Source organism: Klebsiella sp. K4 (assembly GCF_014596785.2).
Lineage (GTDB): Bacteria > Pseudomonadota > Gammaproteobacteria > Enterobacterales > Enterobacteriaceae > Klebsiella > Klebsiella pneumoniae.
Genome location: NZ_CP115021.1, coordinates 678695 through 1140067 on the forward strand (window position 1 = coordinate 678695; position 461373 = coordinate 1140067).

The 461373-nt window shown below is 59.0% G+C and carries 444 protein-coding genes, 9 tRNA genes, 1 other RNA gene, 5 pseudogenes and 2 riboswitches (2 of these 461 only partly in view); of the genes and pseudogenes, 241 read left to right on the forward strand and 218 right to left on the reverse strand.

Annotated features, from left to right (window positions below):
- Positions 1-231, reverse strand: the beginning of a protein-coding gene (locus IB144_RS03365) for a TIGR04211 family SH3 domain-containing protein (protein WP_002916862.1). 390 nt of this gene lie to the left of the window's left edge; only the first 231 of its 621 coding nucleotides appear in the window; it begins with the start codon at positions 229-231; the stop codon falls past the left edge of the window.
- 214 nt (positions 232-445) lie between these two features.
- Here IB144_RS03365 and IB144_RS03370 point away from each other — a divergent pair, with 214 nt between their 5' ends.
- From IB144_RS03370 to hldE, 3 genes are read left to right on the forward strand one after another with little or no spacing between them, the layout of a single operon-like run.
- Entirely contained in the window at positions 446-1744 is a 1299-nt protein-coding gene (locus IB144_RS03370) for an inorganic triphosphatase (protein ID WP_004150922.1), read from the forward strand.
- 20 nt (positions 1745-1764) lie between these two features.
- Positions 1765-4602 carry a bifunctional [glutamate--ammonia ligase]-adenylyl-L-tyrosine phosphorylase/[glutamate--ammonia-ligase] adenylyltransferase gene (gene glnE, locus IB144_RS03375; protein WP_065888806.1) on the forward strand — a complete coding sequence of 946 codons (2838 nt, stop codon included), beginning with the start codon at positions 1765-1767 and terminating at the stop codon, positions 4600-4602.
- A gap of 58 nt (positions 4603-4660) precedes the next feature.
- The gene (hldE, locus tag IB144_RS03380; protein ID WP_002916858.1) at positions 4661-6094 is read left to right on the forward strand and encodes a bifunctional D-glycero-beta-D-manno-heptose-7-phosphate kinase/D-glycero-beta-D-manno-heptose 1-phosphate adenylyltransferase HldE; all 1434 of its coding nucleotides are present in this window, start codon (positions 4661-4663) and stop codon (positions 6092-6094) included.
- 77 nt (positions 6095-6171) lie between these two features.
- On the opposite strand, the gene IB144_RS03385 is transcribed toward hldE, so the two are convergent.
- Entirely contained in the window at positions 6172-6321 is a 150-nt protein-coding gene (locus IB144_RS03385) for a hypothetical protein (protein WP_004144536.1), read from the reverse strand.
- On the opposite strand from IB144_RS03385, the gene glgS reads away from it, so the two are divergent.
- Positions 6313-6510, forward strand: a complete 198-nt coding sequence (glgS, locus tag IB144_RS03390; protein WP_002916857.1) for a cell surface composition regulator GlgS — start codon at positions 6313-6315, stop codon at positions 6508-6510. The genes IB144_RS03385 and glgS overlap by 9 nt on opposite strands.
- Positions 6511-6545: 35 nt before the next feature.
- Here glgS and IB144_RS03395 read toward each other — a convergent pair whose 3' ends face one another.
- On the reverse strand, positions 6546-6818 hold the full coding sequence (locus IB144_RS03395; RefSeq protein ID WP_002916856.1) for an accessory factor UbiK family protein: 273 nt from the start codon (positions 6816-6818) through the stop codon (positions 6546-6548).
- Between the two features lie 120 nt (positions 6819-6938).
- Positions 6939-7090: riboswitch (FMN riboswitch) on the forward strand.
- Between the two features lie 105 nt (positions 7091-7195).
- Between IB144_RS03395 and ribB the strand changes: the two genes are divergently transcribed.
- A complete protein-coding gene (gene ribB, locus IB144_RS03400; protein WP_004185664.1) occupies positions 7196-7849 on the forward strand; it encodes a 3,4-dihydroxy-2-butanone-4-phosphate synthase in 654 nt (217 codons plus the stop codon).
- Positions 7850-7910: 61 nt separating this feature from the next.
- Here the strand turns inward: ribB and zupT are convergent, their stop codons facing one another.
- Entirely contained in the window at positions 7911-8681 is a 771-nt protein-coding gene (gene zupT / locus IB144_RS03405) for a zinc transporter ZupT (protein ID WP_002916852.1), read from the reverse strand.
- Between the two features lie 186 nt (positions 8682-8867).
- On the opposite strand from zupT, the gene ygiD reads away from it, so the two are divergent.
- The gene (gene ygiD, locus IB144_RS03410) at positions 8868-9659 is read left to right on the forward strand and encodes a 4,5-DOPA dioxygenase extradiol (RefSeq protein ID WP_004174357.1); all 792 of its coding nucleotides are present in this window, start codon (positions 8868-8870) and stop codon (positions 9657-9659) included.
- 44 nt (positions 9660-9703) lie between these two features.
- Here the strand turns inward: ygiD and IB144_RS03415 are convergent, their stop codons facing one another.
- The 3 genes from IB144_RS03415 to tolC form a co-directional block, all read right to left on the reverse strand.
- Complete coding sequence (locus tag IB144_RS03415; protein WP_004144540.1) at positions 9704-10864, reverse strand: glutathionylspermidine synthase family protein; 1161 nt, start codon at positions 10862-10864, stop codon at positions 9704-9706.
- Positions 10865-10869: 5 nt separating this feature from the next.
- Positions 10870-11541, reverse strand: a complete 672-nt coding sequence (locus IB144_RS03420) for a DUF1190 family protein (protein ID WP_004181330.1) — start codon at positions 11539-11541, stop codon at positions 10870-10872.
- A gap of 167 nt (positions 11542-11708) precedes the next feature.
- Complete coding sequence (tolC, locus tag IB144_RS03425; RefSeq protein ID WP_004150921.1) at positions 11709-13178, reverse strand: outer membrane channel protein TolC; 1470 nt, start codon at positions 13176-13178, stop codon at positions 11709-11711.
- A gap of 196 nt (positions 13179-13374) precedes the next feature.
- Here tolC and nudF point away from each other — a divergent pair, with 196 nt between their 5' ends.
- Genes nudF through parE form a run of 5 tightly spaced genes read left to right on the forward strand, consistent with a single transcriptional unit; the run spans position 13375 to position 17779 of the window.
- Entirely contained in the window at positions 13375-14007 is a 633-nt protein-coding gene (gene nudF, locus IB144_RS03430; protein ID WP_002916848.1) for an ADP-ribose diphosphatase, read from the forward strand.
- On the forward strand, positions 14004-14426 hold the full coding sequence (locus IB144_RS03435) for a DUF1249 family protein (RefSeq protein WP_002916847.1): 423 nt from the start codon (positions 14004-14006) through the stop codon (positions 14424-14426). The genes nudF and IB144_RS03435 overlap by 4 nt, the downstream gene beginning before the upstream one ends.
- Before the next feature lie 24 nt (positions 14427-14450).
- Positions 14451-15278 (forward strand): 3',5'-cyclic-AMP phosphodiesterase, encoded by an 828-nt coding sequence (gene cpdA, locus IB144_RS03440; protein WP_002916846.1) that lies wholly within the window; start codon positions 14451-14453, stop codon positions 15276-15278.
- Entirely contained in the window at positions 15278-15853 is a 576-nt protein-coding gene (yqiA, locus tag IB144_RS03445) for an esterase YqiA (protein WP_002916845.1), read from the forward strand. Before cpdA ends, yqiA begins: the two co-directional genes overlap by 1 nt.
- Positions 15854-15883: 30 nt before the next feature.
- Complete coding sequence (gene parE, locus IB144_RS03450; RefSeq protein WP_002916844.1) at positions 15884-17779, forward strand: DNA topoisomerase IV subunit B; 1896 nt, start codon at positions 15884-15886, stop codon at positions 17777-17779.
- A 73-nt stretch (positions 17780-17852) separates the two neighbouring features.
- On the opposite strand, the gene IB144_RS03455 is transcribed toward parE, so the two are convergent.
- The 4 genes from IB144_RS03455 to qseB all read right to left on the reverse strand — a co-directional run bounded on the left by IB144_RS03455 (position 17853) and on the right by qseB (position 20941).
- On the reverse strand, positions 17853-18167 hold the full coding sequence (locus IB144_RS03455; protein ID WP_019704977.1) for a putative quinol monooxygenase: 315 nt from the start codon (positions 18165-18167) through the stop codon (positions 17853-17855).
- An 80-nt stretch (positions 18168-18247) separates the two neighbouring features.
- Complete coding sequence (locus tag IB144_RS03460; RefSeq protein WP_002916840.1) at positions 18248-18829, reverse strand: NAD(P)H-dependent oxidoreductase; 582 nt, start codon at positions 18827-18829, stop codon at positions 18248-18250.
- Between the two features lie 106 nt (positions 18830-18935).
- A complete protein-coding gene (qseC, locus tag IB144_RS03465) occupies positions 18936-20285 on the reverse strand; it encodes a quorum sensing histidine kinase QseC (protein WP_040215079.1) in 1350 nt (449 codons plus the stop codon).
- Positions 20282-20941: a quorum sensing response regulator transcription factor QseB gene (gene qseB, locus IB144_RS03470; protein ID WP_040215081.1), complete on the reverse strand. Its 660-nt coding sequence runs from the start codon at positions 20939-20941 to the stop codon at positions 20282-20284. Before qseB ends, qseC begins: the two co-directional genes overlap by 4 nt.
- A gap of 150 nt (positions 20942-21091) precedes the next feature.
- Here qseB and IB144_RS03475 point away from each other — a divergent pair, with 150 nt between their 5' ends.
- The 7 genes and pseudogenes from IB144_RS03475 (at position 21092) to IB144_RS03505 (ending at position 30131) form a co-directional block, all read left to right on the forward strand.
- On the forward strand, positions 21092-21487 hold the full coding sequence (locus IB144_RS03475) for a YgiW/YdeI family stress tolerance OB fold protein (protein WP_002916833.1): 396 nt from the start codon (positions 21092-21094) through the stop codon (positions 21485-21487).
- A 77-nt stretch (positions 21488-21564) separates the two neighbouring features.
- The gene (locus IB144_RS03480; protein WP_002916831.1) at positions 21565-22434 is read left to right on the forward strand and encodes an AraC family transcriptional regulator; all 870 of its coding nucleotides are present in this window, start codon (positions 21565-21567) and stop codon (positions 22432-22434) included.
- Positions 22435-22555: 121 nt separating this feature from the next.
- Positions 22556-24814, forward strand: a complete 2259-nt coding sequence (parC, locus tag IB144_RS03485) for a DNA topoisomerase IV subunit A (RefSeq protein WP_004181324.1) — start codon at positions 22556-22558, stop codon at positions 24812-24814.
- Between the two features lie 191 nt (positions 24815-25005).
- Positions 25006-25743, forward strand: coding sequence for a 1-acylglycerol-3-phosphate O-acyltransferase (gene plsC / locus IB144_RS03490; protein ID WP_040215083.1), 738 nt, complete (start codon positions 25006-25008; stop codon positions 25741-25743).
- Positions 25744-25826: 83 nt separating this feature from the next.
- Entirely contained in the window at positions 25827-27239 is a 1413-nt protein-coding gene (ftsP, locus tag IB144_RS03495; RefSeq protein WP_004144547.1) for a cell division protein FtsP, read from the forward strand.
- A gap of 33 nt (positions 27240-27272) precedes the next feature.
- Positions 27273-29604: pseudogene (locus IB144_RS03500) on the forward strand (YgiQ family radical SAM protein).
- Entirely contained in the window at positions 29604-30131 is a 528-nt protein-coding gene (locus IB144_RS03505; RefSeq protein WP_040215086.1) for a GNAT family N-acetyltransferase, read from the forward strand. The pseudogene IB144_RS03500 and the gene IB144_RS03505 overlap by 1 nt, the downstream one beginning before the upstream one ends.
- 35 nt (positions 30132-30166) lie before the next feature.
- On the opposite strand, the gene dkgA is transcribed toward IB144_RS03505, so the two are convergent.
- Both dkgA and yqhD read right to left on the reverse strand, forming a co-directional pair.
- Positions 30167-30994 (reverse strand): 2,5-didehydrogluconate reductase DkgA, encoded by an 828-nt coding sequence (gene dkgA / locus IB144_RS03510; RefSeq protein ID WP_002916796.1) that lies wholly within the window; start codon positions 30992-30994, stop codon positions 30167-30169.
- A 145-nt stretch (positions 30995-31139) separates the two neighbouring features.
- Positions 31140-32303: an alcohol dehydrogenase gene (gene yqhD / locus IB144_RS03515; protein WP_004144551.1), complete on the reverse strand. Its 1164-nt coding sequence runs from the start codon at positions 32301-32303 to the stop codon at positions 31140-31142.
- A 196-nt stretch (positions 32304-32499) separates the two neighbouring features.
- On the opposite strand from yqhD, the gene IB144_RS03520 reads away from it, so the two are divergent.
- Positions 32500-33399: an AraC family transcriptional regulator gene (locus IB144_RS03520; RefSeq protein WP_004144552.1), complete on the forward strand. Its 900-nt coding sequence runs from the start codon at positions 32500-32502 to the stop codon at positions 33397-33399.
- Between the two features lie 49 nt (positions 33400-33448).
- Here the strand turns inward: IB144_RS03520 and yghB are convergent, their stop codons facing one another.
- Positions 33449-34108 (reverse strand): DedA family general envelope maintenance protein YghB, encoded by a 660-nt coding sequence (yghB, locus tag IB144_RS03525; RefSeq protein ID WP_002916791.1) that lies wholly within the window; start codon positions 34106-34108, stop codon positions 33449-33451.
- Positions 34109-34239: 131 nt separating this feature from the next.
- A complete protein-coding gene (gene metC / locus IB144_RS03530; RefSeq protein ID WP_004149836.1) occupies positions 34240-35427 on the reverse strand; it encodes a cystathionine beta-lyase in 1188 nt (395 codons plus the stop codon).
- A 250-nt stretch (positions 35428-35677) separates the two neighbouring features.
- On the opposite strand from metC, the gene exbB reads away from it, so the two are divergent.
- The 7 genes from exbB (at position 35678) to IB144_RS03565 (ending at position 41977) form a co-directional block, all read left to right on the forward strand.
- Positions 35678-36409: a tol-pal system-associated acyl-CoA thioesterase gene (gene exbB, locus IB144_RS03535; RefSeq protein ID WP_004174395.1), complete on the forward strand. Its 732-nt coding sequence runs from the start codon at positions 35678-35680 to the stop codon at positions 36407-36409.
- 6 nt (positions 36410-36415) lie between these two features.
- The gene (exbD, locus tag IB144_RS03540; protein ID WP_002916785.1) at positions 36416-36841 is read left to right on the forward strand and encodes a TonB system transport protein ExbD; all 426 of its coding nucleotides are present in this window, start codon (positions 36416-36418) and stop codon (positions 36839-36841) included.
- A 204-nt stretch (positions 36842-37045) separates the two neighbouring features.
- Positions 37046-38464 (forward strand): MFS transporter, encoded by a 1419-nt coding sequence (locus tag IB144_RS03545; protein ID WP_065888808.1) that lies wholly within the window; start codon positions 37046-37048, stop codon positions 38462-38464.
- Between the two features lie 13 nt (positions 38465-38477).
- The gene (locus tag IB144_RS03550; protein ID WP_065888809.1) at positions 38478-40001 is read left to right on the forward strand and encodes a glycoside hydrolase 43 family protein; all 1524 of its coding nucleotides are present in this window, start codon (positions 38478-38480) and stop codon (positions 39999-40001) included.
- 106 nt (positions 40002-40107) lie between these two features.
- Positions 40108-40602, forward strand: coding sequence for a TIGR00645 family protein (locus tag IB144_RS03555; protein ID WP_004105804.1), 495 nt, complete (start codon positions 40108-40110; stop codon positions 40600-40602).
- Positions 40603-40723: 121 nt separating this feature from the next.
- Positions 40724-41611 carry a YghX family hydrolase gene (gene yghX / locus IB144_RS03560; protein WP_004144560.1) on the forward strand — a complete coding sequence of 296 codons (888 nt, stop codon included), beginning with the start codon at positions 40724-40726 and terminating at the stop codon, positions 41609-41611.
- Positions 41612-41689: 78 nt separating this feature from the next.
- Positions 41690-41977: a DUF2623 domain-containing protein gene (locus tag IB144_RS03565; RefSeq protein WP_002916743.1), complete on the forward strand. Its 288-nt coding sequence runs from the start codon at positions 41690-41692 to the stop codon at positions 41975-41977.
- Between the two features lie 72 nt (positions 41978-42049).
- On the opposite strand, the gene yghU is transcribed toward IB144_RS03565, so the two are convergent.
- Together yghU and IB144_RS03575 are read right to left on the reverse strand one after the other, a co-directional pair.
- Positions 42050-42916, reverse strand: coding sequence for a glutathione-dependent disulfide-bond oxidoreductase (gene yghU / locus IB144_RS03570; RefSeq protein ID WP_002916742.1), 867 nt, complete (start codon positions 42914-42916; stop codon positions 42050-42052).
- 47 nt (positions 42917-42963) lie between these two features.
- Entirely contained in the window at positions 42964-43524 is a 561-nt protein-coding gene (locus IB144_RS03575; protein ID WP_004150918.1) for a thioredoxin domain-containing protein, read from the reverse strand.
- Between the two features lie 20 nt (positions 43525-43544).
- Here IB144_RS03575 and IB144_RS03580 point away from each other — a divergent pair, with 20 nt between their 5' ends.
- The 3 genes from IB144_RS03580 to IB144_RS03590 all read left to right on the forward strand — a co-directional run bounded on the left by IB144_RS03580 (position 43545) and on the right by IB144_RS03590 (position 46936).
- Entirely contained in the window at positions 43545-43667 is a 123-nt protein-coding gene (locus IB144_RS03580) for a hypothetical protein (RefSeq protein ID WP_004217169.1), read from the forward strand.
- Positions 43668-43743: 76 nt separating this feature from the next.
- Positions 43744-45609 (forward strand): bifunctional glutathionylspermidine amidase/synthase, encoded by a 1866-nt coding sequence (gene gss / locus IB144_RS03585; RefSeq protein ID WP_002916740.1) that lies wholly within the window; start codon positions 43744-43746, stop codon positions 45607-45609.
- 145 nt (positions 45610-45754) lie between these two features.
- Complete coding sequence (locus tag IB144_RS03590; RefSeq protein WP_004149825.1) at positions 45755-46936, forward strand: PLP-dependent aminotransferase family protein; 1182 nt, start codon at positions 45755-45757, stop codon at positions 46934-46936.
- A 176-nt stretch (positions 46937-47112) separates the two neighbouring features.
- Here IB144_RS03590 and IB144_RS03595 read toward each other — a convergent pair whose 3' ends face one another.
- From IB144_RS03595 to IB144_RS03605, 3 genes are all read right to left on the reverse strand, one after another.
- A complete protein-coding gene (locus tag IB144_RS03595; protein WP_002916738.1) occupies positions 47113-47301 on the reverse strand; it encodes a hypothetical protein in 189 nt (62 codons plus the stop codon).
- A 199-nt stretch (positions 47302-47500) separates the two neighbouring features.
- Entirely contained in the window at positions 47501-47845 is a 345-nt protein-coding gene (locus IB144_RS03600) for a hypothetical protein (protein ID WP_046654815.1), read from the reverse strand.
- Positions 47846-47931: 86 nt separating this feature from the next.
- Complete coding sequence (locus tag IB144_RS03605; protein WP_004174410.1) at positions 47932-48534, reverse strand: short chain dehydrogenase; 603 nt, start codon at positions 48532-48534, stop codon at positions 47932-47934.
- A 97-nt stretch (positions 48535-48631) separates the two neighbouring features.
- Here IB144_RS03605 and IB144_RS03610 point away from each other — a divergent pair, with 97 nt between their 5' ends.
- Positions 48632-49543, forward strand: a complete 912-nt coding sequence (locus tag IB144_RS03610) for a LysR family transcriptional regulator (protein ID WP_004181308.1) — start codon at positions 48632-48634, stop codon at positions 49541-49543.
- Here IB144_RS03610 and IB144_RS03615 read toward each other — a convergent pair whose 3' ends face one another.
- The 4 genes from IB144_RS03615 to IB144_RS03630 form a co-directional block, all read right to left on the reverse strand.
- Positions 49544-50692, reverse strand: a complete 1149-nt coding sequence (locus IB144_RS03615) for a PLP-dependent aspartate aminotransferase family protein (RefSeq protein ID WP_020316731.1) — start codon at positions 50690-50692, stop codon at positions 49544-49546. It lies immediately after the preceding gene.
- Between the two features lie 10 nt (positions 50693-50702).
- Positions 50703-52079: a pyridoxal-phosphate dependent enzyme gene (locus tag IB144_RS03620; RefSeq protein ID WP_004174417.1), complete on the reverse strand. Its 1377-nt coding sequence runs from the start codon at positions 52077-52079 to the stop codon at positions 50703-50705.
- Positions 52080-52473: 394 nt separating this feature from the next.
- Positions 52474-52549, reverse strand: a tRNA-Phe gene (locus IB144_RS03625).
- Between the two features lie 105 nt (positions 52550-52654).
- Complete coding sequence (locus tag IB144_RS03630; protein ID WP_002916694.1) at positions 52655-53368, reverse strand: DUF554 domain-containing protein; 714 nt, start codon at positions 53366-53368, stop codon at positions 52655-52657.
- 419 nt (positions 53369-53787) lie between these two features.
- On the opposite strand from IB144_RS03630, the gene IB144_RS03635 reads away from it, so the two are divergent.
- Complete coding sequence (locus IB144_RS03635) at positions 53788-55926, forward strand: ornithine decarboxylase (protein WP_023284291.1); 2139 nt, start codon at positions 53788-53790, stop codon at positions 55924-55926.
- A gap of 43 nt (positions 55927-55969) precedes the next feature.
- On the opposite strand, the gene IB144_RS03640 is transcribed toward IB144_RS03635, so the two are convergent.
- From IB144_RS03640 to mutY, 4 genes are all read right to left on the reverse strand, one after another.
- The gene (locus tag IB144_RS03640) at positions 55970-57223 is read right to left on the reverse strand and encodes a nucleoside permease (RefSeq protein ID WP_004144787.1); all 1254 of its coding nucleotides are present in this window, start codon (positions 57221-57223) and stop codon (positions 55970-55972) included.
- Between the two features lie 191 nt (positions 57224-57414).
- Positions 57415-58497: a membrane-bound lytic murein transglycosylase MltC gene (gene mltC / locus IB144_RS03645; RefSeq protein WP_002916629.1), complete on the reverse strand. Its 1083-nt coding sequence runs from the start codon at positions 58495-58497 to the stop codon at positions 57415-57417.
- 49 nt (positions 58498-58546) lie between these two features.
- A complete protein-coding gene (locus IB144_RS03650) occupies positions 58547-58822 on the reverse strand; it encodes an oxidative damage protection protein (RefSeq protein WP_004105744.1) in 276 nt (91 codons plus the stop codon).
- Positions 58823-58850: 28 nt separating this feature from the next.
- On the reverse strand, positions 58851-59909 hold the full coding sequence (mutY, locus tag IB144_RS03655; RefSeq protein ID WP_004144785.1) for an A/G-specific adenine glycosylase: 1059 nt from the start codon (positions 59907-59909) through the stop codon (positions 58851-58853).
- Positions 59910-60045: 136 nt separating this feature from the next.
- Here mutY and trmB point away from each other — a divergent pair, with 136 nt between their 5' ends.
- Genes trmB through IB144_RS03670 form a run of 3 tightly spaced genes read left to right on the forward strand, consistent with a single transcriptional unit; the run spans position 60046 to position 61861 of the window.
- Positions 60046-60765 (forward strand): tRNA (guanosine(46)-N7)-methyltransferase TrmB, encoded by a 720-nt coding sequence (gene trmB / locus IB144_RS03660; protein ID WP_002916627.1) that lies wholly within the window; start codon positions 60046-60048, stop codon positions 60763-60765.
- On the forward strand, positions 60765-61091 hold the full coding sequence (locus IB144_RS03665) for a YggL family protein (protein WP_002916620.1): 327 nt from the start codon (positions 60765-60767) through the stop codon (positions 61089-61091). Before trmB ends, IB144_RS03665 begins: the two co-directional genes overlap by 1 nt.
- Before the next feature lie 50 nt (positions 61092-61141).
- Positions 61142-61861: a DUF2884 domain-containing protein gene (locus tag IB144_RS03670; protein WP_009484132.1), complete on the forward strand. Its 720-nt coding sequence runs from the start codon at positions 61142-61144 to the stop codon at positions 61859-61861.
- Positions 61862-61907: 46 nt separating this feature from the next.
- On the opposite strand, the gene IB144_RS03675 is transcribed toward IB144_RS03670, so the two are convergent.
- The 8 genes from IB144_RS03675 to IB144_RS03710 all read right to left on the reverse strand — a co-directional run bounded on the left by IB144_RS03675 (position 61908) and on the right by IB144_RS03710 (position 68681).
- Positions 61908-63155: an ABC transporter permease gene (locus IB144_RS03675; RefSeq protein WP_004181281.1), complete on the reverse strand. Its 1248-nt coding sequence runs from the start codon at positions 63153-63155 to the stop codon at positions 61908-61910.
- 4 nt (positions 63156-63159) lie between these two features.
- A complete protein-coding gene (locus tag IB144_RS03680; protein WP_004181271.1) occupies positions 63160-63969 on the reverse strand; it encodes an ATP-binding cassette domain-containing protein in 810 nt (269 codons plus the stop codon).
- 59 nt (positions 63970-64028) lie between these two features.
- Positions 64029-65075 (reverse strand): sugar ABC transporter substrate-binding protein, encoded by a 1047-nt coding sequence (locus IB144_RS03685; protein ID WP_004181270.1) that lies wholly within the window; start codon positions 65073-65075, stop codon positions 64029-64031.
- A gap of 292 nt (positions 65076-65367) precedes the next feature.
- Positions 65368-66507, reverse strand: coding sequence for a radical SAM family heme chaperone HemW (gene hemW / locus IB144_RS03690; RefSeq protein ID WP_040215098.1), 1140 nt, complete (start codon positions 66505-66507; stop codon positions 65368-65370).
- Positions 66500-67093 carry an XTP/dITP diphosphatase gene (locus tag IB144_RS03695; RefSeq protein ID WP_002916615.1) on the reverse strand — a complete coding sequence of 198 codons (594 nt, stop codon included), beginning with the start codon at positions 67091-67093 and terminating at the stop codon, positions 66500-66502. Before IB144_RS03695 ends, hemW begins: the two co-directional genes overlap by 8 nt.
- Positions 67094-67105: 12 nt before the next feature.
- Positions 67106-67396, reverse strand: a complete 291-nt coding sequence (yggU, locus tag IB144_RS03700; protein WP_002916614.1) for a DUF167 family protein YggU — start codon at positions 67394-67396, stop codon at positions 67106-67108.
- The gene (locus tag IB144_RS03705) at positions 67393-67959 is read right to left on the reverse strand and encodes a YggT family protein (RefSeq protein ID WP_002916613.1); all 567 of its coding nucleotides are present in this window, start codon (positions 67957-67959) and stop codon (positions 67393-67395) included. Before IB144_RS03705 ends, yggU begins: the two co-directional genes overlap by 4 nt.
- 20 nt (positions 67960-67979) lie before the next feature.
- Positions 67980-68681, reverse strand: coding sequence for a YggS family pyridoxal phosphate-dependent enzyme (locus IB144_RS03710; RefSeq protein WP_065888810.1), 702 nt, complete (start codon positions 68679-68681; stop codon positions 67980-67982).
- Positions 68682-68697: 16 nt separating this feature from the next.
- Here IB144_RS03710 and IB144_RS03715 point away from each other — a divergent pair, with 16 nt between their 5' ends.
- Positions 68698-69678, forward strand: a complete 981-nt coding sequence (locus IB144_RS03715; protein ID WP_040215100.1) for a type IV pilus twitching motility protein PilT — start codon at positions 68698-68700, stop codon at positions 69676-69678.
- A 348-nt stretch (positions 69679-70026) separates the two neighbouring features.
- Positions 70027-70680: a LuxR family transcriptional regulator gene (locus tag IB144_RS03720; protein ID WP_002916607.1), complete on the forward strand. Its 654-nt coding sequence runs from the start codon at positions 70027-70029 to the stop codon at positions 70678-70680.
- 52 nt (positions 70681-70732) lie between these two features.
- On the opposite strand, the gene ruvX is transcribed toward IB144_RS03720, so the two are convergent.
- The 8 genes from ruvX to metK form a co-directional block, all read right to left on the reverse strand.
- Positions 70733-71149, reverse strand: coding sequence for a Holliday junction resolvase RuvX (gene ruvX / locus IB144_RS03725; protein ID WP_040215102.1), 417 nt, complete (start codon positions 71147-71149; stop codon positions 70733-70735).
- Complete coding sequence (locus IB144_RS03730; RefSeq protein ID WP_002916603.1) at positions 71149-71712, reverse strand: YqgE/AlgH family protein; 564 nt, start codon at positions 71710-71712, stop codon at positions 71149-71151. The genes ruvX and IB144_RS03730 overlap by 1 nt, the downstream gene beginning before the upstream one ends.
- A 174-nt stretch (positions 71713-71886) precedes the next feature.
- Positions 71887-72837 carry a glutathione synthase gene (gshB, locus tag IB144_RS03735; RefSeq protein WP_002916600.1) on the reverse strand — a complete coding sequence of 317 codons (951 nt, stop codon included), beginning with the start codon at positions 72835-72837 and terminating at the stop codon, positions 71887-71889.
- A 20-nt stretch (positions 72838-72857) separates the two neighbouring features.
- Positions 72858-73589: a 16S rRNA (uracil(1498)-N(3))-methyltransferase gene (gene rsmE / locus IB144_RS03740; RefSeq protein WP_002916597.1), complete on the reverse strand. Its 732-nt coding sequence runs from the start codon at positions 73587-73589 to the stop codon at positions 72858-72860.
- Between the two features lie 91 nt (positions 73590-73680).
- Positions 73681-74388, reverse strand: coding sequence for a deoxyribonuclease I (gene endA, locus IB144_RS03745; protein WP_040215104.1), 708 nt, complete (start codon positions 74386-74388; stop codon positions 73681-73683).
- 94 nt (positions 74389-74482) lie between these two features.
- The gene (locus tag IB144_RS03750; protein WP_002916588.1) at positions 74483-74983 is read right to left on the reverse strand and encodes a SprT family zinc-dependent metalloprotease; all 501 of its coding nucleotides are present in this window, start codon (positions 74981-74983) and stop codon (positions 74483-74485) included.
- Between the two features lie 77 nt (positions 74984-75060).
- Positions 75061-76455 (reverse strand): sugar porter family MFS transporter, encoded by a 1395-nt coding sequence (locus IB144_RS03755; protein WP_002916587.1) that lies wholly within the window; start codon positions 76453-76455, stop codon positions 75061-75063.
- Positions 76456-76844: 389 nt separating this feature from the next.
- Positions 76845-77999: a methionine adenosyltransferase gene (gene metK / locus IB144_RS03760; RefSeq protein WP_004149807.1), complete on the reverse strand. Its 1155-nt coding sequence runs from the start codon at positions 77997-77999 to the stop codon at positions 76845-76847.
- Between the two features lie 701 nt (positions 78000-78700).
- Here metK and yqgB point away from each other — a divergent pair.
- The 3 genes from yqgB to speB all read left to right on the forward strand — a co-directional run bounded on the left by yqgB (position 78701) and on the right by speB (position 81971).
- Positions 78701-78832, forward strand: coding sequence for an acid stress response protein YqgB (gene yqgB / locus IB144_RS03765; RefSeq protein ID WP_002916578.1), 132 nt, complete (start codon positions 78701-78703; stop codon positions 78830-78832).
- A gap of 8 nt (positions 78833-78840) precedes the next feature.
- Positions 78841-80817: a biosynthetic arginine decarboxylase gene (speA, locus tag IB144_RS03770; protein WP_004149805.1), complete on the forward strand. Its 1977-nt coding sequence runs from the start codon at positions 78841-78843 to the stop codon at positions 80815-80817.
- A gap of 233 nt (positions 80818-81050) precedes the next feature.
- On the forward strand, positions 81051-81971 hold the full coding sequence (speB, locus tag IB144_RS03775) for an agmatinase (RefSeq protein WP_002916572.1): 921 nt from the start codon (positions 81051-81053) through the stop codon (positions 81969-81971).
- A gap of 59 nt (positions 81972-82030) precedes the next feature.
- On the opposite strand, the pseudogene IB144_RS03780 reads toward speB, so the two are convergent.
- The 3 genes and pseudogenes from IB144_RS03780 to IB144_RS03790 all read right to left on the reverse strand — a co-directional run.
- Positions 82031-82270, reverse strand: a pseudogene (locus tag IB144_RS03780) (OprD family outer membrane porin); the annotation flags it as partial.
- A 44-nt stretch (positions 82271-82314) separates the two neighbouring features.
- Positions 82315-82398: pseudogene (locus IB144_RS03785) on the reverse strand (hypothetical protein); the annotation flags it as partial.
- Between the two features lie 33 nt (positions 82399-82431).
- On the reverse strand, positions 82432-83190 hold the full coding sequence (locus IB144_RS03790; RefSeq protein WP_004151780.1) for a M48 family metallopeptidase: 759 nt from the start codon (positions 83188-83190) through the stop codon (positions 82432-82434).
- A 278-nt stretch (positions 83191-83468) separates the two neighbouring features.
- Between IB144_RS03790 and tkt the strand changes: the two genes are divergently transcribed.
- The 7 genes from tkt (at position 83469) to IB144_RS03825 (ending at position 91945) form a co-directional block, all read left to right on the forward strand.
- The gene (gene tkt / locus IB144_RS03795) at positions 83469-85460 is read left to right on the forward strand and encodes a transketolase (RefSeq protein WP_004174438.1); all 1992 of its coding nucleotides are present in this window, start codon (positions 83469-83471) and stop codon (positions 85458-85460) included.
- A 384-nt stretch (positions 85461-85844) separates the two neighbouring features.
- Entirely contained in the window at positions 85845-86873 is a 1029-nt protein-coding gene (gene epd / locus IB144_RS03800; RefSeq protein ID WP_002916512.1) for an erythrose-4-phosphate dehydrogenase, read from the forward strand.
- A gap of 39 nt (positions 86874-86912) precedes the next feature.
- Positions 86913-88076 carry a phosphoglycerate kinase gene (gene pgk, locus IB144_RS03805; protein WP_002916508.1) on the forward strand — a complete coding sequence of 388 codons (1164 nt, stop codon included), beginning with the start codon at positions 86913-86915 and terminating at the stop codon, positions 88074-88076.
- A gap of 97 nt (positions 88077-88173) precedes the next feature.
- Positions 88174-89253: a class II fructose-bisphosphate aldolase gene (fbaA, locus tag IB144_RS03810; protein WP_004144748.1), complete on the forward strand. Its 1080-nt coding sequence runs from the start codon at positions 88174-88176 to the stop codon at positions 89251-89253.
- Positions 89254-89443: 190 nt separating this feature from the next.
- Positions 89444-90301, forward strand: coding sequence for a small-conductance mechanosensitive channel MscS (locus IB144_RS03815; protein WP_002916504.1), 858 nt, complete (start codon positions 89444-89446; stop codon positions 90299-90301).
- 151 nt (positions 90302-90452) lie between these two features.
- Positions 90453-91088, forward strand: coding sequence for an arginine exporter ArgO (gene argO / locus IB144_RS03820; RefSeq protein WP_004144747.1), 636 nt, complete (start codon positions 90453-90455; stop codon positions 91086-91088).
- 89 nt (positions 91089-91177) lie between these two features.
- Positions 91178-91945: an oxidative stress defense protein gene (locus IB144_RS03825; RefSeq protein WP_002916499.1), complete on the forward strand. Its 768-nt coding sequence runs from the start codon at positions 91178-91180 to the stop codon at positions 91943-91945.
- A 53-nt stretch (positions 91946-91998) separates the two neighbouring features.
- Here the strand turns inward: IB144_RS03825 and argP are convergent, their stop codons facing one another.
- The gene (gene argP / locus IB144_RS03830; RefSeq protein WP_002916497.1) at positions 91999-92892 is read right to left on the reverse strand and encodes a DNA-binding transcriptional regulator ArgP; all 894 of its coding nucleotides are present in this window, start codon (positions 92890-92892) and stop codon (positions 91999-92001) included.
- Positions 92893-93059: 167 nt separating this feature from the next.
- Here argP and rpiA point away from each other — a divergent pair, with 167 nt between their 5' ends.
- Positions 93060-93719 carry a ribose-5-phosphate isomerase RpiA gene (gene rpiA, locus IB144_RS03835; RefSeq protein ID WP_002916495.1) on the forward strand — a complete coding sequence of 220 codons (660 nt, stop codon included), beginning with the start codon at positions 93060-93062 and terminating at the stop codon, positions 93717-93719.
- A 269-nt stretch (positions 93720-93988) separates the two neighbouring features.
- Entirely contained in the window at positions 93989-95221 is a 1233-nt protein-coding gene (gene serA / locus IB144_RS03840; protein ID WP_002916493.1) for a phosphoglycerate dehydrogenase, read from the forward strand.
- An 83-nt stretch (positions 95222-95304) separates the two neighbouring features.
- On the opposite strand, the gene IB144_RS03845 is transcribed toward serA, so the two are convergent.
- The 3 genes from IB144_RS03845 to zapA all read right to left on the reverse strand — a co-directional run bounded on the left by IB144_RS03845 (position 95305) and on the right by zapA (position 96554).
- A complete protein-coding gene (locus IB144_RS03845) occupies positions 95305-95901 on the reverse strand; it encodes a 5-formyltetrahydrofolate cyclo-ligase (RefSeq protein WP_002916490.1) in 597 nt (198 codons plus the stop codon).
- A 98-nt stretch (positions 95902-95999) separates the two neighbouring features.
- A non-coding RNA gene (gene ssrS / locus IB144_RS03850) (6S RNA) lies at positions 96000-96183 on the reverse strand.
- 41 nt (positions 96184-96224) lie between these two features.
- Positions 96225-96554 carry a cell division protein ZapA gene (gene zapA / locus IB144_RS03855; protein WP_002916488.1) on the reverse strand — a complete coding sequence of 110 codons (330 nt, stop codon included), beginning with the start codon at positions 96552-96554 and terminating at the stop codon, positions 96225-96227.
- Positions 96555-96720: 166 nt separating this feature from the next.
- Here zapA and IB144_RS03860 point away from each other — a divergent pair, with 166 nt between their 5' ends.
- From IB144_RS03860 to IB144_RS03895, 8 genes are all read left to right on the forward strand, one after another.
- Positions 96721-97299, forward strand: coding sequence for a YecA family protein (locus IB144_RS03860; RefSeq protein WP_002916486.1), 579 nt, complete (start codon positions 96721-96723; stop codon positions 97297-97299).
- Positions 97300-97322: 23 nt separating this feature from the next.
- The gene (gene pepP / locus IB144_RS03865; RefSeq protein ID WP_002916483.1) at positions 97323-98639 is read left to right on the forward strand and encodes a Xaa-Pro aminopeptidase; all 1317 of its coding nucleotides are present in this window, start codon (positions 97323-97325) and stop codon (positions 98637-98639) included.
- Positions 98636-99814, forward strand: coding sequence for a 2-octaprenyl-6-methoxyphenyl hydroxylase (gene ubiH, locus IB144_RS03870; RefSeq protein WP_032418362.1), 1179 nt, complete (start codon positions 98636-98638; stop codon positions 99812-99814). The genes pepP and ubiH overlap by 4 nt, the downstream gene beginning before the upstream one ends.
- Positions 99815-99824: 10 nt before the next feature.
- Positions 99825-101027 carry an FAD-dependent 2-octaprenylphenol hydroxylase gene (gene ubiI / locus IB144_RS03875; RefSeq protein ID WP_032418363.1) on the forward strand — a complete coding sequence of 401 codons (1203 nt, stop codon included), beginning with the start codon at positions 99825-99827 and terminating at the stop codon, positions 101025-101027.
- A 422-nt stretch (positions 101028-101449) separates the two neighbouring features.
- The gene (gcvT, locus tag IB144_RS03880) at positions 101450-102544 is read left to right on the forward strand and encodes a glycine cleavage system aminomethyltransferase GcvT (RefSeq protein ID WP_002916480.1); all 1095 of its coding nucleotides are present in this window, start codon (positions 101450-101452) and stop codon (positions 102542-102544) included.
- Positions 102545-102568: 24 nt separating this feature from the next.
- Positions 102569-102958 (forward strand): glycine cleavage system protein GcvH, encoded by a 390-nt coding sequence (gcvH, locus tag IB144_RS03885; protein WP_002916479.1) that lies wholly within the window; start codon positions 102569-102571, stop codon positions 102956-102958.
- A 206-nt stretch (positions 102959-103164) separates the two neighbouring features.
- Entirely contained in the window at positions 103165-106038 is a 2874-nt protein-coding gene (gene gcvP, locus IB144_RS03890) for an aminomethyl-transferring glycine dehydrogenase (protein WP_002916478.1), read from the forward strand.
- Positions 106039-106100: 62 nt separating this feature from the next.
- The gene (locus IB144_RS03895) at positions 106101-106844 is read left to right on the forward strand and encodes an SDR family oxidoreductase (protein ID WP_019704916.1); all 744 of its coding nucleotides are present in this window, start codon (positions 106101-106103) and stop codon (positions 106842-106844) included.
- Positions 106845-106964: 120 nt separating this feature from the next.
- Here the strand turns inward: IB144_RS03895 and IB144_RS03900 are convergent, their stop codons facing one another.
- The 6 genes from IB144_RS03900 to IB144_RS03925 all read right to left on the reverse strand — a co-directional run bounded on the left by IB144_RS03900 (position 106965) and on the right by IB144_RS03925 (position 112894).
- A complete protein-coding gene (locus IB144_RS03900) occupies positions 106965-107468 on the reverse strand; it encodes a protein disulfide oxidoreductase (RefSeq protein WP_046653391.1) in 504 nt (167 codons plus the stop codon).
- A complete protein-coding gene (locus IB144_RS03905) occupies positions 107458-108069 on the reverse strand; it encodes a DsbA family protein (RefSeq protein WP_004210064.1) in 612 nt (203 codons plus the stop codon). The genes IB144_RS03900 and IB144_RS03905 overlap by 11 nt, the downstream gene beginning before the upstream one ends.
- A 1-nt stretch (position 108070) precedes the next feature.
- A complete protein-coding gene (locus tag IB144_RS03910) occupies positions 108071-110080 on the reverse strand; it encodes a protein-disulfide reductase DsbD domain-containing protein (RefSeq protein WP_046653394.1) in 2010 nt (669 codons plus the stop codon).
- 49 nt (positions 110081-110129) lie between these two features.
- On the reverse strand, positions 110130-110489 hold the full coding sequence (locus IB144_RS03915) for a hypothetical protein (protein ID WP_004210062.1): 360 nt from the start codon (positions 110487-110489) through the stop codon (positions 110130-110132).
- Between the two features lie 124 nt (positions 110490-110613).
- Positions 110614-112047, reverse strand: coding sequence for a 6-phospho-beta-glucosidase (locus IB144_RS03920; RefSeq protein ID WP_065888469.1), 1434 nt, complete (start codon positions 112045-112047; stop codon positions 110614-110616).
- A 118-nt stretch (positions 112048-112165) separates the two neighbouring features.
- On the reverse strand, positions 112166-112894 hold the full coding sequence (locus tag IB144_RS03925) for a MurR/RpiR family transcriptional regulator (RefSeq protein ID WP_002916321.1): 729 nt from the start codon (positions 112892-112894) through the stop codon (positions 112166-112168).
- A gap of 49 nt (positions 112895-112943) precedes the next feature.
- Here IB144_RS03925 and yqfB point away from each other — a divergent pair, with 49 nt between their 5' ends.
- Positions 112944-113255 (forward strand): N(4)-acetylcytidine aminohydrolase, encoded by a 312-nt coding sequence (gene yqfB, locus IB144_RS03930; protein WP_004144734.1) that lies wholly within the window; start codon positions 112944-112946, stop codon positions 113253-113255.
- Positions 113256-113418: 163 nt separating this feature from the next.
- Complete coding sequence (locus tag IB144_RS03935) at positions 113419-114078, forward strand: hemolysin III family protein (protein ID WP_048334397.1); 660 nt, start codon at positions 113419-113421, stop codon at positions 114076-114078.
- Positions 114079-114228: 150 nt separating this feature from the next.
- On the opposite strand, the gene ygfZ is transcribed toward IB144_RS03935, so the two are convergent.
- Entirely contained in the window at positions 114229-115212 is a 984-nt protein-coding gene (ygfZ, locus tag IB144_RS03940) for a tRNA-modifying protein YgfZ (RefSeq protein WP_032430613.1), read from the reverse strand.
- Positions 115213-115457: 245 nt separating this feature from the next.
- Between ygfZ and sdhE the strand changes: the two genes are divergently transcribed.
- Both sdhE and IB144_RS03950 read left to right on the forward strand, forming a co-directional pair.
- Positions 115458-115724, forward strand: a complete 267-nt coding sequence (gene sdhE, locus IB144_RS03945) for an FAD assembly factor SdhE (protein ID WP_002916312.1) — start codon at positions 115458-115460, stop codon at positions 115722-115724.
- Positions 115705-116115: a protein YgfX gene (locus IB144_RS03950; RefSeq protein ID WP_040245400.1), complete on the forward strand. Its 411-nt coding sequence runs from the start codon at positions 115705-115707 to the stop codon at positions 116113-116115. The genes sdhE and IB144_RS03950 overlap by 20 nt, the downstream gene beginning before the upstream one ends.
- Before the next feature lie 6 nt (positions 116116-116121).
- Here IB144_RS03950 and fldB read toward each other — a convergent pair whose 3' ends face one another.
- Entirely contained in the window at positions 116122-116643 is a 522-nt protein-coding gene (gene fldB / locus IB144_RS03955) for a flavodoxin FldB (RefSeq protein ID WP_002916308.1), read from the reverse strand.
- A 100-nt stretch (positions 116644-116743) separates the two neighbouring features.
- Here fldB and xerD point away from each other — a divergent pair, with 100 nt between their 5' ends.
- From xerD to lysS, 5 genes are all read left to right on the forward strand, one after another.
- Positions 116744-117640 (forward strand): site-specific tyrosine recombinase XerD, encoded by an 897-nt coding sequence (xerD, locus tag IB144_RS03960; protein WP_004144729.1) that lies wholly within the window; start codon positions 116744-116746, stop codon positions 117638-117640.
- A 22-nt stretch (positions 117641-117662) separates the two neighbouring features.
- Complete coding sequence (gene dsbC, locus IB144_RS03965; RefSeq protein ID WP_048290928.1) at positions 117663-118376, forward strand: bifunctional protein-disulfide isomerase/oxidoreductase DsbC; 714 nt, start codon at positions 117663-117665, stop codon at positions 118374-118376.
- 5 nt (positions 118377-118381) lie between these two features.
- A complete protein-coding gene (gene recJ, locus IB144_RS03970; RefSeq protein ID WP_004149758.1) occupies positions 118382-120115 on the forward strand; it encodes a single-stranded-DNA-specific exonuclease RecJ in 1734 nt (577 codons plus the stop codon).
- Positions 120116-120200: 85 nt separating this feature from the next.
- A protein-coding gene (gene prfB, locus IB144_RS03975; RefSeq protein WP_095858446.1) for a peptide chain release factor 2 occupies positions 120201-121299 on the forward strand; the annotation gives its coding sequence in 2 pieces (ribosomal slippage) (positions 120201-120275 and positions 120277-121299; 1098 coding nt in all).
- Positions 121300-121308: 9 nt separating this feature from the next.
- Positions 121309-122826 (forward strand): lysine--tRNA ligase, encoded by a 1518-nt coding sequence (gene lysS / locus IB144_RS03980; protein WP_002916299.1) that lies wholly within the window; start codon positions 121309-121311, stop codon positions 122824-122826.
- 234 nt (positions 122827-123060) lie between these two features.
- On the opposite strand, the gene idi is transcribed toward lysS, so the two are convergent.
- Entirely contained in the window at positions 123061-123615 is a 555-nt protein-coding gene (gene idi, locus IB144_RS03985; protein ID WP_002916298.1) for an isopentenyl-diphosphate Delta-isomerase, read from the reverse strand.
- 316 nt (positions 123616-123931) lie between these two features.
- Here idi and actS point away from each other — a divergent pair, with 316 nt between their 5' ends.
- Together actS and IB144_RS03995 are read left to right on the forward strand one after the other, a co-directional pair.
- Positions 123932-124645, forward strand: coding sequence for an amidase activator ActS (actS, locus tag IB144_RS03990; protein WP_004157874.1), 714 nt, complete (start codon positions 123932-123934; stop codon positions 124643-124645).
- A gap of 80 nt (positions 124646-124725) precedes the next feature.
- Positions 124726-124799 (forward strand) — tRNA-Gly (locus IB144_RS03995).
- Between the two features lie 167 nt (positions 124800-124966).
- Here the strand turns inward: IB144_RS03995 and IB144_RS04000 are convergent.
- A complete protein-coding gene (locus IB144_RS04000; RefSeq protein ID WP_004174490.1) occupies positions 124967-126355 on the reverse strand; it encodes an MFS transporter in 1389 nt (462 codons plus the stop codon).
- A gap of 129 nt (positions 126356-126484) precedes the next feature.
- Between IB144_RS04000 and IB144_RS04005 the strand changes: the two genes are divergently transcribed.
- Entirely contained in the window at positions 126485-127414 is a 930-nt protein-coding gene (locus IB144_RS04005; RefSeq protein ID WP_065888471.1) for a LysR family transcriptional regulator, read from the forward strand.
- A 362-nt stretch (positions 127415-127776) separates the two neighbouring features.
- Here IB144_RS04005 and IB144_RS04010 read toward each other — a convergent pair whose 3' ends face one another.
- From IB144_RS04010 to IB144_RS04025, 4 genes are read right to left on the reverse strand one after another with little or no spacing between them, the layout of a single operon-like run.
- Positions 127777-128580 carry a carboxymuconolactone decarboxylase family protein gene (locus IB144_RS04010; protein ID WP_004889869.1) on the reverse strand — a complete coding sequence of 268 codons (804 nt, stop codon included), beginning with the start codon at positions 128578-128580 and terminating at the stop codon, positions 127777-127779.
- Between the two features lie 32 nt (positions 128581-128612).
- Positions 128613-129632 carry an aldo/keto reductase gene (locus IB144_RS04015; protein ID WP_040216793.1) on the reverse strand — a complete coding sequence of 340 codons (1020 nt, stop codon included), beginning with the start codon at positions 129630-129632 and terminating at the stop codon, positions 128613-128615.
- 20 nt (positions 129633-129652) lie between these two features.
- The gene (locus IB144_RS04020; protein ID WP_004174492.1) at positions 129653-130210 is read right to left on the reverse strand and encodes an NAD(P)H-dependent oxidoreductase; all 558 of its coding nucleotides are present in this window, start codon (positions 130208-130210) and stop codon (positions 129653-129655) included.
- Positions 130211-130218: 8 nt separating this feature from the next.
- Entirely contained in the window at positions 130219-130527 is a 309-nt protein-coding gene (locus IB144_RS04025; protein WP_004151785.1) for a superoxide dismutase, read from the reverse strand.
- Positions 130528-130665: 138 nt separating this feature from the next.
- On the opposite strand from IB144_RS04025, the gene IB144_RS04030 reads away from it, so the two are divergent.
- Positions 130666-131565: a LysR family transcriptional regulator gene (locus IB144_RS04030; RefSeq protein ID WP_004174493.1), complete on the forward strand. Its 900-nt coding sequence runs from the start codon at positions 130666-130668 to the stop codon at positions 131563-131565.
- A 171-nt stretch (positions 131566-131736) separates the two neighbouring features.
- Positions 131737-132012 (forward strand): hypothetical protein, encoded by a 276-nt coding sequence (locus IB144_RS04035; protein ID WP_004174494.1) that lies wholly within the window; start codon positions 131737-131739, stop codon positions 132010-132012.
- Positions 132013-132015: 3 nt separating this feature from the next.
- On the opposite strand, the gene IB144_RS04040 is transcribed toward IB144_RS04035, so the two are convergent.
- Both IB144_RS04040 and IB144_RS04045 read right to left on the reverse strand, forming a co-directional pair.
- Positions 132016-132588: a DUF1349 domain-containing protein gene (locus IB144_RS04040; RefSeq protein ID WP_002916283.1), complete on the reverse strand. Its 573-nt coding sequence runs from the start codon at positions 132586-132588 to the stop codon at positions 132016-132018.
- 30 nt (positions 132589-132618) lie between these two features.
- Positions 132619-132912, reverse strand: coding sequence for a YciI family protein (locus tag IB144_RS04045; protein ID WP_002916282.1), 294 nt, complete (start codon positions 132910-132912; stop codon positions 132619-132621).
- Positions 132913-133130: 218 nt separating this feature from the next.
- Between IB144_RS04045 and IB144_RS04050 the strand changes: the two genes are divergently transcribed.
- The 5 genes from IB144_RS04050 (at position 133131) to IB144_RS04070 (ending at position 137740) form a co-directional block, all read left to right on the forward strand.
- Positions 133131-133460, forward strand: coding sequence for a metalloregulator ArsR/SmtB family transcription factor (locus IB144_RS04050; RefSeq protein ID WP_032418370.1), 330 nt, complete (start codon positions 133131-133133; stop codon positions 133458-133460).
- Between the two features lie 51 nt (positions 133461-133511).
- A complete protein-coding gene (locus IB144_RS04055; RefSeq protein WP_065888473.1) occupies positions 133512-134798 on the forward strand; it encodes an arsenic transporter in 1287 nt (428 codons plus the stop codon).
- A gap of 9 nt (positions 134799-134807) precedes the next feature.
- A complete protein-coding gene (gene arsC / locus IB144_RS04060) occupies positions 134808-135230 on the forward strand; it encodes a glutaredoxin-dependent arsenate reductase (RefSeq protein WP_004181224.1) in 423 nt (140 codons plus the stop codon).
- Between the two features lie 472 nt (positions 135231-135702).
- The gene (locus IB144_RS04065; protein ID WP_002916277.1) at positions 135703-137256 is read left to right on the forward strand and encodes a peptide MFS transporter; all 1554 of its coding nucleotides are present in this window, start codon (positions 135703-135705) and stop codon (positions 137254-137256) included.
- Positions 137257-137440: 184 nt separating this feature from the next.
- Positions 137441-137740: a DUF1889 family protein gene (locus IB144_RS04070; RefSeq protein ID WP_002916274.1), complete on the forward strand. Its 300-nt coding sequence runs from the start codon at positions 137441-137443 to the stop codon at positions 137738-137740.
- A gap of 246 nt (positions 137741-137986) precedes the next feature.
- Here the strand turns inward: IB144_RS04070 and IB144_RS04075 are convergent, their stop codons facing one another.
- Genes IB144_RS04075 through IB144_RS04090 form a run of 4 tightly spaced genes read right to left on the reverse strand, consistent with a single transcriptional unit; the run spans position 137987 to position 142686 of the window.
- Positions 137987-139435, reverse strand: a complete 1449-nt coding sequence (locus IB144_RS04075) for an MdtP family multidrug efflux transporter outer membrane subunit (protein WP_002916272.1) — start codon at positions 139433-139435, stop codon at positions 137987-137989.
- On the reverse strand, positions 139432-141369 hold the full coding sequence (mdtO, locus tag IB144_RS04080) for a multidrug efflux transporter permease subunit MdtO (RefSeq protein WP_032418372.1): 1938 nt from the start codon (positions 141367-141369) through the stop codon (positions 139432-139434). The genes IB144_RS04075 and mdtO overlap by 4 nt, the downstream gene beginning before the upstream one ends.
- Before the next feature lie 12 nt (positions 141370-141381).
- Positions 141382-142407: a multidrug transporter subunit MdtN gene (mdtN, locus tag IB144_RS04085; RefSeq protein WP_004181222.1), complete on the reverse strand. Its 1026-nt coding sequence runs from the start codon at positions 142405-142407 to the stop codon at positions 141382-141384.
- Between the two features lie 6 nt (positions 142408-142413).
- Entirely contained in the window at positions 142414-142686 is a 273-nt protein-coding gene (locus tag IB144_RS04090) for a YtcA family lipoprotein (RefSeq protein WP_002916204.1), read from the reverse strand.
- Positions 142687-142891: 205 nt separating this feature from the next.
- On the opposite strand from IB144_RS04090, the gene yjdI reads away from it, so the two are divergent.
- Complete coding sequence (gene yjdI, locus IB144_RS04095) at positions 142892-143122, forward strand: 4Fe-4S mono-cluster protein YjdI (RefSeq protein WP_002916202.1); 231 nt, start codon at positions 142892-142894, stop codon at positions 143120-143122.
- 11 nt (positions 143123-143133) lie between these two features.
- Positions 143134-143406, forward strand: coding sequence for a GNAT family N-acetyltransferase (locus tag IB144_RS04100; protein WP_002916201.1), 273 nt, complete (start codon positions 143134-143136; stop codon positions 143404-143406).
- A 42-nt stretch (positions 143407-143448) separates the two neighbouring features.
- Here IB144_RS04100 and IB144_RS04105 read toward each other — a convergent pair whose 3' ends face one another.
- The 11 genes from IB144_RS04105 to IB144_RS04155 all read right to left on the reverse strand — a co-directional run bounded on the left by IB144_RS04105 (position 143449) and on the right by IB144_RS04155 (position 153993).
- Complete coding sequence (locus IB144_RS04105; protein WP_040216598.1) at positions 143449-144861, reverse strand: EAL domain-containing protein; 1413 nt, start codon at positions 144859-144861, stop codon at positions 143449-143451.
- Positions 144858-145763: a fimbrial protein gene (locus IB144_RS04110; RefSeq protein WP_004151788.1), complete on the reverse strand. Its 906-nt coding sequence runs from the start codon at positions 145761-145763 to the stop codon at positions 144858-144860. Before IB144_RS04110 ends, IB144_RS04105 begins: the two co-directional genes overlap by 4 nt.
- A 17-nt stretch (positions 145764-145780) precedes the next feature.
- Entirely contained in the window at positions 145781-146266 is a 486-nt protein-coding gene (locus IB144_RS04115) for a fimbrial protein (protein ID WP_004229447.1), read from the reverse strand.
- 27 nt (positions 146267-146293) lie between these two features.
- Positions 146294-146821, reverse strand: a complete 528-nt coding sequence (locus IB144_RS04120; protein WP_014906962.1) for a fimbrial protein — start codon at positions 146819-146821, stop codon at positions 146294-146296.
- A gap of 10 nt (positions 146822-146831) precedes the next feature.
- Positions 146832-149444 carry a fimbrial biogenesis usher protein gene (locus tag IB144_RS04125; RefSeq protein ID WP_009308599.1) on the reverse strand — a complete coding sequence of 871 codons (2613 nt, stop codon included), beginning with the start codon at positions 149442-149444 and terminating at the stop codon, positions 146832-146834.
- An 81-nt stretch (positions 149445-149525) separates the two neighbouring features.
- Positions 149526-150251, reverse strand: a complete 726-nt coding sequence (locus IB144_RS04130; protein WP_004889897.1) for a fimbria/pilus periplasmic chaperone — start codon at positions 150249-150251, stop codon at positions 149526-149528.
- A 28-nt stretch (positions 150252-150279) separates the two neighbouring features.
- Positions 150280-150816 (reverse strand): fimbrial protein, encoded by a 537-nt coding sequence (locus IB144_RS04135; protein ID WP_040216600.1) that lies wholly within the window; start codon positions 150814-150816, stop codon positions 150280-150282.
- Between the two features lie 70 nt (positions 150817-150886).
- Positions 150887-151435 carry a type 1 fimbrial major subunit FimA gene (gene fimA / locus IB144_RS04140; RefSeq protein ID WP_002916190.1) on the reverse strand — a complete coding sequence of 183 codons (549 nt, stop codon included), beginning with the start codon at positions 151433-151435 and terminating at the stop codon, positions 150887-150889.
- Between the two features lie 479 nt (positions 151436-151914).
- Positions 151915-152523 (reverse strand): type 1 fimbria switch DNA invertase FimE, encoded by a 609-nt coding sequence (gene fimE / locus IB144_RS04145; RefSeq protein WP_002916189.1) that lies wholly within the window; start codon positions 152521-152523, stop codon positions 151915-151917.
- Positions 152524-152988: 465 nt separating this feature from the next.
- Positions 152989-153594 (reverse strand): type 1 fimbria switch DNA invertase FimB, encoded by a 606-nt coding sequence (fimB, locus tag IB144_RS04150; RefSeq protein WP_004151951.1) that lies wholly within the window; start codon positions 153592-153594, stop codon positions 152989-152991.
- Positions 153595-153744: 150 nt separating this feature from the next.
- The gene (locus tag IB144_RS04155; RefSeq protein ID WP_029497017.1) at positions 153745-153993 is read right to left on the reverse strand and encodes a hypothetical protein; all 249 of its coding nucleotides are present in this window, start codon (positions 153991-153993) and stop codon (positions 153745-153747) included.
- An 818-nt stretch (positions 153994-154811) separates the two neighbouring features.
- Here IB144_RS04155 and IB144_RS04160 point away from each other — a divergent pair.
- Positions 154812-155768 carry a nickel/cobalt transporter gene (locus tag IB144_RS04160; protein WP_016530769.1) on the forward strand — a complete coding sequence of 319 codons (957 nt, stop codon included), beginning with the start codon at positions 154812-154814 and terminating at the stop codon, positions 155766-155768.
- On the opposite strand, the gene IB144_RS04165 is transcribed toward IB144_RS04160, so the two are convergent.
- The gene (locus tag IB144_RS04165) at positions 155765-156271 is read right to left on the reverse strand and encodes a MarR family transcriptional regulator (RefSeq protein WP_002916184.1); all 507 of its coding nucleotides are present in this window, start codon (positions 156269-156271) and stop codon (positions 155765-155767) included. The genes IB144_RS04160 and IB144_RS04165 overlap by 4 nt on opposite strands.
- A gap of 81 nt (positions 156272-156352) precedes the next feature.
- Here IB144_RS04165 and IB144_RS04170 point away from each other — a divergent pair, with 81 nt between their 5' ends.
- Positions 156353-157249 carry an EamA family transporter gene (locus IB144_RS04170; RefSeq protein ID WP_004185514.1) on the forward strand — a complete coding sequence of 299 codons (897 nt, stop codon included), beginning with the start codon at positions 156353-156355 and terminating at the stop codon, positions 157247-157249.
- A gap of 95 nt (positions 157250-157344) precedes the next feature.
- On the opposite strand, the gene IB144_RS04175 is transcribed toward IB144_RS04170, so the two are convergent.
- Positions 157345-157554: a DUF1471 domain-containing protein gene (locus IB144_RS04175; protein ID WP_002916131.1), complete on the reverse strand. Its 210-nt coding sequence runs from the start codon at positions 157552-157554 to the stop codon at positions 157345-157347.
- A 705-nt stretch (positions 157555-158259) separates the two neighbouring features.
- Here IB144_RS04175 and mrkA point away from each other — a divergent pair.
- The 5 genes from mrkA to mrkF all read left to right on the forward strand — a co-directional run bounded on the left by mrkA (position 158260) and on the right by mrkF (position 163798).
- Complete coding sequence (mrkA, locus tag IB144_RS04180) at positions 158260-158868, forward strand: type 3 fimbria major subunit MrkA (RefSeq protein WP_000756959.1); 609 nt, start codon at positions 158260-158262, stop codon at positions 158866-158868.
- Positions 158869-158963: 95 nt separating this feature from the next.
- The gene (mrkB, locus tag IB144_RS04185) at positions 158964-159665 is read left to right on the forward strand and encodes a type 3 fimbria chaperone MrkB (RefSeq protein WP_000820818.1); all 702 of its coding nucleotides are present in this window, start codon (positions 158964-158966) and stop codon (positions 159663-159665) included.
- An 11-nt stretch (positions 159666-159676) separates the two neighbouring features.
- Positions 159677-162163, forward strand: coding sequence for a type 3 fimbria usher protein MrkC (gene mrkC, locus IB144_RS04190; RefSeq protein WP_000813718.1), 2487 nt, complete (start codon positions 159677-159679; stop codon positions 162161-162163).
- On the forward strand, positions 162154-163149 hold the full coding sequence (mrkD, locus tag IB144_RS04195) for a type 3 fimbria adhesin subunit MrkD (protein WP_004149659.1): 996 nt from the start codon (positions 162154-162156) through the stop codon (positions 163147-163149). Before mrkC ends, mrkD begins: the two co-directional genes overlap by 10 nt.
- 13 nt (positions 163150-163162) lie before the next feature.
- Positions 163163-163798, forward strand: a complete 636-nt coding sequence (gene mrkF / locus IB144_RS04200) for a type 3 fimbria minor subunit MrkF (RefSeq protein WP_002916122.1) — start codon at positions 163163-163165, stop codon at positions 163796-163798.
- Positions 163799-163832: 34 nt separating this feature from the next.
- On the opposite strand, the gene mkrJ is transcribed toward mrkF, so the two are convergent.
- The 6 genes from mkrJ to IB144_RS04230 form a co-directional block, all read right to left on the reverse strand.
- Positions 163833-164549, reverse strand: a complete 717-nt coding sequence (gene mkrJ / locus IB144_RS04205) for a phosphodiesterase MrkJ (protein ID WP_004149658.1) — start codon at positions 164547-164549, stop codon at positions 163833-163835.
- A gap of 143 nt (positions 164550-164692) precedes the next feature.
- A complete protein-coding gene (mrkI, locus tag IB144_RS04210; RefSeq protein WP_002916079.1) occupies positions 164693-165265 on the reverse strand; it encodes a transcriptional regulator MrkI in 573 nt (190 codons plus the stop codon).
- 17 nt (positions 165266-165282) lie between these two features.
- Complete coding sequence (gene mrkH / locus IB144_RS04215; RefSeq protein ID WP_004152886.1) at positions 165283-165987, reverse strand: transcriptional activator MrkH; 705 nt, start codon at positions 165985-165987, stop codon at positions 165283-165285.
- 382 nt (positions 165988-166369) lie between these two features.
- Positions 166370-167248 carry an aldo/keto reductase family oxidoreductase gene (locus IB144_RS04220; protein ID WP_040215691.1) on the reverse strand — a complete coding sequence of 293 codons (879 nt, stop codon included), beginning with the start codon at positions 167246-167248 and terminating at the stop codon, positions 166370-166372.
- Between the two features lie 117 nt (positions 167249-167365).
- Positions 167366-168595, reverse strand: a complete 1230-nt coding sequence (locus tag IB144_RS04225; RefSeq protein WP_002916058.1) for an amino acid permease — start codon at positions 168593-168595, stop codon at positions 167366-167368.
- A 123-nt stretch (positions 168596-168718) separates the two neighbouring features.
- Complete coding sequence (locus tag IB144_RS04230) at positions 168719-169180, reverse strand: multidrug/biocide efflux PACE transporter (RefSeq protein WP_002916056.1); 462 nt, start codon at positions 169178-169180, stop codon at positions 168719-168721.
- Positions 169181-169282: 102 nt separating this feature from the next.
- On the opposite strand from IB144_RS04230, the gene IB144_RS04235 reads away from it, so the two are divergent.
- The 3 genes from IB144_RS04235 (at position 169283) to ompK26 (ending at position 172392) form a co-directional block, all read left to right on the forward strand.
- A complete protein-coding gene (locus IB144_RS04235; RefSeq protein ID WP_002916055.1) occupies positions 169283-170152 on the forward strand; it encodes a LysR family transcriptional regulator in 870 nt (289 codons plus the stop codon).
- 118 nt (positions 170153-170270) lie between these two features.
- On the forward strand, positions 170271-171449 hold the full coding sequence (locus tag IB144_RS04240) for an acetyl-CoA C-acetyltransferase (RefSeq protein ID WP_002916052.1): 1179 nt from the start codon (positions 170271-170273) through the stop codon (positions 171447-171449).
- Positions 171450-171696: 247 nt separating this feature from the next.
- A complete protein-coding gene (gene ompK26 / locus IB144_RS04245; RefSeq protein WP_002916050.1) occupies positions 171697-172392 on the forward strand; it encodes a KdgM family porin OmpK26 in 696 nt (231 codons plus the stop codon).
- A gap of 134 nt (positions 172393-172526) precedes the next feature.
- On the opposite strand, the gene IB144_RS04250 is transcribed toward ompK26, so the two are convergent.
- The gene (locus IB144_RS04250) at positions 172527-173702 is read right to left on the reverse strand and encodes an oligogalacturonate lyase family protein (RefSeq protein WP_002916048.1); all 1176 of its coding nucleotides are present in this window, start codon (positions 173700-173702) and stop codon (positions 172527-172529) included.
- Positions 173703-173845: 143 nt separating this feature from the next.
- Positions 173846-173977 carry a hypothetical protein gene (locus tag IB144_RS04255; protein WP_009485911.1) on the reverse strand — a complete coding sequence of 44 codons (132 nt, stop codon included), beginning with the start codon at positions 173975-173977 and terminating at the stop codon, positions 173846-173848.
- Between the two features lie 210 nt (positions 173978-174187).
- Here IB144_RS04255 and kduD point away from each other — a divergent pair, with 210 nt between their 5' ends.
- Positions 174188-174949, forward strand: a complete 762-nt coding sequence (kduD, locus tag IB144_RS04260) for a 2-dehydro-3-deoxy-D-gluconate 5-dehydrogenase KduD (protein ID WP_002916003.1) — start codon at positions 174188-174190, stop codon at positions 174947-174949.
- A gap of 295 nt (positions 174950-175244) precedes the next feature.
- Positions 175245-176666: a sugar porter family MFS transporter gene (locus IB144_RS04265; RefSeq protein WP_002916001.1), complete on the forward strand. Its 1422-nt coding sequence runs from the start codon at positions 175245-175247 to the stop codon at positions 176664-176666.
- Here the strand turns inward: IB144_RS04265 and IB144_RS04270 are convergent.
- Positions 176663-177658, reverse strand: coding sequence for a LacI family DNA-binding transcriptional regulator (locus IB144_RS04270; protein ID WP_004181200.1), 996 nt, complete (start codon positions 177656-177658; stop codon positions 176663-176665). The two genes, IB144_RS04265 and IB144_RS04270, sit on opposite strands and share 4 nt — an antisense overlap.
- Before the next feature lie 94 nt (positions 177659-177752).
- Here IB144_RS04270 and IB144_RS04275 point away from each other — a divergent pair, with 94 nt between their 5' ends.
- From IB144_RS04275 to IB144_RS04290, 4 genes are all read left to right on the forward strand, one after another.
- Positions 177753-177887 (forward strand): hypothetical protein, encoded by a 135-nt coding sequence (locus IB144_RS04275; protein WP_004143987.1) that lies wholly within the window; start codon positions 177753-177755, stop codon positions 177885-177887.
- 12 nt (positions 177888-177899) lie between these two features.
- A complete protein-coding gene (locus IB144_RS04280; protein WP_002916000.1) occupies positions 177900-179141 on the forward strand; it encodes an MFS transporter in 1242 nt (413 codons plus the stop codon).
- A gap of 19 nt (positions 179142-179160) precedes the next feature.
- Positions 179161-180594, forward strand: a complete 1434-nt coding sequence (locus IB144_RS04285; RefSeq protein WP_032409538.1) for a glycoside hydrolase family 32 protein — start codon at positions 179161-179163, stop codon at positions 180592-180594.
- 121 nt (positions 180595-180715) lie between these two features.
- Positions 180716-182059 carry a carbohydrate porin gene (locus tag IB144_RS04290; RefSeq protein ID WP_004149644.1) on the forward strand — a complete coding sequence of 448 codons (1344 nt, stop codon included), beginning with the start codon at positions 180716-180718 and terminating at the stop codon, positions 182057-182059.
- Positions 182060-182118: 59 nt separating this feature from the next.
- Here IB144_RS04290 and IB144_RS04295 read toward each other — a convergent pair whose 3' ends face one another.
- The 5 genes from IB144_RS04295 to IB144_RS04315 all read right to left on the reverse strand — a co-directional run bounded on the left by IB144_RS04295 (position 182119) and on the right by IB144_RS04315 (position 187126).
- Positions 182119-183405: an ABC transporter substrate-binding protein gene (locus IB144_RS04295; protein WP_002915998.1), complete on the reverse strand. Its 1287-nt coding sequence runs from the start codon at positions 183403-183405 to the stop codon at positions 182119-182121.
- Positions 183406-183421: 16 nt separating this feature from the next.
- On the reverse strand, positions 183422-184549 hold the full coding sequence (locus IB144_RS04300) for an ABC transporter ATP-binding protein (protein ID WP_002915997.1): 1128 nt from the start codon (positions 184547-184549) through the stop codon (positions 183422-183424).
- A gap of 12 nt (positions 184550-184561) precedes the next feature.
- Entirely contained in the window at positions 184562-185464 is a 903-nt protein-coding gene (locus IB144_RS04305; protein WP_002915996.1) for a carbohydrate ABC transporter permease, read from the reverse strand.
- Positions 185457-186347, reverse strand: a complete 891-nt coding sequence (locus IB144_RS04310; RefSeq protein ID WP_002915995.1) for a sugar ABC transporter permease — start codon at positions 186345-186347, stop codon at positions 185457-185459. The genes IB144_RS04305 and IB144_RS04310 overlap by 8 nt, the downstream gene beginning before the upstream one ends.
- Positions 186348-186799: 452 nt before the next feature.
- Positions 186800-187126: a cupin domain-containing protein gene (locus IB144_RS04315; RefSeq protein WP_002915993.1), complete on the reverse strand. Its 327-nt coding sequence runs from the start codon at positions 187124-187126 to the stop codon at positions 186800-186802.
- Between the two features lie 139 nt (positions 187127-187265).
- On the opposite strand from IB144_RS04315, the gene IB144_RS04320 reads away from it, so the two are divergent.
- The gene (locus IB144_RS04320; protein WP_002915992.1) at positions 187266-187979 is read left to right on the forward strand and encodes an aspartate/glutamate racemase; all 714 of its coding nucleotides are present in this window, start codon (positions 187266-187268) and stop codon (positions 187977-187979) included.
- Here the strand turns inward: IB144_RS04320 and IB144_RS04325 are convergent.
- Positions 187945-188871 carry a LysR family transcriptional regulator gene (locus IB144_RS04325; RefSeq protein ID WP_009308578.1) on the reverse strand — a complete coding sequence of 309 codons (927 nt, stop codon included), beginning with the start codon at positions 188869-188871 and terminating at the stop codon, positions 187945-187947. The genes IB144_RS04320 and IB144_RS04325 overlap by 35 nt on opposite strands.
- 136 nt (positions 188872-189007) lie before the next feature.
- On the opposite strand from IB144_RS04325, the gene lysA reads away from it, so the two are divergent.
- Positions 189008-190270, forward strand: a complete 1263-nt coding sequence (lysA, locus tag IB144_RS04330; RefSeq protein WP_002915990.1) for a diaminopimelate decarboxylase — start codon at positions 189008-189010, stop codon at positions 190268-190270.
- Here lysA and IB144_RS04335 read toward each other — a convergent pair.
- Complete coding sequence (locus IB144_RS04335) at positions 190263-191264, reverse strand: LacI family DNA-binding transcriptional regulator (RefSeq protein WP_004229436.1); 1002 nt, start codon at positions 191262-191264, stop codon at positions 190263-190265. The genes lysA and IB144_RS04335 overlap by 8 nt on opposite strands.
- Positions 191265-191563: 299 nt before the next feature.
- Between IB144_RS04335 and IB144_RS04340 the strand changes: the two genes are divergently transcribed.
- The 4 genes from IB144_RS04340 to IB144_RS04355 all read left to right on the forward strand — a co-directional run bounded on the left by IB144_RS04340 (position 191564) and on the right by IB144_RS04355 (position 195653).
- Positions 191564-192901 (forward strand): PTS transporter subunit EIIC, encoded by a 1338-nt coding sequence (locus IB144_RS04340; RefSeq protein WP_004174520.1) that lies wholly within the window; start codon positions 191564-191566, stop codon positions 192899-192901.
- A gap of 7 nt (positions 192902-192908) precedes the next feature.
- Entirely contained in the window at positions 192909-194336 is a 1428-nt protein-coding gene (locus IB144_RS04345; RefSeq protein ID WP_019704750.1) for a glycoside hydrolase family 1 protein, read from the forward strand.
- A 67-nt stretch (positions 194337-194403) separates the two neighbouring features.
- Positions 194404-195177: a GntR family transcriptional regulator gene (locus IB144_RS04350; protein ID WP_002915985.1), complete on the forward strand. Its 774-nt coding sequence runs from the start codon at positions 194404-194406 to the stop codon at positions 195175-195177.
- Positions 195174-195653 (forward strand): GNAT family N-acetyltransferase, encoded by a 480-nt coding sequence (locus IB144_RS04355; protein WP_019704751.1) that lies wholly within the window; start codon positions 195174-195176, stop codon positions 195651-195653. Before IB144_RS04350 ends, IB144_RS04355 begins: the two co-directional genes overlap by 4 nt.
- Here IB144_RS04355 and galR read toward each other — a convergent pair.
- Entirely contained in the window at positions 195614-196630 is a 1017-nt protein-coding gene (gene galR, locus IB144_RS04360; protein ID WP_002915981.1) for an HTH-type transcriptional regulator GalR, read from the reverse strand. The two genes, IB144_RS04355 and galR, sit on opposite strands and share 40 nt — an antisense overlap.
- A gap of 93 nt (positions 196631-196723) precedes the next feature.
- Here galR and IB144_RS04365 point away from each other — a divergent pair.
- From IB144_RS04365 to lplT, 3 genes and pseudogenes are all read left to right on the forward strand, one after another.
- A pseudogene (locus IB144_RS04365) lies at positions 196724-196988 on the forward strand (hypothetical protein).
- Between the two features lie 263 nt (positions 196989-197251).
- Positions 197252-199411, forward strand: a complete 2160-nt coding sequence (gene aas, locus IB144_RS04370) for a bifunctional acyl-ACP--phospholipid O-acyltransferase/long-chain-fatty-acid--ACP ligase (RefSeq protein ID WP_040215692.1) — start codon at positions 197252-197254, stop codon at positions 199409-199411.
- Positions 199404-200597, forward strand: a complete 1194-nt coding sequence (gene lplT / locus IB144_RS04375; RefSeq protein ID WP_004185495.1) for a lysophospholipid transporter LplT — start codon at positions 199404-199406, stop codon at positions 200595-200597. Before aas ends, lplT begins: the two co-directional genes overlap by 8 nt.
- Positions 200598-200699: 102 nt before the next feature.
- Here lplT and IB144_RS04380 read toward each other — a convergent pair whose 3' ends face one another.
- From IB144_RS04380 to IB144_RS04400, 5 genes are all read right to left on the reverse strand, one after another.
- On the reverse strand, positions 200700-201740 hold the full coding sequence (locus tag IB144_RS04380) for an NADP(H)-dependent aldo-keto reductase (RefSeq protein ID WP_048337893.1): 1041 nt from the start codon (positions 201738-201740) through the stop codon (positions 200700-200702).
- 220 nt (positions 201741-201960) lie between these two features.
- The gene (locus IB144_RS04385) at positions 201961-202179 is read right to left on the reverse strand and encodes a YgdI/YgdR family lipoprotein (protein WP_002915974.1); all 219 of its coding nucleotides are present in this window, start codon (positions 202177-202179) and stop codon (positions 201961-201963) included.
- A 123-nt stretch (positions 202180-202302) separates the two neighbouring features.
- Complete coding sequence (locus tag IB144_RS04390; protein WP_002915973.1) at positions 202303-203016, reverse strand: TerC family protein; 714 nt, start codon at positions 203014-203016, stop codon at positions 202303-202305.
- Positions 203017-203079: 63 nt separating this feature from the next.
- Complete coding sequence (mutH, locus tag IB144_RS04395) at positions 203080-203775, reverse strand: DNA mismatch repair endonuclease MutH (RefSeq protein ID WP_004143967.1); 696 nt, start codon at positions 203773-203775, stop codon at positions 203080-203082.
- An 84-nt stretch (positions 203776-203859) separates the two neighbouring features.
- Positions 203860-204003: a hypothetical protein gene (locus IB144_RS04400; protein ID WP_004218186.1), complete on the reverse strand. Its 144-nt coding sequence runs from the start codon at positions 204001-204003 to the stop codon at positions 203860-203862.
- 453 nt (positions 204004-204456) lie between these two features.
- Here IB144_RS04400 and rppH point away from each other — a divergent pair, with 453 nt between their 5' ends.
- The 12 genes from rppH to recD all read left to right on the forward strand — a co-directional run bounded on the left by rppH (position 204457) and on the right by recD (position 222942).
- Positions 204457-204987, forward strand: coding sequence for an RNA pyrophosphohydrolase (gene rppH / locus IB144_RS04405; protein ID WP_002915936.1), 531 nt, complete (start codon positions 204457-204459; stop codon positions 204985-204987).
- Positions 204988-204999: 12 nt separating this feature from the next.
- Complete coding sequence (gene ptsP / locus IB144_RS04410) at positions 205000-207246, forward strand: phosphoenolpyruvate--protein phosphotransferase (RefSeq protein WP_002915935.1); 2247 nt, start codon at positions 205000-205002, stop codon at positions 207244-207246.
- A gap of 245 nt (positions 207247-207491) precedes the next feature.
- Positions 207492-208367 (forward strand): prolipoprotein diacylglyceryl transferase, encoded by an 876-nt coding sequence (gene lgt / locus IB144_RS04415; RefSeq protein WP_002915934.1) that lies wholly within the window; start codon positions 207492-207494, stop codon positions 208365-208367.
- Between the two features lie 6 nt (positions 208368-208373).
- Entirely contained in the window at positions 208374-209168 is a 795-nt protein-coding gene (thyA, locus tag IB144_RS04420; protein ID WP_002915933.1) for a thymidylate synthase, read from the forward strand.
- A gap of 186 nt (positions 209169-209354) precedes the next feature.
- On the forward strand, positions 209355-209906 hold the full coding sequence (locus IB144_RS04425) for a prepilin peptidase-dependent protein (protein ID WP_062921077.1): 552 nt from the start codon (positions 209355-209357) through the stop codon (positions 209904-209906).
- On the forward strand, positions 209903-210460 hold the full coding sequence (locus tag IB144_RS04430) for a prepilin peptidase-dependent protein (RefSeq protein WP_062920468.1): 558 nt from the start codon (positions 209903-209905) through the stop codon (positions 210458-210460). Before IB144_RS04425 ends, IB144_RS04430 begins: the two co-directional genes overlap by 4 nt.
- Positions 210457-210864: a DUF2509 family protein gene (locus IB144_RS04435; protein ID WP_021312855.1), complete on the forward strand. Its 408-nt coding sequence runs from the start codon at positions 210457-210459 to the stop codon at positions 210862-210864. The genes IB144_RS04430 and IB144_RS04435 overlap by 4 nt, the downstream gene beginning before the upstream one ends.
- Entirely contained in the window at positions 210849-211172 is a 324-nt protein-coding gene (locus IB144_RS04440) for a prepilin-type N-terminal cleavage/methylation domain-containing protein (RefSeq protein WP_002915888.1), read from the forward strand. Before IB144_RS04435 ends, IB144_RS04440 begins: the two co-directional genes overlap by 16 nt.
- A gap of 12 nt (positions 211173-211184) precedes the next feature.
- Positions 211185-214562 (forward strand): exodeoxyribonuclease V subunit gamma, encoded by a 3378-nt coding sequence (gene recC / locus IB144_RS04445; protein WP_040188336.1) that lies wholly within the window; start codon positions 211185-211187, stop codon positions 214560-214562.
- Between the two features lie 120 nt (positions 214563-214682).
- Complete coding sequence (ptrA, locus tag IB144_RS04450; RefSeq protein WP_149358901.1) at positions 214683-217568, forward strand: pitrilysin; 2886 nt, start codon at positions 214683-214685, stop codon at positions 217566-217568.
- Entirely contained in the window at positions 217565-221101 is a 3537-nt protein-coding gene (gene recB, locus IB144_RS04455; RefSeq protein ID WP_062920471.1) for an exodeoxyribonuclease V subunit beta, read from the forward strand. Before ptrA ends, recB begins: the two co-directional genes overlap by 4 nt.
- A complete protein-coding gene (recD, locus tag IB144_RS04460; protein ID WP_004149617.1) occupies positions 221098-222942 on the forward strand; it encodes an exodeoxyribonuclease V subunit alpha in 1845 nt (614 codons plus the stop codon). The genes recB and recD overlap by 4 nt, the downstream gene beginning before the upstream one ends.
- 57 nt (positions 222943-222999) lie before the next feature.
- Here recD and IB144_RS04465 read toward each other — a convergent pair whose 3' ends face one another.
- Positions 223000-223320, reverse strand: coding sequence for a hypothetical protein (locus tag IB144_RS04465; RefSeq protein ID WP_021465743.1), 321 nt, complete (start codon positions 223318-223320; stop codon positions 223000-223002).
- Between the two features lie 229 nt (positions 223321-223549).
- Positions 223550-224881, reverse strand: coding sequence for an amino-acid N-acetyltransferase (gene argA, locus IB144_RS04470; RefSeq protein WP_004149616.1), 1332 nt, complete (start codon positions 224879-224881; stop codon positions 223550-223552).
- Between the two features lie 227 nt (positions 224882-225108).
- On the opposite strand from argA, the gene amiC reads away from it, so the two are divergent.
- Positions 225109-226362: an N-acetylmuramoyl-L-alanine amidase AmiC gene (gene amiC / locus IB144_RS04475; RefSeq protein ID WP_004174538.1), complete on the forward strand. Its 1254-nt coding sequence runs from the start codon at positions 225109-225111 to the stop codon at positions 226360-226362.
- Positions 226363-226379: 17 nt separating this feature from the next.
- The gene (gene cobD, locus IB144_RS04480) at positions 226380-227456 is read left to right on the forward strand and encodes a threonine-phosphate decarboxylase CobD (RefSeq protein ID WP_021312851.1); all 1077 of its coding nucleotides are present in this window, start codon (positions 226380-226382) and stop codon (positions 227454-227456) included.
- A 3-nt stretch (positions 227457-227459) separates the two neighbouring features.
- On the opposite strand, the gene IB144_RS04485 is transcribed toward cobD, so the two are convergent.
- From IB144_RS04485 to pduA, 21 genes are all read right to left on the reverse strand, one after another.
- The gene (locus tag IB144_RS04485; RefSeq protein WP_004193729.1) at positions 227460-228326 is read right to left on the reverse strand and encodes an L-threonine kinase; all 867 of its coding nucleotides are present in this window, start codon (positions 228324-228326) and stop codon (positions 227460-227462) included.
- A 91-nt stretch (positions 228327-228417) separates the two neighbouring features.
- Complete coding sequence (locus IB144_RS04490; protein ID WP_149358902.1) at positions 228418-229632, reverse strand: acetate/propionate family kinase; 1215 nt, start codon at positions 229630-229632, stop codon at positions 228418-228420.
- Positions 229629-230069 carry a propanediol utilization protein PduV gene (gene pduV / locus IB144_RS04495; RefSeq protein ID WP_004185483.1) on the reverse strand — a complete coding sequence of 147 codons (441 nt, stop codon included), beginning with the start codon at positions 230067-230069 and terminating at the stop codon, positions 229629-229631. Before pduV ends, IB144_RS04490 begins: the two co-directional genes overlap by 4 nt.
- Before the next feature lie 4 nt (positions 230070-230073).
- Positions 230074-230424: a propanediol utilization microcompartment protein PduU gene (gene pduU, locus IB144_RS04500; RefSeq protein WP_002915850.1), complete on the reverse strand. Its 351-nt coding sequence runs from the start codon at positions 230422-230424 to the stop codon at positions 230074-230076.
- Complete coding sequence (gene pduT / locus IB144_RS04505) at positions 230424-230978, reverse strand: propanediol utilization microcompartment protein PduT (protein ID WP_064162239.1); 555 nt, start codon at positions 230976-230978, stop codon at positions 230424-230426. Before pduT ends, pduU begins: the two co-directional genes overlap by 1 nt.
- Positions 230979-230980: 2 nt before the next feature.
- Positions 230981-232333 (reverse strand): 4Fe-4S dicluster domain-containing protein, encoded by a 1353-nt coding sequence (locus IB144_RS04510; RefSeq protein WP_065888475.1) that lies wholly within the window; start codon positions 232331-232333, stop codon positions 230981-230983.
- Entirely contained in the window at positions 232330-233442 is a 1113-nt protein-coding gene (pduQ, locus tag IB144_RS04515) for a 1-propanol dehydrogenase PduQ (RefSeq protein WP_064162237.1), read from the reverse strand. The genes IB144_RS04510 and pduQ overlap by 4 nt, the downstream gene beginning before the upstream one ends.
- 11 nt (positions 233443-233453) lie before the next feature.
- Positions 233454-234842 carry a CoA-acylating propionaldehyde dehydrogenase PduP gene (gene pduP, locus IB144_RS04520; protein WP_004143947.1) on the reverse strand — a complete coding sequence of 463 codons (1389 nt, stop codon included), beginning with the start codon at positions 234840-234842 and terminating at the stop codon, positions 233454-233456.
- Positions 234839-235855, reverse strand: coding sequence for a two-domain cob(I)yrinic acid a,c-diamide adenosyltransferase PduO (pduO, locus tag IB144_RS04525; protein WP_004185478.1), 1017 nt, complete (start codon positions 235853-235855; stop codon positions 234839-234841). The genes pduP and pduO overlap by 4 nt, the downstream gene beginning before the upstream one ends.
- A gap of 10 nt (positions 235856-235865) precedes the next feature.
- Positions 235866-236141 (reverse strand): EutN/CcmL family microcompartment protein, encoded by a 276-nt coding sequence (locus IB144_RS04530; protein ID WP_002915814.1) that lies wholly within the window; start codon positions 236139-236141, stop codon positions 235866-235868.
- A gap of 3 nt (positions 236142-236144) precedes the next feature.
- Positions 236145-236636 carry a microcompartment protein PduM gene (pduM, locus tag IB144_RS04535; RefSeq protein ID WP_019704763.1) on the reverse strand — a complete coding sequence of 164 codons (492 nt, stop codon included), beginning with the start codon at positions 236634-236636 and terminating at the stop codon, positions 236145-236147.
- Positions 236633-237265, reverse strand: a complete 633-nt coding sequence (locus IB144_RS04540) for a phosphate propanoyltransferase (RefSeq protein ID WP_002915810.1) — start codon at positions 237263-237265, stop codon at positions 236633-236635. Before IB144_RS04540 ends, pduM begins: the two co-directional genes overlap by 4 nt.
- Positions 237265-237711: a BMC domain-containing protein gene (locus IB144_RS04545; RefSeq protein ID WP_002915808.1), complete on the reverse strand. Its 447-nt coding sequence runs from the start codon at positions 237709-237711 to the stop codon at positions 237265-237267. Before IB144_RS04545 ends, IB144_RS04540 begins: the two co-directional genes overlap by 1 nt.
- Positions 237712-237732: 21 nt before the next feature.
- Positions 237733-238008 (reverse strand): propanediol utilization microcompartment protein PduJ, encoded by a 276-nt coding sequence (pduJ, locus tag IB144_RS04550; RefSeq protein WP_002915806.1) that lies wholly within the window; start codon positions 238006-238008, stop codon positions 237733-237735.
- Between the two features lie 18 nt (positions 238009-238026).
- Complete coding sequence (locus IB144_RS04555) at positions 238027-238377, reverse strand: glycerol dehydratase reactivase beta/small subunit family protein (RefSeq protein WP_004900279.1); 351 nt, start codon at positions 238375-238377, stop codon at positions 238027-238029.
- Complete coding sequence (locus IB144_RS04560; RefSeq protein WP_149358903.1) at positions 238367-240199, reverse strand: diol dehydratase reactivase subunit alpha; 1833 nt, start codon at positions 240197-240199, stop codon at positions 238367-238369. Before IB144_RS04560 ends, IB144_RS04555 begins: the two co-directional genes overlap by 11 nt.
- 13 nt (positions 240200-240212) lie before the next feature.
- A complete protein-coding gene (pduE, locus tag IB144_RS04565; protein ID WP_002915750.1) occupies positions 240213-240737 on the reverse strand; it encodes a propanediol dehydratase small subunit PduE in 525 nt (174 codons plus the stop codon).
- Positions 240738-240751: 14 nt separating this feature from the next.
- Positions 240752-241441: a propanediol dehydratase medium subunit PduD gene (gene pduD / locus IB144_RS04570; RefSeq protein ID WP_008806302.1), complete on the reverse strand. Its 690-nt coding sequence runs from the start codon at positions 241439-241441 to the stop codon at positions 240752-240754.
- Between the two features lie 10 nt (positions 241442-241451).
- The gene (gene pduC / locus IB144_RS04575; RefSeq protein ID WP_002915744.1) at positions 241452-243116 is read right to left on the reverse strand and encodes a propanediol dehydratase large subunit PduC; all 1665 of its coding nucleotides are present in this window, start codon (positions 243114-243116) and stop codon (positions 241452-241454) included.
- Between the two features lie 18 nt (positions 243117-243134).
- Positions 243135-243947, reverse strand: coding sequence for a propanediol utilization microcompartment protein PduB (pduB, locus tag IB144_RS04580; RefSeq protein ID WP_002915739.1), 813 nt, complete (start codon positions 243945-243947; stop codon positions 243135-243137).
- On the reverse strand, positions 243944-244228 hold the full coding sequence (gene pduA / locus IB144_RS04585) for a propanediol utilization microcompartment protein PduA (protein ID WP_002915737.1): 285 nt from the start codon (positions 244226-244228) through the stop codon (positions 243944-243946). Before pduA ends, pduB begins: the two co-directional genes overlap by 4 nt.
- Before the next feature lie 524 nt (positions 244229-244752).
- Between pduA and pduF the strand changes: the two genes are divergently transcribed.
- From pduF to cobT, 21 genes are all read left to right on the forward strand, one after another.
- Positions 244753-245562 carry a propanediol diffusion facilitator PduF gene (pduF, locus tag IB144_RS04590; protein ID WP_004185469.1) on the forward strand — a complete coding sequence of 270 codons (810 nt, stop codon included), beginning with the start codon at positions 244753-244755 and terminating at the stop codon, positions 245560-245562.
- A 203-nt stretch (positions 245563-245765) separates the two neighbouring features.
- On the forward strand, positions 245766-246677 hold the full coding sequence (gene pocR / locus IB144_RS04595; RefSeq protein ID WP_004181164.1) for a regulatory protein PocR: 912 nt from the start codon (positions 245766-245768) through the stop codon (positions 246675-246677).
- A gap of 281 nt (positions 246678-246958) precedes the next feature.
- A riboswitch (cobalamin riboswitch) is annotated at positions 246959-247137 on the forward strand.
- 92 nt (positions 247138-247229) lie between these two features.
- Entirely contained in the window at positions 247230-248606 is a 1377-nt protein-coding gene (locus IB144_RS04600) for a cobyrinate a,c-diamide synthase (protein WP_062920477.1), read from the forward strand.
- Positions 248603-249562, forward strand: a complete 960-nt coding sequence (gene cbiB / locus IB144_RS04605) for an adenosylcobinamide-phosphate synthase CbiB (RefSeq protein WP_048271040.1) — start codon at positions 248603-248605, stop codon at positions 249560-249562. Before IB144_RS04600 ends, cbiB begins: the two co-directional genes overlap by 4 nt.
- Before the next feature lie 10 nt (positions 249563-249572).
- A complete protein-coding gene (locus IB144_RS04610) occupies positions 249573-250208 on the forward strand; it encodes a cobalt-precorrin-8 methylmutase (protein WP_002915711.1) in 636 nt (211 codons plus the stop codon).
- Positions 250205-251344, forward strand: coding sequence for a cobalt-precorrin-5B (C(1))-methyltransferase CbiD (cbiD, locus tag IB144_RS04615; RefSeq protein WP_002915708.1), 1140 nt, complete (start codon positions 250205-250207; stop codon positions 251342-251344). Before IB144_RS04610 ends, cbiD begins: the two co-directional genes overlap by 4 nt.
- A complete protein-coding gene (locus IB144_RS04620; protein WP_004174583.1) occupies positions 251338-251943 on the forward strand; it encodes a cobalt-precorrin-7 (C(5))-methyltransferase in 606 nt (201 codons plus the stop codon). The genes cbiD and IB144_RS04620 overlap by 7 nt, the downstream gene beginning before the upstream one ends.
- Positions 251933-252502: a decarboxylating cobalt-precorrin-6B (C(15))-methyltransferase gene (locus IB144_RS04625; RefSeq protein WP_048271039.1), complete on the forward strand. Its 570-nt coding sequence runs from the start codon at positions 251933-251935 to the stop codon at positions 252500-252502. Before IB144_RS04620 ends, IB144_RS04625 begins: the two co-directional genes overlap by 11 nt.
- Entirely contained in the window at positions 252495-253268 is a 774-nt protein-coding gene (locus IB144_RS04630; protein WP_048271038.1) for a cobalt-precorrin-4 methyltransferase, read from the forward strand. Before IB144_RS04625 ends, IB144_RS04630 begins: the two co-directional genes overlap by 8 nt.
- Positions 253249-254304, forward strand: coding sequence for a cobalt-precorrin 5A hydrolase (cbiG, locus tag IB144_RS04635; RefSeq protein ID WP_048271035.1), 1056 nt, complete (start codon positions 253249-253251; stop codon positions 254302-254304). The genes IB144_RS04630 and cbiG overlap by 20 nt, the downstream gene beginning before the upstream one ends.
- Positions 254304-255029, forward strand: coding sequence for a precorrin-3B C(17)-methyltransferase (locus IB144_RS04640; protein WP_004143930.1), 726 nt, complete (start codon positions 254304-254306; stop codon positions 255027-255029). The genes cbiG and IB144_RS04640 overlap by 1 nt, the downstream gene beginning before the upstream one ends.
- Positions 255026-255811, forward strand: a complete 786-nt coding sequence (locus IB144_RS04645; RefSeq protein ID WP_002915627.1) for a cobalt-precorrin-6A reductase — start codon at positions 255026-255028, stop codon at positions 255809-255811. Before IB144_RS04640 ends, IB144_RS04645 begins: the two co-directional genes overlap by 4 nt.
- A gap of 10 nt (positions 255812-255821) precedes the next feature.
- Complete coding sequence (locus tag IB144_RS04650; RefSeq protein WP_004174588.1) at positions 255822-256616, forward strand: sirohydrochlorin cobaltochelatase; 795 nt, start codon at positions 255822-255824, stop codon at positions 256614-256616.
- Positions 256613-257323, forward strand: a complete 711-nt coding sequence (locus IB144_RS04655) for a cobalt-factor II C(20)-methyltransferase (protein ID WP_065888477.1) — start codon at positions 256613-256615, stop codon at positions 257321-257323. Before IB144_RS04650 ends, IB144_RS04655 begins: the two co-directional genes overlap by 4 nt.
- Positions 257323-258060, forward strand: a complete 738-nt coding sequence (gene cbiM, locus IB144_RS04660) for a cobalt ECF transporter S component CbiM (protein WP_048271031.1) — start codon at positions 257323-257325, stop codon at positions 258058-258060. The genes IB144_RS04655 and cbiM overlap by 1 nt, the downstream gene beginning before the upstream one ends.
- Before the next feature lies 1 nt (position 258061).
- Positions 258062-258343: an energy-coupling factor ABC transporter substrate-binding protein gene (locus IB144_RS04665; RefSeq protein ID WP_002915619.1), complete on the forward strand. Its 282-nt coding sequence runs from the start codon at positions 258062-258064 to the stop codon at positions 258341-258343.
- Positions 258330-259007 (forward strand): energy-coupling factor ABC transporter transmembrane protein, encoded by a 678-nt coding sequence (locus tag IB144_RS04670; protein ID WP_004181156.1) that lies wholly within the window; start codon positions 258330-258332, stop codon positions 259005-259007. Before IB144_RS04665 ends, IB144_RS04670 begins: the two co-directional genes overlap by 14 nt.
- Positions 259008-259015: 8 nt before the next feature.
- Complete coding sequence (locus tag IB144_RS04675; RefSeq protein ID WP_002915614.1) at positions 259016-259840, forward strand: energy-coupling factor ABC transporter ATP-binding protein; 825 nt, start codon at positions 259016-259018, stop codon at positions 259838-259840.
- Complete coding sequence (locus tag IB144_RS04680; protein WP_004174595.1) at positions 259837-261360, forward strand: cobyric acid synthase; 1524 nt, start codon at positions 259837-259839, stop codon at positions 261358-261360. The genes IB144_RS04675 and IB144_RS04680 overlap by 4 nt, the downstream gene beginning before the upstream one ends.
- Complete coding sequence (cobU, locus tag IB144_RS04685; RefSeq protein WP_004174597.1) at positions 261354-261899, forward strand: bifunctional adenosylcobinamide kinase/adenosylcobinamide-phosphate guanylyltransferase; 546 nt, start codon at positions 261354-261356, stop codon at positions 261897-261899. The genes IB144_RS04680 and cobU overlap by 7 nt, the downstream gene beginning before the upstream one ends.
- A 43-nt stretch (positions 261900-261942) precedes the next feature.
- Entirely contained in the window at positions 261943-262998 is a 1056-nt protein-coding gene (gene cobT / locus IB144_RS04690) for a nicotinate-nucleotide--dimethylbenzimidazole phosphoribosyltransferase (RefSeq protein ID WP_062920481.1), read from the forward strand.
- A gap of 95 nt (positions 262999-263093) precedes the next feature.
- Here the strand turns inward: cobT and IB144_RS04695 are convergent.
- Both IB144_RS04695 and IB144_RS04700 read right to left on the reverse strand, forming a co-directional pair.
- Positions 263094-263170 (reverse strand) — tRNA-Met (locus IB144_RS04695).
- Between the two features lie 33 nt (positions 263171-263203).
- A tRNA-Met gene (locus IB144_RS04700) sits at positions 263204-263280 on the reverse strand.
- 210 nt (positions 263281-263490) lie between these two features.
- On the opposite strand from IB144_RS04700, the gene mltA reads away from it, so the two are divergent.
- A complete protein-coding gene (mltA, locus tag IB144_RS04705; RefSeq protein WP_002915579.1) occupies positions 263491-264588 on the forward strand; it encodes a murein transglycosylase A in 1098 nt (365 codons plus the stop codon).
- Between the two features lie 87 nt (positions 264589-264675).
- On the forward strand, positions 264676-265497 hold the full coding sequence (gene tcdA, locus IB144_RS04710; protein ID WP_002915577.1) for a tRNA cyclic N6-threonylcarbamoyladenosine(37) synthase TcdA: 822 nt from the start codon (positions 264676-264678) through the stop codon (positions 265495-265497).
- Positions 265498-265539: 42 nt separating this feature from the next.
- Here tcdA and csdE read toward each other — a convergent pair whose 3' ends face one another.
- Positions 265540-265971, reverse strand: coding sequence for a cysteine desulfurase sulfur acceptor subunit CsdE (gene csdE / locus IB144_RS04715; protein ID WP_004142894.1), 432 nt, complete (start codon positions 265969-265971; stop codon positions 265540-265542).
- On the reverse strand, positions 265971-267176 hold the full coding sequence (gene csdA, locus IB144_RS04720; protein WP_062920482.1) for a cysteine desulfurase CsdA: 1206 nt from the start codon (positions 267174-267176) through the stop codon (positions 265971-265973). The genes csdE and csdA overlap by 1 nt, the downstream gene beginning before the upstream one ends.
- Before the next feature lie 197 nt (positions 267177-267373).
- On the opposite strand from csdA, the gene IB144_RS04725 reads away from it, so the two are divergent.
- The 4 genes from IB144_RS04725 to rlmM all read left to right on the forward strand — a co-directional run bounded on the left by IB144_RS04725 (position 267374) and on the right by rlmM (position 270375).
- Positions 267374-267598, forward strand: coding sequence for a YgdI/YgdR family lipoprotein (locus IB144_RS04725; protein WP_002915549.1), 225 nt, complete (start codon positions 267374-267376; stop codon positions 267596-267598).
- Between the two features lie 351 nt (positions 267599-267949).
- Positions 267950-268867 (forward strand): glycine cleavage system transcriptional regulator GcvA, encoded by a 918-nt coding sequence (gene gcvA / locus IB144_RS04730; protein ID WP_002915545.1) that lies wholly within the window; start codon positions 267950-267952, stop codon positions 268865-268867.
- Between the two features lie 19 nt (positions 268868-268886).
- Positions 268887-269282 carry a DUF423 domain-containing protein gene (locus IB144_RS04735; protein WP_002915543.1) on the forward strand — a complete coding sequence of 132 codons (396 nt, stop codon included), beginning with the start codon at positions 268887-268889 and terminating at the stop codon, positions 269280-269282.
- On the forward strand, positions 269275-270375 hold the full coding sequence (gene rlmM, locus IB144_RS04740; protein ID WP_002915541.1) for a 23S rRNA (cytidine(2498)-2'-O)-methyltransferase RlmM: 1101 nt from the start codon (positions 269275-269277) through the stop codon (positions 270373-270375). Before IB144_RS04735 ends, rlmM begins: the two co-directional genes overlap by 8 nt.
- Before the next feature lie 48 nt (positions 270376-270423).
- On the opposite strand, the gene fucR is transcribed toward rlmM, so the two are convergent.
- The 5 genes from fucR to fucP all read right to left on the reverse strand — a co-directional run bounded on the left by fucR (position 270424) and on the right by fucP (position 276261).
- Positions 270424-271134 (reverse strand): L-fucose operon activator, encoded by a 711-nt coding sequence (fucR, locus tag IB144_RS04745; RefSeq protein ID WP_004142883.1) that lies wholly within the window; start codon positions 271132-271134, stop codon positions 270424-270426.
- Positions 271135-271192: 58 nt separating this feature from the next.
- Positions 271193-271615: an L-fucose mutarotase gene (fucU, locus tag IB144_RS04750; RefSeq protein ID WP_002915538.1), complete on the reverse strand. Its 423-nt coding sequence runs from the start codon at positions 271613-271615 to the stop codon at positions 271193-271195.
- Between the two features lies 1 nt (position 271616).
- Entirely contained in the window at positions 271617-273035 is a 1419-nt protein-coding gene (gene fucK / locus IB144_RS04755) for an L-fuculokinase (protein WP_048271026.1), read from the reverse strand.
- A 107-nt stretch (positions 273036-273142) separates the two neighbouring features.
- Positions 273143-274918 (reverse strand): L-fucose isomerase, encoded by a 1776-nt coding sequence (gene fucI, locus IB144_RS04760; RefSeq protein WP_002915510.1) that lies wholly within the window; start codon positions 274916-274918, stop codon positions 273143-273145.
- 32 nt (positions 274919-274950) lie between these two features.
- Complete coding sequence (gene fucP, locus IB144_RS04765) at positions 274951-276261, reverse strand: L-fucose:H+ symporter permease (protein WP_004151076.1); 1311 nt, start codon at positions 276259-276261, stop codon at positions 274951-274953.
- Positions 276262-276827: 566 nt separating this feature from the next.
- Between fucP and fucA the strand changes: the two genes are divergently transcribed.
- Positions 276828-277475, forward strand: a complete 648-nt coding sequence (gene fucA, locus IB144_RS04770; RefSeq protein WP_002915470.1) for an L-fuculose-phosphate aldolase — start codon at positions 276828-276830, stop codon at positions 277473-277475.
- Positions 277476-277502: 27 nt separating this feature from the next.
- Positions 277503-278651, forward strand: coding sequence for a lactaldehyde reductase (gene fucO / locus IB144_RS04775; protein ID WP_004181128.1), 1149 nt, complete (start codon positions 277503-277505; stop codon positions 278649-278651).
- A gap of 70 nt (positions 278652-278721) precedes the next feature.
- Here fucO and xni read toward each other — a convergent pair whose 3' ends face one another.
- Positions 278722-279477, reverse strand: coding sequence for a flap endonuclease Xni (gene xni / locus IB144_RS04780; RefSeq protein ID WP_004142871.1), 756 nt, complete (start codon positions 279475-279477; stop codon positions 278722-278724).
- 96 nt (positions 279478-279573) lie between these two features.
- A complete protein-coding gene (locus IB144_RS04785; protein WP_014907005.1) occupies positions 279574-281517 on the reverse strand; it encodes a sigma-54-dependent Fis family transcriptional regulator in 1944 nt (647 codons plus the stop codon).
- A gap of 77 nt (positions 281518-281594) precedes the next feature.
- On the opposite strand from IB144_RS04785, the gene IB144_RS04790 reads away from it, so the two are divergent.
- From IB144_RS04790 to IB144_RS04830, 9 genes are all read left to right on the forward strand, one after another.
- Entirely contained in the window at positions 281595-281711 is a 117-nt protein-coding gene (locus IB144_RS04790; protein ID WP_004219275.1) for a hypothetical protein, read from the forward strand.
- A 77-nt stretch (positions 281712-281788) separates the two neighbouring features.
- Positions 281789-282961, forward strand: coding sequence for an FMNH2-dependent alkanesulfonate monooxygenase (gene ssuD, locus IB144_RS04795; RefSeq protein WP_048271019.1), 1173 nt, complete (start codon positions 281789-281791; stop codon positions 282959-282961).
- Positions 282962-283007: 46 nt separating this feature from the next.
- Entirely contained in the window at positions 283008-284405 is a 1398-nt protein-coding gene (locus IB144_RS04800; protein ID WP_009484710.1) for an FAD-dependent oxidoreductase, read from the forward strand.
- A gap of 73 nt (positions 284406-284478) precedes the next feature.
- Positions 284479-285885, forward strand: a complete 1407-nt coding sequence (locus IB144_RS04805) for an LLM class flavin-dependent oxidoreductase (RefSeq protein WP_048271015.1) — start codon at positions 284479-284481, stop codon at positions 285883-285885.
- Positions 285882-286904 (forward strand): ATP-binding cassette domain-containing protein, encoded by a 1023-nt coding sequence (locus IB144_RS04810; RefSeq protein ID WP_004174621.1) that lies wholly within the window; start codon positions 285882-285884, stop codon positions 286902-286904. Before IB144_RS04805 ends, IB144_RS04810 begins: the two co-directional genes overlap by 4 nt.
- Positions 286901-287599, forward strand: a complete 699-nt coding sequence (locus IB144_RS04815) for a methionine ABC transporter permease (RefSeq protein ID WP_002915267.1) — start codon at positions 286901-286903, stop codon at positions 287597-287599. Before IB144_RS04810 ends, IB144_RS04815 begins: the two co-directional genes overlap by 4 nt.
- Positions 287596-288474 carry a MetQ/NlpA family ABC transporter substrate-binding protein gene (locus IB144_RS04820; RefSeq protein WP_002915265.1) on the forward strand — a complete coding sequence of 293 codons (879 nt, stop codon included), beginning with the start codon at positions 287596-287598 and terminating at the stop codon, positions 288472-288474. Before IB144_RS04815 ends, IB144_RS04820 begins: the two co-directional genes overlap by 4 nt.
- Positions 288475-288667: 193 nt before the next feature.
- Positions 288668-290089, forward strand: a complete 1422-nt coding sequence (locus tag IB144_RS04825; RefSeq protein WP_004151071.1) for an MFS transporter — start codon at positions 288668-288670, stop codon at positions 290087-290089.
- Between the two features lie 10 nt (positions 290090-290099).
- Positions 290100-291323 (forward strand): acyl-CoA dehydrogenase family protein, encoded by a 1224-nt coding sequence (locus tag IB144_RS04830; protein ID WP_040215712.1) that lies wholly within the window; start codon positions 290100-290102, stop codon positions 291321-291323.
- Positions 291324-291368: 45 nt separating this feature from the next.
- Here IB144_RS04830 and IB144_RS04835 read toward each other — a convergent pair whose 3' ends face one another.
- The 5 genes from IB144_RS04835 to queF all read right to left on the reverse strand — a co-directional run bounded on the left by IB144_RS04835 (position 291369) and on the right by queF (position 298005).
- Positions 291369-292310 (reverse strand): aliphatic sulfonate ABC transporter substrate-binding protein, encoded by a 942-nt coding sequence (locus tag IB144_RS04835; RefSeq protein ID WP_002915261.1) that lies wholly within the window; start codon positions 292308-292310, stop codon positions 291369-291371.
- Positions 292311-292448: 138 nt separating this feature from the next.
- Positions 292449-293816, reverse strand: coding sequence for an L-serine ammonia-lyase (locus IB144_RS04840; protein ID WP_002915259.1), 1368 nt, complete (start codon positions 293814-293816; stop codon positions 292449-292451).
- Between the two features lie 65 nt (positions 293817-293881).
- Positions 293882-295171 (reverse strand): HAAAP family serine/threonine permease, encoded by a 1290-nt coding sequence (locus IB144_RS04845; protein ID WP_004151070.1) that lies wholly within the window; start codon positions 295169-295171, stop codon positions 293882-293884.
- Between the two features lie 509 nt (positions 295172-295680).
- Positions 295681-297048 (reverse strand): nucleotide 5'-monophosphate nucleosidase PpnN, encoded by a 1368-nt coding sequence (gene ppnN, locus IB144_RS04850; protein ID WP_002915258.1) that lies wholly within the window; start codon positions 297046-297048, stop codon positions 295681-295683.
- A 111-nt stretch (positions 297049-297159) separates the two neighbouring features.
- Positions 297160-298005 carry an NADPH-dependent 7-cyano-7-deazaguanine reductase QueF gene (gene queF, locus IB144_RS04855; RefSeq protein WP_040215716.1) on the reverse strand — a complete coding sequence of 282 codons (846 nt, stop codon included), beginning with the start codon at positions 298003-298005 and terminating at the stop codon, positions 297160-297162.
- 68 nt (positions 298006-298073) lie between these two features.
- Here queF and syd point away from each other — a divergent pair, with 68 nt between their 5' ends.
- The 8 genes from syd (at position 298074) to IB144_RS04895 (ending at position 306559) form a co-directional block, all read left to right on the forward strand.
- Positions 298074-298619 carry a SecY-interacting protein gene (gene syd / locus IB144_RS04860; protein ID WP_032434995.1) on the forward strand — a complete coding sequence of 182 codons (546 nt, stop codon included), beginning with the start codon at positions 298074-298076 and terminating at the stop codon, positions 298617-298619.
- Between the two features lie 631 nt (positions 298620-299250).
- On the forward strand, positions 299251-299580 hold the full coding sequence (locus IB144_RS04865; RefSeq protein WP_002915249.1) for a YqcC family protein: 330 nt from the start codon (positions 299251-299253) through the stop codon (positions 299578-299580).
- A complete protein-coding gene (gene truC / locus IB144_RS04870) occupies positions 299580-300374 on the forward strand; it encodes a tRNA pseudouridine(65) synthase TruC (RefSeq protein ID WP_002915236.1) in 795 nt (264 codons plus the stop codon). The genes IB144_RS04865 and truC overlap by 1 nt, the downstream gene beginning before the upstream one ends.
- A gap of 4 nt (positions 300375-300378) precedes the next feature.
- Positions 300379-300822 carry a flavodoxin gene (locus IB144_RS04875; RefSeq protein ID WP_002915235.1) on the forward strand — a complete coding sequence of 148 codons (444 nt, stop codon included), beginning with the start codon at positions 300379-300381 and terminating at the stop codon, positions 300820-300822.
- Positions 300823-301293: 471 nt separating this feature from the next.
- Complete coding sequence (locus IB144_RS04880; protein WP_002915225.1) at positions 301294-302646, forward strand: MFS transporter; 1353 nt, start codon at positions 301294-301296, stop codon at positions 302644-302646.
- 2 nt (positions 302647-302648) lie between these two features.
- Entirely contained in the window at positions 302649-303989 is a 1341-nt protein-coding gene (locus IB144_RS04885; RefSeq protein WP_004185436.1) for an enolase C-terminal domain-like protein, read from the forward strand.
- 17 nt (positions 303990-304006) lie between these two features.
- Positions 304007-305347, forward strand: a complete 1341-nt coding sequence (gene gudD, locus IB144_RS04890) for a glucarate dehydratase (protein WP_040215725.1) — start codon at positions 304007-304009, stop codon at positions 305345-305347.
- A 72-nt stretch (positions 305348-305419) separates the two neighbouring features.
- Entirely contained in the window at positions 305420-306559 is a 1140-nt protein-coding gene (locus tag IB144_RS04895; RefSeq protein ID WP_004210599.1) for a glycerate kinase, read from the forward strand.
- 157 nt (positions 306560-306716) lie between these two features.
- Here IB144_RS04895 and barA read toward each other — a convergent pair whose 3' ends face one another.
- Entirely contained in the window at positions 306717-309467 is a 2751-nt protein-coding gene (barA, locus tag IB144_RS04900) for a two-component sensor histidine kinase BarA (protein ID WP_004151066.1), read from the reverse strand.
- A gap of 113 nt (positions 309468-309580) precedes the next feature.
- On the opposite strand from barA, the gene rlmD reads away from it, so the two are divergent.
- From rlmD to eno, 5 genes are all read left to right on the forward strand, one after another.
- A complete protein-coding gene (gene rlmD, locus IB144_RS04905) occupies positions 309581-310885 on the forward strand; it encodes a 23S rRNA (uracil(1939)-C(5))-methyltransferase RlmD (protein ID WP_149358884.1) in 1305 nt (434 codons plus the stop codon).
- 121 nt (positions 310886-311006) lie between these two features.
- On the forward strand, positions 311007-313244 hold the full coding sequence (relA, locus tag IB144_RS04910; RefSeq protein WP_002915217.1) for a GTP diphosphokinase: 2238 nt from the start codon (positions 311007-311009) through the stop codon (positions 313242-313244).
- 111 nt (positions 313245-313355) lie between these two features.
- Complete coding sequence (mazG, locus tag IB144_RS04915; protein WP_002915215.1) at positions 313356-314147, forward strand: nucleoside triphosphate pyrophosphohydrolase; 792 nt, start codon at positions 313356-313358, stop codon at positions 314145-314147.
- A 280-nt stretch (positions 314148-314427) separates the two neighbouring features.
- Positions 314428-316065, forward strand: coding sequence for a glutamine hydrolyzing CTP synthase (pyrG, locus tag IB144_RS04920; protein ID WP_004142808.1), 1638 nt, complete (start codon positions 314428-314430; stop codon positions 316063-316065).
- Between the two features lie 81 nt (positions 316066-316146).
- Positions 316147-317445: a phosphopyruvate hydratase gene (gene eno / locus IB144_RS04925; protein ID WP_002915213.1), complete on the forward strand. Its 1299-nt coding sequence runs from the start codon at positions 316147-316149 to the stop codon at positions 317443-317445.
- Positions 317446-317508: 63 nt separating this feature from the next.
- Here eno and IB144_RS04930 read toward each other — a convergent pair whose 3' ends face one another.
- Complete coding sequence (locus IB144_RS04930; RefSeq protein ID WP_004210593.1) at positions 317509-318618, reverse strand: SDR family oxidoreductase; 1110 nt, start codon at positions 318616-318618, stop codon at positions 317509-317511.
- 474 nt (positions 318619-319092) lie between these two features.
- Here IB144_RS04930 and queE point away from each other — a divergent pair, with 474 nt between their 5' ends.
- The gene (queE, locus tag IB144_RS04935; protein ID WP_002915210.1) at positions 319093-319764 is read left to right on the forward strand and encodes a 7-carboxy-7-deazaguanine synthase QueE; all 672 of its coding nucleotides are present in this window, start codon (positions 319093-319095) and stop codon (positions 319762-319764) included.
- Between the two features lie 40 nt (positions 319765-319804).
- Here the strand turns inward: queE and queD are convergent, their stop codons facing one another.
- Positions 319805-320170: a 6-carboxytetrahydropterin synthase QueD gene (gene queD, locus IB144_RS04940; protein ID WP_004174641.1), complete on the reverse strand. Its 366-nt coding sequence runs from the start codon at positions 320168-320170 to the stop codon at positions 319805-319807.
- A 316-nt stretch (positions 320171-320486) separates the two neighbouring features.
- Between queD and cysJ the strand changes: the two genes are divergently transcribed.
- The 3 genes from cysJ to cysH all read left to right on the forward strand — a co-directional run bounded on the left by cysJ (position 320487) and on the right by cysH (position 324831).
- The gene (gene cysJ / locus IB144_RS04945) at positions 320487-322286 is read left to right on the forward strand and encodes an NADPH-dependent assimilatory sulfite reductase flavoprotein subunit (protein WP_149358883.1); all 1800 of its coding nucleotides are present in this window, start codon (positions 320487-320489) and stop codon (positions 322284-322286) included.
- Positions 322286-323998, forward strand: coding sequence for an assimilatory sulfite reductase (NADPH) hemoprotein subunit (gene cysI, locus IB144_RS04950; protein WP_023280477.1), 1713 nt, complete (start codon positions 322286-322288; stop codon positions 323996-323998). Before cysJ ends, cysI begins: the two co-directional genes overlap by 1 nt.
- Before the next feature lie 98 nt (positions 323999-324096).
- Positions 324097-324831: a phosphoadenosine phosphosulfate reductase gene (gene cysH, locus IB144_RS04955; RefSeq protein ID WP_002915177.1), complete on the forward strand. Its 735-nt coding sequence runs from the start codon at positions 324097-324099 to the stop codon at positions 324829-324831.
- A 72-nt stretch (positions 324832-324903) separates the two neighbouring features.
- Here the strand turns inward: cysH and IB144_RS04960 are convergent, their stop codons facing one another.
- Complete coding sequence (locus IB144_RS04960) at positions 324904-325950, reverse strand: aminopeptidase (RefSeq protein WP_040215727.1); 1047 nt, start codon at positions 325948-325950, stop codon at positions 324904-324906.
- A gap of 246 nt (positions 325951-326196) precedes the next feature.
- Here IB144_RS04960 and cysG point away from each other — a divergent pair, with 246 nt between their 5' ends.
- The 13 genes from cysG (at position 326197) to rpoS (ending at position 337427) form a co-directional block, all read left to right on the forward strand.
- Positions 326197-327603 carry a siroheme synthase CysG gene (cysG, locus tag IB144_RS04965; RefSeq protein WP_004217556.1) on the forward strand — a complete coding sequence of 469 codons (1407 nt, stop codon included), beginning with the start codon at positions 326197-326199 and terminating at the stop codon, positions 327601-327603.
- Between the two features lie 9 nt (positions 327604-327612).
- Positions 327613-328521: a sulfate adenylyltransferase subunit CysD gene (cysD, locus tag IB144_RS04970; protein WP_002915160.1), complete on the forward strand. Its 909-nt coding sequence runs from the start codon at positions 327613-327615 to the stop codon at positions 328519-328521.
- A 9-nt stretch (positions 328522-328530) separates the two neighbouring features.
- Positions 328531-329958 carry a sulfate adenylyltransferase subunit CysN gene (cysN, locus tag IB144_RS04975; protein ID WP_004181094.1) on the forward strand — a complete coding sequence of 476 codons (1428 nt, stop codon included), beginning with the start codon at positions 328531-328533 and terminating at the stop codon, positions 329956-329958.
- Entirely contained in the window at positions 329958-330563 is a 606-nt protein-coding gene (gene cysC / locus IB144_RS04980) for an adenylyl-sulfate kinase (protein WP_002915158.1), read from the forward strand. Before cysN ends, cysC begins: the two co-directional genes overlap by 1 nt.
- A gap of 50 nt (positions 330564-330613) precedes the next feature.
- A complete protein-coding gene (locus IB144_RS04985; RefSeq protein WP_002915157.1) occupies positions 330614-330940 on the forward strand; it encodes a DUF3561 family protein in 327 nt (108 codons plus the stop codon).
- A gap of 140 nt (positions 330941-331080) precedes the next feature.
- On the forward strand, positions 331081-331398 hold the full coding sequence (gene ftsB / locus IB144_RS04990) for a cell division protein FtsB (RefSeq protein WP_002915156.1): 318 nt from the start codon (positions 331081-331083) through the stop codon (positions 331396-331398).
- Between the two features lie 19 nt (positions 331399-331417).
- Positions 331418-332128 (forward strand): 2-C-methyl-D-erythritol 4-phosphate cytidylyltransferase, encoded by a 711-nt coding sequence (ispD, locus tag IB144_RS04995; protein WP_032425206.1) that lies wholly within the window; start codon positions 331418-331420, stop codon positions 332126-332128.
- Positions 332128-332607, forward strand: a complete 480-nt coding sequence (ispF, locus tag IB144_RS05000) for a 2-C-methyl-D-erythritol 2,4-cyclodiphosphate synthase (protein ID WP_023282944.1) — start codon at positions 332128-332130, stop codon at positions 332605-332607. Before ispD ends, ispF begins: the two co-directional genes overlap by 1 nt.
- Positions 332604-333653 carry a tRNA pseudouridine(13) synthase TruD gene (gene truD, locus IB144_RS05005; RefSeq protein ID WP_004185423.1) on the forward strand — a complete coding sequence of 350 codons (1050 nt, stop codon included), beginning with the start codon at positions 332604-332606 and terminating at the stop codon, positions 333651-333653. Before ispF ends, truD begins: the two co-directional genes overlap by 4 nt.
- Complete coding sequence (gene surE / locus IB144_RS05010) at positions 333634-334395, forward strand: 5'/3'-nucleotidase SurE (protein WP_004174648.1); 762 nt, start codon at positions 333634-333636, stop codon at positions 334393-334395. The genes truD and surE overlap by 20 nt, the downstream gene beginning before the upstream one ends.
- Complete coding sequence (locus tag IB144_RS05015; protein WP_002915108.1) at positions 334389-335015, forward strand: protein-L-isoaspartate(D-aspartate) O-methyltransferase; 627 nt, start codon at positions 334389-334391, stop codon at positions 335013-335015. The genes surE and IB144_RS05015 overlap by 7 nt, the downstream gene beginning before the upstream one ends.
- A 125-nt stretch (positions 335016-335140) precedes the next feature.
- Positions 335141-336277, forward strand: coding sequence for a murein hydrolase activator NlpD (gene nlpD, locus IB144_RS05020; RefSeq protein WP_004149542.1), 1137 nt, complete (start codon positions 335141-335143; stop codon positions 336275-336277).
- 157 nt (positions 336278-336434) lie between these two features.
- Positions 336435-337427: an RNA polymerase sigma factor RpoS gene (gene rpoS / locus IB144_RS05025; protein ID WP_002915106.1), complete on the forward strand. Its 993-nt coding sequence runs from the start codon at positions 336435-336437 to the stop codon at positions 337425-337427.
- A 52-nt stretch (positions 337428-337479) separates the two neighbouring features.
- Here rpoS and IB144_RS05030 read toward each other — a convergent pair whose 3' ends face one another.
- Together IB144_RS05030 and IB144_RS05035 are read right to left on the reverse strand one after the other, a co-directional pair.
- Positions 337480-337857 carry a hypothetical protein gene (locus IB144_RS05030; RefSeq protein ID WP_009308502.1) on the reverse strand — a complete coding sequence of 126 codons (378 nt, stop codon included), beginning with the start codon at positions 337855-337857 and terminating at the stop codon, positions 337480-337482.
- Positions 337854-339056 (reverse strand): MFS transporter, encoded by a 1203-nt coding sequence (locus IB144_RS05035; RefSeq protein ID WP_065888479.1) that lies wholly within the window; start codon positions 339054-339056, stop codon positions 337854-337856. Before IB144_RS05035 ends, IB144_RS05030 begins: the two co-directional genes overlap by 4 nt.
- A 108-nt stretch (positions 339057-339164) precedes the next feature.
- On the opposite strand from IB144_RS05035, the gene IB144_RS05040 reads away from it, so the two are divergent.
- A complete protein-coding gene (locus IB144_RS05040) occupies positions 339165-340052 on the forward strand; it encodes a LysR family transcriptional regulator (protein WP_004151061.1) in 888 nt (295 codons plus the stop codon).
- 8 nt (positions 340053-340060) lie between these two features.
- On the opposite strand, the gene IB144_RS05045 is transcribed toward IB144_RS05040, so the two are convergent.
- Entirely contained in the window at positions 340061-340468 is a 408-nt protein-coding gene (locus IB144_RS05045) for a MarR family transcriptional regulator (protein WP_002915102.1), read from the reverse strand.
- Between the two features lie 173 nt (positions 340469-340641).
- On the opposite strand from IB144_RS05045, the gene IB144_RS05050 reads away from it, so the two are divergent.
- From IB144_RS05050 to IB144_RS05065, 4 genes and pseudogenes are all read left to right on the forward strand, one after another.
- Entirely contained in the window at positions 340642-341235 is a 594-nt protein-coding gene (locus IB144_RS05050; protein ID WP_002915099.1) for a non-oxidative hydroxyarylic acid decarboxylases subunit B, read from the forward strand.
- Positions 341235-342662: a non-oxidative hydroxyarylic acid decarboxylases subunit C gene (locus IB144_RS05055; RefSeq protein WP_134894663.1), complete on the forward strand. Its 1428-nt coding sequence runs from the start codon at positions 341235-341237 to the stop codon at positions 342660-342662. Before IB144_RS05050 ends, IB144_RS05055 begins: the two co-directional genes overlap by 1 nt.
- A gap of 10 nt (positions 342663-342672) precedes the next feature.
- On the forward strand, positions 342673-342909 hold the full coding sequence (locus tag IB144_RS05060) for a non-oxidative hydroxyarylic acid decarboxylases subunit D (RefSeq protein WP_002915098.1): 237 nt from the start codon (positions 342673-342675) through the stop codon (positions 342907-342909).
- Positions 342910-343247: 338 nt separating this feature from the next.
- Positions 343248-343399 (forward strand): annotated as a pseudogene (locus IB144_RS05065) (Hok/Gef family protein).
- A gap of 119 nt (positions 343400-343518) precedes the next feature.
- On the opposite strand, the gene mutS reads toward IB144_RS05065, so the two are convergent.
- The 6 genes from mutS to IB144_RS05095 form a co-directional block, all read right to left on the reverse strand.
- Positions 343519-346080, reverse strand: a complete 2562-nt coding sequence (gene mutS / locus IB144_RS05070) for a DNA mismatch repair protein MutS (RefSeq protein ID WP_004151059.1) — start codon at positions 346078-346080, stop codon at positions 343519-343521.
- 153 nt (positions 346081-346233) lie between these two features.
- The gene (locus IB144_RS05075; protein WP_004149516.1) at positions 346234-347013 is read right to left on the reverse strand and encodes a heme ABC transporter ATP-binding protein; all 780 of its coding nucleotides are present in this window, start codon (positions 347011-347013) and stop codon (positions 346234-346236) included.
- Entirely contained in the window at positions 347006-348001 is a 996-nt protein-coding gene (locus tag IB144_RS05080) for an iron ABC transporter permease (protein ID WP_040215733.1), read from the reverse strand. The genes IB144_RS05075 and IB144_RS05080 overlap by 8 nt, the downstream gene beginning before the upstream one ends.
- Entirely contained in the window at positions 348001-348819 is an 819-nt protein-coding gene (locus IB144_RS05085) for a hemin ABC transporter substrate-binding protein (protein WP_004181072.1), read from the reverse strand. The genes IB144_RS05080 and IB144_RS05085 overlap by 1 nt, the downstream gene beginning before the upstream one ends.
- Positions 348816-349847 (reverse strand): hemin-degrading factor, encoded by a 1032-nt coding sequence (locus IB144_RS05090; RefSeq protein WP_004890170.1) that lies wholly within the window; start codon positions 349845-349847, stop codon positions 348816-348818. Before IB144_RS05090 ends, IB144_RS05085 begins: the two co-directional genes overlap by 4 nt.
- A gap of 71 nt (positions 349848-349918) precedes the next feature.
- Entirely contained in the window at positions 349919-352282 is a 2364-nt protein-coding gene (locus IB144_RS05095) for a TonB-dependent receptor (RefSeq protein WP_040215735.1), read from the reverse strand.
- A 215-nt stretch (positions 352283-352497) separates the two neighbouring features.
- Here IB144_RS05095 and IB144_RS05100 point away from each other — a divergent pair, with 215 nt between their 5' ends.
- A complete protein-coding gene (locus IB144_RS05100) occupies positions 352498-352791 on the forward strand; it encodes a SelT/SelW/SelH family protein (protein WP_002915045.1) in 294 nt (97 codons plus the stop codon).
- 39 nt (positions 352792-352830) lie between these two features.
- On the opposite strand, the gene IB144_RS05105 is transcribed toward IB144_RS05100, so the two are convergent.
- Positions 352831-354540 (reverse strand): thiamine pyrophosphate-requiring protein, encoded by a 1710-nt coding sequence (locus IB144_RS05105; protein ID WP_004181065.1) that lies wholly within the window; start codon positions 354538-354540, stop codon positions 352831-352833.
- A gap of 35 nt (positions 354541-354575) precedes the next feature.
- Positions 354576-355517, reverse strand: coding sequence for an AEC family transporter (locus IB144_RS05110; protein WP_002915041.1), 942 nt, complete (start codon positions 355515-355517; stop codon positions 354576-354578).
- Between the two features lie 184 nt (positions 355518-355701).
- On the opposite strand from IB144_RS05110, the gene IB144_RS05115 reads away from it, so the two are divergent.
- Both IB144_RS05115 and IB144_RS05120 read left to right on the forward strand, forming a co-directional pair.
- Positions 355702-356589, forward strand: coding sequence for a LysR family transcriptional regulator (locus IB144_RS05115; RefSeq protein ID WP_004151056.1), 888 nt, complete (start codon positions 355702-355704; stop codon positions 356587-356589).
- A 67-nt stretch (positions 356590-356656) separates the two neighbouring features.
- On the forward strand, positions 356657-356998 hold the full coding sequence (locus IB144_RS05120; RefSeq protein ID WP_032412958.1) for a nitrous oxide-stimulated promoter family protein: 342 nt from the start codon (positions 356657-356659) through the stop codon (positions 356996-356998).
- A gap of 66 nt (positions 356999-357064) precedes the next feature.
- Here the strand turns inward: IB144_RS05120 and IB144_RS05125 are convergent, their stop codons facing one another.
- The 9 genes from IB144_RS05125 to IB144_RS05165 all read right to left on the reverse strand — a co-directional run bounded on the left by IB144_RS05125 (position 357065) and on the right by IB144_RS05165 (position 364640).
- Positions 357065-357919, reverse strand: a complete 855-nt coding sequence (locus tag IB144_RS05125; RefSeq protein ID WP_002915035.1) for a metal ABC transporter permease — start codon at positions 357917-357919, stop codon at positions 357065-357067.
- Positions 357913-358761: an iron/manganese ABC transporter permease subunit SitC gene (gene sitC / locus IB144_RS05130; protein WP_004185394.1), complete on the reverse strand. Its 849-nt coding sequence runs from the start codon at positions 358759-358761 to the stop codon at positions 357913-357915. The genes IB144_RS05125 and sitC overlap by 7 nt, the downstream gene beginning before the upstream one ends.
- The gene (locus IB144_RS05135) at positions 358758-359579 is read right to left on the reverse strand and encodes a manganese/iron ABC transporter ATP-binding protein (protein ID WP_032448043.1); all 822 of its coding nucleotides are present in this window, start codon (positions 359577-359579) and stop codon (positions 358758-358760) included. The genes sitC and IB144_RS05135 overlap by 4 nt, the downstream gene beginning before the upstream one ends.
- Positions 359576-360493 carry a metal ABC transporter substrate-binding protein gene (locus IB144_RS05140; RefSeq protein WP_004890185.1) on the reverse strand — a complete coding sequence of 306 codons (918 nt, stop codon included), beginning with the start codon at positions 360491-360493 and terminating at the stop codon, positions 359576-359578. The genes IB144_RS05135 and IB144_RS05140 overlap by 4 nt, the downstream gene beginning before the upstream one ends.
- A gap of 178 nt (positions 360494-360671) precedes the next feature.
- The gene (locus tag IB144_RS05145; RefSeq protein ID WP_004181055.1) at positions 360672-361634 is read right to left on the reverse strand and encodes a LacI family DNA-binding transcriptional regulator; all 963 of its coding nucleotides are present in this window, start codon (positions 361632-361634) and stop codon (positions 360672-360674) included.
- Positions 361635-361690: 56 nt separating this feature from the next.
- The gene (locus tag IB144_RS05150) at positions 361691-362605 is read right to left on the reverse strand and encodes an ROK family protein (RefSeq protein WP_004149504.1); all 915 of its coding nucleotides are present in this window, start codon (positions 362603-362605) and stop codon (positions 361691-361693) included.
- A gap of 50 nt (positions 362606-362655) precedes the next feature.
- Positions 362656-362970: a PTS lactose/cellobiose transporter subunit IIA gene (locus IB144_RS05155; protein WP_002914983.1), complete on the reverse strand. Its 315-nt coding sequence runs from the start codon at positions 362968-362970 to the stop codon at positions 362656-362658.
- A gap of 23 nt (positions 362971-362993) precedes the next feature.
- Positions 362994-364316: a PTS sugar transporter subunit IIC gene (locus IB144_RS05160; RefSeq protein ID WP_149358882.1), complete on the reverse strand. Its 1323-nt coding sequence runs from the start codon at positions 364314-364316 to the stop codon at positions 362994-362996.
- Between the two features lie 9 nt (positions 364317-364325).
- Positions 364326-364640, reverse strand: coding sequence for a PTS sugar transporter subunit IIB (locus IB144_RS05165; protein ID WP_002914979.1), 315 nt, complete (start codon positions 364638-364640; stop codon positions 364326-364328).
- Between the two features lie 177 nt (positions 364641-364817).
- Between IB144_RS05165 and IB144_RS05170 the strand changes: the two genes are divergently transcribed.
- From IB144_RS05170 to IB144_RS05185, 4 genes are all read left to right on the forward strand, one after another.
- Entirely contained in the window at positions 364818-366089 is a 1272-nt protein-coding gene (locus IB144_RS05170; protein WP_004151052.1) for a PTS transporter subunit EIIC, read from the forward strand.
- A gap of 262 nt (positions 366090-366351) precedes the next feature.
- Positions 366352-367689 (forward strand): carbohydrate porin, encoded by a 1338-nt coding sequence (locus IB144_RS05175; RefSeq protein WP_002914972.1) that lies wholly within the window; start codon positions 366352-366354, stop codon positions 367687-367689.
- Positions 367690-367701: 12 nt separating this feature from the next.
- The gene (locus IB144_RS05180; RefSeq protein WP_004193697.1) at positions 367702-369894 is read left to right on the forward strand and encodes a CBM35 domain-containing protein; all 2193 of its coding nucleotides are present in this window, start codon (positions 367702-367704) and stop codon (positions 369892-369894) included.
- Positions 369895-369944: 50 nt separating this feature from the next.
- Positions 369945-371345 carry a glycoside hydrolase family 1 protein gene (locus IB144_RS05185; RefSeq protein ID WP_002914970.1) on the forward strand — a complete coding sequence of 467 codons (1401 nt, stop codon included), beginning with the start codon at positions 369945-369947 and terminating at the stop codon, positions 371343-371345.
- A gap of 53 nt (positions 371346-371398) precedes the next feature.
- Here the strand turns inward: IB144_RS05185 and flhA are convergent, their stop codons facing one another.
- From flhA to hypA, 6 genes are all read right to left on the reverse strand, one after another.
- Positions 371399-373471, reverse strand: coding sequence for a formate hydrogenlyase transcriptional activator FlhA (gene flhA, locus IB144_RS05190; RefSeq protein ID WP_004185384.1), 2073 nt, complete (start codon positions 373469-373471; stop codon positions 371399-371401).
- A 236-nt stretch (positions 373472-373707) separates the two neighbouring features.
- Positions 373708-374718, reverse strand: coding sequence for a hydrogenase expression/formation protein HypE (gene hypE, locus IB144_RS05195; protein WP_065888480.1), 1011 nt, complete (start codon positions 374716-374718; stop codon positions 373708-373710).
- Positions 374715-375836, reverse strand: coding sequence for a hydrogenase formation protein HypD (hypD, locus tag IB144_RS05200; RefSeq protein WP_065888481.1), 1122 nt, complete (start codon positions 375834-375836; stop codon positions 374715-374717). Before hypD ends, hypE begins: the two co-directional genes overlap by 4 nt.
- The gene (locus IB144_RS05205) at positions 375836-376108 is read right to left on the reverse strand and encodes a HypC/HybG/HupF family hydrogenase formation chaperone (RefSeq protein WP_002914934.1); all 273 of its coding nucleotides are present in this window, start codon (positions 376106-376108) and stop codon (positions 375836-375838) included. Before IB144_RS05205 ends, hypD begins: the two co-directional genes overlap by 1 nt.
- Entirely contained in the window at positions 376099-376971 is an 873-nt protein-coding gene (gene hypB, locus IB144_RS05210; RefSeq protein ID WP_032412129.1) for a hydrogenase nickel incorporation protein HypB, read from the reverse strand. Before hypB ends, IB144_RS05205 begins: the two co-directional genes overlap by 10 nt.
- Positions 376972-376974: 3 nt before the next feature.
- Positions 376975-377319, reverse strand: coding sequence for a hydrogenase maturation nickel metallochaperone HypA (gene hypA / locus IB144_RS05215; RefSeq protein ID WP_065888482.1), 345 nt, complete (start codon positions 377317-377319; stop codon positions 376975-376977).
- Between the two features lie 209 nt (positions 377320-377528).
- Between hypA and hycA the strand changes: the two genes are divergently transcribed.
- From hycA to hycI, 9 genes are all read left to right on the forward strand, one after another.
- Positions 377529-377978: a formate hydrogenlyase regulator HycA gene (gene hycA / locus IB144_RS05220; protein WP_002914925.1), complete on the forward strand. Its 450-nt coding sequence runs from the start codon at positions 377529-377531 to the stop codon at positions 377976-377978.
- Between the two features lie 82 nt (positions 377979-378060).
- Complete coding sequence (locus IB144_RS05225; RefSeq protein ID WP_004151047.1) at positions 378061-378669, forward strand: 4Fe-4S dicluster domain-containing protein; 609 nt, start codon at positions 378061-378063, stop codon at positions 378667-378669.
- Positions 378666-380492: a formate hydrogenlyase subunit 3 gene (hycC, locus tag IB144_RS05230; RefSeq protein WP_004890213.1), complete on the forward strand. Its 1827-nt coding sequence runs from the start codon at positions 378666-378668 to the stop codon at positions 380490-380492. The genes IB144_RS05225 and hycC overlap by 4 nt, the downstream gene beginning before the upstream one ends.
- Before the next feature lie 2 nt (positions 380493-380494).
- Positions 380495-381418: a respiratory chain complex I subunit 1 family protein gene (locus tag IB144_RS05235; RefSeq protein ID WP_004149485.1), complete on the forward strand. Its 924-nt coding sequence runs from the start codon at positions 380495-380497 to the stop codon at positions 381416-381418.
- A gap of 16 nt (positions 381419-381434) precedes the next feature.
- Positions 381435-383144, forward strand: a complete 1710-nt coding sequence (gene hycE / locus IB144_RS05240; RefSeq protein ID WP_004151044.1) for a formate hydrogenlyase subunit HycE — start codon at positions 381435-381437, stop codon at positions 383142-383144.
- 9 nt (positions 383145-383153) lie between these two features.
- On the forward strand, positions 383154-383696 hold the full coding sequence (locus tag IB144_RS05245; RefSeq protein ID WP_002914893.1) for a formate hydrogenlyase complex iron-sulfur subunit: 543 nt from the start codon (positions 383154-383156) through the stop codon (positions 383694-383696).
- A complete protein-coding gene (locus IB144_RS05250) occupies positions 383696-384463 on the forward strand; it encodes an NADH-quinone oxidoreductase subunit B family protein (RefSeq protein WP_002914891.1) in 768 nt (255 codons plus the stop codon). Before IB144_RS05245 ends, IB144_RS05250 begins: the two co-directional genes overlap by 1 nt.
- Positions 384460-384870: a formate hydrogenlyase maturation HycH family protein gene (locus IB144_RS05255; protein ID WP_002914887.1), complete on the forward strand. Its 411-nt coding sequence runs from the start codon at positions 384460-384462 to the stop codon at positions 384868-384870. The genes IB144_RS05250 and IB144_RS05255 overlap by 4 nt, the downstream gene beginning before the upstream one ends.
- Positions 384863-385333, forward strand: coding sequence for a hydrogenase maturation peptidase HycI (hycI, locus tag IB144_RS05260; RefSeq protein ID WP_004174683.1), 471 nt, complete (start codon positions 384863-384865; stop codon positions 385331-385333). The genes IB144_RS05255 and hycI overlap by 8 nt, the downstream gene beginning before the upstream one ends.
- Here hycI and IB144_RS05265 read toward each other — a convergent pair.
- The 3 genes from IB144_RS05265 to ascF all read right to left on the reverse strand — a co-directional run bounded on the left by IB144_RS05265 (position 385330) and on the right by ascF (position 388713).
- A complete protein-coding gene (locus tag IB144_RS05265; RefSeq protein WP_002914883.1) occupies positions 385330-385638 on the reverse strand; it encodes a SymE family type I addiction module toxin in 309 nt (102 codons plus the stop codon). The genes hycI and IB144_RS05265 overlap by 4 nt on opposite strands.
- Before the next feature lie 181 nt (positions 385639-385819).
- The gene (locus tag IB144_RS05270; RefSeq protein ID WP_149358881.1) at positions 385820-387244 is read right to left on the reverse strand and encodes a 6-phospho-beta-glucosidase; all 1425 of its coding nucleotides are present in this window, start codon (positions 387242-387244) and stop codon (positions 385820-385822) included.
- 26 nt (positions 387245-387270) lie between these two features.
- Positions 387271-388713 carry a PTS cellobiose/arbutin/salicin transporter subunit IIBC gene (gene ascF, locus IB144_RS05275; protein ID WP_002914879.1) on the reverse strand — a complete coding sequence of 481 codons (1443 nt, stop codon included), beginning with the start codon at positions 388711-388713 and terminating at the stop codon, positions 387271-387273.
- A 267-nt stretch (positions 388714-388980) separates the two neighbouring features.
- Here ascF and IB144_RS05280 point away from each other — a divergent pair, with 267 nt between their 5' ends.
- The 4 genes from IB144_RS05280 to IB144_RS05295 all read left to right on the forward strand — a co-directional run bounded on the left by IB144_RS05280 (position 388981) and on the right by IB144_RS05295 (position 393911).
- Positions 388981-389994: a LacI family DNA-binding transcriptional regulator gene (locus IB144_RS05280; protein ID WP_004174685.1), complete on the forward strand. Its 1014-nt coding sequence runs from the start codon at positions 388981-388983 to the stop codon at positions 389992-389994.
- A 136-nt stretch (positions 389995-390130) separates the two neighbouring features.
- On the forward strand, positions 390131-390658 hold the full coding sequence (hydN, locus tag IB144_RS05285) for an electron transport protein HydN (protein WP_002914875.1): 528 nt from the start codon (positions 390131-390133) through the stop codon (positions 390656-390658).
- An 8-nt stretch (positions 390659-390666) separates the two neighbouring features.
- Positions 390667-392901, forward strand: coding sequence for a carbamoyltransferase HypF (gene hypF, locus IB144_RS05290; RefSeq protein ID WP_020324940.1), 2235 nt, complete (start codon positions 390667-390669; stop codon positions 392899-392901).
- The gene (locus IB144_RS05295; RefSeq protein ID WP_020324937.1) at positions 392898-393911 is read left to right on the forward strand and encodes a HoxN/HupN/NixA family nickel/cobalt transporter; all 1014 of its coding nucleotides are present in this window, start codon (positions 392898-392900) and stop codon (positions 393909-393911) included. The genes hypF and IB144_RS05295 overlap by 4 nt, the downstream gene beginning before the upstream one ends.
- Before the next feature lie 96 nt (positions 393912-394007).
- Here the strand turns inward: IB144_RS05295 and norW are convergent, their stop codons facing one another.
- Together norW and norV are read right to left on the reverse strand one after the other, a co-directional pair.
- The gene (gene norW, locus IB144_RS05300) at positions 394008-395141 is read right to left on the reverse strand and encodes an NADH:flavorubredoxin reductase NorW (protein WP_002914823.1); all 1134 of its coding nucleotides are present in this window, start codon (positions 395139-395141) and stop codon (positions 394008-394010) included.
- Positions 395138-396586 carry an anaerobic nitric oxide reductase flavorubredoxin gene (gene norV / locus IB144_RS05305; RefSeq protein WP_004145759.1) on the reverse strand — a complete coding sequence of 483 codons (1449 nt, stop codon included), beginning with the start codon at positions 396584-396586 and terminating at the stop codon, positions 395138-395140. The genes norW and norV overlap by 4 nt, the downstream gene beginning before the upstream one ends.
- 187 nt (positions 396587-396773) lie before the next feature.
- Between norV and norR the strand changes: the two genes are divergently transcribed.
- The gene (gene norR, locus IB144_RS05310; protein WP_004890240.1) at positions 396774-398324 is read left to right on the forward strand and encodes a nitric oxide reductase transcriptional regulator NorR; all 1551 of its coding nucleotides are present in this window, start codon (positions 396774-396776) and stop codon (positions 398322-398324) included.
- Here the strand turns inward: norR and gutQ are convergent.
- From gutQ to IB144_RS05345, 7 genes are all read right to left on the reverse strand, one after another.
- Entirely contained in the window at positions 398287-399252 is a 966-nt protein-coding gene (gene gutQ / locus IB144_RS05315) for an arabinose-5-phosphate isomerase GutQ (RefSeq protein WP_004174691.1), read from the reverse strand. The genes norR and gutQ overlap by 38 nt on opposite strands.
- Positions 399245-400018 carry a DNA-binding transcriptional repressor gene (locus IB144_RS05320; protein WP_002914817.1) on the reverse strand — a complete coding sequence of 258 codons (774 nt, stop codon included), beginning with the start codon at positions 400016-400018 and terminating at the stop codon, positions 399245-399247. Before IB144_RS05320 ends, gutQ begins: the two co-directional genes overlap by 8 nt.
- 66 nt (positions 400019-400084) lie before the next feature.
- The gene (gene gutM / locus IB144_RS05325) at positions 400085-400444 is read right to left on the reverse strand and encodes a transcriptional regulator GutM (protein WP_020324935.1); all 360 of its coding nucleotides are present in this window, start codon (positions 400442-400444) and stop codon (positions 400085-400087) included.
- Positions 400445-400601: 157 nt separating this feature from the next.
- A complete protein-coding gene (gene srlD / locus IB144_RS05330) occupies positions 400602-401381 on the reverse strand; it encodes a sorbitol-6-phosphate dehydrogenase (RefSeq protein ID WP_049185804.1) in 780 nt (259 codons plus the stop codon).
- A gap of 12 nt (positions 401382-401393) precedes the next feature.
- Positions 401394-401756, reverse strand: a complete 363-nt coding sequence (srlB, locus tag IB144_RS05335; RefSeq protein WP_004174693.1) for a PTS glucitol/sorbitol transporter subunit IIA — start codon at positions 401754-401756, stop codon at positions 401394-401396.
- Between the two features lie 13 nt (positions 401757-401769).
- A complete protein-coding gene (locus IB144_RS05340) occupies positions 401770-402750 on the reverse strand; it encodes a PTS glucitol/sorbitol transporter subunit IIB (RefSeq protein WP_015958868.1) in 981 nt (326 codons plus the stop codon).
- A complete protein-coding gene (locus IB144_RS05345; protein WP_004890255.1) occupies positions 402747-403310 on the reverse strand; it encodes a PTS glucitol/sorbitol transporter subunit IIC in 564 nt (187 codons plus the stop codon). The genes IB144_RS05340 and IB144_RS05345 overlap by 4 nt, the downstream gene beginning before the upstream one ends.
- A gap of 276 nt (positions 403311-403586) precedes the next feature.
- Between IB144_RS05345 and mltB the strand changes: the two genes are divergently transcribed.
- From mltB to IB144_RS05445, 20 genes are all read left to right on the forward strand, one after another.
- Positions 403587-404666, forward strand: a complete 1080-nt coding sequence (gene mltB / locus IB144_RS05350; RefSeq protein WP_040215752.1) for a lytic murein transglycosylase B — start codon at positions 403587-403589, stop codon at positions 404664-404666.
- Positions 404667-405004: 338 nt separating this feature from the next.
- Positions 405005-405715, forward strand: coding sequence for an ATP-binding cassette domain-containing protein (locus IB144_RS05355; protein WP_072198269.1), 711 nt, complete (start codon positions 405005-405007; stop codon positions 405713-405715).
- A complete protein-coding gene (locus IB144_RS05360) occupies positions 405712-406575 on the forward strand; it encodes a metal ABC transporter permease (protein WP_004149458.1) in 864 nt (287 codons plus the stop codon). Before IB144_RS05355 ends, IB144_RS05360 begins: the two co-directional genes overlap by 4 nt.
- Positions 406576-406582: 7 nt before the next feature.
- Entirely contained in the window at positions 406583-407461 is an 879-nt protein-coding gene (locus tag IB144_RS05365) for a metal ABC transporter substrate-binding protein (RefSeq protein ID WP_004174698.1), read from the forward strand.
- 139 nt (positions 407462-407600) lie between these two features.
- Positions 407601-408098 (forward strand): nicotinamide-nucleotide amidase, encoded by a 498-nt coding sequence (gene pncC, locus IB144_RS05370; RefSeq protein WP_002914771.1) that lies wholly within the window; start codon positions 407601-407603, stop codon positions 408096-408098.
- A 90-nt stretch (positions 408099-408188) separates the two neighbouring features.
- Entirely contained in the window at positions 408189-409247 is a 1059-nt protein-coding gene (gene recA / locus IB144_RS05375) for a recombinase RecA (RefSeq protein ID WP_002914769.1), read from the forward strand.
- A gap of 67 nt (positions 409248-409314) precedes the next feature.
- On the forward strand, positions 409315-409815 hold the full coding sequence (gene recX, locus IB144_RS05380) for a recombination regulator RecX (RefSeq protein WP_040025346.1): 501 nt from the start codon (positions 409315-409317) through the stop codon (positions 409813-409815).
- 250 nt (positions 409816-410065) lie between these two features.
- Entirely contained in the window at positions 410066-412693 is a 2628-nt protein-coding gene (gene alaS, locus IB144_RS05385; RefSeq protein ID WP_004174700.1) for an alanine--tRNA ligase, read from the forward strand.
- A 363-nt stretch (positions 412694-413056) separates the two neighbouring features.
- The gene (csrA, locus tag IB144_RS05390; RefSeq protein WP_000906486.1) at positions 413057-413242 is read left to right on the forward strand and encodes a carbon storage regulator CsrA; all 186 of its coding nucleotides are present in this window, start codon (positions 413057-413059) and stop codon (positions 413240-413242) included.
- Between the two features lie 322 nt (positions 413243-413564).
- A tRNA-Ser gene (locus IB144_RS05395) sits at positions 413565-413657 on the forward strand.
- A 4-nt stretch (positions 413658-413661) separates the two neighbouring features.
- A tRNA-Arg gene (locus tag IB144_RS05400) sits at positions 413662-413738 on the forward strand.
- 150 nt (positions 413739-413888) lie between these two features.
- Positions 413889-413965 (forward strand) — tRNA-Arg (locus IB144_RS05405).
- A 61-nt stretch (positions 413966-414026) separates the two neighbouring features.
- Positions 414027-414103: transfer RNA gene (locus IB144_RS05410), tRNA-Arg, on the forward strand.
- A gap of 228 nt (positions 414104-414331) precedes the next feature.
- A tRNA-Arg gene (locus tag IB144_RS05415) sits at positions 414332-414408 on the forward strand.
- 355 nt (positions 414409-414763) lie between these two features.
- Positions 414764-415078, forward strand: a complete 315-nt coding sequence (locus IB144_RS05420; protein WP_002914359.1) for a BON domain-containing protein — start codon at positions 414764-414766, stop codon at positions 415076-415078.
- Positions 415079-415203: 125 nt separating this feature from the next.
- On the forward strand, positions 415204-415770 hold the full coding sequence (yqaB, locus tag IB144_RS05425; RefSeq protein WP_032420491.1) for a fructose-1-phosphate/6-phosphogluconate phosphatase: 567 nt from the start codon (positions 415204-415206) through the stop codon (positions 415768-415770).
- Positions 415767-416195: a YqaA family protein gene (locus IB144_RS05430; RefSeq protein WP_002914355.1), complete on the forward strand. Its 429-nt coding sequence runs from the start codon at positions 415767-415769 to the stop codon at positions 416193-416195. Before yqaB ends, IB144_RS05430 begins: the two co-directional genes overlap by 4 nt.
- A gap of 66 nt (positions 416196-416261) precedes the next feature.
- Positions 416262-417818, forward strand: a complete 1557-nt coding sequence (gshA, locus tag IB144_RS05435; RefSeq protein ID WP_002914353.1) for a glutamate--cysteine ligase — start codon at positions 416262-416264, stop codon at positions 417816-417818.
- A gap of 156 nt (positions 417819-417974) precedes the next feature.
- Entirely contained in the window at positions 417975-418490 is a 516-nt protein-coding gene (luxS, locus tag IB144_RS05440) for an S-ribosylhomocysteine lyase (protein ID WP_002914351.1), read from the forward strand.
- A gap of 52 nt (positions 418491-418542) precedes the next feature.
- Positions 418543-419310: a helix-turn-helix transcriptional regulator gene (locus tag IB144_RS05445; RefSeq protein ID WP_004149452.1), complete on the forward strand. Its 768-nt coding sequence runs from the start codon at positions 418543-418545 to the stop codon at positions 419308-419310.
- Here the strand turns inward: IB144_RS05445 and leuA are convergent.
- The 14 genes from leuA to IB144_RS05515 form a co-directional block, all read right to left on the reverse strand.
- Entirely contained in the window at positions 419289-420965 is a 1677-nt protein-coding gene (gene leuA / locus IB144_RS05450; RefSeq protein WP_065888483.1) for a 2-isopropylmalate synthase, read from the reverse strand. The genes IB144_RS05445 and leuA overlap by 22 nt on opposite strands.
- Positions 420966-421101: 136 nt before the next feature.
- Complete coding sequence (gene emrB, locus IB144_RS05455; RefSeq protein WP_002914342.1) at positions 421102-422640, reverse strand: multidrug efflux MFS transporter permease subunit EmrB; 1539 nt, start codon at positions 422638-422640, stop codon at positions 421102-421104.
- A gap of 15 nt (positions 422641-422655) precedes the next feature.
- Positions 422656-423828 carry a multidrug efflux MFS transporter periplasmic adaptor subunit EmrA gene (emrA, locus tag IB144_RS05460; RefSeq protein ID WP_002914339.1) on the reverse strand — a complete coding sequence of 391 codons (1173 nt, stop codon included), beginning with the start codon at positions 423826-423828 and terminating at the stop codon, positions 422656-422658.
- Positions 423829-423953: 125 nt separating this feature from the next.
- The gene (gene mprA, locus IB144_RS05465; protein WP_002914337.1) at positions 423954-424484 is read right to left on the reverse strand and encodes a transcriptional repressor MprA; all 531 of its coding nucleotides are present in this window, start codon (positions 424482-424484) and stop codon (positions 423954-423956) included.
- Positions 424485-424574: 90 nt separating this feature from the next.
- Positions 424575-424910 (reverse strand): L-valine transporter subunit YgaH, encoded by a 336-nt coding sequence (ygaH, locus tag IB144_RS05470; RefSeq protein ID WP_004174712.1) that lies wholly within the window; start codon positions 424908-424910, stop codon positions 424575-424577.
- On the reverse strand, positions 424900-425646 hold the full coding sequence (locus IB144_RS05475; RefSeq protein ID WP_002914333.1) for an AzlC family ABC transporter permease: 747 nt from the start codon (positions 425644-425646) through the stop codon (positions 424900-424902). Before IB144_RS05475 ends, ygaH begins: the two co-directional genes overlap by 11 nt.
- Before the next feature lie 177 nt (positions 425647-425823).
- Positions 425824-426822 (reverse strand): glycine betaine/L-proline ABC transporter substrate-binding protein ProX, encoded by a 999-nt coding sequence (gene proX / locus IB144_RS05480; RefSeq protein WP_002914330.1) that lies wholly within the window; start codon positions 426820-426822, stop codon positions 425824-425826.
- Positions 426823-426885: 63 nt separating this feature from the next.
- Complete coding sequence (gene proW, locus IB144_RS05485) at positions 426886-427953, reverse strand: glycine betaine/L-proline ABC transporter permease ProW (RefSeq protein ID WP_004174727.1); 1068 nt, start codon at positions 427951-427953, stop codon at positions 426886-426888.
- Entirely contained in the window at positions 427946-429148 is a 1203-nt protein-coding gene (gene proV / locus IB144_RS05490) for a glycine betaine/L-proline ABC transporter ATP-binding protein ProV (protein WP_002914328.1), read from the reverse strand. The genes proW and proV overlap by 8 nt, the downstream gene beginning before the upstream one ends.
- A gap of 356 nt (positions 429149-429504) precedes the next feature.
- On the reverse strand, positions 429505-430467 hold the full coding sequence (gene nrdF, locus IB144_RS05495) for a class 1b ribonucleoside-diphosphate reductase subunit beta (RefSeq protein ID WP_002914327.1): 963 nt from the start codon (positions 430465-430467) through the stop codon (positions 429505-429507).
- 10 nt (positions 430468-430477) lie between these two features.
- Positions 430478-432619 (reverse strand): class 1b ribonucleoside-diphosphate reductase subunit alpha, encoded by a 2142-nt coding sequence (gene nrdE / locus IB144_RS05500; RefSeq protein ID WP_025862143.1) that lies wholly within the window; start codon positions 432617-432619, stop codon positions 430478-430480.
- Positions 432592-433002: a class Ib ribonucleoside-diphosphate reductase assembly flavoprotein NrdI gene (gene nrdI / locus IB144_RS05505; RefSeq protein WP_149358880.1), complete on the reverse strand. Its 411-nt coding sequence runs from the start codon at positions 433000-433002 to the stop codon at positions 432592-432594. The genes nrdE and nrdI overlap by 28 nt, the downstream gene beginning before the upstream one ends.
- Entirely contained in the window at positions 432999-433244 is a 246-nt protein-coding gene (gene nrdH, locus IB144_RS05510; RefSeq protein WP_002914320.1) for a glutaredoxin-like protein NrdH, read from the reverse strand. The genes nrdI and nrdH overlap by 4 nt, the downstream gene beginning before the upstream one ends.
- A 183-nt stretch (positions 433245-433427) precedes the next feature.
- The gene (locus tag IB144_RS05515; RefSeq protein ID WP_004145727.1) at positions 433428-433859 is read right to left on the reverse strand and encodes a carboxymuconolactone decarboxylase family protein; all 432 of its coding nucleotides are present in this window, start codon (positions 433857-433859) and stop codon (positions 433428-433430) included.
- 88 nt (positions 433860-433947) lie between these two features.
- Here IB144_RS05515 and IB144_RS05520 point away from each other — a divergent pair, with 88 nt between their 5' ends.
- On the forward strand, positions 433948-435300 hold the full coding sequence (locus IB144_RS05520; protein WP_004149442.1) for a PLP-dependent aminotransferase family protein: 1353 nt from the start codon (positions 433948-433950) through the stop codon (positions 435298-435300).
- 143 nt (positions 435301-435443) lie between these two features.
- On the opposite strand, the gene IB144_RS05525 is transcribed toward IB144_RS05520, so the two are convergent.
- Positions 435444-435791 carry a DUF883 domain-containing protein gene (locus tag IB144_RS05525; RefSeq protein ID WP_002914293.1) on the reverse strand — a complete coding sequence of 116 codons (348 nt, stop codon included), beginning with the start codon at positions 435789-435791 and terminating at the stop codon, positions 435444-435446.
- Positions 435792-435940: 149 nt separating this feature from the next.
- On the opposite strand from IB144_RS05525, the gene IB144_RS05530 reads away from it, so the two are divergent.
- On the forward strand, positions 435941-436303 hold the full coding sequence (locus IB144_RS05530; protein ID WP_002914291.1) for a DUF2002 family protein: 363 nt from the start codon (positions 435941-435943) through the stop codon (positions 436301-436303).
- Positions 436304-436388: 85 nt separating this feature from the next.
- Here IB144_RS05530 and alaE read toward each other — a convergent pair whose 3' ends face one another.
- The gene (gene alaE, locus IB144_RS05535; protein ID WP_002914289.1) at positions 436389-436838 is read right to left on the reverse strand and encodes an L-alanine exporter AlaE; all 450 of its coding nucleotides are present in this window, start codon (positions 436836-436838) and stop codon (positions 436389-436391) included.
- 728 nt (positions 436839-437566) lie between these two features.
- Between alaE and stpA the strand changes: the two genes are divergently transcribed.
- Positions 437567-437968 carry a DNA-binding protein StpA gene (stpA, locus tag IB144_RS05540; RefSeq protein ID WP_002914287.1) on the forward strand — a complete coding sequence of 134 codons (402 nt, stop codon included), beginning with the start codon at positions 437567-437569 and terminating at the stop codon, positions 437966-437968.
- Positions 437969-438040: 72 nt separating this feature from the next.
- On the opposite strand, the gene IB144_RS05545 is transcribed toward stpA, so the two are convergent.
- Positions 438041-438220, reverse strand: coding sequence for a hypothetical protein (locus IB144_RS05545; protein ID WP_032418423.1), 180 nt, complete (start codon positions 438218-438220; stop codon positions 438041-438043).
- A gap of 205 nt (positions 438221-438425) precedes the next feature.
- Between IB144_RS05545 and lpxO the strand changes: the two genes are divergently transcribed.
- A complete protein-coding gene (gene lpxO / locus IB144_RS05550; RefSeq protein WP_002914281.1) occupies positions 438426-439328 on the forward strand; it encodes a lipid A hydroxylase LpxO in 903 nt (300 codons plus the stop codon).
- Here the strand turns inward: lpxO and IB144_RS05555 are convergent.
- From IB144_RS05555 to IB144_RS05565, 3 genes are all read right to left on the reverse strand, one after another.
- The gene (locus IB144_RS05555; protein WP_002914279.1) at positions 439309-439854 is read right to left on the reverse strand and encodes a rhodanese family protein; all 546 of its coding nucleotides are present in this window, start codon (positions 439852-439854) and stop codon (positions 439309-439311) included. The genes lpxO and IB144_RS05555 overlap by 20 nt on opposite strands.
- Positions 439855-439861: 7 nt before the next feature.
- Positions 439862-440161, reverse strand: coding sequence for a metalloregulator ArsR/SmtB family transcription factor (locus tag IB144_RS05560; protein ID WP_002914277.1), 300 nt, complete (start codon positions 440159-440161; stop codon positions 439862-439864).
- Between the two features lie 75 nt (positions 440162-440236).
- The gene (locus IB144_RS05565) at positions 440237-440842 is read right to left on the reverse strand and encodes an NAD(P)H-dependent oxidoreductase (protein ID WP_004212889.1); all 606 of its coding nucleotides are present in this window, start codon (positions 440840-440842) and stop codon (positions 440237-440239) included.
- Between the two features lie 103 nt (positions 440843-440945).
- Between IB144_RS05565 and IB144_RS05570 the strand changes: the two genes are divergently transcribed.
- Complete coding sequence (locus tag IB144_RS05570; protein ID WP_032418424.1) at positions 440946-441854, forward strand: LysR family transcriptional regulator; 909 nt, start codon at positions 440946-440948, stop codon at positions 441852-441854.
- An 82-nt stretch (positions 441855-441936) separates the two neighbouring features.
- On the opposite strand, the gene IB144_RS05575 is transcribed toward IB144_RS05570, so the two are convergent.
- Positions 441937-443724 carry a sigma-54-dependent Fis family transcriptional regulator gene (locus IB144_RS05575; protein WP_023301553.1) on the reverse strand — a complete coding sequence of 596 codons (1788 nt, stop codon included), beginning with the start codon at positions 443722-443724 and terminating at the stop codon, positions 441937-441939.
- Positions 443725-443987: 263 nt separating this feature from the next.
- Between IB144_RS05575 and IB144_RS05580 the strand changes: the two genes are divergently transcribed.
- From IB144_RS05580 to IB144_RS05600, 5 genes are all read left to right on the forward strand, one after another.
- Positions 443988-445508, forward strand: a complete 1521-nt coding sequence (locus IB144_RS05580; RefSeq protein WP_004174747.1) for an aldehyde dehydrogenase family protein — start codon at positions 443988-443990, stop codon at positions 445506-445508.
- A gap of 701 nt (positions 445509-446209) precedes the next feature.
- The gene (locus IB144_RS05585) at positions 446210-446788 is read left to right on the forward strand and encodes a fimbrial protein (protein WP_032418426.1); all 579 of its coding nucleotides are present in this window, start codon (positions 446210-446212) and stop codon (positions 446786-446788) included.
- A gap of 194 nt (positions 446789-446982) precedes the next feature.
- A complete protein-coding gene (locus tag IB144_RS05590; RefSeq protein ID WP_032418427.1) occupies positions 446983-447645 on the forward strand; it encodes a molecular chaperone in 663 nt (220 codons plus the stop codon).
- A 36-nt stretch (positions 447646-447681) separates the two neighbouring features.
- The gene (locus IB144_RS05595; RefSeq protein WP_065888514.1) at positions 447682-450237 is read left to right on the forward strand and encodes a fimbria/pilus outer membrane usher protein; all 2556 of its coding nucleotides are present in this window, start codon (positions 447682-447684) and stop codon (positions 450235-450237) included.
- A 7-nt stretch (positions 450238-450244) separates the two neighbouring features.
- Positions 450245-451339: a fimbrial protein gene (locus IB144_RS05600; protein WP_004180974.1), complete on the forward strand. Its 1095-nt coding sequence runs from the start codon at positions 450245-450247 to the stop codon at positions 451337-451339.
- Here the strand turns inward: IB144_RS05600 and IB144_RS05605 are convergent.
- Both IB144_RS05605 and IB144_RS05610 read right to left on the reverse strand, forming a co-directional pair.
- On the reverse strand, positions 451254-452024 hold the full coding sequence (locus IB144_RS05605) for a molecular chaperone (protein ID WP_032418430.1): 771 nt from the start codon (positions 452022-452024) through the stop codon (positions 451254-451256). The genes IB144_RS05600 and IB144_RS05605 overlap by 86 nt on opposite strands.
- Positions 452025-452060: 36 nt before the next feature.
- Positions 452061-452612, reverse strand: coding sequence for a fimbrial protein (locus IB144_RS05610; RefSeq protein ID WP_004145703.1), 552 nt, complete (start codon positions 452610-452612; stop codon positions 452061-452063).
- Between the two features lie 450 nt (positions 452613-453062).
- On the opposite strand from IB144_RS05610, the gene IB144_RS05615 reads away from it, so the two are divergent.
- Entirely contained in the window at positions 453063-453911 is an 849-nt protein-coding gene (locus tag IB144_RS05615; RefSeq protein WP_048265926.1) for a transporter substrate-binding domain-containing protein, read from the forward strand.
- A 55-nt stretch (positions 453912-453966) separates the two neighbouring features.
- Here IB144_RS05615 and IB144_RS05620 read toward each other — a convergent pair whose 3' ends face one another.
- From IB144_RS05620 to IB144_RS05655, 8 genes are all read right to left on the reverse strand, one after another.
- A complete protein-coding gene (locus IB144_RS05620) occupies positions 453967-454587 on the reverse strand; it encodes a hypothetical protein (protein WP_004145700.1) in 621 nt (206 codons plus the stop codon).
- A gap of 155 nt (positions 454588-454742) precedes the next feature.
- A complete protein-coding gene (locus tag IB144_RS05625) occupies positions 454743-455537 on the reverse strand; it encodes an SDR family NAD(P)-dependent oxidoreductase (protein WP_023328397.1) in 795 nt (264 codons plus the stop codon).
- Positions 455538-455597: 60 nt separating this feature from the next.
- Positions 455598-456530, reverse strand: coding sequence for a glyoxylate/hydroxypyruvate reductase A (locus IB144_RS05630; RefSeq protein ID WP_134894666.1), 933 nt, complete (start codon positions 456528-456530; stop codon positions 455598-455600).
- 5 nt (positions 456531-456535) lie between these two features.
- Positions 456536-457264, reverse strand: coding sequence for a class II aldolase/adducin family protein (locus tag IB144_RS05635; RefSeq protein ID WP_004212908.1), 729 nt, complete (start codon positions 457262-457264; stop codon positions 456536-456538).
- On the reverse strand, positions 457265-458785 hold the full coding sequence (locus IB144_RS05640) for an amino acid ABC transporter permease/ATP-binding protein (protein ID WP_065888487.1): 1521 nt from the start codon (positions 458783-458785) through the stop codon (positions 457265-457267).
- A gap of 30 nt (positions 458786-458815) precedes the next feature.
- Positions 458816-459619: an ABC transporter substrate-binding protein gene (locus IB144_RS05645; RefSeq protein ID WP_004180963.1), complete on the reverse strand. Its 804-nt coding sequence runs from the start codon at positions 459617-459619 to the stop codon at positions 458816-458818.
- Positions 459620-459638: 19 nt separating this feature from the next.
- Entirely contained in the window at positions 459639-460706 is a 1068-nt protein-coding gene (locus IB144_RS05650) for a 2-oxoglutarate and iron-dependent oxygenase domain-containing protein (protein WP_004180962.1), read from the reverse strand.
- Positions 460703-461373, reverse strand: the 3' portion of a protein-coding gene (locus IB144_RS05655) for a TIM barrel protein (RefSeq protein WP_021440583.1). Its footprint extends 193 nt past the window's final position; the window shows 671 of its 864 coding nt (coding positions 194-864); the start codon falls outside the window, past its right edge — the gene reads right to left on this strand; it ends in the stop codon at positions 460703-460705. The genes IB144_RS05650 and IB144_RS05655 overlap by 4 nt, the downstream gene beginning before the upstream one ends.

The following is a 461373-nucleotide window of genomic DNA, read 5'->3' on the forward strand; positions in this document are numbered from 1 at the left end:
GGTACGGCCGTTGCTATCGCGAATTTGCGCGTAACTGGTGCTGTCGTTCGTTTGCAGTACCGACACTTCTTCCCCGGCGTTGATGGTGCCGACCAGACGATAATTATCGCCCGGGCCGCTGCGAACCCAGGTGTTCAGCTCATCGGAAACGTAGCGCTTTTCTTCTGCGTGAACCGCCGTGGCGGCGCTAAGCGCGAGCAAAGTAAAAGTAATCAGGCGTAATTTTGGCATCAGGTCATCGTTTGGTCATAAAAAGTGGAACGATAGTAGAGGCATCGCCAGAGCGACGCAAAGTTTTCCGCCACAATCGGAATCATCCAGGAGGTGGCCCGGCAAAAAGCGCGTTGCATGGCGATTCACCGCAAAATACTATCTACTGACAAAAAATATTGTCGTAAGTTCGCCGCAATTTGTCGGCGCAGCACAGAAGCGGAAGAATTCAGTCATGGCTCAAGAAATCGAACTCAAGTTTATCGTCGCTCAGGATGGGGTAGAGACGCTGCGCGAGCAGCTCAATGCGCTCGAGGCGAAACATACGCCCGCGGGCCAGTTGCTGAACATTTATTACGAAACCGCCGATAACTGGCTGCGTCGTCACGATATGGGGCTGCGCATCCGCGGCGATCAGGGGCGTTATGAGATGACGCTGAAAATCGCCGGTCGGGTGGTCGGCGGCCTGCACCAGCGCCCGGAATATAATATTCCACTGGATAAACCGGAGCTGGCGCTTGAGCGCCTGCCGGCGGAGGTCTGGCCGCAAGGGGAACTTCCGGCCGCGCTGGCGGAGCACGTCCAGCCGCTGTTCAGCACCGATTTTGCCCGTGAACGCTGGGTGATCCAGGAAGGAAAGAGTGAGATTGAGATTGCCCTCGATCGCGGCGAAGTGAAGGCGGGCGAACATCAGGAGCCGATCTGCGAACTGGAGCTGGAGCTGCTCGCCGGGGAGACCGCCGATCTGCTGCGCCTCGCGCATCGTTTGCTGGAGAGCGGCGTCCTGCGTCAGGGGAGCCTGAGCAAAGCCGCGCGCGGGTATCATCTGGCGCAAGGTAACAATGAGCGTCCGGTGACCCGGCTGGCGGTGCTGCCGGTGGCAGCGAAGGCCAGCGTGGAGCAGGGGCTGGAGGCGGCGCTGGAGAGCGCCCTGGCGCATTGGCTGTATCACGACGAGATCTGGCTGCGCGGCAACGCAAAAGCCAAAGCGGAAATTCTGCTGGCGATAGCCCGCGTGCGCCATGCCCTCGTGCTGTTCGGCGGCATCGTGCCGCGTAAGGCGACCACCCACCTCCGCGCGTTGCTGAACGACGCCGACGCCGTTCTGCTGGCTGCGGACACCGCCGACGAAGCGTTATTCCGCACCGAGGTCGTTGGCGCCAAACTGGCCCTGACCGAATGGCTGGTCCAGCGCGGGTGGCGTCCGTTCCTCAACGAGGCGGGAGAGAAAAAAATAGCCGGATCGTTCAAACGGTTTGCCGATATTCACCTCTCGCGGGTGGCGGCCGAGCTGCGCAGCGCCGTGCAGCATCTGGCGGTAGAAGATGCCGCTGACCAGTTGCCGAAGCTGTCCCGCGACATCGACAGCGTCCAGCTGCTGGCGGGCGCCTATGGCGACGCCGTCGCGCCCTGGCTGGAGAACTGGCAGGAACTTCAGCGTGCGATAGAGCATGACGACCGCAGCGTGTTTGAATATTTCCGTCGCCAGGCGCTGGCTGCCGAGCCGTTCTGGCTGCATAGTGGAAAACGATAATTACAGGCCAGGGAGCCCTTATGATGCCGCTTTCTCCGCAGTTACAGCAGCACTGGCAGACGGTCGCTGACCGTCTGCCAGCGGATTTTCCCGTTGCCGAACTGAGCCCACAGGCCAGGTCGGTGATGGCGTTCAGCGATTTTGTCGAACAGAGTGTGATCGCTCAGCCGGGCTGGCTGAATGAGCTTGCGGACTCCGCGCCGGCGGCGGAAGAGTGGCGGCATTACGAAGCCTGGCTGCAGGAGCGCCTGCAGGCCGTCACTGACGAAGCGGGGTTGATGCGAGAGCTGCGTCTCTTCCGCCGCCAGATGATGGTCCGCATCGCCTGGGCGCAGGCGTTGTCGCTGGTGCGCGAAGAAGAGACGCTGCAGCAGCTGAGCGTCCTGGCGGAGACCCTGATTGTCGCCGCCCGCGACTGGCTGTACGCCGCCTGCTGTAAAGAGTGGGGAACGCCATGCAACGCCGAGGGTCAGCCGCAGCCGCTGCTGATCCTCGGGATGGGAAAGCTGGGCGGCGGCGAGCTGAACTTCTCTTCCGATATCGATCTGATCTTTGCCTGGCCGGAGCATGGCGCCACCCGCGGCGGCCGCCGCGAGCTGGATAACGCCCAGTTCTTTACCCGCCTGGGGCAGCGGCTTATCAAGGCGCTCGACCAGCCGACGCAGGACGGCTTTGTTTATCGGGTGGACATGCGCCTGCGGCCGTTTGGCGACAGCGGGCCGCTGGTGCTCAGCTTTGCGGCGCTGGAAGATTATTACCAGGAGCAGGGGCGGGACTGGGAACGCTACGCGATGGTGAAAGCGCGGATCATGGGCGATAACGACGGCGCCTACGCCAGCGAACTGCGCGCGATGCTTCGCCCCTTCGTCTTCCGCCGCTATATCGACTTCAGCGTGATCCAGTCGCTGCGTAACATGAAAGGCATGATCGCCCGTGAAGTGCGGCGTCGCGGGCTGAAAGACAACATCAAGCTCGGCGCCGGCGGCATTCGTGAAATTGAATTTATCGTTCAGGTCTTTCAGCTGATCCGCGGCGGTCGCGAACCTGCGCTGCAGCAGCGCGCGTTATTGCCGACACTGGCGGCGATTGATGAGCTGCATCTGCTGCCGGAAGGCGACGCGACGCTGCTGCGCGCGGCCTATCTGTTCCTGCGCCGGCTGGAAAACCTGCTGCAAAGTATCAACGATGAACAGACCCAGACCCTGCCGCAGGATGAACTGAACCGCGCCAGACTGGCGTGGGGGATGTATACCGATGACTGGGAGACGCTGAGCGCGCAGCTGGCGAACCATATGGCCAACGTACGGCGGGTGTTTAATGAACTGATCGGCGATGACGAGGCTCAGTCGCCAGATGAGCAGCTGGCCGAGTACTGGCGCGAGCTGTGGCAGGATGCGCTGGAAGAAGATGACGCCAGTCCGGCGCTGGCGCATTTAAACGACGCCGACCGCCGCAGCGTGCTGGCGCTGATTGCCGATTTCCGCAAAGAGCTGGATCGGCGCACCATCGGCCCGCGCGGCCGCCAGGTGCTGGATCAGCTGATGCCGCATCTGCTGAGCGAAATCTGCTCGCGCGCCGATGCGCCGCTGCCTCTGGCGCGGATCACGCCGCTGTTGACCGGCATCGTCACCCGCACCACCTATCTTGAACTGCTGAGCGAATTCCCCGGCGCGCTGAAACACCTGATTACGCTCTGCGCGGCATCGCCGATGGTCGCCAGCCAGCTGGCGCGCCACCCGCTGCTGCTGGATGAGCTGCTGGATCCCAACACCCTCTATCAGCCGACGGCGACCGATGCCTATCGCGACGAGCTGCGTCAGTATCTGCTGCGGGTGCCGGAAGAGGATGAAGAGCAGCAGCTGGAGGCGTTGCGCCAGTTCAAGCAGGCGCAGCAGCTACATATCGCGGCGGCGGATATCGCCGGCACCCTACCGGTGATGAAGGTCAGCGACCATTTAACCTGGCTTGCCGAAGCGATCCTCGATGCGGTGGTGCAGCAGGCATGGGGGCAGATGGTGGCTCGCTACGGCCTGCCGACCCACCTGCACGATCGCCAGGGGCGCGGCTTCGCCGTCGTCGGCTACGGCAAGCTCGGCGGTTGGGAGCTGGGCTACAGCTCCGATCTCGACCTGGTGTTCCTCCATGACTGTCCGGCGGAGGTGATGACCGACGGCGAGCGGGAGATTGACGGCCGTCAGTTCTACCTGCGGCTGGCCCAGCGGATCATGCATCTGTTCAGCACCCGCACCTCGTCCGGTATTCTCTACGAAGTGGACGCCCGGCTGCGCCCTTCCGGCGCGGCGGGGATGCTGGTTACCACCGCTGACGCGTTTGCCGACTATCAGCAGAACGAGGCCTGGACGTGGGAGCATCAGGCGCTGGTGCGCGCCCGTGTGGTCTATGGCGACCCGGCGTTGCAGGCGCGCTTTGACGCCATTCGTCGCGATATCCTGACCACCCCGCGGGAGGGCGCAACCCTGCAGACCGAGGTTCGCGAGATGCGCGAGAAGATGCGCGCCCACCTCGGCAACAAGCATCCCAATCGTTTTGATATCAAAGCCGATGCCGGCGGGATCACGGATATTGAATTTATTACCCAGTATCTGGTCCTACGCTATGCCAGCGACAAGCCGAAGCTGACCCGCTGGTCTGATAATGTGCGTATTCTCGAGCTGCTGGCGCAGAACGACATCATGGACGAGGAGGAAGCGCGCGCCTTAACGCACGCGTACACCACCTTGCGTGACGCGCTCCATCACCTGGCCCTGCAGGAGCTGCCGGGACACGTGGCGCCAGAGGCCTTCAGCCGGGAGCGCGAGCAGGTCAGCGCCAGCTGGCAGAAATGGCTGATGGCTTAACTATAAAATCGGGTGTGCTATTATCGCGCGCAAAGTTTGCGTCTCGCAGGAGAGAGTCATGAAAGTAACGCTGCCGGAGTTTGAACGTGCAGGAGTGTTGGTGGTGGGTGATGTGATGCTGGACCGCTACTGGTACGGCCCCACCAGTCGTATTTCCCCGGAAGCCCCGGTGCCGGTGGTGAAGGTGGAAAATATCGAAGAACGTCCTGGCGGCGCGGCAAACGTAGCGATGAACATTGCCTCGCTGGGGGCAACCTCGCGCCTGGTGGGATTGACCGGGATTGATGACGCCGCCCGCGCGCTGAGCCAGGCGCTGGCCAACGTCAATGTGAAGTGCGACTTCGTCTCCGTCCCGACTCACCCGACTATCACCAAGCTGCGGGTGCTGTCGCGCAATCAACAGCTGATCCGCCTCGACTTTGAAGAGGGCTTCTCCGGCGTCGATCCGCAGCCGATGCACGAGCGCATTCAGCAGGCGCTGGGCTCTATTGGCGCGCTGGTCCTTTCGGACTATGCCAAAGGGGCGCTGACCAGCGTCCAGACCATGATCCGACTCGCACGTGAAGCGGGCGTGCCGGTGCTGATCGATCCGAAAGGCACCGATTTCGAACGCTATCGCGGCGCGACGTTGCTCACCCCGAACCTCTCTGAGTTTGAAGCGGTGGTGGGCAAGTGCCAGGATGAAGCGCAGATCGTTGAGCGCGGCATGAAGCTCATCGCCGAATTCGAACTGTCGGCGCTGCTGGTGACGCGCTCTGAGCAGGGGATGACGCTGCTGCAGCCGGGGCGTCCGCCGCTGCATATGCCGACCCAGGCCCAGGAAGTGTACGACGTGACCGGCGCCGGCGACACGGTGATTGGCGTGCTGGCGGCGACCCTGGCGTCCGGCAACACCCTGGAAGAGGCCTGCTATTTCGCTAACGCCGCGGCGGGCGTGGTGGTCGGTAAGCTGGGTACATCCACCGTTTCCCCTGTCGAGCTGGAAAACGCGGTCCGCGGCCGGGCTGAGACCGGCTTTGGCGTGATGAGCGAAGAGGAGCTCAAACAGGCGGTTGCGGCGGCGCGCAAGCGCGGCGAGAAAGTGGTGATGACCAACGGCGTCTTCGACATTCTGCATGCCGGTCATGTCTCCTATCTGGCGAATGCGCGCAAGCTGGGCGACCGTCTGATCGTGGCGGTCAACAGCGATGCCTCCACCAAACGTCTGAAAGGCGAAACCCGCCCGGTGAACCCGCTGGAACAGCGGATGATCGTGCTGGGGGCGCTGGAAGCCGTCGACTGGGTGGTCTCCTTCGAAGAAGATACTCCGCAGCGCCTGATCGCTGGCATCCTGCCGGATCTGCTGGTCAAGGGCGGCGACTACAAACCGGAGCAGATCGCCGGCAGCGAAGAGGTCTGGGCGAACGGTGGCGAAGTGCTGGTGCTCAACTTTGAAGATGGCTGCTCAACTACCAATATTATTAAGAAAATACAAAAAGATAGCGACAAATAAGCTTTTCGCTATTCACCGGTTTGTACGGTGAAGCATCACGGCCTGCGATAGACGTATCGCGGGCCGTTTTTATTTAATCATGTGGAAAATGATTTAGCGCAATAAATAATCATGTTAAGCGCATTTTTCGTACAAATCGCGTTAAGGTAAGCGTAAATACTGAAGTGAGTAAAAGGCATATGACTGATCAGAACATCCACCGCTGAAGGAGTATGCGCATGAACCATAACGATATGTATTCAATGAAGAATTTTGATTTTTTGGCGCGGAGTTTCGCCAGAATGCACGCCCAGGGCCAGCCAGTTGATCTTCAGGCCATTGTCGGCAATATGGATGAAGAACATCGTGAATGGTTTTGCCAGCGCTATGAACTGTACTGTCGCCAGGTGAGTAGTCAGGCGGAAGCCGCCCATTAAGCCAAACGCAAAACGGGCCCCCAGGGGCCCGTTTTTTACTGCTGCTCTTCGCTGCCCGGCGTCGCCGCCGGGCGGTTTTCGAGGTCATTCAGGCGCTGCTCCAGCAGCGCCAGTTTTTCCCGGGTCCGCAGCAGCACCTGAGTCTGCACGTCAAACTCTTCGCGGCTAACCAGATCCAGACGGGTCAGCTGCGACTGCAGCGCCTGGCGGATTTTCTTCTCAACATCCTCACCCAGATCGCGAAGTCCTTTTGGCATCGACTCATGGACCTGGCGGGCGATTTGTTCAATTTTTTTCGGGTCAATCATGGTGGTTTCCTGCTCGGGTCGGATGATTGATCATTGTAGTGCGAACCAGGCCGCCTATAAACCAGAAATGTTTGAAGCTTATGCATTGCCGAGGATAGTCAATAGCGTTATAGTTATCTCGCTTATTCTCAGGGCGGGGCGAAATTCCCCACCGGCGGTAAATCAACCATGGCGTTGAAAGCCCGCGAGCGCTTCCCGTGACTACGGGAAGGTCAGCAGATCCGGTGTAATTCCGGGGCCGACGGTTAAAGTCCGGATGGGAGAGAGTAACGGCACAGTCGGGCCCAGGCCCGCTCGCGTTGACTTTTGCCGCTAAACCGGCGCTCCTAAGACTGCCCTGATTCTGGTAACCATAATTTTAATGAGGTTTTTTTACCATGAATCAGACGCTCCTTTCTTCTTTTGGTACCGCTTTTGAACGTGTGGAACACGCTTTGGACGCCCTGCGCGAAGGCCGCGGCGTGATGGTGCTTGATGATGAAGACCGTGAAAACGAAGGCGATATGATCTTCGCCGCTGAAACCATGACCGTTGAGCAGATGGCGCTGACCATTCGTCACGGCAGCGGCATTGTGTGCCTGTGCCTGACCGAAGAACGCCGCAAACAGCTGGATCTGCCGATGATGGTAGAGAACAACACCAGCGCCTACGGCACCGGCTTCACCGTGACCATCGAAGCGGCCGAAGGTGTGACCACCGGCGTCTCCGCTGCCGACCGCGTGACCACCGTCCGCGCGGCCATCGCCGACGGCGCGAAACCTTCCGATCTTAACCGTCCAGGTCACGTCTTCCCGCTGCGTGCGCAGCCGGGCGGCGTACTGACCCGCGGCGGCCACACTGAAGCCACTATCGACCTCGTGACCCTGGCTGGCTTTAAACCGGCAGGCGTGCTGTGCGAGCTGACCAATGACGATGGCACCATGGCCCGCGCGCCGGAGTGCATCAAGTTCGCTCAGCAGCACAATATGGCGGTAGTCACGATTGAAGATCTGGTGGCCTATCGTCGCGAACATGAGCGTAAAGCCAGCTAAATAGCGGTTCGCTACGCCCGAGCACAGCCCACTTGTTAGTGGGCTGTGTTGTTTCTGCGCTTTAACCGATGCCCATCGTCTGGAGTACCACCAGGCTCAGCCCCATGACCGACATCCCGCACAGGACGCCGTAGCTTGGATTGCTTTGCGGATCGATCTCTTTCGCCAGCGGCATCAGTTCATCGACCGACAGCGCCACCATAATCCCGGCGACGGCAGCCATGATCGCGCCCATCACCAGCGGCGAGACCAGGCTCCCCAGAATCAACCACGCCAGCACGCCGCCCAAAATTTCCGCCATGCCGGAAAGCCCGGCCCAGAGCACCGCTTTGCTGCGCGAGCCGGTGGCGGCATACACCGGTCCGGCAACCGCCAGTCCTTCCGGAATATTGTGCAGGGCGACGGCCAGGGCGACGCCCATGCCAAGCTCGAGGTTGTTGCTGGCCGTGACATAGGTGGCGATCCCTTCCGGAAAGTTATGCAGGCTGATCCCCAGTGTCAAAAGAATAGCGGTGCGGCGTAAGTTGCGCGGGCGCGGCATGGCGGGAGTCATCAGATCCTGCGGGTGGGCGTGCGGCAGCAGGCGGTCAAGACCAAAGTAACCCAGCAGGCCGACAACAAACATTCCGTAGCCGAGCAGCGGCGACATGCCCTCGGCGGCCAGCGCGGCAGGCAGCATTTCCATCAAAGAAATCAATAGCATAATCCCGGCGGCAAAGCCGAGGGAGAAGCCAAGCAGGCGGTTAGAGGGTTTCTGGCCAATCACGCCGAATATGGCGCCAATGAAGGTTGCGCTACCGGCTAACAGCGTCAATATTAAGGGTGATGACATCGCTTCTCTCCCTGTGAAAATAATTACATACGAGTATATTGCCTGAGGATGCGCGTACGGGACACGTCCCTTTACCGCGAATTACATTCAAATTTTCTGACGATCATCATCATGGTTATCTGAGTTTATCCTGGCGCAAAAGCGCGTAATGTGAGCACATCACATTGACACCCTAAGGATATCATCATGTCCCGTACCCGAATGCCCGCGTTGTTTCTCGGCCATGGCAGCCCAATGAACGTGCTGGAAGACAACCGTTATACCCGCGCCTGGGCTCAACTGGGCGAAACCCTGCCGCGTCCGAAAGCGATCGTGGTGGTCTCTGCGCACTGGTTTACGCGCGGTACGGGCGTAACGGCGATGGAGGCGCCGAAGACCATTCATGACTTCGGCGGTTTTCCGCAGGCGCTGTATGACACGCATTATCCGGCGCCGGGCTCCCCGGCGCTGGCGCAACGGCTGGTGGAGCTGCTCTCGCCGGTGCCGGTCACCCTCGATACAGAAGCCTGGGGATTTGACCATGGCTCGTGGGGCGTGCTGATTAAAATGTATCCGCAGGCGGATATCCCGATGGTTCAGTTGAGCATCGACAGCACCAAACCGCCGGCCTGGCATCTCGAAATGGGGCGGAAACTGGCCTCGCTGCGTGATGAAGGCATTATGCTGGTGGCCAGCGGCAACGTGGTGCATAACCTGCGCACCGCCCGCTGGCATGGCGAGAACACGCCGTACCCTTGGGCAGAGTCCTTCAATAACTACGTGAAGGCGAATCTGCAATGGCAGGGGCTGGACGAGCAGCACCCGCTGGTTAACTACCTGGCACACGAAGGGGGCTCGCTCTCCAACCCGACGGCGGAGCATTTCCTGCCGCTGCTGTATGTCCTGGGGACGTGGGATGGCGTTGAGGCGATGACGATCCCGGTCGATGGCATCGAGATGGGCTCGCTGAGCATGCTGTCGGTGTTGGTTGGCGCCTGATGATAGCGCGCTCCGGCGGCATTTACCGTCGCCGGAGCGCGGCATTATTCGACGAAAATGTGCGGATAGAAGCGCGACAGATCCTGGGTGATCAGCGCCCGGTCTTCGCGAATACCGATCCCTGCAGGCTGGTCGTTGATGAGCCAGCTGCCAATCAGCGTATAGCTATCGCCAAACTTCGGCAGCGGGTAAAACGCCTGCACGATGGTGCCTTCTTCCCCGTACGGGCCTTCTACTGCCTCCACCACTTTGCCATTTTCAACGATCGACACGTTAGCGCCTTCGCGGGAGAAGATTGGCTTAATGACGTACTTCTCCATCTCCGGGTGAGTATCTTCGCTGAAGTAGGCCGCCAGCAGATTAGGGTGATTGGGGAACATCTCCCACAGCATTGGCAGCAGCGCCTTGTTGGAGATAATGCTTTTCCACGCCGGCTCCAGCCAGCGGACGCCAGCGTCTTCCAGCTTGGTGGAGAACATCTCCCGCAGCATAAACTCCCACGGATAGAGCTTGAACAGATTGCCAATCACCTGATCCTGCAGATCGGTAAACTGGCCTTTTTCGCCCAGGCCGATATCTTCAACGTAGAGGAATTCCGTCGCCAGCCCCGCTTCAGCGGCGCAGTCCTGCAGATACTGCACGGTACCGCGATCTTCAACGGTATCGCGGCAGCAGGCCATATGCAGCAGCTGAAAGCCAAACTGCTCGCGCAGCTCGCCGAAGCGATCGATCAGCTTTTCCTGCAAACTGTTGAACTGGTCGCTGCCCGCCGGCAGCTTGCCGGCGTTGAGCTGATCTTCCAGCCAGATCCACTGGAAGAAGGCCGCTTCATACAGCGAGGTCGGGGTGTCGGCATTGTTCTCCAGCAGCTTCGGTTCGCCGACGCCATCCCAGGCCAGGTCGAGACGTGAGTAGAGCGACGGCTGGTTGGTTTTCCACGACTGACGTACAAAACCCCAGGTGTGTTTAGGGATGCGGAATTTGGTCATCAGCTCATCGCTGGCGATCACTTTTTCCACCACCTGGAGGCACATCTGATGTAGCTCAGCGGTGACCGCTTCCAGCTTTTCCACCTGCGCGAGGGTCAGCTTGTAATACGCCTCTTCGCTCCAGTAGGGCTCGCCGTACATGGTATGGAAGTTGAAACCGTACTCGGTCGCTTTCTCGCGCCAGTCCGGGCGCTCGGTAATACTGACTCTTTCCATGTTGCTTAGCCGCCCATTGAGCGAGAAGAGGACGTTGAGCCTGCGGCGCTACGCTGCATGGTCGACTGTTTCGCTACCGACTCGCCAAAGCCGCCGCGGGTGACGGTGGTGGTGGTGGCTGGCTTCGGCGCCATCGCGGTTTTCGGCACATTTATGGTGCGGCCCGGCTGGGCGGCGCCATAGCTCTTGCCGCTGGCGTCAGTGTACTGACCGTAGGCCGGGCTGGCCGGATTTTTCGAGCTGAACAGCGGCTGCTGTTGCGCCATGCCGCCGCCCATCAGGCGGCCCATCATGTAGCCGGCCATCAGCGGCATCCAGAAGCTGCCGCTGCTTTGCGCCTGCGCCTGGTTTTCCGGGGCGACGCCCGCCTGGGCTGGCGTCTGCTGGCACTGGCCTTCGCCAAACTCGGCGACGCAGTCTTCGCGGGTGGCATACTTCGGCGCAGTGCGCTCTGCCTCTTTTACCGCGTTGGTGTAGGCCGTGGTGCATTCGGCTGCTTTGCCCGGGTTGGCGGCGGAGCAGTCATCGGCGTTCTGGTACAGCGACACCGTTTCGTCGCTTTTTTCACAACCGGCGAGCATAAAGACCGCGGTAACGGCCAGCGCGACCGGCGTCAGATGGCGTGCGCTCCAGCTTTTGCGGAACGACGAATGATTAATATTTTTTGTCCGTTTCATATTTGTCTTCCAGGACCCAGTGGTATGGCGTGTGTTAACGCTCAGGATAGAGGATGAGTGGTGGAAAATGAAGCGAAGAGGGGCGCTAAGCGGGGGATCTTTACGTTGCCTTACGTTTAACGCATCGCCTGTCCGACGGACAGGCGATGCGCATCACAGTATGAGAATTACTGACGGAACGGATTGCTGCCGCTGCTCTGGGTGGTCCGTGCGGACGCCGGCTTCACCGCCGCGGTAGTGTTGCCGTAGCCATCAGCGGTGGCATCCTGTTGCGGATTTTCCGGCGCGACGCTATCTGCGGAGGTGGAGATGGGTTTACCCAGCGTGTTGTTCAGGGCGACCAGATCCTGCTCGTTCAGGGTACCTAACGCCGACTTAATGTTCAGCTCGTTGATCAGGTAGTTGTAGCGCGCATTCGAGAGCTGCTGCTTAGCGTTATACAGCGTAGTGGTGGCGTCGAGGACGTCAACGATAGTACGCGTACCCACCGAGTAGCCAGCTTCCATGGCATCCAGGGAGCTTTGCGCAGAGACCACCGCCTGTTTGTAGGCGTTGATGCTGCTGATGGAGGCGTTCACGTTGTTAAACGATGAACGCACAGTCTGCACGACGCTGCGGTGGGCGCTTTCCAGCTGCTCGCTGGCGCCAACGAAGTTGTATTGTGCCTGCTTGACCTGCGAGGTCACCGCGCCGCCCTGGTACAGTGGCAGAGAGAAGTTCAGGCCGATTTGGTTCTGCCCGTTATCACTGTCGTTGTAGGCGAGCGGGGTATTGGTTTTCGAACCGTTGTAACGCGTATTCGAGACCCCGGTAGAGGCGGAAAGGTTCAGGGTCGGCAAATGGCCGTCCTGCGCCTGACGAATCTGCTCGCGGGCCAGGTCCTGGCTCAGACGCGCCTGCAGCAACGACAGGTTGCGGTTCTCCGCTTCCTTCAGCAGGGCGTTGACCGCCTGCGGCTTGTTGGTTTTAAAGCCATTCACGTTCAGGGAGGCCAGCTCCGGATAGTAATTACCGGTGACCTGACGCAGTCCTTCGACGGCGTTGTCGAGATCGTTACGCGCGGTGACTTCGTTCGCCAGCACGGCATCGTATTGTGAACGGGCGTTCTGTACGTCGGTGATCGCCACCAGGCCTACGTTAAAGCGCTGCGTGGTTTGATCCAACTGGCGGTAAATAGCCTGTTTCTGCGCTTCGGTATAGGAGAGCGTGTCGATGGCGGCCAGCACTTTAAAATAGGCCGTCGCGGTATTCAGAATCAGTGTTTGCTGATCGGTCTGATACGTGACATCCTGAATCCCTGCCGTTTTTTCCTGCAGCGTCAGGGCGCGCCATTTCGACATATCAAACAGAACCTGCGTTAACTGCAGCGAACCGCTGGTGACGTTAGAGTTGACGCCGTTGCTGTCGCGATAGCCATTGGTATAGGTATAATCCGCTCCCAGCCCAAGCTGAGGCAGTAATGGACTGCGCGCTTCGTTGATCTTTTCGAACGCGGCGTCACGATCGGCTGCCGATTTACGCAGATCGGGGTTGCTGATGCGTGCCTGCTGGTAAACCTGAAGCAGGTTTTCCGCCTGGCTCATGGCGCTGAACCCGGTCAGGCTCAGGCCGATAAGAATGGGGAGCAATTTCTTCATTTGCATTCCTTGTTGTGAAGCATTTAGCGCTGGTCTAATTCTAAGAAAAATTCCGCTGATTGTATCGATTCTGCCGCCGTAAAAAGTTGGCGTTACGTGCCATCCGGCGGTAATTTGCACCAATCTAACATACGGACCGTAAAACGGTAGCCAAACGGTTTGGAAATCCCTAATTTCAGATTCGCAGGACATGACAATGAGCAAACCCACACAGCAGGGAATTACCTTCTCCAAAAATGATGTAGAAATTATTGCACGCGAAACGCTATATCGTGGTTTTTTTTCGCTCGATTTATACCGTTTTCGCCACCGCCTGTTTAACGGCGGAATGAGTGGCGAAATCACCCGTGAAATTTTTGAGCGCGGGCACGCCGCCGTCTTGCTACCCTTTGACCCGGTGCGCGACGAAGTGGTGCTGGTCGAACAAATCCGTATCGCCGCCTATGATACCAGCGAGAGCCCGTGGCTGCTGGAGATGGTCGCCGGCATGATTGAAGCGGGTGAAACGGTGGAAGATGTTGCCCGTCGGGAAGCGCTGGAGGAGGCCGGGCTTGAAGTTGGGCGGACGAAACCAATATTAAGCTATCTGGCCAGTCCCGGCGGCACCAGCGAACGGTTATCGATCCTGGTGGGAGAAGTTGATGCATCGACGGCAAAAGGCATTCACGGCCTGGCCGAGGAAAACGAGGATATTCGGGTGCATGTGGTGAGTCGGGAGCAGGCTTACCAGTGGGTAGAAGAGGGGAAAATCGACAACGCAGCCTCTGTCATCGCCTTGCAATGGCTGCAATTGCATTATCACAATTTACGAAATGAGTGGACAAAATGAAGCGTTATACACCTGACTTCCCTGAGATGATGCGCCTGTGCGAGACCAATTTCGCGCAGTTGCGCCGCCTGTTGCCGCGAACGGATGCAGCGGGTGAGAAGGTAAGCTATCAGGTGGGAAGCGCGCAGTATCGGTTAACGATAGTTGAATCGACCCGCTACACTACTCTGGTGGCAATAGAGCAGACTCTGCCTGCAGTGAGCTACTGGAGCCTGCCATCGATGACCGTCCGCCTCTACCATGACGCCATGGTGGCCGAAGTGTGTTCGAGTCAGCAGATCTTTCGCTTCAAAGCGCGATATGATTATCCTAATAAAAAGTTGCATCAACGCGACGAAAAGCATCAAATTAACCAGTTTTTGGCCGACTGGCTGCGTTACTGTTTAGCACATGGAGCGATGGCGATTCCGGTTTGTTAGCGTCGTTAAACCTAAGGACACCATTTGGAAAGCCTGTTAAACCTACCTCTGGCTGGTGAGGCCAGAGTCAGGATATTACAAATTACTGATACTCACCTGTTTGCTGAAAAGCATGAAACGTTGTTAGGCATCAATACCTGGGATAGCTATCAGGCCGTACTGTCGGCCATTCATGCCTCACAGCGTCCATGCGATCTGATTGTCGCAACAGGCGATCTGGCGCAGGACCACTCCTCCGCGGCCTATCAGCATTTTGCTGAGGGCATCGCGAGTTTTGCTGCACCCTGCGTCTGGCTACCGGGCAATCATGATTTCCAGCCGGCGATGTACAGCACCCTGCAGGAGGCGGGCATTTCCCCTGCCAAGCGCGTGTTTCTCGGCGATCGCTGGCAGATCCTGCTGCTCGACAGCCAGGTGTTTGGCGTTCCCCATGGCGAGCTGAGCGACTTCCAGCTGGAGTGGCTCGAACATAAGCTGGCGGAGGCGCCGGAGCGCTATACTTTACTCCTGCTGCACCATCATCCGCTGCCGGCCGGCTGCAGCTGGCTGGATCAGCATAGTCTGCGCAACGCCGGCGCGCTGGACAGCGCGTTGAGCGCCTGGCCGCGGGTGAAGCATCTTTTGTGCGGCCATATTCATCAGGAACTGGATCTCGACTGGAATGGCCGGCGCATGATGGCGACGCCGTCGACCTGCGTCCAGTTTAAACCGCACTGTGCCAATTTCACTCTGGATACGGTGTCACCGGGCTGGCGCTGGCTGGAGCTTCACCCTGACGGGACGCTGACCACCGAAGTGTGCCGCCTGGAAGGCGCCGCGTTTCATCCGGATATTGCTTCAGAAGGCTACTGATGGCGACGCTCCTTTATCTGCACGGCTTTAACAGCTCTCCGCGCTCGGCGAAGGCGACGGCGTTAAAGACCTGGCTGGCGCAGCACTATCCTGAGATCACCATGGTGGTGCCGGAGTTGCCGCCTTACCCGGCGGAAACGGCGGAGCTGTTGGAGTCCATCGTGCTGGAGCACGGAGGCGAGCCGCTCGGGGTCGTAGGGTCGTCGCTGGGCGGCTACTACGCGACCTGGCTTTCGCAGTGCTTTATGCTGCCGGCGGTGGTGGTTAACCCGGCGGTGCGGCCGTTTGAACTACTAAACAATTTTCTCGGCCACAATGAGAATCCATACACCGGGCAGCAATATGTGCTAGAGTCTCGCCATATTTACGATCTCAAAGTCATGCAAATCGACCCGCTCGAAGCGCCGGATTTACTCTGGCTGCTGCAGCAGACCGGGGATGAAGTGCTTGATTACCGCCAGGCCGTTCATTACTACGCCTCTTGCCGGCAGACGGTAGAGGAGGGCGGTAATCACGCATTTGTCGGCTTTGACGATCATTTCACTCAGATTATCGAATTTCTCGGCCTGCGCTAAACGGCCCTGAACGACCTACGAATACACACCATGACGCAATCTTCATATAATGCTGATGCCATTGAGGTACTCACCGGGCTAGAGCCGGTGCGCCGCCGTCCGGGCATGTATACCGACACCACTCGTCCTAACCATCTTGGTCAGGAAGTTATTGATAACAGTGTGGATGAAGCGCTGGCAGGCCACGCCAAACGCGTGGAAGTTATCCTTCATGCCGACCAGTCCCTGGAGGTCATTGACGATGGTCGTGGGATGCCGGTCGACATCCACCCGGAAGAGGGCGTGCCGGCGGTTGAGCTGATCCTCTGCCGGCTGCATGCGGGCGGTAAGTTTTCCAATAAAAACTATCAGTTTTCCGGCGGCCTGCACGGGGTGGGGATCTCGGTAGTCAACGCCCTGTCAAAACGCGTGGAGGTCAACGTGCGTCGCGACGGTCAGGTCTACAGCATCGCCTTTGAAAATGGTGAAAAAGTGGAAGACCTGCACGTCACCGGCACCTGCGGCAAACGCAATACCGGGACCAGCGTCCATTTCTGGCCGGACGAAAGCTTCTTCGACAGCCCGCGCTTTTCCGTTTCACGTCTGACCCACCTGTTAAAAGCGAAAGCGGTGCTGTGCCCGGGCGTGGAAATTGTTTTCCGCGACCAGGTGAACAACAGCGAGCAGAGCTGGTGCTATGCCGATGGCCTGAACGATTACCTGAGCGAAGCGGTGAACGGCCTGCCGCTGCTGCCGGAAAAACCATTCGTCGGCGCCTTCTCCGGCGAGACGGAGGCGGTGGACTGGGCGCTGCTGTGGCTGCCGGAAGGCGGCGAACTGCTGACCGAAAGCTACGTGAACCTGATCCCGACTATGCAGGGCGGGACGCACGTTAATGGCCTGCGTCAGGGGCTGCTCGACGCGATGCGTGAGTTCTGCGAGTACCGTAATATCCTGCCGCGCGGCGTGAAGCTGTCAGCGGAAGATATCTGGGATCGCTGCGCCTACGTGCTGTCGGTGAAGATGCAGGATCCGCAGTTCGCCGGGCAAACCAAAGAGCGCCTGTCGTCGCGCCAGTGCGCGGCGTTCGTCTCCGGCGTGGTGAAGGACGCCTTCAGCCTGTGGCTGAATCAGAACGTGCAGGCCGCGGAGCTGCTGGCGGAGATGGCCATCTCCAGCGCCCAGCGCCGTCTGCGCGCCGCCAAAAAAGTGGTGCGCAAAAAGCTGACCAGCGGTCCGGCGCTGCCGGGTAAGCTGGCGGACTGTACCGCCCAGGATCTGAACCGTACCGAGCTGTTCCTCGTCGAAGGGGATTCGGCGGGCGGCTCAGCCAAGCAGGCGCGCGATCGCGAATATCAGGCGATCATGCCGCTGAAGGGCAAGATCCTTAATACCTGGGAAGTCTCTTCCGATGAAGTGTTAGCTTCGCAAGAAGTGCACGACATTTCGGTGGCGATTGGTATTGACCCGGATAGCGATGATTTAAGCCAGCTGCGCTACGGTAAAATTTGTATTCTGGCGGATGCGGACTCCGATGGTCTGCACATTGCCACCCTGCTGTGCGCGCTGTTCGTAAGACATTTCCGTACCCTCGTGAAAGAGGGGCACGTCTACGTGGCGCTGCCGCCGCTGTACCGTATTGACCTCGGCAAAGAGGTTTACTACGCGCTGACGGAAGAAGAAAAAACCGGCGTGCTGGAACAGCTAAAGCGCAAGAAGGGCAAGCCAAACGTCCAGCGCTTTAAAGGGCTCGGCGAGATGAACCCGATGCAGCTGCGCGAAACCACCCTTGACCCGAATACCCGCCGCCTGGTGCAGCTGGTGATCAGCGATGAGGACGAGCAGCAGACCACGGCGATAATGGATATGCTGCTGGCCAAAAAGCGTTCGGAAGATCGTCGCAACTGGCTGCAGGAGAAGGGCGATATGGCGGATCTGGAAGTGTAAGACCGCACGCTGCGCCAGACGTAAAAGGGAGCCTCAGGCTCCCTTTTCTTATTCCGTTTCAGCGTCGGCGGGCTTAGACGCCGGCCTGCAGGATACGGATGGTGGTCTCCAGCACATCGCCTTTGACCGCTTCCGACCAGGCTTTCATGTGCGGGGTTTGCAGGTGTGCTTCAAGATGCGCGACGCTTTCCCACTGCTCGACCATGACGATAGAGTCGGGCGCCGTGGTCTGGAAGCTGACGCCGGCGGCATGATCCACCAGCGGGGCATAGCCGTGGCAGCCGGCCTCCTGCAAAACGGTCGGAATAATTTTCGCGAACTGATCGAGAACCGCCTGGCGGTGGTGCTGGCCCGGGCGGGTACGGATTTCTGCAATCACTGTTAACATGGTTAACTCAACTCCTTCTGTGTGGATCTCGTCATACTCCAGGTTCGAATAACTCGAAATATGTAGAGCTAGACCTCTAGTTAACCAAAAATTTCCGCTAGATGCTTGCGATATTCTGCGATATACCGTGGGACATCAGGCATTTTAATCACGTCGTTGGCGATAAAGGTTGGCAATGCCTCCATGCCGAGGAACTGATTGGCTTTATGGAACGGCAGGTAAACGCCGTCAACGCCGACGCCGTGGAAGAACTGGTCTTTGTCGGTGAAGGCTTCCATCGGCGCGTTCCAGGTCAGAGAAAGCATATATTTTTTCCCCTGCACCAGGCCGCCGGAGCCATATTTTTTGCTGGCGTCGGAGCGGGTACGGCCATCGCTGGCGTACAGCGAGCCGTGGCCTTCGGTAAAGACGTCATCCATATATTTTTTCACCGTCCACGGAGCGCCCATCCACCAGCCCGGCATCTGCCAGATCACCACATCGGCCCACAGGAAATTCTGTACTTCTTCTTTTACGTCGTACTCGCTTTCGGCGCGAACGCTTTTAACATCGTGCCCGGCGTCGCGCAGATAACTCTCCGCGACCTCGGTCAGGGTGTCGTTCAGTTGACCATTAGAGTGCGCGAACTTTTTCGCCCCATTGATAATCAGGATGTTGCTCATTTTTTACCCTCATATATGAAAATTTGCCGACGATCTTACCCCGCGAAGCGGGGCAGTAAAATGAGCAAAATGTGCAAAGTCTTTTGCCAAATGAGCAATAATCTCGCTACCAGTACACGCGGGCCTCGAAGCCGCCGTCGCGCGCGTTGGCAAAATCAACCTGCATGCCGTGCAGCGAGGCGATGCGCCGGACGATCGACAAGCCCAGGCCGCTGCCCGGCGCCTCCTGCCCCGGCGGACGATAAAAACGCTCGCCAATGCGCGAGAGCGCCTGCGGGCTAATGCCTGGGCCGTTATCGCGCACCCGGAACTCGCGGGCGTTGAGCGTGATATCGACCTGGCTGCCGCGAGGGCTATAGCGTACGGCGTTATCCAGCAGATTGCGCACCAGCAGACTGAGCAGCAGCGGCTGGCCGGTGCGGACGATATGGCTGGCATTAAGATGCAGGCGCAGCTCAATCCCGGACTGCTGCGCCGGGTGATACATCTCCATCACTGCCGACTGCAGCAGATCGGCGATAGCGACCTGCTGCACATCATCCAGTTGGGCGAGCGAGTCCAGCCGCGACAGCGTCAGCAGCTGATCCACCAGTCGGGTGGCGCGATCGATCCCCTGGTGGAGCTGATCCAACGCTTTCTCACGCCCTTCGGGATCGTCCAGGGAGAGTTGGGCGACTTCGGTCTGCACCTTCAGCGCCGCCAGCGGGCTGCGTAGCTCATGGGCGGCATCAGAGGTAAACCGACGCTCGCGCAGCATGGCGTCGTGAGTGCGTCGGAACAGCTGATTCAGCGCTTCGACCAGCGGGCGAACTTCGGCGGGGATCTTCTCCACGCTGAGCGAATCCGCCGAGTCCGGCGCGCGCAGGCGCAGCGTGCGCGCCAGATTTTTCAATGGCGCCAGCTCGCGGCTTAACAGCACGATGAGCAGCACGAACATCAGCGGCAGAGCAACCATCCACGGGGTGAGCTGCGAGGTCACGATATCCATCGCCATTTCGCGCCGGTAATCCCACTCCTGGCCGACGGCGATGCGGTAGCGGCCGTCGGCGGTGGTTAACCACAGGAAACGCCACTCGTCATCGTCGTCACGCAGATAGCCATCGCTGAATCCCTCGCGCTGCGAATTCCACTGAATATCCTCTCCGTTCTCGCCGTCATTAAGCACCATTTTGCCGTCGCGGGTGAAGATGGCGAACGCCAGCGCGTCGTCGTCGATGTGCCCGTGGCGTACCTTTTTCTTTTCCCCGAGCGAGGCGGGCGGGGCGCGCAGTTCATCGAAATGCATGGCGCTCAGGCGGCGAGCGAACAGCAGCTGCTGGGTATCGAACAGCTTATCCAGCTTTTTGCTGGTCTGCTGCCAGGCGATAACGCTGGCCATCCCCCAGGCGGCGGTGGTCAGTACGGTAAACAGCAGCGTCAGGCGCAGGCGCAGGCTCAGGCGGGCAAGTCGTTTCATGCGTCACCCAGGGTATAGCCGATGCCGTGGACGGTACGGATAAAGTCGCTGCCGAGCTTGCGGCGCAGATGATGGACGTGAACTTCCACGGCGTTGCTGGAGACCTCGTCGTCCCAGGTGTAGAGCTTTTCCTCGATAAGCTTACGCGGCAATACGCGCCCGGCGTTGCGCATAAGCAGTTCCAGCAGGGCGAACTCCTTCGGCTTCAGCGCCAGGCTTTCGCCGTCGAGGCTGGCGGTTAAGCGGTTCGGATCGAGGATCACCTTGCCGTGGCGCAGTTCGCTGCTGCTCTGGCCGTGCGCGCGGCGGATCAACGCTTCGAGGCGCGCTGCCACCTCAATCAGGGCGAAAGGTTTGCACAGGTAGTCATCGGCGCCCAGGCGCAGGCCCTCCACCCGCTGGCTGAGGGCATCGCGGGCGGTGAGGATCAACACCGGCTCATGGCGGCCTTTATCGCGCCATTCGCGCAGAATATCGAGGCCATCGATGCCGGGTAGGGTGAGGTCAAGGATTGCGGCGTCGTAGGGGGCGCTGTATAAGGCATTTTTGCCCTCCAGCCCGACGGTAAACCAGTCAATGCTAAAGCCCATTTTGCTCAGCCCGGCTTTGATGCCGTCGCCGATAAGCTTGTCATCTTCCACCAGTAATATGCGCATGTTTCCCTCCGACGATCCCGTTTCTTTGCGCAGTAAACCGCGTTGAAGCGGGTGATGTACAGCATTAAAATTTCTTTTTTCCGCTTAAGAAGTCGTTAAGTTTTGTCGGGCGTAATAGGAGCCATACCAACACAAAAGGGAGAATATAAGATGAAAAAAATTGCTGCGATGACCGCGATTATTGCTTTGGTTTCCATGCCTGTACTGGCCGCCGGGCAGGGAGGATTCACCGGACCGTCGACTACCACTACCACCCAGGCTGGCGGCTTCACCGGGCCGAGCGGCGCGGTGACCACCGTGGCGAACGCCAAGTCGCTGCGTGATGACACCTGGGTGACCCTGCGCGGTAAAATCGTCGAGCGCATCTCTGATGACCTGTATAAATTCCAGGATGCTTCCGGGGTGATCAATGTCGATATCGACCACAAGCGCTGGAACGGCGTGACCGTCGGCCCGCAGGACACAGTAGAAATTCAGGGGGAAGTCGATAAGGACTGGAACTCGGTAGAAATCGACGTTAAACAGATCCGTAAAATCGCGCCATAAGTCTCCGTCGGATAAGCGCAAGATCGGTCAGGAATCGCGATCCTCGCTCTGTCAGAGTATGTCGCGAGGAGGAGACGATGAACGATATTAAGGCCAGCCCGGCGTATGTCGGGCGCTTCCAGCGCGTCTGTAGGTACATTGCGCGCCATCTTGATGAGCCGCTGTCGCTGGAGACGCTGAGCGCGATAGCGCACAGTTCGCCTTACCATTTTCACCGGCAATTTAGCGCCTATACCGGCATTCCATTGTACCGGTATATTCAGTGGTTGCGTCTGCGACGCGCCTGTTGGCGCCTGGCGTTCAACCCCCGCGATAAAGTCATCGATATTGCCCTTGATGCCGGATTTCAGAATGCGGAGTCGTTCAGTCGTGCCTTCCGTACCGCGTTTGACCAAAGCCCGACCCAATTCCGTCAACAACCGGACTGGGCCGAGTGGCATCGACGCGTACCGAAACATACGCTACAGGAGCAAACGTCGATGGACGTCAACATTATTTCGTGCCCCTCCACCCGGATAGCCGTACTGCAACATCGCGGTAGCCCGGACCTTGTCAACGCCACCGCCGCGCGTTTTATCGCCTGGCGTAAGACGAGCGGATTATCGCCCGTCGCCACCAGCGATACCTGGGGGATCGCCTGGGACGATCCGCAGACCACCCCGCAGGAGGCATTTCGTTTTGATATCTGCGGTACGGTCGATCGGCCGGTTGGTGAAAACGCCTTTGGCGTGATTAACGGCGAAATCCCCGGCGGACGCTGCGCCGTCGTGCGCCATCACGGCTCGCTGGACACGCTGGCGAACAGCGTTTGGTTTCTCTATCGCGACTGGTTACCCGCTTCAGGCGAGACGTTACGGGATTTTCCGGTGTACTTCCGTTACCTCAATTTTGTCCATGAGGTGGCTGAGCATGAACTGCAAACCGATATTTATCTGCCGCTGGCCTGATTAAGCGTGACGGAATCCTCAGCCGATCTCACGGCCTGTGACTCAGGGCGTGAGATCGGGTATTATCGCGGGTAGTTTTGCCGTCCGAACGGTCGGTACCCAGATTGAGGATCCACGATTAATGAGCGATATGGCAGAGCGCCTTGCGCTGCATGAATTTACGGAAAATGCTTACCTGAACTACTCCATGTACGTGATCATGGACAGGGCATTACCGTTTATTGGCGATGGCTTAAAACCGGTCCAGCGTCGCATCGTCTATGCGATGTCCGAGCTGGGGCTGAACGCCAGCGCGAAATTCAAAAAGTCCGCCCGCACCGTCGGCGACGTGTTGGGTAAATATCACCCGCACGGCGACAGCGCCTGCTATGAAGCGATGGTGCTGATGGCGCAGCCGTTCTCTTACCGCTATCCGCTGGTGGATGGTCAGGGAAACTGGGGGGCGCCGGACGATCCCAAATCTTTCGCCGCCATGCGTTACACCGAATCCCGCCTGTCGAAGTATGCCGAGCTGCTGCTCAGCGAGCTGGGGCAGGGGACGGTCGACTGGGTGCCAAACTTTGACGGCACGCTGCAGGAGCCGAAAATGCTGCCAGCGCGTCTGCCGAACATCCTGCTGAACGGCACCACCGGCATCGCGGTAGGCATGGCGACCGATATTCCTCCGCACAACCTGCGGGAAGTGGCCAAAGCGGCGATTACGCTGATTGAGCAGCCGAAAACCACCCTCGACGAACTGCTGGATATCGTACAGGGGCCGGATTTCCCGACCGAGGCGGAGATCATCACCTCGCGGGCGGAAATTCGCAAAATCTACCAGAACGGGCGCGGCTCAGTGCGCATGCGCGCGGTGTGGAGTAAAGAGGACGGCGCGGTGGTGATCAGTGCGCTGCCGCATCAGGTCTCTGGCGCCAAAGTGCTGGAGCAGATTGCGGCGCAGATGCGCAATAAAAAGCTGCCGATGGTTGACGATCTGCGCGACGAATCGGACCACGAAAACCCGACCCGTCTGGTGATTGTCCCGCGCTCCAACCGGGTGGATATGGAACAGGTGATGAACCACCTGTTCGCCACCACCGATCTGGAGAAGAGCTACCGCATCAACCTCAATATGATCGGCCTTGACGGCCGCCCGGCGGTGAAAAACCTGCTGGAGATCCTCAGCGAGTGGCTGGTGTTCCGTCGCGATACCGTGCGTCGCCGTCTAAACCATCGGTTAGAGAAAGTGCTGAAGCGCCTGCATATCCTCGAAGGTTTGCTGGTGGCGTTTCTTAATATCGATGAAGTGATTGAGATCATCCGCACTGAAGATGAACCGAAGCCGGCCCTGATGTCGCGCTTTGGCATCAGCGAAACCCAGGCGGAAGCGATTCTGGAATTAAAACTGCGCCACCTCGCCAAACTGGAAGAGATGAAGATCCGCGGCGAGCAGAGCGAGCTGGAAAAAGAGCGCGACCAGCTGCAGGCGATTCTGGCGTCTGAACGTAAGATGAACAACCTGCTGAAAAAAGAGCTGCAGGCCGATGCCGATGCCTTCGGCGACGACCGTCGCTCGCCGCTTCACGAGCGTGAAGAAGCGAAAGCGATGAGCGAACATGACATGCTGCCGTCTGAGCCGGTGACTATCGTTCTGTCGCAGATGGGCTGGGTGCGCAGCGCCAAAGGACACGACATTGACGCCCAGGGCTTGAGCTATAAGGCGGGCGACAGCTGGAAAGCCTCGGCGAAGGGCAAGAGCAACCAGCCGGTGGTGTTTATCGATACCACCGGACGCAGCTATGCCATCGATCCGATTACTCTGCCTTCCGCGCGTGGCCAGGGTGAACCGCTTACCGGCAAACTGACCCTGCCGCCGGGCGCGACCGTGGAGCATATGCTAATGGAAAGCGACGATCAGAAACTGCTGATGGCTTCCGACGCGGGCTACGGTTTCGTCTGTACCTTCAACGATCTGGTGGCGCGCAACCGTGCCGGTAAAGCGCTAATCACCCTGCCTGACAACGCGCACGTGATGCCGCCGCTGGTGATTGAGGATGAGTCCGATATGCTGCTGGCCATCACCGCCGCCGGGCGGATGCTGATGTTCCCGGTCAGCGATCTGCCGCAGCTGTCGAAAGGCAAGGGCAACAAAATTATCAGCATTCCGGCGGCGGAAGCCGCAGCCGGCCAGGACGGTCTGGCACATCTGTTTGTTCTGCCGCCGCAGAGTACGCTGACCATTCACGTCGGCAAACGGAAGATCAAACTGCGTCCGGAAGAGCTGCAAAAAGTCACCGGCGAGCGCGGCCGCCGCGGTTCGCTGATGCGCGGGCTGCAGAAAATTGACCGCGTGGAAATTGACTCGCCGCGTCGTGCCGCGGCAGGCGATAGCGAAGAGTAAGCGCGTCTCCTCCCGTCTTTGACGGGAGGAGACGAAAAAATGCCGCAAAATCGTTGTTTATTCAGGCGTTGCGATTAACAATGTCCATCATCAGGGACCCAGGAAGAACGGTCCCGGCCTGCGCAGAACTTGTGAGCCTGCCTTCTGCCAGCAGCGAATAATTCTAAGCGGTTTGGGTTTTAGAGGTAGCTATGCTATTCATTTTTCGAGTAATTTTCGTGGTCATTTATTGCATCGTAGTGTGCGTACTTGGCTGTCTGTACTGCTTGTTCAGCCCACGTAATCCAAAACACGTTGCCACTTTCGGCCATCTGTTTGGCCGTTTATCTCCGGTATTTGGCCTCAAGGTAGAGCTACGCAAACCCGCCGACGCGGAAAACTATGGCAACGCGATCTACATCGCTAACCACCAGAACAACTATGATATGGTGACGGCGTCGAATATCGTGCAGGCTCCGACGGTCACCGTAGGTAAAAAGAGCCTGCTATGGATCCCGTTCTTTGGCCAACTGTACTGGCTGACGGGCAATTTGCTGATTGACCGTAATAACCGAACCAAAGCGCACGGCACTATTGCCGAAGTCGTCAACGCTTTTAAAAAGCGTAAAATTTCGTTCTGGATGTTCCCGGAAGGGACCCGTAGCCGCGGCCGCGGCCTGCTGCCGTTTAAAACCGGGGCTTTTCACGCGGCTATTGCCGCTGGGGTGCCGATTATTCCGGTGTGTGTCTCGAATACATCGAATAAAATAAAGCTCAATCGCTGGAACAACGGTCTGGTGATTGTGGAAATGCTGCCGCCGGTAGATACCACTCAGTTTGGTAAAGACAACGTGCGCGCGCTGGCGACGCATTGCCGCGAGCTGATGGCCGCCAAAATCGCTGATCTGGACAACGAAGTGGCCGAGCGCGAAGCGGCTGGAAAGCAATAAGACAGGAAACGCCGCCAACGCGCGCGTATTGCTGGCGGGAAACGAATTCCCTTTTTCATTTGTCAGTATGTCATGGAGTTAATATGTCACTCAGTCGGCGTCAGTTTATTAAGGCTTCCGGCGTAGCGCTGTGCGCTGGCGCCGCGCCGCTGAAGGCCCATGCCGCCGGCCAGCAGCCTGCGCTGCCGGTTCCGCCGCTGCTGGAATCTCGTCGCGGCCAGCCGCTGTTTCTGACGCTGCAGCGTTCCCACTGGTCGTTTACCCCCGGCACCCGCGCCCCCGTCTGGGGGATCAATGGCCGCTATATGGGGCCGACGATCCGCGTCTGGAACGGAGACGACGTCAAGCTTATCTACAGCAACCGCCTGACGGAGAACGTGGCGATGACCATCCGCGGTCTGCAGGTGCCTGGCCCGCTGATTGGCGGCGCGGCGCGCATGATGTCGCCGAACGCCGACTGGGCGCCGGTGCTGCCTATCCGCCAGAGCGCGGCGACGCTGTGGTATCAGGCCAACACGCCGAACCGGATGGCGAAACAGGTTTACAACGGTCTGGCGGGCATGTGGCTGGTGGAAGACGAGGTCAGCAAGAACCTGCCGATCCCTAACCACTATGGCGTCGATGACTTCCCGGTGATTATTCAGGATAAACGGCTGGATAACTTCGGCACGCCGGAATATAGCGAACCGGGCAGCGGCGGCTTTGTGGGCGACACGCTGCTGGTTAACGGCGTGCAGAGCCCGTATGTTGAAGTGTCGCGCGGCTGGGTGCGCCTGCGCCTGCTGAACGCTTCCAACTCCCGGCGCTATCAGCTGCAGATGAGCGATGGCCGACTGCTGCATGTGATTTCCGGCGATCAGGGATTCCTGCCGGCGCCGGTTTCGCTCAAGCAGCTATCGCTGGCCCCGGGGGAGCGGCGTGAAATTCTGGTCGATATGACTAACGGCGATGAAGTGTCCATTACCTGCGGCGAAGCGGCGAGCATCGTCGACCGTATCCGCGGTTTTTTTGAACCGTCAAGCATCCTGGTCTCCACGCTGGTGCTGACGCTGCGTCCGACCGGGCTGCTGCCGCTGGTGACCGACAGTCTGCCGGTGCGCCTGCTGCCGACCGAGCTGCTCTCCGGTACGCCGATCCGCAGCCGGGATATCACCCTTGGCGACGATCCGGGCATCAACGGCCAGCTGTGGGATCCGCAGCGTATCGATATCACGGCGCAGCAGGGGACCTGGGAGCGCTGGACGGTGCGCGCCGACCGCCCGCAGTCGTTCCATATTGAAGGGGTGATGTTCCAGATCCGTAATGTCAACGGCTCGTCTCCTTTCCCGGAAGATCGCGGCTGGAAGGACACCGTGTGGGTCGACGGGCAGGTTGAGCTGCTGGTCTATTACGCCCAGCCGTCGTGGCCGCACTTCCCGTTCCAGTATCTGAGCCAGACGCTGGAGCTTGCCGATCGCGGCTCGATCGGCCAGATGTTGGTGAATCCCGCGCCGTAATCTCTTTGACCCTGGCCGGCGCACGGTCAGGGTTTGAGAAAATCCTCCTTCATTTCCACTATCATTCCGGCTTATAATCCACGCCCTTTTGGTTATTTTTTTATCATTTTCCCCGGAAGCAATATGAGCGCAATATCCCTGATCCAACCGGATCGTGACCTTTTTTCCTGGCCGCAATACTGGGCTGCCTGTTTTGGCCCTGCGCCCTTTTTACCGATGTCGCGTGAAGAGATGGATCAACTTGGCTGGGATAGCTGCGACATTATTCTGGTCACCGGCGACGCCTATGTCGACCACCCGAGCTTCGGGATGGCTATCTGCGGCCGCATGCTGGAAGCGCAGGGTTTCCGGGTAGGGATCATCTCCCAGCCGGACTGGAACAGCAAAGACGACTTTATGCGTCTGGGCAAACCGAACCTGTTCTTCGGCGTGACCGCCGGCAACATGGACTCAATGATCAACCGTTACACCGCCGACCGTAAACTACGTCATGACGATGCCTATACGGCGGGTAACGTGGCGGGCAAACGTCCGGACCGCGCTACCCTCGTCTACACCCAGCGCTGTAAAGAGGCGTGGAAAGATGTGCCGGTGATCCTCGGCGGCATCGAAGCCAGCCTGCGTCGTACCGCCCACTATGATTACTGGTCCGACACCGTGCGCCGCTCGGTGCTGGTGGACTCCAAGGCCGATATGCTGATGTTCGGCAACGGCGAGCGTCCGCTGGTGGAAGTGGCTCATCGCCTGGCGATGGGCGAAACCATCGACCAGATCCGCGATGTGCGCAATACCGCCATCATGGTGAAAGAGGCGCTGCCGGGCTGGAGCGGCGTGGATTCCACCCGTCTGGATACGCCCGGTAAAATTGACCCCATCCCGCATCCGTACGGTGAAGATCTGCCGTGCGCCGATAACAAACCGGTCGCGCCGAAAAAACAGGAAGCGAAAAGCATTACTGTGCAGCCGCCGCGGCCCAAACCGTGGGAAAAAACCTATGTGCTGCTGCCCTCCTTCGAGAAGGTGAAAGGCGATAAGGTCCTGTACGCTCACGCCTCGCGCATTTTGCACCACGAAACCAACCCCGGCTGCGCCCGGGCGCTGATGCAAAAGCACGGCGAGCGCTACATCTGGATCAACCCGCCGGCAATCCCGCTCTCCACCGAAGAGATGGACAGCGTCTTCGCGCTGCCGTACAAGCGGGTGCCGCATCCTTCCTATGGCGATGCGCGTATTCCGGCGTATGAGATGATCCGCTTCTCAATCAACATCATGCGCGGCTGCTTCGGCGGCTGTTCGTTCTGCTCGATCACCGAGCACGAAGGACGCATAATCCAGAGCCGTTCTGAGGATTCGATCATTAATGAGATCGAAGCCATTCGCGACACCGTGCCCGGCTTTACCGGGGTGATCTCCGATCTCGGCGGGCCAACGGCCAACATGTATATGCTGCGCTGTAAATCGCCGCGCGCTGAGCAGACCTGCCGCCGTCTCTCCTGCGTCTATCCGGATATTTGCCCGCACATGGATACCAACCATGAACCGACGATCAATCTTTATCGCCGCGCTCGCGAGCTGAAGGGCATCAAGAAGATCCTTATCGCCTCCGGGGTACGCTATGACATCGCGGTCGAAGATCCGCGCTATATCAAAGAGCTGGCGACCCACCACGTCGGCGGCTATCTGAAGATCGCCCCGGAGCATACCGAAGAGGGACCGCTGTCGAAGATGATGAAGCCGGGAATGGGCAGCTACGACCGCTTTAAAGAGCTGTTCGACACCTATTCGAAGCAGGCGGGTAAAGAGCAGTATCTGATCCCGTACTTTATCTCCGCTCATCCGGGCACCCGTGATGAAGATATGGTGAACCTGGCGCTGTGGCTGAAGAAGCATCGCTTCCGTCTCGACCAGGTGCAGAACTTCTATCCGTCGCCGCTGGCGAACTCGACCACCATGTATTACACCGGCAAGAACCCGCTGGGTAAAATTGGTTATAAGAGCGAAGAAGTGGTGGTGCCGAAGGGCGATAAACAGCGCCGTCTGCACAAAGCGCTGCTCCGCTACCACGATCCGGCAAACTGGCCGCTGATCCGTCAGGCGCTGGAGGCGATGGGCAAGAAGCACCTGATTGGCTCCCGTCGCGACTGCCTGGTGCCAGCGCCAACCCTGGACGAAATGCGTGAAGCGCGTCGCCAGAACCGCCATACTCGTCCGGCGCTGACCAAGCACACGCCGATCGCCCATCAGCGCCAGACGCCTGCCGCTGCGGGCGCGAAAAAACGCGTTAAGCCGAAGGCCGTATCACGCTAAGCGGCTGGCCCGGCGGGATCGCTCGCCGGGAACATCTGTGAAAAAAGGAGAGAGGTGATGACGCCGGTCATCCTGTCGCGACAACAACTGGATCAGCTCTGGGAGATAGACCGCAGCGAAATTATCGATACGCTCTACCGTTCCGATAACGGTCAGCTGCGGGCTTATCGGGAATATTATGACGTGCGTGGCTGGGACCCTCACGATCGTCAGGTTTATACTCCGATTCACGAGGCCTGTTACGATCGCGGCGGTATTTTTTTCGCCTTTTTTGACGATGAGCAGATGATTGCCGCAGCGGCGCTGGATACGCTGCCTCGCGGCATGAATGGCGAGCTGCGCCAGCTATTATTCTTTTATGTAGGGGCGGGAAAGCGCGGCCAGGGCTGGGGGCGGCGACTGTTTCAGTATGCCCTGCACCAGCTGCCAGAAATGGGGGCGTCCGGCCTCTATATCTCGTCGATCCCCAACAAAAACACCGTCGATTTTTATCTGGCTCAGGGATGTCGCTTAGCGGATAAGCCCGACCCGGCGCTGTTTGCGCTGGAGCCAGAGGATATTCATCTGGTCTGCGATCGCCTTTAACGCCGAGGCGCTAAAGGCGATGGCAAGAGAGAGCATTATCCGCCGAACTGATCCGGGTCAGGACCGAGACGTTTACCCTGGTCCAGCTTCGCGATCGCTCCCAGCTCATCTTTGTCGAGACGGAAGTCCCAGACGTCAAAGTTTTCCGCGATACGCGACGGCGTGACGGATTTCGGGATCACCACCAGACCGCTATCAAGATGCCAGCGGATGACGATTTGCGCCGGTGTTTTGCCGTACTTATCGGCGAGCTGGTGGATGACTTTTTGATCGAAGACGCCTTCGCCGCCCTGGGCCAGCGGGCTCCAGGATTCGGTCTGGATCTTGTGGGTGGCGTTCCACGCGTGCAGCTGACGCTGCTGCATAAGTGGATGGAGTTCTATCTGATTGATCACCGGGGCGACGCCGGTTTCATCAATCAGCTTCTGCAGATGCGGTACCTGGAAATTACACACGCCAATGCTTTTGGTCAGCCCCTGCTGCTGCAGCTCGATCAACGCTTGCCAGGCCTCGACGTAATGGCCGATAGCCGGTACCGGCCAGTGGATTAAATAGAGATCCACATAGTCCAGCTTCAGTTTGCTGAGGCTCTCTTTCAGCGCCTCGTGCGGCCGTTTTTGATCGTCGTTCCACAGCTTGGTGGTGATGAAGAGCTCATCGCGGTTGACGCCAGCGCTGTGCAGCGCATTGCCGACGCCGGTCTCATTTTGGTACGCGGCGGCGGTGTCAAAAGAGCGATAACCGACTTCCAGCGCCTTATGAATGGCGGAGACGACTTCCTCGTTGCCAGCTTTCCACACGCCGAGACCCAGCTGCGGCATCAGGTTGCCGTCGTGCAGTTTTATAACGGTTGGATGTGTCATGCCTTCCTCCTGTTAATGAACTCGGCGAAGCAGGATCCGCCGAGGGGTAGCATTAAGTCTGGACGAAATAGCTAAAAACGGTAGTAAAAACACCTCTCCCCGGCGTTTGTTTAACGTAAGGAGAGGTGAATCAGGCGGGGAGCGCTTAGCGTGCAGCCTCGTAAATACGGCGGCTGACGTCCAGGGTGATATCCTGATGTTCGCCCAGTTTAGTCATGCCGTGCTCTTCCAGTTTCGCCAGCAGCGCCGGGATGGAGCTACCGTCGAGACCATAATCGGAAAGGCGGGTCGGCACGCCCATCTGCTCGAAGAACTGACGCGTTGCGGCGATGGCGGCATCGATACGTTGGTCGTCAGAGCCTTCGGTAATATTCCACACGCGCTCGGCATACTGCAGCAGCTTCTCGCGCTTGGCATCGCGTTTCTCATTCCACAGCGCCGGCAGCACGATAGCCAGCGTCTGGGCGTGATCCAGGCCGTGCATCGCCGTCAGCTCGTGGCCGAGCATATGCGTCGCCCAGTCCTGTGGCACGCCTGCGCCGATCAGGCCGTTCAGCGCCTGCGTCGCCGCCCACATAATATTGGCGCGCACGTTATAGTTCTCCGGTTCCTGCAGGGCTTTCGGGCCATCCTCGATCAGGGTCAGGAGAATGCCTTCGGCGAAGCGGTCCTGGATTTTGCCGTCAACCGGGTAGGTCACGTACTGCTCGACGGTATGGACGAAGGCGTCAACCACGCCGTTCGCGACCTGGCGCGGCGGCAGGGTGTAGGTATAAACCGGATCGAGGATCGCGAACTGCGGCTGGACGTGCGAAGACATAAACGCGCGTTTGTCGCCGGTGGTTTTCCGCGATATGACCGCGCCTTTGTTGGATTCAGAACCGGTCGCCGGCAGAGTCAGTACCGAGCCCATTGGAATGGCGCTGGCAATTTTGCTGCCATAGGTTTCCAGAATTTCCCACGGATCGATATCCGCGTCGTAGTGGGCTGCTGCAGCGATAAACTTGGTGCCATCCAGCACCGAACCGCCGCCGACCGCCAGCAGGAAGGTCACTTTCTCTTCCCGGGCGAGTTTCACCGCATTCATCAGGGTTTCGTAAGACGGGTTCGGCTCGATGCCGCCAAATTCAAGGACATCCAGGCCATTCAGAGCGGTGAGGACCTGATCCAGGACGCCTGTTTTTTTGACGCTGCCGCCGCCGTAGGTGATCAGTACGCGGGCTTCCGCCGGGATCTGTTCACGCAGCTTTTCAATCGCGCCTTTGCCAAACAGAATGCGGGTTGGGGTATGCAGGTCGAAATTATTCATTGCTTAAGTCCTCCAAAGAGTAAAACCGTCGACAGGGACGATACCGCTGCCCGATGAAGGTTATTGTGGTCCTGGCGCCGTTGACCCTCAATGCACATTCCTGCCGATGTCTTGCCTATTTCTCCATATGGCTGGAGAATTTGTAGCGGCCTGCGCACAATGTACAGGTGAAGAAACATCGGGAGAGACGGTGGCAATGCAACACGCAGAGATATGTCGGACATTAACGGAGAAGATTAACCTGCTGAAAGATAAGCACGAAATGTTAAGTTCGTTGCTGCCTGACGTCCGTTTGCTGTACGGAACGCAACCGGGGCCCCGGACGCCGGTGATGTATCAGCCGGGGATCGTTTTTCTCTTTTCGGGCCATAAAATTGGTTATATCAATGAACGGACTTTTCGCTACGATACAAACGAATATTTACTGCTGACCGTGCCGCTACCTTTCGAGTGCGAAACCTTTGCCACCCCGGAGGTGCCCCTCGCCGGGATGCGCCTGAACGTCGATATCCTGCAACTGCAAGAGCTGCTGATGGATATTGGCGAAGATCCGCTGTTTCAGCCCGCGGTCGCCTCCAGCGGGATAAACTCCGCGGTACTCTCGGAGGATATTCTGTGCGCTGCCGAACGGCTGCTTGACGTGATGGAGCGGCCGCTGGACGCACGGATCCTTGGCAAGCAAATCGTCCGCGAAATTCTGTATTATGTGCTGACGGGGCCCTGCGGCGGCGCGCTGTTGGCGCTGGTCAGCCGGCAGACCCACTTCAGCCTGATAAGCCGCGTGCTCAAGCATATCGAAAGCCAGTACACCGAAAACCTCAGCGTCGATCGGCTGGCGGCGGAAGCGAATATGAGTGTGTCAGCGTTTCACCATAATTTTAAAGCGGTGACCAGCACATCTCCTTTGCAGTATCTGAAAAACTACCGTTTGCACAAAGCACGAATGCTGATGATCCATGACGGCATGAAGGCCAGCGCGGCGGCGATGCGCGTGGGATATGAAAGCCCTTCGCAGTTCAGCCGCGAGTTTAAGCGCTACTTCGGTTTGACGCCGGGAGAAGACGCCGCGCGTATTCGCACGATGCAGGGGATGTAATACCGGGAAAGGGCGGCCGGGCGGGCGCAGGCCCCCCGGCAGGTAAGCGTCAGGCGCTGCAATATTTCTTTTTAATGACCACGAACAGCGTGCCGAGCAGGCCAGCCAGCAGCAGGGCAATCGGCAGGATCATCAGACAGGTCATCACCTGATCTTCATGGCGCTTCACAAACGGGATCATGCTCAGCGCATAGCCAAGACCCGTCACCACACAGACCCACAGCAGGGCGCTCAGCCAGTTGAAGAACTGGAAGCGGCGGTTCGGCAGGCCAGAAATCCCGGCCATGGTTGGCAGCAGGGTGCGGACAAACGCCAGAAAACGGCCCGCGAGCAGCGCCAGCAGGCCGTGGCGGTCAAACATGCAGGTGGCGCGCTGATGGTACTTATGCGGCAGATGCGCCAGCCAGCCTTTCACCGTTTGCGTATTGCCCAGCCAGCGCCCTTGCACATAGCTCAGCCAGCAGCCGAGGCTGGCGGCGGCGGTCAGAATGGCGATAGTGGGCACAAAGTCCATGACGCCTTTAGCAATCAGCGCGCCGGCGAGCAGCAGCAGGCTGTCTCCCGGTAAAAAGGAGGCGGGCAGCAGCCCGTTTTCCAGAAACAGGGTCGCGAACATAACCAGATATACAACGCCCACAACGTGAGGGTTCGCCAATGCGGCAAAATCATGTTGCCACAGCGCGGCGACAATCTCTTGAATGACAACCATGGACTTTCCTAAGTGGTACCGTATTGTTGACTAGTGTACTCCTGAAGAGGCCCGAGCACCTTGATCCCGGGCGCAACAAAAGCGGCCGCTTTGCTAAAAAGCGTCCGCTATTGTTGCCACTGACTGTCACTTTACACGATACGCGCGAAGCCCGCTGCTAAATCCGCCTGCAGATCGTCAACATTTTCGAGACCAATGTGCAGGCGGATCAGCGTGCCGCTGAAGTCGACTTCAGCATCCGGTCGAATGTGGGCGATTTGCTCCGGCTGGTTGGCGAGAATCAGCGACTCAAAGCCGCCCCACGAATAGGCCATACTGAACAGGCTGAAATTGTCGAGGTACTCCGCCAGTTCGGCATCATTGAGGCGCTTGCTGAGCACAAACGAGAATAGCCCGCTGCTGCCGGTGAAATCACGTTTCCAGAACTCATGACCTTTACTGCCGGGCAGGGCGGGGTGGTTTACCCGCGCCACCTGCGGGTGCTGCGCCAGCCACTCGGCGATGCGCAGGCTGCTTTCATGATGCTGACGCAGGCGCACGCCCAGGGTGCGCAGGCCGCGGCTGGTCATATAGGCAGTATCGGCGTCCAGCATTTGCCCCATCAGGTAGGCATTTTCACGCAGCTGCGGCCAGCAGCGCGCGTTCGCCACCGCGGTGCCCACCATGGCGTCGGAATGGCCGATCAGGTATTTGGTGCCTGCCTGAATGGAAATATCAATGCCAAAATCCAGGGCTTTAAACAGGATCCCCGCCGCCCAGGTGTTATCGATCATGATAATCGCTTCCGGGGCGACCTGACGCACGGCGGCGACTATCGCCGGCACATCGTGCACTTCCATGGTGATCGAGCCGGGCGATTCGAGGAACACCACGCGGGTCTCAGGGCGAACCAGACGGGCGATATCGGCGCCGATTAAGGGATCGAACCAGCTGGTGGTGACGCCGAGTTTGGCGAGAATTTTGGTACAAAAGTCCTGGCTTGGCTCATAGGCGGTATTGGTCATCAGCACATGGTCGCCTTGCTCGACAAACGCCAGGATAGTGTTAGCCACCGCCGCGGCGCCGCAGGGGAAAAGGGCGCAGCCGGCGCCGCCTTCCAGCTCGCACATCGCTTCCTGCAGCGAGAAATGGGTCAGGGTGCCGCGACGACCGTAGAACAGCTCGCCGTTGGCCCGATTGCGGGTGGCGTGCTTTTTGGCCTCGACAGTGTCGAAAACCAGCGATGACGCGCGCTGGATAACGCTGTTCACTGAGCCCTGGGTGTACTTTTTGCTCCGCCCGGCGTTGACCAGCGCGGTATCAAGATGTTTATCAGCCATGTTGACGAACCTGTTTTTATACGTCTGGACGTCTAAACTAACATGAATCTGCTTTTCTGTACCAGCGCACCGCCGATACAGGCGAAAATTTTACCAGGCCCGCGGTTAGCCGCTTTTTTACTGCGTAAGCGCAAGGAAAATAAACGTGATTTGCTGCACAGTGTAAATACTAATGAGAACCACTATCAATTCGATGTCGTTTTGATATTATTGTGGGCAGATTTTGTGATTATCGTCGTGGAGATAGAGCGTGGGTAATAATTTGATGCAGGCGGATCTCTCCGTTTGGGGTATGTATCATCATGCCGATATTGTCGTTAAGGTGGTGATGATTGGCCTGATTCTGGCGTCGGTCGTCACATGGGCCATCTTCTTCGGTAAAGGGGCGGAAATCCTCGCCAGCAAGCGTCGCCTCAAACGTGAACAGCAGCAGCTGGCGGAAGCCCGCTCTCTCGATCAGGCCAGCGATATCGCCAGCGCCTTTGAGGCGAAAAGCCTCACCACCCAGCTTATCAATGAAGCGCAGAACGAACTCGAACTCTCTGCCGGTGCCGAAGACAATGAAGGCATCAAGGAACGAACCGGTTTTCGCCTTGAGCGCCGCGTTGCGGCGGTTGGTCGCCATATGGGGCGCGGTAACGGCTATCTGGCGACCATCGGCGCCATTTCCCCGTTTGTGGGCCTGTTTGGTACCGTCTGGGGCATCATGAACAGCTTTATCGGCATCGCCCAGACCCAGACCACCAATCTTGCGGTGGTAGCGCCGGGCATCGCAGAAGCGCTGCTGGCGACGGCCATCGGCCTGTTCGCCGCCATCCCGGCGGTGGTCATCTATAACATCTTCGCCCGCATGATCGGCAGCTACAAGGCCTCGCTCGGCGACGTCGCCGCTCAGGTACTCCTGCTGCAAAGCCGCGATCTGGACCTCAGCGCCAGCGGCGTGAAGCCGGTGCGCAGCGCGCAGAAATTACGGGTAGGTTGATCGGCTATGGCGATGCGTCTTAATGAAAATCTGGACGATAACGGCGAAATGCATGAGATCAACGTGACGCCGTTTATCGACGTCATGCTGGTTCTGCTGATTATCTTTATGGTGGCCGCGCCGCTGGCGACGGTCGACGTGAAGGTCAATCTGCCAGCCTCCTCCAGCCAGCCGCAACCGCGACCGGAAAAACCCATCTACCTGTCGGTGAAGGCGGATAAGAGCATGTTCCTCGGCAACGACCCGGTTACCGAAGCGAATATGATTAACGCCCTGGATAGCCTGACCGCCGGCAAAAAAGATACCACCGTCTTCTTCCGCGCGGATAAAACCGTCGATTACGAGACGATGATGAAAGTGATGGATACCCTGCATCAGGCGGGCTATCTCAAGATCGGGCTGGTGGGCGAAGAGACCGTCAAAGCGAAGTAACCTCCCCCTTTCCACTTTTCTCCTCAGGCTGGCCTTGCGCCAGCTTTTTAATAGGTGACGCAATAACTTGTAAGACCAATATTATAGATGTGTGACAACTTTCTCAGTTAACAGAAAACATAAACCCGATGCGAAAAATGACAATAGGATAGTTTTTATCCTGCCTCTACAGTGAATACCACTTCATCTGAGAGGGATTATATTGTGAATCACGATAATAAACTGTCATTTGCGGAGAAGCTGGGATATGGCATGGGGGATGCAGCCTGCGGTATCGTTTACTCTTCGGTAACCATGTTTCTGACATGGTTTTATACGGATATTTACGGGCTTTCTGCTGCCGCAGTCGGAGTGATGTTCCTGGTGACGCGGGTTCTGGATGCGATTACCGATCCGCTAACCGGCATTGTTGCAGACCGTGTAAAGACCCGCTGGGGCCATTTTCGCCCGTGGCTTATCTGGTTTGCCGTACCTTATGCCGTGCTGGCGGTAATGACCTTCACGACTCCGGAATTTGGCGCATCGGGTAAACTGGTTTATGCCTACCTGACCTACACCTTACTCATGCTGTGTTACACCTTTATCAATATTCCCTACTGCGCATTGGGCGGAGTCATTACGCGTGATGAGAAGGATCGCCTTTCAGCCCAGTCATATCGTTTTACGATCTCATCTCTGGCCGGTCTGATGGTTTCTGTCGCAACCCTGTTCCTGGTGGATTTTTTCGGTAAAGAAAATAAGCAGTATGGTTTTCAGGCGACAATGGGAATCATGGGCGCGATCGCTATTGTAATGCTGGCTTTTTGCTTCTTCTCTACCAAAGAACGCGTGGCTCCAGCTGTTGAACAGCAGGGGAGCATACGCGAAGACCTCCGTCAGCTGCTGGCGAATGACCAGTGGCGTATTGTGGCGATAATTACTTTTTTCTCCAGTATGGCCGGGGTTATGCGCAGCGCCGCCACGCTCTATTATGCAACCTACCTGATGTTAGGCGGTGTGGAGTCAGCGGCGGGAACGGCCATGAAATCAGCATTTGTTTCCACCAGCGTCGTTGGCACGATTATCGGCAGCATCGCCGCCGGATGGCTGGCCAAGCGCTATCGCGCGGTATCGCTGTTTAAAAATATCAACCTCCTGCTGGTCCTGGTTGGCGTCGTAATGTTCTTTGTGCCGCCGACCTGGCTGCCGGTGGTGTTCCCTTTATACTTCCTGGTCGGCTTCTTCCATCAGATGTACCAGCCGTTTAAATGGAACATGATGGCCAACGCTGCCGATTATGGCGAATGGAAGTTTGGCCGTCGCATCACGGGATTATCCTATTCCGGTAATCTGTTTGCTTTGAAAATGGGCATGGCGGTTGCTGGCGCCGCCGTAGGTTTTTCGCTTGGGCTATTTGGCTATCAGGCGGGCGTAACGGCGCAGACTCCGCTGGCGACAATGGGAATTGTGGGGCTGTTAACCCTCGGTCCATCACTATCTTACCTGCTCCTGTGGTGGCTGGCGCGTTTCTATAAGCTGGATGACAAAATGATGCAGACAATTCAGCGCGAGCTGTCCATGCGTCAGCAGCAGGGGCATCCAGAGACGCATTTGCCGCTAAACGCCGTTCCGGAAAAGGCCTGAGGAGATGCGAAATATGACCCCTTCTGAATACCAAAATCCTATCTTATGCGCCGATTATTCCGACCCGGATATCGTGCGCGTAGGCGATGATTTCTTTATGGTCTCTTCCAGTTTTAACCATGTGCCCGCTTTACCGATCCTGCATTCAACGGACCTGGTTAATTGGACTATCATCAACCACGTTATGGATGAACTGCCGCTACCTGGTTATGACCGGTATCAGCCGGGTAAGGGCGTATGGGCGCCGTCGATTCGCTGGCACGATGGCAAGCTGTGGGTCTGCTTCAGCACGCCAGATGAAGGTATTTTTATCTGCCATACCGAGGATCCGTGGGGGAAATGGAGCGCTCCGCACTGCCTGCGCGAGGCCAGAGGTTGGATAGATCCCTGCCCGTTCTGGGACGACAATGGTCAGGCCTGGTTGGTACATGCCTTCGCCCATAGCCGCAGCGGCATCAAGCATAAACTGCAGTTGTTTGCGATGGCGCCGGACGCCAGCGAATTGCTGGGCGAAGGGCAGATTATCTATGACGGCTGCTGCGATTTACCTACCCTTGAGGGGCCAAAGGTTTATCAACGCGCCGGTTGGTACTACGTCTTTGCTCCTGCGGGCGGGGTTGAAAATGGCTGGCAGACGGTACTGCGCGCGCGCCAGATGACGGGGCCCTGGGAAGCCAAAAACGTGCTTTTCCAGGGAAACACCTCGATAAACGGACCACATCAGGGCGGCTGGGTGGAGGGTGAGGAGGGCGAATGCTGGTTTGTTCATTTCCAGGACTTACACCTCTATGGCCGCGTGGTTCACCTCCAGCCGATGTCCTGGGGTAACGATGGCTGGCCGCGTATCGGTGAGCAGATTGGCAACGGCGGCGTCGGACAGCCGGTTTTACGTTGGCCGCGTCCTAAAGGGTTAACGCCTTCACCGGCATTGGCGCCGCAAACCAGCGACTATTTTGCGCAAGGCCAACCGGGAATACAGTGGCAGTGGCAGGCTAACCCCAGCCCTGAGTGGCTGCTGCCAGCGAAAGGCGAACTTCGATTACGCTGCGTCCCATTATCCGAAGTCGATGGACAGAGAGCGTTATACTGGGCGCCGCAGCTGTTGCTGCAGAAATTCCCGGCGCTAACTTTTAGCGCGAAAACAAGCGTAACGTTATATGCCGCTCAGGACGGTGATGCCGGAGGCCTGATCGTATACGGCGAACGCTACGCCGCTTTGCTGGTGGAGTTTGGGCAAGGGGGTTACCGGCTCGTGTGGCGACACGGTTGGATGAGCGATGCGGGCGTGGTGCGCGAAACTCGTCAGGTTCTTGCTGAGCTTAAGTGCGGCAAGTGTCAGCTGCAGGTGGCCGTAGGCGAAGGCGGCCTGTGTCAATTTTCCTGGCGAGCCGAGGAGGAGTGGCGGAAGGTTCCTCTTTGTTTTGCTGCCGGGAAGGGAAAATGGGTCGGCGCGAAATTTGGCCTGCTGGCTGCTTCAATGGTTGGCCTACAAAGCGAGGGCTATTCCGCTTTGCAGGACTTTGAGGTCATACTTTAAAGAAACCGTTTCTGGCCGCCTGCAGATGACGCTGGCGGCTGATGTTGCATAAGCGTTACCCTGTTGCGATATAATGGCGGCCGTTTATGTTAACTGACAGGATCTTATGGAACGCTTTCTGGAAAATGCTATGTACGCCTCGCGCTGGCTGCTGGCACCGGTTTATTTTGGCCTCTCGCTCGGTCTGATTGCGCTGACCATCAAATTTTTTCAGGAGATCTTCCACATACTGCCGCATATTTTTAGCGTCAGCGAGTCGGATATGATTCTGACCCTGCTGTCGCTGGTGGATATGACCCTGGTGGGCGGTTTGCTGGTGATGGTGATGTTCTCCGGGTATGAAAATTTTGTCTCGCAACTGGATATTAACGAGGGTAAAGAAAAACTCAGCTGGCTGGGCAAAATGGACGCGACTTCGCTGAAAAATAAGGTTGCCGCCTCCATCGTGGCGATCTCCTCTATTCACCTGCTGCGGGTGTTTATGGATGCGAAAAACGTCCCGGACAATAAGCTGATGTGGTACGTGATTATCCACCTGACCTTCGTGCTTTCGGCCTTTGTGATGGGCTACCTTGATCGTCTGACCAAAGTGAAACACTGATCCCTTCTCTCCCGGCGGTGTTAGCCGCTGGGCTGTTTCTCCCCGTTTAATGCTTTTCTGGGCTGGCGTATGTCCGGGCTTCTGCTTTGCTTAAAGAGCGCTTAACAACGGAGGCAGGGTGATGACGCGATTAACGGCCAAAGATTTCCCGCAGCAGTTGCTCGAGTATTATGACTACTATGCCCACGGCAAAATCAGTAAACGCGAGTTTCTCCAGCTGGCGGGGAAATATACTGTCGGCGGGATGACCGCGCTGGCGCTGTTTAATCTGCTGAAGCCCGACTATGCCCTGGCAGAGCAGGTACCGTTCACCGACCCGGATATCCGCCCGGAGTATATTCATTATCCCTCTCCTGACGGTCACGGCGAAGTGCGGGCTTACCTGGTGACGCCGACAAAAATAGCCGACAAAGCGCCCGCTGTGGTGGTGGTGCATGAGAACCGCGGCCTGAACCCCTATATTGAAGATGTAGCCCGGCGGGTAGCGAAAGCGGGGTACATCGCGCTGGCGCCGGATGGCCTGAGCGCCGTCGGCGGCTATCCGGGGAATGATGATGAAGGCCGCGCGCTACAGCAGAAAGTCGATCCCGTGAAGCTGATGAATGATTTTTTTGCGGCGGTCGCGTTTATGGCGAACTATCCACAGGCGACGGGGAAGGTCGGTATCACCGGTTTTTGCTACGGCGGCGGCGTCAGCAACGCGGCGGCGGTGGCGATCCCGGAGCTGGCCTGCGCGGTGCCGTTTTACGGTCGCCAGCCGCCGCTGAAGGAGGTTGATAAAATTAAAGCACCGCTGCTGCTGCACTATGCCGGCCTCGATAGCGGCATTAATGAAGGCTGGCCTGCCTATGAACAGGCGTTGAAGGAACACCATAAAGTCTACGAGGCCTATTTCTATCAGGGCGTGAATCACGGCTTTCATAATGATTCCACGCCGCGCTACGATCGGGCTGCGGCTGATCTGGCCTGGCAACGCACGCTGGCATGGTTTGAGAAGTATTTACGCTAGCGCAACCGTCATAAATAGCGCTACCGCTCGCTCAAAAAAACGCTATATAATTTATTATATAACGATTGGGAGGGCGCGATGGAAAATCATTTTGGCAAAGGCTTAATGGCGGGGCTACAGGCATCCTATGCTGACACCGCCGCGCATGCGGCGAATTTTTGCGCCGACTATAAACGCGGGTTTGTGCTCGGCTACTCGCACCGCATGTTTGAAAAAACCGGCGACCGCCAGCTCAGCGCCTGGGAAGCGGGGATCCTCACCCGTCGCTATGGCCTGGACAGGGATATGGTGATGGATTTCTTCAAAGAAGGTGGGTCGGGTATGGCGATGCGCTATTTTCTGGCGGGCTATCGGCTGGAAAGCTAAACAGGACGGCTTCGCAGGCGGAACCGTCCTGTGGTGGGAACCCTTTCCCGTCAACGGGAAAGGGTGAAGACCTTACGCCTGGCGCTTATCTTCCGTTTGGGTGTCAAAGTCGCGGGCGTCATGGCGCTCATGCAGCTGCTCATTGAGCGGGCCGTTGGTGCGGTTGACGATGCGTCCGCGCTTGACGGCCGGGCGGTTGCCGACATCCTGCGCCCAGCGCAGCACGTTTTTATAGCTCCCGGCGTCGAGGAACTCCGCCGCGTTATAGACATTGCCCAGCACTACGTTGCCATACCACGGCCAGACAGCCATATCGGCGATGGTGTACTCCTCGCCGGCCACATAGCGACCGCGGGCGAGCTGTTTGTCCAGCACGTCGAGCTGGCGTTTGGCTTCCATCGTAAAGCGGTCGATCGCGTACTCGATCTTCACTGGCGCATAGTTATAGAAGTGGCCGAAGCCGCCGCCGAGGAACGGCGCCGCGCCCTGCAGCCAGAACAGCCAGTTGAGGGTTTCGGTGCGACCGGCAGGATCTTTCGGCAGGAAGAAACCAAATTTTTCCGCCAGATAGAGAAGAATGTTGCCGGACTCAAATACCCGGGTCGGCGGCGTGGTGGAATGGTCGCTGAGGGCCGGGATCTTCGAGTTCGGGTTGATCTCGACAAAGCCGCTGGAAAACTGATCCCCTTCGCCAATGCGTATCAGCCAGGCGTCGTACTCCGCGCCGCTGACGCCCAGCGCCAGCAGCTCCTCCAGCATGATCGTCACCTTCTGGCCGTTGGGTGTGCCGAGTGAGTATAGCTGGAGCGGATGGGTTCCTACCGGCAGGACGCGTTCATGAGTCGCGCCGGAAACGGGACGGTTGATGTTGGCGAACGCGCCGCCGCTGTTTTGCTTCCATTCCCACACTTTTGGTGGCTGGTAGTTTTGCTCTGACATGCTGGTTTGCCTTTTTCGTGGATGTACAAAAAGTGTAGCAGGTGACCTCAGGCCATAATCCGCGCGGCCCACACGCTGACATCATCGCCGCTGCCCAGATCCGGCTGCACCAGGCCGTTGACCATAAAGGTCGGCGAGACATGGATGCCGTTCTGACGGGCGTATTTACTGTGCCACTTGATCACGTCCTGCAGCTCCGGGCGGGCAAAGGCGGCCCCCAGCAGCACGTGACTGTAGCGTTCAATGCGCTCAATGATTTGCTGCGGCGTGGCGTTCATATTCGGCCCGCTGCAGTGATCGGTAAACTCAAACTCTTCCCGATGGTCGGCCACGGCCTGCATCACCTTATGCGCCTGCTCTCTGCCGTGCGGCAGGGTGGACGCGGCGAGGATGCAGCGGACGATAACCCCGGAGAACAGATGCCACGGCTGCGACTGCAGGCGTATCTTGATGGTCACGTTATCGGCGCCGACCTCATCGAGCAGATCGTCGAGTTTATTAAACGCGCGGACAGAGTAGGGGCAGGTGGGCTCAAGGAACACCTCAAACGTCCGCGGGCCGTGTCCCCAGACCAGCGGTTGGGCATTCAGATGCGAGGGTGTGCTCATTGTCGACTCCTGATGTTGCGTTGTTTTTTTGTTATATCACCGATAACGATATCACTTTTGTTTCCGGCTGCAGGGTTATTTTCCTTAACGGCACGATTAGCGAAACGAATGAGTGGTATCATCGTTACACCTCTGTCTGGTAAGTGCCTGCGGCAGGATAAGAAGAGGGAGTTTTGTTTCGCCAACTGCCCGGGCTGCATTAATTTGAGGTCAGGCTAAATGAGCAAAGGATCGACAAGCAGTGACGCCCCGTTTGGGACATTGTTAGGCTATGCACCCGGTGGCGTAGCGATTTATTCATCGAATTACAGTAGCTTAAATCCGCAGGACTACCCGGATGACGCGACGTTTCGCAGCTACATCGGTAATGAGTATATGGGGCATAAATGGCAGTGCGTGGAGTTTGCGCGCCGCTTTCTGTTCCTGACCTATGGCTTTGTCTTCACCGATGTGGGGATGGCTTATGAAATCTTCTCCCTGCGTTTCCTGCGCGAAGTAGTCAATGACAATATTCTGCCGCTGCAGGCCTTCGCCAACGGCTCCCGCCGTCCGCCTATCGCTGGTTCGCTGCTGATCTGGCAGAAGGGGGGCGAGTTTAAGCACACCGGCCATGTGGCGGTGATCACCCAGCTTGTCGGCAATAAGGTGCGTATCGCCGAGCAGAACGTGATTCACTCGCCGCTGCCGCAGGGCCAGCAGTGGACCCGCGAGCTGACCCTCGAGGTCAACGACGGCCGGTACACCATCAAAGATACCTTTGCCGATACCGAAATTTTAGGCTGGATGATCCAGACCGCCGATACCGAACACAGCCTGCCGCAGCCGGTGCTGCCGGGCGAGGCGATGGCCATCAAAGGCGCGCGGCTGCCAAACAACGGCCAGTTTCGCGGTAAATGGCTGAACGAGAAAGACCCGCTGCAGAAAGCCTACGTGGCAGCCAACGGTCATTTCATCAACCAGGATCCCTATCAGTATTTCACCATCAGCGAAAGTGCCGAACAGGAGCTGATCAAAGCCACCAACGAGCTGCACCTGATGTATCTGCACGCCACCGATAAGGTGATGAAGGATGACAACCTGCTGGCGCTGTTCGATATTCCGAAAATTCTCTGGCCTCGTCTGCGCCTCTCGTGGCAGCGCCGCCGTCATCATATGATCACCGGGCGCATGGATTTTTGCATGGACGAGCGCGGGCTGAAGGTGTACGAGTACAATGCCGATTCCGCTTCCTGCCATACCGAAGGCGGGCTGATCCTCGAACAGTGGCTGAAGCAGGGCTACTACGGCACCGGCCACAATCCGGCGGAAGGTCTGCTCGATGAGCTGGCGGGGGCGTGGAAACACAGCCGGGCGCGGCCCTTCGTCCACATCATGCAGGACAAGGATCTGGAAGAGAACTACCACGCGCAGTTTATTCAGCGTTCGCTGACCCAGGCCGGTTTTGAGAGCAAAATTCTCTTTGGCCTTGATGAGCTGCGCTGGGACGCTGCCGGTCAGCTGATCGACGCCGACGGGCGGCTGGTCAACTGCGTCTGGAAAACCTGGGCATGGGAAACCGCCATTGAGCAGGTGCGCGAAGTCAGCGCCGAGGAGTACGCGGCGGTACCGATTCGTACCGGACATCCGCAGAATGAGGTGCGGCTGATTGACGTCCTGCTGCGTCCTGAAGTATTGGTATTCGAACCCCTGTGGACGGTGATCCCCGGCAACAAAGCCATTCTGCCGGTGCTGTGGTCGCTGTTCCCGCATCATCGCTATCTGCTGGATACCGATTTTGAGGTTAACGACGAGCTGGCGAAAACCGGCTATGCGGTGAAGCCTATTTCCGGGCGCTGCGGTAACAATATCGACCTGATCGGCCCTCAGGATGAACTTCTGGATAAGACCAGCGGCCAGTTTGTCGATCGCAAGAATATCTACCAGCAGCTGTGGTGCCTGCCGAAAGTGGACGGTAAGTACATTCAGGTGTGCACATTTACCGTCGGCGGTAACTACGGCGGTACCTGCCTGCGCGGCGATTCGTCGCTGGTGGTGAAAAAAGAGAGCGATATCGAGCCGTTAATCGTTTTGAAAGACAAAGCATGACGTACGAAACCCGGGTAGCGGCATACCCCTGTCCGGGTGACAACGTACTGAAAAGGATAGCCCCGGCATGGTAAGCGCCGCCGGGGAGCACCTGCAACAAAGCCAAGATAATTAACACAACAACAAGACAGAAAAGGAAAATAGTATGCACGATCGGCGTCTCGCCGCCCGCGCGGGTGAACTCAAGCCCTCCGCCGTCCGCGAACTTCTCAAGCACAGTAAACTGCCCGGCGTGATTTCGCTTGGCGGCGGCATTCCGGCCCCGGAACTGTTTGATACCGAAGGCCTGGAGCTGGCGGTGCAGAAGGTGATGAGCGAGCGTTTTAATGACGCATTCCAGTACGGTCTGACGGAAGGCTACCCGCCGCTGCGCCAGGCGGTGAGTGAAATTTGCCACTCCCGTGGCGTCGCCTGTTCAGCCGCCCAGGTCTATATCACCTCCGGCTCCCAGCAATCGCTGGATATCGTTGCCCGTACGCTGCTCGATCCGGGCGATACTATCGTCGTTGAGCGTCCCACTTATCTGGCGGCGCTGCAGGTATTTCAGCTGGCGCAGGCCAATATTCTCAGCGTTGACACCGACGATGACGGGATGCTGGTGGAGCAGCTGGCCGACCTGCTGGAGACCACCCGCGTCAAAGCTGTTTACCTGGTGCCGACGTTCGGCAATCCCGGCGGCAAAACGCTGAGCGAGGCGCGTCGTCGCCGGTTGGTTGAGCTGGCGAAAAAATATGATTTCGTCATTCTGGAAGACGATCCCTACGGCGAAATTAGCTTTACAGACGCCGTTAGACGCCCGCTCTATCAGCATGCTGTCGAGCTGGGCTGTGAAGATCAGGTGGTTTACACCTCGACTTTTTCGAAAATCCTCGCGCCAGGGATGCGTATCGGCTGGATCGTCATGCCGGACTGGCTGGCGCAGCAGACGGTGATTGTGAAGCAGGCGGCGGATCTGCATACCAATATGCTGTCGCAGGTGATCACTGCGGAATACCTCAGTCTGAACCGGCTGGATAACCAGATTGCGTTGATTCGCGAAGACTACCGCAAGAAGTGCGTGGCGCTGGCCGATGCGCTGGAAAGCCGCCTTGGCGAGCACCTGGAATTCAGCCGCCCGCAGGGGGGGATGTTCCTGTGGGCGCGTTTCCGCTATCCGTTCGATACCATGGAATGGATGAAGAAAACGCTGGAAAACGGCGTGGTGTACGTCCCGGGTGAAGCGTTTTATCACGATAAGCCGGATACCCGTACCCTGCGTCTTTCTTACTCCACGGTGTCAGAAGCCGGATTGCTGACGGCCGTTGAGCGGCTGGCGGCCTCCCTGTAACGTCTCTGCTGTGCGCCGCTTTTCGGCGGCGCGCAGCTCTGCGTGACGTTAACGTCCAGCGCAGGGTCAATCCGTTTCGGCGATCCGGTCATCGAGCCAGACCAGCATCAGCGCTGCGAGAAAAGCCAGCGCAAAGGTTCCAATAAACAACCACATAGACGTCCCTCGCGGGTTAATTATTTTGCTGATTCTACCGGAGAGCGATCGTTGCGGTCGGCGATGGAGATTTTAGTTCCGGCGGAATGGCTGGCGAGAGAGAAAAAGTCATCGGCATCAATATCGAAGTTAAGAATAATTTCCCTGTATTTTCCACCGTTAATTAACGCTTTGGCTTCTTTAACACTACTGGCAATAATGACAGGCATCAGTTTTATCTCATTTTGAAAACTGTGAAGCAAAATAAGAGTTAGTTCGTACCAGATCAACTACTTTTTATCGTATTCCGCCGCAGAAAAAACGTCGTACTGTGACGCGACGACGACCGGATATTTTGTGACAGCGATCCGGTCATCAACAGCACAATCTTATTCGACGCTGGCGATATGCTGCAATTTTGCCAACTCGTCAGGATGATTTCCCCTGTTGTTTTTCGCGCAATATCTCGCCGCAGCGCTGCTTGTCCTGACGCAGCGCCTGCTGTTCCTGCGGGCTGAGCTGGCGCCAGGTATCCAGCATCCGCTGCCCCAGCGCCGGAAGGTAATGGGTTTTATGCAGCGCGTAGTCAGAATTTCCCCCCTCGACGATATTCTGCATATCGTGGAGGAACTGGCGGCTGTCGTCATGATCGATTATGCAAAATACCGCCTGGTAGTAAGCTTCATCTTCCTCGGTGTAATGCGGGGTGAACCACCAGACCAGCAGCGCGATAAGCGCCAGTAGCGGGATAATTAAGGATAATTTTTTCAACATCAGTTTTTCGGCCGGAGACAATCAGCCGTCAGTGTACCTGCAACGACGGCCTGATGTAAGCGCCGGCCCCGGCGGGCCGGCACAGGCTAGTAGCCGACCGGGTAGATGCGGCCGGTCTGAACGCCTTCAATGCTGCGGCGATAGGCCTGCGCCACGGCGGCGGCGGGAACGCTGGGGAAGCCCGGGAAAAAGTCGCCGTAGGCTGCCAGCGACTCGCTGAGCACGGTGGGGCTGATGAGATTGATGCGGATCCCGCGCGGCAGCTCGCAGGCGGCGGCGCGGACAAAGCCTTCCAGACCGGCGTTGACCGTCGTGGCATTGACCCCCTGAGCAATGGGTTCCTGCGCGACGATACCGCTGACCAGGGTAATCGACCCGCCGTCGCGCAGAAAATGCTGGCCGACCAGCGCCAGGCGAATTTGCCCCAGCAGCTTGTCCTGCAGACCGAGGTTGAACTGGCTGTCGGTCATGGTGCTTAACGGCCCAAAGTGCAGATTGCCGGTGGTGGAGACGATGGCATCTACTTCACCCGTTTGGGCAAATAGCGCCTCGACGCTCTCCTGCGAGGTGATATCCACCTGATAATCTCCCCGGGTGCGGCCGACGCGGATAACCTCATGTCTCTGACTCAGTTCTTCGCTGACCGCGCGACCGATGGTGCCGCTGGCACCGATAACGATAATTTTCATGGCAGACTCCTGATGAGGTGAGAGGCTATTTTTTAATAAAAGTAATCTCGGATAAACTGGCTAAAAGTTAGAACATTACTAACCAGAGGTTAGCAATATGGACAAATTACGAGGGATGGAGACGTTTATTGCCGTGGTGGAGTGCGGCAGCTTTACCGGGGCGGCGTCGCGCCTGGGGCTGTCGGCGGTGATGGTTGGGAAATATATCGCCCAGTTGGAAAGCCAGCTGGCGACGCGTCTGCTGGAGCGTAACACCCGACGCCAGAGCCTCACCGACGCCGGGCGAGTCTATTTTGACGAAGCGAAACGGGTGATGGAGCAGGTCTCCATCGCCGAAAGCGCGGTCGAGCGGCTGCGGCTGGCGCCGGCCGGCACCCTGCGGGTGAGCGCTCCCACCTCGTTCGGCGCCAGCGTGATCGCGCCCCTGACCGCCACCTTCCTGCAGGCCTGGCCTGCGGTCCGGGTGGAACTGGATCTGACTAACCGGATGGTCGATCTGGTGGATGAGGGGTTCGATCTGGCGATCCGTATCGGCGAGATCCATCAGGAGGATCTGGTGGCTCGCTACCTGGCGCCGTATCGGATGGTGATCTGCGCCGCGCCGGCTTATCTGGCGCGTTACGGGACCCCCGGGACGCCAGAGGATCTCGCCGATCATCTCTGCCTGTCCCATACGGTCTGGACCGCCCGCAACGAGTGGCGGCTGCCGGGCGTAGAGGGAGAAGTGCGCTGGAAACGCGATGCGGTTTTGCGCTGCAACGATGGCTACGCGCTGCGCCAGGCGGCGATCGCCGGGGCCGGGCTGCTGATGCAGCCGGAGGTACTGCTGGCCGATGCGCTGGCCAGCGGCAGCCTGGTTCGGGTGCTGGAGGCGTGGACTCCGCAGCCGCGGCCTGTGCATCTGCTCTGGCGCCAGGATCGTCGGCCCCTGCCGAAGCTGACGCAGTTTATCGCCCACCTTCAGCAGGGAATGGCCGACGCGCTGACAACGACCCGCGCGTCGGAATAATCACTCCGCCCGCAGCGCCTGCTGCCAGTCGGCAATCAGATCGTTGGGATCTTCGATCCCCACCGACAGGCGGATCAGCTGCGGTGTGATACCGTTCGCCAGGCGTTTCTCCAGCGGGATCGAGGCATGGGTCATGCTGAAGGGCTGGCTCACCAGACTCTCCACGCCGCCCAGGCTCTCCGCAAGCGTAAACCAGCGCAGCTTGCTGATGATGCGCTCGGCGTAACCTTCATCGCCCTTCACCACCACCGAAATCATGCCGCCGGGCAGGGCCATTTGCTGGCGCGCCAGCTGATGATGCGGGTGCGAAGCCAGCCAGGGAAACCAGACTCGCTCCACTTCCGGCTGCTGTTCCAGCCATTCGGCGAGCTGCAGCGCGTTCGCGCTGTGGCGCTCCATCCGCAGCGCCAGGGTACGGATGCCGCGCAGCGTCAGGAAGCTGCTGAACGGGTCAAGCACGCCGCCTACCGCATTCTGCAGATAGCCAAGCTTTTCCGCGAGCCCGGAGTTATCGCCAACCACCGCCAGGCCGGCGACGACATCGGAATGGCCGTTGAGGTACTTGGTCGCGGAGTGCACCACAATATCAAACCCATGCTCCAGCGGGCGATGGATCGCCGGCGAAGCAAAGGTGTTATCGGCGACGCTGATCAGGTTATGGCGGCGCGCGATGGCGGCGATGGCGCTGAGATCCGCGAGCTTCAGCAGCGGGTTGGTGGGCGTTTCCACCCAGATCATGCGCGTATCGGGGCGGATCGCCGCTTCAATTCCCGCCAGGTCGTCGGGTTTCACCCAGCTCACCTGCAGACCAGCGCTACGGCGGCGAACGTTTTCCAGCAGGCGGTAAGTGCCGCCATACACATCATCGACCGCCACCAGATGACTGTCCTTATCCAGCAGCTCCAGCACGGTGGAGATGGCGGCCAGCCCGGAGGCGAACGCGTAGCCGCGCGTGCCGTTTTCCAGGTCGGCGATCGCCGTCTCCAGCGCGTGACGGGTGGGATTCCCGCTGCGGGAATATTCATAACCGGTATGCTGCCCCGGCGCTGGCTGAGCAAAAGTGGAGGTGGCATAAATCGGCGGCATCACTGCGCCATGGCTGTCGGTGAAGGTTCCGCTATGTACACTCAGGGTGTGGATAGATGACATAAAAAATTCCTTATTGTGCGACTCGGTTACGCCAGGCGGTCAATACATCGCTGCGGGTGACCAGGCCAAGAAAACGCGTGTTGTCAGCGATCACCGCCACCAGACCGCGATCGAGAATGGCCTGCAGTTCACTCTCTGGCGCACGCTTATCGAGAGTTTCAACATGGCGGCTCATCGCTTCGCTGACCGGCAGGGAGAAGCGTTGGCGATCGCCCTGTACGTGGCGGATCAAATCCCACTCATCGACGATGCCGACCACGCGGCCATCCTCCAGTACCGGCAGTTGGGAGATGTCATACAGCCGCATGCGGGTAAAGACCGCGGCCAGGGTGTCGTCCGGCGCGGCCGTGACGGTAGCGCCTTCGTCATGGCGCAGGGCGATAAAATCACTGAGATCGCCCTGTTCGGGGCGGGCGATCAGTCCTTGCTGGCGCATCCAGTCGTCGTTGAACATTTTGGACAGGTATTTATTGCCGCTGTCGCAGGCGAAGGTCACCACCCGCTTCGGACGGCTTTGCGTCCGGCAGTAGCGCAGCGCGGCGCTGAGCAGGGTGCCGGTGGAAGAGCCGGCCAGCACTCCTTCGACCTGCAGCAGCTGGCGCGCGGTGTGGAATGCTTCGCAGTCGCTGACGCGATACGCGGTATGTACCCCCTCCAGCCTGGCCAGCGGCGGGATAAAATCTTCGCCGATCCCTTCGACCAGCCAGGATCCCGTTTCGCCGTAGCGTCCGGTATCGACCTGATCGGCAAGGATCGAACCCGCCGGATCGGCGAGAATAAATTCCGTTTTCGGCGAGTGCTCAGCAAACCAGGCCTGAAGCCCACCCAGCGTGCCGCCGGAGCCGACGCCGACGACGATGGCGTCGATGTCGCCCTCCAGCTGCTGATAAAGCTCCGGCGCAGTGGAGGTGGCATGGGCCAGCGGATTGGCGTCGTTATTAAACTGGTCGATATAAAAGGCGCCCGGCGTTTCATCGGCAAGGCGGCGGGCATAATCCTGGTAGTAGGCCGGGTGGCCTTTATTGACGTCGGAGCGGGTGAGCAGCACCGTCGCGCCCAGCGCCCGAAGGTGAAAGATTTTCTCGCGGCTCATTTTGTCCGGCACCACCAGGATCAGGCGGTAATTTTTCTGCGCCGCAATCAGCGCCAGACCGAGGCCGGTATTGCCGGCGGTGGCTTCGATAATCGTTCCCCCGGGCGCCAGTTTTCCCTGGCGCTCGGCTTCATTAATCATCGACAGCGCAACCCGATCTTTAATTGACCCGCCGGGGTTCTGATTTTCCAGTTTTAAAAACAGACTGCAGGGCCCGGTATCCAGTTTGTGCAACTGGAGCAGGGGAGTATGACCGATCAGGTCGCTCACGGAATGAAACAGTGACATAACCATTTACCCACTCGTTTAAGATATTTTTGCATACTAGAACTGTGAAAACGGTTATTTAAAGAATATTTCTCTGTCATTTAGCGCAAAATGGAATATAAGATGCTATTTGGCCATCTGGAGGGAAAGCAGGGCAGCCACCTGGGCGGATCGATTTCCAGAAAAGGGCGTTTTAGCCGCTTTTAGCGGGAAAATGGCGATTTTGATCAGTGTGTTATCTGATATCTGAAAATGTATTTGCGAAAAGATTCTATGGAGAATAGGCCTGCGCTTGTCGTTAACTAGCAGCGGGCTGGCCAGGAGAAAAACGCAGCAGGGAAATCACGGGTTAACGCAGTTCGATGGAGAGTCCGGCTACAGAAAAGCAAAAACCCGCCATTTGGGCGGGTTCTTTAAATAGTGGTGCCCGGACTCGGAATCGAACCAAGGACACGGGGATTTTCAATCCCCTGCTCTACCGACTGAGCTATCCGGGCAACGGGGCGCATTAAACCGTAATCGCCGCGCCTCGTCAACGAAATTTATCTGTTTTGCAGCAGACTGAACAATCTATCACCACATTGCGCTAAAAGCACGCGTTTTCAGGCAAAAAACAGCGTCCAGGCCGCGGAAATCGGCATCGCCAGCACCAGCGCAGGCAGCATATTCACTACGGCAAACATTTTTATCCCGCAGATGCGCAGCCCGGTGGCCACCAGCAGCATGCCGCCGACGGCGCTGAAATCCGCCAGCATCATCGGCGTGGTAAGCGGCATAATGATCGCCGCGCAGGCTGCAAGAGTCAGCTGGATAAGCAGCATCGGTACGCTGATGGCGGCGACGGCAATGCCCAGGGTGCAGGCGAAGATGGTGGCGGTGAAAAAGTCGAGAAACGCTTTGGCAATCAGAATGCTGGCGTCGCCGGTCATCCCTTCGCGCATGGCGCCGAAGACGCCGGTGCCGCTGGCGCAGAACAGGACGATAATCGCCACATAGCTCTGAATATAAGACTCATGAGCCGAAGCCTTTTTCTTGCCTTTCGCTGACATCAACTGCTGGAGTTTACTGACCAGCGTATTGATGCCTTTTTCCATATTGCATATTTCGCCGAGCAGCGTCCCTACCAGGGTCGACAGCACCATCACCGGCAGATTGGCGCACTTAATGACCAGTAAAATGCCGATGCCCAATGACGCCAGGCCAAAAATAGAGGTCATTGCGGTGCGGATCCGTTCCGGCAACCGTTGGCTGAGTAAGGCGCCCAGCACACCGCCGACCAGCACCGCGCTGGCGTTAATAAAAGGTCCTGTAACCACGCTGACTCCTGTTAAAAATCCCTGATAACCGCATTATTATGGCGTTAACTTACCGGGAAAGCTTGTGTATCCGTGATATAAGTGCATACGGTTTTCATCTTGCGCCTGTTCGGGAAAGGTGCCATGATTGCGCGAATTTTCTCCTCCCTGATATGAGGCCGCCGATGACGACACAGCCATTATCTCGCCAGCGACGCCGCGCCCAGATGCGCGGGCTGCCTCATCTTGCTACGCTTACCCCTCTGTTCACCATGCGGTGAAGGACACGTATGCTCACTGTAGGGCAACAGTAAGATCGGACGCGTCTGCTTTTACTGATGTCCGGCGGTCGGAGCTGAATCCGTCAGACCCGGACACATCGTTGGGCAAGGTCTCCCTTGTCTGAGATTTTTACACTCCCGATACGGGCATTTGCGCTTATGAAATCCATGCACATTGCCGCCAGCTGCGAGCTGGTCACCCGCTTGTCCACCCACCGTCGCGTTGTGGCGCTGGACAGTACCGATTTTACCGATGTGGCGGCAGTCGTCATCTCCGCGGCCGACAGTCGCAGCGGCATCCTTACTCTCCTCAGGCGTAGCGGATTTAACCTGCCGGTCTACCTGCTGAGTGAGACGGCGGTCGACAAGCCGGAGGGGGTGCAGGCGGTGATCGCCGGTAAAGATCAGGAGTGGCTGGAGCTGGAGGCGGCGGCCTGTGATTATGAAGCGCGTCTGCTGCCGCCGTTTTTCAATACCCTGACCCAGTACGTCGAGATGGATAACAGCACCTTTGCCTGTCCGGGGCATCAGCACGGGGCGTTTTTCAAAAAGCACCCTGCAGGCCGTCAGTTCTATGACTTTTTTGGCGAAAATGTCTTTCGCGCCGACATGTGCAACGCCGACGTGAAATTAGGCGATCTGCTGATCCACGAAGGGTCAGCCAAGCACGCACAGAAGTTCGCTGCGAAGGTGTTCAATGCGGATAAAACCTACTTCGTCCTCAACGGCACCTCGGCGGCCAACAAAGTCGTGACCAACGCGCTATTGACCCGCGGCGATCTGGTGCTGTTCGATCGTAACAACCACAAGTCAAACCATCACGGGGCGCTGATCCAGGCGGGGGCGACGCCTGTTTACCTGGAAGCCGCGCGCAATCCGTTCGGCTTTATCGGCGGCATTGACGAGCGCTGCTTTGATGAGCATTACCTGCGGGATCTCATCCGCGAAGCGGCGCCTGAGAAAGCCAATGCCTCCCGCCCGTTTCGTCTGGCGGTGATCCAGCTCGGGACCTACGACGGCACGGTCTATAACGCCCGCCAGGTGGTGGATAAGATCGGCCACCTCTGCGATTACATCCTGTTCGACTCGGCGTGGGTGGGCTATGAGCAGTTTATCCCAATGATGGCCGACTGCTCGCCGCTGCTGCTGGAGCTGACCCCCGACGATCCGGGTATTTTTGTCACCCAGTCCGTGCACAAGCAGCAGGCCGGCTTCTCACAGACGTCGCAGATCCATAAAAAAGATAACCATCTGCGCGGCCAGGCGCGCTTCTGTCCGCACAAGCGGCTGAATAACGCCTTTATGCTGCATGCCTCCACCAGCCCGTTCTATCCGCTGTTCGCCGCGCTGGACGTCAACGCTAAAATCCACGAAGGCGAGAGCGGCCGCCGCCTGTGGGCCGAGTGCGTGGCGCTGGGCATCGAGGCGCGCAAAGCGATCATCGCCAACTGCAAGATGATCCAGCCCTTTATTCCGCCGATGGTGGCGGGGCGCCCGTGGCAGGATCACCCGACCGAGGCGATCGCCCGGGAGCGCCGCTTCTTCAGCTTCGAACCCGACGCGCGCTGGCATGGTTTTGAAGGCTACGCGGACGACCAGTATTTTGTCGACCCGTGCAAGCTGTTGCTGACCACCCCGGGCATTGACGCGGAGAGCGGGGAGTACAGTGAGTTTGGCATCCCGGCAACCATTCTGGCGCATTATCTGCGTGAAAACGGCATCGTGCCGGAGAAGTGCGATCTCAACTCGATTCTGTTCCTGCTGACGCCGGCGGAGAGCGCCGAAAAAATGGCGCAGCTGGTGGCGATGCTGGGGCAGTTTGAACAGCATATTGAAGCGGATACGCCGCTGGCCGATGTGTTGCCGACCATCTATAACAAATATCCGGTGCGTTATCGCGACTATACCCTGCGCGAGCTGTGCCAGGAGATGCACGATCTGTACGTTAGCTTTGACGTGAAGAGCCTGCAAAAAGAGATGTTCCGTAAACGGAGCTTCCCAAGGGTGGTGATGAATCCCCAGGATGCCAACCACGAGTTTATTCGCGGCAACGTTGAGCTGGTGCGTCTGAGCGAGGCGGAAGGCCGCGTCGCGGCGGAGGGAGCGCTGCCGTATCCGCCGGGCGTGCTGTGCGTGGTGCCCGGCGAGGTCTGGGGCGGCGCCGTTTTGCGCTATTTCCTCGCGCTGGAGGAGGGGGTCAATATGCTGCCTGGCTTCTCGCCGGAGCTGCAGGGGGTTTACAGCGAGACGGATCCGGACGGCATTAAGCGGCTGTATGGCTACGTGCTGAAGGGATAAAAAAACGCCCCGCCGAACAGGCGGGGCGTTTTACTTTTGCCGATCACACGCTCTGCTGGGCGGCGGTCGGTTGTCTGACGTGTTTGTATTTGAACAGCGCCACGAAGGCAAAGGCCAGCACCAGCGAATAGCCGGCGAAAATCAGCCACACGCTCTGCCAGTCAGTGATCCCCTCGACGGTAAAGTGTTCGACGACTTTGCCGCTCACCATCCCGCCGAGAATACAGCCGAAGCCGTTGGTCATCATCAGGAACATCCCCTGAGCGCTGGCGCGGATTTCCGGGCGCACCTCTTTCTCAACGAACACCGAACCGGAGATGTTAAAGAAGTCGAAGGCGCAGCCGTAGACGATCATCGACAGCACCAGTAGTACAGTGCCGAACGGCGTCGGGTCGCCAAAGGCGAACAGGCCGAAGCGCAGCATCCACGCCACAATACTGATAAGCATCACGTTCTTAATGCCGTAGCGGCTAAGGAAGAATGGGATGGTCAGGATAAACAGCGTTTCGGAAATCTGCGAAATCGACATCAGCACTGACGCGTGCTCGACGATAAAGCTGCCGGCAAACAGCGGATCTTTATCGAAGCTGTGCAGGAAGGTGTTACCGAACATGTTAGTGATTTGCAGCTCGGCGCCGAGCATCATCGAGAAGATAAAGAAGATAGCCATACGCTTGTTTTTAAACAGCGCAAAAGCGTTCAGGCCGAGCATCTCCGTCCAGCTTTGATTGCGCTGGGCGTTGGCGACCGGAATATGCGGCAGCGTCAGGGTGAACAGAGTCAGCAGGACCGACAGCGTCGCGCCAATGTACAGCTGCATATGGCTCAGTTCAAAGCCGGAGAAGCTCACGCCCCACATGGCGAGGATAAAGCCGATGGTGCCCCAGATACGAATTGGCGGGAAATCGGTGACAATATCCAGCCCCGCCGACTGCAGGCGGTAGTAGGAGATGGTATTGATCAAGCCAAGCGTCGGCATATAGGCCAGCGAGTTAAGCAGGATCACGAGGAACATCTCGCCCGGCGTGGTGACCTGCGCCGCGAGGTACAGCGTTAACGCGCCGACCAGGTGGCAGATGGCGTATACCCATTTGGCGCTGATCCACTTATCGGCGACGATGCCGAGCAGCGTCGGCATCAACACCGCGGCGATACCGAGCGAGCTATACACTGCGCCGATTGCCGCGCCGTCAAACTTCAGCGTGACAAACATGTACGAGCCAAGCGTGGTGAGCCAGCTCCCCCAAAGGCAGAACTGCAGGAACGACAGTATTTTGAGCTGCAGCTTAAGATTCATGTAGTTATCCTCACGAATGTGGGCTTGTTATGTTTTTAAAATAACATTAATCCCGTTATTTTGATGCGATTCTATCATTCGCCAGCTTAATGCTTCTGTTAACTGCCGCAGAAAACCGAAAGATATTACAGAGTATGGCGGAGAATAAGCGCGGCCTCAGCGCGGGGCTGAGGCCGGAGTCGGGAGGAGGGCTATTTACGGCGGTAGCTTTTCTGCGCCGTATTAACTTTGTACAGATAGCGGCGCGATTCCGCCGACGGATGGCGGGTGGTCAGCGTCTGGTAGACGTCCCCTGGCGCCATGCTGTTGATAATATTGGCCGCCTGCACTTTATCGCTGGAGAAGACCCGCAGTACGCTGCCGGCGCCGCCGTTATAGGCAGTGATCACCGCGTAGCGACGCGAGGTGGGGTTATCGATGCCGGCGAGGTAAACATTGTTCAGCATCGCCAGGTAGGCGGTACCGGTGTCGATGTTATTCGCCGGGTCAAACAGATAGCTGCGGCTTGGCAGGCCGGATTTACCCTGGGAGCGGAAGACGTCTCTGCCGGCGCTGTGCTGGACCACCTGCATCAGCCCCATGGCGTCGGCATGGCTGACCGCATAGGGGTTAAAGGAGGATTCGGTCTGCATAATCGCGAGGATCAGCGACTCATCAACCCCATACTTACGCGAGGCCTGACGCACCATGCCGAGGTATTTATGCGCACGTTTGTCGAGGTGGTTCGGCACCAGGTTAATGGTGATGCTGTAGACCACGCGCAGGCCGTTGTTGCGGCTCTTCAGACGGGTTTGCAGCAGATAGTCGGCAAAGCGCGCGGCGCGCCACTCCCAGCGAATCGACGCCCCGGTGTTATCCACCACCTGGCCATAGAGGAACGGCTCTTTGGAGATCTGGATGTCATCGACATCGGAATAGAGGTCAATGGAGTTGGGGTCATCGCCCATCAACAGGGTTTTGACGATCGCCTGGCGCAGACGTCCGCGAGGGTCGGTGCCGGCAATGGTCTCGACGGTGATCGTCCCTTCATCGAAGTTGATGTGGCTGCGGGTTTGATACTGGTCGGTGTACTTGACGTAGTCCTTTGGCCCGGCGAGCAGGACTTCGTTGTACCCCCAAATGTTCTCGATGTTGTGGGCGAACTGGCCCATCAAAATATCGAATCCGTTCGTGTCCTTGACCCAGGCCTCGTTGTATTCGGCGCCTTTTTTATTGGAGCTGGAACACGAAACGAGCAACGGCGCAATCAGCGCGAGCGCTAAGTATTTTTTCATCATTCCGGGCGTGCGTGTTGTGTTTGTTTTTTTAAAGGCCGCAGGGCCCTTACTGTTTTTCCGGCGGCGTGTAGCCTTCGATGTGCACGTCTTTCCCTTCAAACAGGAACTGCACCATCTCCTGCTCAAGCAGTTTGCGGTGCTCCGGGTTCATCATGCTGAGCTTTTTCTCGTTGATCAGCATGGTCTGCTTGTGCTGCCACTGCGCCCAGGCTTCTTTGGAGATTTCGTTGTAAATACGCTTTCCGAGCTCGCCCGGATACAGCTGGAAATCCTGGCCGTCCGCTTCACGCTGCAGGAAGGTACAAAAAATGGTTCTGCTCATAATTAATCCTCTTTGATAGCCGAAAAATTTATACCGGCGCTCCGGCTTTTAGCTGTTGCAACAAGCGCTCCACGGGGGCCGCCAGACCGACCGACGGCGGCTGCGCTAAGTTATACCAGAGTGCGTTGCCTTCATCCATGCATGCGCCAGATGAGTGCACTGTAAGCCACATCGGAATAATATCCAGGTGGAAATGACTGAAAGTGTGGCGAAAAGCGGTTAATTGCGTCAGATTATCGGCCTTAATCTGGCGCTGCGCCAGCCACTCGCGTAGCTCCGCTTCGTCTGCAAACTGCGGAAAACAGAACAACCCGCCCCACAGACCCACCGGCGGACGCTGGGAAAGAAACACCTCGTCGCCGTGCTGCATCAGCAGGAAGTAGCCGGTGCGTTCCGGGAGGGTCTGCTTCGGTTTTTTGCCCGGGTATTCCGCCCATGAATGGTTCGCGTAGGCCACGCAGCCGTTGCTCAGCGGACACAGCTCGCACTTCGGCTTCGAGCGGGTGCAAACCATTGCACCGAGATCCATCATCGCCTGGTTGAAGCGCTCGACGCCCTCTGCCGGGGTGACCTCTTCGCTGATGTCCCACAGCCGTTTTTCCACCTCTTTTTTCCCCGGCCAGCCGCTGACAGCATAGCAGCGGGCGAGCACGCGCTTCACGTTGCCGTCGAGAATCGGATAATGCTGACCGAGCGAAAGGGATAAAATCGCCCCCGCCGTTGAGCGCCCGACGCCGGGCAGCGCCGCCACTTCGTCAAAGGTCCGGGGGAATTCCCCGCCGTGCAGTGTGGCGACTTGCTGTGCGGCTTTATGTAAGTTGCGCGCCCGCGCGTAGTAGCCCAGACCGGTCCACAGATGCAGCACTTCATCCAGCGGCGCGTTGGCGAGATCCACCACCGTGGGGAAACGCGCCATAAAGCGTTCAAAATAGGGGATTACCGTGGTCACCTGGGTTTGTTGCAACATCACTTCGGAGAGCCATACTTTGTAGGGCGTCTTGGCGATTTGCCAGGGCAGGGTTTTACGCCCGTATTTGTCGTACCAGTCCAGAACCTGGGCTGAAAATTGCGTGGCGAGAAAAGTCAAAGCTACGGCTCCGGGATCGCGATTACAGGGGGGCAGATTGCAGCATAAGGGCGAGTGGCTGTAAACCCTTGCATCCGCCGGGTAACTTTGGATAATGCCCGTTTTCCGAACACATTCACAAGCAGACCAAACTTTTATGAAAAACGACGTCATCTCTCCGGAATTCGATGAAAACGGTCGCCCGCTGCGCCGTATTCGTAGCTTCGTCCGTCGCCAGGGCCGCCTGACGAAAGGGCAGCAGCATGCGCTGGATAACATTTGGCCGGTGATGGGCGTTGAATTCAACGATGCGCCGCTCGATTTCGCCGCCCTGTTTGGCCGTGACGCGCCGGTCACCTTAGAAATTGGCTTCGGGATGGGCGCCTCGCTGGTGGCGATGGCGAAAGCCAAACCGGAACAGAATTTCCTCGGCATTGAAGTACACTCCCCGGGCGTTGGCGCTTGTCTGGCTTCTGCGGAAGAAGAAGGCGTACAAAACCTGCGCGTAATGTGTCACGATGCAGTGGAAGTGCTACATACCATGATCCCGGATAACTCGCTGAATATGGTGCAACTGTTTTTCCCTGATCCGTGGCATAAAGCGCGTCATAATAAACGTCGTATCGTGCAGCCGCCTTTCGCTGAGCTGGTGAAAAGCAAGCTGAAGCTCGGCGGCGTCTTCCATATGGCGACCGACTGGGAAGCTTATGCCGTGCATATGCTGGAAGTCATGTCCTCGCTGGAAGGCTATCGTAACCAGTCGGCAAGCAACGATTACGTACCGCGCCCGGAATCGCGCCCGGTAACCAAATTTGAACAGCGTGGCCATCGTCTCGGCCACGGCGTATGGGACTTAATGTTCGAGAGGGTGAAATAATGGCCAAGAATCGTAGCCGTCGTCTGCGTAAAAAAATGCATATCGATGAGTTTCAGGAGTTAGGCTTCTCCGTCGCCTGGCGTTTCCCGGAAGGGACCAGCGAAGAGCAGATCGACCAGACGGTCAACGATCTGATCGAAGAGGTGATAGAGCCGAACAAGCTGGCCTTCGACGGCAGCGGTTATCTCTCCTGGGAAGGGCTCATCTGCATGCAGGAGATTGGTAAGTGCACTGAAGAGCATCAGGCTATCGTACGCAAATGGCTGGAAGCGCGTAAGTTAGAGGATGTGCGCACCAGCGAACTTTTTGACGTCTGGTGGGACTAAGTTTGACAAGGGTCGGCAATTGCCGGCCCGTTTTGTCTTAAGGGAGTTTTATGATGCGTAAAACGCTGCTGGCGGTGGCGCTCTCCGTCACCGCTTTGTCTGCCCATGCGGACTACCAGTGTAGCGTCACGCCGCGTGACGATGTGATCCTCAGCCCGCAGCAGGTGCAGGTGAAAGGGGAAAACGGCGATCTGGTGATAAAGCCGGACGGCAATCTGACCTTTAACGGCAAGGCCTATGCGCTCAGCGCCGCCCAGCGCGAACAGGCGCAGGATTATCAGGCCAGCCTGCGCAGCAGCCTGCCGTGGATTGACCAAGGCGCGCGTTCGCGAGTCGAAAAAAGCCGCAAGGCGCTGGATAAAATCATTACCGAACAGGTTGGCGCCAACAGCAGCATGCACGGTCGCCTGACCAAACTGGACGCGCAGCTGAAAGAACAGATGAACCGCATTATCGAACGTCGCAGCGATGGCCTGACCTTCCACTATAAAGCTATCGACCAGGTACGCGCCGATGGCCAGCAGCTGGTGAATCAGGCGATGGGCGGCATTCTGCAGGACAGCATTAACGAGATGGGGGCGAAAGCGGTGCTCAAAGGCGGCGGTAATCCGCTACAGGGCATTCTCGGCAGCCTCGGCGGCCTGCAAACGGCGATTCAGGAGGAATGGAAAAACCAGGAGGCCGATTTCCAGCAGTTTGGTAAGGACGTCTGCAGCCGGGTGGTATCGCTGGAGGACAGCCGCAAAGCGCTGGTTGGCTCGTTAAAATAATCAAAATTTCGCGGCCCGCATACCTTTGGGCCGCGCACTTCTCCACTCAGGCGCGGCCGTGCGACACGCGTGAACGGCGAGCCAGAGAATCAATGATTACCGCAATCGCCAGTACCGCGCCGGTAATGATATAGCGCAGCGAAGACGGCAGGTTCAACAGCGTCAGCCCATTTGAAATCGACTGAATCACGATGATCCCCAATAGCGCGGACCAGGCGCTGCCGCGTCCGCCGAACAGGCTGGTGCCGCCGATCACCGCCGCGGCGATGGCGTTGAGGTTGACGTCGCCGGTGCCGGCCTGCTGGCTGGCGGAAGCCAGTCGCGACGCCGCGAGAATGCCGCCGAAGGTCGCAAGCGTGGTACACAGGACGAAAGCGCTCACATAAATCGCCCGCACGTTAATGCCCGAACGGCGCGCCGCTTCACGGTTGCCGCCAACCGCGAACATCGAGCGACCCCATTTTGTCCGTTTCAGCGCGTAGTTGAGGATCATTACGCAGGCGACAAAGAGACCGAAAATCCATGGAATACCGCGCCCCTGATTGAGGTAAAGCACCGCGGCCTCGAAGATAATCGTCAGCGCGATCGCGCGCGCCACTAGCGAGCTGACTCCCTCGGCGGAAAGATTGGCCGCCAGGCGCCGCGAGCGTTTTTTCAGGCCAAAAATAAGGATCGCCAGCCCTGGCAGCAATGCCATCAGGTGTGAGAACCAGCCGGGCATCACCAGCAGTTGGCCAAAGCGCACCAGCGGCGAAGTATAGGGCAGGTTGATGCTGCCGCTCGGCCCGAGGATATACAGCTGCATACCCAGCAGCGCCAGCAGGCCGGCGAGAGTGGCGACGAAACTCGGCATTCCGACGCGGGTATACAGCAGCGCGTAGACCAGCCCGACGGCCACGCCGCAGGCCAGCGCCACGGCGATGGCTCCCGCCAGCGGCCATCCTGCGTTCACCCACAGCACGCCGACGATAGCCGATGCCAGGCCGCTCATGGAGCCGACCGACAGGTCTATCTCACCAAGCATTAGCACGCAGACGATGCCGAGCGAGATAAACCCGACCGTCGCGCAGTCAAACAGCAGGTTCACCAGGTTATTCGGCGCGATATAGACCGGGTTGAGGAAGGTGAAAACCAGGGAAATCACAATCAGCCCGGCTATCACCGGCGCGGTGCCGAGATCGCCGGTTTTGATGCGGGTTATCTGCGCGCGTAGGGCGCCGAACAGCCCCTCGTCGTGACGAACGCGCTCATCGCTGCGATCCAGCGCGGTGTGGGATGCGGTCTTACTGTTCATAAAATTACATCGCTCCGGAAGTCGTTGGCTGTGATTTACGTTCAACCCGGCGTGAGACGGCGTTTTCCGTCGCGCCGGTGATCGCGGCGACCAGATCCTGATTAGAAGCATCGGGCGTGAAGATCCCTTTGTTGCGCCCGAGACGCAGTACCACGATACGGTCGGCGACGGCGCGAACGTCTTCCATGTTGTGACTGATGATGATGACGCCAAGCCCGCGCTCGCGAACGCGCTCAATCAGGTTGAGCACTTCCGCGGTCTGCGCGACGCCCAGCGCCGCGGTGGGTTCATCGAGCATAATGATTTTAGGGTTCAGCAGCAGCGAACGGGCGATGGCGACGGTCTGCCGCTGGCCGCCGGAAAGCGATGCCACCGGTTCGCGTACCGACGGAATACGTGCCGCCAGCTCCTGCAGCAGCGTCCAGGCTTTCACTTCCATCGCCACTTCATCGAGCTGGAACGGCGAAATTTCATGACCCAGAAACAGGTTTGCCACCACATCAAGGTTTTCACACAGCGCCAGATCCTGAAACACCGTGGCAATACCGTATTCCAGCGCCTTGCCGGGGCTATCGAGGGTGACGGGGTTGCCGTCAAACTCAATGGTGCCGGAGGTCGGCTGGTGGACGCCGGCGAGGATCTTCACCAGCGTGGATTTGCCCGCGCCGTTGTCGCCGACCAGCGCGACCACCTCGCCGGCGTGGACTTCTAATTCGATATCCGTCAGCGCGGACACCGCGCCAAAATGTTTAGAGACGTTGCGCAGTTGCAGTATTGGCCGCCCGGCGGCGGAGTTGTGTTGTTGTTGCGGCATACAAAACGACCTCAATCATGGCGAAATCGCGCCCGCCGCGGCGGGCGCAGGGGCAAAAGTTACTTGCTGATGCCTAACTTCTGGCAGGCGGCGGCGTACTCGCCGCTACACACCTGATCCCAGGTCTGGATTTTTTTATCGAAGATTTCCGCTTTGATGTTTTTGGCCGTCACCACTTCCGGGGTAAATAGCTGGGAAGGGGTGTTGTACAGGGTGGTGCTGGCCTGCGGTTTTTTGCCCTGGATAAAATCAACCGCCACTTTGGCCGCCGCCGCGGCGACGATCTCCGATGGCTTGGAGATGGTGTTGTACTGATCGCCAGCGATGATCAGCTGCAGCGCGGCGATAGTGGCGTCATTGCCGGTGACCGGCGGCAGCGGCTGGACGCCGGCAGCCTTAAAGGCGGCAATTGCGCCGCCGCCGGTACCGTCGTTTGCCGCGACCACGCCCTTAATTTTGTCGCCAAAGCGGGTAACCTGCCCGGCGGTCCACTCCTGGGCTTTCGGCGGCGCCCACTCCGGGGTGTCGAATTCGGCCAACGTTTTGTAACCGGACTCTTTCAATCCGCGATGGATACCGTCGCGGATCAGCCCTGCGGCGGCATCGGTTGGCGAACCGTTAATTTGCAGCACGCCGGCATCCTGCGGCACGCCGCTCGCTTTCAGATGGTCGGTAAGAGATTTTGCGATGGCGTAGCCAATGCCCTCGTTATCAAATGAGACGTAGAAATCAGCCGGTTTGTCTGGTACCGGGCGATCATAGGCAATGACCTTGACCCCCTGCGCTTGGGCGTTTTCGACCAGCGCGGCGGCGGCGGAAGAGTCAACCGGATCCAGGACGATCACTTTCGCCCCCTGGGCGATAACCGAGTTGAACTGCTGCTGCTGGAGCGACGCGTTGGCGTTGGCATTCTGATAGATGACCTTACAATCCGCGCAAAGCTTGCTCATTTCCGCCTTAAAACCGGGGAAGTCGTGCTGTTCATAGCGGGTAGAGGCCTGATCGGGCATTAAAAAGGCCACGGTGGCGGACTCTGCAGACCAGGCTGAAGCCGTGACGGTGCCGGATAGTGCGGAGAGTGTGATAAAAATATTACGGTAATTCATTGTGTTACCCTCTTTTTTATAGGCTTAAGCCCGCCGGGTTGCGCCGACGTTACAGAGACTTTTTTAATCAGAGTTACCAATAATTCACATGTAGGATACGTCGGTTTTACATTTGCTCAACCGATGAAGCAGGATTACCACTGCGCAAAAAATGAGTCAAGAAAAGGAAAAAAGTCGATCGGATTTTGTGATTCGCTGCAAATAATTGAACAAAAAAACGCCAGTCGATTTGACCGTAGCGGGAGAGGATGTAAGGGGAAAGATACGGGCGACGACGTGCCGCCCGCAGGGATTACTCTTCGCTGAGGAACAGCTCCACCAGCGAATTTAAAAACAGTTTACCGTGCTCGGTAATTTGCCAGTTTTGCGCATCTTCCAGCAGATAGCCTTCGGCGATAGCGGCATCGATTTGCTGACGGATAACCTGCTCATCAAGGCCGGTATACAAGCTGAACTCCGCGCGCGGCGCGGCCTCCAGCAGGCGAAAACGGTTCATAAAGAACTCAAACGGTTTATCCGCTTCTTCCACATCATGCTGACGCTCAAGGTAACGGCCTTCCATATACCCGCGCGGGTGGCGTGTTTTGGCGGTCCGCAGAATGCGTCCGTCAGGGAAGGTGATCTTGCCGTGCGCGCCGCAGCCGATGCCGAGGTAGTCGCCAAAGCGCCAGTAGTTGAGATTATGCTGACACTGGAAGCCTGGCTTAGCATAGGCGGACGTCTCGTACTGCTGATAGCCGGCGGCGCTCAGCAGCTGATGCCCCTGCTCGAAAATATCCCATAGCGCGTCGTCATCCGGCAGCACCGGCGGCCGGGAGCCGAACAAGGTGTTCGGCTCAATGGTCAGCTGGTACCACGACAGGTGCGGCGGGTTGAGGGCAATCGCCTGACGCAGATCGTCCAGCGCCTCCTCCAGCGACTGGTCCGGCAGACCGTGCATCAGGTCGAGGTTGAAGCTGCGCAAGCCGAGGCCGCTGGCGAGACGTGCTGCGCGCTTGGCCTCCTCCGGGCCGTGGATCCGCCCCAGGCGCTGCAGCTTCGGTTCGCTAAAGCTTTGTACGCCGATGGAGATGCGGTTCACCCCGGCGCGCTGATAATCAACGAAGCGATCGGCCTCCACGGTACCCGGGTTGGCTTCCATGGTGATTTCCGCCCCGGCGGCCAGCGGCAGGCAGGCGCGGACGCCATCGAGCAGGGTTTGCATGGCCGGGCCGGACAGCAGGCTCGGCGTACCGCCGCCGATAAAAATAGTGCCTATTTCCCGTCCCTGGGCATATTGCGCATCAGCCTGCAGATCGTTCAGCAGATGCTGGACGTAGTCATCATGCGGCACCTCGCCTTTCAGCGCATGCGAATTAAAATCGCAGTACGGGCATTTCTGCACGCACCAGGGAATATGGATATAGAGACTCAGCGGCGGCAAATTAGCCATTACGTAATGCTTCCAGTAACAGTTTCAGCGCCTGCCCGCGATGGGAAATGGCGCTCTTTTCTTCACGGCTCAGTTCGGCCGCGGTTTTACCTTCTGACGGGACGAAGAAGATCGGGTCGTAACCGAAGCCGCCATGACCGGCGGCTTGTCGGGTGATTACCCCAGGCCAGCTGCCGTGGCACACCAGCGGCGTGGGATCCTCGGCATGGCGCAGATAGACCAGCACGCAGTGGAACTGGGCCTGACGCTGGTCGTCCGGCACGTCTTTTAACGCGTCGAGCAGCTTCTCAAGATTCTGCTGGTCGCTGGCATCGACGCCGGAATAGCGTGCGGAGTAAATACCCGGCGCGCCGCCAAGAGCATCGACGGCCAGACCGGAATCGTCGGCGATGGCCGGCAGGCCGGTGATCTGCGCCGCGTGGCGCGCTTTCAGAATCGCGTTTTCAATAAAGGTCAGGCCGGTCTCTTCCGCAGAGTCCACGCCCAGCTCGGTCTGAGCGACGATATCGAGACCAAAATCTTCCAGCAGCGAGGCCAGTTCGCGCACTTTGCCGGCGTTACCGGTAGCGAGGACGACTTTTTGCATGATGAATCCTGTTTATTCAGTTAGCGCCGCGACCGCAGTCGGGATCTGTTGTGGGGCGATGATTTTAACTTGCTTATGGCGGCCCAGCTCGCCTTTTTCAATCAGTACCTGGCTTTTGGCGACGCGGAACTGTTTGGCGAGAAATTTCACCAGGTGGGCATTGGCCTGGCCATCAACGGGCGGGGCGGTAATGGCGACTTTAAGCTCGTCGCCATGTACGCCCACGATGCTATCGCGGCTGGCCTTAGGCTGAATGTACAGCCTCAGCACCAGCCCGTCAGCGCAGGTTTCAACGGCACTCATAGCGCCATCCACAGCCCCGGCAGCAGTACATTACCGGTGGCCTGCAGCACTTCGGCGATGCCCATATTGATTACGTACAACAGCAGTACCAGCACCATCGGCGAGAAATCGATACCGCCCATCGACGGCAGCAGGTTGCGGATAGGGCGCAGCAGCGGGTCCGCCAGCTGCATCAGCACATACTCCACCGGGCTACGGCCCTGACTGACCCAGCTCATGATCGCCATCAACAGCAGTACCCAGAAGATCAACGAGCCGATGGTTTTCAGCAGAATAAGCAGAGCGGAGATCCAGATGATCGGCTGGAAGGTGATCACCATAAACAGCACGATCGCTTTGATGACGCAGAGAATAAATGCCACCAGCAGCGAGGCGCTGTCAATCGGCCCCATTGCCGGGATAATCCGGCGCAGCGGTCCGACAATCGGCTGCGTGGCTTTCACCACAAACTGCGAAAACGGGTTGTAAAAGTCGCAGCGCGCCCACTGCATCCAGACGCGTAACAACACGACCATCGTGTAAAGCTCAATGACCGTTGAAAGCAGGAAAGTCAACGTCTTCATGGCGTTCCTCAGATTCCTTATTATTTGCTGTAGTCGCGCGCACCAAAAATGGCTGTACCGATGCGCACCATCGTGCTTCCCGCCGCGATTGCGGCTTCCATATCGTCCGACATTCCCAGAGACAACGTATCGACCGTGGGGTACCGCGTTTTTAATCGCGCAAATGCTACCGCCATTTGCCGGGCGACGGCAAACTGCCTTACATATTCTGACTCAGGCGCGGGGATGGCCATCAGGCCGCGCAGTTCCAGATGAGGTAACTCAGCGATCTCCGCCGCTAAGCCGTCGAGCGCTTCCAGCGGGATGCCGGATTTGCTCTGCTCATCGCTGATGTTAATTTGAATCAGCACCTTCAGCGGCGGTAAATGCGCCGGGCGCTGCTCGTTCAGGCGGGTGGCGATTTTCAGCCGATCGACGGTGTGGCACCAGTCAAAATGCTCTGCCACCAACCGGCTTTTGTTGGACTGCAGGGGGCCAATAAAGTGCCACTGCAGCCCGCTGACGCCAGCCTGCTGGAAATGGTTAATCTTCTCCACGCCCTCCTGGACGTAGTTTTCACCAAATGCCCGCTGGCCTGCCGCAATGGCTTCTTCGATCGCGCTCGCAGGTTTCGTTTTACTCACTGTAAGCAATGTCACTTCTTCTGGCGCACGCCCGCATCGGGCGGCAGCACCGGAGATTTTGTCCCGGACCTGTGCCAGGTTATGCGCAATATCGTTCATATTCCGAGGATGAGTTATGAAGCTGGAAGAAATCGTAGCCCTTAGTGTAAAGCATAATGTCTCCGATCTACACCTGTGCAATTCCGCCGCACCACGCTGGCGGCGGCAGGGCAGGCTGCAGCCCGCGCCCTTTCCCGCGCCGGATATTGCGAATTTACTCAACGACTGGCTCGATGCCGCACAGTTACTGCACTGGCAGGAACACGGCCAGATTGACTTTGCGCTGAACCTGGCCTGCGGTGCGCGGCTGCGCGCCAGCGCCTTCGCCCATACGCGTGGGATATCGCTGGTGCTGCGCCTCCTTCCTGAACAGTGCCCGCGTCTGGATATGCTCGGCGCCCCGCCTGCGCTGAGCGAACTGCTGGCGGAAGAGAGTGGTTTGCTGTTGGTCACCGGAGCGACGGGCAGCGGCAAGTCGACCACCCTGGCGGCAATGGTGGGGCACCTCAATCAGCATCTTGATGGCCATATTCTGACGCTTGAAGATCCGGTGGAATTTATTCATCACAGCGAGCGCTGTCTGATCCAGCAGCGGGAAGTTGGCCGTCACTGTCCTTCGTTCGCCGCGGCGCTCCGCGTGGCGCTGCGCCAGGATCCGGATGTGATCCTGCTCGGGGAGCTACGCGACAGCGAAACCATTCGCCTGGCGTTAACCGCGGCGGAGACCGGGCACCTGGTAATGGCGACATTACATACCCGCGGCGCGGCGCCGGCGGTGGAGAGATTGATCGATGTCTTTCCGGCGGAGGAGAAAGATCAGGTTCGTAGCCAGCTTGCCGGAAGCCTGTGCGCGGTGCTGGCGCAAAAATTGTTACCTGCACGTCAGGGCGGGAGAGTTGCGCTATACGAGCTTCTGGTCAACACGCCAGCGGTGGCGAATTTGATCCGTGAAGGAAAAGTACATCAATTGCCTGGTGTTATGCAGACCGGGATGCAGGCCGGAATGTTGACCTTTACCCAGAGTTTTCAGCAACGTGTCGCTGCAGGCGCGCTATAAGATGAGAAAGAGATTGATATGACAGGTTAAATGATATGTTAGATGAATGTTTATTTGTTGTTTATTAATATTATTTGGTAATACAAATAACTTTTGATTATAAATTCAAATAACACATTCAGATTAGATATGTCGACAGTGAATACGCATTTCCAGGAAAAAAGTTTGATTATCTTTTGACAGCTTTGAGTCATTCGATTTATGCTGTTTGTGGGAATAGGATGATTCTCATGGAATAACGTTTCAGTTTGTAAATTACCTTGGTGATTTATAAATTCACGACTGTTTGTATCTTTTTTTATTCATTTAACCACCATGGCGGTGGGTAACAGCTAAGGAGAGTTTTAAGTGATTAATTTAAATGGAAATTCATCATCTTCTCGTCAGGTAACCTTTATTACCCACCCGTCTATTCAAAGCAAAGCCTTTGCCAGCTATCTGAGCGAAACCCTGATGGCACCGGTGGTTTTACAAAATATTAATAAGCCGCTGGCGCAGCGTTTGGCAAAAGATTCTGTAATATTATTTGATATTGCAGTGTCAAATAAGAAATTAAACGGGGTGTGGCGGGATATTATTCGCCTGCAGGCAGATAATCCTCGTTTGTTGATTATTAATAGCGCACAAAAGTATGAGCTATACGAAATGGCGCAGTGGCCGGCTTTATATGGCGTGTTCCGTCATGACGATGATGAATCGCGCTTAATTGAGGGCGTTAAGGCCGTGCTGAACGGCGAGCAGACGGCTGAATTGAGCGTGATGCACCCGGCGATGTACGCTGCGGACCATGCATCGACTCCAGTAGAGAACTCGCCGCTGACCGAGCGGGAATGCGAGATCCTCAACGAACTGCGCTGCGGCGCAACGAACCTGGATATCGCCCGCGCGCTGTTTATCAGCGAGAACACGGTGCGGACGCACCTGTACAATGTGTTTCGTAAACTGAGCGTGAAAAATCGCACCCAGGCGGTGAGCTGGGCTAACGAACATCTGCGCCACTAAGCGGGTAAACGTGCGCCGTCAGCGGTCCGCCGGCGGCGCAGGAGGGCAGAGTTTAAAAGCTCTGCTCGAAGTAGCTTTCCAGTATGACTACGGCAGAGGCTGAATCGACGCTGCCTTTACTCAGCGCCCGGTAGCCGCCGTGTTCAAACAGGCCCGCGCGGGCCTCAACCGTACTCAGCCGTTCATCGTGGAGAAGGATCGCGACGCCAAAGCGGCCATGAATTTTATTGGCGAAATTACGCGCGCGCGCCGTCAGCGGTTGCTCGGTGCCGTCCATATTGAGCGGCAGGCCGACGATTACCGCCTCAGGCTGCCACTCTTTAAGCAGTTTTTCGATGACGTTCCAGTCCGGTTTACCGTCCTGCGCCTTCAGCGCCGGTAATGGTCGTGCGGTCGCGGTGATGCGTTGTCCCACCGCCACGCCGATGCTTTTGGTGCCAAAGTCAAAGCCGAGAAAGGTTCCGCTCATCACGCATGCCCCGCGACGCCTGGCATCGTCACAATGTCGATACCAATCAGTTTAGCCGCCTCGCGCCAGCGATCGGCGATCGGCGTACGGAAAAGAATATTCTGATCCGCCGGGGCGGTGAGCCAGGCATTATCTAAAATCTCCTGCTCCAGCTGCCCTTTCTCCCACGAAGAGTAGCCCAACGCAACCAGCACGTTGCCCGGCTGCCGATCGGTTCCTAAGGTTTCAAGAACATCCCGCGAGGTGGTAATCACCGTGTTATCCGAGATGCGAATGCTCGAGGAAAAGTCAGAGGGCGGGGTATGCAAAATGAAGCCGCGGTCTTCCGCCAGCGGGCCTCCCAGCATCACCGGTTTATCCAGACGGATCTCTGGATTGCGCGGCTCCGGGACAATTTTGAGCTTCTCAAGGATCCCTTCCACCTGCAGATTTTCCAGCGGCTTATTGATAATAATGCCCATGGCACCCTCGTCGTTGTACTCGCAGATATAGACTACGGAGCGGCGGAAAATGGGGTCCTGAAGCGCGGGCATGGCAATCAGAAAGTGATGCTGTAAATTCATTGTCAGAGGTTCGTTCCTGGTTCAAAAAAGCAACACCCAGTATGCGGGCAAAGTAGAATGGTGTCGATGCACTTTATCTGGCCGGCGCCCGAGTGGCGTCAGGCTGGCAACGTTTCACGAGCGCGGTAATCCGCGCTCGCTGCGCCAAAAGCGGACGTTGGTCCGCCGTCGTGCTTATTTATCGATACGTCTTTCGATAGCGTCCATCAGCATACCGGTGATCGAAATATCCGGGAAGGCGGCTTCGATTTCGCGTACGCAGGTGGGGCTGGTGACGTTAATTTCCGTCAGACGGTCGCCGATGATATCCAGGCCGACGAAGATAAGGCCTTTGGCCTTCAGCGTCGGGCCGACGCGGCGGGCGATTTCCCAGTCGCTTTCGGTCAACGGGCGGGCTTCGCCGCGGCCGCCGGCGGCCAGATTGCCGCGGGTCTCGCCACCCTGCGGAATTCGCGCCAGGCAGTAAGGCACGGGCTCTCCATCCACTACCAACACGCGCTTGTCGCCATCTTTAATGGCCGGCAGATAGTTCTGCGCCATGCAGTAGCGGCTGCCCAGTTCGGTCAGCGTCTCGGCAATCACCCCAAGGTTTGGATCGCCGGCTTTAACACGGAAAATAGAGGCGCCGCCCATGCCGTCGAGCGGTTTCATGATGATATCGCCGTGCTTTTCCCAGAAGGCTTTCAGCTGGGCTTTATTGCGGGTGACCAACGTTTCCGGAGTCAGTTCAGAGAACCAGGCGGTGAACAGCTTCTCGTTACAGTCGCGCAGACTCTGCGGCTTGTTGACGATAAGCGTGCCTTTCTCTTCCGCTCGCTCCAGGATGTAGGTGGCATAAATAAATTCGGTATCAAACGGCGGATCCTTACGCATCAGGATGACGTCAAGGTCCGCCAGCGGCAGATCCTGCTCGCCGGTGAAGTCATACCATTTATCGTAGTTCTGTTCGACGCTCAGCGTGCGCGTCCGGGCGCGGGCTTCGCCGTTGATCAAATAGAGGTCGTTCATCTCCATATAATGGAGTTCATAGCCGCGACGCTGCGCCTCCAGCAACATAGCGAAGCTGGTGTCTTTCTTGATGTTGATGGTTGCGATGGGATCCATCACGATGCCGAGCTTGATCATGGTTCTTCTCCGTTAACGCCTCAACCTAAGTCGCCAAAACGCACCTGTAGGGCGGTGATGGCGGTGAGCGCAGTAGTCTCTGTACGCAGAACGCGCGGTCCCAACAGGATATCAGTAAACTGGTATTGCGCGGTCATCGCTATCTCTTCAGCCGACAGCCCGCCTTCCGGGCCAATCAGCAGACGGACGCGTTCAACCGGCAGCGGCAGCGTGTTAATGCTGGCGCTGGCGCGCGGGTGCAGGTTGAGCTTCAGCCCGCTGTCCTGCTCGGCGCACCACGCCTCCAGCTGCATCGCCGGACGTATTTCCGGTACCACGTTACGACCGCTCTGTTCGCAGGCGGCAATAGCGATTTTCTGCCACTGCTGGATCTTTTTCTGCAAACGTTCGGCATCCAGTTTAACGCCGCAGCGCTCGGAAAACAGTGGCGTTATGAGGCTTACCCCGAGTTCGATCGATTTCTGGATGGTGAATTCCATTTTTTCGCCGCGGGACATCACCTGGCCTAAATGGATATGCAGCGGCGATTCCCGATCGTCAGGTTCGCCACTGAGCACCTCAACCGTAACGTTTTTCTTACCGGCCTCGGTGATGACCGCGTCAAACACCTGGTTACTGCCGTCAAAAAGCTGTAGGTGCTGACCGGCGGTCATGCGCAGGACGCGGCCGACGTGGTTGGCCGCGTCATCGCTCAGCGCGATCTGGCTGCCGACAATGAGGCGTTCTGGATGATGGATGCGAGGAATGCGCATGCTTGATATTCCGTTCGTTGCGCAGATGCCAGCTTCCCGCCATCGGGCGGGAAGCACAGGGCTGCAAATTAACAATTGCCGCTAGTGTAGGTTAGCTCTTTTGCGCCTGGCAAGCCTGCAGGACATACGGATTATGGTTGCCCTGCACTTTCGCGATGCGCTCATCACGTTCACATTCCCAGGCGGTGACCGGGTACTGTTTATTCCAGGCGGTAAACAGCTGAGTTTGCTGGCGGGAAAGATTCAGCTGATAGCGGTCGCGCATATAGAAGTAGGTGCGGGCGATGGCGCCGCGAGCGCGGGCAGGGGGCTCGGCGATTTTATCTTTAAAATCGACCTTCATGGTGCACTGGCCGTACTGGCCTTCACCGCCGTTCCACTGACTGTACATAAAGTTGCCGCGATCGCCATTCACTTCTCCCACCGCCGGCTGCAGGTTGTGCATGTCGCTTTCCATCTTGCGGTATTCCGGATCTTTGGCGCAGTTTTTACGTCCACCCTCCTGCCAGCACTGACGCTGATGGCCGAACTGCCATGCCGGCACTACGTGCTCCCATTCAACCCGGCTGGCGCGGTTCTCATTTTTACGCACTTTATAGCCGCAGGATTCCAAATCGATAACGCCTTTTTTCCCCTGCCAGTCGATTTTACAGCCGCAATAAAAATCGCCCGGAACGTCGGCATTCACTTTGACGCCAGCGGCTTTGGCCTGGGAAAAACTATTAATACCAGCGGCCGCAAGCGGACCACTGACTGCCGCGCTCAATACCGCTACGGCTAAAACATGCATACGGGACATCGTTAACTCCGTGTCAAAACGAGCCCGCAACGTAGCGAATGAGGGTGCCGGATGCAATCAGTCAGATCAGAAAGTTTCTAATTAATTCCGATGGTTATTTTTCAGCCACCAGCAGATCGCCGCAGCGAACGCAGCGGTAGGTGGCCTCGCCGCGTACCACCCGGTTATGGCGACGGACGGTGAGCTGGTGCTGCTGACAGCGACAGCGATAGGGGAAGGTGTTCTGGCGGACCGAAGCGAGTTCAAAGCGGTGGGTGCGACGCGCGGGAACGCCAAGGACGCTCTCCATCATCCATTTCCACTCTTTCCCGTGCGGCGCGACGCGGCCGAAATGCTGCCAGACCAGCAGGTGCGCCAGCTCATGCGGCACCACTTCATCGATAAACTCCCGCTGATTTTCCAGCAGCAGCACCGGGTTTAAACGAATTTCGTTTTTCTCCAGCCAGGCGGTGCCGGCGGAAGTACCACGCTGCTGGTAGACCAGCGTCGGTTCCGCATAGCGGCGTTCCAGCTTGCGATTCGCATTGGCGAGATGTTCCCGCAGGCTGCGCATGACGGCCTGCTGAATAGCGATGGGAATACGGGGCGTTTTCATAGCGCCAGAGGATAGTGCGGCGGAGGGGGGAGAGCAAGAGGAAGCTTCCTCCCGGGATGGGAGGAAGCTCAGGAAGGTTAATCGCGGGCACCGATCTCGCGCAGTGGACGACCTTGCATCAGGTTACGTTCAATATGTTCCAGCGAGACGTTTTTGGTTTCCGGGATCAGCCACAGCGTCAGCAGGATAAACAGCACGTTCAGACCTCCGTACACCCAGAAGGTATTGGCGCTGCCCAGCGAGTTGAGCATGGTCAGGAAGGTGGCGCCGACAATCATGTTGGCAATCCAGTTGGTCGCTGTGGAGCAGGTGATACCGAAGTCGCGGCCTTTCAGCGGCTGGATTTCGGAGCACAGTACCCAAATCAGTGGGCCGGCGCTCATGGCGAAACCGACGATGAACATCAGCAGCATCAGGACGGCGATGTACTGGGCGGTAGAGGAGTGAATGCCGATGTGCATCATGGTACCCAGGACGCCCATACCCGCGGCCATCACGATAAAGCCAAGGATCAGCGTCGGTTTACGGCCCCAGCGGTCGACCAGACCGATGGCGATAAAGGTGGCCAGCACGTTAGTCAGACCGACGATCACTGTCCCCCACATTTGCTCAGTGGTGTTGGCATAACCCGCCAGCTCAAAGATCTTCGGCGCGTAGTACATGATGACGTTCATCCCGGTGAACTGTTGCATCACCTGCAGCAGGATGCCGAGGAACACCGCGCGGCGGAAGTTGCTGTTGTCTTTAAACAGCGACCAGCCGGACTGTTTTACCTTCAGGCTTTCACGGATTTCATCGAGCTCGCGTTTCGCTTCGGCGCTGGTATCGCGCAGGCGCAGCAGCACGCGTTCCGCATCGACAAAGCGACGTTTGGCGGCGAACCAGCGCGGGCTGTCCGGCAGGAAGATAACGCCGATCAGCAGCAATACCGCCGGAATGATGATAACCCCGAGCATCCAGCGCCATGCGCCGCTGTAGCTGAAAGCGGTGTCAGAGAGATAGGCGCCAAGGATCCCGATGGTGATCATCAGCTGGTACATGGAAATCATACTGCCGCGAATTTTTTCTGGCGCGATTTCCGATAGATACAGCGGAGCCGTATATGAGGCGACGCCCACCGCCAGGCCGAGCAGCACACGGGAAACCAGCAGGATCTCGACGTTTGGCGCGGCGGCAGAGAACAGCGAACCGGCGACGAAGAGGATGGCGCCGATCATCAGGCTCTTTTTCCGGCCCAGTTTGAAAGAGAGCCAGCCGCTGCCGACCGCGCCGACGGCAGCTCCGAACATCATGGAGCTGACCACCCACTCCTGGGTGTGGGCGGAAATCTGGAACTCATTGGCAATAAAGGGTAAGGCACCCGCAATAACACCGATATCAAGGCCGAACAGCAGGCCAGCCAGCGCGGCGAGGAAACAGACGAAGAACGTCATAGTCTTGTTCGAACGCCCTTGTTTTTTGTTGTCAGGCATAACGCCCTCCAGTTGAGTTATTGATTCTGTCGATGGTTAGGGTAGGACACTCGTCGGTAAAAAAACGTGACTATAATCACGGCTGTGTAATCGTTTCCACAAAGGTAAAGAAACGTAATTCATTAAATGCTTTTTAAATCAGCAATATAAACAAGGATAGACGACATTTTGAAAAACGGTAATCAGAGTTGACCGAAACAATATGTAACATTGTGAAAAATGGGTACAGGAGATAGCGTCTTTGGGCAGAAGGTGACAGTCTTTACTATGTAATCGCTTTCATTTTTTGGCGGCCGCGCGTTGAAATGGGGGCGCAGAAAAGGGGGGGGGGGGAGGCGTAAATAAAAAGGCCAGCGCGAGGCTGGCCTTGAAGAGAGGAAGCGCGGAGATTATTTCAGACCGGCCGCTTCCCGCAGCAGCGCCGCTTTGTCGGTTTTTTCCCATGGGAAATGTTCGCGACCAAAGTGACCGTAGGCTGCGGTTTCTTTGTAGATCGGGTGCAGCAGATCCAGCATCTGAATCAGACCGTATGGACGCAGGTCGAAGAACTCACGCACCAGCAGGGTCAGCTGTTCAGAAGGCACTTTCTCGGTGCCAAAGGTTTCCACCATGATGGACGTCGGTTCTGCAACGCCGATAGCGTAGGAAACCTGAATTTCGCAACGATCGGCCAGGCCTGCGGCAACGATGTTCTTCGCCACATAGCGCGCCGCGTAGGCTGCGGAACGGTCAACTTTAGATGGATCTTTACCGGAGAACGCGCCGCCGCCGTGGCGAGCCATGCCGCCGTAGGTATCAACGATGATCTTACGACCGGTCAGACCGCAGTCGCCCATCGGGCCGCCAATAACGAAACGGCCGGTCGGGTTGATGAAGAATTTGGTGGACGCGTTGAGCCATTCGGTCGGCAGAATCGGCTTGATGATCTCTTCCATCACTGCTTCCTGCAGGGATTTCTGATCGATATCTTCCGCGTGCTGAGTCGACAGAACGACCGCGTCGATGCCGACGATTTTGCCGTCGTCATACTGGAAGGTCACCTGGCTTTTCGCATCCGGGCGCAGCCACGGCAGGGTGCCGTTTTTACGCACTTCAGCCTGACGCTGCACCAGACGGTGAGCGTAAGTCACCGGCGCCGGCATCAGCACGTCGGTTTCGTTAGTGGCGTAGCCAAACATCAGCCCCTGGTCGCCGGCGCCCTGTTCCAGCGGATCGGCACGGTCAACGCCCTGGTTAATGTCCGGAGACTGTTTGCCAATGGCGCTCAGTACGGCGCACGAGTTGGCGTCAAAGCCCATATCGGAATGCACGTAGCCAATTTCGCGGACGGTGTTGCGGGTGATCTCTTCGATATCAACCCATGCGCTGGTGGTGATTTCGCCGCCTACCAGCACCATGCCGGTTTTGACATAGGTTTCACATGCGACACGCGCTTTCGGATCCTGCTCGAGGATCGCATCCAGCACGGCATCGGAGATTTGGTCAGCAATTTTGTCAGGATGCCCTTCTGATACGGACTCAGACGTAAAAAGGTGTTTTGCCATATTTTATTTCACCTGTGGACGATTCGGATAGCTCATACTGTTGTGTAATGTGGCTTTGGTGGATAATCAGCGCAAAGCCGCGCAGGTAGCGACACGAGCAGTCTGAGTGTTAATCAGTATAGACGGATTAACTTCTGGACGGCCATTTTAGGTCAAATCTTGAGCCCATTTCCAGCCTTTTTTGATGGCGGTCGCATTTATGGGAAAACCCGCCTGGCAAAATTTCCTGACAACCGCGCAAACAGGCACATTTTTATTTTGCTTTTTACCCCGCTTCTCGGTATAAAACGCCGCGCGCGGCTCATTAAAAAAGCGCACGGGGCATGGCCCTGTGGTGCCACTTCCAGCCGGGTTAAGCAGTCTGTATTTACAGAATCTCGCAGCGGCGTAGCGCCTGTTGCCCGGTATGTATAGCTTTGGCTTGTCGCCGACCCTGTCGCAGGGCGGTGTGGAGGTGATACCAGATAATGAACCAATGTTTTTCGTTTGATTCGTCGCGTCGTTCTGTCGCGCGTCAGCACTCCGCAACCTGCATCTCTCTCATGCAAACCAGCCGATGTTCACCCCATCTCGGCGCTTCTCAGGATTCCAGGGCCGGTCGGCCGTCAGAAAACTGAACAAGGGCGCTCTTGCCTGGCAAGAGTTTTCTCGTGGTTTCTCCGGACTGTCATACTCTGTTCGGCTACGTGTTTTACGATGATATGAATAAGAAACCGGTCGCGCAGTCGCAAAACCAGCAGATAGTGCTGGGCTTTAGGACTGTTCATGGGTTGTTATCGCATCTTTGGACTGCGATAGTAGTTAACTGTCTTACACTTATTATTAAAAATTGAGGTTCGCTATGTCTGACGACATGTCTATGGTTTCGCCTTCGTCAGCAGGCGAACACGGTGTACTACGTTCCATGCAGGAGGTAGCGATGAGCTCCCAGGAAGCCAGCAAGATGCTGCGTACTTATAATATTGCCTGGTGGGGCAATAACTATTATGACGTCAACGAACTGGGCCACATCAGCGTTTGCCCGGATCCGGACGTCCCGGAAGCGCGCGTTGACCTCGCAGAATTAGTCAAAGCGCGTGAAGCGCAAGGGCAGCGCTTGCCGGCGCTGTTCTGCTTCCCGCAGATCCTGCAGCACCGCCTGCGCTCGATCAACGCCGCCTTCAAACGCGCGCGTGAATCGTATGGCTATAACGGCGATTACTTCCTCGTCTACCCGATCAAGGTTAACCAGCACCGTCGCGTGATTGAATCGCTGATCCATTCCGGAGAGCCGCTGGGCCTGGAAGCCGGTTCGAAAGCGGAACTGATGGCCGTGCTGGCGCACGCCGGGATGACCCGCAGCGTCATCGTCTGTAATGGTTATAAAGACCGCGAATATATCCGTCTGGCGCTGGTGGGCGAGAAGATGGGCCACAAGGTCTATCTGGTCATTGAGAAGATGTCCGAGATCGCTATCGTACTGGAAGAGGCCGAGCGCCTGAACGTGGTGCCGCGCCTTGGCGTACGTGCGCGTCTGGCCTCGCAGGGCTCCGGTAAATGGCAGTCCTCCGGCGGCGAGAAGTCCAAGTTCGGCCTCGCAGCGACCCAGGTGCTGCAACTGGTCGAAATTCTGCGCGAGGCAGGCCATCTTGAGAGCCTGCAACTGCTGCACTTCCACCTCGGTTCGCAGATGGCTAACATTCGCGATATCGCCACCGGCGTGCGTGAATCGGCGCGTTTCTACGTCGAACTGCATAAGCTGGGCGTCAATATTCAGTGCTTCGACGTCGGCGGCGGCCTGGGCGTGGACTATGAAGGCACCCGCTCGCAGTCCGATTGCTCGGTGAACTACGGTCTGAACGAATACGCCAACAATATCATCTGGGCGATCGGCGATGCCTGCGAAGAGAATGGCCTGCCGCACCCGACGGTGATCACCGAGTCCGGCCGCGCGGTGACCGCGCACCATACCGTGCTGGTTTCCAACATCATCGGCGTTGAGCGTAACGAATACACCGAGGCGACCCCGCCGGCGGAAGACGCTGCGCGTCCGCTGCAGAGCATGTGGGAAACCTGGCTGGAGATGCACGAGACCGGCAACCGCCGCTCGCTGCGCGAATGGCTGCACGACAGCCAGATGGACCTGCACGATATCCACATCGGCTACTCCTCAGGCACCTTCAACCTGCAGGAGCGCGCGTGGGCGGAACAGCTGTATCTGAACATGTGCCATGAGGTGCAGAAGCAGCTCGACCCGAGCAACCGCGCCCATCGTCCCATCATCGATGAGCTGCAGGAGCGAATGGCGGATAAAATCTACGTCAACTTCTCGTTGTTCCAGTCGATGCCGGATGCCTGGGGGATCGATCAGCTGTTCCCGGTGATGCCGCTGGAAGGGCTGAACAAGTCGCCGGAGCGCCGCGCGGTGCTGCTGGACATCACCTGCGATTCCGATGGCGCCATCGATCACTACGTGGACGGCGACGGGATCGCCACCACCATGCCGATGCCGGAATACGACCCGGAGAACCCGCCGATGCTGGGCTTCTTCATGGTTGGCGCCTATCAGGAGATCCTCGGCAACATGCATAACCTGTTCGGCGATACCGAGGCGGTGGACGTGTTCGTCTTCCCTGACGGCAGCGTTGAGGTTGAGCTGTCCGACGAGGGCGATACCGTGGCGGATATGCTGCAGTATGTGCAGCTGGATCCGAACACGCTGCTGACCCAGTTCCGCGATCAGGTGAAAAATACCGGTCTGGACGACGCGCTGCAGCAGCAGTTCCTCGAGGAGTTCGAGGCGGGACTGTACGGCTATACTTATCTGGAAGACGAGTAGCTGCTGATGCCCGGTGGCGCTGCGCTGACCGGGCCTGCGTATGTCGGCCGGATAAGGCGAAGCCGTCATCCGGCAGCATGCGATACTCACTTGAACCCGTATGCATTACCGGCGATAATTCACGCCAATAAGCGATTTATCTATCAAACCCTTCCTCGTCGGGCCTAACGACGCGGAGGGGTTTTTTTATACTTATTTTTTACGTTCCACGACTGTCAAAAGAGGTCATATCCATGAGCACTTTAGGTCATCAATACGATAACTCCCTGGTATCCAATGCCTTTGGCTTTCTGCGTTTGCCAATGAACTTTATGCCGTATGAAAGCGATGCGGACTGGGTCATCACCGGCGTGCCGTTCGATATGGCGACCTCCGGGCGCGCGGGCGGCCGTCATGGCCCGGCGGCGATCCGTCAGGTTTCTACTAACCTTGCCTGGGAGCACAACCGTTTCCCGTGGAACTTCGATATGCGCGAGCGCCTGAACGTGGTGGACTGCGGGGATCTGGTGTACGCCTTCGGCGACGCGCGCGAAATGAGCGAGAAGCTGCAGGCTCACGCCGAGAAGCTGCTGGCGGCCGGCAAACGTATGCTCTCCTTTGGCGGCGACCACTTCGTTACCCTGCCGCTGCTGCGCGCCCATGCCAAGCACTTTGGTAAAATGGCGTTGGTGCACTTCGATGCTCACACCGATACCTACGCCAACGGCTGCGAGTTCGACCACGGCACCATGTTCTATACCGCGCCGAACGAAGGGCTTATCGATCCGAACCACTCCGTACAGATCGGGATCCGCACCGAGTTCGACAAAGACAATGGCTTTACGGTACTGGATGCCGGCCAGGTTAACGACCGCAGCGTTGATGACGTGATTGCCCAGGTGAAGCAGATCGTCGGCGACATGCCGGTGTACCTGACCTTTGATATCGACTGTCTGGATCCGGCGTTTGCGCCAGGCACCGGTACCCCGGTTATCGGTGGGCTGACCTCCGACCGCGCGATCAAGCTGGTGCGCGGCCTGAAGGACCTGAACATCGTCGGGATGGACGTGGTGGAAGTCGCCCCGGCCTACGATCAGTCCGAAATTACCGCTCTGGCGGCGGCGACCCTGGCGCTGGAGATGCTGTACATCCAGGCGGCGAAAAAGGGCGAATAACCCCGGTAACCCCCTGTGCCGTACGGTACAGGGGGTTAATCAAGGCGCCGACCGCTGGGCCCGCGACCGCCGTCAAGGCGCACCGCATACTGGGCGAAACAGTCCACACCGAAGCCGACCGGTCCCTGGGTAAAGCCCGATTCGAAGGTGGCGATAATCCCCTGGCCCCATTCGGCTTTATCCGGCAACCCATCGCGATAATCACGTTTGGTATATACCCTAAATATTTCGAGTTGCCGGACAAAACGGCTAGCCGTTTTGAACAGCGCTTGCGCTGGCCCCGTAGGGGCGAGGCCCAGGGATAGGCCGAGTTATTGCCAACGCACATGCAGCTTGAAGTATGACGGGTATAAGCGTTACGTAAAAAGAGTTCCAAGTGGCTGTCTTCAATAAAGCCCTGGCTATTTGATTGTTGGCTGGCAAAGATTGGTGAGGAGGCGCTAGCGCCTCCCGCTGATGATTATTTAATCCCGTCGGCCTTCATGCGATCGCGAATATGCTGGGCACGCGCTTCTGAGGCCGGGTGATCGTCAAACATGGAGCTCTGACGGCCGGCTTCCAGCTTGGCCAGTTTCTCGAAGCTGGTGGCCAGTCCCGACGGATTGATACCGCGCTTACGCAGCAGGTCGTAAGAGTAGTCATCCGCTTCCGATTCCTGACGCTGGGAGAACTGCGAGTTCACCAGTTTTTCGCCCAGATCGCCCAACTGAGACTGCGACAGGCTACCGACGATACCGCCCGCGGAGGCCGCCGCCGCACGCACGGCGTTGGTACCCAGGGCGACCTGCATGCCTTTCTTCACGTGGCCCAGCGCGACGTGGCCCATTTCGTGGCCGATCACCGCCTCGACTTCATTATCGTTCATCAGATCCATCAGCCCGCTGTAGACGCGGATGCAGCCGTTGGCCATGGCGAAGGCGTTGACATCCTTGGTCTCATAGACCTTGTAGTTCACGGGCTGACCATTGATGTTATCGCCCAGCGCAGCCGCGATTTTGTTCAGCCGCTGGCTGTATTCACTGTTGGCCGGGGCGATTTTCGCTTTGGCGTCCATCTCTTTACAGGCCTGGTCGCTTAAGGTTTTCACCTGCGCGTCGCTGAGAGAGTATGCCTGGAAGGCTTCGGCGCCTGAGCTGAGCAGACCGTTGGAGTCCATGTTCTGACATCCGGTGAGGGTTGCTGCGATCCCAAGAGCAAGTACGGTTGAGCGAATTTTCATTTTTATCTTCCACAATCTTATGGTTGTTTATCCGAAAATACGGCGACGGCAGGGAACCGTATTCTGCGTAAATTATAAAGAGTATCGCAGGATGCGGGCGAGCGGATTCCGGCGTAGCACAACCTGTTCCAGAGATTTCTTAAAGGGCAAAAGGATGCTCCATGTACATGACTTGTCGCTTGGGTTACATTGTTCACACTTTTTTCCGGCGTAGCCCAAAACGCGCTCTCGTCAAGTCGTTAAGGGCATGGCCTTCAACAGTCCGAACTGGAGTCAAAATGTCCTCACGTAAAGAGCTTGCTAACGCTATTCGTGCGCTGAGCATGGACGCTGTACAGAAAGCCAAATCCGGCCACCCGGGGGCCCCGATGGGTATGGCTGACATTGCCGAAGTGCTGTGGCGTGATTTCCTGAACCATAACCCGAACAATCCGGCCTGGGCTGACCGTGACCGTTTTGTGTTGTCAAATGGCCATGGTTCGATGCTGATTTACAGCCTGCTGCACCTCACTGGCTACGATCTGCCGATTGAAGAGCTGAAAAACTTCCGCCAGCTGCACTCCAAAACCCCGGGTCACCCGGAAGTCGGCTACACCGCAGGCGTGGAAACCACCACCGGTCCGCTGGGCCAGGGTATCGCTAACGCGGTCGGGATGGCTATCGCCGAGAAAACCCTGGCGGCGCAGTTCAACCGTCCGGGACACGATATCGTCGACCACTACACCTACGCCTTCATGGGCGACGGCTGCATGATGGAAGGCATTTCTCACGAAGTGTGCTCCCTGGCCGGTACCCTGAAACTGGGTAAACTGGTGGCGTTCTATGATGACAACGGCATCTCCATCGACGGCCACGTTGAAGGCTGGTTCACCGACGACACCGCGAAACGCTTTGAAGCCTACGGCTGGCACGTGGTGCGCGGCGTGGACGGTCACGACGCTGACGCCATCAAACGCGCGGTAGAAGAAGCGCGGGCGGTCACCGACAAACCGTCCCTGCTGATGTGCAAAACCATCATCGGCTTCGGTTCGCCGAACAAAGCCGGCACCCACGACTCCCACGGCGCGCCGCTGGGCGACGCCGAAATCGCCCTGACCCGCGAAGCGCTGGGCTGGAAACACGCGCCGTTTGACATCCCGTCTGACATCTATGCCCAGTGGGATGCCAAAGAAGCCGGCCAGGCGAAAGAAGCCGCATGGAACGAGAAGTTCGCTGCCTACGCCAAAGCCTTCCCGCAGGAAGCAGCCGAATTCACCCGCCGTATGAAAGGCGAAATGCCGTCTGACTTCGACGCGAAAGCTAACGAGTTCATCGCGAAGCTGCAGGCCAACCCGGCGAAAATCGCCAGCCGTAAAGCCTCGCAGAACGCCATCGAAGCCTTCGGCCCGCTGCTGCCGGAATTCCTCGGCGGCTCCGCAGATCTCGCGCCGTCCAACCTGACCCTGTGGTCCGGCTCTAAGCCGATCAACGAAGACGCTGCCGGGAACTACATCCACTACGGCGTGCGCGAGTTCGGTATGACCGCTATCGCCAACGGTATCGCGCTGCACGGCGGCTTCCTGCCGTACACCTCCACCTTCCTGATGTTCGTGGAATACGCGCGTAACGCGGTACGTATGGCCGCGCTGATGAAACAGCGTCAGGTGATGGTCTACACCCACGACTCGATCGGTCTGGGCGAAGACGGCCCGACTCACCAGCCGGTAGAGCAGGTGGCTTCCCTGCGCGTGACCCCGAACATGTCCACCTGGCGTCCGTGTGACCAGGTTGAATCCGCGATTGCGTGGAAATATGGCGTGGAGCGTCAGGACGGCCCGACCGCGCTGATCCTCTCCCGTCAGAACCTGGCGCAGCAGGAGCGTACCGCAGAGCAGCTGGCGAACGTGGCCCGCGGCGGTTATGTGCTGAAAGATTGCGCCGGCCAGCCGGAGCTGATCTTCATCGCCACCGGTTCAGAAGTGGAGCTGGCGGTTGCCGCATGGGACAAACTGACTGCCGAAGGCGTGAAGGCGCGCGTGGTTTCCATGCCGTCCACCGACGCGTTCGACAAGCAGGATGCGGCTTATCGCGAATCCGTACTGCCGAAAGCCGTGACCGCGCGCGTTGCCGTGGAAGCGGGTATCGCTGACTACTGGTTCAAATACGTTGGCCTGAACGGCGCTATCGTTGGCATGACCACCTTCGGTGAGTCTGCGCCGGCTGAGCAGCTGTTCGAGGAGTTCGGCTTCACCGTTGATAACGTGGTCGCTAAAGCGAAAGCGCTGCTGTAATCGCTGGCACGGTGCGGGCTGATGCCCTCACCCCACCCCTCTCCCACAGGAGAGGGTGCAAACACCAAAACGGTAACCCCTGGGTTACCGTTTTGCTTTTATCTCGCCACCCGGCTTTTTTGTATCTGCTATTCCTGAACCATGTAATACGGTTGTAAATTATTCCAGCAAAAATGTGATGTGAGTCATATAGCTGGTTTATTGCGCTGGACAAACATTCCTTTTATTCCTCATTTCGCTTATTCTAGCTGAAGCGTTTCAGTCGTTTAAATGTTCGACAATTAATCAATCAGTCGCAGTTTGCAGCTGGTAAGGTTCCCCTCAGAGCGTTGCTGGATTACTCTGTCAGCCACCTCATAACAGGGACAGCCTTGCAGGAGATCTATGACCATTCGCATCGCGATTAATGGCTTCGGTCGCATTGGACGCAACGTGGTTCGTGCTCTATATGAATCCGGGCGTCGTGCGGAAATCACCGTGGTGGCAATCAATGAGCTGGCGGATGCCGCGGGCATCGCGCATTTATTGAAATATGACACCAGCCATGGCCGTTTCGCCTGGGATGTCCGTCAGGAGCGCGAGCAGCTGTTTGTTGGCGACGATGCCATCCGTCTGCTGCATGAGCCGACCATTGCGGCGCTGCCCTGGCGCGAACTGGCGGTGGACGTCGTGCTTGACTGTACCGGGGTATACGGGAGTCGTGAACACGGTGAAGCCCATCTTCAGGCGGGGGCGAAAAAAGTGCTCTTTTCCCACCCCGGCGGCAACGACCTCGACGCGACGGTGGTGTACGGCGTAAATCAGGATGAACTTCGCGCCGGGCATCGCATCGTCTCCAACGCCTCCTGCACCACCAACTGCATTATTCCGATCATTAAACTGCTCGATGACGCCTATGGCATTGAGTCCGGCACCGTCACCACCATTCACTCGGCGATGCATGACCAGCAGGTGATTGACGCTTATCATCCGGATCTGCGGCGTACCCGCGCGGCCAGCCAGTCGATCATTCCGGTGGATACCAAACTGGCGGCAGGGATCACCCGTATTTTTCCGCAATTTAACGACCGTTTTGAAGCGATTGCCGTGCGGGTGCCGACGATTAACGTGACGGCAATTGACCTGAGCGTGACGGTGAAAAAACCGGTAAAAGCATGTGAAGTCAACCAGTTGCTGCAAAAAGCAGCACAAGGTGCATTTCATGGTATAGTTGACTATACGGAATTACCGTTGGTCTCGACAGATTTTAACCACGATCCGCACAGCGCCATCGTCGATGGTACGCAAACCCGGGTCAGTGGCGCGCATCTGATCAAAACGCTGGTCTGGTGCGATAACGAATGGGGCTTTGCTAACCGAATGCTCGACACGACGTTAGCGATGGCGGCTATTGGTTTCAGGTTCGACGCGTAAACGTCGACAAAACTTTATGAATCAACGAGAGGATTCACCATGTCTGTAATTAAGATGACCGATCTGGATCTGGCTGGTAAACGCGTTTTTATCCGTGCGGATCTGAACGTACCAGTTAAAGACGGGAAAGTAACCAGCGACGCACGTATCCGTGCATCTCTGCCGACCATTGAACTGGCGCTGAAGCAGGGCGCGAAAGTCATGGTTACTTCTCACCTGGGTCGTCCGACCGAAGGCGAGTACAACGAAGAATTCTCTCTGCTGCCGGTTGTTAATTACCTGAAAGACAAACTGTCCAACCCGGTACGCCTGGTTAAAGACTACCTGGACGGCGTGGAAGTGGCTGCCGGTGAACTGGTGGTGCTGGAAAACGTTCGCTTCAACAAAGGCGAGAAAAAAGACGACGAAGAACTGTCTAAGAAATACGCTGCGCTGTGCGACGTGTTCGTGATGGACGCTTTCGGTACTGCGCACCGCGCGCAGGCTTCCACCCACGGCATCGGCAAATTTGCTGACGTGGCGTGCGCAGGCCCGCTGCTGGCCGCTGAACTGGACGCGCTGGGTAAAGCGCTGAAAGAGCCAGCTCGTCCGATGGTCGCTATCGTTGGTGGTTCTAAAGTGTCCACCAAACTGACCGTTCTGGATTCCCTGTCTAAAATCGCTGACCAGCTGATCGTGGGCGGCGGTATCGCTAACACCTTCGTTGCCGCTCAGGGCCACAACGTCGGTAAATCCCTGTACGAAGCAGATCTGGTTGATGAAGCCAAGCGCCTACTGGGCACCTGCGATATCCCGGTTCCGACCGACGTTCGCGTAGCGACCGAGTTCTCCGAAACCGCAACGGCAACCCTGAAGTCTGTTAACGACATCAAAGATGACGAGCAGATTCTGGACCTTGGCGACGTTTCCGCACAGAAACTGGCTGAAATCCTGAAGAACGCCAAAACCATCCTGTGGAACGGCCCGGTTGGCGTATTCGAATTCCCTAACTTCCGTAAAGGGACTGAAATCGTGGCTAACGCTATCGCGGACAGCGAAGGTTTCTCCATCGCCGGCGGCGGTGACACCCTGGCAGCGATCGACCTGTTCGGCATCGCTGACAAAATTTCCTACATCTCCACTGGCGGCGGCGCATTCCTTGAATTCGTCGAAGGCAAAGTCCTGCCGGCAGTAGCGATGCTCGAAGAGCGCGCTAAGCAGTAATTCAGTTCAGGCGGGGAAACCCGCCTGTTTTTCAGCGCGCTTAAGGGCTCGCGAACCTTCTTCAACGGTCGAAGATACAGATACAGGACTAAGTAACATGTCTAAAATTTTTGATTTCGTAAAACCGGGCGTCATCACTGGCGACGACGTTCAGAAAGTGTTCCAGGTAGCGAAAGAAAACAACTTTGCACTGCCGGCGGTAAACTGCGTAGGTACTGATTCCATCAACGCCGTTCTGGAAGCTGCAGCGAAAGTTCGCTCTCCGGTTATCGTTCAGTTCTCTAACGGCGGCGCAGCGTTCATCGCAGGTAAAGGCGTGAAAACTGACGTTCCTCAGGGTGCTGCTATCCTCGGCGCTATCTCTGGCGCCCACCACGTGCACCAGATGGCTGAACACTACGGCGTGCCGGTTATCCTGCACACTGACCACTGCGCGAAGAAACTGCTGCCGTGGATCGACGGCCTGCTGGACGCCGGTGAAAAACACTTCGCCGCTACTGGCAAACCGCTGTTCTCTTCCCACATGATCGACCTGTCTGAAGAGTCCCTGCACGAAAACATCGAGATCTGCTCTAAGTACCTGGCTCGCATGGCCAAAATGGGCATGACCCTGGAAATCGAACTGGGCTGCACCGGCGGTGAAGAAGACGGCGTGGATAACAGCCACATGGACGCTTCCGCCCTGTACACCCAGCCGGAAGACGTGGATTACGCCTACACCGAGCTGAGCAAAATCAGCCCGCGCTTCACCATCGCCGCTTCCTTCGGTAACGTACACGGCGTGTACAAACCAGGTAACGTAGTTCTGACCCCGACCATCCTGCGCGACTCTCAGGAATATGTTTCCAAGAAACACAACCTGCCGCACAACAGCCTGAACTTCGTGTTCCACGGCGGTTCCGGTTCTTCCGCTCAGGAAATCAAAGACTCCGTCAGCTACGGCGTGGTGAAAATGAACATTGATACCGACACCCAATGGGCAACCTGGGACGGTATCCTGCAGTATTACAAAGCGAACGAAGCTTACCTGCAGGGCCAGCTGGGCAACCCGAAAGGCGAAGACCAGCCGAACAAGAAATACTACGACCCGCGCGTATGGCTGCGTGCTGCCCAGACTTCCATGGTGACTCGTCTGGAGCAGGCATTTAAAGAGCTGAACGCGATCGACGTTCTGTAAGAAAAATCTGTTTCTTACCCGGAAGCCCGCAGCAATGCGGGCTTTTTTATTATCTTAACAACAGGATAGCGCGGCAGAAAACTGTGATCCATTTGGCAAAACGTGCACTTATTGTTTACCCTATAACCTGACTGCCCTGTCGCAGGCTGAGTTATTTACTTCCCCCCAGGGGATTCATAAGGAATGTTAAATGGAAGATTTGAACGTTGTCGATAGCATCAACCACGCCGGGACGTGGCTGGCACGCAACCAGGAGCTGCTGCTGAGCTATGCCGTCAACATCGTCGCGGCTATCGCTATCCTGATCGTCGGGATGATCGTGGCGCGCGTCGTCTCTAATACCGTCAACCGCCTGATGCTGGCGCGTAAAATTGACGCTACCGTGGCCGATTTTCTCTCTGCGCTGGTGCGCTATGCGGTTATCGCCTTTACGCTGATTGCCGCCCTGGGGCGGGTAGGCGTGCAGACCGCCTCGGTGATTGCGGTGCTGGGTGCTGCCGGTTTGGCGGTGGGTTTAGCGCTGCAGGGATCGCTGTCGAACCTTGCCGCAGGCGTACTGCTGGTGATGTTCCGCCCGTTCCGCGCTGGCGAGTATGTCGACCTTGGCGGCGTGGCAGGTACGGTGTTGAACGTGCAGATTTTCTCCACCACCCTGCGTACCGCGGACGGTAAAGTAGTGGTGGTCCCGAACGGGAAAATCATCGCCGGCAATATCATTAACTTCTCCCGGGAGCCTGCGCGTCGCAATGAGTTTATTATCGGCGTCGCTTACGATGCTGATATCGACAAGGTAAAGCAGCTGCTGACCTCGATTATCGAATCTGACGATCGAATTCTGCGCGATCGGGAAATGACCGTTCGTCTGAACGAACTCGGCGCCTCGTCGGTGAACTTCGTGGTGCGCGTGTGGAGCAAAAGCAGCGATCTGCAAAACGTCTACTGGGATATCCTCGAGCGTATCAAGCGTGAATTTGACGCCAACGGCATCAGCTTCCCTTACCCGCAGATGGATGTTCATGTGGTGCGCCTGCCGGAAAAAGCAGAGTAAACCGCCTCTCAATAACTTAGGCCGGCCATGCCGGCCTTTTTCAATAGCTCATCATTAGTTGTTCTAATTAATGATTAATTCTTTCAATTTCCGCTAATAATTCATTCGCGCTATAGTCAGCGCCACTCTCGAACTCAGCGGATAAATCCTTATGTTTACTTATTACTTTCAGGGGCTTGCCCTGGGAGCGGCTATGATATTGCCGCTTGGCCCTCAAAATGCCTTTGTGATGAATCAGGGGATCCGTCGTCAGTATCATCTGATGATTGCCCTGCTATGCGCGGTCAGCGACTTGCTGTTAATCTGCGCTGGCATTTTCGGCGGTAGCGCACTGCTGATGCAATCCCCGTGGCTGCTGGCGCTAGTGACCTGGGGCGGCGTGGCCTTTTTGCTGTGGTATGGCTTCGGCGCATTGAAAACGGCGTTCAGTCAGAGTCTTGAACTCGCCAATGCAGAGGTAATGCAGCAGGGGCGCTGGAAAATCATTATCACCATGCTGGCGGTGACCTGGCTTAATCCGCACGTTTATCTGGACACCTTTGTGGTGTTAGGCAGCCTGGGAGGTCAGCTGGCGGTGGAGCCGAAGCGCTGGTTTGCGCTAGGGACCATTAGCGCCTCTTTCCTGTGGTTCTTTGGCCTGGCGCTGTTAGCCGCCTGGCTGGCGCCGCGACTACGTACCGCCAGAGCCCAGCGGATCATCAATATTGTGGTCGGCGCCGTCATGTGGTTTATTGCGTTTCAGCTGGCAAGAGAAGGCGTCAGCCATATCCAGGCGTTGCTTAACTAAGCGTTGTCCGATGGACTTTCCTGCTGTACGCGCTAAGCTTGCTGGCATGCGTCCCGTAAGGGCGATTTAAGTAACATGGAGAAACGACAGTGAAGTTAAAAGTCTTAGCCCTGGCGGCAACACTCGGATTGACCACGATGGCGGCACAGGCCAGCGAATTGCCGGATGGCCCGCACATTGTGACTTCAGGCACAGCAAGCGTTGCCGCGGTTCCGGACATCGCCACCCTGGCGATCGAAGTGAACGTGTCGGCAAAAGACGCCGCGTCGGCAAAAAAACAGGCTGACGATCGCGTTGCGCAATATCTCTCTTTCCTCGAAAAGAGCGGTATTGCTAAAAAGGACATCAACTCGGCGAATCTGCGTACCCAACCTGATTACGACTATCAGAACGGGAAAAGTATTCTGAAAGGCTATCGCGCGGTGCGCACAGTGGAAGTGACCTTGCGCCAGCTGGATAAACTCAACGGTCTGCTGGATGGCGCCCTGAAAGCGGGTCTCAACGAAATTCGCTCCGTCTCGCTGGGCGTTGCGCAACCGGACGCCTACAAAGATAAGGCGCGTAAAGCGGCGATCGACGACGCCGTGCATCAGGCGCAGGAGCTGGCCGCAGGCTTCCACAGCAAGCTGGGTCCGGTGTACAGCGTGCGCTACCATGTCTCCAACTATCAGCCGAGCCCGATGGTTCGCATGATGAAGGCCGCTGACGCTGCGCCGGTTTCTGCCCAGGAAACCTACGAGCAGGCGACTATCCAGTTTGACGACCAGGTCGATGTAGTCTTTGAGCTGCAGCCGGCGCAAGCCGCTGCTCCAGCCACCCCGGCGAAACCGGCGGAAACGCCGAAACCGGCCCAGTAAGCGATAGAAACAAAAAAGCCACTTCAGCGAAGTGGCTTTTTTATGCCCGCGGTTTAATCCTGACGCAGCACCTTGTGTCCGTAGTCAATGAGCGCATCGGTCACCCGGCGCATCATGCGGCTTTCCGGGGCGAAGCGGTGCCAGTAGAGCATGCGGCGCTGGAACAGGCCCGGGGTGAGATCGATAAGTTCGCCGCTGTTGAGCTCTTTTTCGATCTGCAGATGCGGGATCATACAGCAGGTGGTGCCCTGGCGCGCCAGCTGCACGAAAGCTTCCGACGAGTTGACGATGTGGCAGGGGACGCTGCCCGGCGGCAGGTCGAAGTTTTGCTGCAGGAACGCCTGATGCATATCGTCCAGATGGTCGAAGGCGACGACCGGCGCCTTAAGCAGCGCCGAACGCGTCACGCCATTCGGGAAATAGCGTTGCGCAAACTCTTTTGATGCGACAAACAGGTAATCGAGCGCCCCCAGCTGATCCACCAGGCAGCTTGGCAGCGCCTGCGGCTGGATACTCACTGCGCCCACTACTTCGCCACGGCGCAGGCGCTCCTGGGTGCGGGTTTCATCTTCCACCTGCAGGTTGAGACGAATAGGGGAGTCTGACAGAACGTTGGCCAGCGCCGGCAGCAGCCAGGTCGCCAGACTGTCGGCGTTCACCGCCAGCGACAGCAGCAGCGGCGTAGAGCCGGTTTGTTCATCGCCCAGCCACTCTTCCTCCAGCAGTTCAACCTGGCGCAACAGAGCCAGCAGTTTCTGTCCTTGCTCGGTGGGGCGCGGCGGCACGGTACGCACCAGCAGCGGCTGGCCGAACATATTTTCCAACTGCTTAATACGCTGTGAGACGGCGGACTGGGTAATACATAGCTTCTGCGCGGCGCGCTCAAATCCTCGTTCCCTAATCACCGCATCCAGCGCTTGTAGTGTCCTGTAGTCCGGTCGTTTCATTATTCTGGCGTGCCCCCATAACTAATCGTTATCTCGCACTATGACATAAATTTTTATTTGATACAGACGAAATTGGTCTGTTCAGTTGTGTGATCTGCATCGCAGGGACATTTCCACTATCGATGTTCTATAATGCGCCACAGGCATTCACATCTCGGACCAGAATTATGACGCAGGATGAACTGAAAAAAGCGGTAGGTTGGGCAGCACTGCAATATGTACAGCCAGGGACTATTGTCGGCGTAGGCACCGGCTCGACGGCGGCCCATTTTATTGACGCGCTGGGCACCATGAAGGGGCAGATCGAAGGGGCGGTTTCCAGCTCCGACGCCTCCACCGAGAAGCTGAAAAGCCTCGGGATCACCGTCTTCGATCTTAACAGCGTCGATCGCCTGGGGATCTATGTTGACGGCGCGGATGAGATCAACGGCCATATGCAGATGATCAAAGGCGGCGGCGCGGCGCTGACCCGTGAAAAGATCATCGCCTCGGTCGCGGATAAGTTTATCTGCATCGCCGACGCCTCCAAGCAGGTCGATATTCTGGGCAAGTTCCCGCTGCCGGTGGAAGTCATTCCGATGGCGCGCAGCGCCGTGGCGCGTCAGCTGGTCAAGCTGGGCGGCCGTCCAGAGTACCGTCAGGGCGTGGTGACCGATAACGGCAACGTGATCCTTGACGTGCACGGCCTGGAAATTCTCGATGCGATCGCGCTGGAAAACGCGATCAACGGTATTCCTGGCGTCGTCACCGTGGGGCTGTTCGCCAACCGTGGCGCCGACGTGGCGCTGATTGGCACTGCCGACGGCGTGAAGACCATCGTAAAATAGTCTGTCCGCAGGGAGCCGACCGGCTCCCTCGCAAATATTTTTTCATCAGGTGCAATTTGGTGACTTCTGTCACATTTATGCAACCATTCTGATTTACACGCTACCATTTCTTCTCTTTCTGGTGTTTTGTCCTGCGATTTCCCTCTGGATGACATTTCTTCAGGACGGCGACGCAAACGTTCATATTGCCGCGATAGTTTTTTTTGATATGTTGCTGAGACGAACTTTCGTTCAGCACGACATCAGTTAAGACAAAACAGGACGGGGAAATGGCTAAGGTATCACTGGAAAAAGACAAGATTAAATTTCTGCTGGTTGAAGGTGTGCATCAAAAGGCAATCGATAGCCTTCGCGCAGCGGGTTACACCAACATTGAATTTCATAAAGGCGCGCTGGATTCAGAACAGCTGAAAGCGTCGATCCGTGATGCCCATTTCATCGGCCTGCGTTCCCGTACCCATCTGACTGAAGAGATTTTCGCCGCAGCGGAAAAACTGGTTGCCGTCGGTTGCTTCTGCATCGGGACCAACCAGGTCGATCTGAACGCCGCTGCGAAGCGCGGTATTCCGGTGTTTAACGCGCCGTTCTCTAACACCCGCTCGGTGGCCGAGTTGGTGATCGGCGAACTGCTGCTGATGCTGCGCGGCGTGCCGGAAGCCAACGCCAAAGCGCACCGCGGGGTGTGGAACAAGCAGGCGGTCGGCAGCTTCGAAGCGCGTGGTAAAAAGCTGGGCATCATCGGTTACGGCCACATCGGTACCCAGCTTGGCATTCTGGCGGAATCGCTGGGAATGCACGTCTTCTTCTATGATATTGAAAACAAACTGCCGCTCGGCAACGCCACTCAGGTACAGCATCTCTCCGACCTGCTGAACATGAGCGATGTGGTCAGCCTGCACGTGCCGGAAAACGCCTCTACCAAAAATATGATGGGCGCGGAAGAACTGGCGCTGATGAAGCCGGGCGCGCTGCTGATCAACGCCTCCCGCGGTACCGTGGTGGACATTCCGGCGCTATGCGATGCGCTGGCCAGTAAGCATCTGGCCGGGGCGGCTATCGACGTCTTCCCGACTGAACCTGCGACCAACAGCGACCCCTTCACTTCGCCGCTGTGCGAGTTTGATAACGTGATCCTCACACCGCATATCGGTGGCTCCACTCAGGAAGCGCAGGAGAACATCGGTCTGGAAGTAGCTGGCAAGCTGGCGAAATACTCTGACAACGGGTCAACCCTGTCGGCAGTTAACTTCCCGGAAGTTTCTCTACCGCTGCACGGCGGCCGCCGTCTGCTGCATATCCATGAGAACCGGCCGGGCGTCCTGACCGCAATCAACCAAATCTTCGCCGCGCAGAGCATCAACATTGCCGCCCAGTATCTGCAAACGTCGCCGCAGATGGGCTACGTGGTGATTGATATTGAAGCGGAAGAAGATGTTGCCCAGCAGGCGCTGCAGGCAATGAAAGCGATCCCGGGGACTATCCGCGCCCGTCTGCTGTTCTAATCATTTTTGCCTCTCGGGCAGGTCGCGTACCTGCCCGTTTTTTTGTTAATACTTTCCAGGCTGAATTTTTCGTCCCCGCGTACCTACCAACACCAGGTTTTTCCCGGGGTGATGACCGCCGGCAGCGGGATATCCCACTCTTCGCTCGGCAGGCTATCCACCTGCTGGCAGTCGTGCGCGTAGCCCACCGGCTGCAGGCGATACTGCTGCCAGTTTTGCAGCGTCCGGTCGTAAAAACCGCCGCCCATTCCCAGCCGTTGGCCACTGACATCGAAGGCCACCAGCGGGGTCACCAGCACATCGAGTTCAGCCAGCGGCAGCACATCCCGCACATCGAGCTTCGGTTCGCGGATCTTCAGGCGATTCACGATCAGTTGGCTCTGCGGATGGTAGTGTAAAAACAGCAGATTGCCGGGGCTAAAGGGATGCAGCACCGGGAGATATACCCGCTTGCCGGCGCGCCAGAGCTGGTCGATCAGCGGCTGGGTGTCCAGCTCGCCGTCAAAGGAGAGAAACAGCGCCACGTTGTGGGCGAGAACTACCGGCGGCCAGGCCATCATCCGCTCGGCGGCCTGTTGGGCAAACAGGCGCTGTTGCTCCGGGCTGAGTGCGCGTCGACGATCGCGGATCTGCTGGCGAATATGCTGACGGGAGAGCAGGGTATCGGGCTGTATAGTCATGCAGGTCTCGTTACGAGCTGGCGAAACAATAGGAGCAAGTGTAATACAGGGCGGCTTCAGCCGAAAACACGTATGGGGGATGATGCGAAGTAAAGAAGGGAATCTCCGAGATGCCGCCGCAGGCTGTAACCCTTGAACCCTTGGTTCAAGGTGAATGTGTCGTCACGGTTTTAAGGCTTCTCGGACGAACCGAGCATGCTCACCAACCGTGGAGCGCCACATTCTTGTGGTATGAAATATCGGCTCAGGGGACTGGCCCGCTTGCAAACATCTCAGAGAAATTTTGTTCTTGCGATTACTCTAACACAGTTAACTGCAAAGTGTTATTCAAACTTCGACCCTGGCTTTTCGCTTATGCGACCTTGCTCAAGCAATGCTTGTTCGATGGTCTGCTGAAGCATGCGAATGCGCTGCTCCATGCTGGAAGCGTAGTCGCGGGTCTTCGCTTTTTCCTGAGTCAACTCATAGCTGATGTTCAACGCCGCGATGAAGACCAGCTGCTCAGTATTTGTGACTCTAGTGCGTTCTTTTAAATCTTGCAACCGCTGATTAAGGTCTTCAGCTGCCTGATTCAGGGCATCCCTTTGTTCAGGCGGGCAATTCACTCGCAGTGAACGGCCGAAAATTTGGAGATCTACGGGTTGTGCAGACATGCCACCTTCCTGCTGATTGACTGCGCTGCCTTCACACCCTGGCCCGGGTCTGCGAAGGGGCGACACTATAGCTACCCTGGTGCGAAGATACAAGCCCTATTCTGGTTCACCAGGGTCCAAAGTGGTAGCATACCATGAATATTCCTCCCAACGATGACGAATGCGCATGTCTATACAGAACGAAATGCCTGGTTACAACGATGTAGACCAGTTACTGAACCAACAAGGGGTAGGTCTCACCCCGGCCGAAATGCACGGTTTGATCAGCGGATTGCTGTGCGGCGGCAACACGGACAGCAGCTGGCAGCCGCTGGTGCACGACCTGACCAACGAAGGTCTCGCCTTTGGCCATGAACTGGCTCAGGCGCTGCGTAACATGCATTCCGCCATCAGCGATTCACTGGATGACGACGGTTTCCTCTTTCAACTGTATCTGCCGGAAGGCGATGCGGTGAGCGTCTTTGACCGTGCCGACGCCCTCGCCGGTTGGGTCAACCACTTCCTGCTTGGTCTTGGCGTTAGCCAGCCGAAGCTGGATAAAGTGAAGGATGAAACCGGGGAAGCGATTGACGATCTGCGTAATATTGCCCAGCTGGGCTACGATGAAGACGAAGATCAGGAAGAGCTGGAGATGTCTCTGGAGGAGATTATCGAGTATGTCCGCGTTGCCGCACTGCTGTGCCACGACACCTTTGCCCGTCAGCAGCCAACCGCACCGGAAGTCCGCAAACCGACATTACACTAACTAAAATTCGTTCAGGGGGCGTCATGACTCAGCAGGAATTTCTATCGCGTCGCCAGACGCTGTTGGCGCAGATGCAGCCAGGCAGCGCGGCGCTGATTTTCGCCGCACCGGAAGCGGTGCGCAGTGCAGATTCGGAATATCCCTACCGGCAGAACAGCGATTTCTGGTACTTCACCGGCTTTAACGAACCGGAAGCGCTGCTGGTGTTGATTAAAAGCGATGAAACCCACAACCATAGCGTGCTGTTCAACCGGGTTCGCGATCTTACCGCTGAGATCTGGTTTGGACGCCGTCTGGGCCAGGAGGCCGCGCCGGCGAAGCTTGGCGTCGACCGGGCGCTGGCGTTCAGCGAAATCAACCAGCAGCTGTATCAGCTGCTCAACGGTCTGGACGCGATCTACTTCGCCCAGGGTGAATATGCCTATGCCGATGAGATTGTGTTCAACGCCCTCGAAAAACTGCGCAAAGGCTCGCGCCAGAATCTGCAGGCGCCGAACTCGGTTATCGACTGGCGGCCCATTGTGCATGAGATGCGCCTGTTTAAATCCGCGGAAGAGCTTGCCGTGATGCGCCGCGCCGGGGAGATCACCGCGCTGGCCCATACCCGGGCGATGGAAAAATGCCGCCCTGGCATGTTCGAATATCAGCTGGAAGGTGAAATTCTCCATGAATTCAACCGCCACGGGGCACGTTTCCCCTCCTATAACACCATCGTTGGCGGCGGCGAAAACGGCTGTATTCTGCACTACACCGAAAACGAATCTGAACTGCGCGACGGCGATTTAGTCCTGATTGACGCCGGCTGCGAGTATCGCGGCTATGCCGGGGACATTACCCGCACCTTCCCGGTAAACGGTAAATTTACCCAGCCGCAGCGCGAGATCTACGACATTGTGCTCGAATCGCTGGAGACCGCGCTGAAACTCTATCGGCCGGGCACCTCGATCTGTCAGGTCAACCAGGAAGTGGTGCGCATTATGATTACCGGCCTGGTGCGGCTGGGGATCCTGAAAGGCGAGATTGACGAGCTTATCGCCAACAACGCCCACCGCCCGTACTTTATGCATGGCCTGAGCCACTGGCTGGGTCTGGATGTACACGATGTCGGTAATTACGACACCGACCGTTCGCGCGTCCTGGAGCCGGGAATGGTGCTGACCGTCGAGCCGGGACTGTATATCGCCACCGATGCCGACGTGCCGGCGCAGTATCGCGGCATCGGCATCCGTATTGAAGATGACATCGTGATTACCGAAGACGGTAACGAAAATCTCACCGCCGGCGTGGTGAAGAAGGCGGATGAGATTGAGGCGCTGATGGCGGCGGCGCGCCAGTCATGAGCGTGCTGATCGTCGGCGGCGGGATGACCGGCGCGACGCTCGCGCTGGCCATCTCCCGTTTGACCGGCGGCGCGCTGCCGGTCCACCTCATTGAAGCGCAGGATCCGCATTCGTCACGCCACCCTGGCTTTGACGACCGGGCGATCGCCCTGGCTGCGGGCACCTGCCAGCAGCTGGCGCGTATCGGTATCTGGCAACGCCTCGCCGAACGCGCGACGCCCATCCAGCGAGTACACGTCAGCGACCGCGGTCATGCCGGGTTTGTGAATCTGGCGGCCGCGGATTATGGCCTGTCGGCGCTGGGCCAGGTGGTTGAACTCCACGATGTCGGCCAGCGCCTGTTTGGTCTGCTGCGCGAGGCGGCGGGCGTCACGCTGCACTGTCCGGCGAAAGTGGAAGCGGTCAGTCGCAGCCAGGAGAGCGTCAGCCTTACGCTTGAGGGCGGCGAAATCATTAACGGTAAGCTGCTGGTGGCGGCGGACGGTTCCCGTTCGGCACTGGGCGCCCGCTGCGGCATCAGCTGGCAGCAGCAGCCGTATGAGCAGATAGCGATCATTGCTAACGTCAGCACCGCGTTGCCCCACGAAGGTCGCGCCTTCGAGCGCTTTACCGAGCATGGCCCGCTGGCGATGCTGCCGATGTCGCAAGGGCGCTGCTCGCTGGTGTGGTGTCATCCGCAGTCGCGCCGCGATGAGGTGCAGAGCTGGTCTGACGAACGCTTTTGTCAGGAGCTGCAGCAGGCGTTCGGCTGGCGGCTGGGGCGTATTACCCACGCCGGGAAGCGCAGCGTTTATCCGCTGGCCCTCACCACCGCCAGCCGCGCGGTGTCGCACCGCCTGGCGCTGGTCGGCAACGCGGCGCAGACGCTGCACCCGATCGCCGGGCAGGGCTTTAATCTCGGCCTGCGCGATGTGATGAGCCTGGCGGAATTACTCGCTGACGCCCATCTCAGCGGCGAAGATGTCGGTCATTATCCGCTGCTGTGCCGCTATCAGGCGCGCAGGGCAGCGGATAAAGCCGCCACCATCGGCGTGACCGATGGGCTGGTGCATCTGTTTGCCAACCGTTGGGCGCCGCTGGTGGCGGGGCGCAACGTCGGTCTGATGGCGATGGAATTATTTACCCCGGCGCGCGATGCGCTGGCGCAGCGTACCCTCGGTTGGGTTCCCCGTTAAGGAGTAGAACGTGCAAAGTGTTGATGTTGCCATTGTTGGCGGTGGAATGGTGGGGCTGGCGGTAGCCTGCGGTCTACAGGGTAGCGGCCTGCGCGTCGCAGTGCTGGAGAAAGCAGAGCCGCGACCGCTGGCCGCCGATGCGCCGCCGGCGCTGCGCGTTTCGGCAATTAATGCCGCCAGCGAAAAGCTGCTGACGAAGCTGGACGTCTGGCGCGAGATCGTCCCCCAGCGGGCCAGCTGCTATCACGGTATGGAAGTGTGGGATAAAGACAGCTTTGGCCACATTAGCTTCGATGACCAGAGCATGGGCTTTAGCCACCTTGGCTATATTATCGAAAATGCCGTAGTGCATCATGCATTGTGGCAGAAGGCGCAGCGTTGCGCTGACGTTACCCTGCTGGCTCCGGCGGAACTTCAGCAGGTGGCGTGGGGCGAGAATGAAGCCTTTCTCAGCCTGCAGGACGGCAGCATGCTGACCGCGCGGCTGGTGATCGGCGCCGATGGTGCCAATTCATGGCTGCGCAATAAAGCCGATATTCCGCTGACCTTCTGGGATTACCATCATCATGCGCTGGTGGCGACCATCCGTACCGCTGAGCCGCATCAGGCGGTGGCCCGCCAGGCGTTCCATGGCGACGGGATCCTCGCCTTCCTGCCGCTCAGCGATCCGCACCTGTGCTCGATCGTCTGGTCGCTATCGCCGGGGGAAGCGCAGCGGATGCAGCAGGCTGATGAAACCACCTTCAACCAGGCGCTGAATATCGCGTTCGATAATCGCCTTGGCCTCTGCCAGCTGGCAAGTGAACGTGAAGTTTTCCCGCTGACCGGCCGCTATGCCCGTCAGTTTGCCGCCCACCGACTGGCGCTGGTCGGCGATGCCGCGCATACCATCCATCCGCTGGCCGGGCAGGGGGTCAACCTCGGTTTTATGGATGCCGCCGAGCTTATTGACGAGCTGAAGCGCCTGCACGCTCAGGGCAAAGATATCGGCCAGCATCTTTATCTGCGCCGCTACGAGCGCAGCCGCAAGCACAGCGCGGCGCTGATGCTGGCGGGCATGCAGGGCTTCCGCGAAATGTTCTCCGGGAGCCATCCGGCGAAGAAATTTCTTCGCGATGTGGGACTCAAACTGGCCGATACGCTGCCGGGCGTGAAACCGCAGCTGATTCGCCAGGCGATGGGCCTCAACGATCTGCCTGCCTGGTTACGTTAACCGCGTCACACTTCTTTCACCCGGCCTGGGCGCCGGGTTTTCCCCCTCATTTGAAATATTCTAATTTCACCTCTTTTTTCGCATTAGATTTATTAATGCGCCCTTTTTTTTGTTAAAGAAATTAGGACCGTGAAATCGCATAAAACACCATCATTGCCTAATTTTCGCGCCGTTAATGTTAATTTTATGTGGCGTAAATCGCTTTTTTCCAGTCAATAACTCTGTAGGCTTTTCGGCGGATTTTAGCCATAAGCTAATGTGATGCCCTGAATGAGCTTATGGTTTAGCGCCGGGTTCGGTGGTAAGTTCAGGCCAAAGAGAACGTTTGCGTCGGCGTCCGTCAGCGATGCCGACGCCGAATTTCATGGCGCAAAATCGCCGACAATTTCGTGGCTGGTTCCGTTTTATTCGATGAGGAAAAGATGGCTCAACAGACTCCGTTGTATGAACAACACACGCTGTGCGGCGCGCGCATGGTGGATTTCCATGGCTGGATGATGCCGCTGCATTACGGGTCCCAGATTGATGAGCACCATGCGGTGCGCGGCGATGCAGGGATGTTCGATGTGTCGCATATGACCATCGTCGATTTCCACGGCAGCCGGATCCGCGAGTTCTTGCGCTATTTGCTGGCCAACGATGTGGCGAAGCTCACCACCCCAGGCAAAGCGCTCTACACCGGCATGCTGACCGCCTCCGCCGGCGTCATCGACGACCTGATTGTCTATTTCCTTTCTGAAGATTATTTCCGCCTCGTTGTTAACTCCGCCACCCGCGAAAAAGACCTCGCCTGGATCTCCGAACAAGCTGAACCTTACGGCCTTGAAATTACCGTTCGCGACGATCTGTCGCTGATCGCGGTCCAGGGCCCCCAGGCGAAAGCGAAGGCGGCGACGCTGTTTACCGACGCTCAACGTCAGGCCGTGGAAGGCATGAAGCCGTTCTTCGGCGTGCAGGCCGGCGACCTGTTTATCGCCACCACCGGCTATACCGGCGAAGCGGGTTATGAAATTGCGATGCCGAACGAGCAGGCGGCTGATTTCTGGCGCGGTCTGCTGGACGCTGGCGTTAAGCCGTGCGGTCTTGGCGCGCGCGACACCCTGCGCCTGGAGGCTGGGATGAACCTGTACGGCCAGGAGATGGACGAAGGCGTTTCCCCGCTGGCGGCGAACATGGGCTGGACTATCGCCTGGGAGCCCGCCGATCGTAACTTCATCGGCCGCGAAGCGCTGGAGATGCAGCGTGAAAAAGGCACCGAGCAGCTGGTTGGCCTGGTGATGACCGAGAAAGGCGTCCTGCGCGGTGGTCTGCCGGTCCGTTTTACCGATAGCGACGGTAATCAAAAAGAAGGCATTATCACCAGCGGCACCTTCTCGCCGACGCTGGGCTACAGCATCGCGCTGGCTCGCGTGCCGGCCGGGATTGGCGACACCGCGGTGGTGCAAATCCGTAACCGTGAAATGCCGGTTAAAGTGACTAAACCTGGTTTTGTACGCAATGGCAAAGCCATTGTGTGATTTCCCTTTTTTGGAGATGAATTGATGAGCAACGTACCAGCAGAACTGAAATACAGCAAAGAACACGAGTGGCTGCGTAAAGAAGCGGACGGCACCTATACCGTAGGGATCACCGAGCACGCGCAGGAGCTGCTTGGCGATATGGTTTTCGTTGACCTGCCGGAAGTGGGCGCCACCGTTGAAGCGGGCGCCGATTGCGCGGTTGCCGAATCCGTGAAGGCGGCCTCCGATATCTACGCGCCGATTAGCGGTGAAATCGTTGCCGTCAACGAAGAGCTGAACGACTCTCCGGAACTGGTCAACAGCGACCCGTATACCGACGGCTGGATCTTCAAGATCAAAGCCAGCGACGAAGCGCAGGTTGCCGCGCTGCTGGATGCCGCCGCGTATGAAGCTTTACTGGAAGACGAATAAATACGCTTCATCCTTCACGCTGCAGGGGCGTTGGCTTCCTGGCTCCCCCCGGTCACTTACTTTTGTAAGCTCCCGGGGAGTCGCTGTGTCGCCGCCTTCCTGCAACGCGAATGATTTTGCGTATTCTGGCCCGGTAAGCATCAGCGCTTGCCGGGCAAACCAGTCAGACAACCACGATTCACCGCACGTTTCAGGAACCATCGCTCATGACTCAGACTTTAAGTCAGCTTGAAAACCGCGACGCCTTTATTGAACGTCACATTGGCCCGGACGCTCAGCAACAGCAAGAGATGCTGAAGACCGTCGGCGCGGATTCGCTTAACGCCCTGATCGGCCAGATTGTGCCGCAGGATATCCAGCTGGCGACCCCACCGCAGGTGGGCGACGCGACTACCGAATTCGCCGCGCTGGCGGAGCTGAAGGCGATTGCCAGTCGCAACAAGCGCTTCAAGTCTTACATCGGCATGGGCTATACCGCCGTGCAGCTGCCGCCGGTCATTCAGCGCAACATGCTGGAAAACCCGGGCTGGTATACCGCCTATACCCCTTACCAGCCGGAAGTATCCCAGGGCCGTCTGGAGTCGCTGCTCAACTTCCAGCAGGTCACTCTGGATCTGACCGGGTTGGATATCGCTTCCGCTTCGCTGCTTGATGAAGCCACCGCCGCCGCCGAAGCGATGGCGATGGCCAAACGCGTCAGTAAACTGAAGAGCGCCAACCGCTTCTTCGTTGCCGCCGACGTCCATCCGCAAACCCTGGACGTGGTGCGCACCCGCGCGGAAACCTTCGGTTTCGACGTCATCGTCGATGACGCCGACAAAGTGCTCGATCACCAGGATGTCTTCGGCGTGCTGCTGCAGCAGGTGGGCACCACCGGCGAAATCCACGATTACAGCAAACTGATCGCCGAGCTGAAAGCGCGCAAAGTGATTGTCAGCGTCGCTGCCGACTTTATGGCGCTGGTGCTGCTGACGGCGCCGGGCAAGCAGGGCGCGGATATCGTCTTCGGTTCCGCCCAACGCTTCGGCGTGCCGATGGGCTACGGCGGCCCGCACGCAGCCTTCTTCGCGGCGAAAGATGAATTCAAACGCTCCATGCCGGGCCGGATTATCGGCGTATCGAAAGATGCGGCGGGGAATACCGCGCTGCGCATGGCGATGCAGACTCGCGAGCAGCACATCCGCCGTGAGAAAGCGAACTCCAACATTTGTACCTCGCAGGTTCTGCTGGCCAACATCGCCAGCCTGTACGCGGTATTCCACGGCCCGGCGGGTCTGAAACGTATCGCTGGCCGCATTCATCGTCTGACCGACATTCTGGCCGACGGCCTGCAGAAGAAAGGGCTGAAGCTGCGCCATGCCCACTACTTCGACACCCTGTGCGTCGAAGTGGCGGATAAAGCCGCGGTGCTGGCGCGTGCCGAAGCCCTGCAGATTAACCTGCGCAGCGATATTCACGGCGCGGTGGGCATTACGCTCGATGAAGCGACCACCCGCGAAGATGTGCTGAACCTGTTCCGCGCCATCGTCGGCGACGATCACGGTCTGGATATCGATACCCTGGATAAAGACGTGGCGCTGGATAGCCGTTCGATCCCGGCGGCGATGCTGCGCGACGATGCGATCCTCACCCATCCGGTGTTTAACCGCTACCATAGCGAAACCGAGATGATGCGCTACATGCACGCCCTGGAGCGTAAAGATCTGGCGCTGAACCAGGCGATGATCCCGCTGGGCTCCTGCACCATGAAACTGAACGCCGCGGCGGAGATGATCCCGATCACCTGGCCGGAATTCGCCGAGCTGCACCCGTTCTGCCCGGTCGAGCAGGCGGAAGGGTATCAGCAGATGATCGCCCAGCTTTCCGACTGGCTGGTGAAACTGACCGGCTATGACGCCGTCTGCATGCAGCCGAACTCCGGCGCGCAGGGTGAATATGCTGGTCTGCTGGCGATTCGCCATTATCACGAGAGCCGCAACGAAGGCCATCGCGATATCTGCCTGATCCCTAGCTCCGCGCACGGCACCAACCCGGCTTCCGCGCAGATGGCGGGTATGCAGGTAGTGGTCGTTGCCTGTGATAAAAACGGCAACATCGATCTCGCCGATCTGCGTGAAAAAGCAGAGCAGGCGGGGGCCAATCTCTCCTGCATCATGGTCACCTATCCGTCGACCCACGGCGTGTATGAAGAGACCATTCGCGAAGTGTGCGAGATCGTGCACCAGTTTGGCGGCCAGGTTTATCTCGACGGCGCCAACATGAACGCCCAGGTCGGGATCACCTCTCCGGGCTTTATCGGCGCCGACGTTTCGCACCTCAACCTGCATAAAACGTTCTGCATTCCGCACGGCGGCGGCGGCCCGGGCATGGGCCCAATCGGCGTGAAAGCGCACCTGGCGCCGTTCGTGCCGGGCCACAGCGTGGTACAGATTGAAGGTATGCTGACCCGCCAGGGCGCGGTTTCCGCCGCGCCGTTCGGCAGCGCGTCCATTTTGCCGATCAGCTGGATGTATATCCGCATGATGGGCGCGGAAGGGCTGAAGCAGGCGAGCCAGAACGCGATCCTTAACGCCAACTACATCGCTACCCGGCTGAAAGACGCCTACCCGGTGCTCTACACCGGTCGCGATGGTCGCGTAGCGCACGAATGCATTCTCGATATTCGTCCGCTGAAAGAAGAGACCGGCATTAGCGAGCTGGATATCGCCAAGCGCCTGATCGACTTTGGCTTCCATGCCCCGACCATGTCTTTCCCGGTAGCGGGGACGCTGATGGTTGAGCCGACGGAATCGGAAAGCAAGGTCGAGCTGGACCGCTTTATCGACGCGATGCTGGCGATCCGCGCGGAAATCGACCGCGTCAAAGCCGGCGAATGGCCGTTGGAGGATAACCCTCTAGTGAACGCGCCGCACACCCAGGGCGAGCTGGTGGGCGAGTGGAACCATCCGTACAGCCGCGAGCTGGCGGTATTCCCGGCAGGGTTGCACAACAAGTACTGGCCGACGGTGAAACGTCTGGATGATGTCTACGGCGACCGCAACCTGTTCTGCTCCTGCGTGCCGATGAGCGAATACCAGTAAGTTTGCGTTTTAGCTAAACTTTTAAAGGCGCTGCGGCGCCTTTATTTTTTTGGAGGGAAGGTATGGGAATAGCTCTTATTAGCGGCGCGAGCCGCGGCATAGGCCGGGCGACGGCGCTGCTGCTGGCGCAGGAAGGATATACCGTGGCGGTCAATTACCATCACAACATTAACGCCGCCACCGAGGTGGTGAATACCATTGTGGCGTCTGGCGGCAAAGCCACGGCGCTGCGGGCGGACATCAGCGATGAAGCGCAGGTGATGGCGATGTTTGAGGCAGTTGACCGCATGGGCGAGCCGCTGACGGCGCTGGTCAACAACGCCGGGATCCTGTTTACCCAGTGTACGGTGGAGAGCCTGAGCGCCGAGCGTATTAACCGCGTGCTGGCCACCAACGTCACCGGTTATTTCCTCTGCTGTCGCGAGGCGGTAAAGCGCATGTCACATCGACATGGCGGTAAGGGCGGGGCGATAGTTAACGTGTCGTCGGCGGCGTCGCGCCTTGGCGCGCCGGGGGAGTACGTTGACTATGCCGCGTCGAAAGGGGCGGTAGATACCCTGACTACCGGGCTGGCGCTGGAGGTGGCGGCGCAGGGGATCCGGGTCAACGGCGTGCGTCCGGGGCTGATTTATACCGAGATGCACGCCTCCGGCGGTGAACCGGGACGCGTGGATCGAGTGAAAGGTTCGCTACCGATGCAGCGCGGCGGCCAGCCGGAAGAGGTCGCTCAGGCCATTGCCTGGCTGCTGAGCGACAAAGCGTCGTATGTGACGGGTAGCTTCCTTGAACTGGCGGGCGGGAAATAACCCGTAGATGTCTATTGCCCGGCGGCGCTGCGCTTGCCGGGCCTACGGGGTCAAAGCCGAATGGTAGGCCGGGTGGCGGATACGCCTTACCCGGCATAAAAACCGCTAAAGCCCGACGGTCTACCAGGAGGCCAGCCACAGCCTCAGGCGCATTCCCCAACTGCTGGTCCAGCCGGTGGTAATCGACTTCACCTCGCCTTGAGAAATGACCACCAGCGTTGGCGTTACCTGGATATCCCACTGCCGCGCCAGCTGGCCGCTCGGATCATTTACCGTCGGCAGCGCCATTTTCTTCCTGCTCAGCCACTTCTCCAGCGCGGCGTTATCGCCGGAACGCAGGGCTACCGTCAGCACATTGCCGCCGTCGGCGGCAAGCGATGCCACCGACGGCGTGGTATAGCGACAAACTCCGCACCAGGTCGCCCAGACGTACAGCAGCAGCGGCTTTTGCTGGCTCATGGCGTTCAGATCCAGCGTCCTGCCGTCGAGTGTCTGCAGCGATGTGGCGCTGACGTTTTGCGGCAGCGCGGGCTGGCGAAAATAATCCACCGCCAGGCTCACCGCCGCGCCAATCAGCAGCCACACCGCCAGCTCGCGCAGCCAGCGCCTGATTTTACTGGCCACGGGCTTTCGCCAGCTGCTCTTTCACCAGCCCCTCCAGCTCATCAGCAGGGATCGCGCCGGCCACCATCTGATCGCCGATGATCGTTGCCGGGGTGCCCTGAATATTCAGCACCTGCGACAAAATCAGGTTCATCTTCAGCGAATCCATGGTCTTGTCATCGATATTTACACTATCGGTGGCGGTTTTCTTCTGCGCGGCGGCGATACTGGCGTCATCGTGATAGCCTTTTTTCGCCATCAGCCGCTGATGCAGCGCCCAGAATTTATCGGGCTGCTGACGCCAGGTGGAGAGCGCGATTTTAGCGGCATTCACCGAACTCTGCCCTTTAAACGGCAGCAGCTTAACGATGAGCTGGATGTCCGGATTATCGTGGACGATTTTTTCCAGCAGCGGATCAAACTGTTTGCAGTAAGGGCAGTTGTAATCGGTAAACGAGACGATTGTGAGTTTTGGCTCTTTCGCGCCGGTGCGCGGGCTATTCGGATCGTTAAACAGCAGCTGGGCTAACTGGTCATTACCGTTCGATTGTGGTTCTTCCGCCGGGGCGGCGAAGCTGAAGGCCGATACGCACAGCAGTAATAAGGCGGTGATAGCTCTCATGTTATTTTCCTTTAGCTGCGGACAGGGTGGCGATAAGTTGTTCGCGGTCTAACAGCGCAGGCAGAATCTGTCCCTGCGGCAATTCCGGTCCGTAAATCTGGTTAAACGGCACCGCGGCGCTGCCGCGTGCGGTTAAAAACTGACTAATGTCAGCGGAGGGGCGGCTCCAGTCGCCGCGTAAGGCGATCACATCTGGCGCTAACAGCGCCTGCTGGACGTCGTCGCGCAGCAGCACGTTGTATTTATTGGCTTTACAGGTCACGCACCAGTCGGCGGTGACATCAATAAATACCCGTTTATGCTCCGCCAGGGCGCTGGCGATAGCCTGCTCGCTGAGCGGCTGCCAGTTAACCCGGTCGCGGCGCGGGCCCTGGCCGTCCTGTTGGGCAACAAAGGCGACGGCGCCCGCTACCACTATGGCCAGGGCGCCCGCGCGCAGCGCCGTCCGCCAGCGGTAGCGCCAGGCGGTGGCCACTAGCAGGGCGATGGCCAGAATCACCAGCAGGGTAAGCACCGGCGTACGGCCGATGTGGATCGTCAGCAGGCTGACCAGCCATAGCGCTGAACTAAGCATCATTAGCCCCAGCACCACCCGCAGATGATTCATCCAGCGGCCCGGGCGCGGCAGTCGTTGCGCCAGACCCGGCCACGCGACGATCAGCAGCCACGGCAGGCTCATGCCGATCCCCATGGCGAAGAAAATGCCCCACAGCAGCGGCAGGGGCGCCACCAGCGCCACCGAAACGGCGGTGCCAAGGAACGGCGCGGTGCAGGGCGTCGCCAGCAGGGTGGCGAAGGCGCCCTGCCAGAAATGGCCCATTAAGCCGTTGCCGCCCCTGGTGGCGAGGAAAGTGCTGGCGCTGGAGGAGAGGCGGATTTCGAACAGCCCCAATAAACTGGCGCTGAACAGCACCATCACCAGCGCCATCGCGCCGATAAACCACGGGTTCTGGAACTGGATGCCCCAGCCGAGCGCCTGATTCCCCAGGCGTAGCGCGGTCATCATCAGCGCCAGCGCCAGGAACGAGACGACGATCCCGCACACCGAGGCGAGGAACTGCCGCCGCACCGCGCCGCGTTCGCGACCTTCGGTTTGCACCAGCGAGCCGAGCTTCATGGCCAGCACCGGCAGCACGCAGGGCATGACGTTGAGAATAAGCCCGCCGGCCAGCGCCATCAGCAGCACCCAGCCTAACGCCAGCCCCGGCGCGGCGCTGCCGGCGGCGACGGCGATTTGGCTTTCCTGCGCCTGACCGCTATCGGCCAGCACCAGCGACAGCGTTTTGCCGCTCAGATCCGGCGCCGCTTCGCCCCAGCTATCGGTGACTGGTACGGTGGCGGTCAACGTATCGCCGCGGCTGGTAAAGCTCGGCTTACCGAAATCGACATCCTCCATGCTGTCGATAAACAGCGCTGGCTGCTGCCAGCCGGCATCGCGGCGGGCGGTCACCGTCAGTTTGCCGCTGACGTAGCTGGCGGTCAGTTGCGAAGTCAGGCCATCGCGCAGCGGCAGTGTGCCCATCGCGCGGGTAAAATCATAATTAAATCGCTCCCCCGCCGGAGTCGTCATATCCAGCGAAAAGGGATAGTCAGTGAGAATACAGACATTGCTGCAGGTAGAGAGCGTCAGGACGCCGCTAAGCGTCGGCGGTATCTTCCCGCGCAGCGTCATCGGAAAGCTGACGTCGCCGTGATAGCCCTGAGTGGAAATGCCCGCGACGTCGAAGCGCTGCGGCGTCGGCCAGCGCCAGCTCACCTCCAGCGGCGTGTGCCAGGCGATAGCCGGCGCGATGCCGCCTTCCCCTGGCGAGCGCCAGTAGGTTTTCCAGCCCTTTTCCAGCGCTACGTCTAAAAGCAGGCGAGTGTCGCCATTGCTCTCGGTTTGCGCCCGCAGGCGGACGCTGGCGTGTTGATTGTCGGCGGCGCGCAGCCAGCCGCTGTCGGCGGCCTGGCTGACGGGCAGCCATAGCCAAAGCAGGCAGACCAGTAGTCGCCTGAATACCATATACATAAGTTTGCTCCGTAAGTGATGAATTAACCTGAACTGTCAGGAGAATCAATCACTCACGGAAGATGCATAATCGCAGATGCACCCGCAATCGGGGTGAGGAGATAACGCGGGGAGGCCACTGGCGTTCGATACGCGGCGGGATCGCCGCCAGCACCGCCAGCAGCAGGGTGATAGCCAACAGCGCCCCTTCAAACAGCATCGGCGGAACGGCCATCAGCGACTTGGCGCTGAGCTCGCACGGCGTGACCGGCGCCTCGGCCTGATCCTGGTTTTGCTGTAGCGACGGGCTGTCGGCGGTGAGGTTCATGACCAGCGCGTGCATCCCGGCCATCCGTTGAGCGGTGCAGGTTAGCACCACCAGACAGGCCAGGAGGACAAAAAGAATGGCTTTGCGTTGTCGCTTAATCATGATTGCCTCAAATATTCACGAGGCTTATCTTAACGGGCGAACGGGTTTTGGCAATGGTAAAGCTGTAAAGAAGTGTCTGGCGGATAAGCAATTAGCCCTCCCCCGGCCGGGAGAGGGCGGTTAGTTACAGGTTCTCACCGTTGCTGGCGATGACCTCTTTGTACCAGTTAAAGCTCTTCTTGCGCGAGCGGGACATATCGCCGGTGCCATCGTCGTGTTTGTTGACGTAGATGAAGCCGTAGCGTTTGCTGTACTGCCCGGTGGTGAAGGAGACGCAGTCGATGCAGCCCCATGGGGTATAGCCCAGCAGATCGACGCCGTCATAAGTGACCGCTTTGATCATCTCTTCGATGTGGGCGCGCAGGTAGTCGATGCGGTAGTCATCGTTGATGCTGCCGTCGGCTTCTACTTTGTCGTAGGCGCCAAAGCCGTTTTCCACGATAAACAGCGGCTTCTGATAACGCTCATACAGTTCACACAGAGAATAGCGCAGGCCGACCGGGTCAATCTGCCAGCCCCAGTCGGAAGCTTTGACGTGCGGGTTCGGCACGCTGCCTTCGAAACCGGAAATGGCGTCGCCAGTGCCGCCCTCAGCTTTCACCGCGTTGGTCATGTAGTAGCTGAAGCCGAGATAGGCGCAGGTACCTTCGCGCAGGATCTGCGCGTCGCCGTCTTCCATCCTGATGTTGAAGCCGCGGCGTTCCCATTCATTCAACACATAGCTCGGGTAGTAACCGCGCAGCTGGACGTCGGTAAAGACGTAGCGCTCGCGCATCGACTCCTGGGCGAACATGACATCTTCCGGTTTGCAGGAGTAAGGGTAGAGGGCGACCATCGCCAGCATGCAGCCGACCTGCATGTCCGGGTTGATGCGCCGCGCCGCTTTCACCGCCAGCGCGCTGGCCACGAACTGGTGGTGCAGCACCTGGTACATGGTCTCTTCCGGATTGTCATGCTCGGTATAGACCACCCCGGAGCAGCAGTAGCCGAACAGCGGCGCGCGCCAGTTGCGCTGGTTGTTGATCTCGTTAAAGGTCATCCAGTATTTCACTTTGTGCTTATAGCGCTCGAAGACCACTTCGGCGAAGCGTACAAAGAAATCGACCACTTTGCGATTGGTCCAGCCGCCGTAATGCTGCACCAGGTGCAGGGGCATCTCGAAGTGGGAGAGGGTGATCACCGGTTCGATGTTGTACTTCAGTAGCTCGTCGAACATGTCGTCGTAGAACTTCAGCCCCTCTTCATTCGGCTGGGTTTCGTCACCCTGCGGGAAGATGCGGGTCCAGGCGATAGAGGTGCGGAAGCACTTGAAGCCCATCTCGGCGAACAGTTTGATGTCTTCTTTGTAGCGACCGTAGAAGTCGACGGCTTCGTGGTTCGGGTAGTATTTTCCCGCTTCGACCTGGTGGGTGATTTCGCGCGGCACGCCGTGCGCCCCGCCGGTCAACACATCGCAGATGCTGGGGCCTTTGCCGCCCTGATCCCAGCCGCCTTCAACCTGATGCGCGGCGACCGCGCCGCCCCATAAAAAATCTTTCGGAAGGGTTAATTTTTTCATCCTGGCTAATCTCTCTAATAACTATTGTTCTCGAGTCTAGCAAAGTGAAAGTGAATGTCACGATATAACAAATTCCGCCAAAGGTAATATGTTACATCAAAAAAACAGGCTGTTATTTTTAGCTGATTTTGCGCGCTAATTTACGTCCGAGGGATTCGAGAATATAGATCACTGGAATTTGCGTTGTAATATCGTAGACGCCGCCAATGCGCGTCTGCGGCACGTGCCAGGAGAGATTGAAATCAGCCAGTTTGGCCAGCCGCGAATGCTCATGGCTGGTAATCGACATCACCTTGCAATGATGTAGGCTGAACTGGCTGGCAAAGCGCAGGATCTCTTCCGTCTCGCCAGAGACGGAAAGCACGATCGCCAGCGCGTTGCGGGCCATATCGTTGGTTACCGGAAAATAGGGGTCGTCAATATGGTTGCTGAATTTACCGACGTTGGAGAAGAAGCGTGCGCCATATTTCGCCAGCGCGCCGGAGGTGCCGGCGCCGACAAAAATAATACGTTCGGAGGCGAGAATAATATCGACGGCCTGCTCGAGTAATTCATCGAACTCGTCATTATTGACGCTTTTAAAAAAGCTCATTATTTCGCTGGCGCCGATATTTGCCTGTTGAGGCTCATTCTGCTCGAGATATAATTTAAAGCGCACGCGAAATTCAGAGTAGCCCTCGCACTGCAGTTTGCGGCAGAAGCGTAACACGGTGGTCGTGGAGACCCCGGCGGCCTCGGCCAGTTCGCGGATGGTCATGTACATCACTTTGTCACGATTTTTAATGACGTAGTGGTAGACCATCATCTCAAGATTATTGAGACTGGCGACAGCGGCGTGGGAGAACATACTCACAGGGCGAACTCACAATTCATAATGACCAGGACGGAATTATATCATGCAGGCCAATGACATTACCTTTTTTCAGCGTTTTCAGGACGACATCCTCGCCGGGCGCAAAACCATCACCATTCGCGATGCAGCGGAGTCGCACTTTAAGCCCGGCGATGTGCTGCGCGTTGGGCGCTATGAAGATGACGGCTATTTTTGCACCATCGCCGTGACCGCGACCTCGACGGTGACGCTCGATACGCTGACCGAACAGCATGCGCAACAGGAGAATATGACTCTCGGGCAGCTGCGGCAGGTCATCAGCGACATCTATCCTGGCGAGAGCCAGTTTTATGTCATTGAATTCAAAACGCTTTAAGATAATCAGGAACAGCTGTGAGTTGAAATAAAAATGTAACTTTATGATTTTAAAGTATTTACAAATATACATCGTTTTATTTTAGCTAACAGGTGTTCACTGGAATCATTCTCAGTTACCCTAAGTGGGCAATGAAAGCGTTCTTGTTTTCACGGAGTCCAGTATGGTTCGCAAACCATTAATCACTCAGGGATATTCTCTGGCAGAGGAAGTTGCCAACAGCATCAGCCACGGGATTGGGCTGGTGTTTGGTATCGTCGGCCTTGTGTTGCTGCTGGTGCAGGCGGCGGATACAAACGCCAGCGCGACGGCGATCGCCAGCTACAGCCTGTACGGCGGCAGCATGATTATGCTGTTCCTCGCTTCCACGCTCTATCACGCGATCCCGCATCAGCGGGCGAAACAGTGGCTGAAGAAATTCGACCACTGCGCTATCTACCTGTTGATTGCCGGGACCTACACGCCGTTTTTGCTGGTGGGGTTGAATTCACCGCTGGCGAAGGGGCTGATGATCGTCATCTGGAGCCTGGCGCTGCTGGGGATCCTGTTTAAGCTGACGATTGCGCACCGCTTTAAAATTTTGTCGCTGGTGACCTATCTGACCATGGGCTGGCTGTCGCTTATCGTGGTCTGTCAGCTGGCGGTGAAGCTGGCGGTGGGCGGGGTAACGCTGCTGGCGGTTGGCGGGGTGGTGTACTCGCTGGGGGTCATCTTCTACGTCTGCAAACGTATTCCTTATAACCACGCTATCTGGCACGGCTTCGTGCTCGGCGGCAGCGTGTGTCACTTCCTGGCGATTTATCTTTACATCGGCCAGTCCTGATAAACATCCCACGGTGGCGCTGCGCTTACCGTGGCTACAATACTCTACGGCCTGGAAATTCCACGGTGGCGCTACGCTTACCGTGGCTACAATATACTGCGGCCGGGTAGCCCGGCTAAGGCGCAAGCGCCGCAAGCCGGGAACTTTTCCTTAATCTTCTTCCAGCGAATACGGCAATGGTTTGATGCTCAGGCTGCCGGCATCGTCGCGCACACGGAACACGCTGTCCAGTTCCATGTCGTTATTCATCACTACCTGGACCATCAGGCTTCCGTCATCCAGCTGTACGGCTGCCAGCACCGTACCGGTGCGGCGCCAGTTGTCGCCCATCTTCAGCTCCAGGTCTTCCCCGGCTTCCGGCACCCGGCTGGCGGTCCCTGACAGCGTCCACAGCGCGCGCTTATTGGCGCCGCGGAATTTCGCCCTCGCGACCATTTCCTGGCCGGTGTAGCAGCCTTTTTTGAAGCTGATGCCGCCCAGCGCCTGCAGGTTGGTGGCCTGCGGAATGAACTGCCCGCTGTTGGCGCTGTCGATAACCGGCAGACCGGCTTCAATATTCAGCGCCAGCCACTGTTGGCTGTTGTTAAACTGCGCTTCGCCGCGCAACGCGTCGGTGACGCGGTTGGCGGTGTCGACATCGGTCACCAGCAGGAAGCGCTCGCCCGGGTGTTCAAACCACAGCAGGCTGGTGGCGCCTTCGCTGACCACCGGGGTGGCAGCGTCGGGCAAGGCGGCGAACAGCGGCGCCAGCGCGGCGCGCGCCTGGAAGCCGGCCACCCCCAGCAGAACCAGATCGTCGTTGGCGGCGATGGTGACTTTGGAGAAGACGGCATATTTTTTCAGCTCGGTCAGCTGCGCGTCGCGCAGGCTGCGGCGCTCAATCCACGCGAAGCCGCCCTCGCGACGGAATACGCGCAGGTTGCTCCACATCTTGCCTTTGGCATCACAGTGGGCGGCAAGCAGATGCTGGGCATCGGTGAGATGACTCACATCGGCGGTAATCTGCCCCTGCAGATATTTTTCGCTGTCCGGCCCGCTAATTGTCGCCAGCGCCCAGTCATCCAGGGTCATCAGCGTTAACGGCAGACGAGCGGAAGAGGAAGGCTGACGCGGAGGAAAAGGTGTAAAAGCCATAGTCATATCCTGAATCGCTTAACGCAGTGTGTGTGACCAATGGTAAAAGAGCTATAGTGCATTGCAAGTGCTTTCAACAGGCCATTTGTGCGCTGGCGTGAGACAGCCGCCTGACGCAGGGAATCAATAAACCCATCATTATTTTAAGGTTTTTATGGAAGGATGCTCGCATTCAGCGATATTCCTGTAAAGTTACGGCAGAAAACGGGTTAAACTAACCTATATTTTGCTGCTGGAAGGTCAACATGGACATTAACAATAAAGCACGTATCCACTGGGCATGCCGCCGCGGGATGCGCGAACTCGACATCTCCATCATGCCGTTCTTTGAGTATGAGTACGATACCCTCAGCGACGCTGACAAACAGCTGTTCATTCGCCTGCTGGAAAATGACGATCCGGATCTGTTCAACTGGCTGATGAACCACGGCAAACCGGCCGATGCGGAGCTGCAGCGGATGGTAACCTTAATTCAGACACGGAATCGGGAACGTGGTCCTGTGGCAATCTGATCTCCGTATCTCCTGGCGCGCGCAGTGGTTTTCCCTGCTGCTTCACGGCGTGGTGGCGGCCCTGGTGCTGTTGGTTCCCTGGCCGCTGAGCTATACCCCGATCTGGCTGCTGCTGCTGTCGCTGGTGGTCTTCGACTGCGTGCGCAGCCAGCGGCGGATCCATGCCCGTCGCGGGGAGATAAAACTGCTCACCGATTCCCGTCTTCGCTGGCAAAACGCCGAATGGGAGATCCTCGGGACGCCGTGGGTTATCAATAGCGGTATGCTGCTGCGTTTGCGCCATGTCGATAGCCGGCGCGGACAGCATCTTTGGCTGGCGGCGGACAGCATGGACGCCGGAGAGTGGCGCGATCTGCGCCGGCTGGTGCTGCAAAAACCGGCGCAGGAGTAAGCCGCGTCAGGAAAAGTGTTCGGCCATTTCGCCGAGGATCTGCTCGCACCAGCTCTGGATGCGCTCGTCGCTCAGGTCGTACTGGTTGGTTTCATCCAGCGCCAGGCCAACGAACAGTTGGCCATCGGCGATCACCGGTTTCGGGCTGGTGAACTCATAGCCTTCGGTTGGCCAGTAGCCGACAAACTTCACGCCCCTGGTCGCCAGCTTGTCATGCAGCATGCCGAGCGCGTCAAGGAACCATTCGCCGTAGCCCAGCTGATCGCCCATGCCGTACAGCGCGACGATCTTTCCCTCGAGGTTCAGGGTGTCCAGCTGATCCCAGACCGCTTCCCAGTCTTCCTGAATTTCGCCGAAATCCCAGGTCGGGATGCCAAGGATCAGTACGTCGTACTGGCTCATCAGCGCGGGGGAGTCATCTTTCAGATTGTGCAGCGTCACCAGCTCGGGGCCGATGATATCGCGGATTTTCTCCGCGGCCATTTCGGTGTAGCAGGTACTGGAGCCGTAAAACAGACCTATATTCATCGCGTAAACATCTCGATTCTTGCCGTGAATGGCGGGCAGTGTACCAGAAAGGCGTCCTCTTAAGGCATAATGAGAGCGTTTAACGAACAAAGAGGCCGATGTGAAACAGGATCTGGCACTAATCGAACAGTTTCTCGATGCCCTTTGGCTGGAGCGCAACCTGGCGGAGAATACGCTCAGCGCCTACCGTCGCGATTTGACGATGTTAGTTGAGTGGTTGCACCATCGCGGCCTGTCGCTGGCAAGCGTTGGCAGCGACGATCTGCAGGCGCTGCTGGCTGAGCGGCAGTCCGGCGGCTACAAAGCCACCAGCACCGCGCGCCTGCTGAGCGCCGTGCGCCGTTTTTTCCAGCATCTGTACCGGGAAAAAATTCGCCCGGACGATCCCAGCGCGCTGCTGGCCTCGCCGAAGCTACCGCAGCGGCTGCCAAAAGATCTCAGTGAGGCGCAGGTTGAGCGCCTGCTGCAGGCGCCGCTGGTGGAGCAGCCGCTGGAATTGCGCGATAAAGCGATGCTGGAGGTGCTGTATGCCACCGGCCTGCGCGTCTCGGAGCTGGTGGGGCTGACGATGAGCGACATCAGCCTGCGGCAGGGCGTGCTGCGGGTGGTGGGAAAAGGCAACAAAGAGCGGCTGGTGCCGCTGGGGGAAGAGGCGGTACTGTGGGTGGAAAATTACCTCGAGTATGGTCGCCCCTGGCTGCTGAACGGCGTGGCGTCGGATGTCTTATTTCCCAGCCAGCGCGCCCAGCAGATGACGCGCCAGACCTTCTGGCATCGGATTAAACACTATGCCGTACTGGCGGGGATCGACAGCGAAAAGCTTTCCCCGCACGTGTTACGCCATGCGTTCGCCACGCATTTGCTCAATCATGGCGCCGATCTGCGCGTGGTGCAGATGCTGTTAGGACACAGCGATCTCTCCACCACGCAGATATACACCCACGTGGCGACCGAGCGTCTGCGACAACTTCATCAACAGCACCACCCGCGGGCGTGAGTGCTGAACAAAAGGACTGAGTATGAAAAAAGGTTTATTGATGTTCACCCTGCTGGCGGCCTCCCTTTCAGGAGCGGCGCACGCCGATAGCGCGGCAATTAAACAGTCGCTGGCGAAGCTGGGTGTGCAGAGCACCGATATTCAACCATCGCCGGTTTCCGGGATGAGCACGGTGCTGACCGACAGCGGCGTGCTGTACGTGACCGACGACGGCAAACATATCATCCAGGGGCCGATGTACGACGTGAGCGGCGCGCAGCCGGTCAACGTCACCAACCAGCTGCTGCTGGGTAAGCTGAACGCGCTGAGCAATGAGATGATTGTCTACAAAGCGCCGAAGGAGCAGCACGTCATCACCGTCTTCACCGATATTACCTGCGGCTACTGTCATAAACTGCACGAGCAGATGAGCGACTACAACGCGCTGGGGATCACCGTGCGCTATCTGGCCTTCCCGCGCCAGGGGCTGCAAAGCCAGGCCGAGCAGGATATGAAAGCGATCTGGTGCGCGAAAGATCGCAACAAAGCGCTGGATGACGCCATGAATGGTAAAGGCGTGCAGCCGGCGAGCTGCAGCATAGATATCGCCAAACATTACACCCTCGGCGTGCAGATGGGCGTCAACGGCACCCCGGCGATGGTCCTCAGTAACGGCATGGTGCTGCCGGGCTATCAGGGGCCGAAAGAGCTGAAGGCGTTCCTCGATGAGCACAAAAAACAGACAAGCGGTAACTGATTCGCGTGAAACAACAGATACAACTACGCCGCCGCGAGGCGGTTGACGGCGTCGAACTCCCCGCCGACCTGCCGCCGCTGCTGCAGCGGCTATATGCCAGCCGCGGGGTGCGCAGCGCGCAGGAGCTGGAGCGCAGCGTCAAAGGCATGCTCCCCTGGACGCAGCTCACCGGCGTTGAAAAAGCGGTCGAGATGCTGCATGACGCGTTCCAGAAAGGGTTGCACATCGTGGTGGTCGGTGATTTTGACGCCGACGGCGCCACCAGCACCGCGCTCAGCGTGTTGGCCCTGCGCGCGCTGGGTTACGGCAACGTCTCCTATCTGGTGCCGAACCGCTTTGAAGACGGCTACGGTTTAAGCCCGGAAGTGGTCGATCAGGCCCATGCTCGCGGCGCGCAGATGATCATGACCGTCGACAACGGGATCTCGTCCCATGCCGGCGTCGATCATGCCCATGCGCTGGGGATCCCGGTGCTGGTGACCGATCACCATCTGCCGGGCGAGACGCTGCCGGCGGCGGAAGCTATCGTTAATCCCAACCTGCGCGATTGCGACTTCCCGTCAAAATCACTGGCCGGGGTGGGGGTGGCGTTTTATCTGATGCTGGCGCTGCGCACTTTTCTGCGCGATAAAGGCTGGTTCGACGCTCGCGGCATCCCCGCGCCGAACCTTGCCGAGCTGCTGGATCTGGTGGCGCTTGGCACCGTCGCGGACGTCGTGCCGCTGGATGCTAACAACCGTATCCTCACCTGGCAGGGGTTAAGCCGCATTCGCGCCGGCAAATGTCGGCCCGGTATTAAGGCGCTGCTGGAAATTGCCAACCGCGATCCGCAAAAGCTGGCGGCCAGCGACCTCGGTTTCGCCCTCGGGCCGCGCCTGAACGCGGCGGGACGGCTGGACGACATGTCGGTCGGCGTCGCGCTGCTGCTGTGCGACAACATCGGCGAAGCGCGGGTGCTGGCCAACGAGCTCGATGCGCTTAATCAGACGCGCAAAGAGATTGAGCAGGGGATGCAGGCGGAAGCGCTAACGCTCTGTCAGCAGCTGGAGCGCAGCGCCGATACCCTGCCCGGCGGGCTGGCGATGTACCATCCGCAATGGCATCAAGGGGTAGTCGGCATTCTCGCCTCGCGGATTAAGGAGCGCTTCCATCGCCCGGTTATCGCTTTTGCGCCTACCGGCGACGGCACGCTGAAAGGCTCCGGTCGTTCCATTCAGGGGTTGCATATGCGCGATGCGCTGGAGCGCCTTGATACGCTTTATCCCGGGCTAATCCTGAAGTTCGGCGGCCACGCGATGGCGGCGGGCTTATCGCTGGAGGAGGCGCGTTTTGAAGAGTTTCAACAGCGCTTCGGCGAGCTGGTGACCGAATGGCTGGATCCTGCGCTGTTGCAGGGCGAGGTGGTTTCCGATGGCCCGCTGGCGGCGGCGGAGATGAGTATGGAAGTGGCGCAGATGCTGCGCGACGCCGGGCCGTGGGGGCAGATGTTCCCGGAACCGCTGTTTGACGGTCGTTTTCGCCTGCTGCAGCAGCGGCTGGTGGGCGAGCGTCACCTGAAGGTGATGGTCGAACCGGTTGACGGCGGGCCGCTGCTGGACGGTATCGCCTTCAACGTTGATACTTCCATCTGGCCGGATAACGGCGTGCGTGAAGTCCAGTTAGCCTACAAGCTCGACATCAACGAGTTCCGCGGCAACCGTAGCCTGCAGCTGATCATCGATCACCTCTGGCCAAATTGACAACAGTGTAGGAATAAGGGCGCGAATCCGGTAGAATTCCGCTCTTATCACCGCATTTTGACAAATCCATTAAAAGAAACCGACCATGTTTGAAATAAATCCGGTAAAAAACCGCATTCAGGACCTCACGGAGCGCTCCGACGTTCTTAGGGGGTATCTTTGACTATGATGCCAAGAAAGAGCGTCTCGAAGAAGTAAACGCCGAGCTGGAACAGCCGGACGTGTGGAACGAACCCGAACGCGCCCAGGCGCTGGGTAAAGAGCGTTCTTCCCTGGAAGCCATCGTAGATACCCTGGATCAGATGTCCCAGGGGCTGGAAGACGTTGCCGGCCTGCTGGATCTGGCCGTGGAAGCGGACGACGAAGAGACCTTTAACGAAGCCGTCGCCGAGCTGGATACCCTGGAAGAGAAGCTGGCGCAGCTTGAGTTCCGCCGCATGTTCTCCGGCGAATACGACAGCGCCGATTGCTACCTTGACATTCAGGCCGGTTCCGGCGGCACCGAAGCCCAGGACTGGGCCAGCATGCTGATGCGCATGTACCTGCGCTGGGCGGAAGCGCGCGGCTTTAAGACCGAAATCATCGAAGAATCCGAAGGTGAAGTCGCGGGGATTAAATCCGTGACCATCAAGATCATTGGCGATTACGCCTACGGCTGGCTGCGTACGGAAACCGGCGTTCATCGTCTGGTGCGTAAGAGCCCGTTCGATTCCGGCGGCCGCCGTCATACCTCCTTCAGCTCCGCGTTCGTTTACCCGGAAGTGGAAGACGATATCGATATCGAAATTAACCCGGCCGACTTGCGCATTGACGTATACCGCGCCTCCGGCGCCGGTGGTCAGCACGTTAACCGTACGGAATCCGCAGTGCGTATTACCCATATCCCGACCGGGTTGGTGACGCAGTGCCAGAACGACCGTTCGCAGCACAAAAACAAAGACCAGGCCATGAAGCAGATGAAAGCAAAGCTTTATGAACTGGAGATGCAGAAGAAAAATGCCGAGAAGCAGGCGATGGAAGACAACAAGTCCGATATCGGCTGGGGCAGCCAGATCCGCTCTTACGTGTTGGATGACTCGCGTATTAAAGATCTGCGTACCGGGGTGGAAACCCGCAACACTCAGGCGGTGCTCGACGGCAGCCTGGACCAATTTATCGAAGCAAGTTTGAAAGCAGGGTTATGAGGAACCAACATGTCTGAACAACAAGCACAGGGCGCTGACGCGGCAATTGACCTTAATAATGAACTGAAAACCCGTCGCGAGAAGCTGGCTGCGCTGCGTGAGCAGGGCGTCGCATTCCCGAACGATTTCCGTCGTGACCATACCTCTGACCAACTGCACGCTGACTTCGATGGCAAAGAAAACGAAGAGCTGGAAGCGCTGAACGTTGAAGTGGCCGTTGCTGGCCGCATGATGACCCGTCGTATCATGGGTAAAGCGTCCTTCGTGACCCTGCAGGACGTAGGCGGCCGCATCCAGCTGTACGTGGCGCGTGATGACCTGGCGGAAGGCGTTTATAACGACCAGTTCAAAAAGTGGGACCTCGGCGACATCATCGCCGCCCGCGGTAAGTTGTTCAAGACCAAAACCGGTGAACTCTCTATCCACTGCACCGAGCTGCGTCTGTTGACTAAAGCTCTGCGCCCGCTGCCGGACAAATTCCACGGCCTGCAGGATCAGGAAGCGCGTTACCGCCAGCGTTACCTGGACCTGATCTCCAACGATGAATCCCGCAAGACCTTCAAAGTGCGTTCGCAGATCCTGGCGGGCATCCGTCAGTTCATGGTTGGCCGCGGCTTTATGGAAGTAGAAACCCCGATGATGCAGGTGATCCCGGGCGGCGCTTCCGCGCGTCCGTTCATCACCCATCATAACGCGCTGGATCTGGACATGTACCTGCGTATCGCGCCGGAACTGTACCTCAAGCGTCTGGTGGTTGGCGGCTTCGAACGCGTCTTCGAGATCAACCGTAACTTCCGTAACGAAGGGATCTCCGTTCGTCATAACCCAGAGTTCACCATGATGGAACTCTACATGGCTTATGCGGATTATAAAGATCTGATCGAGCTGACCGAATCTCTGTTCCGCACCCTGGCGCAGGACATCCTCGGCAATACCGAAGTGCCTTACGGCGACCAGGTGTTCGACTTCGGCAAGCCGTTTGAAAAACTGACCATGCGCGAAGCGATCAAGAAATACCGTCCGGAAACCGAGATGGCGGATCTGGATAACTTTGATTCCGCGAAAGCGATCGCTGAGTCTATCGGCATCAAAGTGGAGAAGAGCTGGGGTCTGGGCCGTATCGTGACCGAGATCTTCGAAGAAGTGGCGGAAGCGCACCTGATCCAGCCGACCTTCATCACCGAATACCCGGCGGAAGTTTCTCCGCTGGCGCGCCGTAACGACGTCAACCCGGAAATCACCGACCGCTTTGAATTCTTCATTGGCGGCCGTGAGATCGGTAACGGCTTTAGCGAGCTGAACGACGCCGAAGACCAGGCGCAGCGCTTCCAGGATCAGGTTGATGCGAAAGCCGCAGGCGACGACGAAGCAATGTTTTATGACGAAGACTATGTCACCGCGCTGGAACACGGCCTGCCGCCGACCGCTGGTCTGGGTATCGGTATCGACCGTATGGTCATGCTGTTCACCAACAGCCACACCATCCGCGACGTTATTCTGTTCCCGGCGATGCGTCCGCAGAAATAATCGCCCTTCGCGAAAAGCAAAAAACCCGGCTTGCCGGGTTTTTTTATGTCTGATGTGAGGTCCTAAGGCTGGCGTAGCCTGGCTCAGCGCAGCGCAAGCCGGGGATCCCGGATGGCGGCGTAAACGCCTTATCCGGGCTACGCAATGGCGCAGAACCGTAGGCCTGTGCAAGCGTAGCGCCGCCAGGCATTAATGACAGGCACAGGGCTGCGCCTGGCCTGGAGAATAGTCAGCTTACCCGCGCAGACGCGCAACAAAGTCGGTCAGCGCCTGGCGGGCGTCCCGGTTTTCCGCTTCCAGCACCATCCACGGGCTGAACGCCCACGGCGTGGCGGCCAGCGCGCTTAACATGGTTGCCAGGTCAACCCACTGATAGTCCATGACTTCATCGTCGTTAGGCTGCACTTCGCTTACCACGCGCGCGGCATATACCGGGCACACTTCGTTCTCAACGATACCGTTTGGGGCGACCGCCCGGTAGCGGAAGGCCGGGTGAACCGGCGCGATATCAGAGATCTCCACACCGAGTTCGAAGCGACAGCGGCGCGTGACGGCCTGCTCGAAGGTCTCGCCCTGCTGGGGGTGTCCGCAGACCGAGTTGGTCCATACCCCGGGCCAGGCTTTTTTGCCCAACGAACGGCGAGTGACCAGTAACTGACCCTGCTGGTTAAACAGCCAGCAGGAAAACGCGAGATGTAAAGGGGTATCAAACGTATGGGCGGCATACTTCTCCAGCATACCGGCAGGCTGATCCTGCTCATCCAGCAAAATGACGTGTTCCCCGGCCATGACGACTCCTGAAAATAAAAAATGACCCGGCACAAACCCGCCGGGTCATGTACTCAGGCCACTAGGGTAGCCCATAAATGGGAGAAAGGCATTACCAAAACAAGCCCTGGAGGCAGCTCTGTGAACGGCAACGCGCAATAGTGAGGAGAGGCCGCCGCGCCGCGTGGCGCAAATATGAATTTCTGCCTGCCGCAGACCGCGCGCTAGGGACGGGGGATAATGGTTTCGCCATCAGGGATGACGCCCTGCGCCGCGGACTGGTATGATATTCGCCCTGATTGCGAGGTAAGTGGTTGTGTTAAGTGCAGGATGCCTGATGATGAAACGCTTTTATATGACACTGATGCTGGCGGCAAGCCTGGTGCTGGCCGGCTGCTCCAGCACCTCCGATTCCGGTGGCACCTACACCGTTAAACGCGGCGATACCCTGTACGGCATCTCCCGCACCACCGGCACCAGCGTTCGCGATCTGGCCCGCCTGAATAACATCTCCCCGCCTTACACCATTGAGGTGGGGCAGAAGCTGAAGCTTAACGGCAGCAGTTCAACGAAGACAACGAAGAAAAAATCTTCCTCTACGCGCACCGCGGCGGTCACGCCTTCGTCCGCGGTACCTCAGTCCTCCTGGCCGCCGGTGGGACAGCGCTGCTGGCGCTGGCCGACCAGCGGCAAAGTGGTCTTGCCTTATTCCACCGCCGATGGCGGCAATAAAGGCATTGATATCGCCGGAACCCGCGGCCAGCCGGTGTATGCCGCCGGGGCGGGCAAGGTGGTCTACGTCGGCAATCAGCTGCGCGGCTATGGCAATCTGATCATGATTAAGCACAGCGAGGATTACATCACCGCCTATGCCCACAACGATAAGCTAATGGTGAATAATGGCCAGAGCGTGAAGGCCGGCCAGCAAATTGCCACCATGGGCAGTACGGATGCCGACTCAGTGCGGCTGCATTTCCAGATCCGCTACCGGGCGACAGCCATCGATCCGCTGCGTTACCTGCCGCCGCAGGGAAGTAAACCTAAGTGCTAAAAGGTTATTTTATCGCCAGTCAGCATCCGGCAGGCTTGTCACAGGGTGCGTAAGGGCTATAATGCTTCTCGCACCTCTTCGCGGGCGTAGTTCAATGGTAGAACGAGAGCTTCCCAAGCTCTATACGAGGGTTCGATTCCCTTCGCCCGCTCCAAATTCAAGTCTCCTGAAGTCTACCTAACTCAATTTTCCCTTGATAAATCAGCGGTTATAGCATTCTGTTAGTCTATTGAACTCCGACGGAGGACTCCACTTTGGTTGCGGGATCGGCGTTTTGCGCTGCTGGCGCTGGAGTCGTAGCGTTTAGTGATATTTTCGCGCTTATCCTGTTTCCGCAGGATGAGCGATTTTACGCAACCGGCTCGCGCTGACGACGACCGATACCGCAGAGGCCGCGGCGGCGCTCCACAGCGCAACATGAATTGACCTTTCATCTGCTGCCAGCAGAACGGCTACGGCGGCGGCTCCCAGGCACTGCCCGAAAGTGCGCATAATGGATAAAACACCGGACGCATAACTCGCGTGCTCACGAATAACGTTTGAGAGCATTTCCCGGTTATTGGGACTCTGAAAGCAGCCAAACCCTATTCCGCATACCAGACTTCGCAGGCAGATATCCCACATTGAAGGTCTGGCGGGTAACGTCGCCAGCAGGATCAAACCGACGACAAATATCACCAGCCCCAGGGTGGATATCGCCGGGGCTGATATCGTGTCCGCCCAACGGCCTGCATGCGGCGCAATCAGCACGATCCCTAATGGCCACGGCGTAAACAGCAGGGCAGACACTACCGGACTGTAGCCGTATTCGCTCTGAAACAGGAAGGGTAGCGCAATAAAGGTGATCCCCTGGCTGACAAAAGCAACCATCGACGTGAAGGCCGCGAGGGTAAAACGTTCATTTTTAAACATGCTCGGCGGCAGTAAGGGATGACCCGTGCGGCGGATTTGCCAGATAAAAGCCATGCCGCTCAGCGCAGCGAGAGCCATCCAGCAAAGGCTGCCGAATTGAGAAGTAGCGTTCTGTAGGCTGTTCGCCGCCATGATCGTCGAACCCAACAGCAGCGCCGACAATATGGCGCCCACGGTGTCGAAGGGCGCCTGCATACGGATCGCATCCCGCGGCAGCGCTCTGACCGCCAGTAGTAAGGCGAGGGTGCCGGGAAGAACGTTTATCGCAAACAGCCATTGCCAGCTAAGGGTGTGAAGGATCGTACCGCCCAATACCGGGCCGATAGCGGAGCTCGAGGCAATGAGCAGGGCATGGAACCCCAGAATGCGGCCAAGTAAGCGTCCGGGAAATACGGACCTGAGTATTGCGGGGGCAATACTCAGCGTCGCCGCGCCGCCGATCCCCTGAAGCACGCGCATACCGATAAGCACTTCGGGCTTATTCGCCAGCGCACAACCCAGTGATGTCAGGGTAAAGGTCGTCAGGCCCGCCAGAAATACGGGGCGATAACCCAGACGGGCCGCAAGCGCCGCGAATATCGCCAGCGTCATCGCAGCCGCCAGCAGATACCCGTTGGCGAACCAGACGGCAATACTGGCAGGTACCTGCATCTCCTGAGCCATGGAGGGCAGGGCAATGTTGATCATGGTGCCATCAAACACGCCCATTAAGGTGGTGGTCATTATTGCGGCCATCACCCGTGCGCGCGCCGGGCCAGGCAGTCCTTCGTCGCCGGGTTGACTGGAAAAGAGCGTCATCATTTGTCCTCTGAGAAGAGTGTATGGATGACAAAACTATAAAGATGGCTTTTACCAGGCGGAAGGCGCACTATTTTCACTTTATTGTTGCATCAAACGCCTTATCTTAATGTGCTGGGAGGAAGGGTAATGTCTGATCCCGATTTTAATTTGCTGGTAGCTCTCGACGTATTGCTGAGTGAAGCGAGTGTCGCAGGTGCGGCTCGTCGTCTGAACCTCAGCACTTCGGCCATGAGCCGGACATTAAGCAGGTTACGCGATGTCACAGGAGACCCGATCCTGGTACGCGCCGGGCGTAACATGGTACTGACCCCGTGGGCCGAAGCGACCCGGGATCGCGCCAGGCGTGCAGTGCACGATGCCAGGGCGGTATTACAGCCCTCAACTGAAACGTTCAGCGCGCAAAATCTGGCGCGTCTTTTTACCATCAGGGCAAACGATGGTTTTGTGGTGGCGTTTGGGCCTGCGCTTATAGCAGCGGTTGCCGACGCCGCGCCGGACGTCTGTATACGCTTCGCGCCTAAGCCGGAAAAAACGTCGCGCTATCTTCGGGAAGGGCTGGTTGATCTGGAGATTGGCGTTCAGAGTAATATGGGGCCAGAAATACGGCTGCAACGACTGTTTGAGGATCGGTTTGTTGGCGTCGTCCGTAAAGGGCACCCGCTGGCTAAGCAGGCTGAAATAGGCGTGGGTGATTATGTCGCCTGGGGCCATGTGGTAGCGTCACCCGAGGGCGCGTTGCACGGATCCGTTGACGATGCGCTGGCCGAACTGGGGACAAAACGTAAAATTGCAAGCGTCGTACCGGGATTTCCGACAGCACTTTCCGTGGCGCTGGAATCGGATCTTATCGCCATGATACCCGCACTCTATTTACTCAATCAGCAGGTAACGGACCAGGTACACCTTTTCGAGCTGCCGTTCAAAAGCCGTCGTATTACGGTATCGCAGATGTGGCACCCAAGAATGGAACGCGACCCCGCTCACCGCTGGCTGAGAGAGCAAATTCTTGCGATATGCGGTGTGGCCCGGTCAGTCATGACTAAGGAGCCTGTATAGCGATTGCTATAACATCAATGTATATTAAATGAATAATTCAACTTACTGATATTTAAGGTTAAATGCATCAAACGAAGTAGCGGTGTAGTAGCTAAATTGAGATGTCCATCTCTGACCAAATAGACATGTCCGCGCTACCGTCTCGCCACAGCGATCGCTGCTTTCAAAGGATGAGACTCATGACGGCATACGGAACGGAAATTTTCTCAATGAGCGATGTGAACAGACTCACGATCGAAGTCTCCATACTTCGATAGACCGTTTATGTTCTTTCCGCGAGACCTGATCGAAAGCCCTCCAGGTACCTTTAAATTAACAATTAACGATAAATAAAGGACAGCTTCCCTGTCCTTTATTCTTTTTTATTCAGTTTTGCTCTCGCGCGATCGTAATACCTCACCGACCACCGGGGCGGCGGTAAACGCATTTGGCCATCCCGCGTAGAACGCCGCCTGGGCGACTACTTCTCCGGCCTCTTCAGCCGAAAGCCCATTATCCATAGCTCTGTTTAGGTGGTAGCCAATCTGCGCGCTCTGTCCGGCGGCGATTAACGCGCTGACCGTCACCAGACTTCTGTCGCGGGGCGTAAGCGCGGGCCGTTGCCAGAGGTCGAGAAACAGCGGGTCGGCGGTAAATTTAACCAGGCCAGGCGAAATGGGGCCGACATTTTTTTCCACGGTGTCTGCACGCTGTTTCTCTACCTGTTCATTGAGTGGCAGCAGCGTTGGCGAGGCGGCGGGCAGGGCCTCTGCCGTCACGCCCCTGGCTTCAAAGATGGCTTTAGCGACGCTGACGGCTGACATCGCATTGGGCCAGCCAGCGTAGAAGGCGAGGTGAGTAATGATCTCTGACACTTCCGCTGGCGTCACGCCGCTATCGAGCGCAACGGCAATATAGTGCTTCAGCTCGCCTGGCTGGTTGCGGGCAATCAGCATCGCTACGGTCACGATGCTACGGTCGCGGGCGGACAGGGCGTCACGTTGCCAGAGGTCGTTGCTGATGGCCTCGCGGCCGAAGCGCGCCAGCGCCGGGGAGACCGCTTGAATATCAGCGTCCGCAAGGGTGGAAGGGGTAATTTTCATCATAGCTTCATCTCTTTGTTCGTGGGCATAAGTAAAATCAGACAGCACAAGCGACAAGGCTGCCGCGGCAATCACGTTTTTCATATTTGCTCCTTTCCGATCCGCAGGGCGGATCGTTAGCGCGTCCACACCAGAGGACGGTCTTTGGCTTGCGGCGTGTTTTGCGCCATCACGCCTGTGAGGAAGTGCGGCTGGTAGGCTTCTTCCAGATAACGGATGTCTTCCGGGCTCAGTTGAAGGGCTACAGCGTTGACCGCGCCGTCAACATGATGCTTTTGCGTGGCGCCGATCACCGGGGCGGTGACTTTAGTCAGCAGCCAGGCCAGCGAAATTTCGGTCATCGAGACCTGATGCCGTTCGGCAATTTCGGCGACGCGGGCAATAATGATCCGGTCCTGCTCTGCCGTGCCGTCGTATTTGCCCCGGGCATAATCATCTTCCACCTCTCGCCGCGTGTGGCCTTCTAAGCGGGAGAGACGGCCGCTGGCCAGCGCGCTATAGGGAGTCATGGCGATACCCTCTTCTGCGCACAGCCCGAACAGCTCTCGTTCATCTTCACGCATAATCAGGTTGTAGTGGCTCTGCACAGAAACAAAGGATGTCAGCCCTTCGCGTTCGGCAAGGGCGTTCGCCTTCGCCAGCTGCCAGGCATAGCAATTGGAAATGCCAATCGCGCGCACCTTGCCGGCGGTCACTGCGGTGTGCAGCGCCTCCAGCACGTCGATAACCGGGGTGTTGTAATCCCAGATGTGGTAGATGTAGAGGTCGATGTAGTCCATCCCGAGGTTTCGCAGACTCTGGTCAAGCGAGCGGGCTATCGCCTGTTTTCCGCTGATCCCCTCGGCAATCTGGGCAGCGGTTCGTGGCAGAAACTTGGTGGCCAGCACCACCTCCTCGCGTTTTGCCATCTCCCGCAGCGCCCGGCCAACGTACCGTTCGCTGGAGCCGTTCTGATAGGCGATGGCGGTATCGTAAAAATTGATGCCCTGTTCCAGAGCGTGGCGGATGATGTCCCGGCTGGCTGTTTCGTCCAGCGTCCAGCGATGCTGACCCGTTGACGGATCGCCAAACCCCATACATCCCATGCAGATACGGGAGACCAGTAAGTCACTCTTCCCGAGCCGGGTATACTGCATCGTTATTTTCTCCCTTTGGGTTATTCCACCAGAGTATTAAGCCGCGCGATCAGTCTGGCCGCGTGTTCCCGGGCAAGCGTTTTTTGCTGAGCGATTTTGTCGGCATCCCGGTCGGCGTAGCTAATACCGCAGGTATAAACCGGCGCCAGCAGCGCAAGATTGCACAGCCTGGCCGTGGTCTCGAAGGGAAGGAGATACTCCTCAATGGCATGGCCAAAGAAACCGTCAGCGGTATAGAGCGCCTGTGGCGCTCCCGTGGTGAAGGAGAGGAGCAGCTTTTTACCACCCAGTTTCGCCGTTGAGCCATGGGCGAAGCCGTGGACAAATACCTCGTCCAGCCACTGTTTCATTAACCCGGGCAGCCCATACCAGCTAAAGGGAAACTGCCAGACAATCACATCCGCCTGCAGCAGGCTTTCCTGCTCAGCGGCGATGTTGAATTTGCCGTCCGGATAGAGCCAGTCCAGACGACGGATTTCCGCATCAGGCAGGGCGGTCGCCAGCTCATCGAGGATGGTGGCGTTGGCGATGGAATGGTTAAGATCCGGATGCCCGGAAACGACAAGAATATGAGCCATTCCCAACGTTACTCCTGATGTTTAAATTCAGCGGAGAAGAGATTTTCCCAGCTAATAAACGAGCCGAGTGGAATACACTCGAAGGTTAATAGACCCGCTTTTGCCAGCGGAAATTCGGCCATGACATTATTCGCCTCTTCCACGGTGTCGCACTCGAGGAAAATAGCGACGCCGGGTCGATCCTGACGGAAATAGATGTCGCGAATAAAACCTGACTTATACAGTCCCCAGGCGTGCAGGGCTTCTGCGGTAAGGTGCGGCGCATAGTGTTCCAGCGTCGCGCCGGGGGCAGGGATATCCAGACATAAAATTCGCATAGTTGTCTCCGGAAAGTCGTTGTCAGCGGGAAGAGACAAAAGTATACGAGCCGCAGGGGGGGAAGATTAGGCGGTCATTGACTTAAGAATATTTAGCCTGTACTTAATAATCAGGCGAGGGTGTCTTAAGGAGATGCTATGAATAACGCGCTTTATAATCAGATACGCATCTTTCAGAGCATTGCGCGCGAGGGCAATATCTCGGCCGCCGCGCGCAAGCTCGAAATCACGCCGCCGTCGGTCAGCAATGCGCTCAGGCTGCTGGAGGAGCATATTGGCCACCCCCTTTTTGTGCGCACTACCCGGCGTATCGAGCTGACGGAAACCGGGCAACAGCTGCTGGAGCAGACCGCCGCGGCGGTGGAGACACTGGAAAAGTCGCTGGAAATCATCCGCGACCAGAATCAGGAGCCCTCCGGGGCAGTGAGAATAACCCTCTCGCGCTTTGCCTACCTGCTTATTCTCAAACCGGCGATGGCGGCATTTTGTCAGCAATATCCGGGGATCCAGCTGGAAATATCGGTCTATGACGGTACCGTCAATATTATTGAAGAACGTTTCGACCTTGGGATCCGCTTTGGCGATATTCTCGAAGGCGGCGTGGTCGCCCGCCCGTTAATGAAGCCGTTTCGTGAAGGGCTATACGCCTCCTCTGCCTATCTTGCCGAATATGGCGTGCCCGCGATGCCTGCCGATCTCCATCATCACCGGCTGATTGGCTATCGCTTTATTACCAACAACCGCATCCTGCCGCTGATCCTCAATGACCACGGCGAGCAGCTCACCGTCGAGATGCCCGGACAGTTAATCAGCAATGATATTGACGTCATGGCCGACGGTATTCGCCACGGACTGGGGATTGGCCGTTTATTTGAACCTATCCTGCAATTACAGCCCGATCGTGAGCAGTTTATTCCCGTGATGGAGGACTACTGGAAAACCTATCCGCCGGTTTATCTCTATTACCCAAAAAACGCGGGCAGAACGAAAAGGGTGAAAGCCCTGATTGATTTCCTGATAATGCATGCCGCGGAATAAAGGCTATTTTGCGTGCGAAATATCTGAAGGCACAGATCCTGTCTTTCCCTCAGTCTTAACCCTATACTCCTTGCGGATAAAGCGGTTTTTATCGCGATGATTTTTGCCGCTCAACGGCTTAACCCATCACCAACGTCATAGGCTGGGAATATCAATAAGGGAGAGGTATCAATGGGCAGACGCTTCATAGTCTGTATATTCGCGCTGGTGGCGTTTTCGGCCAGTGCTGCGCATGGTGTTCACGGTGGCCATAACGGGCAGTCGGTGAGCGCTGGCGCCGACGGCGGCAACGGTTCGAACGGCGGCGATATCGATAATTCCTCGGGTCGGGCAGGGTGCCCTGGCGGCACCGATCCCGATAAGCACGGTCATTTTTATCTCCCTGGCACCAGCGAACCCTGCAATCCTGGGCCCCAGGATGCAGAGAAAGTCGGGTCTTCCCGCTAGCGTTCAGCTCAGATCGTGCAGCGCTTTGTCCAGCGGCGGGGAAAGCTGAATATCCTGAAACGCAACCGCCAGTCCGCCACGCTCCGGTGAGCAGCACATGACGCCCGCTTTCACCGGGCCTGGCGGAAAGTAGCCGAGCCGCAGCAGCGGCCAGCGCTCGCCGTCGGTTGAATACTGCAGCCTTAACGCGTCGCCCTTGCGGGTCAGCCGCAGCCAGAAGGTGCGCGGGTCGCCGGGGAAAAGCCCGGTGGCCCAGTCGGAGTGGGTTAGCGTCAGTACGCTGCCGATGGCCGGGGCATCGTCATTAAACTCAATTCCCGCCTTCAGCCAGGTCTGCTCGTCGGCCATCATCATCAGCCCAGCCTGGTCGTAAAGCGTGGTGAAATCCGCACAGATTTTTGCCTGCAGGGTAAAATCGCCCGCCACTTCTGCGGCATAGAGATGGCCAGAGAAGCGCTCGAAGCCATACCAGGTATGGCGCCAGAAGTCGGTATGCTTATTAGTGACCACCGTCAGGCCGTCGGAATCGCGGCGCCACTCGGCAGGTTCATTGATCCAGTGAAAGTACGGCTGCATTTTTCCTCCGGGATATGCTTTCAGACAGGGTTATAACAGCGACTGCAGCGCGGGTGACGCCATGCTGGCCTCAAAGGGAATAATCTCTGTACGGGCGAGACCCAGCTGCTGGAAGGGATCCTGGCTCAGACGCGCTTGCAGAGTTTCCCGGCTATCGCATTTTGCCAGAATGACGCCGCCGGTGCGGGGAATACGGCGGCCGGAGGCGAGAAAGAGGCCGTCGGCATAGCCTTTTTTGAGCCATTCGATGTGGGCGGGGATCGCACGGTCAACCTCTTCGAGCGGTTTTATATACGTTAAAACAACCACATAAATCGTACTCATCCTGAAAGCCCTGGCAATCCAATGGGATCTCCAGCCTGACATATTTCGATGATGGAGAAAAGAAAACGCGGCATTTTTCCGTGCTATTTAGCAGGGATGGCGGGGCGCAACATCCCGGATGCTCATCGCAGACGTGAATTAATATATATGTTTTTGCGCATGTATATTGATCTTTCTTTGTGGCCCCGTATGCTGTCCGTCACGCTTGAGGAGAAATCATGTCTTTATTGCCCCTGCAACTGTTCAAAAACCTCGCCGATGAAACTCGGCTGGGGATCGTATTGCTGCTCAAGGCGCGTGGAGAGTTGTGCGTGTGCGATCTCTGTACGGCGCTCGTCCAGTCCCAGCCCAAGATCTCCCGCCATCTGGCGATGCTCCGTGAGAGCGGATTGCTGCTGGATCGTAAACAGGGTAAGTGGGTCCATTACCGCCTCTCTCCGCAGATGCCGGCCTGGGCGGCGCAGGTGATTGAGCAGGCCTGGCTCAGTCAGCAGGAGGATGTGCGGCTGATGATCAGCAGACTGGCTGGCGGGCCGGGGTGCCGGTAAAAAATTTATCTTAACATATATGATTTTTCGAATGTGATTGGCGGAGGAACGATGTTGCTGGCAGGTACGATTTTTATCCTGACCCTGGTGCTGGTGATCTGGCAGCCGCGGGGGTTAGGGATCGGCTGGAGCGCGGCCTTTGGCGCGGCGCTGGCCACCGGTGGCGTACAGGTAGCCGATATCCCGGTGGTATGGCATATCGTCTGGAATGCGACCGCCACCTTTATCGCCGTTATCATTATCAGCCTGCTGCTTGATGAGTCTGGCTTTTTCGAATGGGCCGCGCTGCACGTTTCCCGCTGGGGAAGAGGCCGGGGTCGACTGCTGTTTACCTGGATTATCCTGCTCGGCGCGGCGGTGGCGGCGCTGTTTGCCAACGACGGGGCGGCGCTGATCCTCACGCCAATCGTGATTGCCATGCTGCGAGCGCTGGGGTTCAGCAAGGGAACGATGCTGGCCTTTGTCATGGCCGCCGGATTTATTGCCGATACCGCCAGCCTGCCGCTGGTGGTGTCGAATCTGGTGAATATCGTTTCGGCAGATTTCTTTGCCATCGGCTTTAGGGAGTACGCTTCGGTGATGGTGCCGGTCGATCTCGCGGCGATCCTCACCACCCTGGCGATGCTGCACCTGTTCTTTCGCAAGGATATCCCGCCGGCCTGGGATATGGCGTTACTGAAAGCGCCGGCCACGGCAATAAAAGATCCAGCGACGTTCCGCACCGGCTGGGGCGTGCTGCTGCTGTTGCTGGCTGGCTTTTTCGTCCTTGAACCGCTGGGGATCCCGGTCAGCGCCATCGCGGCGCTCGGTGCCGGGATCCTGTTTGCTGTCGCGAAGCACGGGCGGGTAATTAACACCGGTAAGGTGCTGCGCGGCGCCCCGTGGCAGATAGTGATCTTCTCGCTGGGAATGTATCTGGTGGTGTATGGTCTGCGAAACGCCGGGTTAACGGACTATCTGACCACGGTGCTGAACATGCTGGCGGAGCGCGGCCTCTGGGCCGCGACGCTGGGCACTGGTGTTCTGTCGGCCTTCCTCTCTTCGATTATGAATAATATGCCCAGCGTACTGGTCGGCGCCCTGTCGATTGATGGCAGCGCGGCAACAGGGACGATCAAAGAGGCCATGATTTATGCCAACGTCATCGGCTGCGATCTGGGGCCCAAGATCACGCCAATTGGTAGCCTGGCCACGCTGCTGTGGCTGCATGTGCTGGCGCAGAAGCACATCACCATCGGTTGGGGGTATTATTTCCGCTGCGGCATCACCATGACCCTGCCGGTGCTGCTTGTGACGCTGGCCGCGCTGGCGCTGCGTCTCTCCTTCAACCAGCCATGAGAACGTACTATGAGCATCACCATTTACCATAACCCTGACTGCGGCACCTCGCGTAATACGCTGGCGCTGATCCGTAACAGCGGCGCCGAGCCCACCATTATCTATTATCTGGAGACGCCGCCGTCGGGTGATGAGCTGCGCCAGCTGCTCGCCGCGATGGGGATCCCGGTGCGCGCGCTGCTGCGGAAAAACGTCGAACCCTACGACGCGCTGGGCCTGGCGGAAGACCGGTTTACTGACGACCAGATAATCGACTTTATGCTTCAGCATCCGATCCTGATTAACCGTCCGATCGTAACGACACCGCAGGGCACCCGACTCTGCCGCCCGTCAGAGGTGGTGCTGGAGATCCTGACGGCGCCGCAACAAGGCGCATTCGTGAAGGAGGACGGTGAGCCAGTCATTGATGCCGCAGGGCAGCGTGTGAAATAGCGCGCAGAATGGCGCCGGCTGTAGCAGCCGGCATGCCGTGTTAAACCTGCTGTATGGTAGGCTCTCCAGGTATGTAGCGCCTGGATTGCTGACAATATTCTCGCTTAGCGCTATTTCTCCACTATCCAGTCTGTTTCCCTTACTTTTCCTGCCGTTATACACCGCCTCTGCGCCGGTGGTTTATGTCTCTCGATAAATTATTAACTGTTTGTTTTTAATGGGTAAAATATCGTTTTGTGCGTAATGATATAAAGTCAACGTCGTTTGCATTATTGCGAACATTAAATCTGTAAAACTAGATGTTTGTCGACTTTTCATCTAAAAAGGGAAGGTAAGGGGCTGGACAAAACCATTGCGTGGTTATCAAATGGTTAAAAATGCTCGTGTTTGATGTTAATACAAACAAATTATAAATCGTCAGCCTGCTTTATACGGTTAACTTGCGCTGCGGCGCACCTTACCTGGAGAATTTATGCATTCCTCTGTTAATAAAAACGAAAGCCGTACCTTTTTCGGCCATCCTTATCCGCTGGGCTCGCTGTTCTTCACTGAAATGTGGGAGCGCTTCTCGTTTTACGGCATCCGTCCTTTACTGATCCTGTTTATGGCGGCGACAGTGTACGACGGCGGCATGGGCCTGGCGCGAGAGAACGCCTCGGCGATCGTTGGGATTTTTGCCGGCAGTATGTATCTGGCCGCGCTGCCGGGCGGCTGGCTGGCGGATAACTGGCTTGGCCAACAACGCGCCGTCTGGTACGGCTCTATCCTGATCGCCCTGGGGCACCTGTCGATCGCTCTGTCAGCATGGCTGGGCAACGATCTGTTCTTTATCGGTCTGATGTTTATCGTCCTGGGTTCCGGGTTGTTTAAAACCTGTATCTCGGTGATGGTCGGCACCCTGTATAAAAAGGGCGACGCGCGCCGCGACGGTGGTTTTTCGCTGTTCTACATGGGGATCAACATCGGCTCGTTTATCGCGCCATTGATCTCTGGCTGGCTTATCAAATCGCATGGCTGGCACTGGGGCTTCGGCATCGGAGGGATCGGGATGCTGGTGGCGCTGATCATTTTCCGTGTCTTTGCCGTACCGTCGATGAAGCGCTATGACGCGGAGGTTGGCCTCGATTCCACCTGGAACAGCCCGGTGGCGAAAAAGAATGGCGTTGGAGCGTGGCTGCTGGCGCTGGCGCTGGGAGTGGCGGTGCTGGTCACGCTTATCAGCCTGGGCACGATCGTGATTAACCCGGTAGCGGTGGCCAGCGTGCTGGTCTATGTGATTGCCGCCTCCGTGGCGCTCTATTTCATCTGGCTGTTCGTCTTCGCCGGACTCAACCGTAAAGAGCGGGCGCGCCTGCTGGTGTGCTTTATTTTGCTGGTCTCGGCGGCCTTTTTCTGGTCCGCGTTTGAACAGAAACCGACCTCCTTCAACCTGTTTGCTAACGACTATACCAACCGGATGATCGGCGATTTTGAGATCCCCGCGGTCTGGTTCCAGTCGATTAACGCCTTGTTTATCATTCTCCTCGCGCCGGTATTCAGCTGGGCGTGGCCTGCGCTGGCGCGTAAAAACGTTCGTCCGGGCAGTATGACCAAATTCGTGATTGGCATCCTGTGCGCAGCGGCGGGCTTTGGCCTGATGATGCTGGCGGCGCAGAACGTTCTGAGCAACGGCGGGGCCGGTGTGTCGCCGCTGTGGCTGGTGGGCAGCATCCTGATGCTGACGCTCGGTGAACTGTGCCTCAGCCCGATTGGGCTGGCGACCATGACTCTGCTGGCGCCGGAGAGAATGCGCGGCCAGATGATGGGGCTGTGGTTCTGCGCCAGCGCGCTGGGTAACCTGGCGGCGGGCCTGATCGGCGGTCATGTGAAGGCCGATCAGCTGTCGCTGCTGCCGGACCTCTTCGCCCGCTGCTCCATCGCATTGCTGATCTGCGCCGCCGTGCTGGCCGTGCTGATTGTCCCGGTCCGCCGGATGCTGGAGAACAGTCGGTCCAGCGCCGCGCAAAAATCCCTCAGCAACGCCTGACGCAAGCCTCAGGCCGGCCCGGTGGGGCCGGCTTGTTTTTTGTCCAATCCCCGCCCCAGCAGAACAAAATCCCCTTTTCACAATGCGCGATGTCCCATAACGTGAGCGTGTTCTTTGAAATCACGTCGCTTTCCGGTCCATAGTGTAGTCAGGTTTACTATGTGGTTAATATAAGGACACACCTATGCCAGCAGTCATTGATAAAGCATTGGATTTCATCGGTGGTATGAATACGTCTGAGCCAGTACCACAGTCTATGGATGAAAGTACCGCGAAGGGAATTCTCAAATATTTAAAAGAACTGGGCGTACCAGCCACCCCGGCCGACGTCGCTGCGCGCGGCCAACAGCAGGGCTGGAGCGCTGGGTTTACCGACAAAGTGGCGGAGTGGGCTGAACGGGTCGCCGCCGGCGAACGGCTGGTGATTAAGCATCCGGAATTCTTTTCCACCTATATGCGGGAAGAGCTGCGCGCCCTGGTGTAATCGCCGCGCATCCACCCCGCCCCTTCAGCTTAATGCCTTCCCCTATTGGGAAGGCATTTTGGCGGATGACAAACCCGTTTCGTTATTGTGCCCGCCTTACTGCCGGGTGGCGGCTTTCGCCTTACCCGGCCTACAAAAAAATGCAATATCAAACAGTTATGCAGTTAGCTGTAGGCCCGCGCAAGCGCTGAATATTGCACTTTGTCTGCAGTCTGATTGCCTTCCCCTATTGGGAAGGCATTTTTGTTACTGCCCTCGATAGCCGCCGCCCAGGGCTTTGATCAGGGTAATGTCGGTGCTTAGCCGCTGGGCCTCAATGTCCAGCAGCAACAGCTGCTGGGCGAGGACCGCCCGGCGGGCTTCTTCGGCGGCGTAGCGGCTGAGGAGGCCGCGCTGATAATGGGCGCGAGCGCTATCGGTGGTGGTCTGCGCCGCGGTGACTTTTAGCTGCTGCAGCGCGCGCTGCTGATTCAGGTCGTTAAGCTGGCTGGAGCTGATAGCGACATCGCGAACCGCATCCAGCACCGCCTGGTTGTACTGTTTGATCAGGATGTTGCTGGCGGTGCGTACCGACTGCAGATTAGCGTTCAGACGACCGCCGTCGAAGATCGGCAGATACAGCCCGGGCAGCAGGTTGATCTGCTGGAAAGAGGACTTAAACAGATCCCCGACGCTCAGAGCGTTATAGCCCCAGAACGCTTTGATATCAAAATGGGGATAGAAGGCCGCTTTCGCCGCATCGACCTGGCTCAGGGAGGCGGTGACGTAGCCGCGCAGCGCCTGCAGGTCCGGACGGCGGGCCAGCAGCTCGAAAGAGAGCGACGGCGGCAGCGTCTCCTGGAGCGCCGGCAGCGCCACCGGATGGATGGCCGGCATGCTCTGCGCATCGGCGCCGATAAGCGCCCGCAGGGTTTCACGATACTGGGTCAGCATCCCCTCGGCGCTAATGATCTGCTGGCGAGCGGCGAGCTGTTCGGCCTGGGCGTTGGCCACATCCACACTGTCTTCCAGGCCGCGCCGGGTCCGGTGCTCGTGGGCTTCCACCGAGAATCGGGCAATGCCCTCCAGCTCCTGCAGCAGCGCGATTTTCTGGAACGTCGCCTGCATGGCGAAATAGAGCTGCGCCACGCTGCTGGCGATGTCGAGCTCAATGCCGGCGGTCTCCGCCAGCCGGGCGTTTTTCTCGCCAATAGCGGCGGCGACCCGTGCGCGATCGGCCCCCCAGAGATCGATATTCAGCTGCGCCCCGACGCCAACGGTATTCAGCGTATACCAGGGGCCGTTTTTATCCACCGGCAGGGAGTATGAGTAGGGCCAGCTAAAGGATTTGTCGGTGATCCGCAGGCGGTTTTGCGCCGCGACGGCGGTAGCCTGCAGGCCCATCGCCGACCGGGCGAGTTCCACCGTGGACTGCGACTGGGAGATGCGCAGCCGGGCGGCCTGCATGGTCGGCGAGTTCTGCAGCGCCCGGTTGATCAGCATATTGAGCTGAGGATCATCATAGGCCTCCCACCAGCGGGCGGCCGGCCAGTCGCTGTTCGCCAGGTGGATCACCTGCGCCAGCTGGGCCTGCTGCGGATTGACGATGGCGACCTGGGCAGGCTCATCCTGGATCAGCGCGCAGCCGCTGAGCAGCGTCAGCGTCAGGGTAAAAAGAGTGCCGCGCAGGCGCGCGGAGAAAGGAAGGATCATCATGACGTTTTAGCCTGTTGCTCAGTCGCTATCGGTGTCGGCCCCCAGTCGGGCAGGGCGGCCAGCGCGGCGGCCAGCGCCGGGCCAAAGGGGTTAGTCAGGTCGGCGGTCAGCTGTTCGCCAGGCGCCGTCGCCTCCTGTTCGATACGTTCAGCGTAGCGCCGCAGCTGTTCGGCGCAGCGGGTCAGGGTCGGGTCTCCCGGCGCGGCGTTGAGTCGGTAGCCTTCGCTGAGGCGGGCGATCTCCTCGGCCTGGGCGAGGGTGGCGCGCATCGGCCAGCCTTTCGCCTGGGGCCAGGGGTGAGCATACGTGCCCAGCGGTTCGGCGCGAACCCGGTGGATCAGCGCTTCGCTGTCGGTGAAGGCGACAAGCAGGGGAGCCAGCGGAACCGCCTCCTTCGGGGCGGCGAGGCAGTCCGCCAGCCGGCGATAAAGTGCCGCAAGGCGGGTTTTCAGCTGCGGCGCTTCGCTGTCCGGCCAGAGATACAAATGAACAATGGAGGAGACCAGCACCCCGAGCAGGATGCCCAGCACCCGATCCCGGAGCTCGGTGAGGTTCGTCAGCGGAGCAAACCAGCTGAGAAAGGCCAGCGCAAAGGTGAAACCAATCTGGATCCCGGCGTAGGCGATACGCTCCGAGCCGGCGGCAATCCACGCCGCCAGCGCCAGCACCGGCAGGGACATCGCCAGCAGGCCCGTCAGCGAATCGGTCCAGGGCTGGACAAAGACGATTAACAGCAGCGCCAGCAGGGAGGCGAGCAGCGCCCCGGCGATGCGCAGCCATGTCTTTTGCATCGTGGCGCCCAGCCCGGGCTGGGCGACGATCACGCAGCTCAGCATAATGGTATGTAGACCCTGCCAGTCGGCAGCGGTATAGAAGACATAGCAGATTAGGGTCGCCAGCAGGGTCTTGAGCGCAAAATGGAGATATGCCGGGTTGCGCCAGGCGTCCGGCGCCAGCAGGGGCGCCTTCTCCACCTCACCCTGCGGCAGGGCAACCGGCTCGCCCTGCGCCAACCGCTGCAGAGTGGTAGCCATCTCCTGCAGAACAGCGCGATTGACGCCGCAACCGCTGAGCGTCAGGGGAGGAATGGCGCCGTCAAACGGCCCCTCGCTAAGGGCGTTCTTCAGCTGAAGTACCGCCTGCGACAGCTGCTGGCGATCGTCACTATCCGCCTCGTCTGCTTGCAGCAGGGTCGCCAGCTGGTAGCAGCGCAAAGTGGCGGCCAGCCGCGAGCGCCAGGCCTGGGGAGCGGCGGCGATCTCCGGTGTCGCCCGGCTGGCCTGGGCGAACAGCGACTGCAGCTGATTGAACTGCGCGGCGGTCTCGCCGAAGGTCGGTAGCGCTTCAGCGTCCGGGGCCGCCAGCCGCCGGGCGACCTCGTGCAGCATCCCGGCCAGACGCGCCTTAAACTGGTTGCCGGGAAAGGCCTGCTGAAAGCAGGCGTTGACCAGCAGGGTGACGAGGATCGCGGTGTTAATCGCCACCCACAGCCAAAGCAGCAGCCGCACCAGGATCTCGCTCTGGCTGGTCATCGACGGGAAGGTCTGAGCGTAAATCACCGCCAGCGCCACCACGAAAAAGGCCAGTCCCAGCTTGCCCAGCACCCGCATCAGATAGAGGGCGCAGAAAAAGAGCGCCACGGAAGCCGCCAGGCGGATCAGCGGGTAGTCATAGGTCCACTTGATGATCAGCAGCACGCCGCCGAGCGCCACGGTGACGGTGACAAAAAAGACCACGCTGACCAGCTTAATCATCAACACGTTAGGCTGGCTGACGTAGAATACGACGATCAGCGCAACGGCCAGGAAAGGGATCTGCAGGGTCATAAACAGGGTGATGAGCACCGCGCAGCTTAGCGTCAGGCGCAGCGTGTAGCTGGCGCGTCCCGGCGCGTCGCGCAGTTCCTGGCGTAAAAAATGGGCGAGAGGAAACATAGCGTCGCCCGGCTACGGCTGCAGCACGGCGCTGGCCGAGGCGCCCATGCGGAACAGTTCCGGGTCGGGATCGCTGACGGCGATTTTCACCGGGAAGCGCTGCGAGACGTGGACCCAGTTAATGCTTTTCTGGATCAGCGGCAGCCCTTCGATGACGCTCCCACCTTCGGGCAGGACCCCGGAGCCGACCGAATCCACCACCCCGTTAAAGGTCCGGTTGTGGTTGGTCATCACGGTGATCCGCGCCGCCACGCCGGGGCGCACGTTGTTCAGGTCGGTTTCGCGGAAGTTCGCGATCACATACCAGCGGTCGTCATCCAGCAGGGTGAAGACCGGTTTCAGCGCCGAGGCGTACTGGCCGACGGTGGTTTTCAGCGCCACCACCACGCCGTTGAACGGCGCGCGCACTTCGGTAAATTCCAGATGCAGTTCAGCGAGGGCGATTTGCGCCAGGACCCCGGCGCGTTGCGCCACCATGGCATCCACGCCAGTCACGGCCGCCGAGGCCTGTTTGGCCTGCAGCAGCGTGGCCTCCAGCTCCGCCCGCGCCGCTTTCTCAGCGGTGCGCGCCTGATCGAGATCTTCCTGGGAAGCGAACCCCTGCGGCACCAGCGGCTCAAGGCGGATACGCGTGGAGGTGGTCTGCTTAACCAGCGCTCTGGCGCGCTCGACGGCGGCCGCCACCGACTGGGCGTTATACTCCTGCGCTTTGATGGTGCGCTGGGTCAGCATGATCTGCGCGTCGAGGGTCGTCAGCCGGGCTTTCGCGTCATCGAGCATTGCCTGATAGGGGCGGGGGTCGATGCGGAACAACAGATCGCCTTTTTTCACCCGCTGGTTATCGCGAATGGGCATCTCCACGATGCGTCCGCTGACCTCGGGCACTACATCGATGGTATCGGCATAGACATAGGCGTCATTGGTCTCCGGCGAGGTTTGCAACTGCCAGATAACGAGGATCAGCGCCAGGATGGCGGCAAGGACCAGCGCCAGCAGAGGCCACTTTTTGCGTAACAGGGGAGTGCGGGAAGTTGTCATAAGCGATCAGTGAACAAAAAACAGAAACCACAGCAACGTGGCGAACAGGAACATCAGCGCGACGTAGCTGAAGACCAGGGGAGAAAAGCGCGGCTGCCAGCCTTTACGGGTAATCAGGATATGGCAGGGGATCAGTAAAAACGCACCGCCCAGTAAGCAGAAAAACCAGCCGGGAAAAGCAGCGCCCAATACCGGGATCTCTGGCGAAAGTGAGCAGCCGGAAAGCGGCAAGACGAGCAGTAACCGCGCCGGGCGGGCGATGGTGGCAATATGATTCAATGGAACATCCCTGAGTGATCATACCAGTGTGTCATGAGTGTAATCGCCTCGTTGCGGGAATGAAAGTCAACCGATCGTTGACTGCGGGATCCTTGCGCGATGGGAGAGCATGATGTGAGGCGTCAATTCCCGCGCTTGCGCATAGTCAGCCGCCACGGCGAGGGCTATGCTTAGCCTGAAAGATAAAAACGACCGAGGCAATGTCATGGATAAGGAATTACTGGAAGCCGGCTACCGGGCCTACACCGGGGAGAAAATCGACGTCTACTTTAATACGGCGATCTGTCAGCATTCCGGGAACTGCGTGCGCGGCAGCGCGAAGCTCTTCAACCTGAAGCGTAAGCCGTGGATTATCCCGGATGAAGTGGATGTCGCGACGGTGGTAAACGTGATTGATACCTGCCCGAGCGGCGCTCTGCAATATCGTCATAAATAAGCGAGGAGAAGATGGAAATACTGGAAGGGCATAACAAATTTTATGTTAACGACGCGCAGGGAAACCAGGTGGCGGAGATTGTTTTTGTTCCCACCGGCGAACACCTCAGCATTATCGAACATACCGATGTTGATCCCAGCCTGAAAGGCCAGGGCGTGGGGAAACAGCTGGTGGCGAAGGTAGTGGAAAAAATGCGCCAGGAGCAGCGGAAGATTATCCCTCTCTGCCCGTTTGCCAAACATGAATTCGATAACACCCGCGAATACGACGATATTCGCGCATGACGTACCGGCACCGGTGCTAACCGGTGCGCTTTTCTCGCACCCTCAACGATCCGCCGGATCGCGCTGGTGGGAAAAGCGGCGGATCAGATCCGGGAGATGTTCACGCCGCATCGGTGGTGAAAACAGATAGCCCTGGAAGCGATCAATCCCCAGCGATTTTAACTGCGTAAATTTCGCCAGTGAATCCACCCCTTCCGCCACACAGCGACTGTCGCTTAACTGGCAGTAGTAGGCCAGGCTTTTTATTAGCGCAAGCGCCTTTGGATCGTGCTGGGCGTCGTTGACGATGCTCATATCCAGTTTATACGCATTGAAGTGCAGTCGACGCGCCGGAAAGATAACGCTCCCCTGAGAAAAGCAGTCGTCCAGCATCACGCGCACGCCAGCACGTTGCAGCTGCGCCACGTGGGCGGCGGAGCGGCTCTGCTGGCGAAAATCGATAGTTTCAGCATATTCCAGCACCAGCCTTGCCACGCCCTCTGGCTGCCGAAGCTGCTGGCGAGCGGCTTCCACCATCCGCAGCAGGCTGTCACTGTCGGCGAGTGAGGAGGGTATGTTGACCGAAAAATAGAAGGTGCCTGGATACTCATTAATATTCTGCACGGCCTCCTGCAGAACAAAGGCCGTAAGCAGCAGCCAGGTGTAGTCGGCGCGGAAGTGCGGCAGAAAGGTCTGGGGGTGAAGTACCTGGCCGCGGTGGCGCCAGCGGATCAGGATCTCCACCCCCTGTAGCTGTGAGCGACTATCGACGATAGGTTGAAAAACCGGGAAGACCTGGCGATCGTGGATCGCTTGTACCCATTCCTGTTCAAACGCCGACAGTGAGCTGGCGGATGAGCGCGGCAGCAGCGTGCGCGGAAAGCGGGGGGCCAGATGCGGATGACATTCCACCAGCTTTTTCACCCCAGCCAGCCGTTGGGTGTAGAGCGTTTTCTGGCTCAATCCGAGACGTTGGGCCTGCTCGCCTATCGTCTGCCCTTGCAGCAGGGCGAGGATCACCTTGAGCTCGGCGTGGGTCAACCCGACGACCCGTTTTCCGTGGATCAGGGCGGCTTCGCCGGCAAGCCGCTCAAGCCGCGGCGCATTCTCCAGCCGATGGGCCAGCTCCGCGCAGGACAGATCGGCGGGGGCAGTATGGACGTTGCGCAGACGATCCGGATGACTCACCTGATAGAGCAGCGTTTGCCGCAGCCAGATGGCCGGGCTGCGGCTCAGAATCAACATCGGTAACGGCGGCAAGGCCTCGTCGAGTAGCCTTGCCGCCTGGCGCAGCGTGGTGAGCATCCACAGGGGATCGTCAGGGAGATACACCACGATCCGCTTCACGGCGGCCAGCTCGCGCAGGGACACGCCCTCGACCGGCAGCTCAACGGGCCGCTTCGCGGCGTTCAGCATCAGCTGGCTCAACCCGCGGGCGGCCAGCGAGCAGGGCGAGAGGATATAATCGGTCATCATTGATAGACAAAGGTGATGCCGATGATCGACTGCACGTTGCCGGCGGTAACCTGGCCTGTGGTCCGGGCATAGGTGGCCGTCAGGCCGAGGTTGACCGGCGAGGTGCCGACGGTGCCCAGCGAGACCGTGCTGTTCGCCGGGACGGCGCTGCCGTTGCGCGTCAGCTGAACGCCTATCCCCTGCGCCGGCGAGGCGGAGGCGGTATTGGTGAAGATCGCGTTGGCGCTGTCCGCGGTGGTGCCGGAGAGGTAATACCCCAGCTGCTGGCTCTGCGCGCAGTGGACGGTGAGCGGCACGGCCATCGATCCCGGGTAGTCGGGGAGGGTGACGGTGACATCGCGGGCGGAGACGTCGCAGCCGCCGGTGGGGACCACCACGTCGTTATTGGCGTAGATGTTCCAGATGAACTGGAAGGAGTCGCTATTGTAGTTGTTGGTCTGATGCAGGATCAGCACCGCGATTAACGATCCTGCGGTGATGGCCACTCCACCGGCAGTGCTCACCGGCGTCAGATACAGGACGGCTGGCCAGGGTTTATCGGTCCGTGAATCATAAATCACCCGCGCGGTTTCCGTGGTGGTCGGGAACGGGTAAGAGGTGCCGTTATATTTCACGGTGCCTGAAAAACTCGACAGCACACCGCCATAGGCGGATCCGCGCTGCAGGGTCACGTAGTCGGTGATCGTTTCCGGATAGTCGTTATGGCAAAAAATCTGCGTGGAGAGGTCGACCACCAGGTTTTGCCCGACGTTCACCGCCGGGGTCAGGTTAACGTAGACGTTGGCTGACCCGCCGCCGATGGGAATCGTCGCCCCGGTGGCCGTTTTGCAGGCAAAGGACCAGGCGTTCATCGACCAGCCCAGCAGCAGCAGGGTGGTGAACAGGGGGATTATTTTTTTCATCATGATGCTCTCCTGGCTCAGGCGTAGGTATAGGTGACGTTAATCACCGCCTGAATGGTGCCTTGCGTGGCGCCGCCGTTGACGGACAGCGCCCTGACCTGCAGCGGGAAGCGAGCGGATTGGCTGGCCTCATCCACCTGTACCGACTGGCTGCTGCCATTGTTCAGCGTGGTGCCGTCCTCGTTCTGCAGTTCGAGCTGAATATTGCCCGCCGTTCCCTGGTTTTTGTAATAGCCGGTGCTGTCCGCCGTTCCGCTGAAGGTGGCTTTCACCCGTGAAGTACCCACGGGGCAGTTGCTCAGATCCAGCGCCACGCTGTGCCAGGCCGATGCCGAGCCCGCACCGATCAGGCTAAAGGTATAGAGATCGCCCAGCTCGACGGTGGCATTGACGGTGGAAACCGTGCAGGGTCTGGCCACCACCTTGCCGTTGACGGTGAGAGTGACGTCGGCCGCCCGCAGGGAAGCGCTCGCGGTTAACAGGCCGGCCAGCAGCCAGCCCACATGAGTCCATTTCATTTCAGCCTCCGCTTACTGAAATTCCAGGGTGAATGTCGCTGTCGCATTGACATGCCCGGCGGTGACGGGCACCTGAGTGGCCATCAGCCGGGCGTAAAAGTTGAGAATATTGGTCTGGCCCGGGGTCAGCGTGGTCCAGGTCATGGTGGATGACGGCGCATTGACCGGCAGCCGGGACTGCTGCTGATCGAGAATTTCCACCCCCATTCCTGCCGCCGCCGAGGTCCCGGCATCGAGTTTTAACAGGCTGGTGTTGACGCTGTCCGCCACGCCGGTGAAACCGACCTTCACCGCGGTGACGGAAGTGCCGCAGGGCGACAGCACGATGCGGAACGGCACCGGCGGCGTCGTCGCCCCAACGGCATAAAACTGCTTCGCGGCGTTATCCTGTAAATCGACAGTAAAATCCTTCGATTCGCCGGCTACCGCGCAGGCGTTATCGCGGACATAGCCGCTGATGGTGATCGTGCTATCGGCGGCAAAGGCAGCCGGTGCGCCCAGGGTGAACAGGGCGCCCAGCAGATACTGCAGTGTTCTCATCATGATCTCCTTAGCGGCACGCGACCGAAAGCTGACTGAGCGCCTGCTGCTGGCTCTCCGGCGGCAGACGGTAATCGGCCACGCACTGAGCGTCCGGGCCATCGCCCCATTTCACCCGCACTTTGCCCGCCAGCGGCATCCCGCTCAGGTAGACCTGGCCGTTGTCCGCGACGATGCTGCCGCTCTGGTTGCTGTCGCCGGTGGCGAGGGCGCCAAACGGCACCGGTTTGCCGCGATGGGTCAGCGTCATCAGGATCTTCATCCCTACCTGGGCGTTGAAGTTGGCGCGGACAATCGCCCCATGGGTGGGCACCACGCTGACCACCGCATCGTCAAGGTCGACATTGTCCGCCAGGGTGTTGGTATCCAGCGCGATCCGGTTTTCGCGATACTCAGTGGCATAAGGCAGGACGGCATACCCGCGCCAGTCGGTGCGTACCCCGGTCTGGTTTTCCACTTTCACGCCGCCGGCGCCGGGGGCTTTCACCAGCACCACGGTATCGTTTAACGGTTGGCTCAGGGTGATGCCGTTGGCGTGCGCCAGCACGCCGCCGCTGACCCCGTAGTAGAGCTGTTTAAAGCCATCGCTGCGGCTGTAGCCGACGTTGGCGTTGCCGTAGCCGCCGCGGTAGTTGAGGGCGGTGTAGCCTGTGCTCCCGTTGTCGCCGTTGCCGCCGCCGGCATAGCCGGTCTGCACGCTATAGCTGAGGTTGTTGTCTTCCAGCAGGGTGCCGTACAGGCCCGCCAGATTGGTCATGCGGCCATTGAGATCGTGCGACAGGCTGTAGCTGGCGCTGGCGTGCCGCCAGACCGAGCGGCTGTCGGAACGCAGCCAGTGGCTGAAGGGGATATTGATATTGATCGCCAGCATTTGATCGCGCCCCTGCTGCCAGGCGTTTTTTGTCAGGCTGTAGCTTAGCGACCAGTTGATATCGTCCACGGCGGCGTTGAGGCCGGCCTGCAGCTGCTCATCGGCATCGTCGGTGCCCCAGTAGGTCTGGTGGCTACCGCTGAGATAGAGGGTGGCGGTGCGCCCCAACTGCTGAGTCACGCTCAGCTGCACCTTGCCGCGCTTGCTGTAAGCCAGATTGTAGTAGTCGGTAAATTTCGGTTTTACCTGGATAACGCCGTCCTGGGTTTCCACACTGTAGCCGCTCATCCGGCGGTAAGTGGTATCGGCAAAGTTATAATAGCCGCGGGTAGAGTAGCGGTAGCCCACCAGCTGCAGGTTGGTGCCGGTCTCATCCAGGGATTTGTTATAGAGAAAACGCACCGACTGCCCCTGATGTTCGCTGTCGTCAGCCAGGGTGGCGTTGGCCTGAGTGATATCCAGCGACAGGGCGCCGAAATAGCCCATGTTTTTCCCCACCCCAAGGTTAAAGGCGCGATAGCGGTCTGCCAGCTGGGTGCCGCCGTAGAGCGTCCAGCCTGCCGGCAGGCCATGCATGGCCGTGCCCTGGAAAAAATCGGGCGTTTCCTGCTGACTGTTGCCGCTGCGGTACTCCCCGGCGGTGAGGGCGAAGCGGGTATGGCCTTCACGCTGGAGAACCGGCACCGTTGACCAGGGCACGCTGAAGACCTGGCGGGAGCCATCCGCTTCTTTGATCGTGACCTGCAGATCGCCGCCATTGCCCGCGGCGTAGAGATCGTCGATGGTAAATGGTCCCGGCGGCACTGTGCTCTGGTAGATTTCGTAGCCGTTTTGCCTGATTGACACCTGCGCCGTGCCGCGGGCGATCCCGTGGATCACCGGCGCAAAGCCTTTCTGGCTGTCCGGTAGCATATTGTCGTCGGAGGCCAGCTGGGCGCCGCGGAAGTTGATCCCGTCGAAGACATCGCCGTTGGTGTAGCTGTCCCCTAGGGTGAGTCGCGAACGCAGAGGCGTGATGTCCCGCTCAAGCCAGCTGTTAACGTGCTGCCAGCGATTCTCGTTGGATGAGGTGCTACCGCCGCTGCTGTAGCTCCAGGTGCTGTTATCGCGCAGACGCCAGGCGCCAATGTTCAGGCCGCTCTGTAGATTCAGATAGGCGTAACGGCTGCTGCCACCTGTGGTGTTATGGGCGTTATTGCCCGTGAAGTTATAGTTAATCAGCCCGGCGGTGATACCGTTATCCCACAGCTCCGGCGGAATATAGCCGCGCGCATGGTTACCCATAAATGCCTGGGGGACGGTGAGGTACAGGCGCTGCTGTCCGACGTCGAAGCGCGTGGTAGCTTCGCTGATAAGCGTGGTCAGCGGCACGCAGGCCGTGCTGTCCAGCGTCGCCATGCCCGGCACCCGACCGGTATCCACACCCATGCTCGCCAGCTGGCCGCGCGTCAGGCAGGGTGACAGACCGTGACCCTGGGCATCGGCCTGGAAGGTGACGTCCCGGGTGGTCATAAAACCATTGTTGAGATAAATATCGACGCGATAGGTCCCTGGCGGAACCTCCTGGCCTTTTTCAAATCCCGACAGGTCAGCCACCGCCGCCGGATCGTCAGCTAAAAAGCGGGGGTTAAAATAGAGGTCCGCCCGCGCGGCAAACGGCTGTGAGCAGAGCCACAGCGCCAGCGCCGGAGATACCAGGCGCCGGGCAGTTCGGCAACCTAAATGATCCAGTCCATATTTCCGATGTGACATTATCCCTCCGGTCCGACGTTGCCCGGCTGTCATTGCTTCTGGTCATGCGCAGCGTGTCCCGCGCGGCGGGGCGCTTCTGGGTTAGCGCAGCACGCCATTCATTTTCGGCGTCAGCGCGCCGTAATCATTAATCGTGCGATAGGTGATGGTGTTCCCGGCATCCGCGGGTAGCTTGACGCTGGTTTTGCCCATCGGCGGTACGAGGGCGTTCTCCAGAATGCGTGTCCCGGCGTTCAGTTCGGTCACCGTCAGGTAATAGGGGGTGGGGTTCGTCAGCGTCAGCGACGATCCGCTACGGCTAAAGGTCAGCTTTTCCGCCGCTTGATCCGGAGGCAGGGCCAGTTTTCCCGGACGGTAGTAGAGCTTGATGCGGCTGATAATCGCCAGCTGCAGGGTATTGTCGCTGAGCTTTGATTTATCCATCGAAGGGATCGCCTTCACGTTCATCCAGAACAGACTTTCCCGATCCTGCGGCAGCTGGTTATTGGTGGCGTCGATAATGCGCAGGGTGTTCTCTTTTTTACCCTGCATGGCAAACAGCGGAGGAGTGATGACAAACCGGCCGTCTCGCTGACCATCGGCATTTTCCACCCATGACTGAATAAGCCAGGTACTGTTTTCATCATTATTGGTCACCGCGAGCTGGACCTGCTTCTGTCCCGCCGGGTAGATAACCCGGGTCGCGCCAAGCGCAACGCCCGCCTGCGCGCTGGCGCTAAAGATACTGGCGGCGAAAAGCACACATCCTGCCAGTAAGCCATGCGCCATCGTTGCCGTTTTTCTCACATTATCTCCTTGTCTGCTCACCGTGTTGTCCTGTTTGTCTGCGGATTAATTACTGATAGGTCAATGAGAACCAGGCCTGGGCATTGGCTGCACCACCGGTGACCTGGCGTCCGGTCGCCCGATATTTGGCGACGAAATTTAGCGTCGTCGGTCCGCGGTAGAGTGATATCCAGCGATCCGCTGGACGATTGAGCGGGAGCTGCTGGCCCTGGCTGTCGAATAGCGCAATACCGATCCCACTGGCGATCCCCGGACCTTCACCCACCGACAGCACGTCGGGGTTTTTTCCATCAGCCACGCCGTGAAAGGTCACACCCACATGCTGGCTGACCGCCGTACTGCAATCCTGTAAATGAATCGCGAAAGGGATTGGGTTGCTGTCTTCGCCGACAGCATGAAATCGATTACTGCTGATCTGCCCCAGATTGACCGTCATCTGCCGATCGCCGGCTTCGACGCGGCAGGAGCTCGCCATTATCAGGCCCTGAAAACGCATGCTGCCCCCCGGCAGCATGACGTTCAAATGATTACCGGCCAGCGCCAGCGGAGGCAGTAGCAGCAGCAGACCAGATTTCATTCCCTGCATCGTTTCACTCCGGTTGAAAATAGAGAGCGGGCCCTCCTGGCCCGAATAGCTTCCCTGCCTGACTCGGGTCTTACTCGTACTGCACTTTGAACGTGGCATCCGCGTTCGCTATACCAGCCGTCGCTGCGCCGGTCGCGTAGTAACGTGCCTGGAACGGGATGATGTTGGGGCCGTCATTCAGCGTGGTCGCAGCACTGAAGGTGGCGCCGTCCAGTGCCAGTGGCGTACCGGTATTGTCGAGGATCTGCACGCCGACGTTGGTTGCGCTGCCGGCGGCAGAGTTTTGCAGGGCCAGAACGGTGGTATTGCTGCTGTCGATGGCCGTACCGGCGAAGGCGACGGACGCTTTGGTGGCTACCGTAGTGTCGCAATCATCCAGCTGGATGTTGAAACCGACGGCCGAACTGGTGCTCCCCGCCGTGGCCAGTTTCGCGGAACGCACCTGGCCTAACTGAACGGTTTGATCGATAGAGCCGGCATCCACCGCACAGGCCGCATTAACGACTTCTCCTTTAAAATGCACGGTCCCGCCGTTGACCGTGGTGGTATCGGCCAGAGCTGCCGTGGAGCTCAGTGACAGGGCTGACACAACAATCATTGCCAGTGTTTTGATTTTCATACTGTTTTCCTTTGAACGATGTCGAAATAACGAACCGGATTGGCAGCCGTTGTGCCTTCCAGGCATTTCAGATTTCAGCCGAGTGGTCCGGCTGCCGGCTCTGCACAGTTTTCGCCCAACCGATGAGACAATTGGGGCCATTTTGACTCGTTGGGATAAATGATCTGTATTTTGTGTCAACCTGGTATTCTGTGGTTTTAAATTCTGCCAAATTTGGTTTTTATGGTAATATAATCTGGTGTGGTGGGAGGGGGTGCGAAAGGAATAGCGATGGAGTTGGCGACGGATCGCCGGTGCAGCAGAGATATGGTTAGAGAAAATTGAGTAATTGAAGGTTTAAAAATAGATAATAATCAATGAGATATGATTTTTTTTGCGGAAATATGGCGCAGTGAGTTGCAAAATATGTCAAATCATTTTTATGATATAAACAGTTTGGCCCCAATTGACCTGTTCGTTATTTTTTTAATTATTTAAAATCAATCAGTTATTTCATTTTTCGTCTTCTGGTCTTTTTCCTCTAAAAGATTATTTCTTTCCCAGATGCCAGCGAAACGTGCCGCATTACTGGCGGTGTAACGTACTGTGTGACGAATATTACGATGTCCTAGATAATCCTGTATCAAACGCGTATCTGTCCCTCTTTCCGCCAGTTCATAGCCGCAGGCGTGACGCAGCATATGGGGGTGAGTGTGCGTGACGGTACCCGCATTTTCCCCGGCGGAGCGAATAATACGATACGCCTGCTGGCGGGAGAGCGCGGTGCCGCGGCGGGAGATAAACAGTGCGTCCGTTTTGTCCGCCGCTTTCCAGCCGGCACGGACCAGACTCCAGCGCTCAATCGCCTCGCGCTCATCAAAACGCAGTGGATGAATCGTCGAAAAACCATTCTTTAATCGCCGCACATTAACCCGCCCTTCATGGAGATCCAGATCGTGATAATGCAGATCCAGCAGTTCGCTAATGCGCATGCCATGGCGAAAGGCCAGCAGAATGAGGCAGTAATCCCGTTCGCCGGTAGGGCCCTGACGAGCAGCCTGCATCATGGCCTGAACTTCTTTGGCGGTTAGAAAACGACGTCGGTTCACAATAGTTGCTCCTGAAAATAGGTATGAATGACCGTCACAGCGAAACCATACGCCATGACGAGAAAGGTTCTGTAATGCTAAAACGGTACAGGGTGAAGATGATTAATCACGAATTGATAACATATTACATTGCCAGACGCTAAAAATATCGTCGGGTGATAATTCTTAATTTTAAAGATTTTAATCATCGGCTCAATAGTATCTGCGCGGGTTGCCGCCAGGTATATAAAATGAAAGGATATTTTTCACTACCAGCCGTTATTAAAAACACAGCCGCGGAAATTTTTTCCCACCAATAAATACCCAGTCTTATTCCTGAGTAAACGCAGGGTTATATTAACTCTCAGTCATAAGTATTAAATAAGAACTTGTGGGAACAGTGATCCTAATTAACGCAGGGTTAATAATCATGAATATTTTAATTTGTCGACCGCTCGCGATACAACGCCATCCATGGCGTCAAGGCTATTGGATCAGCGACGATCGCTGTTTGTCACGGGGATTGTCCCAGATGCCATAGAAGCGTCCCGCATTGCTGGCGGTATACCAGACGGTGTGGCGGATATTGCGATGCCCGAGATAATCCTGAATCAAGCGGGTATCGATCCCCATATTCGCCAACGCAAAGCCACAGGAGTGCCGCAGCATGTGCGGGTGGATCTCCAGTGGCAGCCCCGCCAGTCCCCCTGAGGACGCGATAATCTGATAAAACTGTTGGCGGGAAAGGGGATTACCTTTGCGGGAGAGAAACAGCCATTCGCTGGCGGCCTGCGGCCAGCTGCTGCGAATGGCCAGCCAGCGCTTTAGGGCGTAGATCTCTTTATCCAGCAACGGGTGGGTAGTCGAAAACCCTTTTTTAAGCCGATGGATGTAAACACATCGGGCAGCAAGGTCGATATCCGATATTCGTAGACGACAGATCTCGCTGGCGCGCAGACCATGGATGAAGCACAGTAACGTCAGGCAATAATTACGTGCAGCATAAGGACCGGTATCGGCCGCTTTAAGTAAAGACTCAATTTCATTCTGAGTCAGGAAGTTCCTTTTTTTTATGTCGGCGTTATTCGTCATGGTTTTCCCTTTTATTGCAGGCATATTTTTGGTTTTCCGAGCCTGCGTCAGGTCATTGTTAAATTTGACTGCCTTTTTATTTTGAAACAGCGTGGTGATAACGTTTTAATTTGCTACGAGCGCGAGCGGTATCATGGGCTAGCTCCATTGCTAACGATAAGAGGCCGCGATCTGAAGGATAAAGAAAGGGTGAGCTGGCTGAACTGATGAATCTTTCCTGGGGGTTTCCACGTCCTGTACATCCCTGATCCTCTTGATGATACCCGCATGATGATGAAGGCTTGGGCTTCCGGCCACGGCAAGGCGGCTATCAATGCCGTCATGATTGATTGCCTGTCTACTGGGCAATGTCACCCCAGTAAACCAGCCTCCCTCGCCGACAACCTTCGGGAATGGCATGAGAAATTTCTCAGACAAAATACAACCTTAAGTCGTCTGGATAGCATTCACTGCAAAACTACAACAGTGATTAAACCATACTGCAAAAAGCCTGGTGATAATAGCATTGTCTGTAATAGAGCACATTACGCCGTATTTCAACGGGTAAGCTTAATCTGGTACATGCGGTTGAATGAGATGAAAACTCGTCACGGTCAACGTATACAGGAAGATATCAATGGGAGGTAGTAGAGGACAGGTAAGTATTGCGACACGGTCTGGCGGCGGGTTGGAATGCTCGCTTCGGCGCGGGAAGGACTCACATCCAGGATACGCCGAAGCCTGCCGGTTCACCACTTTTCGTCACGTGCCTCCTGGCGCTTGTCGCTGCGCCAGGTGGCCTGTACGGAAAGCGATGGCAGCGGTAACCAGGGTAAGTAAGCCTCTTTTCATGGAAGTGATCCTGCTGAAGAGTACAATAAATAGCAGTTAAAGAATATTCTTGCCGGAAGCGCAGCATAATAACTGACAAAAAATGCTCGCCAAGAAATAACTTATTTATTTTTATCTGTGATTTTTTGAGTAATTATTCCTGTTAAAAGGTATTGGTAACCAATAACGCATAAAAAGATATAGCTGTGGTATGCTCAAGATATTGAGGCATTCTGCGCTAATACGGTGTCGGGAAGATAGCGATCGGTAGATAATGCGGAGCCTGGTGACTACGAACAATCCCGTGAACAGCTTCGACAAATTCCTCACCCTTCAGCGCTGACGCCTTCGCTCGCCTGTCGTAAAGTTGCTGTCAGGCGGTTTACGTTTACTACAATGGTATAACGATGACGACTCCGATTGCGCTCCGCGACTGGCGCCTGCTGGCGGCCGGGTGCGGCGGCCTTCTACTGCTGGCCGCCGCTATCACCTTGCACAGCCACTGGGGTGACTTTCTCCAGTGGTGTCTCGCCACCCAAATTACCCTGCATCGCTATCTGGTGATGTACCTTCTGTTGCTGAATAACCATCAGTACAGCGGCGGTATCTGGCTGCTGGTGGGGGCCTTTCTCTATGGCGTGCTGCACGCCGTCGGACCGGGACACGGTAAATTTATCGTGACGACCTACCTGAGCACCAATCAGGAGAGCCTGACGGCGGCGCGGGTGGTGCCCTTTCTCGGCAGCCTGTTGCAGGGCGTCACTGCGATACTCTTCGTCTTTATTCTTGCGGTGGGGCTGAATCTGGCCGCCGGCGATCTTAGCGCCAGCCGCTGGTACGTCGAGAAGATCAGCGCCCTGACCATCGGCGTCTTTGGGGCTTATGTTATCTTTCGCGCTCTGCAAAGCCTGTGGCCGGCAAAACAGGTGATTCGCCGTCTGACGCCAGCGCATCAGCATGACGCCTCGTGCGGCTGCGGCCATCACGGCGTGGGGCAGGATCTGCAGGGCGCTGACTGGAAGACGCGCCTTGGCGTGGTGCTGGCTATCGGCGTTCGGCCCTGTAGCGGGGCGATCATGATTTTATTATTCGCCAACGCGCTGGGGATTGTTAGCTGGGGCATCGCCGCGGTGATGAGCATGGCGCTGGGCACCGCGCTCTCGATCCTCGGTCTGTCGCTGCTGGTTCACTATGCGCGCCATCGGACGGTCAAACGATTGGTCACGAATCACCGCCCGCGGCCCTGGCTGGTACCGTTGGTGAAGATCCTCGGCGGTCTGGCGCTGATCCTCTTTGCCGTGGGATTGTTTTTCAGCGTGGTGCCGATCAGCGCCAACGGCGACTTTATCGCCGCTGGCTGTTAGCCCGTTTCCAGCAGTCGCATCAACACCCGCAGCGCCTGATCCAACTGCTGGCGTTCACCGTCACTGAGTCCTGCCAGCAGTTGCCGTTCGTTGTCGACGTGGGTTTCCACTGCGGCATCGATCCGTTCGCGTCCGGCGGAAGTCAGGGCGACCAGCATACTGCGGGCATCCTCCGGATTGGGCAGGCGGGTAATAAACCCGCGTTTCTCCAGCGCCTTCAGACGATGGGTCATGGTGCCGGAGGTAATCATCAGCGTGGAGAAGAGCTGGGTGGGCGAAAGTACGAAAGGCGCTCCGGCGCGCCGCAGCGTCGCCAGCATGTCAAACTCCCAGCGCACCAGATCGTGGCGCGTAAAGGCCACTTCCACCTGCGGCTCCAGCAGCATAGCGCATCGTTTCAGGCGACCTATCGGCCCCATGGGGCTGCAGTCGAGGTCTGGCCGTTCCCGCTGCCACTGGGCGAGGATGCGATCCACGGCGTCGATCGGCGGTGATTTGTCCATTAGTGCTCACTTGTCTTGATATCAAGATATTTGGCGGTACATACTTCACTCACTAATTTACCTTGAAGTGAAGATAAAATCATGGCTTTTCTCTCACGTAATCTGATTCTCGACCTGCTGCTCACCGCGCTGGCGCCCGCTATCTGGGGGACGACCTACATCGTCACCTCCCAGTTTCTTCCCCCTGACCGCCCATTTATTGCTGCGCTGCTGAGGGTGCTGCCGGCAGGTATCGCCCTGCTGATCTGGAGCCGTCGTTTTCCGCAACGCGGCGAATGGGCAAAGCTGATCGTTACCGGCATCTTAAATATCGGCGCGTTTCAGGCGCTGTTGTTTATCGCCGCCTATCGCTTACCCGGCGGGCTGGCGGCGGTGATCGGCGCGATCCAGCCGCTGCTGGTGATGCTCCTCGCCTGGTGTGTCGACCGGCAGCGCTCGCCCTGGCTGGCGGTGTTCTCCGCCATCGCCGGCATACTCGGTATGGCCATGCTGCTGCTGTCGCCGCACACCGTCCTCGACCCGCTGGGCATCGGCGCGGCGTTTCTCGGGGCGATCAGTATGGCGCTGGGCACCTGGCTCTCCCGGCGCTGGGCGCTCTCCCTGCCGATCGTCGCGCTGACCGGCTGGCAGCTGACGATCGGTGGGGTGGTGCTGGCCCCGGTGGCGCTGATCGTTGACCCTCCTTTGCATCAGGTAACAGTGCTGCAGGCGGCCGGCTATCTGTGGCTGTGCCTGGCGGGCGCCATGCTGGCCTATGGCCTGTGGTTTCGGGGGATTGGCCGCCTCTCACCGGTGGCCGTGTCGGCGATGAGTCTGCTGAGCCCGGTGACCGCCGTGGTACTGGGATGGATATTCCTCGGACAAAAGATCCAGGGGATGGCGCTGATGGGATTGATCGTGGTGCTGGCGAGCGTGATGTCTATCCAGCGCGCGCTGGCGCGTCAGGCGGCGGGAGCAAAAACGAAAAAAGCCCCGTAACGGGGCTCGACATTGCTGCGTGCGGGGTGGGCGGCGGGAGCCAGACCAGCCACCCGCAGGCGGCCTGTCCGGCAGCTCCCTCTGCAACCATTCGCTTATTTAGACAGCTCGGCGGTCATATGGACCTGGTTGCCGGTGTACGCTTCGGTAATGTGATAGGAAGCGCCTTGTTCTTTCGCAATGGTTGCGATTTTCGCTTCTGCGCTGTCCAGGGTGTCTGCTGTCACGCTCACCGGATGAGCGAAGCTAGCGAAAGAGACCAGGGAGAGCATACCGGCAGCGGCGAGTAATTTTACGTTTTTCATGGTGTTTGTCCTTTTAACTTTTATGGTGGAAAGCATGTTTGCTTTCGATGGACTTATAATAAGCCTGCTAACTATAACGCGCGTGGCAAAAAGTGCGATTTAGATCACATTTTTATGGCGGTTTGATGGCGTAAACATGATCGTTTATCTATTTTTTAGTTTAAAAACAATGGATTAATGATTCTTTTCTGAAAGGGGGTATCACATGGGCTGCCCTTGTTCAGGGAGAGGAATGCGCCTCATTCATGCTTTCACCATTCGTTGTGTGAATGGTTTGGTGCTGTTTTCACCACCGCAAAGGCAGATTCAGACTTATCGCGATGGCCTTCCAAGGGCTTTTTCTGCATGCTGTTGCGGTCACTTTCTCTCGCTCTGGCGTTAGGCTTGCTGCGCTGTAAACAACCACCCTCGCGTTTTCATCTATCAATGACTGTTTATTAATAGTCGATGGTTATCTGTTATATAACTTAATGAAACGTGAACAAATGTATATTTGTCGGCGAATAAATAGCATTCTTTGACGCCGATAGCACCAGCGAACTTATATTTTTAGGTTCGTTACCTGACGCCTTAAATATTGCGGCTCCCGGTCAGTCGAAGATTCTATTAGCAGTGGCATAAATCAGCATCGCCTGATGTTTCTGGTTCTATGCGAATTCACAGTGTGCTCATTGATTCGTAATTCACTCTGACAAGGAAATGGCAATGAAAAAGGTTCTTCTCTCTGCAGCAATGGCAACCGCGTTTTTTGGCATGACTGCTGCCCATGCAGCTGATACCAATGTTGGCGGCGGCCAGGTTAATTTTTTCGGTAAAGTTACCGATGTATCCTGTACTGTTTCCGTTAACGGCCAGGGCAGCGATGCGAACGTTTACCTGTCTCCGGTAACCCTGACTGAAGTTAAAGCGGCAGCAGCGGATACTTACCTGAAACCGAAATCTTTCACCATTGACGTCTCTAACTGCCAGGCTGCTGATGGCACTAAACAGGATGACGTAAGCAAACTGGGCGTGAACTGGACCGGCGGTAACCTGCTGGCTGGCGCAACCAGCAAACAACAGGGCTACCTGGCGAACACCGAAGCTTCCGGTGCTCAGAACATCCAGCTGGTGCTGTCTACTGACAACGCTACCGCGCTGACCAACAAAATCATCCCGGGTGACAGCACTCAGCCGAAAGCGAAAGGCGACGCTTCCGCTGTAGCTGATGGCGCGCGTTTCACCTACTACGTAGGCTACGCCACCAGCGCGCCGACCACGGTAACCACCGGTGTGGTTAACAGCTACGCGACTTACGAAATTACTTACCAGTAATTCCGTCAGAAAATAAAACTGCCCCGCGATGGGGCAGTTAATAACAATAATAAAGCGGCAATGTCCGCCGCTTGTATTTTTATTCTGAGGTCAGCATGAAGCGTATTGCCCTTTTTTTCTGTTTCATTTTTAGTTTTGCGGCCCATGCCAACAATATTATTGTTAACGGTACCCGCTTTATTTATCCAGGAAATGAAAAAGAAATAACGGTACAGCTTTCAAATAACGCCGACCGTCCGGCGCTGGCGCAGGCCTGGCTGGATAACGGCGATGCCGATGCCACACCGGATACCATTACCACCCCGTTTATTATCACCCCGCCGATTTCGCGCGTTGACGCCAAGAGCGGCCAGACGCTGCGTATTAAGCTCGGCAGCAGCGCCGGTCTGGCGAAAGATAAAGAGACGCTGTGGTGGCTGAATCTGCTGGAAATTCCGCCGGTGGTGGCCAATCAGAAAAATGAAGGCCAGAACGTGCTGCAGCTGGCGATCCGTTCGCGCTTTAAATTTATTTATCGTCCTGCCGGACTGGGCAACCGCGATGCGGCGGCCGAGAAGCTGACCCTGACCGCCAGCGGCAGTAGTCTCGCCATCAACAACCCGACGCCGTTCTACATTACCGTCAGCCGTATTTCCCGCGACGGCGGTAAAGCCCTGAACAGTAAAACCGTGATGCTGGCGCCGCAGTCCAGCCAGACGGTGGCGCTCTCCTCCGCCGTCAACCGCGGCGAAACCCTGACCGTTAACAACATTAATGACTATGGCGCCGATGTCGCAGTGAAAGTGGCCGTTAAATAAGGGAAAAGCTAATGAAGCAGAGGTCATTCTGCCCGGGAAGATTAAGCACCGCGATCGCCATCGCGCTGTGCTGCTTTCCGCCATTTTCCAGCGGACAGGAAAACCCGGGAACGGTATATCAGTTTAACGACGGCTTTATTGTCGGCAGTCGCGAAAAGGTCGATCTGTCGCGCTTTTCGACCAGCGCGATTACCGAAGGCACTTACTCCCTTGACGTCTACACCAACGACGAGTGGAAAGGGCGCTACGATTTACGCATCGCGCGCGATAAAGATGGTCGGCTGGGCGTCTGCTACACCAAAGCGATGCTGGCCCAATATGGCATCGCGGCGGAAAAGCTCAATCCGCAGCTGAGCGAGCAGGAGGGCTACTGCGGTAGCCTCAAATCCTGGCGCAACGAAGAAAACGTCAAAGACAACCTGGTCCAGTCCTCCCTGCGGTTGAACATTTCGGTACCGCAGATCTATGAAGATCAACGCCTGAAAAACTATGTCAGCCCGGAGTTCTGGGACAAAGGTATTACCGCGCTCAATCTTGGCTGGATGGCGAACGCCTGGAACAGCCATACCTCTTCGGTGGGCGGGTCGGATAACAGCAGCGCCTATCTGGGCGTCAACGCCGGACTGTCGTGGGACGGCTGGCTGCTGAAGCACATCGGCAACCTGAACTGGCAGCAGCAGCAGGGTAAAGCGCACTGGAACAGCAACCAGACCTATCTCCAGCGCCCTATCCCACAGCTCAACTCCATCGTCAGCGGCGGGCAGATTTTCACCAATGGTGAATTTTTCGACACCATCGGTCTGCGCGGGGTTAATCTTTCCACCGATGACAATATGTTCCCGGACGGCATGCGCTCGTATGCTCCGGAAATTCGCGGCGTGGCGCAGAGCAACGCCCTCGTCACCGTGCGTCAGGGCAGCAATATTATCTATCAGACCACCGTTCCGCCCGGACCGTTTACCCTGCAGGATGTCTATCCTTCCGGCTATGGCAGCGATCTTGAGGTCTCGGTGAAAGAAGCGGATGGCTCGGTAGAAGTGTTTAGCGTGCCTTACGCTTCCGTCGCCCAGCTGCTGCGCCCGGGCATGACCCGCTACGCGCTCTCCGCCGGTAAAGTGGACGACAGCGCGCTGCGCAACAAGCCGATGCTCTATCAGGCGACCTGGCAGCACGGGATCAACAACCTGTTGACCGGCTACACCGGGGTCACCGGTTTTGACGACTATCAGGCCTTCCTGGTGGGGACCGGGATGAACACCGGCATCGGCGCGCTCTCTTTTGACGTCACCCATTCGCGGTTGAAGAGCGATGCCCATGATGACTCGGGTCAGAGCTATCGCGCGACCTTTAACCGCATGTTTACCGATACCCAGACCAGCATCGTGTTGGCGGCGTATCGCTACTCGACGAAAGGTTATTACAACCTCAACGACGCGCTGTACGCCGTCGATCAGGAAAAAAATAGTCGCAGCAACTACACCCTGTGGCGGCAAAAAAACGGCATGACCTTCACGGTGAACCAGAACCTGCCGGACGGCTGGGGCGGGTTTTATCTCAGCGGCCGTATCTCCGATTACTGGAACCGCTCCGGGACCGAGAAGCAGTATCAGGTCAGCTACAACAATTCATTTGGTCGTCTCTCCTGGTCGGCGAGCGCGCAGCGCGTCTATACGCCAGACAGCTCCGGTCATCGTCGCGACGATCGTATTTCACTCAACTTCAGCTACCCGCTGTGGTTTGGCGATAACCGCACCGCCAACCTGACGTCGAACACCTCGTTCAATAACTCGCGCTTTGCCAGCTCGCAGATTGGTATCAACGGTTCGCTGGACAGTGAAAACAACCTTAACTACGGCGTGTCGACCACCACCGCCACCGGCGGTCAGCATGATGTGGCGCTCAACGGCAGCTACCGTACGCCATGGACCACCCTCAACGGCAGCTACAGCCAGGGCGAAGGCTATCGTCAGAGCGGCATTGGCGCCAGCGGGACGATGATCGCCCACAGCGGCGGCGTGGTGCTCTCACCGGAAAGCGGCTCGACGATGGCCCTGATTGAAGCCAAAGACGCGGCCGGGGCGATGCTTCCGGGATCGCCGGGCACCCGTGTGGACAGCAATGGTTACGCCATCCTGCCGTATCTGCGCCCGTACCGGATTAACGCCGTGGAAATCGACCCGAAAGGCAGCCATGACGACGTGGCCTTCGATCGCACCGTGGCGCAGGTTGTGCCGTGGGAAGGCAGCGTGGTTAAGGTCGCGTTCGGCACTAAGGTGCAGAACAACCTCACCCTTCAGGCGCGCCAGGCGAACCACGAGCCGTTGCCGTTTGCGGCAAGTATTTTCTCCCCCGACGGCAAGGAGATCGGCGTTGTCGGCCAGGGCAGCATGATGTTTATCAGCGATGCGAACGCCAAACGCGCGATTGTGAAGTGGAGCGGCGGGCAGTGTTCGGTGGATCTGGGACAGCAAACAACAAAGGATAGCGTATGTCGCTGAGGAAATTACTAACGCTTTTTATCGTCTTAATGGCGCTGGGAACCACCTCGTCCTGGGCCTCCTGTACGCGTCTCTCATCGCCAACGGTGATGCTGGACATGGTGGTGGGCAGGGTGGTGGTGCCCCCGGATCTGCCGGTGGGCTCGGTGATCCTTACCCGCGACTGGACGATGAGCGCTCCCGGCGGGGCAAGCTATCGCTGTACTTCCGGCACCAACCGCTTTGCGGCGAAGATCGTGTCGCCAGGGGCCACGGACCTTGGAAATAAAATCTACTCCACCAACGTGCCGGGAATCGGCATGCGTTTCAGCCGCGGCGGCGCAACGGTAAATATCGTCTATCCCGACGTCTTTTCGTCCCGGGTATATAACACCACCAACTATTCCCTCGAAGGGTCGCGCTTTACGCTGGAGATTATCAAAACCGCGGCAACCACCGGCAGCGGCACCCTGGCGGCGGGTAAGTACACCTCCTACGACTGGGAGAGCGGCGGTAACCCGATCCTCGAAACCTATCTGAGCGCCAACGCCATCACCGTGGTCTCGCCCTCCTGTTCGGTGCTGAGCGGGAAAAATATGAATGTCGATGTGGGTTCCATCCGGCGCACCGACCTGAAAGGGGTCGGCACCACCGCCGGCGGGAAGGATTTTAATATCGACCTGCAGTGCAGCGGCGGCCTGAGTGAAACGGGATATGCCAACATTAGCACCTCGTTCTCCGGTACCCTGGCCACCAGCACTACCGCTACCATGGGCGCCTTGCTGAATGAAAAAGCCGGCAGCGGGATGGCGAAAGGCATTGGCATCCAGGTGCTGAAGGATGGCTCCCCGCTGCAGTTTAATAAGAAATACACCGTCGGCCGCTTGAATAATCAGGAGACCCGCTACATCACCATACCGCTGCACGCGCGTTTTTATCAGTATGGCCCGACGACCAGCACCGGCGAGGTGGAGTCGCATATGATCTTTAACCTGACGTACGATTAATACGGGAGGGGGAATGAAGGGATTGCCGAAAAACACTATCGCGTGGCTGCTATTTTGCGGCAGCCTCGCCGCCCCCTCGGCGTGGGGTTTTGAGACCAATTACGATCGCGGACGGGTCGATTTTGCCGGGCGGGTGACGGATATTTCCTGTAGCGTCGCGCTAAACGGCGGCCAGCATGCCGGCAGCGGTAATGTCTGGCTGGCGCCGGTCAGCCTGGCGGAAGTCCACGATCGCGGGGCCGGGGCGTTTATGAAACCGCAGCCGTTTACCCTGGCACTGTCAAACTGCCAGCTGCGCCATGATGGTGGGGCAGCCTCGCAGGATGAGGTGCGTCGGGTCAGCGTGCGCTGGGTCGATGGTTTTTTACTGACGGCGGTCGGTAACGAAAACGCCGGGTATCTGGCCAATACCTTGCCGGATGGAGCGCAGAATATTTATCTGGCGCTATCGACTAACGATAATAATACGCTGGATAAGAGTAATAAAATTGTCCCGGCGGACCCGCAGCAAAATCAGGTGCGTTTGCAGGAAAGCGCGGTCAGCGGCGGCCTGTTCACCTATTACGTTGGCTATGTTTCGCCAACGCCGAAAAGCGCCACCAGCGGGCCGATTACCAGCTGGGCAACGTGGGAATTAGTTTATAATTAAGTGACGTTAAAAAGCCGGGAATTCCCGGCTTTTTTTACATGGCAATATCATCGGCGACCAGTTGTTCAATACTGACTTCCCGCCAGTAATGTCCCTGGATAGCAAACCACTCCATTCCCTGCAGCCATTCTTTATGGGCTTCGCTTTCGACACCTTCAATAATCACATTATGATGGTTGCGCGATAAAAAGGTCACCAGCGCATCCATCAGCTGGCGGCCGGACTCTTTGCGCATCAGGTGCCAGAAAAAATCCTTATCAATTTTCACATAGTCAAAGTGATAACCGCGAATAGCGTTAATTCCCGCGTAGCCGGAGCCGAAGTCGTCGAGCCACAGTGAGGTATCCTGTGGGCTCTGCCAGGCGGCAAGAGAATTATGCAGCAGATTCTCGGCGTTTTCGGTTACCTCGAAATGGACGCAGGTCAGGGCGGCGATTTTGGCTTTTATATCCTTCTGGCGCAACAGGTTAAGGATATGGTCATCAACGTTAATTGTTGCGGAAATATGGTTACGTAAAAACCAGGCTTTATGCTTTTCAATCAGTGCCAGTTGTTCGAGAAAAATACGTTCACGAACGGCGGCGGTAGCATGGCGGAAAAAATCTTCGGGGGAAATAGAAAGATTATCAAAGCGGCTTAAGCATTCCACCGCGACCAGAGTACCTTGTGGGGAAAACATTTTCTGAAAGACGTAGCGTACAGCGATATCATTACGAGATAAAATGTTGTCTTCGAATATTTTAGTGTTCATTATCCCTCTTCACGAGGTTAGTCAGACAATAGGCAGAGGATACATTAATTATAGGCTACCTGATGATTAATGGGAATGGCGGGAAATGTAAATCAACAGCGAATAAGTACGCTTTATCCGCTACTGATTTACCGGGAGAACATTTAGCATTGATGGAGAGCGGCAATACGCTGATTCATAGTGCGGGAATTATCAATACCCAGTTTTTGCATGATATGGATGCGGTGGCTATGAACCGTTTTATGAGCAATGCCGAGCAGGGCGGCAATACGCTTATTATTATTGTTGGCAATGAGCAGTTCGAGGATCTGACACTCCCGTGGTGAAAGCTGTTTGCGCAATCCTCGCGGCGGCAGTTCGCTGACGCCTTTGGCGCGCTGGACGATAGATGAAAAAAGAGTTAGCGGAGATTTCTCACTAATAATCATAGCGTTGTCAAAGTTTATCAACTCTCTGCACAGCCCGACAATGTCGCTTTTCACCATTAGCACCGGCTGCTGGCAGCGCAGCAGGGAAAGGCGGAGCGCATTCAGCAGATCGACGATTCTGATGGCAGAAATATCCTTATTAATTAAATTGAAAATAATCGTCTGGGCCAGTGGCAGATGTTTCTCATGGATGACATCGGCATAACTCAGACGGGTGGCATTTTCATGGCTATCAATAAGGTAGTGATAGATTGAGTGACCAATGAGATTGTCATTGGTGTACAGCAATATACTGTCCAAGGTTGTCAGATTCTCTTTTTGCGCTTGGCTTCTAAGATCAGGTCCAGCAGTATCTTCTCTATTCTGCGCTGGTCATCGAGATGGCGGAACTTAAACTGGCAGGATATCTGATAGTAGCTCTCACTCTCTTCATTAGCGTTATCCAGGGTGATAACAATGACATTTTTGACCACCAGGTCGATGGTGATCTCGCCATATTCTGCAAGCATAAGTACGGCGTTTTTCAGTAAGGCGTTGTGGCTGAGGAATTTAAGATTCGGCGTTTTGGTCATCAATGCGCAACCGCCATCTGAAATGTCTTTGATATCGAAAAGATAGTTTTCGCCGTTTTTATGGCGGCCGCGGCAATAAAAGTCATGCTCATGGCGTAAACGAAAGCGGGGATCGCGGCGACGCTGCACTACCTGCAGGCATTCAGGCAATGAAAAAGCGTAGCGGATACCTTTATCGACACCGCTATTGTCATGTTTTGTCAGGGCCGCATTAAACTCTATTTTCCCTGAATCGCTATGCAGGAGAAAGCGAATTTTATGCCCGGACGGGATTTTGCGATGGGTCTGAATATGAAACTCGGCAAAGTCCACGCGCGTCAGTTGGGTTATGATACTGGTGTTGTTAAAAAATATTTCAATTTCAGTACGTTTGCGCAACTCCTCTCTGAAAATAGCAATAATTTCATACTTACTGGTCTTTATCGTTCCCTCTGTCATATGCATCCCTTGTAAATAGTTGTCGTGAGGCGTTTGATTTTTCTTATAGCAATAGCAACATTCTGATTGGGTTAATCAGATGTTTTTATGAGCGTTTGATGTTATTGACTATCTTTGCAGCCAGATTGATATGTATAAACTTGGAATTTGATATTGTATTTCCTGTAATCAAGAGTTTCGAATTTTGGTCATGACAAAAACGACAACGGCCTCCAAGCTGGAGACCGGTCGAAGGATAAAAACTTAAGTTTAATTAACGGGGATAATGAGAGAACGATCGTCGATCACGCCCCATTTGTAGGATCTATAGTGCCAGTAGCGGTGAGGTTTTTCCAGGCAAATATTGAGGAGGGATAGGGTTCCCTCCATTTTGTCTGGCAGGTCAGCGGCGCGCGGCGGTGGCGATATTATCGAGGGTGCGCAGCGCTTCCGCGGGCAGGACCAGCTCGGCAGCGGCAATATTTTCCGCGAGGTGCGTGCGGGAGGAGGTGCCGGGGATCAGCAGAATATTTGGCGCTCGCTGGAGCAGCCAGGCGAGGGCGACCTGCATCGGCGTCGCCTCAAGCGAAGCCGCGACCTCGTTCAGCTCCTGCGCCTGCAACGGCGTAAAACCGCCCAGCGGGAAAAAGGGCACCCAGGCGATGTGCTGGGCGGCCAGCGCATCCACCAGCGCGTCGTCGGCGCGATGGGCAACGTTATAAAGGTTTTGCACGCAGACGATGGGCGTCATTTTCTGCGCATCCGCGACCTGCTTTGCCGTCACGTTGCTGAGGCCGATATGGCGGATTAATCCTCGCTCTTTCAGTTCCAGCAGGGTGGCGAGTGGCGCCTCCAGCGAACCCTCCACCGGGCCGTGCGGGCTCAGCATACTGCGCAGATTAACCACTTCCAGTACCTCGAGCCCCAGGTGACGCAAATTGTCTTCAACGGCCTGGGTCAGTTCAGTGGGCGACATGGCCGGTAGCCAGTTGCCTTTCTCGTCACGGCGGGCGCTGACCTTGGTGACAATGCACAGATCGTCAGGGTAGGGGTGGAGCGCTTTGCGGATCAACTGATTGGTGACATGTGGACCGTAGAAATCAGAGGTATCGATATGGTTTATCCCGGCCTCGACGGCGGCCTGTAGTACGCGCACCGCTTCTTCAGGATCTTTGGGCGGGCCGAAAACACCGGGGCCGGCCAGCTGCATCGCGCCGTAACCTAAGCGATAGACCTGGCGATCGCCGAGCGTGCCGCGACCGGATAAGGTGACACTGGACATAAGAACTCTCCTCACGGTGGCTAAGCCGTAAGTGTAATCCGCTCACAAGGAAGGCAAGGGGGAGAATATTGTCAGAATGTGCGACAGCAGCTCGGCAGCCGCTGTCGCCAGAGGGGATTAGCCGAAGAACATCACCGACACGCAGAGCAGGCCAACCACCAGCGTAATGGCGTTACCCACCGAGCGGTACGGCTTCAGCGCCGGAATGAGCCATGTCGACAGCGTGGGCATGATAAACAGGATCATGGCGATAAGCGGTCCGCTGATAGCGTAGATCATTGAGATCGCATTCGGGTTGATAAAGCACACCGCAAAAGTGAAGGCGGAGACCAGCAGGATCGACATCGCGCGGTTGAAAGCGCGGCTCTTACGCACGCCCAGCAGGCCCAGCGAGCTTTTGACGATTTCGCTGGCACCCTCAATCACTCCGAAGTAGGTTCCGAGAAACGACTTCGACATAGCGACGACGGCGACGATGATGCCGGTCACCGCCAGCCATCCCGGCGCGCCTGGCACCATCGACAGGGCGGAGAGGATAGTCACCCCCTGATCGCGGGCGGTCTCTATATAGGTTGCCGGGATCGCCAGCAGACAACTGAAGACAAAAAACAGCACGCTGGCGCAGATGATGGTGTAGGCCACCTTCATGATTTTTTTGCATTTACCCATGGCCAGGTCGCCGTGTTTCTCCTGCTGATCGATAGCAAAAGTCGAGATGATCGGCGTATGGCTAAAAGCGAAAACCATCACGGGAATAGAGATCCAGACCTGGTGGAGCGTCTGCGGGCTGAACTGCATCTGGCTGGTGAGATGCTCCGGATGCCAGTCGCGGATTAAATAGAGGGAGAGAAACAGGAAACAGGCGATAAGCGGGAAGACCAGAAAGCCCATCACCTTGATGGTGACCTGCCGTCCCATGAGAAAGATCAGGTTGAGGACCAGCACGACCCCCAGACTCAGCAGCGCACGCAGCCCTGGGGTCATCGGCGTGCGATGCGCCACCTGTTCGGCCAGCGAGTTGGTGATGGCCACGGCGTAGATGAGCACCACCACAAAGAAGGCAAGGAAATAGAGGCCGGTGATCAGGTTGCCAATTTTCTTACCATAGTAGTGATTAACTGCGCCGGTGATCCCGGTTCCCGGCGCGATATTGGCCGAGAGAATAAACTGGCTCAGCGCTTTGTGGGGCCAGTAAGTGAGCGGCCAGGCGACCAGCGCGGTGATGAACAGCACAATGGCGCCAGCCGAACCCAGCTGGATCGGTAGAAATAGCGTCCCAGCGCCTACTGCAGTGCCATATAAGGCAAAACTCCATAGAGTTTCTTCTTTAGACCAAATTTTAGACATTATGCGACTTTATCAACCGTCAAACCAAAAAAAAGGAGTGCAATTTACCATATTTATGGTTCGTCTGTTGCGATAGTTTTTGGTGATAAAGTCGCGGCGGATCGTCGAAGATCCGCGCCGGGATTAACCGCGCGCCGTCTGGCGCGGGCGGCGGTGACGAATAACGCGCTCGCGCAGGGTGTCCCATACCCAGTTAAAGGCCATGGTGTAGGGCAGGAAGAAAAGCATAAAACCGATCTCCAGCATAAACGCCTGCAGCAGCGAGACGCCCAGCACGATCGCCACCATGGTGACGCCAATGATGACGAATCCGGTTTCGAAACCGAGCGCGTGCAGGGCGCGTACTTTCAGCTGGCGGGGGAAGCGGGAGACCGGCCACAGGCGATCGAACGCCGCGTTATAGATAATGTTCCATACCATCGCCAGGGTGGCGAGCAGAATGCTCAGTCCGCCCATCTCCACTACCGAGCGCTGCATCAGCCAGGCGGCGGTAGGGGCGAGGATCAGCGTCGCCAGTCCTTCGAAGGTGATGGCGTGGATAACGCGTTCGGTGAGCGTCTTGCGCTGATGTGGGGTCTGTTGCATGGCGAGCTACCTCCAGTTTTAGCCTGAACAGGAAATTACCCGGCAGTTTATGGAAAAATATGATAAACAAAAGATAGGACCCATCGATATTGTAGATACATCATGCGTTATTCACCGGAAGCCTTAACCGCCTTTGTCGAGGCGGTCGACAGCGGATCGTTCTCCGCCGCCGCCCGCCGCCTGCGTAAAAGTCAGTCGACGATCAGTACCGCCATCGCCAATCTGGAGGCCGATCTCGGTGTAATCCTCTTTGACAGGGCAACGCGGCAACCGACGCTGACCCCGCAGGGGGAGCAGGTGCTGAGCTATGTCAAAGCGATTCTTGCCGCCAGCGAGCGGCTGGACGAACTGGCTGTGTCGCTGTCCGGCGAGACGGAGCCGCGGCTGACCTTCGTGCTCTCCGATACTCTGCACCCGGACGTGCTGGAAGATCTGCTGGTGCAGTTTGACCGCCGCTTTCCTCATACCGAGTTTGAGTGTTTGATTGGCGAAGACGAGGATGTGATCGATCTCCTGCAAAAATCCCGCGCCCAGGTGGGGCTGATTGAGGCGAGGGAGCGCTACCCCACCGATATCGGCAGCACCCGCCTGCCGCTGCAGACGGCGATGGGCATTTATGTAGCCCCTGGCCATCCGCTGGCGGCGCAGGGTAAGGTCGCCTGGGATGAGCTGCGCAGCTGGCGCGAGCTGCGTTTGAGCACCTTTCTGGCCAGCGCCACCGAACCTGCCGCAGGCCAGGTCTGGTCGGCGCCAAACTACTTGCTGCTGCTCAGCATGGCGGCGCAGGGGTTCGGCTGGTGCATTCTGCCCAGCGCGCTGGTGGCGGAGTTTGCGCCGCAGGGCGGGCTGGTGGCGCTCGATATCCCCGGCTGGCCGCGGGCGATTTCAGTCGATCTGCTGTGGAATAAGAAAGCGCCGCCGGGAGCGGCCGGCAGCTGGCTGCGTCAGCATCTGCAGCGGCGTGAACGTTAACGAATAGCTATTTCTTTGTGATTGGCTTCACTTTTTTTAAACAATTACAAAGTTTTTTGATAACAATTATCTAGTATATCGCTGTTTCTTTGCGCAAATGCATGGGCAGGGGTAGAGGATGAAGGATGTCGTGATCGTCGGCGCGCTGCGAACGCCGATTGGCTGCTTTCAGGGCGCATTATCGCGCCATTCAGCCGTCGAGCTGGGGAGCGTGGTGGTGAAGGCGCTGGTGGAGAAGACGGGAATCGATCCGCACAGCGTGGATGAGGTGATCCTCGGCCAGGTACTGACCGCGGGGACCGGACAAAATCCGGCGCGTCAGTCCGCTATTCGCGGTGGGCTGCCTAACACCGTATCGGCTATCACCATTAACGATGTCTGCGGTTCCGGCCTGAAGGCTCTGCACCTCGCTACCCAGGCGATCCAGTGCGGGGAAGCGGACGTGGTGATCGCTGGCGGCCAGGAGAATATGAGCCGCGCTCCGCATGTGCTTACCGACAGCCGCACCGGCGCCCAGCTGGGCAACAGCCAGCTGATTGACAGTCTGGTGCATGATGGGCTGTGGGATGCTTTCAACGATTATCATATGGGCGTCACGGCGGAAAACCTGGCCCGGGAATTTGGCATCAGTCGCGAGCTGCAGGACGCCTGGGCGCTCAGCTCACAGCATAAGGCGCGCAAGGCGATTGATTCCGGTCGCTTTCGCGATGAGATAGTCCCGGTTGTCACCGAGCATAACGGCGCGGCGCGCACCGTGGATACCGATGAACAACCGCGGGTGGATGCCAGCGCGGAAGGGCTGGCCAGCCTGCAGCCCACCTTCGATCGCCTTGGATCGGTGACCGCCGGTAACGCCTCAAGCATCAATGACGGCGCGGCGGCGGTAATGATGATGAGCGAGGCTAAAGCGCTGGAGCTGGGGCTGCCGATCCTTGCGCGGATCCGCGCCTTCGCCAGCGTCGGCGTCGATCCGGCGCTGATGGGCATTGCCCCGGTGCATGCCACCCGTCGCTGTCTGGAGCGGGCCGGCTGGCGGCTGGACGACGTCGATCTGATCGAAGCCAATGAGGCCTTTGCCGCTCAGGCGATCTCGGTTGGCCGGGTACTGGAGTGGGATGAGCGCCGGGTCAACGTCAACGGCGGCGCGATCGCCCTCGGCCACCCCATCGGCGCCTCCGGCTGCCGGATTCTGGTGTCGCTGGTGCATGAAATGATCAAGCGCGATGCCCGCAAAGGTCTGGCGACGCTGTGCATTGGCGGCGGTCAGGGCGTGGCGCTGGCGGTAGAACGCGCATAGCGCTATACCTCGATTTCCATGGCCTCCTGCGGGAGGCCTTTTTTATGCGCCGTGCTTTGCCGAACCCTTATTTTTCCCTCCCTCTTTCACTCTCCCCGGCGAAATTATTGAGCTTCGTCACGTCTTGTTGTGCCACCTTTTTTGAAACAAATAACTACGATCCTGGTCAATAAAACTATGGTGCCTAAAAAATAAAATGATGTTTCATAAAAACGAAATGTCATTTTATTTATTGTAAGGGTACCCTATGTTAAAACGCTCTCTGGTTCTCGCCGCCCTCTGCGGTATGTCTTTTGCAGCAACCGCGGTAACGATAGATTTACGTCATGAATTTATTGATGGCGGAAAGAGTGATAAAAGTAATGCTGACCGCGTCTCCGTTTCTCACCGCTTTGCCAACGGCTTAGGCTTTACCGTCGAGGCCAAATGGCGCTCAGGCGGCGACAACGGTTCGCAACCCTATTCGGACGTGGTGGGCAATGGTCATGAAGACACCATCAGCTGGCGCTGGAAAGCAACGTCGAACTTTTTCCTCACCCCCGGGTTTACCATTGAGAGCAACGACAGCCGCTCCATCTACAAGCCGCACCTGCACGCGCAGTACAGCTTCGACAACGGCTTCTATGTCGCCGCTCGCTATCGCTATGAATACACCCGCTATCCGAACAACGCCGGCAAAGATGATGACAAAGTTAACCGCGGCGACGCGTGGGCCGGATTTGTCCTCGGCGACTGGCGTACAGAGCTGAACTATGTCTATGCCCGCAGCTCGGAAGGGGTCAGCCGCAACGACAATAAACCCTACTCGCAGGAATATAACGTGAAGGTGGCCTATAAGCTGGATAATAACTGGTCGCCGTATGGCGAAATTGGCAACGTCGGGGTCAATGACCGCAGCGATCGCCAGACCCGCTTCCGCGTTGGGGTGGCTTACTCGTTCTGACCGACCATTCATCCCTCATCGTTTGTTTTCCCCGGCGCCGTCAGCCGGGGTTTTTTATGGGGGAAAGAGAAGGGACAAAAAAAGCCCTCCATGAAGGAGGGCAAGGCCAGTTACAGAAAGAAGTGTGGCGTGGATCAGGCGCTCAGCATTGACGGGTGCGCAGGTAATTTCGCGATATAGATGGCCGGTTTACCGTCTTTATCGGAGCTGAACAGAATGGCGCTATCGTCCGGGGTAAATGAGGGGTGCGGGTGCGTTACCTGGCGGCTGTTGGCCACCGTCGCCCACGAGGTATCATGGCGCGCGACGCGGAAGTAGCGCTTTTCCGCCACGTTAAAGACATACAGCCAGGGATCGTTATCAATGGAGTAGCCGCCGGTATCCTTGACATCCACCGGTGTACCTGAGCCATCGCCTACCAGCAGCGTGCCATCGAAATTGCTCATCAGATGCGAGCAGGCCGGCATCGTCATCAGGGCCTCGTTGACGCCGCTTTCGGGATCAAAGCGATAGATCGTCCGCCCCTGCTGGCCTTTTAGATAGGAGACGTAGATCAGCGCCGAACCGTCCGGCACCCAAAATTCATGAGTACAGCTTTCGCCTGGAGCATGCGCTTTGACTTTGCGAACATGGCTGCCATCCTCGTTGACCAGCCACATGCGGGCGTCCACCAGATCGTGCGGCCCTTCATGGCAGAAGGCGACGGTATGGTCGTCGAAGGGACGATAGATCGGGTGTCCCAGCCAGATTTTTTCCTCATGGATCACCTGGCTCTCACCGCTGCGCAGGTCGACGCGCAGCAGGCGGCAGTGCGGTCCTTTATGGAAGAAATCATGGAAAATCTGCCAGTCGTTGAGTGGCGTCCAGTCGCTTTTCGCAATCTCAATGCCCACCAGTTTGCTGCAATCGCTGTTTGCCACCCAGGTGCCATACCCTACCCAGTCATCGCTAACGCGATAAACTTCGCGCTCGGCGAGGGTGGTCAGGTTGACTTCCAGCAGGATACGGTCATTTTTCACGTAATAAAGCGACTTATCGTCCGGGGAGAGGAAGCCGCCGAAGGTGTTATCCCCGGCGCCTTCGGTTAGCTGGACGGCCTCGGCGCTGGCGATATTCAGCAGATAGTAGTTCCAGTGGCCGTCAAACTCGCCGGCGAACAGTAAATGGCTGCCATCGTTAAAAAAGCACTTCTGATAGAAGTAGTTGCGATGACAGGTGACCTCCGGGGGGGTTAAGCGGGTGACTTCCGCCCCGGTATCCGGATCGTGGCTGACGTGATAATTCAGTTTGACCCGCATGCCTTTAGCCATGTAGTGCTCCTTTCTTTCCTGCGATGCCGCTGGACCAGAGGCGTGTCGCTGAGTGATATGTTTTAAAAGACAGGTGTTAATTTATCAAAACATTGTTTCATTATTTGTGATGGCTCACGCAGTTCAGCGTAATTCCCGCGTTTTCAGCGGTCTGCTGGCTTCGCTTCGGCACCTCTGCAGACAATCGGTAGAATCTTCATCTTTTCAAAACCTTTTCCGGCCTGGCGCGTGCCGGGAGGCTCCTTCGCTTTTTCTTTTTTTGTAATCGTCATCATAAAAAATGAAACATCGTTTTAAATAATATTGAAAATGGCTGGGGGCGGGGCTAAGATGGCACCCATCAGCAAAACGGAACTCTGTTTTATTTTCATTATGGTGGGCTATGCCCGAGAGTTCGCCCCACGCTCAGTCGCGCCGCCGGCGCGGACCGGGCCGAGAGAACCTTGCCTGCAAACAGCAGGCTCTGAACGACTAAGGAACATAATATGATTCTTGATGCATTCTCCCTGCAGGGAAAAGTGGCCGTCGTGAGCGGATGCGATACCGGTTTAGGTCAGGGGATGGCCCTCGGGCTGGCGGAAGCGGGCTGCGATATTGTCGGTATCAATATCGTCGAACCGGTGGAGACTATCGAGCGGGTAACCGCGCTGGGACGCCGTTTTCTCAGCCTGACCGCCGACCTGCGCCAGATCGACGGTATTCCTCAGCTTCTGGAGCGGGCGGTGGCGGAGTTCGGCCATATTGATATTCTGGTCAACAATGCCGGCCTGATTCGCCGCGAGGACGCGCTGGCGTTCAGCGAAAAAGACTGGGACGACGTGATGAACCTCAACATCAAGAGCGTATTTTTTATGTCCCAGGCGGCGGCGAAACACTTTATCGCCCAGGGCAGCGGCGGGAAGATCATTAACATCGCCTCCATGCTGTCGTTCCAGGGGGGGATCCGCGTGCCGTCGTATACCGCATCCAAAAGCGCGGTGATGGGCGTCACCCGCCTGCTGGCCAACGAGTGGGCCAAACACAACATCAACGTCAACGCCATCGCCCCGGGGTATATGGCGACCAACAACACCCAGCAGCTGCGCGCCGACGAGCAGCGTAGCAGCGAAATCCTCGATCGCATTCCCGCCGGGCGCTGGGGGCTACCGGCCGATCTGATGGGGCCAGTCGTGTTCCTTGCCTCCTCAGCCTCCGATTACATCAATGGCTACACGGTGGCGGTGGACGGCGGCTGGCTGGCGCGCTAACCGTCCGCGATGGCCGGGGTCTGTGGTATCGCTCCGGCCTTCTGAGCAATTATTGTCCATACGCAAAAGTGCGGATCGTCCATACTCCTGAACACGGGTATAATGTTACCGCTCTGTATAAACAGGGTTATTAACTATTGGAAACGCATTTTTTGTTACTTTGAAAGTTTAATGTCCATCACAAAACCCATCCTGCCAGCAATATAGTCCATATCTTTGGCTTATCCTGCCTGACCCATTCATCCACCAGTCACGTACTTTCGTCTTATGTCTTACTCTGTGTGGCAGGAAAAAAATGACTTCAATCAGTAACGACTCTACATTATCGCCGCGGACGCAACGTGATACCCGGCGGATGAACTGGTTTGTTTCCATCGCCGCGGCGGTGGCGGGCTTGCTCTTTGGCCTGGATATCGGCGTGATATCCGGAGCGTTGCCCTTTATAACCGACCATTTCACCTTATCCAGCCAGCTTCAGGAGTGGGTGGTTAGCAGCATGATGTTGGGGGCGGCGATAGGCGCGCTGTTTAACGGCTGGCTGTCTTTCCGCCTTGGCCGTAAATACAGCCTGATGGCGGGGGCCGTACTCTTTGTGGCCGGCTCTATCGGATCCGCTTTTGCCGCCAGCGTGGAGGTGCTGCTGGTGGCCCGCGTGGTGCTGGGCGTGGCAGTCGGGATTGCCTCTTATACCGCGCCGCTGTACCTCTCCGAGATGGCCAGCGAGAACGTGCGCGGGAAAATGATCAGTATGTATCAGCTGATGGTCACCCTTGGCATTGTGCTGGCGTTTCTTTCCGATACCGCCTTTAGCTACAGCGGTAACTGGCGCGCCATGCTGGGCGTGCTGGCGCTGCCGGCGGTGATCCTGATCATTCTGGTCGTCTTTTTGCCGAACAGCCCGCGCTGGCTGGCGGAGAAGGGACGCCATATCGAAGCGGAAGAAGTGCTGCGGATGCTGCGCGATACCTCGGAAAAGGCGCGCGACGAGCTTAACGAGATCCGTGAGAGCCTCAAGCTGAAGCAGGGCGGTTGGGCGTTGTTTAAGGTCAATCGTAACGTGCGCCGGGCGGTGTTCCTGGGCATGCTGCTGCAGGCGATGCAGCAGTTCACCGGCATGAACATCATCATGTACTATGCGCCGCGTATCTTTAAAATGGCGGGCTTTACCACTACTGAACAGCAGATGATCGCCACCCTGGTGGTGGGCCTGACCTTTATGTTTGCCACCTTTATTGCGGTGTTCACAGTGGATAAAGCGGGCCGCAAGCCAGCGCTGAAAATCGGCTTTAGCGTGATGGCGCTGGGCACTCTGGTGCTGGGCTACTGCCTGATGCAGTTCGACAATGGCACCGCATCCAGCGGCCTCTCCTGGCTCTCCGTCGGCATGACCATGATGTGTATTGCCGGGTATGCGATGAGCGCGGCGCCGGTGGTGTGGATCCTCTGCTCCGAGATCCAGCCGCTAAAATGCCGCGACTTCGGTATCACCTGCTCGACCACCACCAACTGGGTGTCGAACATGATCATCGGCGCCACTTTCCTGACGCTGCTTGACGCGATTGGCGCCGCCGGCACCTTCTGGCTCTACACGGCGCTCAACGTGGCCTTTATCGGCATCACCTTCTGGCTGATCCCGGAAACCAAGAATGTCACCCTCGAGCACATTGAGCGCAACCTGATGGCGGGCGAGAAGCTGCGTAACATCGGTAATCGTTAATGTGAGGCGCGCGGCAACCACGGGCTGGCGACTTTGCGCGTCTCCCGATGGTTGTCGCCGTGAATGATATGCAGGGCGCTCAGGCGCCCGATGTCATAATGCGGCAGTTGCACTGTGGAGAGCGGCGGTAGAAACAGATCGCCAATGCCCACCATGTTGTCGTATCCCACTACCGCCACGTCCTGTGGAATGCGTAACCCCTGGCCCAGCAGCGTCTGGTAGACCATAAACGCGATGCGATCGTTGCCGCAGATCACTGAGTCAAAGCCAGGTTTACCCTCGCGGATATGCGCCAGCACCACCGCCGGGATATCGTGGTAATGCTCATCGCCCTGGCCCATATACGAATGGCTCAGATGGTCCGGTTCGATACCGGCCTCCCGGCAGGCGCGCTCCAGCCCCAGGCGGCGGCGGATCGTCGCCGGCTGGCTGGCGGGTAAGTGCAGGCACAGCGGACGACGATAGCCAGCGGCAAGCAGGGCTTTCACCGCGTCGTACTGCCCCTGTTCATCGTCCGGGATATAGCTGGCCACCGGCTGGCTGAGGCTTTCGCAGTTGGCCAGCACGCAGGGCAGAGTCAGCAGTTTTTCCGGCAGTGGTACCTGGCGCAGGCCCATGGTGGTAAAGATAATGCCGTCCGGACGGTGGGAGAGGAGCAGGTCGACCACCGCTTCCGGACGATCGTCAGAAAACATATTGACCACAAAGCTATTCCAGCCGTGGGCGCGGGCCGTCTCTTCGATCGATAAGGTGATCTCCACCGAAAAGGGCGTGGTCACGGTATCCAGCGCCAGCACGCCGATGGTGCTGGGGGTTGCGCGCGCCCCGCGGATCTTCTTCGCCGACAGGTCGGGGACGTAGTTGGTTTCGGCGATGGCGGCCTGCACGCGGGCCAGTGTCTCAGGCTTCAGCCGCTCCGGGGTGTTCAGCGCCCGTGAGACGGTCATCAGAGATACATTCGCCAGTTTTGCTACATCTTTCAGGGACGCCATTTTTTCCTCCGCCATTGCCGCAGAGTACAGGCTATACAACTAAGTCGCTGATGTAAAAGAGTGAAACGATTTTCTGCTATCGCCGTCGTGAGCTATGTTGCGGTTGATTTTTGATCGCGATCGCATCTTCATTATGTTAACGTTAACTTTTGTGATTAACATCATATATCGCAGCGAATCTACCTGCGTTTTGTTTTTTGTTAACGTTACCATAATTGCATTCCTCTAACACGAGAATGTCATGATGAAAGCGCCTCACTCACACAGCTACCCGTTGCTCAGTGCCTTACTGTTTTTCTTTTTCGTGACCTGGTCGTCATCCGGCTCCTTGCTCTCTATCTGGCTTCACCAGGAGGTTGGGCTGAAGGCAGGCGATACCGGTATTATCTATGCCGTACTGTCGGTTTCCGCGCTGTTTGCGCAAGTTTGCTATGGATTTATCCAGGACAAGCTGGGGCTGCGCAAACATCTGCTCTGGTATATCACCGCGCTGCTGATCCTCTCTGGTCCGGCGTATCTGCTGTTCGGCCACCTGCTGAAAATCAACGTCCTGTTGGGCAGCATCTTTGGCGGGATCTATATCGGTTTGACCTTTAACGGCGGCATCGGCGTGCTGGAATCTTACACCGAGCGCGTGGCGCGTCAGAGCCAGTTTGAATTCGGCAGGGCGCGGATGTGGGGCTCGCTGGGCTGGGCGGTGGCCACCTTCTTCGCCGGCCTGCTGTTTAACATCAATCCGCAGCTAAACTTCCTCGTCGCCAGCTGTTCCGGGCTGGTGTTCTTTATCCTGCTGGCGCGGCTGCGGGTCTCCTCGGCGCCGCATGCGATGCAGGAGGCGGTATCGGGCGGTAAGGTGACCCTCGAAGATGCGCTGCGCCTGCTGACGCTGCCGCGCTTTTGGGCGCTGGTCTTCTTCGTCATCGGCACCTGCATTTACGGCGTCTATGACCAGCAGTTCCCGGTCTATTTCTCATCGCAGTTCGCGACCCTGCAGGAAGGCAATGAGATGTATGGCTACCTCAACTCCTTCCAGGTGTTCCTCGAGGCGGCCGGCATGTTCTGCGCGCCGTGGCTGGTGAACCGCATCGGCGCCAAAAACGGTCTGATTTTCGCCGGCATGGTGATGGCGATGCGCATGGTGGCCTCCGGTCTGGTGGAGGGGCCGCTGCTGATCTCCATCACCAAACTGCTGCACGCGGTGGAGTTGCCGATACTGCTGGTGGCTATCTTTAAGTACAACAGCCTTAACTTCGATAAACGTCTCTCCTCCACCCTCTATCTGGTGGGCTTCGCCTGCACCAGCTCGATTATCGCCAGCGTATTGTCGCCGCTGGCGGGCTACAGCTATGAAAAATATGGCTTCGCCCAGTCCTACCTGATCATGGGCCTGCTGGTGTTCTGCACCACCTTTATTTCCATCTTCTTGTTGCGCTCCGGCAAATCCTCCGCCGATCCGCTGGTGTCGCAACCTACCGCTATCTGAATCAAAAAGAGTGAAAATGATGACTTACACAATCTCCCGGGCTGAACAGGTACTCCAGACACAACGCCAGGCGCTGAATCTGCGCTGGTATCCGCACTATCACCTGGCGGCCCGCGCCGGGTGGATCAACGACCCAAACGGTCTGGTGTGGTTCGACGGCTGGTACCATGCCTTTTATCAACATCACCCGTACTCCACCCAGTGGGGACCGATGCACTGGGGGCACGCGCGCAGTAAGGATCTGGTGCACTGGGAGCATTTGCCGGTAGCCCTGGCGCCGGAGGGCCCGGAGGATAAAGACGGCTGCTTTTCCGGCTCGGCGGTGGTCGATGGCGATACCCTGGCGCTGATTTACACCGGGCATAAGTTCCACGGCGATCCTGGCGACGAAGCCAATCTGTATCAGGTGCAGTGTCTGGCCACCAGCCGCGACGGGATCCACTTTGAGCGCCAGGGGATGGTGGTCGACACCCCGCCGGGTATGCACCACTTCCGTGACCCGAAGGTCTGGCGTGAAGGAGACAGCTGGTACATGATCGTCGGCGCGCGCGAAGGCGATACCGGCCAGGTGCGGCTGTACCGTTCAGCCGATCTGCGCCAGTGGCAGGACGCGGGGGTGCTGGATGAAGCGGAAAGCACCATGGGCTATATGTGGGAGTGCCCGGACTTCTTCACCCTCAACGGCAAACGCGTTCTGATGTTTTCCCCACAGGGGATGCAGGCCGCGGGGTTCAGCAACCGCAATCTGTTCCAGAGCGGCTATCTGATCGGCGAGTGGCAGCCAGGCCAGCGTTTTATTCGCCATGGCGAATTCCGGGAGATGGATAACGGCCACGATTTCTATGCCCCGCAAAGCTTCGCCACCCCCGATGGCCGGCGGATCGTGATTGGCTGGCTGGATATGTGGGAATCGCCGCTGCCGGAGCAGCAGGACGGCTGGGCGGGCATGCTCTCCTTGCCGCGCGAGCTGAGCCTGAGCGCGGATGACCGCCTGCAGATGCGCCCGGCGAAAGAAGTGGAGAGCCTGCGCGGCGCCTGGTTCCCGTGGCCGGTCAGCACCCTGAACAACCAGCAGACGACGATGGTCGACAACTGCGAGGCGATGGAGGTGAATCTGCGCTGGGACTGCGCCCGCAGCAGCGCCGAGCAGTATGGTCTGCGCTTTGGCGATGGCCTGCGCATCTACGTGGATGCCCAACAGCAGCGTCTGGTGCTGGAGCGGCATTATCCGCAGTATGGCCTGTGCGGGACGCGCAGCGTGCCGTTGACCGCCGGGGCGGATCTCAACCTGCGAATATTTTTCGATAGCTCTTCGGTGGAGGTTTTTGTCAATGACGGCGAAGCCTGCCTGAGCAGCCGTATCTATCCGCAGGCTCCCCACCGTGAATTAGCGTTATTTGCCTGGAGCGGCTCGGCGGCATTAACCGAAGCCGGCGCCTGGCAGCTAGAATAATAATAAGGCTGTTGTCGTTAATAACCCGTCTTTGACGATGGGCGGGTTATTATTGCCTGCATCGTCGTGCGTTACCCATTAATAAAAAATTCAGTTCATTCCATAATAAAAGGGTTTACCGATGAATAAAATCTGGGTCGGGTGTTTTCTGACGTCTCTGTATCTGCCATCCGTTATGGCGCAGGCGCCGTTATCGCTGGAGGAGCGACTGGCGCAAATGGAGCAGCGGCTAAAGGCGACGGAGGCGCGCGCCGCCAGCGCAGAGGCGGAAATTAAGACGCTGAAAGGCCAGCAGCAGGCCGCGACGGTCGCCCGCGCGGCGCCTGCTTCGCCGCGTTTGCAGCTAAATGACAATGGCGAATTAAAATTTTATGGCGACGTCGAATTTAACCTCGATGGCGCCAGTCGCACCGGCAGTCTGACGTCGGTCAAAACCAGCGCGAATAAAAGCTGGGCGCCCGGCGATAAAGAGCGCTGGGATATTAACGGTCGTATTCTGCTGGGTTTCGATGGCAGACGGAATGGCGCCGACGGGCAATATGCCGGATTCAGCGTGCAGCCTCTGGCGGATATGGATGGCAAAATGAATCTTGATGATGCGGTATTTTTCTTCGGCCAGCAGGATGACTGGAAAATAAAAATAGGCCGCTTTGAAGCCTGGGATATGTTCCCGCTGAATCAGGATACCTTTATTGAATATTCAGGTAATACCGCCAACGATCTCTATTCCGATGGCTATGGCTATATTTACATGATGAAAGAGGGGCGAGGGCGCAGCAGCAGCGGCGGTAACCTTCTGTTTAGCAAAACGGTGGATAACTGGTATTTCGAAGTTAACACCCTGGTGGAGGACGGCAGTTCGCTGTTTGTCGATCAGAACTATCATGGTAACGCGCTGGAAAACCGCAAAAATGTGGTGTACGTGCGGCCGGTGGCGGCATGGCAGTCCGGCGCCTGGTCGGCGGCCGCGGCGATAGAGAGCAATCTCGTCAACAATGCTTACGGCTATCAGAGCCAGAGCGGACGCTGGGTCGACCAGTCAAACCGCACCGGCTACGGGCTGACCATGAGCTGGAACACCCTGAAAAGCGATCCGCAGGACGGGGCGGTGGTTAATCTGAGTACCGCCCTGCTGGACGCGGCGGACGAAACCGACTTCAGCGCCGGGATCAACGCCCTTTGGCATCGCGTGGAGCTGGGCTATATCTATGCGCACAATAAAATCGACCAGTTCAATATGGCCGGGGTGACCAGCGAATGCGATGGCGATTGCGCTATCCTGGCGCCGGGGCGCTATGACATCCATACCCTGCACACCTCCTGGCAGTTGCCGAATATCATGGCGATGCCGAACTTCAATATTTACCTTGGCGCCTATGCCTCGTGGCTCGATTCCACGGCAGCGAAGAGCGGGAATCCCGATGAACGCTACGGCGCCCGGGTGCGCTTCAAATATTTCTTCTGACAGGGCCGTCTGGCAGACCCTCCCGCGGCGTGCGCCGCGGGAGAGTTCAGACGGGCAGGTTAGCGCATCGCGCGGCGCAGAATGCGGTCGGTCTGGCGCTGGAAGTCCTCGGCCGCTTCTTCCACCGACTTTTTACCGTAGTCGATGTACTGCAGGGTGGTGCCGAACTGGGCGACGATCTGCGGATCGTCGAAGTACGGGGAGACCGGCAGAGCGGTGGGCAGGGATTGCGCCAGCTTCAGGCCGGACACCGCCGGATCGTCGGCTTTGATTACCCCATCCTCGGTCAGGTAGGTGACCGCCGCTTTACTCAGCGGCACGCCGCGCTCCAGTCCAAGAATATCCACCCCTTCTTTGCTGTTCAGCAGGAAGTTAATCACTTTCGCCGCCGCCTGCGGGTTTTTCGTCGATTTGCCAATCGATAACATTTGCGCGGGCTTGAAGAACAGTCCGGCATCGGTGGCGCCCGGCAGCATCGGGTATTCCCCCAGCACCAGCTTCGCCGGCGGCTTCAGGTTATCGGAATATTTGTTGATGGTGGAGTTCCACATGTAGGTGCCGCCCCATTCGCCCTGGATCCACGGCTTCATTTCGTACATGTTGCTCTTGCCGAAGGAGGCATAGTAGCGGGTGTCCGGCATCACATGGCTGTCGATAAGCTTCTTATACATACCGAAGAAATCCGCCCACTGCGCTTTGCTGTAGGAGAATTTTCGCCCTTTCTCATCGATGGCCGGCTGATTGTATTTTTGCACCATATAAGAGTTGAGCAGGGCCAGCACGTCCTGGTGTTCGAGCACCACCGGGTAGTACTGTTTCCCGAGCTTGCTTTCGAAAGTTTTTCCCGCCGCCATGAGTTCATCCCAGGTTTTCGGGAAGGGGATGCCCGCCTTTTTCCATGCTTCGTCGTTAAAGTAGAAGACGCGGGCGGTGACGGAAATTGGAATACCGTTAAGCTTGCCGTTGACCGTGGTGGACTGCAGTTCTTTGGCGTCGAACTGGCTGAGGTCGATCTCGTCTTTCAGGGTATTCAGATCGTAAAAGCCATCGCCATTTTTCGAAAAGATCGGCAGCCAGTTCCAGTTGGTCTGCATCACGTCAGGCTCGGTACCGCCGGCAATCTGGGTGGTCAGGCGTGAAAGATGGCCGTCCCAGCCGGTGTATTCTGCTTTGACGTTGATGTCTGGGTTTTGTTTGTGGAATTCCTCCAGCGCCTTGAGGGTGACCTGATGGCGGCCGTTGCCCCCCCACCAGGACATACGCAGGTCGACATCCTGCGCTAGCGAAGAGAAGGCGCTAAGGCCCAGGGTGGCGGAGAGGGTGGCGCTTATCAGCACGTTTTTCATTGTTATGCTCCAGGGTTCACAGAGAGAGGTTCTGTTCGGTTTTGGCGTCAAAGATGTGACACTTGTTGAGATCAAAGGTGAAATAGACTTTGCGATTCAGTCCCTTGGCAATCATCGGCTTCGCATCGTCCGACGGCACGCGGGCGGTCAGCTCATAATCAGCAACCCTGAGATAAACAAAGAATTCATGTCCCATGTTTTCTACGCGTACCATTTCACCCGCGCAGGAACCTTCGGCAAACGGTTCATCGGAGAGAGAGACAAACTCCGGGCGCACGCCAAAGAACACCTGCTGATTCTTATGGGTTTCAACTTTGCTTTGCAGCCGATCGTTGAGCGGCAGCCGCTGATCGCCCAGCGTCAAATACAGGCGACCACCGTGCTCAACCAGCTGGCTGGGACGAATATTCATCTCCGGCGCGCCGATAAACCCGGCGACAAACATATTTTTCGGCTGGTGGTAGAGATTGTCCGGGGTATCAACCTGCATAATGTGGCCGAGCTTCATCACGCAGATGCGGTCGCCCATGGTCATCGCTTCCGTCTGATCGTGGGTGACGTAGACGGTGGTCGCCGGTTTGCCAGATTTTTTCAACTGCTTATGCAGATCGGAAATGCGGATCCGCATCGAGGCGCGCAGCTTGGCGTCAAGGTTGGAGAGCGGTTCGTCGAACAGGAAGACGTCCGGTTTTTTGACGATCGCCCGGCCCACCGCCACGCGCTGCGCCTGGCCGCCGGAGAGCTGGCGCGGCAGGCGATCGAGCAGTTCTTCCAGTTCGAGAATTTTCGCCGCTTCTTCCACCTGTCTGTCGATTTGCGCCTTCGGCAGCTTGCTCAGCTTCAGGCCGAAGGCGAGGTTTTCGCGCACCGTCATATGCGGATAGAGGGCGTAGTTCTGGAACACCATCGCGATGCCACGGGATTTAGGCGCCAGGTTGTTGACGATTTTGTCCCCAATCCGCACCTCGCCGCCGCTGATGGTCTCCAGACCCGCCAGCATGCGCAGGGTGGTCGATTTGGCGCAGCCGGAGGGGCCGACGATCACCATAAATTCGCCATCGGCAATCTTCAGGTCGATACCATGCACCGCTTTAAACCCGTTGGAGTAGACTTTTTCCAGTTTGTTGAAAATCACTTCAGCCATGATATTTCCCTCTTAACCTTTGATTCCGCTGCTGGTCACGCCCTGCACGAAGTAGCGTTGAGCCAGGAAGAAGACAATGATGGACGGCAGAATGGAGATGCTCGCCATTGCCAGAATTTCGTTCCACGGCGCGCCTTCCGTGACGTCGATAGACATTTTTAGCGCCAGCGCGATGGGATACTTATCGACGCTGTAGACGTAGATCAGCGGACCGATAAAGTCGTTCATCGACCACATAAACTGGAACAGCGCCACCGAGATAATGGCCGGCTTGAGGATCGGCACCACCACATACCACAGCACCTGGATGGAGTTGCAGCCGTCGATCTGCGCCGCCTCTTCCATATCGCGCGGCACGCCGCGCAGAAACTGGATCAGCATGAAGACAAAGAATCCCTGGGTGGCGAAGGCCAGCGGCAGGTACAGCGGCAGATAGCTGTTCAGCATCCCCATTTCGCGGAACATCAGGTACTGCGGGATCAGCAGGACGGTGCTTGGCAGCAGCATGGTGGTGATAAGCGTTGCGAACCAGAACTTCTTCCACGGGATCTCAAAGCGTGCGAAGCCGTACGCCACGATGGTGGAGGAAATGATCGTTAACACCACTTTCGGGATCACATACTTAAAGGTGTTCAGCATATAGTGGCCGAAATGGTATTCGGTGCCGGTCTTCCAGCCGTTGATAAACCCGTCCCAGGTGGCATGGGCAGGCCACAGCCCGAGGGTGGTGAAGATCTCATGGTTCGGCTTGAACGAGGCGGAGAACATCCACGCCAGCGGGTAGAGCATCAGCAGGCCGACGAATATCAGCACGACGTAGCGCACCACCCGGCTCACCTTTTCCCGGCGCAGCGTACGGGCGACCTCACGATCGGCGTCGCTCATCACCGGCGCCATCTGTTGAATATCAGCCATTTTTGCCTCCCTTATCGGCGGAGTAGAAGACCCAGTATTTCGATGACTTAAAGGCGATCGACGCAAAGACCGCCACGACGAGGAACAGCACCCATGCCAGCGCGGCGCCATAGCCCATGTCGAAGTACTTAAAGGCGGTATCGTAGATATAGAGTGAGAACAGGTAGGTGTAATAGGTCGGACCGCCGCCGGTTATCACGTACGGGCCGGTAAACTCCTGGAACGCCTGGGTGGTCTGCATAATAAAGTTGAAGAAAATCACCGGGGTGATCAGCGGCACGGTGACCTTCATGAACATCTGCCACTTTGAGGCGCCGTCAATCATTGCCGCCTCATACTGCGACTGCGGAACGTTCTGCAGCGCGGCGAGGAAGATGACCATCGCGGAGCCAAACTGCCAGACGCGCAGCAGGGTGACCGACATCAGCGCCAGGGAGGGTTCCCCCAGCCAGTTGATGGCATCGATGCCAAAGACGGCGAGAAAACTGTTCAGCAGGCCGTCAATGGCGAACAGGGCGCGCCACAGCACGGCAATCGCCACCGAGCTGCCGAGGATCGACGGAATGTAGTAGGCGGTGCGGAAAAAGCCGATGCCGCGCAGTTTGAAATTGAGCACAAAAGCAATGCCGAGGGCGAAAGCCAGTTTTAAGGGGATGGTTAAAAAGACGTAGGCAAAGGTCACCCCCATCGATTTCCAGAACAGGCTATCCTCGGTCAACATATAGCGATAGTTTTCGATGCCGTTAAATACCGGCGGGCTCATCAAGTCGTACTCGGTAAAACTGAGAAAGAAAGATGAAACAAAGGGAAAAGCGGTAAAGACGATCAGCCCGATGATATAGGGCGATATCCATGCCAATCCCAGCAGCTTGTTTTCATTCATACATACCTACCTGGCTTACGAGTTGTAATACGGATCCGGTGACGCCGCGCTGTCGGCCTTTTACGCCTGACAACGCAAAAATGTCTGAACGCTTCCTCTGCTTAACATGTCCTTGTTAATTAATGGGTTATTCTTTAACTGGTCTAGCAGGTAAGGGCTGACAGCCCCTTTTTTTATGCTGAACTGGTTTTTATAAAACACCGTTTTAATTTCATTTTATTGCGATTTGTTTCTGCGTCATGCAGATCAGGATGGAAATGTGATCAAAGTCGAAACGATGTTTCAAAAAGGTGAGGTGGTAAGCATTTTGGCCGTAAAGGGCGCCTGAAAGGAATGAAAAATTAGGCTTAACTGAGCGGGAAATATAATTACCAGGATAATGATTGTGGCCGCATCTTTTTATTGAAGGGCGCCGGGCAGTAACCGGGGACGGCGAACGCCCCCGTTATGGATTAGCCTTCAAGAAAATCTTCGCGAATGGGAGTAAAGGTATCGAGCAGCGTGCCGGGCTGCAGGCAGACGCAGCCGTGCATAATCCCCGGCCGCTTATACAACGTATCGCCGGCGCTGACGACGCGCGTCTCCTCGCCGATGGTGAACTCGAACTCGCCGGAAAGCACATAGGTGAGCTGTTCGTGAGGATGGTTATGCATCGGGCCGACGGCGCCGGCGGCAAAATTCACCTCCACGGCCATCATTTTGCCGTCGTGGGCCAGAATGCGGCGGGTTACGCCATTGCCGAGGTCTTCAAGGGTGGTGTCTTTATGAAAAATAAACATCTGGCGATCCTGTTGTTAAAGTGAAACATTGTTTCATTTAACTTATCCCACTCTTCATGAAAAAGAAATACGCGGCCAGAGAAGTGGAAAGTTGATCACAAGTTTGCTTCACTGGCAGAAACGACATAAGGAGCAGAAGATGAAAACCATTGGCCTGTTAGGCGGCATGAGCTGGGAGTCCACGATCCCCTATTATCGGTTGATCAATGAGGGCGTTAAGGCGCGACTGGGCGGCCTGCACTCTGCCAGCCTGGTGCTGCACAGCGTCGATTTTCACGACATCGAAGCCTGCCAGTCCGCCGGCGACTGGGATCGCGCCGGAGAGATCCTTGCTGAGGCCGCGGTCGGGCTGCAGCAGGCGGGGGCCGAAGGCATTGTCCTGTGCACCAACACCATGCATAAAGTCGCAGATGCCATCGCCGCCCGCTGCCAGGTTCCCTTCCTGCATATTGCCGATGCCACCGGACGGGCGATTGCCGCCAAAGGTCAGCGCCGGGTCGCGCTGCTGGGCACCCGCTATACCATGGAGCAGACCTTTTACCGCGGTCGTCTGCAGGAGCAGTTTGCCATCGAGACGCTGATCCCTGAGGCTGACGATCGGGCGCAGATCAATCAGATCATCTTCGACGAACTTTGTCTCGGCACCTTCAGCGAGGCGTCGCGGGATTATTATCTGCAGACGATCGCCGCCCTGGCGGAGCAGGGGGCGGAAGGGGTTATTTTCGGCTGTACGGAGATTGGCCTGCTGGTGCCTGCCGAGCTCAGCCCGCTGCCGGTCTTTGACACTGCGGCGATCCACGCGGAAGACGCGGTCAACTTTATGCTCTCTGCAGGACCGACGCCAGCGGCGTGAGGATCTGCGGCAGACTCTGCTGCAGGTGGGCAACAAAGGCGTCGACCAGCGCCGAGCGCGGGCGGTGGAGAGGGCGGATCAGGCTGACGGTAAACGGCACCTCGACGCTGAAGCGGCGCACCACCACGCCGCTATCGGCATAGTCCAGGGCGGTTAACGGATTCACCACCGAGATCCCGGCGCCGGCGCGCACCATGGCGCAGATCGAGGCCGCGCTGTGGGTTTCGACCACCATCCGCCGTTTAACCTGATGCTCAAGGAACAGGGCGTCGAGCAGCTGGCGATAGCTGTCGGTGCGCGACAGGCTGATGTAGTTTTCGCCCTGAAAATCGGCGGGGGTCAGCGTCGCCTGCGCCGCCAGCGGATGGCCGGCGGGCAGCACGCAGACTTCATTCAGCGTCAGCAGCGGGGTGCGTTCGGTGCCCGCGGGGGTATGCAGGGTCTCCGTCAGGCCAAGGTCATGGCGCTGGGCGGAGAGCCACTCCTCCAGCAGCGGCGACTCCTGAGGGACGATCTGCAGGCTGACCTCCGGATAGCGAGAGAGAAACGGCGGCAACAGCAGCGGCAGAAAGGACTGGGAAAACACCGGCAGACAGGCGATCGACAGCTCGCCCTGGCGGAACTCGCGCAGGCTCTCGGCGGCGCTGACGATACGGTCCAGGCCATACCAGGAGCGCTGAACCTCCTCAAACAAACGCAGGCCCTGCACCGTCGGCTGCAGGCGACCGCGGGTCCGCTCAAACAGCTGCAGGCCGAGCACCTTCTCAAAGCGCGCCAGCTCGCGGCTGACCGTGGGTTGCGAGGTGTGCAGCATCCGCGCCGCTTCGGTCAGGTTGCCGGTGGTCATCACCGCGTGAAAGATTTCGATATGACGCAAATTGACGGCTGGCATGCGGTCTCCGTGAGGCTCGGCTGGAACCATATCATTTTTGCATAGAGTTGCGATAAAACGATATTTTTTATTCGTCTGTCACTGTGGCGTAATCAGAAAAAACAGCGACCAACACACGCACTGCACCGGAGTTCTTATGCCACACTCGCTTTACGCCACCGATACTGACCTGACCGCGGACAACCTGCTGCGCCTGCCGGCGGAATTTGGCTGCCCGGTCTGGGTCTATGATGCGCAGATTATTCGCCGCCAGATAGCCCAGCTCAGCCAGTTCGACGTGGTGCGTTTTGCGCAAAAAGCCTGCTCTAACATTCATATTCTGCGTCTGATGCGTGAGCAGGGGGTGAAGGTGGACTCGGTATCGCTGGGGGAGATCGAGCGGGCGCTGGCGGCAGGCTACGATCCGCAGCAGAATCCCGAGGATATTGTCTTTACCGCCGATCTGATCGACGACGCCACCCTCGATCGGGTGAAGGCGTTACAGATCCCGGTGAACGCCGGCTCGATCGACATGCTGAGCCAGCTGGGCGAGGTGTCGCCGGGCCATCGCGTCTGGCTGCGCGTCAACCCGGGATTTGGTCACGGCCACAGCCAGAAAACCAATACCGGCGGTGAGAATAGCAAGCATGGCATCTGGTACAGCCACCTGCCGGCGGCGCTGGAAGTGATGCGTCGCTATCAGCTGCAGCTGGTCGGGATCCATATGCATATCGGCTCTGGCGTTGACTATGGTCACCTGGAGCAGGTGTGCGGCGCGATGGTGCGCCAGGTCGTCGACTTTGGCCAGGATCTGCAGGCCATCTCCGCCGGCGGCGGTCTGTCGATTCCTTACCGCGAAGGTGAAGAGGCCATCGACACCGCCCACTATTATGGCCTGTGGAACCGCGCCCGGGAGCAGATCGCGGCCCATCTGGGGCACCCGGTGAAACTGGAGATTGAGCCAGGACGCTTCCTGGTGGCCGAGTCCGGCGTGCTGGTGTCGCAGGTGCGCAGCGTGAAAGAGATGGGCAGCCGTCACTTCGTGCTGATTGACGCCGGCTTTAACGACCTGATGCGCCCGGCAATGTACGGTAGCTATCACCATATCACCGCTCTGGCGGGGGATGGCCGGGATCTCAGCGCCGCGCCGCAGGTCGAAACCGTGGTGGCCGGGCCGCTGTGCGAATCCGGGGATGTCTTTACCCAGCAGGAGGGGGGCAAAGTCGAGACCCGCCTGCTGCCGGCGGTAGCGCCTGGGGATTATCTGGTGCTCCATGACACCGGCGCCTACGGGGCTTCGATGTCATCCAACTATAACAGCCGTCCGCTGCTGCCGGAGGTGCTGTTTGATGGCGGCAAGGCGCGGCTGATCCGCCGTCGCCAGACCATCCAGGAGCTGCTGGCCTTAGAGCTTATTTAAAAAAAGGTCCCGTCGTCACCGACTCGCGAAGCACCAGCGTGCCGGTAAACGGCGGGATCGTTTCTATCGGCTGCTGATTGGCAAGCTTGATCGCCTGGTCGATAGCCGTAGTGATCATGTTGTCGATCGGCAGATAAACTGTCGACAGCCCCGGCTCCAGCCATTTCGCGCTTGGCGCATCGTCGAAGCCAAACAGCGACACATCCTGTGGAATACGCAGCCCCGCCTGATGCAGCGCCTTTGACGCCCCCAGCGCCATATCATCGTTACAGGAAAACAGCGCGCTGAAGCGGGCTTTCTCGTCCAGCAGTTCCCGGCACAGTTCGTAGCCGCGGGTCATTGTCGAGTCCCCATACTTCACCCGGCTCGGATCCCACTCAATACCATGTTTTATCAGCGCGTTGCGGTAGCCCTGCAGGCGAGCCTGGCCGGTAGGGGTATGCATCGGGACGGTGATGCAGGCGATATCGCGGTGGCCCTGGGTAATCAGATACTCCACGGCCTGGAAGGCGGCTTCCTGCTGTTCGAAGAACACGCAGCGTTCGCGGGCCTGCGCCACATCGCGGTTAATCACCACCAGCGGCATGGCGATCGAGTTAATCAGCGACATGATCGCCTTCTCGCTCATGTGCCGGGTATAGAGGATGATCGCATCGCACTGCCGGTCGGCGAGCATCTGCACCGCTTCCTCTTCGCGCTCCGGCGTATCATGGCCGTCGGTGACGATAAGCTGCTTTCCCCAGGCTTCGGTCTGGCGTGACGCCTGCTGCAGCAGACGGCCAAAGTAGAAGCCGTCAAAGGTGGAGACGACCAGCCCGATACTATTGCTGGTCTGATTGGCCAGCGAGCGGGCAAGGAAATTGGGCCGGTAGCCCAGCTCTTCCATCGCTTTAAAGACCTGTTGGCGGGTGCTCTCTTTCACCTGACCTGTGCCGTTCAACACGCGGGAAACCGTCGCTTTCGAGACGCCTGCGCGAATTGAGACATCCAGCATTGTAGCCATTCATCGATTCCTGATTTCACGTGGTAAAGCGCAGTTTATCACAGACCGAAAAGGGACATATCGACGGGGCGGGGCGGAAAAACCATCGCGATCACGCTTTTGGCAGGAACTGACGAGCCGACAGACTCTGGTATGCCAATGTCGATTTTATCGGATATTTGGGATACCACTGTGCGCGTTGCGAGCGCTGTCACAGAACTATTTTTGCCTGGCGACTATGTTTTGGTATGCCAAAAGTCTCTGGCTGTTCACCTGGCCGCAATAAGCCCTTTACTCTGAGGTACTCTTTTATGGCATTACAGGACAAACTGATCGACGCGCTGGGGCGTTTCGCGACGACATTCAACAGCTATCGCTACATTATGGCGATCAAATCGGCGTTTATTACCCTGATGCCGGTGATCATCGTCGGGGCCTTTTCGGTGCTGATCTCCAATATGGTGCTGGATCCGAAGAATGGGCTCGCCAGCTTTTCCTCGCTCTCCTTTCTTGCGGCGCTGAAGCCGATCACCAGCGCGCTTAACTACGCTACGCTCAACTTCCTCAATATCGGCGCCGTGTTTCTGATCGGTATTGAGCTGGGGCGGATCAATGGCATCAAAAGCCTGTTTCCCGGCCTGTTGGCGGTGATCTGCTTTATCTGCGTCACGCCGACCACGGTGGAGATGATGGTCGATGGCCAGATGCACGTGGTGAAAGATGTCCTGCTGCGCCAGTTTTCCGATACCCGCAGTCTGTTCCTTGGGATGTTCATCGCCATTCTGTCAGTGGAGATTTACTGCTGGCTGGAAGGGCGCAAGGGACTGAAGATCAAAATGCCGGATACCGTGCCGCCGAACGTCTCTGCCTCTTTTTCCGCGCTGATCCCGGCGATCATCACCACCACCGCGATCGCCACCTTTGGTTTTCTCTTTCACCAGCTGACGGGAATGTATCTCTACGATGCGGTCTACCAGGTGGTGCAGCAGCCGCTGGAGCGGGTGGTGCAGAGCCTGCCGGGGATCCTGCTGCTGATGTTCGTCGCCCAGCTGTTCTGGGTGATCGGCATTCACGGCAACCAGATGATCAAGCCGATCCGCGAGCCGCTGCTGCTGGGAGCGATCACTGTCAATATGAGCGCTTTTGAGCAGGGGAAAGAGGTACCGAACATCATCACGATGCCCTTCTGGGATGTCTACATGAGCATCGGCGGCTCGGGGCTGACCATCGGCCTGCTGATTGCGGTGATGATCGCCACCAGACGCAAAGAGATGAAAGAGATCGCCAAGCTGTCGATAGGCCCGGGGCTGTTCAATATTAACGAGCCGGTGATCTTCGGGATGCCGATCATGCTTAACCCGATCCTCGCCATCCCGTTTATCATCACCCCGCTGGTGACCGGCAGCATCGGCTATTTCGCCACCCTGACCGGCTTCGCCGGCAAGGCGGTGGTGATGGTCCCCTGGACCACGCCGCCGCTGATCAACGCCTGGCTCTCCACCGCCGGCTCGATGGGGGCGGTGGTGACCCAGCTTATCTGCATCGTCGTCGCGGTGCTTATCTATCTGCCTTTCGTCAAAATCGCCTCCCGCCGTGCCGATGCCGCGCAGCGTCAGGTAGACAATCAACAAACCGCCAACCCTGTCTGAGGAGCCTATGACTACCGTACGGATGACCATTCCCGATGATTTTATCCTTGGCGCGGCGGCTTCCGCCTGGCAGACCGAAGGCTGGAGCGGGAAAAAACCAGGGCAGGACTCCTGGCCCGATCTCTGGTACAAAAACGATCGCCACGTCTGGCATAACGGCTATGGCCCGGCGGTGGCCACCGATTTTATCAACCGCTTTCGGGAAGATGTGCAGCTGATGAAGCTGGCCGGGCTGACCCACTACCGCACCTCAATCAACTGGTCGCGCTTTCTGACCGACTATGAAAACGTCACGGTGGATGAGGAGTATGCGGCCTATTACGACCAGCTGTTCGATGCGCTGCTGGCCAACGGCATCACGCCGATGATCTGCCTTGAGCATTATGAATTGCCCGGCTATCTGCTGGAAAAGTATGGCGGCTGGGGGTCGAAAACGGTGGTTGAGCTGTTTGTGCGCTATGCGGAGAAGGTGTTTGCCCGCTACCACCCGAAGGTGACGCGCTGGTTTACCTTTAATGAGCCAATTGTGGTGCAGACCCGGGTCTATCTGGATGCTCTGCGCTGGCCCTATGAGCAGAACACCAGCACCTGGATGCAGTGGAACTATCATAAGGTGCTGGCGACCGCCAGCGTCGTGAAGCGGTTTCGCGAGCTCGGCTATCCCGGGACCGTCGGCTGCATCCTCAATCCGGAGGTGACCTACCCACGTTCACGCGCCCCCCATGACCTGCGCGCGGCGGAGATCTACGATCTGTTCTACAACCGCATGTTCCTCGACCCGCTGGTGCACGGCGTCTGGCCGCCGGAGCTTCTCGCGCTGCTTGAGCAGCATCAGGTGACGTGGGAGACCAGCGAGGAGGATCTGGCGGTTATCCGCGAGCACACCGTCGATGAGCTGGGGATTAATCTTTACTACCCGCACCGGGTCAAAGCCCCGTCGCGGGCCTGGCATCCGCATACCCCGTTCCATCCGGCCTGGTATTATGAGCCGTTTGAGCTGCCCGGCCGGCGGATGAACGTCTCCCGCGGCTGGGAAATCTACCCGCAAATCATCTTTGATATGGCGATGCGGATAAAAAATGACTATCGCAACATCCCGTGGTTCGTGGCGGAGAGCGGGATGGGGGTGGAAAACGAAGGCCAGTTCCGTAACCGCGAAGGCGTCATCGATGACAGCTACCGCATTCGTTTTATCAGCGAACATCTGTGGCACACCCTGCGCGCCCGCGAGGCAGGGGCCAACTGCCAGGGCTATATGCTGTGGGCGTTTACCGACAACGTATCGCCGATGAACGCCTTTAAAAACCGCTACGGGCTTATCGAAATCGATCTGCAAAACCATCGCGCCCGGCGACCCAAAGCCTCGGCGCACTGGTTTCGTCAACTGGGCGAACGGCGTGAACTGGTGCTGGATATCGATGATGAATACCGCTAGCCGGGGGCAATATTTGCTAAGATAGCGGCGTATTTGACTCGCAGGCATGTAACGCACAGGTGATTTTGTGGAAAAAGCGATAGTTCCGCCGGAAAAGAAGCCCTATCAGGAGATTGGTGATGACCTGCGCGCCCAGATCGCGCAGGGGCGCTACCCGGTCGGGTCGCGTTTGCCGCCGGAACGCCATATTGCCGAAACCTATGGCGTCAGCCGGACCATCGTGCGCGAAGCGCTGCTGATGCTGGAGCTGCAGGGGACGGTGGATATTCGTCAGGGATCCGGGGTGTATGTCATGCGCATTCCCCACGAGAACGACAGCGAAGAGGAGCAGCTGCTCAGCAGCGACGTCGGCCCGTTTGAAATTCTCCAGGCGCGCCAGCTGCTGGAGAGCAACATCGCCGCCTTTGCCGCGAAAATGGCCACCCGCGCCGATATCGACAATCTGAAGCGGATTATTGAACAGGAGCAGCGGGCAATCGCTCTCAACGACACCGCGCAGGATAACGCTCGTCTGTTCCATCTGGTGCTCGCCGGGGCGACGCAGAACCAGATGCTGTTGGCGACGGTAGAGCGGATCTGGCTGCAGATGGACAGCAGCCCGCTGTGGCAGCAGTTCAATGTGCATATTGCCAGCCGCGCCTGGCGGCTGAAATGGCTCGGCGACCGGCAGACCCTGCTCGCCGCGCTGCGGCGTCGCGATGTGATGGGCGCCTGGCAGGCGATGTGGCAGCATCTGGAAAACGTCAAAAACAGCCTGCTGGAGCTGTCCGATGAAGACGCCCCCGACTTTGACGGCTATCTGTTCGACTCGGTGCCGATTTTTCAGGGGAAGCTGGTATGACGATCCTGCCGCTGTACGCTGCGCCGCAGTTCGCCCCGCAGGTGACCGACTGGCTGTGGCAGGCCTTTGGCGGCGAGACGCTGCCGCGGCAATTCTTCGCCAGCATCGTGCAGCATAGCCAGACGGCGGAGGCGCTGCCGTTGACCTTTATTGCCGTGGAAGGCGAGCAGTTGCTCGGCACGATTGGCCTCTGGCGCTGCGATTTGATCAGCCGCCAGGATCTGTTTCCCTGGCTGGCGGCGCTGTACGTCGCGCCCGCCGCCCGCGGTCAGGGGCTGGCCGGAAAACTGCAGCGGCATGTGATCGATTATGCCCGCCGCGCGGGCTTTCGGGAGCTCTATCTCTACTCCGCCTGCCGGGATTTCTATGAACGCTTCGGCTGGCGCTACATCGGCGAGGGGCTGGATTACCCGGCCACCGCCGTGCACCTCTATCGCTATGACTTATCGCCTTCCTGCGGGGCGACCACCGAGTGACGACGGACCAGCGTCGGGCTGAACAGATGGGTGATCTCCGGCGCCGGCCGTTGCTCCGCCAGGGCTAAAGCCAGCTCGGCCGCCTGGGTCGCCATCGTAACGATCGGATAGCGGACGGTAGTCAACCGCGGGCGGACATAGCGCGAAATCAGGACATCGTCGAAGCCAATCAGCGAAATCTCCCGCGGAACGTCGATGCCGTTGTCATTCAGCACCCCCATCGCGCCGGCGGCCATCGAGTCGTTATAGCAGGCGACGGCGCTAAAGTGGCGGCCGCGGCCAAGCAGTTCGGTCATCGCCTGTTCGCCGCCGCTTTCATCCGGCTCGGCAAACGTGACCAGCCGGTCGTTGCACGGCAGGCCGCTCTCCTCCAGCGCCGCGTAGTACCCCTGCAGCCGATCTTCCGCATCGGAGATATCATGGTTTGAGCACAGATAGCCGATACGCGTGTGCCCCTGCTGGATCAAATGGCGGGTCGCCAGCCAGGCGCCGTAGCGGTCGTCCAGCGCCACGCAGCGGGTTTCATATCCGGGCAGGATGCGGTTGATCAGCACCATGCCGGGGATCTGTTTCATTAACCCCGCCAGTTCCTCATCCGGGATCATTTTGGCGTGCACCACCAGCGCCGCGCAGCGATGGCGGATCAGCTGCTCTATCGCCTGGCGCTCCTTCTGCACGTTGTGGTAGCCATTGCCAATCAGCAAAAAATTGCCGGTGCGGTAGGCCACCTGTTCGACGGCTTTGACCATCGCGCCGAAGAAGGGGTCGGAGACATCGCCCACCACCAGGCCGACGGTTTCCGTTGACTGCTGGGCCAGCGCCCGGGCGTTCGCGTTGGGGTGATAGTTCAGGGTTTCCATCGCCGCGCCCACGGACTGACGCGAGGCTTCGCTGGCTTTGGGAGAGTTGTTGATGACGCGGGAGACGGTAGCGACGGAGACTCCTGCGAGTCGGGCTACATCCTTAATAGTCGCCATACCATGCCTTTTCTAGGGTAAGCGTTTACATACTGCTATGTTACGGGAAAGAGCGGCAGATTCAAGGCGCGGCGGCGAAGGAATGGCGCAAATGTGATTCAGCGCGGGCTTATCGGTGACCTGTTTACATTGACGCGATCGGTAATTGAAACCGGCGCAGGGAAATACAAACCTTTGCTTACACTTTGCGATGCGCTGTTGCGAATGTTCGCTGGTTTGTTCGCGGATCCGGTTGATATTCTGGCTATCCCAGAGGTATTGATAGGTGGAGTCAACGTCACGTTGACCACTTTACTTACACCAGCCTGCGCAGATGCGCAGGTTTTTTTTTGCCCGCTATCGGCGTTGTTACAGATAGCGAAAATCGTAATACCTCGTTGCACTTAGGCTCACTCCCTTGCGTTTTCCCGCTGGCCCGTTACGGCCAAAAAACGTGACAATCGAGATCCCAGAGGTATTGATAGGTGAGTTTCTCAGGTACGCTCTTCGTACTGAACGTCTTACACCGACCTGCGCGGATGCGCAGGTTTTTTTTATTCCGAAAATCCCCCCGCTGCACTGCTTTCCCATGCCTTCTCGTGTAACCTGCTTTGACTCATCAACCGGTCACATGGAGTTGTTATGCTTTTGGGATTTTTCAGACTGCTGTTCAAGGGGTTATACCGGGTCAGACTGACCGGCGACACGCAGGCTTTATACCAGCAAAAGGTCTTAATCACCCCGAACCACGTCTCTTTCCTCGACGGCATTCTGCTGGCGCTGTTTTTGCCGGTCCGACCGGTTTTTGCGGTCTATACCTCAATCAGCCAGCGCTGGTTTATGCGCGCGCTGACGCCGATTATCGATTTTGTGCCGCTGGACCCGACCAAGCCGATGTCGATCAAACATCTGGTGCGCCTGATTGAGCAGGGGCGGCCGGTGGTTATTTTCCCGGAAGGGCGAATTTCGGTCAGCGGCTCGCTGATGAAAATTTATGACGGCGCCGCCTTTGTCGCCGCCAAATCGCAGGCGACCATTGTGCCGCTGCGTATTGAAGGCGCCGAACTGACGCCCTTCAGCCGGCTGAAGGGGCTGGTGAAACGTCGCCTGTTCCCGCGTATTCAGCTGCATCTCCTGCCGCCCACCCATCTGCCGATGCCCGAGGCGCCGCGCGCCCGCGACCGGCGCAAAATCGCCGGGGAGATGCTGCATCAGATCATGATGGAAGCCCGGATGGCGGTGCGCCCGCGGGAAACCCTGTATGAGTCGCTGCTGGCGGCGCAGGACCGCTTCGGCGCGCGCAAACCCTGCGTGGAGGATATCAACTTCCAGCCGGATACCTATCGCAAGCTGCTGACCAAAACCCTGTTTGTCGCCCGCATTCTGGAAAAATACAGCCAGCCGGGCGAGAAGATCGGCCTGATGCTGCCTAACGCCGGCATCAGCGCGGCGGTGATTTTCGGCGCTATCGCCCGCGGGCGTATTCCGGCAATGATGAACTATACCTCCGGGGTGAAAGGGCTCAGCAGCGCGATAGCCGCCGCGGAGCTCAACACCATTTTCACCTCGCGCACCTTCCTCGATAAAGGCAAACTCTGGCACCTGCCGGAGCAGCTGACCCAGGTGCGCTGGGTATTCCTGGAAGATCTTAAAGGCGATATCACCCTCGCTGACAAACTGTGGATTTTTGCTCATCTGCTGGCGCCGCGTCTGGCGCAGGTTAAGCAGCAGCCGGAAGACGCGGCGATGATCCTCTTCACCTCCGGTTCCGAGGGCAATCCGAAAGGGGTGGTGCACAGCCATAAGAGTCTGCTGTCCAACGTCGAGCAGATCAAAACTATCGCCGACTTTACCGCCAATGACCGCTTTATGTCGGCGCTGCCGCTGTTCCACTCTTTTGGCCTCACCGTCGGCCTGCTGACGCCGCTGCTTACCGGGGCGGAAGTGTTTCTCTATCCCAGCCCGCTGCACTATCGCGTGGTGCCGGAGCTGGTCTACGATCGCAACTGTACGGTGCTGTTCGGCACTTCGACCTTCCTCGCCAACTATGCCCGTTTCGCCAATCCGTACGATTTCTACCGCCTGCGCTACGTGGTCGCCGGGGCGGAGAAGCTGCAGGAGAGCACCAAACAGCTGTGGCAGGATAAATTCGGCCTGCGCATTCTCGAAGGCTATGGCGTGACCGAGTGCGCGCCTGTGGTCTCGATTAACGTGCCGATGGCGGCGAAGGTCGGCACCGTGGGCCGCATCCTGCCGGGGATGGACGCCCGCCTGCTGGCGATGCCAGGCATTGAGCAAGGGGGGCGGCTGCAGCTGAAAGGGCCGAACATCATGAAAGGCTACCTGCGGGTGGAAAACCCCGGCGTGCTGGAAGCGCCTGCGGCGGAAAACCAGCACGGCGAGATGGAAGCGGGCTGGTATGACACCGGGGATATCGTTACCTTCGACGAGCAGGGCTATGTCCGCATTCAGGGCCGCGCGAAGCGCTTCGCCAAAATCGCCGGCGAGATGATCTCCCTCGAGATGGTGGAGCAGGTGGCCCTCGGCGCGTCGCCGGACAAAATGCACGCCACGGCGATTAAACAGGACGCCAGCAAAGGCGAGGCGCTGGTGCTGTTTACCACCGATAATGAACTGACTCGTGAAGCCCTGCTGCGCTACGCTCGCCAGCACGGCGTACCGGAGCTGGCGGTGCCGCGAGATATACGCTGGCTGAAACAGCTACCGGTGCTCGGCAGCGGCAAGCCAGACTATGTCACCCTGAAAAATATGGTCGACGAGGCGGAAACAACCCATGAGTGAGTCAGTACATACTAACCCTTCGCTGTACTCCAAAGGGATGGTGGCGGTGATCTGCGCCCAGTTCCTGTCGGCCTTCGGCGACAATGCGCTTCTCTTCGCCACCCTGGCGCTGATGAAGCAGCTCTATTATCCGGAGTGGAGCCAGCCGGTCCTGCAGATGTTGTTTGTGGGCGCTTACATCCTCTTTGCCCCCTTTGTCGGCCAGTTCGCCGATAGCTTTGCCAAAGGCCGGGTGATGATGGTGGCCAACGGCCTGAAACTGCTCGGCGCCGGCTGCATCTGCTTCGGCGTCAATCCGTTTATCGGCTATACGCTGGTGGGGATTGGCGCCGCCGCCTATTCGCCGGCCAAGTATGGCATTCTCGGCGAACTCACCACCGGCGATAAGTTAGTGAAGGCTAACGGACTGATGGAGTCCTCGACCATCGCGGCGATCCTGCTGGGCTCCATGGCCGGCGGGATCCTCGCCGACTGGCACGTGCTGGCGGCGCTGATCGTCTGCGCGCTGGTCTACGGCGGGGCGGTAGTGGCTAACCTGTGGATACCCAGGCTGCCGGCGGCGCGTCCGGGGCAGTCGTGGCGTTTTAAGCCAATGACGCACAGCTTCTTCAGCGCCTGCCGGACGCTGTGGCGCAACGGCGAAACCCGCTTTTCGCTGATGGGCACCAGCCTGTTCTGGGGCGCTGGCGTGACCCTGCGTTTCCTGCTGGTGATCTGGGTGCCGGTGGCGCTGGGCATTACCAGCAACGCCATGCCCACCTATCTTAATGCGATGGTGGCGGTGGGGATTGTGCTGGGTGCCGGGGCGGCGGCGAAGCTGGTGACCCTGGAGACGGTGTCGCGCTGTATGCCGGCCGGGATTTTGATCGGTATCGCGGTGATAGCCTTTGCGGTGCAGCAGTCGCTGCTGCCGGCGTTCGGTCTGCTGCTGCTGCTCGGGGTGTTCGGCGGGTTCTTTATCGTACCGCTGAACGCGCTGCTGCAGGAGCGTGGGAAACATTCGGTCGGGGCAGGTAACGCCATTGCGGTACAGAACCTCGGTGAGAACGTGGCGATGCTGCTGATGCTGGGGCTCTATTCCCTGGCGGTGAGCGTGGGTGTTCCACCGGTCGCCGTGGGGATAGGCTTTGGCGCGGTATTCGCCGTGGCCATCGCCGCGCTGTGGGTCTGGGGGCGGCGTAAATAACCTCCCGGCTTGCGCTGCGCTTGACTGGGCGAGGGGGTCGCCAATATCTGCTCTTCAGTAGCCCGGGTAAGGCGTATACGCCTTACCCGGGGCTTTGCTTTCTTACGGCGCCGGGTAGGTATAAACCTGATGCACCGCCTCAATCTCCGCTAATACCTCTTCGCTCAGCTCAAGCTGCAAACTTTCCACGTTGGCCTGCAGCTGTGTCATGGTCGTCGCCCCCAGCAGGGTGCTGGCGACAAACGGCTGCCGACGCACAAAGGCCAGCGCCATTTGCGCCGGATCGAGGCCGTGGCGTTTGGCGATATCCACATAGGCCGCTACCGCTTTCTGCGACTGCTCGCTGCTGTAGCGCGTAAAGCGGCTGAACAGCGTATTGCGCGCCCCCGCCGGCTTCGCACCGTTGAGATACTTGCCGGTCAGTGTGCCGAAAGCCAGGCAAGAGTAGGCCAGCAGCTCCACGCCTTCGAACTGACTCACTTCCGCGAGGCCGACTTCAAAGCTGCGGTTCAGCAGGCTGTAAGGATTCTGAATAGTCACGATCCGCGGGAGGTCGTGCTTATCCGCCAGGTGCAGATAACGCATCACGCCGAAGGCGGTTTCGTTCGACACGCCGATGTAGCGGATCTTCCCGGCGCGCTGGAACTCGGTCAGCGCTTCGAGGGTATCCAGCAGCGTCACGGCGGGCGCGGAGTCGGCCCAGGTATAGCCCAGCTTGCCAAAGCAGTTGGTTGGCCGCTGCGGCCAGTGAACCTGATATAAATCGAGATAATCGGTCTGCAGCCGCTTCAGGCTGGCGTGCAGCGCCTCGCGGATATTTTTGCGGTCCAGGACGTGATTGGGCCGAATGCTGCTGTCGTTATTGCGCGCGGGCCCGCTGACTTTCGAGGCGAGCACCAGCTTTTCGCGATTGCCGCGTTTCGCCAGCCAGTTGCCGACGTAGGTTTCAGTCAGCCCCTGGGTTTCCGGGCGCGGCGGGACCGGGTACATTTCAGCGACATCGATCAGGTTGATGCCGTTGGCAACCGCGTAATCGAGCTGCTGGTGGGCATCGGCCTCGCTATTCTGTTCACCAAAAGTCATGGTTCCCAGCCCGAGGGTGCTGATTTCAAGAGAACTGTGTGGGATACGGTGATACTGCATAGCCAGCTTCCTTTTTATTTATAAGGTCAGGCATTCCCCGACAAAGGAGTATCAACATGGCAGAGGGTGAGAAAAAGAGGAAGTAAAAAATCAAAAAAGCCGGGTGACGAGGAGGGGCGGTGAGTGAAACCCGCGGCGTCCTGGTATATCCCGACTCTTCTCAAAAGACTGGTGGTCGGTAAGCGCAGCGTCAACAGAAGCTGGGGCCGACAGGGAAAGATTAACGCTTAATGATTTGCGAAACGTCGTCACGATTGATCTGCATTTTATTACCCTGCTGATCTTCGTAACTGATTAAACCGGTATCGTCATCCACGGTAGGTTTACCGTCGGTCAGGATCATTCGCCCATCTTTGGTCGCCATGACGTAATCGCTGCTGCAACCGGAAACCGAGAACGCCAGTCCTACGGCGGAAATCAATACTGCCCATTTCTTCATCGTCAACACCTCTTCAGTAGCTGCACCCCATACCCGTCTATTAATAGCCTGATTTGTGAGACATAAAAAGCAGTAAAGTCTGAAAAAGGGTTGCAGCCTGTGACCAGGCTGCAATTTTGTGGTTTACAGCGGGTTTTTCTTATTACGCAGCAGGTTAAGGCTCTCCACCGCGATAGAGAAGAACATGGCGAAATAGATGTATCCCTTCGGCACATGGACGTCGAAGCTTTCCAGCATCAGGGTAAAGCCGACGAGGATCAGAAACGACAGCGCCAGCATTTTCACCGAAGGATGACGGTCAACAAAATCGCCGATGGGTCGCGCGGCGAACATCATCACCCCCACCGCGATCACCACTGCCGCCATCATGATGAACAGATGATCCGACAGGCCGACGGCGGTGATCACTGAATCGAGGCTAAAGATGATATCCAGCAGCATGATCTGCACGATAGCGCCGAGGAAGGAGTGGACGTTGGTCTTCAGCCCCTCCTCTTCACCTTCGATAGATTCATGGATCTCTTTACTGGCTTTCCAGATAAGGAATAGCCCACCGAGCAGCAAGATCAGATCGCGAAACGAGATCTCCTGACCGAAAACGGTAAAGAGCGGGTTGGTAAGCTTAACGACCCAGGCGATTGAGGCCAGCAGCGCCAGACGCATGACCATCGCGCCCATCAAACCGATCCGGCGCGCATGGGCGCGCTGGGCGGTGGGGAGCTTAGCCACGACCAGAGAGAGGAAAATAATATTGTCGATCCCGAGCACGATCTCCAGCAGCGTCAATGTGCCCAGCGCCAGCCAGGCGTTAGGATCGGTTATCCATGCAAATAACATTGTTCAAAGTCCTGCAAAATAGAAAGCAGCAATTATATGCAACCCCCAACGCAGAACAAAAAATTAATCGTGTTGTAACAAGAAATGGCGGGCAAGCAGAGCGGCGGTAAAATTCTTTTTCAGATAGAAACCGCGCGGCAGCGTGAGGATTGTCTCCCCGCGGGCGCCGATGGCTTCGGTCAGCGCCTTGCTGTTGGCGGCTTTCGGTCTTAACTGCAGCACCTCGCCGTGGCGGGCGGTAATGCGCTCGACCTCACCGAGAACAATGAGATCCATCAGCTCTTCCCAGTCCATGCGCAGCTGGCGCTCCTCGTCTTCGTCCGGGCTCCACAGCAGCGGTGCGCCGACGCGCCGCGCCGCCAGCGGGATGGTGCGTTCACCCTCCACCGGGATCCACAGAACGCGCTGCAGCTTATGCCGCACATGGCTGCTCTCCCAGGTGACGCCGCTATTGCCGGTTAACGGGGCGACGCAGACGAAAGTGGTCTCCAGCGGGCGTCCCCGGCTGTCGATGGGGATCGTTTTGAGCTCGACCCCCAGCGCGGCGAAATCCTGCTCGGGTTTACTGCCTGCGCTGGCGCCCAGCCACAGCTCCAGCAGAATGCCCGTCCAGCCTTTATCGCGCTTCAGATCGCGCGGAATGGGGATCCCCGCCAGCGCCGCCAGCTCGCCCAGCGAATAGCCGGCCAGCTGGCGGGCCTGGGCCAACAGCTGTTCCTGACTTTGCGGCGGTGAGGCGAGCGGAGCGATAGCGGGCATAGGGCAATACCTTTGGTTAAAAAGTGAGCGCTAATTTGCGCGTTGTGGATAGAGTTTACCGTTTTCTGAGTAACTATACCAATCTCATGATTTATATGGCTTTTTAAACTCATCATGCGGCTTATGAAAACGGTGTAAACGGGTTTTCCAGAACTGGTCACTGACAATAAACAGGATCTTACACCATGTTATCCACAGAAAAGTGGGATAACTGGGGAAAAGACTCACTACTGGTTCGATTTACAGCCTTGACGTGCGACGAAAATCGAATTTTTAGAGAAAATCTGCCGGTGGCCTGCGCGTAATCTGTGGATAAAATCGACATTGCTCGATCTTTCATCAGTCGGCGGATCGCATGTGTGATGATCGTCACGTTATGCTGTAATGTGTGAAAGGAATATATTCTAACTTTATGAATATGATACTATTATTTTCAGATGCTAGCGATGCGATGTTCGGATTACTCTGGGTTTTCCCGGGTTAATTCCGTACTTCTTCACAACTCTATCCACAGAAAAAGTGAATAAAATCGGCTGTCACGCGCTTTCATTGTTTATAACTCTGGCAATTACTGTGAGTTATTCAAATGTTATCCGTTCTCAGTGTGCGAACAGAGTGGTTTACCGTTTCCGGCGAGTGTGAAACAATCATTCACATTGAAGCTTATCTTGAGGTAGTCCGGTGATTGATGACGATGGCTACCGCCCAAATGTCGGTATTGTAATCTGTAATCGTCAGGGCCAGGTGATGTGGGCCCGGCGCTATGGTCAGCACTCGTGGCAGTTCCCGCAAGGGGGCATTAATCCAGGAGAATCCGCAGAGCAGGCGATGTATCGGGAATTGTTTGAAGAGGTCGGGTTAAGCCGTAAAGATGTGCGGATCCTGGCCTCAACCCGTAACTGGCTGCGTTACAAGTTGCCTAAACGTTTGGTGCGTTGGGACACAAAGCCGGTTTGTATCGGCCAGAAACAAAAGTGGTTTCTTTTGCAGTTGATCGGCAATGATGCGGACATCAATATGCAAACCAGCAGTACACCTGAATTTGATGGTTGGCGCTGGGTGAGTTACTGGTACCCGGTTCGCCAGGTGGTGTCGTTTAAGCGCGACGTCTACCGCCGGGTGATGAAAGAGTTCGCCAGCGTGACCATGTCGCTGGCGGAGAGCGCACCTAAGCCGCAAAACGCGCCTGCTTATCGACGTAAAAGAGGTTAAGCCACGCACATTATGCTCACTCGGTTGCGAGAAATAGTCGAGAAGGTCGCGAGCGCGCCGCGTTTAAACGAGGCGCTGGATATTCTGGTGACGGATGTCTGCCAGGCGATGGAGACGGAAGTCTGCTCGGTTTACCTGGCTGACAATGACCGACGCTGCTATTACCTGATGGCCACCCGCGGGTTAAAAAAACCTCGCGGGCGCACCGTTGCGCTGGCGTTCGATGAAGGCCTGGTGGGGCTGGTTGGCCGCCTGGCGGAACCCATCAACCTCGCCGATGCGCAAAAACACCCCAGCTTCAAATATATCCCCGCCGTCAAAGAGGACCGCTTCCGCGCCTTCCTTGGCGTGCCGATCATTCAGCGCCGCCAGCTGCTGGGCGTGCTGGTGGTCCAGCAGCGCGAGCTGCGTCAGTTTGATGAAAGCGAAGAGTCTTTCCTCGTCACCCTCGCCACCCAGATGGCGGCGATCCTCTCCCAGTCCCAGCTGAACGCCCTGTTCGGCCAGTATCGTCAAACGCGCATTCGCGCTCTGCCGGCCTCTTCCGGGGTGGCGATCGCCGAGGGCTGGATGGACGTCAGCCTGCCGCTGATGGAGCAGGTGTATGAAGCCTCGACGCTGGACACCGCCTCGGAACGCGAACGCCTGACCGGTGCGCTGGAAGAGGCGGCCAACGAGTTTCGTCGCTACAGCAAACGCTACGCCGCCGGGGCGCAAAAAGAGACGGCGGCGATCTTCGATCTCTACTCGCACCTGCTCTCCGACGCCCGCCTGCGTCGCGAGCTGTTTGCCGAAGTTGACAAAGGCGCCGTCGCCGAGTGGGCCGTCAAAAAGATCATTGAGAAGTTCGCCGAACAGTTTGCCGCGCTGAGCGACGGCTATTTGAAAGAGCGGGCCGGCGATCTGCGTACCCTGGGCCAGCGTCTGCTGTTCCATCTCGACGACAGTATTCAGGGGCCCAACACCTGGCCGGCGCGCATTATCCTCGTGGCGGACGAGCTGTCGGCCACCACCCTCGCCGAAGTGCCGCAGGATCGCCTGGCCGGCGTGGTGGTGCGCGATGGCGCCGCCAACTCCCATGCCGCTATTATGGTGCGGGCCCTCGGCATCCCAACGGTGATGGGCGCCGATATTCAGCCCTCGCTGCTGCATGGCCATACGCTGATTGTCGATGGCTATCGCGGTGAACTGCTGGTGGATCCTGAACCTGTCCTGTTGCAGGAGTATCAGCGCCTTATCAGCGAAGAGAACGAACTCAGCCGCCTGGCGGAGGACGATCTCCAGCGCGCGTCGGAGCTGAAAAGCGGCGAGCGGGTGAAAGTCATGCTCAACGCCGGCTTAAGCCCGGAGCACGAAGAGAAGCTCGGCAGCTTTGTTGACGGCATTGGCCTCTACCGCACCGAAATTCCCTTTATGCTGCAGAGCGGCTTCCCCTCAGAAGAGGAGCAGGTCGCCCAGTATCAGGGCATGCTGCAGATGTTTAACAGCAAACCGGTGACCCTGCGTACCCTGGACATCGGCGCGGATAAACAACTGCCGTATATGCCGATCAGCGAAGAGAACCCGTGCCTCGGCTGGCGCGGGATCCGCATCACCCTCGATCAGCCGGAGATCTTTTTGATCCAGGTGCGGGCGATGCTGCGCGCCAACGCCGCCACCGGCAACCTCAGCATTTTGCTGCCGATGGTGACCAGTCTGGAGGAGGTGGATGAGGCCCGTCGGCTGATCGATCGCGCCAGCCGGGAAGTGGAAGAGATGATCGGCTACGCCATCCCACGTCCGCGCCTGGGGGTGATGCTGGAGGTCCCGTCGATGGTCTTTATGCTGCCGCAGCTGGCCAGCCGGATCGATTTTATCTCGGTAGGGACGAACGACCTGACCCAGTACCTGCTGGCCGTCGACCGCAACAATACCCGGGTCGCCAGCATGTATGACAGCCTGCATCCTGCGGTATTGCGGGCGCTGGCGATGATCGCCCATGACGCGGAGCGCTTTGGCATCGATCTGCGCCTGTGCGGCGAGATGGCGGGCGACCCGATGTGCGTGACGATCCTTATCGGCCTCGGTTACCGCCATCTGTCGATGAACGGCCGCTCGGTGGCGAGGGTGAAGTATCTGCTGCGCCGCATTGATATCGAAGAGGCGCAGGAGCTGTCGCGTCGCAGCCTCGATGCGCAGATGACCGCCGAGGTGCGCCATCAGGTGGCGGCCTTTATGGAGCGTCGCGGTCTCGGCGGCCTGATCCGCGGCGGGCGGTAGCGCCAGCCCGGGTGAGGCGTAAGCCGTAACCCGGGGATCCTCTGCTCGCACCCTCCGGCAAAGTAGGGTACCGCCGGGAAAACGGCATTCTGTTAGCATCCGTATACATATCTTTTACACGTTCGGCGCGGATCGCTCTTGTGGCTTATGCTATGATTCGCCTCCTTCGGCGTGCCCGTTTTGTTCGGGTATGGATCATCACCGCTGTCCACTTTCGGCGGAATAACAAGTCTTTATGGTGACAGATGAATAGTGGCTACCTGCATTTTCCGGAGTTCGATCCGGTCATTTTTTCTCTAGGCCCGGTCTCCCTCCACTGGTACGGTTTGATGTACCTGGTGGGCTTTGTCTTTGCGATGTGGCTGGCCACCCGTCGGGCGAATCGTCCGGGCAGCGGCTGGACGAAAAATGAAGTGGAAAACCTGCTCTACGCGGGCTTCCTCGGCGTCTTCCTGGGCGGTCGTATCGGCTACGTGCTGTTTTACAACCTGCCGGTATTTCTTGCCGATCCGCTGTATCTGTTCCGCGTCTGGGACGGCGGCATGTCGTTCCACGGCGGCCTGATCGGCGTGATCCTGGTGATGATTATCTTCGCCAGACGCACCAAACGCACCTTCTTCCAGGTCTCCGATTTTATCGCGCCGCTGATCCCGTTTGGTCTTGGCGCCGGGCGTCTGGGCAACTTTATCAACGGCGAGCTGTGGGGCCGCGTAGACCCGAGCTTCCACTACACGATGATTTTCCCGGGCTCCCGTGCCGAAGACCTGGCGCTGCTGCCGACGCATCCGGAATGGCAATCGCTGTTCGATACCTACGGCGCGCTGCCGCGTCACGCGTCGCAGCTGTACGAGCTGGCGCTGGAAGGCGTGGTACTGTTCCTGATCCTCAACCTGTTTATCCGTAAACCGCGCCCGACCGGCTCCGTTTCCGGTCTGTTCCTGATTGGCTACGGCCTGTTCCGCATCATCGTGGAATTCTTCCGCCAGCCCGACGCCCAGTTCACCGGCGGCTGGGTGCAGTACATCAGTATGGGGCAGATTCTTTCGATCCCGATGGTGCTTGCGGGTATCATTATGATGGTTTGGGCTTACCGCCACCGTCCGCAGCAACAGAATTCTTGAGGAACCATGAAACAGTATCTTGATTTGATGCAGAAAGTGCTCACCGAGGGCACGCCAAAAAATGACCGCACCGGCACTGGCACGATCTCCATTTTCGGCCATCAGATGCGTTTTAACCTGCAGGAAGGCTTCCCGCTGGTGACCACCAAGCGCTGTCATTTACGCTCCATCATCCATGAACTGCTGTGGTTCCTGCAGGGCGACACCAACATCGCCTATCTGCATGAGAACAACGTCACCATCTGGGACGAGTGGGCGGATGAGAATGGCGACCTGGGGCCGGTCTACGGCAAACAGTGGCGTTCCTGGCCTGCGCCGGACGGCCGCCATATCGACCAGATCAGCACGGTGATGAACCAGCTGAAAAACGACCCGGACTCCCGCCGGATCATCGTCTCGGCATGGAACGTCGGCGAGCTGGATAAAATGGCGCTGGCGCCGTGCCACGCCTTCTTCCAGTTCTACGTCGCCGACGGCAAGCTCTCCTGCCAGCTGTATCAGCGTTCCTGCGATGTGTTCCTCGGCCTGCCGTTCAATATCGCCAGCTATGCGCTGCTGGTGCATATGGTGGCGCAGCAGTGCGATCTGCAGGTCGGTGATTTCGTCTGGACCGGCGGAGACACCCATCTGTACAGCAACCATCTTGAGCAGACCAACCTGCAGCTAAGCCGCGAACCGCGTCCGCTGCCGAAGCTGGTCATCAAACGCAAGCCGGCGTCGATCTTCGACTACCGCTTTGAAGACTTCGAGATTGAAGGTTACGATCCGCACCCGGGCATTAAAGCGCCGGTGGCGATTTAACCCCCCAGCAGAGATGACTAACCGGCGCCCGATGGCGCCGGTTTTTTTATGCCCTTTACACCCCATCCCGATGGGGGGATCTCCCTTGCCACAGGGACAAGGTCGTTTCCACCCGCCCCAGGTCACAGGCGGTTGCGGTAGGCGAAGTTGGATAGACGTTCGCAAAAAAATGTTCTGCTGGTGGTAATACAAACCTTTTTTGCGTATCTGGCCGGGAAAGCTATTTTCCGTCATCGCGTCAGGACCAATCGCCGCGGCATACTCAACGCCATGAACAGAGAACATGGCTATACCCTGATGGAAACCCTGGTAACGCTGACGTTAATGATGATCCTCAGCGTCGGCGGCCTGTACGGCTGGCAGCGCTGGCAGCAACAGCAACGACTGTGGCAAACCGCCGTCCAGGTACGGGATTTTCTGGTCTTTCTGCGCGATGACACCAACGCGTACAACCGTGACCGTGTGCTTCGCGTCGGCCAGGACGAGGCGGGCTGGTGCCTGAGCGCGCAGGGGGAAGGGGCGGACTGCACCGCCGGGTCGGCCTTCACGCTGCGTCCGCGCTGGCCGGGGATCACGCTGGTCGGTGTTACGCCTGGTCTGGGGTTTTATGGTCTGCGCAGCACCGCCTGGGCGGGGAATCTGCGGCTGCAGAGCGCGGCCGGCAGCTGGAGCATCGTGATCTCACACTGGGGGCGGATTCGTTTATGCCGCAGCGACAGCGCAGGGGGATGTCAGTGAACAGTCGCGGATTTTCCCTGGCGGAGGCGCTTATCGCCATGGCCATCGGCTCGCTGCTGCTGATGGGAGCCTGCCGCTTTCTGCCTGCTCTGCAGCGCCATATTCTGCGCCAGGGCGAACAGCTGGCCCTGGAGAACGAGCTGTGGCAGCGCGTGCATGCCGTGGGAAAACATCTCCAGCGCGCCGGGTACTGCCGGGGAGCGTGCGGCGGAGCCGGGCTGGAGCTAGCCGCTGGCGGCGAGTGTCTGATTGTGCGCTGGGATGCGAACAGCAACGGGAGATGGGAAACCTCCCCCGCGGCAGCGGCGGAGAGCACCGGCTTTCGCCTGCGCGACGGCGCGCTGGAGACCCTGCGCGGGGCCAGCGACTGCAGCGGCGGCGGATGGGAGAAAATCACCAACCCGGCCGCCATCGTGGTGACGCGCTTCTCGGTACAACGTCAGGTCACCCCGGGCTTCGCGCCGGAGCTGAGCGTGACGCTGGCGGCGCGCTCCGCGCAACAGACGGGCCTGACGAGCGAGGTTGAGCAGCGGGTGACGGGGTATAACCTGTGATCCGCCAGCGTGGAATGTCGTCGCTGCTGATGGTGCTCCTGTTGCTGACCCTCGGCAGCCTGTTACTCGAGGGGCTTAACCTGCAGCAGCGGGCGCTGCTGGCGCAAACCGCCAGCGAAACGCAAGCGATCCGCGATACGGCGATAGCCCATTCCGCGCTGCAGTGGGGAAAACAGCAGGTCTGGTCGGCGCAGGTGGCGCTGGCCTGCCGGGAGCAGGCGCCGCAGGGCTGGCGCGCCTGTCTGCGTATCTTCGGCGACGGTTCACTGCTGCTCAGCAGCGCCAGCGGCGAGGTGCAGGTCTGGCAGTCCGGCGAGGTGCGCGGCGGGCAGGTGCGTTTTTCCGCCCACGGCTGGAGCGATTTTTGCCCGCTCAGGGAGGCGAGCTTATGTCAAATGCCCTGAAGCGTCAGCGGGGGTTTAGCCTGCCGGAGACCGTGCTGGCGATGGCGCTGATGGTGCTGACGGTCACCGCGCTGGGCGGCTATCAGCGCGGAATGGCGCAAGGAATTGTCCAGTTGAACCAGACCCGTCAACTGTGGCGCGACGCGTGGCGCTATAGCCAGCTCTCCGCGCCGCCGTCGCCGGCACGCGGGCAGGTAAGCCGTATGCAGACATCGAGGCAAAGATGTGTCAGCATCACGGTAACGATCAGTAGACCCGTTGCAAAGCGGGTGCAGATGACCCGGCTGCATTGCCCGGTCAGCCAGTAGTCAGGAGCAATTATGTTAAGGGTATACCACTCAAACCGGCTGGATGTTCTCGAGGCGTTGATGGAGTTTATCGTCGAGCGCCAGCGGCTGGATGACCCTTTTCAGGCCGAAATGGTGCTGGTGCAGAGTACCGGCATGGCGCAGTGGCTGCAGATGACCCTGGCCGCGCGCTTCGGGATTGCCGCCAATATCGAGTTCCCGCTGCCGGCGAGCTTTATCTGGGATATGTTCGTGCGCGTCCTGAAAGATATTCCGGGCGAAAGCGCCTTCAGCAAGCAGAGCATGAGCTGGAAGCTGATGACCCTCCTGCCGCAGCACCTGGAGGAAGACGATTTTATCCTGCTGCGCCAGTATCTGAGCGATGACGGCGACAAGCGCAAGCTGTTTCAGCTGGCCGCCCGGGTGGCGGACCTCTATGACCAGTACCTCGTCTATCGCCCGGAGTGGCTGATGCGCTGGGAGGCCGGCCAGCGGGTGGAAGGTCTCGGCGATGCCCAGCAGTGGCAGGCGCCGCTGTGGCAGGCGCTGGTGAGCTATACCGCCGAGCTGGGGCAGCCGCAGTGGCACCGCGCCAATCTCTACCAGCGCTTTATCAGTACCCTGGAAAAAGCGGACGAACCGCCCGCCGGGCTGCCGTCGCGCGTCTTCATCTGCGGGATTTCCGCGCTGCCGCCGGTCTATCTTCAGGCGCTGCAGGCGCTGGGTAAGCATGTCGATGTCTATGTCTTGTTTACCAACCCCTGCCGCTACTACTGGGGAGATATTAAGGATCCGGCGTTTCTGGCGAAGCTGCTGTCGCGTCAGCGGCGCCATCACCGCGAGGCGCGCGCGCTACCTCTGTTTCGCGACACCGAGCAGGCGCCGGGGTTGTTTAATGACGCCGGGGAACAGGATGTCGGCAACCCGTTGCTCGCCTCCTGGGGCAAACTGGGGCGCGACTATATCTACCTGCTGGCAGGGCTGGAGCGCTATGAGGAGCTGGACGCTTTTGTCGACATCGCCCCCGATAACCTGTTGCATAACCTGCAATCGGATATCCTCGAACTGCGCAACGCGGCGGTGGCCGGGCAGAGCGCGGAGGCATTCGCCCACAGTCGCGACAAACGTCCGCTGACGCTGGATGACCGCAGTCTGAGCATTCACGTCTGCCACAGTCCGCAGCGCGAAGTGGAGGTTCTGCACGATAGGCTACTGGCGATGCTGGAGGCGGATCCGACGCTCACGCCGCGGGATATCATCGTCATGGTGGCGGATATCGACAGCTACAGCCCCTATATACAGGCGGTGTTTGGCGCCGCCAGCGGCGATCGCTGGCTGCCGTGGGCGATCTCCGACCGTCGCGCCCGAGAGTCGCACCCGGTGCTGCAGGCGTTTATCACGCTGCTCTCGCTGCCGGACAGCCGCTTCGCCAGTGAAGATGTGCTGGCGCTGCTGGACGTCCCGGTGCTGGCGGCGCGCTTTAATATCACGGAAGAAGGGCTGCGCTATCTGCGCCAGTGGGTGAACGAGTCCGGCGTCCGCTGGGGAATGGATGACGACAACGTCCGTGAGCTGGACCTGCCGGCGACCGGGCAGCATACCTGGCGGTTCGGCCTCACCCGCATGCTGTTGGGCTACGCGATGGACAGCCGCGAAGGAGAATGGCAGTCGGTGCTGCCGTATGACGAATCCAGCGGTTTGATCGCCGAGCTGGTGGGCAACCTCGCGTCGCTGCTGATGCAGCTTAATCTGTGGCGACGCGGCCTGGCCCAGCAGCGGCCGCTGGCGGAGTGGCTGCCGGTCTGTCGCGATCTGCTGAATGACTTTTTCCTGCCGGACAGCGAGACCGAAGCGGCGCTGGCGCTGATTGAGCAGCAGTGGCTGGCGGTTATTGATAGCGGTCTGGAGGCGCAGTATGGCGAGCAGGTGCCGCTGACGCTGCTGCGCGATGAGCTGGCCCAGCGCCTCGATCAGCAGCGGATCAGCCAGCGCTTTCTTGCCGGCCCGGTCAATATCTGTACCCTGATGCCGATGCGTTCGATCCCCTTTAAGGTGGTGTGCCTGCTGGGGATGAATGACGGGGTTTATCCGCGCACGCTACCGCCGCTGGGCTTTGATTTAATGAGCCAGAAGCCGCAGCGCGGCGACCGCAGCCGGCGCGATGATGACCGCTATCTGTTCCTCGAAGCGCTGATGTCCGCCGAGCAGACGCTGTATATCAGCTATATCGGCCGTTCGATACAGGACAACAGCGAGCGTTTTCCTTCGGTGCTGGTGCAGGAGCTGGTGGATTATATCGGCCAGAGCCACTGTCTCGCCGGTGACGAAGAGCTTGACTGCGACGCCAGCGAAGCGCGGGTTAAAGCCCACATCACCCATCTGCATACGCGCATGCCGTTCGACGTAGCCAATTTCCAGGAAGACGAGAACAAGAGCTACGCTCGTGAATGGCTGGCGGCCGCCGGCCAGCAGGGAGAGGCGCATAGCGATTTTATACAGCCGCTCACCGCGCCGCCGATTGACAGCCTGCCGTTCGATCAGCTCCTGCGCTTCTGGCAGCACCCGGTACGCGCGTTCTTTCAGCAGCGTTTGCGGGTCAATTTCCGCGCCGAAGAGGACGATATTCCAGACGACGAGCCGTTCACTCTTGAAGGGCTGAGCCGTTATCAACTGAATCAGCAACTGCTCAATACGCTTATTGAGGAGCAGGACGTCTCGGCTATGTTCCGCCGCTTTCGCGCCGCCGGCGAGCTGCCGTATGGCGCCTTTGGCGAGCTGGTCTGGGAGACGCAGCGCCTGGAGATGCAGGCGCTGGCCGAGCGGGTGATGGCCGAGCGCCAGCAGGCGCAGAGCATGGAGATCGATCTGCGGTGCGGCGGCGTGAACCTGACCGGCTGGCTGCAGCAGGTGCAGCCGGACGGTCTGCTGCGCTGGCGGCCTTCGCTGCTGAGCGTCTCCCAGGGGATGCAACTTTGGCTGGAACACCTTGTCTACTGCGCCAGCGGCGGCACCGGCGAGAGCCGGCTGTTTGTGCGGAAAGAGGGAGAGTGGCGCTTTCCGGCGCTGGCGCCCGCCGAGGCGCAGGCGTACCTTAACGAGCTGGTGGATGGCTATTTGCTGGGGATGTCGCAGCCGCTGCTGCTGCTGCCGGAAAGCGGTGGCGCCTGGCTGAAAGCCTGTTACGACGCCGAAAAGGATGTCATCTTAATGGACGAAGAGACGCAGCAGAAAGCGCGGAGCAAATTCCTGCAGACCTACGAAGGGAACATGGTGGTCAGCGGGGAGGGCGCCGATATCTGGTATCAACGCCTGTGGCGTTCGCTGGAGCCGGCGCATTACGAAGAAATCATTGCCCAGACGCAGCGTTATCTGTTACCGCTATATCGTTACCATCGGTCCACACAAATTTAAATAGTATAAAAATTGCGCAGTGAATGGCGGTTCATTTAATATGCGCAACGTATCACGGACTGATGGACATAAAAGGCTGCACGCTGTGCAGCGCAAGTTTGTTAATGATGAGGTTCGTGAATGCCCCGCAGTTTATGGTTCAAGGTTTTTGTTGTGCTGGCCGCCCTCTGGGCGCCGTTTAGTCAGGCCGACACCGGATGGCAGCCGATTCAGGAGACGATCCGCAAAAGCGAAAAAGATACGCGTCAGTATCAGGCGATCCGCCTTGATAACGACATGGTCGTGCTGCTGGTTTCCGATCCGCAGGCGGTGAAATCGCTGTCGGCGCTGGTGGTGCCGGTGGGATCCCTGCAGGATCCGGCAGATCATCAGGGGCTGGCGCATTTTCTGGAACATATGACGCTGATGGGGTCGCAAAAATATCCCCAGCCTGACAGCCTTGCAGAGTTTCTTAAGCTGCACGGCGGCAGCCATAACGCCAGTACCGCGCCCTACCGCACCGCGTTTTATCTTGAAGTGGAAAATGATGCGCTGGACGGGGCCGTAGATCGCCTGGCCGACGCCATCGCCGCGCCGCTGCTGGATAAAAAATATGCCGACCGCGAACGTAACGCGGTCAACGCCGAGCTGACGATGGCCCGGACGCGAGACGGGATGCGCATGGCCCAGGTCAGCGCGGAGACCATCAACCCGGCTCACCCGGCGGCCCACTTCTCGGGTGGCAACCTCGAGACGCTCAGCGATAAGCCCGGCAGCCCGGTGCTTGATGCGCTGCACACCTTCCGCGATAGCTGGTACTCCGCCAATCTGATGAAAGCGGTGATCTACAGCAACAAGCCGTTGCCGGCGCTGGCGCGCATGGCTGCGGACACCTTTGGCCGCGTGCCGAATCGTCAGATCAGCAGGCCGGAAATTACCGTCCCGGTGGTCACGGATGCGCAAAAAGGCATCATTATTCACTATGTGCCGGCGATGCCGCGTAAAGTGCTGCGCGTCGAGTTTCGCATCGACAACAACAGCGATCGCTTCCGCAGCAAAACCGATGAGCTGGTCACCTATCTTATCGGCAACCGCAGCCCGGGCACGCTCTCTGACTGGTTGCAAAAACAGGGTCTGGCGGAAGGTATCCGCGCCGATTCCGATCCGGTGGTAAACGGCAACAGCGGCGTACTGGCGATCTCAGCCACCCTCACCGACAAAGGCCTGGCGCACCGCGATGAAGTGACGGCGGCCATTTTCAGCTACCTCGACCTCCTGCGTACTCAGGGCATCGACAAACGCTATTTCGACGAACTGGCGCATGTGCTGGCGCTCGATTTCCGCTATCCGTCGATCAACCGCGACATGGACTACGTGGAATGGCTGGCGGACACCATGATCCGGGTGCCGGTCGAGCATGCGCTGGACGTGGTGAATATTGCCGACCAGTACGACCCGCAGGCGATCAAAGACCGGCTGGCGATGATGACCCCGCAGAACGCCCGTATCTGGTATATCAGCCCCCAGGAGCCGCATAACAAGACGGCCTACTTTGTCGATGCGCCGTATCAGGTGGATAAGATTAGCGAGCAGACGTTCGCTGACTGGCAGCACAAATCGCAGGCCATCCAGCTGCAGCTGCCGGCGCTCAACCCCTATATTCCGGATGACTTCACCCTTATCAAAAGCGATAAAGCCTGGCCGCATCCGCAGCTGATCCTGGATGAACCGACGCTGCGGGTGGTGTATGCCCCGAGCCAGTATTTTGCCAGCGAGCCGAAGGCGGACATCTCCCTGGTGCTGCGTAACCCTCAGGCGATGGACAGCGCTCGCCGGCAGGTGATGTTTGCCCTCAACGATTATCTCGCCGGCATCGCCCTCGACCAGCTCAGTAACCAGGCGGCGGTCGGCGGCATTTCGTTCTCTACCGGCGCTAATAACGGATTAATGGTCAATGCCAACGGCTATACCCAGCATCTTCCGGGGCTGTTCAGCGATCTGCTGCAGGGATACTTCAGCTATACGCCGACCGAGGAGCAGCTGGAGCAGGCCAAATCCTGGTATGCACAGATGATGGATTCCGCCGAGAAAGGCAAAGCCTACGATCAGGCGATAATGCCGATCCAGATGGTCTCGCAGGTGCCGTACTTCCAGCGCGAAGTGCGCCGGGCGCTGCTGCCCTCCATCACTCTTAAAGAGGTGCTCGACTACCGCGCCAACCTGAAAACCAGGGGGCGTCCTGAACTGATGGTGATCGGCAATATGACCGCCGATGCCGCCACGACCCTGGCCCGCCAGATCCAGCAGCAGCTGGGCGCCGACGGCAACGAATGGTGCCGTAATAAAGACGTGGTGGTGAACCGGCAGCAGCTGGCGATCTTCAACAAAGCGGGCAACAGCACCGACTCCGCGCTGGCCGCGGTGTTCGCGCCGCCCAATGTGGATGAGTTCAGCAGCACCGCCGCCAGCACCCTGCTGGGACAGATTATTCAGCCGTGGTTCTACAACCAGCTGCGTACCGAAGAGCAGCTCGGCTACGCGGTCTTTGCCTTCCCGATGAACGTGGGGCGACAGTGGGGCATGGGCTTCCTGCTGCAGAGTAGCGATAAGCAGCCGGCCTTCCTCTGGCAGCGGTTCCAGGCCTTCTTCCCCACCGCGGAGGCGAAGCTGCGGGCGATGAAGCCGGAAGAGTTTGCCCAGCTCCAGCAGGCGGTGATAAGCCAGATGCTGCAGACGCCGCAGACGCTGGGCGATGAAGCCTCGAAACTGAGCAAAGATTTCGATCGCGGTAATATGCGTTTTGATTCACGTGATAAAGTAGTGGCTCAGATTAAACTGCTGACGCCGCAAAAACTTGCCGACTTCTTCCATCAGACGGTGGTGGATCCGCAGGGCATGACGATCTTGTCCCAGATTTCCGGTAGCCAGAATGGCAAAGCGGACTATGCCCAGCCGAAAGGCGGCAAAGTGTGGGAAAACGTCAGCGCATTGCAGCAATCCTTACCCCTGATGCGAGAGAATGAATGACCGACACCGCTGAGTCTTTGGATCCCCTGCGCTTGCCCCTGATCGGCGAGCGCCTGATAGAAGCCTCTGCGGGCACCGGAAAAACCTTTACCATCGCCGCGCTGTATCTGCGGCTGCTGTTGGGGCTGGGCGGTGAGGCCGCCTATCCCCGCGCCATCAGCGTTGAAGAACTGCTGGTGGTGACCTTTACCGAGGCGGCGACCGAAGAGCTGCGCGGCCGTATCCGCAGCAACATCCACGAACTGCGCATCGCCTGCCTGCGCGGCGAATCCGACAATCCGCTCTACAGCGCGTTGTTGGCGGAGATCGCCGATAAAGATGACGCTGCGAAGACGCTGCTGCTGGCTGAACGGCAGATGGACGAGGCGGCGGTATTCACCATCCACGGCTTTTGCCAACGGATGCTGAGCCTTAACGCCTTCGAGTCGGGCATGCTGTTCGAGCAACAGCTGATCGAGGATGAATCCCGCCTGCGCTATCAGGCCTGCGCCGATTTCTGGCGCCGCCACTGCTATCCCCTGACCCGCGATATCGCGGCGGTGATCCACGACGTCTGGAAAGGGCCGCGCGATCTGCTGAAGTCCCTTGACCGCTGGCTGCAGGGCGAAGCGCCGCAGCTTAAGTCGCCGCCAGCCCCTAACGAGACGCTGGCCGAACGCCATCAGCAGATCATCGCCCGCATTGACTCGCTCAAGCAGCAGTGGCGCGAGCAGGTGGGCGAGATCGAAGGCGTGCTGGAAAATTCCGGCCTTGACCGGCGGAAGTTTAATCGCGGCAACCAGGGCAAGTGGATGGAGAAAGTGAACGCCTGGGCGCAGGAAGAGACGTTAAGCTACCAACTGCCCGACGCGCTGGAGAAATTTGCCCAGTCGTTTCTGCTCGAGCGCACCAAAGCCGGTGGCGAACCGCCGGTGCATCCCCTGTTTAGCGCCGTAGAGTCGTTGCTGGCCTCCTCGCTGACGCTCACCGATCTGGTGCTGGCGAGAGCGATGGTCGAGATCCGCGATGCGGTCGCCCGCGAAAAGCGCCGCCGCGGCGAGCTGGGGTTTGACGATATGCTCAGCCGGCTTGACGAGGCGCTGCGCGGCGACAGCGGCGAGACGCTGGCCAGCGCCATTCGCCAGCGTTTTCCGGTGGCGATGATCGATGAATTTCAGGACACCGACCCTCAGCAGTACCGGATTTTTCGCCGCATCTGGCGCCGGCAGCCGGAGACGGCTCTGCTGCTGATCGGCGATCCGAAGCAGGCCATCTACGCCTTTCGCGGCGCCGATATCTTTACCTATATGAAAGCGCGCGGCGACGTTGCCGCGCACTACACCCTCGATACCAACTGGCGCTCCTCGCCGGGCATGGTGGGCAGCGTCAATCGGCTGTTCAGCCTCAGCGATAACCCCTTCATGTTCCACGAGATCCCGTTCCTGCCGGTGAAGGCGGCGGCGAAGAACAAGGGGCTGCGCTTTACCGTTGACGCGGCGGACGTACCGGCGATGAACGTCTGGCTGATGCCCGGCGACACTGTCGGGTCTGGCGATTATCAGACCTTTATGGCGCAGCTCTGCGCCACGCAGATCCGCGACTGGCTGAGCGCCGGTCAGCGGGGGCGCGCGCTGCTGTGGCGCGGGGAAACCTCGCGCCCGGTACAGGCTTCGGATATTACCGTGCTGGTGCGCAACCGGCTGGAGGCGGCGCAGGTGCGTGAAGCGCTGCAGACGCTGGGTATTCCCTCGGTCTACCTCTCCAACCGCGACAGCGTTTTTGAGACGCTGGAGGCCCAGGAGCTGCTCTGGCTATTGCAGGCGGTGCTGGCCCCGGAGCGGGAAAATACCCTGCGCAGCGCGCTGGCGACGTCGATGTTTGGCCTGACCGCGCTGGATATTGAAAACCTGAACCAGGATGAGCAGGCGTGGGACGCGCTGGTGGAAGAGTTCAGCGAATACCGCCAGATTTGGCGGCAGCGCGGAGTGATGCCGATGCTGCGGGCGTTGATGACAGCCCGACATATCGCCGAGAATCTGCTGGCGACCCGCGGCGGCGAGCGGCGCTTAACCGACATTCTGCACATCAGCGAACTGCTGCAGGAGGCGGCCAGCCAGCTGGAAAGCGAGCATGCCCTTGTGCGCTGGCTGGCGCAGCATATCGCCGAGCCGGACAGCAACGCCGCCAGCCAGCAGATGCGTCTCGAAAGCGATAAGCACTTGGTGCAAATTGTCACTATTCACAAGTCAAAAGGGCTGGAATACCCCCTGGTCTGGCTGCCGTTTATCGCACGGTTTCGTAAACAGGACCAGGCGTTTTACCACGATCGCGAGACGTTCGCGGCGGTGCTGGATTTGGGCCAGGATGAGGCCAGCCTCGAGCTGGCGGAGGCGGAACGACTGGCGGAAGATCTGCGCCTGCTGTACGTGGCCCTGACCCGCGCGGTCTGGCACTGCAGCCTCGGCGTGGCGCCGCTCAGCAGCCGGAAATCCGGCAACAGCGATTTCCACCTCAGCGCGCTGGGGCGGCTGCTGCAGGCGGGCGAAGCCATGGACGCCGCCGGGCTGGCTGCGCGGCTGGCAGACTTCTGTCATGGCGATATTGCATTACAGATTCCGGGCGAACTGGATCTCACCCCGTGGCAGGCGCCCGCGGCGACCATCCCGCGATTGTCGGCGCGCGAGCTGCAGCGCCGCATCGCCGACGACTGGCGGGTGACCAGTTACTCCGGACTGCAGCAGCATGGTTTCAGCGGCGGGCAGGATTTGCTGCCGCGTCTGGATGTTGATGCCGCCGGCGTCGGCGAAGTCGTGGAAGAGCCGCAGCTGACTCCGCACCAGTTCCCGCGCGGCGCCGCGCCGGGGACCTTCCTGCACAGCCTGTTTGAGGAGCTGGACTTCACCCAGCCGGTGCCGGAAGGGTGGATGGCGGAGAAGCTGCAGCTGAGCGGGTTTGACGCGCAGTGGGCGCCGGTGCTGACCGACTGGCTGGGGGGCGTGCTGAAGACCCGCCTGCCGGGGCCGGATATCGCGCTCAATCAGCTTGCGGCGCGGGATAAACAGGTGGAGATGGCATTTTACCTGCCCATCGCCCAGCTGCTGACGGCGGAGTGCCTTGACGCGCTTATCCGCCAGTACGATCCCCTCTCTGCCGACACGCCGCCGCTGGATTTCCGCCAGGTGCGCGGCATGCTGAAGGGCTTTATCGATCTGGTCTTCCGTCACGAAGGCCGTTATTACCTGCTGGATTACAAATCCAACTGGCTGGGGGAAGATCGCGAGGCCTACACCCGGCCGGCGATGGAGCAGGCGATGCGTGCCCACCGCTACGATCTACAGTATCAGCTGTATAGCCTGGCGCTGCACCGCTATCTGCGCCACCGGCTGGCCGATTATGACTATGACCGCCACTTCGGCGGCGTGATTTATCTTTTCCTGCGCGGCATGGACGGGCAGGAGGGGGGGCAGGGGATCTTCACCACCCGGCCGGTGCGACCGCTGATTGACGGTCTGGATCAGCTTTTTGCCGGAGAAACTCAGGAGGAGGCCTCATGACTTTCGAACAACTACTGCTGGCGGCGGTGGAGCAGCGTCTGCTGCGGCCGCTGGACGTCCAGTTTGCCCTGATGGTGGCGCAAAACGACCCGCCGGCGGTCAAGCTGGCGGCGGCCTTGCTGAGCCGGGATGCCGGCGAGGGGCACGTCTGTCTGCCGCTCTCGCGGTTGAGCGGCGACGAGGCGCTGAGCGGTAAAGCCGGGGAGATCCGCGATCGGCTGCTGGCCGAAGCCGGCGCGCCGGAGGACTGGCCCGCACTGCTGCTCGCTTCGTCGGCGGTGAGCTGCGGCGATGCTCCGGCGCCGATGATTTTGTGCGGCGACCGGCTCTATCTCAACCGGATGTGGCGCAACGAGCTGACCGTCGCCCGCTTCTTCAATGAAGCCAACCGGGTGCTGGAGATGGATGAGGCCCGGCTGGCGTCAACCCTGAATGCCCTGTTCCCTGCCACCGGCGAAACCGACTGGCAAAAAGTGGCCGCGGCGGTGGCGCTGACCCGCCGCATCTCAGTGATCTCCGGCGGTCCCGGGACCGGGAAGACCACCACCGTGGCGAAGCTTCTGGCGGCGCTGATCCAGATCGAAGATAGTCCGCGCTGTCGTATTCGCCTGGCGGCGCCAACCGGGAAAGCGGCGGCGCGTCTGACCGAATCGCTGGGCGCGGCGCTGAGAAAATTGCCGCTGACCGACGCGCAGAAAGCGTTGATTCCCACCGAGGCCAGCACGCTGCATCGTCTGCTGGGCGCCCAGCCAGGCAGCCAGCGGATGCGCTATCACGCCGGCAACCCGCTGCATCTGGACGTGCTGGTGGTGGATGAAGCCTCGATGATCGACCTGCCGATGATGTCGCGGCTTATCGACGCGCTGCCGGCCCACGGGCGGGTGATTTTCCTCGGCGATCGCGACCAGCTGGCCTCCGTAGAAGCGGGGGCGGTGCTGGGGGATATCTGCGCCTGGGCGAGTTCGGGCTATACCGCCGCGCGGGCGCAGGAGCTGACCCGGCTGACCGGTTCGCCGGTGCCGGCGGGCGAGGGGGCTATCGCGGGCGCGCTGAGAGACAGTTTGTGCCTGCTGCAAAAGAGCTATCGCTTCGGCAGTCACTCCGGCATCGGGAGCCTGGCGCGGGCGGTGAACGCTGGCGCGCGCGCGGAGGTGAAGGCCACGCTGCGCCAGCCGTTTGACGATATCGCGCTTCATCCCCTCAGCACGACCGAAGAGTACGAAGCCATGCTCGGCGCGGCTCAGCAGGGCTATGAGCGCTACCTGCAGTTGCGCCGCGAGCGGGCCGAACCGCAGGCCATGCTGGCCGCTTTCAGCGAATTCCAGCTGCTGTGCGCGCTGCGCGAGGGGCCGTATGGCGTGAGCGGCGTCAATGAGCGGCTGGAGCAGCGCCTCAACCGCCAGCGGGCGATCGCCCTGCCGCGCCACTCTCGCTGGTATGACGGCCGACCGATCATGATATCGCGCAACGACAGCGCGCTGGGGCTGTTTAACGGCGATATCGGCATCGCCCTGGAGCGCAACGGCGAGCTGCGGGTGTGGTTCCTGATGCCCGACGGCGCCATCAAGTCGGTGCAGCCGAGCCGTCTGCCGGAGCATGACACCGCCTGGGCGATGACCGTGCATAAATCGCAGGGCTCGGAGTTCGAACACGCGGCGCTGATCCTGCCGGCGCGCAGCGTCCCGCTGGTGACCCGCGAACTGGTCTACACGGCGATCACCCGCGCGAAACGGCGGTTGTCGCTCTATGCCGACGAGCAGGTGCTCTCCCAGGCCATTGTGACGCGCACCGAACGGCGCAGCGGCCTGGCGGAGATTTTCGCCGGGCGCGAAGCCCCCTGAGACGCCGGGTCCGGGCGATGGAAAATGCTGCAGCCGTTGCCCGGGCTGGCGGAAAAATCAGTAACTGAAGAACAGAGGGATAAGCCAGAGCGCCGAGATCGAGTTCATGGTGAAAAAGCGGACTGCTGCGCCGCCGGTCAGCGGTGGGGTGGAACAGCGGGCACAAAAAATCACCAGCGAGGAGATGAGAAGATTCATGCCGGACGTCAGGGCCAGCAGAAATAATATCGCGATGGCGGCGCCGAGCGCGGCATAGCCATGCTGATGATGGCGCTGGTTATCCCAGAGGAGCAGTATCATCAGCAACCACGGATAGAGGGCGACCGCGGTGGTGATGAGATTAATATGTCTGACCAGCCAGTTCGGTTTGGGTTCCATTCTTTAAGCGATCCTTACAGGGCGGGTGGCGGCCGCGGCGCCAGTCGACGTCCTGTCGACAGCCAATAGCATATCGGTGAGCCAGCGAGAAAGAAATGGCCTGCGCGGAAACCAGGAATTTCGCCCGCGTGCGTACGCCAGGCTGGCGGGAAGAGGGGTGGGAGACCGGCCGGGGATAAAGCGATAAGCGTCGCGCTATCCCGGGCCGTTAGATAGAGAGGAGAAGGGCTTAAGCGAGGTCGGCCATCAGCACCTTCGACCGGCGCTGATAGTTATACATCTGCTTTTTACTCTCCGGCAGCAGGTCGATATCCACCGGCGTGAAGCCGCGCTCCTGGAACCAGTGGATGCTGCGGGTGGTTAACACGAACAGCTTGCTCAGTCCCATCTGCCTGGCCTGAGCGGCAATACGCTCCAGCAGCACCTCTCCCCGCGACGAGCTCCGGTAATCCGGATGCACCGCCACGCAGGCCATTTCGCCGATCTTCTCTTCCGGGAAAGGATAGAGGGCGGCGCAGGCGATGGTGGTGTTATCGCGCTGAATAATGGTGAATTTGTCGATCTCCATCTCCAGCTGTTCGCGGGAACGGCGTACCAGAATGCCCTGCTGCTCGAGCGGGCTTATCAGCTCAAGAATACCGCCGATATCATTGATGGTCGCCCGACGGATCTGCTCCGCGCTCTCCATGACGATCTGGGTGCCGATGCCGTCGCGTGAAAACAGCTCCTGCAGCAGCGCGCCATTTTCCTGATAGCTGATCAGGTGGCAGCGCCGTACGCCGCTGCGGCAGGCCTTCACCGCCCCGCGCAGGAAGCGCACGGTGCCGGAGTTATAGTCTTCGTCTGCTTCCAGCTCTTCGACGCGGGCTTGCGCCTCATTAGGGAACAGTTCGGAGACAATTTCCCCGGCCTGGTTGTAAACCCCTTGCGACGAACAGAAGCCGATCATTTTCTCCGCCTTCAGCTTGATGGCCAGCTGGGTAGCGATCTCTTCCGAAGTCAGGTTAAAGCTCTCGCCGGTGACCGACACCGCGACCGGCCCCATCAGGACAATGGCGCCGCTGTCGAGCTGACGATGAATCGCCTCTTCGTCAATGCGGCGAATGCGTCCGCTGTGGCAATAATCGACGCCGTCATCGACGCCCAGCGGCTGGGCAATGATAAAGTTGCCGCTGACAACGTTGATATGGGCCCCCTGCAGCGGGGTGTTGTTGAGGCTCATCGACAGACGGGCGGTGATCTCCAGCTGCAGCATCCCCGCCGCCTGCTTAACCAGCTCCAGCGTTTTGGCGTCAGTCACTCGCGTCTGCTTGTGATAGACCGGCTCGTGATGGTGCTCGGCGAGGTTAGCGTCAATCTGCGGGCGGGCGCCATAGACCACCACCAGGCGAATGCCCAGGCTATGCAATAATCCTATGTCATTGACAATATTTGAGAAATTTTCATGCTCAATGGCTTCGCCGCCCAGCATGATGACAAACGTTTTTCCCCGATGGGCATTAATATAGGGAACAGAATGGCGGAATCCTTCTACCAGTTCAGTGCGACGTTCCTTCACCATGACAAACCCTCAATGCATGATTATTCGTAATTATTGTATTTTTATTCTGTTTTGCCGTTAAACGCAAGCCCCAATTTGAGGCTAAGCCGCGAAAAACATGTGACCCGGCGCAGGGTGTCAATGAATGTTTACCCTTTTATAGATGACAGGTTATATGCCTTTCGTTAAAGTTTCTGGTCAATCTGTTTGTTTTGGGTATAAATGCGTTTTTATTGCTTGGGAGTGGCATGTCGGGAAACAACTCTGGATTAAGCCGTCGCCGTTTATTGCAGGGGGCGGGCGCCATGTGGTTAATGAGCGTGAGCCCTGTTGGGCTGGCCGCCGCCGCGCGGGTGGTCGCTGTTCGCGTCTGGCCAGCATCGACCTACACCCGCGTCACGGTGGAATCGAATCATGTGCTGAAATACCGGCAGTTTGCCCTCAGTAATCCGGAACGGGTAGTGGTCGATCTGGAGGGGGTTAACCTGAACTCGGTACTGAAGGGCATGGGGGGCCAGATCCGCGCTGACGATCCCTTTATTAAGTCCGCCCGGGTGGGCCAGTTTGATCCGCAAACCGTGCGCATGGTCTTCGAACTCAAGCAGAACGTTAAGCCGCAGCTGTTTGCCCTCGCGCCGGTGGCCGGCTTTAAAGAGCGTCTGGTGATGGATCTCTACCCCGCCAACGCTACCGATGTTCAGGATCCGCTGCTGGCGCTGCTCGAGGATTACAACAAAGGCGATCTGGAGCGGCAGGTGCCGCCGGCGCAAAGCGGGCCGCAGCCGGGCAAAGCCGGGCGCGACCGGCCGATTGTCATCATGCTCGATCCCGGGCACGGCGGCGAAGACTCCGGTGCCGTGGGGAAGTATCGCACCCGCGAGAAAGATGTGGTGCTACAGATCGCCCGTCGCCTGCGGGCGCTGATCGACAAAGAAGGCAATATGAAGGCCTATATGACCCGCAACGAAGACGTGTTTATCCCGTTGAAAGTGCGTGTCGCCAAGGCGCAGAAGCAGCGCGCCGACCTGTTCGTGTCGATTCACGCCGACGCCTTTACCAGCCGCCAGCCCAGCGGCTCTTCGGTGTTTGCCCTCTCCACCAAGGGGGCCACCAGTACCGCGGCAAAATATCTCGCCCAGACGCAGAACGCCTCGGATCTGATCGGTGGGGTCAGCAAGAGCGGCGACCGCTATGTCGACCACACCATGTTCGATATGGTGCAGTCCCTCACCATCGCCGACAGCCTCAAATTCGGAAAGGCGGTGCTGGAGAAAATGGGCAATATCAATAATTTGCACAAGAATCGGGTAGAGCAGGCGGGCTTTGCGGTACTGAAGGCGCCTGATATCCCCTCCATTCTGGTGGAGACGGCGTTTATCAGTAACGTCGAAGAAGAGCGGAAACTGAAAACGGCCAAATTCCAGCAGGAGGTGGCCGAGTCGATCCTCGCCGGGATTAAAGCCTACTTCGCCGACGGCGCGACGCTGGCCCGCCGCGGATAACCACACAGGAAAGGGACATGGCCTTACTGAAAAGCGCCCATGGCGGCAATATCCGCGAGGCCGCCGCCCTGCTGGGCATAGCCCCCGGCGAGCTGCTGGATTTTAGCGCCAACATCAATCCGCTGGGGATGCCTGCCTCGCTCAGGCAGGCGATCGTTGACAACCCAGGCTGCGCCGAACGCTACCCTGACGTCGAGTATCAACAGCTGCATCAGGCGCTGGCTGCCCACCATCAGTTGCCGGCGGCGCATATCCTCGCCGGCAACGGCGAAACTGAATCGATCTTCACCCTCGTCCACGGCCTTAAGCCGCGGCGGGCGATGATCGTCATTCCCGGTTTTGCGGAGTACCGGCGGGCGCTGCAGACGGTGGACTGCGAGGTGGTGGAGTATACCCTGCGGGAGCGCGATGGCTGGCAGCTGACCGACGCGATCCTCGATGCCCTGACTCCGGCGCTGGACTGCCTGTTTCTCTGTACCCCGAACAACCCCACCGGCCTGCTGCCGGAGCGGGGCCTGCTGGAAGCCATTGCGCAGCGCTGCCGGGCGCTGAACATCAGCCTGATCCTCGATGAGGCCTTCCTCGACTTTATCCCCGACCAGCCGGGGTTTATTCCTCTGCTGGCGCAGCATCCGCACGTCTGGGTTTTGCGATCGCTGACCAAATTTTATGCCATTCCGGGGCTGCGTCTCGGCTACCTGCTGAACGCTGATGCCCAGGCGGTGGCCCGACTGCGCGCGCGACAAATGCCGTGGTCCATCAACGCCTATGCCGCCCTGGCCGGGGAAATTATTCTCCAGGATCGGGCGTATCAGCGGGCCACCTGGCAGTGGCTGCAGGAGGAGGGAGCGCGTTTCTATGCGCAGCTGCAGGAGATGGCCGGGCTGACCGTGTGGCCCGGGCGTGCTAACTACCTGTTCTTGCGCTGCGACAGAGCCGATTTTGACCTGCAATATGCCCTGCTGCGCCAGCATGTGCTGATCCGCAGCTGCGCCAACTACCCGGGGCTGGATAGCCGCTATTTCCGGGTGGCGATCCGCAGCGCCGAGGAAAACGACCAGCTGCTGGCGGCGTTGCGCCGGGTGCTGGCCTGAGGCCTACTGCAGGATGACGCCCCCGGGCACCATTGCCAACAGATGCTGCTGCGGCCAGTGGGCGGCGATGTCGCTGTCTGCCAGCCGCCATTGCAGAAATTCGACGTCATGCCGACGGCGGTCCAGTAGCAGGCCGACGACGCTGCCGCTGTGCGCCACGTTGAGACCATAGAGCCCTGCGCTTTCCACCAGGTCCAGCAGCGCGTCAAACCCCGGCTTAGGCAACAGCTGCTGGCTGGCAATGGCGCTGATGGTCGCTGCTTCGCCCAGCAGCTGCGGGTTGCCGCAGTGGCAGGCCTGTTGAACTTTCTCCCACGCCAGCTGCAGCCGGGAGGCGTTTGCCAACAGGCCCGGCTCGCGCGGCAGCTGGTGATAGTCGGTGGTGCGCAGCGTCAGCGGGCTCTCCAGCACTAACAGGTCGAGCGCCGGCGGAGGGGGACAGGCGATTTGCGTGGCGGCGGTATTATGGTCGAACAGCGTCAGCTGGCGAAACAGGGTGCTGTCGGTGGGCTCCAGCGCGACGCACAGGCGCGCCAGCGTCGGCTCATCCAGTAGATGGCCCAGATGATGGGCGGTGGCGACGGCGGTGGCAGCGATATCGGCGGTGCTGCTGGCCATCCCTTTGGCCACCGGGATCGTTGAGTGCAGGGTGATGCGGATCTGCTGGCTCAGCGCTGGGGGGTAGCCCCAGTGGGCCAGCAGCTGGTCGACCATCGCCCGCGACAGCGGCCGCTCGTCTTTTCGCGGTACCCCGGTCTCGACCTCGACGGTGCTGTACCAGTCCACCGGACAGGAGACCAGCTTTTCGCTGCCGAGGATCCAGCCCTGGATAAGTTCTCCGCACGAGGCGGGACATTGTGCAACAGCCACGTTTTCACCTTTCCGCTTACCTTCGCCAGGGCGCATAGTGGCATGGCGACCCGCCGGTTACCATGATTCTCCGCAAGAGGAGGCGCGTCGTTTATGCCGACACTGCCAGCTCGCGCGCCTGCGGCAATGCAAGACGCATGACGTCGCGGGCAATCATAAGCTCTTCATTGGTGTTGATCACCGCCACTTTGACCAGCGCATTATCCGCCTGAATAAAGGTCGCGCTCCGCTGGTTTTTCTCGTCGTCCAGCGCGAGGCCGAGAAAATGCAAATTGCGGCAGATCGTCGCCCGCGCCCGGGCGGAATTCTCGCCTATGCCGCCGGTAAAGATCAGCGCGTCCAGACCTCCCATCTGCATGATATAGCTGCCGATAGTCGCGCGAATGCGTTCGGCAAACAGCGACAGCGCCAGAGCCGCCCGTTCGTTGCCGGCGTCGGCTGCCTGTTCGACGTCGCGGTAATCAGAGGACACGCCGGAGACGCCCAGCAGCCCGGATTCATTATTCAGCAGCTGGCTGAGCTGCAGGGCGGATTTCCCTTCTTTCTCCACCAGCCAGGGAAGGATCGACGGGTCGATATCGCCGCTGCGGGTGCCCATCATCACCCCGGACTGGGGAGTAAAGCCCATTGAGGTATTCACCGACTGCCCGCCTTTGATGGCGCAGACGCTACAGCCATTGCCCAGATGGCAGCTTACTACCCGCAGGGCGCTCAGCGGTACGCCCAGCTTTTCCGCCAGCGCGCTGCTGACATAGTGATGGCTGGTACCGTGAAAACCGTAGCGGCGAATGCCCAGCTCGGCGTAATAGCGCCAGGGGAGGGGATAGAGCCAGGCCTCCGGCGTCAGGGTCTGGTGAAAGGCGGTATCAAAAACCGCCACCGCCGGTACCGCGGGTAACAGCTGGCGAAAGAGACGTATGCCCAGCGCATTGACCGGGTTATGCAACGGCGCCAGCTCCGCCAGGCGCTCGATCTCCCGCAGGGTATCGTCGCAGACCAGCGCGGCGTCTTTGAAGCGTTCGCCGCCGTGGGCGACGCGGTGGCCAACGCCGTCGATCTCCTGCAGGCTGCTCAGGATCCCGCGGCCGGTCAGCGCCTCCAGCAGCAGGGTCACTGCCTCATGGTGATCGGCGATGGGCAGCGTCTCCTGCCATTTCTGTGCCGACGTTTTCAGCGTGAAGCGGGCCTCGGGCAGGCCGATACGTTCGATCAACCCCTGACAGAGCAACGCCCCCTGCGGCATGTTAAGCAGCTGAAACTTCAGGGAGGAGCTGCCGGCGTTAATCGCCATGATTTTATAGGTCATTGATATTCCTCTGCATTCAGGCAGGCGAACAGGTCATCAAGCCCGTCGCCGGTTAACGCGCTGGTGATAAAGATATGTCCGGCGCCCGCCGCCTCGAGCCATGTCCGGACCTGTTGCAGACGGGGCGGGGCGGCCAAATCGGCTTTGGTGATCACCCCGATAACCGGGCGGTTCATCGGGGCGGTAAACCCCGGAGAAAAGGGTGACCAGGGCGCATCGGCATTCAGTACCAGCGCGATGACATCGGCCTCGCAGGCGCTGGTTAACAGCGCGCTGTACAGGCAGCGATTTTCCAGATATTCCCCGGGGGTATCGATCGCGGCCGGCGTCCAGACGATGGCCTGGGTTTTCTGATAGCGCAGGGTTTCGCCGCGCAATACCTGGGTCAGCGAAGTTTTGCCGCACTGGCTGGGTCCGATAAGCATCAGGCGTTTCATGGGCTCAGGTCCGTGTGATCGGGCAGGCGGTGAAGCGCATCAGCTCACCGAGGGTGCGGGTGACCTGCCTGAGCGCGTACTCCACGGCGGAGACATCGCCGGTCAACACCACCGCGCCGGTGAAGCGATCGAGAAAACCGATCTCCACCGCGCCGGACTTGGTAGCGATGTCGCAGGCGATAATCGATGCTTCACTGGGGGTAATGGTAAGAATGCCGATGGCGGAGACCGCGTCCGGCAGACCCAGCTTTTTGAACAGATCTTTGCCAGGATTGGCAATGAGATGCGCCAGAGTGACCTGTTTGCCCGGGACATACTCCTGGATCATGCGTTCGGTAGGGGTTTGCGGTTCCATTATCCCTCCATCAGCTGTTGCCACAGCGCATCGTGCGGTCGCGGGATCACTGCCCGGTGAACCAGTAATCCTTTCTCGCCTGCGCTGTCGCTGGCCACCGTGACGGCGTTGTCGACATCGGCGATATCACCCGCCACCACCATGTAGCATTTGCCGCTGATACCAAACGCCATATGGACCCGCACCAGGGTGACGTTGGCCGCTTTCACCGCGTGGTCGGCGGCGCTGATGCACGCCGCCACGCTCCAGGTTTCGACGATCCCCGCCGCCTGCCGCTGCCCGACCACGTTGAGACCGCTGATCGCCGGTAGTACGCTGGGGTGAATGTTGGCCAGCACCAGGCTGTCCACCAGCATCTCCCCGGCGCGCGCGGTGCCGGCGGCGATTGCCTGCTGCACGGCGCCGACGTCGCCGCCGAGCATCAGCAGGAATTTCCCGGGACAAAGGGTTCTGCAGAGCAGGAGCTGTACGTTCGCGCTTTTCAGCATGACGTCGCCCAGCTCCATCCCCCTGGCGATGCTGGTCAGTTCTAAAATTCCGATAGCCTGGGTCATGATTAACCTCTTACAAGCGTAATGGCCTGCTCCGTGATGGCGGAGACCAGGCCGTCAATACTGGCGTGCACCGGCGCGCCGAGGGCGTCGGCGGGGATATCCGCCAGTAGCTGGCCGCGCGTTACCCGCTCTCCCGGCGCGACGCAGGGCACGGCGCTGATGCCGATATGCTGGCGCAGGGGCAGGGTGACGCAGGCCACCTCCGGCTCCACCGCCGTCAGCGGCGCTTCCTGATACCAGGGATCAAGTCCCAGTTTGCTGATGAGCCGCTTGACCGGCACCAGGCGGTGCTTCGCCATCTCGTCCGCCGGACGCAGCGGTCCGTCGTAGCGCAGGTTTTTCGCCCTCAGCTCACGTTTCAGCAGACGGTTGATGCGCATGGGGGAAATACCCACCGGGCAGGCGACGCTCTCGCAAACGTTGCACTCCGAACAGGTCAGGGCGCTGAGCAGCAGCGACGGGGTGGCCGCCTGGCGATAGTTCACCGCCCGCACCAGCAGATGAGGGGAAAGCTCATGGCCGATCAGGTGCCGGGGGCATAAATCTGTGCATAAACGGCACTGTTCACAGACGGTGCGGGCGATGGCGAGCAGCGTTCGTTCATCCTGCCGCCGTCGCTGGATCAATGGATGGTTGCCCGGGAGCACCAGCAGGCCGCCGGTGGTTTTGGTGACCGGTGTCTCGAGGGAGGTAATAAGCGAGCCCATCATCGGACCGCCGTTGATAAACCCCGGTTCGTCAACCGTCGCGCCGCCGGCCAGATCCAGCACCTCGCGCAGCGATATACCCAGTGGTACGGCCAGCGTCAGCGGACGGGCGACGGCGCCATTGACGGTCAACGTCCGGCGAGTCACCGGATAGCCCTGTTCCACGGCTCTGGCGATATTGAGCACCGTCTGCACGTTATTGACCACCACGCCGACGCTGACCGGCAGCGCGGCAGGTGGTACGCGGCGTCCCGTCGCCAGCCAGATAGTGAGCACCTCATCCCCGGCCGGATAGACGTCAGGCAGAATATGCAGCCGGGCCCATTCCGGGAGTCGTGGGGTTAATGCCGCAATCGCCGGAGCATATTTCGCCTTCAGAGCAATGATCCCTTCCCGGGCGCCAGTGGCGGTCATCGCGTAACCCAGGCCGCGAATCAGTCGGTCAGCCTGCTGAGCCATCAGCTGTTGGTCAACCTTCAGCATCGGTTCGCATTCGGCGGCGTTCACCAGCACGGTGTCCACCCGGGCCTGCAGTTTGATGTGGGTCGGAAAGCCTGCGCCACCGGCTCCTACGACGCCAGCGGCCCGAACGCGTTCGCGGATCTCCGCTGCATCAATGCTTGATAGTGGCACTATCGCTTCACTCATTGCAGGCTCTCCAGCAGTTGCGCGATGGCCGCGCCATCGACCGGACGCGGGTTGGTGCGCAGGGTGGCGTCGGCCAGCGCGGCCGGCACCATTGCGGGAATTCGCGATAAGAAAAGGGGATACTTTTCCTGCAGCGCGCCCTTGAGGGTGGGAATGGCGCACTGCTGTTTCAGCGTTTCCACCGCGGTAAGCAGCGCCTGGAAAGCCTCCTGTTCGCCAGCTGCGGGCGGGCAGAAGCGGCAGGCCCTGGCCAGGCGTGCATAGCGCTTAGCCGCTCGCGGCTCGCCGGCATTGAAGCGGATCACCGCGGTCAGCAGCAGCGCATTGGCCAGGCCATGGGGGAGGTGAAACTGGCCGCCAAGCTGATGGGCGATCGCATGATTGAGCCCAAGGCCAGCCTGGCTAAAGGCCATACCGGCGAGGGTTGATGCATTGTGCATTTTGCTGCGGGTCGTAATGCAGTCGCCCTGACGAATCGCAACGGGCAGGGTGCGAAACACCAGCCTGGCGGCCTTTTCCGCCAGCGCATCGGTAAAATCGGTGGCCTGCGGCGAGACCCATGCCTCCAGGGCGTGGGTCAGCGCGTCCAGCCCGGTATGGGCTGTGATGGTGGGCGGTACGCTAACCACCAGCGTCGGGTCGATGATCGCCATGTCGGGACAGAGCGCCTCATGGAACAGCGGGTACTTGATCCCTTTTTCCGGGTCGCTGATGACGCAGGCGCTGGTCACTTCCGAACCGGTACCGCTGGTGGTGGGGATCGCCACGCAGGTGTCGACAGGCAGACCGCCCTGCTGGCTGAACCAGACGATAGCCTTGGCGGCATCCATCGCCGAGCCGCCGCCGAAGCCGATCACCACCTGCGGACGCAGGGCCTGCATCTGCGCTATCCCTTTCGCCACGGTGTAAATGGTCGGATCCGGTGTAATATCGCTGAACACGCTGACGCGGTTGCTGGCGGGCAGCGCGGCGCGCAGTCGGTCAAGCAGCGGCGAGCGCGCCAGGAAGCCGTCGCAGACGATCCAGATGTGCTGATGGCTAAAGCGCTGCAGCGCGGCCAGGCTGCCCGGGCCGCTGTAGAGGCGCGTTTGCAGAGAAAAGGTATGCATGGCGCCCCCGGTTAGCGAATGGAAAAACCGTTGGTCAACACGCAGCGCCGCAGGCGGGCGAACGTCCGCGCGGAGGTGGTGCCTTCTCCGGTTGGCGTGGCGATGGTGAAGGTGGTAAACCCTTCGCCGCCGACGCCGATTCCCGCGTAAGACGGGCCATTTTTGACAAAAATGGAGGTCTGCAGCGTGCGTGCCGCCAGATTGAGCCGCGAGACATTCTGCGAGTGCATAATGGCGGTGTGGTGCAGACCCTCCTCAACGCGCAGGGCCAGCGCCAGGGCGCTGTCAAAGTCGGCGACCCTGACGATCGGCAGCACCGGCATCAGCTGCTCGCAGGTCACCCAGGGGTCGTTCGCCTCCACCTCGGCTATCAGCAGGCGAGGGGGGCGAGGCGGAACGGCGAGACCCGCCGCCGCCAGCAGCGCAGCCGGGCTTTTACCGACCAGTTTTTTATTCGCCGCGCCGTCGGGCAGGCAGACGGCACGCAGGGTATCGGCCTCCTGTCGGCTCAACAGCAGCGCGTCAAAATCCTGCATCTGCTGGATCAGGCGGTCAGCGACGGAGGCGACGACGATCAGGCTTTTTTCGGCGATACAGGGCAGGTTGTAATCGAAGGCGGCGCCGCTGATGATATCTTCGGCGGCTTTGACGAGATCGGCGGTTTCATCAACGATGCACGGCGGATTGCCGGCGCCAGCGCCGATCACTTTTTTACCGCTTTTCATGCCCATCGCCACAATGCCAGGGCCGCCGGTGATAGCCAGAACGGCAATCAGCGGGTGGGACATCATTTGCTGGGTGGCTTCAAAGGTCGGCTCGGCAACGGTCACCACCAGGTTACGGATCCCGCTGCAGCGGTAGGCGATCTCTTCGATCCTGGCGATAAGCTTCAACGAGACCTTTTTCGCGCCGGGATGGGGGCTGAAATAGACGCTGTTACCCGCCGCCAGCATGCTGATACTGTTGTTGATAATGGTTTCCGTTGGGTTGGTGCTGGGCGCCACGGCGCCAATAACCCCGAACGGCGAGTACTCAAACAGCACCATCCCGCCATCGCCGGTGAGGGCGCTGGTAGTGAGATCCTCTATGCCCGGCGTGTTTTCAAGAGCGGCTTTATTTTTCAGATATTTATCTTCTTTGTTGCCCATGCCGGTTTCCGTGGCGCTCTCTTCCGCCAACGTCGCCAGCTCGGGGGCCAGCGTCTCCCGCAGGGCGCTGATAATGGCGCTGCGGGTTTTTAGCGGACACTGCTGATAGCGGAGAAAAGCCTGATGAGCGGCGTCGATGGCGCTGCCGACATCGCAGAAAATGCCCTGCTCTTGCTGAGGGGCAGGGGGCGTCGGCGCGAGCTTTTCACTGAGGATGGTGCGGATAAGGGTTTCCAGTTCTGCTGTATTCATTGATGAGTTCTCACGTTAATGGCCGCCATGGCAGCCTGTGCAATAGCCATATCCTGCTCGACGCTGCCGCCGCTAATGCCGAGGCCGGCTATTAGCTGGCCATCGCGCCACAGCGGATATCCGCCGCCAAAGGTGACGACTTTGCCCTGCAGATGGCTCTCCAGACCGTACAGCGCAGCGCCTGGCTGTACGGTCGTCGCGAGCTCGTGGGTGGCGGTTTTCATGGCGACGGCGGTCCAGGCTTTTTTCGGCGCCAGCTCGCTGCTGACCAGCAGCGCATCGGGCATTCGCCAGGTCACGGTTTCGGTGCCGTGTGCGTCAACGATGCTGACCACCACCGGCACCTGCAGCTGGCGGGCGTGTTCAATGGCCTGACGGATGAGCTGATGCAGCTCGTGAAAGGAGAGCGACCCGGCCTGGGCTTTGGGCGCGTCGGGCGCAGGCGACCCGCTGGCGGCCAGATAGCGGGCCGCGATCTCCGTCACAAGGCGGCGCTGGTGAGCGGCATGATCCTCGCTGCGCGCCAGGGCATACAGGCAGTCAGATAAGCGGTTCAGATAACGCAGCAGTATCTGACGGATAGTAACCTCTGCCGCCAGCTCGACCAGCCGGCGCTCCGCCCGTCTGGCAACGGTGCGGGCCAGGTGCAGACGGCTGGCGGCTTCACAGCGTCCGGGCAATACAAACTGGTGCAGCGCCGGCACGCGGGCCATCTCGCGATCGATGGTCTGCTCCAGCAGGGCAATCTCTTCGCTGCTGATATAGCGCTTACCCGGTGATGGCTGTTCGCTGTCGCTGGCGAGCTCCGCGCTGAACCAAAAAATGTGCTGCTGCAGGGCTTCGAGCAGGGTGCGCTGTTCCTCTTCAGCGACGGCGCAGACGCACAGGCTCAGCATGGCGTTCAGTTCATCCAGGGTGCCGTAGGCTTCGACGCGCGGATGCGTCTTGCTGACCCGCTGGCCGGTAAAGAGTGATGTACTGCCGGCATCGCCGGTTCGGGTATAGATAGCCACAGGCGCCCCCTTAGCGTGAAAGTGAGTCAACAATGCCCACGACGGCAAGATCGATGGCCTCATTCGGGCCGCTGAAAACGTGGCGTGCGCTCGAGCCGCTGCAGAGCAGCACCAGCTCGCCGACACCAGCGCCAACCGAATCTACCGCCACTTCATCGCCGCTCGTGGGGAGAATCGGACGATCGTCGTCCGCGCTTACCCGGCGCACCAGCAGCAGTTTTTTGCCGTTCAGAGAGGGCGATTTTTGCGTCGAGACGACGGCGCCGGTCACGCGTGCCAGATGCATAGTTCACTCCTGCTTAATCAATTGAACATGCCGCGCGACGGCCGCTTCGCGGGCGAGGGCGGTGATAATGGGACGGCGGCGCAGCACCAGATAGCCGCCACTGAAACGGGCTACGTCGGCATAGGTGAGCACCGACGCGGCGTGAAGCCTGACGGGCTGGCCAAGCGGATCGCTGAACGTCAGCGGCAAGCGGGCGAGTTTTTTTACCGCCAGCGCGGGGAGCTGGGCGGGAAGCAGCGTTAGCTGTACCCGAACGCCCCAGGCCATCGCCTCATGCAGTGCGCAACCGGCTGCCGCCAGCGCACGCTGGCCGGCAAGCTGCTCCAGCAGCGGTAAATCCACCTGCACGATGCGCAGCGAAGCGTGCTGGCACAGCAGGCTGCGGATATCCGCTTCGCCGAGCTGGGCCACGCTGAGCGTGGCCGTGCTGAGGGCGCGACGGCGCAGACGGGCGGCGACCTCTTCGACGATACGCTGCAGCATCGCGTGGTTCATGGCTTCGTCACCAGCGTTGCCCAGGCTTGCGCAGCGTCAGCGCCTGCCGCATTGGCTTCGTCAGTATCGATGTGCATCTCAAGACGCATATCCGGGGCAACGCGGACCGCCACGTTGTCGAAGATAAGCCGCCTGTCGCTGCCTTCGATCGCCACCGCGACGCTATCGCCATGGGAGACGCGCAGGATCAACGCATCAAGTGGCGACATATGAATATGTCGCTGGGCAACAATCGTCCCGCCGCTCAGCTCCAGTTCGGCAAAGGGGCTTATCAGGCGGATCCCCGGCGTGCCCTGCAGATTGCCGGACATGCGCAGCGGCGCGGCGATACCGAGGATCCGGGCGTCGGTGCGTGAGATTTCCACCTGGCTGGTCTGGCGCAAAGGGCCGAGCAGGCGCACGTTGTTTAATCGCCCTTTGGGGCCAACCAGGGTCACCGTCTGCTCTGCAGCATATTGTCCCGGCTGCAGCAGCGCTTTTTTCGGCTGGATGGGCTGCGCGGGAAAAAGCCTGGCATAGTCAGCCGCCGCTAAATGGATATGGCGACTGGAGATACCGATTGGAATGGGACGCTGGCGCATCTCATCCAGCACTTTGTTGACTGTCGAAGCCAGCTGTTGTTTATCCATTACGCGTCACCTCGTTTACCGGCGTGCAGGCACTGCGAGCGGGGATCGCCTTTTTGTCGTGGGCAGTGTGGGTCCAGGCACAGGTTGCAGGTCACCCGCTCCGTAGAGTGGGAGGGGGCGTCTGTGAGGGCCGTGTTCTCCTCCGTCACGGCGACGTCAGGCGCTGGTGAAGGCGCCTGGACGCGGGCCGGCAGCAGGCCTTCCCCGGGCCTGGCGATAACCTTCTGCGCTACCAGCCCCTGCTGCCGTTCGGCGAGTTCGGCCCCGGTCATCACCGCCGCCTGGACAGAGGCCACATCACCGGCGATCTTCACCACCATCCAGCCGGAACCGTTGGTCTTTTCCAGGGCGAGCAGCGTGATGGCGGCCGCTTTCGCCATAGCGTCGGCGCAGGTGATGGCCAGGGCCAGACCGCTGACCTCAAGTAATCCCAGTGATTGCTTCACGCGGTGCTCCTTTTTTGAGGGTCAGACGGATTTCGGCAGAATGGCCTCAACATCGCTATGCGGGCGCGGGATCACATGGCTGGACTTGACCTCGCCGACCACGCTGGCCGCCGCGCTGCCGGCGTCAACGGCGGCTTTGACCGCGCCGACGTCTCCGCGGACCATCACGGTAATCAGCCCGGAGCCAATTTTTTCGTAACCAATCAACTGCACGTTGGCGGATTTCACCATTGCATCAGCGGCTTCAATGGCGCCAACCAGGCCTTTCGTTTCAACCAGTCCTAGTGCGTTATTCATACTGCGTTCTCCTGTGGATTAAGCATGGCGATCCCGAAATGGGATCCCTTTGACGAGACGAGCCGCATTGTTGCCAGTGTTTCGCCGGGCCAGCCTGTTCTGGTGATACATCAGCGAAAACAGCGGAGTTGATGCGGGTAAATTTTTGTAGTGCACGATGAGCCGTTCCCGGTCGCAGGCGATGCCTACCTGCAGCGGCGAACGCTGCGCCGCCTGCCAGGCGTGATGAACAAGATCGCCGCCGGTCTGCGGCTGCAGAACAAAAGGAATGCCTTCCTCTTCAATGCCCAGCAGGACATCGCGCCACTGTTCGCTGCATTCGTCAGTGACGGCAATGACGATGGCGGGGGCGACTACGCTACTCTCCATGTGTGCCTCCTTTTTGCCAGGAAAGGAGTAATCCGCTGGCGACCGCATTGCGTGGGCCTTCACAGCCGCGGATGTTGCCGCGCCCGGCAACCAGCCGGTAGTGTGCCAGCGCGTCGGTGACCAGCTGGGGGATCTCGAAATCGAGGGACGAGCCGCCCACCAGCACCACGAACGGGATGTCGCGAATGTTGCCGGTAGGGCTCACCTGGCGTAACGCTCGCAGGGCGTTGGTGACAAAGACGCGTGATTTGGCGCTACGGCGAATGGCGCGCACTTTCTCCAGCGGCAGATCGCCGGGCAGGGGAACCAGTTCATCCGGTTTCACCACGCAGACGCGGGCAAATACCGTCGGTGGTAAGGCCGACGGAAAAAACTGGACGCTGCCGTCTTCATGACGCAGATGAAACAGGCTTTCGACTTTTGCCAGCGGATATTTTTTGATCTCTTCCGCCAGGTAGCGGTCCTCAAGCCCCAGCTCGCGGGCGATGATCATCGTGACCATATCGCCGGCGCCGGCCAGGTGAGTGGCGCTGATCTCTCCCTGCGCATTGATAATGGAGGCGTCGGTCGACCCGGCGCCCAGATCGAGGATCGCCAGCGGGCGCGTGGTGCCGGGAGTGGTGAGCGCCCCAAGAATGGCCGCCTCCGCTTCGGCGCCGCCCACCTGAACCGCAATCTGCAGTTTGTGCTCAATTTCACGGGCGATGAGGGCCATCTGCAGGCGATCCGACTTGACCATCGAGGCGATACCCACCGCCTGCTCCAGCGAGAACTCCCCCGCAAGACCGCCGGTCACGCTGACTGGCACCGCCGTATCAACGGCCAGCAGATCCTGAATGCGGATCTCCTGAGCTGGCTTATTGGTAAGCTCCGCCATGGTCTGGCGCACGTGCTCTAGCATGCCGCCGATATTGGTGCCCGCTTCTCCCGCGACGTTGTCCAGTTTGCCGCAGCCGTCAACCGCTTTCGTGATGGCTTCCGCCCCGGCGGCTACATCAACCTGTACGCTGCGCCCTTGAGCGATGAGCAGCAGATTACCTGCCGGAATAGCGCGGGCCTTGACGTCGCCGGAGGGGGTTTTCACCACCACGGCCGAGCGGTTGCCAATCAGCGCCCGCGCCATTGGCACGATATTTTTGGTCTCCTCGGCGTTGAGATCGAAAACGGTCGCAATACCGTAGGGGTTGGAGAGCGTTTCGATGATCTTACCGGGTAAAGCGACCTCGACGGCCGCCAGCATGCCAAGTGGAATCCGGTCGATATGCTGAACTTCGTCGATCACCGGTAGCGGTTGCTGTAGCCGGTTATTGACCAGCACGCCGTCATCCTGCTGCAAAATAATGCCGGTTATCTGATAGCCCGCTGCCGTTGCCGCATTGACCATCGCGGCGACATCGGCAAAGTCAAAGGCCGAGGAGACCACCAGAATATAGGGAGTGTCCGCGGAGCAGGACAGCAGCGCCTCTGGTGTGATGGTGATGCCGACCCCCAGTCCGACGCCGCCGGGTGTCTTCGGGTTATGGCCGATCATGGTGGACTCGGTGATGATGGTTTCCGTGATGGTTTCCATCGCCACATCGCCAATGACCGGCGTGGCTTCGTTAATGCGAATAAGCGAAATATCGCTGAGCTGAATGCCGGCCGCTTTTGCCGCCTGCGTTAGCGCCTCCTGGATACCGAACACATTTCGTAATGTGCCTTTTATACCCGTGGTTTCAGCCAACGCGCTGTGGCGAATGTTCAGCACTCCTGCGTCATCGACCGTCGCCAGGGCGACTTCTGTCGAGGAGTTGCCAATATCAATGCCAGCGATATAGCGCATGCTTACCCCCCTGTTAATCGTCGCCTTTGAGTTTCTTACGCTCGATGTACAGCCCGGCCGCTTCCCGAACAAAGGCGGCACAGAGTCGTGCCTGGTAGCGATGCTCGAGGTCATCAGCGATCGCCAGTAGCTCCGCCTGGGTGGAACGGTATGGGCGCAGGGCGTTGTAGATCTCAAGGATCCGGTCGTCGGGAACCGCGGTGAGCTCTGCGGCCCGCTCAAAGTTCATCGCCAGCCGATCGCGTCCGGCATCCTGGGCGATCGCCGCCTGCATACGCAGCGTTTCCGGAGTGATGCGCATGTCCTGCGCCGTAACGCGATCGCTTAATACGTTCTCCAGCGTCAGGTCATCGAGCGTTTTATTGGTAGCGGTTTTGACCCACTCCGGATGGCGGGTCGCTAACGGGTAGTCGCTAACTTTTGGCTGGCGAACGGTGTCGTTTGTCGGCGCGGCTGGCGCGGGCGTTATCCCGTCCTGTAGGCTGTTCATCCGGCTCAGCACGTCGCGTACCATGGATTCAATTGCGTCGGTATTCATCGGGATATCCTTTGTTAAAGCGCCACGCGCAGTTCCTGCGGGTTTTTGCCCGTCACCACGTATTTGGTCTCTTTAATGTGCAAAATGGCCGACTTCGCCTGGTATTTGGGACGAGCCATCTGATCGTTAAGCGTCGGCACCGGCTGCGGCGACTCGCGTTTGGCGTAGCGCGCGGCGTTTTTGCCAATCTGACGGTAGGTTTCCAGCGTCAGCAGCGGCGCCTGCGGGAAGAGTTCCAGATTGGAAAGCGGCGGCAGGCCGCGCTGGTGGATGACGGTGGTGCCTTTCGACTGAATACCGATCGAGATGCCGGAGCCGCTCAGGCGGTTGCCTTCCACTGCCACGAAGGCGACGTCAGAAGACTTAAAGCAGCGGATCACCCGGGCTTTGATGCCTTCTTCCTCAATGCCGGCGATCACTTCGCGCAGAATATTTTTATGCGGAATGCCGACGATATTGGCGGTTTGCGCCAGACCAAACGCTGGCCCGACGGCAATAATGACTTCATCCTGCTGCGTGCCGGGTTTGGCTTCGCCGATTTCCGTCAGGAAGCTGTCGCCGGACACAGGCGCAACGGCGACCGGTGCGGCAGAGGCGACAGAAGCCGCAGGCGCGCTAAAGGAGACCGGCTTATCTGCGCCTGATTTCATCTCCGACAGCACCTCTTCGATAATCTGGCGCAGCAGCGTTTCGTTAATTTCCATTTTTCACCCCTTAGCCAAGTTCATTGGGATCGAGCGCGCCCGGGATATTTTTAATCTCTTCCCAGCGCTCGCCTTGCAGGCGGTAGCCTGTTGCCGGACCGGCATAATCGTTCACGTCATTCACGGCCGAGAGCACCTGGCCCTCGCCAACAATGATGGCGGAGGTATGCAGGTAGTCGCCGGTGAGCTTGGCTTTCTGAATATTGAGCATGTCCTGGGCGACATCGGGGAAGCCGCCTTTCGCCAGGGCTTTCACCACCTCCAGGCCGTTGCGGTTCTTGTTGATGATCTCCTGAGCAAACTTGATGTCCTCGACGATATTGCGCTCAGGCATATCTTTTGAACCGTGGGCGTAGGTGGCGGCTTCTACCTCTTCATCCGTAATAGGCGGCAAACCCATGCCGGCAAATACCGCCTGCAGCGCGCGGGCGGCTTTGTTGCGAATGGCGATCACGTCCTCTTCACGCACCGGCCGCAGGCCGCCATCGACCTTCAGGTCGCGCTGGATCACGTTGTAGTCATCGAAGTCTTCGGCATCTTCGTTGGAACCGGCGAACATGTTGTCGTAGTTGGGCACCGCCGAGTAACCGGAGGAGATGAAGTCGGTGCCTGGCAGGAACTGCATCAGCAGACGCGCGGTACGCCGCATATCCGAGTGGGTAAAGGTTTGATCGTTGCTGGAGGCGCACTCCAGATCCAGCGCTGAGCAGATCAGGTTTTCCGCCAGTACGGCGCGGATCCCGGACGGCACGGCGGACGGTACGCCGATACAGCTGACGGAGCCATTCTGCAGGCCTTGCACCCCGGCGGCTTTGGTGATGTAGATGCAGCGCGCTTCGAGATAAAGCATCGATTTGCCTTCGGCATAGCCCATCTGTACTTCAGAACCGGAACCGGAGGTAAAGCGCATTTTCAGGCCGCGCGAGGCGTAGGAGGAGGCGAGGAAGCCTTTCGACCATGGAGTGTCATCGCCATCGGTAAACACCGGTTCCGTACCGTATACCGAAATGGTTTCGGCATAGCAGGTGTGGCCCAGCATGCCCAGTTTCAGCTCGGTGGCTTCTTCCAGCGAACACTGGGTGAGGACGCCGGGACGGCCAACCTGTGAACCCACCAGCAGGGCGATGGCGTTGAACGGCGCGTAGCGCGCCACGGCGACGGTGGTCTCCTGCTCGTCAAAGCCGCGCCATGCGCCTTCAGCGGCGTCGGCGGCAATCTGTACGGGATTATCTTTGATATTAGTGACATGCGCCTGCTGGGACGGCGTGCGGCGGGCGCGCATTTTTTGCATCGCCATCATCATCTCTACCACGTTCATATGCGACACCACTTCCACGATTTTCGCCGGGGTCATCGCGGTAGTGAGCGGCACGATGTCGCTGCGTTTAACGTTCGGGTCGCAGAGCATGTTGGCGAGCTTAACCGAATCCATGGCCATCACTTCTTCGGCCCGGGCGAGATTAATGCCGTAGCGCGCGATAAAGTGGTCAATCAGGTCGAACTGCTCAACCGGTTTACCGTCGAGTTCGGTCACCGCGCCGTTGACGATGCGGATAGAAGGTTTGGGATCGTTAGGGCTTTCCATCGCGATAAAGCCCTCTTCAATCCACTCCTTAACGAAACCATCCTGATTCACAGGGCGTTTCGCCAGTGCTTCAAATCTTTTCGATCTCATGAATCAGCCTCGCGGATATTAAATGTAGGAGGGGCGATCGTTTTTCGGTTCGGCGCCCAGCGTCGCCAGTACGGTTTTGCCGATCTCCCGGGCGGAGATCACCGCCTGGCGCACCGCGCCGGAGTCGCCGGAAATCACCAGAATGGCTTCGTTGCTGAAACTGGTGCCGTGGGCCGGTGAGCTGTAAGCTACCACCTCGACGTTGGCTGATTTCAGCGCGGTATCGGCCATCAGCACGCCAACGGACGCCGGGGCGCCGACGATAATGCCGCAGGCGCGGCCCAGTGGGGCGCCGAACGCTTTTTCCAGGGCATAACTGGCGCGCGCGGTATACTGCAGCTCAATATGACCCGCTTCGTTGCCGTAGACATCGCCGAAGGTACGGTCCAGCTCTTTCAGCGCGACCTCAATCCCGCGTTTGACGTCGGAAACATCATTCCCGCCCAGCACAATCAGCGAGCCATGGCCGGCGCCGCCTTTGGTGTCGCGAGGAAGCTCAATGCTGACCACTTCGGTGTTGGTGGCTTTGACCGCTTCATCGGCGGCCATGATGTGCGGCCCGGCGCCGGTGCGGGCGCCGAGGATGCCGATAGAGCGATAGCGTTTTTCGAGCTTCATCGCCTCCAGCAACGCGGCATCCACGTTGGCGATGACCAGCCCGAGGGTGTCGCCAATGGCGGTCCCGACAAATTCCGTTAAGCTGCAGCTTTTCTCTGCCATAGCCGTCTCTCCTGTGGGATGGGGGGTATCGGGAAGCGCCTGCTGCTCTGGCGTCGCCACACGGGCTATGACTTGCGCCATGATCTGTTCAACCAGCTCATTGCTGCTCATTGGCTATTCCCCTTCGGTAAGATTTTTTCAACATCGGTATGGGGGCGGGGAATGACGTGTACGGCTTTCACTTCGCCCACGTGGCGGGCTGCGGCGGCACCGGCGTCGGTGGCGGCTTTAACTGCCCCCACGTCGCCACGCACGATGACGGTCACCAGGCCTGAACCGATCCTTTCATAGCCAACTAATAAAACGTTGGCCGACTTAACCATTGCGTCAGCGGCCTCTATGGCTGCGGTTAAGCCTTTGGTTTCTACCATTCCTAATGCTTCTTGTTGCATAAAGACCTCGCAGGATATGTGCCAGTGAGGCAACTATATGGCGGAGCGGCGAAAAAGAATGGCTGAGTTGATGGTGGAGAGCGAAAAAATAGTGGTTTTTATATAGTATAAAATAGATTTATTTTATTTTATATCGTTGTTTTTACTTGATTTTATTGTTTGTATAAATGTGATTATATTGCAATTCACGCTCCGTATTTACATTTTAAAAGGTGATTTTTTAAATTGTTTTTGCTATGCGATATTTTGCGTGATGTGATATTTGTTGGAAAATAAGCACTGCGCTTTCGCAATTTTTTATCATTTAGTTGGAAATTAAAATACCCCCTGAACGCCCGCCATTGCTGCATGGATTCGCGAACAAATAGCAATAAATTATTCTTCTTCGGCGACTTTACGCCGCCCGATTTCCGCAGGATGCCAACACTTTGCCGCTGCCGGTTTCTATAGTGGGCCTCGCCGTACCCAACGAGCCAGCGGATGGTTGGCTGGCCTGGACACGAACTTCGTCACGAGGTGTCACAATGAATGGTTCTTTACGCGCGCAATGTATCGCCGAGTTTTTAGGCACCGGGCTGTTTCTGTTTTTTGGTATCTGCTGCCTGAGCGCCCTGAAACTGACCGGCGCCAGCCTGGGGCTGTGGGAGATCTGTATTATCTGGGGACTGGGTATTTCTCTGGCGGTGTACCTGACGGCCGGCATTTCGGGGGGACATCTGAACCCCGCGGTCACCGTCGCCCTGTGGCTGTTTGCCTGCTTCCCGGGCAGAAAAGTGGTGCCCTATATCCTGGCTCAGGTCGCCGGCGCGTTTGGCGGCGCCGTGCTGGCCTGGATACTTTACAGCACCCTGTTTACGCAATTTGAAACGGTGCATCATATGGTGCGCGGCAGCCTGGAAAGCCTGCAGCTGGCCAGTATATTCAGTACCTACCCGGCGCCTGAGCTCAGCATCTGGCATGCGGCGCTGGTGGAGGTGGTGATCACCTCGATGCTGATGGGGATGATCATGGCGCTCACCGATGATGGCAACGGCGTACCCAAGGGCCCACTGGCGCCGCTGTTGATTGGCATTCTGGTGGCGGTGATCGGCGCCTCGACCGGGCCGCTTACCGGCTTCGCGATGAATCCAGCACGCGATTTTGGCCCGAAATTGTTCACCTGGTTCGCCGGGTGGGGCAATATCGCCATGACCGGGGGAAGAGATATTCCCTATTTTATCGTGCCCATTATCGCACCGTTGTTAGGGGCCTGCCTCGGCGCCGCAATTTATCGTTTTCTTATCGCCAATAATCTGCCCTGTCATACCTGCGTGGAGGAAGAAAATACGCGTTAGCGTCATAAGGGGAATGTATCTGTGAAATAGCCAGGCTAATTTCATGAACCGATATCACGAACCGCTCAAAAAGTCTCCCCGGGTTGGGAGACTTTTGTTATTGTCAATGCACTTTTTTATCGTCGATGGGATCTGATGCTAAAAAAGGTAAATATGAAAAATATGTTTTATTTATAACAAAAAATTAACTGAGGGGTTTTATCATGATTTCTGCGAGTACCCTAAACTCAGAACTCATCAATAAAATCGCACAGGATTTTGCGCAAGCCACCAGTCTGGCGGTTGTGGTCGTCAATATTCACGGTGATGAGATTTCTGAATTGTTTAATTTCACGCCGTTTTGCCAGCTGATGCGTCAGCACCCGGAGCACAGCGGACGCTGTCGCATGAGCGACCGCTGCGGCGGGCTGGAAGCCTCGAAAAAAGACCAGCTGTGTATCTACCGCTGTCATGCGGGGTTAACCGATTTTTCCATCCCGCTGGTGATTGCCGGCCACCTGGTCGGTTTCGTGCTGTGCGGGCAGGTGCGTCTGAGCAATGATGTTGAACTGGTTGATATCTTGAACGTCGATGACCGCTGGCAGGACGATCCGGCGCTGGTCCAGGCGTTTCGCGATGTGCCGGAGATGGACTATTCGCGGGTTATCGCTTCGGCGGATCTGCTGAAGCTGATCGTCGAGAATTGCCTGAAAAAACAGCTCAACTTTGTGGTTATCAAAGATAACCCGTCGCAGAACGACCCGGCGCAGGCCAGCCGGGCGCCCTCGCCGCACGATGGCAAAATGAAGAAGGCGCTGCGCTATATCGACGCGCATCTCTCCGATGAGCTGCGTCTGGAGGATGTGGCGGCGCATGTCTATCTCAGCCCGTACTACTTCAGCAAACTGTTTAAAAAGTATCAGGGGATCGGTTTTAACGCCTGGGTCAATCAGCAGCGGATGGCGAGCGCAAAAGAGCTGCTATGCCACAGCGACTGGAGCATCGCCAGCATCGCGCGGAATTTAGGTTTTTCGCAAACCAGCTATTTTTGCAAAGTGTTTCGCCAGACCTATCAGGTAACGCCGCAGGCATTTCGTCAGCAAATTAATGCCGGATCACAAACTGAGTCTTTTTAAATGACAATATTTTGCTATTGCCGATTTTTGATATCCCCGAGTATCTTCATCAATATAAAATGAAAAAAACGACAGTAGAGCAATAAATTGTCATAGCGCAACAAAATAGTGATATTCGAGGGATAAACTACACCAGTTTTTATTTTTGTGATGAGATAGAGTGTCCGTTAATACGAGACAGCTGATTATCACAACACCGCTTTCCTTCACTGACGTCATTGTGACGAGTGATGAAACGGTAAAAGAAAACATAAAGTAATACCCGTCGATGCAGGGCGCATCGGCGAAACAAACCGACAGGTTCGACACCAGTTTGGTGTCAGGGAAGGGGGTGTAAATCCCCCGCAGCCCCCGCTGCTGTGATGCTGACGACCCCGCAAAAACCACTGATCGAAAGATTGGGAAGGGCGGGCGAGAACGAGGCTAAGCCAGAAGACCTGCCTGCCGGTAACTGACCAACAACTTCGGTGGGAAGTGGGTGGCTTAGCGGTGCGTGGTCGCAGGACCAGGCATGCGCGTAGCTATACCCTGACCGCCAGAACAGGACAGGGTATGGCAACCAGGCGTGCGTTCATTCTTGCGGGTACCGGCAGCGGTTGTGGCAAAACCACCGTTACGCTCGGCCTGCTCAGCTTGCTCCAACAACGCGGTATGCGGGTGCAACCCTGTAAAGTAGGGCCTGACTACCTGGATACCGCCTGGCACACCGCCATCAGCGGCATCGCTTCCCGCAATCTCGACAGCTTTATGCTTCCCGCCCCGATACTCAACGCGCTGTTTACCGAACAGCTACAGCAGGCCGATATCGCGGTTATCGAAGGGGTGATGGGCCTGTATGACGGCTACGGCACCGACCCCAACTACTGCAGCAGCGCGGCAATGGCTAAGCAGCTTGGCTGCCCGGTGATTTTGCTGGTCGATGGCAAAGCGGTGTCGACCTCCATCGCCGCCACGGTGATGGGTTTTCAACATTTTGATCCGGCTCTCGACATCGCTGGCGTTATCGTCAATCGGGTCAACAGCGACGCGCACTTCCAGCTGCTGAAAAGCGCCATTGAGCGCTACTGTCAGGTGCCAGTGCTCGGCTATGTGCCGCGCGTGGAAGGCGTGGCGCTGCCCGAACGACATCTGGGACTGGTGACCGTCCGCGAGTCGGTGGTCAATCAGCAGGCATGGCGGGATTTTGCCAGCCTGCTGGGGCGCACCCTCGACATAGACCGGCTGCTGGCCCTCAGCGAACTGGCCGCCATGCCGATCGGCGAGTGGGGAGAACAGCTTGCCGCCGATGCCGGCGAAGGACTGACGCTGGCCCTCGCCGACGATGAGGCCTTCAATTTTTATTACCCCGATAACCTGGCGCTGCTGGCGCGCTGCGGCGTGAAGATGGTGCGCTTTAGCCCACTACGCGATCGCCAGCTGCCGGCCTGCCAGATGATCTGGCTCGGCGGCGGCTATCCGGAGCTGCATGCGGCCGGGCTATCCGCTAACCACGAGATGCTGACACAGCTTCGCGCGGCGCACCGGCGCGGGGTGGCGATCTACGCCGAGTGCGGCGGCCTGATGTACCTGGGCACGACCCTGGAAGTCACCAGCGGCGAGCGCTACACGATGGCGGATATTATTCCCGGACACAGCCGAATGGGGACGCGTCTGACCCGGTTCGGCTACTGCGAAGCGCAGGCGCAGCAGCAGACGCTGCTGGCAGCCCCTGGCGAGTGGCTGCGCGGCCATGAATTTCATTACTCCGATTTTTCTCCCGCCACCCCCGCCGTACTGGCCTGCCGTAAACAGCGAGACGGTAAGACGCTCCAGCAGTGGCAGGGAGGATGGCAGTCCGGCAGCGCCTTTGCCAGCTATCTCCATGTCCATTTTGCCCAGCGTCCCACCATGCTCAACCACTGGTTGCGGGCAGCAAGGAGGGCGCTATGACCCTTCTCGCCTGGTGTGTAGCCTGGATACTTGATGCCGTCATTGGCGATCCGCCGCACTGGCCGCATCCGGTGCGCTGGATAGGTCGCCTGATCGCCGTCAGCCAGCGTGTAGTGCGACGCGTCTGCCATAGCGACCGGGCGCTGCGCATCGGCGGCGGGGTGATGTGGCTGGTGGTGATCGGCCTGACATGGGGCGTGGCCTGGGGCGTACTGGCGCTGGCGCACGGGATCCACCCCTGGCTTGGATGGCTGGTGGAAGTGTGGATGATCTTCACCGCGCTGGCGGGACGCTGTCTGGCACAGTCGGCGATGGCGGTGGCCCGGCCGCTGCAGGCCGGAGATCTCGCCGAAAGCCGGCATAAGCTCTCCTGGATTGTCGGGCGCGATACCTCTCAGCTCCAGCCAGCGCAGATCAACCGTGCGGTGGTGGAGACCGTGGCGGAGAACACGGTGGATGGCATTATCGCGCCGCTCTTTTTCCTGCTCCTCGGCGGCGCGCCGCTGGCCATGGCCTATAAAGCGGTCAACACCCTCGATTCCATGGTCGGCTATAAACACGAAAAATACCGGGCGATCGGCATGGTCAGCGCTCGTCTTGATGATGTAGCCAACTTCCTTCCCGCCCGGCTGAGCTGGCTGTTGCTCAGCCTTGCCGCGGTGCTATGCCGGGAAGATGGCGCCCGGGCGCTGCGTACGGGCTGGCGCGATCGCTATCAGCACAGCAGTCCTAACTGCGCCTGGCCGGAAGCGACCGTCGCCGGCGCACTGGGGATCCGCCTTGGCGGCCCGAACGATTACTTCGGCCAGCGCGTTGAAAAGCCCTGGATAGGCGACGCCGTCCGCGACATCGCGGTGGACGATATTTCCCGAACCATTCGATTAATGTGGGTGGCGTCAAGCCTGGCGCTGGCGCTGTTTATCGGCGTGCGCTACTGGCTGGTCGGCGCGGCCTGAGGAGAACCTGATGCAGTACATCCAACAACCGCAGGCGATCGAGGCGAAAAGCTTCGACATCATCAGCGAGATCATCGCCGAAACGCGACCGGACTACCGTTTCGCCAGCCCGCTGCACGAGGCGATTATCAAGCGGGTGATCCACACCACCGCTGACTTCGACTGGCTGGATATTCTGTGGTTTTCTCCGGATGCCCTGATCGCGCTGAGTGAGGCCTTGAGCCGGCCCTGCACGCTGTATACCGATACCACCATGGCGCTGTCCGGGATCAACAAAACCCTGCTGGCCCGCTTTGGCGGCGAATGCCGCTGCTATATCAGCGACCCGCGGGTGGTGCGCGAGGCGCAAAGCCGGGGGATGACCCGCTCGATGGCGGCGGTGGATATTGCGGTGCAGGAGCCCGGGGAGAAAGTGTTCGTCTTCGGCAATGCGCCAACCGCGCTGTTTCGCCTGCTGGAACATCGCGAGACCGCCATCGGCGGCGTGGTGGGGGTGCCGGTCGGGTTCGTCGGCGCGGCGGAGTCGAAAGCGGCGCTCAGCGAGAGCGGCCTGCCGGCCATCGCCGCGCTCGGCCGCAAAGGGGGAAGCAACGTGGCGGCAGCGATTGTGAACGCTCTGCTTTACCACCTGCGGGAGGCGCAATGAGCGATCAGACCTTTGACGCCCCGGTGTGGCATCACGGCAAAGCGCTGCGCAAGGGCTACACCACCGGCTCCTGCGCCACAGCGGCGGCAAAAGTGGCGGCGCTGATGGTGATGCGCCAGCATCTGATTCATCAGGTCTCGATCGTCACCCCCTCCGGCGTCACCCTGTGCCTGAACGTTGAGTCCCCGCACGTCGAAGGGCAGCAGGCGGTCGCCGCGATCCGTAAAGACGGCGGCGATGATGTCGACGCCACCCACGGCATGCTGATTTTTGCCCGGGTCACCCTCAATGACAGCGGAGAGATTAGCCTGCAGGGCGGGGAGGGTATCGGCACGGTGACCCGCAAAGGGATCGGCCTGCCGACAGGCAGCCCGGCGATAAACCGCACTCCGCGGCACACCATCGAGACCGCCGTGCGCGAAGCGATAGGTCCTACCCGCGGCGCGCAGGTGGAGATTTTTGCTCCGGAAGGCGTACTTCGCGCGCAAAAAACCTATAACGCCCGGCTGGGGATCCTCGGCGGGATCTCGATTATCGGCACCACGGGGATCGTTACCCCGATGTCGGAAGAGAGCTGGAAGCGCTCGCTCTCCCTCGAGCTGGAGATAAAACGCGCCGCCGGGCTGGAGCGCGTGGTGCTGGTGCCGGGCAACCACGGTGAGCGCTTTGTCCGCGAGCAGATGGGCATCGACCCGCAGATGGTGGTCACCATGAGCAACTTCGTCGGCTACATGATTGAAGAGGCGGTTCGGCTCGGTTTCCGCCAGATTGTGCTCATTGGCCATCCCGGCAAACTGATCAAAATCGCCGCCGGGATCTTTCATACCCACAGCCATATCGCCGATGCGCGGATGGAAACTCTCGTCGCTCATCTGGCGCTGCTTGGCGCGCCGCTGCCGCTGCTGACGCTGGTCAGCGAGTGCGACACTACCGAAGCGGCAATGGAGCATATCGACGCCTGGGGATACCAGCGCCTCTATAACCATCTGGCTGAGCGAATCTGCCAGCGTGTTCTTGAGATGCTGCGCTTCACTCAGCAACCGCCCACCTGCGACGCGGTTCTGTTTTCTTTTGATAACCAGGTACTGGGCAGCAGCCGTCCGCTGGAGGCGATTGCCCGGGAGCTGACATGTTGACGGTCGTGGGAATGGGCCCGGCGGGGCTGCAGTGGCTGATCCCGGCCGCGCGCGAGGCAATCGCCGCCGCCGAGGCGCTGGTGGGCGGCAGCCGCCATCTCCAGCAGTTTCCCGACTTCGCCGGCGAGCGCTTCGCGCTGGGGGCCGATATGCCGGCGCTGCTGGCGTGGATTGAGGCCCGTACCGGGCGCCGCGTCGTGGTGCTGGCCTCTGGCGACCCGCTGTTCTATGGCATTGGCACCCGGCTGATTGCCCATTTTGGCCGGGAACGAGTGCAGGTGATCCCCGGCATCAGCGCGGTGCAGTACCTCTGCGCCCGGGCGGGCATCGACATGAACGATATGTGGCTGACCAGCAGCCATGGCCGGGCGGTGAGCTTCGATGCTCTGGCTGCCCACCGGAAAGTCGCCATGGTGACCGACGGCCGCTGCGGACCGCGGGAGATAGCCGCCCAGCTGATGGCCCGCGGCAAAGGCCATCGCTGGATGGTGATAGGCGAGAACCTGGCGATGGAAAACGAGCGGATCCACTGGCTGCCGGTCAGCGCCGTGGAGGACGAATATGAGATGAATGCGGTGGTGATCCTCGATGAAAGATGAGCTGTTTTTGCGCGGCGCCCAGGTGCCGATGACCAAAGAGGCCGTGCGCGCGCTGGCGCTGGCGAAGCTGGAGCTGCACCGGGCGCGCCATCTGATTGATATCGGCGCGGGCACAGGCAGCGTCAGCATTGAGGCTGCTCTACAGAACCCGGCGCTGCGGGTGACGGCGATTGAGCGTCAGGCCGACGCGCTGCGCCTGCTGGCGGAGAACCGGCAGCGCTTTGGCTGCGACAACATCGCTATCGTGGCGGGCGTTGCGCCGCTGGCGGTCGCCGACAAAGCCGACGCGATCTTTATGGGGGGCAGCGGCGGCCACCTGACGGCGCTGATCGACTGGTCGCTGGCGCAGCTGCATCCCGGCGGCCGGCTGGTGATGTCTTTTATTTTGCAGGAAAACCTTCATAGCGCTCTGGCGCACCTGCGGCAGAGCGGCATCCACGAGGTGGACTGCCAGCAGCTGGCGGTCTCCACCCTGGCTATCCTGGGCAGCGGCCACTACTTCAAACCCCATAATCCCGTTTTTGTCATCGCCTGTCAGAAGGAAGAAAACCATGGCTGAGACTTTTGATCCCCATTGCGTGTGGTTCGTCGGCGCCGGTCCAGGCGATCGCGAACTGATTACTCTCAAAGGCTACCGTCTGCTACAGCAGGCGCAGGTAGTGATCTACGCCGGGTCGCTGATCAACACCGAGCTACTGGCCTACTGTACGCCACAGGCGGAGTGCCACGACAGCGCCGCGCTGCATCTGGAGCAGATCCTCGACCTGATGGAGGCGGGGGTGAAGGCGGGAAAAACGGTGGTGCGTCTGCAGACGGGCGACGTCTCGCTATATGGCTCGGTGCGCGAGCAGGGCGAAGAGCTGACCCGCCGCGGGATCCGCTGGCAGGTGGTGCCGGGCGTCAGCGCTTTCCTCGGCGCGGCGGCGGAGCTGGGGGTGGAGTACACGGTACCCGAAGTCTCGCAGAGTCTGATTATTACCCGTCTGGAAGGGCGCACGCCGGTTCCCGCGCGCGAACAGCTGGAAGCCTTTGCCAGCCATCAAACCTCGATGGCGATTTACCTGTCGGTGCAACGTATTCACCGGGTGGCGGAGCGGCTGGTGGAGGGCGGCTACCCCGCGACCACCCCGGTCGCGGTGATCTACAAGGCCACCTGGCCGGAAAGCCAGACCGTCCGCGGTACCCTCGCGGACATCGGCGACAAAGTACGCGACGCCGGGATCCGCAAAACGGCGCTGATCCTGGTCGGCCCTTTCCTCGGCGATGAGTATCACTACTCAAAACTGTACGCAGCGGATTTTAGCCATGAATACCGTAAAGCCTGAATCCATTGCCCTGTTTTGCCTGACGCCCGGCGGCGTGCGGCTGGCAAAACGGCTGGCGGCCATGCTGCCGCTTACCTGTTACACCAGCGAAGCGCTGCAGGAAGAGGGGTTTATCCCCTTCAACGGCGGCTTTGCCAGCGCTGCCCGCGAGGCGTTCAGCAGCTTCTCGGCGCTGATTTTTATCGGCGCCACCGGGATTGCCGTGCGGGTGCTGGCCCCGCTGGTGAATGACAAGCTCAGCGACCCGGCGGTGGTGGTGATTGATGAGCGCGCCCGGCACGTCATCAGCCTGCTCTCCGGCCATGCCGGGGGGGCCAATGCGCTGACCCGCTATCTCGCCGGGATGCTCGACGCCGACCCGGTGATCACCACCGCCACCGACGTCAACGAGCTGGCCGCCCTCGACACGCTGGCCTTCCAGCTGAACGCCCGGATGACCGATTTTCGCGCGGCGGTGAAAACCGTTAACCAGATGCTGGTGAGCGGTAAGCGGGTGGGGCTGTGGTGCGACGGCGAATTTACCGGGGCGCTAAGCCGCTGCGACCGGCGCGGGTTTATCCCGGTAAGCGACCTGGCGCGCTTGCCGGCGCTCGACGCCCTGATCTGCGTCACCCTGCGCCGGTCGCTGCCGCCGCTGCCGGTGCCTCACTGGAAGCTGGTGCCCCAGCGGGTGGTGGCGGGGATCGGCTGTCGGCGCGACACCCCCTGTTCCTTGCTCTGTACGTTGCTGGATCGCCAGCTTGCCGCTCAGCGTCTTGACCCGCTGGCGCTGAAAGCGATCGGCAGCGTGAGCCTGAAGGCAAACGAGCCGGGGTTGCGCCAGCTGGCTCACCGCTGCCGGGTGCCGTTCGAAACCTTCAGCGCCGAGGCGCTGCGCGAGCACGAGCACCGCTTTCCGGCCTCGTCTTTTGTCCGGGAGACGGTCGGCGTCGGCAGCGTCTCCGGCCCGGTGGCCTGGCTGCTGAGTCAGGGAAACCTGTCCGGCGAAACCCTGCGTGAGCAGGGCGTGACCATTACTTTGGGAGTAACACACTGATGTTAAGCGTAATCGGAATTGGCCCTGGCTCGCAGGCGATGATGACCATGGAAGCCGTGGAGGCCCTGCAGGCGGCAGAGATCGTAGTGGGCTACAAGACCTACACCCACCTGGTAAAAGCCTTTACCGGCGACAAGCAGGTGATCAAAACCGGCATGTGCAAAGAGATTGAGCGCTGCCAGGCGGCCATCGAGCTGGCGCAGGCCGGGCACAACGTTGCGCTGATCAGCAGCGGCGACGCCGGCATCTACGGCATGGCGGGGCTGGTGCTGGAGCTGGTTAATAAGCAGCAGCTGGACATTGAGGTCCGTCTGATCCCAGGGATGACGGCCAGTATCGCCGCCGCCTCGCTGCTCGGCGCGCCGCTGATGCATGATTTCTGCCATATCAGCCTTAGCGATCTGCTGACGCCCTGGCCGGTGATTGAAAAACGCATAGTCGCCGCCGGGGAAGCGGACTTCGTTATCTGTTTCTACAACCCTCGCAGCCGCGGCCGCGAAGGACATCTGGCGCGCGCCTTTGCGCTGCTGGCGGCCAGTAAAAGCGCAGATACGCCGGTCGGCGTAGTCAAATCCGCCGGACGCAAAAAGCAGGAGAAATGGCTGACCACCCTCGGGGAGATGGATTTTGCCCCAGTGGATATGACCAGTCTGGTGATCGTTGGCAACAAAGCGACTTACATCGACAACGGCCTGATGATCACCCCGCGAGGCTACGCGCTGTGAATCACGGCGACGTGCTGGTTATCGGGGGCACCAGCGATGCGCGGGCGATCTGCCAGCAGCTGGACGCCGCCGACGTGCGCTACACCCTGTCGGTGGCTACCCCTACCGGCGAGCGGCTGGCCGGCGATATCCGCGGGCAGATACGCTGCGGGCGAATGGAGTGGCAGCAGATGGCGGAGTGGCTCAGAGCGCAGCGCACCCGCTGGGTGATCGATGCCTCTCACCCCTACGCCGAGGTGGTCAGCCAGAATATTGTGCGCGCCTGCGCCAGCGTCGGGGTTCTGCTCAGCCGCTATCAAAGGCCGGAGCAGCTGAGCGATCTGCGCCATCCGCTACTTCACGTGGTCGGCGATCTGAACGAGGCCTGCGCGGTGGCTCGTCGCCTCGGCGAGCGGATCCTGCTGACCACCGGCAGCAAAGATCTGGCGGCCTGGCGGGCGGGACTGGCGGAGAAAACGCTGCTCGCCCGGGTGCTGCCGGTGCCGGAGGTGGTTCAGCACTGTAGCGATCTGGGGTTTGGCGTCGGGGAGATCTTCGCCCTCTGCGGGCCGTTCAGCGCCGAATTTAACGCCGCCTTTTATCGCCAGTGCCGGGCCGATGTTGTGGTGACGAAAGCCTCGGGGGCGGAAGGAGGCTATCAGGAAAAAGTACAACCCTGTCTTGATGCGGGGATCCCCTGCATCGTCATTACCCGTCCGGCGCCGCTGGTGACGGGCGATGAACTACTGCAAAGCCAGGCCGATTTCACTGCGCGGTTGACGCGCTGGCTGTCGGCGACTTGAGGAAGAGGATATGAAAAAAGCACTTCTGGTGGTGAGCTTTGGCACCAGCTATCACGACACCCGCGAGAAGAACATCGCCGCCTGCGAGCGCGATCTGGCCGCCAGCTGCCCGGACCGCACGCTGTTCCGCGCCTTCACCTCGGGGATGATTATTCGCAAACTGCAGCAGCGCGACGGTATTCATATCGATACTCCGCTGCAGGCTCTGCAAAAGCTGGCCGAGCAGGGATACCAGGATGTGGCGATCCAGTCCCTGCACATTATCAACGGCGACGAGTACGAGAAGATCGTTCGCGAAGTGCAGAGCATGCGCCCGCGCTTTCAGCGTCTGACGCTGGGCGCGCCGCTGTTGAGCGGTCATGGCGATTATGTGCAGCTGATGCAGGCCCTGCGCCAGCAGATGCCGCCGCTGGCGGCGACGGAGCGAGTGGTGTTTATGGGGCACGGCGCCAGCCACCACGCCTTCGCGGCCTACGCCTGTCTGGATCATATGATGGCGGTGCAGGGTTTTCCGGCGCGGGTGGGGGCGGTGGAAAGCTATCCCGAAGTGGACATCGTCATTAACGAACTCTCCCGCCAGGGCGTGACCGGCGTGCATCTGATGCCGCTGATGCTGGTGGCCGGCGATCATGCCATTAATGATATGGCCTCCGACGAAGACGATTCGTGGAAAACCCGCTTCAATGCCGCCGGTATCCCCGCCACGCCGTGGCTTAACGGGTTAGGGGAGAATCCGGCGGTGCGGGCGATGTTTGTCGCCCATCTGCAGCAGGCGCTGAACGACACGATGGAGAAAGCAGCATGAGCGGCAAACTATACGCCCTGAGCAGCGGCCCGGGGGCGGCCGATCTGATCACCGTGCGTGCGGCGCGGATCCTCGGCCAGCTGGATGTGCTGTATGCGCCAGCCGGCCGCAAAGGCGGCGACAGCCTGGCGCTCTCCATCGTACGCGAGTACCTGGGCGCACACACGGAGGTCCGCTGCTGCCATTTTCCGATGAGCGCCGACAGCGCGGAAAAAGAGGCGGTGTGGAACGACGTTGCCGCGGCGCTGGCCCAGGAGGTGGCGGCGGGCAGGCAGGTCGGGTTTATCACCCTCGGCGACGCCATGTTGTTCAGCACCTGGGTCTTTCTGCTGCAGCGGATTGGCTGCCCGGACTGGCTGGAGATTGTCCCTGGCGTTACCTCCTTCGCCGCCATTGCCGCACGGGCGAAAACCCCGCTAGCCATGGAGCAGCAGACGCTGGCGGTCATCTCCTGCACCGCGCCGGAAGCGGACATTGCCGCGGCGCTGCGCCAGCATGACAGTCTGGTGCTGATGAAAGTCTACGGCCGCTTCGCCCGCATTAAGGCGCTGCTGGCGCAGACGGGGCTGCTGGATGCGGCGCTGATGATGTCAGAGGCCACCCTGCCGGGCGAGCAGTGCTGGCGCCGTCTGCGCGAGGTCAGCGATGACCAGCCGCTGCCCTATTTCTCGACCATCCTGGTTAACAAACAGTGGGAGGAGGCGTAATGAATCAGGTGAAATCGCTGAAGCAGCTTTCGTATGGGGGGCTGGCGGCCGCTGTTCTGCTGATCATCGTCCCGCAGGAGGCGTTCGCCATGCATATCATGGAGGGCTTTTTGCCGCCGATGTGGGCGCTGGCGTGGTGGCTGCTGTTTTTACCCTGCCTGTGGTACGGCCTGGTGCGCCTGCGGCGTATCGTCCAGGAAGAGAGCAATCAGAAGGTGCTGCTGGCCCTCTGCGGGGCGTTTATTTTTGTTCTTTCGGCGCTGAAGATCCCGTCGGTGACCGGCAGCTGCTCGCATCCGACCGGCGTCGGTCTGGCGGTGATCCTCTTCGGGCCGGGCGTGGTGGCGGTGCTGGGGGCGATCGTTCTGCTGTTCCAGGCGCTGCTGCTGGCGCATGGCGGCCTGACCACCCTTGGCGCCAACGGGATGTCGATGGCGGTGATCGGCCCGATGGTCGGCTATCTGGTGTGGAAGCAGGCCTGTCGGGCGGGGATCCGTCGCGATGTCGGGGTCTTTCTCTGCGCCATGCTGGCGGATCTGATGACCTACTTTGTCACCTCCGTCCAGCTCGGGGTGGCCTTTCCCGATCCGGCAACCGGGGCAGGCGGATCGATCGCCAAGTTTATGGGCATCTTCTGCCTGACGCAGATCCCGATCGCCATCGCGGAAGGCTTGCTCACCGTGATGATCTACGATCAGCTAACCAAACGGCGACTGATCGCCGCGGAGGCACATTAATATGAAAAAGACCCTGATCCTGTTGGCGATGGTGGCCGCCCTGATGATCCTGCCATTTTTTATTAACCACGGCGGCGAGTTTGGCGGCTCGGACGGCGAAGCGGAGAGCCAGATCCAGGTGGTGGCGCCGGATTATCAACCCTGGTTCCAGCCGCTATATGAACCGGCGAGCGGCGAGATTGAGAGCCTGCTGTTTACCCTGCAGGGCTCGCTGGGCGCGGCGGTGATTTTTTACATTCTCGGATATGCGAGGGGCAGACAGCGCCGTGATGACCGGGTTTGACCGACTCAGCTACCAGAGCCGCTGGCTGCAGGTGGAGCCAGAGCGTAAGTTTCTGCTCTGGCTGCTGCTGATGGCGCTGGCCTTTACGCTGCCGGCGTGGGGCCAGGCGCTGACGCTGGCGCTGACCGCCGCGCTGACCTGCTGGCTGCTGCGGGTCTCATTCTGGCGCTGGTGCCGCTGGATGGCGCTACCCTTTGGCTTTTTGCTGGTCGGCGTGCTGACCATTCTGTTCAGCGTCAGCCGCGATCCGCAGATGCTGTTAGCGAGCTTTCGGCTGGGCGCTTTCTCGATAGGGATTTCCGCCCAGGGGCTGGCCGTGGCCGGGGAGACCTTCTGGCGCAGCCTGGCGGCGATGGCGGCGACGCTCTGGCTGGTGCTTAATCTGCCTTTCCCGCAGTTGATTATTTTACTCAAGCGCGGTCGCGTACCGCGGCTGTTGACGGAGCAGATCCTGCTGACCTGGCGCTTCATTTTTATTCTGTTAGACGAGGCGATGGCGATTCACCGCGCGCAAACTCTGCGTTTTGGCTATGGTAGCGTGCCGCAGGGCTATCGCTCGCTGGCGATGCTGGTGGGACTGCTGTTCACCCGCGTCCTCCTGCGCTATCAGCAGATGAGCACGGCGCTGGATATCAAATTGTACCAGGGTGATTTTCACCTCTAAGGATAAGTATGCTTGCCACAACCGATCTCTGGTTTCGCTATCAGGATGAGCCGGTACTTAAAGGGCTGACGCTGGATTTTTCCCGCCATGCGGTGACCGGCCTGGTGGGGGCCAACGGCTGCGGAAAGTCGACGCTGTTTATGAACCTGAGCGGCCTGCTGCGCCCGCAGCAGGGGGCGGTGCTGTGGCAGGGAGAGGCGCTGAATTACAGCAAGCGCGGTCTGCTGGCGCTGCGCCAGCAGGTGGCGACGGTATTTCAGGATCCGGATCAGCAAATATTCTATACCGATATCGACAGCGATATCGCTTTTAGTCTGCGTAACCTCGGGGTGGCGGAAGAGGAGATCGCCCGCCGGGTGGATGAGGCGTTGACCCTCGTCGATGCCCAGGGGTTTCGCCAGCAGCCGATCCAGTGTCTCAGCCATGGGCAGAAAAAACGGGTGGCAATCGCCGGGGCGCTGGTGCTGCAGGCGCGCTACCTGCTGCTTGACGAGCCCACCGCGGGCCTCGATCCACGCGGGCGGGCGCAGATGATCGCCATCATCCGGCGCATTGTCGGGCAGGGGCGGCGCGTGGTGATCTCCAGCCACGATATCGATCTGATCTATGAGGTGAGCGACGCCGTTTACGTTCTGCGTCACGGCGAAGTACTGGCCGCGGGGGATCCCGGCGAGGTATTTGCCTGCGCGGAGACGATGGACAGGGCGGGATTGACGCAGCCGTGGCTGGTGAAACTTCATAGCGAACTGGGGCTGCCGCTGTGTAAAACCGAGGCGGAGTTTTTTCAGCGGATGCACAACAACGCGATAGGCGCGATAAAGGAGGCGTCATGACGCTGGCAGTGATGTTGCAGGGCACGGCTTCCGACGTGGGGAAAAGCGTGCTGGTGGCGGGACTGTGCCGCATTTTTCATCAGGATGGGCTGCGTACCGCGCCGTTTAAATCACAGAATATGGCGCTGAACTCCGGCATTACGCCGGATGGCAAAGAGATGGGCCGGGCGCAGATTTTCCAGGCCGAAGCGGCCGGGATTGCGCCGGATGTCCGCATGAATCCGATTTTGCTCAAGCCCACCAGCGACCGTCAGGCGCAGGTGGTGCTGATGGGGCAGGTGGCGACCAGCATGGATGCGGTGAGCTATCACCAGTACAAGCCGCGCCTGCGCGAGCAGATCCTCGCGGTCTACCAGAGCCTGGCCGGAGAGTATGAGGCGCTGGTGCTGGAAGGCGCCGGCAGTCCGGCGGAGATTAACCTGCGCGACCGCGATATCGTCAATATGGGCATGGCCGAGATGGCGCAATGCCCGGTGATCCTGGTGGCCGATATCGACCGCGGCGGGGTGTTTGCCGCGATTTACGGCACGCTGGCGCTGCTGCAGCCTCAGGAGCGGGCGCGGGTGAAAGGGGTGATCATCAATAAATTCCGCGGCGATGTGGCGCTCCTGCGCTCCGGGATAGAGCAAATCGAGGCGTTGACCGGGGTGCCGGTGCTGGGCGTTATGCCATGGCTTGACGTGGATCTTGAGGATGAGGACGGCGTCGCGCTGCAGGCCGGGAAATACCATCGCACCGACCGGCGCGACATCGACATCGCCGTGGTTCACCTGCCGCATATCGCCAATTTTACCGACTTTAACGCCCTGGCGGCACAGCCAGACGTCCGGGTGCGCTATGTCCGCGATCCGCAGGCGCTGGCCGACGCCGACCTGGTCATTCTCCCGGGCAGTAAAAATACCCTCGGCGATCTGTGCTGGCTGCGCGAGAGCGGCATGGCGCACGCGGTCGAGCAGGCCCGGCAGCGCAAGGTGCCGCTGCTGGGGATCTGCGGCGGCTATCAGATGCTGGGCGAAACCATTATCGATGAGGTGGAGTCTGGCCTTGGCGCCCAGCCCGGGCTGGGGGTGCTGAAGACCGTGACCCACTTCGCCCAGCACAAAACCACCACCCAGGTGCAGGCGACCCTGGGGTCTGCGCTCCCGGATTGGTTAGCCGACGCGGCGGGGCTGCGCGTCAGTGGCTATGAAATTCATATGGGCGAGACGCGCCGCGAGGCAGGCTGCCCGCCGCTGCTGCAGCTGCATAAAGCGGGGCAGGCAGTGGACGACGGGGCGATAAGCGACGACGGCCTGGCGTTCGGCACCTATCTCCATGGCCTGTTCGACAGCGATGCCTTTACCCGGGCGCTGCTCAACGGCCTGCGCCAGCGCAAAGGGCTAGCGCCGCTGGACAGCGCCCTGGAGTATGCCCGCTATAAAACCCGGCAGTTTGATCGGCTGGCCGAGGCCATGCGCGAACATATCGCCATCGATAAAATTTACGCCATCATGCGCCAACATCAGGAGCCTCTATGCTGACTCTGGTTACCGGCGGCGCGCGCAGCGGCAAAAGTCGCCATGCCGAGGCGCTGATTGCCGATGCGCCGCAGGTGTTATATATCGCCACCTCGCAAATCTTTGACGACGAGATGGCCGCAAGGATCCAGCATCATCGCGACGGCAGGCCCGCCCACTGGCGCACCGCCGAGCGCTGGCAGCAGCTTGATGAACTGATCACCCCGGCTATCGCCCCAGAGGAGGCGATTTTGCTGGAATGCATCACCACCATGGTCACCAACCTGCTGTTCGCGCTCGGCGGCGACAGCGACCCCGACGGCTGGGATTACGCCGCCATGGAACGGGCTATTGATGACGAAATTGGCGTGCTGATTGCCGCCTGTCAGCGCTGTCCGGCGCACGTCGTGCTGGTGACCAACGAGGTGGGGATGGGCATTGTGCCGGAGAACCGCCTGGCGCGGCATTTTCGCGATATCGCCGGGCGGGTCAATCAGCGCCTGGCGGCCGCGGCGGATGCGGTCTGGCTGGTGGTCTCCGGCATCGGCGTCAAAATCAAATAACTCAATCGCTGGCTGACCGGGCCAGCCCTGGCAGGGATTCTGTATGCAAAATTTAAACACGGTTCTGCGGGCGATCCCCGCGCCGGACGCCGACGCCATGGCGCGGGCACAGCAACACATCGACGGCTTACTCAAGCCCCCCGGCAGCCTCGGGCGTCTGGAGGCGCTGGCGGTGCAGCTGGCGGGAATGCCCGGCCTGGGCGGCCAGCCGCAGGTGGCGAAAAAGGCCCTGCTGGTGATGTGCGCCGACCATGGAGTGTGGGACGAAGGGGTGGCGATTTCGCCGAAGGCGGTCACCGCCATCCAGGCGGCAAATATGACCCGCGGCACCACCGGCGTCTGCGTGCTCGCCGCCCAGGCCGGAGCGAAAGTGCATGTAATTGATGTCGGTATCGATAGCGAACCGCTCCCCGGCGTGGTGAATATGCGGGTGGCGCGGGGCTGCGGCAATATTGCCCGCGGCCCGGCGATGAGCCGTGAGCAGGGGCAGGAGCTGTTGCTGGAGGTGATGCGCTACACCCGCGCGCTGGCCCAGGAGGGTGTTACCCTGTTTGGCGTCGGCGAACTGGGGATGGCCAATACCACGCCGGCGGCGGCGATCGTCAGCGTCCTGACCGGCAGCGATGCGCAGGAGGTGGTCGGGATTGGCGCCAATCTGCCGCTGGCGAAGGTTGGCAACAAGGTGGAGGTGGTGCGGCGGGCTATCGACGTCAATCAGCCCGACCCGAATGATGGCCTCGACGTACTGAGCAAAGTCGGTGGTTTCGATCTGCTGGGGATGACCGGTGTCATGCTGGGGGCGGCGTCCTGTGGGCTGCCGGTGGTGCTGGATGGCTTTCTCTCCTACGCGGCGGCGCTGGCGGCGTGTCAGATAGCGCCGGAGGTGAAACCGTATCTGATCCCGTCCCACTATTCGGCGGAGAAGGGGGCGCGTATCGCGTTGGCGCACCTGGGTCTCGAACCGTATCTCAATATGGGCATGCGTCTGGGAGAAGGCAGCGGCGCGGCGCTGGCGATGCCGATCGTCGAGGCGGCCTGCGCGATGTACCATCGCATGGGCATGCTGGCGGCAAGCAATATTGTGTTACCGAAGGGGTAAGCAGGAGATGGGGGCGGCAATGGCCGTTCCCGTTTTCGGCAGAGGTTTTGCCGGCGGCAGAAACAAAAAAACACCCTTGAGGGTGTTTGTAATGTTGGTTGCGGGGGCCGGATTTGAACCGACGACCTTCGGGTTATGAGCCCGACGAGCTACCAGGCTGCTCCACCCCGCGTCACCGTACTGCTTTACTTCATCAAATTTTAATTGGTTGCGGGGGCCGGATTTGAACCGACGACCTTCGGGTTATGAGCCCGACGAGCTACCAGGCTGCTCCACCCCGCGTCCGTGGAAGCGCACTATACTCCGCTAGCGAGATGATGCAACCTTTTTTCGACCAAATCGACATTTTTGTAAGAATTGGCTTATAAAACGCCATGTTGTGGTGTTTTTTTACACAAATCTGTGCCATCGATGAGATCGCGCATTTCAATAGCTCCGGCGCTTTGTTATCTTCAACACGCACTAAGGCTTCGCAGCAAAAGATGAGACACCATGAAAGGACGTTGGGCAAAATATGTAGCGACGGGGGCAATGCTGGCCATGCTCGCCGCCTGTTCCTCAAAACCGACCGACCGCGGTCAGCAATATAGCGATGGCAAGTTCACCCAGCCGTTTTCACTGGTAAACCAGCCGGATGCCGTCGGGGCACCGATCAACGCCGGCGACTTCTCCGAGCAGGTTAATCAAATTCGTAACGCCTCGCCACGCCTCTATAATAGCCAGAGCAACGTCTACAACGCGCTGCAGGAGTGGCTGCGCGCCGGCGGCGACACCCGTACGCTGCGCCAGTTTGGCATCGACGCCTGGCAGATGCAGGGCGTCGACAACTATGGCAACGTCCAGTTTACCGGCTACTACACGCCGGTGGTGCAGGCGCGCCACACCCGTCAGGGCGAATTCCAGTACCCCATTTACCGTATGCCGCCGAAACGCGGTAAGCTGCCGTCCCGCGCCAGCATCTATGCCGGCGCGCTGAGCGATAACTATGTGCTGGCGTACAGCAACTCGCTGATGGATAACTTCATCATGGACGTGCAGGGCAGCGGCTATATCGACTTTGGCGATGGTTCGCCGCTCAACTTCTTTAGCTATGCCGGGAAAAACGGCTGGCCCTATCGCAGCATCGGCAAAGTGCTAATCGACCGCGGGGAAGTGAAGAAAGAAGATATGTCGATGCAGGCGATCCGCGAGTGGGGTGAAAAGCACAGCGAAGCGGAAGTGCGCGAGCTGCTGGAGCAGAACCCGTCGTTCGTGTTCTTTAAACCGCAGTCTTTCGCGCCGGTGAAAGGGGCCAGCGCTGTGCCGCTGATCGGCCGCGCCTCGGTGGCCTCTGACCGGTCGATTATTCCGCCGGGAACCACCTTGCTGGCCGAGGTGCCTCTGCTGGATAATAATGGCAAGTTTAACGGCCAGTACGAACTGCGCCTGATGGTCGCCCTCGATGTCGGCGGGGCCATCAAAGGTCAGCATTTCGACATCTATCAGGGCATTGGGCCTGACGCGGGCCACCGTGCCGGCTGGTATAACCACTACGGCCGCGTATGGGTGCTGAAAAACGCCCCGGGCGCGGGGAATGTTTTTAGCGGCTAACTCCCCTGGCCGTGCCTGTTGACCAGGGCGCCCGGATGACGCCGTTTGCGGCGGCCTCCGGGCGCTGTCATTTTGTTCTGAGGTTCTATGTCTGTTGTAATCAGCGATGCCTGGCGCCAGCGTTTTGGCGGTACGGCACGTTTATATGGTGAAAAAGCGCTGCAATGTTTTGCCGACGCCCACGTCTGCGTGGTCGGGATCGGCGGGGTCGGCTCCTGGGCGGCGGAAGCGCTGGCGCGGACCGGCATCGGGGCGATCACCCTTATCGATATGGACGATGTCTGCGTCACCAACACCAATCGTCAGATCCACGCCCTCAGCGGCAACGTCGGACTGGCGAAAGCGGAGGTGATGGCGGAGCGAATTCGCCTCATCAACCCTGAGTGTCGGGTGACGGTGGTGGATGATTTCGTGACCCCGGAAAACGTGGCGGAATATCTTGGCGTCGGCTTTAGCTATGTTATCGACGCCATCGATAGCGTCCGGCCGAAAGCGGCGCTTATCGCCTGGTGTCGCCGCTACAAGGTGCCGCTGGTGACTACCGGCGGGGCGGGTGGTCAGATTGACCCAACGCAGATCCAGGTCGCTGACCTGGCGAAGACCATCCAGGATCCGCTGGCGGCCAAACTGCGCGAGCGGCTGAAAAGCCAGTTTGGGGTGGTGAAAAACAGCAAAGGTAAGCTCGGTGTAGACTGCGTCTTCTCTACGGAAGCGCTGGTCTACCCGCAGGCGGACGGCAGCGTCTGCGCAATGAAGAGCACGGCGGAAGGGCCGAAGCGGATGGACTGCGCTTCCGGCTTTGGCGCGGCGACGATGGTGACCGCGACCTTTGGCTTCGTCGCGGTGTCGCATGCCCTGAAGAAGATGCTGGCGAAAGCGCAGCGTGACGCTGCGGCTTCCGGAAAGTAGTTTCCCCATCGGGCGCGGCGGCGGGAAAGCGAAATCGTGAGATTACCTTTCGCGGGCGGCGGCGAGCACCGCCTCGCTCAGGGCGCTGAGGCCCTGGCTGCGCGAGGCGCTGAGCTGGCCGCGCAGCCCCAGCTCGTCGAACAGCGCCAGCGGATCCTGCGCCAGGATCCCGGCGCGGGTTTTTCCTTCCACGGCGGTTAAAAGTACCGCCAGCAGACCGCGCACAATCCTTCCTTCGCTGTCGCCAAAGAAGTGCAGCCTGCCCTCGGCGTCCTCCTCATAGCCCAGCCAGACGCGGTTCTCACAGCCGGCAATCTCATGGGCCTGCGCTTTGCGCTCGTCGGTCAGCGTCGGCAGCTTTTTGCCCAATAAAATCAGCTGACGGTATTTATCCTCCCACTGGTTCAGCGGGGCGAAGATCTGGCGCAGCGTAGCGTCGGTAATGGTTGTGCCGAAGGGGTGCAGAGTTGTCATTAATCCACCAGAATTTCCAGGGCGCGATCCACCGCGTGGACCAGCGCCGCAACATCGTCTTGGGTATTGTAGGGGGCGAAAGAGGCCCGCAGGGTGCCGCTGACCCCTAAGGCAGCCAGCAGCGGCTGGGCGCAGTGTTGTCCGGCGCGCAGGGCAATGCCGGACTCCGCCAGCAGCGTCACCAGATCGCTGTGATGAATACCCTCAAATTCAAAGGCCAGCAGGCTTGACTGCTGGCAGCGGAAAGAGCGGAAGCCCGGCCGTTTCGCCAGTTCCTCTTCCGCCAGGCTCGCCAGACTGCGGCTCCAGTTTTCCGCCTGGCCGATATCGCTCTGCGCCAGCCACTCCAGCGCGGCGCTGAGGCCGATAACCCCGCCGACATTCGGCGTACCGGCCTCGAGGCCATAGGGGGCCGGCTGCGGCGTAAAGCCGTCAAAGCTGACCTCGGCGATCATTTTCCCGCCGCCGAGCCAGGGCGACATCGCTGCCAGCAGCTCGCTTTTGCCGTACAGGGCGCCGATCCCGGTCGGGCCATACAGCTTATGGCCGGAAAAGGCGTAAAAATCGATATCCAGCGCCTGCACGTCAGCGGGGAAATGCACCGCCCCCTGGGCGCCATCAACCATCACCACCATCCCGGCGGCGTGGGCAAGGCGGATAGCCTGGGCCAGGTCCGGGCAGCCGCCGGTGACGTTGGACATCTGGCCGATGGCCAGCACCCGGCTGCGCGGGGTAATCAGCGCGCTGAGGCTGGCGATATCCGGCAGACGGTCGGCGCCAAGCGGCAGTTTGACCACTCTGGCGCCGGTCTGCCCGGCCACCATCAGCCAGGGCACGAGGTTGGCATGATGCTCGGCTTCGCTAACGATAATTTCATCGCCAGGCTGCAGGCGCGGCCGGACGTAGCTTTGCGCCACCATATTGATGGCCTCGGTGGTCCCCCGCGTCCAGACGATATCTTTGCCGGACGGGGCGTTAAGCCACGCCGCCACGCGATCGCGGGCCGCCTCGTAGCGCTCGGTCAGCCGCTGGGCGGCGGCGAACTGGCTGCGATGGACATTGCCGGCGCTCAGGCGATAAAACTGGTCGCTGGCGTCGATCACCGCCAGCGGTTTGAGCGCTGTCGCCGCGCTGTCGAGATAGACGCCGGCATCGGCCAGAGCCGGAAACTGCGCGCGAAAGTGCGCCGGGTTGAATGCGTTCATGGAATTCCTCGTATCAATACCGCGATCGTCGCGCAATTTGCCGGGCGTGACAAGGTCTCTGCGTCCTGTGGAATTGTCCGAATGTGACTCCACGTCGGTCAAAGAGGGTTATGCTGAAAAGTGTTGGGTTTGTGTTTTAACCTATTACTTAACGAGTTACGAATAGTATAAATAGCCGTAAGGAGAGAAGAATGAAAATGACTAAGGCCGCTGCGATTATCTCTGCCTGTATGCTGACTTTAGGCCTGAGCGCCTGTTCCTCTAACTATGTGATGCATACCAACGATGGGCGGACCATCGTTACCGACGGGAAACCGCAAACCGATAATGACACTGGCATGATCTCGTATAAAGACGCGTGGGGCAACAAACAGCAGATCAATCGCTCTGACGTGAAACAACTGGGTGAACTGGACGAGTAAGGCAGTAAAAAGGCAAAAAAAAGCACCGCGCGTTGCGGTGCTACATTAAATCACTATGGACAGACAGGGTAAATGTACAGGAAGTGAAAAGGGGTAGCTTTGCTACCAGGGTCTGCAAAAACAGACCAATTGCAAACACAACAACACAACATCACAACCGTAAGCCAAAAGCTTGATGGAACACGCATTCCAAAAAAAGCTTCTCGTTCCGGCTCAGGAAGTGCCGCCACTATAGGTATTTGCTGGTAGAACCTCAACGGACAATTTATAATGGCTCAGATAAAAAAAACTAATAGGTTAATCATTGTTTCCTATTTGTTAAATTGAGTTAACATCTAAGCCAGAATAACCATGTCGAAGCGATTACCACCTCTGAATGCATTACGTGTTTTTGATGCAGCCGCACGTCATCTCAGCTTCACTCGGGCAGCCGATGAGCTTTTTGTGACGCAGGCCGCAGTCAGCCATCAAATCAAGTCTCTCGAGGATTTTCTGGGCCTTAAGCTGTTCCGTCGGCGCAATCGTTCGCTGCTGTTAACGGAAGAAGGGCAGAGCTATTTTCAGGATATTAAAGAGATTTTTTCGCAACTGACGGAAGCGACGCGTAAACTGCAGGCGCGCAGCGCCAAAGGGGCATTAACGGTCAGTTTATTGCCAAGTTTCGCCATTCAGTGGCTGGTGCCAAGACTCACAAGCTTTAACTCAGCTTATCCGGGAATCGACGTCAGGATCCAGGCGGTGGACCGTCAGGAGGATAAGCTGGCGGACGATGTCGATGTGGCGATTTTTTACGGCCGCGGCAACTGGCCGGGCCTGCGTGTGGAAAAATTGTACGCCGAGTATCTGCTGCCGGTCTGTTCCCCGCTCTTGCTCACCGGCGACAAAGCATTGAAAACGCCTGCCGATCTGGCGCAACATACCCTGCTTCACGATGCGTCCCGCCGCGACTGGCAAACTTATACCCGTCAGCTTGGTCTAAGCCATATTAATGTGCAGCAGGGGCCGATTTTCAGCCATAGCGCGATGGTGCTGCAGGCGGCCATTCACGGGCAGGGCGTGGCGCTGGCCAACAACGTCATGGCGCAGTCCGAAATTGAAGCCGGTCGTCTGGTGTGTCCGTTTAATGATGTTCTGGTCAGTAAGAATGCGTTTTACCTTGTTTGCCATGACAGTCAGGCAGAACTGGGTAAAATAGCCGCTTTCCGGCAGTGGATCCTGGCGAAAGCGGCAAGTGAACAAGAAAAATTCCGCTTTCGTTATGAACAATAATTACTTGTAGGGTAACAACATGACCAGCCGTTTTATGCTGATATTCGCCGCGATTAGCGGCTTTATCTTTGTGGCTCTGGGCGCTTTTGGCGCGCATGTCTTAAGTCAATCGCTCGGCGCGGCGGAGATGGCCTGGATCCATACCGGCCTGGAGTATCAGGCCTTCCATACCCTGGCGATTTTTGGTCTGGCGGTGGCGATGCAGCGTCGGATCAGTATCTGGTTCTACTGGAGCAGCGTATTTCTGGCGTTAGGGACCGTGCTGTTCAGCGGCAGCCTCTATTGTCTGGCGCTCTCTCATTTACGTCTGTGGGCGTTCGTGACCCCGGTGGGCGGCGTAAGCTTCCTCGCCGGTTGGGTTTTAATGTTAATTGGTGCAATTCGTCTGAAACGTAAGGGCGTTGTTCATGAATAAGGTTGTCCTCTATTGTCGCCCTGGGTTTGAGAAAGAGTGCGCAGCAGAAATTACCGATAAGGCAGCCCGCCTTGAGGTGTTTGGTTTTGCCCGGGTCAAAGAAGACTCTGGCTATGTAATTTTTGAAGGTTATCAGCAGGACGACGGCGAGAAGCTGGTGCGCGATCTGCCGTTCAGCTCGCTAATTTTCGCCCGACAGATGTTTGTGGTCGGCGAACTGCTGCGCGACCTGCCGCCGGAGGATCGCATAACCCCGATCGTCGGCATGCTGCAGGGCGTGGTGGAGAAGGGGGGCGAGCTGCGTGTGGAAGTGGCGGATACCAACGAAAGCAAAGAGCTGATGAAGTTCTGCCGCAAGTTTACGGTGCCGTTACGCGCGGCGCTGCGCGAGGCGGGCGTGCTGACCAACTATGAAACGCCAAAGCGACCGGTGGTGCATGTGTTCTTTATCGCCCCCGGCTGCTGCTATACCGGCTACTCATACAGCAACAACAACTCACCGTTCTATATGGGCATTCCGCGGCTGAAGTTTCCTTCCGACGCCCCGAGCCGTTCCACCCTCAAGCTGGAAGAGGCGTTCCACGTCTTTATTCCGGCGGACGAGTGGGACGAGCGTCTGGCGAACGGCATGTATGCCGTCGATCTCGGCGCCTGCCCGGGCGGCTGGACCTATCAGCTGGTGAAGCGCAACATGTGGGTCTCTTCGGTCGATAACGGCCCGATGGCCCAGAGCCTGATGGATACCGGCCAGGTGACCTGGCTGCGCGAAGACGGTTTCCGCTATCGTCCGAACCGCAACAACATCTCGTGGATGGTCTGCGATATGGTGGAGAAACCGGCGAAGGTGGCGGCGCTGATGGCGCAGTGGCTGGTCAACGGCTGGTGCCGGGAGACCATCTTCAACCTCAAGCTGCCGATGAAAAAGCGCTATGAAGAGGTGTCGCAGAATCTGGCCTATATTCAGGCCCAGCTGGACGAGCACGGCGTTAACGCCCAGATCCAGGCGCGTCAGCTGTATCACGATCGTGAAGAAGTGACCGTTCACGTGCGCCGCCTGTGGGCCGCCGTCGGCGGACGTCGCGACGAGCGTTAATCCTTCCCCCTCAGGCCGGAGACGCGTGCGCGTCCTCCGGCCTTCCCCTTAAGGCTGCGGCGCATCCGACACAATATGCGTCACGTCATCCAGATGACCAATCCTCGCCTCGCCGGAGCGGTTGAACTTGCTTTTGTCGATCAGCAGTAGCGACTGCGCCGCACGCTTAAGCAGGATCGATTTGAAGTCGGCATTGAACGCATTGGAGTCCCACAGCGCGCCCTGCGGGTCGATGCCTTCGCAGGAAAAAATAAACAGATCGATCTCCAGCGATTTCAGCTGGGAAATCAGCGCCGGGTTCACGTAGCAGCCATATTTCCGCTGCAGAGTGCCGCCGGAGCAGGTGAGCGTGATCTGGTCGCGTTTGGCCAGCTCCTGGCAGATGGGCTGGCTGTTGGTAAAGACGTGCAGCGGGCGGTCCGGCAGCTGGCGGGCGAGATACCAGCAGGTGGAGCTGGCATCGAGGGCGATCACCATCCCTTCGTCAATCCAGGCCAGCGCTTCGCGGGCGATGTCGGCTTTATGCGCGTAATGGCTTTTCAGGCGCATGTGGAAAGGATCGCCGCTGTCCTGGCTGCGCTGGTGGATCACTTTGGCCCGGCCGTGGTTACGCAGCACTTTGCCCTGCGCCTGCAGCTCGCTCAGATCGCGGCGAATAGTTTCCCTGCTGACGTTGAGCTGTTTTGACAACGTTTCGGTGGTCAGGCTGCTGTGGGTGATCAGGAGATCGACGATCGCCTGCTGGCGGGCTGCTTTCATTTATTCTCATCCCATCATTGATTGAGCGTCTGCATCAGGCAGACGCTCCGGCATGAGATTACGGCGTGACTCCTTTTTTTAAAAGGATATTTCCGTACTTAGCGCACTCTCCTGTGATAACGATCGCAAAGGCTTTTTGCGCCCGGTCGTAGAAGGCAAAGCGGTCAATCCGCACGATATCCGGGCAGGGGGCCTGCGCCGAGAGCGCCTGCCGATAGCGCTGTTCCACCGTCGGGTCGAGCGCATCGCCTTCGACGGCGGCCATCATCACCACCGGCGGCGCATAGCTGTCTAATTCGAACAGCGGGATAATCGCCTGCAGCAGATCGCTGACTCGCAGGCCATCGGCGCGGATCACCTGCGGCCCCATGCTGTGCGCCGGGAAATGGGCATCGGAAAAAATGATTTCATCCCCATGGCCCATTTCGGCCAGCACTTTCAGCAGTTCCGGCGATATCAGCGGGGAAATGGTTTTGAGCATCTCAGGCTTCCTCTATCAGTTCAGGTTCAGTTTGCGGCCAGAAATAGCGGTAGCGGTACGCGACCTGCGCTCTGGCCTGTTCTGGCGAAGAGAACTCGCCCACGCCATACCAGCCAAACATCGCCGCGCCGGCCACGGTGGTTTCGGCATCGTCGAGGACTTTGATCGGTATCCCGAGTCGGTTGGCCTTGATCTGGTTCCATAGCGCGTTGCGGCTGCCGCCGCCCACCAGCAGCAGCTCTTTCGCCCTGAAGCCGCCGATTTTTTCCAGGGTTTGCAGATGCTGCGCCAGCTGATCGCTTAACCCCTCCAGCGCGGCGCGGTAAAAATGGCCGCGGGTGGTGTTGAGCGTGACGCCCTGCCAGCCGGCGTGCTGGCTGGCGAGCAGGTCGCACTGCATCCTGACGCCCTGGGCGCCGGGCGGGATCGCCTGCGCTTCGTCAATCAGCGTCTGCCATGGGGTGTCAGCGCTCCACAGCAGTTTGCGCACCCACTCGAGCACGCCGGAGGCCAGCCACTGCATACCCGGGTTATAGCGGCCCGGCTGGCTGTCCAGCTCGCAGGTGGAGCCGCTGTAGTCACAGAGCAGCGAGGTGTCGACCTGCGCGCTGCGCACCATCAGGATCTCCCAGGTCCCGGAGGAGAGCACCGGCTCATCCTGCCCGGCGCCGGCGCCAAACAGAGCGAACTGGGTGTCATGCCCGGCCGAGATAACCGGGATCCCGACGGGGAGGCCCAGCAGCGCAGCGGCCTCCGGCAGCAGGGCGCCGATCGGCTGGCCTGCTTCAACCAGCCGCGGGAACAGGCGGCGCGGCAGGCCGGTCGCCTGCAGGATCGGCGCGCTGAAATCGCGCTGCCGGAGATCGAGCATCTGGCTGGTGCCCGCCATGGTGAGGTCGGTGGTGAACTCCCCGGTCAGCCGATGGTTGATCAGCGATGAAATAAACAGCCAGGCATGGGCCTGCGCCAGCAGCTGCGGGTGGTTCTCTTTCAGCCACACCAGCTTATACAGGGTGTTGAACGCAAACGCGCCGACGCCGGCTATCCGCTGCAGCTGGCGCGCGGGCATATACTGGCTGATTTTCTCCATCACCGCCGCGGTGCGCGGGCATTTCCAGCTGATGATCGGATACAGCAGGGCACCCTTCTCATCCACCAACGCGCCATCGACGCCAAAGGTCGTGACGGTGATGCCGCGCACCGTGCAGGAGGCCAGCTGGTCATGGATCTGCCGACAGCAGTCGGCAAAGCGCTGCATAATGGCCTCCAGCGACCACTGGTGCCAGTCGCTTTTTTCCGCCGCGATGTCGCTGGCGTTCGCCGTTGCGGCGCGGGCGATAATTTTCCCTTGTCGATCCACGGCCATCGCCCGCACGTTCGTGGCGCCGCAGTCGAGGACCAGGATAACGTCTTGCTTCATAGTGACTCCCGAAACAACATTGCCGGATGGCGCAGCGCTTATCCGGCCTACAGACCGCGCGCGTCTGTAGGCCAGGTAAGCCTACGCCTCCGGGCGAAACCAACCTGTTAACGCTTATACAGCGGCCCGTAGTTCTGGCAGGCGCGGTAGTCCTGGCCCTCGATATCCATGCCGTGCGCGGCCCAGGCGGAAGGGCGATAGATTTTCGCCTCTTCCACGTTGTGCATGCAGACCGGAATGCGCAGCATGGCGGCGAGGGTAATGAAATCTGCGCCAACGTGGCCGATGGTCAGCACGCCGTGGTTGGCGCCCCAGTTGGCCATCACCGAGTACACATCGCTGAACGGGCCCTTGCCGGTCAGGCGTGGGGCAAACCAGGTGGTGGGCCAGGTGGAGTTGGTGCGGGCGTCGAGCTGGTCGTGCATCGCTTTGGGCAGCGCTACGCTCCAGCCTTCGGCAATTTGCAGCACCGGCCCCAGACCTTTGATGATGTTCACCCGGGTCATGGTGAACGGCACGCCGCCTTCGGTCAGGAAGCGGGAAGAGAAGCCGCCGCCACGGAAGTATTCGTGGATCGCCGGGCACCATTCGGTCGCCGCGAGGCAGGCATCCGCCTCGCTCTGCTCAATCTCCCAGTGGGGTTTCATCGTCGGATTGCCCTGCGCGTCGCGCTGCTGGCAGGAGCCGTCCAGCGCCGCAGAGCCGGAGTTAATCAGGTGAATGATGCCGTGCTCCGCCCGCCCGGTGAGCGGCTGCCCGGTGACCCGTTCAACGGCATCCGGCGACCAGTAGGTGCGTACGTCGGCAAACACCTGGGCGGTGCCGGTGAGCTGATGGCCCATCAGCATGGCCACGCCGTTGAGGCTGTCGTTTTCGGTAGCGACGACAAACGGTTCGCGCACCCCGTTCCAGTCAAAAGAGCTGTTGAGCAGCGCTTCGGCGGTATCGCCATTGGGGTATTGATCGGTCCAGTGGCGCTGACCCTGGAAACCGGCGGCGATGGCGTTGTAACCCAGCGACTCCTCCACCAGCCCTTTTTCTGCGAGCTTCGGGTTGCCCTGCATCATGTCGCGGATGCACATCGCCATCAGCAGGCTCTCTTTCAGCACCGCGCGGCTCTGCGTTTCATTGCGCTTATACTGCTCAGCGTTCTGATCTTCGCCGTAGCGGAAGTGTTTATCCGCCCACGCCAGCGCCATCTCCAGCTCGGTTTCATCATAGATTTTTTGATCGATTCGCCGGCGCAGCTCCGTCATGTCGACAGCCTGCACCTTCATGCCGAGCCAGGACTCAAAAAAGTTGTGGTCGACGATAGATCCGGCGATGCCCATTGAGACGCCGCCCAGCGACAGATAGCTTTTCCCTTTCATACTGGCGACAGCCAGGCCGGCGCGAGCGAAGCGCAACAGCTTTTCTTCGACATCCGCCGGGATCGAGGTGTCATCGGCATCCTGCACGTCATGTCCGTAGATGGAGAACGCCGGGATCCCTTTCTGGCTATGGGCCGCCAGCGCCGCGGCCAGATAGACCGCCCCCGGACGCTCGGTGCCGTTAAAGCCCCAGATGGCCTTCGGGCGCAGCGGATCCATGTCGATGGTTTCGCTGCCGTAGCACCAGCAGGGGGTGACGGTGATGGTGACGCCGACGTTCTGGCTGCTGAATTTCTCTTCACAGGCGGCCGACTCGGCCATGCCGGCGATGCAGGTATCGGCAATCACGCACTCCACCCGGGCGCCGCAGGCGTGGCGCAGTTTCTCGCTGATAAGCGCGGCGGTGGCTTTCGCCATGTTCATGGTTTGCGCTTCCAGCGACTCGCGGACCCCCATGCGACGACCATCGATTACCGGACGAATACCGATCTTCGGTAAGCTGATTTTTTTCATTACAGATCCCTCAGGTTATGCGGATAACAGGTTTAGTTCGTCGCCGCTTGTGAACGGAAACGGGCAAAAATAAAGATGATGGCGAAGCACAGCGCCGGGACCAGTTCGGCGGTCGGGATATTGCCGGCGGCGTCGCTGACAAAGCCCATCACCGGGGTAACGATCCCGCCGCCGATAATGGTCATGACGATAAATGACGAGCCATATTTGGTGTCCTGGCCCAGATGCTTAATCCCCAGCGAGAAGATGGTCGGGTACTGAATGGACATAAAGGCGCTGCACAGGGTCAGGGCCAGCAGACCGACGTGGCCGCCGCTGAAGGCGGAGAGCAAGCAGAGCAGCATGGCGATAAACGCATAGATAGCGAGCACGTTGTGCGGCGCGAAGCGGCGGATAAGCCAGGTGCCGGTAAAACGGCCGATAAAGAAGCAGACCATGGTGGCGGTCAGGTAGTTGGCGGCGAAACCGGCCGTCATGCCCGGGATCTCTTCGATAGCGTAGCGAATCAGGTAGCTCCAGCAGGCGGTTTGCGCGCCGACGTAGCAGAACTGGGCCAGTACCGCCCAGCGCCAGTGGCGGATGCGCATCAGGCGCGTCAGCGAGGCGAAAAAAGTGCTCTGCGCGCTGTCGCTGTGGTCATCGCTTTGCAGGGAGGGGAAGCGGGTGCAGACGATCAGCAGGGCGACCAGCAGGACAATGGCCACGATAATCATATAGGGGGTTTGTACCGACAGGACCAGACTGTGCTTCCAGGCGCTGAGCTGTTCCGGCGTCATTTTATCCAGCACCTCCTGCGGCTGATGCGGGACGTTAGACAAAATAAGACTCTGGCCAAATACCACGGCAATAATGGCGCCGAATGAGTTAAAGGTCTGGGCCAGATTAAGGCGGAAGTGACCGCCGCTTTCCGGACCGAGGACGGTGACAAACGGGTTGGCCGCGGTTTCCAGACAGCCAAGCCCGGCAGCGATAATAAATAATCCAATGAGAAATAAGGTGTAATTCATCACTTCGGCGGCAGGCCAGAACAGCGCGGCGCCGCAGGCATATAAAAACAGCCCCGTAAGGATGCCGGCTTTGTAGCTGAATTTTTTCATCAACATCCCGGCGGGGATGGGAATAATAAAATAGCCAAAGTAAAAGGCCGATTGAATTAATCCGGCCTGGAAGTTAGTCAGGGTAAAGGCCTGTTGAAATTGCGGTAATAAAATATCATTCAGATTATTTGCCACGGCCCACAGAAAAAAGAGGGAGCACAGCAGAGCGAAAGGAATAATGTAGCTCTTACTCTGCCCGCTCTCCATGGCGCGGTAACTTTGCGTTGGTATCGTTGTGTTTCCCATAGCGTCCTCATCAGTTCAGAAGCATTTACAACAGCATTCAGGGCGCAGTCTGGTGCTGCAGCAGACCGCAAAATTAAGTGAGCTCAGGTGACGCGCCGGTGAGTGAAATGAAAGTCACGGCGGAACCCATGGCTTCATTTTCAAATAAAAACCGTCTGTTAATATGATGATGGTCACACTTAACGTACTGTGGGCCATTTTATGTGATTATTGTCACTTTAATTTTTCAAAAACGCTGACCGTTTGAGAAAATAAATTCACAAAACCACAACGCTAATGACCGAATGAATATATATCGTGGAAAACGGGCAAATGTTACAAAGAAATAAAATGCCCGCTTGATGAAATATTATTAAGAACGGGCATTTTAATCTCTCTCGTAATGGGCATGGTTGCTTTATTCATGGCGGAATAATTGACGCGGCTCACAAAAAATAATCATGAAAATTCCCCTTTGAATATTCAGGTTGATGATGAAGACCATTATTCACCCTATCCCACGGTAGCCGACGATATTTCTGTTGCCCTGCCGTTGATGGATGATGAGTCACCAAAAGAGGAACGCAATGGAAAGAAACAGACTGGCCCGGCAGATTATCGATACCTGCCTGGAAATGACCCGCCTGGGGTTAAATCAGGGGACCGCCGGCAATGTCAGCGTGCGCTATCAGGGAGGAATGCTGATCACCCCTACCGGTATCCCATATGAAAAGCTGACGGAAGACAAGATCGTCTTTATTGATGCCGACGGCCAGCATGAGCAGGGAAAACTGCCCTCCAGCGAATGGCGTTTTCATCAGGCGGCCTACCAGACGCGACCCGATGCCCAGGCGGTGGTCCACAATCACGCTGTCCATTGTACGGCGGTGTCGATCCTCAACCGGCCCATCCCGGCCATCCACTATATGATCGCCGCGGCCGGCGGGAATTCGATCCCCTGCGCGCCCTATGCCACCTTCGGCACCCGCGAACTGTCTGAGCATGTCGCGGTGGCGCTGAAGCACCGCAAAGCCACGCTGCTGCAGCATCACGGCCTGATCGCCTGCGAGGCCAGCCTGGAGAAAGCGCTCTGGCTGGCGCATGAAGTGGAGGTCCTGGCCCAGCTCTACCTCAGTACGCTGGCGATTACCGACCCGGTCCCGGTGCTGGATGACGAGGCGATCGCCATCGTGCTGGAGAAGTTCAAAACCTACGGATTACGCATTGAAGAGTGATGCCGCAACGCTAACAGGAGAGCCACGATGGCAAACAGAATGATCCTCAATGAAACGGCATGGTTTGGCCGGGGGGCGATAAACGCATTAACCGATGAAGCGGTGCGGCGCGGTTATCGTAAAGCATTGATCGTCACCGACAGCACTCTCGCCCGCTGCGGCGTGGCGGCGAAAGTCACCGACAAACTGGATGCCGCCGGGCTGGCATGGGATATATTCAGCGACGTGATCCCTAACCCGACCATCGCCGTGGTCCAGCAGGGGCTGCAGGCCTTTCAACGCAGCGGGGCGGATTACCTGATCGCCATCGGCGGCGGTTCGCCGCAGGATACCTGTAAGGCGATCGGTATTATTCAGCGTAACCCGGAATTCGCCGATGTCCGTAGCCTCGAGGGGCTGTCGCCCACCCGTCAGCCCAGCGTGCCGATCTTCGCGGTGCCGACCACCGCGGGTACCGCGGCGGAGGTGACGATTAACTATGTCATCACTGATGAAGAACAGCGGCGCAAATTCGTCTGTGTCGACCCGCACGATATTCCGCAGGTGGCCTTTATCGATGCCGATATGATGGACGCTATGCCGCCGGCGCTGAAGGCGGCTACCGGCGTGGACGCCCTGACGCATGCTATCGAAGGGTACCTCACTCGCGGCGCCTGGGCTTTGACCGATGCTCTGCACCTCAAGGCCATCGAGATCATCGCCGGCGCGCTGCGCGGCTCGGTTGCCGGAGACGCCGGCGCGGGGGAAGCTATGGCGCTCGGCCAGTATGTGGCGGGGATGGGATTTTCCAACGTTGGGCTTGGCCTGGTACACGGTATGGCGCATCCGCTCGGCGCTTTTTACAACACGCCGCACGGCGTGGCGAATGCCATCCTGCTGCCGCACGTGATGCGCTTTAATGCTGAGGCGACCGGGGAAAAATATCGCGACATCGCCCGGGCGATGGGCGTCAGGGTGGAAGCGTTAAGCCTGACCGCCGCGCGCGAGGCGGCAGTAGAGGCGGTCTGCCAGCTTAACCGCGATGTCGGTATTCCCGGCCATCTGCGCGAGGTGGGCGTCAGGAAAGAGGATATTCCGGCGCTGGCCCAGGCGGCGCTGGCGGATGTGTGTACCGGCGGCAACCCGCGCGAGGCGAGCCTGGCGGATATCGTCGGGTTATATCAGGCGGCCTGGTGATTGCCTGGCCCGGGTAAAGCAGGCAGTGCCGGAGGCAGTCACCCTGCACCGGCGCACCTCTTAACGAAGATCAGCGCGTCAGCCGCAGCTGCTGCAGATTGCCGTCCAGCTGGAGGTCGGTCTGCAGGCGGGCCACCTCCCGGCAGGTGAAGGCCATCTCCTGATGCGCGGCCAGCTTTTTGCGCCACTTCTCCGGGACCTCGGCCAGACGGGCGTACAGCCCCTCCAGGTCCTGAAACTCGTTCAGCAGCTGGGCGGCGCTTTTGGGTCCAATGCCCGCCACGCCCGGCACCTTCGAGCTGCTGATCCCCGCCAGCCCCCAGTAATCCGCCAGCTGCTCCGGGGTGACGCCGAACTCGCTGGCGATGAAGGGGGCGTCCAGCCAGCGCTTCTGAAAGTAGTCGCGGATGCGGATGGTGGGCGACAGCAGCTGGCAGTAGCCTTTGTCGGTGGAGACGATGGTGGCCTGATGGCCCGCCTGGGCCACCTTCACCGCCAGGGTGGCGGCGAGATCGTCTGCTTCGCTGCCCGGCGAGGCCCAGCAGCGGATCCCCCGCTGTTCGAAGGCGGCCCGCAGCGCCGGCATCTCGGCCACCAGCGTCTCCGGCATCGGCGCGCGGCCGGCTTTGTACTCCGGCAGGCGCTGGTGGCGCCAGCCGTGGGCGCGATCCTCATCATCGAACACCGCCACCGCGTGGGTGGGCTGACTGTGGACGATCAGCTGCTCCAGGGCATGCAGGCAGGTATCGACGCAGGGTGAACCCTGCACCGCGTGAATGCGGCGGATCAGATTTAACGCGTCGACGATTAACAGATGAACAGCCACAGATACCCCCTTATTCTCAGCGTCTTTAGGGTAACATCGCCATCAGATCGAGGCTATCTGCGCCTGAACAATCAGGAAGATAACGCGCAAATTTCGCTAACTGACCGCCATCAGCGGTCTGATGACGTCCGGCGCGGGTTCGCCGTACCACACCGCTTCGCGCACCGGGACCGGTTTGGCGATAAGCCCGAGGGCGTAAAAGCGATCGGCGATGGTCTGCTGGGCGCGGATCACCGACAGATCCATCGGCCGCGGGCGATGGCTGCGGCGGGCGAGGGCAATACTCAGCGACCGGGCGTCGATCCCCAGCTCTGCCGAGAGTAAGCGGGCCGCTTCGCCGCGATGCGAGTCGATAAACTGCCCGGTGTGGGTCAGCTCCGTCAGCAGGCGGCGCATGATATCGCCATGCTGAGCGAGGTAGTCCCGTCGCGAAAGATAAAACTGATGGTTGTTGACCCGGCCTTCGCCGCTGGCGACCACCCGCAGCTCGCCGGTGTGTTCGGCGTCGCTGAGCAGCGGATCCCACATCATCCAGGCGTCAACCGCCAGATAGTCGCTGGCGGTCAGCGGATATTTCGGCGGGGTATAGACCACCCGCACATCGTTCAGACCCAGGCCGGCGTCCTCGAGGATCTGCAGCAGCAGCCAGTGGACATTCGACCCTTTATTGAGGGCGATGCGTTTACCGCGCAGATCGCTGAGCTGGCGAATGTCGCTCTCCTGCGGGACGACCATCGCCACGCTGCGCGGCGCCGGCGGCTCCCACGCCACGTACATCAGTTCGCTATTGCTGGCCTGGGCAAACACCGGCGGCGCTTCTCCGGTGGTGCCGAAGTCGATCTCGTTGCAGGCGAGGGCATGGAGGAGCTGCGGTCCGGCAGGAAACTCACTCCACAGCACGTTGACGCCGAGGCTGGCGAAGGCGGTTTCCAGACTCTGACGGGCTTTCAGGATCCCGAGGCTGCCGAAGCGCTGGTAGCCAATGCGCAGTTCGCGATCGGCCCCGGCTGCGTTGGCGAACGCCCGCGGCGGCGCAGGCGGGCGGCGGCGGCTTTTGATCAGCCCGAGGTTAGCGAGCTGGGTGCGCAAGGTATGCCGGCTGATCCCCAACAGCGCGGCCGCCTGGCTCTGGTTATCGTCGCAATGTGCCATGGCGTGGCGAATCAGGGCGCTGGTCACTCGCTGCCACAGCGGCTCGCCGGGAAGCGCCAGCTGGTGGCGAATAAAGTCGTCCAGTTCATGATCGCTCGCCGGCCCCGGGGCGTCGTTGAGCGTCGCCAGGCGCAGCTGGGCAGGACTGATCTCCTCTTCTTTACTGAGCAGCACCGCGTTGTGCAGGGTGTTTTCCAGCTCGCGAATATTGCCCGGCCACGAATAGTCCATCAGCCGGGCCAGTGATTCCGGCGCCAGACGCAGGGTTGGCCGCCCGAGGCGCCGGGCGTAGAGTGATAAAAAGTGGTGCGCCAGCAGCGGGATATCCTGCCGACGCTGGCGCAGCGGCGGCAGCGGCACCACCGCGATATTCAGTCGATAGTAGAGATCCTCGCGAAAGCGGCGCTCGCGGATCGCCTGGGCCAGGTCAACGTGGGTGGCGGCAATCACCCGGACATTCACTTTAATCGCTTTGCGTGAGCCGACGCGGGTAATTTCACGCTCCTGCAGCACTCGCAGCAGCTTAACCTGCAGCGGCAGGCTTAATTCGCCGATCTCGTCCAGCAGCAGCGTCCCCCCTTCCGCGGCTTCAAACCAGCCGGGCTGTCCCTGCTGCGCGCCGGTGAAGGCGCCTTTCTCATGGCCGAACAGTTCAGCTTCGGCGAGGCTCTCGGTCAGCGCGCCGCAGTTAACGGCCAGAAACGGCTGCTGGCGACGGGCGCTGTGATGATGGAGATAGCGGGCCACCACCTCCTTGCCGGTGCCGGTTTCGCCCACGATCAGCACGGTCGCCTCCGTTGGCGCGAGTTTGTCCAGCAGGCTCTGGAAGGCCTTCGACGCCGGGTCGATCAGCGCGGGAGCGGTGGAAGGGGATTCTGGGTTCAGCATAGCGGACCTCCGATCGTTGACGCTCTGAACTTATCCTGCGGCGGCCGCAGAAACCAGAGGGGGAAGGCCCGCGGCTGTTGCAAATGCGCCAGCGGATGCGCGGCGGCTGCGCGATTTGCAACAGCGCGGCGCGGCGAAGCCGTTTTCAGTGCATTGATTTTAAAAGATTAATTTTTTATTCACCATTGGCATGATTATCGCTAACACCAATATAACCAAATTAAAACATCTCTTCGATAAATATCGGATATGGTTATATAGGAAATAGATAATGACGCAGCAAGCTCCCGACAAGATCAATGTCTTCTGGTTCTTACCTACCCACGGCGATGGCCGTTATCTGGGTACCACCGAGGGTGGACGCCCGGTCGATTTACCTTATTTGCAGCAGGTGGCGCTGGCAGCCGACAGCCTGGGCTACTACGGCGTGCTGATCCCCACCGGTAAAAGCTGTGAAGATTCGTGGCTGGTGGCCTCGGCGCTGGCGCCGTTGACCCGCCGTCTGCGCTATCTGGTGGCGGTCAGGCCGGGCCTGCAGTCGCCAACCCTGGCGGCGCGGATGGCGGCCACCCTCGACCGTTTATCGGAAGGTCGGCTGCTGATCAACGTCGTTACCGGCGGCGACCCGGTGGAAAACAAAGGCGACGGTATCTTCCTCAGCCACAGCGAGCGCTATCAGGTGACCCGCGAATTTCTTGATGTTTACACCCGCCTGCTGCGCGGGGAAAAAGTGGATTATCACGGCGAGCATATTCATGTGGAAGGCGCTGAGGTGTTGTTCCCGCCGGTGCAGGAGAATGGCCCGCCGCTCTATTTCGGCGGCTCTTCTGATGCGGCCATTGATGTGGCGGCCGAGCAGATCGACAGCTATCTGACGTGGGGCGAACCCCCGGAACTGGTGGCGGAGAAGCTGGCGGTGGTGCGCGAGCGCGCCGCGGCCCGCGGACGCACCCTGCAGTACGGCATTCGTCTGCACGTCATTGTGCGCGAAACGGAAGAAGAGGCATGGGCCGCCGCCGACCGGCTGATCGCCCATCTTGACGACGATACCATTGCCCAGGCGCAAAAGATCTTCGCCCGCATGGACTCGGCCGGCCAGGCGCGGATGAGCGCCCTGCATCAGGGATCGCGCGATAATCTGCGCATTGCGCCCAATCTGTGGGCCGGCGTCGGACTGGTGCGCGGCGGCGCGGGTACCGCGCTGGTAGGTAATCCGCAGCAGGTAGCGGAACGCATCCGCGAATATCAGGCGCTCGGCATCAGCAACTTTATCTTCTCCGGTTACCCACATCTGGAAGAAGCGCACCGCTTTGCTGAGCTGGTGATGCCTCTGTTGCCGCTGGAAAACGGGGCCTCGTCGAAGGCGCGTAGCGTGAACACCGGTCCGTTTGGCGAAACCATCGGCGGCGATAAGCGCCCGGTGCGCCAGGTCAGCGCCAGCTGATGGCCCGGAGCGCGACCATGAGACAGCATACCGGAGGAGGGCAGCGATGAGTGCAGAACCGCATATCGTGATTATCGGCGGCGGCTTTAGCGGCGCGGCGGTGGCGATTGAGCTGCTGCGCCTGGCGCCGAACGGGGTGCGCGTGACGCTGCTGGAGCCGCGCCAGTCCCCCGGGGCCGGGGTGGCCTACTCCACTGCGGAGCCGACGCACCGGATTAACGTTCCGGCCGCTCGCATGCAGCTGGCCGGCGACGAAGAGGGCGCCTTCGATCATTGGTACCGCCATCAGCCTGCCTTTACCGTCGATGTGCAGGCGCTGCGCCCGGACGGTTCCGTCTACCCTCAGCGCGGCCAGTTTGGTCGCTATGTGGCGCAGCGTTTTGCCGACGCCGCGGCGTCCAGCGGCGGACGGCTTCGCCACCTGCGCGATCGGGCGCTCGCTTTTCATCAGGGGACGGTGACCACCGACGGCGGCCTGCAGCTTAAGGCCGATCTGCTGGTGCTGGCGATCAGTCATCCACCGCCTTCGCTGCCGGCACAGGCCGAAGCCTGGCGTCATCATCCGGCGCTGATTGCCAACCCGTGGCAGCCAGGCGCGCTCGATGCCATCGCCCCGCACGCCCGGGTGGCGGTGATGGGCACCGGATTAACCATGGCCGATACGGTCGCGACGCTGGACCGGCTGGGCCACCGCAGCAGTATCGTCGCCTTTTCGCGCCATGGCCTGCTGTCGCGCGGCAACCTTAGCGGCGCAGGGGCAACCTGGCCTGGCGACTATCAGCAGGGCAGCCTGCGCCAGCGCCTGCGCCAGATCCGCCTCGACGTCGCGTATGCGGCGCAGCAGGGCCTGAGCTGGCAGGTGGTGCTGGATGCGGTTCGTCAGCAGGGGCAACGGATCTGGCAGGCGCTCAGCGTCGCCGATCGCCAGCGTTTTCTGCGCCATCTGCGCCATTACTGGGATGTCCACCGCTACCGCGTGGCGCCGCAGGTCGCCGAGGTGCTGGAGGCGCGCCAGCGCACGGGCAGTCTGCAGGTGCAGGCGGCCAGGCTACTGTCGATAAGCGGTGAAGGCGAAACGCTGCGTCTGACGCTGGCGCGGCGCGGCGGCGGCGTGCAGACGCTGAGCGTCGATCACCTGATCCTGACCACCGGACCCGCACACCGCGCCCTGACCGACAGCCAGCCATTTTTACAGGACCTCGCCCGCCGCGGCCTGATTCGCGCCGATGCCCTCGGCATGGGCCTGGAGGTGGACAGCCGTTCCCGGGCAGTGGCTGAGCCGCACGTTGAGGCGCTGCCGGTGCTGGTGGCCGGTCCGGCCGCCCGCGGGCGTTTTGGCGAACTGATGGGCCTGCCGCAGGTAGCCGACCATGCCGCTGACGTGGCGGCGCAAGCGTTACTCACGCTCGGGATCCCGCAGGACTCCCGATGTCCTGCGTACTGAATACCTCTCTTTCTTTTCCCTGATTCATTTTGCCGCGTGCGCCCCGGCGACGGGCCGCGCTATGGAGATTGCTATGTCATCACAACGTGAAATTCGTCTTAACGCTTTCGATATGAACTGCGTCGGCCATCAGTCGCCGGGCCTGTGGGCGCATCCCCGGGATCGCTCCTGGCAGTATAAAGATCTGGAGTACTGGGTGGATCTGGCGCGGCTGCTGGAGCGCGGCAAGTTCGACGGGCTGTTTATCGCCGACGTGCTGGGGATCTATGACGTGCTGAACGGCAGCGGCGATGCGGCGATCCGCCAGGCGACGCAGGTTCCGGTCAACGATCCGCTGGCTCTGATCACCCCAATGGCGCTGGTGACGGAGCATCTGGGCTTCGGCCTGACCGCCTCGCTGTCGTTTGAGCATCCTTACCCCTTCGCTCGTCGTCTGTCGACGCTCGATCATCTGACCAAAGGGCGGGTGGGCTGGAATATCGTCACCTCCTATCTGGAGAGCGGGGCGCGCAATATCGGCCAGCAGACCCAGACCGACCATGACACCCGCTATGACTATGCCGATGAGTATTTGCAGGTGATCTATAAGTTGCTGGAGGGAAGCTGGGAGGATGGGGCGGTGCTGCGCGACAGAGAGCGGAAGATCTTCAGCGTTCCGCGGAAAATCCATCCCATTAACCATCAGGGACAGTTCTTTTCCGTGCCGGGGATCCACCTCTGCGAGCCATCCCCGCAGCGCACGCCGGTGCTGTATCAGGCGGGGGCGTCCAGCCGCGGCAAACAGTTCGCCGCCGGCCATGCCGAATGCGTCTTCGTCGCAGCGCCGTCGAAGGTGCTGCTGAAGAAGACGGTGGCGGATATTCGCCGCCGGGCAGCTGAGGCGGGGCGCGATCCGCACAGCATCCTGATCTTCAACCTGCAGACGGTGATTGTCGGCGACACCGACCGCGAGGCACAGGCGAAGTGGCAGGAATATAAGCAGTACGTCAGCTATGAAGGCGCGCTGGCGCTGCTCTCCGGCTGGACGGGGATCGATTTCGGCCAGTATCAGCCGGATCAGGTGCTGAAGTATCTGCACACCAACGCCATTCAGTCGGCGGTGGAGGCCTTTTCGACCGCTGATCCGAACCGCCAGTGGACGGTGCAGGCCCTGGCCGATTGGGCGGGGATCGGCGGCTTCGGTCCGCTGGTGGTTGGCAGCGCGCAAACCGTGGCGGACGAACTGCAGTCCTGGGTCGAAGAGACGGACGTCGATGGCTTTAACCTCGCCTATGCCGTCACTCACGAAACCTTCCGCGACGTCGTCGAGCTGCTGGTGCCTGAGCTGCAAAAGCGCGGCGCCTTTAAGCAGGAGTACCGCGAGGGGACCCTGCGCGAAAAACTGTTCGGCGCCGGCCCGCGTCTGGCCGCGCCTCACCCGGGCGCCAGCTACCGCCGCGATGCGCGCACGGCGGCATCGGTAGAGGAGAAGGTGACATGATCGCTATCGATGACCTGCATAAAAGTTACCGCACGGCGGATGGCCGGCTCAGCGCGGTGCTGAAAGGGCTGTCGCTGCAGGTGCCTGAGCGCTCCATCACCGCGGTGGTGGGGCCGAGCGGCGCCGGTAAATCAACCCTGGCGCGCTGCATCAGCCTGCTGGAGCAACCGGACAGCGGTAGCATTCGTATCAATGGCCAGGATCTCTCGGCGCTGTCCGGCGAGGCGCTGCGCCGGGAACGGCGGGCGATTGGCACCGTTTTCCAGTCTTCGGCGCTGTTGAGCCGCAGGACCGCCTGGGAGAATGTCGCCCTGCCGCTGGCGTGGCTTGGTGTGGTGGAGCGCGATATCAAGGCGCGGGTTGGCGAGCTGCTGGAGAGCGTCGGCCTGAGCCACAAAGCGGATGCCTGGCCGGCCCAGCTCTCAGGCGGCCAGCGCCAGCGGATCGGCATTGCCCGCGCGCTGGCGCTGCGCCCGTCCGTTCTGCTGGCGGATGAAGCCACCTCCGGCCTCGATCCTCAGGCCACGGCCTCGGTGCTGGCTCTGCTCAAGCGGCTGCGTGATGAGTACCAGCTGGCGATCGTCCTGATTACCCATGAAATGGACGCGGTGCGCACGGCGGCGGATGCGGTGGCGGAGATCCGCGACGGGACGATCGTCCAGTACGGGCGGATCGAAGATCTGCTGGCGCGTCCCGATTCTCTGCTCGGCCAGCAGCTGTTGCCGCTGACGCCGGCGGCAGCTACCCACAGCGATCTGCTGCTGCGTCTGAGCTACCGCTGGGATGTGCCGGTGGCCACCGACTGGATCAGCCGCCTGAGCCAGCAGTGGGCGCTGCAGATCGATCTCCTTGGCGGTCACGTCGAGGTGATTAATGGTCGGCTGGCCGGTCGCCTGCAGGCCGGAGTGCGCTTTCAGGGCGAACGCCTGTCGCCCGCGCGACTGCAGGGCCTGCTGGCGCAGCTCGGCATAACGGCGGAGATCCTCGACAGCGCGCCGTTGCTCAGGGAGGCGGTATGAAACCGACAGTCATCAGTCAGGATACCCCCTGGGGCGAAATCCCTTCGCTGCTGCTCCCCGCCTATGGCGAAACCTGGCTGATGGTGGCCATTGTGATGCTGTTTGTCGTCACGCTGGGAGGACTGGTGGGGGTGGTGTTGTTTAACGCCTCGCCGCGGGGCTTATTTCCGCACGCACTGCTGTACCGGCTGCTGAACTGGGTGGTCAATATGGGACGTTCGCTGCCGTTTCTGGTGCTGATGGCCGCCATTATCCCGTTCACTTACTGGCTGACCGGCACCACGATTGGCATCCCCGCCGCGGTAGTGCCGATGATCGCCGCCGGCGTCCCGTTCTTTGGCCGTCTGGTGGAGAACGCGCTGCGCGAGTTGCCGGCGGAGGTCACCGCGGTGGGGGTCGTCTGCGGCGGGTCGCGCTGGCAAATCATTGCCAGCGCGCAGCTCAGTGAAGCCATGCCCGCGCTGGTGGCGGCGGTGACGCTAAACCTGGTCTCGATGATCGAGTATTCGGCTATCGCCGGGACCATCGGCGCCGGCGGCATCGGCTACCTGGCCGTGGTGTACGGCTATCAGCGCTTCGACAACCACATCATGATCGCGACGATCGTTGCCCTGATCGCCACGATCCAGTTGATTCAATTTTTGGGTGACCGTCTGGTCAACCGTTTACGCCACACGCAGGGGAACCTTGTATGACAACAGAGCAATTTGAGTTACGTAAAGCGCGGCGCTGGCCCTGGCTGGCGGCGCTGGCGGTGATTATCCTGCTCGCCATCGCCTTCTGGTGGTGGCGGGGACATACCCAAAGCCAGCAGGTGGTCTTCGGCAGCACGTTAAAAATTCACTACGAGCCGGCGATGGCCGGCGAGCAGCGGATCATTGAGTATATTAATCAGCATATTGCGCCCGATTACGGTCTGAAACTGGAGGCGGTGGGGGTGCAGGATCCGGTCCAGGCTGACCGCGCGGTAGCGGAAGGTCAGTATGCCGGGACGATCTATCAGCATCAGTGGTGGCTTAAACAGGTGGTGGACGCTAACGGCTTTGCGCTGTCGACCACGGTGCCGGTGTTCCAGTGGGCGTTTGGCATCTATTCCGACCGCTACTCGTCGGTACAGGCGTTGCCCAACGGCGCGACCATTGTCGTGCCTGACGATGGCGCCAATCAGGGGCAGGCCCTGTGGCTGCTCCAGCGCATTGGGTTGATCTCGCTCGACCCGGCGGTGGAGCCGCGCACGGCGAAGCTGAAAAATATTGTCGGTAACCCGCATCAGTTTGTCTTTAAAGAGCTGGATCTGCTGACCATGCCGCGGGCGTTAAATTCGGTGGATGCCGCCATCGGCTATGTCTCGCAATTTGACGCCGGGAAAGTGCCGCGTGAGAAAGGCATATTATTCCCGCCGGCGCCGCGCACCTTTGCTTCGCAATTAGTGATTGGTACACCGTATTTATCGCAGGAAAATATCGTCAAATTAAAACAGGCTTTTTCTGATCCGCGGATCCAGACGTGGTTAAAAACCACCGATGACCCGCTGGTAAAAGACGTATTAGTTCCAGTGTCCGCGGAATAAGCGTCCTGCACGACGTCTATTTTCGTTGTTATTTATTTCCCTTGAGGATGCGTGAAAGCGCGTCCTTTTTGTGCTGGTGATATTTATTAACTTATTGATTTTATTGATTTTTATAGAATGATTTGTTGTTTTGATTCTCGTCGCGCGCGGTCTATAACCGCTGATGACCTGCACAAAATAATAAGGTGAAAAAATGAGTACATTACCAGTGGATAATCCCGGTATCGCTTCGGTACCGGTCAGTAGCGTCGGGGATGTGGCGCGGCTAATTAATTCCGGCAAGGAACAAGCGAAATATGCGCGGATGATTGTCTTCCTCGCGCTGGGGGGCGTTTTTCTCGACGCATATGACTTAACCACGCTCTCCTACGGTATTGATGACGTTGTACGTGAATTTCAGCTCTCACCGCTGCTGACCGGCCTGGTGACTTCGTCCATTATGGTCGGGACTATCGTCGGCAATATTATCGGCGGCTGGCTGACCGATAAATATGGTCGCTATTCGGTTTTTATGGCCGATATGTTCTTTTTCGTGATTTCGGCTATCGCCGCCGGGCTGGCGCCGAACGTCTGGGTGTTGATTGGCGCCCGCTTCCTGATGGGCATCGGCGTTGGCATCGACCTGCCGGTAGCGATGTCCTATCTGGCCGAGTTTTCCCGCTTTGCCGGCAAAGGCAACAAAGCGGCTCGCCTCGCGGCGTGGTGCCCGATGTGGTACGCCGCCTCAACCGTCTGCTTTCTCATTATCTTCGGCCTCTATTTCCTGCTGCCGCAGGAGCATCTTGACTGGCTGTGGCGCGCCTCCCTGCTGTTCGGCGCCGTGCCGGCACTGCTGATTATTGCCGTCCGCAGTCGATTTATGAATGAATCCCCGCTGTGGGCGGCGAACCAGGGCGATCTGACCTCTGCAGTGCGTATTTTACGCGACTCCTGGGGGATCCATGCCCATGAGGTCCCGGCGGCGAAGCCCGCGCCAGCGCCGAAAGTGAGCTTCCGCGTGCTGTTCGAAAAACCCTACCGCGAGCGGACTATCGTCGCCGGGGTGATGAATATCTGTATCTCCTTCGAGTACACGGCGATTGCCTTTTTCCTGCCGTCAATTCTTGCCCAGTTCCTCGGGGCTGGCGTCTTCGAAACTATTTCGGCATCGCTGGGGCTGAACGCCCTGTTTGCTTTTACCGGTGGGCTGCTCGGTATGCATCTGGCGTGGAAATATCCTTCGCGTCATGTGGCGATAGCCGGCTTCGCCCTGCAGTTTGTGGCGCTGATTGTGCTGGCGCTGGTGGGGCAACCGCACGCGACGGCAGGTATCGTGCTGGCTATCGCGATGCTGGGGCTGTGGCTGTTCGCCGAAGGGTTTGGCCCGGGGGCGCAGCTGATGATCTACCCGGCGCTCTCCTATCCTACTGCCATTCGCGCCACCGGGGTCGGTTTCAGCCGGGCACTCTCCGGGATCGGCAGCGCGCTGGCGTTGTTTATTCTGCCGCTGCTGCAGGCCTCCCTCGGCACGCAGATGTTCTGGGTGGTCTCGCTTGCCGCCATTATTCCCATTTTCTTCCTGCTGGCGGTCCGTCATGAACCGACGCGAGAAGATATCGACGCACTTCATGAATAAGGAACTGACAATGACCCTGCTCTCCACTGGCACCGATTATGACGCGCTGGCGGCCGCCTTCCGCCCGATATTCACCCGTATCGCCCAGGGCGCTGCGGAGCGCGAACAGCAGCGCATTCTGCCCGATGAGCCGATCCGCTGGCTGAAAGAAGCGGGCTTCGGCACGCTGCGTATCCCGCGCGAGAAGGGCGGCTGGGGCGCTTCGCTGCCGCAGCTCAGCGCGCTGCTGATCGAGCTGGCGCAAGCGGACTCTAACCTGCCGCAGGCCCTGCGCGCGCACTTTGCCTTTGTGGAAGATCAGCTGAATCAGCCGGATTCCGCCGGGCGCGACCGCTGGTTTCGTCGCTTCCTCGACGGTGAGCTGGTGGGCAGCGGCTGGACGGAGATCGGCGCGGTTAAGCTGGGAGAGGTGAACACCAGAGTGACGCCGGCAGAGGGCGGCTGGCGACTCGACGGCGAGAAGTTTTACAGCACCGGCGCGCTGTACGCCGACTGGATCGATGTGTTTGCCCGGCGCAGTGATACCGCCAGCGATGTGATAGCCCTGGTCAGCACCCAGCAGACCGGCGTGGTGCGGGAAGATGACTGGGATGGCTTTGGCCAGCGGTTGACCGGCAGCGGGACCACCCGCTTTACCGGCGCTCGGGTGGAAACCGAACATGTCTATGATTTTGCCCAGCGCTTTCGCTATCAGACCGCCTTCTACCAGCATGTGCTGCTGGCGACCCTCGCGGGCATTGGCCTGGCGGTTGAGCGGGATGCCGCGCAGGGCGTCAAACATCGCTCCCGGATGTACAGCCACGGCAACGCCGCCGTGCCGCGCGATGACGCCCAGGTTCTGCAGGTCGTTGGGCAGATCAGCAGCTGGGCATGGGCGACCCGGGCCGCGGTCCTGCAGGCCGCGGAATCGCTGCAGCAGGCCTATGTGGCGCACATCAGCGACGACGAAGCATTGATTGCCCGGCGTAACCAGCTGGCGGAAGTGGAAGCGGCGCAGGCGCAGGTGATCGCCAGCGACTGGATCCCGCGGGCGGCGACGGAGCTGTTTAATGCCCTCGGGGCGTCGGATACGCGAACTCGCCTTGCGCTGGATCGCCACTGGCGCAATGCGCGGACGGTTGCCTCGCATAATCCGGTGATTTATAAGGCACGTAATATCGGTAACTGGCTGGTGAACGGTGAAGCGCCCACCTTTATCTGGCAGATAGGCAATGGTGAGAAAACGGCGGGGTAAGCCTGTCGGCGACGGGAGGCGCAGTGCTTCCCGTCGTCAGGAAAATCAAGGTTTATCCAGCGACCAGGTGGCGCTGCGCACGTCGACTTTCACCGGCAGCAGGCCGATGCGCGTAAAGGTATCCGCCAGCGCCTGCTGTTCGTTATACACCGCCGGGGTCATGCGTTCGGCACCGTAGGGCAGGCGGGCCAGGGTCTTCAGCCAGATGGCTTTATCCAGTCCGGTTGAGGTCGACAGCAGCCCGGCGGCCTCGTCCTGATGGCTGTTCGCCCACGCGCTGAGTTTACCCAGCTCATCCACCACCTGCTTTGCTGTCTCCGGGTAGGTATCTGCAAACTTGCGGCTGGCGAGATAGAAGGTGTAGTGCGGCACCAGCCCCTCGGCATTGCGGATCTGTCGGGCTTTCGCGTTGGTTTCCACTTCTGCGAGGAACGGATCCCAGATCACCCACGCATCAATCGCCCCGCGCTGGAAAGCGGCGCGGGCGTCCGCCGGCGGCAGATAGACCGGGGTGATGTCTTTATAGCTGAGGCCCGCTTTTTCCAGTGCGGCAACCAGCAGGTAGTTGACGTCAGACCCCTTGTTCAACCCCACGCGCTTGCCCTTCAGGTCGGCCACGCTGTGGATTGCCGACTGTTCAGGCACCACAATCGCTTCCGTTTTCGGGTTAGCGGGGGAGTGGGCAAGGTAGACCAGATCGGCTTGCGCCGCCTGGGCAAAGGCCGGAGGCGCATCGCCGGTCGCGGCCAGATCGATACTACCGACGTTCAGCCCCTCCAGCATTTGCGGCCCGGCGGGGAATTCGACCCAGCGTACGGCAATGCCCTGTTTTTTCAGGCTCTCATCCAGCGTGCCGCGGTACTTCAGCAGCGCGAAGATATTCGCCTTTTGATAGCCGATGTTGACGGTTTCCGGCGCTTTGGCCAGCGCGGAGGTAGAGAGGGCGGCGAGGACCAGCAGCCAGGCGGGGCGGAATCGGTTGGACATTGTCTGTTCTCCTTAGCGGTTTTGCGTAAGGTAACAAACAGCGCTTATAACCATTAAATAACTAAAATTTTATTGATATAACAAAAAGAGTTATGCAGGACGATGGCCCGACACGCCGACGCGTGGCGGGCCAGCAGGTTAATCGCAGGCAACAATCTTCATCGCCAGACCACCGCGGGAGGTTTCCCGGTACTTGGCGTTCATGTCTTTGCCGGTTTCGTACATGGTCTCGATCACTTTATCGAGACACACGCGCGGCTCGCTGGTCCGGCGCAGCGCCATTCGCGCGGCGTTGACCGCTTTCACGGCAGCGATAGCGTTGCGTTCGATGCACGGCACCTGCACCTGGCCGGCGACCGGGTCGCAGGTCAGGCCGAGGTTATGCTCCATAGCGATCTCTGCCGCGATGCACACCTGACCCGGGCTGCCGCCCAGCAGTTCCGCCAGACCGGCCGCCGCCATCGAGCAGGCGACCCCCACTTCACCCTGGCAGCCGACTTCGGCGCCGGAGATGGAGGCGTTCATCTTATACAGCGAACCAATTGCGCTGGCGACCAGCATATAGCGGGCCAGGGAGTTGCTGTTCACCTTGCGGATAAACTTGTCATAGTAGGCCAGCACCGCCGGCACGATACCGCAGGCGCCGTTGGTTGGCGCGGTCACCACCCGGCCGCCGGCGGCGTTCTCTTCGTTCACCGCCAGGGCGAACATATTGATCCAGTCGACCACCGCCATCGGATCGCTGTTGGTGGTGTCCTGGCTCACCAGCATGCGGCGCAGCGCGGCGGCGCGGCGCGGGACGCGCAGTTTGCCCGGCAGGACGCCTTCGGTGGTGATGCCGCGCTCGATACCGGCGCTCATCACTTCCCACACCGCGGCGAAGTGTTGCTCAAGGGCTTCTTTGCTGTGCAGCGCCAGTTCGTTCTGCATCATCAGGCCGGAGAGCGACAGCCCGGTTTCACGGCAGTGACGCTGCAGGTCGGCGGCGTTTTTGTAAGGGTAAGGAACGGCAACCGGCGCCTCGGTAGTCTGGCCGAAGTGCTCCTCATCAACGATAAAGCCGCCGCCGATAGAGTAATACGTCTGGCTGTAGAGCACCTTGTCGCCGGCCAGGGCGGTGATGCGCATGCCGTTCTCATGCAGCGACAGGTTGTCGGCATGGAAGTTCATGCACTGATCCACCGGGAAGTCCACTTCGTGCTGACCGTTGGCCAGCATCAGGCGGCCATGGGTATTAACGTCCTGAATAAAGCCCGGAATGGCGTCGATGTCGACGGTGTCCGGCAGGTTGCCGGCGAGTCCCATGATAATCGCGATATCGGTATGGTGGCCTTTACCGGTCAGGGAGAGGGAGCCGTAGACGTCGACGACGACTTTGCTCACCTCGGCCAGCAGGCCGCGCGCGATCAGGTCGTCAGTGAATTGTTTGCCCGCTTTCATCGGTCCAACGGTATGGGAGCTGGAAGGGCCAATGCCGATTTTAAAGATATCGAATACGCTGATCATATGTATTCCCGTGCTGTCGGAAAGCGCGCCGCCGTAAAGCGGCGCGGGGGGAGGCGTTGAATGAATTAGCTGAACAGAGAGTAGAAGATCGCGGAGATGGCAATCAGGCCCATAATCACCACGAAGACGTTGCTGATATGGCCGCTGTATTTACGCATCGCCGGGACTTTCTGAATCGCGTACATCGGCATCAGGAACAGGATCATCGCGATAATCGGGCCGCCAAGGGTCTCGATCATACCGAGGATGCTCGGGTTCAGGGTTGCCACAATCCAGGTGGTGATCAGCATGAACAGCGCGGTCAGCTTGTTCAGTTTGTTGATTTCAATCGATTTGCCTTTACTGCGCAGGGATTTAATCACCATGCCGTTAAAGCCTTCGCGAGCGCCCAGATAGTGGCCAAGGAAGGATTTGGTGATGGCGATCATCGCGATGATCGGCGCCATCCAGGCAATGATTGGCGCGTTAAAGTGGTTCGCCAGGTAAGAAAGAATCGAGATGTTCTGCTCTTTCGCCGCCGCCAGGTCTGCCGGAGAGAGGCTCAGAACGCAGCTGAAGACGAAGAACATCACGGTCAGCACCATCATGATGTGGGCGCGAGCGAGGATACTGGAGCATTTCTTCTCAGCGCCTTCGCCGTACTCTTCACGTTTGGCTACCGCGAAGGAAGAGATGATCGGCGAGTGGTTGAAGGAGAAGACCATCACCGGGATCGCCAGCCACAGGGTCATCAGCAGGCCGTTGCCGGTAACGGAAGCGCCGCTCAGGGAGAGCGTCTCCAGCGCCGCGCCGTTCCACTGCGGGATCAGATACAGGGCGAGCACCATCAGCGCGATAACGAATGGGAACACCAGCACGCTCATCGCTTTCACAATCATCTGCTCGCCGAAACGCACGATGGTCATCATGCCGACGATCAGGATCAGCGACAGAATGGCGCGCGGCGGCGGCGTCATGTGCAGCTGATGCGCCATGAAGGTTTCGACGGTGTTAGTGATCGCCACGCTGTAAACCAGCAGGATCGGGTAGATAGCGAAGAAATAAAGCAGGGTAATCAGCTTACCTGCGCCTACGCCGAAGTGTTCTTCCACTACTTCGGTGATGTCTTCGCCCGGGTTTTTCCCGGAGAGCACGAAGCGGGTCATGCCGCGGTGGGCGAAGAAAGTCATCGGGAAGGCCAGAATCGCCATGATGATCAGGGGGATCATGCCGCCAACGCCGGCGTTGATCGGCAGGAACAAGACGCCCGCGCCAATCGCTGTACCGTACAGGCCCAGCATCCACATGGTGTCGGTTTTACGCCATCCGCTGCGGGTTTCGCCCGAAACGATGGTGCTGGTTTGAGTGGTTTCCATCTGTATCTCCTGGAGGAATCAACAAAATCTAATGAATAAATACAATTGCGTAACATGAAATTCGTTTAATTACGGTTTTTTTAGAAATTTTCTCCGTAATAATTGGGCCGGAAAGATACATTTATATGGTTTATGCATCAGTGATCGCGATCTCAAATGCAATAATCCACTTTCAATGTGCGTATTTTTAGTCCAACAGCCTGTTTCTGGTGATCAGCCAGCGATTTGTGGCGCGAAGGCTACCATTTGCAGCATATGAGATAAAAGCGGAGCGGCGTAATAACGAGGGATTTACTGTAAAAAAGAGAACTAGTCGACGTTTTTGCGCTTAAAACCATTTTTTGCAGTGATAATTGTCGCAGTTTTTACCAACGCAAACGTTTGGCTATGTAGAAATAATTCAGGTGATTGATTAGTAACAGAAAGGTTTTTAGCGCGTTCTGGAAGTCAGAGGAAGAGAGCCCGCCGGGGGCAGGCGTCAGGCGATGCCCCGGCGGGAGAGGGGGAAATCAGGCGATGATTTCGTAGCAAGGAATATAGGCGGTGCCGCCCGGAAGCTTCATGCGGTGCTGGGCGACGAAGCCCTGCAGCAGATCGTCCATACGGCGCATCATCTCCGGATCGCCGTGCAGTTTGTAAGGACCGTACTGCTCAATGGCTTGGATGCCCACCTCTTTGACGTTCCCCGCGACAATCCCGGAGAAGGCACGACGCAGGTCGGCGGCCAGCACTTCCACCGGCTGATCCGGGGAGAGTTTGAGGTTGGCCATGTTCTCGTGGGTCGGATCAAACGGCATCTGCAGGTCCGGCGAGATGCGAATCGACCAGTTAAAGCTATAGGCGTCATCGGTCTCGCGACGGCTCTCTTTCACCAGCGGCATCGCTTTTTTCATCTGCCGCGCCACTTCCGCCGGGTCGTCAATGATAATCCGGTAGTGGCGACGGGCCGATTCGCCCAGGGTATGGGTGATAAACTCGTCCAGTACACGGAAGTAGTCGGCGCTCTCCTTCGGCCCGGTGAGGATCAGCGGCAGCACCTGCGCTTTGTTGTCGGGATGCATCAGAATACCCAGCAGGTAGAGCAGCTCTTCGGCAGTGCCGACGCCGCCCGGGAAAATAATGATCCCGTGGGCGATACGTACGAAGGCCTCCAGACGCTTTTCGATATCCGGCATGATGATCAGTTCATTGACCAGCGGGTTCGGTGGTTCCGCAGCGATAATGGATGGTTCGGTCATGCCGATAAAGCGGCTGTCTTTGTAGCGCTGCTGCGCATGGCCGACGGCGGCGCCTTTCATCGGCGCCTCCATTGCGCCAGGCCCGCAGCCGGTGCAGATATTCAGTTCCCGCAGACCCAGCTGCGTACCGACGCGGCGGGCGTAGAGATATTCGTTTTCGTTGATGGAGTGGCCGCCCCAGCAGACGATCATGTTCGGCGCCTCGCCGACGTGCAGCGCGCGGGCGTTGCGCAGGATCGAGAACACCAGGTTAGTGATATGAACCGAACTTTCGAGATCGAGGTTCGGGAAGCGAACGGTATTGTGGATCTGGCCGTAAACGAACAGGATATCGCGCAGCACGGCGAACAGGTTGGCCTGCAGGGAGCGGATAATCCGCCCGTCAACGAAGGCGTCTTCCGGCGGGTTGATCAGTTCCAGCTTCACGCCGCGTTCGCGCCGCAGCACGTTAATCTCGAAATTTTCGAAACGGGACAGGAGCTCCTTGCTGTTATCGGTCAGGCTCCCCGAATTGAGCACAGCAAGCGAGCAGTTGCGAAAGAGTTGGTACAGGTCGCTGCTGGCGGTGCGCTTAAGCATATCCACTTCCAGCTGCGACAGCATATCCATTGAACCAAGCGGGCTAACATGTGTAATCAAGTGAACTCCTTACAGGACGCTTATGGTCTTCCTGTGATTACAATAGCCCTGCGAACGGCGTTTCCACAACCTTGCGCGCGCCTAAACGCACGCAAATTGTGAAATTGTTTATTATTGACGGGCGAGGCGGCCGATGGCGGGGGAAAAGTCGCCATTGCTGCGCCAGGGGTTGATATCCAGACCGCCGCGTCGCGTATAGCGGGCGTAAACGGAAAGCGATTCCGGCTGGCAGAAACGGAGAATATCGTTAAAGATACGTTCGACGCACTGCTCATGGAATTCGTTATGGTGGCGGAACGAAACCAGATAGCGCAGGAGCTGCTCGCGGTCGATTTTCGCCCCCCGATACTGGATCTGCACCGAGCCCCAGTCCGGCTGATGAGTGATAAGGCAATTAGACTTCAGCAGGTGGCTGACCAGCGTCTCCTCCACGATTTTGCCGCTGGCGGCGCCCTGCAGGTAATCGGCGCTGAACTCATAGTTATCGATCTCGATATCCTGATCGTCGATGCAGGTGCCGTGCAGGCGGGCAATCGGCTGGCCTTCCAGTTCATCCAGGCGGTAGAGCGATACCTTCACCTTCCCCTGCGCGCAGGCGCTGAGATCGCGAGTCAGCGTCTCTGCAACGTCCTGCCAGCTGGCGAAACGGGTCTGGTTAAAGCTGTTGAGATAGAGCTTAAAGCTTTTCGACTCCACCAGATTGAGGCTGGTATCGGGCAGCTCGACGTGGCCGACAGCCACCTGCGGCAGACCTTTGCCGTTCAGCCAGGAGAGTTCGTACAGCGTCCAGATATCGGCGCCGTGAAACGGCAGATTATCGGCATGCAGGCCCAGCGGGTCGCGGTTTAAACTGCGCGGCACGCCCTGCAGCAGCGAGGCGTCATAGGTATCGCGGTAATCGGTTGATTTACCGAGCGTCAGGCCGGCCAGCGCCTGATGATTATCGTAAGAAGACATGTTTCACCATAGTAAAGCGGGTACACTATTGCTCCAGTGTATCCTGTCTAACGTGAAGAGAGAAACCGGTGGACCATCAGACAGCAGAAGCGCTACGCGCTTTTACCCAACGATATTGCGCCGTCTGGCAGCAGCAGCGCCACAGCCTGCCGCGCAGTGAAGAGCTTTACGGCGTCCCGTCGCCTTGCGTTGTCGACACCCAGGGCGAGGCCGTTTTCTGGCAGCCGCAGCCGTTTTCGCTGGCGCAAAATATCAGCGCGGTTGAACGCGCCCTCGACATTGTGGTACAACAGCCGCTTCATTCTTATTATACCACTCAGTTTGCCGGCGATATGTCCGGCCGGTTTGCCGGCGAAACCTTGACGCTGCTGCAGACCTGGAGTGAAGAGGATTTCCAGCGGGTGCAGGAAAATTTAATCGGGCACCTGGTGGTGCAGAAGCGGTTGAAGCTGTCGCCGACGCTGTTTATCGCCACCCTCGAGAGTGAAATGGATGTGATTTCCGTCTGTAATCTCAGCGGCGAGGTAGTCAAAGAGACCCTCGGCACCGCCAAACGCATTACGCTTTCTCCCTCACTTGCGGGTTTCCTCAACCACCTTGAGCCAGTTCTGTAATCCAGTCTGCCAGATCGTTTGTGAGAGATCTCTTACAAAACCTGTAAGAGATCGTCATCATTTAAGGTAAATTTAATCCATACTTTTTTATATAAGTTGTTGGTATTAAATCAGATCTTAATTTTTTCGTCCTTTTGAGTGGGGACTAATCTTAAGAGATTGTCTCAAGAAGGGTTGTAAGAAGGGGCAGAATCAGTGATCCTATGTCTGTCGACAGGACGTCGCGAAATGAAGCGAACATCAGGATGATGGCGCTTCTGCAGGACCCGCCAGGACGGCGTTGCAGGGACAGGCTTCAGGATGAAGCAAGGATAACGCAGGATCGCGTAATGGACACCTCCAGGATGGAGAACGAGAGCCGCTCAGGATGAACGGTGGATCAGGAAGATCGGGACAAACTTATGGATAAGTCATTTCGCATCGGGGTGGTGTGAAAGCAGGATGCACGTGTTTATGGATGAACATGGTCAGGAGACCTCAGGAAAAGTTTTCAAGGACGAGCAGGGAGCACCAATGTAGCGGGACTGCTGCAAAACGAACCGGGAGCACTGTTTATACAGTGCTCCCTTTTTTTATTTCTCCTGCGGATTTGCTATCCTGCGCCCGGTTTTTAACTCATCGAGGTTTCCCCATGACTCTTCACGATAGCGTGCGCGATCGCCTGCGCGCCATTGAAGCCCTGCTGCGCGAAACGGAGCACTGGCAGGAGACGGCGCCGGACAGCAGCGCCTTCGCCAGCGATAAGCCGTTTTGCCTGGATACCCTGGAGCCGCTGGAGTGGCTGCAGTGGGTCCTGATCCCGCGTATGCACCAGCTGCTGGAGAGCGGCCAGCCGCTGCCGCAAAATTTTGCCGTTGCGCCTTATTACGAAATGGCTCTGGATCAGGCCCACCCGGTCCGCGAATCCATGCTGGCGGAACTTCTGCTGTTAGACGCGCTGTTTGCCGGTGAGCAGGCCTGATGCTGGAGATTATCTACCAGGACGACTGGCTGGTGGCGGTCAACAAACCCTCGGGCTGGCTGGTGCATCGCAGCTGGCTCGATCGCGACGAGAAAGTGGTGGTGATGCAGACCGTGCGCGACCAGATTGGTCAGCACGTTTTTACCGCTCATCGTCTCGACCGGCCCACCTCCGGCGTGCTGCTGATGGGATTGTCGAGCGAGGCGGGCCGGCTGCTGGCGCAACAGTTCGAGCAGCACCAGATCCGGAAGCGCTACCATGCGATCGTCCGCGGCTGGCTGATGGAAGAGGCGCTGCTGGATTACCCGCTGGTGGAGGAGCTGGATAGAATCGCCGATAAGTTCGCCCGCGAAGATAAAGGGCCGCAGCCAGCGGTAACCCACTACCGCGGTCTGGCGACAGTGGAGATGCCAGTGGCGACTGGGCGCTATCCCACCTCGCGCTATGGGCTGGTGGAACTGGAGCCGAAAACCGGCCGCAAGCACCAGCTGCGCCGTCATCTGGCCCACCTCCGTCATCCGATCCTCGGCGACAGCAAGCACGGCGATCTGCGGCAAAACCGCAGCGCCGCGGAACATTTTGGCTGTCACCGCCTAATGCTGCACGCCAGCGAGCTGTCGTTAACCCATCCTTTTACCGGCGAGCCGCTGACCCTGCGCGCCGGTTTTGACGACGTCTGGATGCGCGCGCTGTCGCAGTTTGGCTGGCGCGGGCTTCTCCCGCTAAATGAAAGGGTTGAGTTTGCCGACGACAGCGGTCAGGATGAAGAGAATAAGGTCAATCCAGGGAGATAATAGCATGGCGGAAGTCGGAATTTTTGTCGGCACCATGTACGGCAACTCGCTGCTGGTCGCGGAAGAAGCGGAAGCGATCCTCAGCGGACTGGGACACAAGGCTACCGTGTATGAGGATCCGCAGGTCAACGACTGGGAATCCTACACGGGTAAGTATGTGCTGGTGGTCACCTCCACCACCGGGCAGGGCGATCTGCCGGACAGCATCGTCCCGCTGTATGAGGGCATCAAAGATATGTATCAGCCTCACCTGCGGTACGGCATTATCGCGCTCGGCGACAGCACCTATGCCAACTTTTGCGGCGGCGGCCTGAAGTTCGATCAGCTGCTGCAGGAGCAGGGCGCGAAGCGCATCGGCGAGATGCTGAAGATTGACGCCAGCGAAGACCCGGAGCCGGAGAGCGTCTCCAATCCGTGGGTTGAGCAGTGGGCCACCCTGCTCGCATAAAAGCGCTGCCCTCTCCCTACGCAGAGGGCGCTCTTTCAATACGTCGCGGCCAGATACGCGGACGTCAAAATAGTAGCGCTTTCCAGGCGCCGCGCCTTTAGGCAAACGCCACAATATCCTTAGCAATATCATGGCTTAAGCCAGCCAGTTTCACCGGGTCAAGTGAGGTATTTCACACTCCGGCCCTTTTTGCTACGCTATGCGGCGCCAGCGGCGCTGGCTTTTCATTTCCGTGAACTTCCCCCCATTCTTTCAGGCATTCGCCACAAACCACCTGCAATAGCGGCGTAAAAGCTGTGTGGATGCACGGTGAGCCGCGGTGTGCCTCTTCATATACTGCTCCAGCCAGTGATAAATGCAGTGCCAGATATAACGACAACTATCAAAACACGACCACGTCATTCTGATTACCCTACAGGTTGTGCTGTTCAGAATGAACGTAGCTAAACGCTATGATTCAGGAGTACAACAATGAGTTCATTAAGTCAGGCGGCGACGGCGGCTGAAAAGCGCACCAACGCCCGCTACTGGATAGTGGTGATGCTGTTTATCGTCACCTCTTTTAATTATGGCGACCGGGCGACGCTGTCGATCGCCGGTTCGGAAATGGCCAGGGATATCGGCCTTGATCCGGTGGGGATGGGGTATGTGTTCTCCGCCTTCTCATGGGCTTATGTCATCGGCCAGATCCCGGGCGGCTGGCTGCTCGACCGCTTCGGCTCGAAGCGCGTCTATTTCTGGTCGATCTTCATCTGGTCGATGTTTACCCTGCTGCAGGGCTTCGTCGATATCTTCAGCGGCTTTGGCATTATCGTTGCGCTGTTTACCCTGCGCTTCCTCGTCGGACTTGCCGAGTCGCCGTCATTCCCCGGCAACAGCCGGATCGTCGCCGCCTGGTTCCCGGCGCAGGAGAGGGGGACAGCGGTATCGATTTTTAACTCCGCCCAGTACTTTGCCACCGTTATTTTCGCGCCGATCATGGGCTGGCTGACGCATGAGGTGGGTTGGTCGCATGTGTTCTTCTTTATGGGCGGGCTGGGGATTGTGATCAGCTTTGTGTGGCTGAAAGTGATCCACGATCCGAACAACCATCCGGGCGTGAACCAGAAAGAGCTGGACTATATCGCCGAAGGCGGGGCGCTGATTAACATGGATCAGAAGAGCAGCGCGCAGAAAGTGCCGTTTAGCGTCAAAATGGGGCAGATCAAGCAACTGATCGGCTCGCGGATGATGATCGGCATCTATATCGGTCAGTACTGCATCAACGCCTTAACCTACTTCTTTATCACCTGGTTCCCGGTTTATCTGGTGCAGGCGCGCGGCATGTCGATCCTCAAAGCCGGCTTTGTCGCCTCCATTCCGGCGGTGTGCGGCTTTGTCGGCGGGGTGCTGGGCGGGGTGATCTCCGACTGGTTAATGCGCCGCACCGGCTCGCTGAACATTGCGCGTAAAACGCCGATTGTGCTGGGGATGCTGCTCTCCATGACCATGCTGATGTGTAACTATGTCAACGTGGAGTGGATGGTGATCGGCTTTATGGCAATGGCCTTCTTCGGCAAAGGGATCGGCGCCCTCGGCTGGGCGGTGATGGCGGATACCGCGCCGAAAGAGATTAGCGGTCTCTCCGGCGGTCTGTTCAATATGTTCGGCAATATCTCCGGCATCGTCACCCCGATCGCCATCGGCTATATCGTCGGCACCACCGGCTCGTTCAACGGCGCGCTGATCTACGTCGGTATCCATGCCCTGGTGGCGGTGCTGAGCTATCTGGTGCTGGTGGGCGATATCAAACGTATCGAACTGAAACCTGTAGCGGGACGTTAATCATGACTACTCAATCCAGCCCGATTATCACAGAGATGAAGGTCATTCCGGTGGCCGGGCACGACAGCATGCTGCTGAACATCGGCGGAGCGCATAACGCCTGGTTTACCCGCAATATCGTGGTGTTAACCGATAACGCCGGCCATACCGGCGTCGGCGAAGCGCCCGGCGGAGAGGTCATCTACCAGACGCTGCTGGCGGCGATCCCGCAGGTGGTGGGCCAGGAGGTCGCCCGACTCAATCGCGTGGTGCAGCAGGTGCACAAAGGCAATCAGGCGGCGGATTTCGACACCTTCGGCAAAGGGGCGTGGACCTTCGAACTGAAGGTTAACGCGGTGGCGGCGCTGGAAGCGGCGCTGCTCGACCTGCTCGGCCAGGTGCTTAATGTGCCGGTCTGCGAGCTGCTGGGCCCGGGTAAGCAGCGTGATGCCGTCACCGTGCTGGGCTACCTGTTCTATATCGGCGATCGGCAGAAAACCGACCTTGGCTATCTGGACCATACGCCGGGCGATCACGAATGGTACCGCCTGCGCCACCAGCAGGCGTTGAGCAGCGAGGCGGTAGTGCGTCTGGCGGAAGCCGCCCAGGATCGCTACGGTTTCAAAGACTTTAAGCTCAAAGGCGGCGTGCTGCCCGGCGAGCAGGAGATTGACACCGCGCGGGCGCTGAAAAAGCGTTTCCCGGATGCGCGCATCACCGTCGACCCTAACGGCGCCTGGCTGCTGGATGAGGCCATCGCGCTGTGTAAAGGGCTGCAGGATGTTCTGACCTACGCCGAAGATCCGTGCGGCGCCGAGCAGGGTTTCTCCGGCCGGGAGGTGATGGCCGAGTTCCGCCGCGCCACCGGGCTGCCGGTCGCCACCAATATGATAGCCACTAACTGGCGCGAAATGGGCCATGCGGTGATGCTCAACGCCGTCGATATCCCACTGGCGGACCCGCACTTCTGGACGCTCTCCGGCGCGGTGCGGGTGGCGCAGCTGTGCGACGACTGGGGGCTCACCTGGGGCTGCCATTCCAACAACCACTTTGATATTTCCCTGGCGATGTTTACCCACGTCGGCGCCGCCGCGCCGGGCAACCCCACCGCCATCGATACCCACTGGATCTGGCAGGAGGGCGACGCGCGCCTGACCAAAAATCCGCTGCAGATTATTAACGGCAGCATTGCCGTGCCAGACGCGCCGGGACTCGGCGTGGAACTTGACTGGGAGCAGGTGCGCAGAGCCCATGAGGCCTATAAAGCGCTGCCGGGCGGCGCGCGCAACGACGCGGGCCCGATGCAGTACCTGATCCCCGGCTGGACATTCGACCGCAAACGTCCCGTTTTCGGCCGCCACTAATTAAAAAGGATGATGCTATGACGACTTTCTCTTCAACGCCCATTGTCACCACCATGCAGGTGATCCCGGTTGCCGGCCATGACAGCATGCTGATGAACCTGAGCGGCGCGCACGCCCCGTACTTCACCCGCAATATCGTAATTATCAAAGATAACGCCGGCCATACCGGCGTCGGTGAAATCCCGGGCGGTGAAAAAATTCGCCAGACCCTGGAGGATGCTATTCCGCTGGTGGTGGGCAAAACGCTGGGCGAGTATAAAAACGTGCTGGGCGCGGTGCGCAATCAGTTTGCCGACCGCGACGCCGGGGGCCGCGGCCTGCAGACCTTTGACCTGCGCACCACCATTCACGTGGTGACCGGCATCGAAGCGGCACTACTGGATCTGCTGGGCCAGCACCTTGGGGTCAACGTCGCCTCGCTGCTAGGCGATGGCCAGCAGCGCAGCGAAGTCGAAATGCTGGGTTATCTGTTCTTTGTCGGTAATCGCCATGCGACGCCGCTGGCCTATCAGAGCCAGCCGGATGAGCAGTGCGAGTGGTATCGCCTGCGCCATGAAGAGGCGATGACGCCGGATGCGGTGGTCCGCCTGGCGGAAGCGGCGTATGAAAAATATGGTTTCAACGACTTTAAGCTGAAGGGCGGCGTGCTGGCCGGTTTTGAAGAAGCCGAAGCGATCAGCGCCCTGGCGAAGCGCTTCCCGAATGCTCGCGTCACTCTCGACCCCAATGGCGCCTGGCTGCTTGAGGAGGCCATTCAGATTGGTAAACAGCTGAAGGGTGTGCTGGCCTATGCGGAAGATCCGTGCGGCGCCGAACAGGGCTTCTCCGGCCGCGAAGTGATGGCCGAGTTCCGCCGCGCGACGGGCCTGCCGACCGCCACCAATATGATCGCCACCGACTGGCGGCAGATGGGCCATACGCTGTCGCTACAATCGGTGGATATCCCGCTGGCGGACCCGCACTTCTGGACCATGCAGGGGTCGGTGCGCGTAGCGCAGATGTGCCATGAGTTCGGTCTGACCTGGGGTTCGCACTCTAATAATCACTTCGACGTGTCGCTGGCGATGTTCACCCACGTCGCGGCAGCGGCGCCGGGCAAGATCACCGCTATCGATACCCACTGGATCTGGCAGGAGGGCAACCAGCGTCTGACCAAACAACCTTTTGAAATCAAAGGCGGCATGGTGCAGGTACCGAGTACCCCGGGCCTGGGGGTTGAGCTGGATATGGACCGCGTGATGCAGGCAAATGAGCTATATAAGAAACATGGTCTTGGCGCCCGCGACGATGCGATGGCGATGCAGTATCTGATCCCGGGCTGGACCTTTGACAACAAGCGTCCATGCATGGTGCGCTAAAAGTCCGCCGGCCTCTGCGGGGGCCGGCATTGCGCGACAGCGCCAGGGGTTGGCTCAGAGTAAGGACAGCAGATGAAAATAGTGATCGCACCGGATTCCTGGAAGGAGAGCCTGAGCGCGCTGGAAGTGGCCAGTGCGATAGAGCAAGGCTTTCGCGAGATTTATCCTGACGCCGAGTACGTCAAGCTGCCGGTTGCCGATGGTGGGGAAGGGACGGTGGAAGCCATGGTGGCGGCGACCGGCGGGCTTCTGGTTCCGCTGACGGTCACCGGGCCGCTGGGCGAGCCGGTTGAGGCATTTTACGGGCTGTCCGGCGATCGCCAGTGCGCCTTTATCGAAATGGCGGCGGCCAGCGGCCTGGAGAGCGTCCCGCCGGCGCAGCGTAACCCGCTGCTGACCACTTCCTGGGGGACCGGGGAGCTTATCCGCCATGCGCTGGACGCCGGGGTAAGACAGATCATTATTGGTATTGGCGGCAGTGCGACCAATGACGGCGGCGCCGGGATGGCGCAGGCGCTGGGGGCGAAACTGCTGACCGCCGAGGGCCAGCAAATCGCCTCCGGGGGCGGCGCGCTGGAGACGCTGGCGCTCATCGATCTCAGCGAACTCGATTCGCGGCTGGCAGATTGCCGGATTGACGTTGCCTGCGACGTCACCAACCCGTTGACCGGCCCGCAGGGCGCCAGCGCGGTGTTCGGCCCGCAAAAAGGGGCGACAGCGCAGATGATCGACCGGCTCGATAGCGGCCTACGGCACTATGCCCGGATTATCGCCCGCGATTTAGATATCGACGTGCTGAGCCTTGAGGGCGGCGGCGCGGCGGGCGGCATGGGTGCGGCGCTGTATGCGTTCTGTGGTGCTCAGTTGCGTCCGGGCATTGAGATTGTCACCGATGCGCTACAGCTGGCTGAGCGGGTGGCGGATGCCGATTTAGTGATCACCGGCGAAGGGCGTATCGATAGCCAGACGATCCACGGCAAAGTGCCGGTGGGGGTGGCGAGGGTGGCGAAGCGTTTTAACGTCCCGGTGATCGGGATTGCCGGCAGTCTTACCGCCGATGTTGGCGTCGTGCATCAGCACGGGCTGGATGCGGTATTCAGCGTGTTGTATACCATCTGTACCCTTGATGAAGCGTTGGCCAATGCCGCCGCCAACCTGCGAATGACGGCGCGTAACGTAGCCGCGGTTTTGCAGATGGGCGACAGGCGGTAACCCGGCTGGCGCAGTGGTATTTGTAGCCCGGATAAGGTGCGTAGCACCGCGATCCGGGAACCATCCCCGGTGGCGCTTACGCTAACCGGGGCTACCAACCGAATACCGGACCGTAGGACGTAGCCCGGATGAGGCGCGTAGCGCCGCTATCCGGGGTTTACACCCCCATCCGGCACGCTTCGCGGGCCACATTATCCATCTCATCTAACAGCTCAAGCAGCTCCGGCTCCAGATCCTCGGCGGCGGTGCCTGCCCGCAGCTGACTTTCCAGGGTATGGCACAGCTTTTTCAGCCGCGGCACGCCGCTATAGCTGCAGCTGCCGTGCAGTTTATGGATCAGATCCACCAGCCCTTCCGGCTGCTCGCCCACCAGCTGCTCCTCAACTTTGTTACGCACCTCCGGCATAAAGGCGATCAGCATTTGCAGCATCTCCCGCGCCAGGTCCGGCTTCATGGCCGCCTGGCGCAGCGCCAGCTGCCAGTCGAGCGTTTGATTATGATCGACGATCGGCTCTGCGGGCGGTAGCGACGCCGGAACGACGCTGTGCAGGCCGGGCTGATAGCGCAACAGCAGTGCGTGCAGTTTCTCTTCTTCGATTGGCTTCGCCAGATAGTCGTTCATGCCGGCGCTCAGTAATTTCTCACGCTGGCCCTCCAGGGCGTGCGCGGTGACCGCAATAACCGGGGTTTGCTGATGATGGGACAGGTGATGGATAAGCTCACAGGCGCGGATGCCGTCCATATCCGGCATCTGAATATCCATCAGGATCAGATCCATCTGCAGCTGCTTGGCCTTGTCCACCGCCTGCTGGCCGCTGTCGCAGAGGATCACCTGCTGCACAAGATCATCCAGCAGGGCGCCAATCAGCTTCAGGTTAGCCGGGTTGTCGTCGACGGCCATTACCGTCATTGGCAACTTATGACTGTCGATCTGCATCAGCGGCGCGGAGGCAAGCGCGTGGCTGGTAGCCACCAGCGCCGGTAGCAGACGGGTGGTGGTGAGCGGCTTTAACAGGCAGGCGGCAACGCCGTCGCGCTTCAGGGCTTCGGCGCTGACCTGGGCATGGCACGGCAGGGCCAGCAGTACGTTATCGGACATCGCGCAGGCTTTGGCTAATTTTTCCCGATGCGGCGACAAATCGCGCATTGAAACCGGGATACCGACCAGCAGAATGTCATACTGCGCTTCCGCCAGCGAGGAGAAGGTAGGGCTGTAGATAACCTCCAGCGGCGTAGCGGCCAGCATCTCCAGGGTACACTGCGCCGCCGTCGCGTTGGCTTCCACATAGGCCAGACGTTTGCCGACAAGCCCGTCGGTGTTCAGCGTATCCGGAATGGCGTTCGGGTTGAGATCGAGGCTGATATGGAACCAGAAGGTGGAGCCGCGGTTCGGCTGGCTGTGGAACGAAATATCCCCGCCCATCTCTTTGACCAGACGCTGAGTGATCACCAGCCCGAGCCCGGTGCCGCCGTGGCGGCGTGAAATACTGGCATCGGCCTGACGGAAGGCCTGGAATAGCCGGGACTGGTCGCGCTCGGGGATGCCGATGCCGGTATCGTGGATCTGAATTTCGATCTGTACCCGGGAATTACTGATGGCCCGCTGCTCCACCAGTACGTCGATATTGCCGTGCTCGGTAAATTTGATGGCGTTGCCCACGAGGTTGGTCACAATCTGCTGCAGACGCAGCGGGTCGCCGATAACGTTGTCCGGTACATTGTTCTTAATATTCAGCGTCAGCTCCAGCCCTTTATCGTGCGCGGAATGCGCCAGCAGGGTGACCACTTCATCAAGCGAAGTGCGCAGCAGGAACGGAATACTCTCCAGGATCAGCTTCCCGGCTTCCAGCTTGGAAAAGTCGAGCACGTCATTGATGATCGCCAGCAGATTGTTGGCCGAACGTTCGATGGTGGTCAGGTGGTCGCGCTGCGTAGCGTTGAGATCGGTTTTCAGCGTCAGGCGGGTAAAGCCGATCACCCCATTGAGCGGGGTGCGCAGCTCGTGAGACATATTGGCCAGGAACTCAGACTTAATGCGCGCCGCCTCCTGGGCGCGCTTTTTCGCCAGGTCCAGCTCGACGTTCTGGATCTCCATCTGCTCAAGCGTTTCCCGTAGATCGGAGGTCGCCTGGTCGACGTTGTGTTGCATCTCTTCGTGGTATGCCGCCAGCGACATGGCCATCGAGTTAATGCCATTTTTCAGCATATCCAGTTCGCCGAGCATAAAGCCTTCGACCCGGCTGTCCAGCTGTCCGCGGCGGATGCGGTCGACAGTGTTAACCATATTGCGGATTGGCCCGGTGACGTCGCGCATCAGCCTCCAGCCGAAGATTAACGCGATGCCGATACAGAACAGCATCATTACGCTGGAGATAAAAATCTCTTTGTACTGCTGGAGGCGAACCGATTTTAGATCCAGCTCCAGGGCGACGTAGCCCAGCATATTGCCCGGCATTTTTGCGTCAGATTCGGGTGATTCATCCGGAGAATAGCTTTCCGAGACAATAGGCGTGCGCAGGATCATCATGTCGCCATCGCGGATGACGCTGAGGTGACGGGGGAATGCCTCGCCTTTCGGGATCTGCAGTTCGCTGGGGTTGAGCTGGTAATTGGAGGTGACAAATAAGCGGTTATGCGAATCGTACACCGAGATGGCCCGCACGATCTCCGAGTGGCGACGATGCAGAACGCTGATCAGCTGGCCGATGGATTCGCGGTTTTGCAAGTTCATGCCATATTCGCTGGAGACCGCCAGCGGTTCGATAATACTGGCGCCAGCGTCCTCCAGCTGGCGTTGCAGGTCGTTATAACGATGAGCGACAAAGAAAATACTGAGCAACAGTCCTATCAGGACGGTTGGCGCCAGAATCAGAATCATCATGCGAGCACGCAGGCTGTAGTTGGTCATGCGGTTCCATTATGGGAGAATATAGACATCATCGTTCTGTGCAGCGTCGCTGCGCCTCGCGGCGCTGCCGCTCTGAACGAGCTCGTTTTATTTGATTGAGACAACTCTCTACGATGGCGCAATTCTACTCTGCAAAACGGTGTGTGACGACGCGCCAGATCATAACCGTTACAGTCAACGACCTCGATCCCTTTGGTCAGGGTGTTGCCCGCCACCAGGGGAAGGCGCTGTTCGTGAGCGGCGTGCTGCCCCACGAGCAGGCCGAGGTGGCGCTGGTGGAAGATAAAAAACAGTACGCCCGCGCCGAGGTGAAACGCCGACTGACCGACAGCCCGCAGCGCCAGGCGCCGCGCTGCCCCCATTTTGGCGTCTGCGGCGGATGCCAACAACAACATGCCAGCGTTCCGCTTCAGCAGCAAAGTAAACGCGCCGCGCTGGGGCGACTGATGAAGCGTGAGGTAGATGACGTCATCGCCGGCGCGCCGTGGGGCTACCGCCGTCGCGCACGCTTGAGCTTGAATTATCAGCCGAAGACCCAACAATTGCAGATGGGTTTTCGCCAGGCCAACGCCAAAGCGATCGTCGATGTGGTGCAGTGCCCTGTTTTGGTGCCCCAACTTGAGGCATTGCTGCCCGCCGTGCGCGAGTGCTTAAGCGCGCTGAGCGCATTACGCCATCTCGGCCACGTCGAGCTGGTGCAGGCGGACAATGGCCCGCTGATGGTGCTGCGCCATACCGCAGCCCTGCCGGCGACAGACAGGGAAAAACTGGAACGCTTTTCGCAAACTCACGGTCTTTCCCTGTACCTCGCGCCACAAAGCGAGATACTGGAGCATATTCATGGCGAAGCGCCATGGTATACCTCAGACGGACTACGCTTAGTGTTCAGCCCGCGGGATTTTATCCAGGTCAACGACGGCGTAAATCAGCAGATGGTGCGTACCGCACTGGAGTGGCTGGATCTGCGGCCAGAGGACCGGGTGCTGGATCTGTTCTGCGGGATGGGCAACTTTACCCTGCCGCTGGCGACACGCGCCGCCCATGTGGTGGGCGTGGAAGGGGTGCCGGCGCTGGTGGAGAAGGGGCGGGAAAACGCCGCCCGCAATGGTTTATCAAATGTCACTTTCTTCCATGAAAATCTGGAAGAAGACGTCACCCGTCAGGCCTGGGCGAAGCACGGCTTTGATAAAGTGCTGCTGGACCCGGCCCGCGCCGGCGCGCCGGGCGTGATGCCTCATATAATAAAACTGGCACCGCGGAGGGTGGTGTATGTTTCCTGCAACCCGGCGACGCTGGCGCGAGACAGCGAAACCCTGTTGCAGGCTGGATATCAGATTCAACGCCTGGCGATGCTGGATATGTTCCCGCATACCGGCCATCTGGAATCAATGGTGTTGTTTGAGCGCAGGCTTACATAAGGTCATTCACAACGTCGCAGAAGAGCCACCCTGGCCATGAATGCTGACGCGACCTGCAGGATGACATGTAGAAAGTTGAGGCTTGCCGACTTCGGCAGGCCGGTCCCTTAAGGAGAGGACAATGGTTGCGGTAAGAAGTGCACATCTTAATAAAGCTGGTGAATTTGACCCGAAGAAATGGATCGCGAGTCTGGGAATTTCCAGCCAGCAGTCGTGTGAGCGCTTAGCCGAAACCTGGGATTATTGTCGCGAAAAAACGCAAGGACACCCGCAGGCGGACCTGCTGCTGTGGCGGGGCGTCGAAATGGTGGAGATCCTCTCCACCCTAAGTATGGACATCGATACGCTGCGCGCGGCGCTGCTGTTCCCGCTGGCCGACGGCGAAGTTGTCAGCGAAGAGGTGATGCAGGAGAGCGTAGGTAAATCGGTCGTGACCCTGATTCACGGGGTGCGGGACATGGCCGCTATCCGCCAGCTGAAGGCTACCCATACCGACTCGGTCTCTTCCGAGCAGGTGGATAACATTCGCCGTATGCTGCTGGCGATGGTTGACGATTTCCGCTGCGTGGTCATCAAACTTGCTGAGCGTATCGCGCATCTGCGTGAGGTTAAGGACGCGCCGGAAGATGAGCGCGTTCTTGCGGCGAAAGAGTGCACCAATATCTATGCTCCCCTGGCGAACCGCTTAGGCATCGGCCAGCTGAAGTGGGAGCTGGAAGATTACTGCTTCCGCTATCTGCACCCGGCGGAATACAAGCGCATTGCCAAACTGCTCCACGAGCGCCGTATCGACCGCGAGCATTACATCGAAGAGTTTGTCGGCCACCTGCGCTCAGAGATGAAAGCCGAAGGCGTCAAGGCCGAGGTCTATGGCCGGCCGAAGCATATCTACAGTATCTGGCGCAAAATGCAGAAAAAACACCTCGCTTTCGACGAGCTGTTTGACGTTCGCGCGGTGCGTATTGTGGCTGAGCGTTTGCAGGATTGCTATGCCGCGCTGGGGATCGTCCATACTCACTACCGCCATCTGCCGGATGAATTCGACGACTACGTGGCCAACCCGAAACCCAACGGTTACCAGTCTATCCATACCGTGGTGCTGGGGCCGAGCGGCAAGACGGTGGAGATTCAGATCCGCACCCGGCAGATGCATGAAGACGCCGAGCTGGGCGTGGCCGCGCACTGGAAGTACAAAGAGGGCGCGGGAGCCGGCACCAGCGGCGGCCGCGGCTATGAAGACCGCATCGCCTGGCTGCGTAAGCTGATTGCCTGGCAGGAAGAGATGGCCGACTCCGGCGAGATGCTCGACGAAGTGCGCAGCCAGGTCTTCGACGACCGGGTGTATGTCTTTACGCCGAAAGGCGACGTGGTGGACCTGCCTGCGGGGTCGACGCCGCTCGACTTTGCCTATCATATTCACAGCGATGTCGGCCATCGCTGCATCGGCGCCAAAATTGGCGGCCGCATCGTGCCGTTCACCTACCAGCTGCAGATGGGCGATCAGATCGAAATTATTACCCAGAAGCAGCCGAACCCGAGCCGTGACTGGCTGAACCCTAACCTCGGCTATGTGACCACCAGCCGCGGACGTTCGAAGATCCACGCCTGGTTCCGTAAGCAGGATCGCGACAAGAACATTCTCGCCGGTCGGCAGATCCTCGACGACGAGCTGGAGCATTTGGGCATCAGCCTGAAGGATGCGGAAAAGCACCTGCTGCCGCGCTATAACTTCAACGAGCTCGATGAACTGCTGGCCGCCATCGGCGGTGGCGATATCCGTCTCAACCAGATGGTCAACTTCCTGCAGGCGCAGTTCAATAAACCTAGCGCCGCCGAGCAGGATGCGGCCGCGCTGAAGCAACTGCAGCAGAAAACCTACACGCCGCAAAATCGCACCAAGGACAATGGCCGGGTAGTGGTGGAAGGGGTAGGCAACCTGATGCACCATATTGCCCGCTGCTGCCAGCCAATCCCGGGCGACGAGATCGTCGGCTTTATCACCCAGGGGCGCGGGATCTCCGTGCATCGCGCGGACTGCGATCAGCTGGCAGAACTGCAGTCGCATGCCCCGGAGCGCATCGTCGATGCGGTATGGGGCGAAAGCTACTCGGCGGGCTACTCGCTGGTGGTCAGGGTGGAGGCGAACGATCGCAGCGGTTTACTGCGCGATATCACTACCATCCTCGCCAATGAGAAGGTGAACGTGCTGGGCGTCGCCAGCCGCAGCGATACCCGTCAGCAGCTGGCAACCATCGATATGACCATCGAGATTTACAACCTGCAGGTGCTGGGCCGGGTGCTCGGTAAGCTCAACCAGGTGCCGGATGTGATCGACGCGCGCCGTCTGCACGGCGGTTAATTCGTCTGTAGGCCGGATAAGGCGAAGCCGCCATCCGGCAATTTCGCAACGTCGGATAAGGTCTAAACGCCTTATCCGGCCGACTATTTTTTAAATTTCCAGGATTGTCACATGACTCAAATTGACCGCTTGCTCGGCATCATGCGCCGCCTGCGCGACCCGGAAAACGGCTGCCCATGGGATAAAGAGCAGACCTTTGCCACTATCGCCCCTTACACCCTTGAGGAGACCTACGAGGTCCTCGATGCTATCCAGCGGGAAGATTTTGACGATCTGCGCGGTGAGCTGGGCGATCTGCTGTTCCAGGTGGTGTTCTATGCGCAAATGGCGCAGGAAGAGGGACGCTTTAACTTTGACGATATCTGCGCCGCCATCAGCGACAAGCTGGAGCGTCGCCACCCGCATATCTTCGGCGAGGCATCGGCGGGCAATAGCACGGAAGTCCTGGCCCGCTGGGAGCAAATCAAAAGCGCGGAGCGAGCGGAAAAAGCCCAGCATTCGGCACTGGACGATATTCCCCATAGCCTGCCGGCGCTGATGCGCGCGCATAAAATCCAGCGCCGCTGCTCGGCAGTGGGTTTCGACTGGACCTCGCTGGGCCCGGTGCTCGACAAAGTGCATGAAGAAATTGATGAAGTGATGCATGAAGCGCAGCAGGCGGTGGTGGATGAAGCAAAACTGGAAGAGGAAGTGGGCGATCTGCTGTTTGCCACGGTGAACTTATCCCGTCATTTGGGCGTCAAAGCCGAGGTGGCGCTGCAGAAAGCAAACCTCAAATTTGAGCGTCGCTTCCGCGAGGTCGAGCGTATTGTCGCCGCCCGCGGCCTGGAAATGACCGGCGTCGACCTCGATACCATGGAAGAAGTGTGGCAGGAAGTAAAACGCCAGGAAACTGATCTCTAACGGATTTTCGTGATCAAGCGCGATTTGTGTGATTTTATAAATAACAAGCGCTTGATTTACGTCAAAAACATTTCGCCAAAAGCGTCTATTTTCTCTTTCCCTTATGTCGTTGAAACACCATGTAGCCTGCCTCTTCGAGTTGTTCGAGTCGCAACACAGGTGCAACTTGAAGAACGAAGGGGAGGGGAAGAATGAAAGTTTGTGGCGTCACGCATGTTCGGGTATACTACTTTCCCGTCCTGGTTATTCCATCGTTTTACCCTAACTTCTCAGGTTCAGCATGACAACGAACTATATTTTTGTGACCGGCGGGGTCGTATCCTCTCTGGGTAAAGGCATTGCCGCAGCCTCCCTGGCAGCCATTCTTGAAGCCCGTGGTCTCAACGTGACCATCATGAAACTGGATCCGTATATCAACGTCGATCCGGGCACCATGAGCCCAATCCAGCATGGGGAAGTGTTCGTTACTGAAGACGGCGCAGAAACCGATCTGGACCTGGGCCACTATGAGCGTTTTATCCGCACCAAGATGACGCGCCGCAATAACTTCACCACCGGCCGTATCTACTCCGACGTGCTGCGCAAAGAGCGCCGTGGCGACTACCTGGGCGCGACCGTTCAGGTTATCCCGCACATCACCAACGCTATCAAAGAGCGCGTACTGGCGGGCGGCGAAGGCCATGACGTCGTGCTGGTGGAAATCGGCGGTACCGTAGGCGATATCGAATCCCTGCCGTTCCTCGAAGCGATTCGTCAGATGGCGGTAGAGATCGGCCGCGAGCATACCCTGTTCATGCACCTGACTCTGGTGCCGTACATGGCCGCCGCGGGCGAAGTCAAAACCAAGCCGACCCAGCACTCCGTGAAAGAGCTGCTCTCCATCGGTATTCAGCCTGATATTCTGATCTGCCGCTCCGATCGCGCGGTTCCGGCCAACGAACGAGCCAAAATTGCTTTGTTCTGTAACGTTCCGGAAAAGGCTGTGATTTCTCTGAAAGACGTCGATTCCATTTATAAAATTCCGGGCCTGTTGAAATCTCAGGGGCTGGACGATTATATTTGTAAACGATTCAGCTTAACTTGTCCGGAAGCAAACCTGGCCGAATGGGAACAGGTAATCTATGAAGAAGCTAATCCGGCAGGCGAAGTCACCATCGGTATGGTCGGTAAGTACATTGAACTGCCGGATGCCTACAAGTCGGTGATTGAAGCGCTGAAACACGGCGGTCTGAAAAATCGCGTTACCGTCAACATCAAGCTGATCGATTCGCAGGATGTGGAAACGCGCGGCGTCGAAATCCTCAAGGATTTAGACGCTATCCTGATCCCGGGCGGCTTCGGCTACCGCGGCGTTGAAGGCAAGATCGCCACCGCGCGCTATGCGCGTGAAAACAATATTCCTTATCTGGGCATCTGCCTGGGTATGCAGGTTGCGCTGATTGAGTTCGCGCGTAACGTAGCGGGTATGGAAAACGCCAACTCGACGGAATTTGTGCCAGACTGTAAATACCCGGTCGTGGCCCTGATTACCGAATGGCGTGACGAAGATGGCAACGTTGAAGTCCGCTCTGAGAAGAGCGATCTGGGCGGCACCATGCGCCTGGGCGCGCAGCAGTGCCAGCTGAGTGATGATTCTCTGGTACGCCAGCTTTACGGCGAGCCGACCATCACCGAGCGTCATCGTCACCGCTACGAAGTCAACAACATGTTGTTGAAACCGATTGAAGCTGCCGGTCTGCGCGTTGCGGGCCGTTCCGGGGATGATCAGTTGGTCGAGATCATCGAAGTGCCGAACCATCCGTGGTTTGTGGCCTGCCAGTTCCACCCGGAGTTTACTTCGACGCCGCGTGATGGACACCCGCTGTTTGCCGGCTTTGTGAAAGCCGCGAGCGAGTACCAGAAACGCCAGGCGAAGTAAAAAGAGTTTGAACGGCAATGCACCCATCCGGGTGCATTGTTTGTCTGGAGTTTTAGTTTAACTTGTACTGAGGAAAACCTAATGTCCAAAATCGTTAAAGTCATCGGTCGTGAAATCATCGACTCCCGTGGTAACCCGACTGTTGAAGCCGAAGTACACCTGGAAGGTGGTTTCGTCGGTATGGCAGCTGCTCCGTCAGGTGCTTCTACTGGTTCCCGCGAAGCGCTGGAACTGCGCGATGGCGACAAATCCCGTTTCCTGGGTAAAGGCGTAACCAAAGCTGTTGCTGCGGTAAACGGCCCGATCGCTCAGGCAATCCTGGGCAAAGATGCTAAAGATCAGGCTGGCATCGACAAGATCATGATCGACCTGGACGGTACTGAAAACAAATCTAACTTCGGTGCGAACGCTATCCTGGCCGTTTCTCTGGCGAACGCCAAAGCAGCTGCTGCGTCCAAAGGCCTGCCGCTGTACGCGCACATCGCTGAACTGAACGGCACTCCGGGCAAATACTCCATGCCGGTTCCGATGATGAACATCATCAACGGCGGTGAGCACGCTGACAACAACGTCGACATCCAGGAATTCATGATTCAGCCGGTTGGCGCGCCGACCCTGAAAGAAGCAGTACGCATGGGTTCTGAAGTGTTCCATCACCTGGCGAAAGTGCTGAAGTCCAAAGGCATGAACACTGCCGTTGGTGACGAAGGCGGCTACGCGCCGAACCTGGGTTCCAACGCCGAAGCGCTGGCTGTTATCGCTGAAGCGGTTAAAGCTGCAGGCTACGAGCTGGGCAAAGACATCACCCTGGCGATGGACTGCGCGGCGTCTGAATTCTACAAAGACGGTAAATACGTTCTGGCTGGCGAAGGCAACAAAGCATTCACCTCTGAAGAGTTCACTCACTTCCTGGAAGAGCTGACCAAACAGTACCCGATCGTCTCCATCGAAGATGGTCTGGACGAATCTGACTGGGAAGGTTTCGCTTACCAGACCAAAGTACTGGGCGACAAAATCCAGCTGGTTGGTGACGACCTGTTCGTAACCAACACCAAGATCCTGAAAGAAGGCATCGAAAAAGGCATCGCTAACTCCATCCTGATCAAGTTCAACCAGATCGGTTCTCTGACCGAAACTCTGGCTGCTATCAAGATGGCGAAAGACGCTGGCTACACCGCTGTTATCTCTCACCGTTCTGGCGAAACTGAAGACGCTACCATTGCCGACCTGGCTGTTGGTACCGCTGCAGGCCAGATCAAAACTGGTTCTATGAGCCGTTCTGACCGCGTTGCTAAATACAACCAGCTGATTCGTATCGAAGAAGCGCTGGGTGAGCAAGCGCCGTTCAACGGTCGTAAAGAGATCAAAGGTCAGGCTTAATCCTGTCCTTGTGAAATAATCATGCCAGCCTTCGGGCTGGCATTTTTTTTACGCCTGCGGCCATTATTTAAAGTCGACGGCCATTTGCTGAGGGATCGACAACCCGCGGGTGGTTTCCACGCAGCGGTCGATGTAATCGGTAAAGCGCGGCGGTTTTGGCATCCCCATGCTCAGCAGCTTGTCGTTACTAAAGCGCACGTTCAGGGTGGCGAACGCGCCGTATAAGCGCATGGCTTTCAGCATCAGCCGCTCATTGCATGGCCCAAATATCCCTTTCAGTTCGCGTCTCATTTTGACCAGCGTTTCATAGCTCACCTGGGCGTACTTATCCCCCACCGGCGCCTGCTCCAGGGCCTGAGCCATCGCCCGGTCGATTTCGGCAAACTTCACGCTGTTCTCTTCGCCAGCAGAGATATGCACCACCTCGCCGTGAGCCAGAGGCTGGTTAAGCAGCATTAGCAGGGCGTCGGCGCAGTAGTCCACCGGGATAACGTCAATTCGGTCCTCCATGGAGCACATGAATTTCTGCAGCATCAGCCCCATGCTGAACACCCAGAAAATACTGCTGGAAGGCCGGCAGCCGTGATGGGTATGACCCACCACGATAGAGGGGCGGGCAATTACCAGCGGTAGCGTAGGGCACTGCTGCTGCATCAGCTGCTCGATGGTCGACTTCGAGTGGGTATATTCCACCAGGTGCTCAGCGCGTTCCCGAAACTCCGCGCTTTCAGCGACCAGTGAATCCGGTTCAGGCGAACATGACATCGCCGTACCGACGTGCAGAAAGCGCTGCAGACCCGTCACCTGCGCCATACGTTGCGCCAGGCGCAGCGTGCCCTCAACGTTAACCTTCCAGATAAGCGGGTTGCTGCCAAATGAGGCGACAGCGGCGCAGTTGAGGATGTGCGTGACCTGATCGAGGCGCGGATCGTTAAGAAAATGCTCCGGAGAGGCGAGATCGCCCAGCAGGATATGCTGCTGGCGCAACATCGCCAGCTTCTCCTCGGCGATGTTGAACTTACGCATGTTCTCTTTGACCCGTTCGAGGCCAGCCTCGGGGCTATCAGCACGTACCAGCAGCAGCAGATCTAACCGGGTTTCCTGATGGAGTATTTTCTCTAACGCGGCACCGCCCAGAAACCCCGTAACGCCGGTAATTAATAATGTGGTCATAAACGCTATCTCATTATGGTTGGTCTGCGGGATTCTAGGCGGGCAAAAGTAAACGACAATTAAATAAAAAAGGGACCCGATCAGGGCTTTATTAAGACCAGTTTAAGGTTATTATTACCGGGGGATAGAATTGGACTCGCAGATCGGCCAGATAATTCACTATTTCATGTATCAGTTTGTACATTACTGTATTTTAAGGTTTTTTATTTTGGTTCTTGGACCTTTTATTTTATCCTGAATGACAGGAATAACATTTTCTGTTACATATTTCCCCCCGCGCGTCAGAATGCTATTTATTTTAATTCTTATCATGCTAATAAACTAAGCCAAAAGAAAAGATTGCTTTTTTAATCAATAATATTATTCCCGACACGGATATTGACGGAGGGGTAAAAAAGCGATCGCAGCGCAGGACAAGACCTGGGCAGCGAAATCTGCGATAATGAACGTTTATCACCCTAAACAGAGATGACTATGCAGTACCCGATTAACGAGATGTTCCAGACCCTGCAAGGCGAGGGTTACTTCACCGGCGTGCCTGCCATCTTTATTCGTCTGCAGGGATGCCCGGTAGGATGCGCGTGGTGTGACACCAAGCATACCTGGGACAAGCTGGCCGATCGGGAAGTGTCGTTGTTCAGCATCCTGGCGAAAACCAAAGAGAGCGACAAGTGGGGCCCGGCAAGCAGCGAGGATCTGCTGGCGATTATTGGGCGGCAGGGGTGGACTGCCCGCCACGTGGTCATTACCGGCGGTGAGCCCTGCATTCATGATTTAACGCCGTTAACCTCGCTTCTGGAACAAAACGGCTTTAGCTGTCAGATTGAAACCAGCGGCACCCATGAAGTACGCTGCAGCCCCAATACCTGGGTGACGGTTTCCCCGAAGGTCAACATGCGCGGTGGCTATGACGTGCTGTCTCAGGCCCTGCAGCGGGCGGATGAGATCAAGCATCCGGTAGGGCGCGTCCGCGACATAGAAGCGCTGGACGAACTGCTGGAAACGCTGAGCGATGACAAACCGCGGATCATCGCCCTGCAGCCGATCAGTCAGAAAGAAGATGCGACGCGCCTGTGTATCGACACCTGCATCGCCCGCAACTGGCGCCTGTCCATGCAGACGCACAAGTATCTGAATATTGCCTGATAAAAAAGCCCGGCAGCGTACTGACCGGGCTTTTTATCGCTTACTCGCCGCGATAGACGCAGCCGGCGGTGCAGGTCTCTTTGACCATCACGGCGCTCAGCAGCGGCACCCGCGGTTTCATCTCATCCCAGATCCATTTGGCCAGCACTTCGCTGGTGGGGTTTTCCAGACCAGGAATATCGTTCAGATAATAGTGGTCGAGGCGATCGTATGTCGGCTTAAAGGCGGCCTTCAGCTCGGCAAAATCCATGATCCACCCGGTATGGGGATCGACTTCACCGGTGATCTCCAGACGCACCATAAAGGAGTGGCCATGCAGGCGACCGCATTTGTGTCCTTCCGGGACGTGCGGCAGGTGGTGGGCGGCTTCGAAGGTGAAATCTTTAAACAGCGTGGTGGACATCATTGACTCTCAACAGGACGAAAAAAACCGCCGTAGGGTACCGGAAAGTACATTTTTTCGCATTAACTAAAACGGCCGTGAACAGAAAATGGACATGTTTATCTGCTTTATTTGATTTAATCTCTTATATTTCAATTGCTTATTTAATCGATTTTGTTGTTAATAACTACAACTAAAACAGGTTAGTCCATTTGGTTATTTATTATTTCCATCCCTTCTTTAATTGTTACTATGCCCGCCGTTAACCTTCTATTCTCTTCTGTTTTTGTCGCGCTGACAGGGTGCGAATAACAGCTTTGCTTACTGGAACAAACGACGCATGACGACACAGGCCCCACCTTCCAACTTGCTGCCGCTCAACCCGGAGCAACTGGCGCGCCTTCAGGCGGCCACCACTGACTTCACGCCCACTCAGCTCGCCTGGGTATCTGGCTATTTCTGGGGCGTGCTGAATCAGCAGTCCGGCACGGCGGTAGCCGCCCCCGCCCCGGCCGCCGAGGTACCGACGATCACGCTGATTTCCGCCTCGCAAACCGGCAACGCCCGCCGCGTCGCCGAAGCGCTGCGTGACGATCTGCTGGCGGCGAAGCTGAACGTGAAGCTGGTGAATGCAGGCGATTATAAATTCAAACAAATTGCTGCGGAAAAACTGCTGGTGGTTGTAACGTCCACCCAGGGGGAAGGAGAGCCGCCGGAAGAAGCGGTCGCATTGCATAAGTTCCTGTTCTCTAAGAAAGCGCCGAAGCTGGACGGGACCGCGTTCGCCGTCTTTGGTCTCGGCGATACCTCTTATGAATTTTTCTGTCAGTCCGGCAAAGATTTCGACAACAAGCTGGCCGAGCTCGGCGCGGAACGTCTGCTCGATCGCGTTGATGCCGACGTTGAATATCAGGCCGCGGCCGCTGAATGGCGCGCGCGCGTGGTTGAGGCGCTGAAGGCCCGTGCGCCGGTCGCTGCGCCCGCTCAGCTGGCCACCAGCGGCGCGGTGAACGATATTCACACCAGCCCATATACCAAAGAAGCGCCCCTGACGGCGACCCTGTCGGTCAATCAGAAAATCACCGGCCGCAATTCAGAAAAAGATGTGCGCCATATCGAAATAGACCTCGGTGATTCCGGTCTGCGCTATCAGCCGGGCGACGCCCTGGGCGTCTGGTACCAGAACGATCCTCAGCTGGTGAAAGAGCTGGTGGAGCTGCTGTGGCTGAAAGGCGACGAGCCGGTGACCGTTGAGGGTAAAACTCTGCCGCTGTCGGAAGCCCTGCAGTGGCATTTTGAGCTGACGGTTAACACCGCGACTATCGTTGAAAACTACGCCACCCTGACGCGCAGCGAATCGCTGCTGCCGCTGGTGGGCGATAAAGCTCAGTTGCAGCAGTATGCCGCCGCGACGCCGATCGTCGATATGGTCCGTTTCTCTCCGGCGCAGCTGGACGCCGAGGCGTTAATCGGTCTGCTGCGTCCACTGACGCCGCGCCTGTATTCTATTGCTTCCTCACAGGCGGAAGTGGAGAGCGAGGTGCATGTCACCGTGGGCGTGGTGCGCTATGAAATTGAAGGCCGCGCCCGGGCTGGCGGCGCCTCCAGCTTCCTCGCCGACCGCGTGGAAGAGGATGGCGAAGTCCGTGTCTTTATCGAACACAACGACAACTTCCGTCTGCCAGCCAACCCGGAGACCCCGGTGATCATGATTGGCCCGGGCACCGGTATTGCGCCGTTCCGCGCCTTTATGCAGCAGCGCGCTGCGGACGGAGCGCAAGGCAAGAACTGGTTGTTCTTCGGCAACCCGCACTTCACCGAAGATTTCCTCTATCAGGTGGAGTGGCAGAGCTATGTGAAGGAAGGTCTGCTGACCCGTATCGATCTGGCCTGGTCCCGCGATCAACAACAAAAAATCTATGTGCAGGACAAACTGCGCGAGCAGGGGGCCGAGCTGTGGCGCTGGATCAATGACGGCGCCCACATTTATGTCTGCGGCGACGCCAATCGCATGGCGAAGGACGTGGAAAACACCTTACTGGAAGTGATTGCCGAATACGGCGCGATGGACGCCGAAGCGGCGGACGAATTTTTATGTGAGCTGCGCGTTGAGCGCCGTTATCAGCGAGATGTCTACTAATGAGCGAAAAACATCCGGGGCCTTTAGTGGTCGAAGGTAAACTGAGTGATGCCGAGCGCATGAAGCTTGAGAGCAACTACCTGCGCGGCACCATTGCGGAAGATTTAAACGACGGTCTGACCGGCGGTTTTAAAGGCGATAACTTCCTGCTGATCCGTTTCCACGGCATGTACCAGCAGGACGATCGCGATATCCGCGCGGAGCGCGCCGCCCAGAAGCTGGAGCCGCGTCATGCGATGCTGCTCCGCTGCCGTCTGCCGGGCGGGGTGATCACCACCACCCAGTGGAAGGCGATCGATAAGTTTGCCGCTGAGAACACCATTTACGGCAGTATTCGCCTGACCAACCGGCAGACCTTTCAGTTCCACGGCATTCTGAAAAAGAACGTCAAACCGGTGCATCAGATGCTGCACTCGGTGGGGCTGGACGCGCTGGCCACCGCCAACGATATGAACCGTAACGTGCTGTGCACCTCCAACCCCTACGAGTCGCAGCTGCACGCTGAGGCCTACGAGTGGGCGAAAAAGATCTCTGAGCATCTGCTGCCGCGTACCCGCGCTTATGCCGAGATCTGGCTGGATCAGAAAAAGGTCGCCACTACCGACGAAGAGCCGATCCTCGGCCAGACCTATCTGCCGCGTAAGTTTAAAACCACGGTGGTGATCCCGCCGCAGAACGATATCGATCTGCACGCCAACGACATGAACTTCGTGGCGATCGCCGAAAACGGCAAGCTGGTGGGCTTTAACCTGCTGGTGGGCGGCGGTCTCTCTATCGAACATGGTAACAAAAAAACCTACGCCCGCACGGCGAGCGAATTCGGTTATCTGCCGCTGGAGCATACGCTGGCGGTGGCGGAAGCGGTTGTGACCACCCAGCGCGACTGGGGCAACCGTACCGACCGTAAGAATGCGAAAACCAAGTACACCCTTGAGCGCGTCGGTGTCGAAACCTTCAAAGCGGAAGTGGAGCGCCGGGCAGGCATTAAGTTTGAGCCGATCCGCCCGTACGAATTTACCGGCCGCGGCGATCGCATCGGCTGGGTGAAGGGGATTGATGATAAGTGGCACCTGACGCTGTTTATTGAAAACGGCCGCATTCTCGATTATCCGGGTCGTCCGCTGAAGACTGGCCTGCTGGAGATTGCTAAGGTCCATCAAGGCGAATTCCGCATCACCGCTAACCAGAACCTGATTGTCGCCAGCGTACCGGAAGATCAGAAGGCGCGGATCGAGAAGCTCGCGCGGGATCATGGCCTGATGAATGCCGTCACCCCGCAGCGCGAAAACTCGATGGCCTGCGTCTCCTTCCCGACCTGCCCGCTGGCGATGGCGGAAGCCGAGCGTTTCCTGCCGTCGTTTATCGACAAGGTGGAAGGGCTGATGAGCAAGCACGGCGTGAGCGATGAGCATATCGTCACCCGCGTCACCGGCTGCCCGAACGGCTGCGGCCGCGCGATGCTGGCGGAAGTGGGACTGGTGGGCAAAGCGCCGGGCCGCTATAACCTGCACATCGGCGGTAACCGCAACGGCACCCGCATCCCGCGGATGTACCGTGAGAATATTACCGAGTCGGAAATTCTCGACTCGCTAGACGAACTGGTAGGGCGCTGGGCGAAAGAGCGCGAAGCGGGTGAAGGCTTCGGCGATTTTACGGTGCGTGCGGGCATCATTCGCCCGGTGCTCGACCCAGCCCGCGATTTCTGGGAATAACATCCTGGTGCCCGGTGGCGCGTAGCGATCCGGGCCAGCGAAACCCGTAGGCCGGACGAACGCAGTGTCGTCCGGCAAAACAGGCAAACGAGGTTCATATGTCCGTACTCGATCTAAACGCGCTTAATGCATTGCCGAAAGTGGAACGCATTCTGGCACTCGCGGAAACCAACGCCCAACTGGAAAAGCTTGACGCCGAAGGGCGTGTGGCGTGGGCGCTGGAAAATCTGCCGGGAAACTATGTGCTGTCGTCGAGCTTTGGCATTCAGGCGGCAGTCAGTTTGCATCTGGTGAATCAGATCCGCCCGGATATTCCGGTGATCCTCACCGATACCGGCTACCTGTTCCCGGAAACCTATCAATTTATTGACGAGCTGACGGACAAGCTCAAGCTGAACCTGAAGGTCTACCGCGCGGCTGAAAGCGCGGCCTGGCAGGAGGCGCGCTACGGCAAGCTGTGGGAGCAGGGCGTTGAGGGCATTGAGAAATACAATGAGATCAACAAGGTTGAGCCGATGAACCGGGCGCTGAAAGAGCTCAATGCGCAGACGTGGTTTGCCGGTCTGCGCCGCGAGCAGTCGGGCAGCCGGGCTACGCTTCCGGTGCTGGCGGTCCAGCGCGGGGTGTTCAAGGTGCTACCGATTATCGACTGGGATAACCGCACGGTGTATCAGTACCTGCAAAAGCACGGGCTGAAGTACCACCCGCTGTGGGATCAGGGCTATCTCTCGGTAGGCGATACCCACACCACCCGCAAGTGGGAGCCGGGCATGGCAGAAGAAGAGACCCGGTTCTTCGGGCTTAAACGCGAGTGCGGATTGCACGAGGGTTAAGCTGTTAGCTCTTCCTCTGAGTGATAATTCAAAAAGAACACGCGGGCGATACCGCGCGTTCTTTTGTGCGTATTAGCTTTTCTTCTCCACCTTCGCCAGCTCTTTCACCAGCGGCAGCATGACTTTCACTACCTCGCGCCCGCGGTGTTCGATGCGCCCCGGCAGCGCGTGGTCGATATACTGCTGATTATCCAGATGGACGTCATGCCAACTGGTTCCCTGCGGGAAACTGGCCGATTTGCTCCGCTGCTGATAGCCATCTTTTTTGCCGAGTGACCAGTTAGTCGCCTCGACCGACAGCACCGGGATCCCGGCGTTGTCGAAGACGCTGGCGTCATTGCAGCAGCTGGTGCCTTTCGGATAAGCCGGGTTGAGTCCCGGGTTGGTGTAGGCGGCGATGCCCTTGCTGCGAGCGATAGCCAGCGCGCGATCGCGGGTCAGCTTGCGCACCGAGGCCGGCGTGCTGCGGCCGCTGTTGAAGTAAAGCTTATCGCCCACCACCAGATTATCGAGATTGATCACCAGCAGGGTATTTTTCTTTTCCGCTTCGCTCATCCGCTGCAGCAGGTTTTGCGCGCCGAGACGGCCTTCCTCTTCACCGCTGGTGGCGATAAAGCGGATGCCATAGCGGGTAGGGACGTTCTTTAAATGCTCCGCCAGCTCCAGCAACACGCCAAGTCCCATCGCGTTGTCGTCGATGCCCTGCAGCGTCAGGCCGCCGAGGTTGTTCTCCACGTCTTTATCGCTCTGCGGCGCATAGGTGTCGAGGTGTGCCATGATAATAATCTGCTGGCGCACTTTACCTTCATGGGCGGCGATCACCGTACTGCCGGTGGCGTTATGCCAGTTCTTGCGCTGATTGCTGTCGGTATAGATATAGCGGGTATTGAAGCTTCGCACGTCGCTCTGATACCCCATCAGGGCGAACTGCTGGCGCAGATAGTCAGCTGAGAGCATTTCCGGCGGCGTTCCGGTCATTCGTCCCGGGAAGACGGTGGCGATATGGCGGGCCTGGCTACTGGCGGTGTCGCCCAGCGCGCTGAATGCGGGGGCGGCGGCAAAAACAAAACCGGTGCCGAGCGCCAGCGGAAGCAGACGGCGGCACAACGCGGAAAACATAAGGGGTCCTTACACGAACAAGACAATTTGACGCGTACAGTATGAAACTGTGACCGCGGTTAAACAATTTCAATTGCTCTTAAATAGCGGAAAAATAGCGCGTTAAGCACTTTTTGATATTTGTATTTCCGCCGCGTTATTCCTTTGTGTCACAACTCATTCCATTTCGTAATTTCATTTGCTCTAAGGCGCACCCTATAGTCGCAGTATCGCTGAATGTAAGAGAGTTGTTGCACCGTGGATTACTTGCCCCTTTTTGCCGAACTGAAACAAAGGCCCGTGCTGGTGATCGGCGGCGGCGAGATTGCTGAACGTAAGATCAAGTTCCTGCTGCGCGCCCAGGCGCAGGTGCAGGTGGTCGCTGAAACGCTGTCACCGGCGCTGGCCGATCTGGCTGCGCGCCAGGCACTCAGCTGGCGGGCGACGGAATTCAGCGACTCGCTGGTGGATGATGTCTTTCTGGTGATTGCGGCCACCGAGGATGAGGCGCTTAACCAGCGGGTATTTGCGGCAGCTAACGCGCGCTACCGGTTGGTCAACGTGGTGGATAACCAGGCGCTGTGCTCGTTTGTTTTCCCTTCTATCGTCGACCGTTCGCCGCTGCTGGTGGCGATCTCCTCCAGCGGTAAAGCGCCGGTGCTGTCGCGCATTCTGCGTGAAAAAATCGAAGCGCTGCTGCCGACGAATCTCGGTCGGCTGGCGGAATCAGCAAGCTACTGGCGCAACCATCTGAAAACCCGCCTGACGACTACCGAAGCGCGTCGCCGCTTCTGGGAGCGCGTCTTTACCGGCCGCTTCGCCAGCCTGATGGTGGCGGGCAACTCTGCGGAGGCGGAAAAGGCGCTGCAGGATGAGCTCGACAAACCTGAACGCGAGACGGGAGAAATTATTCTGGTCGGCGCCGGGCCGGGCGATGCCGGGCTGCTGACCCTTCGCGGTCTGCAGGCGATCCAGCAGGCGGACGTGGTTTTCCACGATCATCTGGTGACTCAGCCGGTTCTCGAGCTGGTGCGCCGCGATGCCGAGCTGATCTGCGTTGGCAAACGCGCCGGCGAGCATTCGGTGCCGCAGCATGAAACCAATCAGCTGCTGGTGGAGGCGGCGAAGGCGGGGAAAACCGTCGTGCGCCTGAAGGGCGGCGATCCGTTTATTTTTGGCCGCGGCGCAGAAGAGCTGCAGGCTGCCGCCGAGGCGGGGATCCCGTTCCAGGTGGTGCCGGGCGTCACCGCAGCCGCCGGAGCGACGGCCTACGCCGGTATTCCGCTGACCCATCGCGATTATGCGCAAAGCGCCGTCTTTGTCACCGGCCACTATAAGCCGGACAGCGCCCCCTTCGACTGGTCGCTGCTGGCGAAGAGCCAACAGACGCTGGCGATCTACATGGGCACCATGAAGGCAGCGGAAATCAGCGCCCAGCTGATCGCCCACGGTCGCGACAGCGACACGCCGGTGGCGGTGATTTCCCGTGGCACCCGTGACGATCAGCAGACGATAACCGGCACATTGCAACAACTCGAACACCTGGCGAAAGACGCCCCGATGCCCGCCCTGCTGGTGGTAGGCGAAGTGGTGCAGTTGCATCAGCAGCTCGCCTGGTTTCAACATACATCATCCGCCGAGGGGTTTAACGCTTCGGTGGTCAATCTGGCTTAAGGAACGGTTATGGACCAAAAACGACTCACTCACCTGCGGCAACTGGAGGCGGAAAGCATCCATATTATTCGTGAGGTGGCCGCCGAATTTTCTAACCCGGTAATGATGTACTCCATCGGGAAAGATTCCAGCGTAATGCTGCATCTGGCGCGCAAAGCGTTTTATCCGGGAACCCTGCCGTTCCCGCTGCTGCACGTCGATACCGGCTGGAAATTCCGTGAGATGTATGAGTTCCGCGACCGGACCGCTAAAGCCTACGGCTGTGAACTGCTGGTGCATAAAAACCCGGAAGGGGTGGCGATGGGCATCAACCCGTTTGTCCACGGCAGCGCCAAGCATACCGATATCATGAAAACCGAAGGGCTGAAGCAGGCGCTGAACAAATACGGCTTTGACGCCGCGTTCGGCGGCGCGCGTCGCGACGAAGAGAAATCCCGCGCGAAAGAGCGCATCTACTCCTTCCGCGACCGCTTCCACCGCTGGGACCCGAAAAATCAGCGTCCGGAGCTGTGGCACAACTACAACGGCCAGATTAACAAAGGCGAAAGCATCCGCGTCTTCCCGCTCTCCAACTGGACCGAGCTGGATATCTGGCAGTACATCTATCTGGAAAATATTGAAATCGTGCCGCTGTATCTGGCCGCTGAGCGTCCGGTGCTGGAGCGCGACGGTATGCTGATGATGATCGATGACGACCGTATCGATCTGCAGCCGGGCGAGGTGATTGAAAAACGGATGGTGCGTTTCCGTACCCTCGGCTGCTGGCCGCTGACCGGCGCGGTGGAGTCTGAAGCGCAGACGCTACCCGAAATTATTGAAGAGATGCTGGTATCGACCACCAGCGAACGTCAGGGGCGCGTCATTGACCGCGACCAGGCCGGCTCGATGGAGCTGAAGAAACGTCAGGGGTATTTCTAAGGAGCCGCCATGAACACGACCATTGCCCAACAAATTGCCAACGAAGGCGGCGTAGAAGCTTACCTGCACGCGCAACAGCACAAGAGCCTGCTGCGTTTTTTGACCTGCGGCAGCGTCGATGACGGCAAAAGCACCTTAATTGGCCGCCTGCTGCACGATACGCGCCAGATCTATGAAGACCAGCTCTCTTCGCTGCACAACGACAGCAAGCGTCACGGCACCCAGGGCGAAAAACTGGACCTGGCGCTGCTGGTGGACGGCCTGCAGGCTGAGCGCGAGCAGGGCATCACCATCGACGTGGCCTATCGCTACTTCTCGACCGAAAAGCGCAAATTTATCATCGCCGACACCCCGGGGCACGAGCAGTACACGCGCAATATGGCCACTGGGGCGTCCACCTGCGACCTGGCGATCCTGCTGATCGATGCGCGCAAGGGGGTGCTCGACCAGACCCGCCGCCACAGCTTCATCTCGACGCTGCTGGGCATTAAACACCTGGTAGTGGCGGTCAACAAAATGGATCTCGTCGAGTTTAGCGAAGCGCGCTTCAACGAGATCCGGGAAGATTATCTGACCTTTGCCGAGCAGCTGCCGGGCAACCTTGATATCCGCTTTGTGCCGTTGTCGGCGCTGGAAGGCGATAATGTCGCCAGCCAGAGCGCGAATATGCCGTGGTACAGTGGCCCGACGCTGCTGGAAGTCCTCGAAACCGTAGAGATCCAGCGGGTGGTCGAGAGCCAGCCGCTGCGCTTCCCGGTGCAGTATGTTAACCGTCCGAACCTCGATTTCCGCGGCTTCTCCGGCACGGTCGCCTCCGGTACCGTGCAGGTTGGCCAGCGTCTGAAGGTGCTGCCGTCGGGCGTCGAATCGAGCGTGGCGCGTATCGTCACCTTCGACGGCGACCTGCAGGAAGCCGCCGCCGGCGAAGCCATTACCCTTGTGCTGAAAGATGAAATCGACATCAGTCGCGGCGACCTGCTGGTTGACGCGCAAGCCTCGCTGCCGGCGGTACAAAGCGCCAGCATCGACGTGGTGTGGATGGCCGAACAGCCGCTGACCCCGGGCCAGAGCTACGACATCAAAATCGCCGGCAAGAAGACCCGCGCTCGCGTCGACGCTATCCGCTACCAGGTCGATATTAACAACCTGACCCAGCGTGAAGTCGAGTCTCTGCCGCTGAACGGCATCGGCCTGGTGGAGCTGACCTTTGACGAACCTTTAGTGCTGGATCCGTATCAGCAAAACCCGGTGACCGGCGGGCTTATCTTTATCGATCGCCTGACCAACGTCACCGTCGGCGCCGGGATGGTCAACGAGCCGCACCTGCAGGCATCGACTTCGGCATCACAGTACAGCGCCTTCGAGCTGGAGCTGAACCAGCTGATCCGTAAACATTTCCCGCACTGGGACGCCCGCGACCTGCTGGGAGGCAAATAATGGCCCAGCATGACGAAAACGTCGTCTGGCATGCCCACCCTGTGACCCAACAGCAGCGGGAACAGCATCACGGCCATCGCGGCGTGGTGCTGTGGTTTACCGGCCTTTCGGGGTCGGGTAAATCCACCGTCGCCGGGGCGCTGGAGGAGGCCCTGCATGAGCGCGGCGTCAGCACCTATCTGCTGGACGGCGATAACGTGCGCCATGGCCTGTGCAGCGACCTGGGATTCAGCGATGAGGATCGCAAAGAGAACATTCGCCGCGTCGGCGAAGTGGCCAGGCTGATGGTCGATGCCGGGCTGGTGGTATTGACGGCATTTATATCTCCGCACCGTGCGGAACGGCAGATGGTGCGCGAGCGCCTCGGGGAAGGACGCTTTATCGAAGTGTTCGTCGATACCCCGCTGGCCATCTGCGAGGCGCGGGATCCGAAAGGATTGTATAAGAAAGCGCGGGCAGGGGAATTACGCAATTTCACCGGCATAGACTCGGTCTATGAGGCACCGGAAAAGGCGGAAATTCATCTGGATGGTGAACAATTGGTAACAAATTTGGTGCACCAACTATTAGACCTGCTGCAACAGAGCGATATTATCAGATCCTGAAACGGCAGCGGCATCGAGGGGTGCCGGTTGCCCGGTCTACAGGATTCGATATGCGCAATACCCAGAACCTCAGTATTATTCGTTCAGAACCGCCTCCGGCGATCGGCGACGAGACCACCTGGTCTTTGTCGGGCGCTGCCGTGGGCTTTATTTCGTGGCTGCTGGCGCTGGGTATTCCCTTCCTTCTCTATGGCAGTAATACACTCTTCTTTCTCCTCTACACCTGGCCATTCTTCCTTGCGTTGATGCCGGTGGCGGTGGTGGTCGGTATTGCGCTGCACTCTCTGCTCAATGGCAAACTGCTCTATAGCGTCAGCGCGACCATCCTGACCGTTGGGCTGATGTTTGCGCTACTCTTCCTCTGGCTGTTGGGATAACCCGTTGCTGGTATGAATCAAGCATGGGTATCGACAGCAAAAATATGGTACAGTCCCCGCGTTACGCGGCATCGTCCGCGCGCCCCGGTAGCGTACCCGGGCGAGTTTTGGGATGATGATGCCGTTTTTCAGGGGGCAGGATGGGTAAACTAACGCTGCTATTATTAGCTTTGCTGGTCTGGCTACAGTATTCGCTGTGGTTCGGTAAAAACGGCCTGCACGACTACACGCGGGTTAACGACGACGTCACCGCCCAGCAGGCGACTAACGCCAAATTAAAAGCACGCAACGATCAGCTGTTTGCCGAAATTGACGACCTCAACGGCGGGCAGGAAGCGATTGAGGAGCGTGCGCGCAATGAACTCAGCATGACCCGCCCGGGCGAAACCTTCTATCGTCTGGTACCGGATGCGTCTAAACGCAATCAGGCATCGGGGCAACAGCAGAACAATCGATAACCAGGCCCAGGATTACAACATGGCAGCCACTTTTCCGGGCGTTTGCGCCGTGGTGCCGGCAGCCGGTTTCGGCCGCCGCATGCAAACGGAATGCCCGAAACAATATCTCTCAATCGGTAACAAAACGATTCTCGAACACGCGGTCGCCGCGCTGCTGGCGGATGCGCGCGTCCAGCGGGTGGTGATTGCCGTCAGCCCCGGCGATCGCCGCTTCAGCCAGCTGCCGCTGGCGCAGCATCCGCAGATTACCGTGGTGGATGGCGGCGCTGAGCGCGCCGATTCAGTACTCGCCGGCCTGCGGGCGTTGCCGGAGGCGCAGTGGGTGCTGGTGCATGACGCCGCGCGCCCCTGCCTGCATCAGGACGACCTCAGCCGCCTGCTGTCGCTGTGCGAAACCAGCCGCGTCGGCGGGATCCTTGCGGCGCCAGTGCGCGACACCATGAAGCGCGCCGAGCCGGGCAAAACCGCTATCGCCCATACCGTCGACCGCAATGACCTGTGGCATGCGCTCACCCCGCAACTTTTCCCTCGCGAGCTGCTGGTGGATTGCCTCACTCGCGCGCTAAACGAGGGTGCCACTATCACCGATGAAGCCTCGGCGCTGGAGTACTGCGGCTTCCATCCGCAGCTGGTCGCCGGACGCGCGGATAATATTAAAGTGACGCGCCCGGAAGACCTGGCGCTGGCTGAATTTTACCTCACCCGTTCCCGACACCAGGAGAAAGCTTAATGCGAATTGGACATGGTTTTGACGTACACGCTTTTGGCGGTGAAGGCCCAATCATCATTGGCGGGGTACGTATTCCTTATGAAAGAGGGCTGCTGGCCCACTCCGACGGCGACGTCGCGCTGCATGCGCTGACCGACGCGCTGCTTGGCGCCGCGGCGCTGGGCGATATCGGCAAGCTGTTCCCCGATACCGATCCGGCGTTTAAAGGCGCCGATAGCCGCGAACTGCTGCGCGAAGCATGGCGCCGCATTCAGGCCAGGGGCTATACGCTCGGCAACGTCGACGTCACGATTATTGCCCAGGCGCCGAAAATGCTGCCGCATATTCCGCAGATGCGCGTCTTTATCGCTGAGGATCTCGGCTGCCATATGGACGACGTCAACGTGAAAGCGACCACCACCGAGAAGCTCGGCTTCACCGGCCGCGGGGAAGGGATCGCCTGCGAAGCGGTTGCGCTGCTGCGTAAGGCCGACAAATGATCGCCTTTGACCAACTGACCTGGCTGCACGGCAAACCGCAGAGCAGTGGGCTGCTGAAAGCCAATCCGGAAGATTTTCTGGTGGTGGAAGATCTGGGATTTGCCCCGGACGGCGAAGGCGAACACGTGCTGGTGCGGATCCTGAAAAACGGCTGCAATACGCGCTTTGTCGCCGACGCGCTGGCGAAATTCCTTAAGATCCACGCCCGTGAAGTGAGCTTCGCCGGGCAAAAAGATAAGCACGCGGTCACCGAGCAGTGGCTGTGCGCCCGGGTGCCCGGCAAAGAGATGCCGGACCTGAGCAAATTTCAGCTCGAGGGCTGCCAGGTACTGGAATATGCTCGCCATAAGCGTAAGCTGCGTTTAGGCGCGCTGAAAGGCAACCAGTTTACCGTGATCCTGCGCGAGATTAGCGATCGCCAGGACGTGGAGACGCGTCTGCAGGCCATCGCTGAACGGGGAGTGCCGAACTATTTCGGCGCGCAGCGCTTCGGCATTGGCGGCAGTAACCTGCAGGGCGCCCTGCGCTGGGCGGAGAGCGGCGCGCCAGTGCGCGATCGCAATAAGCGCAGTTTTTGGTTGTCGGCAGCCCGCAGCGCGTTGTTTAATCAGCAAGTGAGTATTAGATTAAAAAAAACGGAATTTAATCAGGTCGTTGATGGCGATGCGCTACAATTAGCGGGGCGCGGGAGCTGGTTTGTCGTCACACCGGAAGAACTCGAGGTTTCGCAGGCGCGGGTGCATAACCGCGAACTGATGATTACGGCCACGCTGCCGGGCAGCGGCGACTGGGGAAGCCAGCGCGACGCCCTGGCTTTCGAGCAGGCCGCGATCGCCGAGGAAACCGCGTTGCAGGCGCTGCTGGTACGGGAGAAAGTCGAGGCGGCGCGCCGGGCGATGCTTCTCTATCCACAGCAGCTCAGCTGGAACTGGTGGGATGACGTAACCGTTGAACTGCGTTTCTGGCTGCCGGCGGGCAGCTTCGCCACCAGCGTGGTCAGGGAGCTTATCAATACAACGGGTGACTATGCGAATATTGCTGAGTAACGATGACGGGATCCATGCGCCGGGGATACAGACCCTGGCGAAGGCCTTAAGGGAGTTTGCCGAGGTCCAGGTGGTTGCACCCGATCGTAACCGCAGCGGGGCCTCAAATTCGCTGACGCTGGAATCGTCCCTGCGTACGTTTACCTTTGAAAATGGCGACATCGCCGTCCAGATGGGCACCCCGACCGACTGTGTCTATCTCGGCGTGAACGCGCTGATGCGCCCGCGTCCGGACATCGTGGTTTCCGGTATTAATGCCGGCCCCAACCTGGGCGACGACGTCATCTATTCCGGCACTGTGGCCGCGGCGATGGAAGGCCGTCATCTGGGGTTCCCCGCGCTGGCCGTGTCGCTGAACGGCTATCAGCATTACGATACCGCCGCGGCGGTAACCTGCACCATTTTGCGCGCCCTAAGCCGCGAGCCGCTGCGTACCGGGCGGATCCTTAACATCAACGTGCCGGATCTCCCGCTTGATCAAATCAAGGGCATTCGCGTGACCCGCTGCGGCAACCGCCATCCGGCCGACCAGGTGATCCCGCAACAAGATCCTCGCGGCAACACCCTGTACTGGATTGGCCCGCCGGGCGATAAGCGCGATGCCGGGCCGGGCACCGATTTTGCGGCAGTGGATGAAGGCTATGTTTCCGTGACGCCATTGCACGTCGATTTAACCGCCCATCAGGCGCATGAGGTGGTCACCGATTGGCTGGAACGTGTCGGGGTTGACAGGCAATGGTAAGTAAACGTGTTGAAAGTTTGTTGAATCAACTGCGCACGCAGGGCATCGTCGATGAACGTGTCCTCGAGGCGATCGCGCTGGTCCCGCGCGAAAAGTTTGTTGATGAAGCCTTTGAACATAAAGCGTGGGAAAACACCGCGCTGCCGATTGGCCAGGGGCAGACCATCTCCCAGCCGTATATGGTGGCGCGGATGACCGAGCTGCTGACGCTGACGCCGGAGTCGCGGGTGCTGGAGATCGGCACCGGTTCCGGCTACCAGACGGCCATCCTGGCGCATCTGGTGCATCACGTATGCTCGGTAGAGCGAATTAAGAGTTTACAGTGGCAGGCGCGTCGTCGCCTGAAACAACTTGATTTACATAATGTTTCAACCCGTCATGGCGATGGGTGGCAAGGTTGGCAGGCGCGGGCGCCGTTTGATGCCATTATTGTGACGGCGGCGCCGCCGGAAATACCGACCGCGCTGCTGGCGCAGCTGGATGATGACGGCGTGCTGGTGCTGCCGGTCGGCGAAGAGCATCAGTTTCTCAAACGGATCCGTCGTCGGGGCAACGAATTTATCATTGATACCGTCGAGGCCGTTCGCTTTGTTCCCCTGGTGAAGGGGGAGCTGGCCTGAGACCCGGATTATTCCAGGTTTTTTTTGCCTGACTTTAGGCGTAGGGTGGACACATTTTTCAGTGTCCTGGCCGGGCGCCGCCCGGTAAGCAAGATATTGGCAGTTAACATATTCCTGGGGGATAAATGAGCGCGGGAAGCACCAAATTTACCGTCAGCCGTATTGCGGCTCTTTCACTGGTTTCACTCTGGCTGGCCGGGTGTACCAACACCAATAATCCGCCTGCGCCGGTTAGCTCTGCCGGCGGCGCCGCCTCTTCCAGCACCAACTCCGGCATGCTGATTACGCCGCCACCCTCCGGCGTCAAGTCCGCTCCTCAGGCGCAGCCGATTCAGCCGATGCAGACCCAGACCATTCAGCCGCAGCCGGCGCCGGTGGCGCAGGAGCCGGTACAGACGGTAAATGGCCGGATCGTTTACAACCGCAAATATGGCGATATTCCGAAAGGTAGCTATACCGGCGGCAGTACCTATACGGTAAAACGCGGCGACACGCTATTCTATATCGCCTGGGTCACCGGCAACGATTTCCGCGACCTGGCGCAACGCAACAACATCCCGGCCCCGTACGCGCTGAACGTGGGGCAGGTACTGCAGGTCGGTAACGCCTCAGGCCAGCCGATCACCGGCGAAAACGCCGTTTCTCAGGCCAGCGCAAGAGCGAGCGGCGGTGCGACGACCAGCACAACTTCTGCACAAAAATCGACCGCGGTGGTTGCTTCACAACCGACTATTACGTATTCTGAATCTTCAGGTGAACAGAGTGCTACCAAGATGTTGCCTAATAATAAACCAGCGACCACAACCACAACGGTTGTCGCGCCGGTGACGGCACCAACAACGGTGAGCACAACCCAGCCGACTGCAAGCAGTACGTCAACCAGTTCGCCGATCTCAGCATGGCGCTGGCCGACTGATGGCAAGGTTATCGAGAACTTTAGCGGCGCGGAAGGCGGCAATAAAGGTATCGATATTGCAGGCAGTAAGGGACAGGCTATTGTCGCGACCGCCGATGGGCGCGTCGTCTATGCCGGTAACGCACTGCGCGGCTACGGTAATCTTATTATCATCAAACACAACGATGATTACCTGAGTGCCTACGCTCATAACGATACCATGCTGGTTCGGGAGCAACAGGAAGTCAAAGCGGGGCAGAAAATCGCTACTATGGGTAGCACCGGAACCAGCTCAACAAGATTACATTTTGAAATTCGTTACAAGGGGAAATCCGTCAACCCGCTGCAGTACTTACCGCAGCGATAATTTGGCAAAGTACGGATAAGCGAAGCATCAGCTAACAGGCGCCAGGGCGGTGTCTACGTTCCTCTCGCAGAGAGGGCAGGGGAAATCGTCCAGGCGTCGTTTGTTGATGTGCCGTGGAAGGTGCTTTGCTCAGGGATCACGGGTAGGAGCCACCTTTATGAGTCAGAATACGCTGAAAGTTCATGATTTAAATGAAGACGCGGAATTTGATGAGAACGGAATTGAGGTTTTCGACGAGAAAGCCTTAGTAGAAGAGGAACCCAGTGATAGCGATCTGGCTGAGGAAGAGCTGCTGTCGCAAGGCGCAACCCAGCGCGTACTTGACGCCACTCAGCTTTATCTTGGAGAGATTGGTTATTCCCCACTGCTGACCGCGGAAGAGGAAGTCTATTTCGCGCGTCGCGCACTGCGTGGTGATGTCGCTTCACGCCGTCGCATGATTGAAAGTAACTTGCGTCTGGTGGTGAAGATTGCCCGTCGTTACAGCAATCGTGGTCTGGCGCTGCTGGATCTGATTGAAGAAGGTAACCTCGGCCTGATCCGCGCCGTTGAGAAGTTTGACCCGGAACGTGGGTTCCGTTTTTCGACCTACGCGACCTGGTGGATCCGCCAGACTATTGAACGGGCGATCATGAACCAAACCCGTACGATCCGTTTGCCGATCCATATTGTTAAAGAGCTGAACGTCTATCTGCGTACCGCGCGCGAGTTGTCCCATAAGCTGGACCACGAGCCTAGCGCGGAAGAGATCGCCGAACAGCTGGACAAACCGGTCGATGACGTCAGCCGTATGCTGCGTCTGAACGAGCGCATCACCTCCGTGGATACTCCGCTGGGTGGCGATTCAGAAAAAGCGCTGCTGGATATTCTGGCCGATGAGAAAGAGAACGGCCCGGAAGACACCACGCAGGACGATGATATGAAGCAAAGTATCGTCAAATGGCTGTTCGAACTGAACGCCAAGCAGCGTGAAGTTCTGGCACGTCGCTTTGGTCTGCTGGGTTATGAAGCTGCCACGCTGGAGGATGTGGGCCGTGAAATTGGCCTGACCCGCGAACGCGTGCGGCAGATCCAGGTGGAAGGTCTGCGTCGCCTGCGGGAAATTCTGCAGGGACAGGGGCTGAATATCGAAGCGCTCTTCCGCGAATAAGACGTTTTCTGTCAAAAAGGCCCCCTCGAAAGTCGGGGCCTTTTTCTTTGGGCTAGCCGAGGCGGGTTTCCTGCAGATGGCGCCAGACAATTTTCCCTTCCGCTTGCTGAAAAATCGCCGTCGACCAGCGAACGTTCTGACTGCTATCCGCCAGCGTTTGGCTTTCACGATATAGCACTGCGGCGCCGTCGTGCCACTCGCTGATGATTTCCATCTGATCCACTACGATATCTAACCCCGGACGGCTGCCGCCGGCGTGGTGGAAAAAACGGCTCACCGTTAGGTAGTCCATCTTCTCACCGCTCAAGGGGATCATGGTAAAATCGGCGGCAAAACGCTTCATCAGCGCCTCAGCGCTTCCTTCGCCATGGCTTAACCAGCGTTCGATAAGGACATGGGCATCAAGGACTTCCTGCAGATAAGGATTCATGACTTCTCCAGAGTGGTGTGCAGGCGATGGATAATCGCCCGATTATTCAGCCGCAGGCAAAACAGCAGCGGCAACAGGGTAATGACGGCGGCGCTAATAAATACCCCCTGCCAGGCGTAGGCCGGCGGGAATACCCTCAGCAGCAGGGCGAGCAGGGCGCTGCCGGCAAAGAAGCTGAGCTGGCGGTTAAGATTCCATAGCGCGCTGGCGTCAGGCATCTCTTCGGCAGACGTATGCAGGAAAGCGCTGCTTTGCGCGGTGCTGCTGCATAAGCTGCCTCCGCCGCCCATCAGCGTAAAGGCCAGAATCAACAGCGCCAGCGGGCTGTCCGCATCGATCTTCAGCAGCAGCATGATGCCCATCGCCTGAAGCAGGCAGCCGATGACGACCAGCGGCCGGGGCCCGAAGCGGTTGAAATATCTGCCGGTAAAGGTGATGGCGGCAAACGAGGCCAGCGACCAGGGCACCATCAGGGCACCGATTGCCCCCGGCGCCATCCCGGTGACGCGTTGCAGGTAGTACATCCCCACCACGTTGACGCCAATAAACATCCCCGGCACGCAGAGGTAGATCAGCATCGCGAAGCGCAGCAGGGGATCGGCCAGCAGCGACAGTGGAAGAAAGCGAGTCGGGCGAACCGGACCGGGGGTGTCGTTCAGCCATCGCACCGCCAGCACAAAGGTTAGCAGAGCGACAGGCAGGCTGGCGAAAAAGACCCAGCGCCAGCTGAACGCCTCGACTAACAGGCCGCCGATCGCCGGCGAGCAGGCGGGGGCCAGCAGGCCGACCAGCATCACCGCCGCCGACAGCTTCGCCCGCTCATGCGGCTGAAACAGCGGCCACGTCAGCGCCTGGCCGAGGGGGATTAACAGCCCGCCGCCTATCCCCTGCAGCGTCCGCCATAAAATCAGTTCGCTCAGGCTGTTGGCAAGCCCTGCCGCCAGCGCGCCGAGGCTGAACAGCCCCAGCGAGAGTAAAAACAGCCGTTTCGCCCCCCAGCGCTCGCTGAGCCAGGCGCTGAACGGCACAACGACCGTCAGACCGAGAATATAGGCATTACTGACCCACGCCAGCTGCGAGACGGAAACCGCCAGCGCGCGGCTGATTGCCGGAAAGGCGATGCTGGCGATAAACATATTGATCAAATCGAGAAAAAAACCGAACAGAAAAACGGTGGCAACGCGGTGGCGGTAGGTCATGGTTCACTCCCTCAGACAGGCGGCTACTGTAAACCTGCCGCAGCGAGGGATAAACGGGACTAATCGGGATATACTGTCTGAATATTTTTGACAATCATCCGGACGACGATGCTTAATCTTCAGCGCGTGACCATGTTTATCGCCGTGGTAGATGCCGGCAGTTTCACCCTGGCCGCAGCGGCGCTGGGGCAGACCAAGGCGGTGGTCAGCTTTAACGTACGGCAGCTGGAAAATGAGCTGGGGGTGACGCTGCTGCTGCGTTCGACGCGGCGTTTGCGGCTCACTGACGCCGGGGTGCTGTTCTATCAGCGCGGGGTGGCGCTCCTGAACGCGGCGGAAAATCTCCAGGATGAGGTGCGGGCCAGCCATAGCGGCTTAAGCGGGGAGCTACGGATCACCACCACGCCGGAGTATGGCGCGCAGGTTATCATTCCAGCGCTGGCCGCGTTCGCCCGTCGTCATCCGGCGCTGCGGGTGCGCCACGTCTCCTCCTCCCATCATGCCGACCTTATTTCAGAACGATTTGATGTGGCGATACGCCTCGGTACGCTGGCCGATTCCCGCTATCGGGCGACGCGGATAGCCAGTTTCGCGATCCTGCCCGTCGCCTCTCCGGCCTGGCTGGCAAGCCATCCGGTGCAGACGCTGTCCGATCTGGCGCAAGCTGAGTGGATTATTCACGAGCGCCTGCCGACGCCGCTGCGCTGGCAGCTGCGCACGGATCACCAGACAGAGGTGGATTTCTCGATAGCCAGCGCGCCGCGGTTTTCTGCTGATAGCGCTACGGCGCTGATGAGCTTTGCTCTGGCGGGATGCGGCGTCGCCTTGCTGCCCGCATGGCTGGTAGCCAAAAAGGTGGCGCAGCGGGAGCTGGTGCCGCTCCTGCCGGAATACCATTTCCCACAGCAGGGCGTGTATGCCCTTTATCCCGACTCGCAGCATTTGCCGACCCGGGTGCGGGCATTTATTGACTTCCTGCGCGAGAAGGTCGGTTAAGCGCCCGTTCAGGGCGCCATCATTTTGTGCACCAGCCGGGAGAACTGCTCGCGCTCGTCATCGCTCAGGCGGCCGAGAAACTCGTCATCGACCTCATTGCCCTGCGGAATGGAACGGTTAAGCAACGCCTCGCCTTCGTCGGTCAGATAGACAAAACGGCGGCGTTTATCGGCCGGATCGTGCTCCCGGCGCACCAGGCCGCGCGCTTCCATTCGGCTGAGCATCTCCGCCAGCGTAGCCTTGGTGCTGACCGCCGCTTCAATCAGCGCCACCTGTTCGATCCCGGGGTGCTCCGCTACCGAGCGCATCACCGCATACTGAGGTTTAGTCAGGTCCGGCAACGCCTGCTGCCAGCGGGCGGTATGCTGTTGAAAAAGCTGGCGCAGCAGGTGGAATGCTTCGTTTCGTAACTCCATGAATACTCCGTAACAAAACTGTCACCTCTATGATAGCCGTTCGTACGCCTTTTTATACCCTTTCTGCGTTTTGATTAAAAATGCGCACGTATACGAACGATCTTGCCAATAAGGGCTGGAGGGGGTAGTTTAAATATAAAGTTCGTACACGAACAAAAGTAATGAGGTCTGGAATGAAACTGATTATTGGGATGACGGGGGCCACCGGGGCACCGCTTGGGGTCGCATTGCTGCAGGCGCTGCGCGATATGCCGGAGGTGGAAACCCATCTGGTGATGTCGAAATGGGCCAAAACCACCATCGAGCTGGAAACGCCCTGGACGGCGCGCGAAGTGGCCGCGCTGGCGGACTTTTCCCACAGCCCGGCAGACCAGGCCGCCACCATCTCATCCGGTTCATTTCGTACCGACGGCATGATCGTTATTCCCTGCAGTATGAAAACGCTTGCAGGCATTCGCGCGGGTTATGCCGAAGGGCTGGTGGGCCGCGCGGCGGACGTGGTGCTCAAAGAGGGGCGCAAGCTGGTGTTGGTCCCGCGGGAAATGCCGCTCAGCACGATCCATCTGGAGAACATGCTGGCGCTGTCCCGCATGGGCGTGGCGATGGTCCCGCCGATGCCAGCTTACTACAACCACCCGGAGACGGTTGACGATATCACCAATCATATCGTCACCCGGGTGCTGGATCAGTTTGGCCTCGACTATCACAAAGCGCGCCGCTGGAACGGCTTGCGCACGGCAGAACAATTTGCACAGGAGATCGAATAATGGCTTTTGATGATTTGCGCAGCTTTTTGCAGGCGCTGGATGACCAGGGACAACTGCTGAAAATCAGTGAAGAGGTGAACGCTGAGCCCGATCTGGCGGCGGCCGCCAATGCGACCGGACGCATCGGCGACGGTGCCCCGGCGCTGTGGTTCGATAATATTCGCGGCTTTAACGACGCTCGCGTGACGATGAACACCATCGGCTCGTGGCAGAACCATGCCATCTCGCTGGGCCTGCCGCCTAACACGCCGGTGAATAAGCAGATTGATGAGTTCATTCGCCGCTGGGATAACTTCCCGGTGACGCCAGAGCGCCGCGCCAACCCGGCGTGGGCAGAAAATACTGTTGATGGCGATGATATCAACCTGTTCGATATTCTGCCGCTGTTCCGCCTCAATGATGGTGACGGTGGTTTCTACCTCGATAAAGCCTGTGTCGTTTCACGCGATCCGCTGGATAAAGATAACTTCGGTAAGCAAAACGTCGGTATCTACCGCATGGAAGTGAAAGGCAAGCGCAAGCTCGGCCTGCAGCCGGTACCGATGCACGATATCGCGCTGCATCTGCACAAAGCGGAAGAGCGTGGGGAAGATCTGCCGATCGCCATTACCCTCGGTAACGACCCGATTATTACCCTGATGGGCGCCACGCCGCTGAAATACGATCAGTCTGAATATGAGATGGCTGGCGCGCTGCGCGAGAGCCCGTATCCCATCGCTACCGCGCCGCTGACCGGCTTTGACGTGCCCTGGGGTTCGGAAGTGATCCTCGAAGGGGTCATTGAAGGGCGTAAGCGTGAGATCGAGGGGCCGTTCGGTGAATTTACCGGTCACTACTCCGGCGGTCGTAACATGACGGTAGTGCGTATCGACAAAGTCTCTTATCGCAGCAAACCGATTTTTGAATCGCTCTACCTCGGTATGCCGTGGACCGAGATTGACTATCTGATGGGCCCGGCGACCTGCGTACCGCTGTATCAGCAGCTGAAGGCCGAATTTCCGGAAGTGCAGGCGGTCAACGCCATGTACACCCATGGTCTGCTGGCGATCATCTCCACCAAAAAACGCTACGGCGGTTTTGCCCGCGCGGTGGGCCTGCGGGCGATGACCACTCCCCACGGCCTCGGCTATGTGAAGATGGTGATCATGGTTGATGAAGACGTCGACCCGTTCAACCTGCCGCAGGTGATGTGGGCGCTCTCCTCGAAGGTTAACCCGGCGGGAGACCTGGTGCAGTTGCCGAACATGTCGGTCCTTGAACTTGACCCAGGCTCCAGCCCGGCAGGCATTACCGACAAACTGATTATCGACGCCACCACCCCGGTTGCGCCGGACCTTCGCGGCCACTACAGCCAGCCGGTGCAGGATCTGCCGGAAACCAAAGCCTGGGCTGAAAAACTGACCGCTATGCTGGCCAACCGTAAATAAGGAGAAGAAGATGATTTGTCCACGTTGCGCCGATGAAAAGATTGAAGTCATGGCGACCTCGCCGGTGAAAGGGGTCTGGACCGTGTATCAGTGCCAGCACTGTCTTTACACCTGGCGAGATACCGAGCCGCTGCGCCGCACCAGCCGCGAACACTATCCGGAAGCGTTCCGCATGACGCAGAAAGATATCGATGAGGCGCCGCAGGTGCCGCACGTACCGCCGCTATTGCCGGAAGATAAGCGTTAATGAAAGGGGCCCGCTAAGTCGGGCCTTTTTTATATTTAGTACAATTATGGAAATTATTTTTTCATTAAATTAAAAAATTACGTGAAGGGTTAATATACCGGGATGACTTTGCGAGCCTGCATCCAGATTATTATAAAATCCTTCTGATTAATTCCTTGCAGATAAATTTCACGCCCTGACGAGTGTAGAATTGCGGCGGGTGCTTGAGGCTGTCTGGCCTTGAGCATTACCAGGACCCCAGACAGACGAAAGCCCCAGGAGATATTTCTATCAACTGAGGCTAGCGAATGAACATAGACAATTCAGATGTTAGTCTCTTCTTTGCAGGGAGGCAAGATATGCTGACAAAATATGCCCTTGTGGCAATCATCGTACTCTGTATTACGGTACTGGGATTTACGCTGTTGGTGCACAGCTCACTATGCGAGCTGAGTATTAAAGAGCGTAATATTGAGTTAAAGCTGTTCTCGCTTACGAATCGAAGAAGTAGCATCCGCGCGGGGGCAACCCCGCGTATTGGTTGTCAGGACGCATCCTCTAGCCCCCATTTTTTTGTTTACTAAAACGGCAGCGCTTCACAGCGCTGCCGTTTTTCACCTTAATGGGTGGCTAGACCAGGCTTTTCAGACGGTAGATCCACTCCAGCGCCTGACGCGGGGTCAGGGAGTCCGGATCAAGATTTTCCAGCGCCTCAACCGCAGGCGAGGTCTCTTCCGGGGCGGCGAGTAGCGACATCTGCGTGCCGTCGACCTGGGTCGCCGCCGCGTTGGGCGAGATACTCTCCAGCTCGCGCAGTTTCTGCCGCGCGCGCTTGATCACCTCTTTCGGCACCCCCGCCAGCGCGGCGACCGCCAGGCCATAGCTCTTGCTGGCCGCGCCGTCCTGCACGCTGTGCATAAAGGCGATGGTATCGCCGTGCTCCAGCGCGTCGAGGTGGACGTTGGCGACGCCTTCCATTTTCTCCGGCAGCTGGGTGAGCTCGAAGTAGTGGGTGGCGAACAGGGTCAGCGCCTTGATTTTGTTGGCCAGATTTTCCGCACAGGCCCACGCCAGCGATAGCCCGTCGTAGGTGGACGTGCCGCGGCCAATCTCATCCATCAGCACCAGGCTATGCTCGGTGGCATTGTGCAGGATATTGGCGGTTTCAGTCATCTCCACCATAAAGGTCGAGCGGCCGCTGGCCAGGTCATCCGCCGCGCCGACGCGGGTAAAGATGCGATCGATGGGCCCGATCTCCACCTTCTGCGCCGGGACGTAACTGCCGATATAGGCCAGCAGCGCAATCAGCGCGGTCTGGCGCATATAGGTACTTTTACCGCCCATATTCGGCCCGGTGATAATCAGCATCCGCCGCTGCGGCGCCAGCTGCAGCGGGTTGGCGATAAACGGCTCTTTCAGCACCTGCTCGACCACCGGATGGCGACCTTCGCTGATGCGAATGCCCGGCTTATCGCTAAAGGTCGGGCAGCAGTAGTTCAGGGTTTCCGCGCGTTCCGCCAGGTTGACCAGCACGTCCAGCTCGGCCAGCGCGCTGGCGCTGGTTTGCAGGTCGGCGAGATGCGGCAGCAGCAGGTCGAACAGTTCGTCATAAAGCTGTTTTTCCAGCGCCAGCGCTTTGCCCTTGGAGGTCAGCACCTTATCTTCGTATTCCTTCAGCTCAGGAATAATGTAGCGTTCGGCGTTTTTCAGCGTCTGGCGGCGCACGTAGTGGATCGGCGCGAGGTGGCTCTGGCCGCGGCTGATCTGGATGTAGTAGCCGTGGACGGCGTTGTAGCCGACTTTCAGGGTATCGAGGCCCAGCCGCTCGCGCTCGCGGATCTCCAGTTTATCGAGATAATCGGTGGCGCCATCGGCCAGCGCCCGCCACTCGTCCAGCTCTTCGCTATAGCCCGGGGCGATGACCCCGCCGTCGCGGACCAGCACCGGCGGGGCGTCGATCACCGCGCGCTCCAGCAGTTCGCGCAGTTCGGTGAACTCGCCCATTTTCTCGCGCAATTTTTGCACCGGCTGACTGTCAACGTCGGCCAGCAGCTCACGCAGCAGAGGCAGTTGCTGCAGGGCATGACGCATGCGGGCAAGATCGCGCGGCCGGGCGGTACGCAGCGCCAGACGCGCCAGAATACGCTCCAGATCGCCGACCTGGCGCAGCACCGGCTGCAGCTCGGTATAGCGCTCCTGCAGCGCGCCGATGGTCTGCTGGCGCTCCACCAGCACGGCGGTATCGCGGACCGGCATATGCAGCCAGCGCTTGAGCATCCGGCTACCCATCGGCGTCACCGTACAGTCGAGTACCGAGGCCAGGGTGTTGTCGGTGCCGCCGGCCAGATTCTGGGTGATCTCGAGGTTACGGCGGGTGGCGGCATCCATAATGATGCTGTCCTGCTGGCGTTCCATGGTGATGGAGCGGATGTGCGGCAGCGAGGTACGCTGGGTGTCTTTGACATACTGCAGCAGGCAGCCGGCGGCGCACAGGCCGCGCGGGGCGTTTTCGACGCCGAAGCCGACCAGATCGCGGGTGCCGAACTGCAGGTTTAGCTGCTGGCGCGCGGTGTCGATTTCAAATTCCCACAGCGGGCGACGGCGCAGACCGCGGCGGCCCTCGATCAGCGACGATTCGGCAAAATCTTCCGCATACAGCAGTTCCGCCGGGTTGGTGCGCTGCAGCTCTGCCGCCATGGTTTCGCGGTCGGCCGGTTCGCTCAGGCGAAAGCGCCCGGAGCTGATATCCAGCGTCGCGTAGCCGAAGCCTTTGCTGTCCTGCCAGATGGCGGCCAGCAGGTTGTCCTGGCGCTCCTGCAGCAGCGCTTCATCGCTAATGGTGCCCGGGGTGACGATACGCACCACTTTACGCTCGACCGGCCCCTTGGTGGTGGCCGGGTCGCCAATCTGCTCGCAAATGGCCACCGACTCGCCCTGATTGACCAGTTTGGCGAGGTAGTTCTCTACGGCGTGGTGGGGGATGCCGGCCATGGGTATCGGTTCGCCCGCGGAGGCGCCGCGCTTGGTCAGCGAGATATCGAGCAGCTGCGAGGCGCGTTTCGCATCGTCATAAAATAGCTCGTAAAAATCCCCCATCCGGTAAAACAGCAGAATGTCAGGATGTTGCGCCTTTAGCTTGAGATACTGCTGCATCATCGGCGTGTGGGCGTCGAGATTGTCAATTGTGCTCATGGGGTGTTATCCAGATCCCTGATTTTAAATGGCTGCGATTTTGTAGTTTTCGTCGTTATCACATGGATGAGACATAATAACGGAGATGGGCAGGTGAGGGAAACCGACGAAAGCGCGCGGCGCGATCCGGATTCCAGTTGCGCCGCGCGGGGGTTACGGCGCCAGATAAACCTGGGGGACCGCGTTGTCCGGGTGCTGGACGAGGCGGACATCCGCCCCGTACCAGCGATGGATAACCGGCTGCTGGATCACCTCCTGCGGCGTGCCCTGGGCGACCAGATGTCCCTGGTGGAGCAGCAGGATGCGGTCGGCCCACAGGGCGGCGAGGTTAAGGTCATGCAGCACCACGCAGACGTGCAGTTGCCCGCCGGCGGTGAGCCGTTTGAGCAAACGCAGCAGGTGCTGCTGATAGTAAAGGTCCAGCGCCGAGGTGGGCTCATCGAGAAACAGCCAGCCCTGCGGCGCGCCGTCGCGCCATAGCTGCGCCAGACAGCGGGCCAGCTGTACCCGCTGCTGCTCGCCGCCGGAGAGGCCGGGATAGCGGCGACCGGCAAGGCCATCGCAGCCGGTGACGGCCATCACCGCCGCCAGCACCGCCGGATCCGCCGTCGCGCCCCACGGTGAGCGTCCCATGGCAATGACCGTTTCCACCGTCCAGTCGGCCTGCAGGGCCGTTCGCTGTAGCATGACCGCCCGCCGGCGCGACAGCGCCTCGGGGGACCAGGCCTCCAGCGGCTTGCCTGCAAGATGGCGGGTGCCGCTGTCCGGAGTCAGATAGCCGGTCAACAGGCGCAGCAGAGTGGATTTCCCGGCGCCGTTCGGCCCGATAAGCGCCGTCATCTCGCCGCCGCGCAGCGCGACGGAGACGTTGTCGATAATCTGTCGTTTACCAAGGTGAAGTGACAGCCCCTGGGCGCAGTATTCATTAACCATGTCTGGAGTTCTCCCGACGAAAGACCAGCCACAGAAACCAGGGGGCGCCCAGCAGGCTGGTGAGCAGACCGACCGGTATCTCCGCCGGCGCCGCCACGGTGCGGGCCAGGGTGTCGGCCAGCAGAAGCAGGATCGCGCCGGCCAGCAGCGAGCCGGGGATCAGTCCGCGATGGTCCGGTCCCAGCCACAGGCGCATCAGGTGCGGCACCACCAGGCCGATAAAGCCGATGACTCCGCTGATGGCCACCGCGGCGGCCACCAGCACCGCGCTGCACAGCAGCAGCCAGCGCTGCAGCGCCTGCACGTTGACCCCGAGATAGTGCGCCTCTTCATCGCCAAGCTGCAGCAGATTGAGGCGGGACGCCATCCACCACACCGCCAGCGCAGCCGGGATAATCAAGGTCGCGGCCACCAGCAGCGTCGGCCATTCGGCCTGGCCCAGACTGCCCATTCCCCACAGCGACAGCTGGCGCAGCTGGGCGTCATTGCTCAGCCAGGACAGGACGCCGACCAGCGCGCCGCACAGCGCGTTGATGGCGATCCCCACCAGCAGCAGGCGCGACAGCGAACCCTCCTCCGCCCGACTGAGGATGAAAATCACCACCATCACCGCCAGGCTGCCAATAAACGCCGCCAGCATCGGCATATACAGAGCGATCAGCCCCGCAGCGGAGAACGGGAGCACTAGCCAGCTGGCCACCGCCAGCGCGGCGCCGCTGCTGATGCCCAGCAGGCCCGGGTCGGCAAGCGGGTTGCGAAACAGCCCCTGCATCACGCAGCCGGAGAGGGCCAGCGCCGCGCCCACCAGCAGGGCCAGCAGCACCCGCGGCAGACGGATGGTCAGCCAGATATGGCGCAGCATGTCATCCCCGGAAGGCAGCAGGTTGACCAGCGGCAAGCGCATGGCGCCGAGGGTGGTGGCAAACAACGTCAGGGAGACCAGCAGCAGCGTCATCAGCAGCAAACGGCGAGCGAGGGCAGAGCGCATCAGGGCAACTGCTCCGCTTTGTTTCGCAGCGCGATTATCGCCTGCGGTGTGCGCGGCCCGAAGCCCAGCAGGGCCATATCGTCGATCGTCAGCAGCTGTTTATGACGCCCCGCCGGGGTCTGCGCCAGGCCGGGCAGTTTCCACAGCCCGGCTTCGCCGCCCATCCCTTTGAGACCATCGGCGGAGATCACCACCAGATCCGCCTGGCTGGCGGCGACCCCTTCCTGCGACATGGCGCGATAGTGGTCGAAGCCCTGCATCGCGTTCTGCAATCCGGCGGCGCGAATGGCGCCATCGGCCGCGGTATGCTGTCCGGCCACCAGGGTATTCATTCCGCCGTGGCTGAGAATAAACAGCACCCGCTTAGCAACCGGCTGCGTTGGAATGGCGGCGATCTGCTGCTGAAGCTGCTGGCGCAGCGCGTCGCCTGCCGCCGTTTTGCCTAACGCTTCGGCAATGACAGCAACTTTGTTATCGATCGCGGACAGACTTTCGCCGCCCGGCACGTTAACCACCTTCACCCCGCTCGCCTGTACCTTGTGTAAGACCAGCGAGGGCTGCGCCTGGGCGCTCGCTAACACCAGCTGCGGGCGTAACGCGAGGATCCCCTCGGCGTTCAGCTGTCGCAGGTAGCCGACGTCCGGCAACTTTTGCGCCGCCGGGGGCCAGCTGCTGGTGCTGTCCCGCGCCACCAGGCTCTCCTCCGCGTGAAGGGCATAAACGATCTCAGTGACATCTCCGCCGAGTGTGACGAGCCGCTCAACGGCGGCGTGACTCAGCAGCGGGAAAGCGATCAAGAGCAGTAACCAGCGCATCATGCGGGCTGCCCTTCACGGGTCAGGCGGTCTACCTGCTGGCGCCATTGCGTCTGCTCGGGGTGCCCCTCGCTGCGCTGGCCGTAGAGCTGGGCAATCTGGGTGCCGTCTTTAGCGAACAGTTCGACGCTGGTGACGTGTCCGTCCGAAGTCGGCTTGCGGGTCACCCACACTTCATCGAGGCTCTCTTCGCGCAGATGCAGGGTAAAAGTAGTATTGAAGATATTCAGCCAGCCGCGCATGGGGGCCAGCTTTTCCAGGGCGCCGGTAAAGATCTGCACGCAGCCGCGATTGCCGACGAAAATCATGATTTCATTGCCCTCCTGGCGCACCGTCTCCAGCAGCGACGGCAGCGCATGGCGATCCACGCGGCAGGCGAGGTCGTCGCTCACCAGACGGAAGGCCTGCTGGCGGGAAAGCTGATATTTACGCAGCAGACCGAAGAACTGGTGAACGTCGGTCATCGCGCGCCAGTCGTTCTCCAGGGCGGCGCCGTCGGCGGTATCGGCATATTTCACCGGCTCCAGCGGGCGCAGGGTCAGCGGTGCCGGCGCCGCCACCCGATATTCCGCGATCAGGGTCTCCCAGGCCGCCATGTCGGTCTGCGTGGTCGCATAGACTTTCAGCAGGGCGTCGCCGTGGTGGTCGAAAAACTGGATGCTCTGACGGCCATTATCGTTCAGATGGAAGGCGCTGGCCCACTGGCTGAGGAACAGACGCAGGTCGAGCGCGCGCGGGTTCAGCACCAGCCCGGCGTGGCCGCTGAGGTGCTGGTGCGTGAACTGGCCCACCTGCTCATGCACGGCATACTCGTTGCGGCAGATGCATTTGGTTTCGCCGACGCGCTCCAGGGCGGCAATCAGCGCCCGGGCGTCATCGCTCAGGCGCACGGCATCATGGCCGAGGCGGGCGGCGGTCAGCTCGGCTTCGCTGATCCCCATTTCCGCGGCGATATCGCGGGCATATTTCGCGGTACTGGCCGCTTTGGTGGCCTGGTAGCGCTGCCACAGGTCAGGGTGTGCATTTGGCATAATCATATCCTTCTCGACGATGAATATCCCCGGCCGGCGGGCCGGGGGCAGGTGCGTTATTATTCGGGCAATCAGAAGTCGACGTTGACGCCCAGCTGCCAGGTGCGGCCCGGCATCACCGCCAGCGCTTTATCGTTGGCGTCCTGGTTGGTGCCGGTCTCGATATTGCGGCTGCTCAGGTAATCCCAGTATTTACGATCGGTGAGGTTGTAGACCCCGCCATTGAGGCGCACGTTTTTCGCCACCTGCCAGTACGCGGTCCAGTCCAGCATGCCGTAGCCCGGCACGCGCATATAGTCGCTGCTGGCATCGGTGATGGCGGATCCGCTGTTGCTGTAGCTTTCGCGGTTGGTGGCGGTCGCCTGTTTCCCTTTGACAAAGGTCGCCGTCAGGGCGGTGCCGTAGCGTTTCGCCGGATCGTCCCACGCCACGCCGACGATGGCTTTCATCGGCGCCACGCTGTCGAGGTCGACGTATTTATCGCCGCTGTAGCTGGATTTCGATTTCCCTTCGCTATAGCCGAGGGCGAGGGTGGCGCTCAGGCCGTCCACCTGCTCAAACCAGGTGCCAAAGTTAAATTTAGTGCTAATCTCACCGCCGTAGATATAGGCTTTATCGCGGTTTTCCGCCTGATAAATGGTGTAGATGTTCGACGGCACATTCGTGAACTGGCCCGGATTGTTGGCGCGGGTATAGCGGGTATAGGCGATAAAGTTCTTATAGCTGTTGTAGAACAGCGCCGTGCGCAGGGTGATGCCTTCGGTAACTTCCCCTTTCAGCCCCCACTCGAGATTATCGCTGGTTTCCGTCTTCAGATCGGTATTGCCGATCAGGGCATACTGCTGGCTGCCGGCGTAGCTGGAGCCGAGGTTCCAGGAGCCATACAGCTGGCTGGCGTTGGGGAACTGCGCCCCGCGCTGGTACTGCAGGTAGGTCATCAGGCGCGGGGTGAGGTCGTACTGGAAGGTCAACGACGGCAGAACCTGGGTATCGCTGTTTTTGCCGTACAGATTCGCCACCGACGATTCGCTCAGCACGCTGCTGTTGGCGGCGAGATCGGACAGATTTTCCGGCTTAGTCGATTGATGCACCACGCGCACGCCGGGAATAACGGCGAAGTTGTGGCTGTCGAGATCGAAGTTGATCTTATCCTGGACAAAGCCGCCGAGGGTGTAGCTGCGGCTGTCTGCCTCCGGCTGCATGATCTCGCTGTAAACGCTGGGGATCGGCGACTGGCTGAACGGCCGCTGGGTTTTGCTGGTGCTGGCGTTGAAACCGGCGCTCAGATCGTGGCGGCCCAGGGTTTTCGCCAGCGCGGTCTGCAGGCCCCAGGTGTCGGTATCGTAGTTAGAGTTCACCGTCTGCATTTTGCGGGTGACGCTGTCCGGCATATAAGTCCAGTCATGGGCTTCGGTATGCTGGTAGTAGATTTTTGTGGAGACGCTGTCGAGGTAGTCGTTCATCGGCGTCCAGTCATCCTTCAGGCTCAGGCCCCAGCGCCGGGTCTGGCTGGTCTGGTTGGCGGTGCCGATGGTGCTGTTGCCGCTGGAGTCCCAGGTATCGTAGTGGGTGTGGTTGGTTTTATGGTAATAGTCGAAGGTGCTGGTCAGCTTGTGCTCATCGTTAGGCTGCCAGATCCCGGAGGCCAGAAAAGCATCGGAGTGCCAGTTCGCCGGGTAGGCGTCGACGGTGCCGCTGTTGTTTTCGGTTTCCTGGCCGTCACGGCGGCTATAGACCAAAATCCCGCGCAGGAACTCATCGCCGCCGGCGACGGTCACCCCGTTGTGCCAGCTGCGATCCGCAGAGTCGTAACCGCTGCGGTAGCCGAAGGCGCTGGTCTTGCCCGGGCGCAGGTAATCATCCGCCGATTTCGGGCGGAAGGAGACATTCCCCCCGATAGCGCTGTTGGCCGTTTCCGTCGAGGTGGCGCCGGACTGGATATCCACGCTGCCGTACATATACGGGTCGATATAATCGCGGCCGATGCCGAAGGTGTTGAGCCCGGCGCGGCCGACGTAGCCGCGGCCGGTGGCGTTGGGTTGCGCGATACCGTCTACGTCGATGCCGACGCGGTTGCTCTCCATACCGCGAATGTTGTAGCCGGTGTAACCTCCGCGGTCGAAGCCGCTTTTGCCGTTGCCGGAGCCGCCGCTGGCCCCGGTGGCGCTAATGAGCGGCTCATAGCGCATGATTGAGCCGAAATCGTTAGCGCCTTTATTCTCCAGCTCCCGGGCGCTGATGCTGTGTTCGCTACCGGCTTTCTGCACCGGCGCGGGGGCGGTGACGGTCATTTGTTCCGAGGTGTCATCCACCGCCTCGCCGCTAACGGCGGAAGTATCTGCTGCGATGGCAGAAGTCTGATAAATTGCTGCAAACAAAGAGGTCACCAGCAGGCGTTTTTTACACCATGCTGCTGACGGAGTCGATTTGTACATAGTCGCCACGCCTTGATCGTTATTAGTATCGGCTCACGCGTTACTTCCAGAGATGCAGGTTGCTCCGTCTTTTCCGTTGCGGATGGGGTCTTACTCCATTTGTTGATTGCGAATGGTAATGATAGGTATTATCGTTTGCAACAAAATAATCATGTGTTCTTCATTTAAACTGCACTTTGTTTACAATTTGCCCTTTCAGACTTAGCGAGACGACGATGAACTCAAAAGCGGCCATCACCATCACCTACTGTTCCCAGTGCAACTGGATGCTGCGCGCCAGCTGGATGGCGCAGGAGCTGTTACATACCTTCAGCACCGACATCGCCTCGGTGACGCTGGTGCCGGGGACCGGCGGGATCTTCACGATCGATGTCGACGGTCAGCAGATCTGGGAGCGCAAGCAGGATGGCGGTTTTCCGGATGCGGCCGAGCTGAAACGCCGGGTGCGCGATGTCTGCTTCCCGGAGAAGCCGCTGGGCCATGTGGATAAAGGTGACCAGAAGGGGTGACAACCCCCTCCGGACGACAAGCGCCCGGAGGATAAACCGTTAGCGGGCTAACTGCACGTCAACCAGCACGCTTTGTCGGCGGGTGCGTATGAGGGATACCGCTTCTTCCAGCACGCCGGGGAGATCTTCGGCCCGGGAAACCGACAGGGCCGCCGCGCGGCTGGAGGCGGCGATCGCGGCGAAATCCGGCGAGGTGGTAAAGGCGGTGGCTGGAATGGTTTCCGCGCGGGCCGCGTAGCCATCCGGGTAGAGCGCTTTGGTGCCGCCCGCGACGGCGCCCCACCCGCCGTTATTTCCGACCACGACGAGGACAGGAAGCTTCATTACCTCCGCAATATGGTGGCAGACCGCAGGGTTGGCGAACAGGTACGACCCGTCGCCGACGGCGGCAATAATCAGCTCTTCCCGGCGCGCAAGCTGCAGCCCCAGCGCGATGGGCAGGGCTTCGCCCAGGCCGCCGGCCAGCGCTTCCTGGTAATAGCTCTCGGCATGGGTCAGTCCGGCAAACTGCGGCAGCGTGGTCAGTTCAGAAACGATCCGGCCACGGTGTTGATTCGCCAGATGACCGAGGCAGTAGCTGAGCCAGGGTTTGGTAATGGCCCCGGTCTGGCTGGCATGGAGAAGCGCGTCGCGCTGGTTTTTCTGTTGCTGGATGCGGTTCTGCGTATATGCCGCCCGCTCCGCCACATGCTGCTGGCGGGCGGCCTGCAGCGGGCGCAGCGCCTCTTCCAGCAGGCTGAAGACTTCATCGGTCTCGCCCGCCAGGTTGATGTCCGCGCGATAGCCGCGCACCGGGTAGCGGGAGAAGAGCGGATCGGGCCCCATCTGGATCACGGTGCAGTCCTGGCGACAGTCGCCCTCGGCGATCATCCATGGCGCCTGCGAGTCGACCACCAGAATCACATCGGCGTCAGCGAGCCAGACGCTGGGATCAGCCCCGGCGAGCAGGGGATTATCGGCGCTCAGGGTAACCTCGGTGCCCCAGTATTCCACCAGAGGGATCGCCCATTCGCGCACCAGACTATCGAGGCGCGCAAAGCCTTCCGCCGTTCGGGCGCCGCGCTGGGCGAAGATGACCGGGTGTCTGGCGCAGGCGATTGCCTCGGCTGCGCGGGCGATATCTTCCCGGACTGGCGCATAGCGGACCGGCTGCTGCGAAGGGCCAGCCTGCAGCGCGGCCTCATCGACGGCAAAGGTTTCGCACAGTGGCTCACGCGGTAAGCTCAGGTAGACCGGCCCTTTCGGCAGGGAGCTGGCGATCGCCCAGGCCCGGTCAACATGCTCGCCGATCTGATCGGCCAGCCGCAGTTCAAAATCCCACTTCACGGATTCACGGATCAGCGCCGCCTGGTCGCGCATCTCCTGGCCGTAGCCAATCGGCGTATTACGGCAGCCGAAGTGGGAATGTTCGCTTATCGGCGTGCGGCCGCCAAAAATCAGCACCGGAATATTGCTGTTCGCCAGATTGATGACGCCGCAGGCGGCGTTGGCTAGCCCGACGTTGGTGTGAACCATCACCGCCTGCACCTTGCCGGTGCCGAGGTAATAGCCATGGGCCATGCCGATGGCGGCGTTTTCATGCGGGCAGATCACTAACTCCGGTACCTTTTGCCCGGTCGCCCGGGCCTTTGCCCAGGCTTCAATGACTGGAGGATAATCGGTGCCCGAGTTGATAAAAATATACGCCACGTCCAGCGCCTGTAGCCGATGCAGTAACAGTTCAGCAGCCGATAATGTGATAGAGGCCATATTCTCTCCGTATTCACGCGGTGTAATCGCGGTAATTAAAAGGTTAAGAAAATAAATCCGCCCATCGTAATGATGGAGGCAATAATACTCAGCGCCATCGTCGAGGCCATTTCCTGCTCGCCGGTTTTATACTGCATAGCAATAATTATCGCGATGGAGCCTACCGGGATAGCCATCGTCAATACGACTTCCTTTATTTGCTCCATGCTGAAGCCCATTTTTAATAAAATGAGATAGCAGGCGCCGGGGACCAGAATATTGCGGGCGATAACGGTGATAATGGTAGCGGTGGTGATAACAATGCTGCGCGTATAGAGCACGATCCCGGCGGCAAACAGCGCCAGCCCGCCAGAGGCTTTGCCCAGCAGACCCAGCGACATCGAGATAGTCTGCGGAATATGGATATCCGCCAGCACGATGATCAGGGCGATTACCGGCGACCAGACCACGGGTTGTTTAATGGCGTTCACCACCCGTGCGCCAAAGGAAATATGCTGGCTCTTATCGCCGGTGGCGACCGACATCAGTATCATCACCAGCGGCAGCTGGAAGACGTTTTGCGTGATGCTGGACACGGTGATCAGCGACGCGCTGACGGTGCCAAATAAAAAGGCCAGCACTGAGGTGCCGATAAACGGGACTGCCGGCGAGCCGATGGCCAACGCCTGCAGCGTACTGAGGGCGAGGTCGCGTCGAAACAGATAGCGGGCGACCAGTAAGGGAATGACGAAGCTGAGAATCAGCGCCAGGATGATAGCCACGGCGACCGGGCCCATGGTCATGACGATGTGTCGCGGCGTCATCACCATATTGCTGAAAATACTTAGCGGCAATGCGTAGAGCATCACAATTTTATTGATGTCTCCCGCCTGCTGCCAGTTAAAGTCTTTTCGTTTACCGCTAATATAGCCGATGATGACGGTAATGATGACCGGTAATATAGCGCCTGAAATTAATAGAATATTGTTCTGTGTCATGGTGATATATTCTCATTATAAATTATCTTCGGTTCAGAAATGTGTTTTGCCGTGGGTGGTGAGATAAATAAATCCTTTTGAAGTATGCGTTCCGGTGATTTTTGAGCGTATTGATAGCGATATTTATTCGCTAAAAAAGGGCGCAGGGGAAATGCAAAAACCGTTTATTCAATGAGTAAATATCATGCCAATGAAATTTAAGCAGATTCAGGCATTTATTACCGTCGCCCGCGAAGGCAATATGACCCTGGCCGCAGAGAAAATGGGGATCACCCAGTCGGGACTGAGCCGACTGCTATTGAGCCTGGAAGCGGACCTGAGCGCATCCTTATTCGAACGACATAAGCACGGCATGGCGTTGAGCGAATATGGCAGCGCCTTTTTACCCTACGCGCTGACGATGCTGAATACCGAACAAAAGGCGCGCGAGGAAATTGAGCTCATCCGCGGCGCCGGGAAAGGCATTCTGCGGATTGGCTGCGTTTCCAGTCTGCTGACCAGCCATTTCATCGATAAGCTGGCGGCTTTCCATCAGCGCCATCCCCAGATCCATCTGCGGATCGTCGACCGCATTGACTCCGAGCTGTATAAGCTGTTGCTGATGCACGACATCGATATCGCCCTCTGCGGTCCCTTACCGCATGATGAGAAAATCGTGGTGCGGGGCAAAATTAACTGGCAGGACCGGATCTGCATCGTCGCCAGGCAGCACCACCCGCTGCATCAGGCGGCGGACGTCACCCTGGAGGCGATGCTGGACTATCCGTGGATCATGCCGCCGCCGTCTAGTACGCCAATGAACATCCTGGCGGATATCTTTCGCGCCCGGCAGTTGCCCTGTCCGCAACCGGTTATTGAGTGCGCCTCATCCTCGGCCATTAAGGCCTTTCTGTGCGAGAGCGATCTGTTAACGTCGATGCCGGCCCCGGTTTACCGACACGAAGAAGCGCTTGGCCTGCTGCGCCCGTTTGAGCTCGAGGGCAGCGTTTTTATCCGGGATTTCTATGCCTACAGCCATTTCGGGGTTCTGTCCGGGGCAGCCCTGCAGTTGATTCAGCATCTGAAGCAGTGAGTCTGGTCGGGTATGGATATTAAGGTGTATGATAAATACACCTTAAGAGCAGACGAAAGGCGGGGAGATGGGGAAGCGTATCGAACGGGAAAAAATGACGATTCAGCGGATGATTGCCCTCTACCAGCGGCGCTGTCCCGAGGCGCAGGCCGATAATGCGCACTATCAGGCGCTGAACGCCTACGCTGACAAGCGCCTTGATAAGTGCGTGTTTGGCGAGAACAAACCGGCCTGCAAGCAGTGTCCGGTGCATTGCTACCAGCCGGCGAAGCGCGAGGAGATGAAGCAGATTATGCGCTGGGCCGGGCCGCGGATGCTCTGGCGCCACCCGATCCTCACTGTTCGCCATCTGCTGGACGACAGGCGCCCGGTGCCGCCGCTGCCGGAAAAATATCGACCGAAAAAGTAGCGGCTTTCCCTGGTCAGCGCTGCGCAGCCGGGCGACAAGTCGTGCTCTTGTAGCCCCGGCAAGGCGTTAGCCGCCACCGGGGATAATTGCTGAAGTTTTCTGTTTCTGACTATCGCGGATCGTGCTTGCGACAAAGGCGACCACAAACAGCGCGGTAAACAGCACCACGATAGTCGGCGCTGGCGCGCTGTCGAGATAAAACGCCAGCCACACCCCTCCCGCCGAGCAGCCGATGGCCACCGCTACCGCCAGCAGCAGGGCGTGGATAAAGCGTCTCACCAGCAGAAGCGCGATCGCCCCGGGGGCAATCAGCAGCGAAATCGACAGAATAATCCCCACCGACTGCAGCGTCGCGACGATGGTCAGGGCGATCATGCACAGCAGGCCGTAGTGCAGCAGTCCGCCGCGCAGGCCGCTGGCTTTAGCCTGCGTTGGATCGAAGGCGTGCAGCAAAAAATCCCGCCATTTGAGACCGATAATCAACGCAATCACCAGTGCGATCGCCGTCGTTTGCCCAATATCGCGGAGGGATATTCCCAGCATATCGCCGAACAGGATATGGTCGAGATGAACATCGGACTGGATCGCTACGTACAGCACCAGTCCGGCGCCAAACATGCCGGAGAAGACAATCCCCATGATGGTATCGCGCTTGAGTCGGCTGTTATCGTCGAGAAAACCGGTCGTCACGGCGCACAGCAGACCGGCGATAAACGCGCCGATGGCGAAGGGGATGCCGATAATGTAGGCCAGCACCACGCCCGGAAAGACCGCGTGGCTCATGGCGTCGCCCATCAGCGCCCAGCCTTTGAGCACCAGAAACACCGACAACAGCGCGCAGGGAATGGCGACGACGATCGATATCGCTATCGCATTGACCATAAAAGGAAACTGGAACGGTGCCAGGAACAGGTTCAGCATGCGGCCTCCCTGGCGCGGCGGCGGCTGGCCAGCAGGCCGTGCTTCGGCGCGAAGATAAAGGTGATGAGGAACAGCAGCGTTTGCGCGACCACGATAATGCCGCCGGTGGCGCCGTCGAGATAGTAGCTGAGCCAGGCGCCGAAGAAACTGGTCAGGCTGCCGATAGACACGGCGATAGCCAGCAGGCGCGGGAAGCGATCGGTTAACAACCACGCGGTAGCCCCGGGAGTGACCACCAGGCAGATGACCAGAAAGGCGCCGACGGTCTGCAGCGCCGCCACGGTGCAGGCGGCCAGCAGGGTAAAGAACAGCAGCTTCAGGCCGCGGGTGTTCAGGCCAATCGAGCGGGCATGGTGTTCATCAAAGAAGGTCACCATCAGGTCTTTCCATTTCAGCAGCAGAATCGCCATTGAGATAAAGCCGATCGCCGCCAGCTGGATAATATCCTCCGGGGCGATGGCCAGAATATTGCCGAGGATGATGGTCTGGATATTCACCGACGTCGGATTCAGCGACACCATAAACAGCCCGATCCCGAAGAAGGAGGAGAAGATCAGCCCGATAATAGCATCCTCTTTTAGCCGCGAGCGCTGTTGCAAAAACAGCATGCTGCCTGCCGCCAGACCGCCGGAGAGAAATGCGCCGAGCGCGAAAGGCAGGCCGAGCATATAGGCCCCGGCGACGCCGGGTACAATCGAGTGGGAGAGGGCGTCGCCAATCAGCGACCAGCCTTTGAGCATCAGGTAGCAGGAGAGAAACGCGCAGACGCCGCCCACCAGCGCCGACACCCACATCGCATTGAGCATATAGTGATAGCCAAACGGCTCCAGCAGCCAGCTCATCGTGGGCCTCCCGCCGCGCGCCGGCTGATAAACGGCCGCTCGTCATCGGTGATAACCTGCGCTTCCCCGCCGGTGAGCGCGACGTGGCGCAGCACGCCGCTGAAAGCCCGCTCCAGATTCTCGGCGGTGAAGGTGGTTTCTGTCGGGCCGCTGGCCAGCACGGTGCCTTTCACCATCACCGTATAATCACAAAATTCACTCACTGACCCGAGGTTATGGGTGGAGACCAGCATGGTACAGCCCTCATCGCGGAGCTCGCGCAGCAGGCTGATGATCCGCGCTTCGGTCTGCACATCGACGCCGGTGAAAGGCTCATCCAGCAGGATCACCTGACCCTGCTGAGCGATGGCGCGGGCAAGAAAGACGCGCTTTTTCTGCCCGCCGGAGAGCTCGCCAATCTGCCGATGGCGGTACTCGCTCATGCCCACGCGGGCCAGTGCGGTATCGACAATCTCGCGATCGCGCGGCTTTGCCCGCCGCAGCCAGCCCATATGGCCGTAGCGGCCCATCATCACCACATCCTCCACCAGCACCGGGAAGGACCAGTCCACCTCTTCCGACTGCGGGACATAGGCGACCAGGTTCTGGCGCAGCGCGCGGTTGACCGGCTGGCCGAGTATGGCGATCTCGCCGTGGCCGACACGCACAAAGCCCATCAGCGCTTTAAACAGCGTGGATTTACCCGAGCCGTTAACCCCCACCAGCGCGGCAATGGAGCCGCGCGGCACGCTGAACGAGGCGTCGCGCAGGGCAGTGTGGCCGTTGCGCCAGGTGACGGTGAGCTGGTCGACATACAGTCCCGCTTGCGCTGCATTCATGGCTGCTTCCTCATCCCGTCCTGGATACCGTTGACGATGGTTTCGGTGGTGACGCGCAGCAGGTCGAGCCAGGTCGGCACCGGGCCGTCGGCGGCGCTCAGCGAATCGACATACAGCACGCCGCCGTAGTGGGCCCCGGCTTCCCGCGCCACCTGACGCGCCGGTTTATCGGAGATGGTGCTTTCGCTGAAGATGGTCGGGATGCGTTCTTTTTTCATGGTGTCGATAACCTTGCGCACCTGTTGCGGGGTGCCCTGCTGGTCGGCATTGATCGGCCACAGATACAGTTCGCGCAGGCCATAGTCGCGGGCCAGATAGGAGAAGGCTCCCTCGCTGGTGACCAGCCAGCGCTTATCCGCCGGCAGCTGCGCCAGTCTGGCCTGCAGCGGCGCCATCGTCTGACGGATCTTCTCTTTGTAGGCCTCGGCGTTACGGCGATAGGTGTCGGCGTGAGGCGGATCGTACTTCACCAGCGCATCGCGAATGTTATCGACATAGATCAGGGCGTTATCTGCCGACATCCAGGCATGGGGATTGGGCTTCCCGCTATAGGGGCCCGCGCTGATGCCCATCGGCTGGATCCCCTCGCTGACCACCACCTCCGGAACGCCCTGTAAGTGCTGATAAAAACGGGCAAACCACCGTTCGAGATTAAGCCCATTGCTGAGGATCAGCTGCGCCCCCTGCGCGCGTTTGATATCGCCGGGCGTGGGCTGGTAATCATGGATCTCCGCGCCCGGTTTAGTAATGGAGCTCACGTCGGCGGCGTCGCCGGCCACGTTCTGCGCCATATCGGCGATAACCGTGAAGGTGGTGATAACCCTGAATTTCTCCTGCGCCGAGGCCGGCGTCGCGGCCAGCAGAGCCAGCGCGCTGGCCAGCAGCAATGATTTCAGCGGTGTCAGGTGTAGCATAGGATCCCTCGCAATGGTGTGGTTAATTTCCCAGCGTTTATAGCCATTGCTATGTTATATAGCACAAGCTATTTATAAATGAAAATAATTCTTATTTGCATGCGTGGGTAATAATGAGCCGGGAAACGAAAGCGCGAAAAGGGGAGGTAAGTCTGGCCCGGCGCCAACCGGGCGAAGATCAAGAGATATCGGCGACCGACTGGCGCGGGATCAGGCGGCCAGCCAGCGAGCGGCCCTCGGTGGCGAAGGTTGGCCGGTCGTCAATCAGGCTGCGAATACGCTGAATACAGTTATCCAGCAGCGCCTCCAGTGGCCAGGAGATGCAGGTCAGCGGCGGGTAGAGCAGCGAGGCGAGCGGGGAATCCTCAAGGCTCAGCAGGGAGACCTCCTGCGGGACGGCGATGGTGAATTCGCGCAGCAGACGCATCGCCTCAGCCGCGTAGCGGTCGCGTTTAACGATAATGACTGAGTATTTACTGAAGCTGTTAATTAAGGTCAGCAGCGCCTGCTCGACGTCATCGTTGGCCGTCAGCACCAGCTGACGGTTAAAAGGAATGGAGTAGTTCTGCAGGACGTTGCGGTAGCCTTCCAGCATCTGACGGCTGGCATCGTCGCTATCGCTGTCCACCAGCAGGGCGATGTTGCGGTGTCCCTTGCCAATCACATAGCGGCAGGCGCTTTCGGTGGCAAAGGCGAAGTCATAGCCCTGGCTGTTGCTCCCGGCGACGCCGAAGCGGTCAAAGGCGATAACGTTGCGCGGCGCGTCGGCGGCAACGGCGCCCAGCACCACCACCGCCACGCACTGGCGCTGCAGATCGTCGATTACCGCCGCCTGCTCTACCGGGTCGCTGACGTACTGGACCAGCAGGCTTTTATTCAGCCCTTTCAGCGCCTGAGAGAGCAGCGGCAGCAGACGTGCGCCGTGGCTTTCGTCCTGCGCGGAAATCACCAGACCAACGTGGCTGGATGTCTGACTGGCGAGGTTTTGCGCGGCAAAGCTCGGGCGATAGTTGAGTTCTTCAACGGCCCGCAGCACAGCTTCCCGGCTCTCTTCGCGCACGCCCCGGGTGCCGGTCAGCACGCGGGATACCGTCGCTCTTGAGACATTCGCTAATCTTGAAACATCATCAATCGTTGGCATGGCTTTTTCTGTCTGAACATTTTCGCCTAGCTTAACATACCTGCTGAAAAAAGTGTCTACCGCTGCCCTTGCGCGGCGCCGGGAAGCCGGGGCAGCCAGGCCGCGCCGCGCACGCCGCTGGCGTCGCCGAAACGGGCCGGTTTGATCTGCGTGCGGCAGGTGTCGGAGAAGATCCACGGCACGATGGCGGCAGGCAGATCGCGATAGATCTGGCTGACGTTGGACAGACCGCCGCCCAGCACAATCACCTGCGGGTCGAGAATATTGATCACCGACGCCAGGCTGCGGGCAAAGGCATCGATAAAGTGTCGCCAGTGGGCCAGCGCGCGCGGATCGCCGTTTTGCGCCGCGGCGACAATGGCTTCCGCACGGGCTTGTTCCCCATAGCGGCGGGCGAAGCCGGTGCCGGAGAGAAAGCTTTCGATGCAGTTCGTTTTGCCGCAGTAGCAGGGCTGCGGCGGGCCATCGCGCTCAGGAGTATAGCCCGGCAGCGGATTATGCCCCCACTCCCCGGCGATAGCGTTGGGGCCGCTGAGCAGCTGTTGATGCACGGCGATCCCGCCGCCGCAGCCGGTACCGATAATCACCCCGAAGACAGTGGTAGCTCCGGCGCCGGCGCCATCCACCGCCTCCGAAAGGGTGAAGCAGTCGGCATCGTTTGCCATCCACACCGGCTGGCCAAGCTGCTGCATGATATCCCGGCGCAGATCGTGACCGTTGAGCACCAGGCAGTTGCAGTTTTTAATGCGTCCGCTTTGCGGATCGATAGCCCCGGGCAGGCCGATCCCCAGGGTGAACGGCTGCGGGCTGACCGCGCGAATATCGGCAATCAGGGTCAGCAGCTGACGCATAAAGGCGTCATAGCTCTCTTTGTGGGTCGGCCGGCGCAGGCGCTGGACGCATTCGCCCGCCGGGTCCAGCAGTACGGCTTCCATTTTGGTGCCGCCAATATCTATTCCAAGATGTAACATAGTGACCTCGGGGAATCAGGCCCGGCCAGCGCGTCTGGCCGGGCAAGGCGCTAGGCGTGAAGCGGCTGCGCGCGGTAAATCGCAATCAGTTCGGCAATCAGCTCTTTTGCCAGAATGGATGTCATCAGGTGATCCTGAGCATGGACCATTACCAGCGTCATTTTGGTTTTTCCCTCGCCTTCGTCAGCTTCGATAAGCTGGGTCTGTACAAGGTGAGCTTCGCGGGAATAGTGCGCCGCTTCCTGCATTTTGGCGTCGGCGGTGGCGAAATCACCCGCTTTAGCGGCGTGCAGCGCTTCGTAGCACAGGCTACGTGACTGGCCGGCATTGATGATGATCCCCATCACCTGTTCTTCTAATTCCATGATTATCCTCTGAATCGTTAGCGTTAAGCGGTCTGCGCCGCGTTGTCAGCCTGGCCGACGGCGTTTTCACGCTCCTGGGCCAGCAGCTGTTTTTCGTAAGCTTTGAGAAATGGCAGGTACATCACCATGGCGGTAGCCATACAAATGAGGCACAGGATCACCGGGCTAAAGCTCCAGTTCGCCGCCCACGAGGCGCCGATAGGCGCCGGCGTTGTCCACGGCGTCATCGACACTACGCGGCTGACCAGGTCCAGCTTCAGCGCGAAGTACGCCAGGGTCGCGTTGACCATCGGCACCAGCACGAACGGCAGGAAAAACAGCGGGTTCATGATGATCGGCGCGCCAAACAGAATCGGTTCGTTGATGTTAAATACGCCCGGCACGACCCCCATCCGGCCGATCGTCCGCAGATGCACGGCCTTGCTGCGCAGCAGCATCAGCGCCAGCGGCAGGGTGGAGCCGACGCCGCCGATCAGCAGATAGTGATCCCAGAAGCCCTGGACATAGATGTGCGGGATAGCGGTGCCAGCGGCCATGGCCACCTGATTGACCGACAGGTTGGCCATCCAGAACGGGTTCATGATCCCGGTGACGATCAGCGCGCCGTGGATCCCGGCGAACCACAGCACCTGACAGACCAGCACCGACAGCAGGATCGCCGGCAGCGTATCGGAAGCCGCGACCAGCGGCTTCACCAGCGACATGATCGCTTCCGGAATGATCATCCCCAGCTGGGCTTCGATAAACAGGTTCAGCGGATGCAGCGTCAGAATGATCGCCAGCACCGGGATCAGGATTTCAAACGAGCGCGCCACCCCGGCAGGCACTTCCGGCGGCAGGCGAATGGTGATGTTATGCCGTTTGAGGAAGGCGTACAGCTCGGTGGAATAGATGGCCACCAGAATGGCGGTAAAGATCCCCTGACCGGAGAAGTAGGCAGTAGAGATCTGGCCATCTTTCAGCGGCGCGGCTACCAGCAGAAACGACATCAGCGACAACATCCCGGCGGTCAGCGAGTCCAGATGATGGTGTTTGGCGAGGCTGGCGGCGATCCCGACGGCGATAAACAGGGTCATCACCCCCATGCTGAAGTTGAACGGCAGCATCAGCGCATCGCGATGATCGAGCGAAAATTGCAGCCAGGCGCGGGCAAACCCCCACGTCGTATCCGGAGAAAACGGCGGGAAGATAAACACCAGCAGGAACGAGCCGACGATCATAAAGGGCAGGGCAGTGATAAAGCCATCGCGGATCGAGGTGACATATTTTTGCTGGCCGATCGCGCCGGCCAGCGGCGTGATCTGCCGTTCGATCACGTCGATCAGTTTAGCGTACAGAGAGCTCATGATCTTTCCTTAGTTCTTGTTTTCGATAAGGGAAAGGGCGAAATCAAGGACCGCGGCGCCTTTTTGCATGCCGTAGTCCATCATATTGATGGGTTCGACGCGGATACCGTATTTATCCGCCTGTTTTTGCAGATCCTGCTGCATGTATTTCACCTGCGGCCCCAACAGCACCACCTGATAATGGCCGACCTGTTCGGCGAACTCCGCTACGCCATAGGCGTTGATCTCTACCGGCAGGCCCCGCTGTTCGGCTTCCGCAATCATTTTTTTCATCAGCAGGCTGGTGGACATGCCTGCCGAACAACACAACATAATTTTTTTCATAATTACCGCTCCTGATGAGGTTGGATGAGCGGACTATAGTCAAAATGGATGCATTACGGAAAGCGCTTTCCGTTTGTGGATTTATTAATTGTGACCATGATCACCTATGGCAGGCTTTCACTTTCCGGTGTTGTGGGCGATCATCCCGGCGAGACAACCATTCGCAAAGGTAGGAGTATGAACATTCAGTTAATGAATGTGGCCGTGGACATCATCGAGCAGCGGCTGGCGCCGCTGGCGAACGTTCTGACGCGCAACAACCACATTACGGCGATGCGCGATAGCTTTGCGCTGGCTATGCCCTTTGTGATTGTTGGCAGCCTGTTAGTTCCCATTTTGTTTCCGCCCGTTTCCATCGACGGCGCCTCGCGTTTCGGCCAGGTCTATTTGCTGCTGCGGCCTATCCTGCTGCCGACCTTTCAGCTAACTATTGGCCTGGTGGCGCTGATTGTCGCCTTCGGCGCCAGCGCCAGTCTCGCCAAGCAGTACCGTCTGCCGGAACGGCTCTGCGGTTTAACCGGGTGTCTGGCTTTTCTGCTGTTTATCGGCTTTCGCGAGACTGCGGTGAGCAATGTTTATCTCGGCGGTATGGGGATATTTACCGCCCTGATATCCAGCACCTATTCCATTGAGATAATTCGCTTTTTCTACAAAAAAGGCTGGTGCATTCGCTTGCCTGATGAAGTGCCGCTGATGACCCGCAATGGCTTTCAACTGCTGATCCCGCTGCTGGTGGTGATGCTGTCGATAAGCGTGATGAATGCCATACTGCTGCAGACCACCGGACGCATCGTACCGGAGTTGATCAGCGAAGCGGTGCGGCCGCTGGTGCTGGCGTCCGACACGCTGATGGCGGTACTTATCTCTTTATTTATCTGTAACTTACTCTGGTTTATCGGTATCCACGGCGCGCTGATCATCACCGGGATCATGAACCCCTTCTGGATGACCTATCTGTTTGAAAATCAGCAGGCGCTGGCGGCGGGTTCGCCAACGCTGCCGCATATTTATCTGCAGGGGTTCTGGGATTTTTACCTGCTGATCGGCGGTATTGGCTCCACTTTGCCGCTGGTGCTGATGGCGATGCGCAGCCGCTCGCGGCAGCTGAAAAGCGTGGCCAAGATTGGCCTGCTGCCGTCGCTGTTTAATATCAACGAGCCAATACTGTTTGGTTTTCCGGTGATCATGAACCCGGTTTTTTTACTGCCGTTTCTCTTTGTTCCGCTGATAAATGCCTGTATCGCATGGTATTTAACTCAGCTGGGTATCCTCGACCGCGCGGTGGCGATGCTGCCATGGTCGATGCCTTCCCCGCTGGGGGCGGCATGGTCGGCGAACGGCAGCTGGAAAAATTTGTGCATGAGCCTGTTCGCGATGTTTAACGCCTGGATGCTCTATCGCCCCTTCTTCAAAGTGTACGAACGTCAGCTCGCGGAAACCGAACGCTGAACCTCTCGCCGTCGGCGGCTTATCCCCCGGCGGCACCTGCTCATCTCCTCCTCCTTCCGCTCCACTGCCGGCTCCCGGCGTCATTCTTGTCATTTTATGTGATCAGTCTCACGAATATATTCGCCGCAGAGCTAATTTTGTGAACCAGATAGGCAATTATGGAAAGCGATTTCCGTAAGTGGATGTACATTTCCGTTTTTGATCCGTAAATTTCCCCTCCGTTATCGGTTCGTGTTAACAAACATAACGTGGGAAAAAAATAATGATAAAGCTGAAACACTCAATACCTCTGGCTCTCCTCTCGCTGGCAGGGGCCAGCAGCCCGGCCTGCGCCGATCCGAAGTATGATTTTGCGCTGCATGGCTATATCCGCTCCGGGATCCTGGCGAACTCCGATGGCAACCGCGCGGACTCCGTCGGCCTGATGCCGGACGGTAAGTGGCGACTGGGCAACGAAGAAGACACCAAGATCGAACTGATCCCCACCGTGACGCTGACGGCGGACAGCGGCGTGGTGGCGAAAGTGCAGGCCAACCTCACTCACCAGTCGAAATGCACCTCCGACTGGAACTGTCAGGATGACGATGGCCATGACGTACAGTTTCGTGAAGGGTTCGCCGAGTTGAGCAATCTGGATTTTGCGCCGGAGATGACCTTCTGGGCCGGTAAGCGCTATAGCAGCTCCAACACCTCCAGCCATCAGTTCGACTGGGAGTACATTCAGTACAACGGCACCGGCGGCGGCTTCGACAACATGGATCTCGGCTTCGCCCGCTTCGACGCCGGGGTGTACGCCTTTTCACCCACCGATGAAACCAAAGCCTACCCGGTGGATAAGGGAGATCAGGGCTACCCGGATGACTATTCCCTCAACCTGTGGCTGAAAAAGATCGCGGGGACAGGCTTCGATCTGGAGCTGATCGGCCACCACATGAACCGTAACGAAAACCATCCGACTTCCGCCGAGAAGGGCTATGGCGTGACCGGTATTTATAACTTTGACGGCTTCTATGGTCTGACCGGAGGATACTCCCGCCTCGCATTGCAGTACGGGAAAGGGCTGGCGGCGGGTGACTCGCTGGGTAAAAACGGCTGGGGCTGGGCCAACCTGGAAAACACCCAGTCCTGGCGAGTGGTGCTGGATAGCGTGGCCTCGATGGGCGACCTGGAGATCTCGACCTTCGCTTTCTGGCAGAAAGATAAAAACTACCGCTGGTGGACAGAAGATGAAAATGGCTGGGGACGCTCGATGTGGGTCGCTGGTATCCGCCCTTATCATCAGATCACCCGCAACTTTGCCATGCAGTACGAGCTGGGCTACGAATACCTGGATGACAAAAACTACAAAGGAGTAAACGGCAAAGGCAAAGGCGGCCTGACCAAAGTCACCGTTGCGCCAACGCTGACCTTTGACTCCGGTTTCTGGGCGCGTCCGCAGCTGCGCTTCTTCGTCACCTACGCGAAGTGGGATAAAGGTGTCTCCGATGCATTAGACGGTAACTACAACTGGGATACCAATACCATCACCGCCGGCGGGTATTCCCGCAGTGGCTCTACCGACACCGTTAACTTCGGCGTACAGGCCGAGGTCTGGTTCTAAGGAGAGACAACGATGAAGCCGATGAAAAACCTGCTGCTGATGGGGCTGCTGTCCGCGCTGGGGGCCGGCGGGGCGCTGGCCGCCGAGCGCTCGCACTTTACGCACTTTATCACTCGCGACGGCGCCACCCTCAAGGACGGCGACAAGGTGTTTCGTTTCGCCGGGATCCACGCGCCGGAGCTACACCGCATTGAAGACGACGCCCGCGGCCCCTGCAGGGCAGATCCGCGCGGCTGGGGGCAATACTTTAAATGGCCAACGGCCCAGGAGCAGCAAAACTGGATCCAGGCGATGGTGCAAACCGGGGCGAAAGCCCAGCGCGTCTACGTGCTGTCGGTGCAGCAGGAATTTGATAAGGCCTGCGGGCGTGAGACCCATATTCTGGCGCCGGAAACGGCGGACGGCATGCCGCGGCTGAATGAGAAAGCCATGCGGGTGTATGACAACATGATTGCCGAAGCGGATAAACAGGGATTGCGTCTGATCCTGCCGTTTATCGACCACTGGTGGTGGTGGGGCGGGCGCGAGCAGCTTGCGGCGTTCTATCATGAAAAAGCGGAAGACTTTTATCGGACCGATAGCAAGACCTTCAAAGCCTATCTGGATGTGATCCGCCAGGTCATCACCCGGACAAATACCGTCACCGGCCGCGCCTATTATGATGAAAAGGCGATCATGGCCTGGGAAACCGGTAACGAGCTGGAGGATACCAACGCCGATTTCCTGCATCAGACCGCGGCGTGGATTAAAAAATGGGCCCCTCATCAGCTGGTGGTGGATGGTACCTATAAGAAAATCAATTCCTTTGCGCTGACCGACCCCAATGTGGATATCGTCAGCAATCACTATTACACCAATGCCGATAATAACCATCCCGGGCAGGTGACGCAGGATCTGCGCGCCATCGGCGGACAAAAAGTCTATCTCGTCGGCGAGTTTGGCCTGCTGCCGGCGGATCAACTGAACGCCATTATGCAGTCGATTGTTCACAGCGACGTCAACGGGGCGCAAGCCGCCGGCGGGCTTATCTGGGGCTTCCGCGGCCATCGTCACGACGGCGGCTTCTACTGGCATAAGGAGTCGACCGGGCACTATAGCTACCACCTGCCGGGGTTTGCCAAAGAAGGCGAAGCGAACCAGGAGCAGGCGGTGGTCGATCTGGTGCGCACCGCCGCGGCGCAGATGGCCGGGCAGCAGACGATGGCACCGCTGCCGAAGCCGGACGCGCCTTTGCTGCGCGAAACCACCTCGCCCTTCGCGATCAACTGGATGGGCGCTGCGGTAGGACGCAGCTACGATGTCGAACGCGCCGCCTCACCGACCGGGCCGTGGACGGTGGTGGGCCGGGATATCTCCGATGGCGTTAACGAATGGAATCCGGAAACCATGGTTCTGTTCCGCGACGATTATCGTCAGCTTCAGCTCGGGCACACGTATTACTACCGGGTGACGGCGAAAAACGAGAGTGGTCGTTCGGCCCCTTCCAATGTGATTAGCGTGCAGCATAGCGAGGAGAATCAGCCACCGGTTGTCACGCTGGAACCGGCCCTAACCACCACGCAGGACCAGGGCGTCGAGCTTACGGCCAGCTGGCAGGACGATGGCCTGCCGTCGCGAGAGGTTAAGGTGGGCTGGCAGCACGCCGGCGATGGCCAGGTGCATTTCTGCCATGCCGATCGGGCTCAAACCCGGGCCTGGTTTACGACGCCAGGCACCTATGCGCTGACGTTCACGGCGGACGATGGGCTGTTGAAAAGCAGCAAAACCGTGACCGTGACGGTGGGCGAGGCGGCGGGGAAAGCGCCAGCGGATTTCTGTCGTTATCACGGCGAAGTTTATGGCGTGGCTGAGGGGCGGCTGACGGTGATGAAGAGTGATAAAGACGCGCTGGCAGTTGGTGAGGACGGCTTCCTCGGCCCATTTGCCAACGAGGGGGATAAGGTCAGCTGGCAGGTGCAGGCGCCGTGGAGCGGTCAGTTCCTGCTCAATGTAACCTTCAACGGCAAATGGGGCGGTAAGCAGAACTCATTTGTCGTCAACGGGGGCGCTCCGCAGACCGTGGCCTTCCCGCAGACGGATGAGCAGGGCCAGCAGCTGCGGATACCGGTGACGCTTAAAGCCGGGAGCAATCAGATTGACTTCGGCCGCTTCGCCGGCGACTGGGGCTATATGTTCATTAAATCGATCGAAGTGGTCGCTGAGTAGTACGTTCAGGCTGCGCCAGACGGGCGCAGCCTTTTTTCGAAGGAGAGGTTATGCAGCAGTATCAGTTTCCGCAAGGGTTCCTGTGGGGGGCGGCGGCGTCCGGCCCGCAAACGGAAGGGGTCACCAATAAGCGCCATCGTTCCATCTGGGACAGCTGGTTTGCCGAACAGCCGGAGCGATTTTATCAGCAGGTAGGACCGCAAACCGTGTGTGATACTTATCATCAGTATCCGCAGGACGTGGCGCTGATGAAACAGACCGGCTTCAACTCATTTCGTACCTCGATACAGTGGTCACGACTGATCGCTGATTTGGAAACCGGCGCGCCGGACCCGGACGCGGTGCGTTTTTATCACGCCTATCTGGATGAGATGATCGCCAACGGCATTGAGCCGATGATCAATCTCTACCACTTTGATATGCCGGAAGCGCTGCAGAAACAGTACGGCGGCTTTGAATCGGCGCACGTAGCCGAGCTGTTTGCCCGCTTTGCCCGCACCGCCTTTAGCCTGTTTGGCCATAAGGTTAAATACTGGATAACCTTCAACGAGCCGATTGTGCCGGTTGAGGGAGGCTACCTGTACGACTTCCACTATCCGTGTAAGAAAGATGGTCGGCTGGCGGCGCAGGTGGCGTTTAACATTATGCTGGCGCACGCCAAAGCGGTAACGGCTTATCGTGAACTGGCGCTGGCGGGCGAGATCGGCGTGGTGCTCAACCTGACCCCGAGCTATACCCTCACCGACAGCGACGCGGATAAAAAAGCCGCCGGGTATGCCGACCTGTTTTTTAACCGCAGCTTCCTTGACCCGCTGGTAAAACATGAATTCCCCAAAGCGCTGTGCGAGATCCTTGCCGCCCACGACTGCCTGCCGACGACCAGCAAAGACGACGCGGCGTTGATCCTCAGCGCGGATATCGATTTTCTTGGGGTAAACTATTACGTGCCGCGGCGGGTAAAAGCGCGTGAGAGCGAATATGACCTCGATTATTTCACCCCGGAATACTATTTCGAAAACGCGGTGAACCCGCAGGGCCGCTTTAATCCTTATCGTGATAACAACGAGATCCTGCCGCAGGCGATCTATGACATTGCCGCCAATATTCGCGATAACTACGGCAATATTAAGTGGTATCTCGCGGAAATCGGCATCGCGATGGATCGACAATCAGAGGGCGAGCCCGGGGCGGACGGGGTGATAGACGATACTTTCCGCATCCAGCTGATGGAGGAGCATCTGGTGCAGCTGCATCGGGCGATAGCCGACGGCGCGAACTGCTTTGGCGTGCACCAGTGGACGTTTATCGACAACTGGTCGTGGATCAATGCCTTCAAACGGCGCTACGGCTTCTGGCGACTGGATCTGGAGACCGGCGAGCGACAGATAAAACGCAATGCGCTGTGGTTTGCCGAACTGGCGACCAGCAACGGTTTTACCAGCGATAAATAGCGCGCTGCGCCAGAGCTCCCTCTCACCGGCGCGGAAAGGGGGAGCGCGCGAGGTTACACCAGTTCGTCTTTATTAATACCCAGCCGCTTCATGCGTGACAGGAGCGTGGTGCGCTTGAGCCCCAGCCGCTGGGCGGCGCCTTTCGGCCCGGCCACCACGCCGTTGCTCTCCTTCAGCACCCGGACGATCAGCTGATATTCATCCTCACCTTCCTCAGGCAGGACCGCCGGCGTCCGCGGGGCTTCCACGATATCCCGCTCCGGCAGGGAGAGCTGCAGTACGTTGCCGCGGGTGAGCAATACCGCCCGTTCGATAACGTTTTCCAGCTCGCGCACGTTGCCCGGCCACTCCATACGCGTCAGAGTGCGCAGGGTTTCCGCCGGAATGCTGTCGATATTGCGCCCCATGCGGCGGGCGATTTTAAAGGTAAACGCCTTCACCAGCAGCGGAATATCGTCGGGACGTTCGCGCAGCGGCGGCAGGTGGATCGGGAACACGTTGAGCCGGTAGTAGAGATCGCTGCGGAATTCCCTGTCGATAACCATCTGCTTGAGATCGCGGTTGGTGGCGGCGATCAATCGAACGTCGGTCTGAATCAGCTTGTTGCTCCCCAGACGTTCGAACTCCTGCTCCTGGAGGACGCGCAGCAGTTTGGGCTGCAGTTCCAGCGGCATATCGCCCACTTCATCGAGGAACAGGGAGCTTTTGTCCGCCAGTTCGAAGCGGCCGATACGCTGGGCGCTGGCCCCGGTGAACGCGCCGCGTTCGTGGCCGAACAGATCGCTCTCCAGCAGCCCGGCGGGCATAGCCGCGCAGTTCATCTTCACCATCCGCCGACCGTTGCGTCCGCTGAGGTTGTGGATAGCGCGGGCGATAAGCTCTTTACCGGTGCCGGTTTCGCCGAGGATCAGCACGGTGCTGTCGCTCTGCGCCACCATCTCTACCTGCTTGAGCACATTGTTCATCGCCTCGCTGCGGCCGATAATCTCCCCGAATTCGCTCTCGACATTATTGAGCTGCTCGGTGAGGGCGAGGTTCTCATCCACCAGCCGCTCTTTCAGGCGCTGAATTTCGCGGTAGGCGAGGGCGTTATCGATAGCGATCGACACCCGCTCGGCGATCTGCCGCAGCAGCTTGAGATTGGTGGTGGTGAAGACCTGTTCGTCGCACTGCGCCAGCTTAAGCACCCCGAGCAGGGTATTGCCGGACATCAGCGGCAGCAGGCACAGGGTCTGGATCTTATTGCCCCACATCTCGAAGAGCATTTTCTCATACGGCGCGAGAGTGTCATGTTCGTGCAGATTAAGCAGCAGCATCTCTTTGCTTTTGAACACGCGCTCGGTGAGGGTGCCGGCTTCATCCACCTCGCTCTGGTCGTGAACCGGGTGGCTGGCGTCAAGATAATGCGTGGAATAGATGTTGAGCTTCCCCTTGCGGTCGCTGCGCAGCACCACGCTGATGGCGTCGATCCGGAAGTAGCGATGGATCTCTTTCGCCACCTCGCTGACCAGCTCGTCGATATCCAGTCGCGAGAGCACCGCGTTAGTGATCGCCACCAGGATGCGAAAATTGTCGCGCTCGTGGCACAGCAGATCGTAATCGACGTTATTGCTGACCCGGTTCTGAATCTGTTCGGTGACGACGGCGACGATCTGCGCGAAGGTATGCAGCCGCTGGAATTCTTTCTCGCTCCACGGCCGGTTGTCACGGCGGAGGAATTCGCAACCGCCAAAGATCCGCCCGTCCGCCGCCAGCGGCAGCAGCGAGTAGTAACCGAACGGACGATACAGTCCGCTGCGGATAAGCTGCGGCCAGGTGTCGGCAAAGGTTTCATGATCGCAATGCAGGGCATCCGGCCGGGAGAGTAAGCGACGCACCGGACCGTGGGCCAGGACGGTTTCATCCTCGTAGCTTACCGGATGGCCGGCCTCATCGCAGGCGTACCTGGCCGCGCGGTGATTACCCGCGTTCCACAGGATGATGGCCGCCTCATCGGCCAGCGCGGACTGTTGCACCAGACGGGTCAGGGTTTCGCTTAGCGCGGCCAGATCGGGCTGCTGTAATAAAAGCCGGGTGATATCGAACAGCCCCTGCTGGCCGAGATCGCTCATCGGTGTATACGACATTGCTTACGTCCAAAACGCGCCGACAACGCGGCGCATAAGAAAATGATGGTACAAATAATAGTATGTTAATAAAGCGGTTATTGCCGCTTTAACCCATCCATGGGCGCCCGCTGGTTTGGGCAAAATAATTACGCTGGCTTTTTCCCGGCTCGCGCTGCGCTTAGCCGGGCTACATGTGCGCGCAGTTTTGTAGCCCGGAAAAGGCGCCAGCCGCTATCCGGGACCCGACGCCGTCGTTAACAAATTCTCGGCAGCGGTTCGGCGTGGGGAAGATCGAGCGTCCGCTTCACGCCGTACAGCCCAACGGAACGTACGCCCGGGCGGGCGACCACTTCGCCGATTATCGCCGCTTCGCGTCCTAACGCGTGAGACCGCAAATGCGCCAGCACGTTTTCCGCCTCGTCGCGGGCGACGGCGAGCACCAGCTTGCCTTCATTGGCGAAGTTCAGGGCGTCCAGACCAAGCAGCTCGCAGACGCCGCGCACCGTGTCGTTGACCGGCAGCGTTGCCTCCTGCAGTTCGATGCCGCAGCCGCTGGCGGCGGCGAACTCATGGGCGACCGCGTTAACCCCGCCGCGGGTGGCGTCGCGCAGGGCTTTCACTCCGCTCAGCGGGCGCAGGGTCTGGATAAGCGGCGTCAGCACCGCGCAGTCGCTGGACAGCGCGCCGTCCAGCCCCATCTGCTCGCGCAGGTTAAGGATGGTGGCGCCATGATCCCCCAGCGTGCCGCTGACCAGCAGCACATCACCGGCGCTAATCTGCTGCGTCCCCCAGCGAACGTCCGCCGGGATGGCGCCGATGCCGGCGGTGTTAATAAACAGCTTATCCGCCGCGCCGCGCGGCACCACTTTAGTGTCGCCGGTGACGATGGCGATCCCTGCCGCCCGGGCGGTGTCGGCCATGCTGGCGACCACCGCTTCCAGGGTGGCCATCTCCAGCCCCTCTTCGAGAATAAAGCCGCAGGAAAGATAGCGCGGGATGGCGCCGCTGACCGCCACATCGTTGGCGGTACCGCAGACAGCAAGCTTGCCGATATTGCCGCCGGGAAAGAACAGCGGGTCAATCACGTAGCTGTCGGTGGAGAAGGCGAGGCGGTCCCCCTGGGCGACGAGCGCCGCCAGATCGAGGCGCGCCTGGTCCTCCTGCTCCGCCAGCCAGGGGTTGGAGAAGGCCTGCATAAACAGGTCGCCGATCAGCTGCTGCATTGCCTGTCCCCCGCTACCGTGGGCTAACTGGACGCTTTTCATACTTCATTTTCCTGACTGCGATATTGATACCAGGCGGCGCAGGCCCCTTCAGAGGAGACCATTAGCGCGCCAAAGGCGCTTTGCGGATTGCAGGTGCTGGCGAAGAGCGGGCACTGGTGCGGTTTACAGCGGCCGGTCAGCACCTCGCCGCAGCGGGCGCGCGGGTCGTCGCACACGCGCTGCGGCGCCGGGCGAAAATGCGCCTCGGCATCGAAGCGCTGATAGGCTGGCGTAAGCTGCACGCCGGAGTCGCTGATGACCCCCAGGCCGCGCCATTCGCTGTCGCCATCCAGGCGGAAGACGTCGGCCATCGCCGCCTGCGCCAGCGGGTTGCCCTCATCCGGCACCACGCGACGGTACTGATTTTCCACATCGCTGCGCTGCGCTATTGTCTGCTCAACCAGCATCACCGCGCCTTGCAGTAGATCAAGCGGTTCGAAACCGGCGACCACTAAAGGACGGTGATAGTCGCTGGCGATAAAGTCGTAGGCTTCGGTGCCGATCACCATACTGACGTGGCCCGGGGCGAGAAAGGCGTCGATACTGTTGTCCGGCTGGTCCAGCAGGCTGCGCAGGGTCGGCAGCAGGGTGATGTGCTGGCAGAAAAAGTAGAAGTTATCGACGTTGCGCTCTCGCGCCTGACGCAGGGTCAGGGCGGTAGCGGGCATGGTGGTTTCGAAACCAAGACCAAAAAAGACCACCTCGCGCTGCGGATTTTGCTGCGCCAGCCGCAGAGCGTCCATCGGCGAGTAAACGATGCGGACATCGGCGCCGCGGGCTTTCGCCTGCAGAAGCGAGCCGTTTTTACCCGGCACGCGCATGGCGTCGCCGAAGGTGCAGAAGATCACTCCCGGGCGGCTGGCAATCTCAATGCAGGCGTCGATGCGCCCCATCGGCAGGACGCACACCGGGCAGCCGGGACCATGAATAAATTCGATGTTCTCCGGCAACAGTTGGTCGAGCCCGAATTTAAAAATGGCATGGGTATGGCCGCCGCAGACCTCCATGATGCGCAGCGGTCGCGCGGCGGTGTGCGGCAGCAGACGAGCACGCTGCTGAAGATGGGCCACCAGCTGCATCACCTGTTCGGGGGCGCGGTATTCATCTACGTAACGCATTATCGCTCCTCGCCGTACAGCAGCGCGCCGACGTCCGGCTCCACGTCAAACATATTTTGCAGCGCCTCGAGGGTGTCGCGGGCTTCGGCTTCATTAATGACGCTCATGGCGAAGCCGACGTGCACCAGCACCCACTGGCCGAGCCGCGGCTGGCCCTGCTCATCAACGGCGCCGACCAGCGTCAGGTCGACGTCGCGCTGAATACCGCAAACTTCCACCTTCGCCAGCACGCCGTCGATGGCGCAAATTTGTCCCGGAATGCCTATGCACATCGCTGCGTCTCCAGCCAGGTGAGCCATTGCTCCATGCCTTCGCCGCTGGTGGCGGAGACAAGAATAATTTCAATATGCGGATTGACCTCGCGGGCGCAGGCCAGGCACCGCTCAACGTCGAAATTGAGATACGGCAGCAGGTCGACTTTGTTGAGCAGCATCAGGCTGGCGGCGGCGAACATATGCGGATACTTCAGCGGTTTGTCTTCGCCTTCGGTGACCGACAGCACCGCCACCTTATGGCGCTCGCCGAGATCAAAGCTGGCCGGGCAGACCAGGTTGCCGACGTTTTCGATAAACAGAATGCCGCGGTCAGCCAGCGGCAGGCGCGGGGCGGCGTCGGCGATCATCTGGGCGTCGAGATGGCAGCCTTTCCCGGTATTGACCTGAATCGCCGGGGTGCCGGTGGCGCGAATGCGGGCGGCGTCATTGACCGTTTGCTGATCGCCTTCAATCACCGCGCAGTCGGCGCGTCCTTTCATCCGGGTGAGGGTTTCGGTGAGCAGGGTGGTTTTGCCGGAGCCGGGGCTGGAAACCAGATTCAGCACCAGCTGCTGTTTTGCTGCGAAGCGTGCGCGGTTGCGTGCCGCCAGGCGGTTGTTTTTATCCAGCACGTCGATCTCCACTTCCAGCATCCGCCGCTGGCTCTGCCCCGGGGCGTGGGTACCCGCTTCGCCGTGGCCATAATGCAGGTCGCCCTCTGGCGTGCGGGTGGGGGCGAAGTGGTCGATTTTGACACCGGTGATGGTCATCGTCTGGCGTGGGGCGGGCGCGAAGGGGGCGCTGCGGAACGCGGAATGCGGGTTTCGTTCGTCTCCTTCAATATAGAGGTTGCCTTCGCCACAGCCGCATGTTGTACACATAATTTACTCCAATTCTAAACGCTGAATCTGTAAGCCATCATCCGCCACGATCTGCAGCTGGTCGTTATTGCAGTGCGGGCAGCGGCGAACGTGCTGCGAGACAAGATGGACGTACTGCTGACAGCGATCGCACCAGCATTCAGCCTGTTGTTCGGTGACATGCAGTTCGCACCCCTCCGCCAGCGTGCCGCGGCAGACCAGCTCAAAGCAGAAGGTCAGGGCGCTGGATTCCACGCAGGAAAATGCGCCGACCTTGAGCCACACGCCGGTAACCCGCCGCGCGCCGGCCTGCTGCGCCTGTTGTTCAATAATTTCCAGCGCCCGCTGGCTAAGGGTGATTTCGTGCATAGTCGCCTCCGTATCGCGATGCGCCTTCTATGCAATAACGATGCCAGAATGAAATCGTCGTGGCAGTCAATGTCGATGTCGACGCCCCGGGGCTGTCATCGACATGTCGTATCGGCAGAGGTCGATATAAAAACATAGTTAAATCAATTAAATAAAATCTGGCATGAAAAATGCTTAGAGGGTGCATCTCATGCTACGGAGAAACCGATATGACTATTTGGGAAATAAGTGAAAAGGCGGATTACATCGCCGACCGTCACCGGCAGCAGCAGGAGCAGTGGCACATCTACTGTAACTCGCTGGTTCAGGGGATCACCTTGTCGAAGGCCCGCCTGCATCACGCGATGAGCTGCGCGCCGGACAAAGAGCTGTGCTTCGTGCTGTTCGGCCATTTTCAGGTGTTCGTCGCCCTCGCGGAAGGCTTCAACAGCCACACCATCGAGTACTACGTCGAAAACAAAAACGGCGGTGATAAGTATCTGATTGCTCAGGCCACCCTCGCAATGGATGGCACGGTGGACGGCCGCATCAGCAACCGCTCCCGCGACCAGGTGCTGGAGCACTATCTGGCGATTATCGCCACCGTCTATGACCGTCTGTATGACGCCATGGAACAAGACCAACCGGTGGATTTAAGCCATCTGGCGCTGACCCACTGATCGTAAGGTGTCGACACGTGTCGAAAATGACACCTGCGCAACCTGATTTCGTCAAAAATGACTTTCACCCGAGGATGACCCGGTGAACCGTTTTGTAATTGCTGACTCCACTGTCTGTATCGGCTGCCGCACCTGCGAAGCCGCCTGCTCTGAGACGCATCGCCAGCACGGCCTGCAGGCTATGCCGCGGCTGCAGGTGATGCGTAATGAAAAAGAATCGGCACCGCAGATGTGCCACCACTGTGAAGATGCTCCCTGCGCCACCGTCTGCCCGGTTAACGCCATCCAGCGCGTCGATGGCGCGGTCCAGCTCAACGAGAGCCTGTGCGTAAGCTGCAAACTGTGCGGCATTGCCTGCCCGTTCGGCGCCATTGAATTTTCCGGCAGCCGCCCGCTGGATATCCCGGCGAATGCCAATACCCGGCTGGCGCCCCCCGCGCCGCCGGCGCCGGCGCGCGTCAGCTCGCTGCTCGACTGGGTACCGGGCGTGCGCGCTATTGCCGTGAAATGCGACCTCTGCCACTTCGATGACCAGGGCCCGGCCTGCGTGCGGACCTGTCCGACCAACGCGCTGATGCTGGTGGATAGCCGTGATATCGCCCAGGCCAGCAAGCGTAAACGCCAGCTGACCTTTAATACCGACCTTGGCGACTTGTCGCTGTTCCAGGCGCAACAGGGGGAGAGGGAATGAGTGTAATTGGATTAGTGAATCAGGCGGTGGCGTGGTATGCCGCCAGCGCCGTACTGGCCTTTCTGTTTGCCATGCGCAAACCGCTCAGCGGCGCCATTGCCGGGATCGGCGGCGCGGTGGCCAGCGCCATGCTGGTGGTCGCCGGCGGCGCCGCGCTGCTGATGCCGGAGCGGATCCACGGCGGCATGCTGCAGTTTCTCCACCTGACGATACGGGTAGGGGGCGTCAACGCGCTGTGGCTGCTGGCCATCGGCCTGTCGGCGCTGCCGGTGTCGCTGTTTAATATTAGCTGGCATCGCCACCCGCAGGTGAAGGCCAACGGCCCGCTGGTCAACCTGCTGCTGGCCGCCGCGACCTGCGCGGTGGTGGTGACCAATATCGGTTCACTGGTGGTGATGGCGGAGATCATGGCGCTCTGCGCGGCGTTTCTCACCGGCTGCGCCGCCTCCGGTAAGCTGTGGTTTGCCCTGGGGCGTCTCGGTACTTTGCTGATGGCCTGGACCTGCTGGCTGGTGTGGTCAACCTACGGCACCCTCGAGCTGGCGCAGATCAACCTTCAGGCGGTGGATATGATGCAGAACCCGCTGCTCTGGCTGCCGGGTCTGGTGGGGTTCGCCCTGCTGGCCGGGGCGATCCCGCTGCACGGCTGGGCGCCGCAGGCCCACGCCGGGGCCAGCGCGCCGGCCGCCGCGCTGTTTTCCACGGTGGTGATGAAGGTTGGTCTGTACGGCATGCTGACCGTTTCGCTGGCCGGCGGCGTGCCGCCGCTGTGGTGGGGCGTGATGCTGCTGGCGCTGGGGATGATCACCGCCTTTATCGGCGGACTGTATGCGCTGATGGAGCATAACATTCAGCGCCTGCTGGCCTATCACACCCTGGAGAATATCGGCATTATCCTGCTGGGGCTGGGCGCCTTCGTCACCGGCGTGGCGACCCGCAACAGCACGCTGATGGTGCTGGGCTTTATCGGCGGCATGTATCACCTGATTAACCACAGCCTGTTCAAAACCACGCTGTTCCTCGGTGCCGGAGCGGTGTGGTTCCGCACCGGCCATCGCGATATCGAGAAGCTGGGCGGCATCGGTAAAAAAATGCCGCTGATCTCCCTCGCCATGCTGGTGGGGCTGATGGCAATGGCGGCCCTGCCGCCGCTGAACGGCTTCGCCGGCGAATGGGTTATCTATCAATCCTTCTTCAAAATGAGCACTGGCGACCTGTTTATTGGCCGTCTGCTGGGGCCGCTACTGGCCGTTGGCCTGGCGATCACTGGCGCACTGGCGGTGATGTGTATGGCGAAAGTCTATGGCGTGACCTTCCTCGGCGCGCCGCGGACGAAAGAGGCGGAAAACGCCACCTGCGCCCCCTGGCTGATGACCCTGAGCGTGGTGCTGGCGGCGGTCTTCTGCCTCGTTGGCGGCATCGCCGCGCCGTGGCTGCTGCCGCTGGTGAGCGGCGCCTTCCCGGTGCAGGCTCAGGTATCGAGCGTGGTGTCGCAGCCGATGATCGCGCTGCTGCTTATTGCCTGCCCGCTGCTGCCGTTCCTGCTGATGATCTTCTTTAAAGGCGATCGCCTGGCGGCGCGCTCGCGCGGCGCGGCGTGGGTCTGCGGTTACGACCACGAGCAGTCGATGGTGGTAACGGCCCACGGCTTTGCCATGCCGGTGAAAGAGGCCTTTGCGCCGCTGCTGAAGCTGCGTCACTGGCTGAATCCGGTGCGTCTGGTGCCGGGCTGGCAATCGGCCTCGGCGCCGGCGCTGCTGCGCGGGATCGCGCTGGTTGAGCTGGCGGTGCTGGTGGTGATTGTCATTTCGCGAGGAGCCTGAGAATGAGTCTGTTAATTGCATTGCTACAGGCGCTGGTGCTGTTTGCCGTCGCGCCGCTGTTGTCCGGGATCGTTCGCGTCGCCCGCGCGCGGCTGCATAACCGCCGTGGACCGGGGGTACTGCAGGAGTATCGCGATATCCTGAAACTGCTGGGCCGCCAGAGCGTCGGTCCTGACGCCTCGGGCTGGGTGTTTCGCCTGACGCCGTACGTCATGGTGGGCGTGATGCTGACCATCGCCACCGCGCTGCCGGTGGTGACGGTAGACTCCCCGCTGCCGGTGCTGGGGGATCTCATCACCCTGATCTACCTGTTCGCCATCGCCCGTTTCTTCTTTGCCATTTCCGGTCTGGACACCGGCAGCCCGTTTACCGCGCTGGGCAGCAGTCGCGAAGCGATGCTCGGCGTGCTGGTGGAGCCGATCCTGCTGTTGGGCCTGTGGGTGGCGGCGCAGGTCGCCGGCTCGACCCATATCAGCGCCATCACCGATACCCTTTACCACTGGCCGGCGGCGCGCAGCATTCCACTGATTCTGGCGTTATGCGCCTGCGCCTTCGCCACCTTTATCGAGATGGGCAAACTGCCGTTCGATCTGGCGGAAGCGGAGCAGGAGCTGCAGGAAGGGCCGCTGTCGGAATACAGCGGTAGCGGCTTTGGCATCCTGAAGTGGGGCATCAGCCTCAAACAGCTGGTGGTGCTGCAGATGTTTGTCGGGGTCTTCTTTCCGTGGGGCCAGATGACCAGCTTCAGCGTCGGCGGCCTGCTGCTGGCGCTGGTGGTCGCCATCGTTAAGCTGGTGGTTGGGGTGCTAATTATCGCGCTGTTTGAAAACAGCATGGCGCGTCTGCGTTTTTGTGCCACCTCCCGCGTCACCTGGGCCGGGTTTGGTTTCGCCTTTTTAGCTTTCGTCTCCTTGCTGGTGGCGTGATTAAGAGAGTTTGAGCATGTCTGAAGAAAAAATCGGTCAACACTACCTTGCGGCGCTGCACCAGGCCTTTCCCGGCGTGGTGCTGGACGAAGCCTGGCAGACCAAAGACCAGTTAACCATCACCGTGAAGGTCAACTACCTGCCGGAAGTGGTGGAGTTTCTCTACTACCAGCAGGGCGGCTGGCTGTCGGTGCTGTTCGGCAACGATGAACGTAAGCTCAACGGCCACTACGCGGTCTATTACGTGCTGTCGATGGAGCAGGGCACCAAATGCTGGATCACCGTGCGCGTGGAAGTGGACGCCAACAAACCGGAATACCCGTCGGTGACGCCGCGCGTCCCGGCGGCGGTATGGGGCGAGCGCGAAGTGCGTGATATGTACGGCCTGGTGCCGGTCGGCCTGCCGGACGAACGCCGGCTGGTGCTGCCGGACGACTGGCCGGACGAACTCTATCCGCTGCGCAAAGACAGCATGGATTATCGCCAGCGTCCGGCGCCGACCACCGACGCCGAAACCTACGAGTTTATTAACGAGCTCGGCAGCAAGAAAAACAACGTGGTGCCGATTGGCCCGCTGCACGTCACCTCTGATGAACCTGGCCACTTCCGCCTGTTCGTTGACGGCGAGAACATTATCGACGCCGACTACCGCCTGTTCTACGTCCATCGCGGGATGGAAAAGCTGGCGGAAACCCGCATGGGTTATAACGAAGTGACCTTCCTGTCGGACCGGGTGTGCGGCATCTGCGGCTTCGCCCACAGCACCGCTTACACCACCTCGGTGGAGAACGCGATGGGCATCGTGGTGCCGGAGCGGGCGCAGATGATCCGCGCCATTCTGCTGGAGGTGGAACGCCTGCACTCGCACCTGCTGAACCTCGGTCTGGCCTGCCACTTTACCGGCTTTGACTCCGGCTTTATGCAGTTCTTCCGCGTGCGCGAAACCTCGATGAAGATGGCAGAGATCCTTACCGGCGCGCGTAAAACCTACGGCCTGAACCTGATCGGCGGGATCCGCCGCGACCTGCTGAAAGAGGACATGATCCAGACCCGTCAGCTGGCGCAGCAGATGCGTCGCGACGTGCAGGAGCTGGTGGATATGCTGCTCAGCACGCCGAATATGGAACAGCGTACCGTCGGTATTGGCCGTCTGGACCCGGAAATCGCCCGCGACTTCAGCAACGTCGGCCCGATGGTGCGCGCCAGCGGCCACGCCCGCGACACCCGCGCCGACCACCCGTTTGTCGGTTACGGCCTGCTGCCGATGGAAGTTCACAGCGAACAGGGCTGCGACGTGATATCTCGCCTCAAGGTGCGGATCAACGAGGTTTACACCGCGCTGAATATGATTGATTTCGGTCTCGATAACCTGCCGGGCGGCCCGCTGATGGTGGAGGGGTTCACCTATATTCCGCACCGCTTCGCGCTGGGCTTCTCCGAGGCGCCGCGCGGCGACGATATCCACTGGAGCATGACCGGCGACAACCAGAAACTGTATCGCTGGCGCTGCCGGGCGGCGACTTACGCCAACTGGCCGACCCTGCGCTATATGCTGCGCGGCAACACCGTTTCCGATGCGCCGCTGATCATCGGCAGCCTCGACCCGTGCTACTCCTGTACTGACCGCATGACCGTGGTCGATGTACGCAAGAAGAAGAGCAAAGTGGTGCCATACAAAGAGCTGGAGCGCTACAGCATCGAGCGTAAAAACTCGCCGCTGAAATAAGGAATCGCCATGTTTACCTTTATTAAAAAAGTTATTAAGACCGGCACCGCGACGCACGCCTACCCGCTGGAGCCGATGCCGGTGGACAAAAACTTTCGCGGCAAGCCGGAGCATACGCCACAGCAGTGTATCGGCTGCGCGGCCTGCGTGAACGCCTGCCCGTCGAACGCCCTGACGGTCGAGATCGATCTGGCCACTAACCAGCTGGCGTGGCAGTTCAATCTCGGGCGCTGCATCTTCTGCGGTCGCTGTGAAGAGGTCTGCCCGACGGCGGCGATTAAGCTGTCGCCGGAGTATGAGCTGGCGGTGTGGAAGAAAGAGGATTTCCTCCAGCAGTCGCGCTTCGCTATCTGCCACTGCCGGGAGTGCCAGCGTCCGTTCGCGGTGCAGAAGGAGATCGACTACGCCATCGCGCTGCTCAAGCATAACGGCGATACCCGCGCCGAGCTGCACCGCGAAAGCTTCGAAACCTGCCCGGAATGCAAGCGCCAGAAATGCCTGGTGCCGTCCGATCGTATTGAACTGACCCGCCACATGAGGGAGGCCAGCTGATGAGTACTTTACTTGGCCCACGCGATGAAAACGGCATTCCCGTGCCGATGACGGTGGATGAATCCATCGCCAGCATGAAGGCCTCGCTACTGAAGAAGATTAAACGTTCGGCCTACGTCTACCGCGTCGACTGTGGCGGCTGCAACGGCTGCGAAATCGAAATTTTCGCCACCCTTTCGCCGCTGTTCGACGCTGAACGCTTCGGGATTAAGGTGGTGCCTTCGCCGCGCCATGCCGATATTCTGTTGTTTACCGGGGCAGTGACTCGCGCGATGCGCTCCCCGGCGCTGCGCGCCTGGCAGTCGGCGCCGGATCCGAAGATCTGTATCTCCTACGGCGCCTGCGGCAACAGCGGCGGCATCTTCCACGACCTGTACTGCGTCTGGGGCGGTACCGATAAAATCGTACCGGTCGACGTCTATATTCCGGGCTGCCCACCGACGCCAGCCGCCACGCTGTACGGCTTCGCCATGGCGCTTGGCCTGCTGGAGCAGAAAATTCATGCCCGTCTGCCGGGTGAGCTCGACGAACAGCCGACCGAGCTGCTGCATGCCGATATGGTGCAGCCTCTGCGGGTGCGCATCGATCGCGAAGCGCGGCGTCTGGCGGGCTACCGCTATGGACGGCAGATTGCCGATGACTATATGCGTCTGCTTGGCCAGGGCGACAGCCAGGTGCTGCGCTGGCTGGAGGCGGAGAAAGATCCGCGTCTGACCGAGATCGTCACCCATCTCAACCAGGTGGTCGAGGGGGCGCGTATCCGATGAGCGAGACGGTGGTGTTCAGTCAGCTGAGCCGTAAATTTATTGATGAGAACGACGCCACGCCGGATCAGGCGCAGCAGGTGGTCTATTACAGCCTGGCGATTGGCCACCACCTCGGCGTCATCGACTGTCTGGAGGCGGCGCTGAGCTGCCCGTGGGACGCGTATCTGGCATGGATCGCCACCCTTGAGGCCGGAAGCGCCGCGCGGCGCAAAATGGAGGGCGTGCCGAAGTATGGCGAAATCGTCATCGACAGCAGTCATGTGGCGATGCTGGCCAACGCCTTTGATAAAGCGCAGTCCGCGCAGACCCCGCAGCAGCAGGCGTGGAGCAAAACCCTGCTCAGCATGCTGCATGATATTCACCAGGAGAGCGCCATCTACCTGATGGTGAGGAGATTACGTGACTGACGTTTTACTCTGTGTCGGCAACAGCATGATGGGCGACGACGGCGCCGGCCCGCTGCTGGCGGAGATGTGCGCGGCGAACCCGGCCGGCCAGTGGGTGGTCATCGACGGCGGCAGCGCGCCGGAAAACGACATCGTGGCGATCCGCGAATTACGCCCCGAACGCCTGCTGATTGTCGATGCCACCGATATGGGCCTAAACCCCGGCGACATTCGCATCATCGATCCCGACGACATCGCCGAGATGTTTATGATGACCACCCATAACATGCCGCTCAACTATCTGGTCGATCAGCTGAAAGAAGACGTCGGCGAGGTGATTTTCCTCGGCATTCAGCCGGATATCGTCGGTTTTTATTATCCGATGACCCAGCCGGTGAAAGAGGCCGTTGCCCGGGTGTATCAGCAGCTGGCAGGCTGGCAGGGCAAGGGCGGCTTTACTCAGCTGGAGGCCGCGGACGACTAGCCCTGCGGCGAACCGGGCTCTCCGCCGGCGCACGACTGGCCGGAAGGGAGCCCCGTTCCCGGCGCTGCCAGCTCAAGATTCTCTATCACTAATTTACCGGGCGACACCGAGACTCTGACCTGCGTGCCGACCGGAAACCCCGCCTGCTCCAGCCAGTCGCCGTTTAAGCTTAATGCCGCGTGGCGGGTGTAGCGCCGCGTCTCCCGCGTTTTGCGGTCCTCATGGCGTTTTCTGACATATCCCACGGTTAACTGGCGAATGGCCCTGGCTATCCCTCTGGCTGCGGTAGGGTGCTGTGCGCTCATGATGTGCTCCTTGCTGAAGATACCCCTGTAAAAGTACTGGATAAAATACCAGTTATTGTAAACCGGTGGCAAACCAGAAACTGGAATCAGGCTCGAGAAAAAAGCATGTAATGGATGCAACAGATAGCCGACGTCCGTCCCCCGGTTATCGCGGGGAACGGGCGCGGGTGGGCGAGGGTGCTTAGTCGAGATCGGCGCCGTTACTGGCTATCACCTTCTGGTACCAGAAGAATGACTTTTTACGCTTACGCGCCAGGGTGCCGTTGCCGGCATCGTCGCGATCGACATAGACAAAGCCGTAGCGCTTGCTCATCTCGCCGGTGGACGCCGAGACCAGATCGATGCAGCCCCAGCTGGTGTAACCCATCACCGGAATGCCGTCGCCGATAGCATCGCGCATCGCCCTGATGTGCTCGCGCAGGTAGCTGATGCGATAGTCGTCATTGATGTCCCCATTGGCATCGATCTCATCGCGGGCGCCAAGCCCGTTTTCCACCAGGAACAGCGGTTTCTGATAGCGGTCGTACATCATGTTCATGGTGATGCGCAGGCCCAGCGGGTCGATGCCCCAGCCCCATTCGCTGGCCGGAATGTGCGGGTTCTTCAGCGACTTGACGATGTTGGCGGCATTGGTGTTGCTGGCGTTCATCTCCGCCGAGGCGCAGCGCGACGCGTAGTAGCTAAAGGAGACGAAATCGACGGTGTTTTTTAGGATCTCGTCATCGCCCGGCTGTTTCGCAATCGTGACCCCTTTTACCCGGAACACCCGCGCGGCCCACACCGGATAGGCGCCGCGGGCCTGGACATCGATAAAGAACAGGTTTTCGCGGTCCTTCTCCAGCGCCATCCATACATCTTCCGGCTTGCAGGAGTAAGGGTAGAAATTACCGCCGGCCAGCATACAGCCGACCTGATTTTGCGGGTTAATCTCATGGGCGATTTTCGTCGCCAGCGCGCTGGCCACCAGCTCGTGATGCGCGGCCTGATACTTCACCTGCTCCTGGTTTTCACCCTCTTCAAACACCAGACCGGCGCCGGAGTAGGGGCTGTGCAGCATGATGTTGATTTCATTGAAGGTGAGCCAGTATTTCACCAGGCCGTCAAAAGCTTCAAAGCAGGTGCGGGCGTAGTGGCTGAAAAAATCCACCATTTTGCGGTTGCGCCAGGAGCCGTACTCCATCACCAGATGCATCGGCACGTCAAAATGGCACAGGGTGACCAGCGGCTCGATACCGTGCTTTTTGCACTCCTCGAACAGTGAGCGATAGAAGGCGATGCCCTGCGGATTCGGCTGCTGTTCGTCGCCGCGTGGGAACAGGCGGCTCCAGGCGATGGAGGTGCGAAAGACGCTGAACCCCATCTCGGCCATCAGGGCGATATCTTCTTTATAGCGATGGTAAAAATCGATCGCCTGGTGGCTGGGGTAAAATTCGTCTTCACGCAGCGTAAAGCGCTTCTCCAGGCCTAATTTTACCGGCAGGCGATGGGCGCCGTGGGGAAGGGTATCCACGGTGGTCAGCCCCTTACCGCCTTCAAGATAAGCGCCTTCAGACTGGTTGGCGGCCAGTGCGCCGCCCCATAAAAATCCCTGTGGGAAACTCGCCATGCATTACCTCATTATCAATAGTGTATTCAGGCGTGGGATGCCTGGGCCCGGGCCTGGCGCGCTCTGGCGTCGGCAGCGGCCTGCTCAACGGGAATGTCCTCAAAGCCAAGGATCAGCGTCAGGGCAAACGACAGCACCACCGACAGCGCCATCACGCCAAACACCCAGACGATGGTCATTGGATTGGCCGGATCGAAAAACTGCACGCTGGTAAACAGCCCCGGCGCCGCCATCGAATGGCTGGCCAGTCCGGCAATGCCTGCCACCGCGCCGCAGATAAAGCCGCTGATTAAGCTGGCGATCAGCGGGCGCTTCAGGCGCACCGCCACGCCGTACAGCGCCGGTTCGGAAATCCCGGCCAGAATCGCCGATGCCGCGGCGGCCAGCGCCGTCTGGCGCAGCTCCGGGTTTTTGGTTTTCCACGCCACCGCCAGCGAAGAGCCGCCGAGCGACAGGTTGGCGCCGATCTCCGATGGCATCACCATACCCTCTTTGCCGGTTTCGGCGATGGTCTGAATGATGGTCGGCGTAAAGACGCGGTGCATACCGGTCATCACCAACAGCGGCCACAGCCCGCCCATGATCGCCACCGACAGCCAGCCCAGATAGCTGTGGATCGTATACACCAGCGCGGAAATGGCGCTGCCGATCCAGATGCCCAGCGGGCCAATCAGCAGGATCGCCAGCGGGGCGGCGATTAGCACGATCAGCATCGGCTTCAGAAAGTTTTTCGTCACCGCCGGGGTAATGCGATCCACCCAGCGCTCGATATACGACAGGCACCAGGTCATCACCAGCGCCGGGATCACCGTGTAGGTGTATTTCACCGCGGTAACCGGAATAAAGGCGAATTCAACGTGTTCTCCCTGGGCGGCTTTGGCCATCAATTCGATAAACCCAGGATGCACCAGCACCCCGGCGATGGCGATAGCCAGCGACATATTAGTTTTGAATTTCACCGCCGCGGAGGCGGCCACCATCAGCGGCAGGAAGAAAAATGCGCCGTCGCCGATAAGCGCCAGCAGGGTCAGCGTCGGCGAGCCTTTCGGCAACGCGCCGCTCATCTCGAGGATCATCGCCAGCAGCTTGACCATCGATCCGCCGATAATCGCCGGGATCAGCGGTGACATGGTGCCGATCAGCGCGTCGAGGATCCCGGCGCCGATGCGTTTCAGGGTCAGCGGCGCTTTGCCCTGCGGCTCAGCCGGGCGCAGGTCGCCAGGCAGCAGATTCACCACCTCGCGGTAGGCCTGGGAGACAGTGTTGCCGATGATCACCTGGCACTGGTTATCGCTGCGCACGACGCCGAGCACCCCGGCCAGGCCTTTCAGGGTAGAGCTATCGACCTGTTCGTCGTCTTTAACCACGAAGCGCAGACGGGTCATGCAGTGGGTAACGGCGGCGACGTTGTCGACCCCGCCGATTGCCGCGACTATCTGTTGCGCCAGGGCTGCATAATTTTTCGACATCGGATTTTATCCTGTTTATCAATAGGGTACTGATCTGCCACCGCCCCGCATCGCCGGGCGATACCATGTTTTTATAGGAAACCGGTTCCACAAAATCATGGTGAGTTTCATTTAATTTCACAAGAAATAAAAAAAGATGATCTCAATTTTGTGATTTTGATCGCTAAGCGTCGCCGTGAGCCGGATCGCGTTGGTGAACAGGGGAATGCTGTAAAAGCGGGAAACGTGCAGTACACTGCCTGCAACTTTTGCAACAGGAAGAATCACATGGCAACGATGCTGGAGGTCGCAAAGCGCGCGGGGGTATCGAAGGCGACCGTTTCGCGGGTGCTGTCGGGCAACGGCTATGTCAGCCAGGAGACCAAAGACCGGGTGTTTAAGGCGGTGGCGGAGAGCGGCTACCGGCCTAATCTGCTGGCGCGCAACCTGGCGACCAAAACCACGCAAACCCTCGGCCTGGTGGTGACCAATACCCTGTACCACGGCGTCTATTTTAGCGAACTGCTGTATCACGTGGCGCGGATGACGGAGGATAAAGGGCGGCAGCTGATCCTGGCCGACGGCAAGCACAGCGCGCAAGAGGAGCGGGAGGCGATCCAGTACCTGCTGGATCTGCGCTGCGATGCGATCATCATCTACCCGCGCTTTCTCACCGTTGATGAGATGGACGAGATCGTTGAGAACCACTCGCAGCCGATCATGGTGCTTAATCGCCGCCTGCGCCGCCACGCCAGCCACTGCGTCTGGTCCGATCAAAAAGCCTCGGCGATGCGGGTAGTGGAGCGGCTGATTGCGCTTGGCCATCGCGATATCGCCTTTATTACCGGCTCCCTTGACTCTCCCACCGGCGTCGAACGCCTCGCCGGCTACAAAGACGCGCTGGCTGGCCACGGCATCGCCCTGAACGAGGCGCTTATCGCCGAAGGGCGCTGGACGCCGGAAACCGGGGCGGCGGGGGTGGAGAGCCTGCGTCAGCGCGGGGTTACCTACAGCGCGCTGGTGGCGAGCAATGACGATATGGCCATCGGGGCGATGAAGCAGCTTCACCAGCTGGGCGTTAAGGTGCCAGAACAGGTCTCGGTGGTGGGGTTTGACGATATTGCTCTTGCGCCGTATATGGTGCCGTCGCTCGCCAGCGTCCGGGTGCCGGTGACGGAGATGATTAAAGAGAGCATCAATCGGCTGATCTTTATGCTGGATGGCGGGGAATTCAACTTTCAGCAAAGCTTTCCCGGAGCGCTGATTGAACGCGAGTCGCTGGTGGCGGGCCCCTGTGCCTGACGTCGTCAGCTGTCATCGTCACTACTGACGATGACAGCAAACCGCAGCTATAATAGTCTTTATAATCAATACATTAAAAAATTGGAACGTATTATGCATACTCCGGCGCGTAACCTTCTTACTGCTGGAGAAATGGATGAACCGTTTCATTATCGCCGATGCGAGCAAATGTATCGGCTGTCGCACTTGCGAAGTGGCCTGCGTGGTATCCCATCAGGAACATCAGGACTGCGCCTCCCTGACGCCTCACACCTTTCAGCCGCGTATTCACGTGATCAAAGGGGTCAATGTTTCCACGGCGACCGCCTGCCGTCAGTGTGAAGACGCCCCCTGCGCCAATGTCTGCCCGAACGGCGCCATCAGCCGCGATAAAGGCTTTGTCCATGTGATGCAGGAGCGTTGCATCGGCTGCAAAACCTGCGTCGTCGCCTGCCCGTACGGGGCGATGGAGGTGGTGGTGCGCCCGGTGATCCGCCATAGCGGCGCCGGACTGAACGTCGTGGCGGAAAAAGCCGAAGCCAACAAGTGCGATCTCTGCTTCCACCGCGAGAGCGGCCCGGCCTGCATGGAAGTCTGCCCGACGCATGCCCTCGTGTGCGTTGACCGCAACAAACTTGAGCAGATGAATATCGAGAAACGTCGCCGTACGGCGCTGGCCTGGTAAGTCAAGGCATGAACGGGGTGCAAATCCGCATTCGCGGTAAAGTGCAGGGGGTGGGGTTCCGCCCCTTTGTCTGGCAGCTGGCCCGGGCGCAGGCCCGCTGCGGCGATGTCTGTAACGACGGCGACGGCGTACTGGTGCGGCTGGTCGGGGGCGACGACGGTTTTACTGCCGCTCTGGCTGACCACTGCCCGCCGCTGGCGCGGATCGACAGTACCGCCTGCATTCCCTATCGCTGGGCGGCCACGCCGCAGGATTTCACCATCCGCGAGAGCGGGGCGGGACGGATGCGGACTCAGATTGTGCCCGATGCCGCGACCTGCCCGGCGTGCCTCGCGGAGATGAACGATCCCCGGGCACGCCGCTACCGCTACCCCTTTATCAACTGCACCCACTGCGGCCCGCGGTTAACCATTATTCGCGCCATGCCCTACGACCGGCCCTTCACCGCAATGGCGCCGTTCCCGCTCTGTTCCCCTTGTGAAGCGGAATTCCGCGATCCTGCCGATCGCCGTTTTCACGCCCAGCCGGTGGCCTGCCCCGACTGCGGGCCGCGACTGGAATGGCGGGCAGAGGGGGAAACGCTGGACGGCGAGGCGGCGCTGCAGGCGGCTATCGCCCGGCTGGCGGCGGGCGACATCGTGGCGATAAAAGGCATCGGCGGCTTTCATCTGGCCTGCGATGCCGGTAACCCCGCTGCCGTTGCCACGCTGCGGGCGCGAAAACACCGCCCGGCAAAACCGCTGGCGGTAATGCTGCCGACGGCAACGGGCTTACCCGCCGCCGCCGCGGCGCTGATGGGCTCCCCGGCGGCGCCCATCGTACTGATTGCCAAAGCGCAGGTCTCCGGCCTGTGCGACGAAATAGCGCCAGGGCTTGCGGAAGTTGGGGTGATGCTGCCGTCTAATCCGCTGCAGCATTTGCTTCTGCAGGGCCTGGCGCGCCCCATCGTAATGACCTCCGGCAACCTTAGCGGCCGTCCGCCGGCGTTAAGTAATGCTCAGGCGCTCAATGAGTTAGCCGACATTGCCGACGGCTTTCTCTTGCATAATCGCGACATCGTACAGCGGATGGATGATTCACTGGTGCGCTCAAGCGGTGAAATGCTGCGCCGCGCCCGGGGCTACGTCCCGGACGCGCTGCCGCTGCCGCCGGGGCTAGGAGACATCCCGCCGCTGCTGGCTCTCGGCGCGGATATGAAAAATACCTTCTGCCTGGCGCGCGGCAGCGAAGCGGTGCTGAGCCAGCACTTTGGCGATCTTGGCGAGGAAGGTGTTGAACAGCAGTGGCGCAGCGCCCTGCAGCTGATGCAGAGCATTTACGCGTTTGTGCCGCAGCGGGTGGTGGTTGATGCCCATCCCGGCTATCGTTCAACGCAGTGGGCGGCCTCCCTGCCCCTGCCGCTGGAGACAGTGCTGCATCACCATGCGCACGCCGCGGCATGCCTGGCGGAGCACCGCTGGCCGCTTGACGGCGGGGACGTTATCGCCCTGACACTCGACGGTATTGGTATGGGGGAGAACGGCGCGCTGTGGGGCGGGGAGTGCCTGCGGGTCAACTATCGCGAATGCGAACATCTTGGCGGGCTGCCGGCCGTCGCGCTGCCAGGGGGGGACCTGGCGGCACGCCAGCCGTGGCGAAATTTGCTGGCCCACTGTCTGGCATTTGTCCCTGACTGGCAGGATTATCCGCAGGCCGCCACCCTGCGCCAGCGCAACTGGCCGCTGCTGGCGCAGGCCATCGAGCGCGGGATTAACGCGCCGCGCGCCTCATCCTGCGGACGGCTGTTTGATGCCGTTGCCTGCGCCCTGGATTGCGCGCCGGAGAGTCTGAGCTATGAAGGCGAAGCGGCCTGTCGGCTGGAGGCGCTGGCCGCCAGCTGCCCCGGCGTCAGCCACCCGGTTACGCTGCCGTGGCGCGACGACGCGCTGGATTTAGCGACCTTCTGGCGGCAATGGCTGAGCTGGCAGGCGACTCCGGCGCAGAAAGCGTGGGCTTTCCACGACGCCCTGGCCTGGGGACTGGCGGCGATGGCCCGCGACTGCGCCACCGTCCGCGGCATCGACACGATGGTCTGCAGCGGCGGGGTGCTGCATAACCGCCTGCTGGCGGCGCGATTGACCTTTTATCTGGCGGATTTTACTCTGCTGTTTGCACAGCAGTTGCCGGCCGGCGACGGCGCAATCGCCTATGGTCAGGCGGTGATCGCCGCCGCCCGCTGGCAGGCTCAAGGAATACAACCATGATAATGACAGTTTTACGCCAGCAGCCGCGCGCCGCGGGTCTGGTGCTGGGGTTGATCGCGGCGAATTTACTGGCCTGGTGCTGGGCGCTGCAGGCCTTTGGCGACAGCGGCGCGCTGATGGCCGCCAGCCTGCTGGCCTGGGGCTACGGCCTGCGCCACGCGGTGGACGCCGACCATATTGCGGCGATTGATAACGTGACCCGCAAGATGATGCAGCAGGGGCGGCGGCCTTTCGCCGTCGGGGCGTGGTTTTCGCTGGGCCACTCATCGATTGTGGTGCTGGCCTCGGCGGCGATTGCCGCGACCGCCACCGCCTTCAGCACGCAGATGAGCTGGCTGCATGATACCGGCAGCGTCATCGGCACCGCCGTGTCGGCCCTGTTTTTACTGGCGATGGCCTTTATCAACCTGGTGATTTTACGCAGCGTGTGGCGCAGCTTTCAGGCATGGAAGCGCGGGGAGCCGGTGAGCGACGAAATCGTCAGCGGCGGCGGGGTGATGAGCTGGCTGTTTGGCAAGACCTTCCGTCTGATAAGCCGCAGCTGGCAGATGTACCTGGTCGGTTTCCTGTTTGGCCTCGGTTTTGATACCGCCACCGAAATCGGCGTACTGAGTATCTCCGCCGCCGGCGCGTCGAGCGGGATTTCCGTCTGGTCGATTATGGTCTTTCCGGCACTGTTCGCCAGCGGTATGGCGCTGGTGGATACCCTCGATAACGTGCTGATGGTCGGCGCCTACGGCTGGGCGTTCAGCAAACCGCAGCGCAAGCTCTATTACAACATGACCATCACCGGCACCTCGGTGGTGGTGGCGCTGTTTATCGGCGGCCTGGAAGCGCTGGGCCTGCTAATGGATAAGTTTGCGCTCAGCGGCGGAATATGGCGCTGGGTAGGGGCGTTAAACGACAACCTCGGCGACGCCGGATTTGTGGTGGTTGGGTTGTTTGTCGCCTGTTGGGCGCTATCGGTGCTTAACTATCGCTGGCGCGGCTACGACAATCTGGCGCGCTAGGCTGGATATGTTCCCGGCTTGCGCTGCGCTTAGCCGGGCTACCAGGACAATACCGTAGCCCGGCTAAGGCGTTTACGCCGCAAGCCGGGAAAACCATCAACTTACCAGTTGTTTGAGCAGCGCAAAGGCTTCCTTCATTTTGTCTTCACTCACCACAAAGGCCCGCAGCTGGTTTTCGGCATCCACGCCTTTCGCCACCAGCCCCTCTTTGGCGGCCACGATATTCCACGTCAGATCGTCGCGGCGGGTGTCGCCGGCCAGATGCAGCGGCAGATCCGGGGTTTTCACCTTCACCAGCATTGGCGGCAGCTTGAGTTCTCCCGCCTGCGCCAGCAGATTTTTACTCAGGCACATGGCGCTGAGTAAAATCGGCTGCAGGAACGGCAGTACCACGCCGTTGATTTCCGCACAGTCGCCGAGCGCATAAATCGCCGGGTCGCTGGTTTGCAGCTGGCTATTGACCACAATACCGCGGTTAATCTGCAGTCCGGCGTGGCGCGCCAGCGACGTTTCCGGGCGCAGGCCGGCGGCGGCCACCACCGCATCGACGGTTATCGCGCGCTGGCGATCGAGACTGACGCGAATGCCGTCGGCGGTTTGCTCCAGCCCCTCCAGCTGCGTTTTCAGCATCAGATGTACGCCCATCTCGGTGAGCCGATGCTGCAGGCGGCTGCTGGCCTCCGGCGGCATCAGCGCCGCCAGCACGCTGGCGGAGTTATCGACTACCGTTACCGCTTTACCGGCGCGGCAGAAATCCATCGCCAGTTCGCAGCCAATCAGGCCGCCGCCGACGATCAGCACGCGCTTCGCGTCGTGCAGCCGGCTCTGCGCCGCGCCATATTCGCGCTGGCTATTGAGCGTTAGCATCAGCTCGCGCCCCGGCACCGACGGGATAAACGGCGTCGCGCCGGTGGCCAGCACCAGTTTGTCGTAGCGCCACTGGTTATCGTGGCTCTTCACTAACCGGTTTTCGGCGTCGATATCGCTTACCCAGGTATGGGGAAACAGACGCAGAGTGTACTGCTCGGCGAACTCGCCGGCACTTTGCAGGGTCAGATCGTCGGCCTTCTGTCCGCGGCTGATGACATGGCTGAGGTCCGGTTTGTTGTATTCATCCATGCTATCGGCGGCGATGAGGGTCAGCGGGATTTGCGCATCCTGCTTACGAATATTTTTCACCAGCTGGCGGGCCGCGAAGCCCGAGCCGATGATGACGATGCCATCACTCATTTTGCCTCCGTCGCCAGTACGTCAAAGACATCTTTGCCAAGAGAACACTCAGGGCAGAGGAAATTGTCCGGCACTTCGCTCCACGGCGTACCCGGCTGTACATCCTGATTAGGTTCGCCTTTCGCCGGGTCATAGACCCACTGGCACACGCTGCACTGCATCATGGGACCGAGATCGGCGGCCGCGGCGGCGGCACAGGCGCAGTCTTGTGGTTCCGGCGTTGTCGCTGCTTCAGCAACCGGCAGCGGCGAGAGGGCCCATTGGCGGGCGATGTCGCGACCGTGTTGGCGGCACAGCTCCAGCGCGTCGATATCCGGGCGCCATTTGGCTTTCAGGCTCAGCGACATCTCAAAGCCGGCATCCTGCAGGCGGGTGGACAGGCGGTCTACCGCGCCGCCGCTCCAGCCGTGCGAGCCAAAGGCGCTGGCGCGTTTATTGCGAAAACGCAGCCCGGTCATCTCTTCCACCAGCCCGGCGATTTTCGGCATCATCACGTTGTTCATGGTGGACGTGCCGACAAGTACGCCTTTCGAGCGGAAAACATTGGTGAGGATGTCGTTTTTGTCGCTGCGGGCGACGTTAAAGATTTTCACCGCTACCCGTGGGTCAACCTCGGTGATCCCCTGGGCAATGGCGTCCGCCATCATGCGGGTATTATTGGACATGGTGTCGTAAAAGATGGTGATGCGATCTTCCTGATAATCCGCCGCCCACTCGAGGTATTTCTCGACGATTTGCGTCGGGTTATCGCGCCAGACCACGCCGTGGGAGGTGGCAATCATCTCCACCGGCAGGTTGAAGCCGAGGATTTCAGTAATTTTCGGCGTCACCAGGCGGCTGAAGGGCGTCAGGATGTTGGCGTAGTAGCGCTGGCACTGTTCGTACAGTTCAGTCTGGTCCACTTCATCGTTGAACAGATGTTCGTCGCAATAGTGCTGGCCGAAGGCGTCGTTGCTGAACAGCACCGCGTCGCCGGTCAGGTAGGTCATCATGCTGTCCGGCCAGTGCAGCATCGGCGTTTCCACGAAGATCAGCTGTTTACCGTTACCGATGTCGAGAGTATCGCCGGTTTTCACCACGTGGAAGTTCCACTCCGGATGATGATGGTGGCCGTTGATCGAGTCGATGGCGTTGGCGGTGCAGTAGATCGGCGTATCCGGGATCTGCATCATCAGTTCGGTCAGCGCGCCGGCATGGTCCTCTTCGGCGTGGTTAATGACGATATAGTCGAGGTCGGCGAGGTCGATTTCGCGGCGCAGGTTCTGTACGAACTCGCGGCTGAATTTATGATCGACGGTATCGATCAGCACGTTTTTCTCTTCGCGGATGAGATAGCTGTTGTAGCTGCTGCCGCGCAGCGTTTTATATTCGGTGCCGTGGAAATCACGCACTTCCCAGTCACGTTGGCCAACCCAAAGAATGTTATTTTTCACCACAATAGACATAGCAACCTCAATCAATACAGTGTGTTTAAACTCAGTTGACTGGCTTATATCAAGTTGCGTGCCAACTTTTTAATTCATTGATAATTATCTGTTTTTAATTTTTTCTGATTTTGGTTGTTGTCAAAATGACAATGGTTAAAATAGTCGATATGACAATGCGTATTGTCAAAATGACAATGGAGCGGCAATGAGTTTTTCCGTCGACGAGCTGGCGAGAATCGCCATAGATTTACAAAGCGATATTGGTCACACCGACCGCTTTTCGCGCCTGATTACTACCCTGCGGCAAATTCTTGGCTGCGATGCCTCGGCGCTGCTGCGCTATGAGGCGCATCAGTTTGTGCCGCTGGCGATCGATGGCCTGGCGCAGGATGTGCTCGGTCGGCGCTTTGCCCTGGAAGGACACCCGCGGCTGGAGGCGATTGCGCGCGCCGGGGATGTGGTGCGCTTCCCGGCGGATAGCGACCTGCCCGACCCCTATGACGGGCTGATCCCCGGTCATGAGAGCCTCAAAGTCCATGCCTGCGTGGGACTGCCGCTGTTTGCCGGGCAGACGCTGATTGGCGCGCTGACCCTGGACGGCATGGATGCCGATCGTTTCGATAGCTTCAGCGATGAAGAGCTGCGGCTGATTGCCGCGCTGGTGGCCGGGGCGCTGAATAATGCGCTGCTTATCGCCCGCCTTGAAGCGCAAAACGTCCTGCCGGCGCAGGCGGTGAATTACCCGCTGCCGGAGCGCCAGGAGATCATCGGCCTGTCGGGGCCCATGCTGCAGCTGAAAAAAGAGATCGATATCGTCGCCGCCTCGGATTTAAACGTGCTGATCAGCGGCGAAACCGGCACCGGCAAAGAGCTGGTGGCGAAGGCGGTGCATCAGGGGTCACCGCGAGCCGCCAACCCTCTGGTGTACCTCAACTGCGCGGCGCTGCCGGAAAGCGTAGCGGAGAGCGAGCTGTTCGGCCATGTGAAAGGGGCATTTACCGGGGCTATCAGCAACCGCAGCGGTAAATTTGAGATGGCGGATAATGGCACCCTGTTTCTTGACGAAATCGGCGAACTGTCGCTGGCGTTGCAGGCCAAACTGCTGCGCGTGCTGCAGTATGGCGATATTCAGCGCGTCGGCGATGACCGCAGCCTGCGGGTCGATGTGCGGGTGCTGGCGGCGACGAACCGCGATCTGCGCCAGGAGGTGGTGGAAGGGCGCTTTCGCGCCGATCTGTACCATCGGCTGAGCGTCTTCCCGCTGTCGGTTCCGCCGCTACGCGAGCGGGAAAGTGACGTGGTGCTGCTGGCGGGCTATTTCTGCGAGCAGTGCCGCCTGCGGATGGGGCTGGCGCGGGTCATTTTGGCTGAGGCGGCGCGAAACCGGCTGCAGCAGTGGTCCTGGCCGGGCAACGTGCGCGAACTGGAGCATGCTATCCATCGGGCGGTGGTGCTGGCGCGGGCCACCCAGGCCGGTGATGAAGTGGTCCTGGAGCCGCAGCATTTCCAGTTTGCGGTGGCGGCGCCGATGTTGCCGACTGAGACGGCGGCAGCGGCGCCCGCGACGGGAAACATCAATCTGCGCGAGGCGACCGACTCTTTTCAGCGAGAAGCCATTAGCCGCGCGCTGGAGGCGAACCAGGGCAACTGGGCGGCGACCGCCCGAGCGCTGGAACTGGACGTCGCCAACCTGCATCGGCTGGCGAAACGTCTGGGGCTTAAAGGATCCCCGCCTGGTAAAAGTTCTGCAGGTTAATGGCGCCGACCAGTTGGCCGTTCTCATCCACTACCGGCGCGGCGCTGATTTTGTGTTTCATCAGCCGCTCTTTGGCTTCCACCGCGCGGCTATCCGCCTGCAGCGTTACGCCGTTGCGGGTCATCGCCCGAGTGACGCCATCGTTGAGCGTACCGCCAGCAACCAGCCAGCGGCGCAGGTCGCCGTCGGTGAAAACGCCCTGCACGCGGTTGGCTTCATCGCAGACCGCCACCAGGCCGAGTCCGGTTCGGCTTAGTTCGAGCATAGCGTCCATGACGTTGGCCTCGGTATTGACCCGCGGCACTTCTTCATCACGACGCATCAGGTGATGCACTTTGTTCAGCAGCCGCGCGCCGAGGGCGCCCGCCGGGTGGGAACGGGCGAAATCCTCTTCATTGAAACCGCGCGCCTGCATCACCGCCATCGCCAACGCGTCGCCCAGCATCAGCGTATTGACGGTGCTGGAGGTTGGCGCCAGATGCATCGGGCAGGCCTCGCGCTCCACGGCGATATCCAGCACCGCTTTCGCCGCCAGCGCCAGCGGCGAGGTGGATTTGCCGGTCATCGCCAGCAGCGGAATGCCTTTTTCTTCCAGCCGCGGCACGATGAGATCCAGCTCTTTCGCGCTACCGGAGTAGGAGATAAACAGCATCACGTCGCGGCTATCGAGCATGCCGAGATCGCCGTGCAGGGCTTCCGCCGGATGGACGAAAAAGGCCGGGGTGCCGGTGCTGGCGAAGGTTGCCGCCAGCTTTTTACCGATGTGGCCGGATTTACCGATACCGGAGACAATCAGTTTGCCCTCGCAGTGGATAATGGTTTCCGCCGCGCGGATGAAGTCGTCGCCCAGGCGCTCCGGCAGGCGGCTCGCCTCCTGCAGCTCAAGCATCAGGGTCTGGCGTCCGGCCTCTAACAAAAAGTTACTCATGATGTTCTCCAGTAATAATGACTTCAATGCCTTTGGCTTCCAGCGCCCGCTGGAATTCCGGGTCAATATCGGCATCGGTAATCAATTTATCCACGCGTTCAAGGCCGCAGACAATATTGGGGCTTTTACGACCAAACTTGGATGAGTCGGCCATCAGGATCACTTCGCGGGCGGCGTTGCACATCGCTTTGCTGACGGTATAGACCTCATTAAAGGTAGTGACTCCGGCGTTCAGATCGATACCGTCGGTGCCCATAAACAGCTTGTCGAAGCTGAACTGTTCGAAGGCGTTTTCCGCCAGCTGGCCGTGAAAAGAGGCCGATTTTTTACGGAAGGTGCCGCCCGGCATCAGGATGGTCTGCTCGTTATCGAACTCTGATAGCGCGTTGACGATATGCAGGCTGTTGGTCATCACCGTGATGTTATTAAAGTGACTCAGCAATGGCACCATCTGCAGCACGGTGCTGCCGGCGTCGAGGATAATTGAATCGCCATCGTGGATGTATCGCACGGCGGCCTCGGCAATCTGCGCTTTTTTATGGGTGTTGATCAGCGTCTTATGGTCAATCGGCGGATCGGCTTCATCCTTGTTGAGTACCACGCCACCGTAGGTGCGAATGACGGTGCCGGCGTTTTCCAGCGTGACCAGATCCTTGCGGATGGTGGTGCCAGTGGTATCGAAGTGTTGCGCCAGCTCTTCGACCGAGCATTTTCCCTGCGACTGCAGGAACTCGAGAATGGCTGCCTGGCGCTGACGTGGTTTCATAGGCGTCTATCCTGCGTTTAAGTTTCGAAGTGATAATTTCGCAAGATATTTACTTTTACAACGAAATTATCCATGTTTCGGATTAAGCGCTAATGATAGTGCATTCTGACAGCGCGGATCATGGGGAAAGATCACATCAGGCTGCAATTCCGCAATATGTTTGCCTGCCAGAGCCGGGATCTTTTGCGGACTGGCGAAAATGGTGAAGCCTTTCATCAGCAGCGTGTCGCAAATGCGGTCGTTATCATCGACGGCGATGGCGACGATGGCGCGCGGTTGAAAGCGCCCGGCGGAGCGGCCGACGCCCACCCGCCCCTGCTGGCACAGGCTATCAAAGGCGCGATTGAAGCGGCGGATCTGCCAGCCGCCAAAGGCCAGCTGGGTAAGCCAGGCGATGGCGGCGACGATGATTAATGCAGTAACCATAGGTCTCTCCTTAAGGGGGGCGGGAACAGCCCAGGTCACGGCGCGAGCGCCTAACCCGAGCGACCCGCGGTGCCGTTTTTTTGTCGGGTGGCGGCTAACGCCTTACCCGACCTACAGTTTTGTAGCCCGGATAAGCGCAGCGCCATCCGGGAACCTGTTAAAACATCACCTGGCCGCCGGTGACGTTGATCGACTGCCCGGTGCAGTACGACGCCTGTGGGCTAGCGTAAAACATCAATACGTTCAGCACATCCTGATATTCGCAGCCGCGCTTCAGCGGCACCTTGTCGATGTAGTACTGCTCGACTTCGCTCTCATCGATACCGAGCTTGGTGGCATACTGCGGCAGCAGCGACTGGAACATCGGCGACTTCAGCAGATTGCCGAGCATCAGCGAATGCACGGTAATGCCATATTCCGCCAGATCCAGCGCCAGCGACTGGGTCAGCCCGACGCCGCCGAACTTCGCTGCGCTGTAGCCGGAGTTGTGCTTACTGCCGACTTTGCCGGATTTCGAGTTGATCTGAATGATCCGCCCCTTAATGCCGTCGCGGATCATCAACCGCGAGAACTCGCGGGCGCAGAGAAAATAGCCCACCAGATTGACCTGCAGCGAGCGGTCGAAATCCCTCAGCGCGAAGTCGCTAATAAACGCCGCCTTGGCGATCCCGGCGCTGTATACCAGCAGGTCGACGCGCGAAAAAATCTCATCCACCCCGTGGGCCAGGGCGGTGACGCTGGCCTCGCTGGTGGCGTCGGCGCCGAAGCCGTACGCCATACCTTCGCCATACTCAGCGTTAATCTCCTGGGCGACGCGGCTGGCTTTTTCGCTCTGAATATCGACCACCGCCACGCGGTAGCCTTCGGCGGCCAGCCCGCGGCACAGAAACTCTCCTAAGGTTTGTCCACCGCCAATGACAACAGCAACCTGATTCATCTCTCTCTCCTTTTAAGCAACAAACTTCAGTACGCAGCCGGGCGCGATGGCGTCCGGCACCGGGCCCGCCACATGGACGGTACCTGGGAACTCCGCTTCACGATGGCCGTCAAAGCGCAGGGTGATGTGGCCCAGCTCGCGCAGGTTTTGTTCAGCGACCTCGCCGACGGCGGTCACCGGGTAGCGCTGTTCGCCAAGCTGCAGCTCTGCCCCCGGCTGCAGCGTGCCAGCAAGCTCGCCGTGGTTGTGAATAAAGCAGTACTCTTCGATATCCGCCGGGGCGCCCTCGCGGAAGGTGATCAGCATTTGCTCTTCCAGCGCCATCGTCGCGCAGGCGCCGATGTGCGTAATGGTGGTCTGGTAAATCACAGTCATCTGCAGGAACCTCTTACTGGTAAATAAATCCGGAAACGAACCACGCGATCAGCACCGTTGGTGCGCCGGTCAGAAAGCGGCTGACCAGCACCGACGGCACGCCGACGCGCACGGTATCCTGACGGGCTTCGGCTAGCGACAGGCCTACCGGAATAAAATCGCAGGCGGCCTGGGCGTTAATGGCGAATAGGGCGGGCAGGGCGAGGTGCGGCGGAATGTTGCCGAGGCCGATTTGAACGCCGATCAGCACGCCGATCACCTGGGCAATAACCGCGCCGGGGCCGAGAAACGGCGACAGCAGCGGGAAAGAGCAAATCAGCGCCAGGGTTACCAGCCCCAGCGGATGGCTGGCGAGCGGCGCCAGGCCGTGGGCGATCCAGTCGCCGATGCCGGAGGCCATGATGATGCCGATCAGCGCCGAGACGAAAGCCATAAACGGCAGAATGGTTTTCAGCACCGTATCAATGGTGTCGCGCCCGGCCTGGAACAGCACCGCCACCACCGAACCCATGCCCATCCCGACCTTCGCCAGCAGGCCATCGCTCTGTTCAGTAATCTTCTTGCTGGTGTCGTAATCGCGACCCGCGCTCTTGTTTTCCGCCGGCGGCTCGGAAACCCCTGCGCTGTCGGGAGCGATGCACTGGATGTTGTCCTCTTTGACGCCGGAGACATAAATATCTTCCGTGATGTACTGGGCCAGCGGCCCTGATTTGCCGGTGGCATGGATATTCACCGTCGGGATGCGGCGCTTAGGATAGAGCCCGCAGCGCAGGGTGCCCCCGCAGTCGATAATCGCCACGCCGATGTCGCTTTCCGCTGGTTCCCCCTCTTTAAACCCGTCCACCGGCTGCCAGCCGGTCAGGCTGGCGATGCGGTCAACGATCGCCGGGCGGGTGCCGGCGGTGATATAGACGATCTTTTTGCCTTTGACGGCGTCGAGCTCAAGCGGGCCGCCCCAGCCGCCGGTGCCTTTCTCTATACGAATACGGGTCATGATGTCGCTCCTGACAGATGCACTTTCCGGGAAAGCTGAATCGCCATTTTTCTCTCGAAAATCGAGGTGGTCAGGTCGGTGACCCAGCCGCGGAAGAAGTTAGTCACCAGCCCGACCAGCAGGTAGCTCACCGCCAGCGGACCGAGCGGCAGGCCGAGGGTAGTGAGGCCGTTGGCGATGCCGAGATAGACGAACAGCTCGCCGGGGTTGATATGTGGAAACAGCCCGTTCATTGAGTGGCAGCTATACGACGCCGCCGCGTAATAGCTGGGCTTGTACTTCTCTGGCATAAACCGGCCGAGGCTTAACGTCATTGGGTTACAAAACACGAAGGTGCCGATGCAGGGTAGCAGCAGGTAACGGGAGATTGGGTTTCCGGCGCAGCGCTGCGCCAGCTTCTCGATCCGCTGCTGGCCGATAAAGTTGATCAGCGCGTTCATGATCACCAGCAGGCTGATCAGCAAGGGGAGGATCCCGGTCACCATGCCGGTAAATACCTCGCCGCCTTTCTGAAACAGGCCGATAAACCACTCCGCGCCGTGGGTCACGACGTCAATCATTGTTCTCTCCTTCAGCATGTTATTTTTCTTGCTAATCGCAGGCTGATTTTAATCATTTTGAAAGGTTTAAAAGTGTTAAATGGATCGCAAAATGAAAGATAAATATTTTATTTTGAAAGATGATGCGGGCGAGATGAAATGTTGCAGGGCATGAAAGCACGCAGGGGAGGAGCAGTTGAAGGACTATTTTGTCTACAAACAGATTGTCGCTTTCTTGTTGGTCGTCGCATGCTTTACCATAATTATCCCTTGCTGAATTTGTTAAACGGAATTCCCATGTTGAAGCGTCGCTATCTGGCTTTACTTCCCCTTTGTATGCTCCTCGCTGCCTGCAGCAGCAAACCCAAGACCCCCGCGGAAACGGAGATGGCGAGTGGAACCGGCGGCTTTTTGCTGGAACCGCAGCATAACGTGATGCAGATGGGCGGCGACTTCGCCAACAACCCGGCGGCGGCGCAGTTTATCGATAAGATGGTGGCGAAGCACGGCTTCGACAGGCAGCAGCTGCAGGAGATCCTGTCGCAGGCAAAGCGCCTGGATTACGTCCTGCGGCTGATGGATCGTCAGGCGCCGACCGGCCTGCCGCCAACCGGGCCGACCGGCGCCTGGCTGCGCTACAAGAAACAGTTCATTACCCCGGATAATGTGCAGAACGGCGTGGTGTTCTGGAATCAGTATCAGGACGCGCTCAACCGCGCTTATCAGGTTTACGGCGTGCCGCCGGAAATCATCGTCGGCATTATCGGCGTGGAGACTCGCTGGGGCCGGGTGATGGGCAAAACCCGGATCCTCGACGCGCTGGCGACGCTGTCGTTTAGCTACCCGCGCCGCGCCGAATACTTCTCGTCGGAGCTGGAAACTTTCCTGCTAATGGCGCGCAGCGAAAGCGACGATCCGCTGGATCTGAAAGGCTCTTTCGCCGGGGCGATGGGCTACGGTCAGTTTATGCCGTCCTCCTATAAGCAGTATGCGGTCGATTTTAACGGTGACGGACATATCAACCTGTGGGACCCGGTGGATGCTATCGGCAGCGTGGCCAACTACTTCAAACAGCATGGCTGGGTGAGCGGCGATCTGGTGGCGGTGCAGGCGCTGGGGCAGGCCCCGGGGCTGGAGAATGGTTTCAAGACTAAATACAGCGTTTCGCAGCTGGCGGCCGCAGGGCTGACCCCGACCCAGCCGCTAGGTAACCATCAGCAGGCCAGCCTGCTGCGGCTGGACGTCGGCACCGGCTATGAGTACTGGTACGGGCTGCCGAACTTCTACACCATCACCCGCTACAACCACAGCACCCACTACGCGATGGCCGTCTGGCAGCTGGGACTGGCGGTTGCGCAGGCCCGCGGCGGTTATTAATCCTTTCATCCGGCTGACAATTTCCCAGCCTCCCCGGATAGCGGCGCGTAGCGCCTTATCCGGGCTACGGTCCGGTATCCGGTTGCTAGCCCCGGTAAGCGCAGCGCGACCGGGGGATGACGCCGGGGAGGCCGCGCTTATCCCCCCGTTTTTTCCCGTCTCCATGCCTCTTGTTGACCTTTGTTACATTTCCGCTGACTGACGCTGATTTACATTCTTTCTTCGCTTCGTTATTGTTATGTTATAACATTAAATTGAGGCGGGGATATGTTCACATCGATTTTTATGGCATCCGGCGCGGCGCGCGCGGCTATCGCAGGCGTGCTGCTGGCGGCGCTATGGTTAGCAACCTGGTGGGCGGTGACGCTGCCATGATTGAACTGGAGCAGTTGGTCGCCGGCTATGACGGGGTAGCGATCACCCCTCCGCTGAGCGGGATGATATGCCCCGGCAGCCTGACGGCAATTGTTGGCCTCAATGGCTGCGGAAAATCAACGCTGCTGAAAACCCTCGCCGGGTTTCTTCCGCCGGTCAGTGGCCGCCTGCGCTGGCAGGGAAAACGGCCGGTGATCGGCTGGCTGGCGCAGCGCCATGCCCTCGAGTCGCAGTTTCCTCTCAACGTGCAGGATGTGGTAAGCCAGGGCGCATGGCCCGGCGTGTCGCTGCTGCGCGGTCTGGGGGGCTGCACCCGGCGACGCATCGGCGCGGTGCTGGAGCGGGTCGGGCTGGCGGGCCTGGCGAAAACGCCGATCGAAGCGCTCTCCGGCGGCCAGTTTCAGCGCATGCTATTTGCCCGGGTGATGGTGCAGCAGGCGCCGCTGGTGATGCTCGACGAGCCCTTCACCGGTATCGACGAAGCGACCAGTCGCGAACTAATGGATTTGATTCTCGAGATGTACCGGCAGGGACAGACCATCCTGGCGGTGCTGCATGATAACCAGCGGGTGGCCGACTTTTTCCCCGAGACGCTGCTGCTGACTCCCCAGCGCGCCTGCTGGGGCGCTACCCGGGCGGTGCTCCCGGCCTTCAGTCATGCGAGGTCGGCATGATCTGGCACACCTTCTTTCAGCCTTTCATTGAATTCGGCTTTATGCGTCGGGCCCTCGTGGTGTGTCTGGCGCTGTCGCTGAGCACCACCATGCTGGGCGTCTTCCTGCTGCTGCGGCGCATGAGCCTGATGGGCGATGCGCTGTCGCACGCCATTCTCCCCGGCGTGGCGGTGGGGTATCTGCTGAGCGGCATGTCGCTGCTGGCCATGACCCTCGGCGGCTTCATCGCCGGCATCGTGGTTGCCCTGGTGGCCGGGTGGGTGAGCCGGCGGACACCGTTAAAAGAGGACGCCAGTTTTGCCGGATTTTATCTGGGCTCGCTGGCCCTGGGCGTCACCCTGGTGTCGCTGCGCGGCTCCAGCGTGGACCTCCTGCATCTGCTGTTTGGCTCCATTCTGGCGGTCGACCGCGATGCGGCGCTGTTTGTCAGCGGCGTCGCCAGCCTGACGCTATTGTGCATTGCGCTGTGCTACCGCGGTCTGGTCAGCGAGGCGTTCGACAGCGCCTGGCTGCAGGTGAATCACCGGCGGCTGCCTGCGCTGCTGCATGGGCTTTTTCTGGCGCTGCTGGTGCTTAATCTGGTGGCCGGGTTTCAGGTGCTCGGCACGCTGATGGCGGTAGGGGTAATGATGCTCCCGGCGGTCGCCGCGCGCTGCTGGGCGCGCACGCTGCCGGGCATTCTGCTACTGGCGGCGGGAATGGGCGCGCTCTGCGCCTGGCTGGGATTAAGCCTCTCCTGGGCGATTAGTCTTCCCGCCGGGCCCGCTATTGTGCTGACCGCCAGCGCACTGTTTTTTGTTTCGCTATTTTTTGGCACGCGCAGCCGGCTGCTGGTCGGTTGGCGCACATTGATGGGGTAAGGAAATGATGAAACGTAGTGCAATAGTGGTCGCGCTGGCCCTCGGCCTGATGGCGCAGGGGGCCATGGCGAAAACGCTGAATGTGGTAAGCAGTTTTTCGGTGTTGGGTGATATAGCGCAGCAGGTCGGCGGGGAGCATGTCCATGTGGATACCCTGGTCGGCCCGGACGGCGATCCGCACACCTTCGAACCGTCGCCGAAGGATAGCGCGCTGCTCAGCAAGGCCGACGTGGTGGTGGTTAACGGCCTGGGGCTGGAAGGGTGGCTGGATCGCCTGATTAAGGCCTCTGGTTTTAAGGGCGAGCTGGTGGTGGCATCGAAAGGCGTCAAGACCCATACCCTTGATGAAGAGGGTAAAACGGTGACCGATCCCCACGCCTGGAACAGCGCAGCGAACGGCGCATTGTATGCGCAGAATATCCTCGATGGTCTGGTGAAAGCCGACCCGGAAGATAAAGCAGCGTTGACCAGCAGCGGCAAGCGCTATATCGACCAGCTGACGTCTCTCGACGGCTGGGCGAAAGCGCAGTTCAGCGCCATTCCGCTGGCCAAGCGCAAGGTCCTGACCAGCCATGACGCTTTCGGCTATTTTGGCCGGGCTTACCACGTGACCTTCCTCGCGCCACAGGGGCTCTCTTCAGAGAGCGAGGCCAGCGCGGCGCAGGTGGCGGCGCTGATTAAGCAAATCAAAGCGGATGGCGTCCATACCTGGTTTATGGAGAACCAGCTTGACCCGCGGCTGGTGAAGCAGATTGCCAGCGCCACCGGCGCGCAGCCGGGGGGCGAACTCTATCCGGAAGCGCTATCTAAGCCGGGCGGCGTCGCCGATAGTTACGTCAAAATGATGCGTCACAACGTTGAGCTTATCGCTAACAGCATGAAGTAACAGGTTGTCTGGTCGTCCTGGTTATCACAGGACGACCCATTTCTGGATCCCCCCTCGTAAAATCGCCACTTCATCCCCATATCTCTGTCGAAAGTGCTATCTTTGATGGCCTCTTTATCCAGAGCAAAGCGGGGCGATAATGACCGATTCAGAATTAATGCAGCTAAGCGAGAAGATTGGCCGGGCGCTGAAGGCGCGTGGGGCGACGGTGACCACGGCGGAATCCTGTACCGGCGGCTGGATTGCGAAAGCGATCACCGATATTGCCGGCAGCTCGGCGTGGTTTGAACGCGGCTTTGTCACCTACAGCAACGAAGCTAAATCGCAAATGATCGGCGTCAGCGAAGCGACGCTGCGCGACAACGGCGCGGTAAGCGAACCGGTGGTGGTGGAGATGGCGATTGGCGCGCTGCGCGCGGCGCGTGCGGATTATGCCATCTCCGTTAGCGGCGTCGCCGGGCCGGATGGCGGCAGCGTCGAAAAGCCGGTCGGCACGGTATGGTTCGGCGTCGCCAGCGTGAGCGGGCAAGGGGTGACGCGGCGGGAATGCTTTGCCGGAGACCGCGAAGCGGTGCGTCGTCAGGCGACGGCCTATGCGCTAAATCTGCTCTGGCAACAATTTCTACAAAACACTTGATACTGTATGACCATACAGTATAATTGCCTCAACTGAACAAATATTAACGGCGAAGCGAACACGCTTTACCCTGCATGATTAGGAGTAACAATGGCGATCGACGAAAACAAACAGAAAGCGTTGGCGGCTGCACTGGGCCAGATCGAAAAGCAATTCGGTAAAGGCTCCATCATGCGCCTGGGTGAAGACCGCACCATGGATGTGGAAACCATCTCCACCGGCTCGCTTTCTCTGGATATCGCGCTGGGCGCCGGCGGTCTGCCAATGGGCCGTATCGTCGAGATCTACGGTCCGGAATCCTCCGGTAAAACCACCCTGACGCTGCAGGTTATCGCCGCAGCGCAGCGCGAAGGTAAAACCTGTGCGTTCATCGATGCTGAACATGCGCTGGATCCTGTCTATGCACGCAAACTGGGCGTCGATATCGACAACCTGCTGTGTTCTCAGCCGGACACCGGCGAGCAGGCGCTGGAGATCTGTGACGCGCTGGCGCGCTCCGGCGCGGTTGACGTTATCGTCGTCGACTCCGTCGCGGCGTTGACGCCGAAAGCGGAAATCGAAGGCGAAATCGGCGACTCTCACATGGGCCTTGCGGCGCGTATGATGAGCCAGGCGATGCGTAAGCTGGCGGGTAACCTGAAGCAGTCCAACACGCTGCTGATCTTTATCAACCAGATCCGTATGAAAATTGGCGTGATGTTCGGTAACCCGGAAACCACTACCGGTGGTAACGCGCTGAAGTTCTACGCCTCTGTGCGTCTGGACATTCGCCGCATCGGCGCGGTGAAAGAGGGCGACAATGTCGTCGGCAGCGAAACCCGCGTCAAAGTGGTGAAAAACAAAATTGCCGCGCCGTTTAAACAGGCCGAATTCCAGATCCTCTACGGCGAAGGCATCAACTTCTACGGCGAGCTGGTAGACCTCGGCGTGAAAGAGAAGCTGATTGAGAAAGCGGGTGCCTGGTATAGCTACAACGGCGACAAAATCGGTCAGGGTAAAGCGAACGCGATCACCTGGCTGAAAGAGAACCCGGCGGCGGCGAAAGAGATTGAGAAGAAAGTGCGCGAACTGCTGCTCAACAATCAGGATGCGAAGCCAGACTTCGTTGTTGACGGCAACGACGCAGAAGAAACCGAACAGGATTTCTGATATCGTCTGCAAGACTGACAGGGCTGCTTAGGCAGCCCTTTTGCTTTGTGAGATTATCGAGGTGCCTGTGACTGATCCTTCATCACGCCGCTCCGGCTACGCCCGCCTGCTGGACCGTGCTATCCGCATTCTGGCGATGCGCGACCACAGCGAGCAGGAGCTGCGACGCAAGCTGGTCGCTCCGGTGATGAGCAAAAACGGTCCTGAGGCGCTGGACGTCACCCCCGACGAGCTGGAGCAGGTTGTCGCCTGGTGTATCGAAAACCGCTACCTTGACGACAACCGCTTCGTCGGCCAGTTCATCGCCAGCCGGAGCCGCAAAGGCTATGGTCCGGCGCGCATTCGCCAGGAGCTCAGCCAGAAAGGCATTGCGCGCCAGGTCGTTGACCAGGCGATGCGCGAATGCGATATCGACTGGGTGAGCCTTGCCAGGGAGCAGGCACAGCGTAAATACGGCGAACCGTTACCTTCCGCCTTTACTGAAAAAGTGAAAGTTCAGCGATTCCTGCTTTACCGCGGCTACCTGATGGAAGATATCCAGGAAATCTGGCGAAATTTTGCAGATTGACCCATCCGGGATTTTACTTCGCCGTAAAGAAAACTTATCTTATTCCCACTTTATTCCGTCGGGCCGCTGGTTGTGACTGTGCAGGCAGCGGCCTGGGCGATTATTCCTTTACACAAAATCATTCAAGCTGCATCAGGGCGGCAAGAGAGACTCTCTTTCGCAACGTACGTCAGTTCGGTGCCGGAAGAGCAAGCGCAGCCAGGACAGAGGCGACTTGAAGGATGACGTGTAGCTTGATTTCAGGATAATTATGAGCAAGAGCACCGCTGAGATCCGTCAGGCGTTTCTCGACTTTTTCCATAGCAAGGGACATCAGGTAGTTGCCAGCAGCTCCCTGGTGCCGCACAACGATCCGACCCTGCTGTTTACCAATGCAGGGATGAACCAGTTCAAGGATGTCTTCCTTGGTCTCGACAAACGTAATTATTCGCGTGCGACCACCGCACAGCGTTGCGTGCGTGCGGGTGGTAAACACAACGATCTGGAAAACGTCGGTTACACCGCGCGTCACCACACCTTTTTTGAAATGCTGGGCAACTTCAGCTTTGGCGATTACTTCAAGCAGGATGCCATCAAATACGCGTGGGAACTGCTGACCGGTGAGAACTGGTTCGCGCTGCCGAAAGAAAAACTGTGGGTTACCGTTTACGAGACCGATGACGAAGCTTTCGACATCTGGGCCAATGAAGTAGGCGTTCCGCGCGAGCGTATTATCCGCATCGGCGACAACAAAGGCGCGCCGTTTGCTTCTGACAACTTCTGGCAGATGGGCGACACCGGTCCGTGCGGCCCGTGCACCGAAATCTTCTTTGACCACGGCGATCACATCTGGGGCGGCCCTCCGGGAAGCCCGGAAGAAGATGGCGACCGTTACATTGAGATCTGGAACATCGTCTTCATGCAGTTCAACCGTCAGGCTGACGGTACTATGGAGCCGCTGCCGAAGCCGTCCGTCGACACCGGTATGGGTCTGGAGCGTATTGCCGCGGTGCTGCAGCACGTTAACTCCAACTATGACATCGACCTGTTCCGCGATCTGATCGCCAGCGTGGCGAAAGTCACCGGCGCGACCGATCTGACGAACAAGTCGCTGCGCGTTATCGCCGACCACATTCGCTCCTGCGCCTTCCTGGTTGCCGACGGCGTGATCCCGTCGAATGAAAACCGCGGCTACGTGCTGCGTCGTATCATTCGCCGCGCGATCCGTCACGGCAACATGCTGGGCGCGAAGGACACCTTCTTCTGGAAACTGGTTGCCCCGCTGATCGATGTGATGGGCTCCGCCGGCGACGAGCTGAAGCAGCAGCAGGCTCAGGTTGAGCAGGTGCTGAAAACCGAAGAAGAGCAGTTTGCCCGCACCCTCGAGCGCGGCCTGGCGCTGCTGGATGAGGAGCTGTCGAAGCTGAAAGGCGACACCCTGGACGGCGAAACCGCCTTCCGTCTGTACGACACCTACGGCTTCCCGGTCGACCTGACCGCCGATGTATGCCGCGAGCGCAACATCAAGGTTGACGAAGCTGGTTTTGAAGCCGCGATGGAAGAGCAGCGCCGCCGCGCGCGCGAGTCCAGCGGTTTCGGCGCCGACTATAATGCGATGATCCGCGTTGACGGCGCCTCTGAATTTAAAGGCTACGATCATCTGGAGCTGAACGGCAAGGTTACCGCCCTGTTTATCGACGGCAAAGCGGTGGATAGCGTTAGCGCTGGCCAGGAAGCGGTGGTGATCCTTGACCAGACCCCGTTCTATGCGGAGTCCGGCGGCCAGGTGGGCGATAAAGGCGAATTAAAAGGCGCGGGCTTCTCCTTCGCAGTCAGCGACACGCAGAAGTACGGCCAGGCTATTGGTCATATCGGTAAAGTCGCCAGCGGCTCACTGAAAGTGGGTGACGCGGTGCAGGCCGACGTAGATGAGGCTCGCCGTCAGCGTATCCGTCTCAACCACTCCGCGACGCACCTGATGCACGCGGCGCTGCGCCAGGTGCTCGGCACCCATGTGGCGCAGAAAGGTTCGCTGGTCAATGATAAAGCGCTGCGCTTTGACTTCTCGCATTTTGAAGCGATGAAGCCGGAAGAAATTCGTGCGGTGGAAGACCTGGTCAACGCGCAGATCCGTCGTAACCTGGCTATCGAAACCAACATTATGGATATCGATGCCGCGCGCGCATCCGGCGCCATGGCGCTGTTTGGCGAGAAATACGACGATCGCGTGCGCGTTCTGCGGATGGGCGACTTCTCCACGGAGCTGTGCGGCGGGACTCACGCGGCGCGTACCGGCGATATCGGCCTGTTCCGCATCACGTCAGAGTCCGGCACCGCTGCTGGCGTGCGCCGTATCGAAGCGGTGACTGGCGAAGGCGCGATGGCCATCCTGCATGCGCAAAGCGATCAGCTCAATGATATCGCTCAGCTGCTGAAGGGTGACAGCCACAATCTCGGCGAGAAGGTTCGCGCCGCGCTGGAGCGTACCCGTCAGCTGGAAAAAGAGCTGCAGCAGCTGAAAGAGCAGGCTGCGGCGCAGGAGAGCGCAAACCTCTCCAGCAAAGCGGAAGAGATTAACGGCGTTAAGCTGCTGGTCAGCGAACTGACCGGCGTTGAGCCGAAAATGCTGCGTACCATGGTTGACGATCTGAAGAACCAGCTCGGTTCGACGATCGTTGTATTAGCTACGGTAGCGGATGGTAAGGTTTCTCTGATTGCAGGTGTGTCTAAGGATGTGACAGACCGCGTGAAAGCAGGGGAGCTGGTTGGTATGGTCGCCCAGCAGGTGGGCGGTAAAGGGGGCGGTCGTCCGGATATGGCGCAGGCCGGTGGTACCGATGCGTCTGCTCTCCCTGCAGCGTTAGCCAGTGTGAAAGGCTGGGTCAGCGCAAAACTGTAATAACTATAAACGCATTTACCCTAAATAATTCGAGTTGCAGGAAGGCGGCGACGCAGCGAATCCCCAGGAGCTTACTCAAGTAAGTGACTGGGGTGAGCGAGGAAAGCCAACACGCATGCAACTTGAAGTATGAGGGGTATAGGTGCCATAACCAGAGGGTTACGGCACCTTGCGTCAGAAACACTGATAACGATAAAGTCGGGTTGAAATTGTGTATATCGGCTAAACTTAGGTTTAACAGAATGTGATGCCATGACTGCTTATACCCTAAGGTATTTGTCATCGCTTACTTTTTGGCGTTATATGATGGATAATGCCGGGATACGAGAGACCCGACTCTTTTAATCTTTCAAGGAGCAAAGAATGCTGATTCTGACTCGTCGAGTTGGTGAGACCCTCATGATTGGAGATGAGGTCACTGTGACAGTTTTAGGGGTGAAGGGTAACCAGGTTCGTATTGGCGTAAACGCCCCTAAAGAAGTGTCTGTTCACCGTGAAGAGATCTACCAGCGTATTCAGGCTGAAAAATCCCAGCAGTCCAGTTACTAAGGTTTCCGCGCCTCGCTGTGCAGTGAGGCGCATCACTTACCGCCGCTTTTTCCCTTTTTCTGTTTTTTCCCCCTGCGCCATACCGCTTTTCATTACCCTTTGCCGCTTTGGTCGTTTGGCGTTATGCCAGCGTCAGGGCTGATTTCCTGTTGATAAATTGCCCTTTTTGCCGTTTTTGCACGCGAATTGCGTGCGAAGTGTGCAAACGAAAAAAGGTCTCGAAAAAGTGTTTGACTTATAAGTACCAGAAAGTAATATGTGCGCCATCGCAGCGACGAAGAGCAGAAACAAGTTCTTCGAAGCACTCGAAAGAGGCGTGTGTGGTGAGGTGGCCGAGAGGCTGAAGGCGCTCCCCTGCTAAGGGAGTATGCGGTCAAAAGCTGCATCCGGGGTTCGAATCCCCGCCTCACCGCCATTTTGCATCCGTAGCTCAGCTGGATAGAGTACTCGGCTACGAACCGAGCGGTCGGAGGTTCGAATCCTCCCGGATGCACCATCTTCTTTCTGAATTAAGAGAGAAGAGCGCTGTGAAAGCAGCGGCCCGCAGTGCGAGGCATAATCGAGTCACTCTACCGATTAGGCCATCATACTCAGTGTGGCATGTGTTAGTTGTGACACTGACGCGTAGTAAAGCAAGTTTCCCGATGCATCCGTAGCTCAGCTGGATAGAGTACTCGGCTACGAACCGAGCGGTCGGAGGTTCGAATCCTCCCGGATGCACCATTCTTTAATAAGAATGGCAAATCGCGAAATTTGATATCAGAATTACAGAAGTAATCCCGATGCATCCGTAGCTCAGCTGGATAGAGTACTCGGCTACGAACCGAGCGGTCGGAGGTTCGAATCCTCCCGGATGCACCATATTCTCCTTAGTAACAGCGACGATGTTGTTTTATGGTCTGCGAAATTATCGCCAGCACCAGGGAGGATAACGTTGCGTAAGCAACGGCCCGTAGGGCGAGGCGCAGCCGAGTAATCCTCCCGGATGCACCATATTCTCCTTAGTAACAGCAACATTGTTGTTATCTGGTTTGCGAAACCATCGTAAGTGCCAGGAGAGTAACCCCGCAGTAAAATAGCTTTCCCGATGCATCCGTAGCTCAGCTGGATAGAGTACTCGGCTACGAACCGAGCGGTCGGAGGTTCGAATCCTCCCGGATGCACCATATTCTCCTTAGTAACAGCGACGATGTTGTTTTATGGTCTGCGAAATCATCGCCAGCACCAGGGGGGATAACGTTGCGTAAGCAACGGCCCAAAGGGCGAGGCGTAGCCGAGTCATCCTCCCGGATGCACCATATTCTCCTCAGTAACAACGACGATGTTGTTGCGTAGGCTGCGAAATTATCGCAGCACCCGTTCTGAATGCATAATCTTCACTCTTCTCTCACCATCCCGATTACCTCGTTTTCCATCACTGGCTTCATCCTGACTTTTTTATTGGCAAGACGCGCTTTCCACTATAATTTATCCTTGTATATCAGCGTTATCAGGCTGAGATAAATGCAAGGAGAGAAATCCATGAAATGGTTCAAAGCAATACCTGCTTTTTGCGCGACGCTGCTGGTAACGACGGCCCTCGCTGGCTGTGCGGGATCGGCTACAAAGGAGAGTACGGGCGGCTATATTGACGATACCGTGGTGACCACCAAGGTGAAAACGGCGCTCTTTAACGATAAAGACATTAAGTCCTCAGAAATTAGCGTCCAGACCTTTAAAGGCCGCGTCCAGCTGAGCGGATTTGTCTCCTCCGCGGAGAGCGCTAAACGAGCCGTAGAAGTCACACGCCGAGTGCAGGGCGTGCGAATGGTCGAGAACGATCTGCGTATTAAATAAGGCTGGTTATCCGGCCTAATGTTTGGGGGCGCCTGAGGGCGCCTTTGTCGTCTGCGCCGCTGGCCGCGACAACGGCGGGCTTTTGCGTTACAGTAATCATTCCCAAACCGGTTGGTGAGAAGACAATGTACGAAGGTTACGCAGGACTGATCTTTGATATGGATGGCACCATTCTCGATACCGAGCCGACCCATCGGCAGGCATGGAACGAGGTATTGGGCCGCTACGGTATGCGTTTCGACGAACAGGCGATGGTCGCGCTCAATGGCTCACCAACCTGGCGAATCGCCCAGGCGATTATCGAACTCAACCAGGCCGATCTCGATCCACATCGCCTGGCGCAGGAAAAAACCCAGGCCGTCAAAGCGATGCTGCTGGACAACGTACGCCCGTTGCCGCTGATTGAGGTGGTTAAGGCATGGCACGGCCGTCGCCCGATGTCGGTGGGAACCGGCAGCGAGAGCGCCGTCGCCGAAGCGCTGCTGGCGCACCTGGGGCTGCGTCATTACTTCTCCGCGGTGGTGGCGGCCGATCATGTGGTCAACCATAAACCCGCGCCCGATACCTTCCTGCTGTGCGCCGAGCGCATGGGCGTCGCGCCGGAAAAATGCGTCGTCTTCGAAGATGCCGACTTTGGTCTGCAGGCGGCGAAGCGCGCGGGAATGGACGCAGTTGACGTGCGTTTGCTGTGAGCGACGCGCTGTCACTCACCTCGCTGTTTGCCAGTAGCTTTTTAAGCGCCACGCTGCTCCCCGGCAATTCGGAGGTTGTGCTGGTGGCTATGCTACTTGCAGGGGTCAGTCATCCGTGGTGGTTAGTATTAATAGCAACAATCGGCAATAGCCTTGGAGGGGTAACTAACGTTATTCTGGGGCGCTTGTTTCCGCTGCGCAAAACCTCGCGCTGGCAGGAGCGGGCGGCCGGCTGGCTTAAGCGCTACGGCGCGGTCACGCTCTTACTGAGCTGGGCGCCGGTTGTCGGCGATTTACTGTGTTTGCTGGCGGGATGGATGCGCATTTCCTGGGGACCGGTACTCTTTTTCTTATGCCTTGGTAAGGCGCTGCGCTATATCGCTATTGCGGCAGCGACGCTTCAGGGCATGACGTGGTGGCACTAATTGGACTGACAGTTCATCCATTACAATTATGCTTATTCAAACGATTTCGACAGGCGGGAGGTCAAATTGATCCCGGACGTATCACAGGCGCTGGCCTGGCTGGAAAAACATCCGCAGGCTCTGCAGGGTATTCAACGTGGTCTGGAGCGGGAAACGCTGCGCGTGAACGCAGACGGCACCCTTGCAACGACCGGTCACCCTCCGGCGTTAGGCTCAGCGCTAACGCATAAATGGATTACCACCGATTTTGCCGAAGCTTTACTTGAGTTCATTACGCCAGTAGATGGCGATATTGAGCATATGCTGACCTTTATGCGCGATGTCCATCGCTATACCGCGCGTCAGCTTGGCGACGAGCGGATGTGGCCGCTGAGCATGCCATGCTATATCGCCCCCGGTCAGGATATTGAGCTGGCGCAGTACGGCACCTCTAACGTGGGGCGCCTGAAAACGCTATATCGCGAGGGGCTGAAGAACCGCTATGGCGCGCTGATGCAGACTATCTCCGGCGTGCACTATAACTTCTCCCTACCGATGGCCTTCTGGCAGGCAAAATGTGGTGTGGAAGATGCCGAGAGTGGTAAAGAGGCCATTTCGGCGGGCTATTTCCGCTCAATTCGTAACTACTATCGCTTTGGCTGGGTGATCCCCTATCTGTTTGGCGCCTCGCCGGCGATTTGCTCCTCATTCCTGCAAGGCAAACCGACAACGCTGCCCTTTGAGGAAACGGGCAACGGCATGTATTACCTGCCGTATGCCACCTCGCTGCGCCTCAGCGACCTTGGTTATACCAATAAGTCGCAAAGCAATCTCGGAATTACGTTTAACGATCTGCACGAGTATGTGGCAGGATTGAAGCGGGCGATTAAAACGCCGTCGGAAGAGTACGCCAAAATCGGGCTGCAGAAAGACGGCAAGTATCTGCAGATCAACAGCAACATTCTGCAGATTGAAAATGAACTTTATGCGCCGATCCGCCCGAAACGCGTCACCCGTCGGGGCGAAACCCCGTCCGATGCGCTGTTGCGCGGTGGTATTGAGTATATCGAAGTGCGTTCGCTGGATATCAATCCGTTCTCGCCGATCGGCGTTGACGCCCAGCAGGTGCGTTTCCTCGACCTGTTTATGGTCTGGTGCGCGCTGGCCGACGCGCCGGAGATGAGCAGCGATGAGCTGCTGTGCACCCGCACCAACTGGAATCGGGTGATTCTGGAAGGGCGTAAGCCGGGCTTAACGCTGGGGATTGGCTGCGAAAGCGCGCAGTTCCCGCTGGCTCAGGTGGGCAAAGATCTGTTCCGCGATTTACGCCGCGTGGCGCAGACCCTGGACAGTATCCACGGTGGCCAGGCATATCAGCAGGTCTGCGACGAGCTGCTGGCCTGCTTTGACGATCCGGAATTAACCTTCTCAGCCCGCATTCTGCGTTCTATGATTGAAGAAGGCATTGGCGGTACCGGCCGTGCGCTTGCCGATCGTTACCGGACGCAGCTGCGCGAAGAGCCGCTGGAGATCCTGAGCGAAGACGATTTTATCGCCGAGCGCGACGCGTCGGTGGCGCGACAGAAGAAAGTGGAAGCTGAAGACAGCGAGCCGTTTGAGGCGCTGCTGGCGCGGCACGCGTAGCGCTGGAAAAGAAAAAGGCCACATCACTGTGGCCAAACTTTCATCTCTGATTCAGGGATGATGATGATAATAAATGCGCGTCTTTCATATACTGAGACTCGCGGCTGAACAAAGAGTTCATTTTATTTTAAAAAAATTCACTCCCGGAGGTGACGAATGCCGTTGTTAGATAGTTTCACAGTCGACCATACCCGAATGGAAGCCCCAGCGGTGCGTGTCGCGAAGAAAATGAACACGCCGCATGGCGATGAAATCACCGTTTTCGATCTGCGCTTCTGCGTACCGAACCAGGAAGTGATGCCGGAACGCGGTATCCACACCCTGGAGCATCTGTTCGCGGGCTTTATGCGCGATCATCTGAACGGGAATGGCGTGGAAATTATCGACATTTCGCCAATGGGCTGCCGCACCGGCTTCTATATGAGCCTGATTGGTACGCCGGACGAGCAGCGCGTCGCTGACGCCTGGAAAGCGGCGATGGCCGATGTGCTGAAGGTGAAAGATCAGAACCAGATCCCGGAGCTCAACGTCTACCAGTGCGGGACTTACACCATGCACTCGCTGGAAGAGGCCCAGGACATCGCTCGCCATATCATTGAGCGCGATGTGCGCATCAACAGCAACGACGAACTGGCGTTGCCGAAAGAAAAACTGCAGGAACTGCACATCTAGTGCTTCCGCCACGGCCCGACGCCTGTCGCCGGGCCGCTCTTCTGACGCCGCGATGACGACGACGCTTTCCTTCTCCTTTCAGCACCGCCCACTGGTGCCCTTTGCCCATGATTATGCCCACGGTGACCAGGAAGACTGGCATCAGCATGACTGCGCCCAGCTGCTGCATATACTAAGCGGCGTGGTGCGGGTCGCGACGCCGGTAGGCTACTGGGTGGTGCCGCCCGGGCGCGGCGTCTGGCTGCCGGCGGGAACGCCGCACGCGCTACGCATGACCGGCAACGTGGCGGCGCGCACCCTGTTTATCGATCCGCTGGCGCGCGCCGATCTTCCGGCGGGCTGCCAGATCGTACAGATCACGCCGCTGCTGCGGGAACTGATCGTGTCATCCCTGGCGCTGGCGGAACGCTATGCCCCCGCCAGCCGCGACGAAAGAATTTATGAACTGATCCTCGATGAGATCCGCGGGATGGCGATCCTGCCGTTTGGCCTGCCGGAGCCGCAAAGCGAAACGCTGCGTCGGCTGTGCCAGCAGGTACGCGAGGCGCCGGGCGAGGCCTGGAGCAGCGGCCAGGCGGCGAAGGCGTGCAGCATGAGCGAGCGAACCCTAAACCGCCATTTTCAGCAGCAGACTAGCCTGACGTGGAGCGAGTGGGTGCGCCGGGCGAAGCTAATGGAAGCGCTGGTGCGCCTGGCGCAGGGCCACTCCGTGCTGCGGGTGGCGCTGGAGCTGGGCTACGGTAGCCACAGCGCCTTCAGCGCCATGTTTCGTCGGGTGATGGGCGTCGCCCCCAGCGACTATTTTCGTCCCCCGGCCTGATCGGCGGCGCTGAGCGCATTGCACAGCGCCTGCAGCGAGGCGCGCGCCACGTCATTATCGATACCCACGCCCCAGTAGCTTTCTCCTTGCGGAAAAACGCAGCGGATATAGGCCACCGACCGGCTGTCGCTGCGCGCGCCGAGCGTATGCTCATGATAGTCCTTGATCATAAACGGCTGCCGAAACAGCGCGCTGAGCCCGCTGGCTGCGGCGGAGAGCATGCCGTTGCCCTGGCCCTGCAGGCGTCGGGTTTCGCCGTGGTGACGCAGCGTTGCCTGCAGGGAAAGCTGGCCATCCTGCTGGCTGGCGCTCTGATAATCGAGCAGCGTCAGCGCCGGCTGCGCCTGCAGCCCGTAGCGCGTGCGGAACAGCTGCCACAGCGCATGGTGGGTCATCTCTTTGCCGTCGCTATCGGTGGCCTGCTGAACGTGCTGGCTGAAGTCCTGCTGCAGCCCGCGGGGCAGTTTCAGACCATGATTTTGTTCGATAAGCCAGGCGCTGCCGCTCTTCCCCGACTGGCTGTTGACGCGGATCACCGCCTCATAGCTGCAGCCAATATCCTGCGGGTCAATGGGCAGGTAGGGCATCTGCCACGGATCGCCAGGCTGACGGGCATCAAACCCTTTTTTGATCGCATCCTGATGGGAGCCGGAGAAGGCGGTGTAAGCCAGACTTCCCGCCCACGGGTGGCGCGGGTGAACGGGGATCTGGTTGCAGTTTTCCACCACCTCCACCACCCGGTTCATCTGCTCGAAGCGAAGCTCAGGGTCGATGCCCTGGCTGTAGAGGTTCATCGCCAAAGTCACCAGACAAACGTTGCCGGTGCGTTCGCCGTTGCCAAACAGGCAGCCTTCTACCCGATCGGCGCCGGCCATCACCGCCAGCTCGGCGCTGGCGACGCCGGTGCCGCGATCGTTATGCGGATGCACGCTGATGCAGACCTCGCCGCGGCGGGAGAAGTGGCGGCAAAAATACTCGATCTGATCGGCATAGACGTTGGGGGTGTTGACTTCCACCGTCGCCGGCAGATTGACGATCATCGGTCGCTCGGCGCAGGGCTGCCAGACATCCGCCACCGCTTCGCAAATCTCAAGCGCAAACTCGGGCTCGGTGAAGCAGAAGGTTTCAGGCGAATATTCATATTGCCAGCGGGTCTCCGGCTGCTGTTCGCACTGCTGACGGATAAGCCGGGTGGCGCGGGTCGCGAGGGCGATCACCTCGGCCTTGTCCATGCCGAAAACCAGCTCGCGGAACAGCGGCGCGGTGGCATTGTAGAGGTGGACGGTAGCCCGGCGGGCGCCGCGCAGCGCCTCAAAGGTGCGCAGGATCAGCGGGTCTCGCGCCTGGGTCAGCACCTGGATGGTGACATCCTCCGGGATGCGCTGTTCGTCAATCAGCTGGCGGACAAAGTTGAAATCGGTTTGTGAGGCGGAAGGGAAGGCGACTTCAATCTCTTTAAAGCCGCACTCCAGCAGCAGATCCCAGAACTGCAGTTTGCGGGCGCTGTCCATGGGCTCCGCCAGCGCCTGGTTGCCGTCGCGCAGGTCAGTCGACAGCCAGCGCGGGGCGTGACTGATTTGCCGGTCTGGCCAGCGGCGGTCAGGCAGGGCGATCGGCGGATAGGGACGGTACTTTTCAGCAGGATGGCTCAGCATAGTGTTCTCCTTAATGGTCAGCCTTTATCCTGCCCGAGCGCAGGGTGACGGGCTTTCGCAAACGAGACAGAAACTAGCGAGAACTGGACAACCTGACGCCGTAAAAAAGGGACCCGGAGGTCCCTTTATGTGAGGCTTAGTGCGCGCCGCCGCCGCCTCCGCCGGCGCTGAACGGTGGTCTGGCGAACCACACCAGCCCCAACAGCAGGATGAAAATAGCCGCAGAAATCCAGAAGATTTCGTTGGCGGAGATAATGAGCCCCTGGTTGGTTATCTGCTGCGCTATCCAGCCGGACGCCTGCTGCTGCGTCATTCCCATGCCCTGCAGCTGATCGTATATCTGCTGCGCGTTGGGGTTAAAGGGAGTCACCGATTCGGTGAGCTGCGCATGATGCAGCGCCTCGCGGTTGGTCCACAGGGTGGTGGTGATCGAGGTCCCGATGGAGCCGGCAAGGGTACGGGTGAAGTTCGACAGGCTCGACGCCGCCGCCAGCCGCTCCGGCGGCAGGCCGGAGAGGGTGATGGTGGTCAACGGCATGAAGAAGCAGGCCACCGCGAAGCCCTGGATAAACTGTGGCCACGCCGAGGCGCCAAAGTCCATCCCCGGTTCGAAGGTCCAGGCGCGCCAGTAGAAGCAGACCGCGTACATAATAAAGCTGAAGGTGACCAGCCGCCGCATGTCGAGCTTATGCGCGAAGCGGCCGATAATCGGCGACAGAATGACCGGGATCACCCCCACCGGCGCCGACGCCAGGCCGGCCCAGGTCGCGGTGTAGCCGTAGACCTCCTGCAATAGCTGCGGCAGCAGTACGATGGCGCCGAAGTAGAGCATATAGGCCAGACTGATACAGAGGCAGCCGATGGTGAAGTTGCGCGACTTAAATAGCGACAGATCGACAATCGGGTTATCGTCGGTTAGCTCCCAGACGATCAGGAAGCTTATCGCCACCACCGCCACGATGGTCAGAATGATAATCTCATTGGAGGAGAACCAGTCCAGCTCTTTACCCCGGTCCAGCATCACCTGCAGGCTACCGATACCGATGATCAGCAGCGCCAGACCGACGCCGTCGATCCGCCGCTGTTCGGTTTTGGTTTCCCGGTTGCGCAGGGTCTGCAGGGTCATCAGCACCACCGCCACGCCAATGGGCACGTTGATAAAGAAGATCCAGCCCCAGTGATAGTTATCGCTGATATAGCCGCCGAGGATCGGACCGCAGATGGGCGCGACAATCACCGTCATTGACCACAGCGCCAGAGCGATAGAGCGCTTCGCCGGGGGATAGTTGCTGAGCAGCAGACTTTGCGACAGCGGGATCAGCGGTCCGGCGACGATCCCCTGAATGACGCGGAAGAAAATCAGCATCGTCAGGCTGTTGGAGACGCCGCAGGCCCAGGAGGCAATGGCGAAGGCGGTGGTTGACCACAGGAACAGCTTCACCTCGCCGACGCGCTTGGCCAGCCAGCCGGTGATCGGGATGGAGATGGCGTTAGCGACCCCGAACGAGGTGATGACCCAGGTCCCCTGGCTCAGCGACGAGCCAAGGTTGCCGGCAATGGTCGGGATCGCCACGTTGGCGATAGTGGAATCCAGCACCTGCATGAACGTCGCGAGCGACAGCGCAATGGTCATAATGACCAGCTGCGCGCCTTCCAGCGGTTTTTGCTGTTGCATTACACTCACCCCGAATTATCCGGCGTTGGCCTGAATGATCTCGTCTATCAGCTTATTAACCGGATCGAGAGCGATTTCACGGGCATTGCTCTCGTAAACCGGGGAGCTCCGCACCTGGCTGGCCAGCATTTCACCATCGCGATCGGTGGTGTTGACTTCCACCAGCGTCGAGAGGCCGATGCGCAGCGGGTGTTCCGCTAGTTGTTTTTCATCCAGCTCGATACGAACCGGCAGACGCTGTACCACTTTGATCCAGTTGCCGGTGGCATTCTGCGCCGGCAGCAGAGAGAAGGCGCTGCCGGTGCCCATATCCAGACCGACCACTTTACCGGTGTATTTCACGTCATCGCCATAGATATCGCTGATCACGGTGGCCGGCTGGCCGATACGCATATGCGCCAGCTGAGTCTCTTTAAAGTTAGCATCGATCCACAGGTTGGTCGCCGGGACCACCGCCATCAGCGGCGTGGTGGTGCCAATCTGCGCGCCAGGCTGTACCGAGCGACGGGAAACGTAGCCGCTAATCGGGCTGACGATCTGCGTACGCTGCAGGGCCAGCCAGGCGTTACGCACTTCAGTGGCCGCCTGGAGCACCGCCGGCTGCTGTTCCAGCCTGGTGCCCAGCACGATCGCCTGGTTGGCGTTGTACTGCTGGATTGCCACGTCGAGTTCGGCCTGTGCGCTGGCGACGGTATCGCGGGCGTGCTGCAGCTCTTCGCGGCCAATGAGGTTCGCGGCGCCCAGCGGGATGCGGCGGTTCAGGTCAGCCTGCGCCTGGGCGAGGGCGGTTTTTTTGACGTCGATATTTGCCTGCAGCTGCTTGCTGTTGATCATCTGCTGGCGGGTCTGACGCACGCTGGCGGCCAGTTGGGTCTTAGCCTTTTCAAACGCCTGTTGGGCATCGGTCCGATCGAGCGTGACCAGCGGATCGCCTTTCTGCACGTAGTCCGTGTTGTCAGCCCAGACTTTGGTCACGCTGCCCGCGACCTGAGCCATAATTTGTACCTGATTCCCTGCCACGTAGGCATCGTCGGTCTCTTCGTAGTGACGCAGTACCAGAAACCAGTAAATCCCATATGCCACGGCAATAATAATGAAGAGCAATGTCAGCAACAGAAGGGCGCCTTTACGCTTTCCTTTTTTGCTGCCTGGTTGCTGCGGGGTTTGGCTCTCCGCATTTGCACTCATGTTATTCTCCACGATCTTATTATTTCACATCGGCTGAGCCGACCTGTTTATCAGAAAGGCCAGCAGAGATCTGCTGGCCTGGCTGTTTTCCTTGCAACGTAAAAATGGGCTGAGCGACGCCGCCCTTAGCGTAGAGAGTCCGCTAGCACGCCTTCTTCTTCCATCTGATCAAGGCGGCTCAGGAGTTTGCGGGTGATGTGTTCGAGCTGATCTTTTTCGCTGGTGCTAAGTGAAGACCACAGCTGATGCAGGCAGTTATGCTGCGGCGGCAGGACTTCACGCAAAAACTGATGGCCCTTTTCGGTCAGTTGCAGATGCAAACAGCGACGATCGTTATCGCTCTCGCGGCGCTCAATCCAGCCGCGTTTTTCCAGTTCATCAGCGATACGGGTGGCGTTGGTACGTGACGAGCCCAGCGCACAGCTCAGCTCGGACGGCTGGATGCTGTGGTTTTCCTGTGACTCCAGCGTAATCAGCGCCATAAATAATGTCTCGTTAATTCCCTGCGCTTTGAGCATTTTATTGCGATTTTCCAGCAGCTTACCTTGCATATGCATGCAAAGACGAGTTAACAGGATCTCCTGAAACGGGAAATCTTCATGGCGGCTGGCGCGGAACTTGAGCATTTGCTCAATGGGAGTAAACGAACTATCCATTTGGGTATGACCTCATTAATTACAGCCGATATAATAACTATTGTGACAAATAAATCAAATGAATTATTGACCAAAATTGATACGTAAAGCTTAGAGCCCGTTGGTGATTTTCCATGCCAGACCATAGGCAAACGCCGACAGCAGGGTCGGGACAATGATGCTGCGGGTTTTCCAGAAGGCGGCCCCCAGCACCAGGAAGCCGGTCAGCGTCGGCGCCAGGCGATGGGCATCGGCGAGGATCTCCGGCACGCTGGAGACCACCAGCAGCGCGCAAATCGAGGCGATGCCAATAGTATCCAGCAGCACGCTGACCGGGCCGCGGCGGGCAGGACGGGCGTGGCCGGCGCGCAAACGCAGAGGAAGATAGCGAAAGAGATAGTTGACGCCGCCGACTATCACCCCGAGCAGAAGGACTTCACTGTTCATCCGGCATCCCCTTGAGCATGGCCTGAAGCAGCGCCGTCAGACACCCGCAGACAATTCCGGCGAGGATCGCCGCCGGAATGGAAAATAACAAAATGCCGCCCAGCGCGCCCGCCAGCGCCGCCGTGACGCAGAGTGACTGCTGACGCTGGAAAGAGGCCAGCAGGAAGCTCATAAACAGCGCCGGCAGCATAAAGCCGAGGGCGGCTTCCACCGCCGGATAATCCACCAGCAGGCCGTTGCCGGACCAGGCGCCGGCCAGCGTGCCGCACACCCACGATGCCCACGAGGTAAAAGCGAGACCGAGCATCCAGTTTTCGCTCCAGCGGCGGTTATCGCGAACCAGCCTGGCGGTAGCGGCGGCGAAAACCTCATCGGTCAGGCCGAAGGCCCAGAGGGCGGTTTTCTTTTTATCCAGCGCTGAGCGAATGCGGCTGCGCAATGAGGGGCCATACAGCACGTGGCGGACATCCATCGCCATTACCGTCAGGGCGGCGACCCACAGCGAACTGCCGGCGGCCAACATGGCGGTGATCACAAACTGGCTGGCGCCGGCGTAAATAATGCAGGAGAAGAACAGGCTTTCCAGTGGGGTGAAGCCCAGCCGGGTGGCATTGAGTCCGAAGGCGAATGCCACCGGAAGGTAGCTGATGACGATGGGGAGACTGTCTTTGACGCCTTCGCCGACGGTGGCGACGCGTTCAGGTAAGGCACAGGTTAAGGGCGCGGGGTTTTCCATATGAATAACTTATCGCTGGATCCATGTGAAGGTGGCAATTTGACCGATGTCTCCACCTTAACAGAGCGCGATGCGCCTTAACACTATGGAAATTCCTGGAATCGCTTTTCTATGACCTGGCCACGAGAAAGGGGCAAGGGGGCCGGATAAGGCGCTGGGCCTTATCCGTGAGCGGGTTTACTGCTGCGCGGCGAGGGCGGTTTTCACCCAGCTGTCGAACAGCGGCTGGTGGGCTTTGATCCAGCCATCAACGTGGCCGTTAATGTCGGCTTCGGAAGCATGGCCTTCATGCATCATCGCATTCTCGGCGTTGATGTCGGCGATCGGCAGCTTCATGACGCTAAACAGAGTGGCGGCGGCCGGATTTTTCTCCGCCCAGGCTTTGTTGGCGACGATGTGCATGGTGTTCACCGGGAAGCCATAGTTGGCGCCGTTGGCCAGTTTGGTGTCGATGTTTTTCTGCTCGCCCGGCAGGGAGGAGAACGGCACCTGCAGCCAGACGACGTCCTTGCCAGGCTTCAGCACGTCGCTAACCCAGTACGGCGTCCAGGTGTAGTAGAGCACCGGTTTACCCTCTTTATACCGGGCAATGGTGTCGGCCATCATCGCCGCGTAGTTGCCCTGGTTATGGGTGACGGTTTTGCTCAGGCCATAGGCGTCAATCTGATGGTTAATCACTGCTTCGCAGCCCCATCCTGGGGTACAGCCGGTGAGATCCGCTTTACCGTCATTGTTGGTATCAAACAGTTTGGCGATCTGCGGATCTTTGAGCTGATCGATGGAGGTGATGTGGTACTGCTCAGCGGTTTTTTTGTCGATCAAATAGCCCTGGGCGGCGCCTGAGACGTACACTCCTTTGCGATAGAATTTGTTATCACCGCCCGCCGCGGCGTACATGTCATCGTGCAGCGGTTGCCAGTTGGTGGCGATAAAGGTGGTATCTCCGGCGGCAATCGACGTATAGGCAACGTTATAGTCCACTTCGCTGGGTTTCTCGACGGTGTAGCCCAGCTTCTCCAGCGCGCGACTGACCAGCAGGGTCTGGAAGCTCTCTTCGGAGATAGTGCTCTGAGCGGGCTTCACCGTAATCCCTTTACCCGGCAGGTCGGCGGCGAAGGCGCTGGTGGCGAGCAGGGTGGCAAAGGCGGCGGTGGCCAACATCGTACTATGTCGCATGGTGGTTCCTCTTATTGTTTAACGGGAAGGGCCGCTCCCGGGGGGAGCGGCGCTGTTATCGACTTATCGACAGAAAGGGCGAGTGATAAGCCCCAGCGGGCCGGTGGTGTACCAGCGGCGGTTGCCGCGACTGCGGGCGTCGCGACCGACGGCCTGGGTGAGGCGGTCAAGAATAATCGCCAGGATCACGATCCCCACCCCGCCGACGGTCGCCAGGCCCATATCCAGGCGACCGATACCGCGCAGCACCATCTGGCCGAGGCCGCCGACGGCGATCATCGAGGCGATCACTACCATCGACAGGGCCAGCATCAGGGTCTGGTTAACCCCGGCCATAATGGTGGGCATGGCCAGCGGCAGCTGCACCTTAAACAGCAGCTGGCGCGGGCTGGCGCCAAATGAGCGCGACGCTTCGATCAGATCCGCAGGCACCTGGTTTATCCCGAGGATGGTCAGACGGACGATCGGCGGCAGGGCGAAGATAATCGTCACCACCACGCCCGGTACGTTGCCGATGCCGAACAGCATCACGATCGGCACCAGATAGACGAACGCCGGCGTGGTCTGCATGGCATCCAACAGCGGGCGGATGATTTTCGCCGCCCGCGGGCTGCGCGCTAGCCAGATCCCCAGCGGCAAGCCGATAACCATGCAGAACAGCAGGGCGGTGAGGACCAGCGCCAGAGTGACCATGGCTTGCGACCACGCGCCGATGGCGCCGATGGCAATCAGCGATACCAGAGTGGCGACCCCCATGCCGAGGCTGGAGATCTGCCAGGCGATTAGCGCGAAGACGATAATCGCCACCGGCGCCGGCATCCCCAACAGCAGCTGCTGGAAGGCGCTGAGGATGTAGTCGATCGGCACGCGGATCCCCTGGAACAGCGGACGGAAGTGCAGCACGATCCAGTCGATGGCGTGGGTCACCCAGCTGTCGAGCGGGATCAGGGTCTTATGGAACGGATCCATGATATTGAACTGTTCCGGCTGCGGCGCCGGGGCGCTGTGCAGCCAGTCGGCGCCGCCGCCATTAGCCGGCGCGGCAGTAGAGGCGCCACCCCAGGCGTCGGCAGCCTGCGCGGCGCTGTCGGTTGACGGGGCGCTGCCCCATGGATTGGTCTGATCAGCCATGATTCACCCCCTCGCGATCTAAAGCCTGGAGCAACATCCGTTTGGAAATGATGCCAATATATTGTTGTTCTTCATCCACTACCGGCACGGCGCACGGAGCGTGGCCGACGTGGGAGAGCAGATCGCTGAGCGGGGTTTGCGCTTCCACCGCCAGCGGGGCGTCAATCAGCGCCGCCTCGATCCCCTGCCCGGCGCTGAGGGCTGTTTTCAGAGAATCAATCGAGACAATCCCGACAAAGCGATTACCGCGCTCTATGACATAGCCATATTCCCGGTCTTCATCCTGTAATAATTTCAGCGCCGAACGGGGGCCAAAACCAGGCGTTTTACGAATCAGGCCAACCGGGCTGCGGCGGGCAATATCTTTCGCGCTGAATACCTGGCTAATATCCACGCCGCGGAAGAAGGTGCGTACATAATCATTGGCCGGATTATTTAATATTTCATCCGGAGTGCCGACCTGGACCACTTCGCCATTTTGCATAATGGCGATACGATCGCCAATTCGCATGGCTTCATCAAGGTCATGGGAAATAAAGACGATAGTGCGTTGATGCTTCGCCTGTAATTTGATGAGCTCATCCTGCATTTCGGTACGAATGAGCGGATCGAGCGCAGAGAAGGCTTCATCCATTAACAGAATATCGGGATTAATCGCCAGGGCGCGAGCTAAACCGACGCGCTGGCGCATGCCGCCGGAGAGTTCATCCGGCCAGGCGTGGGCATAATTCTCCAGCCCCACCTGACGCAGCGCCTCCCGGGCTTTTTGCTCTCGTTCGGCGGCGGGAACGCCGGCAAGCGCCATACCAAACGCCGTGTTGTCGAGCACGCTCATGTGCGGCATCAGCGCAAAGGACTGAAAAACCATCGCAATTTTCTTGCGACGCACCTCGCGCAGCTCGGCATCCGACATTTTGGCGATATCGACCCCGTCAATCAGCACCTGGCCGCGGGTGGGTTCAATCAGGCGATTGAGAAGGCGAACCATGGTGGATTTCCCCGAGCCGGAGAGCCCCATGATGACGAATATCTCGCCTTCTTCAATGGCCAGACTGGCATCTTTGACGCCAAGCGACAGCCCCGTTTTTTCCAGTATTTGCGCTTTGTTGAGTCCTTTCTCAATATATTTGAAAGCACGGTGTGGATGCTCGCCAAATATCTTATAAAGATTTTTGATTTCTAATTTAATTGCCATGCAATAGAGAAGTTCCTGTTATTTGTTTATTGCGATATGATACCCGATGGTGATTATGATCTTTTTACACCCTAACATACTCAGATTCTGTGACAACCCTCAATGGCAAACTCTCGGCAAAATCAGATGGGGACAACTGTGGCTAAGCCCCCGTGATATAAGGGCTGGGCGGTAATTTGTTGTTGGTAATATTTTTTGATTATCTTTGGATAATTCGACTGAAATGGACCGGTTTTCTGCTAAATATGACGAAGTGATGACGGTTAGGTCATGGAGAGAATATTTGGTGGATTAAACGCTATTTTGTGAAATTAATCACCAGGAATCCGCCTGCGATATTCCTGGTGAAAGTACGGTTAAAAGTCCCAATCGTCGTCGGCGGTCTCTTCCATTTTTCCTATCACGTAGGAGGAGCCGGAACCGGAGAAAAAGTCATGGTTTTCGTCGGCGTTGGGCGACAGCGCTGCGAGGATTGCCGGATTGACCGCCGCCATCTCCGCCGGGAACAGCGCCTCGTAGCCGAGGTTCATCAGCGCTTTGTTGGCGTTGTAGCACAGGAAAGCGCTGACGTCGTCGAACCAGCCGCTCTCGCCGTACAGCTCCCGGCTGTAGGCCAGTTCGTTGTCGTAAAGATCCATCAGCAGATCGAGGGCGAAATTTTTCAATTCTTCGCGCTTGCCGGGGCTGACGATCTCCAGTCCTTTCTGGTACTTGTAGCCGATGTAATAGCCATGCACCGCTTCATCGCGAATGATCAGGCGGATCAGATCCGCAGTGTTGGTCAGCTTTCCCCGGCTGGAGAAGTACATCGGCAGCCAGAAGCCGGAGTAGAAGAGAAAGGATTCGAGGAACACGCTGGCGATTTTTTTCTTCAGCGGCTCGTCGGCCTGATAGTAACCCAGCATCAGCTGCGCCTTGCGCTGCAGAGGATCGCAGCTTTCGCTCCAGGCGAAGGCGGCATCCACCTCCTTGCTGTGGCACAGCGTGGAAAAGATGGAGCTGTAAGAGCGGGCATGAACCGCCTCCATAAAGCTGATGTTCGACAGCACCGCCTCCTCATGCGGGGTTAAGGCGTCCGCCATTAGCGCCGGGGCGCCGACGGTGTTCTGAATGGTGTCGAGCAGGGTCAATCCGGTAAAGACGCGAATGGTCAACTGCTGCTCCGCCGCGCTGAGGGTTTGCCAGGCGGGAATGTCGTTCGACAGCGGCACTTTCTCCGGCAGCCAGAAGTTGCTGGTGAGACGGTTCCAGACCTCAAGATCTTTATCGTCATCAATGCGGTTCCAGTTGATTGCGCTGACGCGCGTTAAATGGGTCATCCTGTTCTCCTTACAGCGCGCAGGACACGCAGCCTTCAATTTCAGTGCCTTCCAGCGCCAGCTGGCGCAGACGGATGTAGTAGAGCGTCTTGATGCCTTTCTTCCAGGCGTAAATTTGCGCCTTGTTGATATCGCGGGTGGTGGCGGTATCGGGGAAGAACAGGGTCAGCGACAGCCCCTGGTCGACGTGGCGCGTCGCCTCGGCGTAAGTGTCAATGATCTTCTCCGGCCCTATCTCATACGCATCCTGGTAGAGGGCCAGATTGTCGTTATTCATAAATGGCGCGGGGTAGTACACTCGCCCGGTTTTCCCCTCTTTGCGGATCTCAATCTTCGAGACGATCGGGTGAATGCTGGAGGTGGCATGGTTGATGTACGAGATCGAGCCGGTGGGCGGCACCGCCTGCAGATAGCGATTGTAGATGCCATAGCGCATGACATCGTCGCGCAGCTGGCGCCAGCTTTCCCGGTCGGGCAGAGAGATGCCGGCGCGGGCGAACAGCGCGCGCACCCGTTCGGTTTTCGGCTGCCACTCCTCCTGCAGATATTTGTCGAAGTACGCCCCGCTGGCGTAGCGCGACTGCTCGAAGCCGGCGAAGCGCTGGCCGCGCTCGCGGGCCAACTGCATCGAGGTGTGCAGCGCGTGCCAGGTCACGGTGTAGAAGTAGATATTGGTGAAGTCCAGCCCTTCCGGGCTGCCGTAGGCAATGCCTTCCCGCGCCAGGTAACCGTGCAGATTCATCTGCCCCAGGCCGATGGCGTGGGAGGCCGCGTTGCCGGCCGCCACCGAGGGAACCGACTGAATGTCGCTCATGTCGGACACGGCGGTCAGGGCGCGCACCGCGGTGGCGATTGTGCGGCCGAAATCCGGCGAGTCCATGGTATGGGCGATGTTCAGCGAGCCGAGGTTGCAGGAGATATCTTCCCCGATATGCGCATAGCTGAGGTCTTCATTATAGGCGGACGGCGTACTGACCTGCAGGATCTCCGAACACAGATTGCTCATGGTGACCCGCCCGGCCACCGGACTGGCGCGGTTCACGGTGTCTTCAAACATGATGTACGGGTAGCCGGATTCAAACTGGATCTCCGCCAGGCGCTGGAACAGGTCGCGGGCGCGGATCCAGCGCTTGCGGACCCGCTCGTCGGCCACCAGCTGCGGATAGAGGTCGCCGATGGCGCAATCGGCGAAAGGTTTACCGTACAGCCGTTCGACGTCATAAGGCGAGAACAGGGCCATCTGCGCATCTTCTTTCGCCAGCTGGAAGGTGATATCAGGGATCACCACCCCCAGCGACAAGGTTTTGATGCGGATTTTCTCATCGGCATTTTCACGCCGGGTATCAAGAAAGCGTAAAATATCGGGATGGTGAACATGCAGCCAGACCGCACCCGCCCCCTGGCGGGCGCCGAGCTGATTGGCATAGGAGAAGGCGTCCTCCAGCATCTTCATCACCGGCACTACCCCAGAAGACTGGTTTTCGATGCGCTTGATCGGCGCCCCGGCCTCGCGCAGGTTGGAGAGTAAAAAGGCCACCCCGCCGCCGCGCTTCGACAGCTGTAGCGCCGAGTTCACCGCCCGGCCGATGGACTCCATATTATCCTCAATACGCAGCAGGAAGCAGGAGATCAGCTCCCCGCGCTGCTGTTTGCCAGCGTTAAGGAAGGTCGGTGTGGCGGGCTGAAAGCGGCCGCTGAGTATCTCCTCCGTCAGCTGCCGCGCCTGCTGTTCATCGCCCCGGGCCAGCGTCAGGGCCACCATCACGCTGCGTTCAGCGAAATCCTCGAGGTAGTGCTTGCCGTCAAAGGTCTTCAGCGCATAGCTGGTATAGAACTTCCAGGCGCCGAGGAAGGTCTGAAAGCGAAACGGAGCGCGCCGGGCATGGGCGAACAACGCCAGCACAAACCCGCGGTCATAGCCGGCCAGCACCTGCGGATCGTAATAGCCCTCGCTGACGAGCCAGCTGAGCTTATCCTCCGGGCTGGGGAAGGTGAGGGCGTTGGGCTGAACCTGGGTCGCCATAAAGGCCTCAACCGCCTGGCGATCTTTCTCAAACGGGATGCGGCCCTCGCTGTCGTACAAATTCAGCATCGCGTTGAGGGCGTGAAAATCCACGGCGGCGGTTATACGTTCTGCGGTTGTCGTTGCCAAAATTCGCTGACTCCTTTACGCACGGTGTTGATATCGTCGGGGGTTCCCATCAGCTCGAAGCGGTAGAGATAGGGCACGGCGCATTTTTGCGCGATGGCATCTCCGGCACGCCCCCAGCCGTCGCCAAAGTTGCGATTGCCGGCGGCAATCACTCCGCGGATCAGCTGGCGGTTATGCACGTCGTTTAAAAAGCGGATCGCCTGACGCGGTACCGCGCCGGCGGTGCCGCCGCCGCCATAGCTGGGAACGATGAGAATATAGGGCTCGTCTACCCGCAGATGTTCACGCTCGTTCAGCGGGATGCGCACCGCCGGCAGCCCCAGGCGCTGCACAAAGCGATGGGTATTCTCCGAACGGCTGGAGAAGTAGACGATGAGGCTCATGCGCTGGCCGCCGTAAAGGAGGGGCGCAGGCGATTGATCATATCCGGGCGGAAGCCGCTCCAGCGCAGCTCACCGGCGATCACCACCGGCAGCTGGCGAAATCCCTGCTCGCGCAGGGTGTCGGCGGCATCCGGCTGCTGGTCGACGTTGACCATTTCAAAGGCCAGTCCCCGGCTCTCCATGGCTCGCCGGGTGGCATGGCACTGCACGCAGTCATTTCGAGTGTAAATAATAATGCGCATGATTCGTATTTCCATTTAAGATAACAGCACGGCGCTAAACATAGCGTCGAACGTAGTGGGCCATTCGATAAGGAAATACTAGATGTAGTTATTTAAAACTTCAACCACTCAATATATAGCGTTTTTGGTAAGCGAGTCCCCCGCCGGGATAGATCGGCGGAGGAGGGGGGAGGCTGTGCGGAACTACAGGCGCATGGCCACGGCGAGGCGGTTAAAGGCGTTCATCAGACTGACGGCGAAGGTCAGATCGCTTATCTGACGCGGGGTAAAATGTTCGCGCAGCGGCTGGTAAACCTCATCTTCCGCATGGCTGGTGGCAATGTCGGTGACCGACTCGGCCCAAGCCAGCGCCGCGCGTTCGGCCGGAGTAAAGTGGGCGCTTACCCGCCAGCCCGCAAGGGCATCCAGTTTGCTTTGCGCCATGCCGCCTTTGCGCAGCGCCTGGCTATGTTTCTCAAGACAGAAGGCGCAGCCGTTGATCTGCGAGACGCGTAAATAAACCAGCTCTACCAGGGCGTTGCCCAGCTCGCTTTTCTCCAGCGCGATGCTGGCCTGTACCAGCCCTTTATAGACTTCCGGGCTCAGTTCACTGAATGGCTGACGTAATTGGTTCATGGTGTTCTCCTCTCTAAGACGGCAGCCAAAATACCACTATAATGGTCTGCAAAAGATAGCCATATTGTGACGAAAAAAGCAGACCATAATGGAAGCGATTAACCTCCCGCTTTATCAGCGTATCGCCCGCCAGTTGAAATCGGCGATTGAACGTGGCGAACTGACCCCGGGCAGCCGTTTGCCCGCCAGCCGGGTGTACGCTCAGGAGCAGGGCGTCTCCCGGGCGACCATCGAAAACGCCTGGGGAGAGCTGGTCGCCCAGGGATGGCTCGAGCGGCGTGGGCAGGCGGGGACCTTTGTCAGCGAGCGGCTCAGCCCGCGCCAGCTGGCGCCGGTACCGCCAGTGCAACCGGCCGCGCCGACGGAGCCGCTGCCGTTTCAGATGGGGCTGCCGGCGCTGGATCTCTTTCCGCGCGGGCAGTGGGCGCGGGTGATGGGGCGTCGGCTGCGGACGCAGTCGCGGTTCGATCTTGCACCCGGCGATCCCGGCGGCGATCCGCTTCTGCGCCAGGCTATCGTCGATTATCTACGCCTGTCGCGCAGTATCGACTGTCAGCCGGATCAGGTGTTGATCACCGGCAGCTATGCCGCCTCCATGAACCTTATCCTGCGTACCCTGGCGCAGCCGGGACAGCATATGTGGATGGAAGATCCGGGGTATCCCTTTATCCGGCCGGTCGTCGAGGCTGGGCAGCTGGCGGTGGATGCGATTCCGGTGGACGACGAAGGGATGGACGTCGGCTGGGGCCAGCGTCATCACCCGCAGGCGCGATTTGCCCTGCTCACACCAGCCCATCAGAGTCCGCTGGGGGTCGCGCTGTCGCTTCCCCGACGCCGCCAGCTGCTGGCGTGGGCCGCGGAGCGCGACGCGTGGATCATTGAGGACGATTACGATAGCGAGTTTCGCTATCACGGCAAACCGCTGCCGCCGCTGAAAAGCCTTGATGCGCCGCAGAGGGTCATCTACGCGGGCACCTTCAGTAAGTCGATGTTCCCGGCGCTGCGCACCGCCTGGCTGGTGGTGCCGACCCCGCTGGTGGCGCGTTTTCACCAGACCGCGGAGCGCCAGTCCTGCACCGTTCCCACCCTGTGGCAGCAGACGCTGGCGGATTTTATCCAGCAGGGACATTTTTGGCGTCATTTGAAGAAAATGCGTGCCAGCTATAGCCAGCGTAGACAGTGGCTGGAGTCGGCTCTGCAGGCGCAGGGCTTTCAGGTCACGCCGCAGCTGGGGGGAATTCAACTGGTTATGTCGGTCAGCGGCGACGATCGGCTGCTCGCGCGGCGGGCGGTTGTGGCCGGGCTGGCGGTGCAGGCGCTGAGCGACTGGCGGATTCGCCACGCGGGCGAGGGGGGATTATTGATGAGTTTTACCAATATACGTTCGCCGGCGATGGCTGACGGACTTGCCCGACGGCTGAGAGAGGCGATCGCGATTTGATGGCGCTTAAGTAGGGGAAGCAGAAAAACCCCTGCGGCCAGAGGCGCGCAGGGGCTGACGCGTATTTGTTATCTTCATTGCCTTCCGTAAAACTCGCGGGCTACCGCGCGCCAATCGCGCGGCGGCAGCCGACGCTTAAGCTATTATCGACGTAAATTGAGCAATACGCCAATAAATACCCCGACGGCGGCGGCGGCGCCCACACTGTGCCACGGTTTATTGCGCACGTAGGTATCGGCACAGCCCAGCGCATCGCACGCTGCCTGGCGCGCATCCAGCGCCGCCTGCTGCACCCGGTTGTGGCCATTAAGGCGGGCACGAGTCTCTTTTAACAGCGACTGCGCTTTGACACGCGCCGCTTCCGCTTCCTCTTTGGCGTCACTGCCCCATGATTTCAGCACCTCTTCCAGCGTATCCGCTAATTGGCTGACATCGTTATGAATATCTTCGGCGTTCTCGTCAAAATTGTTGCGGTTCACATGGTTAGCCATCGTTATCTCCCTTAATTCCATCGAGTGAGTAAGTGTAGGACAAGATTTTGAATTATGCTTACTGTTGTGGTTTCTGGAATTTTCCGAAAGCACTGTCCTTAATGAATAAGGTAAGGTCAATGTGCGGTAAAAGATAACGAGGAATCAGTATGTATTTAAGACCCGATGAGGTGGCGCGTGTTCTTGAAAAAGCCGGCTTCACCATGGATGTTGTGACGCAAAAAGCGTACGGCTATCGCCGCGGCGATAATTATGTTTATGTGAACCGCGAAGCGCGCATGGGGCGAACAGCGTTAGTTATTCATCCGGCGTTAAAAGAGCGCAGCAATATGCTGGCCGAACCGGCTTCAGATATCAAAACCTGTGATCATTATGAACAGTTTCCGCTGTATTTAGCCGGGGATGCGCAACAACATTATGGTATTCCGCATGGATTTAGCTCACGCATGGCGCTTGAGCGTTTTCTGAATGGGCTATTTGGCGAAGCCCAGCCGGCAATGTCGACGAATTAATACGGCGATAGGCATTTAAGGATCCAGGCGAGGCGGGCTGGTGGGAAGGGGCGACTGGCAGAGCCAGTCGCTGCTAACGCGTTGGTCAGGCTTTCGCCTGCTGATAGGGCGCCACGCGGAACAGGCGGCGGCAATAGTCGAGGAAGTAACCGTAGGCGGCGCCCATCATCATCGATACCGCCAGGTTCGAGCTCACCGCGGCGACAATCTGGTGCCAGTCAGCACCCACGCTCCACAGAATAGCGACATACACCGGCGACTGAAAGGTGACGTAGGCCAGCACGTCGGCCATATTTTTCATCCACCTGGCCGGGCTGATGCGCCGGGCCTGACGCATGGCGAAATCGCGATAAATCCCATAGGGTACGGCAATAATAATGTTGACCGGGATCGCCACCAGACGCGACGATAACGACTGCTCAAACGTCATACCAGAGAGAAAAATTTCGATCATCATGTTGACGACGGTGCAGTAAACCACCATCGCAAAGGTGTCTGCAACCGCATGCCGCAAGCGGGAGTGCGCAGAGAACATCGGAGTGCTCCTCGAAAATGAAGTCATTAACGCCGAAAAATGCGCGTTGGTATAGCGTTTTTGGGCTGCCTGTTTTGATGTGCGTAGAGTATATCTCTGCATTAAAAGTGGCAACTAGCTATAAATTTTTATTTATCGCCTTTTTGTCGATAAAATACTCTGCGCTGGTTTGTTTTTTGTTCGTTACGCTACTTTTATTCCTGTTTTTGAAAATATCAATATTTATCAATGTGTTACTCTTGATTGCGAAATCGAGACTGGCCGAGGGAACGGCGCCTGATAGCCAACCATGGCGCAACATCACGCGAGTGTGTGATTCCGCTCTCTTTTAGGATTTTTTATGCCGTAAGTCGCGTTTTTATGGTGAAAAATTCTGAATTGCGAATTGTTGTTTTATTCCCATTTTCTGATTAACTATTCACTGTGGCCAAAGGTATGTATCAGTGCGGCCGCGTATGAACAGCAGGTAACCCGCTGACCATAAAGCTAATATTCCTGGCGAGAACGGTGGTTTTTCCCGTCATTCTGCCTTTTTTATTTATTCACTCTCTTTTTTGCCTGTGCTTATGAAAAAGGCTCAGGTATTTGCCAATATAGCTTCAGGGGATAACCGCTAATATCCACCTTATATATTTATCTGGACAACCGAAGGCTGGAAATAAATAAACGTTTCTATTACACTTGCCGCGTTGTATCTTTTAATTTGCTATTTGGAATTTTTTAATTTTATGTCTTCAATGTTACACAAACTGAATAATATCCGTTCACTGCGTGCCCTGTCCCGTGAATTCTCCATTGACGTGCTTGAAGAAATGCTGGAAAAGCTCAGGATCGTCACTGAAGAAAAACGTACGCAACAGCAGCAGGCAGCTCAGCAGCAGGCTGAATATCAGGAGAAAGTGAATACCTGGCTTGAGCTGATGCGCGCCGACGGTATTTCTCCTGACGAGCTGGTGGCCGATATTCAGCCGCCTAAGGCGGGAGGCAAAAAGCGTCAACCGCGCCCGGCGAAATATCGTTATACCGATCATACTGGCGCAGAGAAAACCTGGACCGGACAGGGAAGAATGCCGAAGCCGATTGCCGAGGCTGTCGCCCAGGGTAAATCGCTGGATAGCTTTTTAATTTAACGCCTTCGGGCCAGCGCCAGGCCGGTGGTGAGAGACCCAGCGGCCTGGCCTTACAACTTTAAGCGAGGGGCTTTAGCAGACGCCGAAGTCTCCCTCTTCCTGATACGGCGTGACCTCGTCCGACTTCAGCGAATAGCGCTCTCCCTGCTCCTGTGCGGCCTGAACCACCACCAGTTGCTCCCCTTGCACTTCCACCACTTTCAGTTTTGGTCCGCCCGCTCGGGGTTGTACCTGATCGCCGACAGCAAACATAATTCACTCCTCACTGTTAACACCATGGATAAACCTAAACCATAGCTCAACGCCCGCTCACTGAACACCGGGCGTGCTGTTTTTTGTTAAAACAATTTGGAGTTATATGTATTAACATTGTTAATGTTTTGCTGGCGCCATACCGCTGCTGAGAAAGGGGGACGGCGAGGGTAGGGTTACCACCAATCAGGTCAGGAAAGACACCATGAAGTATATCATTCTGTTGATCATTGTTATTGCTGTACTGTATGTCCATTACCGCGGACGGGTGCGCTATCGTTTCTGGCGGCAGCTCTCCGACCATTCCACATTTACCGCGCCGCTGAATGGATTTATGTATTTATTTTCCCGCGTGCCGAATACGCCTTATCTGCGGCCGGAGATGTTTCCCGAGCTGGCGATATTGCAGCAAAACTGGCAGGTTATTCGCGACGAAGGTCTCCACCTTCAGCAGCTGGAGCAGATTAAAGCGGCCGATAAATATAACGATGCCGGGTTTAACTCATTTTTCAAAACCGGCTGGAAACGCTTTTATCTGAAATGGTATGAGGATGCCCATCCTTCCGCCAGCCAGCTCTGTCCGCAAACTACCGCGCTGCTGCGCGATATCCCGTCGGTGAAAGCGGCTATGTTCGCCACTCTGCCGGACGGTAGCCGTCTGCCGCGCCATCGTGACCCCTACGCCGGCTCGCTACGCTTTCATCTGGGCCTGGCAACGCCGAACGATGACCGCTGCTTTATCGAGGTGGATGGCCAGCGTTACAGCTGGCGCGATGGAGAAGGCGTGCTGTTTGATGAGACCTATATCCACTATGCGGAAAATACCAGTGGTGAGAATCGCCTGATTCTGTTCTGCGATATTGAACGGCCGATGCGCTACCGCTGGGCGCAGAAAGTTAACCACTGGCTGGGACGCCATCTGATGAGCGCCGCTTCGGCGCCCAACGATATCGGCGATCGCACCGGCGGGATTAACCGGGCGTTTCGCTATATTTACCAGATCCGTATTGTTGGTAAGCGGTTGAAAAAATGGAATAAGACGGTCTATTACATCGTCAAATGGCTGCTCTTCGGCGGCATTGCCTGGCTTATCTGGAGCGCGTTTTAACCCCCTGGCGCCGGTTCCACGGCATGGTCGCCAGCAGACGCGCCATGCCGCAAAAGCCGGTTACGCCGGCGAAGGTGAGCCCGGCGCCGACCGCGCCGCTGAGCAGGAAAAAGCCGCCGTTAACGGTATAGCCCAGCAGCACCCCCAGTAAAATCAGGACGCCAGCGGCAATTTGCACCTGGCGCATCAGCGGCAGCGGCTGCGATGAATCTTCCACTACCGGCAACCCCGCGGCTTTCCACGCCTGAATTCCTCCTGCCAGCAGGCAGGTCTGCGCCGGCGCGGCGGCCGCGGCCAGACGAATCGCATTATTCTGCGTCCGGGAACCCGCCTGGCAGTGAAAGATGACCGTCTCTCCGGCCCGGGCATTGAGGGGCGCACCGCTGGTCAGAGTGGCGAGCGGCACCAGCTCGGCATCGGGGATATGTTCGCGCGCATATTCATCCGCATCGCGGATATCAATCAGTCTGGCGCCCTGGGCAATCTGCGCCTGGGCCTCGGCGGGAGTTAAGGTGGCGATGGTCATAGGATCCTCACGGGCAATAGAGCGTTTTCAGCGTATTGATCACCTGCTGTACCGCAGGGTGAGTAATGAAATAGTGGATACGCTGGGCGTCGCGCTCGCTGTCGATCAGCCCCTCGTCACGCATCCGCGCGAGGTGTTGCGAGGTGGCGGAGGGGCTCAGCCCTGTAGCCCGGGCGAGTTCGCCGGCGCTGGCCCTGGGCGCATCGCACAGCATGCACAGGATCAGCAATCGGTGAGGATTGCTCATCGCTTTCATCAGCGCGGCGGCTTCTCCGGCGCGGGCCTGCAGGTCTTCAGGTGTGGTCATTTATTTTAGCTTTGTCTAAATTTAGATAACTCTAAAATAAAAAGGCCGCCAGCGCCAGCACAATTTCTCCACGACTCAGGCCGGAACGGCGAGGCGGGCAATCTGCGCCCGGGCGCTGGCGATCCCGGCGTCGCGACCATGCGGGCGATTGTCCAGCCCTTCGGCATAGATAAATTCCACCTCCTGGATCCCCATCAGCCCCAGTACCGCGCGCAGATAGGGCGTGACGGCATCGGTAGTTTCTCCCTGGTGAATACCGCCGCGGCTGCTGACGACCACCGCCCGGACGCCCTCCACCAGCCCCTGCGGCCAGCTCTCGGTGTAGCGAAAGGTTTCCCGCGCCCGCGCCACGAGGTCGAACCATTTTTTTAGATCGGTCGGGACGTTGAGGTTATACATCGGCGCGCCGATCACCAGCAGGTCGCTGGCCTTTAACTCGGCGATAAGCTGGTCGGAGAGGGCGACCGCCTCGCGGATAGCAGGCTGCGGATCCACTGCCCCGCGCAGGGCAGCGAACAGGGGGCGATCCAGCGTTGGCAGCGCCATGGCGCTGAGATCGTGTTCGGTGAGCCGATCGCCGTGTCCCGCCGCCTGGCGCGCCGCGAGAAATTCGTTAATCAACTGATTGGTCAGGGATGTTTCGCCATTAATGCTGGATTTTAAAACCAGAACGTTAGCCATGATGAGTGCCTCAAATGAAAGATAGAAGCAAAGACTAACACTGTCTTTTTTGTCGCAGGAGTGACATTATTTTTCCCTATTGTATCCCGTAAGGAACCAATCTGTGCGCGACGATCTGAATGCGATCCCGGTATTTGTCACCGTGGTCGAGAGCGGCAACTTTGCCAGCGCGGCGGCGATCCTCCATGTGACGCGTTCGGCGGTGGGAAAAACCATTGCCCGGCTGGAAGCGCGTCTCGGCGTGGCGTTATTCCAGCGTACCACCCGACGGCAACTGCTGACGGAAGAGGGGGAGCAATTCTATCTCCAGTGCCGGGAAGCGCTGGAGCGCATCCGCGAGGCCGAAGAGACGCTGCTGCGCGGCAAAGATGAGGTGCAGGGGCGGCTGCGGGTGTCGCTGCCGGTGCTGTTTGGCCAGCGCTGCGTGGCACCGCTGCTGTTCCGCCTCAGCCAGCGCTATCCGTTACTGAAGCTCGAGCTCCACTACAGCGACCGGCAGGTCAATCTGCTGGAGGAGGGGTTTGATCTTGCGGTGCGTATCGGGAGCCTGGCCGATACCGGGTCGCTGCGGGCCCGGGCGCTGGGAGAGCATGGTATGGTGCTGTGCGCGGCGGCGGAGTACCTGCGCCAGCAGCCAGCGCCGCAGACTATTGCCGGGTTGAACGAGCACCGTACCCTCGGCTATCTGCACAACGGCCAGCTGCAAAAATGGCAACTGTATGACCCGCAGCAGGGCGAAGTGCGCTTCAGTCCGCAGACGTGGCTGATACAGGATGATTTTGCCGCCATCGCGGCGGCAGTGCAGCAGGGGATGGGCATCGCCTGGCTGCCGGACTGGCTGGTGGCGCAGGCGCTTGCCGATGGGACATTGCAGCAGGTGTTGGCGTCCAGCGCTCAGGTGCGTTTCGCCATCCACGCGGTATGGCCGGAGGGGCCGTGGCTGCCGCAAAAAACGCGGGCGGCGATCGATGCCCTGCGGGAAGGGCTGCCTCTTACCGCAACACATGGTTAGCGCAGAGAGAAATAACCGCCATCTATGGCGGCGGAGGTTTTCCGACAGTGTGCAAGCTACCGGCGCGCTTTACGCCATAGCCTCAGCGACGAGGCCGTCCGGCACGGGCGGCGCGGCGGTACAACGTGCTGCGGGCGATACCCAGTATCTGCGCCGCCCGGCTGACGTTGCCGTTGACCCTGGCCAGGGTATCGACAATCAACTGCTCATCATGGGCCTGCAATCCCCCGCGCGGCAACGGCGCAGGCGCGGCGCGATACGCCTCCGGCAGCGCGTCGGGCGTCAGCGTGTCGCCCTCATCGGCGAGAGCCAGCATTACCTTCAGGACGCTCTGCAACTGGCGTACGTTTCCCGGCCACGGCAGCTGGCTGAGGTGAACCAGCAGCGCGTTTGAAAGCGTCACCCGGCGTGAAGCACCGCCCAGGTCGTGCCACAGGGTGGCGATAAAGGTTTCCAGCGCCGGCCACTCGCGCAGCGGAGGCAGCGCCAGGGCGTATTCCCGCAGGCGCCACAGCAGATCTTCACGGAATTCTCCGGCGCTGACCCGCTGGGTCAGGTTGCGGTGGGTGGCGCAGATCAAGGCGAAATTCACCGGCACGCTGCGGCTGGCGCCCAGCGGAGCGACCTCTTTCTCCTGCAGGACGCGCAGGAGGCGGGTCTGCAGCGCCAGCGGCATATCGCCGATCTCATCAAGAAACAGCACCCCGCCGTCAGCCTCGCGGATTTTACCGATATAGCCATTTTTGCTGGCGCCGGTAAACGCCCCCGGCTGGTAGCCGAAGAGCTCGGATTCGATCAGCGATTCCGGAATGGCGGCGCAGTTAATGGCGACAAATTTACCGCTGCGCCAGCGGCTGTGCCGGTGCAACGTGCGGCTGACATACTCTTTGCCGCTGCCGGTTTCTCCTTCAATGCACAGGGCGATGCCGGCGTTGAGCAGCCGCAGCAGCTTTTCGCCTTCGCGCGGGCTGGTAAAGGGGAGATGCATGGCCGGCGGGGCGCTTACCGCCACCCGGCGGCGGGTGGGCGCCCGCAGGCGATAGTGGTAGCGGCCCTGCGGCGTGGTCAGCGGCAGCGGGACGCTGACCGCCGTTTGCGTCAGCGTCGGAAAAAGCGAGGCAAAGGTGAGCTGGCCAAACTGCGCCGCGCTCAGGCCGAACTCGCGCATCGCCAGCCGGTTGCCGGCGGTGAGGACGTTGTCGGAAAAGACCAGCAGCAGCTCCTCGACGCTGTCGAGTTTGTCCACCTGCCGGTGCAGGCTCATCAGCCACTGCTCAGGATGCAGACTCTGTTTCACCCACAGATATTCAATTTGCTTTGCCGCCGCTTTTACCCAGCCAAAGGTGTGCTGGTGGGGAAAATTCGCCGGGCCGGAGATATCCAGCACCCCGGCGATGCTTCCGTCCGGTCGCTGGAGCGGCATCGCCGCGCAGTACAGATTCTGGTTGCGGGTAAGAAAGTGCTGACGGCCATCGATCTCGCAGCCATCGTCAATCGCCAGCGCGGTGCCGATGGCGTTGGTCCCGCGCCCGCTTTCACTCCACAGATTGCCGGGAGCCAGCGCCACGCGCTGGGCCTTTTGCAGCGCCTGGGTATCGCCGAGAGTATGCAGCACCAGACCGTCGGGGTCGGAAAGGATCACCACCGACTGCAGGTCTGCGACCTGGCGCGACAGGGCTTCCACCACCGGCTGCGCCAGCTGCTGCAGGCCGCGGTGGCTGGCGAGCCGGTCCGCCAGCTCGCCGGCGCCGAGGCGGGGAAAATCCTCGGTGGCGGGATCCAGCCCGTAGCGCTGGCAGCGAGACCACGAATCGCTCAGCAGGGGATTCGCATTAACCTCTGGTGCGAGAAGAAAGGGATTGCCTGCCACAGGGCACCTCTGGGTCGATGTTGCTGTGTTGCAATATTGTAGCCATTTGGTTTATTTGGTGTTGCGATTTGCAACACATAAGTGGAAACCCGTGCGACAGTGGCTGACCATCTGCTCGGTTAGTGAAGGCAACGTATTAATAAATAAAAATATTTAAAGAAAATAAAAAACTGGCATAACCCCTGCAAAGTGAGAAGCGTTCGGCGGCAAATTTAAAAAATCAATATGCCGCTGCGTCTCAACCCTACAGAAGGAGATTTGCGATGCGTTATGCACATCCTGGCCAGCCCGGCGCCGTGGTTTCATTTAAATCGGCTTACGGCAACTTCATTGACGGTAGATTTGTCGAGCCGCTGAGCGGTGAATTCTTTATGAATACTTCGCCGGTCGACGGCAGCAACATTGCGCAGTTTCCCCGCTCGGATGCCAGAGACATTGACTTCGCCCTCGACGCCGCCCATCGCGCGGCGCCGGCGTGGGGTAAAACCTCAGTGCAACAGCGCTCCAGGCTGCTGCTGCAGGTCGCCGATCGTATTGAACAGCATCTGGAATATCTGGCGGTGGCGGAGAGCTGGGACAATGGGAAACCGATCCGCGAAACGCTTAACGCCGACCTGCCGCTGGCGGTCGACCATTTTCGCTACTTCGCCGGCTGCCTGCGCGCCCAGGAGGGTAGTACCGCCGAAATTGACGAAACCACGGTGGCCTATCATTTCCATGAACCGCTGGGGGTGGTCGGACAGATTATCCCGTGGAACTTCCCGCTGCTGATGGCCGCGTGGAAGCTGGCCCCGGCCCTGGCGGCGGGGAACTGCGTGGTGCTCAAGCCGGCGGAACAGACGCCGCTAAGCATTACCCTGCTGCTGGAGCTGATCGGCGATCTGTTCCCGGCCGGGGTGCTTAACGTGGTGCAGGGTTTCGGCAAAGAGGCGGGCGAGGCGCTGGCCACCAGCAAGCGTATCGCCAAGCTGGCGTTTACCGGCTCCACGCCGGTCGGGCGGCATATTCTCGCCTGCGCGGCGGAAAATATTATCCCCTGCACCGTCGAGCTGGGGGGGAAATCGCCCAACATCTACTTCGCCGACGTGATGGACGGAGAAGAGGAATTTATTGAGAAGGCGGTGGAGGGGCTGGTGCTCGGCTTCTTCAACCAGGGTGAGGTCTGTACCTGCCCGTCGCGGGCGCTGATCCATGAATCCATCTATGAGCCCTTTATGGCACGGGTAATGGAGAAGGTGGCGCAGATCCGCCGCGGCGATCCGTTAGATACCGACACTATGATCGGCGCTCAGGCTTCCCGCCAGCAGTTCGACAAGATCCTCTCCTATATTCAGATTGCCCGGGAAGAGGGTGGGCAAATTCTGACCGGCGGCGAGCGGGCGGCTATCGCGCCGGCGCTGGATAATGGCTTTTATATTCAGCCTACGCTGATTAAAGGTCGCAACGATATGCGCTCCTTCCAGGAGGAGATCTTTGGGCCGGTGATCGGGGTGACCACCTTTAAGGACGAAGCGGAAGCGCTGGCTATCGCCAATGAGACCCAGTTTGGTCTCGGCGCCGGGGTGTGGACGCGGGATACCAACCTCGCCTATCGCATGGGTCGCGGCATTAAAGCCGGTCGCGTGTGGACCAACTGCTATCATGTCTACCCGGCGCATGCGGCGTTCGGCGGCTATAAACAGTCCGGCGTCGGGCGGGAAACGCACAAGATGGCGCTGGATGCCTATCAGCAAACCAAAAACCTGCTGGTGAGCTACGGCACCGCGCCGCTGGGCCTGTTCTGAAGTCCATCTCATTTCTGACCGATCCTCAGTCCGCAATCCATTCGGGTTGCGGATTTTTTTTAACTTCAAAATAACCATTCGAAGAGGGTGGCTATTTTGCCGGCGGCAGCGCCCATGTATTTATGTCACTTATGTATTGGCTTTCACTTGAAAATAAAAACACTTCCATAATAAGGGATTAGCGGGTGGAGGTGGCGCACCCTGGCGTCGTTTGTGTAGAAATTATGAATATTGATACCAGGAAAATTCCTAATTTTTGTGTACGCTCTGACGAGCGCACAATAAAACAAGACGAATTTTTGAATAATTGTCTTTAAATTTGTTAATTGAATTGATCTGTTGTTGTTTAAAGGTATTTGAATTTCTTTTGTATAGATATGTAAATTAACATTGAAAAGCCATTTCAAAAATTAAATATATGGCGAACATAGCTATTAACTTATAGTTAACATCTTCCCGGGTTGCCTTTTGATACTTCGGGTAATATATTTATTTCGCACATCAAAATAACTCTTTTTTCTTCTGTTTGTTATTCATGGCCATCTATTGGCGAAATAATGCAGAGTAGAGGGGGATGTGCCTAATATCCTGCGGAAGGAACGCAACGTACATTTACAGGGAGGAGCTGACGAGCCGTTTCGTGATAGCTTTAGGGCTATTGTCGATGATGGAAAATATGTTCGTTAACGATGAGATAAATAATGAAAAAACAACCTCGCTTTATAACCATCCTCATAGGAGCGCTGCTTTCTGGCGTAGCCTTGCAGGCTACCGCGGCCAACACTATCAATCCTGACTCGGGCACCAGTTCGGAAGGCGCCGGCGGGCAGGTCATCTTCAATGGGTCAATCACCGACAGCTCTTGCAACGTCGATAGTAGTTCTAATGGCCAGAAGGTTGATCTGGGCAAATGGGCCAGCACCTATTTTACCAGCACAGGTTTTGAAACCACCAAAACGCCTTTCCATATCAAAGTAAAAGATTGCCCTGCCAGCGTGACAAATGTTGCGGTGCTGTTTGACGGCGCGCGCGATCAGTCTGATAACACGCTGTTGGCGACCACCGGCGGCGCCGCTGGCGTGGCGATCAAGCTGTATGAAGATGACAAGTCTACGGCGGTCAGCCTCGGCAAAGTGTCGAAAGCCAAAAATGTCGTTGCGGGCGCGACTGCCGGCACCGGCACTGCCGACCTCGAGTTTTTCGCCGACTATATCTCCACCGGTGCGGTGACGGCTGGCGATGCCAACGGTACGGCTAATTTCAATATGATTTATAACTAATCATATTGCGCGCTATTCAGAGTCAGTCCACTGCGTCCTGATTAATTGCAGATAGCTAAAGTGATAATTGTCATAAAGTCACGAACTATATTCGTGACGGTATAGTTGTTTTTGCTAATTATCCCGACGGGTACTGGCTCTGATATTCCCTGCTTTATTTTATAGTCTGTTCAACCTTTACCTGATGGTAAGTCATGATGAAGAAAATAATTGCCGTTGCGGCCTTTCTGCTGTGCTCCACGGCAGCGCAGGCCGGTATTGTCATGGGTGGAACCCGTGTGATTTATCAGGAAGGGAAGCGTGAAGCCGCTATTTCAGTCACTAATGCCGATACCCATACGCCCTATCTGGTGCAGTCGTGGGTGGAAAATTATGCGGAAAACGATAAGGCCAAGGTGCCCTTTATTGTTACGCCGCCCTTATTCCGTCTCGATCCGGAGCAAAATAACGTCCTGCGCATTAACTTTATTGGCGCCTCGCTGCCCAGCGACCGTGAATCGGTCTACTGGCTGAACGTCAAAAGTATCGCCCCGACGCCCAAGGGCGAGGTGAACAAGCTGCAGGTCAATATTAAGTCGAAATTCAAAATCTTTTATCGCCCCAACGGCCTGGCGGGCGACCCGGCTAAAGCCTGGCAGCAGCTGAAGTTTAGCCAGTCCGGCGGTCATCTGACGGTGGCCAACCCCACTCCCTATTTTGTCTCTTTTTACGCCGTCGAGGTGGGCGGGAAGGCAATCGACGAGCCTGGCATGGTGGCCCCCTTTGGCGAGAAAACGTGGCCGGTGAGCGGGCACGGCACCGTCAAATGGCGGGCGATTAACGACTACGGCGGCGTCAGCGATTACGCCCAGCAGTAATTCCCCTTTGTGATGAGCTTACCGGACGGCGCCAGCATGAAAAGAATAACAACAGCCAGGGTGCGGGAGTATGCCGCGTTGCCCGTCACCGCCGGACGGGCGCTGGCGCTGGCGACGCTGCCGACGATGATGTGCTGTCTCAGCCCGCTGAGCCGGGCGCTGGCCGACGACTATTTTGATCCGGCGGCGCTGGAGTTTGCCGACCCGCAGCAGCAAACCTCCGATCTGCACTACTTCGCCAAACCCGGCGGGCAGCAGCCGGGGACTTATCCTGTCACCGTGGTGGTTAACGACCAGGAGCTGGGCCAGGCCAATATCACCTTTGTTGACGATGGCGGGCAGCTGCAGCCGGTGCTGACGCCCGGGCAGCTGGCGGATTATGGGGTTAACGTTAGCGCGTTTCCGGCTTTTCAAACGCTGCATGAGGGTGAGACCTTCACCCGGATCGAGAAGTTTATTCCCGACGCCAGCAGCCGCTTCACCTTCGCTAACCAGCGCCTGACGCTGAGTATTCCCCAGGCGGCGATGAACGTGCAAAGCCGCGGCTATGTCGATCCGTCGCGCTGGGACGATGGCGTGCCGGCCGCGTTTGTCGATTACTATTTTTCCGGCGCGCAAATAAAGAACGCCGACGAAGGGGAGAGCAGCCGCTCAAACTATCTCAATTTACGCAGCGGCCTCAACCTGGGCGCCTGGCGACTGCGCAACATCTCCTCAATGCAGTATGACCAGCAGCGCCGGCACTGGGATACCCAGAGCACCTGGCTGCAGCGCGATGTCCGCTCGCTGAAGAGCTTGCTGCGGATCGGCGATACCTATACCACCGGCGATGTGTTTGACAGCATACAGTTTCGCGGCGTACAGCTGATGTCTGACGATGAGATGCTCCCGGACAGCCAGCGTGGCTTTGCCCCCACTATTCGTGGCGTGGCGCACAGCAATGCCAAAGTGACCGTCTCTCAGCACGGGTATGTGATCTACGAGACCTTTGTGTCACCGGGGGCATTCGCCATCAGCGATCTCTACCCCACCTCGCAGAGCGGCGATCTGGAGGTGAAGGTGACCGAGAGCAATGGCGTGGTGCGTACCTTTACCCAGCCCTATTCCGCGGTGCCATATATGCTGCGCGAAGGGCGCGGCAAATTCAGTCTCAGCGCCGGCCGCTACCACTCCGGGGGGGAGTCGGTGCGCTCGCCGGAATTTCTGCAGGGCACTTTGTTCTACGGTTTGACGGCGGGATTCACCCTCTACGGTGGTACGCAGCTGGCCCGGGACTATCAGGCGTGGGCGCTGGGCCTGGGCCGCGGTTTTGGCGAGTTCGGATCGCTGGGAGGGGATGTCACCCAGGCCGTCACCCGTACGCCGTCGGGCAAGCGCTATACGGGCCATTCGCTGCGCGCTCAGTATCAGAAAAATTTTGTCAGCTCGGGCACCGCATTCAGCCTCGCCAGCTATCGCTACTCCTCCAGCGGCTATTACGATTTTGCCGAAGCCAGCGCCCTGGAAAGCGCGCAGGGGCAGGTGGACAACCGGCGCCGACGGGAAGAGATCTCGGTGTCACAAAGCCTTGGCGATCTGGGGAGTCTGGCGGTTTCCGCCTGGTCGCAGGAATACTGGCACCGGCAGAGCCGGGATGAGACGGTACATCTCGGGTTCTACAGCGCCTGGAAAGGGATCTCCTGGGGTGTGGGCTATTACTACACCCGCGCCAGCGGTCAGCAAAAAAATGATCGCTCCTGGTCTTTCAATATCAATATTCCGCTGGGTGGTCCGCTGTCCGACAGCGCGGTGAGCTACAACACCACCTCGGACAGCAATGGCTATACCTCGCAGCAGGTGTCGCTGTATGGCGCGGTGCCGTCGCGGCCGAACCTGTTCTACTCGGTTCAGCAGGGCTATGGCAATCAGGGACGAGGCAGCAATAGCAGCGCTGCTCTCGACTACCACGGCGGCTTCGGCAACGCCCAGCTTGGCTATCGCCATGACGCCGCCAGCAACCAGCTGACCTGGGGAGGCGCCGGCTCGGTGGTCGCGCATCCGCACGGGGTCACTTTCGGCCAGACGGTGGGTGAGAGCTTCGCCATCGTCCGCGCGCCGGGGGCCGCCGGGGTGGCGGTACAAAACGGCAACAATGTGCACACCGACTGGCGCGGCTATGCCGTGGTGCCGTCCCTCACCGCCTATCGGAAAAATGTCATTACCCTCGACACGGAGTCGATGGCGGATGATACCGACGTCGACCAGCAGGGGCAGACGGTGATCCCCAGCGGCGGCGCGGTGGTGATGGACAACTACCGGACCCACATTGGCAACCGGGTGCTGTTTACCCTCCGCAATGCCCAGGGGCCGTTACCGTTTGGCGCCAGCGCGCAATTGGTCACGGCGGAGGAGAGCGGCAATCCGCCGGGCGGCATGGTGGCTGACGGCGGCCAGGTGTACCTCAGCGGTGTACCGCAGGAGGGGACCCTGGCGGTGAGCTGGGTCGTGAACAACCAGTCGCAGAGCTGCAGGCTGCATTTTCATCTTCCGGATAACCCACAGCAGAGTCTGAACACGGTGAAAACCGTCTCCGGACTGTGCCAGACACGCTGAGGCGGCTATGAAATCTGTTTTTCGTCTACTTCCTTTCCTCTTTCTGCTGGGGCTGAGCGCCTATCTTCCCGGCGTGCGGGCTGAAACCTGCCGCGCAAATATCGGCCAGACCACGGTCAATATTCCTAATATCAAGTATTTACCCACGCTGCCGGTCAATACCCAGATGACCAGCGCGATGGCGGATAACGGCAGCGGGATCCCTTTTTCCTGCGACCTGCAGCTGCCGACGGCGAGCGCCAAACGCATCGTCTATAAGCAGCTGAAAACCGGCGGCTCGCCGATGGTGATTAACGGACAGCATGTCTACCCCAGCGCTATCGACGGCATTGGTTACGCCCTCAGCTTCCAGTGCGCCGGCGGCCCGATGCGTGCCATCGATGGCAGCCACTCCGCCGGCGGCGAGTCGGTGGTGGTATGCGACAGTGCGACGCTCCCGGCGCTGATGACGCAGCAGCAAACCACGGTGAGGATTGCGGTAACCTTCTATAAAACCGGAACGGTGCAACTGGCGGACGGGACGCATACCAACTCGCCGCCGCTGCCGCAGGTGGGGGAGATGACCATTGAACAGCAGACCAGCGCAAGCGCTAGCTTTGTCGCCAGCGCGCCGGTCAGCATCGATATCGCCGCCCTGAATGTGGACATTGGCAGCAGCGGCAGCTGCCAGGTAGCGACATCGACGATCCAGGTCAGTCTGGGTACGGTTAACCGGGGGGAGTTTCATGGCAAAGGGACTACCGGCGGCCAGGCGAAGCGCTTTTCGATTCCGGTCTTCTGTCCGACGCCGACCGACGTGCGCATCGGCTTTTTCGGCGTCAGCGTGGAGAGCGATACCCTGGCCCTGAGCCAGGCCAGCAACAGCGCCAGCGGCGTCGGCGTGAAGCTGACCTACGGCAATAACCCCGGTGCGGCAGTGCCCGACGGCACCAGCGTTAAGATCAATGAGGCCAGCAACTTGCCGATCCTGAAAAGGGTGACCGGCGCCAGCGCCGGTACCGCCGAGGCGATCAATTTCAACGCCCAGTATGTGCAGACTGACGCCACGGTGGGAGCCGGTACGGCCAACAGCATGGTGACTTTCGCCCTGGAGTATAACTAGCCTGGGGCGGCACATGGGCATTCTGCAGGGGGATGGGCACCACCGCGCCGTAGTCGTCGATATAGTTCAACTGGTACAGGCGAGTGCTGTCGGTGGTCATCACGGTATGGCTGCTGTATGGCCGGAGCATCACGTTTCTTATCGGCGAGAGGTGGCCTTTATTATCGATCAGCGCCCCGTTGACCAGGGTGATATGCAGTGGGCCTAAGTTGGTAAAGCGCAGGTTATTCCCGCTCTGCTGCCACTGCAGCTTTTGCACCTCTCTGGCGAGGGTGGTGGTTATGGCGGGCGGACGATAAAAGAGCTTCAGGCGGGTACGGACGACAAATTGCAGCGTATGCGTGCCGACGGCTGCGGGAGGCGTCTCCTGGATATTGACCCAGTACACGCTTTCCCGATCGCCGGGCAGCCCGCCGCCGAGATAGATAAAGCGCAGCTGGGCGGATTGTTGCGGCGATAAATAGACCTGCGGCGGCGTCGCCACTATCGGCAGGCCAATGCGCGAGGTATTGAGTCCGGCGTCCAGCCAGATCTGCACTTTATAAGGCGTGCTGCTGCGATTGTGAATGTTCAGGCTGGCGACCTTTTCTTTCCCGGAATAGACCACCCGCGTGGCATTAATGGTGATCCCGGCGCAGACCTGAAAGGTCACTGCGCAGAGCAGAACCGCCAGCTGTGTTTTCATGAGGACTCCCTTGAAGTTTCATCCCTGACCGGGAAGCTATTCCTGCATAATGGTAAATCGGGCCGTCGCATTGCCGTCGCCGGGATCGGCGTGGGCTTTGTCCCAGGTGTAATAGAAGGCGTTCAGCCTGAAGGTTCCGGAGCCGCCGTCCACCGAGATCTCTATGCGAGGATCGTGTTGCGGATCAAGGCGTTCATCGAGGCTGAGTGGGGTGCCCGTGCGGTCCGTGAGCAGAATACCTACGTTGCTGGCCGGCTTGCCGCTGCCGTCGAGCGCCAGCACGCGGTTTTCAGGCGTGCCGGCAGGCGAGGGGCCGTCAACCACAATATAGTAAGTGCCTTTCTCACAATCTTTAACGCGAATGTCGATGCCGACCGCCGGCCCGGTCCCAGACTGACTGTTTTTCAGTCTCGACAGCGGAATAGCGCCCATACTGACGCCGATGACCCCGCTGTCGCTCACCCCTTCGAGCTTGCAGGAGGCGTTCACGACCTTGCCGATGAAATTCAGCTTGCCCTCTGCCGCGAGTGCAGAGCCGGCGGCCAGTCCGGCAAAGACCGTCGCCAGACACAGCGTGATTATTTTCATTTTCTTTCCTTCTCTATTGCCCGTAAAGCTGGCGCCAGGGCCGTTATTTTGATGAGTCTTATTTACGCCAAGTATGTTTTTTTATTTATTCATTTAACTGACTAATTTATTAATGCCTGGAAATAAACTGGCTTGTTATTTATGGGCTGCTTTTGTCAGGATAGTAGCGCGGGGGAATTGCGGCGTAAATAAGACGGTTATTGACGCGAGTTGAATGCCAAATAACTCTCAATAAAAAAATTTTCTGTTTTATATCAATGTGTTATAAATAGCTTATTGCTCTTTTTTGCCAAGCGAACGAACCCGCTTCATTGTGTAAAATACGATCGTTCACGTAAGGCTATGCCCGGCGGATGAGGGATCATTCACCGGATGGGGCTGTGTTTTATCGCCAGATTTGCGATCGGCAACCGCGCCGTCGGGTTGTATGTCCCGGTGTTTAAAAATAGGATGAATGCCCTGGCTCGCGCTGCGGATACTGTGACTGATGCGGCCGGTCACTCTGGCATGAAAACCGATAACTTTAAGGATGGCGAAATGAGACTGACGGTGGGGCTGGCGCTGACGCTGGCGATAATGACCTGCGGCGCCCAGGCGCGCGATATGCAATCCATCGAGCACAGCGGTGAACTGAAGGTGGGCGTGCCGGGCGATTACGCGCCGCTGGCGTTTCGCAATGCCGCCGGCGAACTGCAGGGCTATGACGTGGACATGGCCCGCGATCTCGGGCGCACGCTCGGGCTGAAGGTGAGCTTCGTCTACACCAGCTGGCCCGCGCTCGCCGCCGATCTGCAGGCGGACAAGTTTGATATTGCGATGGGTGGGGTTACCGAGACCCCGGCGCGGGCGCAAGCCTTCGCCCTCAGCCATCCGGTGGTGGCGAACGGAAAAATCGCCTTAGCCAACTGCCAGGCCGCCCCGCGGCTAGGTTCGCTGGAAAAAATTGACCGCCCGGACGTGAAAGTGGTCGTCAACCCTGGCGGCACAAACCAGAGCTTTGTCGATGAGCACATCAAGCAGGCGCAAATTATCCGCGTGCAGAACAATGTCGATAACCTGCAGGCGCTGCGGCAGAAAACGGCCGATATGATGGTGACCGATCTGATTGAAGGCGACTATTACCAGAGCAAAGAGCCCGGCGTGTTCTGCGTTGCCAACGAAACGCCATTCGCCGGCACCGCCAGCAACAAGGTGTATATGATGAGTAAAGATAACCCGGCGCTGCTGAAGAAAGTGAATCAGTGGCTGGATAGCCAGGACAAAGAGGTTCTCAAACGGAAGTGGAAAATTCGCGGTTAACCGCGGCGGCGCGCCACCGCCGGCAGACACGCCCGGCGGTGGCTATCGTCCACGATTAGCGCTGCGGCGACAGCGCCTGTCGCGCCAGACCGCGAAAGTAGCAGGCGTAGCCCAGGGTGGCGGTCAGGCACAGCATATAGCCAAACGACTCGCTGCCTTCCTCGACCGTATTTTTTACCACCCGGGCGTAGTTCTCTTCCAGCACGGCGTACCACAGGCCGTGCATGCCAAACAGCCGCGAGAAGACCAGAATCGCCAGCAGGCCGCTAATCATCATCCCGTAATACGGGGTGCGGGTATACTCCGCCAGCTGCGACAGGGTCTGACGCAGATGGCGCAACGGCAACAGCAGCGACCCCGCGGTGGCCAGCAGGGCAAACCAAACCCAGCTGCCGTGGGAGAGTAAATCAAACAGGCCATCCAGCTCACGGATCAGCATGGCGAGAAAGAAGCCGCCGATGAGGATATTGCTATAGCGCAAGTGGGCATATTTCCGCGCCAGCAGCAGATGAACCAGCACGATAACGGCCAGCACGCTCTCCTGGACCACTTCGGTGAGCGACACCTCCGGGATGTCGTTGCCAAACACCCGAATATCCACCCACAGGCAGAGTACCGCGAGGGCGGCCGCGACCGCCGCGCCGAAAAAGAAAAGCAAGCTTCGTAACAGAGACATTAACACCACAACTTATGCTTAAAACAAATATCATAAGTTCTGGGAATACATGTTCCTGTTCACTTTGTGCGACTTTGCGGCTGTTTTTTAACATTTTGCGCTTTTTAGCGCCCGGGAAGGCGGCAGGGGAGGGGGCTCCCCTGCATAAAGGGGATTCAGAGAATATCATCCACCACGCCGCCATCGACGCGCAGCGCGGCGCCGGAGGTGGCCGACGCCTGCGGCGAGCAGACGTAGACCACCATATTGGCGACCTCTTCCACCGAGGCCGCCCGCTGGATCACCGAGCTCGGACGATGGGTCATGACAAACGCTTTCGCCAGTTCCTCCAGCGACTTGCCGGTTTTCGCCACGTCGTCTTTCAGCATCTCGGCAAAGCCGTCGGAAATCGTCGGCCCCGGCAGTACGCTGTTAACGGTCACTCCGCTGCCGGCGACATATTTCGCCAGGCCGCGGGCCAGCGAGAGCTGCGCGGTCTTGGTCACGCCATAATGGATCATGTCCGCCGGGATATTGCGCGCCGATTCTGAGGAGATAAACACCACCCGCCCCCAGCCTTTACTGACCATCGCCGGGAGCAGCCCCCGTGACAGGCGTACGCCGGACATGACGTTGGTCTGCCAGTAGTTGTCCCATGTCGCGTCGTCGGTGGCGTAGAAATCCTGCGGGCCATAGATCCCGGCGTTATTGACCAGAATATCGACGCCGTTCACCGCCCGCAGCAGCTGGGCTGCGCCGTCGGCGTCGCTGAGGTCGGCGATGGCGGGGCGCGCCTTCGCGCCCGACACCTCATTTTGCAGACGAGCGATGGCGGCGTTCACGCTCTGCTCACTGCGCCCGTTAAGGATGATCTCTGCGCCGCTCTCCGCCAGGCCTTTGGCGATGGCGAAGCCAATACCCGCCGTGGAGGCGGTGACCAGCGCGACTTTCCCCGATAAATCAATCTTCATGTTCCTGCCTTCTGGTTGTGGATCTCCTATTAAGCGTAGCAGCGGCGATATAGCCGGGGATCAGTAACCGGCGTGCTTATTGACCAGGTTTTTCAGCGGCAGCCCGCGGCGCTGGCGCTGAATGTTCTCCAGCAACTGGCGGGCGATCACCTCGGCAGGGGCCGCAGAGGCCATATGCGGGGTGATGACCACCTGCGGATGGCGCCACAGCGGATCGTCCGCCGGCAATGGCTCCTGCGGGAAGACGTCGAGCACCGCCCCGGCGAGCTGGCCGCTCTCCAGCGCCGCCAGCACATCCTCATTGACCATATGCTCTCCGCGGCCGCAGTTGATTAACACCGCCCCGGCGGGTAGCCGGTTGAACAGCGGCGCGGCGAGGATACCTCGCGTCTGCGCGGTGAGCGGCAGGAGGTTAATCAGCCCGTCAAGCGCCCCAAGAAAGTGGTCGAGCGCCTCCTCGCCGCGATAGCAGTTGACGCCAGCCAGCTGCTTTTCACTGCGCGACCAGCCGGAGACCCGATAGCCGAGGCGGGCCAGCTGGTCAGCGATATAGCCGCCAATTTCGCCGAGCCCCATAATGCCGATATGGAAGTCGGCGGCGGCGCGCTGGGGATAGAGCTTCCAGGTTTGGATCCGCTGGTGGGCCAGCGCCCGGTCGAAATGGCGCTGAAACCACAGGACGCTCCACAGGGCATATTCGAACATGCCGTGGCGAAAATCTTCATCGATCACCCGGCACAGCGGGATCTCGCTGGCGAACAGCGCGGGCGGCAGATGATCGACCCCGGCGGACGCGGCCTGGATCAGCTTCAGCCCCGGCGAACGGGTCAACAGCTGCGGGTCCGGGAACCAGCAGCTGGCGTACTGGGCGTCGCGCGCCGCCTGGTGATGGGGCAGAAGCGCCGTGACGTCGGGAAACTGCTGCAGGGCGGCGCAAATATCGCGGGCGAAATCCGCGTCGTTACAATCCACCACGATAGTGATATCAGACATAGGCGTTAGTCTTTGTAAGAGGTATCGAGACGGTCAAGACGGCGCAGCCACGCCTGCCAGACCTGTTGACGTTCATGCTCCACGCCCATCAGCTGCTCGCAGGCGTGCTGGCTGAGGTGCGGGGCGATGGTGTGGATCGGGCTGAGGGCCGCCAGCTGGGCGGCGGCCATCTGGATCTCGCAGGCGCGGTTCAGGTAGTACATGATGTAAAACGCGTCAGCCACGGTGCGGCCCACCGACAGCAGGCCGTGGCTCTGCAGGATCATAGCGATATTATTCCCCAGCGAGCGCTGGATGCGCGCCCGTTCGTCGAGGTCAAAGGCCACCCCTTCATAGGGATGGTAGCCGACGCGCTGGTAAAACTCGGTGCTGATCTGGTTGAGCTGCAGCAGGCCATCCTCGCAGGCGGCCACCGCCATCCCCGGTAGCGTATGGGTGTGGATCACGCAGTGGGCGTCTTCCCGGGCCATATGCACCGCGCTATGGATGGTAAAGCCCGCCGAGTTAGCCGGCGCGTCGCCCGCTACGACCTTGCCCTCCATATCCACTACGATCAGGTTGCTGGCGGTGACTTCGTCAAACATCATGCCGAAGGGATTAATTAAAAAACGCGGCTCGCCGTCGCCGGGCAGGCGCACGGAGAAGTGAGTGTAGAGGGTATCCTCCCAGCCGAACAGCGCCGCCAGCCGGTAGGCGGCGGCCAGCTGCTGGCGCAGGTGTTGCTCAGTTGCCATTTAGCGTACTCCCATAAATTCACGGATTCGTTGCAGAGAAGGCGCCTCCAGCGGGCTGCGGATCACCTGCGGGGCGATATCGGCCTGCACCACGCCGTTCTCCATCAGCACCACGCGGTCGGAAATCGACAGGGCGAAGTCCATCTCGTGAGTGACAATCAGCATGGTCATGCCTTCGCGGGCCAGCGACTGAATGACCTTCAGCACTTCGCCTACCAGCTCCGGATCCAGCGCCGAGGTCGGTTCGTCAAACAGCATAATGTCCGGCTTCAGCGCCAGCGCCCGGGCGATCGCCACGCGCTGCTGCTGGCCGCCGGAGAGCTGTCCGGGGTACTTGTGGGCATGGGCCAGCAGGCCGACGCGGTCGAGCAGCGCCAGGGCCTGCTCGCGGGCGACCGGCTGGTCCAGCAGCTGGTGATAGCGCGGGGCCAGCATCACGTTGTCGAGCACCGTGCGGTGGGGGAACAGGTTGAAGCTCTGGAAGACCATGCCGATGCGCCGTACCCCGGCGCGCATCTGGCGTTTGTCGACGATGGCTCCGCCCTTAAGATAGTCCTCGCCGTAGAGAATGATCTCCCCGCCATCAAGGCTTTCGAGGGCGTTGATGGTGCGGATCAGGGTGGTTTTGCCGGAGCCGGACGGGCCGATGATGCTGATCACCTCCCCGTTCTCCACCTGCAGATCGATGCCTCTCAGCACCTCATGCTGACCCCAGGATTTGTGAATGCCCCGCAGATCGAGCGCCGGCGGCGCGCCGTTGACGGCCGGGGTGTTGCTCTCTTCGCTCAGCGCCGGCAGGCTCTGGCGCAGCGCCTGGCATTCCGCCTCGCTGAGGGTTTGCGGACGCTTACGCTGAATATCGAGACGATTTTCCAGCGCCCGGAACAGCCAGGTGAAGACGGTAACCACCATCACGTAGTACACCGCTACCGCCAGCAGGGTCTCCATCACAAGGAAATTCTGCGCATACAAGCGCTGGCCGGTGAGCAGCAGCTCGGGTAAGGAGACCACCGACAGAATCGAGCTCAGCTTAATGATGGTGATGTATTCATTGATCAGCGTCGGTAGCGAGATGCGAAACGCCTGAGGGATCACGATCAGCCGCTGGATGCCGATAAAGCTGAAGCTCAGCGCATGGCCTGCCTCGCTCTGCCCCTTGGCCACCGACAGCAGCCCGCCGCGGTGGATCTCCGCCATATAGGCCGCCTCGGTGACGGTCATCGACACCAGCCCGGCGATAAACGGCACCCCGAGCAGCGGCTGGGTCACCGGAAACAGCTGCGGCAGGTTGTAGACAAACACCAGCAGCACCATCAGCGGCACGCTGCGAAAAAACCAGATATAGAGTTCGACGGGGATCTTGACCCAGCGCGGCGCCGAGAGCTTCGCGCAGGCTAACAGAAAACCGACCACCAGGCCGATCCCCCAGGACAAGGTGCTGATTACGATGACGGTCACGCACGCCTGCCAGAATGCCCCAATGCTAAACAATGAAAAAAAGTATCCCCAATCGAACGCCATACTGACTCCTGTTGCGCAGTGCTTATTGTCTTAATCGATGCTTTCTAAGTTGTATTTTTTGATCAACGCGGCATATTGGCCGTTGGCCTTCAGCGTGGCCAGGGTGGCCTTGATCGCCTCCGCCAGCTCGGTGTTGCCTTTGGCGACGTAGATCCCCAGCGGCAGCGGGTAGACCAGGCGCGTAGAGCTTATCGCCAGGCGGCCGCGGCTCTTGTCGACGATGATCTGCGCTGCCGGGGCAATCTCAAGCTGAGCGCCGATGTTCTTCGACAGCAGCGCCTGCGAGGCTTCCGGCGCCGTCGGGAACTCCTGAATGGTGATGGCCGGTTTGCCGTTTTTCAGGCACCACTCGTCGGAGTGTTTTTTCAGGCTGGTCACCCAGGTGGTGCCCGCCTGCAGACCGACCTTCACGCCGCACAGCTCATCTTCGGTTTTCGGCTGCACCGCGCCGCCCTTCAGGGCGATGATCGACGCGCCGGAGAGGGCGTAAGGGATGGCGTCGGCCTGTTTCTGGCGCTCCGGCGTCACGTACATCCCGGAGATCACCGCGTCATATTTCTTGCCGATGCCGAGGATCAGGCTGGTGAACTTGGTGTCGATCAGCTGCGGTTTGGCCTGCAGATGTTGGGCGATCAGCGCGGCAAACTCCGGGTCGAGACCGACGATATTGTTATTGCTGTCATAGGACTCAAACGGCGGGTAGGTGACCTCCATTCCCACCTTAAAGACGCCCTCGGTCAGCAGTTCCGCCGCCTGGGTGACAGGGGAGAAACAGGCGCTGACGGCAAGGGTAAGCGCGACACGGCGCGAGATTATTTTCAGGGTGCTAGTCATCATGGATCCTCACGGGTGGTTAGGGGGTTTTTTGCTGTGCCTGTTTTTTCAAATGGCCAAACGTATTGGTGCCGCGCGCGCGCTCCGGTAGCTGAAGTTCACCGCGATTGACCTTTTCGCGCAGGTAGCGATAGGTTTGCAGGGCCTGGCTCCACATATGCTCTCCGATGCTGAGCTCCTGATATTCACCGGCTTCGCCGGCGGCGAGAAAAGTCGGCAGCGGACGGATCAGCGTGTGGTAATCGCAGGCGAAAAACAGCGGGAAGGAGTACCGCTCCTGCGGCACTTTGCGCACCCGGTGGGCTGTAGCAACAAATGTGCCAGCGCTGAGCACTTCCAGCATGTCGCCGATATTGATCACGAACGCCTCTTCTCCGGCGGCGTTCTTGACGGGAGGTGCATCGATCCACACGCTTTCTTCATTGAGAACTTCAAGGCCGGGCTGGTCGGCGAGCAGCAGGGTGAAGCACTCATAGTCGGTGTGTGCACCAATTCCGGGAACATCTTCGACGCTGGCGTCGAACGGGTAATGGATCAGCCGCAGCTTAGCCGGCGGGCAGGTCACCATCGGTTTGAAATACCCTTCCGGCAGGCCGAGCGCGAGGGCGAAAGCGTCGAACAGACGGTGGCCGAGGGCGAAAACCGCGTCGTAGTAGGCCAGCACCCGCGCGCGGAAATCCGGCAGATCGGGCCACTCGTTGGCGCCGATCAGCGGCGTACCGGCGAGCACCAGCGGATGGTCATCCGCTGCCTGGAAGCCGATATCGAAAGCCTCTTTATGGTCCGGCTTGCCGGAGCCGTAGATCTCTTCTCCTTCCGGAACGTAGCCCTTATGGCTTTTGGAGTGGCCGATGTAATAGTTCATCTTCTCCTCCATCGGCAGGGCGAAGATCTGCTTCGCCGCCTCGCGGACGCCGGCGATCAGCGCCGGGTCGATGCCGTGGCCGGTGATGTAGAAAAAGCCCACCTCGCGCGCCGCGCGGCCGATGGCGTCGGCCACCGCCTGACGCCTGGCGAGGTCATCGCCGGCCAGATCGCGGATATCGATGGTCGGGAGTTCAGTAAAAGCGTGCTTCACGGCGGTCATGGCTGCGGTTCCTGTTCAGTGAGCGTTAAAAACTGCTGAAAGTGGGCCTGCTGGCGCGTTGCCATCCAGGCGTTGAGCGACCAGAGATCGGCCACCGGAACGTTGGTGAACGGCAGATGGTGCAGATAGCCGTCGGCGCCAAACTCCGGGGTCAGCGTGGTCTGCGGGTAGCCGCGCTGGCGCTGCGAACGCCAGATTTGCTGCCAGAAGCGCTCGGCAAAGGCCAGCGCCGGCTGATACTCAGGCGCCGCCGGGTGCGGCACCTGCGGCCCCTGGTCGTAGCCCACCCGGGCCTGCACGTGATGCACGCGGTCGATAAAGGCGCTGAAGTCATCGCTGGGGTCATCCAGCAGGCGCTCACTGACCACCACCCAGTGGCTGATGTCGGCGGTAAAGCGCAGCTGGGGGAGTTGCTGAATGATCTCCAGGGTGAGCCACGGGCTGTACAGCGAGGTGGCGCGATGGGTTTCAAAGCTGCAGGTCAAACCAAACCCGGCGGCCAGCTCATGCGCCTTGCCGAGAAAATCGACCTGCTGCGCCAGCGGCCAGCGATCGTTGCCCGCCAGCAAATTGACAAAGCGCGGGTTGAGGCTGCTGGCCTCGGCGAAGCGGGTCTGCAGGCGCGCCAGATGCTGCTCGGGCGTTTCATGCTGGGCGGGGAGCACCC

Coding starts and splice junctions, on each gene's coding strand:
- IB144_RS05555 (WP_002914279.1), bottom strand. CDS start 439,854: ATGACCATCGCCACCTTAACTCCCGCCGAGGCCCAGGCGCAGATTGCC.
- gcvA (WP_002915545.1), top strand. CDS start 267,950: ATGTCGAAGCGATTACCACCTCTGAATGCATTACGTGTTTTTGATGCA.
- gcvT (WP_002916480.1), top strand. CDS start 101,450: ATGGCTCAACAGACTCCGTTGTATGAACAACACACGCTGTGCGGCGCG.
- IB144_RS04275 (WP_004143987.1), top strand. CDS start 177,753: ATGTTGCGGTTGATTTTTGATCGCGATCGCATCTTCATTATGTTAACG.
- IB144_RS05615 (WP_048265926.1), top strand. CDS start 453,063: ATGAATGCCCTGGCTCGCGCTGCGGATACTGTGACTGATGCGGCCGGT.
- IB144_RS03395 (WP_002916856.1), bottom strand. CDS start 6,818: ATGATTGACCCGAAAAAAATTGAACAAATCGCCCGCCAGGTCCATGAG.
- mutS (WP_004151059.1), bottom strand. CDS start 346,080: ATGAGCACAATTGACAATCTCGACGCCCACACGCCGATGATGCAGCAG.
- pncC (WP_002914771.1), top strand. CDS start 407,601: ATGACCGATTCAGAATTAATGCAGCTAAGCGAGAAGATTGGCCGGGCG.
- IB144_RS03710 (WP_065888810.1), bottom strand. CDS start 68,681: ATGAACGATATTGCGCATAACCTGGCACAGGTCCGGGACAAAATCTCC.
- IB144_RS05015 (WP_002915108.1), top strand. CDS start 334,389: ATGGTAAGTAAACGTGTTGAAAGTTTGTTGAATCAACTGCGCACGCAG.
- yghU (WP_002916742.1), bottom strand. CDS start 42,916: ATGTCAGAGCAAAACTACCAGCCACCAAAAGTGTGGGAATGGAAGCAA.
- IB144_RS04165 (WP_002916184.1), bottom strand. CDS start 156,271: ATGGACAAATCACCGCCGATCGACGCCGTGGATCGCATCCTCGCCCAG.
- IB144_RS03665 (WP_002916620.1), top strand. CDS start 60,765: ATGGCCAAGAATCGTAGCCGTCGTCTGCGTAAAAAAATGCATATCGAT.
- IB144_RS03640 (WP_004144787.1), bottom strand. CDS start 57,223: ATGAATCTTAAGCTGCAGCTCAAAATACTGTCGTTCCTGCAGTTCTGC.
- mazG (WP_002915215.1), top strand. CDS start 313,356: ATGACTCAAATTGACCGCTTGCTCGGCATCATGCGCCGCCTGCGCGAC.
- fimA (WP_002916190.1), bottom strand. CDS start 151,435: ATGAAAATCAAAACACTGGCAATGATTGTTGTGTCAGCCCTGTCACTG.
- fucR (WP_004142883.1), bottom strand. CDS start 271,134: ATGAAAGCAGCCCGCCAGCAGGCGATCGTCGATCTCCTGATCACCCAC.
- IB144_RS04385 (WP_002915974.1), bottom strand. CDS start 202,179: ATGAAGAAATGGGCAGTATTGATTTCCGCCGTAGGACTGGCGTTCTCG.
- IB144_RS04020 (WP_004174492.1), bottom strand. CDS start 130,210: ATGGCTCATATTCTTGTCGTTTCCGGGCATCCGGATCTTAACCATTCC.
- lplT (WP_004185495.1), top strand. CDS start 199,404: ATGAGTGAGTCAGTACATACTAACCCTTCGCTGTACTCCAAAGGGATG.
- IB144_RS05565 (WP_004212889.1), bottom strand. CDS start 440,842: ATGGCTAACGTTCTGGTTTTAAAATCCAGCATTAATGGCGAAACATCC.
- rlmM (WP_002915541.1), top strand. CDS start 269,275: ATGAATAAGGTTGTCCTCTATTGTCGCCCTGGGTTTGAGAAAGAGTGC.
- IB144_RS04630 (WP_048271038.1), top strand. CDS start 252,495: ATGGCTGAGACTTTTGATCCCCATTGCGTGTGGTTCGTCGGCGCCGGT.
- ispD (WP_032425206.1), top strand. CDS start 331,418: ATGGCAGCCACTTTTCCGGGCGTTTGCGCCGTGGTGCCGGCAGCCGGT.
- mrkD (WP_004149659.1), top strand. CDS start 162,154: ATGTCGCTGAGGAAATTACTAACGCTTTTTATCGTCTTAATGGCGCTG.
- norW (WP_002914823.1), bottom strand. CDS start 395,141: ATGAGTGATGGCATCGTCATCATCGGCTCGGGCTTCGCGGCCCGCCAG.
- mutH (WP_004143967.1), bottom strand. CDS start 203,775: ATGCCCGCTATCGCTCCGCTCGCCTCACCGCCGCAAAGTCAGGAACAG.
- IB144_RS04825 (WP_004151071.1), top strand. CDS start 288,668: ATGAGTACATTACCAGTGGATAATCCCGGTATCGCTTCGGTACCGGTC.
- IB144_RS03385 (WP_004144536.1), bottom strand. CDS start 6,321: ATGGTTCATGCGCATACTCCTTCAGCGGTGGATGTTCTGATCAGTCAT.
- mltA (WP_002915579.1), top strand. CDS start 263,491: ATGAAAGGACGTTGGGCAAAATATGTAGCGACGGGGGCAATGCTGGCC.
- IB144_RS04665 (WP_002915619.1), top strand. CDS start 258,062: ATGAAAAAGACCCTGATCCTGTTGGCGATGGTGGCCGCCCTGATGATC.
- cysD (WP_002915160.1), top strand. CDS start 327,613: ATGGACCAAAAACGACTCACTCACCTGCGGCAACTGGAGGCGGAAAGC.
- IB144_RS04285 (WP_032409538.1), top strand. CDS start 179,161: ATGACTTACACAATCTCCCGGGCTGAACAGGTACTCCAGACACAACGC.
- IB144_RS04125 (WP_009308599.1), bottom strand. CDS start 149,444: ATGTCACATCGGAAATATGGACTGGATCATTTAGGTTGCCGAACTGCC.
- IB144_RS05585 (WP_032418426.1), top strand. CDS start 446,210: ATGAAAAAACAACCTCGCTTTATAACCATCCTCATAGGAGCGCTGCTT.
- IB144_RS04555 (WP_004900279.1), bottom strand. CDS start 238,377: ATGGAGAGTAGCGTAGTCGCCCCCGCCATCGTCATTGCCGTCACTGAC.
- qseC (WP_040215079.1), bottom strand. CDS start 20,285: ATGAAACGACTTGCCCGCCTGAGCCTGCGCCTGCGCCTGACGCTGCTG.
- IB144_RS04235 (WP_002916055.1), top strand. CDS start 169,283: ATGCGTTATTCACCGGAAGCCTTAACCGCCTTTGTCGAGGCGGTCGAC.
- IB144_RS04290 (WP_004149644.1), top strand. CDS start 180,716: ATGAATAAAATCTGGGTCGGGTGTTTTCTGACGTCTCTGTATCTGCCA.
- IB144_RS04670 (WP_004181156.1), top strand. CDS start 258,330: ATGACCGGGTTTGACCGACTCAGCTACCAGAGCCGCTGGCTGCAGGTG.
- pepP (WP_002916483.1), top strand. CDS start 97,323: ATGACTCAGCAGGAATTTCTATCGCGTCGCCAGACGCTGTTGGCGCAG.
- fldB (WP_002916308.1), bottom strand. CDS start 116,643: ATGAATATAGGTCTGTTTTACGGCTCCAGTACCTGCTACACCGAAATG.
- IB144_RS05475 (WP_002914333.1), bottom strand. CDS start 425,646: ATGGAAAACCCCGCGCCCTTAACCTGTGCCTTACCTGAACGCGTCGCC.
- IB144_RS03615 (WP_020316731.1), bottom strand. CDS start 50,692: ATGTCATCTATCCACACCCTGAGTGTACATAGCGGAACCTTCACCGAC.
- IB144_RS05640 (WP_065888487.1), bottom strand. CDS start 458,785: ATGGCGTTCGATTGGGGATACTTTTTTTCATTGTTTAGCATTGGGGCA.
- IB144_RS04815 (WP_002915267.1), top strand. CDS start 286,901: ATGAAACCGACAGTCATCAGTCAGGATACCCCCTGGGGCGAAATCCCT.
- IB144_RS05075 (WP_004149516.1), bottom strand. CDS start 347,013: ATGGTTAATGAATACTGCGCCCAGGGGCTGTCACTTCACCTTGGTAAA.
- IB144_RS04105 (WP_040216598.1), bottom strand. CDS start 144,861: ATGATGACCGATTATATCCTCTCGCCCTGCTCGCTGGCCGCCCGCGGG.
- IB144_RS03695 (WP_002916615.1), bottom strand. CDS start 67,093: ATGCAAAAAGTCGTCCTCGCTACCGGTAACGCCGGCAAAGTGCGCGAA.
- pduP (WP_004143947.1), bottom strand. CDS start 234,842: ATGAATACAGCAGAACTGGAAACCCTTATCCGCACCATCCTCAGTGAA.
- IB144_RS05115 (WP_004151056.1), top strand. CDS start 355,702: ATGCCAATGAAATTTAAGCAGATTCAGGCATTTATTACCGTCGCCCGC.
- IB144_RS05280 (WP_004174685.1), top strand. CDS start 388,981: ATGGCAACGATGCTGGAGGTCGCAAAGCGCGCGGGGGTATCGAAGGCG.
- recA (WP_002914769.1), top strand. CDS start 408,189: ATGGCGATCGACGAAAACAAACAGAAAGCGTTGGCGGCTGCACTGGGC.
- pduA (WP_002915737.1), bottom strand. CDS start 244,228: ATGCAACAAGAAGCATTAGGAATGGTAGAAACCAAAGGCTTAACCGCA.
- idi (WP_002916298.1), bottom strand. CDS start 123,615: ATGGCCGGGGAACACGTCATTTTGCTGGATGAGCAGGATCAGCCTGCC.
- cobT (WP_062920481.1), top strand. CDS start 261,943: ATGCAAAATTTAAACACGGTTCTGCGGGCGATCCCCGCGCCGGACGCC.
- IB144_RS04640 (WP_004143930.1), top strand. CDS start 254,304: ATGTTAAGCGTAATCGGAATTGGCCCTGGCTCGCAGGCGATGATGACC.
- relA (WP_002915217.1), top strand. CDS start 311,007: ATGGTTGCGGTAAGAAGTGCACATCTTAATAAAGCTGGTGAATTTGAC.
- IB144_RS04320 (WP_002915992.1), top strand. CDS start 187,266: ATGAAAACCATTGGCCTGTTAGGCGGCATGAGCTGGGAGTCCACGATC.
- cysN (WP_004181094.1), top strand. CDS start 328,531: ATGAACACGACCATTGCCCAACAAATTGCCAACGAAGGCGGCGTAGAA.
- ubiH (WP_032418362.1), top strand. CDS start 98,636: ATGAGCGTGCTGATCGTCGGCGGCGGGATGACCGGCGCGACGCTCGCG.
- IB144_RS05515 (WP_004145727.1), bottom strand. CDS start 433,859: ATGAACCAATTACGTCAGCCATTCAGTGAACTGAGCCCGGAAGTCTAT.
- tkt (WP_004174438.1), top strand. CDS start 83,469: ATGTCCTCACGTAAAGAGCTTGCTAACGCTATTCGTGCGCTGAGCATG.
- IB144_RS04835 (WP_002915261.1), bottom strand. CDS start 292,310: ATGTCCAACCGATTCCGCCCCGCCTGGCTGCTGGTCCTCGCCGCCCTC.
- srlB (WP_004174693.1), bottom strand. CDS start 401,756: ATGACTGTGATTTACCAGACCACCATTACGCACATCGGCGCCTGCGCG.
- IB144_RS05090 (WP_004890170.1), bottom strand. CDS start 349,847: ATGCCAAATGCACACCCTGACCTGTGGCAGCGCTACCAGGCCACCAAA.
- nrdH (WP_002914320.1), bottom strand. CDS start 433,244: ATGCGCATTATTATTTACACTCGAAATGACTGCGTGCAGTGCCATGCC.
- trmB (WP_002916627.1), top strand. CDS start 60,046: ATGAAAAACGACGTCATCTCTCCGGAATTCGATGAAAACGGTCGCCCG.
- IB144_RS03715 (WP_040215100.1), top strand. CDS start 68,698: ATGAAGCTGGAAGAAATCGTAGCCCTTAGTGTAAAGCATAATGTCTCC.
- IB144_RS03925 (WP_002916321.1), bottom strand. CDS start 112,894: ATGTTCTCCCACGCCGCTGTCGCCAGTCTCAATAATCTTGAGATGATG.
- IB144_RS03895 (WP_019704916.1), top strand. CDS start 106,101: ATGGGAATAGCTCTTATTAGCGGCGCGAGCCGCGGCATAGGCCGGGCG.
- IB144_RS04325 (WP_009308578.1), bottom strand. CDS start 188,871: ATGCCAGCCGTCAATTTGCGTCATATCGAAATCTTTCACGCGGTGATG.
- IB144_RS04465 (WP_021465743.1), bottom strand. CDS start 223,320: ATGGAACCCAAACCGAACTGGCTGGTCAGACATATTAATCTCATCACC.
- yqiA (WP_002916845.1), top strand. CDS start 15,278: ATGGCGACGCTCCTTTATCTGCACGGCTTTAACAGCTCTCCGCGCTCG.
- gshB (WP_002916600.1), bottom strand. CDS start 72,837: ATGATCAAGCTCGGCATCGTGATGGATCCCATCGCAACCATCAACATC.
- IB144_RS04735 (WP_002915543.1), top strand. CDS start 268,887: ATGACCAGCCGTTTTATGCTGATATTCGCCGCGATTAGCGGCTTTATC.
- IB144_RS03420 (WP_004181330.1), bottom strand. CDS start 11,541: ATGAAACGGACAAAAAATATTAATCATTCGTCGTTCCGCAAAAGCTGG.
- IB144_RS03755 (WP_002916587.1), bottom strand. CDS start 76,455: ATGCCTGACAACAAAAAACAAGGGCGTTCGAACAAGACTATGACGTTC.
- mdtN (WP_004181222.1), bottom strand. CDS start 142,407: ATGACAACTTCCCGCACTCCCCTGTTACGCAAAAAGTGGCCTCTGCTG.
- stpA (WP_002914287.1), top strand. CDS start 437,567: ATGTCTTCAATGTTACACAAACTGAATAATATCCGTTCACTGCGTGCC.
- pduQ (WP_064162237.1), bottom strand. CDS start 233,442: ATGCATACCTTTTCTCTGCAAACGCGCCTCTACAGCGGCCCGGGCAGC.
- hemW (WP_040215098.1), bottom strand. CDS start 66,507: ATGGCTAATTTGCCGCCGCTGAGTCTCTATATCCATATTCCCTGGTGC.
- csrA (WP_000906486.1), top strand. CDS start 413,057: ATGCTGATTCTGACTCGTCGAGTTGGTGAGACCCTCATGATTGGAGAT.
- IB144_RS03550 (WP_065888809.1), top strand. CDS start 38,478: ATGACCCCTTCTGAATACCAAAATCCTATCTTATGCGCCGATTATTCC.
- speA (WP_004149805.1), top strand. CDS start 78,841: ATGTCTGACGACATGTCTATGGTTTCGCCTTCGTCAGCAGGCGAACAC.
- IB144_RS05605 (WP_032418430.1), bottom strand. CDS start 452,024: ATGAAAACACAGCTGGCGGTTCTGCTCTGCGCAGTGACCTTTCAGGTC.
- pyrG (WP_004142808.1), top strand. CDS start 314,428: ATGACAACGAACTATATTTTTGTGACCGGCGGGGTCGTATCCTCTCTG.
- proX (WP_002914330.1), bottom strand. CDS start 426,822: ATGCGACATAGTACGATGTTGGCCACCGCCGCCTTTGCCACCCTGCTC.
- IB144_RS04160 (WP_016530769.1), top strand. CDS start 154,812: ATGACGACTCCGATTGCGCTCCGCGACTGGCGCCTGCTGGCGGCCGGG.
- IB144_RS03555 (WP_004105804.1), top strand. CDS start 40,108: ATGGAACGCTTTCTGGAAAATGCTATGTACGCCTCGCGCTGGCTGCTG.
- hypA (WP_065888482.1), bottom strand. CDS start 377,319: ATGCACGAAATCACCCTTAGCCAGCGGGCGCTGGAAATTATTGAACAA.
- amiC (WP_004174538.1), top strand. CDS start 225,109: ATGTCGGGAAACAACTCTGGATTAAGCCGTCGCCGTTTATTGCAGGGG.
- IB144_RS03415 (WP_004144540.1), bottom strand. CDS start 10,864: ATGGAAAGAGTCAGTATTACCGAGCGCCCGGACTGGCGCGAGAAAGCG.
- IB144_RS04310 (WP_002915995.1), bottom strand. CDS start 186,347: ATGAATGAAAACAAGCTGCTGGGATTGGCATGGATATCGCCCTATATC.
- fucK (WP_048271026.1), bottom strand. CDS start 273,035: ATGAAGCAAGACGTTATCCTGGTCCTCGACTGCGGCGCCACGAACGTG.
- IB144_RS05100 (WP_002915045.1), top strand. CDS start 352,498: ATGAACTCAAAAGCGGCCATCACCATCACCTACTGTTCCCAGTGCAAC.
- ompK26 (WP_002916050.1), top strand. CDS start 171,697: ATGTTAAAACGCTCTCTGGTTCTCGCCGCCCTCTGCGGTATGTCTTTT.
- norR (WP_004890240.1), top strand. CDS start 396,774: ATGAGTTTTTCCGTCGACGAGCTGGCGAGAATCGCCATAGATTTACAA.
- serA (WP_002916493.1), top strand. CDS start 93,989: ATGGCTAAGGTATCACTGGAAAAAGACAAGATTAAATTTCTGCTGGTT.
- argA (WP_004149616.1), bottom strand. CDS start 224,881: ATGGTGAAGGAACGTCGCACTGAACTGGTAGAAGGATTCCGCCATTCT.
- zupT (WP_002916852.1), bottom strand. CDS start 8,681: ATGTCATCACCCTTAATATTGACGCTGTTAGCCGGTAGCGCAACCTTC.
- IB144_RS04930 (WP_004210593.1), bottom strand. CDS start 318,618: ATGACCACATTATTAATTACCGGCGTTACGGGGTTTCTGGGCGGTGCC.
- IB144_RS04280 (WP_002916000.1), top strand. CDS start 177,900: ATGATGAAAGCGCCTCACTCACACAGCTACCCGTTGCTCAGTGCCTTA.
- lpxO (WP_002914281.1), top strand. CDS start 438,426: ATGAAGTATATCATTCTGTTGATCATTGTTATTGCTGTACTGTATGTC.
- IB144_RS04030 (WP_004174493.1), top strand. CDS start 130,666: ATGAATAACGCGCTTTATAATCAGATACGCATCTTTCAGAGCATTGCG.
- nrdI (WP_149358880.1), bottom strand. CDS start 433,002: ATGAGCCTCATCGTCTACTTCTCCAGCCGTTCGGAGAATACCCATCGC.
- IB144_RS05270 (WP_149358881.1), bottom strand. CDS start 387,244: ATGGCGAGTTTCCCACAGGGATTTTTATGGGGCGGCGCACTGGCCGCC.
- tcdA (WP_002915577.1), top strand. CDS start 264,676: ATGTCTGTTGTAATCAGCGATGCCTGGCGCCAGCGTTTTGGCGGTACG.
- metC (WP_004149836.1), bottom strand. CDS start 35,427: ATGGCTGATAAACATCTTGATACCGCGCTGGTCAACGCCGGGCGGAGC.
- IB144_RS04295 (WP_002915998.1), bottom strand. CDS start 183,405: ATGAAAAACGTGCTGATAAGCGCCACCCTCTCCGCCACCCTGGGCCTT.
- IB144_RS03620 (WP_004174417.1), bottom strand. CDS start 52,079: ATGGTTATGTCACTGTTTCATTCCGTGAGCGACCTGATCGGTCATACT.
- IB144_RS05635 (WP_004212908.1), bottom strand. CDS start 457,264: ATGGCAACTGAGCAACACCTGCGCCAGCAGCTGGCCGCCGCCTACCGG.
- rsmE (WP_002916597.1), bottom strand. CDS start 73,589: ATGCGCATTCCTCGCATCCATCATCCAGAACGCCTCATTGTCGGCAGC.
- IB144_RS03670 (WP_009484132.1), top strand. CDS start 61,142: ATGATGCGTAAAACGCTGCTGGCGGTGGCGCTCTCCGTCACCGCTTTG.
- IB144_RS04675 (WP_002915614.1), top strand. CDS start 259,016: ATGCTTGCCACAACCGATCTCTGGTTTCGCTATCAGGATGAGCCGGTA.
- IB144_RS04340 (WP_004174520.1), top strand. CDS start 191,564: ATGGCATTACAGGACAAACTGATCGACGCGCTGGGGCGTTTCGCGACG.
- IB144_RS04600 (WP_062920477.1), top strand. CDS start 247,230: ATGGCAACCAGGCGTGCGTTCATTCTTGCGGGTACCGGCAGCGGTTGT.
- cobU (WP_004174597.1), top strand. CDS start 261,354: ATGCTGACTCTGGTTACCGGCGGCGCGCGCAGCGGCAAAAGTCGCCAT.
- IB144_RS03565 (WP_002916743.1), top strand. CDS start 41,690: ATGGAAAATCATTTTGGCAAAGGCTTAATGGCGGGGCTACAGGCATCC.
- IB144_RS04035 (WP_004174494.1), top strand. CDS start 131,737: ATGGGCAGACGCTTCATAGTCTGTATATTCGCGCTGGTGGCGTTTTCG.
- IB144_RS03505 (WP_040215086.1), top strand. CDS start 29,604: ATGACGCCGGTCATCCTGTCGCGACAACAACTGGATCAGCTCTGGGAG.
- IB144_RS05030 (WP_009308502.1), bottom strand. CDS start 337,857: ATGAATCCTTATCTGCAGGAAGTCCTTGATGCCCATGTCCTTATCGAA.
- zapA (WP_002916488.1), bottom strand. CDS start 96,554: ATGTCTGCACAACCCGTAGATCTCCAAATTTTCGGCCGTTCACTGCGA.
- hycC (WP_004890213.1), top strand. CDS start 378,666: ATGAGTGTAATTGGATTAGTGAATCAGGCGGTGGCGTGGTATGCCGCC.
- barA (WP_004151066.1), bottom strand. CDS start 309,467: ATGACCAACTACAGCCTGCGTGCTCGCATGATGATTCTGATTCTGGCG.
- IB144_RS03675 (WP_004181281.1), bottom strand. CDS start 63,155: ATGAACAGTAAGACCGCATCCCACACCGCGCTGGATCGCAGCGATGAG.
- gss (WP_002916740.1), top strand. CDS start 43,744: ATGAGCAAAGGATCGACAAGCAGTGACGCCCCGTTTGGGACATTGTTA.
- IB144_RS04045 (WP_002916282.1), bottom strand. CDS start 132,912: ATGAGTACGATTTATGTGGTTGTTTTAACGTATATAAAACCGCTCGAA.
- IB144_RS05610 (WP_004145703.1), bottom strand. CDS start 452,612: ATGAAAATAATCACGCTGTGTCTGGCGACGGTCTTTGCCGGACTGGCC.
- IB144_RS03905 (WP_004210064.1), bottom strand. CDS start 108,069: ATGAGAGCTATCACCGCCTTATTACTGCTGTGCGTATCGGCCTTCAGC.
- IB144_RS04015 (WP_040216793.1), bottom strand. CDS start 129,632: ATGCAGTATACCCGGCTCGGGAAGAGTGACTTACTGGTCTCCCGTATC.
- metK (WP_004149807.1), bottom strand. CDS start 77,999: ATGGCAAAACACCTTTTTACGTCTGAGTCCGTATCAGAAGGGCATCCT.
- IB144_RS03705 (WP_002916613.1), bottom strand. CDS start 67,959: ATGAAGACGTTGACTTTCCTGCTTTCAACGGTCATTGAGCTTTACACG.
- IB144_RS04680 (WP_004174595.1), top strand. CDS start 259,837: ATGACGCTGGCAGTGATGTTGCAGGGCACGGCTTCCGACGTGGGGAAA.
- IB144_RS04135 (WP_040216600.1), bottom strand. CDS start 150,816: ATGCAGGGAATGAAATCTGGTCTGCTGCTGCTACTGCCTCCGCTGGCG.
- IB144_RS05365 (WP_004174698.1), top strand. CDS start 406,583: ATGAAACGTAGTGCAATAGTGGTCGCGCTGGCCCTCGGCCTGATGGCG.
- IB144_RS04845 (WP_004151070.1), bottom strand. CDS start 295,171: ATGGAAACCACTCAAACCAGCACCATCGTTTCGGGCGAAACCCGCAGC.
- IB144_RS05620 (WP_004145700.1), bottom strand. CDS start 454,587: ATGTCTCTGTTACGAAGCTTGCTTTTCTTTTTCGGCGCGGCGGTCGCG.
- IB144_RS03370 (WP_004150922.1), top strand. CDS start 446: ATGGCTCAAGAAATCGAACTCAAGTTTATCGTCGCTCAGGATGGGGTA.
- gudD (WP_040215725.1), top strand. CDS start 304,007: ATGACGACTTTCTCTTCAACGCCCATTGTCACCACCATGCAGGTGATC.
- queD (WP_004174641.1), bottom strand. CDS start 320,170: ATGATGTCCACCACGCTGTTTAAAGATTTCACCTTCGAAGCCGCCCAC.
- cysI (WP_023280477.1), top strand. CDS start 322,286: ATGAGCGAAAAACATCCGGGGCCTTTAGTGGTCGAAGGTAAACTGAGT.
- IB144_RS04335 (WP_004229436.1), bottom strand. CDS start 191,264: ATGCTGGATGTCTCAATTCGCGCAGGCGTCTCGAAAGCGACGGTTTCC.
- IB144_RS05140 (WP_004890185.1), bottom strand. CDS start 360,493: ATGCTACACCTGACACCGCTGAAATCATTGCTGCTGGCCAGCGCGCTG.
- IB144_RS03750 (WP_002916588.1), bottom strand. CDS start 74,983: ATGAAAACGCCCCGTATTCCCATCGCTATTCAGCAGGCCGTCATGCGC.
- queE (WP_002915210.1), top strand. CDS start 319,093: ATGCAGTACCCGATTAACGAGATGTTCCAGACCCTGCAAGGCGAGGGT.
- lysA (WP_002915990.1), top strand. CDS start 189,008: ATGCCACACTCGCTTTACGCCACCGATACTGACCTGACCGCGGACAAC.
- parE (WP_002916844.1), top strand. CDS start 15,884: ATGACGCAATCTTCATATAATGCTGATGCCATTGAGGTACTCACCGGG.
- exbD (WP_002916785.1), top strand. CDS start 36,416: ATGGCGATGCGTCTTAATGAAAATCTGGACGATAACGGCGAAATGCAT.
- pduC (WP_002915744.1), bottom strand. CDS start 243,116: ATGAGATCGAAAAGATTTGAAGCACTGGCGAAACGCCCTGTGAATCAG.
- rlmD (WP_149358884.1), top strand. CDS start 309,581: ATGGCGCAATTCTACTCTGCAAAACGGTGTGTGACGACGCGCCAGATC.
- IB144_RS05205 (WP_002914934.1), bottom strand. CDS start 376,108: ATGTGCATAGGCATTCCGGGACAAATTTGCGCCATCGACGGCGTGCTG.
- IB144_RS05360 (WP_004149458.1), top strand. CDS start 405,712: ATGATCTGGCACACCTTCTTTCAGCCTTTCATTGAATTCGGCTTTATG.
- IB144_RS04800 (WP_009484710.1), top strand. CDS start 283,008: ATGAGTGCAGAACCGCATATCGTGATTATCGGCGGCGGCTTTAGCGGC.
- rpiA (WP_002916495.1), top strand. CDS start 93,060: ATGACGCAGGATGAACTGAAAAAAGCGGTAGGTTGGGCAGCACTGCAA.
- dkgA (WP_002916796.1), bottom strand. CDS start 30,994: ATGACACATCCAACCGTTATAAAACTGCACGACGGCAACCTGATGCCG.
- IB144_RS03910 (WP_046653394.1), bottom strand. CDS start 110,080: ATGTATATGGTATTCAGGCGACTACTGGTCTGCCTGCTTTGGCTATGG.
- IB144_RS04540 (WP_002915810.1), bottom strand. CDS start 237,265: ATGGATAAACAACAGCTGGCTTCGACAGTCAACAAAGTGCTGGATGAG.
- IB144_RS05580 (WP_004174747.1), top strand. CDS start 443,988: ATGCGTTATGCACATCCTGGCCAGCCCGGCGCCGTGGTTTCATTTAAA.
- norV (WP_004145759.1), bottom strand. CDS start 396,586: ATGTCTATTGTGGTGAAAAATAACATTCTTTGGGTTGGCCAACGTGAC.
- pocR (WP_004181164.1), top strand. CDS start 245,766: ATGATTTCTGCGAGTACCCTAAACTCAGAACTCATCAATAAAATCGCA.
- IB144_RS04155 (WP_029497017.1), bottom strand. CDS start 153,993: ATGCCATTCCCGAAGGTTGTCGGCGAGGGAGGCTGGTTTACTGGGGTG.
- mrkH (WP_004152886.1), bottom strand. CDS start 165,987: ATGACAGAGGGAACGATAAAGACCAGTAAGTATGAAATTATTGCTATT.
- IB144_RS04305 (WP_002915996.1), bottom strand. CDS start 185,464: ATGGCTGATATTCAACAGATGGCGCCGGTGATGAGCGACGCCGATCGT.
- mrkF (WP_002916122.1), top strand. CDS start 163,163: ATGAAGGGATTGCCGAAAAACACTATCGCGTGGCTGCTATTTTGCGGC.
- fucA (WP_002915470.1), top strand. CDS start 276,828: ATGGAAAGAAACAGACTGGCCCGGCAGATTATCGATACCTGCCTGGAA.
- IB144_RS03435 (WP_002916847.1), top strand. CDS start 14,004: ATGAAGCGTTATACACCTGACTTCCCTGAGATGATGCGCCTGTGCGAG.
- endA (WP_040215104.1), bottom strand. CDS start 74,388: ATGTCCCGTATGCATGTTTTAGCCGTAGCGGTATTGAGCGCGGCAGTC.
- IB144_RS03600 (WP_046654815.1), bottom strand. CDS start 47,845: ATGTTGAAAAAATTATCCTTAATTATCCCGCTACTGGCGCTTATCGCG.
- IB144_RS05055 (WP_134894663.1), top strand. CDS start 341,235: ATGGCTTTTGATGATTTGCGCAGCTTTTTGCAGGCGCTGGATGACCAG.
- alaS (WP_004174700.1), top strand. CDS start 410,066: ATGAGCAAGAGCACCGCTGAGATCCGTCAGGCGTTTCTCGACTTTTTC.
- recC (WP_040188336.1), top strand. CDS start 211,185: ATGTTAAGGGTATACCACTCAAACCGGCTGGATGTTCTCGAGGCGTTG.
- glnE (WP_065888806.1), top strand. CDS start 1,765: ATGATGCCGCTTTCTCCGCAGTTACAGCAGCACTGGCAGACGGTCGCT.
- IB144_RS04175 (WP_002916131.1), bottom strand. CDS start 157,554: ATGAAAAACGTAAAATTACTCGCCGCTGCCGGTATGCTCTCCCTGGTC.
- pduM (WP_019704763.1), bottom strand. CDS start 236,636: ATGAACCACGCGATGCTGCAGCGTATCGTCGAAGAGGTCGCCGCCCGT.
- fimB (WP_004151951.1), bottom strand. CDS start 153,594: ATGACGAATAACGCCGACATAAAAAAAAGGAACTTCCTGACTCAGAAT.
- IB144_RS04240 (WP_002916052.1), top strand. CDS start 170,271: ATGAAGGATGTCGTGATCGTCGGCGCGCTGCGAACGCCGATTGGCTGC.
- IB144_RS03635 (WP_023284291.1), top strand. CDS start 53,788: ATGAAATCCATGCACATTGCCGCCAGCTGCGAGCTGGTCACCCGCTTG.
- IB144_RS03460 (WP_002916840.1), bottom strand. CDS start 18,829: ATGAGCAACATCCTGATTATCAATGGGGCGAAAAAGTTCGCGCACTCT.
- hypE (WP_065888480.1), bottom strand. CDS start 374,718: ATGAAAAGCGTCCAGTTAGCCCACGGTAGCGGGGGACAGGCAATGCAG.
- IB144_RS05175 (WP_002914972.1), top strand. CDS start 366,352: ATGATAAAGCTGAAACACTCAATACCTCTGGCTCTCCTCTCGCTGGCA.
- ptsP (WP_002915935.1), top strand. CDS start 205,000: ATGCTCACTCGGTTGCGAGAAATAGTCGAGAAGGTCGCGAGCGCGCCG.
- yghB (WP_002916791.1), bottom strand. CDS start 34,108: ATGGTTGTCATTCAAGAGATTGTCGCCGCGCTGTGGCAACATGATTTT.
- surE (WP_004174648.1), top strand. CDS start 333,634: ATGCGAATATTGCTGAGTAACGATGACGGGATCCATGCGCCGGGGATA.
- IB144_RS05245 (WP_002914893.1), top strand. CDS start 383,154: ATGTTTACCTTTATTAAAAAAGTTATTAAGACCGGCACCGCGACGCAC.
- galR (WP_002915981.1), bottom strand. CDS start 196,630: ATGGCGACTATTAAGGATGTAGCCCGACTCGCAGGAGTCTCCGTCGCT.
- IB144_RS05530 (WP_002914291.1), top strand. CDS start 435,941: ATGTATTTAAGACCCGATGAGGTGGCGCGTGTTCTTGAAAAAGCCGGC.
- IB144_RS05080 (WP_040215733.1), bottom strand. CDS start 348,001: ATGCGCTCTGCCCTCGCTCGCCGTTTGCTGCTGATGACGCTGCTGCTG.
- IB144_RS04355 (WP_019704751.1), top strand. CDS start 195,174: ATGACGATCCTGCCGCTGTACGCTGCGCCGCAGTTCGCCCCGCAGGTG.
- csdE (WP_004142894.1), bottom strand. CDS start 265,971: ATGACAACTCTGCACCCCTTCGGCACAACCATTACCGACGCTACGCTG.
- IB144_RS04840 (WP_002915259.1), bottom strand. CDS start 293,816: ATGATCAGCGTATTCGATATCTTTAAAATCGGCATTGGCCCTTCCAGC.
- IB144_RS03790 (WP_004151780.1), bottom strand. CDS start 83,190: ATGAAAATTCGCTCAACCGTACTTGCTCTTGGGATCGCAGCAACCCTC.
- IB144_RS05645 (WP_004180963.1), bottom strand. CDS start 459,619: ATGACTAGCACCCTGAAAATAATCTCGCGCCGTGTCGCGCTTACCCTT.
- plsC (WP_040215083.1), top strand. CDS start 25,006: ATGCTATTCATTTTTCGAGTAATTTTCGTGGTCATTTATTGCATCGTA.
- mrkA (WP_000756959.1), top strand. CDS start 158,260: ATGAAAAAGGTTCTTCTCTCTGCAGCAATGGCAACCGCGTTTTTTGGC.
- argP (WP_002916497.1), bottom strand. CDS start 92,892: ATGAAACGACCGGACTACAGGACACTACAAGCGCTGGATGCGGTGATT.
- qseB (WP_040215081.1), bottom strand. CDS start 20,941: ATGCGCATATTACTGGTGGAAGATGACAAGCTTATCGGCGACGGCATC.
- IB144_RS03680 (WP_004181271.1), bottom strand. CDS start 63,969: ATGCCGCAACAACAACACAACTCCGCCGCCGGGCGGCCAATACTGCAA.
- IB144_RS05185 (WP_002914970.1), top strand. CDS start 369,945: ATGCAGCAGTATCAGTTTCCGCAAGGGTTCCTGTGGGGGGCGGCGGCG.
- pduD (WP_008806302.1), bottom strand. CDS start 241,441: ATGGAAATTAACGAAACGCTGCTGCGCCAGATTATCGAAGAGGTGCTG.
- ftsP (WP_004144547.1), top strand. CDS start 25,827: ATGTCACTCAGTCGGCGTCAGTTTATTAAGGCTTCCGGCGTAGCGCTG.
- hypB (WP_032412129.1), bottom strand. CDS start 376,971: ATGTGTACAACATGCGGCTGTGGCGAAGGCAACCTCTATATTGAAGGA.
- rpoS (WP_002915106.1), top strand. CDS start 336,435: ATGAGTCAGAATACGCTGAAAGTTCATGATTTAAATGAAGACGCGGAA.
- proV (WP_002914328.1), bottom strand. CDS start 429,148: ATGGCAATTAAATTAGAAATCAAAAATCTTTATAAGATATTTGGCGAG.
- IB144_RS04065 (WP_002916277.1), top strand. CDS start 135,703: ATGCATTCCTCTGTTAATAAAAACGAAAGCCGTACCTTTTTCGGCCAT.
- ygfZ (WP_032430613.1), bottom strand. CDS start 115,212: ATGGCTTTTACACCTTTTCCTCCGCGTCAGCCTTCCTCTTCCGCTCGT.
- IB144_RS04005 (WP_065888471.1), top strand. CDS start 126,485: ATGTCTGATCCCGATTTTAATTTGCTGGTAGCTCTCGACGTATTGCTG.
- fucI (WP_002915510.1), bottom strand. CDS start 274,918: ATGAAAAAAATCAGCTTACCGAAGATCGGTATTCGTCCGGTAATCGAT.
- recD (WP_004149617.1), top strand. CDS start 221,098: ATGACTTTCGAACAACTACTGCTGGCGGCGGTGGAGCAGCGTCTGCTG.
- mkrJ (WP_004149658.1), bottom strand. CDS start 164,549: ATGAACACTAAAATATTCGAAGACAACATTTTATCTCGTAATGATATC.
- hypF (WP_020324940.1), top strand. CDS start 390,667: ATGAACGGGGTGCAAATCCGCATTCGCGGTAAAGTGCAGGGGGTGGGG.
- ruvX (WP_040215102.1), bottom strand. CDS start 71,149: ATGAGCGGAACCTTTCTCGGCTTTGACTTTGGCACCAAAAGCATCGGC.
- IB144_RS04380 (WP_048337893.1), bottom strand. CDS start 201,740: ATGCAGTATCACCGTATCCCACACAGTTCTCTTGAAATCAGCACCCTC.
- gcvP (WP_002916478.1), top strand. CDS start 103,165: ATGACTCAGACTTTAAGTCAGCTTGAAAACCGCGACGCCTTTATTGAA.
- IB144_RS04100 (WP_002916201.1), top strand. CDS start 143,134: ATGGAAATACTGGAAGGGCATAACAAATTTTATGTTAACGACGCGCAG.
- IB144_RS04560 (WP_149358903.1), bottom strand. CDS start 240,199: ATGCGCTATATCGCTGGCATTGATATTGGCAACTCCTCGACAGAAGTC.
- IB144_RS04345 (WP_019704750.1), top strand. CDS start 192,909: ATGACTACCGTACGGATGACCATTCCCGATGATTTTATCCTTGGCGCG.
- IB144_RS05145 (WP_004181055.1), bottom strand. CDS start 361,634: ATGCCAACGATTGATGATGTTTCAAGATTAGCGAATGTCTCAAGAGCG.
- IB144_RS04510 (WP_065888475.1), bottom strand. CDS start 232,333: ATGAGTGAAGCGATAGTGCCACTATCAAGCATTGATGCAGCGGAGATC.
- pduE (WP_002915750.1), bottom strand. CDS start 240,737: ATGAATACCGACGCAATTGAATCCATGGTACGCGACGTGCTGAGCCGG.
- IB144_RS04785 (WP_014907005.1), bottom strand. CDS start 281,517: ATGCTGAACCCAGAATCCCCTTCCACCGCTCCCGCGCTGATCGACCCG.
- IB144_RS04830 (WP_040215712.1), top strand. CDS start 290,100: ATGACCCTGCTCTCCACTGGCACCGATTATGACGCGCTGGCGGCCGCC.
- IB144_RS05155 (WP_002914983.1), bottom strand. CDS start 362,970: ATGGAATTAGAAGAACAGGTGATGGGGATCATCATCAATGCCGGCCAG.
- yggU (WP_002916614.1), bottom strand. CDS start 67,396: ATGAGTGCCGTTGAAACCTGCGCTGACGGGCTGGTGCTGAGGCTGTAC.
- IB144_RS04820 (WP_002915265.1), top strand. CDS start 287,596: ATGACAACAGAGCAATTTGAGTTACGTAAAGCGCGGCGCTGGCCCTGG.
- queF (WP_040215716.1), bottom strand. CDS start 298,005: ATGTCTTCTTACGATAATCATCAGGCGCTGGCCGGCCTGACGCTCGGT.
- IB144_RS05180 (WP_004193697.1), top strand. CDS start 367,702: ATGAAGCCGATGAAAAACCTGCTGCTGATGGGGCTGCTGTCCGCGCTG.
- ftsB (WP_002915156.1), top strand. CDS start 331,081: ATGGGTAAACTAACGCTGCTATTATTAGCTTTGCTGGTCTGGCTACAG.
- IB144_RS05250 (WP_002914891.1), top strand. CDS start 383,696: ATGAGTACTTTACTTGGCCCACGCGATGAAAACGGCATTCCCGTGCCG.
- arsC (WP_004181224.1), top strand. CDS start 134,808: ATGAGCATCACCATTTACCATAACCCTGACTGCGGCACCTCGCGTAAT.
- IB144_RS05595 (WP_065888514.1), top strand. CDS start 447,682: ATGAAAAGAATAACAACAGCCAGGGTGCGGGAGTATGCCGCGTTGCCC.
- leuA (WP_065888483.1), bottom strand. CDS start 420,965: ATGCTGAGCCATCCTGCTGAAAAGTACCGTCCCTATCCGCCGATCGCC.
- IB144_RS05135 (WP_032448043.1), bottom strand. CDS start 359,579: ATGAATGCAGCGCAAGCGGGACTGTATGTCGACCAGCTCACCGTCACC.
- IB144_RS03520 (WP_004144552.1), top strand. CDS start 32,500: ATGCAACACGCAGAGATATGTCGGACATTAACGGAGAAGATTAACCTG.
- IB144_RS05105 (WP_004181065.1), bottom strand. CDS start 354,540: ATGGCCTCTATCACATTATCGGCTGCTGAACTGTTACTGCATCGGCTA.
- IB144_RS04225 (WP_002916058.1), bottom strand. CDS start 168,595: ATGTCTAAAATTTGGTCTAAAGAAGAAACTCTATGGAGTTTTGCCTTA.
- ribB (WP_004185664.1), top strand. CDS start 7,196: ATGAATCAGACGCTCCTTTCTTCTTTTGGTACCGCTTTTGAACGTGTG.
- ygaH (WP_004174712.1), bottom strand. CDS start 424,910: ATGAACAGTGAAGTCCTTCTGCTCGGGGTGATAGTCGGCGGCGTCAAC.
- IB144_RS04810 (WP_004174621.1), top strand. CDS start 285,882: ATGATCGCTATCGATGACCTGCATAAAAGTTACCGCACGGCGGATGGC.
- IB144_RS04530 (WP_002915814.1), bottom strand. CDS start 236,141: ATGCATCTGGCACGCGTGACCGGCGCCGTCGTCTCGACGCAAAAATCG.
- pduJ (WP_002915806.1), bottom strand. CDS start 238,008: ATGAATAACGCACTAGGACTGGTTGAAACGAAAGGCCTGGTTGGCGCC.
- IB144_RS04300 (WP_002915997.1), bottom strand. CDS start 184,549: ATGGCTGAAGTGATTTTCAACAAACTGGAAAAAGTCTACTCCAACGGG.
- alaE (WP_002914289.1), bottom strand. CDS start 436,838: ATGTTCTCTGCGCACTCCCGCTTGCGGCATGCGGTTGCAGACACCTTT.
- IB144_RS05355 (WP_072198269.1), top strand. CDS start 405,005: ATGGTTAGCAACCTGGTGGGCGGTGACGCTGCCATGATTGAACTGGAG.
- gutQ (WP_004174691.1), bottom strand. CDS start 399,252: ATGAGTAACTTTTTGTTAGAGGCCGGACGCCAGACCCTGATGCTTGAG.
- eno (WP_002915213.1), top strand. CDS start 316,147: ATGTCCAAAATCGTTAAAGTCATCGGTCGTGAAATCATCGACTCCCGT.
- IB144_RS05600 (WP_004180974.1), top strand. CDS start 450,245: ATGAAATCTGTTTTTCGTCTACTTCCTTTCCTCTTTCTGCTGGGGCTG.
- IB144_RS04895 (WP_004210599.1), top strand. CDS start 305,420: ATGAAAATAGTGATCGCACCGGATTCCTGGAAGGAGAGCCTGAGCGCG.
- IB144_RS05545 (WP_032418423.1), bottom strand. CDS start 438,220: ATGTTTGCTGTCGGCGATCAGGTACAACCCCGAGCGGGCGGACCAAAA.
- IB144_RS05040 (WP_004151061.1), top strand. CDS start 339,165: ATGCTTAATCTTCAGCGCGTGACCATGTTTATCGCCGTGGTAGATGCC.
- IB144_RS04040 (WP_002916283.1), bottom strand. CDS start 132,588: ATGCAGCCGTACTTTCACTGGATCAATGAACCTGCCGAGTGGCGCCGC.
- IB144_RS05630 (WP_134894666.1), bottom strand. CDS start 456,530: ATGTCTGATATCACTATCGTGGTGGATTGTAACGACGCGGATTTCGCC.
- cbiG (WP_048271035.1), top strand. CDS start 253,249: ATGAATACCGTAAAGCCTGAATCCATTGCCCTGTTTTGCCTGACGCCC.
- IB144_RS04315 (WP_002915993.1), bottom strand. CDS start 187,126: ATGTTTATTTTTCATAAAGACACCACCCTTGAAGACCTCGGCAATGGC.
- cysJ (WP_149358883.1), top strand. CDS start 320,487: ATGACGACACAGGCCCCACCTTCCAACTTGCTGCCGCTCAACCCGGAG.
- cbiD (WP_002915708.1), top strand. CDS start 250,205: ATGAGCGATCAGACCTTTGACGCCCCGGTGTGGCATCACGGCAAAGCG.
- IB144_RS04390 (WP_002915973.1), bottom strand. CDS start 203,016: ATGTTATTTGCATGGATAACCGATCCTAACGCCTGGCTGGCGCTGGGC.
- fucU (WP_002915538.1), bottom strand. CDS start 271,615: ATGCTCAAAACCATTTCCCCGCTGATATCGCCGGAACTGCTGAAAGTG.
- IB144_RS05110 (WP_002915041.1), bottom strand. CDS start 355,517: ATGACACAGAACAATATTCTATTAATTTCAGGCGCTATATTACCGGTC.
- IB144_RS05445 (WP_004149452.1), top strand. CDS start 418,543: ATGACGACGACGCTTTCCTTCTCCTTTCAGCACCGCCCACTGGTGCCC.
- IB144_RS05345 (WP_004890255.1), bottom strand. CDS start 403,310: ATGATTGACGTCGTGACCCACGGCGCGGAGTGGTTTATCGGCCTGTTT.
- IB144_RS03475 (WP_002916833.1), top strand. CDS start 21,092: ATGAAAAAAATTGCTGCGATGACCGCGATTATTGCTTTGGTTTCCATG.
- IB144_RS05520 (WP_004149442.1), top strand. CDS start 433,948: ATGGAAGCGATTAACCTCCCGCTTTATCAGCGTATCGCCCGCCAGTTG.
- hycA (WP_002914925.1), top strand. CDS start 377,529: ATGACTATTTGGGAAATAAGTGAAAAGGCGGATTACATCGCCGACCGT.
- glgS (WP_002916857.1), top strand. CDS start 6,313: ATGAACCATAACGATATGTATTCAATGAAGAATTTTGATTTTTTGGCG.
- IB144_RS04880 (WP_002915225.1), top strand. CDS start 301,294: ATGAGTTCATTAAGTCAGGCGGCGACGGCGGCTGAAAAGCGCACCAAC.
- truD (WP_004185423.1), top strand. CDS start 332,604: ATGATCGCCTTTGACCAACTGACCTGGCTGCACGGCAAACCGCAGAGC.
- gutM (WP_020324935.1), bottom strand. CDS start 400,444: ATGGTTACTGCATTAATCATCGTCGCCGCCATCGCCTGGCTTACCCAG.
- fbaA (WP_004144748.1), top strand. CDS start 88,174: ATGTCTAAAATTTTTGATTTCGTAAAACCGGGCGTCATCACTGGCGAC.
- IB144_RS03845 (WP_002916490.1), bottom strand. CDS start 95,901: ATGACTATACAGCCCGATACCCTGCTCTCCCGTCAGCATATTCGCCAG.
- IB144_RS04025 (WP_004151785.1), bottom strand. CDS start 130,527: ATGCGAATTTTATGTCTGGATATCCCTGCCCCCGGCGCGACGCTGGAA.
- IB144_RS04490 (WP_149358902.1), bottom strand. CDS start 229,632: ATGACCTATAAAATCATGGCGATTAACGCCGGCAGCTCCTCCCTGAAG.
- IB144_RS04255 (WP_009485911.1), bottom strand. CDS start 173,977: ATGATGACGATTACAAAAAAAGAAAAAGCGAAGGAGCCTCCCGGCACG.
- actS (WP_004157874.1), top strand. CDS start 123,932: ATGATGAAACGCTTTTATATGACACTGATGCTGGCGGCAAGCCTGGTG.
- IB144_RS04220 (WP_040215691.1), bottom strand. CDS start 167,248: ATGTCCAGTGTCACCTTATCCGGTCGCGGCACGCTCGGCGATCGCCAG.
- IB144_RS04010 (WP_004889869.1), bottom strand. CDS start 128,580: ATGAAAAACGTGATTGCCGCGGCAGCCTTGTCGCTTGTGCTGTCTGAT.
- mltB (WP_040215752.1), top strand. CDS start 403,587: ATGTTGAAGCGTCGCTATCTGGCTTTACTTCCCCTTTGTATGCTCCTC.
- yqaB (WP_032420491.1), top strand. CDS start 415,204: ATGTACGAAGGTTACGCAGGACTGATCTTTGATATGGATGGCACCATT.
- tolC (WP_004150921.1), bottom strand. CDS start 13,178: ATGAAGAAATTGCTCCCCATTCTTATCGGCCTGAGCCTGACCGGGTTC.
- yqgB (WP_002916578.1), top strand. CDS start 78,701: ATGAATAAGAAACCGGTCGCGCAGTCGCAAAACCAGCAGATAGTGCTG.
- ascF (WP_002914879.1), bottom strand. CDS start 388,713: ATGTCGAAAAATTATGCAGCCCTGGCGCAACAGATAGTCGCGGCAATC.
- hypD (WP_065888481.1), bottom strand. CDS start 375,836: ATGCGTTACGTAGATGAATACCGCGCCCCCGAACAGGTGATGCAGCTG.
- parC (WP_004181324.1), top strand. CDS start 22,556: ATGAGCGATATGGCAGAGCGCCTTGCGCTGCATGAATTTACGGAAAAT.
- IB144_RS05255 (WP_002914887.1), top strand. CDS start 384,460: ATGAGCGAGACGGTGGTGTTCAGTCAGCTGAGCCGTAAATTTATTGAT.
- IB144_RS05525 (WP_002914293.1), bottom strand. CDS start 435,791: ATGGCTAACCATGTGAACCGCAACAATTTTGACGAGAACGCCGAAGAT.
- IB144_RS05150 (WP_004149504.1), bottom strand. CDS start 362,605: ATGTTACATCTTGGAATAGATATTGGCGGCACCAAAATGGAAGCCGTA.
- mprA (WP_002914337.1), bottom strand. CDS start 424,484: ATGGATAGTTCGTTTACTCCCATTGAGCAAATGCTCAAGTTCCGCGCC.
- IB144_RS04620 (WP_004174583.1), top strand. CDS start 251,338: ATGTTGACGGTCGTGGGAATGGGCCCGGCGGGGCTGCAGTGGCTGATC.
- IB144_RS03815 (WP_002916504.1), top strand. CDS start 89,444: ATGGAAGATTTGAACGTTGTCGATAGCATCAACCACGCCGGGACGTGG.
- IB144_RS03575 (WP_004150918.1), bottom strand. CDS start 43,524: ATGAGCACACCCTCGCATCTGAATGCCCAACCGCTGGTCTGGGGACAC.
- IB144_RS05045 (WP_002915102.1), bottom strand. CDS start 340,468: ATGGAGTTACGAAACGAAGCATTCCACCTGCTGCGCCAGCTTTTTCAA.
- IB144_RS03605 (WP_004174410.1), bottom strand. CDS start 48,534: ATGAAAATTATCGTTATCGGTGCCAGCGGCACCATCGGTCGCGCGGTC.
- luxS (WP_002914351.1), top strand. CDS start 417,975: ATGCCGTTGTTAGATAGTTTCACAGTCGACCATACCCGAATGGAAGCC.
- pgk (WP_002916508.1), top strand. CDS start 86,913: ATGTCTGTAATTAAGATGACCGATCTGGATCTGGCTGGTAAACGCGTT.
- IB144_RS05560 (WP_002914277.1), bottom strand. CDS start 440,161: ATGACCACACCTGAAGACCTGCAGGCCCGCGCCGGAGAAGCCGCCGCG.
- ygiD (WP_004174357.1), top strand. CDS start 8,868: ATGTCCCGTACCCGAATGCCCGCGTTGTTTCTCGGCCATGGCAGCCCA.
- IB144_RS04985 (WP_002915157.1), top strand. CDS start 330,614: ATGCGCAATACCCAGAACCTCAGTATTATTCGTTCAGAACCGCCTCCG.
- pduV (WP_004185483.1), bottom strand. CDS start 230,069: ATGAAACGCCTGATGCTTATCGGACCCAGCCAGTGCGGCAAAACTTCG.
- IB144_RS04805 (WP_048271015.1), top strand. CDS start 284,479: ATGTCATCACAACGTGAAATTCGTCTTAACGCTTTCGATATGAACTGC.
- thyA (WP_002915933.1), top strand. CDS start 208,374: ATGAAACAGTATCTTGATTTGATGCAGAAAGTGCTCACCGAGGGCACG.
- IB144_RS05095 (WP_040215735.1), bottom strand. CDS start 352,282: ATGTACAAATCGACTCCGTCAGCAGCATGGTGTAAAAAACGCCTGCTG.
- sdhE (WP_002916312.1), top strand. CDS start 115,458: ATGGACATTAACAATAAAGCACGTATCCACTGGGCATGCCGCCGCGGG.
- IB144_RS05165 (WP_002914979.1), bottom strand. CDS start 364,640: ATGAAAAAAATTATGTTGTGTTGTTCGGCAGGCATGTCCACCAGCCTG.
- yqfB (WP_004144734.1), top strand. CDS start 112,944: ATGCAGGCCAATGACATTACCTTTTTTCAGCGTTTTCAGGACGACATC.
- IB144_RS04120 (WP_014906962.1), bottom strand. CDS start 146,821: ATGAGAACACTGCAGTATCTGCTGGGCGCCCTGTTCACCCTGGGCGCA.
- fucO (WP_004181128.1), top strand. CDS start 277,503: ATGGCAAACAGAATGATCCTCAATGAAACGGCATGGTTTGGCCGGGGG.
- IB144_RS04170 (WP_004185514.1), top strand. CDS start 156,353: ATGGCTTTTCTCTCACGTAATCTGATTCTCGACCTGCTGCTCACCGCG.
- csdA (WP_062920482.1), bottom strand. CDS start 267,176: ATGAACGCATTCAACCCGGCGCACTTTCGCGCGCAGTTTCCGGCTCTG.
- cysH (WP_002915177.1), top strand. CDS start 324,097: ATGTCCGTACTCGATCTAAACGCGCTTAATGCATTGCCGAAAGTGGAA.
- IB144_RS03730 (WP_002916603.1), bottom strand. CDS start 71,712: ATGAATTTACAGCATCACTTTCTGATTGCCATGCCCGCGCTTCAGGAC.
- IB144_RS05235 (WP_004149485.1), top strand. CDS start 380,495: ATGAGTCTGTTAATTGCATTGCTACAGGCGCTGGTGCTGTTTGCCGTC.
- nrdF (WP_002914327.1), bottom strand. CDS start 430,467: ATGACCCATTTAACGCGCGTCAGCGCAATCAACTGGAACCGCATTGAT.
- mrkB (WP_000820818.1), top strand. CDS start 158,964: ATGAAGCGTATTGCCCTTTTTTTCTGTTTCATTTTTAGTTTTGCGGCC.
- mdtO (WP_032418372.1), bottom strand. CDS start 141,369: ATGTTTCCTCTCGCCCATTTTTTACGCCAGGAACTGCGCGACGCGCCG.
- epd (WP_002916512.1), top strand. CDS start 85,845: ATGACCATTCGCATCGCGATTAATGGCTTCGGTCGCATTGGACGCAAC.
- gcvH (WP_002916479.1), top strand. CDS start 102,569: ATGAGCAACGTACCAGCAGAACTGAAATACAGCAAAGAACACGAGTGG.
- IB144_RS04250 (WP_002916048.1), bottom strand. CDS start 173,702: ATGGCTAAAGGCATGCGGGTCAAACTGAATTATCACGTCAGCCACGAT.
- hldE (WP_002916858.1), top strand. CDS start 4,661: ATGAAAGTAACGCTGCCGGAGTTTGAACGTGCAGGAGTGTTGGTGGTG.
- IB144_RS05035 (WP_065888479.1), bottom strand. CDS start 339,056: ATGACCTACCGCCACCGCGTTGCCACCGTTTTTCTGTTCGGTTTTTTT.
- IB144_RS05320 (WP_002914817.1), bottom strand. CDS start 400,018: ATGAAACCACGTCAGCGCCAGGCAGCCATTCTCGAGTTCCTGCAGTCG.
- IB144_RS05050 (WP_002915099.1), top strand. CDS start 340,642: ATGAAACTGATTATTGGGATGACGGGGGCCACCGGGGCACCGCTTGGG.
- IB144_RS04440 (WP_002915888.1), top strand. CDS start 210,849: ATGTCAAATGCCCTGAAGCGTCAGCGGGGGTTTAGCCTGCCGGAGACC.
- ptrA (WP_149358901.1), top strand. CDS start 214,683: ATGCCCCGCAGTTTATGGTTCAAGGTTTTTGTTGTGCTGGCCGCCCTC.
- cbiM (WP_048271031.1), top strand. CDS start 257,323: ATGAATCAGGTGAAATCGCTGAAGCAGCTTTCGTATGGGGGGCTGGCG.
- recB (WP_062920471.1), top strand. CDS start 217,565: ATGACCGACACCGCTGAGTCTTTGGATCCCCTGCGCTTGCCCCTGATC.
- cobD (WP_021312851.1), top strand. CDS start 226,380: ATGGCCTTACTGAAAAGCGCCCATGGCGGCAATATCCGCGAGGCCGCC.
- cbiB (WP_048271040.1), top strand. CDS start 248,603: ATGACCCTTCTCGCCTGGTGTGTAGCCTGGATACTTGATGCCGTCATT.
- lysS (WP_002916299.1), top strand. CDS start 121,309: ATGTCTGAACAACAAGCACAGGGCGCTGACGCGGCAATTGACCTTAAT.
- IB144_RS03685 (WP_004181270.1), bottom strand. CDS start 65,075: ATGAATTACCGTAATATTTTTATCACACTCTCCGCACTATCCGGCACC.
- emrA (WP_002914339.1), bottom strand. CDS start 423,828: ATGAGTGCAAATGCGGAGAGCCAAACCCCGCAGCAACCAGGCAGCAAA.
- IB144_RS03455 (WP_019704977.1), bottom strand. CDS start 18,167: ATGTTAACAGTGATTGCAGAAATCCGTACCCGCCCGGGCCAGCACCAC.
- speB (WP_002916572.1), top strand. CDS start 81,051: ATGAGCACTTTAGGTCATCAATACGATAACTCCCTGGTATCCAATGCC.
- lgt (WP_002915934.1), top strand. CDS start 207,492: ATGAATAGTGGCTACCTGCATTTTCCGGAGTTCGATCCGGTCATTTTT.
- proW (WP_004174727.1), bottom strand. CDS start 427,953: ATGGCTGATCAGACCAATCCATGGGGCAGCGCCCCGTCAACCGACAGC.
- yghX (WP_004144560.1), top strand. CDS start 40,724: ATGACGCGATTAACGGCCAAAGATTTCCCGCAGCAGTTGCTCGAGTAT.
- sitC (WP_004185394.1), bottom strand. CDS start 358,761: ATGAGCTGGCTGCTGGAGCCGTTTGGCTATCACTATATGCTCAATGCG.
- IB144_RS04070 (WP_002916274.1), top strand. CDS start 137,441: ATGCCAGCAGTCATTGATAAAGCATTGGATTTCATCGGTGGTATGAAT.
- pduU (WP_002915850.1), bottom strand. CDS start 230,424: ATGGAACCGCAAACCCCTACCGAACGCATGATCCAGGAGTATGTCCCG.
- mrkC (WP_000813718.1), top strand. CDS start 159,677: ATGAAGCAGAGGTCATTCTGCCCGGGAAGATTAAGCACCGCGATCGCC.
- kduD (WP_002916003.1), top strand. CDS start 174,188: ATGATTCTTGATGCATTCTCCCTGCAGGGAAAAGTGGCCGTCGTGAGC.
- emrB (WP_002914342.1), bottom strand. CDS start 422,640: ATGCAACAGCAAAAACCGCTGGAAGGCGCGCAGCTGGTCATTATGACC.
- IB144_RS03595 (WP_002916738.1), bottom strand. CDS start 47,301: ATGCCTGTCATTATTGCCAGTAGTGTTAAAGAAGCCAAAGCGTTAATT.
- hydN (WP_002914875.1), top strand. CDS start 390,131: ATGAACCGTTTCATTATCGCCGATGCGAGCAAATGTATCGGCTGTCGC.
- pduT (WP_064162239.1), bottom strand. CDS start 230,978: ATGACCCAGGCTATCGGAATTTTAGAACTGACCAGCATCGCCAGGGGG.
- IB144_RS03590 (WP_004149825.1), top strand. CDS start 45,755: ATGCACGATCGGCGTCTCGCCGCCCGCGCGGGTGAACTCAAGCCCTCC.
- nlpD (WP_004149542.1), top strand. CDS start 335,141: ATGAGCGCGGGAAGCACCAAATTTACCGTCAGCCGTATTGCGGCTCTT.
- IB144_RS04050 (WP_032418370.1), top strand. CDS start 133,131: ATGTCTTTATTGCCCCTGCAACTGTTCAAAAACCTCGCCGATGAAACT.
- IB144_RS05625 (WP_023328397.1), bottom strand. CDS start 455,537: ATGAAGATTGATTTATCGGGGAAAGTCGCGCTGGTCACCGCCTCCACG.
- truC (WP_002915236.1), top strand. CDS start 299,580: ATGCTGGAGATTATCTACCAGGACGACTGGCTGGTGGCGGTCAACAAA.
- IB144_RS04265 (WP_002916001.1), top strand. CDS start 175,245: ATGACTTCAATCAGTAACGACTCTACATTATCGCCGCGGACGCAACGT.
- dsbC (WP_048290928.1), top strand. CDS start 117,663: ATGAAAAAAGGTTTATTGATGTTCACCCTGCTGGCGGCCTCCCTTTCA.
- IB144_RS04230 (WP_002916056.1), bottom strand. CDS start 169,180: ATGCAACAGACCCCACATCAGCGCAAGACGCTCACCGAACGCGTTATC.
- nudF (WP_002916848.1), top strand. CDS start 13,375: ATGAGCAAACCCACACAGCAGGGAATTACCTTCTCCAAAAATGATGTA.
- hycE (WP_004151044.1), top strand. CDS start 381,435: ATGTCTGAAGAAAAAATCGGTCAACACTACCTTGCGGCGCTGCACCAG.
- IB144_RS05340 (WP_015958868.1), bottom strand. CDS start 402,750: ATGACCCGTATTCGTATAGAGAAAGGCACCGGCGGCTGGGGCGGCCCG.
- srlD (WP_049185804.1), bottom strand. CDS start 401,381: ATGAATCAGGTTGCTGTTGTCATTGGCGGTGGACAAACCTTAGGAGAG.
- IB144_RS05265 (WP_002914883.1), bottom strand. CDS start 385,638: ATGAGCGCACAGCACCCTACCGCAGCCAGAGGGATAGCCAGGGCCATT.
- IB144_RS04270 (WP_004181200.1), bottom strand. CDS start 177,658: ATGGCGTCCCTGAAAGATGTAGCAAAACTGGCGAATGTATCTCTGATG.
- IB144_RS04865 (WP_002915249.1), top strand. CDS start 299,251: ATGACTCTTCACGATAGCGTGCGCGATCGCCTGCGCGCCATTGAAGCC.
- cysC (WP_002915158.1), top strand. CDS start 329,958: ATGGCCCAGCATGACGAAAACGTCGTCTGGCATGCCCACCCTGTGACC.
- IB144_RS03920 (WP_065888469.1), bottom strand. CDS start 112,047: ATGAAAAAATTAACCCTTCCGAAAGATTTTTTATGGGGCGGCGCGGTC.
- IB144_RS04055 (WP_065888473.1), top strand. CDS start 133,512: ATGTTGCTGGCAGGTACGATTTTTATCCTGACCCTGGTGCTGGTGATC.
- ispF (WP_023282944.1), top strand. CDS start 332,128: ATGCGAATTGGACATGGTTTTGACGTACACGCTTTTGGCGGTGAAGGC.
- IB144_RS05170 (WP_004151052.1), top strand. CDS start 364,818: ATGAACATTCAGTTAATGAATGTGGCCGTGGACATCATCGAGCAGCGG.
- IB144_RS03610 (WP_004181308.1), top strand. CDS start 48,632: ATGGACAAATTACGAGGGATGGAGACGTTTATTGCCGTGGTGGAGTGC.
- IB144_RS05060 (WP_002915098.1), top strand. CDS start 342,673: ATGATTTGTCCACGTTGCGCCGATGAAAAGATTGAAGTCATGGCGACC.
- pduF (WP_004185469.1), top strand. CDS start 244,753: ATGAATGGTTCTTTACGCGCGCAATGTATCGCCGAGTTTTTAGGCACC.
- IB144_RS03935 (WP_048334397.1), top strand. CDS start 113,419: ATGGTTCGCAAACCATTAATCACTCAGGGATATTCTCTGGCAGAGGAA.
- IB144_RS04075 (WP_002916272.1), bottom strand. CDS start 139,435: ATGATGATCCTTCCTTTCTCCGCGCGCCTGCGCGGCACTCTTTTTACC.
- IB144_RS04000 (WP_004174490.1), bottom strand. CDS start 126,355: ATGACGCTCTTTTCCAGTCAACCCGGCGACGAAGGACTGCCTGGCCCG.
- IB144_RS05160 (WP_149358882.1), bottom strand. CDS start 364,316: ATGAGCTCTCTGTACGCTAAACTGATCGACGTGATCGAACGGCAGATC.
- IB144_RS05125 (WP_002915035.1), bottom strand. CDS start 357,919: ATGCTGAACCTGTTCCTGGCACCGTTCCAGTTTCCTTTTATGGTCAAT.
- IB144_RS03915 (WP_004210062.1), bottom strand. CDS start 110,489: ATGATTAAGCGACAACGCAAAGCCATTCTTTTTGTCCTCCTGGCCTGT.
- IB144_RS05120 (WP_032412958.1), top strand. CDS start 356,657: ATGGGGAAGCGTATCGAACGGGAAAAAATGACGATTCAGCGGATGATT.
- IB144_RS04725 (WP_002915549.1), top strand. CDS start 267,374: ATGACTAAGGCCGCTGCGATTATCTCTGCCTGTATGCTGACTTTAGGC.
- IB144_RS03480 (WP_002916831.1), top strand. CDS start 21,565: ATGAACGATATTAAGGCCAGCCCGGCGTATGTCGGGCGCTTCCAGCGC.
- argO (WP_004144747.1), top strand. CDS start 90,453: ATGTTTACTTATTACTTTCAGGGGCTTGCCCTGGGAGCGGCTATGATA.
- IB144_RS04885 (WP_004185436.1), top strand. CDS start 302,649: ATGACTACTCAATCCAGCCCGATTATCACAGAGATGAAGGTCATTCCG.
- fucP (WP_004151076.1), bottom strand. CDS start 276,261: ATGGGAAACACAACGATACCAACGCAAAGTTACCGCGCCATGGAGAGC.
- IB144_RS04960 (WP_040215727.1), bottom strand. CDS start 325,950: ATGTTTTCCGCGTTGTGCCGCCGTCTGCTTCCGCTGGCGCTCGGCACC.
- IB144_RS05420 (WP_002914359.1), top strand. CDS start 414,764: ATGAAATGGTTCAAAGCAATACCTGCTTTTTGCGCGACGCTGCTGGTA.
- IB144_RS05085 (WP_004181072.1), bottom strand. CDS start 348,819: ATGATGCGCTGGTTACTGCTCTTGATCGCTTTCCCGCTGCTGAGTCAC.
- yqhD (WP_004144551.1), bottom strand. CDS start 32,303: ATGAATAATTTCGACCTGCATACCCCAACCCGCATTCTGTTTGGCAAA.
- mltC (WP_002916629.1), bottom strand. CDS start 58,497: ATGAAAAAATACTTAGCGCTCGCGCTGATTGCGCCGTTGCTCGTTTCG.
- pduB (WP_002915739.1), bottom strand. CDS start 243,947: ATGAGCAGCAATGAGCTGGTTGAACAGATCATGGCGCAAGTCATAGCC.
- IB144_RS04875 (WP_002915235.1), top strand. CDS start 300,379: ATGGCGGAAGTCGGAATTTTTGTCGGCACCATGTACGGCAACTCGCTG.
- IB144_RS03650 (WP_004105744.1), bottom strand. CDS start 58,822: ATGAGCAGAACCATTTTTTGTACCTTCCTGCAGCGTGAAGCGGACGGC.
- flhA (WP_004185384.1), bottom strand. CDS start 373,471: ATGTCGTATACACCGATGAGCGATCTCGGCCAGCAGGGGCTGTTCGAT.
- IB144_RS05295 (WP_020324937.1), top strand. CDS start 392,898: ATGATAATGACAGTTTTACGCCAGCAGCCGCGCGCCGCGGGTCTGGTG.
- yjdI (WP_002916202.1), top strand. CDS start 142,892: ATGGATAAGGAATTACTGGAAGCCGGCTACCGGGCCTACACCGGGGAG.
- IB144_RS04655 (WP_065888477.1), top strand. CDS start 256,613: ATGAGCGGCAAACTATACGCCCTGAGCAGCGGCCCGGGGGCGGCCGAT.
- IB144_RS04650 (WP_004174588.1), top strand. CDS start 255,822: ATGAAAAAAGCACTTCTGGTGGTGAGCTTTGGCACCAGCTATCACGAC.
- IB144_RS05650 (WP_004180962.1), bottom strand. CDS start 460,706: ATGACCGCCGTGAAGCACGCTTTTACTGAACTCCCGACCATCGATATC.
- IB144_RS04610 (WP_002915711.1), top strand. CDS start 249,573: ATGCAGTACATCCAACAACCGCAGGCGATCGAGGCGAAAAGCTTCGAC.
- IB144_RS05590 (WP_032418427.1), top strand. CDS start 446,983: ATGATGAAGAAAATAATTGCCGTTGCGGCCTTTCTGCTGTGCTCCACG.
- aas (WP_040215692.1), top strand. CDS start 197,252: ATGCTTTTGGGATTTTTCAGACTGCTGTTCAAGGGGTTATACCGGGTC.
- IB144_RS04625 (WP_048271039.1), top strand. CDS start 251,933: ATGAAAGATGAGCTGTTTTTGCGCGGCGCCCAGGTGCCGATGACCAAA.
- IB144_RS03860 (WP_002916486.1), top strand. CDS start 96,721: ATGTCTATACAGAACGAAATGCCTGGTTACAACGATGTAGACCAGTTA.
- ssuD (WP_048271019.1), top strand. CDS start 281,789: ATGACGCAGCAAGCTCCCGACAAGATCAATGTCTTCTGGTTCTTACCT.
- IB144_RS04110 (WP_004151788.1), bottom strand. CDS start 145,763: ATGAAAAAAATAATCCCCCTGTTCACCACCCTGCTGCTGCTGGGCTGG.